The sequence below is a fragment of the Neisseria weixii genome, assembly GCF_002327085.1.
Taxonomy (GTDB): Bacteria; Pseudomonadota; Gammaproteobacteria; order Burkholderiales; family Neisseriaceae; genus Neisseria; species Neisseria weixii.
This window is the reverse complement of the sequence record NZ_CP023429.1, coordinates 922,741-1,384,113: the sequence shown is the minus strand read 5'-3', so window position 1 is coordinate 1,384,113 and position 461,373 is coordinate 922,741. Positions and strand designations below refer to the sequence as shown.

The 461,373-nt window shown below is 49.2% G+C and carries 426 protein-coding genes, 4 tRNA genes and 65 pseudogenes (1 of these 495 only partly in view); 235 read left to right on the top strand and 260 right to left on the bottom strand.

From position 1 onward, the window contains the following. Positions 1-539 precede the first annotated feature (539 nt). Positions 540-1,544 carry an IS5 family transposase gene (locus tag CGZ65_RS07035; protein ID WP_096295346.1) on the bottom strand — a complete coding sequence of 335 codons (1,005 nt, stop codon included), beginning with the start codon at positions 1,542-1,544 and terminating at the stop codon, positions 540-542. Positions 1,545-1,618: 74 nt separating this feature from the next. Further along, positions 1,619-2,506, bottom strand: coding sequence for a LysR family transcriptional regulator (locus CGZ65_RS07030; RefSeq protein WP_096296126.1), 888 nt, complete (start codon positions 2,504-2,506; stop codon positions 1,619-1,621). A 245-nt stretch (positions 2,507-2,751) separates the two neighbouring features. On the opposite strand from CGZ65_RS07030, the gene CGZ65_RS07025 reads away from it, so the two are divergent. Continuing rightward, on the top strand, positions 2,752-4,215 hold the full coding sequence (locus CGZ65_RS07025; RefSeq protein WP_096295345.1) for a DUF3360 family protein: 1,464 nt from the start codon (positions 2,752-2,754) through the stop codon (positions 4,213-4,215). Positions 4,216-4,273: 58 nt separating this feature from the next. On the opposite strand, the gene purM is transcribed toward CGZ65_RS07025, so the two are convergent. Then, positions 4,274-5,308 (bottom strand): phosphoribosylformylglycinamidine cyclo-ligase, encoded by a 1,035-nt coding sequence (gene purM / locus CGZ65_RS07020; protein WP_096295344.1) that lies wholly within the window; start codon positions 5,306-5,308, stop codon positions 4,274-4,276. 207 nt (positions 5,309-5,515) lie between these two features. Here purM and CGZ65_RS07015 point away from each other — a divergent pair, with 207 nt between their 5' ends. The 5 genes and pseudogenes from CGZ65_RS07015 to recR all read left to right on the top strand — a co-directional run bounded on the left by CGZ65_RS07015 (position 5,516) and on the right by recR (position 10,572). Beyond that, positions 5,516-6,586, top strand: coding sequence for an AI-2E family transporter (locus CGZ65_RS07015; RefSeq protein WP_096295343.1), 1,071 nt, complete (start codon positions 5,516-5,518; stop codon positions 6,584-6,586). A gap of 265 nt (positions 6,587-6,851) precedes the next feature. After that, a complete protein-coding gene (locus CGZ65_RS07010) occupies positions 6,852-7,568 on the top strand; it encodes an S-methyl-5'-thioinosine phosphorylase (protein ID WP_096295342.1) in 717 nt (238 codons plus the stop codon). A 97-nt stretch (positions 7,569-7,665) separates the two neighbouring features. Then, a pseudogene (gene mog / locus CGZ65_RS07005) lies at positions 7,666-8,249 on the top strand (molybdopterin adenylyltransferase). Between the two features lie 108 nt (positions 8,250-8,357). Further along, positions 8,358-9,887 carry a SurA N-terminal domain-containing protein gene (locus CGZ65_RS07000; RefSeq protein WP_096295341.1) on the top strand — a complete coding sequence of 510 codons (1,530 nt, stop codon included), beginning with the start codon at positions 8,358-8,360 and terminating at the stop codon, positions 9,885-9,887. A 79-nt stretch (positions 9,888-9,966) separates the two neighbouring features. Continuing rightward, positions 9,967-10,572: a recombination mediator RecR gene (gene recR / locus CGZ65_RS06995; RefSeq protein ID WP_096295340.1), complete on the top strand. Its 606-nt coding sequence runs from the start codon at positions 9,967-9,969 to the stop codon at positions 10,570-10,572. A 71-nt stretch (positions 10,573-10,643) separates the two neighbouring features. Here recR and CGZ65_RS06990 read toward each other — a convergent pair. Then, positions 10,644-10,930 (bottom strand): annotated as a pseudogene (locus CGZ65_RS06990) (hypothetical protein). Positions 10,931-11,149: 219 nt separating this feature from the next. On the opposite strand from CGZ65_RS06990, the gene CGZ65_RS06985 reads away from it, so the two are divergent. From CGZ65_RS06985 to CGZ65_RS06970, 4 genes and pseudogenes are all read left to right on the top strand, one after another. After that, a complete protein-coding gene (locus CGZ65_RS06985; RefSeq protein ID WP_096295339.1) occupies positions 11,150-12,400 on the top strand; it encodes a lipoprotein-releasing ABC transporter permease subunit in 1,251 nt (416 codons plus the stop codon). Next, positions 12,393-13,072 (top strand): annotated as a pseudogene (gene lolD, locus CGZ65_RS06980) (lipoprotein-releasing ABC transporter ATP-binding protein LolD). Before CGZ65_RS06985 ends, lolD begins: the two are co-directional and overlap by 8 nt. Positions 13,073-13,315: 243 nt before the next feature. Then, entirely contained in the window at positions 13,316-15,055 is a 1,740-nt protein-coding gene (gene recD, locus CGZ65_RS06975; protein WP_096295338.1) for an exodeoxyribonuclease V subunit alpha, read from the top strand. Between the two features lie 380 nt (positions 15,056-15,435). After that, the gene (locus CGZ65_RS06970) at positions 15,436-16,572 is read left to right on the top strand and encodes a hypothetical protein (protein ID WP_096296125.1); all 1,137 of its coding nucleotides are present in this window, start codon (positions 15,436-15,438) and stop codon (positions 16,570-16,572) included. A gap of 98 nt (positions 16,573-16,670) precedes the next feature. On the opposite strand, the gene CGZ65_RS06965 is transcribed toward CGZ65_RS06970, so the two are convergent. Next, on the bottom strand, positions 16,671-17,072 hold the full coding sequence (locus CGZ65_RS06965; protein WP_096295337.1) for an RNA-binding S4 domain-containing protein: 402 nt from the start codon (positions 17,070-17,072) through the stop codon (positions 16,671-16,673). A 221-nt stretch (positions 17,073-17,293) separates the two neighbouring features. Between CGZ65_RS06965 and CGZ65_RS06960 the strand changes: the two genes are divergently transcribed. The 6 genes and pseudogenes from CGZ65_RS06960 (at position 17,294) to CGZ65_RS06930 (ending at position 22,878) form a co-directional block, all read left to right on the top strand. Next, positions 17,294-18,253 (top strand): acetyl-CoA carboxylase carboxyltransferase subunit alpha, encoded by a 960-nt coding sequence (locus tag CGZ65_RS06960; protein ID WP_096295336.1) that lies wholly within the window; start codon positions 17,294-17,296, stop codon positions 18,251-18,253. 321 nt (positions 18,254-18,574) lie between these two features. Beyond that, positions 18,575-19,903 carry a tRNA lysidine(34) synthetase TilS gene (tilS, locus tag CGZ65_RS06950; protein WP_096295334.1) on the top strand — a complete coding sequence of 443 codons (1,329 nt, stop codon included), beginning with the start codon at positions 18,575-18,577 and terminating at the stop codon, positions 19,901-19,903. A 56-nt stretch (positions 19,904-19,959) separates the two neighbouring features. Beyond that, positions 19,960-20,559, top strand: a complete 600-nt coding sequence (gene rpoE, locus CGZ65_RS06945; RefSeq protein ID WP_096295333.1) for an RNA polymerase sigma factor RpoE — start codon at positions 19,960-19,962, stop codon at positions 20,557-20,559. A gap of 5 nt (positions 20,560-20,564) precedes the next feature. Continuing rightward, entirely contained in the window at positions 20,565-21,155 is a 591-nt protein-coding gene (locus CGZ65_RS06940) for a sigma-E factor negative regulatory protein (protein WP_096295332.1), read from the top strand. 85 nt (positions 21,156-21,240) lie between these two features. Beyond that, positions 21,241-22,026, top strand: coding sequence for a TrmH family RNA methyltransferase (locus CGZ65_RS06935; protein ID WP_096296124.1), 786 nt, complete (start codon positions 21,241-21,243; stop codon positions 22,024-22,026). A 190-nt stretch (positions 22,027-22,216) separates the two neighbouring features. Beyond that, positions 22,217-22,878, top strand: a pseudogene (locus tag CGZ65_RS06930) (UPF0149 family protein). Between the two features lie 65 nt (positions 22,879-22,943). Here the strand turns inward: CGZ65_RS06930 and CGZ65_RS06925 are convergent. The 5 genes and pseudogenes from CGZ65_RS06925 to CGZ65_RS06900 all read right to left on the bottom strand — a co-directional run bounded on the left by CGZ65_RS06925 (position 22,944) and on the right by CGZ65_RS06900 (position 27,588). Further along, positions 22,944-23,430 (bottom strand): annotated as a pseudogene (locus CGZ65_RS06925) (DUF456 domain-containing protein). 145 nt (positions 23,431-23,575) lie between these two features. Next, positions 23,576-24,540 (bottom strand): annotated as a pseudogene (ttcA, locus tag CGZ65_RS06920) (tRNA 2-thiocytidine(32) synthetase TtcA). Between the two features lie 111 nt (positions 24,541-24,651). Continuing rightward, a complete protein-coding gene (locus CGZ65_RS06915; RefSeq protein WP_096295331.1) occupies positions 24,652-25,320 on the bottom strand; it encodes an alpha/beta hydrolase in 669 nt (222 codons plus the stop codon). Between the two features lie 48 nt (positions 25,321-25,368). Next, positions 25,369-26,232, bottom strand: a complete 864-nt coding sequence (lgt, locus tag CGZ65_RS06910; RefSeq protein WP_096295330.1) for a prolipoprotein diacylglyceryl transferase — start codon at positions 26,230-26,232, stop codon at positions 25,369-25,371. A 225-nt stretch (positions 26,233-26,457) separates the two neighbouring features. Then, a complete protein-coding gene (locus CGZ65_RS06900; protein ID WP_096295329.1) occupies positions 26,458-27,588 on the bottom strand; it encodes a M14 family metallopeptidase in 1,131 nt (376 codons plus the stop codon). A gap of 151 nt (positions 27,589-27,739) precedes the next feature. Here CGZ65_RS06900 and argB point away from each other — a divergent pair, with 151 nt between their 5' ends. After that, on the top strand, positions 27,740-28,633 hold the full coding sequence (argB, locus tag CGZ65_RS06895) for an acetylglutamate kinase (protein ID WP_096295328.1): 894 nt from the start codon (positions 27,740-27,742) through the stop codon (positions 28,631-28,633). Between the two features lie 323 nt (positions 28,634-28,956). Here the strand turns inward: argB and cydX are convergent, their stop codons facing one another. The 9 genes from cydX to guaB form a co-directional block, all read right to left on the bottom strand. After that, positions 28,957-29,082, bottom strand: a complete 126-nt coding sequence (cydX, locus tag CGZ65_RS06890) for a cytochrome bd-I oxidase subunit CydX (protein WP_096295327.1) — start codon at positions 29,080-29,082, stop codon at positions 28,957-28,959. 56 nt (positions 29,083-29,138) lie between these two features. Further along, positions 29,139-30,296 (bottom strand): cytochrome d ubiquinol oxidase subunit II, encoded by a 1,158-nt coding sequence (gene cydB, locus CGZ65_RS06885; RefSeq protein WP_096295326.1) that lies wholly within the window; start codon positions 30,294-30,296, stop codon positions 29,139-29,141. Between the two features lie 10 nt (positions 30,297-30,306). Further along, a complete protein-coding gene (locus CGZ65_RS06880) occupies positions 30,307-31,848 on the bottom strand; it encodes a cytochrome ubiquinol oxidase subunit I (protein WP_096295325.1) in 1,542 nt (513 codons plus the stop codon). A 108-nt stretch (positions 31,849-31,956) separates the two neighbouring features. Continuing rightward, positions 31,957-33,612: an amino acid ABC transporter ATP-binding/permease protein gene (locus CGZ65_RS06875; protein ID WP_096295324.1), complete on the bottom strand. Its 1,656-nt coding sequence runs from the start codon at positions 33,610-33,612 to the stop codon at positions 31,957-31,959. Next, positions 33,599-33,805 (bottom strand): hypothetical protein, encoded by a 207-nt coding sequence (locus CGZ65_RS15130; protein ID WP_415906979.1) that lies wholly within the window; start codon positions 33,803-33,805, stop codon positions 33,599-33,601. The genes CGZ65_RS06875 and CGZ65_RS15130 overlap by 14 nt, the downstream gene beginning before the upstream one ends. Further along, positions 33,706-35,295, bottom strand: coding sequence for a thiol reductant ABC exporter subunit CydD (gene cydD / locus CGZ65_RS06870; RefSeq protein ID WP_096295323.1), 1,590 nt, complete (start codon positions 35,293-35,295; stop codon positions 33,706-33,708). The genes CGZ65_RS15130 and cydD overlap by 100 nt, the downstream gene beginning before the upstream one ends. A gap of 240 nt (positions 35,296-35,535) precedes the next feature. Continuing rightward, positions 35,536-35,814 (bottom strand): cell division protein FtsB, encoded by a 279-nt coding sequence (gene ftsB, locus CGZ65_RS06865; protein ID WP_096295322.1) that lies wholly within the window; start codon positions 35,812-35,814, stop codon positions 35,536-35,538. An 18-nt stretch (positions 35,815-35,832) separates the two neighbouring features. Continuing rightward, entirely contained in the window at positions 35,833-37,119 is a 1,287-nt protein-coding gene (gene eno / locus CGZ65_RS06860) for a phosphopyruvate hydratase (RefSeq protein ID WP_096296123.1), read from the bottom strand. Positions 37,120-37,402: 283 nt separating this feature from the next. Continuing rightward, positions 37,403-38,866: an IMP dehydrogenase gene (gene guaB, locus CGZ65_RS06855; protein WP_096295321.1), complete on the bottom strand. Its 1,464-nt coding sequence runs from the start codon at positions 38,864-38,866 to the stop codon at positions 37,403-37,405. A 226-nt stretch (positions 38,867-39,092) separates the two neighbouring features. On the opposite strand from guaB, the gene CGZ65_RS06850 reads away from it, so the two are divergent. Then, entirely contained in the window at positions 39,093-39,536 is a 444-nt protein-coding gene (locus tag CGZ65_RS06850; protein ID WP_096295320.1) for a DUF4124 domain-containing protein, read from the top strand. Between the two features lie 169 nt (positions 39,537-39,705). Here the strand turns inward: CGZ65_RS06850 and CGZ65_RS15350 are convergent. The 16 genes and pseudogenes from CGZ65_RS15350 to CGZ65_RS06775 form a co-directional block, all read right to left on the bottom strand. After that, positions 39,706-39,954: pseudogene (locus tag CGZ65_RS15350) on the bottom strand (transposase family protein); the annotation flags it as partial. Between the two features lie 702 nt (positions 39,955-40,656). Next, a complete protein-coding gene (locus tag CGZ65_RS06845) occupies positions 40,657-41,391 on the bottom strand; it encodes a phosphoadenylyl-sulfate reductase (protein ID WP_096295319.1) in 735 nt (244 codons plus the stop codon). A 123-nt stretch (positions 41,392-41,514) separates the two neighbouring features. Beyond that, positions 41,515-42,573 (bottom strand): DNA polymerase IV, encoded by a 1,059-nt coding sequence (gene dinB, locus CGZ65_RS06840; RefSeq protein WP_096295318.1) that lies wholly within the window; start codon positions 42,571-42,573, stop codon positions 41,515-41,517. Between the two features lie 109 nt (positions 42,574-42,682). Further along, positions 42,683-43,738, bottom strand: coding sequence for a sulfate ABC transporter substrate-binding protein (locus tag CGZ65_RS06835; RefSeq protein ID WP_096295317.1), 1,056 nt, complete (start codon positions 43,736-43,738; stop codon positions 42,683-42,685). Positions 43,739-43,946: 208 nt separating this feature from the next. Continuing rightward, a pseudogene (locus tag CGZ65_RS06830) lies at positions 43,947-44,794 on the bottom strand (sulfate ABC transporter substrate-binding protein); the annotation flags it as partial. A gap of 13 nt (positions 44,795-44,807) precedes the next feature. Beyond that, positions 44,808-45,697: pseudogene (locus CGZ65_RS06825) on the bottom strand (IS1 family transposase). 294 nt (positions 45,698-45,991) lie between these two features. After that, a complete protein-coding gene (locus CGZ65_RS06820) occupies positions 45,992-46,936 on the bottom strand; it encodes a ShlB/FhaC/HecB family hemolysin secretion/activation protein (RefSeq protein WP_232507392.1) in 945 nt (314 codons plus the stop codon). 110 nt (positions 46,937-47,046) lie between these two features. Further along, a complete protein-coding gene (locus CGZ65_RS06815; protein WP_232507391.1) occupies positions 47,047-47,769 on the bottom strand; it encodes a POTRA domain-containing protein in 723 nt (240 codons plus the stop codon). Between the two features lie 91 nt (positions 47,770-47,860). Then, positions 47,861-48,316: a protein-lysine palmitoyltransferase gene (locus CGZ65_RS06810; RefSeq protein WP_096295316.1), complete on the bottom strand. Its 456-nt coding sequence runs from the start codon at positions 48,314-48,316 to the stop codon at positions 47,861-47,863. Positions 48,317-48,767: 451 nt separating this feature from the next. Continuing rightward, on the bottom strand, positions 48,768-48,992 hold the full coding sequence (locus tag CGZ65_RS12850; protein WP_157742736.1) for a hypothetical protein: 225 nt from the start codon (positions 48,990-48,992) through the stop codon (positions 48,768-48,770). Beyond that, positions 48,970-49,623: a hypothetical protein gene (locus CGZ65_RS06800; RefSeq protein ID WP_096295315.1), complete on the bottom strand. Its 654-nt coding sequence runs from the start codon at positions 49,621-49,623 to the stop codon at positions 48,970-48,972. The genes CGZ65_RS12850 and CGZ65_RS06800 overlap by 23 nt, the downstream gene beginning before the upstream one ends. Positions 49,624-49,703: 80 nt before the next feature. Beyond that, positions 49,704-56,883: pseudogene (locus CGZ65_RS14900) on the bottom strand (two-partner secretion domain-containing protein); the annotation flags it as partial. Between the two features lie 15 nt (positions 56,884-56,898). After that, positions 56,899-57,009 (bottom strand): ESPR domain-containing protein, encoded by a 111-nt coding sequence (locus CGZ65_RS15125; protein WP_096295314.1) that lies wholly within the window; start codon positions 57,007-57,009, stop codon positions 56,899-56,901. A gap of 81 nt (positions 57,010-57,090) precedes the next feature. After that, a pseudogene (locus tag CGZ65_RS06785) lies at positions 57,091-57,743 on the bottom strand (IS1595 family transposase). A gap of 69 nt (positions 57,744-57,812) precedes the next feature. After that, positions 57,813-57,989, bottom strand: coding sequence for a hypothetical protein (locus tag CGZ65_RS12845; RefSeq protein ID WP_157742735.1), 177 nt, complete (start codon positions 57,987-57,989; stop codon positions 57,813-57,815). Between the two features lie 240 nt (positions 57,990-58,229). After that, positions 58,230-58,430: a hypothetical protein gene (locus tag CGZ65_RS06775; RefSeq protein ID WP_096295313.1), complete on the bottom strand. Its 201-nt coding sequence runs from the start codon at positions 58,428-58,430 to the stop codon at positions 58,230-58,232. A 293-nt stretch (positions 58,431-58,723) separates the two neighbouring features. Here CGZ65_RS06775 and CGZ65_RS06770 point away from each other — a divergent pair, with 293 nt between their 5' ends. Continuing rightward, a complete protein-coding gene (locus tag CGZ65_RS06770; protein WP_198345245.1) occupies positions 58,724-59,071 on the top strand; it encodes a thioredoxin family protein in 348 nt (115 codons plus the stop codon). A gap of 301 nt (positions 59,072-59,372) precedes the next feature. Beyond that, complete coding sequence (gene uvrC, locus CGZ65_RS06765; protein ID WP_096295312.1) at positions 59,373-61,214, top strand: excinuclease ABC subunit UvrC; 1,842 nt, start codon at positions 59,373-59,375, stop codon at positions 61,212-61,214. A 657-nt stretch (positions 61,215-61,871) separates the two neighbouring features. Here the strand turns inward: uvrC and CGZ65_RS06760 are convergent. Next, a pseudogene (locus CGZ65_RS06760) lies at positions 61,872-63,097 on the bottom strand (D-alanyl-D-alanine carboxypeptidase family protein); the annotation flags it as partial. A gap of 322 nt (positions 63,098-63,419) precedes the next feature. Between CGZ65_RS06760 and ilvA the strand changes: the two are divergent. Beyond that, complete coding sequence (gene ilvA, locus CGZ65_RS06755) at positions 63,420-64,946, top strand: threonine ammonia-lyase, biosynthetic (RefSeq protein WP_096295311.1); 1,527 nt, start codon at positions 63,420-63,422, stop codon at positions 64,944-64,946. Between the two features lie 159 nt (positions 64,947-65,105). Here ilvA and ung read toward each other — a convergent pair whose 3' ends face one another. After that, entirely contained in the window at positions 65,106-65,765 is a 660-nt protein-coding gene (ung, locus tag CGZ65_RS06750) for a uracil-DNA glycosylase (protein ID WP_096295310.1), read from the bottom strand. Between the two features lie 143 nt (positions 65,766-65,908). Between ung and CGZ65_RS06745 the strand changes: the two genes are divergently transcribed. Beyond that, positions 65,909-66,178 carry a YihD family protein gene (locus tag CGZ65_RS06745; RefSeq protein WP_095503576.1) on the top strand — a complete coding sequence of 90 codons (270 nt, stop codon included), beginning with the start codon at positions 65,909-65,911 and terminating at the stop codon, positions 66,176-66,178. Positions 66,179-66,219: 41 nt separating this feature from the next. Here the strand turns inward: CGZ65_RS06745 and CGZ65_RS06740 are convergent, their stop codons facing one another. Further along, positions 66,220-66,945: a hypothetical protein gene (locus tag CGZ65_RS06740; RefSeq protein WP_123804962.1), complete on the bottom strand. Its 726-nt coding sequence runs from the start codon at positions 66,943-66,945 to the stop codon at positions 66,220-66,222. A 234-nt stretch (positions 66,946-67,179) separates the two neighbouring features. After that, positions 67,180-68,188 (bottom strand): annotated as a pseudogene (gene trpS, locus CGZ65_RS06735) (tryptophan--tRNA ligase). Positions 68,189-68,504: 316 nt separating this feature from the next. Here trpS and CGZ65_RS06730 point away from each other — a divergent pair. After that, positions 68,505-68,774 (top strand): bacteriocin, encoded by a 270-nt coding sequence (locus CGZ65_RS06730; RefSeq protein ID WP_096295308.1) that lies wholly within the window; start codon positions 68,505-68,507, stop codon positions 68,772-68,774. A gap of 465 nt (positions 68,775-69,239) precedes the next feature. Here CGZ65_RS06730 and CGZ65_RS06725 read toward each other — a convergent pair. Further along, positions 69,240-69,888: pseudogene (locus tag CGZ65_RS06725) on the bottom strand (IS1595 family transposase). A 449-nt stretch (positions 69,889-70,337) separates the two neighbouring features. Here CGZ65_RS06725 and clpB point away from each other — a divergent pair. The 5 genes and pseudogenes from clpB to CGZ65_RS13305 all read left to right on the top strand — a co-directional run bounded on the left by clpB (position 70,338) and on the right by CGZ65_RS13305 (position 74,534). After that, positions 70,338-72,910 (top strand): annotated as a pseudogene (gene clpB, locus CGZ65_RS06720) (ATP-dependent chaperone ClpB). Between the two features lie 152 nt (positions 72,911-73,062). Then, the gene (locus CGZ65_RS06715; protein ID WP_096295307.1) at positions 73,063-73,557 is read left to right on the top strand and encodes a hypothetical protein; all 495 of its coding nucleotides are present in this window, start codon (positions 73,063-73,065) and stop codon (positions 73,555-73,557) included. 209 nt (positions 73,558-73,766) lie between these two features. Further along, entirely contained in the window at positions 73,767-73,994 is a 228-nt protein-coding gene (locus tag CGZ65_RS13315; RefSeq protein ID WP_198345244.1) for a hypothetical protein, read from the top strand. Next, positions 73,946-74,359, top strand: a complete 414-nt coding sequence (locus tag CGZ65_RS13310) for a transporter substrate-binding domain-containing protein (protein ID WP_232507389.1) — start codon at positions 73,946-73,948, stop codon at positions 74,357-74,359. The genes CGZ65_RS13315 and CGZ65_RS13310 overlap by 49 nt, the downstream gene beginning before the upstream one ends. Further along, a complete protein-coding gene (locus tag CGZ65_RS13305) occupies positions 74,343-74,534 on the top strand; it encodes a type 2 periplasmic-binding domain-containing protein (protein WP_198345243.1) in 192 nt (63 codons plus the stop codon). The genes CGZ65_RS13310 and CGZ65_RS13305 overlap by 17 nt, the downstream gene beginning before the upstream one ends. A 157-nt stretch (positions 74,535-74,691) precedes the next feature. Here the strand turns inward: CGZ65_RS13305 and CGZ65_RS06705 are convergent, their stop codons facing one another. The 4 genes and pseudogenes from CGZ65_RS06705 to CGZ65_RS06690 all read right to left on the bottom strand — a co-directional run bounded on the left by CGZ65_RS06705 (position 74,692) and on the right by CGZ65_RS06690 (position 77,883). Then, entirely contained in the window at positions 74,692-75,633 is a 942-nt protein-coding gene (locus tag CGZ65_RS06705) for a transposase (RefSeq protein WP_096295306.1), read from the bottom strand. A gap of 111 nt (positions 75,634-75,744) precedes the next feature. Then, positions 75,745-76,716 (bottom strand): SPFH domain-containing protein, encoded by a 972-nt coding sequence (locus CGZ65_RS06700; protein WP_096295305.1) that lies wholly within the window; start codon positions 76,714-76,716, stop codon positions 75,745-75,747. Positions 76,717-76,740: 24 nt separating this feature from the next. Then, complete coding sequence (locus tag CGZ65_RS06695; protein ID WP_096295304.1) at positions 76,741-77,154, bottom strand: NfeD family protein; 414 nt, start codon at positions 77,152-77,154, stop codon at positions 76,741-76,743. Between the two features lie 145 nt (positions 77,155-77,299). Next, a pseudogene (locus tag CGZ65_RS06690) lies at positions 77,300-77,883 on the bottom strand (LysE family transporter). Positions 77,884-78,015: 132 nt separating this feature from the next. On the opposite strand from CGZ65_RS06690, the gene CGZ65_RS13295 reads away from it, so the two are divergent. The 4 genes from CGZ65_RS13295 (at position 78,016) to CGZ65_RS13285 (ending at position 80,389) form a co-directional block, all read left to right on the top strand. Continuing rightward, positions 78,016-78,549 carry a hypothetical protein gene (locus CGZ65_RS13295; RefSeq protein ID WP_198345240.1) on the top strand — a complete coding sequence of 178 codons (534 nt, stop codon included), beginning with the start codon at positions 78,016-78,018 and terminating at the stop codon, positions 78,547-78,549. Positions 78,550-78,614: 65 nt separating this feature from the next. Next, positions 78,615-79,667 carry an NADP(H)-dependent aldo-keto reductase gene (locus CGZ65_RS06680; RefSeq protein WP_096295303.1) on the top strand — a complete coding sequence of 351 codons (1,053 nt, stop codon included), beginning with the start codon at positions 78,615-78,617 and terminating at the stop codon, positions 79,665-79,667. Between the two features lie 276 nt (positions 79,668-79,943). Next, complete coding sequence (locus CGZ65_RS13290; RefSeq protein WP_198345239.1) at positions 79,944-80,180, top strand: MarR family transcriptional regulator; 237 nt, start codon at positions 79,944-79,946, stop codon at positions 80,178-80,180. Between the two features lie 32 nt (positions 80,181-80,212). Continuing rightward, entirely contained in the window at positions 80,213-80,389 is a 177-nt protein-coding gene (locus CGZ65_RS13285; protein WP_198345238.1) for a hypothetical protein, read from the top strand. Positions 80,390-80,487: 98 nt separating this feature from the next. Here CGZ65_RS13285 and ppx read toward each other — a convergent pair whose 3' ends face one another. Continuing rightward, a complete protein-coding gene (gene ppx, locus CGZ65_RS06670; protein ID WP_096295302.1) occupies positions 80,488-81,996 on the bottom strand; it encodes an exopolyphosphatase in 1,509 nt (502 codons plus the stop codon). Between the two features lie 208 nt (positions 81,997-82,204). On the opposite strand from ppx, the gene CGZ65_RS06665 reads away from it, so the two are divergent. From CGZ65_RS06665 to CGZ65_RS06645, 5 genes and pseudogenes are all read left to right on the top strand, one after another. Continuing rightward, positions 82,205-82,837: a lytic transglycosylase domain-containing protein gene (locus CGZ65_RS06665; protein ID WP_096295301.1), complete on the top strand. Its 633-nt coding sequence runs from the start codon at positions 82,205-82,207 to the stop codon at positions 82,835-82,837. Positions 82,838-82,978: 141 nt separating this feature from the next. Beyond that, positions 82,979-84,360, top strand: a pseudogene (locus CGZ65_RS06660) (MFS transporter). A 1-nt stretch (position 84,361) separates the two neighbouring features. Then, entirely contained in the window at positions 84,362-84,913 is a 552-nt protein-coding gene (locus tag CGZ65_RS06655) for a single-stranded DNA-binding protein (protein WP_096295300.1), read from the top strand. A 270-nt stretch (positions 84,914-85,183) separates the two neighbouring features. Next, positions 85,184-85,660, top strand: coding sequence for a transcription elongation factor GreA (gene greA / locus CGZ65_RS06650; RefSeq protein ID WP_096295299.1), 477 nt, complete (start codon positions 85,184-85,186; stop codon positions 85,658-85,660). A gap of 228 nt (positions 85,661-85,888) precedes the next feature. Beyond that, complete coding sequence (locus tag CGZ65_RS06645; RefSeq protein WP_096295298.1) at positions 85,889-86,332, top strand: DUF4149 domain-containing protein; 444 nt, start codon at positions 85,889-85,891, stop codon at positions 86,330-86,332. 79 nt (positions 86,333-86,411) lie between these two features. On the opposite strand, the gene yhbY is transcribed toward CGZ65_RS06645, so the two are convergent. Then, entirely contained in the window at positions 86,412-86,696 is a 285-nt protein-coding gene (gene yhbY / locus CGZ65_RS06640) for a ribosome assembly RNA-binding protein YhbY (RefSeq protein WP_096295297.1), read from the bottom strand. 111 nt (positions 86,697-86,807) lie between these two features. Here yhbY and CGZ65_RS06635 point away from each other — a divergent pair. From CGZ65_RS06635 to CGZ65_RS14040, 9 genes and pseudogenes are all read left to right on the top strand, one after another. Then, positions 86,808-87,427 (top strand): annotated as a pseudogene (locus CGZ65_RS06635) (RlmE family RNA methyltransferase). A 64-nt stretch (positions 87,428-87,491) separates the two neighbouring features. Next, the gene (gene ftsH, locus CGZ65_RS06630; RefSeq protein WP_232507388.1) at positions 87,492-89,471 is read left to right on the top strand and encodes an ATP-dependent zinc metalloprotease FtsH; all 1,980 of its coding nucleotides are present in this window, start codon (positions 87,492-87,494) and stop codon (positions 89,469-89,471) included. Positions 89,472-89,633: 162 nt separating this feature from the next. Beyond that, positions 89,634-90,065 (top strand): type II toxin-antitoxin system RatA family toxin, encoded by a 432-nt coding sequence (locus CGZ65_RS06625; protein ID WP_096295295.1) that lies wholly within the window; start codon positions 89,634-89,636, stop codon positions 90,063-90,065. Continuing rightward, positions 90,058-90,336, top strand: coding sequence for an RnfH family protein (locus tag CGZ65_RS06620; protein ID WP_096295294.1), 279 nt, complete (start codon positions 90,058-90,060; stop codon positions 90,334-90,336). The genes CGZ65_RS06625 and CGZ65_RS06620 overlap by 8 nt, the downstream gene beginning before the upstream one ends. A gap of 69 nt (positions 90,337-90,405) precedes the next feature. After that, positions 90,406-90,984, top strand: a complete 579-nt coding sequence (gene pth / locus CGZ65_RS06615) for an aminoacyl-tRNA hydrolase (RefSeq protein WP_096295293.1) — start codon at positions 90,406-90,408, stop codon at positions 90,982-90,984. Positions 90,985-91,009: 25 nt separating this feature from the next. Next, on the top strand, positions 91,010-91,234 hold the full coding sequence (locus tag CGZ65_RS06610; RefSeq protein WP_096295292.1) for a dioxygenase: 225 nt from the start codon (positions 91,010-91,012) through the stop codon (positions 91,232-91,234). Then, on the top strand, positions 91,215-91,595 hold the full coding sequence (locus CGZ65_RS06605; RefSeq protein WP_096295291.1) for a VanZ family protein: 381 nt from the start codon (positions 91,215-91,217) through the stop codon (positions 91,593-91,595). The genes CGZ65_RS06610 and CGZ65_RS06605 overlap by 20 nt, the downstream gene beginning before the upstream one ends. Before the next feature lie 77 nt (positions 91,596-91,672). Beyond that, positions 91,673-92,587: pseudogene (locus tag CGZ65_RS06600) on the top strand (aminopeptidase P N-terminal domain-containing protein); the annotation flags it as partial. A gap of 128 nt (positions 92,588-92,715) precedes the next feature. Then, positions 92,716-92,985, top strand: a complete 270-nt coding sequence (locus CGZ65_RS14040) for a M24 family metallopeptidase (RefSeq protein WP_232507387.1) — start codon at positions 92,716-92,718, stop codon at positions 92,983-92,985. 278 nt (positions 92,986-93,263) lie between these two features. On the opposite strand, the gene CGZ65_RS14035 is transcribed toward CGZ65_RS14040, so the two are convergent. The 4 genes and pseudogenes from CGZ65_RS14035 to CGZ65_RS06580 form a co-directional block, all read right to left on the bottom strand. Next, complete coding sequence (locus tag CGZ65_RS14035; protein WP_232507386.1) at positions 93,264-93,506, bottom strand: SGNH/GDSL hydrolase family protein; 243 nt, start codon at positions 93,504-93,506, stop codon at positions 93,264-93,266. A 376-nt stretch (positions 93,507-93,882) separates the two neighbouring features. Next, a complete protein-coding gene (locus CGZ65_RS06590) occupies positions 93,883-94,194 on the bottom strand; it encodes a hypothetical protein (protein WP_096295290.1) in 312 nt (103 codons plus the stop codon). A 97-nt stretch (positions 94,195-94,291) separates the two neighbouring features. Continuing rightward, positions 94,292-96,459, bottom strand: a pseudogene (locus tag CGZ65_RS06585) (heavy metal translocating P-type ATPase). A gap of 123 nt (positions 96,460-96,582) precedes the next feature. Then, positions 96,583-96,792, bottom strand: a complete 210-nt coding sequence (locus CGZ65_RS06580; protein WP_096295289.1) for a heavy-metal-associated domain-containing protein — start codon at positions 96,790-96,792, stop codon at positions 96,583-96,585. A gap of 209 nt (positions 96,793-97,001) precedes the next feature. Between CGZ65_RS06580 and CGZ65_RS06575 the strand changes: the two are divergent. Beyond that, positions 97,002-98,179 (top strand): annotated as a pseudogene (locus CGZ65_RS06575) (sugar transporter). A gap of 112 nt (positions 98,180-98,291) precedes the next feature. Here the strand turns inward: CGZ65_RS06575 and CGZ65_RS06570 are convergent. The 3 genes from CGZ65_RS06570 to CGZ65_RS06560 all read right to left on the bottom strand — a co-directional run bounded on the left by CGZ65_RS06570 (position 98,292) and on the right by CGZ65_RS06560 (position 100,986). Continuing rightward, positions 98,292-98,774, bottom strand: coding sequence for a GNAT family N-acetyltransferase (locus CGZ65_RS06570; RefSeq protein WP_096296119.1), 483 nt, complete (start codon positions 98,772-98,774; stop codon positions 98,292-98,294). Between the two features lie 128 nt (positions 98,775-98,902). Beyond that, a complete protein-coding gene (locus tag CGZ65_RS06565; protein WP_096295288.1) occupies positions 98,903-99,514 on the bottom strand; it encodes an inner membrane-spanning protein YciB in 612 nt (203 codons plus the stop codon). Between the two features lie 326 nt (positions 99,515-99,840). Then, the gene (locus CGZ65_RS06560) at positions 99,841-100,986 is read right to left on the bottom strand and encodes a 5-(carboxyamino)imidazole ribonucleotide synthase (protein WP_096295287.1); all 1,146 of its coding nucleotides are present in this window, start codon (positions 100,984-100,986) and stop codon (positions 99,841-99,843) included. A 69-nt stretch (positions 100,987-101,055) separates the two neighbouring features. Here CGZ65_RS06560 and CGZ65_RS12840 point away from each other — a divergent pair, with 69 nt between their 5' ends. Beyond that, entirely contained in the window at positions 101,056-101,250 is a 195-nt protein-coding gene (locus CGZ65_RS12840) for a hypothetical protein (protein ID WP_157742734.1), read from the top strand. Positions 101,251-101,358: 108 nt separating this feature from the next. On the opposite strand, the gene CGZ65_RS15120 is transcribed toward CGZ65_RS12840, so the two are convergent. The 3 genes from CGZ65_RS15120 to CGZ65_RS06545 all read right to left on the bottom strand — a co-directional run bounded on the left by CGZ65_RS15120 (position 101,359) and on the right by CGZ65_RS06545 (position 103,714). Next, entirely contained in the window at positions 101,359-101,454 is a 96-nt protein-coding gene (locus tag CGZ65_RS15120; protein ID WP_415906978.1) for a hypothetical protein, read from the bottom strand. A 189-nt stretch (positions 101,455-101,643) separates the two neighbouring features. Further along, positions 101,644-103,119, bottom strand: a complete 1,476-nt coding sequence (gene trpE / locus CGZ65_RS06550; RefSeq protein WP_096295286.1) for an anthranilate synthase component I — start codon at positions 103,117-103,119, stop codon at positions 101,644-101,646. Between the two features lie 178 nt (positions 103,120-103,297). Beyond that, on the bottom strand, positions 103,298-103,714 hold the full coding sequence (locus tag CGZ65_RS06545; protein ID WP_096295285.1) for an MFS transporter: 417 nt from the start codon (positions 103,712-103,714) through the stop codon (positions 103,298-103,300). A gap of 173 nt (positions 103,715-103,887) precedes the next feature. On the opposite strand from CGZ65_RS06545, the gene CGZ65_RS06540 reads away from it, so the two are divergent. The 6 genes and pseudogenes from CGZ65_RS06540 (at position 103,888) to lpdA (ending at position 112,680) form a co-directional block, all read left to right on the top strand. Beyond that, positions 103,888-104,673 (top strand): SDR family NAD(P)-dependent oxidoreductase, encoded by a 786-nt coding sequence (locus tag CGZ65_RS06540; RefSeq protein WP_096295284.1) that lies wholly within the window; start codon positions 103,888-103,890, stop codon positions 104,671-104,673. Between the two features lie 15 nt (positions 104,674-104,688). Next, the gene (locus CGZ65_RS06535; RefSeq protein WP_096295283.1) at positions 104,689-105,303 is read left to right on the top strand and encodes a Smr/MutS family protein; all 615 of its coding nucleotides are present in this window, start codon (positions 104,689-104,691) and stop codon (positions 105,301-105,303) included. Positions 105,304-105,855: 552 nt separating this feature from the next. Continuing rightward, entirely contained in the window at positions 105,856-108,525 is a 2,670-nt protein-coding gene (gene aceE / locus CGZ65_RS06530; protein ID WP_096295282.1) for a pyruvate dehydrogenase (acetyl-transferring), homodimeric type, read from the top strand. Between the two features lie 200 nt (positions 108,526-108,725). Further along, complete coding sequence (aceF, locus tag CGZ65_RS06525) at positions 108,726-110,384, top strand: dihydrolipoyllysine-residue acetyltransferase (protein ID WP_096295281.1); 1,659 nt, start codon at positions 108,726-108,728, stop codon at positions 110,382-110,384. Positions 110,385-110,524: 140 nt separating this feature from the next. Beyond that, on the top strand, positions 110,525-110,818 hold the full coding sequence (locus CGZ65_RS13280) for a nucleoside triphosphate pyrophosphohydrolase family protein (RefSeq protein WP_232507385.1): 294 nt from the start codon (positions 110,525-110,527) through the stop codon (positions 110,816-110,818). A gap of 69 nt (positions 110,819-110,887) precedes the next feature. Continuing rightward, positions 110,888-112,680 (top strand): annotated as a pseudogene (gene lpdA / locus CGZ65_RS06515) (dihydrolipoyl dehydrogenase). Between the two features lie 94 nt (positions 112,681-112,774). Here lpdA and cysG read toward each other — a convergent pair. From cysG to CGZ65_RS06500, 4 genes and pseudogenes are all read right to left on the bottom strand, one after another. Continuing rightward, positions 112,775-114,154, bottom strand: coding sequence for a siroheme synthase CysG (gene cysG / locus CGZ65_RS06510; RefSeq protein ID WP_096296117.1), 1,380 nt, complete (start codon positions 114,152-114,154; stop codon positions 112,775-112,777). Positions 114,155-114,281: 127 nt separating this feature from the next. Further along, positions 114,282-114,599 (bottom strand): DUF4112 domain-containing protein, encoded by a 318-nt coding sequence (locus CGZ65_RS06505; RefSeq protein ID WP_157742733.1) that lies wholly within the window; start codon positions 114,597-114,599, stop codon positions 114,282-114,284. Continuing rightward, positions 114,580-114,756 carry a DUF4112 domain-containing protein gene (locus CGZ65_RS12835; RefSeq protein WP_148083939.1) on the bottom strand — a complete coding sequence of 59 codons (177 nt, stop codon included), beginning with the start codon at positions 114,754-114,756 and terminating at the stop codon, positions 114,580-114,582. The genes CGZ65_RS06505 and CGZ65_RS12835 overlap by 20 nt, the downstream gene beginning before the upstream one ends. Positions 114,757-115,021: 265 nt before the next feature. Continuing rightward, positions 115,022-116,135: pseudogene (locus CGZ65_RS06500) on the bottom strand (methyltransferase). Between the two features lie 212 nt (positions 116,136-116,347). On the opposite strand from CGZ65_RS06500, the gene CGZ65_RS06495 reads away from it, so the two are divergent. Next, a complete protein-coding gene (locus tag CGZ65_RS06495; protein WP_096295279.1) occupies positions 116,348-118,138 on the top strand; it encodes a 2-isopropylmalate synthase in 1,791 nt (596 codons plus the stop codon). 115 nt (positions 118,139-118,253) lie between these two features. Here the strand turns inward: CGZ65_RS06495 and CGZ65_RS06490 are convergent. The 7 genes and pseudogenes from CGZ65_RS06490 to CGZ65_RS06465 all read right to left on the bottom strand — a co-directional run. Continuing rightward, a pseudogene (locus CGZ65_RS06490) lies at positions 118,254-118,595 on the bottom strand (IS1595 family transposase); the annotation flags it as partial. A 205-nt stretch (positions 118,596-118,800) separates the two neighbouring features. Beyond that, positions 118,801-119,202: a pirin family protein gene (locus CGZ65_RS14030; RefSeq protein WP_232507384.1), complete on the bottom strand. Its 402-nt coding sequence runs from the start codon at positions 119,200-119,202 to the stop codon at positions 118,801-118,803. 11 nt (positions 119,203-119,213) lie between these two features. Beyond that, positions 119,214-119,513 (bottom strand): pirin family protein, encoded by a 300-nt coding sequence (locus tag CGZ65_RS14025; protein ID WP_232507383.1) that lies wholly within the window; start codon positions 119,511-119,513, stop codon positions 119,214-119,216. A gap of 155 nt (positions 119,514-119,668) precedes the next feature. Further along, positions 119,669-120,102: pseudogene (gene purE / locus CGZ65_RS06480) on the bottom strand (5-(carboxyamino)imidazole ribonucleotide mutase). Between the two features lie 118 nt (positions 120,103-120,220). Beyond that, the gene (locus tag CGZ65_RS06475) at positions 120,221-120,994 is read right to left on the bottom strand and encodes a tetratricopeptide repeat protein (RefSeq protein WP_096295278.1); all 774 of its coding nucleotides are present in this window, start codon (positions 120,992-120,994) and stop codon (positions 120,221-120,223) included. 1 nt (position 120,995) lies between these two features. Then, complete coding sequence (locus tag CGZ65_RS06470) at positions 120,996-121,664, bottom strand: class I SAM-dependent methyltransferase (RefSeq protein ID WP_096295277.1); 669 nt, start codon at positions 121,662-121,664, stop codon at positions 120,996-120,998. Positions 121,665-121,677: 13 nt separating this feature from the next. Next, on the bottom strand, positions 121,678-121,863 hold the full coding sequence (locus CGZ65_RS06465) for a DUF3460 family protein (RefSeq protein ID WP_096295276.1): 186 nt from the start codon (positions 121,861-121,863) through the stop codon (positions 121,678-121,680). Between the two features lie 251 nt (positions 121,864-122,114). Between CGZ65_RS06465 and CGZ65_RS06460 the strand changes: the two genes are divergently transcribed. Continuing rightward, the gene (locus tag CGZ65_RS06460; protein ID WP_096295275.1) at positions 122,115-123,467 is read left to right on the top strand and encodes a polynucleotide adenylyltransferase PcnB; all 1,353 of its coding nucleotides are present in this window, start codon (positions 122,115-122,117) and stop codon (positions 123,465-123,467) included. 234 nt (positions 123,468-123,701) lie between these two features. Here CGZ65_RS06460 and mutL read toward each other — a convergent pair whose 3' ends face one another. From mutL to CGZ65_RS06440, 5 genes are all read right to left on the bottom strand, one after another. Further along, positions 123,702-125,699 (bottom strand): DNA mismatch repair endonuclease MutL, encoded by a 1,998-nt coding sequence (gene mutL, locus CGZ65_RS06455; RefSeq protein ID WP_096295274.1) that lies wholly within the window; start codon positions 125,697-125,699, stop codon positions 123,702-123,704. Positions 125,700-125,809: 110 nt separating this feature from the next. Then, a complete protein-coding gene (locus tag CGZ65_RS06450) occupies positions 125,810-126,172 on the bottom strand; it encodes a DUF1440 domain-containing protein (protein ID WP_232507588.1) in 363 nt (120 codons plus the stop codon). After that, on the bottom strand, positions 126,148-126,366 hold the full coding sequence (locus tag CGZ65_RS13275) for a hypothetical protein (protein WP_198345236.1): 219 nt from the start codon (positions 126,364-126,366) through the stop codon (positions 126,148-126,150). The genes CGZ65_RS06450 and CGZ65_RS13275 overlap by 25 nt, the downstream gene beginning before the upstream one ends. A 295-nt stretch (positions 126,367-126,661) precedes the next feature. Next, a complete protein-coding gene (fghA, locus tag CGZ65_RS06445) occupies positions 126,662-127,504 on the bottom strand; it encodes an S-formylglutathione hydrolase (protein ID WP_096295273.1) in 843 nt (280 codons plus the stop codon). Between the two features lie 63 nt (positions 127,505-127,567). Beyond that, positions 127,568-128,512: a class I SAM-dependent methyltransferase gene (locus tag CGZ65_RS06440; protein ID WP_096295272.1), complete on the bottom strand. Its 945-nt coding sequence runs from the start codon at positions 128,510-128,512 to the stop codon at positions 127,568-127,570. 318 nt (positions 128,513-128,830) lie between these two features. On the opposite strand from CGZ65_RS06440, the pseudogene CGZ65_RS06435 reads away from it, so the two are divergent. Then, positions 128,831-130,281 (top strand): annotated as a pseudogene (locus CGZ65_RS06435) (DEAD/DEAH box helicase). 135 nt (positions 130,282-130,416) lie between these two features. Here CGZ65_RS06435 and CGZ65_RS06430 read toward each other — a convergent pair. After that, a complete protein-coding gene (locus tag CGZ65_RS06430; RefSeq protein WP_096295271.1) occupies positions 130,417-132,597 on the bottom strand; it encodes a LysM peptidoglycan-binding domain-containing protein in 2,181 nt (726 codons plus the stop codon). Between the two features lie 215 nt (positions 132,598-132,812). Here CGZ65_RS06430 and CGZ65_RS06425 point away from each other — a divergent pair. From CGZ65_RS06425 to CGZ65_RS06395, 7 genes and pseudogenes are all read left to right on the top strand, one after another. Beyond that, positions 132,813-133,477 (top strand): annotated as a pseudogene (locus tag CGZ65_RS06425) (class I SAM-dependent methyltransferase). Between the two features lie 107 nt (positions 133,478-133,584). Then, the gene (gene mutM / locus CGZ65_RS06420; protein ID WP_096295270.1) at positions 133,585-134,412 is read left to right on the top strand and encodes a bifunctional DNA-formamidopyrimidine glycosylase/DNA-(apurinic or apyrimidinic site) lyase; all 828 of its coding nucleotides are present in this window, start codon (positions 133,585-133,587) and stop codon (positions 134,410-134,412) included. Between the two features lie 50 nt (positions 134,413-134,462). After that, positions 134,463-135,239: a 1-acylglycerol-3-phosphate O-acyltransferase gene (locus CGZ65_RS06415; protein ID WP_096296116.1), complete on the top strand. Its 777-nt coding sequence runs from the start codon at positions 134,463-134,465 to the stop codon at positions 135,237-135,239. Between the two features lie 177 nt (positions 135,240-135,416). Further along, positions 135,417-136,154: a glutathione peroxidase gene (locus CGZ65_RS06410; RefSeq protein WP_096295269.1), complete on the top strand. Its 738-nt coding sequence runs from the start codon at positions 135,417-135,419 to the stop codon at positions 136,152-136,154. A 223-nt stretch (positions 136,155-136,377) separates the two neighbouring features. Further along, positions 136,378-137,784: a dihydrolipoyl dehydrogenase gene (locus CGZ65_RS06405; RefSeq protein ID WP_096295268.1), complete on the top strand. Its 1,407-nt coding sequence runs from the start codon at positions 136,378-136,380 to the stop codon at positions 137,782-137,784. Positions 137,785-137,883: 99 nt separating this feature from the next. Next, positions 137,884-138,252: a rhodanese-like domain-containing protein gene (locus CGZ65_RS06400; RefSeq protein ID WP_096295267.1), complete on the top strand. Its 369-nt coding sequence runs from the start codon at positions 137,884-137,886 to the stop codon at positions 138,250-138,252. Positions 138,253-138,320: 68 nt separating this feature from the next. Further along, positions 138,321-138,812, top strand: a complete 492-nt coding sequence (locus tag CGZ65_RS06395; RefSeq protein WP_096295266.1) for a DUF302 domain-containing protein — start codon at positions 138,321-138,323, stop codon at positions 138,810-138,812. A 74-nt stretch (positions 138,813-138,886) separates the two neighbouring features. On the opposite strand, the gene CGZ65_RS06390 is transcribed toward CGZ65_RS06395, so the two are convergent. From CGZ65_RS06390 to radA, 3 genes and pseudogenes are all read right to left on the bottom strand, one after another. After that, on the bottom strand, positions 138,887-139,144 hold the full coding sequence (locus tag CGZ65_RS06390; RefSeq protein WP_123803700.1) for an IS3 family transposase: 258 nt from the start codon (positions 139,142-139,144) through the stop codon (positions 138,887-138,889). Between the two features lie 212 nt (positions 139,145-139,356). Next, positions 139,357-139,979, bottom strand: a pseudogene (locus tag CGZ65_RS15115) (alpha/beta fold hydrolase). Positions 139,980-140,184: 205 nt separating this feature from the next. Next, positions 140,185-141,563: pseudogene (gene radA, locus CGZ65_RS06380) on the bottom strand (DNA repair protein RadA). 274 nt (positions 141,564-141,837) lie between these two features. On the opposite strand from radA, the gene CGZ65_RS06375 reads away from it, so the two are divergent. The 5 genes and pseudogenes from CGZ65_RS06375 to CGZ65_RS06355 all read left to right on the top strand — a co-directional run bounded on the left by CGZ65_RS06375 (position 141,838) and on the right by CGZ65_RS06355 (position 145,540). Continuing rightward, entirely contained in the window at positions 141,838-143,265 is a 1,428-nt protein-coding gene (locus tag CGZ65_RS06375; RefSeq protein ID WP_198345360.1) for an acyl-CoA dehydrogenase family protein, read from the top strand. A 263-nt stretch (positions 143,266-143,528) separates the two neighbouring features. Continuing rightward, positions 143,529-143,675: a hypothetical protein gene (locus CGZ65_RS13270; protein WP_096295264.1), complete on the top strand. Its 147-nt coding sequence runs from the start codon at positions 143,529-143,531 to the stop codon at positions 143,673-143,675. Between the two features lie 179 nt (positions 143,676-143,854). Then, positions 143,855-144,055, top strand: a complete 201-nt coding sequence (locus CGZ65_RS06365) for a hypothetical protein (RefSeq protein WP_096295263.1) — start codon at positions 143,855-143,857, stop codon at positions 144,053-144,055. A 111-nt stretch (positions 144,056-144,166) separates the two neighbouring features. After that, on the top strand, positions 144,167-144,781 hold the full coding sequence (locus CGZ65_RS06360) for a glutathione S-transferase family protein (RefSeq protein ID WP_096295262.1): 615 nt from the start codon (positions 144,167-144,169) through the stop codon (positions 144,779-144,781). A gap of 74 nt (positions 144,782-144,855) precedes the next feature. After that, positions 144,856-145,540, top strand: a pseudogene (locus tag CGZ65_RS06355) (Sir2 family NAD-dependent protein deacetylase). Between the two features lie 61 nt (positions 145,541-145,601). Here the strand turns inward: CGZ65_RS06355 and CGZ65_RS06350 are convergent. Then, positions 145,602-146,252 (bottom strand): HAD family hydrolase, encoded by a 651-nt coding sequence (locus tag CGZ65_RS06350; RefSeq protein WP_096295261.1) that lies wholly within the window; start codon positions 146,250-146,252, stop codon positions 145,602-145,604. A gap of 186 nt (positions 146,253-146,438) precedes the next feature. Between CGZ65_RS06350 and bioB the strand changes: the two genes are divergently transcribed. Next, positions 146,439-147,479, top strand: coding sequence for a biotin synthase BioB (bioB, locus tag CGZ65_RS06345; RefSeq protein ID WP_096295260.1), 1,041 nt, complete (start codon positions 146,439-146,441; stop codon positions 147,477-147,479). 202 nt (positions 147,480-147,681) lie between these two features. Next, complete coding sequence (locus CGZ65_RS06340) at positions 147,682-148,008, top strand: YegP family protein (protein WP_096295259.1); 327 nt, start codon at positions 147,682-147,684, stop codon at positions 148,006-148,008. 64 nt (positions 148,009-148,072) lie between these two features. On the opposite strand, the gene tpx is transcribed toward CGZ65_RS06340, so the two are convergent. Continuing rightward, on the bottom strand, positions 148,073-148,483 hold the full coding sequence (gene tpx / locus CGZ65_RS06335) for a thiol peroxidase (RefSeq protein WP_232507587.1): 411 nt from the start codon (positions 148,481-148,483) through the stop codon (positions 148,073-148,075). 118 nt (positions 148,484-148,601) lie between these two features. Further along, positions 148,602-149,603: an adenosine deaminase gene (locus CGZ65_RS06330; protein ID WP_096295258.1), complete on the bottom strand. Its 1,002-nt coding sequence runs from the start codon at positions 149,601-149,603 to the stop codon at positions 148,602-148,604. Between the two features lie 281 nt (positions 149,604-149,884). Here CGZ65_RS06330 and CGZ65_RS06325 point away from each other — a divergent pair, with 281 nt between their 5' ends. Beyond that, a complete protein-coding gene (locus tag CGZ65_RS06325) occupies positions 149,885-150,547 on the top strand; it encodes a carbonic anhydrase (protein WP_096295257.1) in 663 nt (220 codons plus the stop codon). Between the two features lie 94 nt (positions 150,548-150,641). Here the strand turns inward: CGZ65_RS06325 and CGZ65_RS06320 are convergent. The 10 genes and pseudogenes from CGZ65_RS06320 to rnr form a co-directional block, all read right to left on the bottom strand. Beyond that, a pseudogene (locus CGZ65_RS06320) lies at positions 150,642-151,786 on the bottom strand (acetylornithine/succinyldiaminopimelate transaminase). Positions 151,787-151,958: 172 nt separating this feature from the next. Further along, positions 151,959-153,032 (bottom strand): sulfate/molybdate ABC transporter ATP-binding protein, encoded by a 1,074-nt coding sequence (locus tag CGZ65_RS06315; RefSeq protein ID WP_096295256.1) that lies wholly within the window; start codon positions 153,030-153,032, stop codon positions 151,959-151,961. Beyond that, complete coding sequence (cysW, locus tag CGZ65_RS06310) at positions 153,029-153,886, bottom strand: sulfate ABC transporter permease subunit CysW (RefSeq protein ID WP_096295255.1); 858 nt, start codon at positions 153,884-153,886, stop codon at positions 153,029-153,031. The genes CGZ65_RS06315 and cysW overlap by 4 nt, the downstream gene beginning before the upstream one ends. Before the next feature lie 252 nt (positions 153,887-154,138). After that, positions 154,139-154,975 (bottom strand): sulfate ABC transporter permease subunit CysT, encoded by an 837-nt coding sequence (gene cysT, locus CGZ65_RS06305; RefSeq protein WP_096295254.1) that lies wholly within the window; start codon positions 154,973-154,975, stop codon positions 154,139-154,141. 180 nt (positions 154,976-155,155) lie between these two features. Next, a pseudogene (trpD, locus tag CGZ65_RS06300) lies at positions 155,156-156,186 on the bottom strand (anthranilate phosphoribosyltransferase). A 27-nt stretch (positions 156,187-156,213) separates the two neighbouring features. After that, the gene (locus CGZ65_RS06295) at positions 156,214-156,711 is read right to left on the bottom strand and encodes a hypothetical protein (RefSeq protein ID WP_096295253.1); all 498 of its coding nucleotides are present in this window, start codon (positions 156,709-156,711) and stop codon (positions 156,214-156,216) included. Positions 156,712-157,040: 329 nt separating this feature from the next. After that, a complete protein-coding gene (locus CGZ65_RS06290; protein WP_096295252.1) occupies positions 157,041-157,631 on the bottom strand; it encodes an aminodeoxychorismate/anthranilate synthase component II in 591 nt (196 codons plus the stop codon). Positions 157,632-157,672: 41 nt separating this feature from the next. Then, positions 157,673-158,008: a hypothetical protein gene (locus CGZ65_RS06285; RefSeq protein ID WP_232507563.1), complete on the bottom strand. Its 336-nt coding sequence runs from the start codon at positions 158,006-158,008 to the stop codon at positions 157,673-157,675. A gap of 126 nt (positions 158,009-158,134) precedes the next feature. Further along, entirely contained in the window at positions 158,135-158,896 is a 762-nt protein-coding gene (locus CGZ65_RS06280) for an endonuclease/exonuclease/phosphatase family protein (protein ID WP_096295250.1), read from the bottom strand. Between the two features lie 198 nt (positions 158,897-159,094). Further along, a pseudogene (gene rnr / locus CGZ65_RS06275) lies at positions 159,095-161,571 on the bottom strand (ribonuclease R). Between the two features lie 105 nt (positions 161,572-161,676). Here rnr and CGZ65_RS06270 point away from each other — a divergent pair. The 4 genes from CGZ65_RS06270 to dnrN all read left to right on the top strand — a co-directional run bounded on the left by CGZ65_RS06270 (position 161,677) and on the right by dnrN (position 162,890). Further along, positions 161,677-161,763 (top strand) — tRNA-Leu (locus tag CGZ65_RS06270). Positions 161,764-161,794: 31 nt separating this feature from the next. Beyond that, positions 161,795-161,881 (top strand) — tRNA-Leu (locus CGZ65_RS06265). Positions 161,882-161,949: 68 nt separating this feature from the next. After that, positions 161,950-162,040, top strand: a tRNA-Ser gene (locus CGZ65_RS06260). Between the two features lie 376 nt (positions 162,041-162,416). Further along, positions 162,417-162,890 (top strand): iron-sulfur cluster repair protein DnrN, encoded by a 474-nt coding sequence (dnrN, locus tag CGZ65_RS06250; protein WP_096295249.1) that lies wholly within the window; start codon positions 162,417-162,419, stop codon positions 162,888-162,890. A gap of 68 nt (positions 162,891-162,958) precedes the next feature. Here dnrN and CGZ65_RS06245 read toward each other — a convergent pair whose 3' ends face one another. Further along, positions 162,959-163,927, bottom strand: a complete 969-nt coding sequence (locus CGZ65_RS06245) for a tRNA dihydrouridine synthase (RefSeq protein ID WP_096295248.1) — start codon at positions 163,925-163,927, stop codon at positions 162,959-162,961. A 95-nt stretch (positions 163,928-164,022) separates the two neighbouring features. Here CGZ65_RS06245 and CGZ65_RS13265 point away from each other — a divergent pair. From CGZ65_RS13265 to trmB, 3 genes and pseudogenes are all read left to right on the top strand, one after another. Then, positions 164,023-165,589, top strand: a pseudogene (locus CGZ65_RS13265) (glycosyltransferase family 2 protein). A 151-nt stretch (positions 165,590-165,740) separates the two neighbouring features. After that, the gene (locus tag CGZ65_RS06230) at positions 165,741-167,147 is read left to right on the top strand and encodes a tetratricopeptide repeat protein (RefSeq protein WP_096295246.1); all 1,407 of its coding nucleotides are present in this window, start codon (positions 165,741-165,743) and stop codon (positions 167,145-167,147) included. Between the two features lie 121 nt (positions 167,148-167,268). Continuing rightward, a complete protein-coding gene (gene trmB / locus CGZ65_RS06225; RefSeq protein ID WP_096296113.1) occupies positions 167,269-167,985 on the top strand; it encodes a tRNA (guanosine(46)-N7)-methyltransferase TrmB in 717 nt (238 codons plus the stop codon). Between the two features lie 71 nt (positions 167,986-168,056). Here the strand turns inward: trmB and CGZ65_RS06220 are convergent, their stop codons facing one another. Both CGZ65_RS06220 and CGZ65_RS06215 read right to left on the bottom strand, forming a co-directional pair. Continuing rightward, on the bottom strand, positions 168,057-168,302 hold the full coding sequence (locus tag CGZ65_RS06220) for a hypothetical protein (protein ID WP_157742731.1): 246 nt from the start codon (positions 168,300-168,302) through the stop codon (positions 168,057-168,059). A 38-nt stretch (positions 168,303-168,340) separates the two neighbouring features. Then, the gene (locus CGZ65_RS06215; protein ID WP_096295244.1) at positions 168,341-168,706 is read right to left on the bottom strand and encodes a hypothetical protein; all 366 of its coding nucleotides are present in this window, start codon (positions 168,704-168,706) and stop codon (positions 168,341-168,343) included. Positions 168,707-168,838: 132 nt separating this feature from the next. On the opposite strand from CGZ65_RS06215, the gene CGZ65_RS06210 reads away from it, so the two are divergent. Continuing rightward, the gene (locus tag CGZ65_RS06210; RefSeq protein ID WP_096295243.1) at positions 168,839-169,186 is read left to right on the top strand and encodes an arsenate reductase; all 348 of its coding nucleotides are present in this window, start codon (positions 168,839-168,841) and stop codon (positions 169,184-169,186) included. 249 nt (positions 169,187-169,435) lie between these two features. On the opposite strand, the gene CGZ65_RS06205 is transcribed toward CGZ65_RS06210, so the two are convergent. The 15 genes and pseudogenes from CGZ65_RS06205 to CGZ65_RS06140 all read right to left on the bottom strand — a co-directional run bounded on the left by CGZ65_RS06205 (position 169,436) and on the right by CGZ65_RS06140 (position 189,396). Beyond that, positions 169,436-169,978 (bottom strand): hypothetical protein, encoded by a 543-nt coding sequence (locus CGZ65_RS06205; RefSeq protein ID WP_096295242.1) that lies wholly within the window; start codon positions 169,976-169,978, stop codon positions 169,436-169,438. 179 nt (positions 169,979-170,157) lie between these two features. Beyond that, positions 170,158-172,074 (bottom strand): ATP-binding cassette domain-containing protein, encoded by a 1,917-nt coding sequence (locus CGZ65_RS06200; RefSeq protein WP_096295241.1) that lies wholly within the window; start codon positions 172,072-172,074, stop codon positions 170,158-170,160. Positions 172,075-172,187: 113 nt separating this feature from the next. Next, entirely contained in the window at positions 172,188-173,498 is a 1,311-nt protein-coding gene (locus tag CGZ65_RS06195; protein ID WP_096296112.1) for an MFS transporter, read from the bottom strand. Between the two features lie 85 nt (positions 173,499-173,583). Continuing rightward, positions 173,584-175,055, bottom strand: a pseudogene (xylB, locus tag CGZ65_RS06190) (xylulokinase). Positions 175,056-175,136: 81 nt separating this feature from the next. Continuing rightward, entirely contained in the window at positions 175,137-176,507 is a 1,371-nt protein-coding gene (gene dalD / locus CGZ65_RS06185) for a D-arabinitol 4-dehydrogenase (protein ID WP_096295240.1), read from the bottom strand. A 577-nt stretch (positions 176,508-177,084) separates the two neighbouring features. Then, positions 177,085-178,995 carry an alpha-amylase family protein gene (locus CGZ65_RS06180; RefSeq protein ID WP_096295239.1) on the bottom strand — a complete coding sequence of 637 codons (1,911 nt, stop codon included), beginning with the start codon at positions 178,993-178,995 and terminating at the stop codon, positions 177,085-177,087. A 481-nt stretch (positions 178,996-179,476) separates the two neighbouring features. Continuing rightward, positions 179,477-181,564 carry a site-specific recombinase gene (locus tag CGZ65_RS06175; protein WP_096295238.1) on the bottom strand — a complete coding sequence of 696 codons (2,088 nt, stop codon included), beginning with the start codon at positions 181,562-181,564 and terminating at the stop codon, positions 179,477-179,479. Between the two features lie 248 nt (positions 181,565-181,812). Beyond that, a complete protein-coding gene (gene trxB, locus CGZ65_RS06170) occupies positions 181,813-182,763 on the bottom strand; it encodes a thioredoxin-disulfide reductase (protein WP_096295237.1) in 951 nt (316 codons plus the stop codon). 197 nt (positions 182,764-182,960) lie between these two features. Further along, positions 182,961-183,542 (bottom strand): hypothetical protein, encoded by a 582-nt coding sequence (locus tag CGZ65_RS06165; protein WP_096296111.1) that lies wholly within the window; start codon positions 183,540-183,542, stop codon positions 182,961-182,963. Between the two features lie 120 nt (positions 183,543-183,662). Next, positions 183,663-184,169, bottom strand: a complete 507-nt coding sequence (locus CGZ65_RS06160) for a hypothetical protein (protein WP_096295236.1) — start codon at positions 184,167-184,169, stop codon at positions 183,663-183,665. 457 nt (positions 184,170-184,626) lie between these two features. Then, the gene (locus tag CGZ65_RS15110; RefSeq protein WP_415906968.1) at positions 184,627-185,703 is read right to left on the bottom strand and encodes a diflavin oxidoreductase; all 1,077 of its coding nucleotides are present in this window, start codon (positions 185,701-185,703) and stop codon (positions 184,627-184,629) included. Beyond that, positions 185,640-186,425: a flavodoxin domain-containing protein gene (locus CGZ65_RS15105; RefSeq protein ID WP_415906967.1), complete on the bottom strand. Its 786-nt coding sequence runs from the start codon at positions 186,423-186,425 to the stop codon at positions 185,640-185,642. Before CGZ65_RS15105 ends, CGZ65_RS15110 begins: the two co-directional genes overlap by 64 nt. 484 nt (positions 186,426-186,909) lie before the next feature. Beyond that, a complete protein-coding gene (gene glyA / locus CGZ65_RS06150) occupies positions 186,910-188,160 on the bottom strand; it encodes a serine hydroxymethyltransferase (RefSeq protein ID WP_096295235.1) in 1,251 nt (416 codons plus the stop codon). 140 nt (positions 188,161-188,300) lie between these two features. Further along, a complete protein-coding gene (locus tag CGZ65_RS06145; RefSeq protein ID WP_096295234.1) occupies positions 188,301-188,660 on the bottom strand; it encodes a hypothetical protein in 360 nt (119 codons plus the stop codon). Further along, entirely contained in the window at positions 188,653-189,396 is a 744-nt protein-coding gene (locus tag CGZ65_RS06140) for a nitroreductase family protein (protein WP_096295233.1), read from the bottom strand. Before CGZ65_RS06140 ends, CGZ65_RS06145 begins: the two co-directional genes overlap by 8 nt. A gap of 241 nt (positions 189,397-189,637) precedes the next feature. Here CGZ65_RS06140 and CGZ65_RS06135 point away from each other — a divergent pair. Next, positions 189,638-189,858, top strand: a pseudogene (locus CGZ65_RS06135) (YdcH family protein). A gap of 51 nt (positions 189,859-189,909) precedes the next feature. Here the strand turns inward: CGZ65_RS06135 and recB are convergent. Both recB and CGZ65_RS06125 read right to left on the bottom strand, forming a co-directional pair. After that, positions 189,910-193,533 carry an exodeoxyribonuclease V subunit beta gene (recB, locus tag CGZ65_RS06130; protein WP_096295232.1) on the bottom strand — a complete coding sequence of 1,208 codons (3,624 nt, stop codon included), beginning with the start codon at positions 193,531-193,533 and terminating at the stop codon, positions 189,910-189,912. Positions 193,534-193,634: 101 nt separating this feature from the next. After that, complete coding sequence (locus tag CGZ65_RS06125; protein ID WP_096295231.1) at positions 193,635-194,537, bottom strand: Dyp-type peroxidase; 903 nt, start codon at positions 194,535-194,537, stop codon at positions 193,635-193,637. A 143-nt stretch (positions 194,538-194,680) separates the two neighbouring features. On the opposite strand from CGZ65_RS06125, the gene CGZ65_RS06120 reads away from it, so the two are divergent. Then, the gene (locus CGZ65_RS06120; protein WP_096295230.1) at positions 194,681-195,766 is read left to right on the top strand and encodes a metallophosphoesterase; all 1,086 of its coding nucleotides are present in this window, start codon (positions 194,681-194,683) and stop codon (positions 195,764-195,766) included. 95 nt (positions 195,767-195,861) lie between these two features. Here CGZ65_RS06120 and mfd read toward each other — a convergent pair. Further along, positions 195,862-199,270, bottom strand: a pseudogene (gene mfd / locus CGZ65_RS06115) (transcription-repair coupling factor). Between the two features lie 196 nt (positions 199,271-199,466). Here mfd and CGZ65_RS06110 point away from each other — a divergent pair. Continuing rightward, positions 199,467-200,951: a DNA adenine methylase gene (locus tag CGZ65_RS06110; RefSeq protein ID WP_332457943.1), complete on the top strand. Its 1,485-nt coding sequence runs from the start codon at positions 199,467-199,469 to the stop codon at positions 200,949-200,951. 100 nt (positions 200,952-201,051) lie between these two features. Here the strand turns inward: CGZ65_RS06110 and dsbD are convergent, their stop codons facing one another. Then, entirely contained in the window at positions 201,052-202,857 is a 1,806-nt protein-coding gene (dsbD, locus tag CGZ65_RS06105; RefSeq protein WP_096295228.1) for a protein-disulfide reductase DsbD, read from the bottom strand. A gap of 368 nt (positions 202,858-203,225) precedes the next feature. Beyond that, positions 203,226-203,999, bottom strand: a complete 774-nt coding sequence (gene folE2 / locus CGZ65_RS06095) for a GTP cyclohydrolase FolE2 (protein ID WP_096295226.1) — start codon at positions 203,997-203,999, stop codon at positions 203,226-203,228. 205 nt (positions 204,000-204,204) lie between these two features. On the opposite strand from folE2, the pseudogene CGZ65_RS06090 reads away from it, so the two are divergent. The 3 genes and pseudogenes from CGZ65_RS06090 to hpnC all read left to right on the top strand — a co-directional run bounded on the left by CGZ65_RS06090 (position 204,205) and on the right by hpnC (position 207,347). Next, positions 204,205-205,364 (top strand): annotated as a pseudogene (locus CGZ65_RS06090) (trans-sulfuration enzyme family protein). A gap of 200 nt (positions 205,365-205,564) precedes the next feature. Then, complete coding sequence (locus tag CGZ65_RS06085) at positions 205,565-206,344, top strand: ferredoxin--NADP reductase (protein WP_096295225.1); 780 nt, start codon at positions 205,565-205,567, stop codon at positions 206,342-206,344. A 187-nt stretch (positions 206,345-206,531) separates the two neighbouring features. Beyond that, a complete protein-coding gene (hpnC, locus tag CGZ65_RS06080) occupies positions 206,532-207,347 on the top strand; it encodes a squalene synthase HpnC (protein ID WP_096295224.1) in 816 nt (271 codons plus the stop codon). A gap of 290 nt (positions 207,348-207,637) precedes the next feature. Here the strand turns inward: hpnC and CGZ65_RS06075 are convergent, their stop codons facing one another. Further along, entirely contained in the window at positions 207,638-208,771 is a 1,134-nt protein-coding gene (locus CGZ65_RS06075; RefSeq protein ID WP_096295223.1) for a polyamine ABC transporter substrate-binding protein, read from the bottom strand. 268 nt (positions 208,772-209,039) lie between these two features. Here CGZ65_RS06075 and alaS point away from each other — a divergent pair, with 268 nt between their 5' ends. Then, positions 209,040-211,934 (top strand): alanine--tRNA ligase, encoded by a 2,895-nt coding sequence (gene alaS, locus CGZ65_RS06070; protein ID WP_096295222.1) that lies wholly within the window; start codon positions 209,040-209,042, stop codon positions 211,932-211,934. Positions 211,935-212,100: 166 nt separating this feature from the next. Then, entirely contained in the window at positions 212,101-213,504 is a 1,404-nt protein-coding gene (gene aspA, locus CGZ65_RS06065) for an aspartate ammonia-lyase (protein ID WP_096295221.1), read from the top strand. A gap of 53 nt (positions 213,505-213,557) precedes the next feature. Here aspA and CGZ65_RS06060 read toward each other — a convergent pair whose 3' ends face one another. Both CGZ65_RS06060 and CGZ65_RS06055 read right to left on the bottom strand, forming a co-directional pair. Continuing rightward, positions 213,558-214,772: a pyridoxal phosphate-dependent aminotransferase gene (locus CGZ65_RS06060; RefSeq protein ID WP_096295220.1), complete on the bottom strand. Its 1,215-nt coding sequence runs from the start codon at positions 214,770-214,772 to the stop codon at positions 213,558-213,560. Positions 214,773-214,972: 200 nt separating this feature from the next. Beyond that, a tRNA-Leu gene (locus tag CGZ65_RS06055) sits at positions 214,973-215,056 on the bottom strand. A 211-nt stretch (positions 215,057-215,267) separates the two neighbouring features. On the opposite strand from CGZ65_RS06055, the gene CGZ65_RS06050 reads away from it, so the two are divergent. Further along, positions 215,268-215,864, top strand: coding sequence for an MlaC/ttg2D family ABC transporter substrate-binding protein (locus tag CGZ65_RS06050; protein WP_096296110.1), 597 nt, complete (start codon positions 215,268-215,270; stop codon positions 215,862-215,864). 261 nt (positions 215,865-216,125) lie between these two features. On the opposite strand, the gene CGZ65_RS06045 is transcribed toward CGZ65_RS06050, so the two are convergent. The 3 genes from CGZ65_RS06045 to CGZ65_RS06035 form a co-directional block, all read right to left on the bottom strand. After that, positions 216,126-217,364 (bottom strand): multifunctional CCA addition/repair protein, encoded by a 1,239-nt coding sequence (locus CGZ65_RS06045; RefSeq protein WP_096295219.1) that lies wholly within the window; start codon positions 217,362-217,364, stop codon positions 216,126-216,128. Between the two features lie 246 nt (positions 217,365-217,610). After that, entirely contained in the window at positions 217,611-218,924 is a 1,314-nt protein-coding gene (locus tag CGZ65_RS06040; RefSeq protein WP_096295218.1) for a DUF2130 domain-containing protein, read from the bottom strand. 94 nt (positions 218,925-219,018) lie between these two features. Then, positions 219,019-219,402: a factor H binding protein domain-containing protein gene (locus CGZ65_RS06035; protein WP_096295217.1), complete on the bottom strand. Its 384-nt coding sequence runs from the start codon at positions 219,400-219,402 to the stop codon at positions 219,019-219,021. On the opposite strand from CGZ65_RS06035, the gene CGZ65_RS13260 reads away from it, so the two are divergent. Then, positions 219,334-219,510, top strand: a complete 177-nt coding sequence (locus CGZ65_RS13260) for a hypothetical protein (protein WP_198345394.1) — start codon at positions 219,334-219,336, stop codon at positions 219,508-219,510. The genes CGZ65_RS06035 and CGZ65_RS13260 overlap by 69 nt on opposite strands. A 54-nt stretch (positions 219,511-219,564) precedes the next feature. On the opposite strand, the gene CGZ65_RS06030 is transcribed toward CGZ65_RS13260, so the two are convergent. Then, positions 219,565-219,957, bottom strand: a complete 393-nt coding sequence (locus tag CGZ65_RS06030; protein ID WP_096295216.1) for a hypothetical protein — start codon at positions 219,955-219,957, stop codon at positions 219,565-219,567. 156 nt (positions 219,958-220,113) lie between these two features. Next, positions 220,114-221,880 (bottom strand): annotated as a pseudogene (locus CGZ65_RS06025) (ABC transporter ATP-binding protein/permease). 243 nt (positions 221,881-222,123) lie between these two features. Here CGZ65_RS06025 and CGZ65_RS06020 point away from each other — a divergent pair. Together CGZ65_RS06020 and CGZ65_RS06015 are read left to right on the top strand one after the other, a co-directional pair. Continuing rightward, positions 222,124-224,346, top strand: coding sequence for a TonB-dependent receptor (locus CGZ65_RS06020; RefSeq protein WP_096295215.1), 2,223 nt, complete (start codon positions 222,124-222,126; stop codon positions 224,344-224,346). A gap of 159 nt (positions 224,347-224,505) precedes the next feature. After that, positions 224,506-224,989 (top strand): annotated as a pseudogene (locus CGZ65_RS06015) (IS1595 family transposase); the annotation flags it as partial. On the opposite strand, the gene CGZ65_RS06010 reads toward CGZ65_RS06015, so the two are convergent. Beyond that, positions 224,986-225,210 carry a nuclear transport factor 2 family protein gene (locus CGZ65_RS06010; RefSeq protein ID WP_198345359.1) on the bottom strand — a complete coding sequence of 75 codons (225 nt, stop codon included), beginning with the start codon at positions 225,208-225,210 and terminating at the stop codon, positions 224,986-224,988. The pseudogene CGZ65_RS06015 and the gene CGZ65_RS06010 overlap by 4 nt on opposite strands. A 25-nt stretch (positions 225,211-225,235) precedes the next feature. On the opposite strand from CGZ65_RS06010, the pseudogene CGZ65_RS14895 reads away from it, so the two are divergent. Next, positions 225,236-225,409: pseudogene (locus CGZ65_RS14895) on the top strand (LysR family transcriptional regulator); the annotation flags it as partial. 44 nt (positions 225,410-225,453) lie between these two features. Here the strand turns inward: CGZ65_RS14895 and CGZ65_RS06000 are convergent. From CGZ65_RS06000 to CGZ65_RS05990, 3 genes are read right to left on the bottom strand one after another with little or no spacing between them, the layout of a single operon-like run. Continuing rightward, entirely contained in the window at positions 225,454-225,885 is a 432-nt protein-coding gene (locus CGZ65_RS06000) for an antibiotic biosynthesis monooxygenase family protein (protein ID WP_096295213.1), read from the bottom strand. 10 nt (positions 225,886-225,895) lie between these two features. Beyond that, the gene (locus tag CGZ65_RS05995; RefSeq protein ID WP_096295212.1) at positions 225,896-226,351 is read right to left on the bottom strand and encodes a cytochrome b; all 456 of its coding nucleotides are present in this window, start codon (positions 226,349-226,351) and stop codon (positions 225,896-225,898) included. Between the two features lie 15 nt (positions 226,352-226,366). Continuing rightward, the gene (locus tag CGZ65_RS05990) at positions 226,367-226,675 is read right to left on the bottom strand and encodes a hypothetical protein (protein WP_232507562.1); all 309 of its coding nucleotides are present in this window, start codon (positions 226,673-226,675) and stop codon (positions 226,367-226,369) included. A 353-nt stretch (positions 226,676-227,028) separates the two neighbouring features. Here CGZ65_RS05990 and CGZ65_RS05985 point away from each other — a divergent pair, with 353 nt between their 5' ends. Continuing rightward, positions 227,029-227,382, top strand: a complete 354-nt coding sequence (locus CGZ65_RS05985; protein ID WP_232507561.1) for a MarR family winged helix-turn-helix transcriptional regulator — start codon at positions 227,029-227,031, stop codon at positions 227,380-227,382. Positions 227,383-227,411: 29 nt separating this feature from the next. Here the strand turns inward: CGZ65_RS05985 and ruvB are convergent. Further along, positions 227,412-228,442: pseudogene (gene ruvB / locus CGZ65_RS05980) on the bottom strand (Holliday junction branch migration DNA helicase RuvB). Positions 228,443-228,509: 67 nt separating this feature from the next. Further along, positions 228,510-228,821, bottom strand: a complete 312-nt coding sequence (locus tag CGZ65_RS05975; RefSeq protein ID WP_096295210.1) for a hypothetical protein — start codon at positions 228,819-228,821, stop codon at positions 228,510-228,512. A 216-nt stretch (positions 228,822-229,037) separates the two neighbouring features. Here CGZ65_RS05975 and CGZ65_RS05970 point away from each other — a divergent pair, with 216 nt between their 5' ends. From CGZ65_RS05970 to CGZ65_RS05910, 12 genes are all read left to right on the top strand, one after another. Continuing rightward, entirely contained in the window at positions 229,038-229,799 is a 762-nt protein-coding gene (locus CGZ65_RS05970; RefSeq protein ID WP_232507560.1) for a ParA family protein, read from the top strand. A 136-nt stretch (positions 229,800-229,935) separates the two neighbouring features. Further along, entirely contained in the window at positions 229,936-231,525 is a 1,590-nt protein-coding gene (locus tag CGZ65_RS05965) for a ParB family protein (RefSeq protein WP_096295209.1), read from the top strand. Continuing rightward, entirely contained in the window at positions 231,518-232,111 is a 594-nt protein-coding gene (locus CGZ65_RS05960) for an STY4526/YPO1902 family pathogenicity island replication protein (protein ID WP_157742730.1), read from the top strand. The genes CGZ65_RS05965 and CGZ65_RS05960 overlap by 8 nt, the downstream gene beginning before the upstream one ends. A gap of 25 nt (positions 232,112-232,136) precedes the next feature. After that, a complete protein-coding gene (locus tag CGZ65_RS05955; protein WP_096295207.1) occupies positions 232,137-232,856 on the top strand; it encodes a hypothetical protein in 720 nt (239 codons plus the stop codon). 2 nt (positions 232,857-232,858) lie between these two features. Continuing rightward, the gene (locus CGZ65_RS05950) at positions 232,859-234,403 is read left to right on the top strand and encodes a hypothetical protein (RefSeq protein ID WP_198345358.1); all 1,545 of its coding nucleotides are present in this window, start codon (positions 232,859-232,861) and stop codon (positions 234,401-234,403) included. A 274-nt stretch (positions 234,404-234,677) separates the two neighbouring features. Next, positions 234,678-235,724 (top strand): AcaB family transcriptional regulator, encoded by a 1,047-nt coding sequence (locus CGZ65_RS05945; protein ID WP_096295206.1) that lies wholly within the window; start codon positions 234,678-234,680, stop codon positions 235,722-235,724. A gap of 118 nt (positions 235,725-235,842) precedes the next feature. Then, positions 235,843-236,424: a hypothetical protein gene (locus CGZ65_RS05940; protein ID WP_096295205.1), complete on the top strand. Its 582-nt coding sequence runs from the start codon at positions 235,843-235,845 to the stop codon at positions 236,422-236,424. 344 nt (positions 236,425-236,768) lie between these two features. Further along, entirely contained in the window at positions 236,769-237,209 is a 441-nt protein-coding gene (locus CGZ65_RS05935) for a single-stranded DNA-binding protein (RefSeq protein ID WP_096295204.1), read from the top strand. A 190-nt stretch (positions 237,210-237,399) separates the two neighbouring features. Next, positions 237,400-239,433: a DNA topoisomerase 3 gene (locus CGZ65_RS05925; RefSeq protein ID WP_096295202.1), complete on the top strand. Its 2,034-nt coding sequence runs from the start codon at positions 237,400-237,402 to the stop codon at positions 239,431-239,433. Between the two features lie 24 nt (positions 239,434-239,457). Beyond that, the gene (locus tag CGZ65_RS05920; protein ID WP_157742729.1) at positions 239,458-239,685 is read left to right on the top strand and encodes a hypothetical protein; all 228 of its coding nucleotides are present in this window, start codon (positions 239,458-239,460) and stop codon (positions 239,683-239,685) included. A 503-nt stretch (positions 239,686-240,188) separates the two neighbouring features. After that, a complete protein-coding gene (locus tag CGZ65_RS12830) occupies positions 240,189-240,335 on the top strand; it encodes a hypothetical protein (RefSeq protein WP_157742728.1) in 147 nt (48 codons plus the stop codon). Positions 240,336-240,369: 34 nt separating this feature from the next. Beyond that, entirely contained in the window at positions 240,370-240,576 is a 207-nt protein-coding gene (locus CGZ65_RS05910) for a hypothetical protein (RefSeq protein ID WP_096295199.1), read from the top strand. Here the strand turns inward: CGZ65_RS05910 and CGZ65_RS12825 are convergent. Beyond that, positions 240,558-240,794 (bottom strand): hypothetical protein, encoded by a 237-nt coding sequence (locus CGZ65_RS12825; RefSeq protein ID WP_157742727.1) that lies wholly within the window; start codon positions 240,792-240,794, stop codon positions 240,558-240,560. The two genes, CGZ65_RS05910 and CGZ65_RS12825, sit on opposite strands and share 19 nt — an antisense overlap. Before the next feature lie 168 nt (positions 240,795-240,962). Here CGZ65_RS12825 and CGZ65_RS14015 point away from each other — a divergent pair, with 168 nt between their 5' ends. The 48 genes from CGZ65_RS14015 to CGZ65_RS05685 all read left to right on the top strand — a co-directional run bounded on the left by CGZ65_RS14015 (position 240,963) and on the right by CGZ65_RS05685 (position 278,232). Continuing rightward, positions 240,963-241,202: a twin-arginine translocation signal domain-containing protein gene (locus CGZ65_RS14015; RefSeq protein ID WP_157742726.1), complete on the top strand. Its 240-nt coding sequence runs from the start codon at positions 240,963-240,965 to the stop codon at positions 241,200-241,202. Continuing rightward, positions 241,199-241,537, top strand: a complete 339-nt coding sequence (locus CGZ65_RS12815; protein WP_157742725.1) for a YcbK family protein — start codon at positions 241,199-241,201, stop codon at positions 241,535-241,537. Before CGZ65_RS14015 ends, CGZ65_RS12815 begins: the two co-directional genes overlap by 4 nt. Position 241,538: 1 nt before the next feature. Further along, entirely contained in the window at positions 241,539-242,225 is a 687-nt protein-coding gene (locus CGZ65_RS05900) for a hypothetical protein (protein WP_096295198.1), read from the top strand. 335 nt (positions 242,226-242,560) lie between these two features. Next, entirely contained in the window at positions 242,561-243,073 is a 513-nt protein-coding gene (locus CGZ65_RS05895) for a DUF3577 domain-containing protein (RefSeq protein ID WP_096295197.1), read from the top strand. A 742-nt stretch (positions 243,074-243,815) separates the two neighbouring features. Next, entirely contained in the window at positions 243,816-244,169 is a 354-nt protein-coding gene (locus tag CGZ65_RS05890) for a hypothetical protein (RefSeq protein WP_096295196.1), read from the top strand. Between the two features lie 85 nt (positions 244,170-244,254). Beyond that, positions 244,255-244,821, top strand: coding sequence for a DUF3275 family protein (locus tag CGZ65_RS05885; RefSeq protein WP_096295195.1), 567 nt, complete (start codon positions 244,255-244,257; stop codon positions 244,819-244,821). Then, positions 244,821-245,078 carry a hypothetical protein gene (locus CGZ65_RS05880; protein ID WP_096295194.1) on the top strand — a complete coding sequence of 86 codons (258 nt, stop codon included), beginning with the start codon at positions 244,821-244,823 and terminating at the stop codon, positions 245,076-245,078. Before CGZ65_RS05885 ends, CGZ65_RS05880 begins: the two co-directional genes overlap by 1 nt. 63 nt (positions 245,079-245,141) lie before the next feature. Next, on the top strand, positions 245,142-245,645 hold the full coding sequence (locus CGZ65_RS05875) for a hypothetical protein (RefSeq protein WP_096295193.1): 504 nt from the start codon (positions 245,142-245,144) through the stop codon (positions 245,643-245,645). 96 nt (positions 245,646-245,741) lie between these two features. Beyond that, positions 245,742-246,104 carry a hypothetical protein gene (locus tag CGZ65_RS05870; protein WP_096295192.1) on the top strand — a complete coding sequence of 121 codons (363 nt, stop codon included), beginning with the start codon at positions 245,742-245,744 and terminating at the stop codon, positions 246,102-246,104. Between the two features lie 21 nt (positions 246,105-246,125). Beyond that, positions 246,126-246,308, top strand: a complete 183-nt coding sequence (locus CGZ65_RS05865) for a hypothetical protein (RefSeq protein WP_096295191.1) — start codon at positions 246,126-246,128, stop codon at positions 246,306-246,308. Positions 246,309-246,492: 184 nt separating this feature from the next. Further along, on the top strand, positions 246,493-246,927 hold the full coding sequence (locus CGZ65_RS05860) for a hypothetical protein (protein ID WP_096295190.1): 435 nt from the start codon (positions 246,493-246,495) through the stop codon (positions 246,925-246,927). Between the two features lie 154 nt (positions 246,928-247,081). Then, positions 247,082-247,240 (top strand): hypothetical protein, encoded by a 159-nt coding sequence (locus CGZ65_RS12810; protein ID WP_157742724.1) that lies wholly within the window; start codon positions 247,082-247,084, stop codon positions 247,238-247,240. A 275-nt stretch (positions 247,241-247,515) separates the two neighbouring features. Beyond that, positions 247,516-247,776, top strand: coding sequence for a hypothetical protein (locus CGZ65_RS05855; protein WP_096295189.1), 261 nt, complete (start codon positions 247,516-247,518; stop codon positions 247,774-247,776). A 420-nt stretch (positions 247,777-248,196) separates the two neighbouring features. Next, positions 248,197-248,325 carry a hypothetical protein gene (locus CGZ65_RS14615; RefSeq protein WP_269768634.1) on the top strand — a complete coding sequence of 43 codons (129 nt, stop codon included), beginning with the start codon at positions 248,197-248,199 and terminating at the stop codon, positions 248,323-248,325. Between the two features lie 134 nt (positions 248,326-248,459). Further along, the gene (locus CGZ65_RS05845; protein ID WP_157742723.1) at positions 248,460-248,918 is read left to right on the top strand and encodes a hypothetical protein; all 459 of its coding nucleotides are present in this window, start codon (positions 248,460-248,462) and stop codon (positions 248,916-248,918) included. Next, complete coding sequence (locus CGZ65_RS05840) at positions 248,915-249,208, top strand: hypothetical protein (RefSeq protein WP_096295186.1); 294 nt, start codon at positions 248,915-248,917, stop codon at positions 249,206-249,208. Before CGZ65_RS05845 ends, CGZ65_RS05840 begins: the two co-directional genes overlap by 4 nt. A 39-nt stretch (positions 249,209-249,247) precedes the next feature. Continuing rightward, on the top strand, positions 249,248-249,637 hold the full coding sequence (locus CGZ65_RS05835) for a hypothetical protein (RefSeq protein WP_096295185.1): 390 nt from the start codon (positions 249,248-249,250) through the stop codon (positions 249,635-249,637). Positions 249,638-250,173: 536 nt separating this feature from the next. After that, complete coding sequence (locus tag CGZ65_RS05820) at positions 250,174-250,470, top strand: hypothetical protein (protein ID WP_096295182.1); 297 nt, start codon at positions 250,174-250,176, stop codon at positions 250,468-250,470. A gap of 329 nt (positions 250,471-250,799) precedes the next feature. Next, the gene (locus CGZ65_RS05815; RefSeq protein WP_096295181.1) at positions 250,800-251,141 is read left to right on the top strand and encodes a hypothetical protein; all 342 of its coding nucleotides are present in this window, start codon (positions 250,800-250,802) and stop codon (positions 251,139-251,141) included. A gap of 74 nt (positions 251,142-251,215) precedes the next feature. Further along, on the top strand, positions 251,216-251,668 hold the full coding sequence (locus CGZ65_RS05810; protein WP_096295180.1) for a hypothetical protein: 453 nt from the start codon (positions 251,216-251,218) through the stop codon (positions 251,666-251,668). A 67-nt stretch (positions 251,669-251,735) separates the two neighbouring features. Next, positions 251,736-252,179 carry a hypothetical protein gene (locus CGZ65_RS05805; RefSeq protein ID WP_096295179.1) on the top strand — a complete coding sequence of 148 codons (444 nt, stop codon included), beginning with the start codon at positions 251,736-251,738 and terminating at the stop codon, positions 252,177-252,179. A 220-nt stretch (positions 252,180-252,399) separates the two neighbouring features. Beyond that, positions 252,400-252,780 (top strand): hypothetical protein, encoded by a 381-nt coding sequence (locus CGZ65_RS05800; protein ID WP_096295178.1) that lies wholly within the window; start codon positions 252,400-252,402, stop codon positions 252,778-252,780. A 73-nt stretch (positions 252,781-252,853) separates the two neighbouring features. Further along, positions 252,854-255,262, top strand: a complete 2,409-nt coding sequence (locus tag CGZ65_RS05795) for an SNF2-related protein (protein ID WP_096295177.1) — start codon at positions 252,854-252,856, stop codon at positions 255,260-255,262. A gap of 82 nt (positions 255,263-255,344) precedes the next feature. Next, entirely contained in the window at positions 255,345-255,560 is a 216-nt protein-coding gene (locus CGZ65_RS05790) for a hypothetical protein (protein WP_096295176.1), read from the top strand. Between the two features lie 174 nt (positions 255,561-255,734). Continuing rightward, a complete protein-coding gene (locus CGZ65_RS05785; RefSeq protein WP_096295175.1) occupies positions 255,735-256,010 on the top strand; it encodes an AbrB/MazE/SpoVT family DNA-binding domain-containing protein in 276 nt (91 codons plus the stop codon). Then, a complete protein-coding gene (locus tag CGZ65_RS05780) occupies positions 256,007-256,402 on the top strand; it encodes a type II toxin-antitoxin system VapC family toxin (protein ID WP_096295174.1) in 396 nt (131 codons plus the stop codon). Before CGZ65_RS05785 ends, CGZ65_RS05780 begins: the two co-directional genes overlap by 4 nt. A 193-nt stretch (positions 256,403-256,595) precedes the next feature. Beyond that, the gene (locus tag CGZ65_RS13250) at positions 256,596-256,757 is read left to right on the top strand and encodes a hypothetical protein (RefSeq protein ID WP_198345357.1); all 162 of its coding nucleotides are present in this window, start codon (positions 256,596-256,598) and stop codon (positions 256,755-256,757) included. A gap of 100 nt (positions 256,758-256,857) precedes the next feature. Continuing rightward, positions 256,858-257,115: a hypothetical protein gene (locus CGZ65_RS05770; protein WP_096295172.1), complete on the top strand. Its 258-nt coding sequence runs from the start codon at positions 256,858-256,860 to the stop codon at positions 257,113-257,115. A gap of 252 nt (positions 257,116-257,367) precedes the next feature. Beyond that, positions 257,368-258,309: a DUF6094 domain-containing protein gene (locus CGZ65_RS05765; protein WP_232507559.1), complete on the top strand. Its 942-nt coding sequence runs from the start codon at positions 257,368-257,370 to the stop codon at positions 258,307-258,309. Further along, positions 258,246-258,479 (top strand): hypothetical protein, encoded by a 234-nt coding sequence (locus CGZ65_RS14010; RefSeq protein WP_232507558.1) that lies wholly within the window; start codon positions 258,246-258,248, stop codon positions 258,477-258,479. Before CGZ65_RS05765 ends, CGZ65_RS14010 begins: the two co-directional genes overlap by 64 nt. Before the next feature lie 67 nt (positions 258,480-258,546). Further along, positions 258,547-258,918 (top strand): hypothetical protein, encoded by a 372-nt coding sequence (locus CGZ65_RS05760; protein WP_198345356.1) that lies wholly within the window; start codon positions 258,547-258,549, stop codon positions 258,916-258,918. 194 nt (positions 258,919-259,112) lie between these two features. After that, the gene (locus tag CGZ65_RS05755; protein WP_096295171.1) at positions 259,113-259,481 is read left to right on the top strand and encodes a hypothetical protein; all 369 of its coding nucleotides are present in this window, start codon (positions 259,113-259,115) and stop codon (positions 259,479-259,481) included. Between the two features lie 99 nt (positions 259,482-259,580). Then, positions 259,581-259,994: a hypothetical protein gene (locus CGZ65_RS05750; RefSeq protein ID WP_157742722.1), complete on the top strand. Its 414-nt coding sequence runs from the start codon at positions 259,581-259,583 to the stop codon at positions 259,992-259,994. After that, positions 259,967-260,128 (top strand): hypothetical protein, encoded by a 162-nt coding sequence (locus tag CGZ65_RS12805; protein WP_157742721.1) that lies wholly within the window; start codon positions 259,967-259,969, stop codon positions 260,126-260,128. Before CGZ65_RS05750 ends, CGZ65_RS12805 begins: the two co-directional genes overlap by 28 nt. 146 nt (positions 260,129-260,274) lie before the next feature. Then, positions 260,275-260,685 (top strand): hypothetical protein, encoded by a 411-nt coding sequence (locus CGZ65_RS05745; protein ID WP_096295169.1) that lies wholly within the window; start codon positions 260,275-260,277, stop codon positions 260,683-260,685. Further along, positions 260,652-261,038, top strand: coding sequence for a hypothetical protein (locus CGZ65_RS05740; RefSeq protein WP_096295168.1), 387 nt, complete (start codon positions 260,652-260,654; stop codon positions 261,036-261,038). The genes CGZ65_RS05745 and CGZ65_RS05740 overlap by 34 nt, the downstream gene beginning before the upstream one ends. A gap of 133 nt (positions 261,039-261,171) precedes the next feature. Beyond that, positions 261,172-261,423 (top strand): hypothetical protein, encoded by a 252-nt coding sequence (locus CGZ65_RS05735; RefSeq protein WP_096295167.1) that lies wholly within the window; start codon positions 261,172-261,174, stop codon positions 261,421-261,423. Further along, positions 261,398-261,937 (top strand): DUF1281 family ferredoxin-like fold protein, encoded by a 540-nt coding sequence (locus tag CGZ65_RS05730; RefSeq protein ID WP_096295166.1) that lies wholly within the window; start codon positions 261,398-261,400, stop codon positions 261,935-261,937. The genes CGZ65_RS05735 and CGZ65_RS05730 overlap by 26 nt, the downstream gene beginning before the upstream one ends. Positions 261,938-262,020: 83 nt before the next feature. Further along, a complete protein-coding gene (locus CGZ65_RS14005) occupies positions 262,021-262,626 on the top strand; it encodes a hypothetical protein (protein WP_096295165.1) in 606 nt (201 codons plus the stop codon). Next, positions 262,613-262,789: a hypothetical protein gene (locus CGZ65_RS14000; protein WP_157742719.1), complete on the top strand. Its 177-nt coding sequence runs from the start codon at positions 262,613-262,615 to the stop codon at positions 262,787-262,789. The genes CGZ65_RS14005 and CGZ65_RS14000 overlap by 14 nt, the downstream gene beginning before the upstream one ends. Positions 262,790-262,870: 81 nt before the next feature. Next, complete coding sequence (locus CGZ65_RS05720; RefSeq protein WP_096295164.1) at positions 262,871-263,323, top strand: hypothetical protein; 453 nt, start codon at positions 262,871-262,873, stop codon at positions 263,321-263,323. Positions 263,324-263,603: 280 nt separating this feature from the next. After that, entirely contained in the window at positions 263,604-265,379 is a 1,776-nt protein-coding gene (locus CGZ65_RS05715) for a ShlB/FhaC/HecB family hemolysin secretion/activation protein (protein WP_096295163.1), read from the top strand. A 69-nt stretch (positions 265,380-265,448) separates the two neighbouring features. Next, entirely contained in the window at positions 265,449-274,091 is an 8,643-nt protein-coding gene (locus CGZ65_RS05710; protein WP_096295162.1) for a two-partner secretion domain-containing protein, read from the top strand. Next, positions 274,091-274,588, top strand: a complete 498-nt coding sequence (locus CGZ65_RS05705) for a hypothetical protein (protein WP_096295161.1) — start codon at positions 274,091-274,093, stop codon at positions 274,586-274,588. The genes CGZ65_RS05710 and CGZ65_RS05705 overlap by 1 nt, the downstream gene beginning before the upstream one ends. Further along, the gene (locus tag CGZ65_RS14610) at positions 274,581-274,715 is read left to right on the top strand and encodes a hypothetical protein (RefSeq protein WP_255419128.1); all 135 of its coding nucleotides are present in this window, start codon (positions 274,581-274,583) and stop codon (positions 274,713-274,715) included. Before CGZ65_RS05705 ends, CGZ65_RS14610 begins: the two co-directional genes overlap by 8 nt. Beyond that, positions 274,712-276,223 carry a VENN motif pre-toxin domain-containing protein gene (locus CGZ65_RS13235; protein ID WP_269768633.1) on the top strand — a complete coding sequence of 504 codons (1,512 nt, stop codon included), beginning with the start codon at positions 274,712-274,714 and terminating at the stop codon, positions 276,221-276,223. Before CGZ65_RS14610 ends, CGZ65_RS13235 begins: the two co-directional genes overlap by 4 nt. Before the next feature lie 723 nt (positions 276,224-276,946). Further along, complete coding sequence (locus CGZ65_RS05690) at positions 276,947-277,756, top strand: hypothetical protein (protein WP_157742718.1); 810 nt, start codon at positions 276,947-276,949, stop codon at positions 277,754-277,756. Between the two features lie 2 nt (positions 277,757-277,758). Further along, a complete protein-coding gene (locus CGZ65_RS05685; protein WP_096295158.1) occupies positions 277,759-278,232 on the top strand; it encodes a hypothetical protein in 474 nt (157 codons plus the stop codon). A 165-nt stretch (positions 278,233-278,397) separates the two neighbouring features. Here the strand turns inward: CGZ65_RS05685 and CGZ65_RS14605 are convergent, their stop codons facing one another. Then, positions 278,398-278,529: a hypothetical protein gene (locus CGZ65_RS14605; RefSeq protein ID WP_269768632.1), complete on the bottom strand. Its 132-nt coding sequence runs from the start codon at positions 278,527-278,529 to the stop codon at positions 278,398-278,400. 12 nt (positions 278,530-278,541) lie between these two features. Between CGZ65_RS14605 and CGZ65_RS15345 the strand changes: the two are divergent. The 5 genes and pseudogenes from CGZ65_RS15345 to CGZ65_RS05660 all read left to right on the top strand — a co-directional run. Beyond that, positions 278,542-278,871, top strand: a pseudogene (locus tag CGZ65_RS15345) (hypothetical protein); the annotation flags it as partial. A 309-nt stretch (positions 278,872-279,180) separates the two neighbouring features. Beyond that, positions 279,181-281,697 (top strand): DNA/RNA non-specific endonuclease, encoded by a 2,517-nt coding sequence (locus CGZ65_RS13990; protein ID WP_463139857.1) that lies wholly within the window; start codon positions 279,181-279,183, stop codon positions 281,695-281,697. A 3-nt stretch (positions 281,698-281,700) separates the two neighbouring features. Then, positions 281,701-282,159 carry an immunity protein YezG family protein gene (locus tag CGZ65_RS05675; RefSeq protein ID WP_096295156.1) on the top strand — a complete coding sequence of 153 codons (459 nt, stop codon included), beginning with the start codon at positions 281,701-281,703 and terminating at the stop codon, positions 282,157-282,159. A 271-nt stretch (positions 282,160-282,430) separates the two neighbouring features. Further along, the gene (locus tag CGZ65_RS14600) at positions 282,431-284,266 is read left to right on the top strand and encodes a VENN motif pre-toxin domain-containing protein (RefSeq protein ID WP_269768631.1); all 1,836 of its coding nucleotides are present in this window, start codon (positions 282,431-282,433) and stop codon (positions 284,264-284,266) included. A gap of 92 nt (positions 284,267-284,358) precedes the next feature. Further along, positions 284,359-284,736 carry an SMI1/KNR4 family protein gene (locus CGZ65_RS05660; protein WP_096295155.1) on the top strand — a complete coding sequence of 126 codons (378 nt, stop codon included), beginning with the start codon at positions 284,359-284,361 and terminating at the stop codon, positions 284,734-284,736. A gap of 146 nt (positions 284,737-284,882) precedes the next feature. Here CGZ65_RS05660 and CGZ65_RS15340 read toward each other — a convergent pair. From CGZ65_RS15340 to CGZ65_RS05640, 4 genes and pseudogenes are all read right to left on the bottom strand, one after another. Continuing rightward, positions 284,883-285,687: pseudogene (locus tag CGZ65_RS15340) on the bottom strand (integrase core domain-containing protein). Between the two features lie 349 nt (positions 285,688-286,036). Then, a pseudogene (locus CGZ65_RS05650) lies at positions 286,037-287,042 on the bottom strand (IS5 family transposase). Between the two features lie 99 nt (positions 287,043-287,141). Then, entirely contained in the window at positions 287,142-287,837 is a 696-nt protein-coding gene (locus CGZ65_RS05645) for a recombinase family protein (protein ID WP_096295154.1), read from the bottom strand. 167 nt (positions 287,838-288,004) lie between these two features. After that, complete coding sequence (locus tag CGZ65_RS05640) at positions 288,005-288,889, bottom strand: SprT-like domain-containing protein (RefSeq protein WP_096295153.1); 885 nt, start codon at positions 288,887-288,889, stop codon at positions 288,005-288,007. 201 nt (positions 288,890-289,090) lie between these two features. Here CGZ65_RS05640 and CGZ65_RS05635 point away from each other — a divergent pair, with 201 nt between their 5' ends. The 5 genes from CGZ65_RS05635 (at position 289,091) to CGZ65_RS05620 (ending at position 290,832) form a co-directional block, all read left to right on the top strand. After that, positions 289,091-289,369: a type II toxin-antitoxin system Phd/YefM family antitoxin gene (locus tag CGZ65_RS05635; RefSeq protein ID WP_096295152.1), complete on the top strand. Its 279-nt coding sequence runs from the start codon at positions 289,091-289,093 to the stop codon at positions 289,367-289,369. Next, positions 289,344-289,643, top strand: coding sequence for a Txe/YoeB family addiction module toxin (locus CGZ65_RS05630; RefSeq protein ID WP_096295151.1), 300 nt, complete (start codon positions 289,344-289,346; stop codon positions 289,641-289,643). The genes CGZ65_RS05635 and CGZ65_RS05630 overlap by 26 nt, the downstream gene beginning before the upstream one ends. 168 nt (positions 289,644-289,811) lie before the next feature. Then, on the top strand, positions 289,812-290,117 hold the full coding sequence (locus tag CGZ65_RS13965) for a hypothetical protein (RefSeq protein ID WP_232507556.1): 306 nt from the start codon (positions 289,812-289,814) through the stop codon (positions 290,115-290,117). Continuing rightward, entirely contained in the window at positions 290,118-290,351 is a 234-nt protein-coding gene (locus CGZ65_RS13960; RefSeq protein WP_232507555.1) for a hypothetical protein, read from the top strand. Between the two features lie 73 nt (positions 290,352-290,424). Beyond that, on the top strand, positions 290,425-290,832 hold the full coding sequence (locus tag CGZ65_RS05620; protein ID WP_096295150.1) for a hypothetical protein: 408 nt from the start codon (positions 290,425-290,427) through the stop codon (positions 290,830-290,832). A gap of 36 nt (positions 290,833-290,868) precedes the next feature. Here CGZ65_RS05620 and CGZ65_RS13220 read toward each other — a convergent pair whose 3' ends face one another. From CGZ65_RS13220 to CGZ65_RS05590, 8 genes are all read right to left on the bottom strand, one after another. Next, positions 290,869-291,036, bottom strand: coding sequence for a hypothetical protein (locus CGZ65_RS13220; RefSeq protein ID WP_198345353.1), 168 nt, complete (start codon positions 291,034-291,036; stop codon positions 290,869-290,871). Between the two features lie 19 nt (positions 291,037-291,055). After that, on the bottom strand, positions 291,056-291,643 hold the full coding sequence (locus CGZ65_RS05615; protein WP_157742717.1) for a transglycosylase SLT domain-containing protein: 588 nt from the start codon (positions 291,641-291,643) through the stop codon (positions 291,056-291,058). Positions 291,644-291,696: 53 nt separating this feature from the next. Beyond that, complete coding sequence (locus CGZ65_RS13955; protein ID WP_232507554.1) at positions 291,697-293,481, bottom strand: hypothetical protein; 1,785 nt, start codon at positions 293,479-293,481, stop codon at positions 291,697-291,699. Then, on the bottom strand, positions 293,481-294,797 hold the full coding sequence (locus CGZ65_RS13950; protein ID WP_232507553.1) for a conjugal transfer protein TraG N-terminal domain-containing protein: 1,317 nt from the start codon (positions 294,795-294,797) through the stop codon (positions 293,481-293,483). The genes CGZ65_RS13955 and CGZ65_RS13950 overlap by 1 nt, the downstream gene beginning before the upstream one ends. An 11-nt stretch (positions 294,798-294,808) precedes the next feature. Continuing rightward, complete coding sequence (locus tag CGZ65_RS05605) at positions 294,809-296,281, bottom strand: conjugal transfer protein TraH (protein WP_096295148.1); 1,473 nt, start codon at positions 296,279-296,281, stop codon at positions 294,809-294,811. A gap of 505 nt (positions 296,282-296,786) precedes the next feature. Beyond that, positions 296,787-297,752, bottom strand: coding sequence for a hypothetical protein (locus CGZ65_RS05600; RefSeq protein WP_096295147.1), 966 nt, complete (start codon positions 297,750-297,752; stop codon positions 296,787-296,789). A gap of 4 nt (positions 297,753-297,756) precedes the next feature. Beyond that, positions 297,757-298,503, bottom strand: coding sequence for a hypothetical protein (locus CGZ65_RS05595; protein WP_096295146.1), 747 nt, complete (start codon positions 298,501-298,503; stop codon positions 297,757-297,759). Between the two features lie 55 nt (positions 298,504-298,558). Further along, complete coding sequence (locus CGZ65_RS05590; RefSeq protein ID WP_096295145.1) at positions 298,559-299,710, bottom strand: AAA family ATPase; 1,152 nt, start codon at positions 299,708-299,710, stop codon at positions 298,559-298,561. Between the two features lie 132 nt (positions 299,711-299,842). On the opposite strand from CGZ65_RS05590, the gene CGZ65_RS05585 reads away from it, so the two are divergent. Genes CGZ65_RS05585 through CGZ65_RS05575 form a run of 3 tightly spaced genes read left to right on the top strand, consistent with a single transcriptional unit; the run spans position 299,843 to position 301,305 of the window. After that, on the top strand, positions 299,843-300,073 hold the full coding sequence (locus CGZ65_RS05585; protein ID WP_096295144.1) for an antitoxin: 231 nt from the start codon (positions 299,843-299,845) through the stop codon (positions 300,071-300,073). Next, the gene (vapC, locus tag CGZ65_RS05580) at positions 300,070-300,474 is read left to right on the top strand and encodes a type II toxin-antitoxin system tRNA(fMet)-specific endonuclease VapC (RefSeq protein WP_096295143.1); all 405 of its coding nucleotides are present in this window, start codon (positions 300,070-300,072) and stop codon (positions 300,472-300,474) included. Before CGZ65_RS05585 ends, vapC begins: the two co-directional genes overlap by 4 nt. A 9-nt stretch (positions 300,475-300,483) precedes the next feature. After that, positions 300,484-301,305 (top strand): hypothetical protein, encoded by an 822-nt coding sequence (locus tag CGZ65_RS05575; protein WP_096295142.1) that lies wholly within the window; start codon positions 300,484-300,486, stop codon positions 301,303-301,305. A gap of 148 nt (positions 301,306-301,453) precedes the next feature. Here CGZ65_RS05575 and CGZ65_RS05570 read toward each other — a convergent pair whose 3' ends face one another. The 21 genes and pseudogenes from CGZ65_RS05570 to CGZ65_RS05475 all read right to left on the bottom strand — a co-directional run bounded on the left by CGZ65_RS05570 (position 301,454) and on the right by CGZ65_RS05475 (position 317,658). Then, a complete protein-coding gene (locus CGZ65_RS05570) occupies positions 301,454-301,714 on the bottom strand; it encodes a hypothetical protein (RefSeq protein WP_096295141.1) in 261 nt (86 codons plus the stop codon). A 36-nt stretch (positions 301,715-301,750) separates the two neighbouring features. After that, a complete protein-coding gene (gene traF, locus CGZ65_RS05565; RefSeq protein ID WP_096295140.1) occupies positions 301,751-302,545 on the bottom strand; it encodes a conjugal transfer protein TraF in 795 nt (264 codons plus the stop codon). Further along, positions 302,460-302,948 carry a hypothetical protein gene (locus tag CGZ65_RS12790; protein ID WP_157742716.1) on the bottom strand — a complete coding sequence of 163 codons (489 nt, stop codon included), beginning with the start codon at positions 302,946-302,948 and terminating at the stop codon, positions 302,460-302,462. The genes traF and CGZ65_RS12790 overlap by 86 nt, the downstream gene beginning before the upstream one ends. Continuing rightward, positions 302,938-304,512, bottom strand: coding sequence for a conjugal transfer protein TraN (traN, locus tag CGZ65_RS05555; RefSeq protein WP_096295138.1), 1,575 nt, complete (start codon positions 304,510-304,512; stop codon positions 302,938-302,940). The genes CGZ65_RS12790 and traN overlap by 11 nt, the downstream gene beginning before the upstream one ends. Next, positions 304,509-305,747, bottom strand: coding sequence for a hypothetical protein (locus tag CGZ65_RS05550; protein WP_096295137.1), 1,239 nt, complete (start codon positions 305,745-305,747; stop codon positions 304,509-304,511). Before CGZ65_RS05550 ends, traN begins: the two co-directional genes overlap by 4 nt. Next, positions 305,744-306,505, bottom strand: coding sequence for a type-F conjugative transfer system pilin assembly protein TrbC (gene trbC, locus CGZ65_RS05545; RefSeq protein WP_232507552.1), 762 nt, complete (start codon positions 306,503-306,505; stop codon positions 305,744-305,746). Before trbC ends, CGZ65_RS05550 begins: the two co-directional genes overlap by 4 nt. Positions 306,506-306,520: 15 nt before the next feature. After that, positions 306,521-307,636: a TraU family protein gene (locus CGZ65_RS05540; RefSeq protein ID WP_096295136.1), complete on the bottom strand. Its 1,116-nt coding sequence runs from the start codon at positions 307,634-307,636 to the stop codon at positions 306,521-306,523. Beyond that, positions 307,633-308,283 (bottom strand): conjugal transfer protein TraW, encoded by a 651-nt coding sequence (locus CGZ65_RS05535; RefSeq protein ID WP_096295135.1) that lies wholly within the window; start codon positions 308,281-308,283, stop codon positions 307,633-307,635. The genes CGZ65_RS05540 and CGZ65_RS05535 overlap by 4 nt, the downstream gene beginning before the upstream one ends. 10 nt (positions 308,284-308,293) lie before the next feature. Further along, positions 308,294-308,815, bottom strand: a complete 522-nt coding sequence (gene lepB, locus CGZ65_RS05530) for a signal peptidase I (protein WP_096295134.1) — start codon at positions 308,813-308,815, stop codon at positions 308,294-308,296. 17 nt (positions 308,816-308,832) lie between these two features. After that, complete coding sequence (locus CGZ65_RS05525) at positions 308,833-309,414, bottom strand: hypothetical protein (protein ID WP_096295133.1); 582 nt, start codon at positions 309,412-309,414, stop codon at positions 308,833-308,835. A gap of 11 nt (positions 309,415-309,425) precedes the next feature. Further along, positions 309,426-310,589: a TraG/VirB4 family ATPase gene (locus CGZ65_RS13945; RefSeq protein ID WP_463139856.1), complete on the bottom strand. Its 1,164-nt coding sequence runs from the start codon at positions 310,587-310,589 to the stop codon at positions 309,426-309,428. 210 nt (positions 310,590-310,799) lie between these two features. Further along, positions 310,800-311,932: pseudogene (locus CGZ65_RS13940) on the bottom strand (conjugal transfer protein TraC); the annotation flags it as partial. A gap of 81 nt (positions 311,933-312,013) precedes the next feature. Then, positions 312,014-312,592 carry a type IV conjugative transfer system lipoprotein TraV gene (traV, locus tag CGZ65_RS05515; RefSeq protein WP_157742715.1) on the bottom strand — a complete coding sequence of 193 codons (579 nt, stop codon included), beginning with the start codon at positions 312,590-312,592 and terminating at the stop codon, positions 312,014-312,016. 2 nt (positions 312,593-312,594) lie between these two features. Then, positions 312,595-313,314 (bottom strand): DsbC family protein, encoded by a 720-nt coding sequence (locus CGZ65_RS05510; protein WP_232507549.1) that lies wholly within the window; start codon positions 313,312-313,314, stop codon positions 312,595-312,597. 13 nt (positions 313,315-313,327) lie between these two features. Next, positions 313,328-314,665, bottom strand: coding sequence for a TraB/TrbI/VirB10 family type IV secretion system protein (locus tag CGZ65_RS05505; RefSeq protein WP_096295131.1), 1,338 nt, complete (start codon positions 314,663-314,665; stop codon positions 313,328-313,330). After that, positions 314,665-315,390: a TraK domain-containing protein gene (locus CGZ65_RS05500; RefSeq protein WP_096295130.1), complete on the bottom strand. Its 726-nt coding sequence runs from the start codon at positions 315,388-315,390 to the stop codon at positions 314,665-314,667. The genes CGZ65_RS05505 and CGZ65_RS05500 overlap by 1 nt, the downstream gene beginning before the upstream one ends. Then, positions 315,383-316,048 carry a TraE/TraK family type IV conjugative transfer system protein gene (locus CGZ65_RS05495; RefSeq protein WP_096295129.1) on the bottom strand — a complete coding sequence of 222 codons (666 nt, stop codon included), beginning with the start codon at positions 316,046-316,048 and terminating at the stop codon, positions 315,383-315,385. Before CGZ65_RS05495 ends, CGZ65_RS05500 begins: the two co-directional genes overlap by 8 nt. After that, on the bottom strand, positions 316,045-316,317 hold the full coding sequence (traL, locus tag CGZ65_RS05490; RefSeq protein WP_096295128.1) for a type IV conjugative transfer system protein TraL: 273 nt from the start codon (positions 316,315-316,317) through the stop codon (positions 316,045-316,047). Before traL ends, CGZ65_RS05495 begins: the two co-directional genes overlap by 4 nt. A 42-nt stretch (positions 316,318-316,359) precedes the next feature. Continuing rightward, positions 316,360-316,584, bottom strand: coding sequence for a TraA family conjugative transfer protein (traA, locus tag CGZ65_RS05485; protein WP_096296106.1), 225 nt, complete (start codon positions 316,582-316,584; stop codon positions 316,360-316,362). A 139-nt stretch (positions 316,585-316,723) separates the two neighbouring features. Then, the gene (locus tag CGZ65_RS05480) at positions 316,724-317,173 is read right to left on the bottom strand and encodes an OmpA family protein (protein ID WP_232507548.1); all 450 of its coding nucleotides are present in this window, start codon (positions 317,171-317,173) and stop codon (positions 316,724-316,726) included. Positions 317,174-317,229: 56 nt separating this feature from the next. Further along, on the bottom strand, positions 317,230-317,658 hold the full coding sequence (locus tag CGZ65_RS05475) for a lytic transglycosylase domain-containing protein (RefSeq protein ID WP_229437045.1): 429 nt from the start codon (positions 317,656-317,658) through the stop codon (positions 317,230-317,232). A gap of 544 nt (positions 317,659-318,202) precedes the next feature. Here CGZ65_RS05475 and CGZ65_RS05470 point away from each other — a divergent pair. The 5 genes from CGZ65_RS05470 to CGZ65_RS05450 are packed head-to-tail and all read left to right on the top strand — an operon-like array spanning position 318,203 to position 323,755. Beyond that, positions 318,203-318,625: a hypothetical protein gene (locus CGZ65_RS05470; RefSeq protein WP_047761372.1), complete on the top strand. Its 423-nt coding sequence runs from the start codon at positions 318,203-318,205 to the stop codon at positions 318,623-318,625. Positions 318,626-318,636: 11 nt separating this feature from the next. Beyond that, positions 318,637-320,598, top strand: a complete 1,962-nt coding sequence (gene mobH / locus CGZ65_RS05465; RefSeq protein WP_096295126.1) for a MobH family relaxase — start codon at positions 318,637-318,639, stop codon at positions 320,596-320,598. Between the two features lie 47 nt (positions 320,599-320,645). After that, positions 320,646-321,014 (top strand): conjugal transfer nickase/helicase domain-containing protein, encoded by a 369-nt coding sequence (locus CGZ65_RS05460; RefSeq protein ID WP_157742714.1) that lies wholly within the window; start codon positions 320,646-320,648, stop codon positions 321,012-321,014. Beyond that, positions 321,011-323,059 (top strand): type IV conjugative transfer system coupling protein TraD, encoded by a 2,049-nt coding sequence (gene traD, locus CGZ65_RS05455; protein ID WP_096295124.1) that lies wholly within the window; start codon positions 321,011-321,013, stop codon positions 323,057-323,059. Before CGZ65_RS05460 ends, traD begins: the two co-directional genes overlap by 4 nt. Positions 323,060-323,068: 9 nt before the next feature. Next, positions 323,069-323,755: an IncC plasmid conjugative DNA transfer DtrJ family protein gene (locus CGZ65_RS05450; RefSeq protein ID WP_232507547.1), complete on the top strand. Its 687-nt coding sequence runs from the start codon at positions 323,069-323,071 to the stop codon at positions 323,753-323,755. A gap of 37 nt (positions 323,756-323,792) precedes the next feature. On the opposite strand, the gene CGZ65_RS05445 is transcribed toward CGZ65_RS05450, so the two are convergent. Continuing rightward, complete coding sequence (locus tag CGZ65_RS05445; protein ID WP_096295123.1) at positions 323,793-324,254, bottom strand: tyrosine-type recombinase/integrase; 462 nt, start codon at positions 324,252-324,254, stop codon at positions 323,793-323,795. A gap of 113 nt (positions 324,255-324,367) precedes the next feature. Continuing rightward, positions 324,368-324,814, bottom strand: a complete 447-nt coding sequence (locus tag CGZ65_RS05440) for a hypothetical protein (RefSeq protein ID WP_096295122.1) — start codon at positions 324,812-324,814, stop codon at positions 324,368-324,370. A 333-nt stretch (positions 324,815-325,147) separates the two neighbouring features. Between CGZ65_RS05440 and CGZ65_RS05435 the strand changes: the two genes are divergently transcribed. Further along, a complete protein-coding gene (locus CGZ65_RS05435) occupies positions 325,148-326,920 on the top strand; it encodes a ShlB/FhaC/HecB family hemolysin secretion/activation protein (RefSeq protein ID WP_198345351.1) in 1,773 nt (590 codons plus the stop codon). 70 nt (positions 326,921-326,990) lie between these two features. After that, positions 326,991-330,170, top strand: a complete 3,180-nt coding sequence (locus tag CGZ65_RS05430; protein WP_096295120.1) for a two-partner secretion domain-containing protein — start codon at positions 326,991-326,993, stop codon at positions 330,168-330,170. Between the two features lie 118 nt (positions 330,171-330,288). On the opposite strand, the gene CGZ65_RS05425 is transcribed toward CGZ65_RS05430, so the two are convergent. From CGZ65_RS05425 to CGZ65_RS05345, 17 genes and pseudogenes are all read right to left on the bottom strand, one after another. Beyond that, complete coding sequence (locus CGZ65_RS05425; RefSeq protein WP_198345350.1) at positions 330,289-331,059, bottom strand: DNA adenine methylase; 771 nt, start codon at positions 331,057-331,059, stop codon at positions 330,289-330,291. 94 nt (positions 331,060-331,153) lie between these two features. Continuing rightward, on the bottom strand, positions 331,154-331,351 hold the full coding sequence (locus CGZ65_RS05420; RefSeq protein ID WP_089036638.1) for a Com family DNA-binding transcriptional regulator: 198 nt from the start codon (positions 331,349-331,351) through the stop codon (positions 331,154-331,156). A 181-nt stretch (positions 331,352-331,532) separates the two neighbouring features. Continuing rightward, entirely contained in the window at positions 331,533-334,676 is a 3,144-nt protein-coding gene (locus CGZ65_RS05415; RefSeq protein WP_096295119.1) for a hypothetical protein, read from the bottom strand. Beyond that, on the bottom strand, positions 334,676-335,005 hold the full coding sequence (locus CGZ65_RS05410) for a hypothetical protein (protein ID WP_157742713.1): 330 nt from the start codon (positions 335,003-335,005) through the stop codon (positions 334,676-334,678). The genes CGZ65_RS05415 and CGZ65_RS05410 overlap by 1 nt, the downstream gene beginning before the upstream one ends. Further along, positions 334,999-335,427: a hypothetical protein gene (locus tag CGZ65_RS05405; protein WP_096295117.1), complete on the bottom strand. Its 429-nt coding sequence runs from the start codon at positions 335,425-335,427 to the stop codon at positions 334,999-335,001. The genes CGZ65_RS05410 and CGZ65_RS05405 overlap by 7 nt, the downstream gene beginning before the upstream one ends. A gap of 73 nt (positions 335,428-335,500) precedes the next feature. Continuing rightward, on the bottom strand, positions 335,501-336,247 hold the full coding sequence (locus CGZ65_RS05400) for a hypothetical protein (protein WP_096295116.1): 747 nt from the start codon (positions 336,245-336,247) through the stop codon (positions 335,501-335,503). Positions 336,248-336,279: 32 nt separating this feature from the next. Next, positions 336,280-337,089: a phage tail protein gene (locus tag CGZ65_RS05395; RefSeq protein WP_096295115.1), complete on the bottom strand. Its 810-nt coding sequence runs from the start codon at positions 337,087-337,089 to the stop codon at positions 336,280-336,282. A gap of 80 nt (positions 337,090-337,169) precedes the next feature. Then, positions 337,170-337,685, bottom strand: a complete 516-nt coding sequence (locus tag CGZ65_RS05390) for a hypothetical protein (RefSeq protein WP_096295114.1) — start codon at positions 337,683-337,685, stop codon at positions 337,170-337,172. Next, positions 337,634-338,365, bottom strand: coding sequence for a hypothetical protein (locus CGZ65_RS13215; RefSeq protein WP_198345268.1), 732 nt, complete (start codon positions 338,363-338,365; stop codon positions 337,634-337,636). The genes CGZ65_RS05390 and CGZ65_RS13215 overlap by 52 nt, the downstream gene beginning before the upstream one ends. Position 338,366: 1 nt before the next feature. Beyond that, a pseudogene (locus CGZ65_RS14890) lies at positions 338,367-338,944 on the bottom strand (phage tail protein). 3 nt (positions 338,945-338,947) lie between these two features. Continuing rightward, the gene (locus CGZ65_RS05375) at positions 338,948-340,090 is read right to left on the bottom strand and encodes a baseplate assembly protein (protein WP_096295113.1); all 1,143 of its coding nucleotides are present in this window, start codon (positions 340,088-340,090) and stop codon (positions 338,948-338,950) included. Continuing rightward, complete coding sequence (locus CGZ65_RS05370) at positions 340,081-340,458, bottom strand: GPW/gp25 family protein (RefSeq protein ID WP_096295112.1); 378 nt, start codon at positions 340,456-340,458, stop codon at positions 340,081-340,083. Before CGZ65_RS05370 ends, CGZ65_RS05375 begins: the two co-directional genes overlap by 10 nt. 78 nt (positions 340,459-340,536) lie before the next feature. After that, the gene (locus tag CGZ65_RS05365) at positions 340,537-341,115 is read right to left on the bottom strand and encodes a phage baseplate assembly protein V (RefSeq protein ID WP_198345269.1); all 579 of its coding nucleotides are present in this window, start codon (positions 341,113-341,115) and stop codon (positions 340,537-340,539) included. Beyond that, complete coding sequence (locus CGZ65_RS05360; RefSeq protein WP_096295111.1) at positions 341,099-342,202, bottom strand: phage late control D family protein; 1,104 nt, start codon at positions 342,200-342,202, stop codon at positions 341,099-341,101. The genes CGZ65_RS05365 and CGZ65_RS05360 overlap by 17 nt, the downstream gene beginning before the upstream one ends. Then, positions 342,202-342,429 (bottom strand): tail protein X, encoded by a 228-nt coding sequence (locus CGZ65_RS05355; RefSeq protein ID WP_096295110.1) that lies wholly within the window; start codon positions 342,427-342,429, stop codon positions 342,202-342,204. Before CGZ65_RS05355 ends, CGZ65_RS05360 begins: the two co-directional genes overlap by 1 nt. After that, the gene (locus CGZ65_RS05350) at positions 342,426-343,322 is read right to left on the bottom strand and encodes a phage tail protein (RefSeq protein ID WP_096295109.1); all 897 of its coding nucleotides are present in this window, start codon (positions 343,320-343,322) and stop codon (positions 342,426-342,428) included. Before CGZ65_RS05350 ends, CGZ65_RS05355 begins: the two co-directional genes overlap by 4 nt. Further along, a complete protein-coding gene (locus CGZ65_RS05345) occupies positions 343,322-346,015 on the bottom strand; it encodes a phage tail tape measure protein (protein ID WP_096295108.1) in 2,694 nt (897 codons plus the stop codon). Before CGZ65_RS05345 ends, CGZ65_RS05350 begins: the two co-directional genes overlap by 1 nt. A 50-nt stretch (positions 346,016-346,065) precedes the next feature. Between CGZ65_RS05345 and CGZ65_RS05340 the strand changes: the two genes are divergently transcribed. Beyond that, a complete protein-coding gene (locus CGZ65_RS05340) occupies positions 346,066-346,344 on the top strand; it encodes a hypothetical protein (RefSeq protein WP_096295107.1) in 279 nt (92 codons plus the stop codon). On the opposite strand, the gene CGZ65_RS13925 is transcribed toward CGZ65_RS05340, so the two are convergent. From CGZ65_RS13925 to CGZ65_RS05225, 24 genes are all read right to left on the bottom strand, one after another. Then, positions 346,341-346,535 (bottom strand): GpE family phage tail protein, encoded by a 195-nt coding sequence (locus CGZ65_RS13925; RefSeq protein ID WP_232507545.1) that lies wholly within the window; start codon positions 346,533-346,535, stop codon positions 346,341-346,343. The genes CGZ65_RS05340 and CGZ65_RS13925 overlap by 4 nt on opposite strands. Further along, positions 346,528-346,812: a phage tail assembly protein gene (locus CGZ65_RS05335; protein WP_096295106.1), complete on the bottom strand. Its 285-nt coding sequence runs from the start codon at positions 346,810-346,812 to the stop codon at positions 346,528-346,530. Before CGZ65_RS05335 ends, CGZ65_RS13925 begins: the two co-directional genes overlap by 8 nt. Before the next feature lie 109 nt (positions 346,813-346,921). Beyond that, on the bottom strand, positions 346,922-347,440 hold the full coding sequence (locus tag CGZ65_RS05330; protein ID WP_096295105.1) for a phage major tail tube protein: 519 nt from the start codon (positions 347,438-347,440) through the stop codon (positions 346,922-346,924). 11 nt (positions 347,441-347,451) lie between these two features. Then, positions 347,452-348,852, bottom strand: a complete 1,401-nt coding sequence (locus CGZ65_RS05325) for a phage tail sheath family protein (protein WP_096295104.1) — start codon at positions 348,850-348,852, stop codon at positions 347,452-347,454. Positions 348,853-348,855: 3 nt separating this feature from the next. Further along, a complete protein-coding gene (locus CGZ65_RS05320; RefSeq protein ID WP_096295103.1) occupies positions 348,856-349,353 on the bottom strand; it encodes a Gp37 family protein in 498 nt (165 codons plus the stop codon). Further along, positions 349,353-349,799: a gp436 family protein gene (locus tag CGZ65_RS05315; RefSeq protein ID WP_096295102.1), complete on the bottom strand. Its 447-nt coding sequence runs from the start codon at positions 349,797-349,799 to the stop codon at positions 349,353-349,355. The genes CGZ65_RS05320 and CGZ65_RS05315 overlap by 1 nt, the downstream gene beginning before the upstream one ends. Then, positions 349,799-350,062 (bottom strand): hypothetical protein, encoded by a 264-nt coding sequence (locus CGZ65_RS05310; RefSeq protein ID WP_096295101.1) that lies wholly within the window; start codon positions 350,060-350,062, stop codon positions 349,799-349,801. Before CGZ65_RS05310 ends, CGZ65_RS05315 begins: the two co-directional genes overlap by 1 nt. Before the next feature lie 2 nt (positions 350,063-350,064). Continuing rightward, positions 350,065-350,400, bottom strand: coding sequence for a capsid cement protein (locus CGZ65_RS05305; RefSeq protein ID WP_096295100.1), 336 nt, complete (start codon positions 350,398-350,400; stop codon positions 350,065-350,067). A gap of 65 nt (positions 350,401-350,465) precedes the next feature. Continuing rightward, a complete protein-coding gene (locus CGZ65_RS05300) occupies positions 350,466-351,404 on the bottom strand; it encodes a hypothetical protein (RefSeq protein WP_096295099.1) in 939 nt (312 codons plus the stop codon). Between the two features lie 23 nt (positions 351,405-351,427). After that, positions 351,428-352,540, bottom strand: coding sequence for a 2-oxoacid:acceptor oxidoreductase (locus CGZ65_RS05295; protein WP_096295098.1), 1,113 nt, complete (start codon positions 352,538-352,540; stop codon positions 351,428-351,430). A 213-nt stretch (positions 352,541-352,753) separates the two neighbouring features. Continuing rightward, complete coding sequence (locus CGZ65_RS05290) at positions 352,754-353,095, bottom strand: Mor transcription activator family protein (RefSeq protein WP_096295097.1); 342 nt, start codon at positions 353,093-353,095, stop codon at positions 352,754-352,756. After that, positions 353,088-353,564 (bottom strand): gp16 family protein, encoded by a 477-nt coding sequence (locus tag CGZ65_RS05285; RefSeq protein WP_096295096.1) that lies wholly within the window; start codon positions 353,562-353,564, stop codon positions 353,088-353,090. The genes CGZ65_RS05290 and CGZ65_RS05285 overlap by 8 nt, the downstream gene beginning before the upstream one ends. Positions 353,565-353,710: 146 nt before the next feature. Beyond that, complete coding sequence (locus tag CGZ65_RS05280; RefSeq protein ID WP_096295095.1) at positions 353,711-353,986, bottom strand: HU family DNA-binding protein; 276 nt, start codon at positions 353,984-353,986, stop codon at positions 353,711-353,713. Positions 353,987-354,188: 202 nt separating this feature from the next. After that, a complete protein-coding gene (locus CGZ65_RS05275; protein ID WP_198345349.1) occupies positions 354,189-354,794 on the bottom strand; it encodes a DUF3164 family protein in 606 nt (201 codons plus the stop codon). After that, entirely contained in the window at positions 354,787-355,254 is a 468-nt protein-coding gene (locus tag CGZ65_RS05270) for a hypothetical protein (protein ID WP_096295093.1), read from the bottom strand. The genes CGZ65_RS05275 and CGZ65_RS05270 overlap by 8 nt, the downstream gene beginning before the upstream one ends. Continuing rightward, positions 355,238-355,756, bottom strand: coding sequence for a hypothetical protein (locus CGZ65_RS05265; protein WP_096295092.1), 519 nt, complete (start codon positions 355,754-355,756; stop codon positions 355,238-355,240). Before CGZ65_RS05265 ends, CGZ65_RS05270 begins: the two co-directional genes overlap by 17 nt. Continuing rightward, on the bottom strand, positions 355,753-356,001 hold the full coding sequence (locus CGZ65_RS05260; RefSeq protein ID WP_096295091.1) for a hypothetical protein: 249 nt from the start codon (positions 355,999-356,001) through the stop codon (positions 355,753-355,755). The genes CGZ65_RS05265 and CGZ65_RS05260 overlap by 4 nt, the downstream gene beginning before the upstream one ends. Position 356,002: 1 nt before the next feature. Then, the gene (locus CGZ65_RS05255; RefSeq protein ID WP_096295090.1) at positions 356,003-356,215 is read right to left on the bottom strand and encodes a hypothetical protein; all 213 of its coding nucleotides are present in this window, start codon (positions 356,213-356,215) and stop codon (positions 356,003-356,005) included. Beyond that, complete coding sequence (locus CGZ65_RS05250; RefSeq protein ID WP_096295089.1) at positions 356,212-356,415, bottom strand: hypothetical protein; 204 nt, start codon at positions 356,413-356,415, stop codon at positions 356,212-356,214. Before CGZ65_RS05250 ends, CGZ65_RS05255 begins: the two co-directional genes overlap by 4 nt. Next, a complete protein-coding gene (locus CGZ65_RS05245; RefSeq protein ID WP_096295088.1) occupies positions 356,415-357,557 on the bottom strand; it encodes an ExeA family protein in 1,143 nt (380 codons plus the stop codon). The genes CGZ65_RS05250 and CGZ65_RS05245 overlap by 1 nt, the downstream gene beginning before the upstream one ends. Before the next feature lie 40 nt (positions 357,558-357,597). Beyond that, positions 357,598-359,379 (bottom strand): DDE-type integrase/transposase/recombinase, encoded by a 1,782-nt coding sequence (locus CGZ65_RS05240; protein WP_096295087.1) that lies wholly within the window; start codon positions 359,377-359,379, stop codon positions 357,598-357,600. 1 nt (position 359,380) lies between these two features. Then, a complete protein-coding gene (locus CGZ65_RS05235) occupies positions 359,381-360,238 on the bottom strand; it encodes a DUF3102 domain-containing protein (RefSeq protein WP_096295086.1) in 858 nt (285 codons plus the stop codon). 34 nt (positions 360,239-360,272) lie between these two features. Beyond that, entirely contained in the window at positions 360,273-360,557 is a 285-nt protein-coding gene (locus CGZ65_RS05230) for a helix-turn-helix domain-containing protein (RefSeq protein WP_096295085.1), read from the bottom strand. Further along, positions 360,554-360,757, bottom strand: coding sequence for a DNA-binding protein (locus CGZ65_RS05225; RefSeq protein ID WP_096295084.1), 204 nt, complete (start codon positions 360,755-360,757; stop codon positions 360,554-360,556). The genes CGZ65_RS05230 and CGZ65_RS05225 overlap by 4 nt, the downstream gene beginning before the upstream one ends. 141 nt (positions 360,758-360,898) lie before the next feature. On the opposite strand from CGZ65_RS05225, the gene CGZ65_RS05220 reads away from it, so the two are divergent. From CGZ65_RS05220 to CGZ65_RS05155, 14 genes are all read left to right on the top strand, one after another. Next, positions 360,899-361,546 carry a LexA family transcriptional regulator gene (locus CGZ65_RS05220; protein ID WP_096295083.1) on the top strand — a complete coding sequence of 216 codons (648 nt, stop codon included), beginning with the start codon at positions 360,899-360,901 and terminating at the stop codon, positions 361,544-361,546. After that, complete coding sequence (locus CGZ65_RS05215) at positions 361,543-362,166, top strand: hypothetical protein (RefSeq protein ID WP_096295082.1); 624 nt, start codon at positions 361,543-361,545, stop codon at positions 362,164-362,166. The genes CGZ65_RS05220 and CGZ65_RS05215 overlap by 4 nt, the downstream gene beginning before the upstream one ends. A gap of 29 nt (positions 362,167-362,195) precedes the next feature. Beyond that, on the top strand, positions 362,196-363,164 hold the full coding sequence (locus CGZ65_RS05210; RefSeq protein ID WP_096295081.1) for a hypothetical protein: 969 nt from the start codon (positions 362,196-362,198) through the stop codon (positions 363,162-363,164). Then, the gene (locus CGZ65_RS05205; protein WP_096295080.1) at positions 363,161-363,643 is read left to right on the top strand and encodes a hypothetical protein; all 483 of its coding nucleotides are present in this window, start codon (positions 363,161-363,163) and stop codon (positions 363,641-363,643) included. Before CGZ65_RS05210 ends, CGZ65_RS05205 begins: the two co-directional genes overlap by 4 nt. Before the next feature lie 86 nt (positions 363,644-363,729). After that, positions 363,730-364,233, top strand: coding sequence for a glycoside hydrolase family 108 protein (locus CGZ65_RS05200; protein WP_096295079.1), 504 nt, complete (start codon positions 363,730-363,732; stop codon positions 364,231-364,233). 3 nt (positions 364,234-364,236) lie between these two features. Further along, positions 364,237-364,419 carry a hypothetical protein gene (locus tag CGZ65_RS05195; protein WP_096295078.1) on the top strand — a complete coding sequence of 61 codons (183 nt, stop codon included), beginning with the start codon at positions 364,237-364,239 and terminating at the stop codon, positions 364,417-364,419. Next, positions 364,416-364,673: a hypothetical protein gene (locus tag CGZ65_RS05190; RefSeq protein ID WP_378595815.1), complete on the top strand. Its 258-nt coding sequence runs from the start codon at positions 364,416-364,418 to the stop codon at positions 364,671-364,673. Before CGZ65_RS05195 ends, CGZ65_RS05190 begins: the two co-directional genes overlap by 4 nt. Continuing rightward, entirely contained in the window at positions 364,657-365,055 is a 399-nt protein-coding gene (locus CGZ65_RS05185; RefSeq protein WP_096295077.1) for a hypothetical protein, read from the top strand. Before CGZ65_RS05190 ends, CGZ65_RS05185 begins: the two co-directional genes overlap by 17 nt. 19 nt (positions 365,056-365,074) lie before the next feature. Beyond that, positions 365,075-365,254, top strand: a complete 180-nt coding sequence (locus tag CGZ65_RS05180; RefSeq protein ID WP_198345376.1) for a hypothetical protein — start codon at positions 365,075-365,077, stop codon at positions 365,252-365,254. Further along, positions 365,247-365,459, top strand: a complete 213-nt coding sequence (locus CGZ65_RS05175; RefSeq protein ID WP_096295076.1) for a TraR/DksA C4-type zinc finger protein — start codon at positions 365,247-365,249, stop codon at positions 365,457-365,459. Before CGZ65_RS05180 ends, CGZ65_RS05175 begins: the two co-directional genes overlap by 8 nt. Before the next feature lie 2 nt (positions 365,460-365,461). Continuing rightward, positions 365,462-365,782: a hypothetical protein gene (locus tag CGZ65_RS05170; protein WP_096295075.1), complete on the top strand. Its 321-nt coding sequence runs from the start codon at positions 365,462-365,464 to the stop codon at positions 365,780-365,782. Beyond that, the gene (locus CGZ65_RS05165; protein WP_096295074.1) at positions 365,779-366,096 is read left to right on the top strand and encodes a hypothetical protein; all 318 of its coding nucleotides are present in this window, start codon (positions 365,779-365,781) and stop codon (positions 366,094-366,096) included. Before CGZ65_RS05170 ends, CGZ65_RS05165 begins: the two co-directional genes overlap by 4 nt. A 42-nt stretch (positions 366,097-366,138) precedes the next feature. Further along, positions 366,139-366,642 (top strand): DUF3486 family protein, encoded by a 504-nt coding sequence (locus tag CGZ65_RS05160; protein ID WP_332457936.1) that lies wholly within the window; start codon positions 366,139-366,141, stop codon positions 366,640-366,642. 86 nt (positions 366,643-366,728) lie between these two features. Next, the gene (locus tag CGZ65_RS05155) at positions 366,729-368,216 is read left to right on the top strand and encodes a terminase large subunit domain-containing protein (protein ID WP_096295073.1); all 1,488 of its coding nucleotides are present in this window, start codon (positions 366,729-366,731) and stop codon (positions 368,214-368,216) included. Here CGZ65_RS05155 and CGZ65_RS05150 read toward each other — a convergent pair. Beyond that, a complete protein-coding gene (locus CGZ65_RS05150; protein WP_096295072.1) occupies positions 368,199-368,408 on the bottom strand; it encodes a hypothetical protein in 210 nt (69 codons plus the stop codon). The genes CGZ65_RS05155 and CGZ65_RS05150 overlap by 18 nt on opposite strands. An 87-nt stretch (positions 368,409-368,495) precedes the next feature. Between CGZ65_RS05150 and CGZ65_RS05145 the strand changes: the two genes are divergently transcribed. The 21 genes and pseudogenes from CGZ65_RS05145 (at position 368,496) to CGZ65_RS13205 (ending at position 388,448) form a co-directional block, all read left to right on the top strand. Continuing rightward, on the top strand, positions 368,496-370,001 hold the full coding sequence (locus tag CGZ65_RS05145; protein ID WP_096295071.1) for a DUF935 domain-containing protein: 1,506 nt from the start codon (positions 368,496-368,498) through the stop codon (positions 369,999-370,001). Next, on the top strand, positions 369,998-370,903 hold the full coding sequence (locus tag CGZ65_RS05140) for a phage head morphogenesis protein (RefSeq protein WP_096295070.1): 906 nt from the start codon (positions 369,998-370,000) through the stop codon (positions 370,901-370,903). Before CGZ65_RS05145 ends, CGZ65_RS05140 begins: the two co-directional genes overlap by 4 nt. Before the next feature lie 186 nt (positions 370,904-371,089). Then, complete coding sequence (locus CGZ65_RS05130; RefSeq protein WP_096295069.1) at positions 371,090-371,530, top strand: phage virion morphogenesis protein; 441 nt, start codon at positions 371,090-371,092, stop codon at positions 371,528-371,530. Positions 371,531-371,587: 57 nt separating this feature from the next. Beyond that, a complete protein-coding gene (locus CGZ65_RS05125; protein WP_096295068.1) occupies positions 371,588-375,982 on the top strand; it encodes a hemagglutinin repeat-containing protein in 4,395 nt (1,464 codons plus the stop codon). Further along, a complete protein-coding gene (locus CGZ65_RS05120) occupies positions 375,979-376,239 on the top strand; it encodes a hypothetical protein (RefSeq protein ID WP_096295067.1) in 261 nt (86 codons plus the stop codon). Before CGZ65_RS05125 ends, CGZ65_RS05120 begins: the two co-directional genes overlap by 4 nt. Positions 376,240-376,448: 209 nt before the next feature. Beyond that, positions 376,449-377,774 carry a VENN motif pre-toxin domain-containing protein gene (locus CGZ65_RS05115; protein ID WP_232507544.1) on the top strand — a complete coding sequence of 442 codons (1,326 nt, stop codon included), beginning with the start codon at positions 376,449-376,451 and terminating at the stop codon, positions 377,772-377,774. Further along, a complete protein-coding gene (locus CGZ65_RS05110) occupies positions 377,771-378,013 on the top strand; it encodes a hypothetical protein (protein WP_096295065.1) in 243 nt (80 codons plus the stop codon). Before CGZ65_RS05115 ends, CGZ65_RS05110 begins: the two co-directional genes overlap by 4 nt. 325 nt (positions 378,014-378,338) lie before the next feature. Beyond that, positions 378,339-379,718 (top strand): annotated as a pseudogene (locus CGZ65_RS13920) (hemagglutinin repeat-containing protein); the annotation flags it as partial. A gap of 53 nt (positions 379,719-379,771) precedes the next feature. Next, on the top strand, positions 379,772-380,575 hold the full coding sequence (locus CGZ65_RS05100; RefSeq protein WP_157742712.1) for a VENN motif pre-toxin domain-containing protein: 804 nt from the start codon (positions 379,772-379,774) through the stop codon (positions 380,573-380,575). A 575-nt stretch (positions 380,576-381,150) separates the two neighbouring features. Beyond that, entirely contained in the window at positions 381,151-381,597 is a 447-nt protein-coding gene (locus CGZ65_RS05090; protein ID WP_096295061.1) for a hypothetical protein, read from the top strand. Next, complete coding sequence (locus CGZ65_RS05085; protein WP_096295060.1) at positions 381,594-382,856, top strand: hypothetical protein; 1,263 nt, start codon at positions 381,594-381,596, stop codon at positions 382,854-382,856. Before CGZ65_RS05090 ends, CGZ65_RS05085 begins: the two co-directional genes overlap by 4 nt. Beyond that, positions 382,849-383,223 carry a hypothetical protein gene (locus tag CGZ65_RS13915; protein WP_232507543.1) on the top strand — a complete coding sequence of 125 codons (375 nt, stop codon included), beginning with the start codon at positions 382,849-382,851 and terminating at the stop codon, positions 383,221-383,223. Before CGZ65_RS05085 ends, CGZ65_RS13915 begins: the two co-directional genes overlap by 8 nt. Beyond that, positions 383,214-383,507 (top strand): hypothetical protein, encoded by a 294-nt coding sequence (locus CGZ65_RS13910; protein ID WP_232507542.1) that lies wholly within the window; start codon positions 383,214-383,216, stop codon positions 383,505-383,507. The genes CGZ65_RS13915 and CGZ65_RS13910 overlap by 10 nt, the downstream gene beginning before the upstream one ends. Before the next feature lie 119 nt (positions 383,508-383,626). Beyond that, complete coding sequence (locus CGZ65_RS13905; RefSeq protein ID WP_232507541.1) at positions 383,627-383,869, top strand: hypothetical protein; 243 nt, start codon at positions 383,627-383,629, stop codon at positions 383,867-383,869. Further along, complete coding sequence (locus CGZ65_RS13900) at positions 383,854-384,165, top strand: ankyrin repeat domain-containing protein (RefSeq protein WP_232507540.1); 312 nt, start codon at positions 383,854-383,856, stop codon at positions 384,163-384,165. Before CGZ65_RS13905 ends, CGZ65_RS13900 begins: the two co-directional genes overlap by 16 nt. 141 nt (positions 384,166-384,306) lie before the next feature. Next, positions 384,307-384,570 (top strand): annotated as a pseudogene (locus CGZ65_RS15335) (hemagglutinin repeat-containing protein); the annotation flags it as partial. Positions 384,571-385,244: 674 nt separating this feature from the next. Beyond that, positions 385,245-386,015 (top strand): VENN motif pre-toxin domain-containing protein, encoded by a 771-nt coding sequence (locus CGZ65_RS05065; protein WP_096295058.1) that lies wholly within the window; start codon positions 385,245-385,247, stop codon positions 386,013-386,015. 734 nt (positions 386,016-386,749) lie between these two features. Then, positions 386,750-387,022, top strand: coding sequence for a hypothetical protein (locus tag CGZ65_RS05060; protein ID WP_096295057.1), 273 nt, complete (start codon positions 386,750-386,752; stop codon positions 387,020-387,022). Between the two features lie 38 nt (positions 387,023-387,060). After that, entirely contained in the window at positions 387,061-387,873 is an 813-nt protein-coding gene (locus CGZ65_RS13210; RefSeq protein ID WP_198345347.1) for a VENN motif pre-toxin domain-containing protein, read from the top strand. Further along, a complete protein-coding gene (locus tag CGZ65_RS05050; protein WP_096295055.1) occupies positions 387,870-388,154 on the top strand; it encodes a hypothetical protein in 285 nt (94 codons plus the stop codon). Before CGZ65_RS13210 ends, CGZ65_RS05050 begins: the two co-directional genes overlap by 4 nt. A gap of 159 nt (positions 388,155-388,313) precedes the next feature. After that, a complete protein-coding gene (locus CGZ65_RS13205) occupies positions 388,314-388,448 on the top strand; it encodes an S-layer family protein (protein ID WP_123804260.1) in 135 nt (44 codons plus the stop codon). A 56-nt stretch (positions 388,449-388,504) separates the two neighbouring features. Here the strand turns inward: CGZ65_RS13205 and istB are convergent. From istB to CGZ65_RS05030, 7 genes and pseudogenes are all read right to left on the bottom strand, one after another. Continuing rightward, positions 388,505-389,229: pseudogene (gene istB / locus CGZ65_RS05045) on the bottom strand (IS21-like element helper ATPase IstB). A gap of 140 nt (positions 389,230-389,369) precedes the next feature. Continuing rightward, positions 389,370-389,552 carry a hypothetical protein gene (locus tag CGZ65_RS13200; RefSeq protein ID WP_198345346.1) on the bottom strand — a complete coding sequence of 61 codons (183 nt, stop codon included), beginning with the start codon at positions 389,550-389,552 and terminating at the stop codon, positions 389,370-389,372. Further along, a complete protein-coding gene (locus CGZ65_RS15095) occupies positions 389,477-389,869 on the bottom strand; it encodes a Mu transposase domain-containing protein (protein WP_415906966.1) in 393 nt (130 codons plus the stop codon). Before CGZ65_RS15095 ends, CGZ65_RS13200 begins: the two co-directional genes overlap by 76 nt. A 21-nt stretch (positions 389,870-389,890) precedes the next feature. Beyond that, positions 389,891-390,235 (bottom strand): DDE-type integrase/transposase/recombinase, encoded by a 345-nt coding sequence (locus tag CGZ65_RS13195; protein ID WP_198345345.1) that lies wholly within the window; start codon positions 390,233-390,235, stop codon positions 389,891-389,893. Positions 390,236-390,383: 148 nt separating this feature from the next. Then, positions 390,384-390,746 (bottom strand): helix-turn-helix domain-containing protein, encoded by a 363-nt coding sequence (locus tag CGZ65_RS13190; RefSeq protein WP_198345344.1) that lies wholly within the window; start codon positions 390,744-390,746, stop codon positions 390,384-390,386. 294 nt (positions 390,747-391,040) lie between these two features. Beyond that, complete coding sequence (locus tag CGZ65_RS05035) at positions 391,041-391,916, bottom strand: DMT family transporter (RefSeq protein WP_096296101.1); 876 nt, start codon at positions 391,914-391,916, stop codon at positions 391,041-391,043. Between the two features lie 91 nt (positions 391,917-392,007). Continuing rightward, on the bottom strand, positions 392,008-392,367 hold the full coding sequence (locus CGZ65_RS05030) for a DUF4870 family protein (protein WP_096295054.1): 360 nt from the start codon (positions 392,365-392,367) through the stop codon (positions 392,008-392,010). 139 nt (positions 392,368-392,506) lie between these two features. Between CGZ65_RS05030 and CGZ65_RS05025 the strand changes: the two genes are divergently transcribed. Together CGZ65_RS05025 and ygfZ are read left to right on the top strand one after the other, a co-directional pair. Further along, positions 392,507-392,863: a RidA family protein gene (locus tag CGZ65_RS05025; protein WP_096295053.1), complete on the top strand. Its 357-nt coding sequence runs from the start codon at positions 392,507-392,509 to the stop codon at positions 392,861-392,863. 158 nt (positions 392,864-393,021) lie between these two features. Beyond that, positions 393,022-393,881 (top strand): annotated as a pseudogene (ygfZ, locus tag CGZ65_RS05020) (CAF17-like 4Fe-4S cluster assembly/insertion protein YgfZ). 76 nt (positions 393,882-393,957) lie between these two features. On the opposite strand, the gene ubiE reads toward ygfZ, so the two are convergent. Genes ubiE through CGZ65_RS05005 form a run of 3 tightly spaced genes read right to left on the bottom strand, consistent with a single transcriptional unit; the run spans position 393,958 to position 395,396 of the window. After that, complete coding sequence (gene ubiE, locus CGZ65_RS05015; protein WP_096295052.1) at positions 393,958-394,695, bottom strand: bifunctional demethylmenaquinone methyltransferase/2-methoxy-6-polyprenyl-1,4-benzoquinol methylase UbiE; 738 nt, start codon at positions 394,693-394,695, stop codon at positions 393,958-393,960. Between the two features lie 36 nt (positions 394,696-394,731). Then, entirely contained in the window at positions 394,732-395,160 is a 429-nt protein-coding gene (locus CGZ65_RS05010; protein ID WP_096295051.1) for a gamma-butyrobetaine hydroxylase family protein, read from the bottom strand. After that, positions 395,157-395,396 (bottom strand): cytochrome b6, encoded by a 240-nt coding sequence (locus CGZ65_RS05005; protein ID WP_096295050.1) that lies wholly within the window; start codon positions 395,394-395,396, stop codon positions 395,157-395,159. The genes CGZ65_RS05010 and CGZ65_RS05005 overlap by 4 nt, the downstream gene beginning before the upstream one ends. A 633-nt stretch (positions 395,397-396,029) precedes the next feature. Here CGZ65_RS05005 and CGZ65_RS05000 point away from each other — a divergent pair. Beyond that, positions 396,030-397,702, top strand: a pseudogene (locus CGZ65_RS05000) (AMP-binding protein). Positions 397,703-398,335: 633 nt separating this feature from the next. On the opposite strand, the gene CGZ65_RS04995 reads toward CGZ65_RS05000, so the two are convergent. From CGZ65_RS04995 to hisS, 15 genes and pseudogenes are all read right to left on the bottom strand, one after another. Then, positions 398,336-398,575: a glutaredoxin family protein gene (locus CGZ65_RS04995; protein WP_096295049.1), complete on the bottom strand. Its 240-nt coding sequence runs from the start codon at positions 398,573-398,575 to the stop codon at positions 398,336-398,338. Between the two features lie 92 nt (positions 398,576-398,667). Beyond that, positions 398,668-399,513, bottom strand: a complete 846-nt coding sequence (locus tag CGZ65_RS04990) for an AEC family transporter (protein ID WP_096295048.1) — start codon at positions 399,511-399,513, stop codon at positions 398,668-398,670. Between the two features lie 131 nt (positions 399,514-399,644). Further along, positions 399,645-400,970, bottom strand: coding sequence for a branched-chain amino acid transport system II carrier protein (gene brnQ, locus CGZ65_RS04985; RefSeq protein WP_096296100.1), 1,326 nt, complete (start codon positions 400,968-400,970; stop codon positions 399,645-399,647). A gap of 330 nt (positions 400,971-401,300) precedes the next feature. Continuing rightward, positions 401,301-401,504, bottom strand: coding sequence for a (2Fe-2S)-binding protein (locus CGZ65_RS04980; protein WP_096295047.1), 204 nt, complete (start codon positions 401,502-401,504; stop codon positions 401,301-401,303). Between the two features lie 235 nt (positions 401,505-401,739). Next, a complete protein-coding gene (locus tag CGZ65_RS04970; RefSeq protein WP_096296099.1) occupies positions 401,740-402,168 on the bottom strand; it encodes a TOBE domain-containing protein in 429 nt (142 codons plus the stop codon). Between the two features lie 54 nt (positions 402,169-402,222). Then, positions 402,223-403,098 carry a site-specific tyrosine recombinase XerD gene (gene xerD, locus CGZ65_RS04965; RefSeq protein ID WP_096295045.1) on the bottom strand — a complete coding sequence of 292 codons (876 nt, stop codon included), beginning with the start codon at positions 403,096-403,098 and terminating at the stop codon, positions 402,223-402,225. 56 nt (positions 403,099-403,154) lie between these two features. Beyond that, positions 403,155-403,595, bottom strand: coding sequence for a peroxiredoxin (locus tag CGZ65_RS04960; protein ID WP_096296098.1), 441 nt, complete (start codon positions 403,593-403,595; stop codon positions 403,155-403,157). Between the two features lie 42 nt (positions 403,596-403,637). Then, entirely contained in the window at positions 403,638-404,273 is a 636-nt protein-coding gene (locus CGZ65_RS04955; RefSeq protein ID WP_096295044.1) for a deoxynucleoside kinase, read from the bottom strand. A 114-nt stretch (positions 404,274-404,387) separates the two neighbouring features. Further along, positions 404,388-404,888: a 2-amino-4-hydroxy-6-hydroxymethyldihydropteridine diphosphokinase gene (folK, locus tag CGZ65_RS04950; protein WP_096295043.1), complete on the bottom strand. Its 501-nt coding sequence runs from the start codon at positions 404,886-404,888 to the stop codon at positions 404,388-404,390. A gap of 13 nt (positions 404,889-404,901) precedes the next feature. Further along, entirely contained in the window at positions 404,902-405,273 is a 372-nt protein-coding gene (locus tag CGZ65_RS04945) for a SirB2 family protein (protein WP_096295042.1), read from the bottom strand. Between the two features lie 49 nt (positions 405,274-405,322). After that, on the bottom strand, positions 405,323-405,949 hold the full coding sequence (mnmM, locus tag CGZ65_RS04940) for a tRNA 5-(aminomethyl)-2-thiouridylate-methyltransferase MnmM (RefSeq protein WP_157742711.1): 627 nt from the start codon (positions 405,947-405,949) through the stop codon (positions 405,323-405,325). Between the two features lie 28 nt (positions 405,950-405,977). Continuing rightward, on the bottom strand, positions 405,978-406,268 hold the full coding sequence (hfq, locus tag CGZ65_RS04935; protein WP_096295040.1) for an RNA chaperone Hfq: 291 nt from the start codon (positions 406,266-406,268) through the stop codon (positions 405,978-405,980). Positions 406,269-406,569: 301 nt separating this feature from the next. Beyond that, positions 406,570-408,038, bottom strand: a pseudogene (gene der, locus CGZ65_RS04930) (ribosome biogenesis GTPase Der). Between the two features lie 178 nt (positions 408,039-408,216). Beyond that, the gene (locus CGZ65_RS04925) at positions 408,217-408,861 is read right to left on the bottom strand and encodes a YfgM family protein (protein WP_096295039.1); all 645 of its coding nucleotides are present in this window, start codon (positions 408,859-408,861) and stop codon (positions 408,217-408,219) included. Continuing rightward, positions 408,846-410,141 (bottom strand): histidine--tRNA ligase, encoded by a 1,296-nt coding sequence (hisS, locus tag CGZ65_RS04920; RefSeq protein WP_096295038.1) that lies wholly within the window; start codon positions 410,139-410,141, stop codon positions 408,846-408,848. The genes CGZ65_RS04925 and hisS overlap by 16 nt, the downstream gene beginning before the upstream one ends. Positions 410,142-410,282: 141 nt before the next feature. Between hisS and CGZ65_RS04915 the strand changes: the two genes are divergently transcribed. Next, positions 410,283-411,206, top strand: a complete 924-nt coding sequence (locus tag CGZ65_RS04915) for an RluA family pseudouridine synthase (RefSeq protein ID WP_096295037.1) — start codon at positions 410,283-410,285, stop codon at positions 411,204-411,206. Positions 411,207-411,251: 45 nt separating this feature from the next. On the opposite strand, the gene ispG is transcribed toward CGZ65_RS04915, so the two are convergent. From ispG to cmk, 9 genes and pseudogenes are all read right to left on the bottom strand, one after another. Beyond that, positions 411,252-412,517, bottom strand: a complete 1,266-nt coding sequence (gene ispG / locus CGZ65_RS04910; RefSeq protein ID WP_096295036.1) for a flavodoxin-dependent (E)-4-hydroxy-3-methylbut-2-enyl-diphosphate synthase — start codon at positions 412,515-412,517, stop codon at positions 411,252-411,254. Between the two features lie 2 nt (positions 412,518-412,519). Beyond that, positions 412,520-413,383, bottom strand: coding sequence for a helix-turn-helix domain-containing protein (locus tag CGZ65_RS04905; RefSeq protein WP_096295035.1), 864 nt, complete (start codon positions 413,381-413,383; stop codon positions 412,520-412,522). 3 nt (positions 413,384-413,386) lie between these two features. Continuing rightward, a pseudogene (pilW, locus tag CGZ65_RS04900) lies at positions 413,387-414,144 on the bottom strand (type IV pilus biogenesis/stability protein PilW). Between the two features lie 3 nt (positions 414,145-414,147). After that, positions 414,148-415,242, bottom strand: coding sequence for a dual-specificity RNA methyltransferase RlmN (rlmN, locus tag CGZ65_RS04895; RefSeq protein WP_096295034.1), 1,095 nt, complete (start codon positions 415,240-415,242; stop codon positions 414,148-414,150). A 219-nt stretch (positions 415,243-415,461) separates the two neighbouring features. Continuing rightward, positions 415,462-415,887: a nucleoside-diphosphate kinase gene (gene ndk, locus CGZ65_RS04890; protein ID WP_096295033.1), complete on the bottom strand. Its 426-nt coding sequence runs from the start codon at positions 415,885-415,887 to the stop codon at positions 415,462-415,464. A gap of 120 nt (positions 415,888-416,007) precedes the next feature. Further along, positions 416,008-417,150: a cell division protein ZapE gene (zapE, locus tag CGZ65_RS04885; RefSeq protein WP_096295032.1), complete on the bottom strand. Its 1,143-nt coding sequence runs from the start codon at positions 417,148-417,150 to the stop codon at positions 416,008-416,010. 153 nt (positions 417,151-417,303) lie between these two features. Next, positions 417,304-417,618: an integration host factor subunit beta gene (locus CGZ65_RS04880; protein ID WP_096295031.1), complete on the bottom strand. Its 315-nt coding sequence runs from the start codon at positions 417,616-417,618 to the stop codon at positions 417,304-417,306. An 11-nt stretch (positions 417,619-417,629) separates the two neighbouring features. Further along, positions 417,630-419,312, bottom strand: a complete 1,683-nt coding sequence (gene rpsA / locus CGZ65_RS04875; RefSeq protein ID WP_096295030.1) for a 30S ribosomal protein S1 — start codon at positions 419,310-419,312, stop codon at positions 417,630-417,632. Between the two features lie 219 nt (positions 419,313-419,531). After that, positions 419,532-420,191, bottom strand: a complete 660-nt coding sequence (gene cmk, locus CGZ65_RS04870) for a (d)CMP kinase (RefSeq protein ID WP_096295029.1) — start codon at positions 420,189-420,191, stop codon at positions 419,532-419,534. 201 nt (positions 420,192-420,392) lie between these two features. Here cmk and CGZ65_RS04865 point away from each other — a divergent pair, with 201 nt between their 5' ends. Beyond that, positions 420,393-421,619, top strand: coding sequence for a uracil-xanthine permease family protein (locus tag CGZ65_RS04865; protein WP_096295028.1), 1,227 nt, complete (start codon positions 420,393-420,395; stop codon positions 421,617-421,619). Positions 421,620-421,700: 81 nt separating this feature from the next. Here the strand turns inward: CGZ65_RS04865 and CGZ65_RS13890 are convergent. From CGZ65_RS13890 to CGZ65_RS04830, 6 genes and pseudogenes are all read right to left on the bottom strand, one after another. Beyond that, positions 421,701-422,453, bottom strand: a pseudogene (locus CGZ65_RS13890) (alpha/beta hydrolase). Next, positions 422,444-423,244, bottom strand: a complete 801-nt coding sequence (locus CGZ65_RS04850) for an enterochelin esterase domain-containing protein (RefSeq protein WP_096295025.1) — start codon at positions 423,242-423,244, stop codon at positions 422,444-422,446. Before CGZ65_RS04850 ends, CGZ65_RS13890 begins: the two are co-directional and overlap by 10 nt. Positions 423,245-423,312: 68 nt before the next feature. Continuing rightward, positions 423,313-423,585, bottom strand: coding sequence for a TonB-dependent receptor domain-containing protein (locus CGZ65_RS14595; RefSeq protein ID WP_096295024.1), 273 nt, complete (start codon positions 423,583-423,585; stop codon positions 423,313-423,315). Positions 423,586-423,828: 243 nt separating this feature from the next. Next, entirely contained in the window at positions 423,829-424,239 is a 411-nt protein-coding gene (locus tag CGZ65_RS04840; protein WP_123804244.1) for a hypothetical protein, read from the bottom strand. Positions 424,240-424,293: 54 nt separating this feature from the next. After that, positions 424,294-424,536 (bottom strand): hypothetical protein, encoded by a 243-nt coding sequence (locus tag CGZ65_RS04835; RefSeq protein WP_096295022.1) that lies wholly within the window; start codon positions 424,534-424,536, stop codon positions 424,294-424,296. Further along, complete coding sequence (locus CGZ65_RS04830) at positions 424,530-424,781, bottom strand: TonB-dependent receptor plug domain-containing protein (protein WP_269768630.1); 252 nt, start codon at positions 424,779-424,781, stop codon at positions 424,530-424,532. Before CGZ65_RS04830 ends, CGZ65_RS04835 begins: the two co-directional genes overlap by 7 nt. Before the next feature lie 372 nt (positions 424,782-425,153). Between CGZ65_RS04830 and CGZ65_RS04825 the strand changes: the two genes are divergently transcribed. Both CGZ65_RS04825 and CGZ65_RS04820 read left to right on the top strand, forming a co-directional pair. Beyond that, complete coding sequence (locus tag CGZ65_RS04825; protein ID WP_096295020.1) at positions 425,154-425,687, top strand: hypothetical protein; 534 nt, start codon at positions 425,154-425,156, stop codon at positions 425,685-425,687. 23 nt (positions 425,688-425,710) lie between these two features. Further along, positions 425,711-425,944 (top strand): helix-turn-helix domain-containing protein, encoded by a 234-nt coding sequence (locus CGZ65_RS04820; RefSeq protein WP_096295019.1) that lies wholly within the window; start codon positions 425,711-425,713, stop codon positions 425,942-425,944. Between the two features lie 76 nt (positions 425,945-426,020). On the opposite strand, the pseudogene CGZ65_RS04815 reads toward CGZ65_RS04820, so the two are convergent. Continuing rightward, positions 426,021-426,625 (bottom strand): annotated as a pseudogene (locus CGZ65_RS04815) (DUF4230 domain-containing protein). A gap of 224 nt (positions 426,626-426,849) precedes the next feature. Here CGZ65_RS04815 and ribBA point away from each other — a divergent pair. Then, positions 426,850-428,183, top strand: a pseudogene (gene ribBA / locus CGZ65_RS04805) (bifunctional 3,4-dihydroxy-2-butanone-4-phosphate synthase/GTP cyclohydrolase II). A gap of 52 nt (positions 428,184-428,235) precedes the next feature. Next, positions 428,236-428,580, top strand: coding sequence for a GNAT family N-acetyltransferase (locus CGZ65_RS04800; protein WP_096295016.1), 345 nt, complete (start codon positions 428,236-428,238; stop codon positions 428,578-428,580). Between the two features lie 65 nt (positions 428,581-428,645). On the opposite strand, the pseudogene CGZ65_RS04795 reads toward CGZ65_RS04800, so the two are convergent. The 7 genes and pseudogenes from CGZ65_RS04795 to CGZ65_RS04765 all read right to left on the bottom strand — a co-directional run bounded on the left by CGZ65_RS04795 (position 428,646) and on the right by CGZ65_RS04765 (position 436,433). Further along, a pseudogene (locus CGZ65_RS04795) lies at positions 428,646-429,955 on the bottom strand (aldehyde dehydrogenase family protein). Between the two features lie 209 nt (positions 429,956-430,164). Next, complete coding sequence (locus CGZ65_RS04790) at positions 430,165-430,827, bottom strand: MarC family protein (RefSeq protein WP_096295015.1); 663 nt, start codon at positions 430,825-430,827, stop codon at positions 430,165-430,167. A 3-nt stretch (positions 430,828-430,830) separates the two neighbouring features. Next, the gene (gene rodA, locus CGZ65_RS04785; RefSeq protein ID WP_096295014.1) at positions 430,831-431,970 is read right to left on the bottom strand and encodes a rod shape-determining protein RodA; all 1,140 of its coding nucleotides are present in this window, start codon (positions 431,968-431,970) and stop codon (positions 430,831-430,833) included. A 27-nt stretch (positions 431,971-431,997) separates the two neighbouring features. Continuing rightward, complete coding sequence (gene mrdA / locus CGZ65_RS04780) at positions 431,998-434,013, bottom strand: penicillin-binding protein 2 (RefSeq protein ID WP_232507537.1); 2,016 nt, start codon at positions 434,011-434,013, stop codon at positions 431,998-432,000. Between the two features lie 4 nt (positions 434,014-434,017). Next, on the bottom strand, positions 434,018-434,521 hold the full coding sequence (gene mreD / locus CGZ65_RS04775) for a rod shape-determining protein MreD (protein WP_096295013.1): 504 nt from the start codon (positions 434,519-434,521) through the stop codon (positions 434,018-434,020). Between the two features lie 4 nt (positions 434,522-434,525). Further along, the gene (gene mreC, locus CGZ65_RS04770) at positions 434,526-435,377 is read right to left on the bottom strand and encodes a rod shape-determining protein MreC (RefSeq protein WP_096295012.1); all 852 of its coding nucleotides are present in this window, start codon (positions 435,375-435,377) and stop codon (positions 434,526-434,528) included. Positions 435,378-435,392: 15 nt separating this feature from the next. Next, the gene (locus CGZ65_RS04765; protein ID WP_096295011.1) at positions 435,393-436,433 is read right to left on the bottom strand and encodes a rod shape-determining protein; all 1,041 of its coding nucleotides are present in this window, start codon (positions 436,431-436,433) and stop codon (positions 435,393-435,395) included. A gap of 233 nt (positions 436,434-436,666) precedes the next feature. Between CGZ65_RS04765 and gatC the strand changes: the two are divergent. The 10 genes and pseudogenes from gatC (at position 436,667) to glnD (ending at position 447,034) form a co-directional block, all read left to right on the top strand. Continuing rightward, positions 436,667-436,956, top strand: a pseudogene (gatC, locus tag CGZ65_RS04760) (Asp-tRNA(Asn)/Glu-tRNA(Gln) amidotransferase subunit GatC). A 70-nt stretch (positions 436,957-437,026) separates the two neighbouring features. Beyond that, positions 437,027-438,470: pseudogene (gene gatA, locus CGZ65_RS04755) on the top strand (Asp-tRNA(Asn)/Glu-tRNA(Gln) amidotransferase subunit GatA). A gap of 69 nt (positions 438,471-438,539) precedes the next feature. Further along, positions 438,540-438,980 (top strand): very short patch repair endonuclease, encoded by a 441-nt coding sequence (locus tag CGZ65_RS04750; protein ID WP_096295010.1) that lies wholly within the window; start codon positions 438,540-438,542, stop codon positions 438,978-438,980. After that, complete coding sequence (gene dcm / locus CGZ65_RS04745) at positions 438,943-440,016, top strand: DNA (cytosine-5-)-methyltransferase (protein ID WP_096295009.1); 1,074 nt, start codon at positions 438,943-438,945, stop codon at positions 440,014-440,016. Before CGZ65_RS04750 ends, dcm begins: the two co-directional genes overlap by 38 nt. Then, positions 440,013-440,465, top strand: a complete 453-nt coding sequence (locus CGZ65_RS13875; RefSeq protein ID WP_232507536.1) for an EcoRII N-terminal effector-binding domain-containing protein — start codon at positions 440,013-440,015, stop codon at positions 440,463-440,465. The genes dcm and CGZ65_RS13875 overlap by 4 nt, the downstream gene beginning before the upstream one ends. Beyond that, positions 440,441-441,163, top strand: a complete 723-nt coding sequence (locus tag CGZ65_RS13870; RefSeq protein WP_232507535.1) for a type II restriction endonuclease — start codon at positions 440,441-440,443, stop codon at positions 441,161-441,163. The genes CGZ65_RS13875 and CGZ65_RS13870 overlap by 25 nt, the downstream gene beginning before the upstream one ends. A 59-nt stretch (positions 441,164-441,222) precedes the next feature. Beyond that, the gene (gene gatB, locus CGZ65_RS04735; protein ID WP_096295008.1) at positions 441,223-442,653 is read left to right on the top strand and encodes an Asp-tRNA(Asn)/Glu-tRNA(Gln) amidotransferase subunit GatB; all 1,431 of its coding nucleotides are present in this window, start codon (positions 441,223-441,225) and stop codon (positions 442,651-442,653) included. 83 nt (positions 442,654-442,736) lie between these two features. Further along, positions 442,737-443,743 (top strand): annotated as a pseudogene (locus CGZ65_RS04730) (FAD-binding oxidoreductase). A 407-nt stretch (positions 443,744-444,150) separates the two neighbouring features. Continuing rightward, on the top strand, positions 444,151-444,438 hold the full coding sequence (locus CGZ65_RS04725; RefSeq protein ID WP_096295007.1) for a helix-turn-helix domain-containing protein: 288 nt from the start codon (positions 444,151-444,153) through the stop codon (positions 444,436-444,438). Positions 444,439-444,472: 34 nt separating this feature from the next. Continuing rightward, on the top strand, positions 444,473-447,034 hold the full coding sequence (gene glnD, locus CGZ65_RS04720; RefSeq protein WP_096295006.1) for a [protein-PII] uridylyltransferase: 2,562 nt from the start codon (positions 444,473-444,475) through the stop codon (positions 447,032-447,034). 66 nt (positions 447,035-447,100) lie between these two features. Here the strand turns inward: glnD and CGZ65_RS04715 are convergent, their stop codons facing one another. Continuing rightward, positions 447,101-447,472, bottom strand: coding sequence for an MTH938/NDUFAF3 family protein (locus CGZ65_RS04715; RefSeq protein ID WP_096295005.1), 372 nt, complete (start codon positions 447,470-447,472; stop codon positions 447,101-447,103). A gap of 273 nt (positions 447,473-447,745) precedes the next feature. Between CGZ65_RS04715 and CGZ65_RS04710 the strand changes: the two genes are divergently transcribed. From CGZ65_RS04710 to CGZ65_RS04700, 3 genes are all read left to right on the top strand, one after another. Next, positions 447,746-449,053 (top strand): homoserine dehydrogenase, encoded by a 1,308-nt coding sequence (locus CGZ65_RS04710; RefSeq protein ID WP_096295004.1) that lies wholly within the window; start codon positions 447,746-447,748, stop codon positions 449,051-449,053. Continuing rightward, positions 449,046-449,474: a hypothetical protein gene (locus CGZ65_RS04705; protein WP_096295003.1), complete on the top strand. Its 429-nt coding sequence runs from the start codon at positions 449,046-449,048 to the stop codon at positions 449,472-449,474. Before CGZ65_RS04710 ends, CGZ65_RS04705 begins: the two co-directional genes overlap by 8 nt. Before the next feature lie 1,116 nt (positions 449,475-450,590). After that, positions 450,591-451,220, top strand: a complete 630-nt coding sequence (locus CGZ65_RS04700) for an NAD(P)H-hydrate epimerase (protein ID WP_096295002.1) — start codon at positions 450,591-450,593, stop codon at positions 451,218-451,220. Between the two features lie 29 nt (positions 451,221-451,249). Here the strand turns inward: CGZ65_RS04700 and crcB are convergent, their stop codons facing one another. Further along, the gene (gene crcB / locus CGZ65_RS04695) at positions 451,250-451,621 is read right to left on the bottom strand and encodes a fluoride efflux transporter CrcB (protein ID WP_096295001.1); all 372 of its coding nucleotides are present in this window, start codon (positions 451,619-451,621) and stop codon (positions 451,250-451,252) included. Between the two features lie 24 nt (positions 451,622-451,645). Further along, complete coding sequence (locus CGZ65_RS04690) at positions 451,646-452,323, bottom strand: energy-coupling factor ABC transporter permease (protein ID WP_096295000.1); 678 nt, start codon at positions 452,321-452,323, stop codon at positions 451,646-451,648. Positions 452,324-452,472: 149 nt separating this feature from the next. Here CGZ65_RS04690 and CGZ65_RS04685 point away from each other — a divergent pair. The 3 genes and pseudogenes from CGZ65_RS04685 to CGZ65_RS04675 all read left to right on the top strand — a co-directional run bounded on the left by CGZ65_RS04685 (position 452,473) and on the right by CGZ65_RS04675 (position 456,998). Further along, positions 452,473-455,654: pseudogene (locus tag CGZ65_RS04685) on the top strand (DNA translocase FtsK). Positions 455,655-455,740: 86 nt separating this feature from the next. Further along, positions 455,741-456,390: pseudogene (locus tag CGZ65_RS04680) on the top strand (IS1595 family transposase). A gap of 236 nt (positions 456,391-456,626) precedes the next feature. Continuing rightward, positions 456,627-456,998, top strand: a complete 372-nt coding sequence (locus tag CGZ65_RS04675; RefSeq protein ID WP_096294999.1) for a Spy/CpxP family protein refolding chaperone — start codon at positions 456,627-456,629, stop codon at positions 456,996-456,998. A 46-nt stretch (positions 456,999-457,044) separates the two neighbouring features. Here CGZ65_RS04675 and CGZ65_RS04670 read toward each other — a convergent pair whose 3' ends face one another. From CGZ65_RS04670 to lon, 4 genes and pseudogenes are all read right to left on the bottom strand, one after another. Further along, the gene (locus CGZ65_RS04670; RefSeq protein WP_096294998.1) at positions 457,045-457,911 is read right to left on the bottom strand and encodes an ATP-binding protein; all 867 of its coding nucleotides are present in this window, start codon (positions 457,909-457,911) and stop codon (positions 457,045-457,047) included. A 25-nt stretch (positions 457,912-457,936) separates the two neighbouring features. After that, a pseudogene (locus CGZ65_RS04665) lies at positions 457,937-458,547 on the bottom strand (riboflavin synthase subunit alpha). A gap of 295 nt (positions 458,548-458,842) precedes the next feature. Continuing rightward, positions 458,843-459,112: an HU family DNA-binding protein gene (locus tag CGZ65_RS04660; protein WP_066078839.1), complete on the bottom strand. Its 270-nt coding sequence runs from the start codon at positions 459,110-459,112 to the stop codon at positions 458,843-458,845. Positions 459,113-459,298: 186 nt separating this feature from the next. After that, positions 459,299-461,373 (bottom strand): annotated as a pseudogene (lon, locus tag CGZ65_RS04655) (endopeptidase La) (it continues 378 nt past the right edge of the window).

Sequence of the window (461,373 nt, the reverse complement as noted above, 5' to 3'; positions counted from 1 at the left end):
AATCATATCATTTAAAAAAGGCAAATAAAAGGCTGACTTTACAGTATGAATGAAATGAAGCCGCCCGAACTTGATTTTCAGACCCTTTAAAAAATTCCAAACGAGAAATAGAATAGGTTTGAATGGTTTTGAATATTTTAAGTAATTGAAATAAATATATATTTAAACAAATTATCAGTAGAATTAATGCAAATTATCAAAAAAGATAATTAGCCAAACCGCCTTGCTTGCGTTTTTAATGGTGTCAACGACAGGCACTTGCCGATGGTGCCAGAAGAGGTTTCGGGTTAACAACTTGCGTGTCGCAAACTTAAGCGGTATGGCTTTGAAGACGGTCATACCGCTCTTTTTTTGTTATTAACTATGCTTTCATTACTAGGCCGTCTGAAATTTCAGACGGCCTGAGACCTTTGCAAAATACCGGCCGTCCCATCCAAACGGTTACCTGAACAATCAGGTAACCGTTTTTTCATTTTCAGACGTGTTTCCCGTCCGTATTTCCCCCAATCAGCCCCTTTATCGGGTGCACATTGCCCTTTTCAGGCAGCAGCAGGCACACGAAGCCTGCCGGCTGCCTTTGGCAGGTTCAGGCACACCGCTTTCAAATGGCTTTGCGCCGGTACTTTCCGTAAACCGAAATAACGCGCTCTTTTACAGCCGGATTTCCGGTGCGGCGTACCGAAGGTTTGCCCGGCCGCACAGCGCACTTCCGACAGCTGCGTATTGCGCTGTTTCTCCTGCTCCGTTAAAGGTTTGCCCCGCTGTGCCTTACGCATCATGCCGCCGGACAGCCGTTTGCTTTGCAGATGCTCCCGGTTGGCTTTACTGTCATACCCCTTATCGGCATAGACGGTTGTTCCGGGTGCGGTGCCTTCCGGCAGCGGTCCGAAATGGTTGCACTCACGGGCGTCGGCCGGGGTGGTGTGCTGTTTCCCGATACAGCCTTCCGAACCGGTGCGGGTGTGTTGTTTGCAGCCCAAGGTGAATCTGCCCTCTTTCTTCACCCGGCGCGCATCCTTGTCTTTGCCGGGCAGGGTTTCGGCAGTGATGCCGTTTTCATCGGTTTCGACAGCCTGACGCTGTTTGCCGCCGGCAGTTTGGATGATGGCGGCGTCAATCACTGCTGCCGGGGCTTTCTCTGTTTTTAAGCCTTTTTCGGTCAGCCGGCGGTTAACCGGTTCGGGAAGCCGGGCTAAGGCGTCATCCTGTGCCGGCCGGTTGCGGAAACGGCAGGGGGTGCTGCGGCCGGGTAAGGCGGCTTCATCAAAGCCGCAGAAGAAGCAGAAATCCGGACGGGCGGCTGAACAGCGTTCCGATTCCGGATCGGAAAGGCTGTGCCATTGGCCGGGCAATACGGCTTTGAGCACGGGCGGCAGCGGATAGGCGGGGCGGCCGCGGTGGCCGCGGATGTAACGGGTCTTTTGCCGGTTGGGCAGTTGTCCGGCGGGCTGCCAATCGGGCAGCCGGTTAATTTTGAGCAACGGGCAGCTGCCGGTATGTTTGCCCGTCATGATTCGGGCTTGTTGCTGGAAGAAGCTGCTCATAAAAAAACGCCTCTGAATCCTTTAGGGGAATTTAGGGGAGTTTTGGGTTTTTTTGCAAAGGTCTCAGCCTAGTTTTAATTTGGTTTGATTTGCCAAATCTCTTCCACGCTTTGTTTCAAAAGCTGCAAATCGGGATTGTCTTCGTATTCGCTGGTATAAATAAAATGCATAGGCATGGTTTGGCGGTATTCTTCCAATACCGATACCGGACGGCCGTCGCGAATGGCAGCATCGGCTTTATTGCTCGGCACCATCGCTACTCCTATACCATTAATCACCAAATCCAAAATGGCTTGCGGGTAATCACACAAGATTTGGCGTTTGGGCGACAGACGGTTGGCACGCCAGAATTGTTGCAGATGCTTGCTGCTGCCGGACACGCCCGACATTTCGATCCATGTGTAATTTTCCAAACTTTTCGGATTGGCGCGGATGGTGGCTTCTTCGCCTTTCGGACAAATCAACGAATAAGACAGGTTTTGCAAAAACAGGCTGCAAATGCCGCGCTGGTTGATGTTGCCCAAGAAAAAACCACCGTGCAGTGTTTTATTTTGAATGCGTGAGAGAATTTCTCCACTCATGCCGTATTGAATGTGCAGGCGGGTATTAGGCGTGTTTTGGTTGATGAGGGCGGTCAGGTTGGCAAGCTTGGTGGAATCAATCGGGTGGATAATGCCCAGCTGGGTTTCTTCGGTGAAGTCTTGCGCCAGTGTTTTGGCAAATTGTTCGAGCTTGTGTTTATGCTGCAGCAGGGCTTCTGCTTCGGGAAGGAATACTTCACCGGCGCGGGTGAGTGTCATGCCGTTGCTGGTGCGGTTGAAAAGCGGGGTACCCAAATCGCTTTCAATGGCTTTGATTTGGGCGGAAACGGCAGGTTGCGAGAGAAAAAGACGCTCGGCCGCTTGGGTCAGGTTGCCTTGATGCGCGACAGTTACAAAGGATTTTAATTGGTTGATGTCCATTTTTCGAGTTGATTTTGTTTTCTTATAATCGATTTTTAACATAATTTTTCTTTTTCTGAAAGTCAAAACAGGCTATCAAATCAATGATTTCGGTAAACATCATCAATAAATCGGATAGCAGCTATCAGAAAATAAGATTTGTTTCCTTGCTCAGACGGCCTTTTAATAGGCAGAGGTTTGTTGTGGAGAAGGATAAAATACGGCAAACCGTGACACACGAAATTATATAAAACAGGAAGTGAATAATGGATACGCAAGAAAAAAGCTATGCCGAGCTGCATCAACCCAGCTCGGCCTTCGAATCGCGCGAAGCGTATTTGAACCATGAATTGCAAATCATGCAGCCTAAGCGCTGGCGGCCGAATCTGCCGTTTCGCGATTACCGTTTTGAATGGGAAGACATGATTCCCACTATTGCGGGAACCATCGGTAAAGTGGTGATGGTGGGCGCAGTGGCCGCGGCTTTCGCAGGCCCTTTGGGCTTGCCGGAAGATTTTATTTTGGAAAATGTGCGCTATGAATTGCTGATTGCGGCGGCGTTTATTTTGATTTTGTCGGGTTTTTTGCTGCCCGGTGCCAACTTACCCGGAACCCACGGCCCCCTGATTCCGCTGATTCCGATTGTGGTGGCGGCAGGCGGCCATCCGTTGGCTTTCGGTATTTCGATTGCAATATTGGGCTTGCTCATGGCATTGTTCAAAGGCGGCTCGCTGATGGCCAAGCTCACGAGTAACGGTGTGTGCGGCGGCTTGCTCTTGTATCTCGGCTTTATCGGCACCACGGGGCAGGTGAAAAAGCTCTTTGATTGGGCGGGTACCTTCGGCAAACCGCATATTGCCTTTATCGTGATTATGGGCACGATTCTGATGTATGCCTTGCTGGAGCATTGGCGCAAACGCTGGCTGGCGGTGCCTGTGGGCTGCGTATTGGCCGGTGTGGCCGCGTTTATTTTAGGCGCGCCGTTTGCCTTTGAAACCGAACCGGGTTTGCCGCCGATGAGTCCTGCTTACTGGTGGGGTGAAAACAGCGGCTGGATGCTGGGGCTGCCGGACATGAACAGCTTCTTGGTGGTGTTCCCGTTTGCTGTGTTGGCGGTGGCGATGTGGTCGCCGGATTTTCTGGGCCACCAAGTGTTCCAAAAATTGAGCTATCCTGAAAAAACCGAAAAAATGCATATGAACATCGATGATACGATGGTGGGCTGCTCGATGCGTCAAGCAGTCGGCTCGGTGTTGGGCGGCGCGAACTTTACCTCATCGTGGGGTACGTATATCGTTCCCGCTTCGATTGCCAAGCGTCCGATTCCGGCCGGTGCGGTTTTGACCGCGTTTCTGTGTATCATCACCGCTCTATGGGGCTACCCGATGGACTTGGCGATTTGGCAGCCGGTGTTGAGCGTGGCTTTGGTGGTGGGCGTGTATGTACCGCTGCTGGAAGCGGGCATGGAAATGACGCGTAAGGGTAAGACCACGCAATCGGCTGCGATTGTGGTGTTTTCTTCGGCGCTGGTGAATCCGGTGTTCGGTTGGTCGCTGACCATGCTGCTGGGCAATTTGGGTTTAATCGGCGACAAGAAACGCAGTGTCGAATTGGGCTTTGCCGGCCGTGTGCTGGTGCCGGTGATTGGCTTTACCGCGTTGTGTTTGGCGATGGCGGCTGTAGGCATGTTGCCGGGCATTCCGGCCTTGCTGCCGCAATTTAGAATGTAAATCCGCTTCATCAAAAATGCCGTCTGAAAATTCTTCAGACGGCATTTGATTATTATAATTAAGCGACTTGGGTTTGGTGTTCGTCGCCGTTTCGCTCGCGGATTTCGCCCAGGCGGTAAACGGTTTCACCTTGTTCGCGCAAGAATGCGGCTACTGCTTCGGCATCTTCCTTGGCGATAATCACCACCATGCCGATGCCGCAGTTGAAGGTACGGTACATTTCCTGCTGCTCGACATTGCCGGCTTGTTGCAACCATTGGAACAATTTCGGTAATTCCCATGATTTGGCATCGATTTGGGCAACGGTGTTTTCAGGTAAAACGCGCGGTACGTTTTCAGTGATGCCGCCGCCGGTGATGTGTGCCATGCCTTTGATGGTGAATTGTTGCAAGGCAGCCAAAATCGGTTTTACATACAGACGGGTTGGGGCGATGATGGCTTCGCGCAGGGTTTTGCCGTTGTCGAATTCGGCATCCAAATCAGGATTATCACGCTCGATGATTTTGCGCACCAATGAATAGCCGTTGGAATGCGCGCCATTAGATGCCAAGCCCACCACCACATCGCCGGCCACAATCGATCGGCCGTTGATCACGCGGTCTTTTTCTACCACGCCAACGGCAAAACCGGCCAAGTCGTATTCGCCTTCCGGATACATGCCCGGCATTTCGGCGGTTTCGCCGCCAATCAGAGCGCAGCCGGATTCTTCACAGCCTTGGGCAATGCCTTTGATTACATCGGTGGCACGCGCCACATTGAGTTTGCCGCACGCAAAGTAATCCAGGAAAAACAGCGGCTCGGCGCCTTGCACCAAAATATCGTTGACGCTCATGGCCACTAAATCGATGCCCACCGTGTCGTGTTTGTCCCAATCAAAAGCCAGTTTCAGCTTGGTGCCGACGCCGTCGGTGCCGCTTACTAAAACCGGATTTTGGTATTTTTTGCTGATTTCGACCAAGGCGCCGAAACCGCCCAAATCACCCAGCACTTCAGGGCGCATGGTTCGTTTGGCAAAGGGTTTGATGTTTTCAACCAGTTGGTCGCCTGCGTCGATATCGACACCGGCATCACGGTAGCTTAATGAAGTGCTCATGCGGGTAATTCCTCGTATAAGGGATGGGACAAATAAGTGCGCGCTATTTTACCTTATTTTGCGCAATTTGGCGTGATTATGTCGGCAAATTTTTGCGGATTTTGTAAACAATCTGTAGGCCGTCTGAAAAGCATACATCTTTATTCTGCATTCAGACGGCCTCTGTTATACTTCAAGACGTCTGAATGTTTATGAACGGTTTAATCCATGTATCAAAAGAAACCACGCGGCCATAAGCCGTGGATTATCATGACCGTGGTTTTGGTCTTGTTGGTGTGGCTGCTTTATGCGCTGGGCAATATTTTGACGCCGTTTATTGTGGCGGCGGTGTTGGCCTATGTACTCAATCCGATGGTGGAATGGTTGCAGCGCAAGCGTTTCAAGCGCGGTATCGCGTCCATGATTGTGATGGTTTTTGCTTTGGCGGTGTTACTGGCTTTACTGCTGATTATTGTGCCGATGTTAATCGGTCAGTTTAACAATTTAATCGGGCGTTTGCCGCAAATTGTCGATTTTCTGCAAAACACACTGTTGCCGTGGGCAGACCGCGTCGGTGGCGAGTTTATAGATATTGATGCCGAATCGCTGATTGCTTGGGTGCAGTCGAACACAGGTGAATTGAGCAACACGCTCAAATCGGTGATGCCGACCTTGATGAGGCAGAGCAGTAATGTGGTGATCGGTTTGACCAATTTAATGCTGCTGCCGTTTTTGCTGTATTACTTCCTGCTCGACTGGAAACGCTGGTCTTACGGCATTAGCGCCTTGGTGCCGCGCCGGTTTATCGGAAGCTACACGCGCATCACCAATAATATGGACCGCGTGCTCGGCGAGTTTTTGCGCGGCCAGTTGATGGTGATGCTTATTATGGGTTTGGTGTATGGCATAGGATTGATGCTGGTCGGTTTGGACTCAGGCTTTGCCATCGGTATGATTGCGGGTATTTTGGTGTTTGTGCCTTATTTGGGCGCGTTTACCGGCTTGCTGTTGGCGACAATTGCTGCGGTGTTGCAGTTTGATTCGTGGCATGGCTTACTGATGGTGTGGGGTGTGTTTGCCGTGGGCCAATTTTTAGAAAGTTTCTTCATTACCCCGAAAATCGTTGGCGACCGCATAGGTTTGTCGCCATTCTGGGTGATTTTCTCATTGATGGCGTTTGGTCAGTTGATGGGGTTTGTCGGCATGTTAATCGGCTTGCCGTTGGCTGCGGTTACGCTGGTGTTGGTGCGTGAAGGCATGATTAATTATTTTGACAGCCATTTTTACAAACATAAATAATTTTTACAAACATAAATAAACGTGTTAATCAGGCCGTCTGAAAGTCGTTTTTCAGACGGCCTGAAACCTTGCTCCCCGGCTTTGAGTGCAGTTTGAAATGGCAGCAACACGGAAAGCACAGGCACATCGCAAAGATAGGCAAACTTTCGGGTAGCGCATAAAAATGTGTCAAAGATAGGGAGCTTGCAAAGGTCACGGCCTTTTGTTGCATTTTTTAGTGATAACCGCTAAGCTAAATCCGCTTGATATTCAAAGGAGAACAATTATGTTGGCAGTAATCGGCGGAAGTGGCTTTACCAAGCTGCCCCAATTGAGTATTACCGATCGCCGGATTGTGCGCACGCCTTATGGTTTGGCCAGCAGCCCTTTACTGTTTGGCAAACTCGGCAGCCAAGATATTGTGTTTTTAGCGCGTCACGGTTTCGGCCACACCATCGCCCCGCATGAAATCAACTACCGTGCCAATATTTGGGCATTGCATTCTATTGGCGCGCAAGACATCATTTCCGTGGCTTCTGTGATCAGTATTAATCAAGTCTTGGAAAGTGGCGGCTTGGTGATGCCGCATGATTTGATTGACTATACCTGCGGACGTGACACCACCTTTTTCGAAGGGCAGGAAAAACCGGTTGTTCACACCGATTTCACCTCGCCTTACACCCAAGGCCTGCAAGCAAAATTGATTGCCCACGCGCAAGCTCATCACACGCCTGTTTACCGCAAAGCCGTGTATGGCTGTTTGCAAGGACCACGCTGGCCGACCCGTGCCGAAATCAACCGCTATCGCCAAGACGGTGTCGATGTGTTGGGGATGACCGGCATGCCCGAAGCCATTTTAGCGCGTGAATTAGACATGAATTACGTACATTTCTGCGGCATCATCGGCATGAGCTGTATTGGCGAAGGCGCAAGCCAAAACGGCTGCGTGATTGATTCTCACCAGTCTATTGAAAAAATCCGCCGTTTGTTGGTTGATTTGTAAATCCATTGCAGGCCGTCTGAAACATTTATCATTGGTTTTATCCGCAGGCCGTCCGAATGTTTCAGACGGCCTGTTTCAAATAAAAGAAAGCAACACAATGACCGAATCTACTTTAGCCACCGTCACCATCGGCTTGGTGTCCGCCAGTGACCGCGCCAGCAGCGGCGTGTATGCCGACGAAGGCATTCCCGCATTGAAAGATTGGCTGCAAAGTGCGGTAAAAAATCCGATACATTTTGTCGAAGCCCTGATTCCTGATGAACAAAGCGAAATAGAAAACGCCTTGAAAACCATGGCTGACAAGCAGCAATGCGATGTCGTGTTTACCACCGGGGCACCGGCCCTGCACCGCGTGACGTCACACCTGAAGCCACGTTAAATGTGGTCGAAAAAGAAATGCCGGGTTTCGGTGAACAAATGCGTCAAATCAGCTTGTTTTATGTGCCGACTGCCATTTTATCGCGCCAAACCGCCGGCATTCGCGGTAAAACCTTAATCGTCAATCTGCCCGGACGTCCCAAAGCCATCGCTGAAACACTCGGCGGCGTGCGTGATGAACATGGCGGGATTAAAGTGCACGGTTTATTCAGCGCGATTCCGTATTGCGTTGATTTAATCGGCGGCGTATTTATCGAAACTGATGAAGCCGTGAGCAAAGCGTTCCGCCCGAAAAAGAAATAAATCGGATAAGTCTCTCAAAAGGCCGTCTGAAAAGCATGAATTAGTGCGGATTCACGAAAAAAACGTTACAATGTGTGTTTGCCATCCACCTATCTTTATCGAGTAGTTATGTTCCATTCCGTTGAAAAATATAAATTGCCCGCCCAGATTTTATTGGGCTTGATTGCGTTGACCTTTGTCGGTTTCGGTGTCAGTACCGTCGCCGCGCCGGGTTCGGATTATATTGTTAAAGTCGGCGACCAGAAGGTCAGTGATCAAGATTTGAATGTGGCCGTGCAAAATGCACAGGCGGCCGGCGGTAACGAATCGCGCGATGCGGTGTTCCAATCTTTGCTGCAACGCGCTTACCTGACACAAGGTGCGAAAATGATGGGCATTGCGGTATCGCAGGAACAAATCAAACAAATCATTGTGGATGACCCGAGCTTTCACGATTCCAGCGGTAAATTCAGCCAAGCTATGCTGACGCAGTATCTTGAGCAGCGCCGCATGAGCGAAGACCAGTTTGTGGATGAAATCCGCGAGCAGTTTGAGTTGCAGAATCTGTTGAACTTGGTGCAAAACGGCACCATCGTCAGCGATGCGCAAGCGGCGCAATTGGTGAATCTGACCCAAGCTACGCGCACAGTGCGTTCGGCAACGTTCAGTCCGGAAGCGTTTGCCGGTCAAATCAAGGCTGACGATAAAGCGGTGCAAGGTTTTTACGAGGCCAATAAAAAAGATTATGTGATTCCACAGGCGGCCAAAATCGAATATGTGGCTTTGGATGTCAATGAATTGGCGGCCAAGCAAAGCGTCAGCGAAGAGGAAGTGCGGAAAGCCTTTGATGAGCAAGCCGCGGCGGCACCAGTCGACAACAAGCCGGTTTTCGAGCAGGAAAAAGCCCGCATTGAAAACGAATTGAAGCTGAAAAAGGTTTCAGGCGAATTCAACAAACTTAAAGAACAACTGGCTGAAGAAGCATTCAATAATCCGAACGGCTTGACCGAAGTCGCCAAAAAGCTGAATTTGAAAGTTGAAGCGCCTGACGAATGGCTGACTCAAGCCAACGGTAAAGCTGCAGGTATGCCGGATGGGCTGATTGCGGCAATTTTCAGCGAGGATGTTTTGCAGAAAAAACACAATTCCGAGCCGATTACCGTTGCGCCGGATGTGGTGTGGGTGGTGCGCGCCAAAGAAGTGCGTGAAGAGAAAACCGCACCGTTTGAAGAGGTGAAAGAAGAAGTGCGTTCGGCTTATTTATTGGCTGAAGCGCGTAAACTGGCGGAGAAAAAAGCCGATGAAGCCTTGGCTGACTTGAAATCAGGTCAGAAAACGACGGTAGAATGGTCACCGGTTTCTGATTTGAATGCGCAACAAGCACGACAATCCATGCCGCCTGAAGCTTATGCGGAATTGTTGAAAGCGCGTCCTGCTGAGGGTAAACCGGCTTATGTGAAGCTGGAAGGTTTGCCGGCGCCGGTGATTTTGGAAGTTCAGGCCATTAAGCCGCCTGAAAATGTCAACGAACAACTGCCGGCAGCCAAGCAAGCTGTGGTGCAGCAGCAAACAGCCAATGTGTTTGACCAATTGTTGCAATATCTGAACAAAAAAATCAAACAAGAGCAAGGCGCTCAAAAAGTGAATCCGACAGAATAACGGATGGACTCAGACGGCCGGTATTCCGGCCGTTTGGTTTATTAAGATTCATGGAAAGCGGCGAGGCCGTCTGAACAATATGAGTAAACAACCCGATGCATTCGGCCGACTGATTAATGCCTTGAAAGTGCTGCCCAATGTCGGCCCCAAATCCGCGCAGCGCATGGCGCATCAATTGCTACAGCACAAGCGTGAGGAAGCGCAGGAATTGGTCGATGCCCTGCAACATGCCCTCAAGCAGGTACACCATTGCCGCTTGTGCAACACATTTACCGAAAACGAGATTTGTGACATTTGTGCCGATGGAAACCGCGATAAAAGCCGCCTGATGATTGTGCATATGCCGGCGGATGTGTCGAATATGGAAGCCGCGCATTGCCATGATGGTTTGTATTTCGTGCTGATGGGGCAGATTAGCCCCGCGCAAAACATGGATATTTCGGCAATTGCGTTGGATAAGCTGGTCGAGCGCTTGCAGCAGAGCGAAATCGATGAAATCATCATTGCCACCAACTTCACCGCGGAAGGCGATGCCACGGCCTATGTATTGTCGGAATTATTCAAAAACCTGCCTTATAAAATCAGCCGTTTGTCGCGCGGCATCCCGTTGGGCGGGGAATTGGAATACGTCGATGCGGGTACTTTGGCGCAGGCAGTGTATGAGCGGCGTGTGGTAAAAGAATAAAAGAAGAATGTTCCCAATATGCAAAAGGCCGTCTGGATATTTCAGACGGCCTTTTGCATATTGGGAGCAGATTATTTGCAGTTCACACCCTGAATTTTAGGGGAATCGCCTTCGCCTACTTTAAAGGTACATTTGGTGCTGCCGCTGCCGGATACGACAACATTGCCCCCGAGCGGGTGAGGCTGACCGGTTCTTTCACGCCCATGCCTAAGGCAGTGGCGGCTAATTGCTGCACGTGTGTATCAGAGTAAGGTGTGTTGTTGGAAGCAATTTTAACTTCTTTAGCCGCATACGCATTCACGCTGAACGCTAAAGCAGCAGCGACTACGGATGAAGCCAAGAGTTTTGTGGTTTTCATCGGATATTTGTCCTTATTCATGGCGCCAGACAGGCCCCGTTGAACCTAGAATAAAACTGATTCACCACAAATGCAAATTTTCCGGCGGATTTTACCGAAATTGTGGTTTACAAGGTCAGTCTTTACAGTTGTTTTTTTATGCCGTAGGCGTTTCAGACGGCCTACACGTTTTACGGTACAATACCGCTTTTACTTTGAAACGAAGGCAGCTTGAAATAAATGACTTCTTTAGAATCTTGGATCGGCCTGCGCTATCTGCGGGCGAAAAAGCGCAACGGATTCATGTCGTTCATCACCATGATTTCGATTGCCGGCATTGCATTGGGCGTGACTGCGCTGATTGTGGTGCTGTCGGTAATGAACGGCTTTCAGAAAGAAATCCGTGGGCAGCTATTAAACGTTGCGCCGCATGCTGAAATCGGTTATTTCGATAATGGCAATGGTGCCGAGTGGCAGGATTTGCGCCGTTATATTAAAGACAAAAAAGAAGTGTTGGCCAGCGCGCCTTATGTGTCCGACCAAGCCTTGTTGGCCAACTCGGGCGAAGTGCGCGGTGTGCAGATTCGCGGTATTTTGCCGTCTGAAGAAAAAAATGTGGTCGATTACGGCAAAGACATGCCGGTGGGCAGCTTTGACGATTTGAAACCGGGCAGCTTCGACATTATTTTGGGCGAAGGTCTGGCTCAGGCTTTGGGTGCGGAGCCGGGCGGAAAAGTGACGGTCATTACACCTGAGGGCAATGTTACGCCGGCAGGCGTGGTGCCGCGTTTGAAGCAGTTTAACGTGGTCGGCATCGTCAAAACCGGTGTATATGAATTGGATAACTCACTGGCGATGACGCATATTCAAGACGCGCAAGTTTTGTATCGCTTGGGCGACGGTGTCGGCGGCTTACGCCTGAAACTGGCGGATCCGCAAAACGCGCCTGATTTTATCGCTAACCTGATTCCTGCAGCCGAGCAGCAAGACGTTTGGGTGCGCGATTGGACTTTCAGCAACCGCAGCTATTTTGAAGCGGTTGAATTAGAAAAACGCATGATGTTCATCATCTTAATGTTGATTATTGCCGTAGCAGCATTTAATTTGGTGTCGTCATTGGTGATGGCGGTGACCGAGAAGCAGGCCGATATTGCGATTTTACGCACCTTGGGTTTGTCGCCTGCCGGTGTGATGAAGATTTTTATGGTGCAGGGTGCGTTTGCCGGATTTTTCGGCACCTTAATCGGCGTAGTGTGCGGCGTGTTGCTGGGCTGGAATGTCGGTAAAATCGTGGCATTCTTTGAAAAACTGTTTGGCGTGCATTTGATTAATTCGCAGATTTATTTCATCGATTACCTGCCAAGCGATGTCAACATGAAAGACGTGGCCGTGATTGCGTGTATTTCTTTGGCTTTGGCCTTTATCGCCACGCTGTACCCAAGCTGGCGCGCGGCAAAAACCCAACCTGCGGAGGCTTTGCGCTATGAATAATATTGTGTTGAAATGTGAAAATGTCGGCAAAAGCTACAACGACGGCGCGCTGAACGTGCAAGTATTGAACGGCTTGAATTTGGAAGTGATGCAAGGTCAGAGCGTCAGCATTATCGGTTCGTCGGGCAGCGGTAAATCAACGCTGCTGCATATTTTGGGCGGCTTGGATATGCCGTCTGAAGGCCGTGTGATGCTGATGGGCAGGATTTAGGGCAAATGAGCCAAAAGCAGTTGGGCTTATTGCGCAATCAATATTTGGGATTCGTGTATCAATTCCATCATCTTCTGCCTGAATTTTCTGCTTTGGAAAACGTGATGATGCCTTTGCTGATCGGCAAGAAATCGAAAGCTGAGGCTGAAGCACAAGCAGCGGGGATGCTGGAAAAAGTCGGTTTGAAACAACGTATGCTGCACCGCCCGAGCGAATTGTCGGGAGGAGAACGCCAACGTGCCGCCATTGCCCGCGCGCTGGTTACTCAGCCGAAATGTTTGCTGGCTGATGAACCGACCGGCAATCTCGACCGAAAAAATGCGCAAAATGTACTCGACATGATGTTAGATTTGAAAAACGAATTGGGTACCAGCCTGATTGTGGTAACACATGATGATGAATTGGCTGTGCGTTTCGAGTGCGTGATGACCATGCAGGACGGGCGTTTGCAAAACAAATAACCCTTATGGCAAATAAATGTAAAACGGTATAATAGGCCGTCTGAAAAGTATTACGTAAAACTTTCAGACGGCCTCTGAGACCTTTGTAAAATCCCTATCTTTGAGCACATTTCTTCGTTGTGCGCTGCTCGAAAGCTTGCCTATCTTTATGATATGTCTTCGCTTTCTGCGCTGCTACAACGTTGAACTATACTCAAATCTAGGGTTTTGCAAAGGTCTCAGTCTATTTCGTGAGAAAACAAAATGAATGCTTCCATCGATTTAAACCAAGCGGCGGCCTTGGCTGCGACACAGTTTTTGCAACACTACGCGCCCGAAGAAGCGGCCGTGGTGACACCTTATGTTGAAGCCTTGTTTAGCGCACTGCAAAGCGGGCATTCGTTTATTTGGGTTAGCGATAAAGAAGCGGCAACCTTGAAACGTGCTGCTTTGGTGGTCGGGTCAGATGGCGAAACGCCGCTGGTGCTGAACGGGCGGCGTTTGTTTTTAGGCAGGCTTTGGCAGTTGGAGCACGACTTGGCTGTCGAGATCAAGCGGCTGGCGACAGCAGCCACCGATGATGTCGATTGGTTGCAGGCTTCGCAAAATCTGCGGAACTGGTTTGCCGAAAAAGGCAGCGAAGGACAGCGTGATGCTGCGGGTTTGGCTTTGTTGCAAGCTTTTATGCTGATTACCGGCGGCCCCGGTACCGGTAAAACGACCACGGTCGCCAAATTATTGGGCTTGATTTGCGACAATGCCACCACTTTGCCGCGCATCGCCTTGGCCGCACCTACAGGCAAAGCAGCCGCGCATATGACACGTTCGCTGCATCGTGCCTTAGACGGCTTCGATTTGCCCGAGCACATCAAGCATCATTTATTGCTTTTAGAAGGCCAAACCGTACACCGCCTGTTGAAACTTCGTCCGCCGCAAATGCGGCCGGCTTTTCATGCGCAGCAGCCTTTGCCTTTAGACGTATTGGTAGTGGATGAAGCATCGATGTTGGATTTATCACTGTTGCTGCAATTGCTCAAAGCTATCCCGAACGGTTGCCGCGTTATCTTCTTGGGTGATGAATTTCAGTTACCATCGGTTGGCGTTGGTGCGGTATTGGCTGCCTTGTCACGAAAAACCGTTCTGGATGAAGATACTCATCGCCGTTTGAGCGAATATCTGCCTCAGCATGCATTTAAAGTTGCCGAAAATCCGTCGGCGTTGTCGCAAAACATCGCCCATTTGCATGTCAGCCACCGCTTTGGTGCAGATAGCGGCATTGGTTGTTTGGCTCGGGCGGTGGTTTCCGGAGATAGCGAAACAGCGTGGGCGCAGTTTGCACGCTTTCCTGATGAATTGCAGGTATTGCATGCCGATATGAAACATCAAGCCGAATTGCTGTATCACAAGCATGAAAAATACTGGCAGGCTGTAGATAGTGGCAACGTGGCGCTGGCATTCGGTCATGTGGCGGATGTGGTGGTGTTAACGGCATGGCGCCAAGATGCGGAAAATTTTAATCAGGCTTATTTCCGCCATTTGCAGCGGCAGCAGCGCATATTGGGTAATATACCGTGGTTTGCCGGACAAATGATTATGGTCATGCGCAATGATTATGCACTGGATGTATTTAATGGCGACATCGGCCTGATTATGCAGGATAGCGAATCGGCTAATGGTTTGGCCGCTTATTTTCCATTTGCGGAAGGTTTCAGAAAAATCCCCATCAGTCGCTTGCCCGCTTTTGAAACGGCGTTTGCCATGACCGTGCACAAAAGCCAAGGTTCGGAATATCGGGAGGTGTGGCTGTTGCCACCAAGTATTGGTATGGCAAATGAAAGCGATGATGTGTTAAGCAGCCTGAATAATGCGCTGTTGTACACAGGTATCACTCGTGCGCGAGAGCGTTTTGTGTTTTGGGGCGACAAAAAAATATTTGAATGGGCAGTAAAAAACCAAAAAAAACGTCAAACAGCGTTAGATGAAATGATTAATGCACTGTTTTAAAATAAATTAAATAAAACTACATTGTATTTCTTTTTTTGAAATTTATAGTAGTTTTGCATAAATTTTTAGGTTAAACAGCTTTCAGACGGCCTAAAATAAAGTTGATATTTATCAAATTAGTTGTTTTTTTGTTTGTTTCATGTAAAATTTTCTTGACGTAATACAGCAAACTACATAGGATTGTTATCACATTAGTTACATAATTTAATATGTTGCATGATATAACGCCACAAAATTTTAAGCTTGTAACTGAATAACACCGATGTGGTTTGTAGTCGGTTCAACCACCTTATCCATAAATTTGTTGTCAACCGGCTTCAAACTCGGTTTCGGCAATGAAAATTACAAACGGTTGTTTACTCGATAAACTGGAGATTTGCATGAAAATTCAAAAAAACTTTGCTGTTGTTTGTGCTGCTTTAGCTGCTGCGTCTTTTGCTGTGGCCAATCCTGCTGATAGTGAACGCGATGCCGCTGCGCTGTCGACCACCGGCGATTACGTCAATTCCGGCAGTATTATCCGTAAAGACGATGATAAAATCAGCATTTTCAATGATTTGCTGACAGTAAACGGCGCTTTCCGTGTTCGTGTCGACAGCGAAGACACTAGAGCCAATAACAGCGGCGTAAATCCGACACCTGAAAACACCCACAGCGAATTTAACGCCGAATTTTGGGTGCGTGCAAATCTGTATAAAGATTGGAAAGCCGTAGCGCAAATCGAGCCGAACATCGATTTGGAAACCGGTAAATTCCGTGGTGACCATGATGTGCCGGTAAACAAACTGTATGCCGAAGGTACGGTTTACAATTTTGGTGACAACAGCATCAAAGCCCGTGTGGGTAAGTTTGGCGCATTCTCTTCATACGGTCGGGTTTGGGATACTGAAGTGACCGGTGCTGAATTATTCTTTGACAACAAAGTATTGCCGACTAAAGTGACGGCAGGTCGTCGCACCGGCTACTTTAACGACAATATCTGGGGCGTAGGTGGCCGTCGCAAACATTTTGCTTCGATTCAAAGCACTTACCCTATAAATGAAAATATCAATGTAGGCGCAACCGTCAGCTACATGAAGGATGTTGATATCGGCGACCGTCACGATGCCAAAAATGCCGTATTCGGCGAATTGGGTACCGACATCAAATTCAACGACGATTGGCGCTGGATGGCTGCGGTCAGCAAATCCAACATCAAAGCCTATAACGATGTCGGCCAAAAAATCAAAAACGACGGCGTATTTACCGAAGTTCGCTATAAATTGGCGGATTGGGACGTGCGCAATTCTTATGACGTGTTTTTGAACTACCGCCGTGTGGGTTCATTGTCGGGTGTATCTTCAGTTGAAGACTACAGCAAAAACGTTCAAGGTGTTCAATTGGGTGCAACTTACATTCCTTGGAAAAACTGGAAAGTAAAAGGCTTCTACTTGCACGGTAAACAAGTTACCGCTACAGTTGGCGGCGATAAACAAGACGTGAACGTGGTTCGCGGCCAAGTAGAATACAAATTTTAATTGGCTTTGAAAGCTGACAAACAGAGTGTATTTGTATGTCGGCTTTCAGAATATTAGCAAGGCCGTCTGAAATTTCAGACGGCCTTGCTAATATGGCTTTACCAAGTATCGCGTTTGACTTTATCCAATTGTCGGCGGTCGCGTTTAGTCGGTCGGCCGTCGGGATAAGCAGCGGTAATGCGGCTGGCTTCATTAAGCAGCTTTTGGTTTTCGCGTTCGGTGGCGGTTTGGGCATCTTCTTGGTAAAGCAATCTTGCTTCCGGTGCAGGACGGCGTTGGTGGTTGAGCGCCAATACTTTGAATTTGTAGGGCAGCGAATTCAAGCTCATATCAATGGCGTCTCCGACAACGATGTATTTGCTGTTTTTCACCTTTGCCCCGTTGACGTGAATGCGGCCAAGCTCGATATGCTTTTGTGCCAGCGCACGGGTTTTGAAAAAGCGCGCGGCCCACAGCCATTTATCTAAGCGCATGGTGTGATTGTCTTGTTCGTTTTTCATAAGCGTGTCAGAAAAGATTTGAATTGCTTGCGAGTTTATCATAAGATACGCCACTTGATGTATTAGTGTATCTATACTAAAAATCAATCAGACCGTCTGAAAATCATGGAAAAGCCCTGATTTTTATCAAAATGCTGCATATTTTTTGTGCAAACTGCTGCTAAAATTGCCTGATTAGCGTATGATTGCAGCAGAATCTTATCCATTGAGAGCGTCATCGTATGAAACCTGTTTTTTTAGATTTCGAACAGCCTATTGCTGAGCTGACCAACAAAATCGACGAGCTGCGCTTCGTTCAAGGTGAGTCGGCTGTCGATATTTCAGACGAAATTTTCCGCCTGCAAAAGAAAAGCAATGATTTAACCAAATCTATTTTCAGCAAACTGACACCTGCCCAAATTTCACAGGTTTCACGTCACCCGCAGCGTCCTTATACCTTAGACTACATCAACGCGATTTTCACTGACTTTGAAGAATTGCACGGCGACCGTCATTTTGCCGACGATTATGCCATCGTAGGTGGTTTGGCGCGTTTCAACGGTCAGAGCGTGGTGGTCATCGGTCATCAAAAAGGTCGTGACACCAAAGAAAAAATCCGCCGCAATTTTGGTATGCCGCGTCCGGAAGGTTACCGCAAAGCCTTGCGCTTGATGCAGACTGCTGAAAAATTCGGTTTGCCGGTGATGACTTTCGTCGATACCCCGGGTGCTTATCCGGGTATTGGTGCGGAAGAGCGTGGACAATCGGAAGCCATCGGTCGCAATTTATACGAATTGACCCGCTTGCGGGTGCCGGTAATCTGCACCATTATCGGCGAAGGGGGATCGGGCGGCGCTTTGGCAATTGCCGTGGGTGACTATGTGAATATGTTGCAATACTCAACTTATTCGGTAATTTCTCCGGAAGGTTGTGCATCGATTCTTTGGAAAACCGCCGAAAAAGCCGCCGATGCCGCACAAGCCTTGGGCATTACCGCCAAGCGTCTGGAAGAATTAAACTTGATCGATCGCATCATTGACGAGCCTTTGGGTGGCGCACACCGCAATATGGAAGCGGTGATGTTGAGTGTAAAACATGTTTTGGAAGAACAATTGCGTGATGCACAAAGCATTCCGATGGCAGATTTATTGTCCCGTCGTTTTGACCGTATCATGGCATACGGTAAATTTACCGAGAAATAATTTAATACTGCAATTGTCTTAAAACAAGCAGGCTGGTGCCTGCTTGTTTTTGCATTTTAGGCTGAGACCTTCAAAAACTCCGTATCTTTGGTGCATTTCTTCATTGTGCGCTGCCCGAAAGCTTGATGATTCAGATAATCCCTGCGCTTTCTGTGCTGCTCCAACTTCGAACTTATTCAAATCTACGGCTTGGGCAAAGGTCTCATTTGTAGAAAATCCTAAAACAATCATTCAGGCAAAAAATAAAAGTTGTTTTGCGTGAAAAATGTAAACAACCCGACGATTTCCTATATCGGCTGTCTAAAAAGAACGGAGTTGAAAATGGATTTATTCGCTTTATTGGCAGCAGAATTACCACAGCCAAGCAATGAATTGAGCATTGAGGTCGGCTTGAGCGGCGGATTGGATTCGGTGGTCTTGCTACATTTATTGGCTCGTTTACGTGAACAGAAAAATTTTAAGCTCCGTGCCGTACACGTCCATCACGGTTTAAGCCCGTTTGCTGATGAGTGGGCCGATTTTTGCGAAACATTATGTGTGCAATTGAATGTTGATTTAAGAGTCGCTAAAGCCGCCATTAATGCAAAAGGAAAAGGCATTGAAGCGGCAGCAAGAGCAGGGCGCTACCGTATATTTTCAGACGGTCTATGTAATATTTTGGCGTTGGCGCATCATCAAGACGATCAAGTCGAAACCTTTATGCTCGGTGTTGCTCGTGGCGGTGGGACACGTTCGCTCGCAGCGATGCCAAAATGGCGTGATTTGAATCAAAGCATCAAAATTTGGCGGCCGCTTTTAGATACGCCAAGAGCCGCTTTAGAACACTATGCGTTTGAGCATGATTTGGCTTATGTTGCAGACGAAAGCAATCAAGACACAAGCTATTTGCGCAATTGGATCCGCCATAAAGCATTGCCGCAATGGAAACAGCGAGTGCCGAATATTCATCAGCAAATTTTGGCCAACGTGCGCAGTCTGCAAGACGATTTGGCTTTGTTGGACGAAGTCACCCAAGATGATTATCACCGTATGCTTTCAGACGGCCTGTTTCAGGTCGATTGGTGGCGTGGTTTGAGTGAATTGCGACGTCGTCGTGTGTTGCATTATTTTTTTCAGATTTACAAAATTCGCTTACCGTCGCATAAAACTTTATCTGATATGGCCAGAATTTTGCTGGAAGCCGAATCTGCACAATGGCAGTTTGACGATATAAGCATAGAATTGTATCGAGATATTTTGTATGTCAGAACCATTCATACGGAAAATTATCCGTGGCTGGGTCATAAAGGAATTCAAGGCCGTCTGAAAGATGTTTTGTTGGAAAACGGATTTACCTTAAAACCGCATCGGTTTGGTTTGAGCGAACAAGTATTAATGGATGTGGGAATAGTCCGAAAAGTAACTAGTAGTGATGTCATAAAATTAGAGTTCGGACAAAAATCAACCAAGAAAATGTTGCAAGAATGCCATATTTTGCCGTCAGTGAGACAAATCTGGCCGATTATCGCAAATGCCGACGGTATATGCTTGGCAGTTGCTAATCTTAAGGCAAATCAGGATTTTCGGGATTTTGATGGTTTTTTACCTATTTATGATCCATTAACGAAATATATTACGGAACTAAATTCCACTAAAAATGTCATAAGGTAACACAGCACGCTTTGCTATTTTATGACTTATAATGTAGTTACATAAAAGGTTAAATAATGAATGATCGCCAGATCGATCAAATGCTGGTAGAGCGCGCACAAAAAGGCGAACAAAAGGCGTTTGAGATGTTGATGAGCAAATATCAACGCCGATTAATCAGATTGATTTCACGTTTCGTTAAAGATGAGCATGAAGTAAACGATGTAGCGCAGGAAGCCATGATTCGGGCCTATCGCGCCTTACCGAATTTTCGTGGCGAAAGCGCGTTTTATACATGGTTGTACCGCATCAGCATCAACGCAGCAAAGAATTTTTTAGCCACTTCAGGAAAGCGGCCGTTCATTAGTGCAGAAGCCGCAAACGAAGAAGGTGACATTTTTGATTTAGCAGATCAGATTGCGGATTACCACACGCCGGAAGCTGAGATGATGAATCGCGAAATTTTACAAACCGTCGAGGAAGCCATTTCGAAGCTGCCCGATGATTTACGGAAAGCCATTTCATTACGCGAAATGGAAGGGCTGTCTTACGAGGAAATTGCTCAGATAATGAGGTGTCCGATAGGGACTGTGCGTTCACGGATTTTCAGGGCGCGCGAAGTCATTGCAAAAGACTTAAGGCCGTTATTGGATACCACTGAAAACCAAAGGTGGTAAGGAAAATGACAACAATAAACAATAAAGATAAATATGAATATGTTTCCATTGCAATGGACAACGAAGATTTATCTGACGAAATGTTGGATAAATTGTTAGCCGATGATGAAGCCGGCCAGAAATGGTATGAATATCATCTCATCAGCGATTGTATGAAACAGCAAGCAGTGGGGCGCAATGCTGATTTCATGCAAAGCGAAGTGTTTACAGCCGCTTTGGCTGAAATCAGCCGCGAGCACCAGGCCAATTATGCGGCCAATGCTTCAAATCTGACAAGCAAACAGTCAAAAGCAAGCAATCACGCATTTAAAGGCTTTGCCGCAGCCGCCAGCTTGGCAGCTGTGGCAGTATCGGTGTGGCAATTCTGGCCGCAAGCGGATACGCAGCAAATGACGCCTGTAGCGGTTGAGAAGCAGCAACAGCAGGTTGATCAAAATATTGTGCCTGTACGCGCCGTTGCTGAAAATAAAGCTGCTTCGGATGTGGTCGTGCCGAATGCTGCGGAGCAGTTATCAATACAGAAGCAGCAAAATACGGCAGTTCGTGTTGAAAGCCAAGCAGTCATCAACACCCCGCCAAAAGAAATTGTGCAATAACTCAAAAAGCCTTTACGTCATGTAAAGGCTTTTTTATTTTCAGACGGCCACACCATGCCGTCTGAAAGCAGCTATAATGCACGGCATGAAATTGATTACTTCTACTCAAAACGAGCAACTCAAGCATTTGGCCAAGCTGCTTTTCCAATCCAAAACGCGCCGGCAATGCGGACAAACTGTATTGGAAGGCGTGCATCTGCTGCAAAGCTATCTTGAAGCAGACGGTAAACCCGTGCAGGTTTATCTGCCTGAGTCCAAAGCCAATCATCACGAAACCCGCCGCTTAGTCGAAGCGGTTCCGGTCAATTTGATAACATGGGTCAGCAATGAAGCCTTATCCAAAATCACCGGCCTGACCGATTCCGATGATGTGATGACCTTGATTGATATTCCGCACCAACAAACATGGCCGAAACAAGGCGATTGCGTGGTGTTGGAATGTGTACAAGATCCCGGCAATGTCGGCACCATCATCCGCAGCGCCGCTGCTTGTACTATACCGCATTTGATACTCAGCCAGGGCAGCGCAGACGTATGGTCGCCGAAAGTATTGCGTGCCGCAATGGGCGCACATTTTTTACTGAACATCCACAGCCGTGTGCCGATGATGCAATGGCTGGCCGAATATCAAGATACGGTGTGGGCAACCGCCTTGAGTGAGCACAACAATTTTAATCTTTACGACATGAATCTGCGCCAACCGGCTGCTTGGGTGTTCGGCAACGAAGGCAGCGGCGTGAGTGCGGAAGTGTTGGAAAAAGTGAGCGCCAGCGTCAAAATTCCCATGCTGGGGCAAACTGAATCACTGAATGTTGCTATGGCGGCCACCGTTTGCCTGTTTGAGCAGATGCGCCAAAGAATGATTACTTAACGGTTTTAAGGCCGATACCTTTGCAAAACGCCGGATTTGAGTGCAGTTTAAAGTTAGAGTAGCGCAGAAAGCTCAGACATATCATAAAGATAGACAAGCTTTCGAATAGCACATAACGAAGAAATTCACCACAGATGGCGATTGTGCAAAGTTTTCAGGCCGTCTGAAAATATTGGGAAGGAACCAATCCATGCAAGCAAGCACTTTTGACGAAGCCTCACGCAACCGCCTGATTGGGTTGCTCGATGCCAAATCCTTAGAACACAACACGATGCGCTGCGACGAAGTACAGGGCTTTATGATGGCCTTGTTAAGCGGCCCTGATGCATTAAATCCGAATGACTGGCTGCCGGAAGTGTTGGGCGACGAATCATTGTTTGAGGCCAAAGAGCGCACCGAAGTCGAGCGTTTGGTATTGGCTTTGGCGATGGACATGCGCAGCCAATTGGCAGATAAAAAACTGCCCGATTTGTGGTTGTATGAAGATGAGGCGGGCAATCCGATTTTTACACTTGGTGTAATGCCTATCTTTATGCATTAGACGTGGTGCCGACCGATTGGTTTGAAGCGGTCAACCAAGAAGAATTCGAAGATTTGTTCTACCCGGTTATGGCCTTGGGCGGCATTTATGATGAAGAAGAAAACGGCGAAGTGATTCTGCATTTGACTGATAAAGAATTGACCGAGCTGGAGTCTGATCTGCCGCATGTGCTGCTGGATATCTACAGCTACTGGCAAGCCGTTATCAACAAACCGCAAACCGTGCGCCGCGAAAGCGGCAAAATCGGCCGCAACGATCCTTGCTCTTGCGGCAGCGGTCAAAAATACAAAGCCTGTTGCGGTAAAAACTGATTGATTTTTGAATAGCAAAGGCCGTCTGAAATATTTCAGACGGCCTTTGGCTCATGAAAAATACCTCAAAAAAGGCTGACAATCCATACGGTAAGCAAGGTCAGGATAACCGCCAATGCGCAGCCGACTTTGGCGGCTGTGCCGATGATGAAACCGATAAAGCTGCCGATACTGACTTTACCCGCCTGCCACATGTCTTTTCGGGTTAGAAATTCGCCAATGCCTGCACCCAATAATGGGCCGAACAATAAGCCCGGCAACCCTAAGAATGCACCGGCCACACCGCCGATAAATGCCCCCCAAATGGCTAATTTACTGGCACCGGTATATTTCGCCCCAGCATCCCCGCCACATAATCCATCGCCGTACCGATGACGGTGATAATGCCTAAAAATACCAAAGTGATGGTACCGAAAATTTGATAATCGTTGACATGCGCCAGCAGCCACGCGCCGCCGAACATTAAACCCAAGCCCGGAATGGCGGGTAAATCGTGCCGAGCAGGCCGACGAGAATCAGGATTAAAGATAGGGTGATTAAAGCAGCAGTCATGCGTGTTCCTTAAGGATAAGTGTGTATTGTGTTCAGACGGCCTATTGTAGGGCAAAGCCTTGCATTGCGGGTTAATGCTTTGCAAAAATATCAAAATCCGGGCAAATACCGCCCGGATTTTGAATTTGGCTTTTCAGACGGCCTCTCAAGCGCCGCAGTTTTTCGGTTTGCCGGCCAAGATATTAATCACTTTGCGGCTGGGTTTTTCCACAGCGATTTTGACTTCGCTGCCGTCTTCATCATCGGGGCCGTCTGAAACAAAACGTTCGGGTACGGTTTCGCTGTCAAATGCCAAATCGCCGCCGTGTTTCAGGCTTTGACCACGTTCCAAACCGGCAAAGTCGAATAATTCAGGGTCGGCCAAATGCGACGGCACCACGTTTTGCAGCGCGGCAAACATCGATTCAATGCGGCCGGGAAAGCGTTTGTCCAATCGCGCAGCATATCGCCGATGACTTGGCGTTGCAGATTCGGCTGCGAGCCGCATAAATTACACGGAATAATCGGGAACTGCTTCAATTCGGCGTATTTAATCAGGTCTTTTTCCTTTACATACGCCAAAGGACGAATGACGATATGCTCGCCGTTGTCGCTGACCAATTTAGGCGGCATGGCTTTGAGTTTGCCGCCGTAAAACATATTCAGGAACATGGTGGCCAAAATATCGTCGCGATGGTGGCCGAGCGCAATTTTGGTACAACCCAATTCTTTTGCCGTGCGATACAGAATGCCGCGGCGCAAGCGGCTGCACAGCGAGCAAGTGGTCTTGCCTTCTTCCAATACGCGCTTTACGGTGGAATAAGTGTCTTCTTCGACAATTTTATAATCGACACCAATGCTTTGCAGATACTCGGGCAGCACATGTTCGGGAAAGCCGGGTTGCTTTTGGTCGAGATTGACCGCCACCAAATCAAATTCAATCGGCGCACTGGCTTGCAGTTGGCGCAAAATATCCAACAGCGCATAGCTGTCTTTGCCGCCCGACAAGCAGACCATAATTTTGTCGCCCGGCTCAATCATATTGAAGTCGTTAATTGCTGCGCCGACTGCGTGGCGTAAGCGTTTGTTGAGTTTGTTGTTTTCTAATTCTTGTTTGGTTTTTTTGGACATGATTTTGTGGGGAAATAATGGAGACATTCAAGCGCGTATTTTACCTGAAACTGCGCTGCCATGTTTTATTGATTCATATGCAAGGTCTGATGCCGTCTGAATAATCCGTGCCTATTCATTCAACAAATACGCAACCGCTTTGGCCATACGCTGTGGCACTTGCTCGAAATGGCCGCCGTTGTTGAGTTCAAAAGTGGTTTCGATACCTTGCTGCTGCCAGCTGGCCTGCGTAGCACGTATGGCATCTTCCACAATGCTCATGCGCGGATTTTTGGTATTTTTTTCTTTGTCGCCGACTGAGAAATAGGCTTTTTTCGGCAGTGTGTACAAGTTGCGCTGGGTCACAAATTCCGTCCAGCCATCAAGCCACAACGAGCCGGAAACCGAAGCAATGCGGCTGAATGGTGTAGCGTAATAAGCGGAATAGGCAGCAAACAAGCCGCCTAAGGAGTAGCCGGTTAAGGCTGTCCATTGCGGTTGCAAGGAGAATGATTTCGTGACTTCAGGCAAAACCGTATCAATCAGCCAGCGCAAATATTCGTCTGCGCCACCGCTGAAGTCAGGTACTTTTTTAAACGCAGCAGGTGCCTGCCACGGCGTGAAGGCATGTTCCCAATTGGGTTCGTCGATTGAAACCAAAGTGGCTTTGTTTTCAATCAAGGCGGCTAAACCGTCGGATTCTTCCGGGCTTAAAAAGGTTAGGAATAGCGGTGTATCTGCCCGGTTGCTTAAATAAACAGAAACTGTTTTATTGTTGGGATTAAGAAGTTGTTTGTTCATGAAATGCCTTGAATAAAATGCCGTCTGAATGTTTCAGACGGCCTCTCATTAATTTATAGAATTCACAGCGTTTTTCTTGCCGAAATACACAAAGCCAACCGCACCCAACACAATCATCGGCACGCTCAGCCATTGTCCCATCGACAAGCCCAACGTCAGCAAGCCCAAATAATCGTCTGGCTGGCGGGCAAATTCGGCAATGAAACGGAAGAAGCCGTAACCGCCTAAAAACAAAGACGCCACTTGTCCGGTAGGGCGCGGCTTTTTGGAAAACACCCACACCAAGATAAACAGGCAAATGCCTTCCAGCGCGAATTGGTAAAGCTGCGAAGGATGGCGCGGCAACATGCCGAATTGGTTGAGCCATTCTGCCCATTGCGGATTGTGCGCCGCGGCTTCCAAGTCTTCGTAACGGGCTTGCGGGAAGCCCATCGCCCAGAAAGCGATCGGGTCGGTGATGCGTCCCCACAGCTCGCCGTTGATGAAGTTGCCGATGCGGCCGGAAGCCAAGCCCAGCGGAACCAGTGGCGCCACAAAATCCATGGTTTTCCACACGCTGATGTTGTGTTTGCGGCTGAAGAGCCACATCGCCACGACCACGCCCAAGAAGCCGCCGTGGAACGACATCCCGCCTTCCCACACTTTGAACATGCTGATCGGGTCGGCCAGATAGTCGGACAATTTGTAAAACAAAATATAGCCCAAGCGGCCGCCGAGAATCACACCCAAAATACCCCAAGTGAGAAAATCATCCAGCATTTCTTTGGTAAACAAGGTGTTGCCTTGCGCGATGCGGCGGCGGCCCAGCCAGATGAACAGCACAAAGCCGACAATATAGCTTAAGGCATACCAGCGGATGGCCAACGGGCCTATGCTGATGAGTACAGGGTCAAACTGGGGGTGAATAATCATGGGGAATCCTTAAATGGCAGATAAAGGCTGAGACCTTTGCAAAATCTCCATCTTTGACACATTTCTTCATTATGCGCTGCTCGAAAGCTTGCCTATCTTTTTGATATGTCTGCGCTTTTTGCGCTGCTCTCACTCCGAACTGTACTCAAATCCGGGGTTTTGCAAAGGTCTCAGGCCGTCTGAAAAATGTCTCGCTTTCAGACGGCCTTTTAATCATTAAAATACTTAGCGCAAATCGCCCGATACATTCCAAATCGCCGACACCATCGCTTCGCCCAAACGCAGCGAGCGTTGGCCGTTCCAGCCGAAATCGTCGTCGGGCAGGTTGTTGTTGTCTTTAAACGGCATTTCCAGTGTGTAGGCCAAGCATTTGAATTGCTCGCCGACCCATGACGTGGCCATGCTCAAATTGGCTTGGCCGGCTTCGTCTTTCGGATAGCCGATTTCGTCTTGGAAATCAGGGCTGGCCGCCAGCAGGGCTTGTTTGAACCGGGCTTCCAAAGCGGCAATGCGCTCGTTATAGCTCGGCACGCCTTCGGTACCCGCCACAAAGACAAACGGCAAACCCTCGTCGCCGTGAATATCAAGGAACAAATCCACACCGGTTTCGCGCATTTTTTCGCGCACCACGTATACTTCCGGGCTGCGTTCCATGCTTGGGTTTTGCCATTCGCGGTTCAGATTGGCACCGGCGGCATTGGTGCGCAGGTTGCCCAACACCGAGCCGTCGGGGTTCATGTTCGGCACAATGTAAAACGTGGCGCGGTCGAGCAGGGCGCGGGCGGTCGGGTCTTGCGGGTCGAGGAGGCGGCCTAAGAAGCCTTCGACAAACCATTCCGCCATGGTTTCACCCGGGTGCTGGCGCGCAATAATCCAGACTTTCAAATCGCTTTCCACTTGGTTGCCGATGGTGAGCAAATTGATGTCGCGGTCTTGCACGGTGCTGCCCAAATCATCGATTTGACACAAGCCGCTGCCTTGCGCATCGCCCAGCAGGTTCAAATGCTGCTCGTGCGAATAAGGCTCGAAATAGGCGTAATAAACGCTGTTCGACAAAGGCGTGTGGTTGATGGTCAGCACACCGTTTTGGTAATCAGTCGGCACGCGGAACCAATTTTGGCGGTCATAAGACGCACAGGCTTGGTATTCTTCCCAGCCGTCGGGATAAGCCGCTTGAGCCGCATTGTCGAAATGCATCACACAATTTTGATAGGCCGCACCTTGCAGACGGAAATAAAACCATTGCGCAAAATCGGCGGCATTGTCGGGGCGCAGCGACAGGCGGATATTGCCCGGGTGGCTCAAATCGTTCACAATCACCGAGCCGGCATCAAATTGGGTGCTGATTTTCATCATGGGGATTCCTGTGTGGAATAGAAGTTTAATAGCTCGTTATTCTAAAACATTTCAGACAAATCATAAATCCTTTTACGTTTCGGCTTGTTTCAGACGGCCTTTGGTATTAATATTCCAAAACTAAAATTGTTAACAATTAAAGAGTAGATTCATGAGTGATGTGAAACATATTTCGGCAGCCGACAAAGCCGCGATTTTATCCGAAGCCCTGCCGTATATCCGCCGCTTTTCCGGCTCGACCATTGTGATTAAATACGGCGGCAACGCCATGACCGAGCCGGCTTTGAAAGAAGGCTTTGCCCGCGACATCGTGTTGCTGAAATTGGTCGGTATCAATCCTGTGATTGTTCACGGTGGCGGGCCGCAGATTAACGACATGCTTGAGCGCGTCGGCAAAGAAGGTGTGTTCGTGCAAGGCATGCGCGTGACCGACGGCGAAACCATGGACATCGTCGAAATGGTGTTGGGCGGCCATGTCAACAAAGAAATCGTGTCGATGATCAATACCCACGGCGGAAAAGCCGTCGGTGTGACCGGTCGCGACGGCCATTTTATCAAAGCCAAAAAACTGCTCATCAACACCCCTGAAAACCCGGGCGTGGACATCGGCCAAGTCGGTGAAGTGGAAAGCATCGACACCACACTGATTCAAGGCTTGATCGACAACGGCCAAGTCCCTGTGGTTGCCCCGATTGGCGTGGGCAAACGCGGTGAAGCGTTCAACATCAATGCCGATTTGGTGGCGGGTAAATTAGCGGAAGAACTCAACGCTGAAAAATTGTTGATGATGACCAACATCACCGGCGTGCTTGATAAAGAAGGCAACCTTTTAACTAACCTGACCCCGAGCCGCATTGACGAATTGATTGCCGACGGTACGCTTTACGGCGGTATGCTGCCGAAAATCAGCTCGGCGGTAGAAGCTGCGGTCAACGGCGTGAAAGCCACCCACATCATCGATGGCCGTGTGCCAAACGCGTTATTGCTGGAAATCTTTACCGATTCCGGTATCGGCTCAATGATTTTGGGTGCAGACAAAGTGTAAGGAAATTAATAAAATCAAGGCCGTCTGAAATATTTCAGACAGCTTGGGAGCTTTGCAAAACCTTCCTTAAAACTCATATAAAGTAACTACAGTTACTAAGTAGCCTAATACTTCCCAACCTCCCTAAAATCCTCTAAATTCGGCTTATGGGATTTAGAGGATTTTAGGGTGTTTGGGAAATTCAAACTGTGGTTATTTTGTATCGGGTTTAAGGGGGTAAGGGGTTCGGCCTTATTATTAAGAGACAAAGAAAATGCCGTCTGAAGCAATATTCTGTTTCAGGCGGCATTTTGTTATTTTAATTTATGTCGACGAATCCGTTTTCAGACGGCCTCATCTTCTTTGGCAAAGAGCTTGTCGCGGTCTTGCTCAAATTCGCCCCACATCGCATTCATGATGGCGAGCAACACGGCAAAACCCAAACCTAAAATCCATGCAAAATACCACATTGTCGGTTCCTTTCTTTTTTCAGACGGCCTCAAACCAATAGGCCGTCTGAATCGTGTTAATACGCGCCGTGATCGTTTTCCCGGATGTCTTCCACCGTAACTTTACCGCTCATTACCTTATACGCCCACGAGGTGTAGGCCAAGATAATCGGCATCATAATCGCAGTAGAAAACAGCATCACCACCAAGGTCAGATGACTGGAAGTGGCATCCCACACGGTCAAACTCGAACGAAAATCGCTGCTGCTCGGCATGATAAATGGAAACAGGGACACACCGAATGTGCCAATCACACCAATTACGCCCAAGGCCGAGAAGAAAAACGCCGCGCCCATTTTATCCATGCGCGCCAATAATGTGCCGATGATGAATCCGGCGTAGGTAATCAGCGGCACCAGCATAGTCAGCGGATATTGCTGATAGTTGTTGAGCCAAGCGCCGGTTTGCCGGGTTACTTCTTTGCCCAAAGGGTTGGGCAGCGTATCCGGGCTGAGCGTGCCGGCAGTGACGACATAGCCGTCTAAGCCCGTAGCCACCCACCAGCCCCCGATACTGAACAACACCAGCGTGGCGATTAAAGCAGGCAGCAATACTTTGCGCGTGCGCTGATAGACTACGCCTTCGGTTTTGTTCATCAGGAAAATCGCGCCGTGTAACACCAGCATCGCTACCGACACCAAGCCGCACAATAAGGCAAACGGGTTCAGCAATGCCCAAAACGAGCCGGTGTAAAACGAGCGCATGGTGTCGTCAAAGTGAAACGGCACGCCCTGAATCACGTTGCCCAAAGCCACGCCGAACAACAAAGCCGGAACAAACGAGCCGACAAACAAGCCCCAGTCCCACGTTTTGCGCCATGTCGGTTTTTTTACCAAGCTGCGGTATTTGAAGCCGACCGGCCGGAAAAACATCGCCCACAATACCGCCAGCATCGCCCAGTAGAAACCGGAAAACGCAGTGGCGTAAATAATCGGCCATGCGGCAAAAATCGCGCCGGCACCGGTAATCAGCCAAGTTTGGTTGCCTTCCCATGTGGCGCCGATGGTGTTGATCACCACGCGGCGTTCTTCGTCGGTTTTGGCCACAAACGGCAGCAACGTGCAGATGCCCATGTCGTGTCCGTCCATCACGGCAAAACCGGCAATCAGAAAACCAATTAGCAGCCACCAAACAAATTTCAGGCTGGCGTAATCAAAGAAATTGACAATATCCATTCTCTGTCTCCTAATGCGCTTCGTTGTCGTAGCGGCCTGTGCCGAGCGAACCCGGCCCTTGGCTGATGTATTTGCGCATCAAATACACTTCTACCACCAGCAATACGGTGTAAAACGCGATAAAGCCCGCCAGCGAACCATACAATGATGTCACCGATAATGAAGAAGCGGACAAATGCGTCGGTAATACGCCGTAAATCGTCCACGGTTGGCGGCCGTATTCGGCCAGCAGCCAGCCTGCTTCAATCGCAATCCACGGCAGCGGCAACGAAACCACCGCCAGGCGCAACAGCCATTTTTTGTGGGCGAAGGTGTTTTTCACCGAATGCCAGAAACTTAAGCCGAACACCAGCAGCATTACCACACCGCTGAACACCATCACGCGGAAGCTCCAAAACAGCGGCGCCACTTTCGGAATGGTCTCACGCGCCGCACGGTCTTTCATTTCCGGCGTGGCGGCGGCCACATCGTCGGTGTATTGTTTCAACAGCAAACCGAAGCCGAGATTGTCTTGGTGCCGCTCAAACACATCACGAGCGGCGGCATCATCGCGGTTTTGGCGCAGCATGTCCAAAGCGGTCACGGCTTGCTGCCCCGATTCGATGCGTTGGCGGTTTTCTGCCACGATGTCTTTAATACCCGGAATTTCCTTATCCGGCGAACGCGTGCCAATGATGCCCATCACATAAGGAATGTGCACGGCAAAATCGTTTTTCATCTCTTTTTCGTTAGGAATGGCAATCAGGTTAAACGAAGCCGGTGCAGGCTCGGTTTCCCACATAGCTTCCAACGCCGCCATTTTGGTTTTCTGGGCATGGCCGATGCTGTAGCCCGATTCGTCGCCCAATACGATAACCGACAAAATTGACGCCATACCGAAGGCCGCCGCGATGCGGAAGCTTTTCTTGGCAAACTCAATGTCTTTCTTACGCAGCAGATACCAGCCCGATACCGACAGCACAAACATCGATCCGGTGACATAACCTGCCGATACGGTGTGCACGAATTTGTTTTGTGCTTCCGGATTGAAAAACACATCGGCAAAGCTGGTCATCTCCATACGCATGGTTTCCAGATTGAACACCGCGCCGACGGGATTTTGCATCCAACCATTGGCCACCAGAATCCACAAAGCAGAAAGATTGGTGCCCAGCGCCATAAACATGGTCACCAGCAAATGCTGGCGGCGGGTCATGCGATTCCAGCCGAAGAAAAACAGCCCGACCAAAGTTGCTTCCATAAAGAAAGCCGTTAAGCCTTCCAAAGCCAGCGGCGCGCCGAAAATATCGCCGACATAATGCGAATAATACGACCAGTTGGTGCCGAACTGAAATTCCATGGTAATGCCGGTGGTCACGCCTAGGGCAAAGTTAATACCGAACAACTTGCCCCAAAACTGGGTCATGTCACGGTAAATCACCTTGCCCGTCATCACATAAACGGCTTCCATAATCACCAAAATCCACGATAAGCCCAGCGTGAGCGGCACGAAGAGAAAGTGATACAGCACCGTAACGGCAAACTGGAGTCGCGAGAGCTCAATCACATCCATACGAAATACTCCTTTAAGTATGCGGTGTTAATCATAAGAAAATGTGTAGGTAACGTATTCATTATTTATCTGTTTTTCTCGTTTTGGTTTCAGACGGCCTTATCATATTTAAAGCCGTCTGAACAATGATTCGCTGTTTATATCTAAAATGTAATAACCCGAATCCTTGGGCAAATGATGGCTGGCGGCAATCAAAAAGCCATCAGCTTGGGCTTCACGCAACATCTGCCAAATCTGCCCGCGCGCGGTTTCATCTAATCCGGCAAACGGCTCGTCCAACAGCAAAACAGGCTTCGGCCGCAACAGTAAGCGCGCCAAGGCAACTCGTCTGGCCTGCCCACCTGATACTGCCGCGCCGTATTCGTTCAAAGACGTTTGCAAACCCTGCGGCTGCGCCCTTGCCCAATCGGCTAGCGCCACTTGATCCAACACGCGCCACAAGTCGTCATCATGAATGGTGTCGTCGCCCAAGCGCAGGTTATCGGCTAAGCTCATGTCGAAAATATCGATTTGCTGTGCCAAATAATTCACCGTCGCAAAATCGTATGACTGCCCACTCATGTTCAGACGGCCTGATTGCGCCGGCAGCTCTCCGGCCAACACGTCCAATAATGTCGATTTACCGCAACCGGATTTACCGCGGATAATCAGCGCTTCGCCTTTTACCAGCGTAAAGGAAACATTCTCCGCACCATTCAGTGCGCCTGTGTATCGGGCGTAAATATTCTCGACATTAATATGGTCAATATCATTCAAGGCCGTCTGAAGATCATGGCCGGGCGTGTTCAAAACCGTTTCAGACGGCCCGGTTAATTCATTCAAACGGTCGCGGGCGGCAGCGGCAAAACCATAAGCCATAAATTGCGCCGTTAAAGGCGACAACACTTCATTCAACCCGAACACCGCCAACACCATCGCCAACAATACGGGCACGCCCAAATCCTGCGTTTGTAATAAAGGCAAGGCCTGCCAAATCATCAGGCCGATTACCGCCGCCAATAAACACTGCTGTAACCAACCATACAATGAAGCCCAAGCTTGCTGGCGGCGCTTCAATTGGCCGTATGCTTCATCGGCGGCGACAAACTCACGGCGGCAATCTGACCAACGCCGCCACAGCAGCAGGGATGTCAGCATTTGTAAAGGGCCGAGCAGCAAAGTGCGGCGGATTTCGGCCTGGTCGGCATCATCCCGCGCCAATTGTTTGCCGTGAACGGCAGCCCAGGCAGGTAACACGATTCCGGCCAGCAATAAAGGTAAAGCAACTGAAACCGACAAACCCGGTGACACCAAAACCAGCCACAATAAAAAGGCTGTCTGAAGCAACAAAGCCCACAGCCACGGCATAAAAAAACGCAGCGGCAGATTATCGAGCAAATCAACGTCGCCCGTCAGCCGGTGCATGATTTGTGACGAAACGTTCGTTTTATTCCAAGCTTGCGTCAGGTTTGCAAACAGGCGGATACGCAAATCCCGCAAGAGCGACAACACCGCATTGTGCGAAGCCAAACGCTCGCCGTAGCGGCCGGCCGTGCGGATAATCGCCAAAGCGCGGATAATGGCGCCGGGGCGGAAATAGTCAAACGTATAAGCCGTGGCCATCGCGGCCAAACCCGCCGCCGCTGCCGCACTGATGAACCAGCCGGATACCGCTAGCAAAGCCACCGCAGCCAATAGGGTTACTGCGCCCAAAGCCCATGCTGCCAGCCATTTTTCAGCTTGCGGCCGCCACAGTTCACGCAGACGGAGTTTATGCTTTTCCATGCCGCACCCCCAAAATCACCGTTTTATCCAACCAGTCGATTTCCTGCCAATCATGGCTCACCAATAGCACTGTTTTACCGCGGCTAAGTGTGTCTAACAATGTGTGAATCTCCGCAGCGGTTTGTGCATCCAAATGGGCGCAAGGCTCGTCCAATAGCCACAAACCGCAATCGTGCAGCAATAATTGGGCCAGAGAAAGCCGCTGCCGCTGCCCGCCGACAAACCGCGTCCGCGCTCGCCCAAAAGCGTATCCAAGCCTTGCGGCAATCGGTCAACCACTTCCCACAAGCCGACCTGCCTTAAAACATACTGCATCTCGTGTTCATCGGCATCAGCTTTGGCCAAGCGCAAGTTATGGCGGATACTGCCGCGCATCAGCGTGGCCGATTGTGCCAGATAAGCGGTTTGCTGCCTTAGTGGGGAAATATGTTCCCTATGGTTTTCACCATTTATCAGAATTTCACCCTGATAGTCAGCAAAACCAAGTAAAGCTTGCAGCAGACTCGATTTACCGATACCGCTTTCGCCACCTATACCGATACGTGCTGAAGACGGAATGTGCAGTGAAAACTCGGCCAAGCGTTGCCGTTCTCCATCGGTAATACTGACGTTGTTTAACAAAATTTCCGGCGCATGATGGGCAGTGATCTCATTCAATAGGCCGTCTGAAAAATCGTTTGGCTTCGCCTGTGCCAATAAAGGTTGCAAGGCTTCCGCGGCAGCTTGCGCCTGCGCTTTGGCATGGTAATCGCTGCCCAGTTGGCGCAATGGCAGATAAAATTCCGGTGCCAACAATAAAATAAACAGCGCGCTTTCATACGGCACCGGCACCACACCCTGCGCCCACGGTAACACACCGATCAGCCCCAAGCCGAGATATACCGCCACCAGCGCAATCGCCAGCGAAGCAAACAATTCCAATACTGCGCCCGATAGAAATGCCAAGGCCAGCACACCCATGGTTTTGCGCTGGTAACGCGAAGTCGATTGCGCCACCTGCTTTTGCGCCCAATCCGTCGCACTCAACCGCCTGAGCGTCGGCATGCCGCGTACCAAATCTAAAAAACGCCCGCCTAATTTCGCCAATACGTCTAGCTGTTCGCGGTTTTTATCGGCAGCCATGCTGCCGACCAAAATCATAAACAGCGGTACCAGCGGCGCGGTCAGCAGCAAAAGTACGGCTGCCAGTTTACTGTGAAAAAACACCGCCGCCACAATGGCCAGCGGCGTAATGACCGCCACCAGACTTTGCACATAAAAGCGGCTGATGTAGCCATCAAGCGCATCGACCTGTTCTAAAAGCAGCGTGCTCAATGCGCCGTCGTTGCCATAGCGATGCCGTGCAGGGCCTAGATTTGCCAAGGTATCTAATAGCTTTGCCCGCACGCTGTTGCGTGCTTCCAAGCTGATGTTTTGCAGCAGCCGCTCTTTAGCTAAATTCAATAGCGGCCGCAGCAGCAAACAGACCGACAGCCACGGCAAAATATGCATCAATACGTCGCGATTAACCGCCGCACTGGCTGTCACGGCATTCAGCCAATCGGCAAACAAGTGCGCCAACAATGCGCTTTGCACAATCAACAATGCGACCGATACACACGCCAAAACCAACGGCAGCCACAAGCGGCGGCGGTAAGGTAAAAGCAGACTACGCAGCAGATTGTCGGAACGCATTCGCGGCATAGAAATTCCTGAGATGAAAACAAACGGCCATCTATCACTAAAGTTTAGCTAAGGATAAGCCAAAAGGCTTACGGCATTATATGCCTTATTTGATTTATATCAAACCAAGTAAACTGTAAAAGCATTGAGAAAACGATATGATATTAATAGAAAATATTTATTTGTTTTATAAATGAATTATGCAAAAAGATAAAGGCCGTCTGAATATACAGACGGCCTTTAATTTAAGAAATGAATTTCTTAACGGCTGCGTTCGATAAAACGGTAATAAGTTTCACCGTCTTGCACATAGCCTAATTCCACGCGGGCAATCTCGGAAATGGCTTCTTGGCCGTTGGCCAAATCATCCACTTCCGCCGCTAAAAAATTATTGCGCAAAATGAGCGTTTGGTTTTTTTCTTCCTGCACCGCAAGCTGTTCCTTCAACTCATCCGAGTGCCCCCAGCTGCCCTTGCCGAACCACAGGCTATACTGAAACCACACCAGTGCGATGGATAAAACGATGGTCACCCACTTCATGCAACATATTTCCTATTCTTATTTACCCAATTGGTAGAAGGCGGCTTTGCCCGGGTAGTAAGCGGCTTCGGCCAATTCTTCCTCGATACGCAGCAATTGGTTGTATTTCGCCATGCGGTCAGAGCGGCTCAATGAACCGGTTTTGATTTGCATGCAGTTGGTCGCCACGGCCAAGTCGGCGATGGTGCTGTCCTCGGTTTCACCCGAGCGGTGGCTCATCACGCTGGCATAACGGTTGCGTTTCGCCAAATCAACGGCTTGCAAGGTTTCGCTCAAGGTGCCGATTTGGTTCACTTTCACCAACAATGCATTAGCGACACCTTTTTCAATGCCTTCGGCCAAGATTTTCGGGTTGGTCACGAACAAATCGTCGCCGACCAATTGTACTTTGCCGCCTAATTTCTCGGTCAGCAGTTTCCAGCCGTCCCAGTCGTTTTCATCCATACCGTCTTCGATAGAGATGATTGGGTATTTGGCTACCAAGTCAGCCAAGTAGTTGGCAAATTCTTCGCTGCTGTAGGCTTTGCCTTCAGCTTCCAAGTGGTACTGGCCGTCTTTGTAGAATTCGCTTGATGCGCAATCCAAGGCAAACAATACATCGTCACCGGCCTTGTAACCTGCGGCTTCGGTGGCTTCCACCATCAATTGCAATGCTTCTTCATGGCTGTTCAGGTTAGGCGCGAAACCGCCTTCGTCACCTACGGTAGTCGGGAAGCCTTTGCTGTCGCACAATTTTTTCAGTGCGTGGAAAATTTCCGCACCGCAACGCAGGGCTTCACGGAATGATTTCGCACCCACCGGCATAATCATGAATTCTTGGATATTCAAGCTGTTGTTAGCGTGTTCGCCACCGTTGATGACGTTCATCATCGGCACAGGCAAAGCCATCGGACCGGCGCCGCCCAAGTAGCGGTACAGCGGCAAGCCTGAATCTTCGGCCGCCGCACGGGCAGCCGCCATAGACACAGCCAAAGTCGCATTCGCACCCAAACGGCCTTTGTTGTCGGTGCCGTCTAATTCCAACATGATTTGGTCGATGTAAGATTGCTCGTTGGCATCCACACCAATCAGGGCTTGGGCGATTTCATTATTGACATGTTCAACTGCAGTCAACACACCTTTGCCCAAGTAGCGGCTTTTATCGCCGTCGCGCAATTCCAGCGCTTCTTTTTGGCCGGTTGACGCACCGCTTGGTACAGCGGCACGCCCCATTACGCCTGATTCCAACAACACATCACACTCAACGGTAGGATTACCGCGTGAGTCCAAAATTTCGCGGGCAAAAATATCAACAATTGCGCTCATGAACATTCTCCAAATCAAATAAAGGGAAGGGAAAAATCGGCTTTTGAAAAGCTGCCGGTGTTTTCATACGGCACCATAAAAGGCCGTATGAATCGAGCAGCAGCTTTTCATCAATCTTTTCACATCGGTTTAATCATTTTATGAAACCGACTCAATCAAACCGCTGTAGTTTAACAGTTTTTCAGACGGCCTGATAGCCGGAAAAGGCAGATATTGTGCAAAAGGCCGTCTGAAAAGCATTATAAAGCAAACTTTTCAAACGGCCTTGATTCAGATTAATAAATTAACGATGATAATTCGGCGCTTCTTTGGTAATTTGCACATCGTGAACGTGTGATTCGCTCATGCCGGCGGAAGTGATTTCCACAAATTCGGCTTTTTCGTGCATTTCATTAATGCTGGCGCAACCCAAATAGCCCATACTCGAGCGCAAACCACCCATCAATTGATGAATGATGTTCACAATCGGGCCTTTGTAAGGTACACGGCCTTCAATGCCTTCCGGTACGTATTTGTCGGTGCTGTCGGTTTTGTCTTGGAAATAGCGGTCGGCTGAACCTTGGCTCATCGCACCCAGCGAACCCATGCCACGGTAAGATTTATACGAACGACCTTGGTAAAGTTCGATTTCGCCCGGTGCTTCTTCGGTACCGGCAAACATCCCGCCCAGCATCACGCTGTACGCCCCTGCGGCTAAAGCTTTGGAAATATCGCCTGAGAAGCGGATGCCACCGTCGGCAATCAACGGCACGCCGGTGCTTTTCAGGGCTTCGGCAACATTGTGAACGGCAGTTAATTGCGGCACACCGACACCGGCCACAATACGCGTAGTACAAATTGAGCCGGGGCCGATACCTACTTTCACCGCGTCCGCACCGGCGGCCACCAAATCTAAAGCAGCTTGGGCAGTGGCAATATTGCCGCCGATTACCTGCACTTGCGGATAGTTTTCTTTCACCCAGCGCACACGCTCAATCACGCCCTGACTGTGACCGTGGGCAGTATCGACCACAATCACGTCTGCACCGGCTTCTACCAAGGCTTTCACACGCGCTTCAGTATCACCGCCGGTACCCACCGCCGCACCGACGCGCAGACGGCCTTCGGAATCTTTGTTGGCATTCGGAAATTCAGTGTTTTTCAGAATATCTTTAACCGTAATCAAGCCTTTGAGCTCGTCTTGCTTGTTCAGCACCAACACACGCTCGACTTTATGCTGATGCATCAATTCACGCGCGTCTTCAATGCTTGTGCCTTCAGATACGGTCACCAAACGTTCGCGCGGAGTCATAATGGCCGATACCGGCAAATCCAAACGCTCTTCAAAACGCAAATCACGGTTGGTCACGATACCGACCACTTTGCCGTTTTCCACCACCGGCAAGCCTGACATTTTGCGTTTGCGTTCGGCACGTTGCTTCAGCAAATCGCCAATCAATACATCCGACGCTACAGTAACCGGATCTTTTACAATGCCGCTTTCATGGCGCTTCACTTTCGACACCGCACGCGCTTGCAGCTCAGACGTCATGTTTTTATGAATAATACCGATACCGCCTTCCTGCGCCATCGAAATAGCCAGCTTGGCTTCGGTTACGGTATCCATCGCAGCGGAAAGTAAAGGAATATTGAGCGTGATTTCGCGGGTGAGTTTGGTTTGAAGTTTGACGTCGCGCGGCAGCACGGTTGAGTGTGCAGGAACCAATAAAACGTCGTCAAAAGTATAGGCTTTTTCTACGATACGCATGATGCTCAGGCTTTCAGTTTGTGCAAGATGCACGGCATTATAACATGTAAAGAATCGACTTAACAGAATCGCTTGCTCATTTGCGCTAATTTTTTACAATTTCAACAACCCGCCGCACAAGAAGCATATACATACTAAATTTTTCTCTGATTTTTATGACATTCTCTTTAAAAACCAAGTAAAATATCGAAAACAACACAAATACTCTTTTTACTCGGAAAACCCTATGAAAACGACTCTAACATACACCCTGCTGACCGTTTGTTTCTCTCTTACCGCCGCTGCCGTTTCAGCCAACAGCGTCTACACATGGCGCAATACCAACGGCACCACCACTTATTCCGATGTGCCACACCGCCTGCAACCGGCGCGCAGCAATACCATGAATGTGCGCACGCACACGATTTATCAGCCGGTAAAAGCCCCTGCCGCTGCACCAAGCGAAGGCTCGATTGCTGAGCAGCAAAATCAGCTCAATCAACGAATTACCGAAGCCAATAAACAGATTGAGGCGCAGAATCAAAAAATTGCCGAAGACAACCAGGCCATGAAAGACGACAACTGCAAAGCCGCCCGCCTTAACCGCGATTATGCCGAATCTGCGCGCGCCAACAACCGAGAGGCATTGAAGCAGCGTTACGATGCCGACATCAGCAAATATTGCAACTAATTGCGTAATCCATAATAAAAAGGCCGTTTGAAATTTCAGACGGCCTGAGAGCTTTGCAAAACCTTAACCAAAATCAAGAAAGCTTACTTAGCTAAAGTAAGCTTTTTTATTATCCCAAACGACACATGGTTGCCTGTAATTCCCTCCTTAGGGGCCTGTTTCCACTCTTTCAGGCGGCAGACACACAAAGCCTGTTGGCAGCTTTCAGCAGGTTTGATACCCATCACCTTCAAATAACTTTGTAACGGTCAATAAGCCAAAATAAACAGCATGGTGACAGCGGAATTGACAGTGTAACGTACCAAAACTCTGTTCCACCACATAGCGCGTTTTTGACATGTGCTTATTTTTTTGCGCTCTCTTCTTCTGTTAACGGACGACCACGGTGTGCCTTACGCATAATGCCGTCTGAAAGCCTTTTTCGTTGTAGTAATATTCGATTGGCTTTGCCGCCATAACCTTTGCCGGCGTAAATCTTGGTTCCTTCGGCCATGTCTTGCGGCAACGGTTCAAAGTAATTGCACTCATGTTCAAGTGTGGTCGGGAATATGGAGCTCGTCAAACCACAGAAGATGAAAGTCAATGCGGGTAATGAGACTGTGTTCGGGATCGGATAGGCCGAGACCTTTGCAAAACCTCATAAACTATCAATAAACAACCAAACAGCTGTCATTCCCCGCAGGCGGGAATCCATCTTAAAATTTCAGCAACTTATTTTATTCAACAGTTTGCCATGTTCAAAAATGGATTCCCGCGCAGGCGGGAATGACGTCGATTCTTTGTGCAGTGGCTTTTCAAGGAGTTTTGCAAAGGTCTCAGGCTGTGTCATTAGCCGGGTAAAACGGCTTTAAACATGGGCAGTAATGAATAGGCGGGACGGCCGCCGTTATGACGGGTATAAAGGCCTTTTTGCTGTTTGAGATAATCAGCAATGCAAACCGGTCAATATGTTTGGTAATGATGGTTTCGGCAGCTTGTTTGAAGAAAGCTGCTCATGAAGAAAATCCTCTAAATCCGGCTTATGGGGGATTTGGAGGATTTTGATTTTAGGGAGTTTAATTGATAACTATGGTTATGTTGTATGGTTTAAGAGGGTTTCGCTCTTTTGTCATTCAAAGCATTACTTGTGCAAACCACATTCTTTACTGTCTTTGCTTTCCCACCACCAGCGCCCGGCGCGGATATTTTCACCTTCTTTTACCGGACGGGTGCATGGTTCGCAGCCAATGCTCGGATAACCTTGGTGATACAAATCATTCAGCGGCACATCATATTCTTGCGCATAAGCCCACACGTCCAATTCTTCCCAATCGAAAATCGGATTAAATTTAGCGATATTGCGGCCTGAATCATGCTCTTCAAAATTCAATTCACTGCGCGTGTCCGACTGGCTGCGGCGCTGGCCGGTCAGCCATGCGGGCGCGTTGCCCAAGGCGCGGTTGAGCGGTTCGATTTTTCGGATATGGCAGCATTGGCGGCGTAATGCCACGCTGTCGTACATGGCGGTGGTGCCGAATTTCTCTTCAAAGGCTTGTGCTTCGGCTTCAATCGGGTGGAATACTTCCAATTCGGTTTGATAACGCGCATTGGTGGCGGCAATCAATGCTTCGGTTTCGGGATTGAGTTTGCCGGTGTTGAGCGTAATGATGCGGATGGGCAGTTTCAGACGGCATATCGCATCGGTAATCACCATGTCTTCAACCGCTAAGCTGGAAGCGGATACAGACTGTGGAAAGCGTTCGGCAATTTCTTGCAAACGTTGTTCTAAGGTGGCGGTTAGTTGGGGCAGGCGTTGGCGCTCTTCGGCGGTTACTTCCGGAATCTTCCAGAAGCTCGGGCGGAAAAATGAAGTCATGGCAGGTGTTCCTTATTGTGTTTCAGACGGCCTTCACATGATTTCAGGCCGTCTGAACATTATTGTCATGCTGTCATTGTCCGCCTGTAGTAAACCGAAAGGAAAGAATGCTTTTCTATTTCTTTATAACCAAAGCGATTGCTGCTGATTTTTCGGTAATAAATGGCTGACCCCGATGCCGATTAAACGAAAAGCATCTTCCGTTTGTGGCGGCACGCGTTCAACCAAGGTGTGTGCGGCTTTCAATAAGGCTTGGCGGTCGGGCAGCACCGAAGAGTAAGTCAGCGAACGGGTGATGATACGGAAATCATGGGTTTTGAGTTTGAGCGTCACGCCTTTGACATCGACATTTTTACGCTGGATTTGTTGCCATAAATCTTCGGCCAAATGCGGTAAGTGTTCGATCGTTTGCGCCAGCGATAAATCTTCCGGCAGCGTAATTTCGGTCGAAATCTGCAAACGCTCGCGGCTCGCTTTCACCGGCCGTTCATCCACCCCGCGTGCCAAATCGTAAAGCCGGTAGCCGTAGCGGCCAAAATAGTTTAACAGTTCACCCCGCTCGAAGCGGCGCAAATCACCGGCCGTCTGCATGCCCAATGCCTGCATTTTTTTCAGCGTCACTTTACCCACGCCGGGAATTTTGCCCAGCGGCAGCGTTTCTAAAAAAGCGTCGATTTTTTTCGGATGCAGCACAAATTGACCGTTGGGCTTGCGCCAGTCGGAGGCGATTTTGGCGAGGAATTTGTTGGGCGCAATACCTGCGGAAGCGGTCAGCCCCGTTTCGGCAAAGATTTCGGCGCGGATTTTTTCGGCAATTTCGCTGGCATAGCGGATATTTTGTTTGTTGGCCGTCACGTCCAAATATGCTTCATCCAACGAGAGCGGTTCGATTAAATCAGTATGCCGTCTGAAAATGGTGTGAATCTGCCCAGAAACTTGGCGATACAGTTCAAAATGCGGCGGAATATAAACAGCCTGCGGGCAAAGCCGTTTCGCCGTCGCCACCGACATGGCAGAATGCAAGCCGAATTGCCGCGCTTCATAAGAAGCCGCGCAAATCACCGAACGCGCGCCATCCCAAGCCACGACCACCGGCTTGCCTTTCAGCTGCGGCTGTTCGCGCAATTCTACCGAAGCGTAGAACGCGTCCATATCGATATGGATGATTTTGCGGTCGGACATTTATCTTCTAAAAAAACAGAAAACATTATTTTAACGGAAAACAAGCGGCAAAAGGCCGTCTGAAAACGCAAATCCATTTTCAGACGGCCTGTTTTTAACACATCAAACTTTATTTTTTAGGCGACAGTTGATCCACCAAACCGCCGTCGGCAAAATATTTTTTCATGATGTCTTCCCACGCGCCGAATTTTTCGTTTGGCGTGAAGGTCTCGATGGCCGGGAAATCGGCTTGGTGTTTGGCCAAGACATCGGCATTACGCGGGCGCAGGTAGAGTTTGGCCGCCAATTCTTGCGCCGGTTCGCTCCACAGGTATTCCAAATATTCTTTGGCGGCTTCCTGTGTGCCTTTTTTCTCAACCACAGAATCCACCACCGCAACCGGGCTTTCCGACAAAATGGTGTAACTCGGGTAAACGATTTCAAATTGGTTTTGGGTCAGTTTTTTGCTGACGTGGTTGGCTTCGTTTTCAAAAGTTACCAAGACGTCGCCGATATTGCGTTGGCTGAAGGTGGTAGTGGCGGCGCGGCCGCCGTTTTCAAATACGGGCGCATTTTTCAGGAAAGCAGCGACAAATTCGTTGGTTTTAGCTTCATCGCCGTTGTTCACTTTCAAGCCATAGCCGTATGCGCCCAAGAAGGCGTAACGGCCGTTGCCGGTGGTTTTCGGATTGGCCAATACAATTTGCACGCCGTCTTTGGTTAAGTCGTTCCAGTCTTTAATCTGCTTCGGATTGCCTTTGCGCACCAAGAAAACGGTGGTGCTGGTAAACGGCACGGCATTATCCGGCAGGCGTTTCGCCCAACCGTTTTTCACCAAGCCTTTTTGTTCCAGCAATTCGATATCGGATGTTTGGTTCATGGTCACCACATCCGCCGCCAAACCGTTGGCCACAGATAAAGCCTGTTTGCTCGAGCCGCCGTGCGACTGCTGCACATTGATTTCTGCGCCATTGTGTTTGGCTTGGTATTCTTTGATAAACAGCGGGTTGTATTCTTTATAGAAATCGCGTGCCACATCGTAAGACACGTTCAGCAAAGTAATGCCTTTGCCATCGGCGGAAGGGGCGGCCGCATTGCCGTCGGCAGCTTTTTCTTCTTTCGGGGTGCAGGCGGTTAAAGCCACGGAAGCTGCTAAGGCGGCAAGGGTCAGGTTACGGATGATCATGTATCGGCTCCTTAAATTGATGGGCGTACTTTATACCGTCTGATTAAACATGAGAAATAATGTTTGATTTGGTGGTTATCAGTTTTGGTTATAAGTAACAAGGCCGTCTGAAAGGCTTTCAGGCGGCCTTGAAGGTTTACTTTGCTGTAGTCGTTAATTCGTCAAACATGCCACCGTCAGCAGAAAATTTCTGCATAATGTGCGGCTATGTACCCAGGGTTTCGTTGGGACGGAAGGTTTCCAAATCGGGAAAATCGGCATGATTGGCGGACAAAATAGATTTGTCGCTCGGGCGGAAGTAGAGTTTGGCGGCCAATTCCTGCGCGGGTTTGCTCCATAGAAATGCCAGATATTCTTTGGAAACGGTTTCGGAATCTTTTTTCTCGGCTACACTGCCTACCACGGCTACGGGTGTTTGCGCTTCAACGGTATAGCTTGGGTAAACGATGTCGAATTGGCCGGGCGCAAGGTGGCGGCTGACGATATTGGCTTCGTTTTCCAAGGTAATCAATACATCGCCGATTTGGCGTTGGGTGAAACTGGTGGTCGCGGTACGGCTGCCGTTTTCAAACATCGGCACGTTATTCAGCAGTTTGCGCATGAAGTTTTCCGCGTTGGTTTCGCTGCCTTTATTCGCTTTCAAGCCGTAGCTGTATGCGCCTAGGAAGGCATAGCGGCCGTTACCGCTGGTTTTCGGATTGGCAAACACAACTTGGACGTTATCACGCACCAAATCAGCCCAGTCGTAAATGTGTTGTGGATTGCCTTTGCGCACAAGAAATACGGTCACGCTGGTAAACGGCACGGCATTATCCGGCAAGCGTTGCGCCCAATCAGACTTAACCAAACCGCGTTGTTACAACAAATCGATGTCGGACGTTTGGTTCATGGTCACCACATCGGCAAACCATTGGCTACCGACACAGCCTGTTTGCTCGAGCTACCATGAGATTGCTGGATATGTAAGTCGATGTGCGGATGGCTTCTGCGGAAGTGTTCGATGAACAAAGGATTATACGCTTTGAAGAAATCGCGTGATACATCATAGGAAACGTGGTAGTGTCTCACTTTAAAATTTTATTTTTTGTGATTCGCTTTTCTTCTTGTAAGGACCACGCTTTTTTGCAACAGGCTCAGGAACTAATCGCACAATCTCTTCAATGCTCCATACATGGTCACTAATGCCAGCAGCCATTGCTGGGGTAATACGCAAAGATTTATGTATTCGTCCAAAGTTGTAATACATAAAGTGCAAGCTGACTGCATTCATGTGATTTTCAACTTTTTTACTAAATCCATTGGTCAAACGAGTAAATCGTCTCATGTGCATACGCATGGTTAAATTTTGGCGTTCTACAAAGCTGGTACTAATGTGTTCATCTACTGGACTACCTGAAATAATTTGTTTGTATGCACCTTTAAATCCTGATGGAGAATAGCGGCGTTTATCATCAGTTGGTTGGCTGCCATATAATTTTACTAACATCGCATAATCAATTTCACCACCAAAGGCATCTTCAACTGCTTGTAGATATGGGTGGTGACCGTCAGTTGTAAGTTGAACACGATTGGCTAAACGACTGGCTACATCTTGCATGAATAGTTTAGCACAACCTGCATTACGCGCACCTACCAGCCAACTCAATATCAATTTACTTTCTGTTCTAATGCAGTCCAAGTATAGACATCACCATAACCAAAAATACCTTTCAACTCTTCAGGTACATTGCGCTGTTTAGCATAAACAAAACTCCAAATTTCATCACATTGAACTAATTTACTGGTAAGATTGCGTAAATTAAGGTCTTGATATTCAAAACAAGCCCTACCTGTATCAACCAATAATTTGGTAACAGTATTGATTGAGCAACCAACAATTCTCTCTATTGAACGCATAGAACAGCCTTCAAGAAGAAGCTGGATTACTTGTACTTTTTTATCAATAGGTAGAATATTCATAGCTAAAATTCTCTTAAAATTCAGTTTGAATTTTAGCATGGAATAAATCACTTTTTTAATTTTAATCGTATATTTTTGCAAAGGAATTATTATGAATCATAAAGACATAAAAACAGCCAGCCAATTATACAGGGATTAACTCAAAAGACATTTTCGCAAGCAAAATTTGAATTTGATAATAAATATTTAGGGGCTGTATTAGATTATCAGTTTTGACACACCAAAGAGTAGCTAAAAATTCTATGAATTTAGCGTGATATTTAGGGCTAATCTAATACAGCCCTTTCAATATTCCTAAAACCCATACCCCACCCGAAACCCCGTTACCCATCTTTTCGTTTCAAAGCCCTCGGGCTTTTTCAAAGCGCGGCTGGCGAACAAATCATAATACAGTTGCCCACCCGCTTTCATTTGTCCGCGCACACCAAGCGTTGCGCCAGCCAGAGTTTGTCCCAATAACCATTGCGCGGATTGTCCTGAAACGCGTCCCACATCTGCACCTAAATATAACTGATGTCCTTGTTTGAAGTTCCAACTCAAATCATTGCGCCAATACCAACCGCGTTCGGCTGCTAGGCTCAATTCGCCATCAAAGCCGCGTACGGTGTAGCGACCGCCAATGGCAAATTTGTCTTGGGCTGTGAGCGGTGTTTTATTCCATTGTGCTTGGATGGTTGTGTCGTAAGCAAATGGTTGTTTACCAATTTGGAAAGGAATATTCACATCGGCACTTGTTGTCCAAATTTTCATGCGCGATGTGCCTTCGCCAAAGGCTTCTTCGGGCGCTGGCAGAGCATCGCTCATGCCTGTGCCGCATTTGTAGGCGATTTTAAAATTGGCGGTGCTGCTGCCGATGTATTCTTTATGGCTTAACTCAGCCAACCAGCCTGCGGTTTTGCGGCGTTGTACCGTGATTTCTGCGTCATCAATATAGCTTTGTGTTTCACGAGTCCACAATTTTGCACCCAAATGTGTTTTGCGTTTGGCATCGCGGTAGATTAAGCGGTTGAAACCAAAATCTGTATTGTAACTTTTGCCGTTGTAGTCGTAGGCTTCGGCCAAACCTGCCACAGCCTGATGATAACGGTAGCCGCTGTGATTAAATGCCCATGTCCATTTGCCAAAGGGAACGGAATAGTGGACGGCATAATTGCGGCTGTTGCCTTTTTTCAGGCTGCCTGAACGGCCTGTTTCATCGGGTACATTGCCGATTGAATGTCCATAGTTCACATAAAACAAATCACTCAATCCCAGTGGATTATCCGCTGAAAAAGTAACATTGCCTTGATATTGCCTTGATATTTGCCTGTTGCTTTCGTGCCTGAATCATCAATGCCCACATTTAAACGTTAAGGCAACAATCGTTGCTGCCACTTTACCAACACCGTGCTTTGATTGGGTACGCCGTCCACTGGCACAATTTGAATATCCGCGCCCGCTGTTGGAATACGCTTTAAATTCTCCAAACCCTGTTCCAAATCGCGTAAATTCAAGATGCCGTCTGAACGGGTGGGGAATTCGTTTTGAAATGCCGCAATTCTATCCGCATGAGTTTCATCCTTTTGCGACACATCAATCTCAATGTTTTTCAAATACCCAGCCAACACCGTTAATACCAACTTACCGCTGTTTAAATCCTGCGGTGCAGCCAAAATGCGTGTGGTGGTGAAACCGCGTCCGATAACTGCATTCTGCGCTACGGTCATGATGCGGTTAATATCGCCCGCATTCAAACATTTGCCTGCCTGAAAACCTGTTTCATGCAATGCGCGTTTTAAAGCAAACTGGAATTTTTGATGGTGTTCGCCTTCTAAAACCACTTCATTAATCGCAAAACACGGTTGGCTGTCGTCATTGCCAACAGGCTGATTGACTGTTTCATTAACCTGCCCACTATCCAAACGCACATCTGTTTCAGGCTGCATCGTTTGACGCAACTGTTCTTCGCGTTGGCGTTGCAAAATATCTTGTTGCAAACGGATTTCAGCAGGGTTAGGCGCGGCGAACAAAGTAGCAGGAGCGATGATACCTGCCGATAAGCAGCACAAAGACAAGAGGCGAATATTAGGCAAATAAATGAAGTTTCATGGTGTGGTCGCAAAGTTAATAAAATCATCAATAAGTATTGATTGAATACATGGTTACATTTAAGACACGGTTGCATTAAGCTCCAAAGGTTAAAACCCTCAAACCCTTATCCGCTCCCTTATGATACAGAGCGCGTACTGTTGTATTGGGAAATAACTGGCGTACAGCCGAGCGCATTTGATGGCTGTGTCCCAATGGTGCAAACCATTGGATAATCCAAATATTATCGCCGCAGTTCCAATCACTGTTGTCGCGTAAATAGCGGTCGGATTGCAAATAATGCGCCTGCGCCACTTCATCAAAATATGCCCAAGAGATATAGCCAATTGGTTGCGTACCCTTGCAAAACAGAGCAAATTGACCGTTTTTTAACACAGGTAATACATACGCCATCATCTCAGCAATAGTCACTTGGCGATGGCTGGCAGATTGATGCCATAGCCAAGTCATTGCACCAAGTGCTTCGCTTTCGTTCCATGTCTCATTGGGGAAGAGCTTTGGGGAGATGATGTTTAGGGGTGGGGTAGGCATAGTTCAAGGGGGGAGTTTGGAGGGTTAAAACAAAATAAAATAGTGTAAAGGGTATTTTTCAGGCAGCCTTGCATGTTTTATCCAAATCTCTGATTTGGCTATAAGTGAGTGTCTAAATCTATGATTTAGCCACACGAACTTATGCAAAGCTAGAACAGCATGCCGTAGGCAGTAAATAAAGTTAAGCATCGCTAAAACCGCGTGTGCATGAATGCACACCCTGCCATTTCACGGTTGGTATGTTGCACAGGCTACGCTGGCTAATTATCAGTACATTGATTGAAAACATGTTCAACTGCCTTTGGGGACAAAGGATTGCCGCATTTACTGCAATAATCGATATTAAATGGAGATACCCCTTTTGAATAAGTAACATTATCGTCATCTAAACTAATAGCTGTGCCATTCAGTTTTTGAAATTCATGACAATACGGACATATTCCAGCAATTATTATAAAAAAACAGTACCTATCCCACCAAAAAAGAAATACATAAAAAACATTACTCCTAATATGGTGTTATCTAAAAAACTATGACCAGTTATTATTTTTTGAATAAGTGCCAAACCTGAAATTATGCCAAAAATCACAAAAAACAATTTAGGATAACGCATTTTTCTTTGGAATTTACTAGCAACCAACATAGCGTTTTCTTTATCTTTTAATTTTATAGTCATATTTCTGAGTCCTGCCATTCCAAATATCCCATTTAAGCATCAATCCACTACCTATTTGTGTTTTTGTCGAAACCTTTCCTTCCGCTCCTCTGTATATAGAAGAACTATTATTGGATTTATATTCCCTTCCTCCATATATACTTGCATTCCCATGAAATATTAATGCTTTACCTTCCAGTTCTAATTTTGTACCTAGTGTTGCATTATTATCAGAAGGATTGGAACCGAATTTAGGATTCCATATGGTATATTCTGTTGTTGCATCAAAACTCTTATTATCATCAATTTCTAATTTTCTTGTTTGTTTTGATATACCACCAGAAGCTATCACGCCGATGCCTAAACCAATTCCACCCTCTGCTTGTGCAGAAGAACCTCTATTACCTAATGTTATAGTGACCTTACCATTGACTTGAGGACCGACTCCTATTGCTCCAGCCAATTCGCTTTTTAATTCCAATCCAGTAGGATAGTTGTAATCTCGCTTTCCTTGATATGTAGATGTATCAATTTGATTTCTGAAATTATTACATTCTGCTGTCTTAATACCTTTATCACAAGCTGCATACAGTTCTCGTAGGTTTTGTAAGCCTATCTGCTCCCATTTTTCTTCAACTTTTAATTCACACAAGAAATCCCCTTTGCAGGAACGTAATTCAGCTTTTTTAATTTCCCGTTGCCCTTTTCGTAAGTGATTATTCTCCACCGCCCCTGCGCATTCAGGCTGCCCTGTACCGCATTGGCTGTGCTATTCCCAACAGCCCCACCCGCAGCAGTCCCCAGCAAGTTCGTAATCGCCGTTACAGCCTCTTTCTCTTCTGCCGTTAAATCGCTTCCTTTGTCTTTTCCATATAGCCATTTACCAATCACAGGCGCAGCCGCTTCCGCACCACCTGCGCTTATCGCTCCTGCCAGTGCATTATGCTCTCCTGCCGCAGCAGTTGCCGCGCCTAATACTGCATGGGCGAGTATATGGGCGGTTTGTTGTCCTGTGGTGGGTTCGGCATTTTCTGTTTTGCCACTGCGTTGGTTTTCTTGGGCTAATCCTTTGAAGTGTTGTCCGATTTGATATGACAATGCTGGCGATGCAGTCGCTGCGGCAATCCCTGCTGTACTCTGAGTGGGCGCACTTAATCCTGCGCTTATCATATTGAGCAATACGCCACCACGTTGCCAATTTGCCGCTGATTTTTCTGCATTAGCCGCTTCTTGCAGTTTAATGACATAGGTTGCCATATCATTATTGGCTAACGCTTCTTCAGCAGCTTTTATGGCAGCTTTTTCTTTTACTTTTTGCTCATCATATTTTTTGTTGATGTGCGTCCCTGCTTGCTGGCTGGTTTGACTGAATTGCTGGCTAACCGTTCTCTGCAAATCCAACTCACTTTGCACCGCATCTTTGTCAAAGGTATTTTTCAGGCTGCCTGAAAGATTTGGGTTCTCTTGTAGGGCTTCAGTATTTAGCTTGGTGTGAATTTCGGCTTTGCTTTGCTCGGCTGTTTTGCCAGTCAGCTGGATTTGCTTTTGTTTATCGGTAATGATGATGTTGCGCGTATTGATGCCGCTTTTTGTTACGCTGCTTTGACTGTTGCTGTCGCTGCCGTAACCGATAGACGAACCTGTGCCGTTTTTATCGGCTACGGTTTTTAAGCGGCTTTCTTGCGGATTATTTTGCGCTCCCTGTCCTAATGTATCGCCACTCACAGCAATACTCGCACCAACACCGAAGCTCTCGCCATCGTAGCTGCTGCGGTTTTGAATGTCGCTGAAGCTGAGTGTACCTGTGGCAAATCGGTTTTTACCGTTGTCTTCTGCGCTTTGGCTGGAAGTTATCAATGCGCCTTTAAGGTCGGTGTTGTCTTTTATTTGGATTTGATAGCCGTCATCACCAGCAAAGATACCGCTTTGTTGGGTAACGCTTTGGTGTTCGGCATTGATGTGGCTTTGGCTGTAATCGCCACCAGCACTGAAGCCATAGCCTATGGTTACTTGTGCGCTGCCGTTTTGTTGTTTGCTTTGGTAGCCCTCGCTGTCTTGTACGCTTTGGATATGCAGGTTTTTGGCATCAACTTGTACGCCTTTACCTATGACTTGTGCGCCTTTGAGCATGGTGTCGCCGTTGCTTTGGATAATGGTTTGGCTATTTGAATCGCCAACATGGGTATGTCGGTGGGGAATGCTGTCGCCATTGCCGTAGCCTTTGCCAACATTGCCGCCTGCGGTAAAGCCTAATGACCAGCCACCTTGCCCGAATGAAACAGCAGCACCTGCATTCCAACCTGCTGATTTGTTTTGGCTACGTTCGGTATTGGTTTGTTCGGCTGATTGCAGATTGATTTGGTTATCAGCAATTAGGGTAGTTCCTGCTTTGCCTACAACGCCTGCGCCTATGATGTTGATATTAGATTGTTCGCCTGCACCTGTGGCGATTAATGTGGTTTGTCCGCCTGATTGGATTTGGCTCGCGCGGGCTTCGTTTGCTTGAATTTGGGTGGTTTGTTGGTTTTTCTGTTCGCCGTAGGTAATGGAAATGCTGATTTGCTTGGCATTGGTTGTTCCATTGACTAAATCTTGCGCGCTCTTGCCTGTTTGATAGGCTTGCCAACCTGCATTGGCGGCTGCCATGGCATTGACGCGATCGTTTTTGCTTTGTCCGACTTGTTTACCACTTTGTGCGATGGCAATAGCTTGTTGCGCCAAATCGGTAACAGGCGAGCTGAATGCCACCGTTAAACCTTTTTGTTCGTAGGTTTGGGTAGTTTTGTTGTCAAACTGGTTTTGCGCAGCTTTAATATTGATGTTTTTTGCGGCAATTAGGAGATTGCCCTCAGGGCTGGAAACGGTACTGCCGATTTGGGTGTATTGTTTGCCTGCAATAATGGTGGTATCGCCTTTGATACTGCCTACGGTGCTGCCTGTATGTTCTGTGCTTTGGGATTGGTTTTCCAGCGTATCTTTTTTGCTGCCAATCGTGAAGCCAATACCTGCGCTCATCAATCCTGATTTTTTGGTTTGATGATAGGTTTTACTTTGGTTTTGAGTTTGGATTGTGCCAATGTGAACATTATTGCCTGCTTGAATCAGGGTGCCGCTGTCGGAAATGACATTGCTGCCACTGATGGTGGCATCGTGTCCAGCCTGCAATAAAACTTGTTTGCCGTCAAAAGTGCTGCTTTGAGCGGTTTCGTTATGACTTTGGGCTTTATCGGTAATGACTAATTTATTACCGCCGCCGCTTCTGCCTGTGTGTTTGGACGCATCATCAGCTTGAGTAGTATTGATGCCCGCGCTGATATTAATGTCATTTTTAGCGGATACGGCAAGCGTGCCGTTTGCGCTGCTGACTTCGGCAGCTTTGGCATTAAGGTTGTTGTCTGCCAACAGAGTAACATCGCCTTGTGTTTGAATACTGCTGCCGACTTCATTAGTTGAAGCGCGAATAATGTGGTTGTCGGCATCAAAATGGGTTTCTTGATGTTTGCCGGTTTGTACGGCATCTAAATTGATGTCGCGTCCTGCTTGCAGCTGGGTTTGCCCTTGCGTTGATTGATTGCTGATTTGACTGGCAATGAAGTTGATGTCCTTGCCTGCTTGTGCTGCTAAAACACCTTTTTCCTTACCTGTGATGTAAATACCTGCTACTCGGTCTAGGTAAGTGCTACTGCCTTGCGCATTTTGGCTGCCGGCGGTTGTGCTTTGGCTGTTGATGTTGTTGCCTGCTTTTAGCAATAATGCCTGTTCAGCGGAGAGACCGCCACCAATATTGTTGATGTCTTGCGTAGCAGAAACAGCTGCTTTTTGAGCATGAACACGTCCACCGATATTGTCTAAAGTATCGGTGTTAATAATAAGCGCATTGCGCCCTGCAATGGTACCTAAGTTTTTCAGGCTGCCTGAAACGTCTATTTGTACATTATTACCTGACAATAATGCGCCTTTGCCGTCTATGTCGCCATTTTGAACGCGTACATAAACTTGCGGCACCAATACGGTTTGCGTACCGCCATCAGGGAGTTTGACTTCTTTTTGCACTAACCAAACGATGTCGCTGGTCAGCTGCGCTACCTGTTCGGCACTCAATGCAATGCCGACACTGAGATTCATGGCTTTGGCTGCCGTAATACCATTATCCATCAACGCTTTGAATTGCTCTTCATCGTTTTGGTAACCATCTAAACGGCGGTGTCCTGTGAGTGCAGTAATTTGTTCGTTGATGAGACGTTGCTCGTAGTAACCATCACCCAGACGTTTGTGTAATCGAGCAGAGTCTGTTTTGAGCGCAGACAGCATATACTCACTGCTTATCCATTGGCGGTAGTTGGTAAAGCGTGGGTCGGTTTCTACCAAATAACCATTGTGATTTGGATGGATGGTAAATAGGCTACTGGTGGGTAGTAAGGCAGAGCTGCCTGTACCATTCAGTATGTTTACTTGATTGGTTAGCGTGCGAATGTTGTCCCAACCACCCAACTGCAAACCTGCGTTTTGTTCGGGCCCAGTATGGCTGGTTGCTTTACGGTTGGACTCGTAAGCAAATGAACCCAGTGAGAGATTGTTGGATTTCGGTAGGTAGTGTGTATGAGGATACGTCATAACCTGTTTCATCACGCCCTTTATGTCTCTCACGCCAATAGCGGTGTAATTTACCATTTTCACTGGAAACGATTTTTTGCCCAAAGGTTTGCTTATTGTGCAAACCGTTTTGTTCGGTAGGCGCAATTAGGCTGCCGCCAGCGATGATTTGGCTGTCGGTATTGAAGACTTTTTCGGCATCAATGGTTAAATTGCCACCTGCAATGATTTTGGCTGGCGCAGTTTGAGTAACTTGGGTTTCTTGAGTAATTTGGTCGTAATCGTATTTGTGCCATTGCTCATGGGTTGCGCCGTCTGGTGTACGCAGATGGATGGATTCATCATCGTAGGTAAACCAACCCTGTGTTTGTTGCATGCCTTCGCGTAAACGTTCGTTGCGTCCTTGTGCTTCGTAATCCACAATACGCTCGCGCCCTGTCTCTACTACTTGCGTTTGCAAATGCTCATTGGTATTACGCAACGTTTCAACACCTAAACGCATTTTGCCTGCGGCTTCGATAGTGGCACTGGCGTTGTGCAGACTTTGAGCTCTACCTACGGCTTGACCTTTGGCATCTAATGCACCACCAATCGCCATATCATTGCCACTGTAAATCAGACTGTTTTCACGGTTGTTTAATTGATTAATTCCTAAGTTCAAGTTTTCTCGTGCAGCAATGGTGGCACCAGTGCCATTTTCATCTTGATTGTCTAAACGAGTGGCAGCAATGGCTACGTTATCGCCATAAATCCGACCTGTACCGATGTTACGCACCTGTTCGGCTTGAATTTTGGTTTGCTGTCCATCGATTAAGCCGCGATTATCCAAACTTTGCTGCGCGGCAATATCTGTTGTACCACTTGATTGAATACTGCCTTGCGCTTCATTATTGATGCTGTTCGCTTGAATTTGAATGTATTTACCTGCTTGCAAAGTATGTGCATTTTGCAGGCTGCCTTGTGTACTGAATAAAAGCTCATTACCTGCTACGATGTTGCGCTCTACATGGAAATCATCTTGCAGTGCAATATCGAGCTTATCGTCAGCGGCAAGCGTGCCTTTATTGGATAAAGATTTGGCTTGAATAGAAACATCATGACCTGATTGAATCGTGCCATCTGTATTATCAATCTCAAGGGTATGCCGCTTATCATCATGAATGGCGAGTTGTTGGTTGGTTGCTATTTCGCCATTTTGATTGTTTAGGCTGCCTGAAACGGTAAATTGTGCATTTCCAGCAGACAAGAGTTTGCCCTGTTGGTTATCTACCTTTTGGCTATGAACAGTCAGTTGTTGTGTGGTCGTGATATTGCCGTTTCGATTCAGCAGTTGCTGACTTTGAACATTGGCTGTATCTACAACAATTTGCCCTTGCGCATTATTTAAGATTTGACCTTTTGCTGTCAGTTGTCCAATAGCAATGCTGCCTGAATTGCGTAAGCTGTTTTGACTGGCAATACGGCTACTGCCTTCGCCCAAAATATTACCCGCGTTATTTAAATGACCTGTATTGAGCGTTAAATGCTTGGCTTGAATTTCTGCTTGTCGGGCATTATTCAGGCTGCCTGAAACGGTTAAATCAGCTTTGCCTGCCGACAACAATTTGCCATTAGTATTATTCAGCCGAGTGGTTTCAATCGTTAGCTGTTTACGTGTTGTGATGTTGCCGTTTTGATTATTGAAACTATCTGTTTGAATATGGGCCTTATCACTGATTAACGCCCCGTTTTGATTGTTAAACGCTGCGCCTGTTACGTCCAGTTGATGAACATCTATTTGCCCAGCATTATTTAACCCTTGCTGTGCCACCACGGTGGTTTGCCCATTGGCAATGATGCTGCCTGAATTGGTTAAAGTATTACTTGTTTGAATCAAACCATCAGCAAAGGTCGGGGCTGCGGTTGATGTAACTGTACTAACGGCTGCACTACCTGCACCTGCTGCAGTGGTCGGTGCGGTAGGGGAGGAATTTGAAGATGTGTTCGGAGTGTGATTTCCTGTATTGCTGTTTGAACCATTTGATGACGCAGGTATCGTATCCGGCAAACCAATGCGGCCACGATTATCCATTTTGCCCTGTGCTGCAATATAGAGTTTTTGCAAACCTGTTTGGGCGAGTTTACCTTGATTGTTGAGCGTATCGGTATGGATAGCCAAACGGGCGGCTTCAATCGTACCTGATGCCTCATTTTTCAGGCTGCCTGAATTGCGAATAGACAATTCGCCAGAAGACAATAATGTGCCGCTATTTTGAATAGATTGGGTTTGAAGTTGCGTGCTTTGTTGTGATGCAATTGTACCGCTATTTTCAACAGTTTGACTGCGGATATTGACTTTGTGTTCCGCCAAATTGTTGGCATCTTGCGCATTCGTAGCAGCAATTGTGCCGCTATTGCTCAACTGCCCTTTGGCATCAATGGCAACATTGCCAGCAGAAGCAAACAGTTGCCCTTGATTACCAATACCAGCTTGTTGTGCTGTGCTGATTAAGGTGATTTTGCCAGCATACATACCGCCTAATGCACCTGTGTCTATGGCATACAGTGGTGTGCTTGAAATGGTAGCAGTAGATGGGTTGTTGGTTGATGATTGGCTGCCTGAAATATTGTTTACTGCATACACCGTCCCATCTGCGGACACATTATTTTGTCCCACCAATATGCGTACATCTTTGCCCCAAATCGGCGCATCTATTTTGACTGCTTGGCTCAATAATTGGGTGTAATCGGTTTGACTGGCATCCAAACCTTGCCCAGTTATCCCAATACTGCCTTGTTGCACAGCAAAACCTGTTAAAGCCCCTGCTTGGTATTGTGGCATACCTGTGGTCAAAGTGGCGCGAGAGGCATTAATAAATCCTGCGCCATTCACTTGAATGCCCGCAGGATTGGCAATTACCACTTCTGCTCGCCGCCCACCCACTTCAATATAACCATTTAATAAAGATGGATTGGCAGAATTGACTTGATTGACAATTATGCGTGCTTGACCACCTGCCAACCAAGGATTGCCTTGAATCCAGCCACCTAATTGCGTTTGGGTATGACCACGACTGTTATTTAAAATTGCCCCTTTGTTATTGACATCAAACTGCTGGTACTGATTGATAGAAACCCCCGCCGAAGTAGGGGGTTGAATGTTGATTTGCGGTGTACCGTTGCCTGTTTGCAAAATGGTGGGTTGTTGGGTTTTAGGGGCGGTTTTATCGGCAACGATACCCTCTGCAAAAGTTAAAGGCGCGACCAAAATACTGGCTGCGCCTAAAATTAATGATACAGAAAAGGATAATACGGAGAATGCTGAATGAACCGAACCCATAGCCACTTCAACGGATTAAGCTGTTGTATCGGCGGCTGACTTACCCTCATGAGTGGTGTTTTCAGCGACAACCATCATGCAACCGCGTTTTTTATTGAAAATCACTTTGTAGAGGGTTTTGTTCATGATTGTTTCCTAATACTAAAATTTAATGTTTTAAATTTAAATTATCAATGTTAAATTATTTGGGGCTGACGTAGATTAGTCCTAAATACCACACCAAATTCGCAGAGTTTTTAGCTGCTCTTTTGGCGTACCAAAGTTAAAACGAACACGCATTCTTTCAAGAACAATGGAAAAGATTTACGGTCAATTCCGTTGTATTTTCTCAGAACACGTTTTGCTTGGTTCCAGAAATTTTCAATGCCATTGATGTGGTTTTGACGGTCTGCAAAAATCTGTGAATGATTGATGCGATGATGAATAAATTCGCTTACATCAAGAACATCATAGCTTTTGTAACAGTCTGTATAAACAATACTATCAGGCATGATTTTTCGTTTAATAACAGGCAATAAAGTAGTTTGTTTGGTGTCTTCAACAACAACGGTATAAACTTTACCATATCGTTTTAAAATACCAAATACAGCTACTTTACCTACTACTCCGCGACCGCGTTTGCCTTTACGTTGTCCGCCAAAATAGCTTTCATCTAATTCAACAGAACCATCAAAAACTTCATCTGCTTGAAGTTCTAAATGGTAGGCAATGACTTGACGGATTTTGCGGTAAAACAGGGCTGCTGAATTGGGGTTAATCTCCAACAAATTGGCAGCTGCGCGGGCAGTAACTTCAAGTACAAAAAATTCAAGCAATCTCTTTTGTGCTTTTTTGTTTAATTTACAGTTTGTTATCTTCATTTTTGCAGGGTAGCATAACTGCTAATCTAATACAGCCCCATCTACAATTTCACTCGATTTACTATTGGGTCATATTGAACCAATCAGGTATTGAGAAATGGTTGCAACAGGAAGTTCTTCTTTTACTAAATTACCCAGAACAATTTCTGTTTGGGTTCTTTTAATGATTTTTCTGAAAAGAACTTGGAGTAAAGGATTTTCAGAATTAGCTGGATTTTTAACAACAGCACCAAACCACCACAACATATACAAAAGTTTTATCTAAATTCCGATTCATCTGCGAAACCATTTGCCGAAATTTATCGAGGCAATCCCGAAAATCTTTCAGCAAATGGTTATACTGAACCGCCTTATCTTGCCATACTTGAATGAGATTATTCGGATAATTTTGTAGCAACCACAAACAGGCATGAAGTATGGTGTATCAAGTCAGTCTGCGGCTTTTCCAAATTCAGCATTTGCAGCGGAATAGACGTATAAATTAATCTATTTCTTACTTTGCTCTTCAATAGATTGAGCATTGATAAATGCCATCAATAAAGTTTCAGAATCTTCATCATTGTGAGCAATTGATGAGACCTGAATTTTTGATGCTGTTTGAGGCTTAATCATAATATGCTCTTGCTCTGCCTTTTCAGCAACAGCTTTTGCAAGTTGATTAAAATCTAGTCTTTGGCGTTTTTTCATAGTAAGTGTAAACTACCACAAAATATACCTATTGACTAGCCTATCAAATTTCAAAGTGAGACACTACCCGGTTCTTTGTACAGTGGCTTTTCAGGAAGTTTTGCAAAGGTCTCTGCCTATTTATTTCAAACAGGGTATCCGTACTGATCATGAAGATTATATTGAGAACTGCAAATCAGTTCTGCCAACGACCTATAAATGCCCAGAACCGTTGCGCGCTGTCTGAAAACATTGTTTCAGACGGCATTTTCTTTATCTTTTATATATAATAAGGCCGTCTGAAAAGGAAATCCATGTTTGAGATGACTACTTATCCGTTAGCCCAAGCGCTCGAAATCATCGCTACTGCTCCGCAAGCTTTGCTGTATCTTTCCGGTACGGATTGCGGCGTGTGCCATGTGATGAAACCGCGCGTGCAGGCATTGGCTGAAAAGCATAAGCTGACGGCTTTGGAAATCGATTTGACCGAGCAAACCAAAGCAGCGTCAGCGTTTGAAATATTAACTATTCCGGCGGTGCTGCTGTATGCAAACGGTAAAGAATACCACCGCCAAGCGAGGTTTATCGATTTGCAAGCGCTTGGGAAGCAAATTGAGCAACCGCTGCCGGGTTATACCGATTATGCGGAAATCTTTAAATAGGCCGCGACGTTTACAAAACTCATTGAAAAGCCACCGTACAAAGAACCGGCGTCATTCCTGCGCAGACGGAAATTCATTTTTGAATATAGCAAACTATTGAACAGAATAAGTTTCTGAAATTTTAAGATGGATTCCCGCCTGCACGGGAATGACGGTTGTTTTGGTTTTGATTAATGGCTGATGGGGTTTGCAAAGGTCACAGGCCGTCTGAAAACAGTTTCAGACGGCATTCCCAGATTGAAAACCGCCGTTCCATCCCTATCTTTACCACCTGTCAAACCCTTACCAGACGAGCCGTTCCGTGAGCGAAATCGAAGACTTCAATCTAGATCTATTCTTAAAAAACCTGCCCAATTTACCGGGCGTATACCGCATGTTTGATGCGGAAAACAATGTGTTGTATGTCGGTAAAGCGGTGAATTTAAAGCGCAGGGTGCCGAGCTATTTTCAAAAAAACGATTTATCGCCGCGCATACGTTTGATGGTGAAACAGATTCATCATATCGAAACCACGGTGACGCGCAATGAAACCGAAGCTTTGATTTTGGAAAACAATTTCATCAAGGCCTTGTCGCCGAAATACAATATTTTGTTCCGTGACGATAAAAGCTATCCGTATTTGATGTTCAGCGGGCATGAGTTTCCGCAGATGGCGTATTACCGCGGCACGTTGAAAAAGCCGAATCAGTATTTCGGCCCGTATCCCAACGGCTATGCCGTGCGCGACAGTATTCAGATTTTGCAGAAAGTATTCAAACTGCGCACTTGCGAAGACAGCGTATTCGGGCATCGCGAACGCGCCTGCCTGCTTTATCAGATTAAACGCTGCTCGGGGCCTTGTGCCGGTCATATTTCGAAGGAAGATTATCGTGCCGATGTCAATCAGGCGGCCACGTTTCTCAATGGCAAAACCGACGAACTCACGCAGGTATTGCACCATAAAATGAATCGTGCGGCAGATATGCTGAATTTTGAAGAGGCAGCGAAATACCGCGACCAGATTCAGGCTTTGGGCGTGATTCAGAGCCGCCAGTATATCGACAGCAAAAATCCGAACAACCCCAACGACATTGATTTACTCGCCGCCGTAGTTTCAGACGGCTTCGTGTGTATCCATTGGGTGAGTGTGCGCGGCGGACGGCATGTCGGCGATAAGAGCTTTTTTCCCGATACGCGTCACGATCCGGAGCCCAACCTGCAGGATTACGCTGAAGCCTTCGTTGCCCAGCATTATTTGGGCAAAGACAAGCCCGACATCATCATCAGCAATTTCAGTTTGCCCGAAAGCCTGCAACAGGCTTTGATTGACGAGCAGGGCAGACAGATCCAGTTTGTCACCAAAACCATCGGCGAACGCAAAGTCTGGATGAAAATGGCCGAACAAAATGCGCGCATTGCCATCGGCCAGCGCCAGTTGCAGCAAAGCAGCCAGCAAAACCGCATCGAAGCATTGGCCAAAGTGCTGAACATGGATTCAGACGGCCTCAAACGCTTGGAATGCTTCGACATCAGCCACATGCAGGGCGAAGCGACCATCGCTTCCTGCGTGGTGTATGACGAACAGGCGATGCAATCTGGCCAATACCGCCGCTACAACATCACCACCGCCAAAGCCGGTGACGATTATGCCGCCATGCGCGAAGTGTTGATACGCCGCTACGGAAAAATGCAGCAGGCCGAAGCCAACGGCGAAGCAGTGAAATGGCCGGATGCCGTATTGATTGACGGCGGCAAAGGCCAAATCGGCGTGGCCGTGAACGTGTGGGAAGAATTGGGCTTGACCATTCCGCTCATCGGCATCGCAAAAGGCCCGGAGCGCAAAGCCGGTTTGGAAGAGTTGATTTTACCGTTTACCGGCGAAGTGTTCCGCCTGCCGCCGGATAGCCCGGCGCTGCACCTGCTGCAAACCGTGCGCGACGAATCGCACCGCTTTGCCATCACCGGACACCGCAAAAAACGCGACAAAGCACGCGTTACCTCATCGCTGACCGACATCCCCGGCGTAGGCAGCAAACGCCGCAAAGCCTTGCTGACCCGCTTTGGCGGCTTGCGTGGCGTGGCAGCAGCGAGCAAGGAAGATTTGGCGCAAGTGGAAGGCATCAGCAGCGCCTTGGCAGAAAAGATTTATGAGCATTTGCATTAGTATAGTGAAGAATGTCGGATACAAGTATCCAACCCTGCGTCGGCAGGGAAATGTCGGTGTCGAAGGCGGTGCCGTGTCATTACAGCAGCGCAGAAAGCGCAGACATATTATGAAGATAGGCAAGCTTTCGAGCAGTACATAACGAAGAAATGTGCCAAAGATGGGGAGTTTGCACGGCTGTAGAACATGCTAGCGTTGTTTACACTTTTTCTTTTTACCTGAAGAGCCATTTGGGGATTGTTGAGTGTTGTCAAGGATTACGAAAGGTACGGCAAAGCCGCATGGTGCTTGATCATACTCAAAAATCCTAAAACAATCATTCAGACAAAAAATAAAAGCCGTTTGCATAAAAATAAAAAATGTAAATAAACCGACGATTTCCTATCTCAGGCCGTCTGAAATATATCTGTTCGGACGGCCCGGTTTCATGGCGAAATCTAATAAAATTTATTTCGCTGCAGAAGCGGCGTTAGGAGCCGTTGCGCTGGCTGTTGTGTTGCTTGGCATGGAAGCAGCAGAAGCAGCTTCAGGCATGGCGGCGGAAGCGGTAACAGATTCTGCGGCTTGTGATGCCGGTGCTGTGGCGGGTTCGCTGGCCGGAGCGGGTGCGGCTTTTGGTTTGTCAGAAGAAGCAGGTTTATCGGTTACGCTGCTGCCGAATGCGGTCTTGAACCACAAGACAATACTGTCCCATGTGCGGCTGAACCAGCTGCCTTCGTCAACGCTGTTGAGCGCGACCACATCTTTTTCCGCCACGACTTCATTGTCTTTCATCAGCTTGAGTTTGCCCAAGATTTGGCCTTTTTCAATCGGCGCCAATACGGGCTGCACGGTTTCTAAAATCGGTTTCAGGCTTCTACCGGTGTTGTGCGGGATGGTGATGTAGGTTTCATCGACAAAACCGATGTTCACGGCGTTGACCGCGCCTTTATACACTTTCACTTGCGAAATGGCTTCGTTGGCATTGTAAAGCTTCGGCGTGTCAAAGGCTTGCAATGCCCAGTTTAACAATTTTCCGCTCTCGGCCGCTCGTGCTTCGGTAGATTCGGTACCGACCACAACCGATACAATGCGGCGGCCGTTGCGTTTACTGGAAGCGGCCAAATTATAGCCGGCGCTTTCGGTATGTCCGGTTTTCAAACCATCGATGTTCGGGTCGCGGTAGAGCAGCAGGTTGCGGTTGGGTTGCTCGATATTGTTGTATTTGAAAGATTTAATCGAGAATACGGGTAGTATTTGGGAAAATCTTTAATCAGTGCGGCCGACAGCAAAGCCAAATCGCTGACGGTGGAAACGTGGCCGTCTGAAGACAGACCGGTCGGGTTGTTGAAATGGGTGTTCTTCATGCCCAAAAGTTTGGCTTCTCCGTTCATTTGTTTGACGAATTCTTCCACCGAGCCGTTGCCCATGGCTTCGGCCAAGGTGATGGCGGCATCGTTGCCGGATTGAATCACCATACCTTTAATCAAATCGCTGACGCTGGCCGGCACATTCGGATTAAGGAACATGCGCGAGCCTTCGATTTTCCAGCCCTGATCGGATACGGTCAGCATTTGGTCGGCTTTTAAGGTACCGTTTTCCAAGGCTTTGAAAGTCAGGTAGGCAGTCATCATTTTGGTTAACGAAGCCGGCTCGATTTGGGTATCGGGATTATTGGAAGCCAAAATTTGATTGCTGTATAAATCTTTGACGATAAAGGCAGTGGCGGCGATTTCCGGTGGAGTGGTCGGGCTGTTGATGCTCGGCATCAAGATTTCCGGCTGCGCGGCGGAAGCGGCTTGGCCGGCCGGCGAGGGTGTGGTGTTGGCCGCAGGTTGCGGCGCGGCCAAGGCGTGGCTGCTTAATAATGCGGCTAAGGTCAGGCTCAATAGCGTTTTTTTCATAACTTAGGTTGTATCAATATTCGTTGGCGTAATGCGTAAAAAGGCCGTCTGAAAAGCTGAATCGTGCAGTTGCGCAAGATTACATCGCAACAACTGGCTAAAAATCAGTAGGACAGAAAGCTGAATATTCAGACGGCCGCTAAAGGACAGCCGCACATTATACCGATTCGGGCTTGATTTGCTAAGATTTTTCTTGCGTTCAGACGGCCTGAGGGGTAAGGTTTTACCTTTTCGCTGTTTTGTTGACAAAGTTTGACGAAGATTTCGACGGCGATGGCTTAGTTATTTTGTAAATGATTGATTCTATATAGAATAGATACCCATGAACGCTCGCCCTTCCTATTCCGATTATCTGATTCGTATTTTGACCGCTTCCGTATACGATGTTGCGGTGGAAACCCCGTTGGAGCCTGCCCGTGGTTTGTCGGGCCGTCTGAACAACAATATCCTGCTCAAGCGTGAAGACTTGCAGCCGGTATTTTCATTCAAGATTCGCGGTGCCTACAACAAAATGGCCAAATTATCCAAAGAGGCCTTGGCCTGCGGTGTGATTGCGGCATCGGCGGGCAACCATGCGCAAGGTGTGGCATTGTCGGCACACCGTTTGGGTTGCCGTGCGGTTATTGTGATGCCGGAAACCACGCCGCAAATCAAAATCGATGCGGTGAAAAACCGTGGCGGCGAAGTGGTGTTGAAAGGCGTGTCGTATAACGATGCTTATGATTACGCAATGGAATTGGCGAAAAAAGACGGTTTGACCTACATCGCGCCGTTTGACGATCCCGATGTGATTGCCGGACAAGGCACGGCAGGCATGGAAATCGTGCGCCAGCGTGCGGATAAGATCGATGCTGTGTTTGTGCCGATCGGCGGCGGCGGTTTGGCGGCAGGGGTAGCGGCGTTTATCAAACAAGTGCGCCCTGATATTAAGGTTATCGGTGTGCAAACCGATGATTCCTGCTGCATGAAGCAGTCGATTGAAGAAGGCAAAATTGTGCCGCTGAAAGATGTCGGCCTGTTTTCCGACGGTACGGCGGTGAAAGTGGTGGGCGAAGAAACTTTCCGTTTGTGCAAAGAATTGCTCGACGGTGTGATTACCGTTGATACCGATGCCATTTGCGGCGCGATTAAAGATATTTTTGACGACACGCGCAGCATTATGGAGCCTGCCGGTGCGCTGGCCTTGGCCGGATTGAAAGCCTACATCGCCCGCAACGGTGTGCAAAACCAAACCTTAATCGCCGTTACCAGCGGCGCTAACATGAATTTCCACCGTCTTCGCCACGTTTCCGAGCGCAGTGAGCTGGGTGAGGGCAACGAAGGCATTTTTGGGGTAACGATTCCGGAGGAGCCGGGCAGCTTCCGTAAGTTTATTGATTTGCTGGGCAACCGCAACATCACCGAATTCAACTACCGCTACGGCAATGAACGCAACGCCCATGTATTTGTCGGCCTGCAAACCGCCGGTTCACGCGATTTGGCAACCATTCACGCTCAGCTCAACCATGCCGGCTTGCCGAATGTGGATTTGACCAACGATGAAATTTCTAAAATCCACATCCGCTACATGGTCGGCGGGCGCACCGACAAAGTAAAAAACGAACGCTTGGTCAGTTTTGAATTTCCGGAGCGCCCGGGTGCATTGGCACGCTTTCTGAACCATATGCAAAGCGACTGGAACATTACTTTGTTCCACTACCGCAACCATGGCGCCGATTACGGCCGCATTTTGGTCGGTATTGACGTGCCGCCTGCTGATGAAGCCGCGTTTAACGAATTTTTAGACAGCTTGGGTTATGTCTATCAAGACGAAACGGGTAACCAAGCCTATCAATTATTCTTGGCGTAAATGTAAAGGCCGTCTGAATGTTCAGACGGCCTTTATAATAGTCGTTTCAAATAAAAATAATACGGCGTTGCCAGCTCCCTTATGTACTACTTGTATACGGCGGTCGCTCTCGCCTTGTCTTATTTCTATTTTAAACGACTAAATTAATCTGTGAATTGATTAAACCTGCCAATCAATTTCCGCCAAGCCTTGCGCCTTTAAATACGCATTGGCTTGAGAGAAATGGCGGCAACCGAAAAAGCCGCGATACGCAGAAAGCGGCGACGGATGGGGCGCGGTCAACACCAAGTGACGGCTGCGGTCGATAAACGCGCCTTTTTTCTGTGCGTGGCTGCCCCACAGCATAAACACAATATGCTCGCGGTGTTCGTTAAGCTGGGCGATTACGCGGTCGGTGAAGCGTTCCCAGCCTAAAGGCGCGTGCGAATGCGCTTGTCCGGCGCGCACGGTCAACACCGTATTGAGCAGCAACACGCCTTGTTCCGCCCAGTGCTGCAAATAGCCGTGTTGCGGAATGTGAAAGCTTTCGATGTCGGTGGCCAATTCCTTATAAATGTTTGCCAAAGAAGGTGGAATCTGAATATCCGGCCGCACCGAAAACGACAAACCATGCGCCTGACCGGCACCGTGATACGGGTCTTGCCCTAAAATCACCACTTTCACCTGATGAAACTCGGTCGCCTTAAACGCATTAAACACATCAGCAGCAGGCGGATAAATTACCCGCCCGGCTTGCCGCTCTTGCTTGACCGTGTCGATAATGTGTCGGAAATAGGGCTGCTCTTTTTCCGCGCCGATGGCTTCGTGCCAAGTTTGCATAATCGTCTGCCTGTAAACACCAATGCCGCGGATTATAGCATTTTCAGACGGCCTGAAGGCTGTTTGAATGTGTTTTTGAACGGCGCCGATAAATCCATTAAAATAAACATAAACCCGCTTTCATTTACCCGAAAGGAAACATCATGCGTTCACACCGATTGCGCGAACTTTTAGAATTGCTCGAGCCTTATTGGAAACAAGAGCCGGAAATGCACTTAACCCAAATTTTGCAGAAAATTGCCGACGAAGCAGGTTTTGACAAGCCGGTTGCCGAGTTGACCGACGAAGTGATTATCTATCATTTGAAAATGCACGGTAAAGACAAAACCGCGCCTGTGCCGGGAATTGCCAAAGATTACCAAGAAGATTTCAAAACCGCATTGCTGCGTGCGCGTGGGATTTTGAAGGATTGAAAAAAGGCCGTCTGAAAATTATTCAGACGGTTTTCTCTAGACTAATCATTTTCACTTGCCGTAATAACTGCAAGCGTTTGGTTATCAGGGTTATATACGCTCAAACACCACACGCCCCACCAATCCAAGCCTTCATCGAAGTAATTGCTGAATAATGAATTTTCTTGGAAATTATCGGCATATGCTTGATGGCTAACCCAGTCCAAAATCTTGGCTTGAGATTGGTTTAATCCACATAAATCGCAGAAATCCAACCATAAAGCCAAACGTGCAGCTTCATCAATGTTTTGCAACTCATAGGGTGGGTGAATGAACTGATGGCAAAGCTGTGTGCCCCGGTTTTGTGTATATTCAACATGGTTTAAAGACATTTCGTCATAAGCTTGTTGAGCCGATAAAGGCGGTAATGGTGCACAAGACATGCGCTCGGGCATTAAGCGTAAAGTAAAGTATGCATCATCGTCTGCCATTTTCTTAAGCAAGCGTTGTTGGTCTTGTTGACGGCTTTTGGGATTGGGATGGGCTCGAATATTGTGTAGCTTATGAAGATTTTCTGTGTGTACATTTTGTCGTAAATCGTCGTATTGCGGACGAATCACGTTTTCAAAAAATGCGGTGACAGCAGCTTGTTGATCAGCTTCTGTGGGCGCAGTTGCTTGAGGCCATTTTTTAACGCTGAATTGAAAAGCGCAACCGGATTGTTGCATTCGATATATTAAATCTTGCTGTTGTGTTGTCATGAATAAGGGATTGTTGTGAAGAAGCATTTTTATTCCTTAAAAAAGCTTTCATGGATAAAAGGCCGTCTGAACATCAAATCGATTGTTCAGACGGCCTGAGACCTTTGCAAAACCCTAGATTTGAGTACAGTTCAAAGTTGTAGCAGCGCAGAAAGCGAAGACATATCACTTAGATAGGCAAGTTTTCGAGCAGCGCACAACGAAGAAATGTACCAAAGATAGGGATTTTGCAAAGGTCTCTGTCTTTGTTATGTTCAAACCTTATTTCAATGCACGGATACCCACAGCATCGCGCACTTCGTCCAGCAACACGCGCGCTTCTTTGCGGGCTTTGGCGGCACCGGCCTGCAAAATCTCTTCGATTTGGGCGGGATTGGCCGTCAGAGCCGCGTAGCGTTCGCGCGGTTCGGCCAATTCGGCGTTGATTTTGGCGGCCAACAGTTTTTTCGCTTCGCCCCAAGCCAAGCCTTCGGCGAGCATTTGGGTAAATTCGGTGGTTTCAGACGGCGTGGCAAAAGCTTTGTAGATTTCAAACAACGGGCTTTCGTCGGGCTGTTTCGGTTCGCCCGGCTCTTTCAGGTTGGTGATGATTTTGTTGACTGATTTTTGGGTTTTCTTGTTGTTTTCCCACAGCGGAATGGTGTTGCCGTAGGATTTTGACATTTTGCGGCCGTCCAAGCCGACCAGCAATTCAACCTGCTCGTCAATTTTCACTTCGGCAGGGTGAACACTTCTTTAAAGCGGTGGTTGAAGCGGCCGGCAATGTCGCGCGCCATTTCGACGTGTTGGATTTGATCGCGGCCGACGGGAACTTCGTTGGCTTTAAACATCAAAATATCGGCGGTCATTAAAATCGGGTAACTGTATAAGCCCATTTCAATTTGGTGGTCTTGGTCTTCTTGGCCGTTGTTGAGATTATCCTGCACGGCGGCTTTGTAAGCATGGGCCCGGTTCATCAGGCCTTTGGCGGTGATACAGGTTAGAATCCAATTGAGCTCCATGATTTCAGGAATGTCGCTTTGGCGGTAAAACGTGGTGCGCTCGGGTCAAGGCCGCAAGAAAGCCAAGTGGCGGCCACGGCTTGGGTGGATTCGTGAATCATTTCCGGATCGTGGCACTTGATGATGCCGTGGTAATCGGCGAGAAACAGGAAAGATTCGGTATCATCGGCTTGCGCGGCGCGGACAGCGGGGCGGATAGCGCCGACATAGTTGCCCAAGTGGGGAATACCGGTGGTGGTGACACCGGTGAGAACGCGTTTCTTGTTCATGGTGTTTCAAACTTTCTTTAAAAGAAAAGGCTTTCAGACGGCCTGAATAACCGAGGCTGTCTGAAAAATGATGGTTTTATCAGATTATACATCCTTCAAAAGCCACAATGTTCAACTTGTTGCACAAGCCAGATTCTTTAAATCATATTTACTCAAATGAAATAAATCAACTAATCGATACCAAACTTTAAAAAAAAAACAGATTAACGCAAAACTATTACCCGATAACAGACTCCTATGGTTTAAGAATTTTAGCAAAATAATTATTTGCTGATTCTTAAATTGTTTTAAACTTTACTCAATAGGAGATTTTACGATGAAAGTATTGAATTCAAATGAGCTGAATCAAGTGTCTGGCGGCTGGGTCGCCAATGCGTTAGGTGCCGCAGCAGGAGCATACGGAGCCGGATACGGCTATCTTGCCGGAGGCGGCAAAGATCCCAACAAATTTTTAGGAGCTGTAGCACTGGGAGGGCTTACTGGCGCAGTAAGTCCTGTGAACGGTATTCGTTCTGCCGCAAAGACAGCAGCTGTCTCATTTGGAGGTAGTGCCGCCACCACTGCAATTGGAAGCCCTTATTTTTAAATAAATGAAAAAAGATTTTCTATTCTTTTTTGTTATTTTGTTGTTAGTTGTTACCATAATAATGGGGTTAAAATACTTATTTCCTGATAGAGATATGTTTTACTGGCAGCTTGGGATAAGCTTAACTGCCGCAGTTATTGTCCGAAAACTGTTCAAATATTAACCCTCAATCTACAGGGAAGAATAATTTAATTCTTCCCTTTCTACAAAATAACTGAGCGTTATATGTCTAAGCATATATTCTTTATTCTCCTTAGAATATTTAGCGTAGTTATCATATTCCATTATCTGTTTGGAAAAATATTAGAAATGCCGCATTAATTTACCTTGAGTATATTCAGTCTCCTGAATTAGTTTCAGACGACTGTTCTAACTGTTAGAAATTATATTTACTTATAAAAAAAACAACAGGATATAAAGCATGTCGGATATACTGTATAAAACCTTAGGGGCTGTCCTAGAGAACTAGGCCAAACTTTCTCTTACCAATTGTTTTAAAATGGACAATTGAGACTTTATTTCACTGTTGTTAAAACGCCATTCGCACTCCTTCAAATACAGTTCAAAATGAACCTTGGAATGCCGTTAAACTTACGCAAATGACGTTTTGCCTGATTCCAAAAGTCCTTAATACCGTTTATATGGTTTCGCCTGTCTGCAAAATGCGTGCTGTGATTGATGCGGAAATGGTTGAATTCGCTGGCATCCGGCACATCATAACTTTTGTAGCAATCCGTATAAACAATGCTGTCGGGCTTAACCCGTTCCCGGATAATCGGCAGCAAAGTAACGGTTTGGTGTTCGGAACGGCTACGGTATAAACCCTGCCGTCTCGCTTTAACAGTCCGGATACCGCTACTTTTCCGGCCGGACCGCGACCGCGCCTGCCTTTTCTGTACCCGCCGAAATAGCTTTCGCCGGCTTCGGCTTCACTGTCGAACATTTCCGAATGCGGGCTGTTTTGGTAAATCAGCAGACGCAAACGGTGAAAGTAGTAAGCGGCAGTATTTCGATGGGTACCTACTAATTCCGCTGCGGTTCCGGCGGTTACTCCAGCAACAAACAGCCCGATTAGCTTTTGTTGTTTTGATTGGCTTAAGCGGCTTTTCTTCATACAGGTTATTTTAAATGTTTTTGAATAACCCTAGTTATCTAGGGAAGCCCCAAACCTTATTTGTCTGCCTGAGCGTTTTACAGATAATGCTTGTCGGCGGAGTCTTGCTTGGAGCATATGTTTTTTACAAACTTGTTATGAAGTTCAGAAAAAACCGATACTGGCCTTTGCATTACAAATAAGTGCGACAGTTGTCATCAGCTATCTTTTTTTCAAAATTATGCAGATACATAAGTAATTGGCTGCATAAATAACGTAAAAAGCCGTCTGAAATATTTTCAGACGGCTTTTTTGTTGTATCTAATAAAAGTTATACACAATTAATAATAATATAAAACAGCAAGTTGTAAATATTTTTTTAAAATAGGTAATTTGGTATTGAGTTATCCACAGATGGCTTTATATATATATAGGGAATAATAGAAATTTCTACGAGAAGGAAACAAAAGATGAGATTCGACAAACTTACCGCAAAATTCCAACAAGCCCTGCAGGAAAGCCAAAGCCTTGCCTTGGCGGCAGACAACGGCTATTTGGAAGCGGGACATGTTTTAAAAGCATTATTAGACGATCAAAACAGCGGCGCGGCGGCTTTGCTGGCACATGCGGGTGTGAATGTGGCGCAGGTGAAAAGTGGCCTGCAAACTTTGCTGGGCAGCCTGCCGAAAATATCGGGCAACGGCGGCGAGATTTTGCCGAGCCGTGAATTGCAGGCGGTATTGAACCTGATGGACAAAGCCGCGATGAAACGCGGTGATGCCTATATTGCCAGCGAATTGTTTTTGTTGGCTTTGGTGCAGCAAAACGATGCTACCGGCAAAGTGTTGAAAAACGCCGGTGCGACCGAACAAAACATCAATGCGGCGATTGATGCCGTGCGTGGGGGACAAACCGTGAATGATGCCAATGCAGAAGACCAACGCGAAGCCTTGAAAAAATATACTACCGATTTGACCCAGCGCGCCCGTGAAGGCAAGCTGGATCCGGTGATTGGCCGCGACGATGAAATCCGCCGAGTGATTCAGGTGTTGCAACGCCGTACCAAAAACAATCCGGTATTGATTGGTGAACCGGGCGTGGGTAAAACCGCGATTGTAGAAGGCTTGGCGCAGCGCATTGTCAATGGCGAAGTGCCGGAATCTTTGCGCGGCAAGCGCTTGCTGGTGCTGGACTTGGCGGCATTGATTGCCGGTGCGAAATACCGCGGCGAATTTGAGGAACGCTTGAAAGCCGTGTTGAACGATTTGGCCAAAGATGATGGTAACACACTGATTTTCATCGATGAAATTCACACTTTGGTCGGCGCGGGCAAAACAGATGGCGCAATGGACGCAGGCAATATGTTGAAACCGGCTTTGGCGCGTGGCGAATTACACTGTATCGGCGCGACCACCTTAGACGAATACCGCCAATATATTGAGAAAGATGCCGCGTTGGAACGTCGTTTCCAAAAAGTATTGGTTGGCGAGCCGAGCGTGGAAGACACGGTAGCGATTTTGCGCGGTTTGCAAGAGCGTTACGAAATCCACCACGGCATCGACATTACCGACCCGGCGATTGTGGCCGCTGCCGAATTGAGCGACCGATACATCACCGACCGTTTCCTGCCCGATAAAGCCATTGATCTGATTGATGAAGCCGCCAGCCGCATCAAAATGGAATTGGATTCTAAACCGGAGCAGATGGACAAACTCGACCGCCGCATAATCCAGTTGAAAATGGAAAAAATGCACGTTGAGAAGAAAGCGACGAAGCCAGCAAAAAACGCTTGGAATTGATCGACGAAGAAATCGACGGTTTGCAAAAAGAATATGCCGATTTGGACGAAATCTGGAAAGCAGAAAAAGCCGCATCGTCAAGCTCGGCCGACCTCAAAAAACAAATCGATGATTTGAAAGTGAAAATCGAGCAGGCCAAACGCAGCGGCGATTATGCCAAAGCGTCTGAGTTGGAATATGGCGAGTTGCCGAAATTGAGCGAGCAATTGGCCGCAGCCGAGAGCAATCCGGAAACCAAAAAAGCCAACAAGCTTTTCCGCACCGAAGTGGGCGCGGACGAAGTGGCCGAAATCGTTTCGCGCATGACCGGCATTCCGGTGGCGAAAATGATGGAAGGCGAGCGCGAGAAATTGCTGAAGATGGAAGATGTATTGCATCAGCGCGTGGTCGGTCAAGACGAAGCCGTGCGTGCCGTGGCCGACGCCATCCGCCGCAGCCGCAGCGGCTTGGCCGACCCGAACAAACCATACGGCAGCTTCTTGTTCTTAGGCCCGACCGGTGTGGGTAAAACCGAGTTGTGCAAAACGCTGGCAGGTTTCTTGTTCGACAGCGAAGACCATTTAATCCGTATTGATATGTCGGAATACATGGAAAAACACAGCATCGCCCGCTTAATCGGTGCGCCTCCGGGTTATGTCGGCTACGAAGAAGGCGGCTACCTTACCGAGCAAGTCCGCCGCAAACCGTATAGCGTGATTTTGCTGGACGAAGTCGAAAAAGCGCATCCGGATGTGTTCAACATCTTGCTGCAAGTGTTGGACGACGGCCGCCTGACCGACGGACAAGGCCGCACGGTTGACTTCAAAAACACCGTGGTGGTGATGACCTCGAATATCGGCAGCCAGCACATTCAGCAAATGGGCACCGCTGATTACGATGCGCTCAAAGAAGTGGTGATGGAAGACGTGAAAGAGCATTTCCGCCCAGAACTGATTAACCGCATTGACGAAGTGGTCGTGTTCCACGGTTTGGCGCAGGAACACATCCGCAGCATTGCCAAAATCCAGCTGCGCGGTTTGGAAAAACGCTTGGCGGCGCAAGACTTGCACTTGCGTGTGTCTGATGCGGCGTTGGACATCATCGCCGAAGCCGGTTTCGATCCGGTATATGGCGCCCGTCCGCTGAAACGCGCGATTCAAGCCGAGATCGAGAACCCGCTGGCCAAAGCCTTGTTGTCAGGCCGCTACGCACCCGAGAGCGTGATCAACGTGACTGCTGACGGCGACCATTTGGCATTTGAATAAACTGAGTTAATTAAGCATTAATTGCTTTAGCAGGCCGTCTGAAAGAGCATCATCTTTCAGACGGCCTTTTTATTTTTTTTAATAAGAATAGATTTCATTATTATTTTAATTTAAGATAAGCACCATAGCGTTTTATCGATGGAGTAGTGCGCATGAAATTCAATTTTCCCATTGCCGTCAATATACACGAATTTCTGAAAACCGGCCGTTTTGATTACATTGAAATCGGCCAGAGCGATGAGCAGATTTTGCAGATGTTCCCCGATCCCGATTGCACGTCGCGGGGCTTAATCGTCAAACAAGGTTTGAGTATTTGGCTTTACGGCAACGTCGAATTTCATTTTTCAGACGGCATATTGAACCAAATCCGCTTGGAACAGCTGCCTTTTGGCAGCTTAGACGGCGGGCGTTCGATTTTGCTGCATCCGTGGCTATTTGGTCAGCCTGAAAAACTGAATTTGAATTTTGTGCTCAAGCAATTAATCCGCCATCACATCGATTTTTTCAAAATTGAAGATGCAGCCAACGTGATTTTGCGCCTGCAAAGCGGTGTGGATCTGGTATTTGAAAAAGACGGGCAGCAGCGTTTGAATACGGTGTGTAAACGCAAGGCGGCATTACCGCAATGGTTGCTGGAGGCCGTCTGAACAAATTTAAATGATATTGAATAGTGAATAAAAGGCGTAAGGCGTTATGGGTTTGACTATTTTTTAAAATTAATTGAAATAATCTACTAAAATAAGAAAGACGATATTTTAATCATTTTTTAAAAACGAAATGAAATTGCTTAAAATGAATTTCTCATCTTTGTGTGCCAAGGTTAAAATAACGCACGAGTAAACCCTAAGGAAAAATGATGAGAAAATTATTGATGGCTGCCGTGTTGTCGGCGTTGGCTGTTCAAGCACATGCCGCTACCGCACCGGATACATTGGCCAAAGTGATGAAAAACAAAGAATTGCTGGTGTGTTCGCCGGGTGATTACAAGCCTTCAGTTTTGACAATAACGGCAGATTTGAAGGCATCGACAACGATTTGGCCGAACGTTTGGCGCAAAGCATGGGCGCGAGAGTCAAGATTGTGAAAAGCAGTTGGCCGACCTTGATTGCCGATTTCAAATCAAAATGTGATTTGGGCGTGGGCAGCATTTCGATTACTTTGCCACGCCAGAAGCAAGCGTTGATGAGCGAACCGTATTTTACTAATGGCAAAACGCCGCTGATGCGCTGCGAAGATGTGTCCAAATACCAAACGGCTGAACAAATCAACCAGCCGCATGTGCGCATTGTGGCCAATCCGGGCGGCAGCAATGAAAATTATGCCCGCACGGTATTGACCAACGCCAAGCTGACCATGCATCCGGAAAACTTGACCATTTTTGATGAGGTGATACAAGGACGGGCGGATGTGTTTGTGACAGGCAGCCGAAGCGATGGTGAAAGCCTATGAACACAAAGGCGTGCTGTGCGGAGTAAATCCTGATAAACCGCTGCGTCCGGCGCAAAATGCTTGGCTGATTCGTGACAACGATTTCCGCTTTAAAGCCTATGCCGACCAATTCTTGCGTTTGGAAAAATTATCCGGCGGATTGGATCAAACCATCCAACGTTGGTTGCCGCGCTAAGTTTCAAATATATAAAAAGGCCGAGACCTTTGCGAAATACCGGCCATCCCATCCAAACGGTTACCTGAACAATCAGGTAACCGTTTTTTCATTTTCAGACGTGTTTCCCGTCCGTATTTCCCCCAATCAGCCCCTTTATCGGGTGCCATTGCCCTTTTCAGGCAGCAGCAGGCACACGAAGCCTGCCGGCTGCCTTTGGCAGGTTCAGGCACACCGCTTTCAAATGGCTTTGCGCCGGCACTTTCCGCAAACCGAAATAACGCGCTCTTTTACAGCCGGATTTCCGGTGTGGCGTACCGAAGGTTTGCCCGGCCGCACAGCGCACTTCCGACAGCTGCGTATTGCGCTGTTTCTCCTGCTCCGTTAAAGGTTTGCCCCGCTGTGCCTTACGCATCATGCCGCCGGACAGCCGTTTGCTTTGCAGATGCTCCCGGTTGGCTTTACTGTCATACCCCTTATCGGCATAGACGGTTGTTCCGGGTGCGGTGCCTTCCGGCAGCGGTTCGAAATGGTTGCACTCACGGGCGTCGGCCGGGGTGAATCTGCCCTCTTTCTTCACCCGGCGCGCATCCTTGTCTTTGCCGGGCAGGGTTTCGGCAGTGATGCCGTTTTCATCGGTTTCGACAGCCTGACGCTGTTTGCCGCCGGCAGTTTGGATGATGGCGGCGTCAATCACTGCTGCCGGGGCTTTCTCTGTTTTTAAGCCTTTTTCGGTCAGCCGGCGGTTAATCAGTTCGGGAAGCCGGGCTAAGGCGTCATCCTGTGCCGGCCGGTTGCGGAAACGGCAGGGGGTGCTGTGGTCGGGTAAGGCGGGTTTATCAAAGCCGCAGAAGAAGCAGAAATCCGGACGGGTAGCCAGACAGCGTTCCGATTCCGGATCGGAAAGGCTGTGCCATTGGCCGGGCAATACGGCTTTGAGCACGGGCGGCAGCGGATAGGCGGGGCGGCCGCGGTGGCCGCGGATGTAACGGGTCTTTTGCCGGTTGGGCAGTTGTCCGGCGGGCTGCCAATCGGGCAGCCGGTTAATTTTGAGCAACGGGCAGCTGTCGGTATGTTTGCTCATCATGATTCGGGCTTGTTGGTGGAAGAAGCTGCTCATAAAAAAACGCCTCTGAATTCTTTAGGGGGAATTTAGGGGAGTTTTGGTTTTTTTGCAAAGGTTTCAGGCCGTCTGAAAATAATTTTTTCAGACGGCCTTTTTATTAAACGATTATTTCAAAATCGATGAAGAATTTTTATTTCCTTCCACAATCTTCAAGCCTGCAGAAACCAAGCTACCGATATCTGCCACGTTGGCCGGCATAATCAAGGTATTGTTTTCTTTAGCCAGTTTGCTGAAGGCTTCGACATATTGTTCGGCCACTTTCAAATTCACCGCTTCATTGCCGCCCGGGTGTTGCAACGCAGCGGCGACAGCGCGGATGGCATCGGCGTTGGCTTCGGCCACCAAGCGCAGGGCTTCGGCTTCACCTTGGGCGCGGTTGATTTGCGCTTCTTTTTGGCCGCGTGATTCGTTAATTGCCGCCTGCATTTCGCCTTCGGATTGTTGGATTTCGGCTTCGCGCTGACCGCTGGCCAAGTTGATTTGCTCGATTTTGCGGCCTTCTGATTCGGCGATGCGGGCGCGTTTTTCACGCTCGGCGGTGATTTGCGCCTGCATAGAGCGCAGAATTTCTTGCGGCGGAACCAAGTCTTTGATTTCGTAACGTAACACTTTTACGCCCCAAGAAGTGGCTGCTTCGTCCAGCGCCGCCACAACGATGCTATTGATTTCGTCGCGCTCTTCAAAGGTTTTATCCAATTCCATGCGGCCGATGACCGAGCGCAGGGTGGTTTGCGCCAATTGGGTGATGGCTATAACGTAGTTGCTGGTGCCGTATGAAGCCAATGTCGGGTCGGTGACTTGGAAATAGATGATGCCGTCGACAGTCAGCTGGGTATTGTCGCGCGTGATACAGACTTGGCTCGGCACATCCAGCGGAATTTCTTTTAACGTATGTTTGTAGGCCACGCGGTCGATAAAAGGAACCAGAATGCTCAAACCGGGATTGAGCACTTTGTGAAAACGCCCCAAACGCTCGACCACATAGGCTTCCTGCTGCGGCACGACCACAAAGGCTTTGAAGCCGAATACAATTACCGCTGCCAAAATCAGAATCGGGAAGCTGTATAAAATTTCCATATTTTATTCCTTAATGTGAATGGATTAATGTAAGTGAATCAATAAAATATTGCCGTTTTTGCCGGTAATCACGCCGGTTTGCGCAGTGGTGGCGGCCAGTGCATTTAAGGCCTGCGCCTGCCAATGTGTGCCGCGGTATATCACTTCGTAATAATCGGTGTGTAAATGGCGCGAAATCTGCACGGTTTGGCCGACATCGAGATCATTGGCAAGGTTTTCAATTTCATCCGGTTTGCGGTGTTTTTGAATCCAACCACGCGCCCACCAAATGCCTAAAGCAGATAAAACGGCGGCGGTTAGAATCGCGGCTACGGTGTTGGCGGTCAACCATGCCACCAAACCTGCGCCGAATAAAGCAGCGCTCACCACCATCAGATAAATCGTGCCGATGAAAAGCTCGAGTATCAGCAGGGTGGCGGCTAAGATAAACCAAATCATTGCGCGTCTCCTTATTATTGTTGTGGTCAAATCAATTAAATGTATCAAATAGCTTTGGAAATTCAAAGTTTTATAGCATATCTTTACATATTCATTCGAAATAAAAAGGCCCTCTGAATGTTTCAGACGGCCCCGTTTGAATCAGTTAGGGAAATAAAGCCTTATAAATCAAGTAGCCACCGAAGCATAGGAAAAAAAAACCGGAAAAATTATCCAAATAGCGGCTGTAGCGGCTGTAAAACCGTTTCACGGCTTGGCCGGAAAACAAAACCGCCAAACCGCTGAAGAAAACGATGGTTTCCACCCAAAGCAGCAGCAAGACACCGGCGATTTGCCACGTTTCGGTGATGTCTGCCAACACCGCCGACATCACGCTGCTGAAATAGACCACGATTTTGGGGTTGGAAAGGTTTATTAGCAATCCTTTTTTCGCTTCGTTTAACGGAGTGGCAGGCTTAGCAACCGCAGCGGCTTCGGCATTGCTGAAATCGGCGTTTTGCCGCACATTCACCATTTTCCATCCCAAATACATCAAATAGCTGCCGCCCAAACACATCAATACGCTGTTGAACATGGGAAGGTTTTCAGCAGCAGCGACAAGCCGAGCATGGTAGCGCTGGCCCAAAACATCACACCGGTGACGATGCCCAATACGGCAAACACGGCATTTTTGCGGCCGTGTAAAGCGGCGGTGCGGGCGATGTAGAAAAAATCGGGGCCGGGGCTCATCATGCCGAGCAGGTGGATGATAATAATGTTCCAAATCATGGGGTTTTTCGTGGGCTTGGTGGGTATCAAAACCATTACAGGGTGGCTATAATAACATTTTCCGAATCATTCCGAATCGTTAGGATAAAAATCATGCAGAAATACGCCTTATTGTTATTGCCACTGCTGCTGGCGGCCTGTGGCGGCCAGCCTGATAAACCGGCCGATGAAGCCCAAGCCGGTGTGCCGCCGAAGCCTGTGTTTAAAGTGAAATATATTGATGAAGCTGCGATTAACGGTTTAGCATTGGGGGCAGCTCAATCGGGTAAAACGGTTGACGGCAAGCCCAACGCGGTTTACCCGATTGACGGTATGAGTGATGGCAATCAAGTCGGACTCGTCGGCGAGCGCAGCAACGATTTGGAGATGATTCGCGGCAAATGTATGGAAACCGATGGCGGTAAAAACATCGGCTGGCCCAAAGGCGGAATTTGCCATACTTTATTCGCCAAGCTGGTGGACAATGTGGCGGAAGACAGCGCAAAGCTGACCGATTATCTGATTGGTCATGCCGGTTTGAAATCATATTCCGAAAACAAATCAGGCTATGCTGCCGTACAAACCGGCCGCTATATTTTGGAAGCCGACAGCGATGGTGCATTTTTCTTCCGCCGCCGCAATTATTAATTTATTTTTCAGACGGCCTTAAAGTCAATGATCAGGCCGTCTGAAAACATTTTGAAAGGAGTCTTATGGAACAGCGCAAACTCGGACGCACCGGCATTGAAGTGAGCAAAATCTGTTTGGGTACCATGACATGGGGCGAGCAAAACACCGAGCAAGAAGCCCATGAGCAGCTGGATTACGCTTTGGCCAACGGCGTGAATTTCATCGATACGGCGGAAATGTATCCCGTACCGCCGGGTAAGGAAACGTATGCCACCACCGAGCGTTATATCGGTTCATGGATCAAAGCACGCGGCAAGCGCGATGATTTTGTGTTGGCCAGTAAAATTGCCGGTCCGACCGGCGCCAACCGTTTGGGAAGCTATATCCGCAACGGCAATGATTTTTCGCGCGCACAAATTTTGGAAGCCTGCGATGCCGGTTTGCAGCGCTTGAACACCGATTACCTGGATTTGTACCAATTGCATTGGCCGGAGCGCAAGGTGAATTTCTTTGGCAAATTGGGCGTGGCCGACTTGCCGGATAACGAAGCGTTTACCCCGATTGAAGAAATCGTCGACGCTTTGGGCGAATTGGTGAAGCAAGGCAAAATCCGCGCCTTCGGTTTGTCGAACGAAACGCCGTGGGGCACCATGCGCTATCTCAACCGACACGAGCAAAACGCTGATTTGCCGCGGGTGGCTTCGGTACAAAATCCGTATAACCTGCTCAACCGCAGCTACGAAGTGGGCTTGAGCGAAATTTCATTGCGCGAAGACATTCCGCTGCTGGCTTACTCACCACTAGCGTTTGGCGTGTTGACCGGAAAATACCGCCACGGCGCGAAACCCGAAGGCAGCCGCTTGGCCTTGTTTGAACGTTTCCAACGCTACACCAAGCCGAAAGCGGAAGAAGCGGTCGAACGTTACGCCAAAATCGCCGGAGATGCAGGTTTGACGCTGACGCAGTTGTCTTTGGCGTTTGTGACGCAGCAAGCATTTGTCGGCAGTAACATCATCGGCGCGACCACAATGGAACAATTATGCGAAAACATCGCCACAGCTGAGGTGGTGTTGGGCGAAGATGTATTGAATGCGATTAATGGCGTACATGCGGAAATAAGCAATCCTTGCCCTTAAGTATTAAGCAATGTCGCAAGGCCGCCTGAAAACAAATTAGGTTTTCAGACGGCCGAGACCGTTGCAAAACTTCGGATTTGAGTACGGTTCGAAGTTAGGGCAGCACAGAAAGCGCAGGCATCATGAAGACAGGCAAGCTTTCGAGCAGCGAATAACGGAGAAATGTGCCAAAGATGAAGATTTTGCAAGATCCCGGTCTTGATTACGTTAATATGAGAATGGCAGGCCGTCTGAAAATAATCGGAAAATAAATAGAATCATCACAAAGGAGAAATCATGGCATACCTGACTTACCGGTTAGTGCAAATCAGTTCGGCGGCGATTAAAGCGGCCGATGTTTATTATCATGATGCCGTCGGCTTGAAAATCCGTGAATTGCGTGTTTTGCGTTTGCTCCACGACATGCCCGGCAGTACGCCGACGGAGCTGCTGGAAAATTTGGAGTTGGATAAAACGCTGTTGTCTAAAAATTTGGCTGCGTTGGAGCAGCGCGGTCTGATACCCGCACGGTAGATGAGCGCGATAACCGCCGCCAATGTCTGCATTTGAGTAAACGCGGCGAAGAAGTATGGTTGGTGGCGGAAACCATCGGCCACAATTTGGAAAAAGAAATGTTTGCCGATTTATCCGATGAAGAGTGGATGCAATTGCAAAACCTGCTTGAGCGGGTATTGGAATCGTTTAATAAATGGCAGAAAAGTCATTCTAGAATGAAAATATAAAAAAGCCGTCTGAAATTCAGACGGCTTTGATTCTTTCAAACTTGAAAATGTACTGCTTTAAGCCAAATTTTACAAAGGTCTCGACTTGCTTATTTGATTTACAAAGTTTGCACATCAAAAGGTTGGTTGATTTTGTTCCATTGCTGGCTTTCGTATTCCAATGCCGAAGCAATCAAAGGATGCTTATCGAGCCAATCGGCACTGATGCGCAGCAAGACGCTTTGCTTGTCTTTATTGGTGCGGAACTGAAGTTGGTTCGGTAATTCGAGCGGCAGGCGTGCGCGGCAGAAGAGTGCGGCCAAGCGCAGCGATAAAATGGCGTACCACAGCATTTGATCGTCGCCGACAATGTCGGCCATTTTTTTCAAATCACCACGATGGCCGAGCACCAATTTCGACAAGATGATTTGTTCTTTGCGCGAAAAACCGGGCATATCGGCGTATTCCAAAATATAGGCCGAATGCTTGTGGTAGCCGGTGTGCGCGATGTCCAAACCGATTTCGTGCAGCAAACCGGCCCAGCACAGGAATTGCTTCCAATTGGCCAAATCCTGCACCGGCACATTCAGCGCCAAACACATATTTTCCATAAACGCTTGCGCCGTTTCCGATACGCGCTTGGCTTGGTTTTGGCTGACATGGTAGCGTTTTTGGAATTCGGCCGTGGTTTGGTCGCGCATATCGGCGTTTAATTTACGGCCGATGAAATCGTAGAACACGCCATCGCGCAATGCCGCTTCGGTAACCATCATTTTTATGATTTCCAGCTCCTCAAAAGCAGCCATCATCACGGCCAAACCGCCGGCGAATACTTCGGCGCGTTCAGGTTTCAAATCGTTCAACTTGGCTTTTTTCACCGAGCCGGCATCGATGATGCGGTCGGCAAGCTTTTTCATGCCTTCGTAAGTGATGTCGGATTCTTGCGGATATTCGGCAGCCAACACGTCACGGATGGATTTGGCCGAACCGGAAGTGCCGACGGCGAAATCCCAGCCGGTACGCTTCATTATTTTGCTGATGCGCTGGATTTCGTTGCGTGCGGCGGAAATGGCGGCTTGGAAATCTTTGGCAGTGATTTTGTTTTGGAAAAAACGCATGCTGTAGGTGACACAGCCTAATGCCAAACTTTCGGTGTTGGTCGGTTTCAGGTCTGATCCAATGATAAATTCAGTCGAACCGCCACCGATGTCGATAACCAACATGCGGTCGCCATTGGGCGGCAGGGTGTGCACCACACCGGTGTAAATCAAACGCGCTTCTTCGCGGCCGGCAATCACTTCAATCGGAAAGCCCAAGGCGGCTTCGGCTTTCGGGATAAATTGGGCGATGTTTTTGGCTACGCGGAAGGTGTTGGTGGCCACCACACGTACTTGCTCGGGCGGGAAACCTTGCAGACGCTCACCGAATTTGGCTAAGCATTCTAAGGCGCGCTCTTGCGATTCTTCGCTGAGGATTTTCTGCTCGTCCAAACCGGCGGCAAAGCGCACCATTTGTTTAAAAGAATCAATTACTTTCAGTTGGCCATTGTTGTTCTCACAGATTTGCAGGCGGAAGCTGTTGGAACCTAAGTCCACAGAAGCAAGAAGATTTGAGCTGGGAGCTGTCATAGGAGAGTGAATAGGGTGGGTGTGGAATGAAGACATTATGTTACATGGTGCAAAAAATACTGTCATCCCCTAATGTGGATATCCTTTGATTCAATGCAAAGATACTCATATAATAGGCCGTCTGAAAAAATAAACCGGAGATTCAGACGGCCTGTTAAAAGGTGCAAATCCTATATTCATAACATCTTTAAACACAATACGTTAGCTTATGGAAAAAACTGCTCATCTGATTGTCGAACCCTCTTTGTCACGCCGCCGCTTGCTGGTTGCGGGCGGCGCGTTGCTTTTTAGCCCTGCTTTGGCCGTTGCCGGTGCGCAACGGGAAGAAACTTTGTCGGATGACGTGGCTTCGGTGATGCGCGGCTCGATTAATAATGTCAACCCGGCACGTTTGATATTTGCTAATGCAGCTGAGGGCGAGCGCTGGCTGCAAACCATGTCGTCACGCATGGCCAGATTTGTGCCCGATGGCGTAGAACGCCGCCGTTTACTCATTAATATCCACTACGAAGCCAGCCGGGCCGGATTGGATCCGCAAGTGGTATTGGGCTTGATTGAAGTGGAAAGCGCATTTCGCCAATATGCCATCAGCGGCGTGGGCGCGCGCGGTTTGATGCAGGTCATGCCGTTTTGGAAAAACTATATCGGCAAACCTTCACACAATCTTTTCGACATCCGCACCAATCTTCGCTACGGTTGCACCATTTTGCGCCACTACAATAATGTGGAAAAAGGCAATTTGACGCGTGCTTTGGCGCGGTTTAACGGCAGCTTGGGCAGCAACAAATATCCCAATGCCGTTTTGGGTGCGTGGCGCAACCGCTGGCAATGGCATGGCTGATGGATTTCACATACGAAATCAGGCGGCTGCGATAAAGCAAATGCAAAGAAATTTGAATCCTGTATAATCTTTCCGTTAACGACAACGACTTTTTAGGTTTCAGACGGCCTGATGCTTCATGAGGCCGTCTGAAAAATAATGATGGCTAGAGATAACCGCATACAAATGTTTCCACACGAATGGCGTGCCAGTACGACGCTTTCGGGTGTTTATGCGCTGCGCATGCTGGGCATGTTTTTGGTGCTGCCAGTGTTGGCTTTGTATGCGGCAACCTTGCCCGGTGCAGAAAACAACAAAGCCTTAATCGGCTTGGCGATGGGCATCTACGGCTTGACGCAGGCATTATTGCAATTGCCGATGGGTATGGCCTCGGATAAGTTTGGCCGCAAAAAAGTGATTTACATCGGCCTGATTATCTTTGCTGCCGGCAGTTTCATGGCTGCAGTGGCCGATTCTTTACCCATGCTGGTGGTGGCACGCGCTTTGCAGGGGGCGGGTGCGGTGAGTGCAGCGGTGACGGCTTTATTGGCCGACTTGACGCGAGATGAAGTGCGCACCCGTGCTATGGCGATGATCGGTTTGAGCATCGGTTTGACTTTCTCTGTGAGCCTGGTGCTGGCACCGATGATGGCAGCCTGGGTTGGCGTGCAGGGTTTGTTTGCCCTGACCGGTGTGCTGACAGTAAGCAGCATAGGCGTGGTGGCATGGATGACGCCTAATCCCAAGCAGTCCCGCGTACACGATGATGCGCAGGCACAGCCGGCTCGGGTGGCCGAAGTATTGAAAACCGCCAATTATTAAGTTTGGATTTCGGCATTTTCGCGCTGCACGTGGCGCAAATGGCGCTGTTTACTACCTTGCCGTTTGCCATGGAGGCATTGGGCTTGCATAAAACCCAACATTGGAAAGTGTATCTGCCGGCGACCATCATCGGTTTGGTATTGATGGTGCCTCTTATTATCGTGGGTGAAACACGCAATAAACTGAAACAAGTGTTTATTTTTGGTATTGCGTGTATCGCTTCGGCACAAATCGCTTTGATGTTCGGCTTGAGCTCCATTTGGCTCATTACGGCGTTTATGATTATTTATTTTATCGGTTTTAATGTGTTGGAAGCCAGTCTGCCGTCGATGGTGTCGAAAATCGCGCCGTCGGATTTGAAGGGTACGGCAATGGGAGTATACAATACCATGCAATCCATCGGCCTGTTTGCCGGCGGTATGGTTGGCGGGGTCTTGTTTCAGCATTACGGCTTCAACGGCGTGTTTGCCTTTTGCAGCGCGTTGATGTTGCTATGGTTGCTGGTTGCTTGGGTGTCACCTGCGCCCAAGCCTGTGAAGAATATTGCTTATGCGGTACAGCCGCAATGGCAGGGGCGAACCGACGCGCTTTACCATGCGCTGACCGGATTATCCGGTGTGGAAGCAGTGACGTTCAGCCAAGACAAACAAACCGTTTATATTAAAGCGCTGCAAAAAGGTTTCGACCTGCCGGCAGTGGAAAAAATCATTTCAGGAGATTGATATGTCATTGAATAAAGTCATCCTTATCGGCCGCTTGGGACGCGATCCGGAAGTCCGTTACATGCCCAACGGTGAGGCGGTGTGCAACTTCAGCGTGGCCACCAGTGAAACCTGGAACGACCGTAACGGCCAGCGCCAAGAACGTACCGAATGGCACAACATCACCATGTACCGCCGCTTGGCTGAAATTGCCGGCCAGTATCTGCGCAAAGGCAGCCAAGTGTATTTGGAGGGCCGCATTCAAAGCCGCAAATACCAAGGCAAAGACGGCATTGAGCGCACTGCTTACGACATCATCGCCAGCGAAATGAAAATGCTGGGTAGCCGAAATGACAATTCAGGCGGCGTACCTTATGATGACGGAGGCTATGATCAAGGCGGCTATCAAGGTTCTCAAGGCGGTTACCAACAATCTGCACCGCAGCACTCTTACCAATCTGCTCCGGCTCATCAGCAAGAAGCACCAAGCGCGCCACCGGCTGCACAGGCACGCCGCGCGCCAACTGCACCGGCTGCTCCGGTTGACGATATTGACGACGATATTCCGTTTTAATGATTGGCACAAGCAGACAGCCCGACAAGATCGATTCAATTTGTTTCAGACGGCCTGTGCTTGTGTGACCAATAAGCCACGAATCACCTTGAAATCCCTTTTTAGCATTGCGGTTTTCAGGTTTGGTGGTACAATAACACTATTCAATTTTTACGAACAAGCCGCCGAACACAGGCGGCTTGTATTTTTATTTTGCGCCCGCGGTCTGACCGACCGTGGGCGTGACACCATCAATGAAGAAACGTATAAACGCTTTGCGGAGAACATACCATGCAAAAAATTCCATTGACCGTGCGCGGTGCAGAATTATTGAAACAAGAATTACAATACTTGAAAAGCGTTGCCCGTCCGGAAGTGATTGAAGCGATTGCCGAAGCGCGTTCGCACGGTGATTTGTCGGAAAACGCGGAATACGAAGCCGCCAAAGAACGTCAAGGTTTCATCGAAGGCCGTATTTCCGAATTGGAAAACAAACTTTCTTTGGCACACATCATCAACCCGGCTGAAATCCATGCCGAAGGCAAAATCGTGTTCGGCAGCACCGTGACTTTGGAAGATTTGGAAACCGAAGAGCAGGTTACCTACCAAATCGTCGGTGAAGATGAAGCCGATATTAAAGAGCGCAAAATTTACGTCGGTTCGCCGATTGCCCGTGCTTTAATCGGCAAAGAAGAGGGTGATATAGCAGAAGTACAGGCGCCGGGCGGTGTGCGCGAATACGATATTATTTCGGTGCAATATATTTAATTAATCAAAGATTCGATTACGGATTATCAGGCCGTCTGAAAGGATTTGTTTTCAGACGGCCTGAGACCTTTGGAAATCCTCAGGTTTGAGTGCTGTTCGAAGTTATAATAGTGCAGAAAGTGAAGATATATCAATCGGATAGGCAAGCTTTCGAGTAGTGCATAACGAAGAAATGCGCTAAAAATAGAGATTTTGCAAAGGTCTTGGTCTGAATCAAAGGAGGGCAGTATGAATAAATCGGTTGTTGCGTTAGCCGGCATATGGCTGGGCATGCAAATGATGGCGGGCTATATCGCTGCGCCGGTGTTGTTTGAAATTTTGCCTAAATTACAGGCCGGTGCGATTGCGGGAGAGTTGTTTAATGTGGTGTCTTGCACGGGTTTGGTGGTTTGGGCGCTGGTGTATTTTGCCGGTAAACGTGTAGCAGCGGCGCACAATATACGCTCGATAAACGGCAAGTTGATTGCAGCATTGTGGCTCGGTTTGGCTGTCAATCAATTTTTGGTCACGCCGGTGATTGAAGCGCATAAAACCCAAACTACCAATTGGCTGCTTAGCTTAACTGGCGGTTCATTCGGTATGTGGCACGGTATTTCCAGTTTGATTTATATGATTTGCGCGATTTTGGCATTGGTGCTGATTTGGCGGATTTCTGCTCTTGAATGGAAATGAATTAATGAATTGGAAAATCAAAAGGCCGTCTGAAAATCATTTTTTCAGACGGCCTTTATAATGCAATTGTTTAATCGGCTTACATTTCTAAGTTTTTACGCCATAAAACCAATAATTTGCCAATGTGTTGCACCAATTGTGCGTCCACTGCTTCGCACAATGCATTGCAGATTTCTACGCGCTCTTGACGGTCGTCACCCAATACGCGCACTTTAATCAATTCGTGGGCGGTGAGCGCGGCATCGGTTTCTTTGATTACAGATTCTGTCAAACCGTGTTGGCCGATCATCACCACCGGATTCAGGTGATGCGCGCGGGCTTTGAGTTCCAAAATTTCTTTGGTGCTTAATTTATCGTCAGACATGTTTGTATTGCTTAAATTAAAAAATAATAATCTGATATTGTACGCGATTTAACGGCGGGCTGCGAGAAAATAACGTACAATAGCGCCATTCAATTTTCACATTCACACACTATGGCAGTACGTTCCAAATCCTCCAAAGCATGGCTCAACGAACATGTGAACGACCATTATGTCCACATGGCACAAAAAGACGGCTATCGTGCGCGTGCAGCTTATAAGCTTTTGGAAATCAATGAAAAAGACAAGCTCATTAAGCCGGGCACGATTTTGGCTGATTTAGGCAGCGCACCGGGCAGTTGGTCGCAGGTGGCGGCCAAATTAGTTGGTAAAAACGGCCAGGTATTTGCTTTGGATATTTTGCCGATGGATGAAATCGACGGTGTTTCATTTATTCAGGGGGATTTTCGCGAGGACGATGTGTTGGCGCAATTTGAGTCGCTGTTGGATAATCGCCCCTTAGACCTTGTAATTTGCGATATGGCACCCAATATGTCGGGTAATGCCGTGACCGATCAGGCCAAGAGCTTTTATTTATGCGAATTGGCTTTGGATTTTGCTGTCAACCATTTGAAAACAGGCGGTGATTTTTGGTTAAAGTATTTCAGGGCACAGGCTATCAGGAATATCTGGCGGCCATGCGGGAAATTTTTGCCGTGGTGCAAACGCGCAAGCCTGAGGCTTCCCGCAATCGTTCCAGTGAGATTTATTTATTGGGCAAAAATAAACGCTGACAATATGGGCAGCGTGCATTAAAATCGTTTCTTTCGTTTACCTTTATATATGGAGCCTGATTCAGTGGGGAATACCATTAAACATGTATTGGTCTGGTTGGTGCTGGGTGTCTGCCTTATGGCGGCATTCAATGCCATTAATGACAAGCAGGAAAATAAACAACAAATCGAATATTCGCAGTTTATCCAACAGGTAAACAACGGTGAAGTGACCAGCGTGAATATCGAAGGTTCGGTCGTGAGCGGTTATCTGATCAAAGGTGAGCGCGCCGATAAAACTTCGTTTTTCACTAATGCGCCGCTTGACGATAAGCTGATTCAGACTTTATTGGATAAAGATGTCCGCGTCAAAGTGACACCTGAAGAAAAACCGAGCATGCTCGGCAGCTTGTTCTTCAGCCTGTTGCCGGTATTGCTGTTGATCGGTGCATGGTTCTACTTCATGCGTATGCAAAGCGGTGGCGGTGGTAAAGGCGGTGCGTTTTCATTCGGTAAGAGCCGCGCCAAATTGTTGGATAAAGATGCCAACAAAGTGACTTTTGCTGATGTGGCCGGTTGCGATGAAGCCAAAGAAGAAGTTCAGGAAATTGTTGATTACCTCAAAGCGCCAACCCGCTATCAAAGCTTGGGTGGCCGTGTGCCGCGCGGTATTTTGCTGGCCGGTAGTCCGGGTACAGGTAAAACCTTGCTGGCCAAAGCAATTGCCGGTGAGGCAGGTGTGCCGTTCTTCAGCATTTCCGGTTCGGATTTCGTGGAAATGTTCGTCGGTGTCGGTGCCAGCCGTGTGCGCGATATGTTTGAACAAGCCAAGAAAAATTCGCCTTGCATCATCTTTATTGATGAGATTGATGCCGTAGGTCGCCAGCGTGGTGCCGGTTTGGGTGGTGGTAACGATGAACGCGAACAAACTTTGAACCAGTTGCTGGTTGAGATGGATGGCTTTGAAAGCAATCAAACCGTGATTGTGATTGCCGCAACCAACCGTCCGGACGTATTGGACCCTGCTTTGCAGCGCCCGGGTCGTTTCGACCGTCAAGTCGTGGTGCCGTTGCCGGATATCCGTGGCCGCGAGCAGATTTTGAAAGTGCATGCTAAAAAAGTGCCTTTGGATGAGTCGGTTGATTTGACTTCATTGGCGCGCGGTACCCCGGGTTTCTCCGGTGCCGATTTGGCCAACTTAGTGAACGAAGCAGCTTTGTTTGCCGGTCGCCGCAATAAAATCAAAGTCGATCAAAGCGATTTTGAAGATGCCAAAGACAAAATCTACATGGGTCCTGAGCGCCGCTCAATGGTGATGCATGAAGATGAAAAACGTGCGACGGCTTACCATGAATCGGGTCATGCCATTGTTGCCGAGAGCTTGGATTTCACCGATCCGGTGCATAAAGTCACCATTATGCCGCGCGGCCGAGCCTTGGGCTTGACTTGGCAGTTGCCGGAACGCGACCGCATCAGCATGTATAAAGACCAAATGCTGAGCCAAATCGCGATTCTGTTTGGTGGTCGTATTGCCGAAGATATTTTTGTCGGCCGTATTTCTACCGGCGCTTCCAATGACTTCGAGCGCGCTACGCAAATTGCCCGCGAAATGGTTACCCGCTACGGCATGAGCGATAAAATGGGTGTAATGGTTTATGCAGAAAATGAAGGTGAAGTGTTCTTGGGCCGCAGCGTGACCCGTTCGCAAAACATTTCCGAGAAAACCCAGCAAGATGTGGATGCCGAAATCCGCCGTATTTTGGATGAGCAATACGCCGTGGCCTATAAAATCTTGGATGAGAACCGAGATAAAATGGAAACCATGTGTAAAGCACTGATGGATTGGGAAACCATCGATCGCGATCAGGTATTGGAAATCATGGCAGGCGAGCAGCCTAGTCCGCCAAAAGATTACAGCCACAATTTGCGTAAAGATGAGTCTGAAGAAGAAAAAGGCGAGCCGGAGCAGGTGATGGTGATTACGCCTGAAGGTCCGCAAACCGAAGTGCAAAATGTGAAACCTGAGCATTCTTCCAGTAATGATTCGGGTGTGAGCAAGCCATAACCGGTATATGAAACGGCAGCGTCAACGCTGCCGTTTTTTTCATATCCGAAACAATCGAGGCGAAGTAAAAATAACATAAATATTGAAGATTATTCCTTCAGGCCGTCTGAAAAGACCGGCAAATTCGTTTATAATGGTACTTTTGCTAAGCTTAATTCCACCATGAAAACAGTAGAAAAAAGCGTGTTGGTGTTACACAGCGCCAAGCAGATGTTTGAGTTGGTTGACCGGGTGGAGGATTATCCGAAATTCCTGCCGTGGTACAGCAAAACCGAAATCATCGGGCGCACCGATACCGAATTGAAAGCGCGCCTGTTTATGGACTATATGGGCGTTCGTCAATCGTTTGCCACGCATAATCACAATGTTCCCGGTCAAGAAATCAAAATGGATTTGTTGGAAGGGCCGTTTAAAACCCTGCGCGGGACATGGCGGTTTGTTGATTTGGGTGATGATATGTGCCAAATTGAATTCAAATTAGAATACGAATTCAACAGTTCGATTTTATCGGCGATGATTTCGCCGGTATTTAATCATCTGTCCGGCACCTTGGTGGACGCATTTGTTAAAGAGGCTGACCGCCGCTATGCTTAACATTGAAATCGTGTACGGCTTGCCCGACAAGCAAGTGCTGAAAACCATGCGGGTAGCCAAGGGCTCCACCATTCGTCAAGCTGTCTTGCAAAGCGGTTTGGAAAAGGAGTTTCCCGATTTGGATTTGCATTCGGCCAAGCTCGGCATTTTCGGGAAACTGACCAAAGACGATACCCTATTGCGCGATAAAGACCGCATTGAAGTGTATCGACCTTTGTCGATTGATCCGAAAGAAGCGCGAAGACAGCGTGTACAAAATCAGGAAGATTGAAGTTTGAGGCCGTCTGAACCATTCAATTTCAGACGGCCTTCGTAAGAAACACACACCAACGAGAAAATTATGTCTACCCCAATCAAAATGATCGTCGGTCTGGGTAACCCCGGTAAAGAATATGAAGCAACCCGTCACAATGTCGGCTTTTGGCTGCTGGATGAATTGGCGTGGCAATGGAAGGCGACGTTTAAAGAGGAGAAAAAATTCTTCGGGGAAGTGGCGCGGGTGAGCCGTTCGGAAGGTGATGTTTGGCTGATTAAGCCGATGATGTTTATGAACCGTTCCGGTCAGGCGGTGGCGGCCTTGGCACAGTTTTACAAGATTGAACCCGAAGAAATTCTGGTGGTGCACGATGAACTCGACATCGAATGCGGCCGCATTAAATTCAAGCTCGGCGGTGGTAATGGCGGCCACAACGGCTTGAAAGACATTCAAGCCCGATTGGGTACGCCGAATTTCTACCGCCTGCGTCTGGGCATTGATCATCCGGGCGATAAGGCGTTGGTGCCGGCTTACGTGTTGAACAAACCGAGCGCCGAACACCGCCAGCTGATTGAAGATTCAGTCAATAAATCCATCAAAGGCATACCGCTGCTGACTGCGGGTGAATTTGAAGAAGCTCAGCGTTTTTTACACAGTCGATAACCCTATATTTCAGACGGCCTAAACCATGAGAGAATTGATTGATTTGATTGAAACCGAAAGCGTTGGCACAGTCGAAGAAACGCTTGATTTTTTATTATATGAGTGCAGCTTGGATGATGCCCCAAGCCGAGAAGAAGTGGTGCAATGGTGTGATTTGCTAAACGGGCGCGGTGGTAAATTCGTGCGCTTGGCCAAAATCTGCCAAATATGGCTGGACGAAGAGGGTGAAAATGACCTTGCCGCGCAATAAATTTACCACATTGGCCGCGCTTTGGTTTGCCGCGATCATTTATTCACTGCTGTTTCGTGAATCAACAGGCGGTGTGCCACCGTTTCCGAATTTCGATAAAGTGGCGCATTTTGCTTTGTTTTTCGCACAATTTTGGCTGCTGGCCAAAGCATATATGACCGATAAACGGCCGATTCCGTATCGAGGCCTGATGATTTTTGCTGTGGTGTTTGCCGCAGCCAGTGAGTGTGGACAGGCAATGTTTACGCAAACACGCGAAGGCTCGTTTTGGGATGCGGTCGCTGATGTGTGCGGCGCAGCGGCAGCTTTGTGGTTTGCCCGAAAAATCAAGCAGGCCCAAACTTTGAAATCACCTGATTAGTCTTTGATTGTAAATCATATTAATAATAATGAGGCCGTCTGAAGGGCTTTAAAAATTTCAGACGGCCTTAAGGAAACATGATGAACAATACTCCGTTTATCCAACGCCGCCAGCTCGTGCTGCAACAAATCGGCAGCGAAGGCGTGGCGGTTTTGTTTGCTTCGCCGGAACAACGCCGCAGCAACGATACTGAATTCCCGTTCCGTCAAGACAGCTATTTTCATTACCTGACCGGATTTGACGAGCCGCAAGCGGTGTTGTTGTTGGATGGTGCGACGCAAAAAAGCATTTTGTTTTGTCGCGAAAAAGATGCTTTAAGCGAAATTTGGCATGGTTTCAGATATGGGCCTGAAGCGGCGCTGGAAGTTTTCGGTTTTGATGAAGCCTATGCCAACAGCGAATGGCCGGCGAAACTAACCCAAGCACTGCTGAATAAAAAGAGCCTGTATGCCTTGTGGGGCTTATATCCCGAACACGATAAGGAAGTGATGGCCAACTGGCACAGCGTGCAGCAAAGTGCCGGCCGCCGTATTCAAACCAATACTTATGCACCGGAAAATTTGGCCGATTTGGCGACGCTATTGGACGGTATGCGGCTGATCAAAGACGAACATGAAATTGCACTCTTGAAAAAAGCAGGTGAAATCAGCGCATTGGCGCATATCCGAGCCATGCAGAAAACACGCCCGGGTATGAATGAGCTGCAAATCGAAGCGGAAATCCTGTACGAATTCATGTGTCATGGTGCGCGCTTTCCGTCTTACAACAGCATTGTGGCAGGAGGTAAAAACGCGTGCTGCCTGCACTATGTTGACAACAAAGATGCGTTGCAAGACGGTGATTTGCTGCTGATTGATGCCGGTGCCGAATACGCTTTTTACGCCGGCGACATCACGCGTACTTTTCCGGTAAACGGTAAATTTACCGCGGCGCAAAAAGACATTTACGAAGTCGTGTTGACCGCCAATGAAGCGGCTATTGCCGCCGTGAAACCGAATGTCGATTGGCGTGAGATTCACCTGATTGCGTTGAAAATTTTGGTACAAGGCTTGATTGATCAAAATTATTGCGCGGCACGGTTGACGGCAACATTGAATCGCAAGCCTATCAGCGCTTCTACATGCACGGCTTGGGTCATTGGGTCGGCTTGGATGTGCATGATGTCGGCAAGCGCTGGCATGATGGCAAGCCTTTATTGCTGCGGCCGGGCATGTGCAGCACCATCGAGCCGGGCTTATATATTGCCGCGGCCGATGATATTCCTGAAGCCTTCCACAATACTGGTATCCGCATTGAAGACAATGTGTTGGTAACCGAAAGCGGTTGTGAAAATTACACTGTGTTGGCACCGAAAAGGGTGGCGGATATTGAAGAAGTGATGCGCGAGTAGGTCGAAACCTTTACAAAACTCCTTCAAAAGCTAGCACACAAAAAACCGACGTCATTCCCGCGCAGGCGGGAATCCATTTTAAATCATGGTAAACAGTTGAATAAAATAGGTTTCTTGGATGGTGCGATGGATTCCCGCCTGCGCGGGAATGACGGCTTTAGGGTTTTATTGGTGGTTCTTGAGGTTTTGCACGTATCTCAGACCATCCGAAATTGAATACCGCGGAAAAGGCCGTCTGAAGCATTAAGTTTCAGACGGCCTCATTTTGATTAATTCATTTACAAAATCATTTTCCGAATCGATTCAGCTACCGCATTGCCTAATATTTCATTGCCAAATTCATTGAAATGCAGCCCGTCGCAGACAGTCAGCGCGGTTAAGTCCTGTACAAACATCAACCCATATAAATCATTAATGGCAAAACCGAATTCATGTGCCAAGTCTTGGGCTATTTGGTTATAGGTTTGAACATCTTTCAGATAGCGGCGCGATGATTTGGTGACATTGTGTACGCTTTGCAAAAAAGGTGTGCTTGCCCAATAATTTGTGCCCCGGCTTGCCGCAAGCGGCTAAAAATGTGTCGCAGATTGGCTTGGTAGGTTTGGAGATTGGTTAAGGGCTTGTGGCTTCCGACATTGTAGCGGATGTCGTGCAGACCGCAGTTTAGGTGAATAATATCCCCGGCCTGTGCGCCTTGCGTCCATTGTTCGATATGCCGCAACACATCATGTGATGAGCGGCAATTGTTGACCGGTGAGAGAACAGCGACATCGGGTAGGGCAGCTTGCACCGTAGCTTCATAGCCCAGTCGGATTGAGTCGCCAATAAGATAAACCGTCATGTTTCCCCCTGCTGTTAAGGCCGTCTGAAATAATTAACATTATAATATTAATTATTTCAGACGGCCTTAACATGGGTTAAATCACCAGGCCGGGTTTTGTAAAGCTTATTTGGCTTGATGATTTGACGATAAAAATCAATTAATTGTTTGGCTTGCAACATGGGCAGACCAAAGCGGTCGGCCACGGCTTTTAAATCTTTGATTTCTACGCCGGTAAGGTTTTTGCTGATCCATTCAAATGTATCCGGTTTGCTTTTGATGTGTTCCAAATAAGCCTGTTTGCGTTTCCAATTGCGCGACCATACCAATAATACGGTAAAAATCAACAACGCAATTAAAAAGATATTCATTGCGGCCATCATTTCCATGGTCGGGTTTCCATCAAAAATAAAAGCGATTATAAACGAAAAAAGGCCGTCTGATACACACAGTGTTCAGACGGCTTCCGACCTTTTGGATACGGCATCAGTCAATTTTCACGTGTTTCAAACGTAAAGCACTGGTTAATACCGATACCGAGCTCATTGCCATGGCCGCACCGGCAATCACCGGGCTGAGAAAACCCAAAGCGGCCAGCGGATGCCGAGAATATTGTAGAAAAAGGCGAAAAACAGGTTTTGCTTGATGTTCTTCAAAGTGGCGCGGGAAATGAGCAGGGCATCGACCAATTGGTTAACCGAATACTGCATCAGCGTGGCCGAAGCGGTGTGTTCGGCCACATCGGCGCCGCCTTTCATGGCAAAGCTGACATTAGCGGCAGTCAAAGCAGGGGCATCGTTGATACCGTCGCCGACCATGGCGACAACTTTGCCTTCGTCTTTGAGTTTTTGCACCGCCGCCGCTTTATCGCGCGGACTCATGTTGCCGAACGCGTGTTCAATGTCCAGTTGCGTGGCGATGTATTCGACGGTATTTTGATTGTCGCCACTCATCACATACACCTCGATATCATGTGCTTTCAGACGGCGTATTGCTTCGGCGGTGTCGCTTTTCAGTGCATCAGCTAAGGCGAATGCGCCGACAGGGCGGTCGTCAACCGATACCGCTACCAGGCTGGCAATTGGCCATACGCCGTCTAAATCAGCCGGTAAGGTCAAATTGGCGTAATTGGTTTTGCCGACTTTCACCAAGCCCAAACCGCTGATTTTTGCGGAAATGCCGGCGCCGACTACCGTTTGTGCCTGACTGGTTGGCGGTAAATCCAAATTGCGCGCTAAGGCAGCCGAAACAATCGCGTTGGCAAGCGGATGAGTCGCATTTTGCTCGACGGCAGCGGCGATGCGGAACAAATCATCTTCGTCAAAACCGCTATCCAGCATCAGATAAACCGCCGCCACTTGCGGTCGGCCTTCGGTGAGCGTGCCGGTTTTGTCGAACACCACGGCGTTGACATGTGCCGATTCCTCCATCGAGGCGGCATCTTTAAACCAAATGCCGTGTTTCACCGCTTTGCCCATGCCGACCATAATCGCTGCCGGTGTGGCCAAACCCAGTGCGCAGGGGCAGGCAATCACCAACACGGCCACCGCATGCATCAAGCCGGCCTGCCAATCGCCTTTTAGGCTCCATGTGAGCGCGAACGTAAGCAGCGAAATGCCGACCACCACCGGCACAAACACCGCCGCTACTTTATCGGCCATGCGCGAAATCGGCGCTTTGCTGCCTTGCGCCTCGGAAAGCGCGTTCATCATGTCGCCCAGTAAAGTGTGGCTGCCTAATTGCGTAGCGCGGTAAATCAAGCTGCCGTCGGTGACCAGCGCACCGGCCAAAACCTTGCTGCCTTGTTGTTTCATTTCGGGATTGGATTCACCGGTCAGGTGGCTTTCGTCTGTCCAGCCGCTGCCGCTTTCGACCACGCCGTCAGCGGCAATGCGCTCCCCATGGTTGGCGCGCAGCATATCGCCGGTCTGCACTTGGTCTAAAGACAATGAGTGCCATGTCCCGTTGCGCTGAACATTCACTTTGCTTGGCGTGAGTTTCAGCATCAGCGATAAGCTGTTGAGGCTGGATTTTTTGGTACGATGTTCCAAAAATTTACCCAGCGACACAAAGCCGATTACCATCACGCCCGCTTCAAAATACACATGCGCCATGCCGTCGTGCCCCATGCCGCGGTGTTGGAACATCATATACACCGAATAAAGATAAATCGACACCGTGCCGGTGGTGACCAGCACATCCATGTTGGCCAAGCCGCCCTTAATCGAAGCCCATGCGCTTTTGTAGAACGGAATCGCGAGCCAAAGCTGCACAATGCTGGCTAAGGCAAATTGCCACATGACAGGCATCATCCAATCGTGGCGGCCAATCATCATGCCTGACATGCCGATGAGGAACGGGGCATTAATGGCCAGCAACAGCCACAAACGCCATCCGATATGCACTGGTTCGCCGCTGTCGGCTTTAGGCAGCGTATCAGTTTTTTGTTGCGCGCCGAAACCGGTTTTTTCGATGATTCGCGTGATGTCGGCTATTGAACTGCGGCTGTCGTCAAAGACGACCTGCGCTTCTTCGCTGGCAAAATTCACACCCGCGCTTTCGATAAAGTCTTTTTTGTTCAATACTTTCTCAATGCGTGAGGCGCAAGCTTGGCAGGTCATGCCTTCGATTTGGAAACGGACTTTTTGTTTCATTTTCGTTGTCCAGTTAATGACGAGATATAGAAAGCTTAAACCTTAATGATGGGTTAAAGTCAAGCATTCCCAAAGATAAAGGCCGTCTGAAAATCCTGTTTTCAGACGGCCTTGAGCATATGATCAAAGCGAAGCATCAAAGCCGCCGTCTTCAATCGCTTCGATTAAAGCATCGACATTGGTTTTGGTGGCATCGAATTCAATCACGGCGCTTTTGTTTTCCAAGCTCACTTCGGCTTTGGCAACGCCGTCGGTGTTTTCCAAAATGCGGGTTACGCTTTTCACGCAGCCGCCGCAGGTCATACCTTCTACGTTTAAGGTGATGCTTTCCATGATTTTTCCTTTCGTTTGCTTGTTAGGTTATCAAAATATAAACCTTAACATGGGGTAAGGGTCAAGTGTTGTTTCAGACGGCCTATCTATCTTATAAAGATCATATGAAATATTTGAAATCAAAATAAATATAGGCAATTGTTATTGTTTTAATTATTGTGTGAAGGGAGTAGAATAACGCCCCTGTTTTGATAGGGAAGATTAAGATTATGTCGGCAGCAAAAGAGAAAAAACAATGGCTGAGCGTGTTGGCCTTGGCGGTGGGGCGTTTATTTTCAACACCACCGAATTTATTCCGATTGCACTGTTGAGCGACATTGGCCAAACCTTCGGTATGGCCTCCACCGAAGCCGGTATTATGCTGACCGTGTATGCGTGGATCGTGGCGTTGTTGTCACTGCCGCTAATGCTGGCCACCAAAAATTTTGAACGCCGCAAGCTTTTGCTGGTTTTGTTTGCTGTGTTTGTAGTCGGGCATTTGTTGTCTTTTTTCGCATGGAATTTCAGCGTGTTATTTGTCAGCCGGATTTGTATTGCTCTGACGCACGCGGTGTTTTGGTCGATTACGGCGTCTTTGGCCGTGCGGGTTGCGCCGCAAGGCAAAAGCACACAGGCGCTGGGTTTGTTGAGTACCGGTACGGTGATGGCGATGGTGATGGGTATTCCGCTGGGGCGGGTGATTGGACAGTTTTATTCGTGGCAAATCAGCTTTTTGCTGATCGGCGTTTGTGCTGCGGTGGTGATGATTGTGCTGGCGAAAAATTTGCCCTTGCTGCCGAGTGTGAATTCCGGCTCATTGAGCAGCCTACCTTTACTGGTAAAACGCAAAAATCTAATGCTGCTGTACGGCTTTACCATTTTGATTATTACTGCGCATTTTACCGCGTATAGCTATATCGAGCCGTTTGTGCTGCAAATCGGCGGCTTTAAGCCGGAGCAGGTAACGATTGTGTTGGGCCTGTATGGTGCAGCCGGTTTTGTGGCTTCGTTTGTGTTCGGTAAATGGTTTGCCAAGTTCCCGCGCCAATTCTTTATCGGCGCAGCGGCCTTTGTGGTATTGATGACGGCTTTGCTGTGGCCGTTGGCCGGCTCGGCATGGGCGGTGTATGTGTTGTGTTTTGTCTGGGGATTGGCCATCAGTATAGTCAGCTTGTCGATGATTGCCAAAGTGTTGAACTTTGCTTCTGATGCCACCGATGTTGCCACGATTTATTTATTCGGGCTGTATAATGTTGGTATCGGCGACGGTGCGCTGTTGGGGCATTATGTCACCGTTTGGCTGGGTTTGGGCAGCATTGGATTTATTGGGTCGGGCACGGCATTGTTAGCGGTGGTATTGGCTTATATTTTGATCAAACGCGATGATTTTATGAATAAATCGGTTTGAAACCCACACAATAAAGGTCTCAGGCCGTCTGGAAAGGATGAACTACACCCCAAAAGTTGGAACCCAACTTTTGGGGTGTAGTTCACTAATCTTTAAAACGGCCTGATTACTGCTATACATATTTGCGCATTAATTCGCATTTGACTTTGACATGTTCGTTTAAAGGCAGCACCGCTTCGCCTAAGGATTCGTAGCCGTTTAAGCGGTAAAACGGCACGGAATTGAGCGAAGCGTAAAGTTTTAAAAAGCTCAAGCCTGCGTCGTGCGCCAATTCCTCGGCACGCTGCAGCAGCGCCGTGCCTAAGCCTTTGTTGTGCATTAAAGGATGGACATAGAGCGCGTCAAGTTGGGCTTCTTTGAAATCGACTTGGAAAAAGCCTTGAATTGCGTCACGGTATTCCACCACCCACAAGGCCTTGGTTTTATCGGCCATCGTGGCGTGATAGCTTTCCATACCGAGCAATTTTTCCCATGCCTGCAATACGCGTTCGTTGTAACTGCGGATACAGGTATATTGAACGGCATGCAGATGCGCGCTGTGAATGAAAGGGCAGTCTTTTTCGGTAGCGGGGCGGAGCACGGTGAAGAGATTCATGGCAGGGTTCACATTACAACGTTCAGACCGCCTGTAATACCGAAAGGCCGTCTGAAAAATCAACAATCGGTAGGATGATTATAGCAGGAACACGGCATATTCAGACGGCCTTGCGGCAGAAATTTTTGTCAGCGCCATTCGCTTTTGAAATGCTTGCGCAACACGAAAAACATAATGCCCATGCAGCTGAGCATCACAATCAAATCACCGAATGCGGTGAATTCGCCCCAATACCGGCCGCCGGCAAACACAAAGGCAAAAAAAGCATGCAGCGCGGCCAGCAGGAAAAACATGCCCGCCCAAGCCCAATTGAGTTTCTTCCAGCCATCGGCCGAGAGCACCAATACCGAATCAAACATTTTTTGCACGGCAGAGCGGCGGTCGTTGAAGAAAAAGTGCGACACCAGCATGCCCAGGCCGAATGCGGCATTGAGCAATACGGCTTTCAGGCGGATATAGTAATCATCGCTTAACGCCAGCGTCACACCGCCGAACACCACCGTCATGGCCAATACAAGCCATTGCTGGCGCTCCAGACGGAATTTCTGTTTCACCAGTTGATAGCCGTACACCAACACTGTGGCGATAATCAAACCGGCGGTAGCGGCTAAAACGTGGTTATTGTCGCTGCCCGCCGCGCCGGTAAGTTGCAGCAGCGGATGGTTGGTATCGGTCGGCTCGACGGTTTTATAAAGGTAGAAAAAAACAATCAGGGGCAGGAAATCAAGTAAAGCTTTCATAAGATGGGGGAACTTAGGGTTCAGACGGCCTGAGACCTTTGCAAACTCCCCATCTTTGGTACATTTCTTCGTTATGCGCTGCTCGAAAGCTTGCCTATCTTCATGATATGTCTTCGCTTCCTGCTCTGCTCTAACTTCGAACTGTACTCAAATCCGGGGTTTTGCAAAGGCCTCAGTCTTTGGTTTAAATCATGGACAAAAGATTTAAGGCCGTCTGAACAGTCAATAAAAAATGTCGGATATAGAATCAGACCCGATGCAGACGTTTTCAGACGGCATATTGTAGCGCAAATGCCGTCTGAAAACAGAAAACGATTGTAAAGCCCTTAAGCGCGTTTCAATGTGGCGTGTAAGGCTTGGGCTTTTGCAAAAGCCGCATCGGCATCCTTGGCTAAAGCGACAAAATGCCCCATTTTGCGGCCTGCACGCGCGGCTTTCTTGCCGTAAAGGTGCAGGAAAGAAGCCGTATCACTTTGCAGCGGCAGCCAATCCGGTTCGCTGCCGTCGTCGCCCCACACATCACCCAAAATATTCGCCATGCAGCAGGCCGAGAGCAGGCGGGTGTCAGCCGGCGGCAGATTGCACATTATGCGCACTTGCTGTTGAAATTGGCTGACCGCACAAGCGTCGATGGTGTGGTGACCGGAGTTGTGCGGACGCGGTGCGATTTCGTTGACCACCAATTCATGCGTGTCGCCGACGACAAACATTTCCACCGCCAACACACCGATATAATCCAATTCATCGGCCAAACGCTGCGCCATCCGCCGCGCCTGTTGCTGAATGTCGGCACTCAAACGCGCCGGAACAATAGAATAGGCCAGAATGCTGTTCTCGTGAATATTTTCTGCGGGGTCGAAGGTTTGCACATTGTCGCTGCTCAGACGGCAGACCACCACTGAAATTTCGCCGCGCAAATCAACCATTTTTTCCAACACACAATCTACGCCGCCATGCTCGGCAAAAGCGGCTTTCAGCTCATCCAAGGTTTTCACGCGGATTTGGCCTTTGCCGTCGTAACCGAGTGTGGCGGTTTTTAAAATACCCGGCAAAAATGCTGCGCTCTCTTCAGTAATGTCTTCTGTTTTACAGACGGCCTGATACGGCGCAGTTTTCAAACCGGCCTTTTGAATCCACGCCTTTTCCTGAATACGGTTTTGCGCCACCGCCACACAATCGCCGCTCGGGGAAACATTGGTGTGGTTGGCTAAAAAGCGCATGGCATCGGCATTGACGTTTTCAAATTCAGTCGTCACCGCCGCGCATTGGGCCAATTCGGCTAAGGCAGCCTGATCATCAAATGGTGCGCAAAGATGGAGGTCGGCAAATTCTGCTGCCGGTGCATTGGGATCAGGATCAAGCACGGTGACTTGATAGCCCATGGTTTTGGCAGCGATGGTGAACATACGGCCGAGCTGGCCGCCGCCGAGAATACCGAGCATAGCAGGAGGAAGGATAGGGTTGTTTTTCATAGCAGGGTTGTTTGATAAAAATAAGATTAAAATCGGCTGAAACAGTTTAGATGCTATCAGCTGACAATATTGTCCAAGCCCAACAGTTTATCCGTACTGCCGGCCACAGGTTGGAACGCAACGCCCAAGCGGTTCCATGCGTTGATGGTGCCTGAAACCGCTTATTGTTCAAATGTCGCAGCAATTCATTCTGCCGGGCGATTATCGTTTTACCATCGGGCTACTTACCACCGCACCGACAATTTGACCATCATGCAACAATGATACCTGCCTTACAAAGGCAAAATATTCGGCGTTGCCAGCATGGGCGGAGTACCTTGATTCACAAAACCTTCAAATCATTTTGACGGTGCTTTGAGATAAGCGGCGGTTTCAGGCTTTGTCCCCGGCGACATCGTATGTGATGAAAGTGGTGCCGTTTATCCGCGCAAATGCAAGCAAGTGACCACTGCTTTTGACAACGGCAATAGCCAGATTAAAGCTTCCCAGCCTGACTTACAATAATTGTTGTGCGACCTTAAGGGGGCAATGTCGGGGTGAGGTTGAATTTTTGTTTCGTGAGTGAATCCCGCAGATAAAATTTTAATGATAGGCTCGGTTGAGACGGACTGAAAATGCACGACATTTTGTGTAACTCTCCCAATCAGTTTGCAACATTTAATTATCCAAGCCTTCCTGTACCATTTGCGCGGCACGTATCACGGCGCGCGCTTTGTTTTGTGTTTCCTGCCATTCGGATTCGGGCACGGAATCCGCCACTACGCCTGCGCCGCTTTGTACATAAAGCGTATCGTTTTTAATCACGGCGGTGCGGATGGCGATGGCTAAGTCCATGTCGTTGTTGAAGCTCCACACGCCCACGGCGCCGCCGTAGATGCCGCGTTTGCTCGGTTCGACTTCTTCGATGATTTCCATGGCGCGGATTTTCGGTGCGCCGGATAAGGTGCCGGCAGGGAAGGTGGCGGCGAGAATTTCCATATTGGTGATGTCCTCTTTCAGACGGCCTTCGACATTGGAAACGATGTGCATCACATGGGAATATTTTTCCACCACCATTTTGTCGGTAACACTGACTTGGCCGGTTTGGCTGATGCGGCCGACATCGTTGCGGCCGAGATCAATCAGCATGACGTGTTCGGCGATTTCTTTGGCATCATTCAATAAATCTTGCTCGTTGGCCAAGTCTTCGGCAGGGGTTTTGCCGCGCAGGCGGGTGCCGGCAATCGGACGCACGACCACGGTGTCTTGTTCGCGGCGCACGAGAATTTCCGGCGAAGAGCCGACAATATGGAAATCGTCAAAATCGTAATAAAACATATACGGTGACGGATTGAGCGTGCGCAGGGCACGGTAGAGTGAGAGCGGGCTGTCGGTATAGGGCATGGTCATGCGCTGGCTGGGCACGACCTGCATGCAGTCGCCGGCAAAGATGTATTCTTTGATTTTATCGACACAGGCTTTGAAAGGCGCCTCGCCGAATTCGCTGGTCGGTTGGGTGGTGGCGCTGCCTAGAGATAAGGGAATGGCGCAGCTTTGGCGCAATTGGGTGCGCAAGTCTTCCAAGCGTCCGCGTGCGGCTTCGTAGCCGTTGGTTTGGCTTGGGTCGGCATAGACAATCAGGTAGATTTTGCCGGAAAGGTTGTCGATTACCGCCAATTCTTGCGACAGCATCAGCAAAATATCCGGTGTGCCCAGTGGGTCTGCTTTGGGCGGATGTTTCAGGCGGTGGGCAAAATGTTCGAAATTATAGATGGTTTCATAGCCGAAATAGCCGACCAAACCGCCGGTAAAGCGTGGCAGGCTTGGAATTTCAGGCGTTTTGAAACGTGCATGGAAGGCTTCGATAAAGGGGAGCGGGTTACCATCGTATTGTTCGACAATTTCGCCGTTGAGATACACACCGACATGTCTGCCGCCGGCTTTTAAATAATGATGGCAAGGCAGACCGATGAAGGAATAGCGGCCGAAACGTTCGCCGCCGACCACGGATTCCAGCAAATAGGTAAAGGGTTTGTTGGCCAGCTTGAGATAGAGCGACAAGGGCGTGTCAAGATCGGCGAGGACTTCCTGCACTAATGGAATGCGGTTGTATCCTTGTGCGACTTGGGCTTGATATTCTTGTTTGCTGATCATGTTCAGACGGCCTTACCTGAAAAATGCGATGCGTGTATGCAGCGAAATGGTTGATGTTAAAGAGTGCAAAGAGTATAGCAGCTTATGGGGGTATTGTTAACCGATTTGCCGATGCGGCAAAGGCCGTCTGAAGCAAAAAAATAAACACCGTTTTGATGGAAAACGGTGTTGGTTAAAATCAGAAACTGGAAGCCGTATCGATTTTGGTTTGGCGTGCGCGCTTGAATTTAATGAAATAGCCGAGGGCAACCGGAATCAGTGCCAGAATGATTTTAAATGTCCAGCTTGCATACCAAGGCTTGGCCACCACAATTGCATGGCTTTCCGTGCCCGGTACGATGAAATCCTTAATCGCAAACCAATCGAGAAACGGCCACCAGCAAGCCACCAATAAGCCTAAGAACCAAGGCCATATCATGCGGCTCAAATCACGCTGCCACAAGACGAAACACACCACTGCCCAAAGCAGGGTAAAGCCGGTAATCACTAAAGAGGTGTAGGTGTCGGCACCGAAATAGGTGGTGAGAAAATAGGTAAAAGCGACCCACAATAATCCTAAAACGAATACGATGAATTCTTCAGGACGTTTGAACATTCGGTTTCTCCAAAATAGCGCATATTGTATCAACTTGATGAGTAGAGAATACTATACCTGAAAAGCGTTTTTGTGAAGATGATTCTGGCGCGCGTTTCAGACGGCCTGATTTTTCAGATAAAAAGAACTATGGCAAAATATTGCTACTTTGAATACCTCAAACGGAACCTGTCATGCGCCAAAAAATCATCACCACCGGACACTCAAGCGGTTTAGGCAAAGCCTTGGCCGCACATTATTTGAATACCGGTGCGGCCGTATTGGGGATTACCCGACGCGGATTGCCTGCACAAAACGGTTTGCAGCAAGCGGCGTTGGATTTGGCCGACACGGAAAAATTAAACACATGGCTGCAAACCGGTGAGATTGAAGGTTTTATGCAGGATGCCGATGAGTTGGTGCTGATTAATAATGCCGGTACGGTTCCGCCAAGCGCGATATGTGGCAGGCAGAGGCCGTCTGAAATTGCGGCAGCGGTGAGTTTGAACATTACTGCGCCTTTATTGTTAAGCAACCATGTTTTGGCGGTAAAAGCAGAAAGCCAGACGGTTAAAATGGTGCACATCAGCAGCGGCGCAGGGCGCAATGCTTATCAGGGTTGGAGTATTTATGGTGCGGCCAAAGCGGCTTTAGATCATCATGTACGCTGTGTGGAAGCGGAAAATCACTACAATGTGAAGGTGTGCAGTATTGCGCCCGGTGTGGTCGATACCGACATGCAGGCGCAGATTCGGGCTCAAGACGGTGATGACTTTCCGATTTTGCCGCGTTTCCAGCAACTTCATGCTAAGCAGGAATTGAGTTCGCCCGAATCCGCAGCGAAAATCATTGCCGAAATGATTGCCGATGTAGATTTCGGGGATGAAATTATTCAAGATGTCCGCACATGGCAATCATTGAAACAGACTTTTCAGACGGCCTTATTGCAAACACCTTACAAAACAGGCCGTCTGAAATAAAATAAGGAACATCAAATGAGTATGGATTTTCAAGCCACATTAAAAGCTTTGGGCAAACAAGCGAAAAAAGAAGCCGAGCAGCGTAAAATCGAAGCGGTGGAAGCAAAAAAGCGTGAAGAGGAGCAGGTTGATTTTGCCAAGGCGGCCGGTGCCGTGACGCCTTTGAAAAATTCGCAACGCTATGAAGCACCTCGTCCGAAAACCACCATCAAACCGCGTCCGAAAGCGGAAAACGATTTGGCGGAAGAAGATTATTTCTATGTCGGCCAAGGTGGTTGGGATGAGCCGCCGGCCACCTTCAGTAAAAACGGCCAAGGCAAAAATGACATCCAACGCCTGCGCAACGGCCATTATCCGGTGGTGGCTGATGTGGATTTGCACGGTTACACGCAGGAAGAAGCGCAGCAAGTGTTGAACGAATTTATCGAATTTACCAAAAAGCGCGGCGTATGCGGTGAAATCGTGCATGGCAGTGGGTTGGGTTCGGCGGGTTATAAACCTGTTTTGAAAAACCTGACCCGCCGCTGGTTAATGCAACATCCGGATGTGTTGGCTTATGTCGAGCCACGTCAAGGGAATGATGGTGCGGTACGGATTTTACTGAAACGTCCGCGTCGCGAAGAAGAATAAGCTCGCGATATGACTGGTTTCATCTCAAGCAGATGTACAAGGCCGTCTGAAAGCCAACAGGTTTTCAGACGGCCTTGATTTGTTTGGCATACAAATGAAAATTTTATCTATTTAAATCTTTACGCTTTTTTGCTTGCAAAATGAGAGCCAAAGTGAAGGCACTCTTTTTCTTAAATGATGGTTTCAATGCTTGAATTGAAAATAAAATATTCGATTTATTTCGATTATGAATTTTTTAGAAAATTGCACAAATGTTCAGACTCAAAAATTTTGATTTTTATTGAATAATTCATCGGATTGGTTTGCCAGTCGGCATAAATACTGATACGATTTAAGGCGTCTTTTTAAGTAGGGTAAGTTTTGACAAATGCTGTCATAAAGTAGCATTGGTAAATTCTGCCTGTAAATCAGATATTTGGACGGTAAATCCGTCATATTATTTCACTTGAATATTCGATTTTGAAAATCAGGTTTTCTAAATTGAAAATATACGAATTGACTCGAACCGATACTTCGATGTCGGTGTTTGTAACCCAATATAAGGATACTGATATGTCCACTCAATTGCACGATGTAGATCCGATTGAAACACAGGAATGGTTGGATGCATTAAGCTCGGTTTTAGAAACTGAAGGCACCGAACGCGCCCACTTCCTGCTGGAAAATCTGGTGAAATACACCCGTCGTCGCGGCGTTCATATGCCGTTTGACGCCACCACTGCTTACTTGAATACCATTCCGGTGGGTAAAGAGCAGAAATCTCCGGGTAACCATGAATTGGAACACCGCATCCGCTCGGCAATCCGTTGGAATGCAGCTGCCATGGTGTTGCGTGCAGGTAAAAAAGATTTGGAATTGGGTGGCCATATCGCATCTTTCCAATCAGCTGCCACGCTGTATGACGTAGGTTTCAACCACTTCTGGCGCGCTAAAGGCGAAGGCGAAGAAGGCGATTTGATTTTCTTCCAAGGCCACGCTGCGCCGGGTATTTATGCACGTGCATTCGTTGAAGGCCGTTTGACTCAAGAACAACTGGACCATTTCCGTCAAGAAGTGGACGGTAAAGGTATTCCTTCTTACCCACACCCGCACTTGATGCCTGATTTCTGGCAATTCCCTACCGTATCGATGGGCTTGGGTCCATTGATGGCGATTTACCAAGCGCGTTTTTTAAAATACTTGGATTCACGCGGCTTGAGCAAAACCAAAGGCCGTAAAGTTTGGGTATTCTGCGGCGACGGTGAGATGGATGAACCGGAATCTCAAGGCGCCATCGCATTGGCAGCCCGCGAAGGTTTGGACAATCTGATTTTCGTCATCAACTGTAACTTGCAACGCTTGGACGGTCCGGTACGCGGTAACGGTAAAATTATCCAGGAATTGGAAGGGAACTTCCGCGGTGCCGGTTGGAACGTACTGAAAGTGATTTGGGGCAGCAAATGGGATGCCTTGTTGGCGCGAGACACCACCAATGCATTGAAACAACGCATGGAAGAAGTGTTGGACGGCGACTACCAAACCTACAAATCTAAAGACGGTGCGTATGTGCGCGAGCATTTCTTCAATACGCCTGAATTAAAAGCCTTGATTGCCAACATGTCTGACGAAGAAGTTTGGGCTTTGAACCGCGGCGGTCACGATCCGCACAAAGTTTATGCGGCTTACTATGAAGCGGTAAACAACGCCGGTGGCCGTCCGACTGTGATTTTGGCGAAAACCATCAAAGGCTACGGTATGGGTGCTTCCGGTGAAGGTCAAAACGTTGCCCACCAAGCCAAAAAAATGGACGTGAAATCGTTGAAACAATTCCGTGACCGTTTCGGCATCGATGTGACCGACGAGCAAATCGACAGCGGCGACTTGCCATACTACCGCTTTGCTGAAGACAGCGAAGAAATGAAATACTTGCGCGAACGCCGTAACGCCTTGGGTGGTTACCTGCCGCAACGCAATCCGAACAACGAAGCCTTGCCGATTCCTGAGTTGAGCGCGTTTGACGGTCAATTGCAATCAAGCGGCGATCGCGAATTCTCGACTACCATGGCGTTTGTGCGTATCTTGTCAACCTTGTTGAAAGACAAACAAATCGGCAAACGCGTAGTACCGATTGTGCCGGATGAAAGCCGTACCTTCGGTATGGAAGGCATGTTCCGCCAATACGGCATTTGGAACCCTAAAGGCCAACAATACACGCCGCAAGATAAAGACCAGTTGATGTTCTATAAAGAGTCGGTTGACGGTCAGATTCTGCAGGAAGGCATTAACGAACCGGGTGCGATGGCAGACTGGATTGCTGCGGCAACTTCATACGCCAACAGCCGCTATGCCATGATTCCGTTCTACATCTACTACTCAATGTTCGGTTTCCAACGCGTTGGCGACTTGGCATGGGCTGCCGGTGATATGCACGCACGCGGCTTCTTGTTGGGCGGTACTGCCGGTCGTACGACCTTGAACGGTGAAGGCTTGCAACACGAAGACGGCCACAGCCAAATCCAAGCCGATTTGATTCCAAACTGCGTATCTTACGATCCTACTTTCCAATACGAATTGGCCGTAATTATTCATGATGCATTGCGCCGCATGTATGTAGAAAACGAAGACGTGTTCTACTACCTGACGTTGATGAACGAAAACTACACCCACCCAGCCTTGCCGCAACGCAAAGGCATTGAACAAGAAATCTTGAAAGGTATGTATTTGCTGGAAGAAGGCGGCAAATCCGACAAGAAAGTTCAATTGATGGGTTCGGGTACCATTTTGCAAGAAGTGATTGCCGGTGCGAAATTGCTGAAAGAAGATTTCAGTGTCGAAGCCAACGTTTGGTCTTGCCCTTCGTTCAACGAGTTGCACCGCGATGCCATGGAAGTAGAACGCTACAACCGTCTGCATCCGCTGGAAGAAGCCAAAGTGCCGTTTGTGGCGCAACAATTGAAAGGCCATGAAGGTCCGGTCGTTGCCGCTACCGACTACATCCGCAGCTTTGCAGAACGCATCCGCGCCTACATTCCGAATGGCTTCCACGTGTTGGGTACCGACGGTTTCGGCCGTTCCGACAGCCGTGCAAATCTGCGCCGCTTCTTTGAAGTTGACCGCTACAACGTAGCCGTTACCGCTTTGGCTGCCTTGGCCGATGAAGGTAAAGTAAGCAAAGAAACCGTACAGAAAGCCATTGAAAAATACGGTATCGCTACCGATACCGCACCAAGCTGGAAACGCTAAAAAGTTTCAGACGGCCAAATCATAAGGCCGTCTGAAAAAAGATTTTGAGTGTCTGTTCTTATTCAAAATCAAGCGTCAAACATGTAAGGCTGTTGTTTCAGACGGCCTTATGATTTGAGGCCGTCTGAAAACAAACGTATCTGTTTCAAAAAAACCTTACTGCGACGATAAGCGTTGCAGCACAACTAAGGAATAAAACGATGAGTCAAATCGTAGAAATTAAAGTACCCGATATCGGTGGCCACGAAAACGTGGACATTATTGCCGTAGAAGTTAAAGCCGGCGACACCATCGCCGTTGACGATACCCTGATTACTTTGGAAACTGACAAAGCCACCATGGATGTACCTGCTGATGCCGCAGGTGTGGTGAGAGAAGTAAAAGTAAGCGTTGGCGACAAAATTTCCGAAGGCGGCGTGATTTTGCTGGTAGATACCGGTGCTGAGGCTACTGAAGAAAAACCGGCGGCTGCCGAAGCGCCTAAAGCTGAAGAAGCCAAAACAGAAGCGCCTGCCGCTGCCCCGGCTCAAGCCGCTGCACCTGCCGCTGCCGGTGGTACGGTAACCGTAGCTGTGCCGGATATCGGCGGTCATGAAAATGTTGATGTCATTGCCGTTGAAATCAAAGCCGGCGACACCGTGGCCGAAGACGACACGCTTATTACGTTGGAAACCGACAAAGCGACTATGGATGTGCCATCTACTGTTGCGGGTGTGGTGAAATCTGTGTTGATTAAAGTTGGCGACAAAGTATCTGAAGGTTCGGCAATTATTGAAGTTGAAGTTGCCGGTGGCGCACCTGCTGCCGCAGCACCTAAAGCCGCTGAAGCTGCCCCTGCCCAAGAAGCCCCTAAAGCAGCAGCTGCTCCTGCACCTACTGCTGCTCCTGCACCGGTTGCCGCTTTCGGCAGCACACCGGTTGATGAAGCCGCTTTTGCCAAAGCACACGCAGGTCCTTCAACGCGTAAATTGGCGCGTGAACTGGGTGTGGACTTGGGCCAAGTAAAAGGTACCGGCTTGAAAGGCCGTATTGTTGGCGACGACATTAAAGCATTCGTCAAAGCCGCTATGCAAGGCGGTGCGGGCAAAGCGGCTCCTGCTGCAGCCGGTGCTTCTTTGGGCGGCGGTTTGGACTTGTTGCCATGGCCGAAAGTGGACTTCAGCAAATTTGGTTCGGTTGAAGTAAAAGAGTTGTCGCGCATCAAGAAAATTTCCGGCCAAAACCTGTCGCGCAACTGGGTGATGATTCCGCACGTGACCCAACACGACGATGCCGACATGACCGAGCTGGAAGAATTCCGCAAACAGCTCAACAAAGAGTGGGAGCGCGAAGGCGTGAAACTGTCGCCTTTGGCCTTTATCATCAAAGCCTGTGTTAAAGCGCTGCAACAGTTCCCCGAATTCAACTCTTCGCTCGACGGCGATAATCTGGTGCTGAAAAAGTACTACCACATCGGCTTTGCGGCGGATACGCCCAACGGCTTGGTGGTGCCGGTGATTAAAGATGCCGACAAAAAAGGCCTGAAAGAAATTTCGTTGGAATTGGGCGAACTGAGCAAAAAAGCCCGCGATGGTAAGCTGAAACCGCAGGAAATGCAGGGCGCAAGCTTCACCATTTCCAGCTTGGGCGGCATCGGCGGCACCTACTTTACGCCGATCGTAAATGCGCCCGAAGTGGCGATTTTGGGCGTATGCAAATCGCAGATCAAACCGGTGTGGAACGGCAAAGAGTTTGCGCCGCGCCTGATGTGCCCGCTGTCGCTCTCTTACGACCACCGCGTGATCGACGGCGCTGCCGCCTGCCGCTTCACCACTTTCCTGGCGCAAGTGCTGGCCGACTTCCGCCGCGTATTGGTGTAAGGCAGATTCAGACGGCCTGCCGGACACCGCAGGCCGTCTGAATTTATCCGCATCATGCATGATTAACGAACAGAAAGCCATTCATGACACTGGAAGAAGCATATCGCCGCTGCTGTGCGGTTCGCTAGGCCTATCACGGCTTGGAACAGAAACATCACGGTTCGGTTTGGTCGGTCGAAGAAGATTTGCTGGCATTGGGTAACGATATCGGTAATCTCAATCGGCTGGTAATGACGCGGCAAGGGCGTTATTACGATGAAACGCCTTACTGTTTGGAAAACAAATTGGCCGAGAATATCTGGTGGCTGCTGGAGTTGGCCGGCCGTTTGGATATTGATATCGTACAGCAAATGCAGAATTTCTTAAGCAAAAAAGAGGCATTGCTGGGTATTCGGGTCGACTCCGGCGTTTTGAGCCAAACGCAGGAACAATAAGCCGCTATTTGGAAAAATGCCGGACATCAGTTTTTCAGACGGCCTATTATATATTATGAAAGTTTGAACATGAGCTTAATCGAATTGAAAGTCCCCGACATCGGCGGACACGAAAACGTAGACATCATCGCAGTGGAAATCAAAGTCGGCGACACCGTGGCGGTGGAAGACACCCTGATTACTTTGGAAACCGACAAAGCCACCATGGACGTGCCTGCCGAGGCTGCGGGTGTGGTGAAAGAAGTGAAAGTCAAAGTCGGCGATAAAATTTCCGAAGGCGGCTTGATTGCGGTAATCGAAGCCGAAGGCGCAGCTGCTGAAGCACCAAAATCAGAGGCTCCTAAAGCCGAAGCGCCTGCACAAGAAGCGCCTAAACAATCTGCACAGGCACCACAAGCCGCGCAATTTGCCGGTACTGCTGATGCCGAATACGACGTAGTAGTATTGGGCGGCGGCCCCGGCGGCTATTCAGCTGCCTTTGCCGCAGCAGACGAAGGCCTGAAAGTGGCGATCGTTGAGCGCTACAGCACCTTGGGCGGTGTCTGCCTGAACGTGGGCTGTATTCCTTCAAAAGCCTTGTTGCATAATGCGGCAGTGATTGACGAAGTACGCCACTTAGCGGCCAACGGCATTAAATATCCTGACCCTGAACTGAACATCGACATGCTGCGCGCCTACAAAGAAGGCGTGGTTAACCGCTTGACCACCGGGCTGAAAGGCATGGCCAAAGGCCGTAAAGTTGATGTGATTCAAGGCGAAGGTCAATTTGTCGGCCCCAACCACATGGAAGTGGCGTTGACCACCAGCGATGAATACGAGCAAGCCACGCAAACCGGTGAGAAGAAAACGGTTGCGTTCAAAAACTGTATCATCGCAGCGGGCAGCCGTGTAACTAAATTGCCGTTTATCCCTGAAGATCCGCGCATTTTCGATTCAACCGGCGCGCTGGCATTGAAAGAAGTGCCAGGCAAAATGTTGATTATCGGTGGCGGCATCATTGGCTTGGAAATGGGTACGGTATACAGCACTTTGGGCACACGTTTAGATGTGGTTGAAATGATGGACGGCCTGATGCAAGGTGCCGACCGCGACTTGGTAAAAGTATGGCAAAAAGCCAATGAATACCGCTTCGACAATATCATGATCAACACCAAAACCGTGGCGGTTGAAGCCAAAGAAGACGGTGTATATGTGACTTTTGAAGGTGCGAATGCGCCGAAAGAGCCGCAACGCTATGATGCCGTGTTGGTGGCCGCAGGCCGTGCGCCTAACGGTAAACTGATTGGTGCGGAAAAAGCCGGTGTGGCTGTGACCGACCGCGGCTTTATCGAAGTCGACAAACAAATGCGCACCAATGTGCCGCACATCTATGCCATCGGTGATATCGTCGGCCAGCCTATGTTGGCGCACAAAGCCGTTCACGAAGGTCATGTTGCCGCGGAAAACTGTGCCGGTCACAAAGCATTCTTTGATGCACGCGTGATTCCGGGGGTTGCCTACACTGCGCCTGAAGTGGCTTGGGTAGGTGTAACCGAGTTGTCTGCCAAAGCCGAAGGCCGCACAATCACCAAAGCCAACTTCCCTTGGGCAGCTTCAGGCCGCGCGATTGCCAACGGCTGCGACAACGGCTTTACCAAGCTGATTTTTGATGCCGAAACCGGCCAAATTATCGGTGGCGGTATCGTTGGTCCAAATGGCGGCGATATGATCGGTGAAATCTGTTTGGCTATTGAAATGGGTTGTGATGCCGAAGACATCGGCAAAACCATCCATCCGCATCCGACCTTGGTGAATCCATCGGTATGGCTGCTGAAGTGGCGTTGGGTATTTGTACCGACTTGCCGGCGCAGAAGAAAAAATAATAGGTACAGGGCAGCATGGATTGCTGTCTAATCCTATGAAACACAAGGCCGTCTGAATTTTCAGACGGCCTTTTTGATTTGTTGCCCATACTTGTCAAGCAGCATTACCTTCTTGAAACCATTTCAATTCATCACGCAGTGTCACCACTTCACCGATAATCATCAAAGCAGGAGGCGCGTTTTCTGCCATTTGCGGCAGATCTTTCAGATGGCCTGTTTGCACCGATTGGTTCGGCAGGGTGCCGTTGGAAATGACGGCAACGGGCGTGTTTTCGCTGCGGCCGTATTCAATTAGTTTTTCCGCAATGACTGAAGCGCGCAATGTGCCCATATAGATCGCTAAGGTTTGGCGGCTCAATGCCAAAGTGCGCCAATCGGGTTGGTCGCCGTCGTGTTTGCTGTGGCTGGTAACAAACAGTGCACTCTGCGCGCAATCGCGATGTGTCAGCGGAATACCGGCATAGGCAGTCGCGCCCAAAGCGGCGGTGACGCCCGGTACAATGCGGTAGGGCACACCGGCTTCATGCAATACCTGCGCTTCTTCGCCGCCTCGACCGAAGACAAACGGATCGCCGCCTTTTAAGCGTACTACACGGAGACCTTGCAAAGCGTATGTCACCAATAATTGATTGGTTTCTTCCTGCTGCACATGGTGGCAGCCCGCGCGCTTGCCGGCGCTGATTTTTTCGGCATCTTTGCGCACCATACCCAGAATTTCATCAGAGACCAAAGCATCGTACAACACAATATCTGCCGCCTGAATCGCCTGCAAAGCATGAATGGTCAACAAACCGGCATCGCCCGGACCCGCACCTACCAAGACCACTTCGCCTTTCGCAGGTCGGTAGCCGTCAAGCTGGGCGGATAATTCGGCTTCGGCCGCGTCAAGGTTGCCTTGTGCGGTCAAAGTATTAAAGCAGCTGTCGAACAGGTGTTCCCAAAAACGGCGGCGGTGTTCCATGCCGTCGATTTTTTCCTTGACACGGCTGCGCCATTTGCCTGCGATGGCCGCCATTTTACCGGTATGCAACGGCAGCAGCGTTTCGATGATTTGCCGCCATTTTCGTGCCAACACAGGCGAGGTGCCGCCGCTGGAAATGGCGATTTGAATCGGGCTGCGGTCAATAATAGCCGGTACGATATACGAACATAAACCGGCAGTATCGACCGTATTGCAAAATTTGCCGCGTGTTTCAGCCGCATGAAAAATACGTTGGTTGAAGCCGTGGTCATCGGTAGCGGCAACGGCTAAAAACACATCGTCCAAATAAAAATCGTGAAATACGCCGCCCAGCCAAATAATCCTGCCTTCGCTTTGCCATGCCTGAAAAGCCGGATTCAGCTTTTGCGCCACCACGCGCACAACGGCACCGGCTTTCAACAGGCTTTCCGCCTTGCGTTCGGCAACTTTGCCCGCACCCACCAGCAAAACGGTGCGGCCGTGCAAATCGGCAAAAATCGGATAATGGCTCATGGTGGGTTCTTTCTTATTTTGATAAGGCCGCATGTTAAAGGCCGTCTGAAAAAATAGGAAAGAATCGATTTTGCTTATCTTATGGTGTTTGGTTATAAGTTGGAGCGATGTATGGACAAGGCTGGTTTTACAGCCAATTGAGCAGCATCTGCCAGCCTTGTTCCAGCAGCACAAACAGGTTTTGAATCAGCCAAGCACAAGCCGCGCCCACAGCCGCAATCCCAACCACCGCAAAAATGGCTTGGCCGCGAACTTTGCGGATAATCTGCGGATTATTTTGGCTGAAGCCTTCTACCAGTAGAAAATTGCGTTTGTAAGAGCGGTGGAAAAAGTCCAAAGCCGTACCGATTACCGGAATCAAACCGATCAACAAATCCAGCAGGCTGTTGAAAATCACCACCAGGGTGAGCGGAATCGAGCGGGTTTTAAACAGCGAAATACACAAACACCAAATTGAATGTTTGGCTGAACACATCGCCCGCTACAGGAAACAGTCCGATAAAGCCGTCTAGATAATAATCATCAAGATAACGCTTGAGTAGGTGGCTTAAACGGTAGCTTCGGCTGTTTTCAATATCGGGGCGGGTAAGAGTAGTGTTCATGAGTGCTTTCGTGAAAAACAAAATAGGCCGAGACCTTTGCAAAACTCCCTGAAAAGCCACGGCACCAAGAATCGACGTCATTCCCGCGCAGGCGGGAATCCATTTTTGAGCATGGCAAGCCATTGAATAAAATAAGTTTCTGAAATTTTAAAATGGATTCCCGCCTGCGCGGGAATGACGGCTGTTTGGGTTTTTATTGGTTCATGAGGTTTTGCAAAGGTTTCAGGCCGTCTGAAAACTTCAGACGGCCTGTATATGGCGTATTTTAAACGGCTTTCAAGCGGTAGAGGCAGGTGGTTTCGTGCGCGCGGGCAAAAGCAAGCGGGGCGTCGGCGTTGGAGGCTTTGCCGTGTTGCGGTTTGGTATGCAACACATCGATGATTTCTAAAGAAGCCGCCTGAAACCATGAGCGTAAATCATCGGGCTGGCGCAGGTGTAAATGTTCGGCCAAGTCGGAAATAATCAACCATGCTTCACCGCATTCGTTTAAATGTGTAGCCACCCGTTGAGAAAAGCTTTGAGCATGCCGTGATCGGTATCATATAGGGCAGTTTCGATGGGGGACGTCGGTTTGGCGGGCAGCCACGGCGGATTACAAACAATTAAATCGGCGCGTCCTTCGGGAAACAGGCTCACCGTCTGAATTTCAACTTGTCTTTCATAGCCGAGATGACGGATGTTTTTTACAGCACAAGCGATGGCTTGCGGGTTGGTATCGGTGGCGGTGATGCGGGCGATGCCGCGTTTGGCCAATAAGGCAGCAATCACGCCAGAGCCTGTGCCGATGTCAAAGGCCGTCTGAAAGTTTGGGTTCAGCGGTACCTTGGCGATTAAGTCCAAATATTCGCCGCGTAACGGTGAAAACACGCCGAAGGGTACGTGGATTTTGCCGCCTAAGGCTTCGAGATGAATACCTTTCTTATGCCATTCATGTGCACCGATAAAACCGAGCAACTGATTCAACGGCAATAAAAAAGCGCGGTCATTTTCTTTGCCGAACACGTCCAACAGCGCAGGGCGGATGTCGGGCGAGCGGGAATGTTCAGCGTAAACCCTGCGCCGATTTCTACTGCCAACATATTGATTACGCGGCTTTGCTGCGCCTGCTGCATGCGGTGGGTATGAAAGGCCGTCTGAATATCTGTTGGAACTTTCCTAGGTTTTTTCGGTTTGCGTACACGTTTTTTTACCGCAGCCAACACCTGCTTGGCTTGGTGAAAATCGCCCGCCCAAACTGTAGCGGTGTGTTCGTAGGCAGCTTTTAATACGGTATCGGTGTTGGCATCGTGCAGATAAACTGCTTTTTTCGGCGGCTTTTGCGTGCTTTGGTTGAGCCATTCGATTTCGGTATCTTGAGAAGTAGGAATCAGCGAATTCATGGGAAAACATATATTTGCAGAGATTGAGAGTGTACTATACTTTTCATACGGCCTCATTAATAATGAACAAATTAGACAATATGTATAATAATTTTCGTATTTTTAAAAGAACTATCTGCTTTTAAGTAAAAAATATTGTCGTTTTGTCCAATTTGCGTATAATGCTTTTCAACCGAACTAAAAAATTTCCAAAGTTTTAGACAAGGAACATCATGCAACTGGACATCGACCGCTTGGTCGCTTATTTCGGCGGTGTGAATGCGTTGGCCGAGGCGCTGAAACAACACGACCCTGAAAATGCCGCAACCACAGCTGCCATCTACAAATGGCGCACCCGAGGCTCGTTGCCTTTGGCGCAATTGCAAAAATTAACCGCCCTAGCCGAAGCACAAGGCCGCCGCTTGGATTTGAATGCTTTTTTACAAAAACAAGATTCTCTGGAGAGAAATGATATGACACAAACAAACCGCGTAATTATTTTTGACACCACTCTGCGTGACGGCGAGCAGTCCCCCGGTGCAGCCATGACTAAAGAAGAGAAAATCCGCATTGCCCGCCAATTGGAAAAATTGGGTGTCGATGTGATTGAAGCCGGTTTTGCCGCAGCCAGCCCGGGCGATTGGGATGCGGTGAATTCGATTGCTAAAATTATCACCCAATCAACGGTTTGTTCATTGTCTCGTGCGGTTGAAAACGACATCCGCAAAGCGGGTGAAGCGATTGCTCCTGCACCGAACAAACGCATCCACACGTTTATCGCAACCAGCCCGATCCACATGGAATACAAGCTGAAAATGAAGCCGAAGCAAGTGGTGGAAGCTGCGGTGAAAGCGGTGAAAATCGCCAAAGAATACACCGATGATGTTGAATTCTCTTGTGAAGATGCATTGCGCAGTGAAATTGACTTTTTGGCCGAAATCTGTGGTGCGGTGATTGAAGCCGGTGCGACTACCATTAATATTCCGGATACCGTAGGTTACTCGATTCCTTACAAAACCGAAGAATTTTTCCGCGAACTGATTGCCAAAACCCCGGGTAGCGACCGCGTGGTTTGGTCGGCACATTGTCACAACGATTTGGGCTTGGCCGTAGCCAACTCATTGGCCGCCCTGAAAGGCGGTGCGCGCCAAGTGGAATGTACCGTCAACGGTCTAGGCGAGCGGGCGGGCAATGCCTCCATCGAAGAAATCGTGATGGCCTTGAAAGTGCGCAGTGATTTGTTCGGCTTGGAAACCGGTATCGACACCACTCAAATCGTGCCTTCTTCCAAACTGGTTTCGACGGTAACCGGCTATCCGGTTCAACCAAACAAAGCCATCGTCGGTGCCAATGCGTTTGCCCACGAATCGGGTATTCATCAAGACGGCGTGTTGAAACACCGCGAAACCTACGAAATCATGTCGGCCGAATCAGTAGGTTGGGCAACCAACCGACTGAGCCTGGGTAAATTGTCCGGCCGCAATGCCTTCAAAACCAAGCTGCACGAATTGGGCATTGAATTGGACAGCGAAGAAGCACTCAACGCTGCATTTGCACGCTTTAAAGAGCTGGCCGACAAAAAACGTGAAATTTTCGACGAAGATTTGCACGCTTTGGTGTCCGATGAAATGACGTTGGCGACCGAACAATACAAATTCATTTCGCAAAAAATCCATACCGAAACCGGCGAATTGCCGACTGCGGAAATCGTGTTCAGCGTAAATGGCAGCGAACACCGCGCGACGGCCAATGGTTCAGGCCCAGTCGATGCAATTTTCAAAGCCATTGAAAGCGTGGCACAAAGCCAAGCGACTTTGCAGATTTATTCAGTGAATGCCGTGACCCAAGGTACTGAAAGCCAAGGCGAAACGTCGGTTCGCCTGCAACGTGGCGATCGCGTGGTGAATGGTCAGGGCGCGGATACCGATGTATTGGTAGCCACCGCTAAAGCTTATCTGTCGGCATTGAGCAAATTGGAATTTGGCCAAGCCAAACAAAAAGCGCAGGGTAGTGGTTTGATTTAAGCTTTTAAATAAAGCCCAATGCGAACAGGCCGTCTGAAATGAAATTTCAGACGGCCTGTTATTATTTTAAGGATTAAAAATTTATATAAAAATCAGATATTTATTTTATGGTTATCATAATATTTGAGGCTGTATTAGATTCAATAACAATGGTGTAAACCTTAGCTTGTCGTTTTAGAATACCAAAAACAGCTACTTGACCACCAGCGCCACGACCGCATTTGCCCATGCGTTGTCCGCCAAAATAACTTTCATCTAACTTACCAGAACCACCAAAAACTTTATCAGCCTGAAGCTCTAAATGGTAAGCGATAACTTGACGGATTTTGCGATAGAACAGAGCTGCTGCATTGGGATTAATTTCCAATAAATTAGCAGCTGCACGAGCGGTAACTTCAAGTATAAAAAATTCAAGTAGCTTCTTTTGTACTTTTTTATTTAATTTATAGTTTGTTATAGCGGATTTATTTAATTTTCGGTATAAGGCAGCAAGTCGAAGACAGTCAAGTAGTACGGCAAGGCGCAGCAACGCCGTAGCGAAAGTTAAGTTAATCCGCTATATCTTCATTTTTAAAGGGCAAGATAACTGTTAATCTAATACAGTTCTAAAAAAACCGTCTGAAAAGCAGAGATATTTTCAGACGGCCTTTCTTTTGCCCGGATTAAAAGTTCATCGGTACTTCCATCAGCAAGATTTCGCTGTTGCCGATGGATTCGACGGTAAAGTTGTCGGTTTCCCAAATGCCCAAGCCGTCACGCGTTGCCAATTCTTGGCCGGCAATTTTGGCACGACCTTCAATCACAAAAGCGTAAACACCGTTATCGGCTTGCTTGAGTTGATAGGTTTTTTTGAGGCCGTCTGAAAATTTAGCCAGCGAAAACCAAGCATCTTGGTGTATCCATACGCCTTCATCGTCGGGATTGGGTGAAAGAATTTGTTGAAAATCTTGCTGTGCAATGTCATTTGCCAGTGTGATTTGCTGGTAGCGCGGGGTAACATTTTTCTCACGTGGAAACACCCAAATTTGCAGGAATTTGACGTCTTGATCAGGATTGGGGTTCATCTCGCTGTGGGTTATGCCGGTTCCGGCGACATCACTTGAATGTCGCCGCTGCGGATAACGCAGCCGTTGCCCATGCTGTCGCGGTGAGCCAAATCGCCGGATAAGGGGATAGAGATGATTTCCATATTGTGATGCGGATGCGTGCCGAATCCCATGCCGGCGGCAACGTGGTCATCGTTGATGACACGCAAGGCACCGAAGTTCATCCGTTGGGGATTATGGTAGCCGGCAAAACTGAAGGTATGACGGCTGTGCAGCCAGCCGTGGTGGGCTTCGGCGCGCGTATAGGCGGCATGGTAAACAGTTTTCATATTATGCTTTCTGTGATGGATTGATCGGCATGATATGTTTTGTCATGAATTAAATCTAGCAGTCAAATATTGAAATAACTTTTCCTGAGAAGAAATAATAAAGGCCGTCTGAACATTCAGACGGCTCTGTTTGATCTATCTTAGAGCAAGATGATTTAATCTTCCAGCGTCATTGCCAAAACAGTTTGCTCTTGTTTGGCTCGGAAATCTGCCAATTTTTGTGCCAATTCAGCGTTTTCGTTCGCCAGCAAAGAAATGGCGAACAATGCAGCATTGGCCGCACCGGCTTCGCCAATCGCAAATGTGGCTACCGGCACGCCTTTGGGCATTTGCACGATAGACAGCAAAGAATCTTCACCGCGTAAATATTTGCTCGGCACCGGCACACCCAATACCGGTACGGTTGTTTTTGCAGCAACCATCCCGGTAAGTGTGCCGCACCGCCCGCGCCGGCAATAATCGCTTTGATGCCGCGCTCGCGCGCGGTTTCGGCGTATTCAAACATCAAATCCGGTGTTCGGTGTGCGGAAACGACACATGCTTCAAATTCCACGCCGAAATCTTTTAGAAATTGCGCAGCCTGCTGCATCACCGGCCAATCGCTGTTGCTCCCCATAATAATGCCGACTTGAACCATGATTTTTCTCCAAAAATAAAATAAAAATTTCAGACGGCCTGCATAATGCAAAAGGCTGTCTGAAAACCGTTTAGCGTTGTTTAATTCGGACTGCGGCGCGTTTGGCGGCCTCGCTCTCAGGATAAGTCTGAATCAGTTTACGCCATGTGCTGCGGGCGATGTCTTTTTGCTGCATGTTGTATTGGCAATGACCGATGCTGAAGAGTGCTTCCGGCGCCTGCGCGCTGTCGCGGAAACGGTTGGCATAGCGGCCACCGATTTCAATCACCGATTCACAATTGCCGATGCGTTGTTGGCTTTGCAACAGCAAATACATATTACGGCGCGCCGCTTCGCTGCCGTTGCCGCCGTCTGCGCCGCGCAATACCGCTGCAGCCGCCACATAATTGCCGCGTTGGTAGTATTTCAGGGCCTGGTTATACAGACGGGTTTCATTCAGCGCCACTGCATCGGCATCGCTGACGGCGACACTGTTGTTTTTCAGATAAGCCGCTTTGAGTTTGTTATCATTCAAACGCCGGGTGGTGGCCGGTTTTTTAACCGTAATAATCGGTTTGGCTGTCGGTTTGGCCGGGTGGATTTTATTCACACGCTCGAGATGCTCTATGCGCGTTTGCAGCGTACCCATTTCGCGCTCTAAACGCGCCACCTGAATGCCCAATTGGTCAATTTGTGTTTGTTGGTTTAGTTGCGGATAGGGAATGCCCTTTGGCGGCTGCAGTGGCGCGCCCGGAATATCCGGCAGAATGAAGGATTCTCCCTCATAATCAGCAGGCCGGTTAGCAGCGCACGCGCTTAAGATGAGTGCGGATAAAATGGTAAGGATAAGCTTGGGAGTAGTCATTTTATTTTTTTAATAACAAGGTTAAGCCGTCACCCACGGGCAGGGTAATCGGCACAATGCGGTTATCGTGCGGTAGATTGCGGTTGAATTGCTGCAAAATATGCAGGCTTGGTGGGGCATTATCAGGCGCTTCGTGAATCACGCGGCCATTGAGCAACACGTTGTCAATCGCCACCACGCCGCCGCTGCGTACCAACTGCAGGCAACGTTCGAAATATTGCGGTGTTGGCGGTTTGTCGGCATCAATTAAGGCTAAATCGTAACTGCCGCTTTTGCCTTGGGCGATTAAATCGTCCAATGTGAGCAAAGCAGGTTGCAGATGCAGGCTGATTTTATGTGCCACACCGGCAGCCTGCCAAGCTTCGCGGGCAATGTCGGTAAAGGTTACATTGATGTCACAGGCAGTAATGCGGCCGGTTTCGGGCAGGGTTAAGGCCATAGCCGTGCTGCTGTATCCGGTAAATACGCCCACTTCCAGATAGTTTTCCACTTTGAGCAAACGCGCCAGCCAAGCCAGCAAGGCCGCTTGCTCGCGCGCAATTGCCATTTTACCTAAGCGGTGATGCGTCGTGCGCCCGCGTAAAGCCGCAAGCACGGGATGCTCTGCTTCGCCGATGGCGTTGAGATAATCCTGCAATTCGGGTGCGATGTTGTGCGTGTGGGTGGCCATGCCGTCTGAATCATCAATTTTGGTAGTAAGTATACGGTTTTTTTGCCACTTTTGCCGCTTCAAAACCGGCTTGCTCTTCAGGCTTGAGTTCGACATCCCACAATAAATCGCGGTTGGCCAAACGCTCTTGCTCCAGCTCAGGATTGTCGGCAACCAATTGGTCTAAAAATTGGGTGGCATCGGATTTGTAGTGATACATTTTTGTTGCTCCAAAGGCGCGTAAAATGTGTTAAGGCCGATATTATAGCTGATTTTGTTGGGGGAAACAGGGTTTCGGGTATAATGGCGGATTATTGTTGCAAAACGGCGGTTTAAGGTGTTTTGCAGTTTGAATTTTAAATGTAAGGCCGTCTGAAACCTTTGCACAATACTTTGCCCACAGAATATTGTGCAAAGGTTGCTTTCAACCGTCAGCGTTTCAGACGGCCTCAATTGAAAAGAATTTTGAGTATGTTGAAAAAATGGTTGCACAAAGTTTTGCCGTCGAAAGCGGGCAAAGCGGTGCAAAAAACGGTTTTACCGTATAGCGAACACCGCATCAGTGCGGATATGTTGAGCTTTGCTGCCGAAAAAGTGGTGAAGCAATTGAGTAAAGAAGGCTTTCAAGCCTATGTGGTGGGCGGTGCGGTACGTGATTTGTTGTTGGGCGTGGAACCGAAAGACTTTGACGTTGCCACTGACGCCACGCCCGAGCAAGTGCATAAAATTTTCCGCCGCAGCCGCATCATCGGCCGCCGTTTTCAAATCGTGCATGTGATGGTCGGCCCCGAAACCATTGAAGTGACAACGTTTCGCGGCGGTGACAAAGCCGTGCAAAACGCGCATGGCCGCATCATAAAAGACAACACCTACGGCAGCATCGAAGAAGATGCCATGCGCCGCGATTTCACCTGCAATGCGCTTTATTATGATCCCATCCGCGAAGAAATTCTCGATTTTCACCAAGGTGTCAGCGATATTGCCGATCGACAATTGGTGATGATCGGCGACGCGGCGGAGCGTTATCAAGAAGATCCGGTGCGCATTTTGCGTGCGGTTCGCCTATCGGGCAAACTCGGTTTTGATGTGGAAGGACACACCGCCGCCCCGATTCCGCAATACGCAGGCCGTCTGAAAAACGAGCCGGTGGCGCGCTTGTTTGACGAAATCATGAAGCTGCTGTTTTCCGGTCACGCCCGCCAATGCCTGCAAAAGCTCAATACTTTAGGCGTGAGCAACGATATTCATCCGCTGCTCACCGCTTTGAAATCCGCCGATAAAGCCGAAAACCGCATCATTGCCATCGCCCTGAAAAATACCGACGAGCGTTTGCGCGCCGACAAATCCGTGTCGGTCGGTTTCGTATTGGCGGCGATTTTATGGCCGCAGCTTAACGCTTATTGGCAGGAATATCAGCAGCAAGGCCAAAAATCAGCACCGGCCTTAAACGATGCCATCACTACTTTGCGTGACACGGTCGAAAAAGGCTGGGGCGTGCCGCAACGCTTTTCCGCCACCATGCGTGAAATCTGGCAGTTGCAACCGCAATTTGACAATATGCGCGGTGCCCGTCCGCATAAATTATTAAGCCAGCCGCGTTTTCGCGCCGCTTACGATTTTCTCGTGCTGCGCGGTCAAGCCGGCGAAGTGGACAACGATACCGTGCAATGGTGGACAACCTTCCAACATGCCGACGACGAAACCCGCAGTCAAATGAGCATGGCCGCGCAACAACGCCAGCAGCAGGAACATCGCGGCAACGGCGAGGCGCAAAAACGCAAACGCCGTCGCAAGCCGCGGAAGAAAACGGTTGCGGTTGAATGATATCAGCTGGAAGCAACTAAACATGCCGTCTGAAAGGTTGAAGTTCAGACGGCTTTTCTTTCGCCGCATTTTGTAGTTTGATTTGATACGCTCGACAGGCTGTTCAGATTTAGAAGATGTTGAATCATGCACCCATCTGCCTACTTCATCTGTTTGCCATGCTTGTTTTTAGGGCTGTCTGAAGCTTTCAGACGGCCTTGTTATTCAATCAGCAATCATATCAAATTCAATTCTTTACTGGCCACGCAAAAATAACGCATCCAACTCCTTCAAAGTCAGTTTTACCCAAGTCGGGCGGCCGTGGTTGCATTGGTTGCTGCGCGGTGTGTTTTCCATGTCGCGCAACAGGGCATTCATTTCGGGAATGGTGAGCTGTCGGCCGGCACGCACGGAGCCGTGGCATGACATGGTGGCTAAGATTTGGTTTTCGCGCGCGGCAATGGTTTGGCTCTCGCCGGTCTGTGCCAATTCTTGCAACACGTCTTTGGCCAGCGCTGCGACATCGGCTTTGCCGAGCATATTCGGCACGGCACGCACGGCGATGGTGTTGCCGCCCATGTCGGACATATCCAAGCCGAAGGCCTGTAATATTTCGGCATGGTCGGCAAGGGTGGCGCATTCTTCGTGGCTGGCGGAGAAGGTGACGGGAATCAGCAGCCGCTGGCTTTGCAGGCTGCCGAGATTATCGCGCTGGCTTTTCATTTTTTCGTAATTCACGCGCTCGGCCGCGGCGTGCATATCGATCAGCAGCAGGCTCTCTTCGGCTTGGGCAAGAATGTAAATGCCTAATAGTTGGGCGATGGCAAAACCCAGCGGCGGCGTTTCGGGGCGGCTTAGGCCGTCTGAAAGCGGATTGGATGCTGCAGAACTATGTTGCTCCATACCGCCAAATCGGGCTTGCTCGAATTGCGCCAATTCGATGTCGTCAGGCCCGGTTCGCTTAAATAATTCGGCATAGGTGTTCATTGCCGCTTGGCTTTCGCGCAAAGACAACGAACGCTGCTGCGGCACGCGTGCGGTCTGATAAGGCATAGGCGCAGTTTTGCCGGAAGAGGATGGCAGGCCGTCTGAAACATTCGGACGGGCAATATCGGCATAGCTGGTGTGAAACGCTTGGTTTTCCCGCCGGACGGAATGTTCAGACGGCATATCGCTTGCTGTGTTCTCCGATTCAGACGGTTTGTTCACGCCCCGCATATCGTGCAAAATACCGCCGGCGTTGGTCACGCTTTCGGTTTGGTCGGCGCGGGTATCGGCCAAGGCTTTGTTGAGCGTGTGGAAAACCAATTGGTGCACCTGCTGGCTGTCGCGGAAACGGATTTCGGTTTTGGTCGGATGCACGTTGACATCGACCGCTTCCGGCGGCAAATCGAGAAACAGCACAAAGGCCGGGGTGAGCGCATTGTGCAATACATCGCGGTAAGCCTGTTTTACCGCGTGCATGATGACTTTGTCTTTCACAAAACGGTGATTGACGAAGCAATATTGTTTGTCGGTTTTGCCCTTGGCAAAAGTCGGTTTGGCAATCGCGCCGTATAAACGCAAAGCGCCGTTACCGCTGCCGATTTCCAGCGAGGCCGTCTGAAAATCATCGCCGACAATCGCCTCAATACGCTGATTCAGGCTTTGAGTTGGATAATGGAACACGCTTTTACCGTCGCGCTTGAGTGAAAAGGCGATGTGCGGATGCGCCAAGGCCAAGCGCTCGAGCATGGTGGCGCAATGGGCGTATTCGGTGTTTTCCGATTTGAGAAACTTGCGCCGTGCGGGCGTGTTGAAGAAAAGTTCGGCCACTTCGATGCTGGTACCGACAGGATGCGCCGCTGCGCTTGGTTCGCTGATTTTGCCGTCTTCCGCTTTCACTTGGTTGGCATGTGCGCTGCCGGCTTGGCGGCTGGTTAAGGTCAGGCGCGATACTGAAGCGATGCTGGCCAAACCTTCGCCGCGAAACCCCATGCTGGCGACATGTTCCAAATCATTTAAGCTCTTAATTTTACTGGTGGCATGGCGGTGTAGCGCCAATTCAATGTCATCGGCGTGGATACCCGAGCCGTTGTCGGTGACACGAATCAAGCGGATGCCGCCGCCGGAAAGCTCGACATCAATCGCCGTCGCACCCGCATCAATACTGTTTTCAACAATTTCTTTCAACGCATTGGCAGGCCGTTCAACCACTTCGCCGGCGGCAATTTGGTTGACAAGATGATCGGGCAGGGCGGCAATTCGGGACATGGCAATTTTCCGTGTAAAAAACTTAAAATCAGAATGGCGATTATAGCAAAAGGCCGTCTGAAAAGCTGTGTGGCTTTTCAGACGGCCTTTAAACCATCAAAACTAAATTATTAATCTTTCCACCATACGCCGTAAATCGGGCGGGCAAAGTGTGCCAAAACAGCAATCATACAAATCTCAATCGAAACCGACCAGTAAACATGACCTAAGAATTCGCTCCACAATTCGGCGGCGTTCAGATTCCACAGCCAACCGTTCACGCCTTCAGGCGCGTAAGCCGGATAGCGGAAGCCGAACATCGGAATCAAAGCGCCATGCATAACCACGGTGATGATGATGCCGTATAACGCGCCGTACCATGCACGCATTTTCGACCAATACATCGAACCGACTACATAAACAAATGCGAACACAAAGCTAAACAGCCAGTGATACAGCGTCACCGCGCCTAAAATGCTGTTGCCTTGAAACATGTAATCCAAGGAATGCTGGTTAAGCCCAACCAGCCAAGCCACGCATCGATATTGGCACCCGGCGGCGAAATTTCGCCCGGCATACGCGGCGGCATGTTTACTTCTGAGCCCCATTTCACCAAAGAGCTAATGAAACCACCGATTAAGGTTGTCCATAAAATTACTTTACCATTGACATTACGCTGAGTACTCATTTTATTTTCCTTCAATTTAGCGTGGATAATGATGTAACTTTATTTCGGAATAGGGGCTTTGTCGATTAATATAAGAATTATTATTGATTTAAGTCAACTAAATACAAAAGAATGTTATCCTAATAAATCAATAATTACAATATTTTACTTAAAATGCTGAACAATACGGATAGATATTATTGATGTCATGTAAATAATAGTAATTATTTGATATAAATGAGATGTAGTCGCAGAAAAGCCGTCTGAAAAATAAAGTGTATTTTCAGACGGCCTCAGTGAATAGCTACGCGGATAATTACAGTCCCAATGCTTCGGCATGAAATTCGATGTGGCTGTCGATAAAGCTGGCAATGAAGAAATAGCTGTGGTCATATCCTTCGCGTTGTTTGAATTGAACGTTAAATCCATTACCGCGGGCAGCGTTGACAAAGGTTTCCGGTTGTAATTCTTTCGGATAGAACTGGTCGGCATCGCCTTGATCGATCAGAATAGGCAGTTTTTTTGAGGCCGTCTTAACGAGGGCGGTGCTGTCGTAGGCTTGCCATGCGGTTGGATTATCGCCCAAATAGGCGGCGAAGGCTTTTTGCCCCCACGGTGTTGCGCTCGGGTTCACAATCGGTGCAAAGGCAGAAACGGCAGCGTAGCGCTCGGGATTTTTCAAGGCAATTTGCAATGCGCCGTGGCCGCCCATGCTGTGGCCGAAAATACTGCGCTGTGCGGTGACCGGAAAATTGGCTTCAATCAAAGCGGGCAGCTCTTCGACTATATAGTCGTACATGCGGTAATGTTCTGCCCAAGGCGCTTGCGTGGCGTTGACATAGAAACCTGCGCCTTTGCCCAAGTCGTAGCCTTCGTCATCGGCCATGTTGTCGCCGCGGGGCGAAGTGTCAGGCATGACCAAGGCAATGCCCCATTGTGCAGCACAGCGTTGCGCGCCGGACTTTTGGGTAAAGTTTTCATCGTTGCAGGCCAAACCTGAGAGCCAATACAACACCGGCACGCGGTAGCCTTGCAGCACTTGGGGCGGCAGATAAATGCTGAAAGTCATGTCGCAGTGATTGACACTTGATGCGTGGCGGTAGCGCTCTTGCTGACCGTTGAACATTTTATTGCGTGAAATCAATTCGAGTGCAGACATCATGTCTCCTTATGTTTAATCAGTTGTTTTTCAGACAGCCTTGTTTGATTTCAAGCCGTCTAACTATTTATGGCGTATTTCCCAACATTGATGGATTTTTTTGTTGCGGAAATCATCGGGAACAGATTGTTTGCTTACATCTTTCACGGTGTATTTTTCGCTGACTTCGGGATTCAGTTCAAAGCTGCGTAAATTGTTTGAAAAATACATCAGGCCGTCTGAAGCAAGCAGCTTCATGGCGCCGTTGATTAAGGTCATCTGGTCGCGCTGGATGTCGAGAATATCGAGCATTTTTTTGCTGTTGGAAAAGCTCGGCGGATCCATCACAATCAGGTCAAACTTTTTGCCTTCGGCTTCGGCGCTTTTCAAATATTGGAACACATCGGCGCGTACGATTTTGTGTGTGGCCAAGTTGATGCCGTTTAATTCAAAATTGCGTTTGGCCCAATCGAGATAAGTATTGGATAAATCGACGGTTTCACTGCTGACGGCGCCGCCGGTTGCGGCGTATACGGTAAAGCTGCCGGTATAGGAAAACAGGTTTGAAAAGCGTTTGCCTTGCGCGCTGTCACCGACTTTTTTGCGGGTGTTGCGGTGGTCAAGAAAGAGGCCTGTATCTAGATATTTATCGAGATTGACCCAGAAGCGGCGTCCGTTTTCGCTGATGATGAAATCTTCGCCGGATTTACCGGTTTTCTCATATTGCTGCGTGCCTTTTTGGCGCTCACGGCGTTTGAGGTGGATTTGCCCGGGCGCAAAGCCGGTGACAAAACCAACGGCTTCCAAAACATCGTCCAGCCATGCCTCATATTCTTCCGGCTGCATCAACCAGCCGGTGTCGTATTCCTGCAAATGGATGTGGTCGCCATACACATCGATGGCAAAGGGAAATTGCGGAATATCGCGGTCGTAGATGCGCCAGGCTTCGATTTGGTTGCGTTTGGCCCATTTCATCAGGTGTTTGATGTTTTTGCCCAAGCGGTTGGCGAATGGTGTGATGTCGGTCATTTTCAGACGGCCTGCTGAATAAAATGGCTATTTTACGCCAATTAACGTATTTGTGCTTGACCGAATATGGCGAAGTCTATATTATCCGCCATTCGTCTTTATTTTTTATGAAGCCATCGTCTTCAAACCTATTAACCGGTATTCTGCCGTGTTTCTTATATCTTTTTGCTTTCACGCATATTTGCAGGTTGTTGTCGATGTTAACTTACAAGCCAAAGGGCTTGCGACAACCTTGTAACTTATTCCCGTTACTTATCCTTTGCTTCAGGCCGTCTGAAATGTTCAGTCGGAAGTTGTTGTTGTGTCTTTAGGATAGTCATGTCTATTAAATTTGTTGATTTAAATCTCGATAAAAATATTTTGTCTGCGTTGCAAAGCGTGGGTTACGAATCCCCAACCCGATTCAGGCGCAGTCGGTGCCGGTGGCTTTGGAAGGCAGCGACATCATGGCCTCGGCGCAAACCGGCTCGGGTAAAACTGCCGCATTTTTACTGCCAACCTTGCAACGCTTGACCAAACGCAGCGAAAAAAACGGTAAAGGACCGCGCGCTTTGGTGCTGACTCCGACTCGTGAATTGGCCGCGCAAGTAGAGAAAAATGTGCTGACTTACGCGCAAAACATGCGCTGGTTCCGCACGGTCAGTATTGTTGGCGGTGCCTCTTTCGGCTATCAAACCCGTGCTTTGAGCAAGCCGGTTGACTTGGTGGTAGCTACGCCGGGACGTTTGATGGACTTGATGAGCAGTGGCAAAATCGATTTCGACCGCTTGGAAGTGTTGATTCTGGACGAAGCCGACCGTATGCTGGATATGGGTTTCATCGACGACATCGAAACCATCGTTGAAGCCACGCCGGAAGACCGCCAAACTTTGTTGTTCTCTGCAACTTGGGACGGTGCTGTCGGCAAATTGGCGCGTAAACTGACCAAGAACCCGGAAGTGATTGAAGTTGAACGTGTTGACGATCAAGGCAAAATCGAAGAACAATTATTGTATTGCGACGATATGCGCCATAAAAACCGCTTGCTCGACCATATTTTGCGCGATGCCAATATCGATCAGTGCGTGATTTTTACCTCAACCAAAGCCATGACCGAAGTTTTGGCTGATGAGCTGTATGAAAAAGGTTTTGCCGCCAACTGTTTGCATGGTGATATGCCACAAGGCTGGCGTAACCGTACCTTAATGGATTTACGCAAAGGCCGTTGTAAAATCTTGGTGGCGACCGATGTGGCTGCGCGTGGCATCGATGTACCGACCATCACACACGTGATTAATTACGATTTGCCGAAGCAGGCAGAAGATTATGTACACCGTATCGGACGTACCGGCCGCGCGGGCCGTACTGGTATTGCAGTGACGTTTGCCGAAGTGAACGAATACATTAAAGTACACAAAATTGAAAAATACATCGACCGCAAATTGAATGAAGTGACCGTGGAAGGCATGGAACCGACCCGCAAACGCAAATCTACCGGCGGTAAACCGAAAGGCAACGGCGGCCGATTTACCAAAGGCGGCTACGGTGATCGTGACCGTAAATTTGGTGATCGCAAAGGCGGTAAACCTCGCGGCGAAGGTGGCTTTGCTGGAAAGACCCGCAGCGAACGCAGTGACGACGGTTTTAAACCACGCAGCGAAGGCTTTAAAAAATCAGAAGGCTTTAAAAAGAGCAGCTCGGATTTTAAAGGAAAACGTAAAGCAGGCGGTGATTTTGGCGGTAAAGGCGGTTACGGTAAATCAAGCCGTCCGGCAGCTAAATGCGGGTAATTGGCTCAAGGCCGTCTGAAAATAAAAGGAATGCGGTTTTCTGCATTCCTTTTTTTTATATAACCGATTAGATAATCTACCGTAGCGATCAAAACAATAGAAAAAAGAACCGCATTGCGGTTCTTTTTTCTTGTATTAACTGCCTTGTAATTTCAAACGTTGGCCGGGCGTAACAGTACGGGTATTTTTGTTCCAGCGGCGAATATCATTGACATTTACATCGAACCGGTTGGCGATGGTGTTCAAAGTATCACCTTTGCGCACAGTGTAAGCTACGCTTTTTACTTTAGCTGCATTGGCTTTTGGCTTCGCAGCAGCAACACGTAATAATTGGCCTTTACGAATGTTGTTGCCTTTGATGTTGTTGGCGGTAATCAAGTCGGCTACGCTCAAATTATAGCGTTGCGAAATATTGTACAAAGTATCACCTTCAGCTACGCGGTGCATGCCGCCGGCAACGGTTTGTGTTGATTCGGCTGTTTTAGCGCGCGCCAAACGGGTAGCAACGCGTTGTTGCTGTTTTGCTTTATTTTCAGCCAATCGTGTTGCGCGAGCTTTCGCTGCATTTTCTTGCTCATTCAGCTTGTCAACGGTTTCTTGAACAATTTCTGCGGCCTGAATGCGCGAAGTAGAATCTTGTACCAAAGCCATCAAAGAATCAGTATCTTGGTTAGGCTCTTCAGCTTGCTGACCTTGAGTCGGCAGCGGCAACGGCTCAGTCAAAGCCACTTCTGCTGTAACCGGTTCCGGTGTAGCGTTGAGGGCGATTTCAACTGCTTTTTCAGTTGTCGTGTCTGCTGCGTTGGCAACTAAGCCTGAAGCCAAGCTCATTGGTGCAGGAGCTGATGGTTTCGCTTCTGCAACAACCGTTTCGGTTTGTGCAATAGCGGCAATCACTTCAACCGGATCAGGGGTAGGCTCAACAGATGGCGGTTGTGGTGTAGCCGCGGCAATAACAGCTTCAGTAGTAGGCGTGGCACCATATCCAGCCTGTGTTCGGCTGACAAAATCAATCGATTTGCTTGATTTGGCAGTCGGGGTCACGATATTGGCAGCAAAAGTATCGGCTACTTTGGCGTTGCTGGCCAATTGAATCGGTGCCATTTCAGGCATATTTGAACGGTAAGTATCCGGCGTATTGTCGATGTCAATGAAATTAATCGACGTGTTATTGTCACTGCTTAAACTGTTTTTCGCCACCAAAATGCTGCGTCCGCCAGACAGTGAATGACCGCTGATGCCGTTTAAACGTTTGATTTCGGCCACGCTCATGCCGGTTTCCGCAGCGATATCGCTCAATCGTGTATTGTTGAAGGAAGTGTATACATCCCAAGACAGTAAAGTTTCCGGTTTGGCGTTACGGTAGTTTTTTTCAAAGGTTTCAGCGGCGCTGGCCGGTAATAATAATTTGCGGTCGGGTTTAGGAATGAACACCGGTGCATTAAACGCGGGATTCAATACTAAAAATTCGCTTTCGCCAATGTTAGCCAAACGGGTAATGGCGCTGTGGTCAATCGGTCGGTCAATGTCAACTGCTTTGAAATATGGCTGATTGCTGATTTCGCTGACATTCATGCCGTAAGCTTGCGGATTGGCAACAATGTTACGCACAGCCAATAATTTCGGCACGTAATTGCGTGTTTCGTTCGGCATACGTAGGTTTTCGTAAGTTGGTTCCAAGCCTTGCGCACGTGCGCGGTTAATCGCACGGCCAACATTACCTTCACCCCAGTTATAGGCAGCCAAAGCCAAAGACCAGTCTCCGAACAGACCATGCAGATATTCCAAATAATTTAATGCGGCATTTGTAGCGGCGTAAACGTCATGGCGTCCATCGTATAATGCAGTTTTTTCCAAACCGTAATGGCGGCCGGTAGCCGGCATAAATTGCCACAAACCTGAAGCACCGACATGTGATTTTGCTTTGGTCACATACGCACTTTCAATGAAAGGCAGCAGAGCGATTTCGGCAGGCATATTGCGCTTTTTAACTTCAGTGGCAATATGATACATATAAGGTTTGCTGCGATTGATGGTTCGGTCGAAATAAGCACGGCCAGCCGCAAATTTACCTTCATGGTGACGAACCAATTCGGTGTTGACTTCACTCATGCGGAAGTCTTTACGCAGGGAAGCCCATAAGCTGCCGGAGCCGAAGGTTTGTGATTTGGCTTGGTCGAGCAATGCGGAATTCAAACGCATCATTGCCATACCGACTTGATTAGGAGTAGCGTTGCTGGCTGCTTGTGCGTAAGTAGCGCCGGAAACGGCGGAAATACCGGAAATGGTGAGAGCAATCGTTTTCAGTTTTGCCATAGTCAAAAATAATAGTAAGATAGAATAAATTTTGTCAGTTCGATACTACTGTTTGATGTTGTGAACGTCAAGCTAATAAGCTTGGTATTTGTCGATACTGTGGCCTTAATGCCAACTTTTTGATTAAGGTTATGATGTTAGTGTAAAAACTTGACATTATGGTATAAATTGATACCCGAATTTATAATGAGGCCGTCTGAAGACAAGGAGCGCAAATGAATAATTGGTTTGAACAAACCGTAATAGGACAATATGTTGCGCAAAAAGAGCGGAAGTTTTTCCAAAAACATGTGCATCTTGCTGCAAATGAACAGGCAGTACAAATCGGGCAAACTTGGTTGAGGCCGTCTGAACGGCTTATTTATGTTCCCGATGATATACGCATGAGCGCGAGTGAAATGGCTTGGGAAAGCCAATCTTTGAATATGCTGCTGCTGCCACACAGCCATGAATACAGTGATTCGCCGCTTTTGGCGCTGGCTGAATCGGCCAGAGTATTGAAGCATGGCGGCAAGCTGGTTGTGACAGGCTTTAATTTGAATTCGCTTTGGTGTGGCCGCGAGTGGTTTGATGGTAAACGCTTGCCACAGAAAGAGAACTGTTTTACCTTGTCGCAATTTAAGCAGCAGATTCAGGATTTGGGTTTTGAAATCGAATACGGGCAATTTATGGTGTACGTGCCGCCGGTAGAGCAGGCATCTTCGTTGAAATTTTGGCAATTTTTGGAAAAGGCGGCGATCGTTGGTGGCCGCAGTGTGCAGCGGTGTATGGTTTGGTATTGGTCAAGCGCATGGCAGGGGTAACGCCGTTACCTGAGCTTGAGGAAGAGTTGGCAGAGCAGCCTGTGGCTTTAACGATTGCCCGCGCGGAGGGTTATTAGGGTATTTTGCAGAGTTTTACCTTTTTCAGACGGGCTGACCCTTTAAAATAAATGTTGTTGGTTTTATTGTTTCGCTTTCTTTGTAAAATTATTCTTATTTAACGATTATGCCGGAATTGCCTGAAGTAGAAACCACCTTGCGCGGGATTAGCCCGCACATTGCTACGAAAACCGTATCAGCGGTTGAGGTGTGCCAGCCTAAGTTACGTTGGCCGATTCATCCTGAATTGGCGCAGATTTTGACTGGGCAAACTGTACTTGATTGCCAGCGTCGCGCGAAATATTTAATCATTCAATTTGATACCGGTATTTTGCTGATTCATTTAGGTATGTCGGGTAGCTTGCGGATTTTTACGGCAGGTGACGAACACATAAAGACGCATGATAAACATGATCACGTTGAAATATGTTTTTCAGACGGCACATTGCTTCGTTATCATGATCCGCGCAGGTTTGGCGCATTTTTATGGTATGAAGGCATTGCCGAACATCATCCTTTATTGGAAAAATTAGGCCCCGAACCTTTGTCTGATGATTTTAATGCCGAATATCTGTATCAAAAATTAAAACCGCTGAAGCGTGCGGTGAAACTGGCTTTAATGGATAATACCGTTGTGGTGGGCGTGGGCAATATTTATGCTAACGAAAGCTTGTTTAAAGCAGGCATTTTGCCACAGCGCCCGGCTAATAAAGTGACTAAAAAAGAATGCGCCTTATTGGTTGAAACCGTTAAAGCAGTGTTGCAACGTGCCATTGATACCGGTGGCAGCACTTTGCGCGATTTCGTCAATAGTGATGGTAAAAGCGGTTATTTTCAGCAGGAATATGCTGTTTACGGTAGACACAACGAGCCTTGTCTGCAATGCGGCCAATTGATTCAAAAGCAGACTTTGAGCCAACGCGGTACTTTTTATTGTCTGCATTGCCAAAAATAAGGCCGGGTAAAGTTCCGGCTGTCTGAAAACAAATGGAATATAAGAAAAATATGTCTTCTCCAAAAGCCTCATTTACCACACGCCTGCGCCGCTTATCCCGTTTGACGGCGTGGCTTTATCAAACTGCTAAAAACTTGAGCAATATTGATGGTAATAATCCCGCACAACGCAATCAGGCAGTGCTCGCTTTAGGCCAAGGCGCGCTGAATGCATTGGATATCGAACTGGAAATAGGCACTCCGCCGCAGCAACAATCGGTAAACGGTACTTTAGTTGTGGCCAATCATGTGTCTTGGTTGGACATTTTTGCCATGAGTGCGGTGTACCCGAGCAGTTTTATTGCCAAACAGGAAATCGGCAAATGGCCGGTATTGGGCAAAATGGGCAAAAATGCCGGCACAGTGTTTATCAACCGTAATTCCCGCCGCGACATTGAGCCGATTAATCAAGCGATAGGCGCGGCATTGCGTTCCGGACAAAGCGTAAGTTTTTTTCCCGAAGCGCGCACTTCTTCAGGCAGAGAGGTCTTGCCTTTTAAAGCAGCCTTGTTCCAATCTGCCATTAACGCCGGTGCGCCGATTCAGGTGGTGGCTTTGCGCTATTACGACAGTTTGGGGCGGCGCACTATTGAACCTTCCTATGCCGATGTAAACTTGGTGTCATCGTTGTGGCGTATCATTTCTATGAAAAAAATCCGCATTCGATTAGACTTTGCGCCTTTATACAGGCCGTCTGAATATCCGGACAGTGACCGTTATGAATTGAAAGACATTGCGGAAAATTATGTGCGGCAGACTATTGAATCAGATAAAGATAGCTTTGAATAAACCTTGAAATTTTTCAGACGGCCTATATTTGCAGCTTTAGAAGCAATGACATAATTTATAGTTTTAAATTATTAAGATTATTTGAACTATAAATTATACAAATGGAAATCGGTGGCTTAGAATGTGCTTATGGATTTTCAACACCCTTACTAAACCCTAATCTAAAAGGAGCTTAAAATGGCTTTGCAAGATCGTACCGGTCAAAAAGTACCTAGCGTCGTATTCCACACTCGCGTTGGCGACACTTGGAAAGACGTATCTACCGATGAATTGTTTGCCGGGAAAAAAGTAGTGGTATTCTCATTGCCTGGTGCGTTTACCCCAACTTGTTCTTCTTCTCATTTGCCGCGTTACAACGAATTAGCTAAAGCATTTAAAGAAAACGGCGTAGATGAAATTTGCTGTGTTTCTGTAAACGATACTTTCGTGATGAACGCTTGGGCTGCTGAAGAAGAATCTGACAACATCGTGATGATTCCTGACGGTAACTGCGAATTTACCGAAGGCATGGGCATGTTGGTTGATAAAAACGACTTAGGCTTTGGCAAACGTTCATGGCGCTACTCTATGCTGGTCAACGACGGCGTAGTAGAAAAAATGTTCATCGAGCCGGAAGAACCAGGTGATCCGTTCAAAGTATCTGATGCTGATACCATGTTGAACTACATTGCACCAGACTGGAAATCTCAAGAATCCATCGCCATCTTCACCAAACCAGGTTGCCAATTCTGTGCTAAAGCTAAAAAAGCTCTGGAAGACAAAGGTTTGTCTTACGAAGAAATCGTATTGGGTAAAGACGCAACTGTGACTTCTGTACGCGCCATCACCGGCAAGATGACCGCTCCTCAAGTATTTGTCGGCGGCAAATACATCGGCGGCAGCGAAGAGCTGGATGCTTACTTGGCAGCTCTTTAATCATTCATGATTAATCATTAATCGCTAAAAGATGAAAAGCAGCCTTAGGGCTGCTTTCCTGAATAATGTTAGAGTTATTCAGGTAATGCCGAACATAGCGGTATTACCTGAATAACTCTATATTTACAAGGGAAGCCGGTTATTACTAAATTTAATCGGAATTTCTTAAAAACCAATCAAGCCGTTTGAACAGTTTTAGGCAGCAATCATAAAGGAATCAACAATGAAAAAAATTCAAGCAGATGTAGTGGTAATCGGTGGCGGTACTGCCGGTATGGGCGCGTTCCGCAATGCCCGTTTGCACACAGACAGCGTTTACTTGGTTGAAAGCCACGTCTATGGAACAACCTGCGCACGCGTCGGCTGTATGCCTTCGAAATTATTGATTGCCGCTGCCGAAGCCCGTCATCATGCTTTGCATACCGATCCATTCGGTATTCATTTGGATAAAGACAGCGTGACGGTTAACGGCGAAGAAGTGATGAACCGCGTCAAATCCGAGCGTGACCGTTTCGTCAGCTTCGTGTTGAGCGACGTAGAAGAATGGCCTGCCGACAAACGCATTATGGGCACCGCTAAATTCATCGATGCCAATACCGTACAAATTGACGACCACACCGAAATCACAGCCAAAGCCATCGTGATTGCCACCGGGTCACGTCCGGTTATGTTGCCGCAATGGCAAACATTGGGCGATAAAGTCATCATTAATGACGATGTATTTTCATGGGATACACTGCCGGAAAGTGTCGCAGTATTCGGTCCGGGCGTGATTGGTTTGGAATTGGGCCAAGCTTTGCACCGCTTGGGTGTGAAAGTCGAAGTATTCGGCGTGGGCGGCAACTTGGGCGGTATTTCTGATCCGGTAGTGTTGGAAGAAGCCAAAGCCGTATTTGGCGAAGAAATGACCTTGCATTTGGATGCCCAAACCGAAGCTGCATTGGATAAAGACGGCAATGTCGTGGTGAAATGGGAGCAAGACGGTGAAAGTGGCGAATTCACTGCAGAATACCTGTTGGCTGCTGTTGGCCGTCGCCCGAATGTGGATAACATTGGTTTGGAAAACTTGGACATCAAATTGGACGACCGCGGTGTACCGGTTGCTGATCCGTTGACCATGCAAACCAGCATTCCGAATATTTTCATCGCCGGTGATGCGTCTAACCAATTACCATTGCTGCACGAAGCTTCTGATCAAGGTAAAATCGCCGGTGATAATGCCGGCCATTATCCGAATTTGGAAGAAGGCTTGCGCCGCAGCACCATCGGTGTTGTGTTTACCACGCCGCAAATTGCTTCGATTGGTTTGAAATACACACAAGTTTCTGCCAAATACTCAGAAGAACAATTTGTCATCGGTGAAGTATCATTTAAAAACCAAGGCCGCAGCCGTGTGATGTTGGTTAACAAAGGCCATATGCGCGTTTATGCCGAGCAAGGTACCGGATTATTCTTAGGTACAGAAATCTTTGGCCCTGCCGCCGAACACTTGGCGCATCTGTTGGCGTGGGCGCATCAAATGAAGATGACCATTCCGCAAATGTTGGATATGCCTTTCTATCATCCGGTTATCGAAGAAGGCTTGCGCACCGCATTGCGCGATGTGAATGCGAAATTGAAATCAGCTTAAATAAAGTTGCCATTCGAATGAGCAGTCAAAGGCCGTCTGAAAATAATATCGTGCAAAATCATTTCAAACCGTTTCATAAACTATTTTAAGGATGAAACCATGCAAAAAATCCTGTTGTTAATTGTTGCCGTTGCATGGGTTGCCCCTTTGTCTGCGCATGCTGTGGGTGCCAAGCCGACTGAAAAAGCAGTTGCTGCACAACCTGCCAAAGCAAAAGGCGTATGGATTGATGTGCGGACACCGGAAGAATTTTCTCAAGGTCATTTGCGTAATGCGGTTAATATTCCGGTAAATGAAATCACCGCCAAAACCAAACAAGTCAGTCCGGATAAAAATGCGCCGGTTAATTTATATTGCCGCAGTGGCCGCCGCGCCCAAGCCGCTTTGAAAGCGCTGAAAAAAGAAGGCTACACCAATGTGACCAATCATGGCGGCTATGAAGATTTATTGAAAAAAGGTTTGAAATAATCATTGAGGCCGTCTGAAAGAAAGTATTTTCAGACGGCCTTGATTTAAAAATATAAGAAGGAGATTTCATGAAATCATTAAAAACTTTAGCTATTGCAGTATTTGCTACCACGGTAATTGCCGCTTGTACTACCTCTGCCATTAAACCAGCCCAAGCCATACAACAAGACGCGCAGACGAATAAAACGCATTCAGCCGCCAGCCGGTATACTTTTGACGAAACCGTTAACCGCCTGCAAAGCGCAGTCAAAGAAAAAGGCATGAATGTGTTTGCCGTTATCGATCATCAAGCGGCGGCAAAAGAAAGCGGCTTGGATATGCAGCCGGCGAAAGTGATTGTGTTTGGTACGCCGAAAGCCGGTACGCCTTTGATGGTAAAGGATCCTGAATTTGCATTGCAATTGCCGCTGCGCGTATTGGTAACGGAAGCCGACGGTCATGTGAAAGTGGTGTTTAATGATACTCGCGCATTGATTGCGGACAGTAAAATCGACTATGCTGAAGTAGAAAACACGTTGGCCAACGCGGAGAAGTTGATTCGTAAGGTGGTTACGGAATAAGCGATTATCAATGAATGAGGCCGTCTGAAACGTTTGAACTGTCCCTCAATACTTGGACAAGTTAAGAATCTTTCTTAAACATCCTTTTCAAGCTGGGTTCTGTAGCCGACAGAACTCAGCTTTTTCAAGTTTAAACTAATCCGTTCATGGTTGTAATAACGTATGCAATCATCTATCACTCTAGTCAATTCTGCCACCGACAGCGCACCTTCCTGATAGAAGCTCTCTTTTAATGTACCGAAGAAACTCTCCATCGGTGCATTGTCCCAACGTGCCTTTGCGCGACATGCTTTGCACCATCCCTTTCTCAGCCAGTTTCGTTCGATAAGCATCGGTGCGGCAAAGTACACCTTGGTCGGAATGCAGCTGCGGTGTTTGGCCTTTCAGACGGCCTTTGCGTATGGTATGGATAAAAACATTTGCAAAAAACGAAAATTCTCGGAAAACGACAATCCGCTGTTATTTTCGCAAGTCCTCTGTATTTTCCTACATGGACGGGAATCGGGCTGGGAATTTTATACCAATTGCATGTTATCACTCATGTTCAAACGTCTGCCAGCGCCGAAACAAATTGCCTAATCAGTCGCGCCACTTCCTCGGGATGGCTGAAGGCCATGTCGTGCCCGCCTTGCGGTATCACGGCCAGCTGCGCATCGGGTAGGGTGCGTTGCAGGAATTTGCCTGCGGCCAGCGGACTGATGGCATCGCTGCCTCCCCAAATCAGCAAGGTTTTTTGGCGGATTCGGGCGAAGTCGGGCATAAAATCCTGTGGGGCGTCGGCAAACCATTGCGGTAGTTGTGCCATTTCGACCTGATAATCGGTGCGCCAGTCGGCCGCTGCAAAACGCCGCATATCCATCCCGCCCGAAGTGGCAGCCAATACCAACCCCTGCACCAAATGCGGTTTCTGCAAAGCGGCCTGCACGGCGATAATGCCCCCATTGATTGCGCCACTGGAATGACCGGTTCCTGAATTTGTCCGACTATCCAACGGCTTAAATCATCTAAACTGTTCACATCCGGCTGCGGCGGTTCACCCCAAAATCCCGGATAAGCCTGTATGACGCAGTCAGGTGGCGGCGGCAGACGGTCGATGACAGGTTGCCAGAATTCGGTGCTGCCAGATGCCCCGGGCAGGAAAAGCAGTTTGTTGGCGGTTGCGGTCATCATTGCGGAATGCCTGTCTGAAAATTGGAAGGAGAGGCGGGCATAGGGATTGGAATGTTTTAGCTGTGTTTGTGCGTAGATGCCACCTTAATTTGAACTTGATTTGAACTGATTTCGCTGATACCGTCAATTTTTACCGGTACTGAAAGCATGACAAGCAGAAATCTATTTAGCCAAGGGCGGTTTGTAAAAAAAATCTTCAATCTTAATTGTCTGCATTTCTGCAAACCTCCACCGCTTCCTGCAAACTCGCTACACCGAAAATCTCCAAATTCGGAAATTCTTTTGCATTGCGCGGCATATTGGCTTTCGGCACGATGGCACGTTTGAAGCCGAGTTTCTCTGCTTCTTTGAGCCGTTCCTGCCCGCGGGCAACGGGGCGCACTTCGCCGCTCAAACCGATTTCGCCGAAGGCGACCATTTTTTCCGGTAAAGGGCGATTACGGAAGCTGGAGAGCATGGCGAGAATCACGGCCAAGTCAGCTGCGGGTTCGCCGATTTTCACACCGCCGACAGCGTTGAGGAACACATCTTGGTCGAAACAGGCGATGCCGCCGTGGCGGTTTAACACAGCCAACAGCATGGACAGGCGGTTTTGTTCGAGGCCGACGGTAAGGCGTTTGGGCGTGAAACCGTGGGCATCGTCGACCAAGGCTTGGATTTCCACCAACAAAGGCCTTGAGCCTTCCTGCGTCACCAATACACACGAACCCGGCACATCATCTCGATAGCTCGCCAAAAAAATTGCCGAAGGATTTGAAACTCCTTTCAAACCGGTTTCCGTCATCGCAAAAACCCCCAACTCATTGGCCGCACCGAAGCGGTTTTTAATCGTGCGAATCATGCGGTAATTGGAATGCTGGTCACCTTCGAAATACAGTACCGTATCGACCATGTGTTCCAACACGCGCGGACCGGCAATCGCACCGTCTTTGGTAACGTGGCCGACCAAAATCATGGCGATGCCCATCTGCTTGGCCATGCGCGTCAGTTGCGCCGCACATTCCCGTACTTGCGACACCGATCCGGGTGCGGAAGTGATTTGATCGGAATACATGGTTTGAATCGAGTCAATCACCACCACTTCCGGCTCATGCTGTTTTAAGGCCGTCTGAATCGCTTCCATGCGGATTTCGGCCAACAGATTCACACCATCGGTCGGTAAATCCAAACGCTGCGCACGCAAGGCGACCTGTTGCGCCGATTCCTCGCCTGATACATACAACACCTTGCGTGTTTGCACCATTTTGGCAATGGTTTGCAACAGTAAGGTTGATTTGCCGATGCCCGGGTCGCCCCCAACAAAATCACCGCGCCGTCAACCAAGCCGCCGCCCAGTACACGGTCAAGCTCGCCCATGCCGGTCGGATTGCGCGGCACTTCCGTTGCAGTGACGGCAGATAAAGACTGCATGCTCGAAGTATCCGCCGCCCACGATTGGAAGCGTGCGTTTTTCGGATCGGGCGCGGCCAAGCTTTCCTGCAAAGTGTTCCATTCGCCGCAATGCGGGCATTTGCCTTGCCATTTGGGCGATGTGCCGCCGCATTCGGTGCATTGGTAAACGGTTTTCGGTGCTTTTGCCATGACGGATTCCGTGAGTAAGTGTGAGACCGTTATTATACGCATGCCGCCCAATGCCGTCTGAAACTTTTCAGACGGCATTGCACAGGACTGTTGAAATAACTATTGCATTTGTGTTTGCCCGTCTGACATTCAGACGGCCTGTAATGGCGCTTTAATCCGATGAATCATTGCTTTTCACAATGATAGCTGCCAAAATTTTTCATGACGATTGTCGCCGATTGTGATATAAATTAGTAAATAAACTCTAAAACACATCATCTAAAAAAGAGGTTGTATGACATCTGCAGAATCTACATTGCAGCCGGTGAACATGGATACGGCTGCTTTTTTGCGACATATCGAAGAAACGTTTGCGCGCGTATTCGGCGGCGGATTGTGCTTGATGCAATATCTGCCGGAAGACAAATGGCTGGAATTGAAAAATGCCGGATTGCTGCTGCCGTTTTTGGATGAAAAACACGGAGGCCGCAAAAATAATCAGTTTGAAATTCAAGAAGTATTGCGCTTGGCCGGTCATTACGGCGTACCGGTAACCTTGCGTACCGGCATAGAAGGCGCACTGGTATTGCAGCCTTTGCAAGAATTCGGCAGCGAATCGCAAATCAAGCTTGGTTTAGACTTGATTTTCAAAGGTGAGGGCGGCGGCTTGGGCGTGACCGAACCGGAAACCTCCGGCGCGGCGATTGCACGTGAAATGCAGTCATTTTACGAATACGCCGATGATGAAACCGTTTACGTTAAAGCGGCCAAATATTGGCAGGGCAACTCGCAAAGCGATTTCCTGCTGGTGGCGGCCAAAGAACGTAAAAACGGCAAATTGTCTAAAGTCATCGATTTGTTGTTGGTGCCGAAAGAATACATCCGCTGCGAAGTGTTGAAGTCGGAAGGTTTGCGCGCGGTGCGTTATGCGATCAACCGCATCGACGGCACTATCCCGGCCGATTTGGTGGTGAAACTTTCAGATAGTGATGCCGCCAGTTTGCGTGCGTTTCAGAATATTTTCATCCGCAGCCGTCTGCAATTGGTCGGCATGACGCACGGCATCATGGAATATATCGTTGCGAACACGCAAAAATATGTGCGCAACGACATCAAGTTTGTCGAATTCGAGCGCCGTGAAATTCAGCGCCGCTATGAAGTGTCGCAAGTATTGTACGGCTTTACCTGCAATTGCGTGTCACCTGACCAGCCGGTGAGCCATCAAGTGATGGAAGCCAATATCATCAAGACCTTGGCGACTGAATACACTTACGAAGCCGCGCAAAAGCTGCAAAAATTACTTGGCGCCAAAGGCTTTGAGAGCGGGCATGTGGCCAGCAATATCGCCATCGATTTCCGTCCGTTTACCATTTTTGAAGGGCCGAACGACATGCTGTATGCCGAAATCTATGATGCATTTAACCGTGCCACGGCTGAAGAAAAAGAAGCAGGCATCAAGCTCGATAAAGAGCAAACCCTGCTGCAACGCTTCAACAGCGACAAACGCCTGACGTCGGTGAAACTGGATAAAAGAAGCCTGCCGCAAGACATCGCCGATTTCTTGGCATCTTACAAAATCGCCGAAGCCTGTGCGTTGAAGAAAGTATTTATCGGTAAAGTGGTGGCGAAATTATTTGTGTTCATTCAAACCGAATCCGACAGCGCTGCTGAATTCTTGCTGAAGAATATCCGCAAAGACATTTTGGATTGCGAATATTGTTGATAAATATACGAGGCCGTCTGAAACAGACGGTCTGAAACCTTTGCAAAATCCCCATCTTTGGTACAGTTCAAAGTTAGAGCAGCACAGAAAGCGCAGACATATCATAAAGATAGGCAATTTTTTGAGCAGCGTACAACGAAGAAATCTACCAAAGATGGGGATTTTGCAAAGGGCTCAGTCTTTATTTTTGCGTTGCGTCAAAAGATGAATATAAAAGTTATGTTATGATGACCGAAGTTTAACCCCAAAGCGAGATTGAAGCCATGAGCGAAGAAAACAAAATCAAAGTCAACGATTTGCCGAATCAACAACCCGAAACCAAAGAAGAAGTGGAATTGCCGGTTTTGGATAATCAAGAAAAACGCGGCGGCCACAGCGAAGGCGGTTGCTGCGGTGCATGTGGCGGTTGATTTATTGCGATTAAGGCCGTCTGAAAACATAGTTTTCAGACGGCCTTTTCGTTTCTTAACGCTTTAATCCGCTGAATATTGTATTAAGTAAGAACAATTTATCCTTTTCTCGGAATATGATACAGTTATCCCACATAACAAAAAGCCGCGCTGGTTGAGCATGGCGAAAGGAAAGAGATATGTTTTGGTATATTATCGGTTTTTTAGCGGCGGCGGCCGGGCTGCTGTCGCTTTGGGTCAACGCCAGCGCATTCGGAATGGAAGACGATGATACACCGCCATCCGATTATGAAAAAAAGCTGGGCTTAGGTACAACTTTAAAAGATAAAGACACGGTTGCGCGTGAGCGCGCGGCAGCCAGATTTCACCCTGACGATTAACTTAAAGCCGTCTGAAAGTTTCTGATAAAATGCTGATTTCAGACAGTTTTAATGAAATCACGGACAATAACTTCATAACACACAAACTTCACAATACACAAAAGGATAAACATGTTAAAACTTTACTATATGCCGGGAGCTTGCTCATTGGTACCGCACGTGGCTTTGGAATGGGTGAAAGCCGATTTTGAAGCGGTGAAAATGGCGCATGATGAATTGAAAACGCCGGAGTTTTTGGCCTTGAATCCCTTAGGCTCTGTCCCGGTTTTGCAAGACGGTGATTGGACGCTGACGCAGAATATGGCGATTTTGGATTTCATTGACACGCAATATCCCGAAGTCAAGCTGTTTGGCAAAGGTGGTGTGCGCCAACAGGCTAAAGCGCGTCAATGGTTGGCGTTTGCCAATGCCGATTTTCATTCGGCATTTGCTTATGTGTTCTACCCCAACCGTTTTATCGAAGGCGAGGGCGAAGGTGCGCAAATCCGTGCACGTGCAATGTTGCAAGTGAGCGATTATTTCGGCTTGGTTAACGAAGCCCTGCAAAACCAGGATTACTTGATCGGTGAATTAAGCATGGCCGATGTGTACGTGTATGTGTTGCTGCGTTGGGCGAAGGCATTTAATATCGATTTGAACCACTTGAATAAGCTTGAAGGCTTTTATCAGCGCGTAGAAGCCGATGAAGGTGTGCAAAAGGCATTGGAAACGCAAGGTTTGTTGTAATTTAGGTTGTAATTTATAGAGGCCGCCTGAATGGATTGATCACATTCAGACGGCCTCAATCAGAACGGGGCAACATGAAAAAATGTGTGGTCTTAACAGGCGCGGGTATCAGCGCCGACAGCGGCTTATTGACTTTCCGCGATGCGGGCGGTTTGTGGGAAGGACATAAGGTGACCGATGTCTGTACCCCGAAGCCTTGGCGAAAAATCCGAAGTTGGTGATTGATTTCTACAACCAACGCCGCCGCCAAGCCAATGAGGCCGAGCCGAATGCAGCACACAAAGCGCTACTGGATTTGGCCGAACATTACCGCGTGCACATCATCACGCAAAACGTCGACAATCTGCACGAAAGAGCCGGCAGCAAGAATGTGCTGCACCTGCATGGCGAACTGAATAAATTACGCAGCGTTGATTACCCCGATGAAATCATTGAGTTTACCGGTGAGCAAACTGCGGAAACTTTGAGTAGCACCGGTGGCGCGATGTGGCCGCATATTGTGTTTTTCGGCGAAAAAGTCCCATGTTTGATGTCGCGGTGGAAGAAATGCGCGATGCCGATGTGGTGGTGATTGTCGGTACCTCGATGCAAGTGTATCCGGCGGCTTCTTTGGTGCATTACGCGCCGCCGCATGCCGATTTGTATTTGGTTGATCCGAATCCGCAGAACGTGGCCGCGAATATCGAAGTGATTCCGAAACGCGCGACAGAAGGCGTGCCGGGTTTGGTGGCCTATTTGATTGAGCAAGCAAAAAGCTGATTATTGATTCCGGGCTGTCTGAAAATAGTTTTTTCAGACGGCCTGAGACCTTTTATTTTGACTAAGAATAATCCCGAATCAATTGCGGTAATTGCGCCATATCGTCAAACAAAACCTGCGCGCCGGCTTTCTGCAAGGTTTCGCGCGGTGCCCAGCAGGCATAGCCAAACGGTGTCATGCCGGCAGCAAGTGCGGCGGTGACGCCGGTGGGGCTGTCTTCAATCACCACACAATCTGGCGGCACGTAGCCCATGGTTTCGGCAGCGAGCAGAAACAAATCAGGCGCGGGCTTGCCTGTTTTGACCTGCGTGGCGCTGAACATTTTGCCTTGAAAACGCGGCAGCAGGCCGGTAGCGCCAAGCGTGGTATTCATCTTGTCAAAATCGCCGTTAGAAGCCACGCAATAAGGAATTTCAAGCGCATCAAGTGTGGCTTCGATGTTTTTTACCGCTTTGACTTTTTCTTTCAACTCAGCATTGGCACGCTTGGCAAAGTCCTGCCACATGCTTTCAGACGGCCTTTCGCCCAGCATTTCGCCGATCATCTCCATGCTTTTGGGAATGGATTTGCCGACGAACAAACGCCAGACTTCTTGGCTGTCCATCACCAAGCCGAGTTCGGCCAGACATTGTGTCAATACTTCGCAGGTAATGCGTTCGCTGTCGACCAAGACACCGTCGCAATCGAAAATCGCTAATTTGAATGCACTCATAAAAAAATCCTTTGCAGTGGTTTTTTAAACAGGTTACACTTTCCGCGCCGTCTGAAATCATAGCCTAAATAAGGGCATAAAGATATGCTTGCGTTTCAGACGGCCTTTATCCGCCGCTGTCGTCATTGTGCCGACAGTCAAGCCATCAGCGTCATTGCGCCGCTGTGAAACCAGAAAGAACACAACATGACCCTCTCTCCTGTAGCCTTGCGCCGCCAAACCGAGCGCAAGCCGCATCCGACTGCGCGTTATTGGAAAAAATGTGATGTAGAAGCTTTGTTTGCCTTGCCGTTTTTAGACTTGGTTTATCAGGCTGCCGAAATCCACCGCCAACAATTCAATCCGCGTGAAATCCAGCTTTCCACCTTACTTTCCATTAAAACCGGCGGCTGCCCCGAAGATTGTGCATATTGTCCGCAATCGGCGCATCACCATACCGATTTGGGCAAAGCGCAGATGATGGATGTCGATGAAATCGTCGCCAAAGCCAAAATAGCGCAAGCACGCGGTGCCAGCCGTTTCTGCATGGGCGCGGCGTGGCGTGGGCCGAAGCCGAAAGATGTGGAAACCGTGTCCGAAATCATCAAAGCCGTGAAAGCCTTGGGTCTGGAAACCTGCGGCACATTCGGTATGCTTGAAGACGGCATGGCCGAAGATTTGAAAGAAGCCGGATTGGATTACTACAACCATAATCTTGATACCGATCCCGAGCGCTACAACGACATCATCCACACGCGCCAACACGAAGACCGCATGGATACTTTGGGCAAAGTGCGCCATGCCGGTTTGAAAGTGTGCTGCGGCGGCATTGTCGGCATGAACGAAACCCGCGCCGAACGCGCCGGATTGATTGCCAGCTTGGCCAATCTCGACCCGCAGCCGGAAAGTGTACCGATTAATCAGTTGGTCAAAGTCGAAGGTACACCTTTAGCCGGTGTCCAAGATTTGGATTGGACGGAATTTGTGCGCACCATCGCCGTAGCGCGCATTACCATGCCGAAAAGCTTTGTGCGCTTGAGTGCAGGGCGCACAGGCATGAGCGAATCGACCCAAGCCATGTGTTTTTTGGCCGGAGCCAATTCGATTTTCTACGGCGGCAAGCTACTAACCACTGATAATCCTGATGAAGACGGCGACCGGCTGCTGATGGATAAATTAGACCTGATGCCGCTGAACCACCAAACCGAAGCAGCTCAAGCACCACCCGCAATTAAAGTGGATTATTGAGAACCAAAGGCCGTCTGAACCATATAATTTCAGACGGCCTGATTTTTATCATCACAAAATCAGCGTGTTTGCATAATATCCATCAAGTTTGTATATATTTGATTGACACAATTGCAAGCTATTTTTATATTATTAGGAATATCTTTCATTTTCCGCCCCCTATGTCAGGAAGCGGCATAACCAAGCGAAAAGGAGTGTAACCATGGCAGCATTTGAATTACGCAAGAGCGACGACGGTCATTTCAGCTTCAGCCTGCTCGACGGTGATGATAAGACCTTATTGAAAAGCGAGCAGTACAACAGCAAATCGTCTGCGCAAAACGGCATTGAGTCGATTCGTAAAAATTCTGCCGAAAATGCACGCTATGAGTTAAAGGAAAGTAACAACGGTAAATTTTACTTTAATCTCAAAGCGACCAACGGTCAAATCATCGGTACCAGCCCATTGCTTCCCGATGAAGCCGCGCGTGAAGCCGCTATCGCCAAAGTGAAGGCAGAAGCCGCTTCAGCCAGCGTATTGGAAGGCTAAAATAGTTTGCATGAAAAAGCCGTCTGAAATTCAACTTTCAGACGGCCTTGATTGTTACCGGTGTTTACAAGACAGCCAAAGCCGCATCGTAATTCGGTTCTTCACCGATTTCAGGCACCAATTCGCTGTATAATACCTGGTCATTTTCGTCCAACACCACAACCGCTCGGGCGTTTAAGCCTTTGAGCGGTGAAGACTGAATTTCAGTACCGTAGTCTTGCTTGAAGTTTTTGCAGCGGAAAGTCGAAAGCGAGGTCACATTTTCAATGCCTTCGGCACCGCAGAAACGCGCCAAGGCAAACGGCAAATCGGCAGAAATACACAAAACAACGGTGTTGTCCAAGCCGGTGGCGCGCTCGTTGAATTCGCGTACCGATTTTGAGCACACGCCTGTGTCGATACTCGGGAAAATATTCAGCACTTTGCGCTTACCGGCAAAATCCGACAGACTTTTTTCGGATAAATCGGTGGCCACCAAGGTAAATGCAGGGGCGGTTTGGCCGACTTGGGCAGGGTGCCGCCCACTTCTACGGATCGCCTTTAAAGGTTACTTGAGCCATATTGATTCCTTTCTGTTAAGTTAAGTCCTACGGTTAATGGATTTCGTCGATGCGGCGATACCATGCTTCTTTTTCCGCATCACTGATAAACGAGGCCTTGAACGAATTTTTGCACAGCATGCGGATGTCTTCATTGCTCAAATCCAAAGCCTCGGCTAATTCTATAAAATTTTGATTCACATAGCCGCCGAAGTAGGCAGGGTCGTCTGAATTTACCGTCACCAACACACCGCGTTGCAGCATACGGTGCAGATTGTGTGCGCTCAGATGATTGACGACGCTCAATTTCAGGTTACTCAACGGGCAGACCGTCAGCGGCATTTGCAAATCAATCAAACGCTGCATCAGGGCATAGTCTTCTTCGGAGCGCACGCCGTGGTCGATGCGCGCCACCTTGAGCAAATCTAAGGCTTCATACACATATTGCGGCGGGCCTTCTTCACCGGCATGCGCCACGGCGAGAAAACCGTGTTCGCGAGCTTTGGCAAACACACGTTCGAATTTAGACGGCGGGTGGCCGACTTCACTCGAATCCAAGCCCACACCGATGATTTTGTCGTGAAACGGCAAAGCCCGGTCTAAGGTTTCAAACGCCGATTCTTCCGACAAATGACGCAGAAAACACATAATCAGGCGGCTGGAAATGCCCCATTCCTGCGCGGCATCACGGCAGGCGCGGTCTATGCCGTTAATTACGGTTTCAAATGCCACGTCGCGCTCGGTATGTGTTTGCGGATCGAAAAATATTTCAGTGTGGGTAACATTGTCTTTGCGGCAGCGCAACAGATAGGCGCGGGTCAAATCGTAAAAATCACGCTCATGCAGCAAAACTGCCGCGCCGGCGTAATAAATATCCAGAAAAGACTGCAAATTATGAAAATTATAAGCGGCTCGAATGTCATCGACATTGGTATAAGGTATATCAACCTGATTGCGACGGGCGATTTCAAACATCAATTCAGGCTCAAAGGTACCTTCGATATGGACATGGAGCTCGGCTTTGGGCAGGGTGGCGATCAATTCATTGTGCGTCATAATGGTTTTCTTGTTCAGACGGCCTTTACCTAAAACCGTTATTCGTTGATTGATTGTCGTCTTTTCAACTGACGCGGTCAATGTTTGCGAGTGTAAGATTCTGTATGGGCGCAATGGTAAAATAGCTCAATTGTCATGAACAACGGTTGATACTTAAAGCCGACCGTGATAGCTACTTTCGGCGGTAGAGCGACTTTCAGACGGCCTTTTCCTGCCTTCGGGCTTGTCTAATCGGGCAAATCAGCCTAGACTCCGTATGAATCTGTTTCCGGGAAAATAGCATGTCTAAAACCAAACAAGATATTTTTGAACACAACCGTCAATGGGCCGAAGAGCAATTGCGCAACGACCCGCATTTTTTCGATAAGCTCTCCATCAACCAAACACCGGATTATCTCTACATCGGCTGCTCTGACAGCCGCGTGACCGCTGAAGATATGATGGGCATGCAGCCGGGCGAAGTTTTCGTGCACCGCAATATTGCCAATATGGTCAATGCCATTGATATTAATGTAGCTTCGGTCATCAATTATGCGGTTTACCATCTGAACGTGAAACACATTGTCGTGTGCGGCCACTACGAATGCGGCGGCGTAAAATCCGCTATGCAGGCCAAAGATTACGGCATGCTCAATCCTTGGTTGCGCTGTATCCGCGACGTGTACCGCCTGCACCGGGAAGAACTGGACGCGATTGAAGACGAGCAAGCGCGTTACGACCGTTTAGTCGAATTAAACGTGCAAGAGCAATGCATCAATGTCATCAAAAGCGCAGGTGTGCAGAAACGTTATTTGAAAGAAAAATTTCCGGTGGTGCACGGCTGGGTATTTGATATCCGTACAGGCCGTCTGAAAGATTTGAATATCGATTTTGACAATATTCTGAAAGAAATTCAGAAAATCTATGATTTGACCAACAGCGATTGGAGTGTACCGCAATCGTGAGGTAACGGTAGTTTGATAAACACGGAATTAAAAGGTCTCGGCCGTCTGAAATATTGGTTTCAGACGGCCTTTTAATTGCGGATAAGCCTAAAGGTTAAGCAGCCAACCACTCATTAATCGCGACTTCCAAGCGTTGCATGCCTTCTTGTAAATCTTCATTATTCAGTAGCAAGCTTGGTGCGAAGCGCACGACATTGGGTCCGGCCACTAATACCATCAGGCCGTGTTTCAGGGCGGCGTTGAAGATTTCGCCGGCGCGGTTTTCGTATTGGTCGGCCATCACCGCGCCGAGCAGTAAGCCCATGCCGCGGACTTGTTTGAATACGCCGGTGCGCTCGCCGATTTGTTGTAAGGCCGTCTGAAGTTTTTCGCCTTGGGTTTGTACATGGCTTAAGGTTTCAGGGGTGTTGATGATGTCGAATGCGCGGTTGGCGACGGCGCAGGCTAACGGATTACCGCCAAATGTAGAGCCATGCGTGCCGGGGCCGAAGGTTGGGGCAATGGCATCAGTGGTGACAATCGCGCCAATCGGGAAGCCGCAACCTAGTGCTTTGGCCAAACTCATGATGTCGGGTTTGACGCCGTAATGCTCGTAGGCAAACAGTTTGCCGGTGTGGCCGACGCCGGTTTGCACTTCATCAAAAATCAGCAAGGCATTATATTGGTCGCACAGGCGGCGGGCAGCTTCAAGATATTCTTGTGTGGCAGGCAAAATGCCGCTTTCGCCTTGAACCGGCTCGATAATCACGGCGCAGGTTTTATCACTGATGGCGGCTTCGAGCGCGGCGATGTCGTTAAAGGCAACGTGGCTGATGCCTGGCGGCAACGGCGCGTAATCTTGGCTGTATTTCGCTTGGCCGCCGACGGATACGGTAAACAATGTGCGGCCGTGGAAGCTGTTGATGCAGGCAATGATTTCGGTTTTGTGTTCGCCGAAATGGTCGCGGCCATATTTACGGGCAAGTTTAAGCGCAGCTTCGTTGGCTTCGGCGCCTGAATTACAGAAAAATACTTTGTCGCCAAAGCTGTGTTCCACCAAGCGGCGGCTAAATCTTGCGCAGGCTGAGTGGTGTAGATATTGGAAATGTGCCACACCTTTTGCGCTTGCCGGTTCAGGGCATCAATTAGCTCGGGATGGCTGTGGCCCAAGGCATTTACGGCGATGCCGCCCGATAAATCAATCAGCTCACACCCTTCGGTATCCCACACGCGACTGCCCGAAGCACGCTCGGGAATCATGGGGCGAATGAGAAATTGGGGGTGAGATAGTTGCTCATGGCGGCTTCCTTTATCGAAATGGGTTGGCTATTTTTACAAAAACGAGCATTTGATTATGCGCCGATTGTTAACGATTTTCAAGACAAAAGGCCGTCTGAAAACGATATTTTCAGACGGCCTTTAATCATCGCAATCAAATCGAATATTCGATTAATTCGTTTTGCGAAAAGATGTAGATTTGTTTCGGCACTAAAGCCAACTCTTTGCCCACGGATAAGGCCAGACGGGTGGCATCGCTGCCGGCTAGGGTGATGTGTACATCGCGTTTGTCGTGTTTGACGGTGACATGGGTCAATGCGCCGACAGCGTGGATTTTTTCAACCGCGGCGGTCAGCATCGGCGTTTGTCCGGCTTGGGCGATTTGCCATTCGTGCGGACGGATGTAGCCGATGGCCAATTGTTCCTGCCATTTGTATTGGCGGTCGAGCGGCCATTGGTAGCTGCCGTAATGCCACACGCCTTTTTCGATGCGGCCTTCAAAGGCATCGGTTTCGCCCAAAAACTCGGTGACAAACGCATTTTCCGGTTGGCGGTAAATGTGGTCTGCGCTACCGGTTTGTTCGATATGACCGTGGTTCATTACCACGATTTCGTCGGACACTTCCAAAGCTTCTTCTTGGTCGTGGGTGACGAGAATGCTGGTCACGCCGAGATTATGGTGAATGTCGCGCAGCCATGTGCGCAATTCTTTGCGAACCTTGGCATCGAGCGCGCCGAATGGTTCGTCCAGCAGCAGTAATTTGGGTTCTACCGCCAAGGCGCGGGCAAGGGCGATGCGTTGGCGCTGGCCGCCTGAAAGCTGGTGCGGATAAGATTTGGCCAAATGCGAAAGCTGCACCAAACCCAATAATTCTTCTACTTTGGCGCGGATTTTTTCTTTGCTCGGGCGCTTGCTTTTCGGCAATACGGTCAAGCCGAAAGCCACGTTGTCGAACACGTTCATGTGGCGGAACAAAGCGTAATGTTGGAATACAAAGCCGACTTTGCGGTCACGAACATGCTTGTCTGTCACGTCTTGTCCGTCGAACAGAATTCTGCCGTTGTCGGAAGTTTCTAAGCCGGCAATAATGCGCAACAGCGTCGTCTTGCCGCAGCCGGATGGGCCGAGTAGCGAAACCAGTTTACCGGTCGGTACGTTTAGATTGATGTTTTTCAGTGCGTGAAAATTGCCGAAATGTTTGTTTAAATTTTCAATGGTGATGCTCATGCGTTTCTCTCCGCTGCGGCGAGTTTTTTCTCTTGCATTTTGGTAATAAAGTTTTGTAAGGCTAGGGTGGCTAGGGCTAATAAGGCCAATACGCCGGATAGGGCAAAGGCGCCGGTAAAGCTGTATTCGTTGTAAAAGATTTCCACCAACAGCGGAATGGTGTTGGTCTCGCCGCGAATATGGCCGGACACCACGCTGACGGCACCAAATTCGCCCATAGCGCGCGCGTTAGTGAGAATGATGCCGTAGAGCAGCGCCCATTTGATATTGGGCAGGGTAACGCGCCAAAACATCTGCCAGCCGCTTGCGCCCAAAATCAGCGCGGCCTGCTCTTCGCTGTCGCCCTGCGCCTGCATCAGCGGAATCAGTTCGCGGGCCACAAAAGGAAAGGTAACAAACAGCGTGGCCAAGATAATGCCCGGAATGGCGAAGATAATCTGTATGCCCTGCGCTTCGAGCCAGCCGCCGAAAGCGGTATGCGCGCCGAACAGTAACACGAACATCAAGCCGGCCACCACGGGTGATACGGAAAACGGCAAATCAAGTAGGGTGGTCAGCAATTGTTTGCCACGAAAATCAAAGCGCGTGAGTAACCAAGCCATAGCAATACCCAATACGGCATTCGCCGGCACCACAATAGCAGCGGTAATCAAGGTTAATCGAATGGCCGACCATGCTTCGGGATCGGTAACGGATTGCACATACAAACCCCAGCCGCCTTTTAAGGCTTCGTAGAACACGGCCACCAGCGGCACAACCAGCATCACCAGTAGAAACAGTAATGCAATCGCGGTTAGGATCAAACGCAGCCAGCGCGGTTCGGTCAGGTTTGGATTGGAAGAATGGGTTTGCATAATGAATGTCTTTTTTCGGTTCTAAAATTTTCAGACGGCCTATCATGTAGGAAATTGTCGGGTTGTTTACACTTTTTATGCAAAACAGCTTTTATTTTTTACCTAAATGATTGTTTTAGGATTTTTGAGCATTATTAAGAACCATGCGGCGTTGCCGTGCCTTTCGGCATTCTTGACAACACTCAAAAATCCCAAAATGGGTCTTCAAGCAAAAAAGAAAAAGTGTAAACAACGCTAGGATTTTCTACACCATCAGGCTTTGGCACCCGCCCGTTTGCTCAATGCCCATTGAGTCACGTTTAAAGCAAACAAGATCGCAAACGAAATCATCAGCATAAACAGCGCCACCGCTGATGCCCCCTGCACATCAAACTGCTCCAATTTTCCGGTAATAATCAGCGGCAAAATCTCGGAAACCATCGGAATATTACCTGCAATAAAAATCACCGAACCGTATTCGCCGGTCGCGCGGGCAAACATCATGCCTGCGCCGGTAATCAAAGCCGGCATGATTTCCGGCAGCAATACGCGGCGGAAAGTGGTGAACCGGTTTGCGCCTAAAGTAGCCGCGGCTTCTTCGTATTCGCCCGATAATTCTTCCAGTACCGGCTGCACCGCACGCACAATAAACGGCAGGCTTACCACCACTAACGCAATCCAAATGCCGATGGGCGTAAAAGCAATTTTGATGCCCAAAGGCGCGAACCATTGTCCGATCCAGCCATTCGGCGCGTATAAAGTGGCCAAGGCAATACCGGTGACGGCAGTAGGCAGGGCGAAAGGTAAGTCCACCAGTGCATTAGCCAGATTTTTTCCCGGAAACTCATAGCGCACCAACACCCACGCGACTAAAGTGCCGAACACAATATTAGTCAGCATGGCATAAAACGACATTTTCAGGCTCAACCATACCGCTGCCAGAACGTTGGGTTCGGCAATTGTTTGCCAAAAAGCCGTCCAACCAATTTCGCCGGCTTTGGCGGCCATCATGACAAACGGCAACACGACCAAAAGCGACAAACACAACACGGTCAACCCTAAGCTGATTTTAAAGCCCGGTAAGACGCTGGGGGTTTTCAGTAATAACATGGCTTGATAACAGAGTAGTGATTATGGGCGAACTTTATAGAAGCTGTCGGAAAAAGGGAAAGAATGGTTTGTTTATTGCAAAGATGATTTTGTTATATATGTTTATAAAGGGGTGATTTCTTTAAACACAAAAAGGCCGTCTGAAGCCGATGTTTCAGACGGCCTCTGAATGAAAAATGTTTATGCATCAAACTGTCGGCTAAATTCGATAAATTCTGCTTTCTTGGCCTTGGCTTTACCCGAATCAATCGCTTCTTGTGCGGCGGTGACACCGGCAGCCAAAGAGTCCACCACATTGCCCGCATACAGGGCGGCGGCGGCATTGAGCACTACGATATCACGTGCGGCACCGTGTTCGCCGTTTAAAACGGCATCCATTTTCTGCAGTGATTCTTCGCTGTTTTCCACGCGGATATCGTCAAGGTTGCGGCGCAGTTCTATACCGAAATCTTGTGGGTTGATGTCGTATTCGCGGATGGTACCGTCTTTTAATTCCGCGATGCGGGTGTTGCCGGTGAGGGTGATTTCGTCCAAACCGCCTTCACCGCACACCACCAACACATGTTTCGACCCCAATTGCTGCAACACGCGCGAGAGAATGCCGCATAAATCAATGTGGAATACGCCTAACAGCTGGTTGGGCGCCCCGCCGGGTTGGTTAACGGCCCCAGAATGTTAAAAATGCTGCGGAAACCCAGTGAGCGGCGCACCGGCGCAACATGGCGCATGGCGCTGTGATGGTTTTGCGCAAACATAAAACCTAAGCCGGTTTGCTCTATGCTTTGGGCGACTTGCTCGGGCGTAACATTCAATACCGCGCCCATTTGCTCCATCACATCGGCCGCGCCGCAGGAAGACGATACCGATCGGCCGCCGTGCTTCGCGACTTTGGCACCGGCTGCGGCAGCAACAAACATGGCCGTAGTGGAAATATTGAAGGTTTTCGCACCGTCGCCGCCAGTGCCGACAATATCAACCAGATTATCGGCATGGCTAACCGCTACTTTGGTGGAAAATTCACGCATCACTGCTGCGGCAGCTGTAATTTCAGAAACGGTTTCTACTTTGATGCGTAAGCCCGTCATAATGGCGGCGATTTGCTCCGGCTGCACTTGGCCGCTCATGATCTGTCTCATCAAATCGGTCATTTCATCGTAAAAAAGCTCGTTGTTGCTGATTAGGCGTTCAATTGCCTGTTGCGGCGTAATCATGTGTTTTCCTTCGGTAATAAACAAATGCTATGCACTTTCTTTGAGGCCGGGTTCGGGTTTGGGCGGTGCGCCTGCCAGCCAAGCGCACAGCATGACGGCACTTATACAAAACCATAACCAAATATAAGCCAATGCAGACGCAAAATCGGAGGGCGGCAGCCAGATAGTATGCGCTTCCATGTAGTGGGTAATCATTTTAAACAGCCATGCGCCAATCACAATGGCCAAGAAAACGGCCGTAGCGAAAAAGCCGATAATATACCCGCCGCGTTTGTTGCGGTAAACCCGTTTGGCCACGCAAATCGCGACGGTAAGCAAAACCAAGGGCAGGCAGGTCAGTGTGGCATACAGCAGAATTTCAAAAAGATGGGCGGATATACCGGTTGGCGGATGATGATAGCCGTCTTGCCGCTCGGCCCACCTGAGAATCTGCCAATTGGCTTCGATAACGAGCAATGATACGCCGAAACCGCAGATGAGTGAATAGAAAAGCACTTGGCGGCTGGGATAAGATGGGGTAGGCATGACGCAGCAATATCCTTATTGTATTGTTTTGCCATAAATTATGGATTTGCCGGTAGCGCAAAGAGGAATCTTTGCAGGACTTGTTTGGCCGGAAAATAAACAGCGCGGCCGCCAAGGCAAATTTGAAATCTACGGTGGTTTGTGGAATAGATATTGAGCAGGCGTATTGTCGAATGTGTTGTGCCGAAAGGGTTTTCGACATGTAAAGAGAGTATATTATGAAACCGCCTGAACATATTTGGGGGATAAACAGATTCAGACGGCATTTATTGTATGAACATACAGACCGCTGTCATGGCGGTTAGTTCATTGGAATTCAATTTTTTGTTTCAATCAGCTTGATCGCAGAAATCTTTGAATTCTTCCAAAAAATTGTGCAGCATTTCATGGCCATACTCGGTCAACAAAGCTTCGGGATGGAATTGTACGCCTTCGATAGCATATTGTTTGTGGCGTACGCCCATGATTTCTTGGTCATCCGTCCATGCAGTAACTTCAAGGCAGTCGGGCAGGGTATGGCGGTCGATGACTAGGCTGTGATAGCGTGTGCAGGTTACAGGATTTGGCAAATCTTTAAACATACCTTTATTGGTATGGTGAACCGGCGAGACCTTACCATGCATTAAGGTTTGCGCACGCACCACATTGCCGCCGAATGCTTCGCCTATGGTTTGATGACCGAGACATACACCCATAATCGGCAGCTTACCGGCAAAATGCCGCATGGCCGCCACGGAAATGCCCGCTTTTTTCGGAGAACAAGGACCGGGGCCGATAATCAAGTATTGCGGATTGAGTGCGGCGATTTCTTCTAAAGTAATGTCGTCATTACGGCGCACGACGACTGCTTGGCCTAGTTCGGCAAAATATTGCACGATGTTATAGGTGAAGCTATCGTAGTTGTCAATAAAGAGTAGCATTATTAACCTTTTGTATTTACTCGTTTTATATTTCAGACAGCCTAATTTTTTACCATTGCCAAATTATCGGGGTCATTAATAAACAACCACATTTTTTCATCGGTGGTAAACACGCCGTTGCGGATGAGATAGTGCAAATCATGCTTCACTTGGGCATCGGCTTTACGTATCACTACGCGCATATTGTTGCGGAAAGCGGCCATTTCAAGAATTTTAGCGGCAAACTTCGGCTGGTGTAAACGGGCATGGGCGAGCGGGTTGCGGTGGATGTATTCATTTAACTTCCGGGCGCTACTTTTGAAATCAGTGTGCAGCGGATCGATGAATACGATATGAAACGGCATCCGGCTGAGGTAATCGTGTTCGATATCCATCATCTTCGCCTTTTCTATTAAATCTTGAATGATGCTTATCTTATCAGCAATTCAGGCCGTCTGAAAGAATTTTTGCCTAGGGTAAATAGCTGCCCATCTTTCAGACGGCCTGTTGAAAACTGCTTTAGTTTAAGGTAATTTCGGTTTTACTTTGACGCTCAAAGGCAGATGGTCGGAAAGCATTTGCCAGTTGCGGCTGTTGTGAATTTTAGTATCCATGATGTCCAAATTACGCGTGTAAACCCGATCAAGGCTCAACAGCGGCATACGCGAAGGGAAAGTTTTCGGGCGTTTGCCGTTACTGTCGAGAAACACTTCATCTAAGTTGAGCGCCTTACCAAAAGAAATGGCTGATTTGTAGCGCCAATCGTTGAAGTCGCCGGCAATAATCAATGGGCTTTGGGTATCGATGTGTTGGCTGACGTATTCAAAAATCGTCTGATATTGCTTGGCGCGGTCAGGTTCACGCAAATTCAGGTGGGCGCACAAACACACTAAAGGAACATCCCAGCCTTCCGGCAATACTTCGCAATGCAACATGCCGCGCTGCTCGTGTTTATTGACTGTAATATTCAGATTATTGCGGGTTTCAAGCGGTAGATGGCTGAGGATGGCATTACCGTGGTGGCGTTGCGGATAGATGGCATTTTTGCCATAGCTGCGGTTGAAGGAGAGATGGTTACCCAGCACATCATAATGCGGTTCGCTCGGGTATTCGAGAATTTTGCTGCTGCGGTTGGCGTGCATACCTTGCACTTCTTGAAGAAACAATACATCTGAATTGAGCGATTGTAAGGCATCTCCCATGATGTCGAGCTGGTATTTTCGGTTGAGTGCCGACATACCTTTGTGCATATTGTAGGACGTAATGGTAACGGGACGTGGTGACATGATATGACCTCACAGTGTGTTTTGTTATGTGTCGGCGTGGTTGGATTTTTATTGAAGCCGACTATTTATTCCTATTACAGTATAACACCATTGAAGCAATGGTTTTTTGCGCTATGTAAAAAACTTCAGTTTTAGCAAGCAGTAATAAGACAAAGGCCGTCTGAAAATAAACTTTCAGACGGCCTTTGGCTCTCTAATTTAAGATTTAGCTTTGCTGCGGCCTTTGCGTTTGCCGGAAGGCTCGCCGCTGTTTTTTACTTTGATTTTAACGCCTTTATTTTTAGATGATTTTTTGCTTTTTGCTGCCTTTGATTTGGCCGCTTGCTTGTGTTCATCCGTTTTATGGCGTGAAGTTTTTTGCTTGGCGGCAGCCATTTGCTCGTCAATTTCCTTTGCCGACAGTTTTTTACTGCGCGTTTTGACTTTTTCGGCTGCGGCTGATTGATTACTTTCGGTTTTGCCGGGCGCGCGGCGTGAATTTAGGTGGCGGCTTTTTGTGCCGTTTTCATTACCGTCTGCCAATACCAAATCAATCTTGCTGGTGTCCAAATCCGCACGGGCAACTTTAACCATCAATTCATCACCCATATTGAAGCGTACGCCGCTGCGTTCGCCTTCAATCGCCATGATTTCAGGTCGGAAGTTGAAATAATCTTCGCCCAAGTCGCTGATGTGTACCAAACCGTCGATGTGGATGTCGTCCAAGGTAACAAAAATGCCAAAGCTGGTCATGCCGGAAATTTTGCCCTTGAACACTTCCCCCACTTTATCGCGCATATAATAAGTTTTCAGCCAGTTTTCAACATCTTTGCTGGCATCATCGGCACGACGCTCGCAGAATGAAGTATGCACCCCCCAAGCCTGCCATGTTTTTAGCGGCGTGTATTTTTCGCCTTGCAACACGGCTTTAATGGCGCGATGCACGGTCAAATCCGGATAGCGGCGGATAGGCGAAGTGAAGTGGGCGTATGATTCGTAAGCCAAACCAAAGTGGCCATCGTTATGCGGTTCATATACTGCCTGCTGCATTGAGCGCAACATCATCACTTGCAGCAACTCTTCATCCGGTCGGCCTTTGAATTGCTGCGCCAAGACAGCATAATCTTTCGGGTCGGTTTATCGCCGCCACCCAAGATCAAACCCAGCAAGCCCAATTGTTCGCGCAAAGTGGCTAATTTTTCAGGTGTGGGGCCTAAGTGGTTGCGGAATAGGGCCGTATGTTTGTTTTTCAACAGAAAATTCGCCGCACATACATTCGCTGCCAGCATACATTCTTCAATCAGTTTATGCGCATCGTTGCGGAGCACCGGCACAATTTTTTCGATTTTGCCGTTGTCGTCGAAAATCATCTGAGTTTCCACGCTGTCAAATTCGACGGCACCACGATCTTGGCGTTTTTTCTGTAATACTTGGAAGAGTTTATATAAGGTATCGATTTGCGGCTTCAGCGGATCGTCGGAACCTTCTTCAATCCATTGCCACACTTGATTATAAGTTAACCGCGCATGCGAGCGCATAACCGCCGGATAAAATTGATATTCCTTGACATTGCCCGCGTAAGTGATGGACATATCGCAAACCATACACAAACGCTCGACATCTGGATTGAGTGAGCAAATGCCGTTGGAAAGGTTTTCCGGCAGCATTGGAATTACACGGCGTGGGAAATAGACGCTGGTGCTGCGTTCGACTGCATCATTGTCGATCGCATCGCCCGGACGCACATAATGGCTGACATCGGCAATTGCTACCACCAAGCGGAAATTGCGACCCATGCGCTCGGCATAAACCGCATCATCAAAATCACGTGCGGTTTCGCCATCGATGGTCACCAAAGGCAAATCGCGCAAATCTTTGCGTCCCTTCAAATCGCTTTTACGCACATGATCGGGGATTCTGGCGGCAGCTTTTTGACAAGCTTCACTGAATTGGTGCGGCAAATGATGCTTGCGCACAGCAATTTCGATCTCCATGCCGCTGTCGGCATATTCGCCCAATACTTCAATGATTTTGGCCACAGCAGGGCGGTGTAATTCAGGGTAGCTCTCGATTTCAGCCACAATTACTTGGCCTGATTCAGGCTTAAATCGCGCCACACTCTCAGGCTCCAGCACAATACTTTGTGTCAAGCGTTTATCTTCCGCTTCCAAAATAGCGATACCACGATCAATATAGAAGCGGCCGACCACTTGAACTTGCGCACGTTCGACAATATCCAGCACCATGCCTTCGCGGCGGCCGCGGCGATCGATGCCGGCAGGGCGCACGGTGACAATGTCGCCATGCATTACGCCACGCATTTGGCGTTCGTATAAAACAAAATCGCCTTCGCCGGTTTTTTCCAAAGGCACGGCAAAACCGAATCCGTCTTTGTGTGCTTCAACACGGCATTTCACCAAAGCCAGTTTGTCCGCCGCACACAGCGCACCGCGACGGTTAATCAACACCTGACCATCACGCGCCATAGCTTTCAGGCGGAGTTCGAAAAATTCGTATTCTTCGTCTTTAATGGAAAGCTCGCGCGCCAAAACCTCTATTTTGGTCGGCACGCCTTTTTGCTCTAATAATTCAATCACCCACTCTCGGCTGGGCAACGGTTCAGCATAACGTTGCTTTTCTCGCTCTAAGTAAGGATCTTTTTCTCGTAGATTTAATGATTTAATTTTTTTATTCATTTTTACAGTTGACATTCTTCGTTGTAAATATATAATAGCCACTTCGTTTTCGTTTTCAGCGGCACCTTCTTCGGTACTGTAACGTAAAACGGTAAATAAAGCAAAGCCCAGGTGGCGGAATTGGTAGACGCGCTAGCTTCAGGTGCTAGTGTCCTCACGGGCGTGGAAGTTCGAGTCTTCTCCTGGGCACCAAGATTGGTCTCTTTGCTCTGAAAAATTGAATGCCCAGGTGGCGGAATTGGTAGACGCGCTAGCTTCAGGTGCTAGTATCCTCACGGGTGTGGAAGTTCGAGTCTTCTCCTGGGCACCAAAACTTCCGGTTTGAAACCGGATTTTTATTATTTGCTTAAAGCCTACAGGCAAATAGTCTTTTATTACAGAGGGGTGGATGAGTGGTTTAAGTCGCACGCCTGGAAAGTGTGTATACGTTAATAGCGTATCGAGGGTTCGAATCCCTTCCCCTCTGCCATATATATGAATCCCAAGTCAATATTGACTTGGGATTTTTTATTGTCTAACTGTAGTATTCTCAAATAATGGGATCTTTGCAAAACCCTAGGTGTGAGTGCAGTTCAAATTGCCGCAGCACAGAAAGCGAAGATATATCATGAAGATAGGCAAGCTTTCGAGCAGCACACAACGAAGAAATGTGCCAAAGATAGGAATTTTGCAAAGATCTCATAATATTTGAAAATCACTCCTATTCTTAATGACTTATTTCATTTATTCATGCTATACAAAGCAGCCAAACCGGTGTATCCTTGCATTCATTAAATACATTCATAAAATATGTATCTTTAAAAAAGGCCGTCTGAAAGCCTTTAACCAACACAAGGAACCTGACCATGACTGATTTTACCGTTTGGGAAACTGCGCCTTTTCATGCAACCATCGACCATATTTTGCAGCGTTATCATAATGTGCATCGCGCGCAGTTTGATGAATTGGTACCATTGGCGCAAAAAGTGGCAACGGTGCATGCCGATATTTTTCCGGCTGAAATTGCTGAATTATTGGCCTATATGCAAAACGAGCTGCTCAGCCACATGATGAAGGAAGAGCGCATGCTGTTTCCGATGGTGAATCAGGGGGTCGGGCGCGGAGCGGCGATGCCGATTAGCGTAATGATGCACGAACATGAAGAACACGACAAAGCCATCCAACGCCTGCGCGAATTAACCAACAATTTTGAAATTCCGGAACATGCCTGCGGCAGCTGGACGCGCTTGTACCGTTTGGCGGAAGAAATGGTCAGTGATTTGACCGACCATATCCATTTGGAAAACGAAGTGTTTTTCCCGCGCGTATTGGCTTCTTAATCTAATTTTTCTTAATCTAATTTTATTGCGCTAGAAATGCCGTCTGAAAATCTTCAGACGGCATTTTTTCAGACGGCCTGTTGTTCTGTTTCAAATGCCAACAATACTTGTTTCACTTCATCCGCTTCTTTCAAGGTTCGCACGCGCTCAAACAAATCCTGCGCTTGCGGAAATTCTTTTTTCATCATGCCGAGCCATTGTTTCAAACGCGCCACGGGATATTTATTGTTGGCTTCTTTGGCCACGCACAAATCAAAAAAGAGATTAATCCAACCGGCAATTTCAGCAAAATTGGTGGGATACACTGTTTCGCCACCCTCGTACTGTTTGATTTGCCGCGCCAAATCGGGCCGAATCACCGCACCGCGCCCCAGCATCACGCTGTTGCAGCCGCTGACATCTTTAATTGCCAAATAATCTGCCAGCGTGAACACATCACCGTTGGCGGTCACCGGAACGGACACTGCATCGCGGATTTTACGTACCCAATCCCAATGCGCGGGAGGTTCATACCCCTCGACTTTGGTCCGGGCGTGAACGGTCAAACCGCATGCGCCGCCTTCGGCAATGGCAGCCGCGCATTCCAAGGCCAAATCGGTGTTTTCAAAGCCCAAACGCATTTTTCCGGTCAGCGGAATATGTTCGGGTAGGCGGCTGCGCAAGGTTTTGACAATATGGTGAATCAATTCCGGCTCTTTCAGCAAAGCCGCGCCGCCTTTGTGTTTGTTGACTGTCGGTGCAGGACAGCCGAAATTTAAATCTATTTTATCGGCACCGAAGCGTACTGCCTCCAAAGCATTGACGGCCATATTGTCGGCATCGCTGCCCAAAAGCTGCACTGTACAGGGCGTACCGGCAAAGGTTTTGTTGCCGCTGGCGATTTCGGGCACATATTTCAACCATGTAGCGCGGGAATGCACGGTGTGGGTAATGCGCACAAATTCACTGATGCACTCGTCATAACCGCCGATACGCGTTAATAAATCACGCATCACGTCGTCGCATAATCCTTGCATGGGGGCGAGCAGCAATCGCATAGTCAATAGGCCGTCTGAAAAATGAAATGCGTATTGTAGCGGTATATCGGGTAAAATACAGCCGTTTAAGATATTTTTCAGACGGCCTGACTATGATAAACACAAGAATTCCGGCAACTGCCGCGATGTTGGTCAAAAATTCCGAACGCTATTTGGTGGAAGTGTTGACCGCGCTGGGCGATTTCGATGAAGTTTTGCTGCTCGACAACGGTTCGACCGACCGCACATTCGAGATTGCCGCGCAATTTAAAAACGTCAGCTATTTCAAGCATGATTTTATCGGTTTCGGCCCGATGAAAACATGGCCGCACGTTTGGCGCAAAACGATTGGATTTTCAGCATCGACAGCGACGAAGTGCCTGATACGGAGTTAATCGGCAGCATACGCGCTGCCGTGGCGGAAAATAATCCGCAAAATATTTATACCTTGTCCCGCCTGAATCATTACAACGGCCGTTTGATTAAAGGCTGCGGCTGGTATCCGGATATTCTGCCACGCCTTTATCACCGCCGTTTTACCCGCTTTTCTGACCGCCAAGTCCACGAATCGCTGGTGCTGCCCAAAGATGCGCAAAACCATTCTTTGTCAGGCCGTCTGAAACATTATTCTTTTGAAAACGCGGAAGGCTTGATTCAGAAAATGCAGCAATATTCTTCGTTGTATGCCGATGAAAACCGCTTTAAAAAGCAGACTTCTCCTGCTCAAGCTTTATTGCACGGCGGCGTGTCGTTTATCAAAAATTATTTCCTGAAACGCGGTTTTGCCTACGGTTCAGACGGCCTCACGATTTCGGTGGCCAATGCGCAAGGTTCTTACTATAAATATGTGAAGCTGCATGAGCGCAACCAGAACCTGAAAGTATCGCTGATTATTACTACGTATAACCGGCCGGATGCGCTCGCTTTTGTGTTGCAATCGGCTTTATCGCAAACGCGCTTGCCCGATGAAATTATTGTGGCCGATGACGGTTCGACCCGCGAAACGGCAGATGTGATTCAATACGTTAATCGGCAGAGCCCGGTGCCGGTGAAGCATTCTTGGCGGCCTGACGATGGTTTTCGTGCTGCCGAATCACGCAATCGTGCGTTGGCGGTGGCCAAAGGTGATTATATTGTATTGATTGACGGGATATGCTTCTGGATGCTTCGTTTATTGCCGATCATTTAAAACTGGCACTTAAAGGCCGTTTGGTGCAAGGTTCGCGCGTGATTTTGACTGAAAAACGAACTCGGGAAATTCTGGCCTCTGATCAATTGCCGAATCTTTCTGTGTTTGATTCAGGTATTGAAAAGCGTCTTTCCGCTTTAAGATGCCGTTGTTTGTCTGCTTTGGTCGGCAAAAACGGCAGCCAAAACCACCGCGGCATCAAAACCTGCAACATGAGCTTTTTCCGCGAAGATGCCTTGGCCGTAAACGGCTTTAACAATTGGTTTGTCGGTTGGGGACGAGAAGACAGTGAGTTTGTGGCCCGCTGCTACCACAACGGTATGAAACGACATAATCTCAAATTTGCCGGCATTGCTTATCATTTGTGGCATCATGAGGCAGAGCGCGATGCGTTGCCGCAAAACGATGTGCTCTTAAAGCATACTTTAGAAACGCAGCAAATTCGTTGTGAAAGCGGGGTAAATATGTTCTTGAAGAAAAATACCATAAGCTAAATGCCGGGCCGTCTAAAATCGTTTTCAGACGGCCTCTTTATATAGAGCAGATGACGTTTAAGTTAAAAATCCAACAGCTTGTCATCATCATTCGGTTCATCTTTTTAGTACGGTTAGAATGTCAAAACAATATAAATAAATAAAACGCCATATGACACAGACAGCCGAAAATCTTTATCACCAAGCCAATCAATTTTTGCTGCAATCCCCGCCTGATTATGCGCAAGCTGTACCTTTGTTGCAGCAGGCTGCGAAGATCGGACACAGCGAAGCCGCTTTTCAGCTGGCTGCGTGTTTGATTAACGGCAATGGCATTGCAGCGGATTTTGCCGCCGGTATTGAATTCTTGAAGCAAGCAGCCAGAGCAGGGCATGTTTATGCCCGTTATAATCTGTTGCAATTGCAAGAATCGGAAAACGGCGATGTTCAACCCCTTTTGCCGCACTACACAGAATTGGCCGAAGAGGGTTTGGTGCATGCGCAATTGCGTTTGATGCGTGCATTTAACGATAGGCGACAAACCCAACAGGCATTGCTTTGGGCGAATAAGGCAGCCGAGCAAAACCACCCGCAAGCGCAGTATTTTTTGGCGCAATATCATCAATATGCTGCCGAACCCGATTTATACAAAGCACATCATCTTTACCGTTTGGCTGCCGAACAGGGTTTTGTCGCAGCGCATTGGCAGCTTGGATTGCAATATAAACTGGCGCAAGGTGTAGCAAAAGACCTGAAGCAAGCAATGGCGCATTTGCAGGTTGCCGCTCAACACGGTATCGCGCCTGCACAAACCGCACTGGCTGAGATTTTATTGTCACAAAACAGTGATGAAGCGCTGACTTGGTTTCAGACGGCCGCACAAAACGGCGAAAATGATGCTCATGCTGCTTTAGCGGAAATTTATCTATTAGGCCGGTATGTTGAGCGAAATCCGCAAAATGCATATCATCATGCGAAACAGGCTGCTGAAAACAACCATCCGCAAGCCTTGCGTTTATTGGGCGATATTTACCGTTATGGCTTGGGCGTGGCGGCGTATCCGCAAAAGGCTCGTGAATATTACCGTCGGGCGGCAGATTTGGGCGATATGAAAGCGCATCAAAAATTATTGTCCGACAGCGCATTGAACGACCATCAGCATTATGAAGAGGCCAAACAGGCCGCTTTACAACGCCAACAAGCAGAAAGCCTTTATCAAAAAGCCTTTGCCGCCCATTATGGTTTGCAGCGGCGTCAAAGCTGTGCCGAAGCCTTACCGCTTTATCTCCAAGCAGCAGAGTTGGGGCACATTAAAGCCAAGACCAATTTGGGAATGATGTATTACAGCGGCCAGGGGGTGGAGACCGATTTCAGCCAAGCCGCGCAATGGTTTGAATCTGCCGCCGAGCAGCAAGATACTATGGCGCAATACAATCTGGCCTGCCTGTATTTTCACGGCATTGGCGTTCAGAAAAATGCGGCCAAAGCCTGTGAGTGGCTTTGCAAAGCGATTGAACATGGCCATGAGCAAACCGATATGTTGAAAGCTTTGCTGGCGCAATGGCAACAGGCGGTCTGAAAGTATAAACATCAAGAAAAGGCCGTCTGAAAGAAGCATAATCAGGTATAATTGTGCGCTATATATTCCAAGCTGTTTGTTTCAGGCTGCCTTTCATTTCGATTATAAAAATTTAACCAGTATGACAGATTCCACTCAAAACCACGAAGAAAACCAATTACCTGCAGAGCATTTGCGTTCTATCCGCAGCTTTGTATTGCGCCAAGGACATATGACTGCCGCGCAACAGCGGGCCATCGACACCATGTGGCCGCAATTCGGTATCGACTATCAAGATGCCGTCATCGATTTAAACCAACAGTTTGGCCGCGGCAATTCGAAAGTTTTGGAAATCGGATTCGGCATGGGTACGGCTACGGTAGAGATCGCCAAGCGTTTGCCGGAAACTGATTTTCTGGCGATTGACGTACACGGCCCCGGTGTCGGCAATATTTTGAAACTGATTGAAGAAGAGCAAGTCGGCAACATCCGCGTGATGCGTCACGATGCCGTAGAAGTAGTGGAAAACATGCTCGCTGACGACGCATTATCGGGTATTCACATCTTTTTTCCGGATCCGTGGCACAAAAAGCGCCATCACAAACGCCGTTTGGTGCAAACGCATTTTGTCGGAAAACTATTACCGAAATTAGCCATAGGCGGTTACATCCACATGGCAACCGACTGGGAAGAATACGCGGTGCAGATGCTGGAAGTATTAAGCGCTTTCGACAGCCTGCAAAACACAGCTGAAGATTATGCCCCAACACCGGATTACCGTCCGGAAACCAAATTCGAAGCCCGCGGTAAGCGCTTAGGGCATGGCGTTTGGGATTTGGTGTTCAAGCGGATTAAATAGAACCCATGAAAAGGCCGTCTGAAAGAAATCTTTTCAGACGGCCTTTTCATAGCGGTAAAACACACAAAAAATCAACGCAATTCGCGTGAATCTTTCCAGCCGTCACTGGTTTTAACCAGTGTAGCCGTTTGTACGCGCACTTCGTCCAATGGCAATTTGGCATTGCCGCCGGCTTTCAATAAATTGCCAATCCATTTTTCCGGTACAAATTTCGCTTCGTAAGACACGCGCGAAACAGTCATACCGTTAGACGGGCCAGGCTCGGTGTACCAATTGATTTTACTGACCTCTTGGTGCCCAATGCAGAAATGCGGCATTCTTTCTTTGGCGCGGGTTTGTTTTCCGCCTTTTTCAGTCAGCTTATAAACCAATATTTTGATAGTCTCATCGCTGTTAGGGCAACCGGCATGGTTTCTTTAGATTTTTCGTAGAAATCTTCTTTTTCGAGAATATTCAATTGCTTCAACGCGGTTTTGTTGATGTTGTTGCCTTTGCGGTCTTTTTCTGCCAACTTGATTTCAGGCGCGCCGATCGGCACTTGCGTGAAGCTGTCGCCGGCGCTTGGATTTTGTACATTCAAAACCAAAGGCAAACAAATGCCTTGTTTTTTTGCATATTGATTGATGGTTTTTTCAAATAAAGAATTGCTCGGCTTATTGTCTGAACAGCCCGCCATAAGCACAGCGGCGGCAATTAAAGAAAGCGTGACGTTTTTTTTCATCGGGTCGCTCCGTAATGATGTCGTGTGTCGGAATATCGGCCAAAGCCATTGCTGGTTATTCTACCGTATTTTGTGGCAAACTGTACAAGCTCTCGGTAGAATGGAAGGGCAAAAATAAAAGAAAGGCTGAACATGATTAAATTATATGGTATTCCCAATTGCGACACAGTCAAAAAAGCCCGCATATGGCTGGCAGATAACGGCGTAGAAGCCGAGTTTGCCGATTTTAAAAAATCACCGCCTACACCTGAATTGATTACGGCATGGTTGTCGCAAATTCCTTTAGAAAATTTATTGAACAAACGCGGCACGACTTGGCGCAAATTAGATGCCCAAACACAGGCGCGAGCGACCGAACAGCAAGGAGCCGTTCGCATTATGGTTGAACATCCGAGCGTAATTAAGCGCCCGGTGTTGGAGAAAGACGGTCAGTTTTATGTTGGTTATTCTGCTGACCGTTATCAGCAGATTTTTGGCTGATACGGCCTTTGTTTATAAAACAGAATTTTGCAGATTTTTCTTCGTGGGGTGGTACGCGCAACACTTCACGATCATTTCATTGAATATCAAGAAATTTCCCATATAAGCAAACAACCAAATACCCAAAATATTAAACAGTATGCCAGGGATCAATGTGGCCATATAAGCTAATGGGTCAGCGACGCTGCTTGAAAAATAGCTTCTACATTCATTGTTCTATATTAAATCATTAGCCGGCTCAGCCCAACCTTACATACGCCCCAATTCGCGTTGCAGAGCTTGAATGTTTTGCTGGCGGTCGAGCACCGCACCTTCCAGATTTTTGATTTGCTGGCGGTCAATAGTGCCACCTTTCACTGCACGCGCTTGTGCCAACGATTTTTGCGCTTCTGACAATGCCCTGCGCTCGTTGCTCAATTCGATTTCCAAAATAGTGCGACGGCTGTTGCTGGCGGCAGGTTTCGGTGCAGGAGCGGCAACGGATGCCGTGGTCGGGCGAATCGGTGCCGCCGGTGCTTTTGCTTTGGCGTTCACTGTTTTACTTGGGCTACGCTTGGTGTTGTTAGCAGCTTTACGCTGCGACTCAGGCGCGGCCATCATTTCAGGCGCATCGTAACGTGCGCTGCTGTATCGGCCAATCGGCGGTAAATCAGGTGCATGACAGTCGCCGGACGGGCGTGATGTATAGACCACCGTGCCATTGATTTCGCAGGTATAGATTTTGCTGGCTTCTGCCGTAAAGCTTGAAAACGCGATGACGGCGGCAAATGTATTTAAAGCAAAGTATTTCATGTTCATTCTGAAACACCACACCTACCTTTCAGACGGCATGGTGATGATTTTAAAGTGAGTGGGACAATGTGCATTCGGCCGCTTATAAAATCACCCAAACGATTTCTTAAAAATTAGAATCAGAATCTTATGATTTTTTCAGACAGCTTTTTATTATTTTATTATTAAGATGAAACGATTCAAGCAAACTCGGCATCAATTTGAGTCAAGATCTCTTCCAACTCCTGCTGCCAAAGCAGCCAATTTTCTTCCAATTCGTTTAATTTTACTTTAGTTTCAGCCAATTGCGTGAGTGTTTCCTGTAACTTGGCTTTGTTTTCATCAAAATACGCGGCTTCTTGTCCCAAAAATGCTTCACAGGCCGTCTGAATTTCAATCAGCTTGGCTATTTCTTTTTCCGTTTTGTCGATTTCCTGCTGAACCGGCTTGCCACGCTTGGCTTTTTCCTGACGGATTTTCGCTTCAATGCGTTTGGTGTCTTTGCGGTTTTGCGATTGAACGGAGTCAGCAGGTGCGGTAGCGGCATTTTCTTGCGCCAAGCGCCATTGGCGGTAATCATTCAAATCGCCGTCAAACGGATTCAGACGGCCTTTATCGATTAATAAGAAACCGTCGGTCGTGGCTTCGAGCAAACTGCGGTCATGTGACACCACAATCAATGCACCTTGGAAACTTTGCAAGGCCAAGGTTAAAGCGTGGCGCATATCCAAATCCAAATGGTTGGTCGGTTCGTCAAGCAAAAGCAGATTCGGTTTTTGCCACACAATCATTGCCAAGGCCAAACGTGCTTTCTCTCCGCCGGAAAACGGCTCGATTTTCTGCAAAGCCATGTCGCCGACAAAGTTGAAACCGCCCAAAAAATTGCGGATTTCCTGCTCGCGCACTTCCGGTGAAAGCTGCTGGATATGCCAAATCGGGCTTTGGTCATCGCGTAACGTATCGAGCTGATGTTGCGCAAAATAGCCGATATTGAGTTTTTCCGAGCGCACAATCTGGCCGGAAAGCAAATCCAGTTCACCTGCTAACGCTTTAACAAAGGTCGACTTACCGCTACCGTTAACACCCAGCAACCCGTAACGCGCGCCGCTTTCCAGCGACAATCTCAAATCGTGCAAAACCACATGATCGCCGTAGCCCAAATCGGCTTTATCCAGTTTCAGCAAAGGATTGGGCAAATGCGCCGGACTCTCAAATTCAAACGAAAATTCGCTGTCCAAGTGAGCGGGTGCGATGCGCTCCAATTTTGCCAAGGCTTTCATACGGCTTTGCGCTTGGGTGGCTTTGGTGGCCTTAGCTTTAAAGCGGTCGATAAATGACTGCAAATGCTTGATTTGCGTTTGCTGCTTCACATAGGCGGCTTGCTGCTGCGACAAACGCTGCGCGCGCTCGTTTTGGTAGAAATCGTAATTGCCGCCGTATTGGGTTAATTTTTGGTTCGATAATTCAATTGTTTGCGTGGTGGTAGCATTGAGAAAATCACGGTCGTGCGAAATGATGATTTGCGTGCACGCCAAATTGGCCAAATGATTTTCCAGCCATAACACGGTTTCCAAATCCAAGTGGTTGGTCGGTTCATCAAGCAGCAGCAAATCAGCGCGCCGCATCAAGGCTTGCGCCAAATTCAGGCGCATACGCCAACCGCCGGAAAACGCTTTCACCGGCCTGGCGTGCTCTTCTTGCGAAAAGCCCAAGCCGCTCAATAATTTGGCCGCGCGTGCCGGCGCAGTGTAGGCATCGATTTCTTCTAATTTGGCATGATATTCTGCCTGCTTCATGCCGTCGTTTTGCGCTTCAGCTTGGCTTAAGGCCGTCTGAAACATTTGCAATTCGGTATCACCCTGCAACAGATAATTCAGTGCCGATGTCTCCAGAGCCGGCGTTTCCTGCGCTACAGCCGCCAGCTTCCATGTGCGCGGAATCAGAATATCGCCGCCATCCTGACTGATTTCGCCTTTAATCAACGCAAAAAGGCTGGATTTGCCTGTACCGTTTTTACCGATTAAGCCTACGCGCTGGTTGGGGTTGATGGTAACGCTGGCTTTATCCAGCAACACTTTCAAACCGCGTTGTAAGGTTAGGTTTTTTAATTCGATCATGGGGAGCTCTATATCAAGATGGCTAAGCGCAAAGGCGGTATTTTACCTGAAATCAATACAAAAAGGCCGTCTGAAAAACAAGTTTTCAGACGGCCTGATGGGGTTCACTCAAATCAGACGCTTTTCTCTTTACGCCCGTAAATATCGAAACCGGGCTGCTTCACACGTAACAGGAAGGTTACGCAGAAAGCAAAAATATACAAGGCAGTATAAGCATACACCACGCCGATAAAACTAAACATCGGCAACACTAAAGTCGCAATTGCGGGCGCAACGAAATTCGACAAACCGGCTGACAGGTTATACACCGAGATGGCCGCGCCTTGGTGTTTCGGTTCCAACGTAGTAAACACAGCCGTCATCGGCACAAATGCCGCCACAAACCATCCCAGCAAAATTGCCGGAATCCATGCCATCATGAATTCGGACGTTGAGGCACCTTCTATGCCCTCCGGTGCGATTTTGTTGTACCATTGCGGCAGATAATAAAACACCAGTGAGGAAACCGCCATACCGATACAGCCGAACCAGCGCACTACTTTTACCCAGCCGAGCTTCTCGCCGACAATACCCCAAAACACATTCGAAATCAGTGTGGTGGCAAAGAATACCGTCCAGATTTGCAGCCATTGCGAAGTGGTAAACCCCAACTCTTTGGTAAACATCATCGGCATGATGACGGCAAAACCGAACAGTGACAAGGTGTTGATAATACGAATCCAGCTTGAAAACAGAATTTGGCGGTTGGTAATCAGCAGTGTCACCGCACGGCTCAATTCGCCGAATTTTTCCTTCATCGGCAAATCGTGCATCGGCGATTCGGAATTGACATTGCGCAACATCACCATTGCCATCAGACCGCCGGCAATACAGAACACCAAGGCCAGCCAAAGTGTACCCATTTCCCCCATAGCAGGAATAGTCAGGCTTGGGATGAAGCTGCCGAACACGCCGATACCCACGGAATAAGTTGTCCAGAACCAACCCATAGACGGACTGATTTGGGTGCTTTTCACGTTTTGTACAATCATCACGATGAATGAATAGAGAAACAGCGGATAAGCAAAACCACGGATGCCGTAAAACAGCATAATCAGCGGATAGCTTTTGTCTCCCAAGCCAAAAATTAAAAACAACACGTGAAAAACACACCACATGATAAAACCGATAATCATGGTTTTACGCGGAGTGATGATTTCCGCCAATACGCCGGAAATCCAAGCCGACAATGCTGCGGCAAAGCCGTAAACTGCAAAAGCCGAAGAAGATTGCGCTTCCGTAAAGCCTAAGTCGGTAATGTATTTTGACAAAAATGCCAATTCAAAACCGTCGCCGGTCATAAACAGGGCAATGGCAAGATAGCCCCATACCAAATTCAAGGGCATACCCAGCCATTGTTTGGTTTCTGTTTCTAATTTATTCATCATCATCCTTTGATTTGAGATTCAATAAATGCCGTCTGAAAGCAAACAGACGGCATTCATCACTGTGCTTATGATTCATAAAACTTCAGATCGCCTGAGCCTGTCTAAAAGCTTTATCTTGTTGGTACAAAGCACGGAACAGCGCATAACGTTTGACCAAGTAGTCCGCATTGGCGGCTTCAGGTTCAAAAACTTGCGCAATTTCAGGCTTGGTACAAACCTCTTTTTCATCGGCACCGGCAGCCAAGGCCGCCAAACGTGCCGCTCCCAATGCGCCACCGGTTTCGCCGCCTTTATGGGTTACAATCGGTAATTGCAGTGTATCGGCCAGCAGTTTTGCCCAGAAAGGGCTGCGTGCGCCGCCACCAATAACGAACATTGTTCGATATGCGTCCCGCTTTCCTGTAAAACGCGTACACCGTCGGCAATGCCGAAGCCCACGCCTTCAATCACAGCATAACCCATTACCGCGCGGTCGCTGCTATGGCGGATACCGTGGAAAACACCGCTGGCAAACGGATCGTTATGCGGTGTGCGTTCACCTGAAAGATAAGGCAGAAAAATCGGCGCATTGGTTTTTTGTTCCGCACTCAAGCCGGCGATTTCGGCCAACAAATCAGCTTCACGCGCACCAATCAGTTTGCAATACCAGCTCAAACAGGCCGCCGCACTCAGCATTACGCTCATTTGATGCCAGCGCTTAGGCAATGTGTGGCAGAAACAATGCACCGCGTCTTTGGGCGCAGGACGGTAGGCTTCGTTCACCACAAACACCACACCCGAAGTACCCAGTGAAATAAATGCATCACCCGGGTTTACCGCACCGACACCTACCGCGCTGGCAGCATTGTCACCGCCGCCGCCGGCCACGATAACATCCGAGGCCAAGCCCCATTTTTCGGCAATTTCCGGCAAGAGCGTGCCGCTGCTTTCACTACCTTCAATCAAGACAGGCATGTTTTCCCGGGTCAAACCTGTGGCCTCCAACACTTTATCCGACCAATCGCGCTTGGCCACATCCAGCCACAACATACCGGCCGCATCCGACATTTCCGATACTTTTTTGCCGGTCATTAAAAAGCGGATGTAGTCTTTCGGCAGCAATACTGAGGCCGTCTGAACAAAAATTTCCGGCTCATGTTTTTTCACCCACAATAATTTCGGCGCAGTAAAACCCGGCATGGCCAAATTACCGGTGATGCCGTGTAAATCAGGTACGGCAGCTTCCAATTGAGCACATTCTTCCGCACTGCGGGTGTCGTTCCACAAAATCACCGGGCGCAGCACTTGATTGTCCTGTCCCAGCAACACCGCGCCGTGCATTTGGCCGGATAAACCGATGGCCTTTACCGCATACCAAGCCTTACCGGCTTTTTCACGCATTTTGGTCATGAGATCGTTGGTTACCTGCCACCATTCCGCCGCTGATTGCTCCGACCATTGCGGATGCGGACGCTGGATAGAAAGCGGCAAACCGTGCGTACAAACGATATTGGCGTGTTCGTCCAGTAATAGCGCTTTGATTTCGGATGTGCCGTAATCTAAACCGAGATACATAATGATTTCCTTAAAGGCAATGAAAAGGCCGTCTGAAAGATATTTTTCGAAGTTTTGTCTTTTCAGACGGCCTGGTTCGGTTTATTTCACAAATTGACGCGCTTTGGCGACTTGTTCGCGCAACAAGGCTTCAAAATCGGCATTCTCAGCCAATTCGCCGAACAACGCTTTATCGGTGGCAAACACATGAATCGGGTCATCAGATTCAAACATCGCATGCACCGCAGCTTCATCCAAAATACCGTCCTGATATGCATAGGGCAGCTTGCCTTGGTGCCATTGTTCCATAAATACGAAGAAAATTGCCGGAATCAATGCGGTGGCCGCCGGGCGTGCGCCTTGTTTATAGCGTTCGATTAAGGTTGGCTGGATTTGCGCCGGAATTTTTGAAAAACCGTCGGCCGCAACGCGTTGATTGGTGTCTTTGATGTGCGGATTGGTAAAACGCTCCAGCACCACATCGCGGTATTTACCCAAATCAATCAAATCGTTGCCCAAGCTGGCAATCACGTCTTCGGTGACATAATCATAGGCCACTTGGCGTACTTTATCGTTTAAGGTGCTGTCGTGGATAAATAGTTCGTCCTGCAAAGTGCCCGCCCATGCAATTGCAGCATGCGGCACATTCAACACTCGGATTTTGGCTTCTTCGTAAGGAATCACCGATTCCACCAATTCCACACCGACTTTTTCCAAAGCCGGACGGATACCGTCTTTAAAATTATCTTCAATTACCCATTGGATAAAGGTTTCACCCATGACCGGCGCTTTATCGTCGATGCCGGTTTTTTCTTTGATACGCGCAGGCAAATCTTCAGCAGGACGCGGCACAATGCGGTCAACCATGGTGTTCGGCGTAGTGGCGTTTTGCGCCAGCCAATCAATCAAATCGTTTTGATCGGTTAATTGCAGAAATTCAACCAAACCATCATGGAAACGCTCACCGTTGTGGCGTACATTGTCGCAACACAATAAGGTCACGCGGCCGTCTGAAAGCTTCATGCGCTCGCGCAGGATTTTAACAATCACGCCGTAGATGGTTTCATGGCCGCCCTTCAAATCCGCCTGCAAAGCCGTATCGTTTTGTACCAGCTTGAATTTACTGTCAAGGTAATAGCCTGCTTCGGTAACGGTAAAGGCGATTACTCTGGTGTTTTCCGCCGCTCCCACGGCAATCAGTGGCGCCAAATCGGCTGCCCAGCGAATCGGTTGCTTGATGGATTTAATCACTTCATATTCACGCTCATCATGCGGACTGACGGTTTCTAAAACATATTCGCCGTTTTGAGCCAACATTGCTTCCACAGTGTGCTCGCTGTCGTTACGGATATTACCTGCCGCAATCGCCCAACTGTCGTCGCCGGATTCAATCAATTCATTAAAATACCATGCTTGGTGTGCACGATGGAATGAACCGAGGCCGATATGCAGCCATATGTATTGTTGACTCATTGCAAACTCCTTTAAAATCGCATTATCCGTGAAGTTAAGTTATATAATGTAACGAATTTCGTTTGATTTATATGTAACTTTCTGAAACTCATTTTTTGATTTTACTTGAACTTAATTTCAGGTCAAGAATTAATTTTACTACACGACAACCAATATTTTATTAACATAATTTAAATATAAATTATTTAAATTCAAAATATTATGTAAAACTACATCTAATAAAAGGTTAAGACTGATGATAAACCAGCTAAAATCAATCTTCTGCTTATCATGTTGTAAGTATTAAATATTGAATTTTACTACTATATGACACTAGATTAGTGATTTATGTTGATTGCATTTTTTGAAAGATAATTTCAAGAAACCAATTCACATTTAAGCTCTACTCAGCAGCATTTTGAGTAGTCAATAGTAAAAAATGTAAAAGTAGATATTGTTCTTTTGAATGTCTAGGCTCATAAAAAGGGCTTTATTGTGCTGTATAACTAAAAAATTATGATGAAGAAACCAAAAAAAGGCCGTCTGAAAAACAAGTTTTCAGACGGCCTTTAAATCACTTCAATCAAAATTCAATGCATTACGCGATTTCCAACCACATCACTTGATACGGACGCAATTCCACATCTTGATTCAATTTTACGGTTTCGCCGCTGATTAAATCTGTCGCTTGGAACGGCATCGCCTGCAACGCGTGTGCAGTGATGGTTTGTGGGAATTCACTGAAGTTGGCAAAGGCCAACAGCGCATTGTTGCGGATGTAGCCGATAACGTGTTTGTTGTGCGTATAGAACGTTACCAAACGGCCACCGTCGAAACGCGGATTGTTTTGGCGAATCTCAATCATGTGGCGCAAACCTTGATAGATTTGGCCTGCAGTAGTCGATTCATCGTGACGCTGATTGTACAATTCTTCATTGTAACGCGGACGGTGTGCCCAGCGGCTATCATCACGTTTGTTTTCGTCATGTGACCAATCGGTATCGTTTAAAGTGCCGACTTCATCGCCCAGATAAATCAATGGCAAACCGCCCGTACTCATCACAATGCTATAAAGTAGTTTCAAGCGATCAACGGCAAACGGGTCGTTTTGCGCCAAACCGACCAATGCTGCTGCCGTACCGCTCACGCGGCAATCGCCGGTAGTTGGGTTGTATTGGAACGGTTCGCCGCGGGCAAAGCTGCCATCGTAATGATTGACAAAGAAGCGGTTAAGGAATTGGCGGTGGTCATAACCGTGAATACCGAATTGACCGGCATCTTCGTCGGCAAATGTCCAGCCGATGTCGTCATGGCTGCGCACATAGTTCACCCATGCGGTGTGTTCCGGCAGATTGTGGCGGTAGGTCAATGCATGATGCAGTAAGTTGACTTCGCGCGTAGCTAAGGTGTTCCATAGTAAGGCCATCTGCAGTGGGTTGTAGCCGATTTGGCATTCATTTTGGCTGATGTATTGCACTACTTCATCAGGGTGAACAATGGCTTCGGATTTGAAGAACACGCCCGGTGCGGCAATGCGCATCACGGAATTAAACGCGCGAATCAAGGCATGGGCTTGCGGCAGGCTTTCGCAGGTCGTACCCATCTGTTTCCAAATAAAAGCCACCGCATCCATGCGCAGAATATCCACGCCCAAATTAGCCAAGAACATCATCTCACCGGCCATAGCGTTGAACACCCAAGGGTTGCTGTAGTTTAAATCCCATTGGAAAGAATTGAACGTCGTCCATACCCAACGGCCGTCTTCCAATTGAGAGAAGCCGCCCGGATGTTGATCAGGGAAGATTTCACGCAAGGTACGGTCATATTGGTCAGGCATCCAGCGGTCGGGGAAAATATAGTAGAAATTGTCATATAAAGGATTACCGGCCGCGCATTCTAATGCCCAATGATGCTCGTTTGACGTGTGGTTGAAAATAAAATCGACTACCACAGAAATACCGGCCTCGTGTAAGGCTGCAATCACATCGCGTAAATCGTCAATCGTGCCTAAAGCGGGATTTACATCGCGGTAGCTGCTTACGGCATAGCCGCCGTCACTTTTACCTTCCGGACATTTAAACAGCGGCATCAAGTGCAGATAAGTCAGCCCCAATTCCTTGAAATAAGGGATTTTTGTTTTCAAACCCTGCAAATCGCCGGCAAACAAATCGACATAACACACCCCGCCGACTTGTTTGTTCGACAAAATCCAATCGGGATCGGCTTCACGAGCCGCATCGGTTTGCTTCAGTGATTTGGCACGTTGTGAATAGCTTTGCCATGCTTGGGAAAACAATTGCTCCAGCATCGGCAAAACAGCTTCATTGCTGCCGTAAACATTATCCAACTCATACATCAAGCTCGGAAAATGCATTTGCAAACGCTCGTTGAATTTTTGCCAATCTTCCGAACGCTCAATACTTGCCCGCTGCTCGGGCGTGTAAATCGTCAATACACGCTCTTTTAAGTGCTGAAGGGTCAAATCGACCTGCTGGGTTTGAGTCAACATAATGCCTGCTCCGATTAAGGTAAAATATCAAACAGTCTGAATTAACAGGGAAATTTTTTAAAATTCTTTTACACTGCCAAACATCATACTGCAAGTCATAGCCCATGCCTAGAGGCTGCCAACCGGTTTTCATTACAATATTGCCAATCGCTTCATACGGCTATTTGTTTATCATGAGGATGTGATTATAAAATCATATTTATCTAATTGATTTTATAATAATTAAATTTAAATCATGGTTAAAATTTATCATCTACATGCTTTAAATGAATACCTTTATTTCATATAGAAACTGTGCATATCGTTTGACTCAAATCAAAGGTCGTCTGAAAGAAAATTTTTTCAGACGGCCTTTGGCATTATAAAGTGGCAATCTCATGCGCATAATCATCTGATAGCACAAAAAAAGTGGTTAATTGCATCGGAGTTGATGTACTGTAGGCAGATGAGCCGTAAGCAGTAATTTATAATTTTGGCAGAATCAGGCCGTCTGAAGATGAAAACAGGATTCTTTTGTTGAAGAATCCTGCTGACGATTGCTTTTAAAGAGGTTAGTGTGATTTTTGATCGCCGTTATCTTTGCCGTTACCATTGGCACTGCTTGGAATCTGTACGGATAAACCAATTGCAGCGGGTTGGTTTTGACTTGGGCCCACACGTTTTTGATGAGGTTCGACATACTGCTGATTTCTGTGCCGCGTGAACGTAAGGCGACGTATAAAGCCAAAACAAAACTGACAATCAGATTTACTGTGCCGATAGCTAACACGCCGATCATGCCGTAGATGAACGCAGCCGCGCCAATATCACCGCTTACTGCTGCATAGCCCAAGTTGGCCGAAGAAAAAGCCACATGACGGATATCGAGCGGCAGATTAAAGAGATGGCCGAAAAAGCCGGTCATTCCCAGCAGCATACCGAAAATAAAATTGCCCATCAGCGAGCCGTAATGATTGTGCATGTATTCAGCAAAGTGCTTGCGCAAGGCCGCAGGCATGATTTTGCGTAAAAAGGGATTCACAGTCAGGCGGTTGCGTAAATCCAGATAATCGGAACGGTTGTCAAAAAAGCCCGCGATAATCCCCGAGCAAAACAGCCAAACTCCGGCAATAGCAGCATACCACAGTGTCGGCTGAGTAAAGATATCAATCGATTTTAATTGATAGGCCACGCTTTGTTCACTCAATAAAGGCTGCTGGTTGCTGCTGATAAAAGCTGCCGAAATCACACCCGCCAACAAAATCGCCACCACCACATTGCCAAATACAGCCACACTTTGCGAGCGGCACACATCAATCAGCAGCTTAGCCAATTTATTGTCGACCGCGCGACCGCGTTCGTTTAAATCAACTTTTTCGGCAAATCGCGCGGCGGTCATGGCCGGTTGCTTGGTGGCGACGGTGAAATGCAGCATATGGATAATCATGAAGCCTATGCCGTAATTCAGGCCGGATAATACAGATTTGATGAATTCGCTGTAGCCCAGGGTGCTGATATGGATTTTGTTCAGCGCCATTAAAGCGATAATCACACCACCACCGGCTGCCGAGTAGAGCATGCTCATATATTCTCTACGGTCACGCGTGATGTAGTGTTCGCCGTGGTTGCTGGTATTTTCGGTGATGCTGCGCGCCAACATGCGGATGCTGCTTCGGCGTAATTCACGTGTGCTGTATTGGCCGACGGCAGCATTAATCAGGTGATTCATCAGCACAATAGTCAAACGTGTGCGCTGCTGCGGCTGGGTTTGAATATTGGTTAAAAGTTTCAGGCGGCCTAAGGTCTGCTGCAAGCGTTCCAACAAATGTGCTACTTTGACTGATGAGCCGGAGCCTGCACCAGTGCCGCGACGAGCCAAGTATTCCACTTGTTTAACGCATTGATCGAACATCACTTCCAGATGAGCGGTGTCGTAAGGCGTGGTTTCGAGGCGATAATGTTCAATCAGCTTGGCCATTTCGCGTTGCAAGGCGACAAAAGGCGAATCGGAATGCAGCAAGCGCGGCGCAATGCGCACCAATTCCGGCTCAATGGCTTCGGAGGCAATCCAGAGTGAGAGCATTTCCATTGAGCGGAGCAGAGAATCGGTCAATTTGCGTTGCACAATTTGCAGCAAAGTCGGATCCGCATGCTCTTCAATCAGCTCATATAAAGCCAACCATTGTCGCAAATTCAGGGTTTGCAACCATTTTTCATCGCTTTGGGTATGGAAAAGGTAAAGAAAAACTTCCAATAAATTATTGAAATCTTTGAAAGATGGGCTAAAGCGCTCATAAATGCGGATGGTAATTTCGCGGATAAAGCTGTCACGTGAAAATAAGCCGAGTTTGATGAGCGCCGGATAAACGTGTACTTTTTCCAGCCAAATATAAAAACGTTGGCTGAATTTGCGGGCTAAATCCGGATTGTTTTTCAGTGTGGCAATGATTAAATCAAAACGCTCTGAGGCCAGTCTTCTACCGCCGTTGCGCAAAAACCTGATGATGGCGTTGAGAATCAACACAAATTCTTTGCTCTCGAGTGCTTCGTTGAGCTGTACGTGCAGGTTTTGGGCAGTGAGTTTTTTCATTGAGTGTTTTCCATAAAAAATATGAGCTTAATGGATATTACTGATAGATAGCACAAAGCGTTGTTTTTATGTATGGCTAGATTTTTGCTGCGGAGAGCCATAAGAGTGATGCCGATTATAACCATATTTTGCTTTGTGTATGTGTCAGATGCAGCAGGGTATGGTTAAACGGCAATTCTTTAAGCTTATCATTGAATATATTACAAAAGGCTGTCTGAAACGTTCAGACAGCCTAAGTGAATGAATATTTAAAGAGTTTGGCTGTCTAACCAACGTTCTGCATCCAAAGCCGCTTGGCAGCCGGAAGCGGCGCTGGTAATGGCTTGGCGGTAGGTATGGTCTTTCACGTCGCCGGCTGCCCATACACCCTCGATATTGGTAGCGCCGACATTGTCTGCCGTACCACCTTTGGTTTTCAGGTAACCCGTGGCATCCATATCCAGTTGGCCTTTGAAAATATCGGTGTTCGGTTTGTGACCGATGGCGATAAACACGCCTTTGACGTCGATATTTTCGATGTTGCCGTCGTTGTGTTTCAAGCGTGCGCCAGTCACGCCCATGTCATCGCCCAATACCTCGTCTAAGTTGGTATTCAGTTTCAGAATGATTTTGCCTTCTTCAACGCGTTTCATCAGTTTGTCGACCATGATTTTTTCCGCGCGGAAGGTTTCGCGCCGGTGAATCAGGGTAACGGTTTTGGCAATGTTGGCTAAGTACAGCGCTTCTTCGACAGCAGTGTTACCGCCGCCGACCACGGCCACATCCTGCTCACGGTAGAAGAAACCGTCGCAAGTGGCGCAAGCGGATACGCCTTTGCCGGCAAAGGTTTCTTCGCTCGGCAACCCCAAGTATTTGGCCGAAGCACCAGTGGCGATAATCAGCGCATCGCAGGTGTATTCGCCCATATCGCCTTTGAGTGTGAACGGGCGGTTTTGTAGGTTAACCGTATGAATTTGATCGAAAATCATTTTTGTACCGAAGCGTTCTGCATGGGCTTGGAAACGTGCCATCAATTCAGGGCCTTGCACACCTTCTGCATCGGCCGGCCAGTTGTCGACTTCGGTGGTGGTCATCAATTGGCCGCCTTGTTCGACACCGGTAATAATGACCGGATTCAGATTAGCGCGTGCGGCGTAAACGGCGGCGGTGTAACCGGCAGGACCCGAACCCAAAATAATCAGTTTGTGATGGTTGCTCATGCTGTTTCCTTTATGGTTGGCATTTTCAGACGGCTTATTGTACTGAAAAGGCGTGTGCTTTGGAATAAATGGTTTTTACTATCTTTAATAATAGCAATAAAATATATTAAATTAATGAATTTTGATATTTTAATATATTTTAAAAATGAATAAGGCCGTCTGAAAGAAAAGTTTCAGACGGCCTGTGTAGATTATAATTAACGTCGGCGGCCAAAACCACGACGGGCAGGGGCTTTGCGGCGAATATTAGACGGTGCGGCCTGCGTTTGACGATAGTTCGGTGTGGTGGCCGCACGGTTTTGCGCCGGTACGGAACGGGTGTTCAGTTGCTGGCTGGTGCGTGCGTTCGGGCGGGCGCTTTGGTAATAGCTGTTGCGCGCACGTTGGGCAACCGGGCTGTTTTGGTTATTGGCTTTGGTAAATTTATTGGCCAAAGCATTACCGATAAATGCACCGGCAGCGGCACCAATCAGGCTTTGCAGCAGCCAGCTGCCGGTGGATTGGTCATAGATATATTGTTGGCCGTCGGTACCGGTTACCGGTCCGCCGTTGCCGTTGTTGGCCAAGGCTTCGGCAGGAATGGTCTCTTTAACGGCATCTTCTGTCAATTGGTAAACGGTATTGTCTTCTTGTGCGGTGGCTTGGTTATTTTGTTGGCTTAATTGTTGTTGCAACGCTTCGATTTGTTTTTGCTGTTGTTCCAATTTTGCTTGAGTATCGTCTTTGCAGGCAGCTAACGCGAAAGTCGATAATACAGCTAAGGCAATGATTTTTTTCATTTTGGCTTCCATAATAAAGATGGTGTTGTCTGAGCCGATTGACTCGGCAAAATCCGTCAAACAGATTATGAGTCGTAATATAGGGGAAATTCAGTATTTATCAAGTCAGGTTGCGGTTTTTTACAAAGGCATACGCGGCAATTTGGCGGCAAAGGCCAGAGTGTTCGCGATCAAATTGCCTTGGCTTTCCATTTCGTGTTCAGTTTCGATAATGAGCAGGTTCGCCGGACGGTTGGCGTGCAGCGCCATTTGGATATCAGCCGGAATAAACGGCAAATTATGTTTGAATGCGAAAGCTTGGGCGCGTTGGTTGGCGGTTTTGAGCATAGGGATTAAGGTGATGTCGAGATGGAAACGGCGCACGCCCAAAACCAAAATACGGGCGGCAAAGAAATCGGCCTCTTCGGTAAACACAGCCGGGCTGGCTTGGTTGAACTGATGACGCTCGGCAGCGATTAAAGTGGCGATGGTGCGGATATTCGGCAGCATGGCTTCGCTAATCAGATTTTCTGGCGCATCAGGCAATGTGCCGTCGCACAAATCGCTGCGGTGGATATTGCCATCGACAATCATGCGGCAGCGGTGTAATAGTTTGGTTTGAGTAAAAATGTTGGCGGCGGGTTTCATGGGTTGCTCCTTAAAGTAAGTTCGAATGTTCTTAATCTTTGGGGGCGGCAACCGTTGAAACTGAAAAACAAAAATGCCGCCCGATTTCACGTGGCGGCATGTTTCGCGTTTGCTTATTTTTCTATGCTTCAGACAAGCGCAAAAAAGTACCGCACGTTGGTGTGGTACCAATAGTAATAAGCAACTGAGCGAATTTGCGTTTGCATGTTGGAAAATCTGCTTTATTAAATGAATGATTGGGCTTAGTTTAAAACAAAAAGTCGAGTAATTTCAATATCCAATTCACAAATGCGATTAACATTTGTATAAGCTGTTGTAATCCTTCCAATTTATTTTACCTTATTGCTGTGTTTAAGTGGCATTATACTGGATTTTCACTGCCAAACATGTAAAGGCCGTCTGAAACATTTCAGACGGCATAAGCTACTTCAAGATGGAGGAAAATCGGGATATTTAATCAATACACATCGCGTTGGTAACGTTTGTCTTCACGCAAATCATTGAGATAGTCTTCCGCATCATCGTGGCTCAATCCGCCTTGCTCGGTAATCACGGCCAGCAAGGCTTCTTCAACATCGCATGCCATGCGGGTGGCATCGCCACATACATATACATGCGCGCCTTCTTGCAGCCATGCCCACACCTCGGCGGCATTTTCAGTGATTTTGTGCTGTACATACACTTTGTCTTTGCCTTGACGGCTCCAGGCCAAATCGGCCCGGGTTAGTAAGCCGTCTTTGCGGAATTGCTGCCATTCGATTTGATACAGGAAATCATCGTAAAAACGTTGGTTGCCGAAGAAGAGCCAGTTTTTGCCGCTATCACCGTTGGCTCCACGTTGTTGCATAAACGAACGGAACGGAGCCACGCCGGTGCCTGCGCCAATCATGATAATCGGTGTGTCGCCATTTGCAGGTAAACGGAAATGCGGGTTGGGCTCGACGAATACTTTTACCTCACCACCTTCTTCCAAACGCTCGCCGATAAAGCCCGAAGCAGCGCCGGTGTAGGTTTGGTCGTGATGGTTGAAACGCACTACGCCGACGGTGAGATGCACTTCTTCGCCAACTTCATCCTGCGCCGAAGCAATGGAATACAGGCGCGGCGTTTGCGGACGGAACAGGCCGAACAGGGTTTGCGCATCCAAGGCTTTCGGATAAGTCGCCAACACACCCACCGGCGGCGTGATGGCCAGATAGGCATCGAGTTTGTCGCTATCGGACACAATCTCACGCAATTCGGCATGGTCGGTCAGTTCGGTATATTGCTGCAAGAATGCAGGGGTGTTTTGGGTAATGTCGGCAAACTCGATTAAGGCCGTCTGAAGGTCGGTTTCTCTGCCATCGGCGAGTTTAACCGTTTCCGAGCCGCTCAATTGGGCAAGATTCAAGATTTCTTGCACGGTATCGGGCGCGTTCAACGGCCAAATGCCCAAAGCATCCCCGGCTTGATACTGAATGCCCGATCCGCTTAAATCGATTTCGATGTGTTCAACGTCTTTTTCCGCATTACGCGCGGTAATTTTTTGGCGCACGGATAAAGTGGCGGTGTAAGGCTGCTCTTTGGTATAAATCGCGCCGCTTGCTGCGGTTGCGCATGCAGTAGCAGCATTGGGGCAGGAGCAGCAGAGGCTTGAGTAAAGAGTTCGGCCACTTTCGGTACCAGTGCATCAATCCACGCATCGGCAGCAGCTTGGAAATCCAAATCGCAAACGCCTAAATCAGTCAAACGGCTGCCGCCCAATCCGGCGAATTTGCTGTCGAAATCTTTACCGGCTTGGCAGAAATTCGGATAAGAAGAATCGCCTAAACCCAATACGGCAAAGGTGAGTTTGCTTAAATCAGGCGATTTTTTACCGAACACGAATTTATACAGCGGCACAGCTTCTTCCGGTGGTTCGCCTTCGCCTTGGGTGGACGTGATCAGCAGTAAAACGTCTTCTTCAGGCAGGGTTTTGCTTTTGAAATCGGCTACCCCGACCAAGCGTGCACTCACACCGGCGGCTTCAAGTTTCTGATGCAGGGATTCGGCCACCCGGCGGGCATTACCGGTTTGCGAAGCAGATAACACGGTAACGCGGCGGGCAACAGCAGACGCAGCGGTTTCGGAGGCAAAGGCGGCTGGTATCACACCGGCACTGCTTGCCGCGCCTTGGCTTTGCGCCCAGCAATAGCCCGACAGCCAAGCCAATTGGGTTGGTGACAGGGTAGATAATTGCGCCGAAATTTCGGCAGGTAGCGGATGGGCTTGACTCATGACGGTTCCTTTGTCGAGGCAGTGCGTTGCTGAATATTTCCGCTAACGGCCGCCACATTTTGATTTTGTGCTGCGTATGCCTGCAACGGCAGGCATTTGAAGGTAGCGCTACTTTATACAGGCCGTCTGAAAAAGGGAAAGAATGGTTGATTTTAATTTAATGCGTTTTCGTTATAAGTTTTCAGACGGCCTGTACGATAAGGCCGTCTGAATCAGTAAGATATTCATTATTTGGAATAAAATAAGAAAAAGCCGTCTGAAACGCATTTCAGACGGCTTTCAAAGGAAACAAACTGGTTTCAGACGGCCTGACAAATAATAATCTGAGACCTTTGCAAAACTTCAGATTCAAGTACAGCTTGAAGTTAGAGCAGTGCAGAAAGTTCCGACATATCATGGAGACAGGCAAACTTTCAAGCAGCGCATAACGAAGAAATGTGTTAAAAATGAAGATTTTGCAAAGGTTTCAGGCCGTCTGAAAAAATTACGCGCCGTAAACCGGATATTTATTACACAAATCGGTAATTTGTTCGTGCACTTTAGCCAAGTTGGCTTCGTCTTCCGGATTTTCCAATACATCGGCCAGCAAGTTGGCTAACACGCGGGCATCAGCTTCTTGGAAGCCGCGTGTGGTCATGGCAGCCGAACCGATGCGGATGCCTGAAGTGACGAACGGTTTTTCAGGATCGTTCGGGATGGCGTTTTTGTTCACGGTGATGTGTGCGTTACCTAATGCGGCTTCGGCAGCTTTACCGGTAATTTTCATCGGTTGCAGGTCAACCAAGAAAACATGGCTTTCTGTGCGGCCGGAAACGATGCGCAAACCGCGTTTGACCAATTCTTCCGCCATCGCAGCCGCGTTGATTTTCACCTGTTTGGCGTATTCTTTGAATTCAGGTTGCAGGGCTTCTTTGAAGGCCACGGCTTTGGCCGCGATAACGTGCATCAGAGGACCGCCTTGCAGGCTTGGGAAAATGGCGGAATTCAAAGCTTTAGCATGATCTTCGTTACGGCACAAAATCACACCGCCGCGTGGGCCGCGCAAGGTTTTGTGGGTGGTGGTGGTCACGAAATCGGCAAAAGGCACCGGATTCGGGTATTCGCCACCGGCCACCAAGCCCGCATAGTGCGCCATATCGACAAACAGATACGCGCCTACTTTATCGGCGATTTCGCGGAATTTCACCCAGTCGATTTCCAAAGCGTAGGCAGAAGCACCGGCCACGATCATTTTTGGTTTGTGTTCCAAAGCCAAGCGTTCGACTTCGGCATAATCCAATATTTCGTTTTCATCCAAACCGTAGGTCACAGCGTTGTAAAGCTTGCCGGAAATGTTCACGCTGGCACCGTGGGTCAAGTGGCCGCCGTGTGCCAAGCTCATGCCCAAAATGGTATCGCCCGGTTGCAATACGGAAGCGTAAACCGCTTGGTTGGCTTGCGAACCGGAGTGTGGCTGTACGTTGGCATAAGCTGCGCCGAACAATTCTTTTACGCGGTCGATGGCCAATTGCTCGACCACGTCAACGTGTTCGCAACCGCCGTAGTAACGTTTGCTTGGGTAACCTTCGGCATATTTGTTGGTTAATTGTGAACCTTGGGCTTCCATAACGGCGCAGCTGACATAGTTTTCAGAGGCAATCAGCTCAACGTGGTCTTGTTGGCGCTGCACTTCCAAATCCATGGCAGCGGCTAATTCTGGGTCGTATTTTGCGAGGGTTACGCTTTTTGAAAACATGGGTTTATCCTTTGAGGTGGAATGGTCGTGAAGGGGGAAATGATGTTGCAGACAAATAAACTGAGTAATGTACCAAATTGGCTGTAATTGTCAACAATTTTAGGCGTTTATTGGAAAATATTGTTAAGGCCGTCTGAACACTAACGGTCAAACATATCTTCCTGCTTCAAATAAAAATCGATTTTGCCGATAAGCTGTTCCAAATCATATTCAGCCTGCGCCGCTTGCAGGTTTTTGGCCAAATCCTCCAGTGCCAGCATCTGTAAGCGTTTTTCTTCCAAGCGGCGGGCTTCTTCGCTGAAGATTTTCACGTTATCAGGTAATTCAAACGCCACGTCATTGCCGTCAATCGGATAAAAAGCTTCATCGTGAATGCTAAATTCGCCGCTTAATTGGGGAGCATGGTCGTAATCGGCATCGTTGACCGGCATCCAGTAAGGGCGGCCGGCAAACAATACAAACTGCCCGCCCGCACCGAAAACGGCACGGATTTTAGTCATGTTGGCCGCTGCCCAGCCAGCCTTGTTGAAAAATCAACGGCTCGTTTTTCGGCTCGGTGCTGCTGTAATAGCGGGCGAATTTTTCACGGTAAGGCAGCTTTTCACGCGCTTCGCCGAATTCGGTCATGGTTTGCTCGTAGGCCTCCAGACCGTCTGAAAGGGTTTGGTCATCAGGATAGCGGTTTTCGGCGTAGACGGTGTGCTCGGGCAAACGCGGTTTGACGCGCATTTCAATGTCGGGCGTGCCGATACACAGGCCGAATAGGGGAAACGTGTTTTTCGGCAGATTCAATAATTCGATGATGTGCACCGCAATCATGCGGATGCCGCCGATGTAGCATGTGCCGTAGCCCAGGCTTTCGGCAGCGACAACGGCATTTTGTGCAGCCAGCGAGGCATCGGTGACGGCAGTAATTAAGTTGTCGGAATGAGATGCGGCGGTAAACGTGCCGTTATAGGCTTGCGAACACAATTCGCTGCGGTGTAAATCGGCGATGAAAATCAGAAAAATGCTGCAGGTGGCGACTTGCGGGTTGGCCGGCTGCAGGGCAGCAATTTGCTTGCGCAATTCTTCATCCGTGATGTTGATGATGGTGTAATGCTGGCCGTTCATCCACGAAGCCGCTTGGCGTGCGCAATCGATGATGGCTTGTACGTCTTCTTTGGGCATGGTGATGCCGGTTTTGAAATGGCGGAATACGCGGTGGTTTTTCATGGTTTCGATGGTGTGATTCATGTTTTGTCCTTGCGTTTGCGTGTTTTGATGATTGTAAGGCGGTGTTTTTACGCCGTCTAGGGGAAAGGCCAATCCTTGGTGGGAGATGTTCGGCGGATATTTGATTTAAAGCAGATTACAACCGCAAAAAAAACTGGCTAAAAATATTGCCTTTGCTATAATGTAATCAAGAAATCGACAACACAACACAGGTTTTACCGTGTTATTTTTACTTTGATTTGAAAAAGAGAGGAAAACAGATATGTTCCCAGAATATCGCGAATTGATTTCTAAATTAAAACAAGAAGACGCACACTTCGCCCGCTTGTTTGACGAACATAACGAGTTGGACGACAAAATCACCGGCTTGGTCAATAATCCGGTGACTGCGGGTTCGGACGGTATTGAAGAGCTGAAAAAGAAAAATTGGCATTGAAAGACCGCTTGTACGAAATCTTGTTGAAAGCCGACGGTAAGGCTTAAGCATAGTATAAAAGGCCGTCTGAAACGAATGAGTTTCAGACGGCCTTTCTTTTATACCCAATCCGCCAAATCTTCTGCATGAATATCCCACGACCAAATGCCGTTTTCCGTGCCGTTCATGCCGCGCAAAAACAGATAGCGCACGGCGATTTGCGGCAAAGCAAGGCCGCGCAGCTTGAAATAGCGGCCTACGGCGATGGCGTAAATCAGGGCTTGCAGGTAGTAATGATGTTCGGCCATGGCTTCGTTCATGGCTTGCGGAGTGTAAGCCGCTGCATTGGTGCCCAAGTAATTGGATTTGTAGTCAATCACGCAGACTTGGCCGTCTGAAGTGAGGCAGGTCATGTCGATAAAACCGTTGAGATAGCCCTGCACATCTTGAAAATCCAGCCTTTGCGCCGCTTCGAGGCATTCCGGCGGTAAGCCCAAATGTGGCTGGGCAAACCATGCGCGTAATGCGGCAAGGTTGAAATCATGCATATACAGGGTGAAGCCCATTTCGGGTAAACGCTCGTTCGGTTGAATGTCCGACAAGGTATCTTTGCCTGAAATCGGCGTTTCGCGGCAACAATCCAACAAGGTCATCACAGCGGGCAGCCATTTTTCTTCAAAGCCGTGGCGGGTCAAGGTTTCTAAAATCTGTTTGCTTTGTTCGGCGGCAGGTGTTTGGAACTCGAGATTTTCCAGCATATCGTGCAGACACAAGCCCGCATTCGTGCCGCGCGGGAAACGATGGATGCTCAATTCGTCATGATCGCTTTCTTCAACCACGTTTTCAGACGGCCTGATGTTGCTTTCTGCGGCATCCAAGCTCGGTTGCAATTCTTCGCGTTCGCTGTCATGCGCTTTGACGTGGCGGCTCAAGCCGGTAAAGCTGGTATGGCGGATGTATTCAAATCCACGTGGCGGAATACTGGCGGCTTGATACTGTACATCGGTTTGTCTGGCGGAATGATAAGCGGCGGAGAGAGGTGCATCTTCCGTGAATACAAAATCGGTATTTTCATTTTCGGCCTGCCCGCTGATGAATTTTATCCAATTGTTTTTCAGCATGGCCATTTCTGCCGCTCCTTTTCCGGCTTTGCGCTCACTTTCATAAGCGGCTTTAACGGCTTCACGCGTGCTATCGGCACGGCCTTCGAGCAGATAGGCGAAGGTGTTGTCGTCGGTATCTTGGCAATAGGCGGCGTAAATATTCAATTGTTCTTCGGCGCGGGTGAGGGCGACATAGAGCAGGCGCAGGCGCTCGGCCATTTCTTCGTCAGACAATTGGATATGATCGCCATCATCCAGTTGGTGTTCGGCCAGTAATTCACTTTCCCCTCCGTCGCGGTGTAGAATCTGCCAATCATGCGCTTTATTGTCTTGCGCGTCCCATACAAAAGGACAATACACCAGCGGATACTGCAAACCTTTGGCCGCGTGCATGGTGACGATTTTGACTAAGGCTTCATCGCTTTCCAAACGCAAAACATGACTTTCGCTTTTATTGCCGTTTTCTGCCAGATTGATTTGTGCCAACAGCCATTGATGCAGCGATGCCGGGCTGCGGCTTTGCTCGTTTTCTGCGGATAATCGTTCCAGCAATTGATGATAATTGGTCAGACTTCGGTTGTTGCCGTCTGAAAGCAGACGGGTTTCGATACCGTGCTCGGCAGAAAAATGCTGCATGGCAGTGTAAATGCCTTTTTGCTGCCACTCTTGGGCGGCGCGCTCGGCGGAATCGATCCACGCCAACAGTTCGGCTTCGTTTTGATTGAGTGCGTAAAGTGCATCGGCATCATAGCCGAACAATACGCTGCTTAAGGCAAAACGCAGTGATTCGGTTCGGCGCGGATTGAGATAAAAATCCAATAAAGCAGACAAACCTTGTGCTTCAGGCGAGGCGAATACAGATTCGCGGTGCAGCAATACGCTTTGAATGCGGCGCGATTTCAAGGCTTGCGCAATCATGCTGCCTTCGTTGTGGGTGCGCACCAATACCGCAATGTCGCCTGATTCCAGCGGCTGCCCTTTGAAATTCAGACGGCCTTCTGCCGCTTCATTTAAAGCAAAAGCGATTTCATCGGCACAATATTCAGCGGCACGTTTGCGCAAGGCATCTTTATTCATCGGCTCGGTTTCACTGCCATGTAACCAACGCACCTGAATAGCGGGACGGCCGGGCGACAAACGGCTTTCTTCACGCGCCGCGCCGACGGGGTTGTAATCAATATTTTCCAATACAAACGGACGGTTTTTGCATTGAAACAGCGAGCCTATGCCATTAATCAGCTTGGCATGGCTGCGGAAATTGGTCGCTAACGTGTAATGCTGTTGTGCATCTTCTGCGGCTTGCAGATAGGCATAAATATCGGCGCCGCGAAAACTGTAAATCGCTTGCTTCGGATCACCAACTAAAAATAAGGGATTGTTTTGACGTATAAAAATTTGGCTGAAAATCTGATATTGCAGCGGATCGGTGTCTTGGAATTCGTCAATCAGGGCGACCTGCCAAGTGGCCGCGACTGCTTCGGCCAAAGCTTGGGCGTGCGGATTGCCGGGTTGTAATGCGTTGGACACATCCAGCAATAAATCGTCAAACGTGCGTTCGCGGCGGGATTTTTTCTGTTCGGCCAAAGCCAGGTTAATGTGGTCGAGCAAGTCGAACTTGAGCAGGGTGAGGGCATTTTTTTCTTCTTCCTCGGCTTGGGTCAAATCGCGCCCGAGATTGGCCAGCATCTGCAAATCAGCCAAAGCGGCGGCATCAAGGCTTTGGCCTTTTTTGGCTTTGCCGGCCAACAAATCTGCGCCAAGCATCGCTAATTTATCGTAATTTTTCGGCAGATAATCTTGTTCGGCCGCGTGTTTGAGCTGATTGAACAATGCTTGGAAAGTGTTGCTACGGTAGCTGTTGCCGTTCAGATCGGGGTGAATACGCCAAAAGATTCCTTCCAGTTCGGGCAGATTGGCTTTGACTTTGGCCCACGTGTCGGCAACTTTTTGCTGCGATTCGGCCAATAGGTTTTCAGGCCTTCTGAAACGCAAATACGGGCGGCCGGTAAAGCTTTGAATCTCGGCCAACATATTTTGCGGCGTATATTGATGCTTGAAAACCAGCTTGGCCAACTGCGGATTATTGCTCACGCGTCCACGCCAAAAATCCTGTGCGGGCACCAGCAACCGCTCGCGGCTGTCGTCGGTGAGTTCGACATCAAATTGCGTTTGGCACAAAAAGGCAAAATCGCGCAACACGCGCTGGCAGAAACCGTGGATGGTATAAATCGAAGCGTTGTCGAAACCGCCGATAGCGGCTTTCAGGCGCACGATCAAGCGCGCTTGGCTTTCTTGTTCTAACGCTTTTTGCAGCAAGCCGTAGAGGAATACATCACCGGAGTGTTCGCGTTCGCAATATTGACTGAGGCCGTCTGAATCTTCAGCCGCGTTTGCCACGCTTTCTAAAGCTTGCAACACTTCGTCCAAACGCGCGCGCAAACGGGTTTTGAGTTCGGCAGTGGCGGCTTTGGTGAATGTCACCACCAACACTTTGTCTACCGGCATTTTTTCCAACACAATCAGGCGGGTAAACAGGGCGGCGATGCCGTAAGTTTTGCCGGTGCCGGCAGAAGCTTCTATCAGGTTGGTGCCTTGGATGGGAACCGACAGCGGTTTAAAAGCGTGAACGGAATGGGACATATCGCAAAAGGCTTGAATGAAAAAGGAATGTGCTTATCATAACAGAGGCCGTCTGAAAACTCATGGACTTTCAGACGGCCTTTCAAAGATCAAATTGCCGACTAAAGGTTTTGCAAACGCTCAACCGGCGGCGCAAAATAATAGGCACCGGAAACAGCAGTCAAAATATGCTTCAGCAGCAAATCGACTTTGCCGTCGGTTTCACCGAACATGCTCAATAATTGCGCTTCAATGTTGTGCAGCGTATGGCAATAGGCAAGGAACATCAAGCCGTGTTCGCCGGTGATTTTGCCGTAGGGCAGGCTGCGGCGCACGATTTTCAGGCCCACGCCGTTTTCTTTCAAGTCTACGCGGCCTAAGTGCGAATCGGCCAAGCGCACGCTTTTGTCCAGCTCTTCGTCGGTTTCCTTGCTGCGGCCGATGCAGCTTTCTTGGTACGGCACATCAACCTTGCTCCAGCGTTTCAAATCGTGGCGGTATTTTTGCAGCAACACATAGCTTCCGCCCGCATCAGGCTGATCTTTAGGAATAATGCCTGCTTCGTAAATGGCTTGGTCTTGCGGGTTTTCCGTGCCGTCGACAAAGCCGTCTAAGCCGCGCTCTTGGTAAAGGCGGTAGCCGTGTTCTTCGGTGACGATGGTCAGGCTGTCGCCGAAGGTTTCCAATACGTCTTGCGCCAAAGCCAAAGCCGCATCTTGTTGCAGCGATTGAATGTGAATCAACACGTCTTGCTGCGCGGCCGGCGCCAAGCCGTTGCCCAGAGGCGTAAACGGTTTGATTTCGCGGCCTTCATCGGCATGGCCGAAAATACGCCAAGCTTCGCTGCCAAATGCGATGGTCAAGCCCAAATCGGCTTGCGGAAACTTGGCCTGCAAAACCTGAAGATGGGCAACGCTGTCGCGGCAAGCGGTTTTGACGGCATCGATTTGGCCGATGCGGATGTCGGCTTCGATAAACACGCCCGATTTGGCATGGTCGGAAATAATGGCGGTTTGCGGATTCATGGTTTGCTTCCGGATATCGGTTTTTAACGGGCAATATTATAACGCAATTTGTATAGGCGGTTTACAGTTGCTTGCGTTCAGACGGCCTTTGTTGATATGGCTTTATGCTAGAATGTGCGCCTTATTTTCAGGCAGGTTGATTCATGCGCATCGGATTTTTTATTATCGTATTGGTGTTGATGCAGCTCTTTACCTTTGGTTTGGGGCGTTCGCTGCAATGGCTGCTGGCACCGTTTATCGCCAAACGCGGCCGCCGCTGGCTGATGGGATTGGCCTATTTTATTACCAATAGTTTGATTGTCGGCCTGTTGCTGCAAGTCGATCACGCTATTTTCCGTGTGACGGCGTTTTGGATGGTGTTGCTGCTGTTTGTGATGTATTCGGCGTTGGCAACATTTATTCTGTATTTATTATTGCGTAAGTTTATGGCGCAACCGCCTTTGTCGCGTAGCTTGCGCGTGTTTGCGCCGCTGTTTCTCTTGTTCTTGACTGTTTTATCGGTGTACAACGCCTATACACCGGTGGTGCGCCATCAAAGCATTGCCATCAATAAGAAATTAGACCGGCCATTGCGCATCGGTTTGGCCAGCGACACCCATTTGGGCCTGCTGATGGGCAGCAAGCAATTGGACAAACTCGCCGCCATCATGCAGCAGCAAAAAGTCGATTTGATTTTGCTGCCGGGTGATTTGATGGATGATGATACCGAAGTGTATAGTGCCAAAAACATGCAGCCACATTTGGCCAAGCTGACTGCACCTTTAGGCGTATATGCCACGCTCGGCAATCATGATTTGTTCGGCCATCAGAATGAAATCCGTGCGGAATTGGAAAAAGCCGGTATCCGTGTGCTGGTGAACGAAGCCATCGAAGCGCATGGCTTATTGCTGGTCGGCCGTAATGACGACATGGACAAATCACGCCCATCCACCGAACAACTTTTGCAAGGCCAAAATACCGATCTGCCGGTTTTGCTGCTGGATCACAGGCCGTCTGAAATTGATTTACATGCCGAATTGCCGGTGGACATCCAAGTTTCCGGCCACGTGCACAACGGCCAAGTGGCGCCGGCCAATTTAATCGTAAAAACCATTAACCGTATAGCCTACGGCTACGAAGCAATCGGCAAAGGCCATTATTTCGTCACATCAGGCTATGGATTTTGGGGTATACCCATGCGTTTGGGATCGCAAGCGGAAGTGTGGATTATTGATGTGAAGGGCCGATAAGGTCGAGAACCAAAAAAGCCGTCTGAAAATTCAGACGGCTGTTTGGGTTTTTATTGGTGGTTTATGAGGTTTTGCAAAGGTCTCAGGTTTTGACCTTATTCCGCAACCAATACCTTTTCTTTCAAAGTCTTTAACATTTCCTTCACCATATTAATCCGCACATCGATATTTTCCATTTCCGCGCTATACCGCAATTTGTCGGCACCGGCCAAGCGGTATTTTTTGTTGGTTTGAATCAGCATGATGATTTCGGTCGGGTCGATGCGGTTGTTGTTACCGAAAGTGACGGTAACCGCTTCGTTAGCGGCATCAATGCCGGCAATGCCCATTTCTTTGGCTTGCAAACGCAAATGGTGGCTTTCGATCAGGGTTTTTACCGGCTGCTCGGGCAGGCCGAAGCGGTCGACCAGCTCTTCGTGAATGGCGTTGATTTGCTCGCGCGTTTCGGCGGTGGCCAAGCGTTTGTAGAGTACCAAGCGTTCGTGAATGTCGGGGCAGTAGCTTTCGGGCAGCAGCGCGGGGCTGTGCAGTTTGATTTCGGTGGTCACGCCCAAGGGTGCGTCCAAATCGGGCTGGCGGCCTTTTTTGAGGTCGCGCACGGCCTGTTTGAGCATTTCGGTGTAGAGCGTGAAGCCGACCTGCATCATTTCGCCGCTTTGGCCTTCGCCGAGAATTTCGCCGGCGCCGCGGATTTCCAAATCCTGCATCGCCAGCGTGAAGCCGGCGCCGAGTTCGTCTGCCGCCGCAATCGCGTCGAGCCGTTTTTCGGCATCTTTGGTGATGTATTCGGGGTGAGCAGGTAGGCGTAGGCTTGGTGGTGGCTGCGGCCGACGCGCCCGCGCAATTGGTGCAGCTGCGCGAGGCCGAATTTGTCGGCGCGGTTGATGATGATGGTGTTGGCGTTGGGGATGTCGATGCCGGTTTCGATGATGGTGGAACACAGCAACACGTTAAAACGCTGTTGCAGAAAGTCGCGCATCACCTGCTCCAGCTCGCGTTCGCGTAACTGGCCGTGGGCAACGCCGATGCGCGCTTCGGGCAGCAGCGTTTCCAGCCGTTCGTGCATATTTTCAATCGTATCTACTTCATTGTGCAGGAAAAACACTTGTCCGCCGCGCTTGAGTTCGCGCAGCACGGCTTCGCGCACGCTGCCTTCGCTGAAGGGTTTGACGAAGGTTTTCACCGCCAAACGGCGGCTGGGGGCGGTGGTAATCAGCGAGAAATCGCGCAGCCCTTCCAATGCCATGCTCAAGGTGCGCGGAATCGGCGTGGCGGTGAGGGTGAGAATATCGACGTTGGCGCGCAGGCGTTTGAGCTGCTCTTTCTGGCGCACGCCGAAGCGGTGTTCTTCGTCGATAATCACCAAGCCCAAGTTTTTGAATTGATTGTTGTCCTGCACCAGTTTGTGGGTGCCGATCACAATATCCACCGTGCCCTCGGCCATGCCTTTGAGGGTAGCGGTGGTGGTTTTGCCGCTGTTAAAGCGCGACAGGCTGGCCACTTTCACGGGGAAGTCGGCGAAGCGGTCGGCAAAATTCTGCGCGTGTTGCTCCACCAGCAGGGTGGTGGGGCGAGCACGGCCACCTGTTTGCCGCCCATCACCGCCACAAACGCGGCGCGCAGGGCGACTTCGGTTTTGCCGAAACCGACGTCGCCGCAAACCAATCTGTCCATCGGCTTGCCTTGGGTGAGGTCTTTAAGCACCGCGCCGATGGCGGCGGCCTGATCTTCGGTTTCTTCGTAGCCGAAGCCGTCGGCAAAGGCTTGGTAATCCTGTTCGTTGAAGGCGAATTTGAAGCCTTCCTGCGCCGCACGTTGAGCATAAAGGTTGAGCAACTCGGCAGCGGTGTCGCGTGCTTTCTCGGCTGCCTTACGCTTGGCTTTGCCCCATGCGCCGCTGCCGAGTTTGTGCAGTTGCACGCTCTCATGTGCCTGACCGGAGTAGCGGCTGATGAGGTGCAGCTGCGACACCGGCACATAAAGCTGTGCTTCGCCCGCATATTCGAGCAGCATCATTTCGCTGACGCCTTCGCCCAAATCCATGCCCACCAAGCCCATATAGCGGCCGATGCCGTGTTCTTCGTGTACCACCGGGTCGCCGATGTTGATTTCGGCCAAATCACGCAACAGGCCGTCTGAAACTTCGGCATGCTTTTTGCGGCGGTTGGTTTTTCGGGATTTAGCAACGTATTGATACAAATCCGATTCGGTAATGACCGCGATGTTTTGCTCGGGCAACTGGAAACCGTAAGCCAGCGGCGCCACGGTAATCATCAGCGGCTCGTGTGCCGATAAAAAGCCCTGCCAATCGCCCACGGCTTTGGCTTTGATGCCGTTTTGCTGCATAAAGCCGGTCATGGTTTCGCGGCGGCCGAGACTTTCGGCGCACAATAAAATGCGGCCGTCAAAGGCCTTCTGAAAGTCGATTAAGGCTTGCAAAGGCTGTTCGGCTTGGCGGTTGACCGCGACATCGGGCAGGTTTTGGTCGTGGCTGTACACGTCCGGCCATACTTGCGCATAAGCTTTCAGACGGCCTGCAAATTGGTCGGAAGCGAGATACAAATGCTGTGGAAGCAAAGGCGGGTAGGTTTCATTGCCTTGTGCCATTTGATAGCGTGATTTGACATCGCTTTGAAAACGCACCGCTTCGGCATATACATCACCCAAACAGACAAACAATGCTTTATCGCCGACATAATCAAACAGCGTATCCAGTTCGTTTTCAAAAAACAGCGGCAGATAATATTCCACGCCCGCGCCGAAATGGCCGTTGCTCACTGCTTGATACACCGCTGCTGCGCGATAGTCGGCATCGATTTCATCGCGGAAACGGCTGCGGAAAATTTTTTGCGCGTCGTCGTCGGTGGGGAACTCGTGCGCGGGCAGCAGGCGGATTTCACTTACCGGCGCGACGGTACGCTGGGTATCAGGGTCGAAGATTTTGATGCTGTCGATTTCGTCGTCAAACAAATCCAAGCGGTAGGGCATGTCACTGCCCATCGGGAACAAATCGACAATGCCGCCGCGCACGGCAAATTCGCCCGTAGCGACCACATTCGATACATGGCTGTAACCGGCTTCGATTAAATCGCCTTTGAGCGCGTCCAAATCCAAAGACTGGCCGGTTTTCAGCCAAAAGGTACGCCCGGCGAAGAATGACACCGGCGACAATTTCTGCATAGCCGTCGCCACCGGGACGAACAACACATCTGCCGCGCCGCTTTTAATCTGCCACAAAGCGGCCAAGCGTTCCGACACCAAATCGTGATGCGGCGAAAAACGCTCATACGGCAGTGTTTCCCAATCGGGCAGGAAAACCGCCGTATCGTGCGGCCGGAAAAACTGCCAGGCCGTCTGAAGGCGCAGCGCTTGCTCGGCATCTTGGGTCAACACCACTTTAAGCTGCTTGTGGGGCAAATGGCGCGCCAAAGCCAGCGGCAACGAGCCTTGCGAAAGATTGAGCCAGTGGGTTTTTTCTTGGGGTTTGGGAATCGGATAAGTCATGATGGCAGATGAAAACAGGTTGATGCCGTCTGAAAGGCTTCAGACGGCCTGAATGTTAGGAATGCTTATTTTATCAGAGAAACAAAATAATGTTGGCGGCAGAAAGGCCATACAAGAGAAAAATCATCAAGGTCATAGCATGATTTTTTTCGGTTTGGCATTATAATGCGCTGCACAAGATGCCTTATTTGGAAATATATGTTTCAGAATTCACAACCGCTATTCGGGCAGCAAATTCAAGCTGCTGGCTTTTATTGAGAACGTGATTCGCACGCATTGCCGCGATTGCCATACCTTTACCGATTTATTCGGCGGCACGGGTGTGGTGGCGCATCATTTCAACGACCGTTTCCGTATTCAAATCAACGATACCTTATCCGGTAATTTTTTGGCTTATCAAACGTTCTTTGCTGCTGAACCGGTCAATTGGCCGCACATCAAAGAATGGATTGACGGCTACAATCAATTAACCGATATGCCGTCTGAAAACTACTATTTGCGCCATTTTGCCGGTATCTTTTTGAGCCGCCAGAATATGCTGAAGGTCGGTATCATTCGTGACGACATCGATGCCTTGTTCGCCCAAGGCAAAATCAATGCGCGTGAACGGGCGGTGTTGATTACATCATTATTGTATGCCATCGACCGCATCGCCAATACCGTCGGCCATTACGATGCTTTCCGCCGCAGTGGCGATTTGGCCAAGCCGCTGGTGTTGCGTTTGCCGCAGACGCAGGAAGCGCACAATCAGGGCAATCAAATTTTTCAGCAGGATGCCAACGAGCTGGTGAAAAGCATTCGCAGCGACATCGTATATATTGATCCGCCGTATAATTCGCGCCAATACGGCGATGCGTATCATTTTTTGGAGAATGTTGCCGTCAATGCCAAGCCCGAAGTGCACGGCGTGGCACGTAAAATGGACAGAAGCCATCTGAAAAGCGGTTACTGCACGCAAAAAGCAGCGGCTGAAATCATTTGCCTTGATAAAAACGAGCAACTGATTGATTTGTTGAAATTTATTCAAAGCCAAAGCTATGCCGGTTTGGTTGCGCAATTGGAACAGAAAATTGCCTGTTACGGTTTGAGCGATACCTTCCGCCACGATTATGATTTTTACGAATGCAACAGCAACAATGGTTTGGGCAAATTCAATAAACAGCCGTTTGCCCGATTGCGGCAGGATTATAACCAATCGAAAGACAATTTATTGTTTCTGCTGCTGATTTTTTACGGCTTCAACAACCAGATCCGTTTCAATCAAAAAGGCGAATTCAATCTGCCGGTAGGCAAGCGCGATTTTAATGTCAGCCTGCGCAACAAGCTGCGCCTGTTTATGCAAAGGCTGCGCACGCGCCATATCCGTTTTGCCTGCCAGAATTTCCGTGATTTAGACATTGAGCATTTACAACGGCAAAACGCCTTTCTTTATCTCGATCCGCCTTATTTGCTGGGTATGGCGGCCTATAATGAAAAGGGTGGCTGGACGGCGCAAGACGAGCGGGATTTGTTGCAATTTCTCCAAACCTGCAACGAGCATCAGATTCGTTTTGCCTTATCGAATGTGATGAAACACAAAGGCGAAACGCATCAGCAATTATTGGATTGGTATCGCGCATTCGTTTCACATCAACTATCTGAATTTCCATTACCAAAACGCCAATTATCAGGCGAAGCATAAAAGTGGAGAAACGCAGGAAGTGTTGATTACCAATTATTGACCAAACAAAAAAAGGCCGTCTGAAAAATGCTTTTCAGACGGCCTTTGTATATGAATCACATTATTTTTCGTTTTGCCGATACCATTCGATAAACGCATCCGGTTTCACAAAGCCCAATAAGGCTTCGCTGCGCGTACCGTCGGCACGAATGACGAACACACCCGGCGGGCCGAATAAGCCGTATTCTTTCAGCAAAGCTTGGTGCTCGGCGGTATTGGCGGTGACATCGATTTGGAAGAAGCGCTGCATATCCACCGCTTCATGCACTTGCGGCTGGTTGAGCGTGTAGGCCGCCATTCCTTTACAGGAAACACACCAGTCGGCATAAAAATCAAGCAACACCGGTTTAGACGGGTCGGCTTTCAAAGCGGCATCCATCGCGGCTTTGAGCTCGGCCACATCAGTGAACATGATGCCGTGATCGCTGCCTTGGCCGGCTTCAGACGGCGGCGTTAAGGTTAAGAAATGGTGCAGGGCGGTGGTTTGGCGCTGATAGCTTTGCCAGCCGAACCATGAGCCGCTAATCAGCAGTAAAAATCCCAATACCATCGCCACACTTTTCAGACGGCCTGTTTGCTTGCCGGCGCGCACCAGCAACCACACCGCCGGTACCAACAGCAATAAAGTATAAAGCGACGCCACCAATGCGTAAGGCAGGTAAGGCGTAGCCAAATACACCGCCACTGCCAGCAGGATAAAACCGAACGCGGATTTGATGCCGTTCATCCAATCACCGGCACGCGGCATGATGTGGCCGCCGAAAGTGCCGATGATAATCAGCGGCACACCTGTACCCAAAGCCAACGCATATAAGGCCAAACCGCCCAATACCGCATCGCCGGTCTGGCCGATATAACCCAAAGCAAAGGCCAGCGGCGGCGCCACACAGGGGCCGACAATCAGTGCAGAAAGCATGCCCATTACAAATACCGAAGCCATGCGGCCGCCGGAGAGTTTGTTGCTTTGATTTTGGAAATAGGATTGCACCGAGCTTGGCAATTGGATATTGAAGAAACCGAACATCGACAAAGCCAGAATCACCATAATGGCAGAGGCGGTCAGCACTACCCAAGGCTGTTGCAGCCAGACGGTCAACAGCGCACCGGTCAGGCCGGCAAACACGCCGACCAGCGTGTAAGTGAGCGCCAAACCCTGCACATACACCATCGATAAGGCAAACGCGCGGCCTTTGCCGGCATTTTTATCGCCGACGACAATGCTCGACACAATCGGCAGCAACGGATACATACAGGCGGTAAAGCTCAAGCCCAAACCTGCGAGAAAAAACGCCAACAGATTGGCGTTCAAGGTATCCCAAGACAGTTTGAAGCGGCTGTCGCTCTTGGCAGGCGCAGATTTCAGGCCGTCTGAAGACGTGGCAGGTCGGGTGAATCGTTCTTTTGCCGACACCGGCGCACCGCCGCCTTGCGGTTCATACAGGCCGTTGCCGTTGATGTCAAAAGCCGTATCCACCGGCGGATAGCACACGCCGACTTCAGCACAACCCTGATAGCTCAAGGTTAATCTATATTGGCCGAACGCTTGTTTGTAAGGCCAATTCACTTGTGCCGCGTAGCGATACACGATTTGCCTGCCGAAAAATTCGTCTTCTTTTTCTTCGCCGGGGCTAAGTTGCGGCGTATCGCCCAACACACCGACAGGAACGGTGTCAGCGATGATTTTGGATTGGTAAAGGTAATAACCTTCGGCAATCTGAAATTGCACATTAATCCCTTGCCCGGTCACGTTCACTTGCGGGCGGAATGCTTGTTCGGGCGGCAACAGCTTCGACGCATCAACCGGCCCGGCAAAGGCCGTGTTGAACAAGGCGTGGAAGGCCAAGACAAAATAAAAGAGTTTGTTCATATCGACAACCTGTCGGTGTGGAGTAGATTCGCGCTGGTTAAACAAGAATTTAATATATTGTTTTCAGCATTATAAGTGATTTGAGGCCGTCTGAAAAACAGGAAACAGGTTTACTTGCATTAAAGCAGTTTCAGACGGCCTGTCTGATTGAATATCCATACAAATACGGCCGTCTGAACATATTGATTTCAGACGGCCTGAAACGTTTGCAAAATCTTCATCTTTGGCGCATTTCTTCGTTATGCACTGCGCGAAAGCTTGCCTGTCTTCATGATATGTCTGCGCTTTTTGTTCGACTATAACTTCGAACCGTACTCAAATCCGGGGTTTTGTAAAAGCCTCTGCCTTTGATAAAAGGAGCATTACATTTAAGGATAAGCAATCACCGCATAAGCCGAATGGTTGTGAATCGATTCGAAGTTTTCACTTTCCACTACAAAGCTTTCCACGCGTGCATCGGCAATTAGGGAAGTAGCCACATCGCGCACCATGTCTTCCACGAATTTCGGATTTTCATACGCTTGCTCGGTCACGAATTTTTCGTCAGGGCGTTTGAGCAGCCCGTAGAGTTGGCAGCTGGCCTGCGATTCCACGCAGTCGATGACTTCTTCAATCGCCACATCGGCATTGGCTACCAGCGATACGGTAACATGCGAGCGTTGGTTGTGTGCGCCGTATTGCGAAATCTCTTTGGAACACGGACAAAGCGAAGTCACCGGCACTATGACTTTCAGGCTGTGGCTGTAAACACCGTTTTTGATTTCGCCGGTGAGGGTAACATCATAATCAAGCAGCGACTGAATGCCCGATACCGGCGCAGTTTTCTTGCGGAAAAAAGGAAAGCCCATGCTGATTTTGCCCGAATGCGAATCCAGTAATCCAACCATTTCGCGCGTGAGCTGCTGCAAACGCTCAAAGCCCAAGGCTTCGGTTTGCTGCTCCATCAAAGCGACAAAGCGCGACATGTGCGTGCCTTTTTGGTCGGCAGGCAGATAAACCGTCATCGTCAGGCGGGCAACGGTGGCCTGTTCGCCCTCGGCGGTACGCAAGGTAATCGGGAAACGTAAGTCTTTAATACCGACTTGGTTAATCGGCAGGTTGCGTAAATCGCGGGTGGATTGCACGTCTGCAATGGCGTTCATGCGTGTTTTTTCCTTAGAAATAAGCCTAGGCCTGATAAGTGTGGGCGGCAAACGGTAATTCAAGGCCGTCTAAAAAAGGCCGGCTTGATGACCGGTTTTATAAATGCGAGATTATATCACTTAGCGGGCAGGGCGGTATTAATTGTTTCTATTTTTCAGATAGTGATAGAATGAATGCCATTCATATCGAAACAAGGTTTGTGTCATGAAATTCGCCACCAAAGCAATTCATTCCAGCTACGATTGCGACGAACACCAGCGCGCGCTGATGCCGCCGATTTACCAAAACAGTATGTTTGCCACCCACGAAATCGGCGAGCAAACCCTTACCGCTACTCACGCCTGAGCAATCCAACGCGCAAGATTTTGGAAGACACGGTCGCCGATTTGGAACACGCCGCCGCCGGTTTTGCGTTTTCCAGCGGCATGGCCGGTATTGATGCCGTGTGGCGCACTTTTTTGAAGCCGGGCGATACCATCATCGCCGTAGCCGATATTTACGGCGGTGCGTATGATTTGTTGAATGAGGTATATGCGCCTTGGGGCGTAAATGTGGTGTTTGCCGATTTGAGCCATCCTGATAATCTCGATGCGCTGCTGGCCAAACACGCCAACGTCAGAATGGTGTGGCTCGAAACACCGTCGAATCCTCTATTGCGTCTGGTGGATATTCCGGCCTTAGCCGCCAAAGCCAAAGCAGCCGGGGCGCTGGTCGGCATCGACAATACCTTTGCCACACCATACCTGCAACGTCCTTTGGATATGGGCTGCGATATTGTGTTTCATTCCGCCACCAAATATTTATGCGGCCATTCCGATGTGCTGATGGGTGTGGTGGTGGTGAAAACCAAAGAATTGGCCAAGCCTTTGCATGCCATGATGGTCAACAGCGGCGCAGTGGCAGGCCCGTTTGACTGCTGGCTGGTGTTGCGCGGCATCAAAACCTTGGCCTTACGCATGAAAGCCCATTGCGAAAACGCTTTGGAAATCGCCAAGCGTATGGAAAATCATCCGGCGGTGGAAAAAGTGTTTTATCCAGGGCTGCCGTCACATGAGCATTATGAATTGGCCAATGCGCAAATGCCTAAAGGCAGCGGCGGCGTGGTAACGGTTTATTTGAAAAACGACGCCAAGCAAGCAGCCAACAGCGTGATCCAAAACATGGATTTGGTCAAAATGGCATCCAGCTTGGGCGGTGTAGAAAGCTTGGTCAACCATTGCTATTCACAATCACACAGCGGTGTGCCGCACGATGTAAAAATGGCAATGGGCATTAAAGTCGGTTTACTGCGCTTTTCCATCGGTATTGAAGACGTTGACGACATTTGGCAGGATATTTCCAAAGCCTTGGACACGACTTTGTAAATATTCATGCCGTCTGAAAAGCTATAACCTTTGCAAACGAGCAGCACATAACGAAGAAATGTGCCCAAGATGGGATTTTGCAAGCGTCTTCATCTTTCATACGGCATAATCTATTTCCATAAAAACTTTACCGTTATTTTTCAGACGGCCTTAGCGTATAATCAAGGCCGTCTGAAATATTTTTGACCAAAGGAAACCTTATGGCCGCCGCACCTGAAGCCAAGTTCACCGAAGAAAAAGTGTTATGGGTGAAACACCGCACGCCCAAACTGATGACATTCGCCATCACTCGCCCCGAAGCCTACCGCTTTTCCGCCGGCCAATTCTCACGCTTGGGTTTCCGCGACGGAGAAGGTTATATCTGGCGCGCCTATTCTGTGGTATCGGCCGAATATGCCGACACCTTGGAATATTTTGCCGTATTGATCGAAGACGGTCCGATGTCGGCTAAATTGGCAAAAATGCAGGCAGGCGATGAAATCCTGCTGGACAAAACCGCCACCGGTTTCCTGTTGCCCGAACGTTTCCCAGACGGCAAAGATTTGGTCATGCTCTCCACCGGCTCGGGCATTGCACCGTTTTTATCCATCATCGAGCAGCCGGAAATCCGGCAGCGATTCGAGCGCTTGGTATTGGTGCATTCCGTATCGTATGCCGATGAATTGATTTTCAACCAACGCTTAGCCGATTTGAAAAACCATCCGCTGATTGAAGAGCATTTCCACAAATTGGTATTCGTGCCCGTAACCACACGCGAAACCACCGAAAACGCCTTATCCAACCAACGCATTCCGGCTTTGCTGCGGGAAGGCATTTTGGAAAAACACATCGGTTTCACGTTTAATAAAGCCGACACGCGCTTTATGGTCTGCGGCAATCCGGCGATGGTGAAAGACACCTTCCAGGCCTTGATGGACTTGGGCTACACCATGCACCGCAACCGCGAACCCGGCCAAATCATGATGGAAAACGGGTTTTGATTAAGCTTGAATCACCGTTCAGATGGCCTGTGACCATAGCAAAATCTTCAACTTTGGCACATTTTTTTGTTATGTGCTGCCCGAAGCTGCTCTCACTTCGAACCGTACTCAAATCCGGAGTTTTGTCAAGGTCTCGACCTGTTATTTAAACAGGCCGTCTGAAAAAATGCTATCCAAAGAACACATTATGCCTGTCAACCACTACGAAAACTTCCCTGTCGGCTCCATCGTTTTGCCGCGCCGCCTGCGCCAGCCCATTCATGCGGTGTATGCCTTTGCCCGAACCGCCGATGATATTGCCGATGAAGGCGAAGCAAGCAATGAAAGCCGTTTGCAGGATTTGACCGGATTGGAACACGAGTTAGACCGCATCCGAAAGGGCGAAACGCCGCAAACTAAGCTCATGCAGCGGCTCAACAATGAAGCAATTGCACCTTTCAGCATGCCGCTTGAGCCGTTTTACGATTTGCTTTCTGCCTTTAAACAAGATGTAGTGAAAAAACGCTATCAAACTTTCGGCGAATTGGTTGATTACTGCCGCCGCTCCGCCAATCCTGTAGGGCGCATTCTGCTGCATCTCTACGGCGAACACGACCCTGTCAGCATCGCCCGCAGCGACGGCATCTGCACCGCTTTACAACTGATTAACTTTTGGCAGGATGTCGCCGTCGATTGGGAAAAAGGGCGCGTGTATATTCCGCAAGACGATTTGGCACGCTTCAACGTTACCGAGCAGCAAATAGCCGAAGGTAAAGCCGATTTCGCCTTCCAACGGTTGATGGCACACGAATGCGAACGTGCGTTCAGCATGCTCAAAGGCGGCTCGCCTTTGGGTAAAACGCTCAAAGGCCGCATCGGTTTTGAGTTGCGCATGATCATTATCGGCGGCCAGTTGATTTTACAAAAACTCGACGGCATTAAATACGATGTGTTTAACGAACGGCCGGTGTTGGACAAAAAAGACTGGATGATTATCGTCAAGCGCGCGTTTCAGAAGAAATAACTTCTGAATAAAACAGGCCGTCTGAAAGCAGAAATCACATTGGGTGATTGCTTTCAGACGGCCTGAGACTTTTGTAAAACTTCATGACCTACCAATAAAAACCAAAAATGCCGTCATTCCCGCGCAGGCGGGAATCCACCGCAACATCTAAGAAACCTATTTATTCAACAGTTTCCCATGCTCAAAAATGGATTCCCGCCTACGCGGGAATGACGGCGGTTTGGGGTATGCTAACTTTTGAAGGAGTTTTGCAAAGGTTTCAGACGGCCTGTTTCTTGACTATCTAAGCCTTATTTCCCTGCCTTCAAACCCTGCCATTGCTGCACCATAAACTTCAACGCATTCGGCTCAATCGGCACCATAATGAAACTATTCTTCAAATCTTCATCGCTCGGGAAAATCGTATTGTCGTCACGATATTCTGCGTTCATCAACGCTCTTGCCGGCATGCTTGATGGCGCGTAAGTGACAAAATTACCATTTTGCGCTGCGGTTTCCGGCTCTAAGAAATGATTGATGTATTGATGCGCATTGGCCACATTTTGGGCATCTTTCGGAATAGCAAACGAATCCACCCAAATCCCTACACCTTCTTTCGGCATCATCACACGGATTTTTTCTTTGCCGCCGGCTTCTTCGGCGCGGCGCTTGGCAATGTTCAAATCACCGCCGAAACCGATGGTCACGCAGGTGTCGCCGCGCGCCAAATCATCGATGAAACCGGATGACGTGAAGCGCTTGATGTTGCGACGGTTTTGCTTGAGTAAATCAGTAGCCGCCTGAATGTCTTCAGTTTGGCTGCTGTTCGGATTTTTACCGAGATAATTCAATACCATCGGATACATTTCCGCCGCACTGTCGAGATAGCTGATACCGCATTGCTTCAACTTGGCAGTGTATTTCGGATTGAATACCAAATCCCATTCGTTTTGCGGCATGGGCATATCGCCCAAGGCTTTTTTCACGCGCTCAGTATTGATGGCAAAGGTGTTGGTGCCCCAGAAAAACGGCACGGCGTATTCATTGCCGGGGTCAACATTTTCCATTAAGGCCATTAATTGCGGATTGAGATTTTTATAATTAGGAATCAGCGCTTTGTCGATTTTTTGATACGCACCGGCCTGAATTTGACGGCCGATAAACGCATTAGACGGGCCGACCAAATCATAGCCGGATTTGCCGGTTAACACTTTGCTTTCCAAGGTTTCGTCGCTGTCGTAAACATCATAGCTGACTTTGATGTTATTTTTGCGTTCAAATTCAGCCACGGTTTTCGGATCGACATAGTCCGACCAATTATAGATTTTCAATGCGCCGCCGTTATTGCCAGTAGGTTGGCCGGCGCTTTGTTTCGTTTCGGGATTACCGCTACAGGCGGCGAGAGTCAACACGGCCAAGCCGATTAAAGACAAATGTTTGCGCATCGTGTGTTCCTTAATGTCGTTCTCGGGTGTAAAAGCCAGCGATTATAAGCGATAAAATCTTGATTCGGCGAAAAATTATCGATGTTAACATTTATTTTTGAAACACTCCGCTGCAAATGCGTGCGTTTGCGCCCGATAATCAGGCCGATAGATAGCTTGAAACAAGGATTTGCGGTAAGATAGGCGGAATCTGAAAATTACATTCAGACGGCCTTTGAAAAGTTCAACAGGCCGTCTGAAACCGTTTAAACCTGTTACAGAAAATATTATGAAAACTTCTGAATTACGCCAAAAATTCCTGCAATATTTCGAACAACACCAACACCAAATCGTGCGTTCGTCTTCACTCGTACCGCATGACGACCCGACCCTGCTGTTTACCAACGCAGGTATGAACCAATTTAAAGATGTCTTCTTGGGCTTCGACAAGCGCCCATACAACCGCGCCGCCACCGCGCAAAAATGCGTACGCGCCGGCGGCAAACACAACGACTTGGAAAATGTCGGCTACACTGCGCGTCACCACACTTTCTTTGAAATGATGGGCAATTTCTCATTCGGCGATTATTTCAAACGCGAAGCGATTCATTTTGCTTGGGGCTTTTTGACCGGCAAAGAATGGCTGAACCTGCCGAAAGAAAAATTATTGGCTACTGTCTACGCGGAAGACGATGAAGCCTACAACATCTGGCTCAACGAAATCGGCCTGCCTGCCGACCGCATTGTGCGCATCGGCGACAACAAAGGCGCGCGTTACGCGTCTGACAACTTCTGGCAAATGGGTGACACCGGCCCTTGCGGCCCTTGTTCGGAGATTTTCTACGACCACGGCGAAGAAATCTGGGGCGGCATTCCGGGCAGTCCTGAAGAAGACGGCGACCGCTGGATTGAAATCTGGAACAACGTTTTCATGCAGTTCAACCGCGACGAACAAGGCAATATGAATCCGCTGCCAAAACCAAGCGTCGACACCGGCATGGGCTTGGAGCGTATGGCTGCCGTGATGCAGGGTGTACACAGCAACTACGAAATCGATTTGTTCCAAGACTTGATCAAAGCCGTTTCCCGCGAAACCGGCGCACCGTTCAGCATGGACGAACCAAGCCTGAAAGTGATTGCCGACCATATCCGCTCTTGCTCGTTACTGATTGCCGATGGCGTGATGCCGGGCAACGAAGGCCGCGGTTATGTCTTGCGCCGCATTATCCGCCGCGCGGTACGCCACGGTTACAAATTGGGTCAGAAACAACCGTTTTTCCACAAACTGGTGCCGGATTTGGTGAAAACGATGGGCGCTGCCTATCCTGAATTGAAAGAAAAGCAAACCCAAATCATGGAAGCCTTGCGCGGTGAAGAAGCGCGTTTCGGCGAAACCTTGGAAAAAGGCATGGGCTTGTTTAATAACGTATTAAACGGCATGCGCTTTTTGAAATTAGAAAGCCTGTTGCCGCTTGAAGGCCAAGGCAAACCATTGACCTTGCGTACTTCAGACGGCATCGAATTTACCGCCGCTGCCCGCAACAAAGGTGGCGACAAACAAATCGTTATTCAAACCCAAACTGAAGGCCGTCTGAACGAAAGCCGAACCATCGGCCTGAAAGAAGTGATCGGACAAGGTAATGTTTCCGAAGAAGGCAAACCGTTTGCCGCAGCGTTGGAAACTTACGTTAAAGACAACATTGCCAACAGCAAAATGGTGATTGGCGGCGAGCACATCTTCAAACTCTACGATACCTACGGCTTCCCATACGACTTAACCGCCGACATGGCGCGCGAATTGGGCATCGAATTGGACGAAGAAGGCTTCGAGCGCGAAATGGAAGCCCAACGCGCCCGCGCCCGCGCCGCACAAAGCTTCAAAGCCAATACCCAATTGGCTTACGAAGGTCAAGATACCGAGTTCCAAGGCTACACCGAACGCCGCACCCAAGCCACCGTATTGGCTTTGTACAAAGACAGCGAAGCCGTGAACGAACTTGCTGAAGGCGAGAGCGGTGCGGTCGTGATTGATTTCACTCCGTTCTACGCTGAATCAGGCGGCCAAGTGGGTGATGTCGGCTTTATCTTTGCCGGAGACAACCGCTTTGAAGTGCGCGATACGCAAAAAATCAAAGCCGCGGTATCCGGACAATTCGGCGTGGTAACGTCAGGCCGTCTGAAAGTAGGCGATGCGGTGACAGCAAAAGTGGATAACGATGTGCGCGATGCCAATATGCGCAACCACAGTGCCACCCATTTGATGCACAAAGCCTTGCGTGATGTATTGGGCGAACATGTCGAGCAAAAAGGCTCGTTGGTGACTGCCGATTCAACCCGTTTCGACATTTCCCATCCGCAAGCCATCAGCGCGGAAGAAATCGCCGAAGTCGAACGCCGCGTCAACCAAGCTATTTTGGCCAACGTGGCGGTTGATGCCAATATTATGAGCATGGAAGACGCGCAAAAAACCGGCGCGATGATGCTGTTTGGCGAAAAATACGGCGACGAAGTACGCGTGTTGCAAATGGGCGATTTCTCTACCGAGTTGTGCGGCGGTACCCACGTTGCCCGCACCGGCGACATCGGCCTGCTTAAAATCATCAGCGAAGGCGGCATCGCTGCAGGCGTGCGCCGCGTCGAAGCGATCACCGGCCTGAACGCTTTGAAATGGGCTCAAAACCAAGAGCGTTTGGTGCGCGACATCATCGGCGAAGTGAAAGCCCAAACCGAGCGCGACGTATTGTCCAAAATCCAAGCCAACGCTGCTCAAACCAAAGCCTTGGAAAAAGACTTGGCCAAAGCCAAAGCCGAATTGGCCGTACACGCAGGTGCCAAGCTGCTGGATAACGCCAAAGACTTAGGCGCAGCCAAACTGGTTGTCGCCCAAATCGAAGCCGATGCCGCCGCTTTGCGCGAAATTGTGACCGACCTGAGCGGCAAATCCGATAAAGCCGTGATTCTGCTGGCTGCGGTAAACGACGGCAAAGTTTCCTTGTGCGCCGGTGTATCCAAACCGTTAACCGCCAAAGTCAAAGCCGGCGATTTGGTCAAATTCGTGGCCGAACAAATCGGTGGTAAAGGCGGCGGCCGCCCTGATTTGGCACAAGCCGGCGGCACCGAAGCCGATAAGCTGCCGCAAGCCTTGGCAAGTGTTGAGGCTTGGGCGAACAAAAAATTGGTTTAATGAGCACAAAGGCCGTCTGTAAAGGGTTTCAGACGGCCTTCTATCCCAAAATCACTGCATAATTATGCCTTAAATATATGGACAAATCAGGCTAACAAGATTATCTTATTCCCTGTGTAGCCGTGTGCCGGCGATATTAATATTTTCTCAAAGAGGGTTTTAGAGTATGGCTTATCGTGTTGAATATGATTTATTGGGCGAACGTGAGATTCCGAACGATGTGTACTGGGGCATCCACACCTTGCGCGCTTTGGAAAACTTCCAGATTTCTTTGCAAAAAGTCGCAGATATGCCTCATTTTGTGCGCAGCTTGGTGCAGGTGAAAAAAGCGGCGGCGCAGGCCAATGGCGAATTGGGGACGTTGTCAGTAGACGTAGCGGCTGCAATTGATAAAGCTTGCGATGAGATTTTGGTAAACGGCCGCTGTATGGATCAGTTTCCGACCGATGTGTTTCAGGGTGGCGCGGGTACTTCGGTGAACATGAATATCTGCGAAGTGATTGCTAACTTGGCTTTGGAGCAATTGGGGCAAGAGAAGGGCAACTATGAAGTCGTGAACCCGATTGATGATGTGAATGCCAGCCAATCGACCAACGACGTTTATCCGACTGCTTTCCGCTTGGCGGTGTATCACAGCATCGGTGATTTCTTGAAAAACCTGGCTGTGTTGAAAGATTCGTTTGCACAAAAAGCAGATGAATTTAAAGACGTATTGAAATTGGCGCGCACACAATTGCAAGATGCGGTGCCGATGACGCTGGGGCAGGAATTTAAATCGTTCCAAGTATTGTTGGACGAAGAAATCATCAATTTAGAGCGCACGCGCCAATTGTTGTTGGAAGTGAACTTAGGCGCAACCGCCATCGGTACGGGCGTGAACACGCCGGAAGGCTATGCCGATTTGGCAGTGAAAAAATTGGCAGCCATCAGCGGCTTGGATGTCAAGCTGACCGAAAACCTGATTGAAGCCACTTCCGACTGCGGCGCGTATGTGATGGTACACAGCGCGGTGAAACGCACGGCGGTGAAAGTATCGAAAATCTGTAATGACTTGCGCTTGCTGTCGTCCGGCCCGCGCGCCGGTTTGGGTGAAATTAATTTGCCGGAAATGCAGGCAGGCTCTTCGATTACACCGGCCAAAGTGAATCCGGTAATTCCCGAAATGGTGAGTCAAGTCTGCTTTAAAGTATTGGGTAACGATACTACCGTTACCTTTGCTTCCGAAGCAGGCCAACTGCAATTGAACGTGATGGAACCAGTGATTGCCCAATGTATGCTGGAATCGATTTCATTGCTCAACAACGCTTGCGCGGGCTTGGCGGAAAAATGCGTGAAAGGCATTACAGCCAACCGTGAAGTATGCGAAAGCTATGTGTTCAATTCGATCGGTCTGATTACCTTCCTGAACCCGTACATCGGCCATGAAAACGGTGATTACATCGGCAAAATGTGTGCGGCCACCGGCCAGAGTGTGCGCGATGTGATTTTGGATTTGGGCTTGATGGAAGCTGCGGATTTGGATCGTATTCTGTCGCGTGAAAATATGCTGAATGCGCAATTGAATAAATAATAGGCACCAAGAGAAAAGGCCGTCTGAAAACAGACGGCCTTTTTTGTATTTGACTATTGGCGGTAATTTTTCAAGAAACGCTCCAATTTCGCCATCGCTTCTTCGATTTGATGCACATAAGGCAGGGTGACGATGCGGAAGTGGTCGGGCTTAATCCAGTTGAAGCCCGAACCTTGCACGAACAAGACTTTTTCCTGTACCAACAAATCGTAAACGAATTTCATGTCGTCATGGATGTTGTACATTTCCGTGTCGATTTTCGGGAACATATACATCGCGCCCATCGGCTTCACGCAGGTAATGCCGGGAATTTGGTTCACCAGCTCGTAAGCTTTATTGCGTTGCTCGAGCAAACGGCCGCCCGGCAAAATAAATTCATTGATACTCTGATAGCCGCCTAAGGCCGTCTGAATCGCGTGTTGCATGGGTGTGGTAGCACACAAGCGCATAGAGGCGAGCATTTCCAAGCCTTCGATATAGCCTTGGGCATGTTGTTTCGGGCCATTGAGCACCATCCAGCCCTGGCGGAAACCGGCTACGCGATAGGCTTTTGACAAGCCGTTAAAGGTGACGGTCAGCAAGTCAGGAGCGAGGGCGGCGATATGGTGATGTACGGCACCATCGTACAAAATCTTATCGTAAATCTCATCGGCAAAAATAATCAGGCCGTGTTTGCGTGCCAATTCGGCGATTTCCAGCAGGATTTCTTTGCTGTATACCGCGCCGGTCGGGTTATTCGGGTTAATCACCACAATCGCTTTGGTCTTCGGTGAGATTTTGGCTTCCATATCGGCTAAATCCGGAAACCAATCTTTCTCTTCGTCGCACAGATAATGGCGCACATTGCCACCGGCCAGTGTGGCGGCAGCCGTCCATAAAGGATAATCCGGTGCCGGAATCAGGATTTCATCGCCGTCATTGAGCAATGCCTGCATAGACATGGTAATCAGCTCGGATACGCCGTTGCCGATAAACACATCATTCACGGTAATGTCACGCAAGCCCTTGGTCTGATAGTAATGCACGATGGCCTTACGCGCGGAATACAAACCCTTAGAATCGCAATAGCCTTGTGAAGTGGGCAGGTTGCGGATAACGTCGACCAGAATCTCATCCGGCGCTTCAAAGCCGAAAGGCGCAGGATTACCGATATTCAGCTTCAGAATTTTGTGGCCTTCTTCTTCCAAGCGCAGGGCTTCTTTGTGTACCGGCCCGCGGATATCGTAGCAGACATGATCCAGTTTTGATGATTTAGGGAAGCGATCCATGATGTGTGTTCCGTCAAATTGAAGATTGTTTACAATGTAGTAAATGTACCCTTTTTGTAATCAGAATAAAAGGGGATAACCGACAATATTTGCAATTTTAGCAAATTTCTCGGCCCAAACAGGGCAAAATGATTTGTCAGGCCGTCTGAAACTGCGATACAAAAACAAAAAAGACCGCATTAAGCGGTCTTTTTAAAATTTGGTGCCCAGGGTCGGACTCGAACCGACACACCTTGCGGCGGGGGATTTTGAGTCCCTGCGTCTACCAATTTCGCCACCTGGGCGGTGGAAAGCGTCATTATAGTAAATACACAAAATTTGTAAAGTAGCTTGCTCAAATTAATTTAAAAATGATTGATATAATGATAATTTATTTATCGGCCGCTAACTTGTTTGCAGACGGCCTGAATGGTTTTTTACATTTTATTAAAATTTCCTAATATCAAAGTGATTACAATAGCCAAACTTTCCCACACCTTTGATAAAGGAAAAAACATGACCCGTTATTTATCTGCTTTGATGTTGGCCGCGCCGATGGCGATTGTGGCTCCTTATGCTGCCGCTGCGACGCATCCTGCGCAAACGCAAATGCAGCAAAATATGGATACTGTGTTGAAGATCGCCAAAAGCTCGGCAAGCGAAGCGCAAAAAGTGAAGCAAATCGAAAGCTACGCCAACCGCTATTTGGATTACGAGCGCATTTCCGCTTTGGCTGTGGGCGCTCCGTGGCGCAATTTTACCGCCAAACAAAAAAGCGAATTCATCAGTGCGTTTAAAGACATGATTATCAACATGTATTCACATTCGGCCTTGATAGGGGCAGCGGATGCCAAGGTGAAATTGTTGCCGAAAATGACTTCCAACGGTAATCGACATGATGTTTTCTCTGAAGTCCAAACCAAAAACGGCACCAAATACGAAGTGGCTTATCAGCTTTACCAAGTCGGTTCGGTATACAAAATCTACAATATCCGTGTAGACGGTGCCAGCTTGGTAACGATTTACCGTAATCAATTCAACGAACTAATCCAACAGAAAGGCATTGACGGCGCGATTGCTACCGTGAAAGCCAAGGGCTTGAAAAAGCAGTAATGGATGGATATAAAGAGGCCGTCTGAAAGAATATGCTTTCAGACGGCCTGAAACCTTTGCAAAACCTCATGAACCACCAATAAAAATCCAAACAGCCGTCATTCCCGCGCAGGCGGGAATCCATCTCAAAATTTCAGAAACTTATTTTATTCAATAGTTTGCCATGTTTAAAAATAGATCCCGCCTGCGCGGAAATGACGTCGGTTCTTTGGCAATAGCTTTTCAGGGGGCAAAGGTCTCGGCCTTATATTGTTTGTCGCTTCAATTGTATTTTGCTTTAAAGGCTTCCTGTATCGGCTTAATCTTTGCCAAACGCGCTTCGTCTATGCGCTGGGCAATCAAATGTTGCTGCTGGTTTTGAGCGCATTGGGCGGCAATTTCACCGGCGTCGATCTCATTGGCTGCCTGTAATAAGTTCAACCAATGTTCACGTTGCGGATATTCGGCATCTTCAAAATTCAGACGGCCACGTTGATCGGCTACGCATACGTTCAAGGCCGTCTGAAAGCGTTCAGGTCGTCTGAATGCATCGGTTTTTTTTAGCGTATTCAACACGGTAGCCGGTTTGAGTTGCGCTACTTGATGAAAAATAATGTGCCAGCGGCAAACCAGTTCGGCCAATCCCCCACACGCACGCGGCGCACGCAAACGCCCGTTCACTTCACGCACCAAGCTCACGCCGGCCAAATCATGGCCGTGATGCTTGGGCAGGATTTCAGACGGCGTTTTGGCTTTGCCCAAATCGTGCAGCAGCGCCGCATAGCGCTCGGGCAAGCTCAAACCCATATCGGCTGCTTTTTGCAAAACCATCAGCGTATGGATGCCGCTATCGATTTCGGGGTGATAATCCGCCCGCTGCGGCATGCCGAACAAGGCTTCTACTTCAGGCAGCAACACCGCCAAACCGCCGCATTCGCGTAAGACTTCAATCATTTCCGCCGGATTTCGTTCCATCAGGCCTTTGGCCAATTCCTGCCAAACCCGTTCCGCCACCAGCGCATCCGCTTCGCCATCGGCCACCATTTGCCGCATCAGCAGCAGGGTTTCATCGGCTACTGAAAAGCCATAGCGCGCGGCAAAACGGGCAATGCGCAAAATCCTGACCGGATCTTCGGCAAAAGCAGGAGAAACATGGCGCAAAATGCCGTCTGAAAGGTCCTGCTGCCCGCCGAACGGATCGATAATCAGGCCGTCTGAATCTTGCGCCATGGCATTGATGGTTAAATCGCGGCGCATTAAATCTTGTTCCAATGTCACGTCTCTATCGGCATGAAATGCAAAACCGGCATAGCCTTTGGCCGTTTTTCGCTCGGTGCGGGCGAGGGCGTATTCTTCGTGACTGTCGGGATGTAAAAACACCGGAAAATCTTTGCCCACCGGCTGAAAACCTTGTGCCAACATGGTAGGCGCATCGGCACCGACCACCACCCAGTCGCGGTCTTTGACTTCTAAACCCAATAAATAATCGCGGACGGCACCGCCGACTAAATAAATCTGCATAGCAAACTTTCAGTGAATTAAATGGTTTTCAGACGGCCTGAGACTTTCAAAATTCCTTGAAAAACGACAAGCACAAAGAACCGACGTCATTCCCGCGCAGGCGGGAATCCATTTTTAAACATGACAAACTATTAAATAAAATAACTTTCTGAAATTTTAAGATAGATTCCCGCCTGCGCGGGAATGACGGCTGTTTTGGTTTTTATTGATGGTTCATAAAGTTTTGCAAAGGTCTCAGCCTTTATTTTATTTTGTAGCGTCGTTAGCCAACGCCTCAAACGCCGCTTTCATGGTCGGATTTTTACGTGTGAGTTTCTTCACACTCAATTCTTCTGCCTTATTATTGGCCAAGCGCAAGTTGTTTTCGGAAGAAAGCAGCGCTTCTTTGGTTTTTTGCAAGTGGATGATGGTTTTGTCGATTTCTTCAATGGCCGTCTGAAATTTTCGGCTGGCCAATTCGTAATTGCGGGCAAATGCGGTTTTGAAGGTATTTAAATCTTCCTCAAAATTCGTGATATCGATATTTTGCGCACGCATTTGGGCGACTTCCTGTTTGTATTGCAAGGTATTCAGCGCGGCATTTCGCAACAGCGAAATCAGCGGAATGAAAAATTGCGGCCGCACGACATACATTTTCGGATAAGCGTAAGACACATCGACAATGCCGCCGTTGTAAAGCTCGTTATCCGCTTCCAACAGCGACACCAACACGGCATATTCGCATTTTTTCTCGCGGCGGTCTTTATCCAACTCTTTGAAAAAATATTCGTTTTTCTTTTTGGTGGCGGTGGTTTCGTTTTCGTTTTTCATCTCAAACATAATCGAGATGATTTCATTGCCGTCTGAATCGCATTCACGGTAGATATAGTCGCCTTTGCTGCCGCCGGCCACATCGTTATCCTTGCCGAACACGGCTTGCGGGAAGGCGGTGGTTCGGATACGGTTGAATTCGGTTTCGCAATGCTGCTCAAGGCTTTCGCCGACCATCTTGGTGGACTGGCGCGCTTTGAAATCTTTATAAAACGCAATCGCTTCGTCTTTTTGTTTCAATTCGGCTTGATATTGCTCACGCAAGGCTTGTTTTTCCAATTCGCGCTCTTTGGCCTGCAATAAAAAACGCGCATTGAGTTCGCCCAATTCACGTTCTTTCACCGCAACGGCACGGTGAATTTCGAGTTCTTTTTCAATGTTTTTCGATTCTTCCAATGATTTCGCCTGCAAACGCAGCGCGGCAATTTGCTGATCACGCTCGGCCAATTGCGCTTTCAGACGGCCTTCCGCTTCGGCCACGGCCAGCAGGCTGTCTTTTTCATGGCTTTTCAAATGCGCCGCCAATTCGGCTAATTCGCGATCTTTGGCAGCAAGCTTCTGCTGATAAGCCGTTTCCAGCGTGTTTTCCGCCAGCTTGATTTCGGTGTCGAACTGGCGGCGGCTTTGCGCCAAGCGTTCGTTTAATTCCTGCTGAAATTCCAGCGTGCGCACTTGGTTGGCAATATCGGCATAACCGGCTTCATCTACGGTAAAAGCGGTGTGGCAATGAGGGCATTTGATTTCGGGCATGGCGTTCTCGCGTGATGTGTTTGTGCGTTATTTTAGCAGAAAGGCCGTCTGAAAACTGGGTTTCAGACGGCCTTTGGGTTTTAGGTTTTCATTTTTATTGGCGTAAGCCTGAAAAGCCTATCGGATGGGTGGTATAAGTATGTTTATGTATCGGATCTTGATTACGCACTTCGATATGTCCGGCAATTTCTTCGGCTTTGGGGCCGAAAAAGCCCAAACGATAAACGGGGTTACTGTCCAAATTACTGCCAGTGGCCTTACCTTCAATACCAGCCATCGGCTTGGAAGTAATGCCTTGAAACAGCGTGGAATCCAACTTATCTGTAATGACCGCTTTGTGCAGAGTAATATGACCGTGTTCTTTCAGGCCTGTGATTTCTCCACTACCGGTTTTTTGAGCAAAATCCACATGGTAATTGAACACGCCTTGACCGTTGCTGCTGAGGGCAACGCCTTTGTATTGAAAGCTGCCGCTCATTTTATTGACGATTTCGGGTTTGGTGAATTCACCGATGGCGGCAGGATTAAAATTAGTATAAGTGGGATGCAGCGTTTTGATTTCTACTTCTTTATCGTCGCGGAATAGTTTGATCAGCGTGCTGCCAAGGATAATGGAATGAGGTAGGTAGTAAGCTTTGACCTAGCCTTCCTCTCTGCTGCTGCGGTATGGATTATTGGAAGAAGGTTTGGGACGTGTCTCTTCTTCGGAGTATTTTGATTCGCTGTAACCTAAAGGAAAGATTTTGCTGAAATCATTCGCTTCTGTATTACTAAAGACATGGCTGTTGATTGTCGTTGTGCTCCAATTATAATTGGGACCGGCAGGCTCTGTTATTTTCGGTGCGATATAGATATTTTTTGAAGAGGCGTTTGTTTGACCGTCGCTGGCATCTGCCGCGTCGGAATTAGCCGTGTTTTGTTTGGTGGGCGTACTGTCGGCACTGGGCTGATGATTCGTACCTCCACCACCACCGCCGCAGGCGGTTAATAAGGAAATCAGGGCAAGGGTAGGGAGGGTTTTGGTAATATTCATGAATGTCTTCCTTTGCATGGGATTAATGACATTATTTTATTATTTTTCATTCTGCTTTCATATGTAAAAGGTCATTTATCGGGTTGGGCGGATAAAAGGCCGTCTGAAAGGCTTTGCGGAAATCTACGTTATCTTTCAGACGGCCTTTGCCGTGCTTCAGCCGCATTTCACCGCGCCGACATCATAGTGGATATTGTGAAATTCATTCAAGCTGCTGCGGTGGCCGATGCTGATGATGATGCTTTCGGGCATTTTTTCGCGAATGCCGCGGTAGAGCTGCGATTCGGTCGGCTCGTCAAGTGCGGACGTGGCTTCGTCGAGCAAAACTACTTTGGCGCGTGAGAGCAGGGTGCGGCAGAAGGCAACACGCTGGAGTTCGCCGGGGGAAAGTTTGTGTTGCCAGTCATCGGTTTTGTCGAGTTGGTCGATTAAATGGTCGAGGCGGCAAAGGCTCATGGAAGCGGCTAAATCAGGATGCTGCGGGTCGATGTCAGGGTAGCAGATGGCTTCGCGCAAAGTGCCTTGCGGGGTGTAGGGGCGTTGCGGCACGAATAAAATTTGACTGCGTTCGGGTTGCACAATGTGGCCGCTGCTGCCGAACGGCCACAGTCCGGCCAGCGAACGGAGCAGGGAGGTTTTGCCGCAGCCGCTGGGGCCTTTAATCAATAGGGCATCACCGGGTTTGACATCGATATTGATGTTATCCAACAAGATTTCGCCGTTATTGCGGTAGAGCGCAACGTTGGAGAGCTTGAGGCCGTCTGAAATGTGTTTGATTTCAGGTTTGGGGCGCTGTGTTGCTCATGGGTGCTGAGTAAGAAGCCGTATAAACGTTCCAAGCGGGCGCGGTAGGCGGTGAATTCTTCGTAAAACATGCGAAAAAACGATAGGGCGCGTTGCAGGCGGGCGAAGGCTTGTACGGTTTGCTGTACGTCACCGATTTTGATTTGTCCGGCAAACAGGCGGGGCTTGCAGGATAATTGGGAACAGCTGAATGCCGTTGCTGAACATATCGTTGAAGCCGCTCAAAGCCACGCTTTGACGCGCGATGCGCCAACGGTTGCGGATAATGGCGGCAAAGCGGCTGCTTAATTGGGCTTGCTCGCGCCATTCGCCATCGTAAAACGCCACGCTCTCGGCGTGATCGCGCACACGGATCAGCGAATAGCGGTAGTCGCCGTTGAGCTTTTCGTTTTCATAGTTGTAACGGATCAAAGGATTACCAATCCACATGGCAATAAAGGTGGCTAAAATCACGAAGATAAAGACAAACCATACGATGCCGCGCGGAATATCGTAGCCGAATACGGTGAGAATGCCCGCCAAGCCCCACAATACAAAAGCAAATTCGAGCGACGACACCACGGAATTAAGCATACCGCGCACGAATTCGATGGTGGAGGTGATAAAATCCTGCGCATCTTGCTGGATACGTTGATCGATGTTGTCGGGCGAATGGCGGCGCATCTGCAGACGGTAGTAGTTTTTGTTTTCCAGCCAGCGCGTGGTCAGTACATGATTGAGTTTTTCCGACCATTTAATGGCTAAACTTTGATCGAGAAAATCGTTAACCACACCGTTAAACGTGCGCAGCAATACCACGCCCGCATTCATGGCGGCAAATTGCCAGAATGCCTGTATTTTCATGTCCTGCATGGAACTGTATAAGCCGTTGGACATAAAGGTGCTGAGTACATTCAACCGGACTTCGGTAAGCAACAGCACCACCATCATCACAATAGCGACGATGATTTTGACGCTGCTTTTGCGTGTTAAACAAAGCTTGAGAATATATTTGGATTCTTGGCCGAAACGGGTTTTGGAAGCGAAAAATAAGATAATGATGAGCGCCGCTGCGACACCTGCCAGCGTTTGCAGCAGCCACAGCGGGGTGCCGTAGAGTTCGGTTTGCCATTTTTGCATGGAGGTTCTTTTTAATAATGTTATTAGGCCTTCTGAAAACATTTTCAGACGGCATTATTCAATCATTTGGTAAATTATTGCACTAAGTGTTGTATTTATTGTTTTAAACTAATGATAAGAACAATTTTTATTTCAACCTATAGCGAGGCAGAATATTATCAAATATAATATGTTTTTAAAATCATTTTTAGATTTTTTACGCTTAAAACACATTAAACACATTTATTTCAGAGAAGAACCTACATGAACAATAAATCAGCCTTAATGCCGCTCTTGATTGCGGGCGCATTTGCGTATGCTGCCGATGAAAGCAGCGATACGGTAACCGCCAATCAAACTGAATTGCAACAAGTGGAAGTGAAGGGCGACAATAAACGCGTGCGCGCCGCCAGATCCTATTCCATCGCCAGCGACGGTGATTTGAAAGACCGCGTCAATCTCGGCGTGTTGGGCAAAGCCAATGCCTTTACCGCACCGGTGACGGTGGTGAGTTATGATGAGAAAGTAATCCGAAACACCGAAGCGCGCACCTTAGTGGATGTGGTGGCGAAAAAAGATGCATCGACTTGGCAGTTCGGCGGAGAAACCAATACGCTCACCGGCCTTTATTTCCGCGGTTATCAGCTTGATTCGCGCCAATTCAGCGTCAACGGTTTGGCCGGTATGTACGGCACACAGGGTACGTCCAGCGTGCAGGTGGCTTCTGTGCAGCTGATCAAAGGCGCATCGACAGCCGTCAACGGCATGGATCCGGAGGGCGCGGTTTCCGGCTCGCTAAACATCGAAACTAAAAAAGCCGCCGATGAAGGCAACCGTACCATCGGTTTGGGCTGGTTTAGCGGCAGCCGTGCGCAAGGTGCTTTTGATTTGGGCCAGCGTTTCGGCAGCGACAAACAGTTCGGCGTGCGTGTCAACGGTAAACTGCGCCACGGCGATACCCCGCGTGACGGTTACAGCGAAGACAACAAAGAATTTGCCTTAAATACCGATTACCGGGGCGAGAAATTGCGCGTAGCATTTGATTCCGTGTATTCCAAACGCAAAGCACAAGGCGGTCGCGCACGTATTCAAGACATTCAAAATGCCAACGGCCGACTGTTTGATGCACCCGACGGCAGAACCAATCTGTTGCCGGCCTGGAACCGGCAGAATACCGTCGGCCAAACCAATATGCTGACGTTTGAATATGACCTTGATGCTCCGGTGCAAATCACCGGCGGTATCGGTTACAACAAAGCGCGTTATTACGGTACACTGGTTTCTCCAACGGCCAGCACCACCGACAGCAGCCAATACAACACCAGCACCGCACGCTTGACCGATCAGCGTTTTCAAACCACCAGTATGAATCTCACCGCCCGTGGCCAATTTGAAACCGGCTCGGTGGATCACACTTGGAGCGCAGCCTTAGACCGCATCGACCGCCGCCGCCAAACCTATCGCGGCACCAAAGCAGGCAACAGCAAAGCTACGATTGACGGTACCGGCGACATTGCCGCGCAACTGGCTTCATTTGCCGCCGACTATCCGACCGCCATTGAAAGGACGCCGAATTTAGATACCCGAATCCAAGTCAACAGCTTAGCGTTGTCGGATACTATGGGCTTTGCTGACAACCGCTACCGCTTTACTTTGGGAGGACGCTTCCAGCAAGTCGAGCAAAAAAACAATCTTAATCAAACCAAAGCCAATGCCGGCCGCTTCAGCCCTATGCTGATGGCCGCGTGGGTGCCGAAACCGGATTTGGCTGTTTACGGTAACTATATGGAAGATTTGGAACCGGCCAGCTTGAGCGTGGACGATACCACCGGCGACACCACCATGGCCAAACCGCGCGTCAGCCGCCAATTTGAAATCGGTGTGCGTAAAAACTGGGGTGATTTTGTCACCACCTTGAACGCCTTCCAAATCCGCCGTCCGGGCTATTGGCGCGGCACCACTGTCCGCAGAACCGATTTTGCCGCCAGTGGTGCGGCTGCCGGTGATGAGCAGGGTATCGAGCGTAATCGCGGTATCGAATTTAATGTTTACGCCAATCTGATGAATCAAACTCTACGACCGAGCTTCGGTTTGATGTATTTGAAATCGCAAGTGAAGGATTATCCGAATTACAAAGACAATCTAGTAAGCGGCGTACAAGTTGCCAATCCGAGCGTGATTGCCAAAGCGGGCGTGGAATGGGATACACCTTATGTGAAGGGCTTGACGCTGTCGGGAAATGTGCAGTATTTCGGCAAATCTTATCAAGACACGAAGAAACAATACGCTTTCCCGTCTTACACCTTGGCTGACATCGGTGCAGGCTATAAAACCAAGCTGGGCAAAAACGATTTGACCGTAAGCACGGCAGTCGAAAATCTGTTCAACAAAGCCTATTGGCAGGTGCAGCGCGGCCAGTATGACCGCAGTTTTGCCGTATTGGGCATGCCGCGGACTTATTGGCTGAAAGCGGAATATTCGTTCTGATTTTGACAATCGAAGAATGGCCGTCTGAAAATTATTAGGTTTCAGACGGCCTTTTGATTCGGTTTGTGGATTTGGTTAGAAACCCAATAAAAGGATGGGGACTGTGTATTGGATTAGGAGTTGTGTTACCCGGCAAAAATGAAGATAAAAACTGTAAACTATGTAAAAAAGCGCACCGCCTGCCATTTAGCACTTCAAGCAGACGAAGTTTTTGGTGCCCCTGTTGAGTTGGACGAGGGTCGTTTTGGCGGACAACGCAAGGTAAGCATGGTCGCGGTGCAGTAGGTAAAGTGGCTGTATTTGGCATACTGAAACGACATGGTTAGGTTATACCATTGTAGTTGAAAGCACCAAGCAGGATACTTTACTTCCTGTTACTAAACAAAAAGTTATGCCTGATAGCATTGCATATACCGACTGTTGCAAAAGCTGTGATGTGCCGGATGTGAGTGAGTTTACTCATCATTGCATCAACCACAGTACACATTTTACAGACTGTCAAAATCTCATTAACGATATTGAGAACTTTTGGAATCAGGCAAAGCGCGTTCTGCGAAAATACAATGGCATTGAGTGTAAATCTTTTCCATTGTTCTTGAAAAAACAAAAACACCGCTTTTACACGGTGTTTATCACGATTTAGCCAACCACTCGGTTTTCACTAATCATAAAATCGGCAATCCGTTTGGCAATCAGCCATTTACCGTTTTGTTTAATATAAGTGTCGGCATAGCGGACGCTGTGTTCCTGCAACAGCTCTTTACCGTCTTTGCTTTCAACCAGTTTAACCAAGCAATAGTTAATGGCGGTGGCATTATTTTCATCAATCAGGTTCACCGTATGCTGACCGTTGATGTGGTACACGCTGTGAAACGGGGTTAAAAATCATTTAGGGGTTGGTTTTGTCGGCTTACCACAAGTACAAAAAGAGCTACAATCAGGCGAATTGGTGGAGCTGCTTTGTGATTATCGTATGACTTACACGCCGTTTTATGCCTATTATCCAAGCAAAAAACATCATTCACGGGCATTTGAAATGGTGTTAGGTGCGTTAAGGGAATGACGTAAAACTGATAAATACCGCCCATTTTGGACGGTTTCTATCATTTATTTCCCCATTTTTCGCTCAAAAGGCATATCCGATTCAATCACTTTAAATAAACTCGGATAAAACACCACGCCTTCCACTTGGTTATCAGGCAGGGCTTTACGCATTTTGGCGGTGGCATTTTTAAAATCATCGGCACTACGCCAGCGTGCGACATTAACCAGATAAAATTTGCCATTGGGGTCAAGGTTTTGGTGCAACTGCGTGCTGATGCAGCCGTCTTGGGTTTGCAAAAAATCACGCGATTTTTGCCACGATTGCAAGGCTTCGGCTTCTTTGCCTTTTGGCACTTCAAAGGCGTTAATCAGCACCACGCTGTTTTGCCATTCGGCTCGTTTGGCTTGCCAACGCTCTGCTTTATTTGCCATACCGCAAGCACTTAAAACGCTTGTCATCAGCAAGGCGGTTGCCAATAATTTGATTGATTTCATGGGTATACTCCTATCTCATACGGTTTAAAATTTTATCGCCCTTGGCATGATGAACTGCCACCATGCCGATATGGCCGGCCACCAACAATAACAATGCCCAAGCCAGCACCCCATGCCAAGCATTGCCCAAATCAATCAGCGGTTGATTGCCTTGTGCAAAACCTGCCTGACGAACCACGCCTACAATCGGCACCGCCAGCATCAACACATACAATGCCGCATGCCCCAATTTTGCCGTCAGGCTCTTGGCAGGCGGCTGTTTGGCGTGTGTGATTGCCCAAATCACCCGAAACAGCGTCAAAATCAGCAATAAAATGCCTATGGCACGGTGCGGATTCATCAAAAATTTCAGGCTGTCATTCATATTCCAAGCAATTGCGGTCGCAAACATCACTGTGTAACATAATGCCATACCCCAATGCAGGTAGCGTGCGGTGCGGTTGTAAGTAGTTTGATTTTTCATCATTTTTCCTTCAAAAAATTATTTTCTTTTTCTGATGCCAAAACCGTCTTTCATTGACAAAAACATCAGCCGTAAATTGACCGCCCCTGCCAACAGCTCCAAGCACTGCAAGGCATAAAAAGCAGTATCAAATTCACCGGCGTTTGCCTTACGGCACAGATACAGCGCACAAGGCAATAAAATCAACAGCCCATTGATGGCAATCACCGGCATACGTTTTTTCTTGGCAAGGATTTTGGGGTGTTTGGACTTTGCCCCCATTTTCATACCGCTCGCCCCCGTCATCGCTATAGCCGCCATGAGAAAAAATACACCGTAAAAAATCACATTTTTGACCCAAACCACCGCTTCTTGCGACAAAAAAATCTCGCTAATCAAGGTGCTTGTCCAAAAAATGCCAATCAGCAAAGCGGCAGTCATTGCTGTGAATTTGTGTATGGTGCAAAGGGTATCCCGTGTCATCTTGGCCTCTAAAAATATAGCGTGCTATTAAATTATAAATATAATAGCACGCTATATTTTTATATAGCAAGCTATTTTTATGATACAATGACAAAATTTTTATGATTGATTGATTTACAAGGAAATTTTATGCAAAGAACCGTGTCCGCAGGCTACCTGATGAACCACATCGCCCGCCAATTCGCCATTTTGTTAAACGAAGGGTTAAGCCCCTTGGGGTGTCGCCCGCCCAATTCCCCATTTTACTGACCCTGTGGGAAAAAGACGGTTTGAGCCAAAACGAACTGGTGGAAATCGCCGATTTAAAGCAAGCGACCATTGCCAACACGCTTGCCCGCATGGAACGGGACGGCCTGATTATGCGGGAACCGCACCCAACGGACGCACGCATCCGCCTGATTATGCTGACCGACCACGCCAAAGCCCTGCAAGAGCAAGCGACCGCCATTGCCCAAAAAATCAACCAAACCGCCCTGTCGGTGCTGACGGACGATGAGCAAATGGCGTTTATTGAGATGATGAATAAAGTCGTTGCACAGCAGAAAATGATGATAGAGAATAAGGCAGGCTGAAAGTTTCAGACTGCCTGTCAATATCGGATTTATTCAGCACCTTTCAAGCCAAAATGCAGGTAAGTGCGCTCTGTTGCTACCCGGCCGCGCGGCGTGCGCTGCAAAAAGCCTTGCTGAATCAAATAAGGCTCAATCACATCTTCAATGGTATCAGTCGATTCACCAATTGCCGCCGCCACGTTTTCCAAACCCACAGGACCGCCGCTGAATTTGTGCAAAATGGCTTCAAGAAATTTTCTGTCCATTACGTCCAAACCTTTAGCATCGACATCGAGCATACTTAAAGCCGCATCAGCAATATCGGCATCAATCACACCGTTGTTTTTCACTTCGGCATAATCGCGAACACGGCGCAGCAAACGATTGGCAATACGCGGCGTACCACGGCTGCGCTTGGCCACTTCCATCGCCCCCTCATCCCCATGTCCAACGACAATAATTGCGCAGAACGGCTGACAATCGTGGCTAAATCCTTGTTTTCATAGAATTCCAAACGTGAAACAATACCGAAACGGTCACGCAGCGGATTAGTCAACATACCGGCGCGTGTCGTGGCGCCAATCAGCGTAAACGGCGGTAAATCGATTTTTACCGAACGCGCTGCAGGCCCCTCTCCAATCATGATATCGAGCTGATAATCCTCAAGGGCAGGGTAGAGAATTTCTTCCACTACCGGACTCAACCTGTGAATTTCATCAATAAAAAGAACATCATGTGGCTCAAGATTGGTTAACAGGGCTGCCAAATCACCGGCGCGCTCCAACACAGGGCCACTGGTTTGACGCAAGTTGACACCCAATTCTTTAGCAATAATATGTGCCAATGTGGTTTTACCCAAGCCCGGCGGGCCGAATAATAAGGTATGGTCGAGTGCTTCACCGCGTTTTTTCGCCGCTTCAATAAAAATCGCCAACTGTTCCTTAGCCTTGGCTTGGCCGATATAATCTGCCAGCGTTTTCGGACGTAAAGCGCGTTCTAAAAGCTCTTCTTGGGCGGAAATCGATTGTGCCGCAATAATTCGCTGCGGCTGTTGGGCGGTAAGATTATCGGTTTGCAACATAATTTATCATTTCAATCATCGGCATATGCCGTAAATATTTTCAGACGGCCTAAAAGTTACACAGTATTTAACCGCGTAATTCACGCCAAGCCAAGTAATCACGCAACGGCGGCATGGGCGGGTTAATACAATGCGGACACACGCCGGTGATGTCTTCATCATCACTGTCGATATGGTATTCATTCGGATCAAAACGCTGCTGCTGCAAAACCGCCTGAGCCAAAGCCTGCGCCTGAACCACGTCAAAATCAAAGCGCTGCAGAATGTCTTGCAGCAAACCGGTTTCATTGGCGCTAAAGCCGCTGCTGCTGCTGGCAATAATCATGCGCTGATAATCTTCGTTGGCAATTTTGTCGCGCAGTAAATCGGTATTGAACATAAAACCATTGGAAACATGAAATAATAGGCTGGATTATACAGCATAAGTGTATGCTTCGAGATGATTATTTAAATTCGCATAATTTATATTATGTTAAATTTTATGACTGCCTGAAATGACACGGCTGTGAAATGCGACATCGGAACCTCCCACTCCCGAATATTATTGCAGAGATATTTATTCTTACCTAACCAACTGTTTTAGAAAGTTTAAATTATGTCTGCACCCGTAATTTTAGCCGCCACCTCAACCAAAGGCGGGGTCGGTAAAACCACTTTGCTGGCCAACATCTCAGCCGTACTTGCCGATATCGGCCTCCGTGTCCTGATGGTTGATGCCGATGTCCAGCCGTCACTCTCCAAATATTATCCGCTCAGCTACCGTGCGCCGCACGGGATTGTCGAGCTGCTTTTGGGCGACAATTCCGATGCCAATGTGCGTTCGACCGTGTCCCATACCGTCTTTCCGAATCTGGACATCATCGTTTCCAATAATATTTCGGCCGACATCCAAACCAAAATCGCCAACCGCGCCGACCGTGCCTTTTTGTTGAAAGCGAAACTGCAAAATCCTTTTTTCCAAAATAACTACGACGTGATTCTGATTGATACCCAAGGTGCCGTCGGTCCTTTGCAGGATGCAGCCGCATTCGCTTCAGGCTGTCTGATTACCCCCATCATGCCCGAAATCCTGAGTGCCCGTGAGTTTGTCACGGGCACTCAGGAAGCCTTGGCACGCCTTGCTCAAGGCGAAGTCATGGGGTTGGCTATGCCCCAGCTTCGCGCCGTCATCTATGCCCAAGACCGCAGCAAAGATGCCAAGCTGATTGCACAGGAAATCCGTGAATTTTTCAGCGCATCACTCGATGACCGTAAAAAACTGCTCCAAACCCATGTGCCGGAAGCCAAATCCTACAAAGAGGCGGCGACTCTGCGCGTACCGGTGCATTGCCACGAGCAAACACACCCGGTAAGCTGATGCCCGCCTACGAAGTAATACACAACATCGTTTATGAGATTTTTCCCGGAATCAAAGAACGTGAACTGCGCGGCAGCTGCTTTAATGACATGAGTACCCTCCTTCCTGAAGAAAACCGTGCAGCGGAGGTGCAATCATGAGTTTGGAAAACAGAAACAAACTCACGCAGGGTTTGGCAGGCTTGAGTCTGCACGTGGGCACGCCTGCACAAACCGCCATGAATCTGACTGATAAGCCCCACATGGGCAGCGGTATGTTTATGAATCTGCCGGTTGAGGAAATCGAGCTTTTCGACAAGAACCCGCGCCGCCGCCATGATGCCGCCGCTTATGCGGCTATCAAGGAGTCTATCCGTGCGACAGGTATCCAACAGCCTGTTCATGTGACCCAGCGTCCGGATGAAGGCCATTATGTCCTGGCTCAGGGTGGTAATACGCGTCTGCAAATCATGCGTGAGCTGTATCAGGAAACCGGCGAAGACCGTTACCGTACCATTCCCTGCTTCTACATCGCCTACCCCGGCGAAACCGAATTGCAGATTGCTCATCTGATCGAGAACGAACAGCGTGCAGAAATGTGTTTTTGGGATAAGGCCTGCGCCTATGCGGAGGTGCGCGATATTTTTCAGGATGACAGTGACAAAAAACTGTCCCTGCGCGAATTGGAAGTGATGTTCGGTACAGCAGGCCTGGTCATTTCCTATCAGGCTTTGAATCTGTTCTTCTTTGCCTCAGACTCTTTGCAGGAACTGGGACGTTACGCTTACGAACTGTCGAATGCCAAGGTGGCGGAAATCAAAAAGATGCATACATCTATGGCTGAAGCTGCCAAGAAAGCCGGAGAAGCCGACGGCTTTCTGGCAGTATGGTCGGATATTCTGGAACAGTGGCACGAGCAATACGCGGAGGAAACTTTAGATGTTGCCGCCCTGCTCGATTTCATCAGTGGCCGCTTTCAAGAAGTGTATGGCACAGCCGCCTTTAATGATGAGGATAAAACTGGCTCAAACGATATCGAATATTCAGAATCTGAATCAAACTCCTTAGAAAATGATCCATCTTCTGCAAAATTTAATGCAAAAGAAACCGATGCGGTGCAGTTTCAAACTGCACCTGCCGCCACCGGCGGCACACCTATGGCCAAAACATCTGTGCTAGCGGCCTTGCTGCCGGCAGGCTCGCCTCGGGCGGAGGTCAATCCTCCGTCCGAGGCGGAACATCCGCAAACTGTAAGTTCGCCTGAACAGGTACTGAAAAATCTGCATACCGCCATCAAAAAATGGCTGGCAAAAGTCAATTTAAGCAATTGTTTCAAAGCCCATCCGCGCTTTCCGTTGGGTTTCTACATCGAGTATCCCGACTTTTCATCTATTGCCCACAATCCCGATGTGCTGGCACCGTTTATCGTCGACAACCTGCATCCCGATGCCGGTTACGTCTTCTCATACCTGTGGAAACTCTGCGGGCTGGATGAGCTGATGAACAATATCGATGACAACAACAATCCGGTACTGTCATTGCCGGAAGATTCCAAAGTAAGCATTGCCTACCGCGATCCGGATAAATATGACGAATATTTGAATTACGGTATCGGGAACGCCCTGCCCTCATCAATCACGTACTGCAATGGCAAACACACGGTACACACCCGTTTTGCCCGATTTTGGAAGAAATCCATCTGCTTGTGCGTGCGTGGAACAAACAACAAGGGGAAGGATCATGAATAAGCAAAAACTTGTCTATCGTATCTTGGATGTAGACAACGTCCATACCCATCTGGCTTTAAGCAAACTGGCTTCAGCGCCGTATTCTAAAAGTGAGGCAGCCTACAATGCGATTGCATTGCGTGAATATAAGCAAACTCTGGACAAACTGCGACAAATGGATGCCGAGCAACTTGAAAAACTGGCCAAGCAAACTCCCGGGGTCGTGACTTATTTAATCGATCTTGATGCCTTGAAACGCCAATTGCACACATTGGAAAAAAACGTGCGGCAACGCTCGGAAGAATTGCAGCGGGTCCGTTGGCTGATTGCCCGCAAAGCCAGCAATCAGATGGTAGTGGATCTGTGTCCGTTGGTTACGTCGGAAGAAATCAGAAAAATCCGTTTCGAGCTGGGCGTGCCCGTTCTGAAAGGCCGTCTGAGAATGCCCCCTATTGCCATGCGCCTTCGGATTCTGAAAAGCTGGCAGACAACGGAACCGGAAAAGAACCTGTACCTGCGCTATCAGCTGTTGGCAGACGAATACCCTGACCTCAATCTGGGGCAGCTGTATACCGTGATTACCGATACCAAATATTTCGGAGAATAAACATGGACATCAAAGCTTCTTATTTGTGCCTGGTTTTTCTGTCACACCCGGTTACAATGAGCCTAATTATGCTGCTTTGAAAGGTTTGGCCGCCTTATGGGAAGAGCCGGCAACCTATGTCAAGCAGTTTGCCGAAGCCATGCAGTCGGTTACCCAAGGCTATTTTCTGAGTTATTTCACCGAAAAATGCATGCCCGGCGAATGGGTTTCGTTGAATAACGACATTGTATTCAACGAAGCCGGTTTGACAGCCAAACAGTGGCGGAATATTCGCGAACAGTTGATGGGCAAAGGCTTACTGCTGAACAAGCGTACCGTATTCCCGACGGACTCTTTGTTTACTTTGGACGACTTGTTGTTGGAGCGGATGATACACGAACACAGCACCCGTGATATTGCTGCAATGACTTGCCCGCCGGTATCCATCAACAAGTTGCATCTTAAAACCTTATCCGCTTTGGGTTTGTCGTTTAAATCGATACTGTATTTGTCCTTGATGCAGAACGAGACCGAGTATGTGGCATTCGATAAGCGCGGAGAGTGGTCTCCATGGACTTATATGTCCGAAGGACATGTTACCGAAATGACCCTGTTGTCACGCCGCGAACAGGAGACTGCGATTGCCGAATTATCGAAATTCGGTTTGGTCGAAATCAAGCTTGAAGGGATGCCGGCCACCCGTAGCGGCCGCTACAGTCTTAAAGCACTCGGTAACTTAACCGCCCAATTTATGAACAGGACTTAATCATGGCTGCTACTATCGATTTGCTGCCGCCGTCCGTGTTCAATGCGGAGCTTTCCCGATGTTGGGAGGCTCTGCAGGGTGGCCGGACGATTGCGGTTTACCGTTGTCTGATTGACATTACAGGCTCACTGAAATCAGCGGCAATGTTGTCGCAATTACTGTATTGGTCGCGTGTCAGCAAAGAAGTTGCCGCGCGTGACGGCTGGATATACAAGTCGGTCGGGCAAATGCAGGAGGAAACCGGTTTGACACCGCGCGAACAGGATACCTGCAAAGGCCGTCTGAAAAAACTGAACCTGATTCAGACCAGCCGGAAAGGGGTGGGTGCACCTCTTGCGTTGAAAGTGAATTTGGATGAATTGTCGGAGGCCGTCTGCCGTCATAGTGGGCATGAAGGAGATTTGTCACACCCCTTGACATTGCCCAAGCTGCAAAGCCGCAGTTCCCTGTTTTTCCGCCGTTACTTCAGCAACCGTGTGGCCTATCACCGCGATTTGGTCACACTGACCGGCTGTATCCATTCGGCGGTAATGCTGACCAGTGCACTGCAAGATGCTGTCAATCAGATTAACACCCATAAGCATCATGCCTTTTCGAGCTTGACAGCGTCGGAATGGCAGGAGCCTATTGCCTTGTCGGATAAATCGCAGCGTACTGCGCGTAACCGTCTCAAAAATCTGAAATTCATTTTTGAGAAGCATTTTATTGCCAGCCGCCGCATTTTTACCTTAGTCAACGGCCGCGCTATTTTGGAAGTCATCCGCAAGTTAATGACCTCGAAAAAGCCGTCTGAAAACTACAGTGCAACCAATGCCAAAAAAACCGAATTTCTCAGATTGGCGGAAAGGGCCAAAAAAGATTGGCGGAAAGGGCCAAATATGGAGGAGCAAGGTTTTCAGGGCGGTTTTTCGGCAGATTTACCCTCTTCTAAAAATATGACATTCGGAATCGACAAAAGGGAGGATTCGGAATCGACAAATGAGGAAATTCAGAAACCACAAAACAGGAAATCCATTTCCGACAAATGGTCGGCTTCAGAACCGACAAATGAGCAGATTGTTATATATTTAAATTACAAAGGTGTTTTTAACTACAACTACAAAACCGTGTTGCCGAACAAAAAACAGGCAGTTCAAGGAAATGTTGTGGTAGTTGATGAGGAGTTGATTTACCCGAAAACATTCAACAAGACCATGCAGGAGCAGGCTCAAACCATCTTTGGTCGTTACTGTCCGAATGCCAACCTGAAACAAAAACAGGAAATTCTGGACGAAATTTCGGGGCAACTGAAACCGGTAAATAGCCCTTTGGGTTTGCTGATGACGTTCTGTAAACTGGCAGGACAGAATCAGTTTACCGCCATGGTTGCACACAAGGTCAGTGAGACCCGTAAAACGCAGGCATTGAATCGGAAACGCCAAGAGGAAATGTCACAGCTCCAGTCTGAAAAACCGGATTCTCCCTATGCAGGTCTCTCGGTTGAAGAGTTGCGTGAAATGACCAGAAATGTAGTGAACAAAGCCAAAATAAACGGGCAATGCCGATAAACCGAATTTGCTGTCAAGAGTCTTGACAGCGGCCGCATCGTTGGCTGGATTTCCTGTCAAGGGCCTTGACAGCGCCGGAGGTGCGCAGGCCGCCTGCATCCGTTTTTCGTGGTCGGTTGCAGGTAGGTGTAGATATCATAACCATACCAAGGGAGCTTTCGGCAGCATTAAAGCCGATGACTGCCGGAAAAGACCGGTTTCGATGACAGCAGCTTGTCAAAGAATGTGACAAGCTGCCCATTTAAAAAAACATTAAAACGGATTGGAAGAAAATATGGAATTGAAACAGCGCTACGTTGTAAAACCCGGGGCAGTACATGTTGCACAAGAATTTGCCCTGAAGGTCGGCAACAAGAACTCCCCGTTCAGCAACGGTTACGATATGCCCCGTGCAGCCGAAAAACTGGGCGAAAAAGTGTCCATGGTTTTGACAGAAGATGATCCCCAATTTGCAGAGTGGGAAACATTCAAAGCACACGAGCTGCTCCTTAAGCATTATCTGCATAAAAATAATAAACGCAGAGGAGATTTGGTTTGGGGTGAATATGAAATTCTCCCGACTGAAAACGACCGTTTCCGTAAAATGGGCAATCTGACTTCTTCGGAAAATGACAAATTTTTGCTGCATACCAAGCAAGGCGTGCGTATGTGGGAAGGCAATAACAACCGCCGTAACGGGGCTCGTTGGCCGGGTGTGAAATACGGCCTCAGTCTCAGCAATGAACTACTCGGTTTGGCAATGGCAGACCATCCGTATGCGCAATATCATTTGATTGAGCTGGAAAAGCAGTTTGACGAAATCAATGAGTACTTGAGCACGGAGCAGAAAAAAATCGAATGTCAGATTGAAGAATTGGCATCTGCGGGGTTGAGTATTTCGATTATCCGGAATGATGATCCAATCAAAGTCAACCTGATTAATGCACGAGGTTACGGTTTCAAGTTGGTAAAGATGTTGATGGATTACGATCAGTTTGTATGCGCCGTAAAAACCATGACCACGAAAGGGATGATGTCGAACAAACAAGGTAATGATATTCTCTATAACGGTGGCCGTCTGGTGCGTCGGATTTTGAACGACCTGTATGTGGTGGTGATGGAGTTACGTACCATCCGTCATATCCGGCGAGAAAGCTTGTTTGATGAGGTAACCCGTGCGAAATTGCTGGAGGCCACCCAACAGGAAGTTTTACCGCGCATCCCAATGGATGTATGGATGTATAACAAGCAACCCGCCTTGGTTTATGTTCAGAAGAAAATGAAGCAGGAAGAATTGCAGCAACTAGCGGCAATTCTTGTTCAAGAGGGTTTTACCGAATGAAATAAAAGTGGCTGCAACCTAGTCAGGTGCAGCCACTTTTCTGTAAATTGAGAGATAGCCGCCACAGGGATTTTCTGTCACACCCTGTGACAATAAGATTAAGATGGGATGAAATACGATGACCGTTGGAAAACAGATTACTGAAAACACCCGCAATAAAGTTCAACTCAAATTCAGTTACCACAAAAGCCTTTTAAGGGTAAGGGGGATTAAGGAGTTGGAGGCAGAGATAGAGGAGAAAAAAAGGGCGTTGTCACAGCTTGTGACAGAGGCTAGGGATTTTTACGGTAAATGTATGAAATACCGGTTTGTGATGAGGATTATGTATCAACAGTCACCTATCGTGTATAAAGGCAGGATAAAGCTTAATACGGAGACTTTGCATATCCCGATCATGAATTTTATTGAAATCTATTACGACAATGCTTCTATGACCACAGGGAAAAAACGTAAAAAACAGGTGGTATTTGCATGGGAAGCTGTCAGTAAGGCGTTGGATGAAGCAAATGCTTCTTTAGATGAGAGGCTAATCCATATGCGTGTTTACCATGCTTTTAAAGACTTCTATTCGAGAAGTCGAGGAATTGCTCAAGAGCTAAGCTGTCTGTACCACTCAAAAAATCACTTTGAACAGATGATCGAATACGAAAAAATGGGTAGAAAGGATTTACCTGCTTTCATGTTGGAAAAGGCAAAATAACTGATTTGATAAAAGTCGTAACCTTGCGGTTGCGGCTTTTTTATTTTGGAGAACAGGCGCGACACCGCGCGTCTCCGACGCTGTCAAGGCCCTTGACAGGAAATCCAGCCACCGGTGCGGCCGCTGTCAAGACTCTTGACAACATCTGCAGCCGTTCCGCTTTCAGACGGCCTGCGCGACACCGCGCGTCTCCGACGCTGTCAAGTTGGCGTTGGCGAATAAACCTATTGACAAACAGAAACAAATAGAATCATAATTATCTATCCTTAATCTCATGATGGGTATTTTATCCCGTTTTCTTTCTGCCATATTTATCCTCTACCTTCTCTTCTTAGGAGTGAAATATGACAGTTCAGCTTTCTGTGCGCGGCAATCTCGGTAAAGATTTCGACCTGCGCGCCGTCACTAATCCAAATAATAACGAACCTAATATGGTTCTTAATTTCTCAGTCGCATCGCCAACCTTCAAACGTAATTCAGAAGGCAAGTTGGAAGTGGTTTCTACTGAATGGATTAACTGCGAATATTGGAATCGTGATGCTTCTCACCTCCATAAAATTTTGAAGACAGGTATGCCGGTCTGTCTTGAAGGCGAAGAACGCTTTGAGATTTATACCAATCGCGATAATGTTGAGGTGCGTGCGCGCTCGTTGCGCGTTAAAAATCTGTTTATTGTTCCAAACGAACGCATCGAAGGTATTGCTTTGCGCCCTGCCCGCGATCCTGCTCCAGTTTCAGCTAATGCAAGTTCTCCGGATCAGCCTGATGACGACATCCCAATGTAAATTATGACAACCAAAAAAACATCCGCTTGGCACGATGTTTCCTGCTGGGCAAAGGCTCTATTAAGTGAATTGAAGGATTTTTTCTGGACATTTATTTTATACGGAGCCTTGCTTGCGGCTGTTGTCTGGTTGGTTTATACACTTTTCATGTGGATATTCTTCGAGCTGAAGCAAAGTATTGGAGTTTGAGATGCGTTTATTTCTCTGCGAAAAACCCAGCCAAGCTAAAGACATCGGTAAGGTGCTCGGTGTTTTGGACGGCCGTTTCGACGGTTATTTCCAGAAAGGAGATACCGCCGTGACTTGGGCATTCGGACACATTTTGAGTCAAGCCATGCCTGCTGCTTACGGTGAGGAATTTACTGATTTTGGCAACATCACAGCCCTTCCTGTTCTGCCTCAGCAATGGAAAATGGAAATCCAGCCGAAGGCGGCCAAGCAGTTCAAAATCATCAAAGGGCTGCTGGCCAAAGCCGGAGAAGTGGTTATTGCAACAGATGCTGACCGTGAGGGTGAAGTTATCGGCCGCGAAATCCTGGAATATTGCGGTTACCGGGGCAAGGTATCGCGCTTCTGGACCAGTGGACTGGATCCTGCCTCAGTTAAAAAAGCCTTGGCAAGCATCAAACCCGGCCGGCAGACAGAAACCCTGTATCAGGCCGGGCTGGCACGGGGGCGTGCAGACTGGCTGGTCGGTATGAACCTGAGCCGGGCATACACCGTGACATATTCGGCAGGTTTCGGAAAAGAACACACCCTATCCATCGGCCGCATTCAGACACCGACGCTGAATCTGGTGGTACGCCGCGACCACATTATCGAAAATTTCCAACCCTATCCGTATTACGTTTTGAGTGCCGACTTTCAGACGGCCTTAAAAGAGGTTTTTACAGCGGTTTGGCAGATACCCGAACCCCTTAAGAATTCAGACGGCCTATGCACCGACAAAGCTTTTGTCGAAAACTTGGCCAAACAGTTGGCCAATGCGACAGGTCGTGTCGTTTCTGCTAAAACTGAACGTAAAAAGACCCCGGCTCCGTTGCCGTACAGCCTTTCCGCCTTGCAGAAAGAAGCAGGTAAAAAACTGGGTATTTCCGCATCCAAGGTATTGAAAATCGCCCAAGAGCTGTACGAGAAACACAAAATTACCTCCTATCCGCGTACACCTTGCCGTTATCTGCCCCAGTCACAACAAAGTGAAGTGGCCGATGTGTTTGCAGCCATGACAGCCATTGACAGTAGCTTGGCACCGGTGTTGTCCAAAGTCGATTACAACCGCCCGTCGCGGGTATGGAACGACACTCAGGTCAACAAACATTCGCACCATGCGATTATTCCGACCAAGGTCAGCAATTTCAATTTAGCCCAGCTGGATAAAAACGAGCGGGAAATCTACCTAATGATACGCAACCGCTACATTGCACAGTTCTATCCCGACTACGAATACGATGCCACCGTGATTGTCGCCGAGAGCTGCGGCCAGCAGTTCAAAGCCACCGGCCAAACACCCAAAATACAGGGTTGGAAGGCATGGCTGAGTAAAACGGAAGATGAAGGCGGTGATGAAAACGAAAATACGGTATTGCCGGCCGTTTCAGACGGCCAACAACTGACCGTTACCGGCAGTAAACCCGAAAGCAAGAAAACCGCGCCGCCGCCGCGCTTTACCGAAGCCACCCTGTTGGACGAAATGCAGACCCTGTCCGACTTTCTCAAAACCGTAGATGACGAACAGATTAAGAAAATCCTCCGCAACACCGAGGGACTGGGAACGGAGGCCACCCGAGCCAACATTATCAATCGTTTGTTTGAGATGAGCTACATCGAGAAGCAGAAAGGCAAAATCGTTTCTACCGAAAAAGGCCGCAGACTGATTGCCCAAATACCGGCCATGGTAGCCGATCCCGTTACCACCGCCAAATGGGAGCTGGCTTTGGCCGGCATTGAATCGGGCAAGTTGACGATGGCGGATTTTATGGCTTATCAGGAAGACTTGATTCGGCAACTGATTGATCAGGCCAAGGCCGATGCAGTGAAAAGGCCGAAAGCGGCAAAACCGGCAGCGTCAGCTCAGCCGAAAAACATTGCCAAGAACAAAGCCGGAGATACCTGCCCGGATTGTGGTGGTACGTTGCAGGAAAAAGCGTTGAAGAATGCACCAGAGAAGAAGTATTTGGGGTGTTCCAAGTATCCTGAGTGCAAGCATTTTGAATGGGTGCAGTGAGAATATTATTTGGAGGTTGGAAAAATGTTTGATTTAATTGCTACGATGATGATTGTCATGCCAATTGGGTTTGGAATATTTGTACTGATTCAATCCATTAAAGAAGAAAATGCTGTTTCGATATTGCTTTCCATGATTTTGATAGCTATAGGCTCAGGTACATTTTTGATAGTTAAACATCTTTCTGACATTCATCTCGAAATGAAGTCACAAAACATCAGACTCAAGTCTATCGAACAAAAATTAAGATAAATAGGGAGAAATCATGACAAAAAGACTTTTACAATGGAAAAAGGGACTGTTGCTCTATATTTTTAATGGACAGGAACAAGATGGTTTTGTTTCAGGGAGTACTTCTATTCCATTTATGCCTGATGAGGTTTACACGGTTCCGGCAGATACGTTTTATCTAACCACGTCAGCCTACTTTTTCAGTAAGTGGGTATTTTTGAATTTCTGCTATTTGTCCTGAAATTTCAGATACGTTTGCTGAGTTTAGTCTTGTTTCATGCGTTGCTTCCAATGGCTGGGTATCTTATATTCGCAGCATTTTTTCTGTCTCAAAATCAATTTGATGAGTTTTTGGCAGTAATCATGACCCAAGAAGGTTTTCGAGAGTTTTATGAGGTTGGATTTATTTTAGCTCTTGGTTCTCATTTAATTTCATGGGTTCTTGGATATCCTTCAAATAAATCATCTTTTATTTACTTTCTTCAGCGAAATTGGATGAATTTTATACGACCGAGAGGAGCATTATGATTGAAGCGTATGAACACCGTCTGCTGGCCGACTTCATTGGTGAGAATTGGCGTAATTTTTTATCTCACGCTGCAGAAAACGGCTTTAGCGAAGCTGATGCAGAGGCATTGTGTGAAAAGCTGGAACAGGCTGCGAGTCAGTAGGCTGTGATTATTTGTTTTTCGAAGGAAAGTTAAAATGAAACAGAAGTATCAAGTAGAAATCCGTTTTCAACTTAACGGAAAAGATGTGGTTGTTGAAAAATATTCCGGCGAAATCAGTAGTCAGATGTTACGACGCGACCCACTAGTGCAACAGTTATTGGATGCAATTGAATCTGTCAATACTGCCTGCCGCCGATTGGAGACGGCAGGAAAAATAGGTGATTATCTCTCCTGCGAGTGAGAAGAATGATCGATTTCCTTAAATTTTTGCAGGTAATCAGCTTCGTGTTCTTTGATTTGCAAAGCAATTTTAAATAATGACTGAACATCACTATCTTTAAAGCTAGATTGATAGTAGTTCTCTCTACCGCTTATCATAACTGCTGCCAAATGAAGACATTCATACTCATTCATGGACATGGAAACCCTTTCATGGTTGGTTATAGGGATAGGAGCCATAACTATACCATGATGCCTGCGGAGGCATAAAATCCGCTGACCGCCGGGAAAGTCCGGCAAATTATTCAAAGTGTTAGAGGGAGTTCCTCTGATGACTAAGCGGCAAATATGGGCTAGGACGGTGGAGAGACTGAGGCCATTTTGGAAGACTAAAAATGAGGTTCAAATATGGATTTAAGTCGTCGGGACTTTTTAGGACGGGCAACTGCAGTGGCCGGCTTGGTCGCTGTAGGCGGTGCGGGCTTGCTCATCCCGGATTATGCAGCTGCAACTAACATGGCGGATTTCTGGACTCGGGACCGCATCATCAGCTGCCGTCGTGCGGATACCAAAGAAAAACACGATATTCAATTTTTTACGGCCAATCAGGGGATATCGAGGACAGTTACCGTCGTGCCTGTTGGATGATGCGGGATGCAAAAGATGGCAATTCGGTTATCGCGGTTGATGTCGGGTTGCTCAACCTGCTCTATGCGATGCAGGAATGGGCTCGTGTATCCGGTAAGCCTGATCCGATCATTACCATCAACAGTGCTTATCGGACTCCACGCCGTAACGCAACTATTGAAGGCGCAGCGCGTAATTCGCTGCATATGCGGGGTAAAGCTGTAGATATTACCATGCGTGGTGTAACCTTGAATCAATTGGATCAGATGGCGCAATACTATAAAGTCGGTGGCATTGGGGTTTACGACACTTTCATTCATCTGGATACCGGTCGTTACAGAAGCTGGAGGGGCTGAGATGGCTTTATTGGATAGAGCACTGGCTCATCCGCCTGCTTGGGCGGAAGATATTCTTCAACCGTGGGATGAGACTGCTTATCAGGAAAAAGCTCCTTTTATTTCGCGACATTATTGGACTTCGCAAGGGAGCATCAATGTTTTTAGCGTGGTTGGAACGATTCATTCCGATTACCAAAATCATTCATGGCTGCATCTCTTACAAAACGGTAAAAGGATGCATCTTAATTTGCCCTTGCTTGAAAGCAATCCGCATTACTACCATGATACTTGCCCCAAAGAGCCTCCAATGTATTTTAAAACTTTGGACGGCCGCCGCTTTTACATCGATGATGACGGCAATCACCGGACCTGTATCGCACGATTCTATTTTTATGAGCAAGGCTTAACTCAGTTACATGGTGTGGTGATCAACCACTACCAGATTGATGAAGAATTTTTCAGCATCTACCAGCAGTTGGAACAGGAAATCCGACGACAGAGTTTAAAAATATGGCTCAAACCAACCCGTAAATCGATTGGGCGTGACGATACAGCCGGCTGGAAAGAAGATTTGTTTGAGACGGAGTTGAAATGGCAGGAAGGTTCTCAGACTTTACTCCTGGATAAGGCGGCAGCCTTAGAGAAACTGGAGGCATTGCGCCGTAGAAAGCACTCATGGCTTTCCAAGTTGTTTTCAAAATTTTAAAGTTAACTCCAAGCAAGCAGTTTGGACGGCATTTCTTTATGCCGTCTTTTTTTTGTTGGGTATCCGTACAAAAATACAATTACCCTGTTGACAGTATGAAATTTTGGGCATATATTAAAACCGTATTTCACGTTTGTGGCTTTTCTTAAAAGTCTCGTCATTTAGCCGCTCGAGAATGAGGTTCAATTCGTTGGACTAGCGGTACACTCTTTCAACTCGCCTTCAGGTAAGGCTTCTAAGTCAGTTACGGCATTCGCAAAAGCCGTATTAACCCTTTGGGATATATTTATCCTCATCGGGATTGATATATCCCCTGTTTTTTATGGAGATATATCATGACTCAATCTGATCAAACTCAAAACCAATACTTCAATCTGACTGCCGACGGCATCGGTTTTTTGAACCGTCCCCGTACAGTAACAGCTAAAAAAGGTACCCCTTACTTTGCTGCTACGATTCAGGCATCCCGTGGTGATTCCGGCGATAAGACACGTTTCGACGTGCGTATCGTTGGTGGACATGCAAAGGAACTCTTCGAGCAGCTGCTGCAGGAATTTCCTAATTTGCAGGCCACGCAGTTGAAGGATCGCCCGACAGTTATTGTCGGATTTCGTGTAGGTGATTTGCAGCCCATCAAGTTTGAAACCGAAGATCGCAAAACCGGTGAAAAAATTGAGACGCTGTCTATCGATGCGCGACTGCTGAAATTCAAGTTCATCAAGGTGAACGGCGAATTTTGGTATCGATCGTCTCAAGACGAGCAGAACCAAGCTGATACGGGTAATCTGCCCCCTGCCCCTCAACCTATTGAGGAAGCGGCTGAAACTCCGGCTCAATTCGGTTCATAATCAAACCTTTTAAGAATGCAGGAAGCCTTTAGGCTTCCTCTTCTTAAAACTCCTCCCAATCCCTCACACGCTCTATCGTTCAGACAATTAAGCAACTGTTTTGACGGATGTTTAATTGTCTGAATGAACCCGTTTGATTTTCCGTGGCAGTACAAGGATAAGCTTCCTTGCAACAAAAAAGCTTGGCTTTGAACCAGATTTTATTTTCTTATCGATGCCCATATCCGTGTGGGTATCCGTAAGCAAATAAGCGATCCTTAACAATTTGGACTTTTTTAATTTTCTTAGAATTTGCAAGTCAAATTCCAAGCCACCCCCTAAGGGTGGCTTACCGAATCACCCTGCCCTAGCAGGAGGATTCGGTAAGCTTCCCCGGTTGACAGACCGTTTCTGTCTCGCGTACAGCCGTGTAAACAGTACGTCCGGTCATTCGTGACCGACACGGTTCTATTCAAACAAACCGACAGGTTCTTATTGGTTCTTCGGATTGCGGTGCAGCTTTCCACCGAACCCAACAGGGTTTTCATGCCCCGAACTCACATTCGTGTGGGTTCCTCCGGGCTGCTTTCGTCAAGGCAGCCTCGAAGAACTCATACTTTCTCGGCTGACAGACCGTTTCTGTCTCGCTGTAGCCGTTAACCAGCAGCCGGTGCATTCGTGCACCTCACGGTCCTTTCTTCCAACCCATCGGGCACCTACCCCGGCGGGGCTTGGTGTCCCTGTTTTTTTACCGGAGTACACCATGTTTCCATTCAACTTTACCCGCCGGGTACCCGGCAAATTATGTCTCAATCCTGCGGATATCCGCAAAGGTACGGTACTGACCCACATGCCTACCGGTACGCGCCATACGGCGGTGTATGCGGTACAGGGCGATGTGCTGTTGATAGACGATAAAGGACAGCTCTCTGCCCCGTCTTTTAAACAGCTGGCACAGCAATATTGCTGTCGCGGCTATCAAGTCCGCTACGCACCCGAACTCGAGGTACTGTGGCAGAAAGCGGTATCGCGTTATCAGGCTGACAAACGCCTGTTAACCCGTCTGGGACTGCGGGGCAACAACCCTGCATCCATCCGTAGAGCTCTGGCCGTCTGATCGGACGGCTTTCCTCTCTCTTTTCACCAACCCTGTGGGGATATACTCCCTCGGGGCGGTATATCCCCTTTTTCGGAGATATACCATGTCTGTTTCTATTCCCGCTACTTTGAATGTTGTTGAAAAAACCGGCCGTAACGGTGTTTTTATGGCCGCCGAACTGATTACCGACATCGGTACGTTCGACCTGAAACACCGTGTGCTGGAGCAGTTCTCGCAAGGCACTTATCGCGGCATGTTCACCATCATCCGCATCTTTAACCAAAGCGTTTCCTGGAAAAACGGCACCTGGACCAAACTGTGTGCCGAATTGGACTGGGAAGCCCTGCGCATCCTGGCTCAATCCGACGAAACCGTTCCGAGCACGGCCATGGCCGTGGCCGAAATGGTGGCCGAGGAAGAAGCTGAAACCGTTACTGCTCAGATAACACCGCCTCAGGCAGACGCACCGGCACTCTTCGACGAAGACGACTTGGTGGCCGATATGGCGCAGCTGCAGCTTAAAGTTTCCCGTGCCGAACCGGTCAAGCTCGATGCCACCATGGAGGACCGCAATGCGTTCCGCCAACTGCGCGACGAGTTGAAAGCCCACGGCTACCGCTTCGACGGCCGTACCCAGTCTTGGTCTTTGGCTGAGCAAGGAGGTGTGTGATGCGTATGAAACTATCCAAAGCACACTTCGGCGGCATAACGCAGGAAGCCGGTAACGAAATCAGGATTTCGGATGGCGGTTTTCTGATGCCGATACACCTTCGTGCCGGCAGACACACCCGATCAGATTTTGTTGCGGACAATGTCTCAACGGCCGATGTGGAATGTCTGGTAATGCGTTTTGGCGAATCAGGCGTGTTGGTTGCTGGCCGCGACAAACGCTTCCGCCGCTTCGATGGCCCGATGTGGAGGGAGTGAAATGTACCGTACTTCTTCCCATGACCTGTTTGCCGATGCGTTTTCATCCTGAACGACCGGTTGATGTTTGCTTCACTCTACGGCCGCGACGCGAATGTGCTGTCGCTGCTGGCGGTACTGAACAACAACGGTGTTTCGGGGACCGAGCGTTTGGGCTTTCGGGAAGCCGATTCGGCAGCCGGTGCATACCCGCCGTTTTCGACTGCACGTTACTTTACCGGGCTCTACAAGCACATGACGAAAATCCATACGCAGAACTACGGCGTATTGATTCATGCGTTTGTGTACGCAGACGAGGTAATACGGCACGATTTGGACGGCAAAACAGCCTGGTTGATATCGGATGACACTGATACCGAACTGACGGACGGTATTTGGCAGACGGTCAACCGTCTGACCGATGTACCGCTGCTGGACGGCTGGGCCGACCGCATCCTGCCGCGTTTGCGCGAACAGGGCTGCATCCGCTGCTATCCGCCGGGCATCAGTGCCGAAGCCACCCTGGTTGGTATACAGGCCTGCCACATCCGAATACCCGACGATTTTGACCAACAGGTCGGCCGTTAGCTTAAAACCGGTGTATTGGCAGCCTGATTGCCTTTTTATCCACCCCCGGGGTATCTTACCCTCAGGGCGGATACCCCGTTTTCTTCGGGAGACTGTATGTTGAAACCCAGTATCTGTTTGAAAGTGTATGTCGATTCGACCGAATACGGCATTGCCTGGAAGCAGGCTGATTTGGAAGTCGAAATCGCCGGCGGCAGCGTACGTTTTTACTGCGGTGTCGAGTTGGACGGCTGCGGTAACATTCTGCCGGCCACCCTGCGTATTTCGGATTTGGGTTTGTCCGAGTTTCTGCATGACGGAACTGAACCCAAAGAATCCGTCCTGCTGAACCATGGCCAACCCAGCGAAAGCGACAATATCTACCCGGTATCGTCGATGCGGCCGGAGGTATTCGGTCACGCACTGGCCACGGCGGCTTCGGCCGTGGTGGAGCAGTTGTACGAAACGGAATATGTTTAATGTTTGAAAGGAAATAAGCAGATGTCCAGAATCGCCACTGCTGTTGAGAAACTGCAGGCACAACGCTTAAGCCGGTCTGGTTTGTTGGATGAGGGTGAATTGGGCGTGGTCGACATGATTTTGATGTCGCATGACGCTCAAGAGGAAATCGAAGAAGGATGGTTCGACGATTTCGCCCTGATTGAATTGAAATATCCTGACTGATTGTTTATCAACCTGCTTTCGAGCAGGTTTTTCAACGCCGACAGTCGTTTTACTGTCCCGGTGCTGCCGTTAAACATCACCAACCGCATCCGTGCGGCCACGGCATTTTTTTCAACTTTTCAACCCAATCGGGAATACATTTTCCCGACTGGGGGTGTATTCCCTGTTTTTTAGGAGAATCACCATGAACCCGTCAACAAATAACATTTTTACCGATAATGAAGCATTGGTTTTGAATACCTACGGTGCGTCCGAGGTATTCCGCCAGCTGATACTCGGCTTATTTAACGGTTATATCTACCCGATGCCGGTTTTAGCCGTATCGCGTTTGGACTACGAACACTTCAGGCTGTTTATAGCCATGATCGAGGCCTACCACCGCGACGGTGAAACGGCCGAATTGCGTGAGCTGGCCTGCAAGGTTCTTGACCGATTTCCGGAGTTACGTGTCCGTTGCGTCCATCCGGAAAGCACGGCGCTGGAAGAACTGAAACGCGCACTGATTTTTTACGATCTGTGCGATGAGGATCAGGAATCCCGCGCCACCGGTGCATTTTCCGATGCGAAGGAAATTCTAATCACCGCAGTTCGCCATTTGCTCGAGCAGAGCAAGGTTTAAACCTGTTTTTTAACCCCTGTATTTTGTACAGTATCGGTCGTTTTGACCGGCAGAGTCGCTTTAAGGAGACAAACATGTCAGATCCTGTTTTTTCACGGGCATCATCGATGAGTTCGAAAACCTCTATGAACAGGCTGTTCCAAACATAGACGGCTTGGATGTTCAGGCGTTCAAACAGAAGCTGTTTACCAAAATGCTGGCAGACGACACTTCGCGTTTCCCCATGGGTTTTGTCTATATGGACAGCCAAACCCATTGGGATTTTTTGCGCTGGATGGAGGAACACCATCCGGAACAGAAATACCTTGCGTAGTTTTCCGGCCGGTAACCGCTTATTGACCAACCCTCCGGCAAAGCCGCTGCCTTTAAAGGTGCGGCCTGCCTTTCTGAACGGACTTCGCCCTCTCTTTGCCCAACGTTTCCGTCCGTGTCAGTGCTTCGTCTGAAAAGATGCAGGCATATTCACCCGATAGTGCAATACTTTGCCAGCTGACCTTTTGATTGACCCAACCTGCTTTCGAGCAGGTTTTCTCAGACGGCTTGGGCTTCAGGCCGCCTGAAAAAACCTGTTACTTTTAGGAGAATGAGATGTCGGATCAAAACAATATCCAACATGATGCCGAAGGGCCTGTTGAAATTTGGCTGGGAATGAAATATTTCTTAATTTATTGGCTGAAACATGGTTCAAACCATGAAATTTTTACCAGAGAAGCCGATGCGTGGGAAAAAATTGAAGAACTGAAAAAGAATCCTGATTTGGAAGCTTTCGAACTGTATGAAACCAATTTAAGCAAACGCTGGGATCTATACGATTACAGGGAGATAAAAAAGCAGCTATCGAAAACCTGAATTCTATTACACGCTGACCGTCGTTTTACGGTCTCGGTGCTGCCGTTAAACATCACCAACCGCATTCGTGCGGCCACGGCTTTTTTTCAACCCCGACCCGGCGGCGACATCTTTTCCGCTGGGGAATGTGTCCCCGCTTTCAAAAAAGGAGGACACTATTGATACACCCTAATCTGTGGAGAAGGATTAAATCCCGATTCCCTGTTGCCAAACGTCTTTTTGACTTTTGGTTCAAGCTGTTTGAAAATATTACGATATGGAGCCTGGCTTCCATGTTGCCGTATTTCAAACTGACCCCGGATTCGCTTGCCGAACGGTGTGCGAATATTGCGTATTTATTTTTGATTGCTGTCTCTTCGTTTTACGTCATGTACTTTTTGGCAGATAACGAAGCATGGATGAGCAGAAAGGAAACGAATCATGAATGACCTGAGCGTCATGCTTTTGATTGTTCTGTCAATCTTGATTGCGATTGCGGCGGTACTCCGTAAACTCGGCAAACTCCATCAGCAGGAGCTTGAAGAGAAGCGAAAAGAGCAGCAGCCGTAATACAATTTGATTTTTCAACCTTTAATCCCACCCCAGTCCGTGCTGCCGGTGGGATCGTCATATTTTTTATCCAACCCTGTGGGGATACCGTTCCCCAAGGGGCGGTATGCCTTTTTATTTTGAAAGGAAATACCGTGGGTACTTCAAACTTCATGTTCAACCAACGTCTGGATGTTGTCAGCGGCCTCTCTTGCTCCGACTTCGATGTAGATGCCTATAACGAAGGAATGGATGAAGAAGACCGCTTACAGCCTGATGATTTCGAACGCATCGGCGACATCATCAGTTTCTATACCGATGATTTCATCGCTGACTTCAAACACCGTGCAGACGAACCGCACCGCAATCGGGATACCGTATCCCGCTGGCGGAAACACCGTATCGGTCGCATCCGCGTCGAATCCACTACGGATTCTGCCGGCGACGGCAGCTACTATCACCGTAACTATGGCGGAACCAAGCTGGCGGAAATCACGGCGGATACACTGTTTTATGGCCGTAACATACGGATGACCATAGATGTCATCATGAGGCACGGCTATTACGACGGAATCAACATCGATCAGCAGATTAATGTAGAGACTGATTTTTGAACTATTCCTGGGACGATTATGAATCTGCGGAAATCGACAATATGGCCGATGCCATTATCGATGAGTATGCCGGCTGCCGTATCGCCACCAAAGCCCAACTGACATGTCACCGCAATGCCGTCATCAAACGCCTGCAGGCGTTGGAGGAAGTGTTGTGGCAGCGTTATGAGGAACTGGTATCCCGTATTGCGAGGAGTACCGTGTGGCCGCACGTTTCTGCAATGGCGAAACCTGGTATGAAAAGGTTGCTTAAGTTAGTGCCTTCTTTTTATGAACCCATCTTCAAGTAAGTCCTGCCCGACGGCGACAAACTTTTTTTGGAGAATATTATGCTTGATATACCCGGCAAACAAACTGTTGGAAACAGTACGCAATTGGAACAATTAATACCGGACTGTTGGTATGAAGTTGATTCCAAAATATCCGGAACTTCGGAAAGCGTACGGTTTATCAAATTGTTATGTGTTCTAAGCTCAAATAAAGCAGGTATGACCCATGCCTTGCTGTTACGAAACGGTTTGGGTAACGAGACTGTTGGCGAATGGAACAATTCAACCTTTAACGCATCATTTTCGGATGTTAGGGAGGTCGAAATACTATTCGCGACAGATGACTGTGAAAACGGCGGAACAAACGGCGGAACTGTTGAATCTATTCGTGATCTTGTGATGTTTTCACAAGGTGCAGGCAAAACAGTATTCCAATGTGTCATATCTTAACCCGAGGGGGTAAACCTCCAAACCTGCTTTTCAGCAGGTTTTTTCAGACGGCCTTAAGTTAAGGCCGTCTGAAAAAACCTGTTTCATAGCCCAAAGGAGGACATTCAAATGCCTAAAAACCATCGCAAAATTTCAATTTCCGACCTGAAAGTGATGCGGTCTCCGGCCGGATATTATGTAGGCAGAGATTATTGTGAGTCAGATTGGACTGAATTAAAAATGCCGTATTCCCGTGAATCAGATTATTTTGCTACACGGGAGCAGGCGCATAATTGCTCGCAAATTATGAAATTGGAGGAGTCTTTAGGTTTGATTTAGTCTGACAGACTTAATCTGTCCCGACGCTGCCGTTAACCATCGTCAGCCGCATCCGTGCGGCCACGGCTTTTTTCAACCCCGACCGGCGGTGATATGCTCTCCGCCGGAGGATGTATCTCCGCCTTTTTTTGTAACGAAAGGAGGTACATCATGATGTGCAAACTATCCGGTAATCTGCCGGAAAATGTTTTGGGTCGGCTATACCAAGGTGGTAACATATGTTTAAGAAGTTTTTAAAACTTGTGTTTCCGTTCCGCAACCCCGTTTCAAAACGAATATTCGATTTGTGGCTGAAAATTTTGGAAGACACGGCTGTTGCCTCGATTATTGCAATCGGGCCTTACCTGTGGATAGACGGCGGCTCTGTTTGGAACCGTTGCCTGAATGTGCTGATACTGCTACTGATTAGTTATACGGCTCAGTTATTGGTGCATTACTTGGTGTTGTATGAATCCAAACTGACAATGCCCCAAACCGACAACCCGGATCAATCCGATGAAAGGAAAAAACCATGACTGCCCTGACTTGGTTCCTACTCAGTGTTCTGGTGCTTATGTGGGTAGCTATTTTCAAGCTATCTAAAATGAGCGAAGAAGACAAAGAGTAGGAAGAGCCATGATTATGACCTACAGCCTGCTGGTTGTGATTGCCGCGATGTTGTTCGGCATTCACAAGCTGGTTAAGTTTGGCGAATCACAACGCAAACAGGATAAGGATCAATAAACCTATCCGTATTTTCCAACCCATCCATCCCACCACAGCCCAGGCTGCCGGGGATTTTCATATCAACCCTCGGGGACTCTACCCGAAGGGGACAGGTCTCCCGCTTTAAAGGAGAACTGTCATGTTCAACGAAATCATCTACCGCGATACCGCCTCTGCTTTTGAAGACTGGCTTAAAATCCTGCGCCGTTTGGGATGCGGCAGCTACTGGAACAGCTGTGCTTTGGCCGATGCAGTTTGGGAAGTTGCCCGAACCCATGAGGAAATCCCACATTTCGGCAATATTGCCCAAGAGCTGGTTCTGACGGCCATCGAACGCTGGCTGTTTGATGAGCGTTCCGATTGGGTGATGGCCTACGAAGTCAACGCCCGTGCTTCCTGGCTGAGTATCAACGGCATAAACATTAACGACTACCGGCAGTTTGTTGCCATGTTCGAACAAGCCGCTGCCGAGGCGGTGTAATCCGCCATTTGTTTTTAACCCTTCCGGGGCATCCGTCCCCGGACACGATGCCCTTTTATTTATAGGAGTGCATCATGCGTTATATTAACGAAAAAACCTTGGAAATCCGTATATCCCAAGACGCTCTCGGCAAATACGGCTGCGATATTGTCTGCCCTAGTACGGATGAGCTGATTTTCGGTTGGGACCCTGAGTTCGATACGGCTGAAGAAGCGGTGGCCGCAGCGGTTATCCGTAAAGAAGTCGGTTTGACCGGTGTTCCGCTGTTTGCGGACGAATCGTCGGCAATGCGCCGCCGTATCGAAGCCTGTATTTTCGATGACCGCCTTGCCTGCAAATTCTTAAGGGAGGCGGTATTGAATGCGGTATTCGGACAGGACTTTGACGTACGAGGGGCGGTTCATCTCGATAATGAGGATTGGTCGATGTTCCAGGCAATTGTCAACGACTACCGTGTGTTTGGCTTGACCGCCTCATTAAACGATTTGGCCTGCCGTATCCGTGAACATTTTCCGTGTTACCGTTAAAAACCACCCTCCGGCTGAGCAGTTCTTTCCGGAGGGAAGAACTGCCGCCGGTTTGAAGGAGACTGTTATGTTGAACAAACTGTGTGAACGTGCGTATGAGGTTTTGAAGCGGGAAGTACCGGATTATCCGGTTATGCTGGGTGAAGACCAGGCTTTCATCTGTGCCGAATTCCGGCCGGATTGGAGTTTGCTGGGTTTGGATTTCGACAACGAAGGCCATCGGAATGTGTTGGCTGCTTTGGACGATTTCTTTATCGAAACCTGTCTGAAGCTGGCCGAGTGTGAGAAGGCTTATTACGTCGTCGCTCTGAAAGATACCGAAAACAGCTGTAAAAAGCGGTTGACCACGGCTTTATCCCGGGAAGAATGCGTCGATGTGGCAGCAAGGCTGGAAGAGTCGGTACTGTACAGTTCGAAATCCCTGCTGGTGGAGAACGCCGAAAACTGGCGGATTGCATCTTTTCCGTTTCCGGAAATGCTTGCCGATTTCATTAAATTTAAAAATGAGTAACAAAGGTGCTTTACAAACCTGCTGTTCAGCAGGTTTTTTTCAGACGGCCTCAAGTTAAGGCCGTCTGAAAAAAACCTGTTTCACACGCCGACAGTCGTTTTACTGTCTTTGATGCTGCCGTTAACCATCATCAGACCGCATTCGTGCGGCCACGGCTTTTTTCAACCCACCTGCGGGCTGCCCCGTCAGGGCGGCAGTTCCGTCCTGTAAGGAAACCGCCATGTACAACAACCCTTTCCTGAAACCTGATCTGGCCTGGGATTTTGTCGAGACTCATTACCCCGATTACCGCCGTTGCAACATCATCTGCCAATCCGGCGATATGGCTGCCTGCTTTGAGTTTGCCGGTATCGACCCTGATGAACTCATCACTGCTGATGCCGTAGGCCGTCTGAAAGCACTGGCTCCGGACAGGCTGGAAAGCCGTGAGCCTTCGTATCAACAGGTTCGGGCATTTGACGATTTTGTCGGCAGCGGTCTGACCTTTGGTCAGGCGGCGCGGCAAATCGACGATTACTGTTTGGCCAAAGCGGTATTAAACTGTCCTGACGCGCTGCCTGCTGAAACACTGGAGTGGGCGCAGGCTGTCTTGGCCGACTAATCTGTTTTTTTTTCAACCCTTTGGGGACTGCTACCCGAAGGGCGCAGTCCCCGTTTTTTATGGAGACTGCATCATGCAATTTCAAACCTCTGTTTTCAATTTGACGACAGACCAGATTTTTGAAGAACTCAAATATCTGGATCCAAATATACGCCATGCCGATGCCATACACCAATTCAACCGTCTGCTGGAGCAGCTTCGCAGCAATGATTTGCCGCTGTCTCAGTTTCTGGCCGACTTCGGCGACAGCCTTTTCGAGGCCGTTACCGATCAGAACCGGCCGCTGTATCAGGGGCAAACCCATGCCGCCCACGAGGCGGTATTGGACGGTTTGAGCCGCAAGCTGTTTCCTGCCCAGCGGGAAGTGGTTCGTGCGGTCAACCAACTGCTGCTGGTGGAAGATAAGCCTGCGGCGGTCATCAATGCCGAAATGGGCACGGGTAAAACCATGATGGCCATTGCCTGTGCTGCCGTTGCACATCAGGCCGGTATTGCCCGGACGCTGGTTTTGAGTCCGCCCCATTTGGTCTACAAATGGCGGCGCGAAATCCTTAAAACCGTGCCGGATGCGCGGGTGTGGGTGCTCAACGGCACCGACACGCTGGCCAAGCTGCTTAAAATCCGTGCCATGCGCGGGAAACCGGCCGTGCCGGAGTTCTTCGTACTCGGCCGTGTGCGGATGCGGATGGGCTACCACTGGCGGCCGGCGTATGCGGTGCGCAAGCAGTACCGGCAGGACTACGCCGAAGGTCAGCACTTTATCCGGACAGAGAAGCTGTTTTGCTGTCCGAAATGCGGCCGCGAGCTGAAAGATGAAGAAGGCAGTTCTTTCTATTCGGAAGAAGGCGTGAAGACATTTTTGGGCAAGTCCAGACGCTTCTGCACCGCCAAGGACGGCAAGCACCGTTGCGGCGAACCTTTGTGGACCTTGTGCCGCAAAGACGGCAATGCGCCGCAGCAAAGCGTGTACGAGCGGGTCATCAATGCGGTGGCTTCGCTGCCGGGTGTAGGGCCTAAAACGGCTCAGAAACTGGTGGCGCAGTTCGGTGAGGCCATGCTGGCGGATATCCTGGAAAACAACATCCAGGCATTTGCCAACCTGATGGACGAACACGGCGAGTTTGTGTTTAACGACCGTCAGGCGGCACGGCTGGACCGGGCTTTGGGTAAAACCGAGTTCTCTTTGGGTATGGGCGGCTACCAGCCGACCGAGTTCATCAAACGCTATCTGCCGAAAGGATACTTCGGACTGATGGTGGTGGATGAAGGCCATGAGTACAAGAACTACGGTACGGCACAAGGTCAGGCCATGGGTGTATTGGCACGCTGTGTCCGCAAGGTGTTGTGTCTGACCGGCACCCTGATGGGCGGTTATGCCGACGATCTGTTCTACCTGCTGTGGCGGCTGAATCCTCAGGCTATGCTGGCCGACGGCTTCGGTTACAACAAAACCAATACCTTGGGGACAGCGGCGATGGCGTTTATGCGTCAGCACGGAGTGCTCAAGGAGGTCATCCGCAGCAACGGCAGCGAGTTCGACGGCGGTTCGTTTACCAGTTCCAAAGCCAAGCGTACTTCGGTACGCACGGCCAAGACACCGGGCTTCGGCCCCTTGGGCATCATGCGCTATATTCTGCCGATGACGGTGTTTCTGAAGCTCAGAGACTTGGGCGAAGGCGTATTGCCGCCGTACGAGGAAATCTTCCGGCCGGTGGCGATGACACCGCGACAGGAAAGCATCTACCGTGACATGAGCCTGAGGCTGCAGCAACGCCTGAAACAGGCTTTAGCCAAAGGAGACAATACCCTCACCGGTGTAGTCACCAACACACTTTTGGCCTGGCCGGACTGCGGCCACCAGCCGGAACGGGTGGTTTGGAAACGATGGAACGAGCGGCTGTTCGAAGCAGAAGCCGTTTTTGAAGAGTCCGAACCTTCTCCCAAAGAAGCTGACCTGCTGGCAGTGGTGAAGGAGGAACTGGCCCAAGGGCGTAAATGCCTGGTCTATACCGTCTACACCGACACCCGCGATACCGCCGGCCGTCTGCAGAAGCTGTTGCAGGCGGAAGGCATCAAAGCGGCGGTGATGCGTGCATCGGTAAAAGCCGATGAGCGTGAGGACTGGGTGGCCACGCGTTTGGATGAAGGTTGCGAGGTAGTCATCTGCAATCCCGAACTGGTGAAAACCGGCCTGGATCTGCTGGCCTTCCCGACCATCTACTTCATGCAGACCGGCTACAACGTCTATACCCTGATGCAGGCGGCACGACGCTCTTGGCGGATTGGTCAAAAGGAACATGTGAAGGTGTATTTTGCCGGTTACATGGAGACTGCCCAGCAAATCTGTCTGGAACTGATGGCAAAAAAAATCGCCGTAGCCCAATCCACCTCCGGCGACATGCCGGATACCGGTTTGGACATCCTCAATCAGGCGGAAGACTCCGTGGAAGTCCAGTTGGCCAAACGGCTGCTGGAGCAGTAAACCGTTTCACCCGAAATGCCGCGTACGGTTTTTCAGACGGCCTTGCGGCCGTCTGAAACCGCCGCCGCACCAAGGAGCTAAGATGCGATACAGCAACAACAAAGACTTTGCCGCCTATGTTGCAGAGCTGGTACGCAGCGGCAAATGGGTCTGCATACCCAAAGGCCGCCGCCGGCACGGCTGCCTGCAACACGAGAGCGGCCGCAAATGCCCGGTGCCTTGCAGCCCCGGCAACGATCCGCGCGGTTTTTTGAACTTCAAGGCCATGACCCGGCAGATTGAAGCGGAAAGCGCCTGAATTTTCCGCCGCAAGCCGGCGGTTTCTACAACCTGCTCCGAGCAGGTTTTTTCAGACGGTCTGCAAACCGGAGACCGTCTGAAAAAACCTACTGTTATTATCTGTAGGTCTAAAACCATTCCGGTTTAAAAGTAAGGTATAATAACCTTACTTTTAAACAGAGGGGCATGTATTATGGGAACCACTTTAAAGCTGACGGCCAAGAACCAGATTACTTTGAGAAAAGAGTTTTTGGCGCACTTAGGCATAGGAACCGGCGACAAACTCGAAATCAGCAAGCTGCCCAACGGCGAACTCAAGATCAGCGCAGCCAAAAAGACACGCAGCTTTTCCGATGTGGCCGGTTTACTGGCGCGCAAAGGCGGCCGCTCTTTCAGTATCGAAGAAATTAATGAGTCTGTTGCCGATGCCTATGCGGCAGCAGGGGTGTCTGGCAAGGATGCAAAATGAAGGTTACTGCAGACACCAATGTCTTGGTACGTTTATTGACCCGGGACGATGAAAAGCAGGCGCTGATCGCGGAAAACATCCTCTCAAAAGCAGAGAAAGTCTGCGTACCCACCTCCGTATTCTGTGAGCTGGTTTGGGTTTTAATGCGGTTGTACCGTTACAGCAAAGAAGAGGTTGCAGCCGCAATCAGGACAATGACCGAAATCGAAAACCTGATGTATGAGAAAAATACCGTCGATGCCGGCTTGGAACAGTTGGAATGCGGCGGCGATTTTGCCGACGGCGTAAATGAATATACCGGTAGAAGGATATTTGACGGACAATTCGTGACTTTTGATAAAAAAGCGGTGGCCGTTTTGAAAAAACGGAACATTCCCGCCAAACTGCTTTAAGTTTTACACAGCCGGCAGACTGTTTCTTCTGTCCCGGGTGCTGCCGTTAGCCATCACCCAACCGCATGAGTGCGGGCACGGCGCTTTTTACAACTTTTTGACCAACCCTGTGGGGACATACCCCCCACAGGGCGGTACGTCCCCGTTTTTATGGAGACGTAAATATGAAACCGAACCTTTATTGGAGCAGGAAATGAAACAGAAAGAACTGCACAAAATCGATGCGGAAATTGCGAAGCTGATTGCAGAATCAGCCAAGCTCAATGCCGAAACTCGCTGGTATCCCATACTGGTTGTGACCGGCATGTTTGCAGCCATCGGTACTGTTATGGCTGTGGTTATCAAATTCCTGTAAAACCGGCGTAAAGCCTTTTTCAATCAGTTTTGCAACCCTGTGGGGATATACCGTCCCGCCAGGGCATCGGTGTATCCCGCTTTTTTATGGAGACACCGATGTGAAATTTTTCAAATACTTGAAATTCAGTTTCCCGTTACACAAGGAAACACTTGAATCGTGGATTAAACTGCTGGATGATATTACAAAGGCTGCAATGATTGCGGTTTTGCCGCTACTCTGGATTAATTCGCATTCATTGGCCGAGCGCGCTGTCGGCGTAGTTGTTTTGGCAGCTATTGGATATTTTGTCCAAGTCTGTGCTGACAAATTACGCAAACACCGTGATTCATTAACCCGAAAGGATACGTCATGCTGATCGGCGGACTTTTATTTATCCTCTCATTAGTGCTTGCTTTCAATTACTGGATCAGTAAACAGCTTGAACGCGACCGTATGACAGAGGAGCACGAGAACCGTTAAACGGTTCATTTTTTACCAACTCGGCTCTTTCGAGCCATCAGAATCCCACACTCCGCAATCATGCGGCGGTGGGATTTTTTGCATTCTTCTTTAAACCCTCAGGGGGCTTCCCCTTGGGGCGGCCTCCGCTTTCTTTACGGAGGCTTTCATGAATTCCACCAACCATCTGATGCACCCACGCACCGCGCACAATCATGCCGACAACGGCTATTTCCCAACCGACGCAGCCACGTTGGAAGGTATCGCTGCGCGGCTGGACATTGCCGGCGGCAATATCCGCATATTCGACCCCTGCTGCGGCACCGGTGAAGCATTGGCGGTGCTGGCAGGCCATCTGGCCGGCTGCGGTGCGCAATGCGGCAGCTTCGGTGTCGAACTGGACAAAGAGCGCGCCCGGGCGGCGGCTGCCGTGCTGGATTGTGTCGTCCAAGGCGATATCGAAAACTGCATCCTGCAGGCCAGAACCGTCGGTCTGCTGTTTCTGAACCCGCCCTATGGTTTTTCCGCTGCCGACAACCTGTCGGCCGGCCGTACCAAACGTTTGGAGGAAATCTTCTTTGAACGCACGGTGCCGGTGCTGCAGGACGGCGGTATTTTGGTGCTGATCATACCCGAAGCAGCGTTAACCGACCGTTTTACTGCCGAAATCGCTTCACGCTTTACCGAAATACGGATGTACCGCGCCGCCGTCTATACCTATCGGCAGGTGGTGGTTTTCGGTAGGAAGGCGGGAAACCGCAGCAGCATCGGTAAGATCTTGGCCAAAACCCAGCAGCAAGTGCTGTTGCAGCCGGAAGCTGCCGTTCCCGTACATCAGGCAGAGGCCGACTACTGGTATGAAGTACCGGCGGCGGCAGCCAAACCATTCCGGCCACTCAACCATTCCGTCGAAGCCGACGGTTTGGCCGACGAGTTGGCACATATCGGCAATCAGACGCTGTGGCCGCATTTCGGACGTTTTTTTCGGGAGGATTGTGTGCTTGAAAAAGACGGCCGCTGTGCGCGTTGGGTAAATGGCATGCCGCATTGGCACTGGCCGCCGGCCAGGTCAGCGGCATCGTTACCGCTTCGGACGGCCGGCGTTTGCTGATTAAGGGCAGTACCCATAAAACCCAAGTCAGCAGCACCGAGGAACAGGTCAGAGAGGATGGCAGCGTGCAATACGTGACCACCAATCTCGACCGTTTCGTACCGAGCATCCGCGCCGTCGATTTGACGGCCGATAGCCCCGGATTCGGCGACGTGCTGACCATCAAATAATTTTTAAACCAACCCTGCGGGTGGCTGCCCGTCAGGGCGGCATACCCGCTTTTTTAGGAGAACGCGTATGTACGCCCCAAACGAAACCATCCGCACAGAACTGCCTGAACTGCTGACCGGCCGTCTCGAATGCAGCAAACCCGAACTGTTCCCGCTCGGCCGGTGCGTCTGCACCCGCAACGCTTTAAGCTGGGCGGAAGAGAACCTGCCGGAGGAGCTGACCGAGGCACATCTCTGGCAGCGCATACTGCTGCGTGCCCATGTGACCGGTTGTTGGGAAGATATGGATGCCGAAGACCGCGAGCTGAACCTGCGTGCTTTGGAGGCCGGTAAGGAAGGGCGGATTTTTTCCGCCTACACGATACTGGAGCAGAAAATCTACGTCATCACCGAATGGGACAGAAGCTATACCACCATTCTGTTGGCCGAAGATTATTGAGCATGATTCAGACGGCCTCCGTCTGTTTCGTGCCTAAAAATTAGGCAGTCGCGCAAACCAAAGCCCGACCGAAGTTTGCCCGAGCTGCCCGTCGGTTTATCCACTGTTTTTGCGGATAAACCTTTTTCCAACCTGCGTGGAAGCCCGTCTTCCACGAACGGGTTTTACGCTTTGTTTGCCGTTAAGGAGCTGTTATGAACCCGTCTGCAATCGAGCTGATGCGCCAATGGCTGCAACAGCATGGTAATCCGTACATCGTTGGCGTATCGAAAGAACTGGCCGCACCATTTAATGCCGAGTTCCGCCGACGCTGTCCGAAGCTGTATGAAGTGGCCAAAGAGCATGTCCGCCTGTGCCGCCGCCATACGCGGCGCTACGGCCCGGGTCATCCGGTGTATACCTACATCGACTATCAGGACATCAATGCTTATCCGCTGCCTGCCATCGACCCGTATCCGAAAGCACCGACCGCTGCCGTGCTTCTGGCCGATACGGCCATGATGCTGGCCGCCCGTTATCCGTCGCTGACGGTTGGCGGCCGGCTTTTGTCACCTGCTGTTTGAGGTTTGACCTGCCTTTCGAGGCAGGTTTTTCAGAAGGCCTGTAATTTCAGGCCGTCTGAAAAACCTGTTTCCAACGCCGACAGTCGTTTCACTGTCCCGGTGCTGCTGTTAACCATCACCACCCGCATTCGTGCGGCCACGGCTTTTTTTCAACTTTTATTAACCCTGTGGGGACAGACTCCCCGTCAGGCAGGTATGTCTTCACACAACATGGAGGACATACCTTATGTGTTTAAAATCCAAATGCGTACAGGAGCAGAGAGAATGACACTTTCTGATCTGATACGTCTTCCGATGGCAAAGCACTTGTTTGACTTTTGGTACAAATTGTTTGAAGATGTTACCAAAGCCAGCTTGATTGCAATTCTGCCGTATTTCAAACTGAGTGAAGCCCCGATTGAATATCGGTGGCTGAATGTTTTTGTATTTTTAACCCTTGCTTTCTCCTGCTACTGCATTCTGTATTGGCTTGCTGATAATGAGGCATGGATGAGCTGGAAGGGGGAGGACTGATGGACTCATTGACTGTATTTCTGCTGATTGTGCTTGCACTGGTCTGGACGTTTTTCTTTATTGCCCGACATTCGGTTAACAAACTGAAAAAAGAGCATGAAGAAAAAATGAAAGCCGGCAAAAACAGAATCTGAAGTAACATTCAACCCGTACCGCGCAGCGGTACACCCGATTCCCACCCACACCTTAGGTGTCGGTGGGAATCTTTTTTCAACCCAACACGGGATACTTCGTCCCGTCAGGGTTCGCGGTATTCCGATTTTCAAAAAGGAGTTTCACCGTGAACACCGTTTCCAATACCTATATCGTTTGGTTCCACCGCGAATTCGAGGCGGCCGCAAGTGCGTCCGAAGCCTTAAACGGCCAAGTGCTGCGGATGACGGATGCGGAATATCCGGAACCGGCAGACGTGGTCGGCGAAAAACTGCGTGAGCTGGGCTATTCCGGCGATCTGGTTGATGCCGTCCTACCGGTGGCTGAGTATATCCGCAACGAAAACGTGCATGAATCCATGCCGAGCCGCAGTGACAACTGTTACAGCGCAGCGGTAGTGATTCCGACGCTTCCCAATCAGGAAAACTGGCTGGCCGCCTACCGCCAACCGGCGTTCCTCAGCACCTTGCCCGATGATGCTGCCGGGAAGTATTCGGCAGTATTATGGCCGGCCGGGGCGTGGATTACGCCCTGCTGATGCAGGCGGTGTCTGATTGCACCAACGGCCAGCCGCAGGATTTCCTGCTGGTTCCCGTCGCTGCGAATTTCGGCGGTTATGACGACATTGCCTATCTGCTGAAGGATGTCGAATACGGCCCGCAAAACATCGAAAGCGTTCTGGCAGACAAGCTGGACGAAGTCGATGCCGAATGGCTGTACCGGCGCAACAGCAGAACCATCTCTTGGTGGATGTCTGATCATGGTTTTTCCTTGGAAGACTTCGGTCACGAACACAGCCGGATTTTGGAAGTGCCGGGAAAAGTACGCTGGGAAGTGGTTTACCGCTGGGCCTGCTATACAGTCAAAGCCTATCTCGACAGCCTGAAGTAAGGGCTGTTTAAAAGCACCTGTTACCTGAAATGTGCGCCGGTTTTGCCGGCGGTAACTTTATCCAACCGGGCGCAAGCCTGTTTTTAACCGACGGGGTCGCGATGCCCCGTCAGGGGTATCCGGCTCCTTTTTTATGGGCAATATCATGCCTAACCATGTTACCAACATCATGACCGTGAACGGTCCGGCCGAAGCAGTAGCCGAATTGAAAGCCGCGTGGTTCCACGCCGGCTCTCCCGACCAAAAAAGCAGCCCCGAGCTGCCGGATATGGTGGTTGACTTCAACGCCCTCCTGCCCCAGCCGGAAGGTATGGACATCGAGCACGGTTCGGTCATCCAGTGCCGAGGACTGGCTGACGATGAAAGACGACTGGCTTTTGTCTGATGAAGCATTCGGCAAGATCTGGCTCGCATCGAGACTGAAACAGCACTTTGAAACGCTTGTGGATTGGCAGACCGATACGGTCGGCCGTCTGAAAGAACGGGTATTGTCCACGCCAGGACTGCTTGAGAAAATCGGCCTCAACCGGCCTTATCTGGAGCAGATTCAGCGCAACATTGCCGTGCATGGCTGCCCGACCTGGTATGAATGGTGCAACCGCCACTGGGGAACCAAGTGGAATGCCTACCACCAGTACCTCAACGAATGGTCGGATACTTCGTTTTCCGTTACCTTCGACACGGCATGGTCATCGCCGGAGCCGCTGTTTGAAACTCTGGCCGATGCTTTTCCGAGTGTCGAAATGATGGTGCACTACATCGACGAAGGCGGCGGCTTTGCCGGCACCTTCACCGCTTCAGACGGCCTGCTGGAGGACTTCCCTTGTGAAGATGGCGATTTTAAAGCTTTCGCAGCGGAGCACTTCGGCTGGACGTTTGATGACGATGATGACGAGTAACTCACCGCATTTGTTTAACCTGTAACCCTGAGGGGCGGTCTGCCCCTCAGGGGCATGCTGCCCTGTTTTTTAAGGAGTCTGTTATGCCTAATTGGTGTTCCAATAGCTTTACCGTTACCGGCACACAGCTGGAAATCGACCGCCTCACCGCACTGATTGTGCGTGAGAATCACGAAAACCATCCGGACAAAGGCGACGGCCTGATTCTGGATTTCAACGGCCTTGTGCCGGTTCCTGAAGTTTTGGCCAAACTCGATTACCATGCACTCAATCTGCTGATGACCGTACTGGCTCAGGCAGGGCCGGATACCTTGTTACCCAAAGCCCTGAAGCCTGACCGCACCGGCCCGGCCGGTCTTTTGGCTGAAAAGTTGGCCGAAGACTTTCCCTGTTGGCAGGAAATGACGGCAGATGATTTGGTAGGCCGTCTGAATGCCGATTCCGACTTGGCTGAACGCTACGATTATCAGCGCGACGTATTCGAATCCGCACAAGCCTGCCAACAGGCGGTCGGAGAGATGAGTGCCTATGCGTGGCGTATCAAACATTGGGGGTGTCGGCCGCGAAGCCTTCTATTGCCGGGTATCACCGGCTCCGGGAAAGCTGACGGCTTCCTTCGAATCCGGATGGTGCCCGCCGGAAGTTTTTTATCGTGCGCTTGTCAAAGGTTTCCCCATGCTGAACTTTGAAGCCATCTATCTCGAGAAGAGTAACAGCGTAGCCGGCCGGTATCGTAATGAAGGCGCTGTCCTGATTGACGAACAGGTATCGGACAGCGGCCGTAATATCCGTCAGTTTGCCATCGAAGTGTTCGGCTACGAATACGGAGATGAGGAAGATGATGACGAATAAGGCCGTCTGAAAAGCAACCCACCCGGCGGGTGTATCCCGTCAGGGCATACATCCGTCTCTTTGTATCTGAAGGGGCAACGTATGTATGAATCCGAACTGAAGTTTTACCCTTGTAGCAACATCCAAGACCGCCTCATTATGCTTTACTTGGAAATCTCTGAAAAATCCAATGACCGGGAAAGTATGTTCTGGTGCAGTTCCGACGATGACTTGAGCGTACCCGATACAGCTATTGAAATCGATGTCGAACGGCTGATGCAGGCCAAGGCCTGCATCAGCCGCTACGCCGATGTTTTAGGCAGCGTCACCATCCCGATTCTGATTCATTCAAAAGGCTACGGCGGTAAAATCCGGCAGGACAAGCTGGAAATCAACAGTGCCCGCCACAGCAATGGTTTTTGGACGACGGCGTGGTTCATCAACGATTGGGCAGGTTCGTGGTATTCCTTTGACACCGACCGCCATTGGCCGGTGGAAAAGCAGTACCTTTTGAAATACCTGGAAGACATGTTGATTCTGTGCGGTAAACGCTAAACCCCAACGGCTGCTTCGGCAGCCGTTTTTTATGCAAAAACAATATCTATTTGGACTGAAATAGTGTGGATTTCCCCTGCTATCGCGCAATTCATTCACTCGGCCCTAAATTTAAGGTAAATTTCAAATATAATATTGATTATATTATATAAAATAACAAGTCAATTACTAATTGAAGTGGCCGACTATCCAAATAATTGACCTTTGGTTTTATGAACTTTGCTTTTCTTTACCCTATTCCAATAACATGGCTCAGTCAAACACCTTACAGGTTCCAAGCATGTCCGCCTTTCACTTTTCTTCAAGCTGCCGTTCATTGATGTTGCCGTTCGCTTTGCTGGCAACTACGGCTATGCCGGCTCTGGCTGATGAACGACAAGCAGGTCTGATTCAGCAAGAACAAGCCCAGCAGGAGCAGCAACGTCTCCGCCAACTTGAGCAGCAAATGCAGTCTGCCCCGGATGTGCGCTTAGACCGAACCGCAGAAGCCGTTTCCTCATTGCTGCTTCCTCAAAACGAATCGCCCTGTTTCACCGTTCACGATATTTCTTTGGTTGGCGATTCTGCAAACAAATTCCAATTTGCACTGAATAAAGCCATCAAACAATCCGGCTTCCAACCGGGCATGTGTCTGGGTGCGCAAGGCATCAACCACATCATGACGTTAGCGCAAAACGCCGTTATTGACCGCGGCTATACCACCACGCGGATTTTGGCTGCGCCTCAGGATTTGAATTCCGGCAAATTGGAATTGACTGTCTTCCCCGGCCGCATCGGTCAAATCCGTTTTGATGAAAGCCATGCCGCAGAAACCCATGTCGGCCGGATTACCGCATTTCAAAACGAATTTCCTTCTGCTTCAGACGGCCTGTTGAACCTGCGCGATTTGGAACAGGGTTTGGAAAACCTCAAACGCATTCCCACCGCAGAGGCCGATATCCAAATCATGCCGTCTGAAAAAGCGGATGTGAGTGATGTGGTGGTGCAATGGCGGCAGCGCCCCCTTCCCTACCGCCTGACTTTGGGTTTTGACAACTCCGGCAGCAAAGCCACCGGCCGCTATCAGGGCAATGTGACTTTCTCCGCCGATAACCCTTTGGGTTTGAGCGATTTGTTTTACGCTTCGTATAACCGTGATTTAGGTACGCGTTCCGCCGAAACCGATTCAGATGCCCATACGGCCAAAGGCGGTACCAACGGCTATGCTTTCCATTATTCCGTGCCGTTCGGCAAATGGTTGTGGTCTTGGAACCACAGCTACTACCGCTATCATCAGGCCGTGGCGGGTGATTCGGAAGTGTATGACTACAACGGTAAAAGCTGGAACAGCGATGTCGGCGTGAGCCGCCTGCTTTACCGTGATGCCCGCCGTAAAACCCATGCCGCGTTCAAATTGTGGCAGCGCGAGACGCACAGCTTTATCAATGATGCGGAAATCGAAGTGCAACGCCGCCGCACGGCCGGTTGGTCTGCCCATTTAAGCCATAAGGAATACATCGGCCAAGCCACGTTGAATCTGGGCTTGGGCTATAAACGCGGTACCGGCCGCAATAACAGTTTGTCAGCGCCGGAAGAAGCTTTCGGTGAAGGGACTTCGCGCATGAAGATTATTACGGCCGATGCCGGTGTCAATCTTCCGTTTCAGTTAGGCAAACAGAATCTTACGTTCGACAGTAATCTTCATGCGCAACGGAATAAAACGCCATTGACACCTTTGGACAAAATTTCTATCGGCAACCGTTATACCGTGCGCGGTTTTGACGGCGAAACCACGCTCTCCGCCGAGCGCGGCTGGTATTGGCGCAACGATTTGTCTTGGCACTATCAACCTAATCATCAGTTTTATCTGGGGATGGATACCGGCCATGTTTCCGGCCGTTCTGCCGAATATTTACTGGGGCAAAGTTTGACCGGTGCAGCCGTAGGTGCACGCGGTCAGGTTAAGGCGGGCGGACAGTTCTTCTATGACCTCTTCGTGGGTAAACCCATTAAAAAGCCCGAACATTTCCGCACTGCCAACACGACTGTCGGCATCAATCTGAATTACAGTTTCTAATCCCATCCCTACCCTCATGCCGTCTGAAAACCGCAGGCATGGGGTATTCTTGCTTCATAGGAACCCGCCATGAACAAAACCCGTTACAAAGTCATCTTCAATAAAAAACGCGGCATGATGATGGCTGTTGCCGAAAATACCGCACGCGGCGGTAAAAACGTTCGGGATGGGTCGGCCGTTACCGTTTCAGACGGCCAAGGCGCCAAATTTCAAATGCAAGTTGCAGCATTCTCGGTTTTATTGGCTGCCGGTTCGGCCGCAATGACACCGGCTTATGCGGCAGGGATTCAGGCGGACAAATCCGCGCCTTTGAGCCAACAACCCACCGTTTTACAGACGGCCAACGGACTGCCGCAGGTCAACATCCAAACCCCGGGTGCGGGCGGCGTGTCGGTCAACCAATACCGCCAATTCGATGTCGACAAACGCGGTGCCATCTTGAACAACAGCCGCAGCAATGTGCAGACGCAGCAGGCGGGTTGGATTCAAGGCAACCCGTGGCTGGCACGCGGTGAAGCCCGGGTGATTGTGAATCAGGTCAACAGCACCAATCCTTCGCTGCTCAACGGCTATGTTGAAGTGGCCGGCCGCCGCGCAGATGTGGTATTGGCCAATCCTGCCGGTATTCAGGTAAACGGTGCGGGCTTTATCAATGCGGCCGGCGTGACATTGACAACCGGCAAACCGCTGTTTGACAACGGCAACCTTAGCGGCTTCCAAGTACGCGACGGTAACATTGCCGTCAACGGTGGCGGCTTGGATACCTCCAATGCCGACTATACCCGCATTCTTGCCCGCGCTGCGCAAATCAATGCCGGTGTATGGGCAAAAGATTTAAGCGTGGTATCGGGCAGCAACGATGTAGCGGCCGACGGCAGCCACACCCAAGTTTCAGACGGCCGCCCAGCTCCTGCCGTGGCCATCGACACCGCGCAACTGGGCGGTATGTATGCCAACAAAATTAAGCTGGTTTCCACCGACAAAGGCTCTGCCATCCATCATGCCGGCCAAGCCTTTGCCAAGGCTGGCGGCGTAACACTGAGTGCAGACGGTAAAGTCGGCAACAGCGGCAGCATCATCGCCGCCGACAACACGCAAAGCCCGAATGAGGCGGCGAATGCGGCCATTCAAGCTGCGGCGTTTGACAACAGCGGCACCGTGTCATCCCAAGGCAAAACCGCAATTCAAAGCCCGAAAGTCAGCAACAGCGGCCTGATCACCTCATCCGACGAACTGAATATCCGCACACAAAACCTCGACAACCGCCAAACCCTGCAGGCTGCCCGTTTCGACATCGAAACCGGCCGTCTGAACAACAGCGGCGACATGGCGCAAACCGGTTTGCAAAGCCTCACTATTGAAGCCGGCAAATTGAACAACAGCGGTCTAATCGCTTATGCCGACCAAGACCATGTTTCCGGCAACGGCGGCAATGCTGCCCCAAGCACGCCTGCCACACCGACCACCGCCGCCGCGTCAGGCCGAATCCAAACTCAAAATGATGCGACTGCCGTACCGCTGACCTTGGCCGAAGGCCGTCTGAAGGTTTCAGACGGCCTGGAAAACAGCGGCAAGCTGCATTTGGGCAACCTGAATGCCCGAGGCGCATTATTGGACAACCGCGAAGGCGAAATCATCACCCGCCAAGCCGGGATTACTGCGCAAACCCTGGACAACCGCCAAGGCTCGTTAACTGCCACTGAAACGCTTACCATACGCAACCAAACCACTGATAACCGCCGAGGCACCCTGCAATCCGGCGGCAGCTTGGCTGCAGCCGTCCAAACCTTGGACAACAGCAACGGCCGACTCACCGTCAACCGACAGGCCGGTATCAAAGCCGCAGCCCTGCTCAATCCAAACGGCCAAATCGACACAGGCCGTCTGAAAGCCGAAGCCGCCCGTCTGGACAACAGCTCAGGCAAAATCCGCAGTGACGAAATGACCGGGCTTAAGGTTTCAGACGGCCTCGAAAACCCAAGCGGCCTCATCAGTTCAGCCAAAGACATCCGCATCCACGACGGTAATCAGCAAACCTTAAACATTAACAATGCTTCGGGTGAAATCCTGGCCGGGCAAAATCTCGACATCCAAGCCAAAACGCTGGCGGCACAAGGAGGGCTGGCGGCCAATCAAAACCTGTCGCTCAATCTTAAAGACAGCTTTACCGCCGAACAAGACATCCGCGCCGGACAAGGTTTGAGCGTCAGCAGCGAGGGCGGCATCAACAACAGCTACACGCTGGAAGGCGGCCGTTTCGCGCTGCTCGAAGCCCAAAACATCAACAATACCTCTACCGGTGTCATCCAATCCGGCAGCGACACCCGACTCACAGCGCAAAACCTGACCAACCGCGGTTTAATCAACAGCAACGGTCTGACACTTTTGGATGCCGGCAATACCGTACTGAACATCGGCACCGGCCGCGTGTATGGCGGCTGGGTCGGTATTGAAGCGGATAAGCTGGTGAATCAAGAAGAAACGGCCAACGGCGAAACCAAAGCTGCCACCATCGCCGCGCGCGGGCATTTGGCCGTGGGGGCGAAGGAGATTACCAATCAGGAAGAGGCGAAGCTTTCCAGCGAAGGCAGTTTGAATATCGGCGGCAGTTTGGATGAGCAGCATCAGGCGCAAGGTATGGCTGACCGTTTGATTAATGCCAGTGCCACGATTGAAGCCGGTGGAAATGCACGAATCGCAGCGAAATCTCTGGGAAACCTGAACAAGCACTTCGAATTGGAGGAATATCTGGCCGAAACCAGCGGACAAATCAAAGAATACGCACCAGCGGGAGAGGCTGTCCGTTATCGTGAAGGCAGGGATGGGACATTTGATAATTCTCGCAGTGAGAAAGACCAAAAGACCGCGGGCTTTCATTTCCCGGATGGCAGCCAAGTTGAAGCCGAGCATTGGAATGTATGGGACTACCATATCAAAACATACCGCCAGCGGATTAAAACAAGCAAGCCGGCGGAAATTCTGATTGGCGGCAATCTGATTGCTGCTGGCAGCAACTGGCTGAACTCAGACAGCCACATATTGATTGGCGGTAATTTGGATTCAGACGGCCTGGAGGAAAACATCAACAATCAGGGCACACAAGGACAAGGTCGATTAGAAAACATTGGTCAGCAGTATCTCTCAACTTGGGATAAACGCTGGTATTCCGGAAAGCGTCGCCCCCGTCGTGTAGAAAGAGAATATGCTGCATACACACCTGTCGAGCCTTTCACCCATGACCTTGACAGCCCGGCGCTTAAATATCAGGAAAATGCCTCACTCGGCAAGCTTCAAAATCTGGCAATAGCCGCCGCCCTCAACCCAACCGCCGTTACCCACGGCGGCAGCACCCCTGCGCCCGTTAAAACCCTCAACACCGCCACCAAGCTGCCGACTTCCGGCCTGTATGCCGTCAACCCGGCCAACCCGTCGTATCTGGTCGAAACCGATCCGGCCTTTGCCAATGACAAACAATGGCTGGGCAGCGGCTATATGCTCAACGCCCTCAACCTCGACCCGAGCCATATGCACAAACGCCTGGGCGACGGCTATTACGAACAAAAACTGGTGAACGAGCAAATCGCCCGCCTAACCGGCTACCGCCGCCTCGACGGTTATACCAACGACGAAGAACAGTTCAAAGCCCTGATGGAAGCCGGCATCACCTTCGCCCGCCAGCAGCAGCTCACACCGGGCATCGCCCTTTCGCCCGAACAAGTGGCGCGGCTTACTGCCGACATCGTTTGGCTGGAAACGCAAACCCTGACCTTAATCGACGGCAGCACGGTTGACGTATTGGCACCCAAAGTCTACCTCACCGTCAAACCCGGCGACATCAATGCCCACGGCGGCTTAATCAGTGCCGACAAGCTGGCAGTGGACGGCGCGGGCAGCATCGTCAACAGCGGCACTCTGGCCGGACGCAAGATTGTGGACTTATCCGCCACCGATATCCAAAACAGCGGTGTGGTTCAAGGCGGTAAAGTACAATTGCGCGGCCAAGACGTAAACATCGACGGCGGCACCGTTGAAGCCGACACCCTCCTCGCCGTCGAAGCCGGCCGCATCCGCGTTGCCTCCACGACATCCACCCACGGCGACGGACGCAACGGCCAAACCCAAATAGACCGTGTGGCCGGTTTGTATGTCAACAATGCTTCAGACGGCCTCTTAAGCCTCAAAGCCAACGAAAGCATCGACTTTGTCGCCGCCGACCTGCGCAACGAAGCAGCCAAGGGTCAAACCCAAATCGTTTCAGACGGCCGCATCGGTTTGGGTACCGCCAAACTCGAGTCACACGGCAAACGGGGCGGATTGAGCGATAAAAACCACCGCCACATCAGCCAAACCTCCGAAGCAGGTACAAGCATCAGTACCTCGGGCGATATCCTGCTTTCCGCCAAAGACGGTTTGACCGTCCGCCAAGGCAGCATTGCCAGCGATAAAGGCAGGGTTACCCTCTCCGGCCGCAACGTCCATATCACCGAAGGCCGCCAAACTCTGGACTTGGACGAATCGGTTTACAGCAAATCGCGCAGCATCGCTTCTAAAAAAACTTCACTCGACCAATACCGCCGCCGGCACGATGAAGCGGCGGGCAGCACTATTGAAGGCAATGAGGTCGTTATTCGCGCCGGGCAGGATTTGAATATGCGCGGCAGCAACGCGGTTTCAGACGGCCTCACGGTGTTGGCGGCGGGAAATGATGTGAACATTACCGCAGCTGAAAACACTTATGCCGACCATGAGTTCCACGAGCGCAAACGATCGGGTTTGAGCGGCGGCTTTAAAGACGGTGTGCTCAGCGTCGGTGTGGGTAAATCATCGCAGAAACTCAATCAAGATGATGCTTCCACCAGCCTCACCGTTTCCCAAGTCGGTAGTATCACGGGAGACACCGCCATTATTGCGGGCAACAATCTGACCACCGAAGCTGCTGTCTTGGCTACCGGCGGCGATATGACCCCACAAGGCCGCAATGTGTCGCTCAATGCCGCGCACACCGCATCGCAAAGCGACAGCCGTATGGAAGCCAAGCAGTCAGGCGTATCGGCCAGTATTACCGTGAATCCGTTTGAAGCAGCCAAAGCCAGCTACGACCGCAATATGCAGGGCAGCGGTTACAGCGGTTCTGTTGTCGGTAAAACCATACAGGGCGGTGATGCCATCGGTAAAGCCATTTATGCCGCAACGACGCCCGTAGTCTTCACAGCTGGCCGCCAAAAATCCAGCGAAAGCCGCCATAGCGAAGGCACTCAGGCAGTCGTGACCTCGGTATCCGCACAAGGCGATTTGAACATCATTGCCACCGACGGCAATATCAAGAGCGAAGGCGCGAAACTCGCCGCCGAAGGCAATGCCCTGCTTTCTGCTACGGAAAGCATCGAATTGGGCTTTGCCCGAGATACGGCCGCCCAAAGCGGCGAGCGTAAACGCAGCGGCTTCAGCATTGATAACCGCGAAGTGATTCCGTTTGGCACCTTCAACGACCGCAGCGAAGCGCAAGGCAGCCTCGACAAAGCCACCGGCACGCAATTGTCTGCCGGCGGCGCAGCCGTATTGCAGGCGAAAAAAGCCGATATCGGCATCTTGGGCAGCAGTATTGCCGCCCAAGACGACGTTACCCTGATTGCAGGCCGCGACATCAACATCCGCTCCACCCAAAACAGCCAAAACCAATCCGAACGCCAAACCACCAGCGGCATCGGCACGGCGGTGATTTCCGATACCGAACACTTCGCCGGTTGGATGAAAAACCGCCAAGACAGCAACAGCAGGCAAGTCGAGCAGGTCAAATCGCAAATCGGCAGTTTGGGCGGTCATGTCCATATTCAGGCCGAGGGCAACTACACCCAGCAGGTTGCCGATGTATTGGCAGCAAAAGACCTCAATATCACCGCCAAAAGCGTTGACGTATTGGCCGCCCGCAACCTCAGCAGCAGCCACCAAGCCGAGCGCGATGTCAAAATCGGCACCTTTGCCAAAATATCCTCGCCGCTGATTGATTTGGTGAATGCCGCCGAAGGCGCGGTGAAGAGCAAAGCCGACGACCGCACTCAGGCACTGCAAACGCTGGCGGCCGGCGCACAGGCCTATTCCGCCTACAACACCGCCAGCAGCGGCGGCGCATTGGCCAAAGCAGAAGTCGGCTTCGGCTTCAAAACCGCCAACAGCAGCCAAGACCAAAGCCAAAGCCTCAGTCAGGGCAATGTGTTGAACGCCGGCGGCGACCTCAATATCCGTTCCACCGAGGGCGGTATCCGACTGCAGCACACCCGTGCCACAGCCGCCGACACCCTGCGCTTAGATTCGGCCAAAGACCTCATCCTCGAATCCGGCCAATCCGCCCAAAGCGCCGACGGCAAAAACAGCAGCCTCGGGGCATCGGTGGGCGTAGGCGTTTCCGTGGGCGCGCAAACCGGTGTGTACGCCTATGGTGAAGTGGGCGGCAGCAAAGGCAAAAACCACTATCTCGCCCAAACCCACGACCACACCGCCCTCAAAGCCGACAACATCCAATTGGCCAGCCAAGGCGACACCACACTCAAAGGGGCAACCTCCACCGCCAAGCGCATCGATGCCGATGTCAAAGGCCGTCTGAACATCGAAAGCGTTCAAGACCATATCGAGCAGGAAAACAAACAGACCGGCGCGGGCGTACGCGTTCAAGTATCCTTCGGCACCGCATGGGAAGCCTCGGGCAACTTCAGCCAAAGCAAAGCCTCGGGCAGCAGCGACACCGTATCCGTCCAATCCGGCCTCTTCGCCGGCGACGGCGGCTATCACATCAACGCCGACAGCGTCCACCTCAAAGGCGGCGCGATTGCCTCCACCGCGCCGAAAGAGCAAAACGAACTGACCGCCAACCGCTTTACCTTTGAAAACATTCAAAACCAAAGCAGCTACAGCGCGTCTAATGTCGGCTTAAGCGGCGGTACCGCCGACGGCTTCAGCCCGTCTTTGCCGCAATACGAAAAAGGCAGCGACGGCAGTACCACCTACGCCACCCTGAGCGAAGGCCGTCTGAACATAGGCGGTAAAGACACCACCGTACAGGAACTGGGTATCCACAGCGACAGCGGCAGTGCGCACCGAGCCGTTGCCGCCCTGCCCGATTTGGCCAAGATGACGGAGAAACAGCAGATTGTGGCGAAGGCAACGGCAGATGTGGCTTCAGCCGTATCGGTTTACCGCCAAAACCAACTGGCCAAAGCCCAAGCAGCCCTCAGCAATGCTGAAACCGAGTTGATGGGCGCAACCTTCAGCGGCAATCAAAGCGATATTGATGCCGCACAAGGCCGTCTGAACGAAGCACGGGAGAATGTGAAAGCATGGGAAACCGGCGGCAGCAAAGCCCGCGCCTTAAACGCAGGTACGACACTGATTACCGGCATACTGGGCGGCCAAAGCGAAGTTCAGGCAGCGGTGAACAGCGCGAGCCCCTACACTGCCGAAATCATCGGCCAAACCTTCGGCCAAAACGGCAGCCATCCGAATGAAGGGCTGCAACTGCTTGCCCATGCTGTCAACAGCGGCGTATTGGCCGTTGTAAACGGCGGCAGCTTTGAAGCGGGCGCCATCAGCGGCGCAGGCAGCGAACTGGCGGCTAAAGCCATCACACAAACCCTGTTTGGCGAAGCAGCAGCCAATCCGAACGCACTGGGCGAGCAGGAAAAGGTATTGATTAAAGACTTGTCGTCTGCCTTCGGTGCGGTATCGGGCGGTTTGGCCGGTGGTTCGGCTGCAAATGCGCAGATTGGTGCTGTGGCGGGGCAGAATGCGGTGGAGAATAACTGGCTGCATTCCCAAACTGCCAAACAAAAAGGCTGGCTCTCACAAACGGAAATTGCACTGCTGGATAAACTTGCCAAGCAATCAGGTGCACGAAGTATTGAGTATTTTATTCAAGAAGAGCAGAAAATCCGCCAAAGTAATATGAGCGGTGCCGATAAAGAAAAAGCTTTAGCCAGCTTGAAGCGCGAATACGAAGCCGACAGCCGTAAAATGGAAGCTGCCGCCGCCAAACTGCCGAAAGGAAGTAAAGAACGCGGCCAATTATTTACCATTGCCAGTAAAATGCAGGGCATTGTATCCGCGCTTCCGCCGTATGAAAAATCCGAGTTTGTTCGTGCGGAACAGCGGGATTGGCTGCCAAAATCCAACCCGATTATTCATGGCGGCGATAGCGGATTTACTGCTGTTCAGCGGCAATGGGCAATTAATGATGGAAAAACACCTGAGGAAGCCCGCTTTCAAACAGAAATGACGGCAGGTGGCCGCGGGGGGAGTTTAAAAGAGTCTGCTGCGGTAGGTAAGACAGGGATGTCGTTTCCCAATAAATCCCCAATACCAAATAGAAGAACTGTCATTAATCAGCAGGCCGAAATTGGAACAAAATTAGATTACTTTTTAGGTAGAGCAACAGGCAATCAACATAATATTGATCGCTCAACCGGTATGTTGAGGCAATTAGAAAGCATTGGGTTACCGGATAATTCTGTAACGCGTAAGTATTTATCACAGCATCTTAGAGATGCATATACCAATCCTTCTACTATAGTTAAAGTTCAAGAAAATGGAAGAGTAGTGCGGGAAACCCTTTTAATGGGACCACGCGGATCAGTGAAGTTTGAAACTATTTGGGATGGAAACAAACTGATAACAGGTCAAATATTTGGTCCGACAGGCCGCTTTACACATGGAGACAGATAATGATTTTAGCTAAATGTTCTTACAATTTAATAAACATGTTGAAAGATGAGTTACAAAAGAAATATGATAAATATATTATTTTACAAGAAAGAAATGAAGAGGTTTATGAATGTTATTTAATTAATCTCTACAAAGAATTGAACTTAGGTATTGGCCTAGCAATTTCTAGTATAGGCGTTAACCCCAAGGTGTTAGTTTCTTCTGACAAACAAAAGGCATTTATTGGATTTGATTCTTCCGTTTTTTGTATTTCTATACCAAGCCTTGAATCAAAATTATTGAAATTAGACGGCGTTTTCTTTGATCTATTCTTTTTAGCAAATGGAAAAATTTGTATCATTCATGAGCTGGGAGCAATCATCGCGAATCAAAATCTCATAAGAGAGAAATATATATCGACTGATATAATATCAGAATGGAAAATTGATACTATAAATAAAGTAATTTTATTAAATGAATTAGATTCAGAAGAAACGTTGGCTTTAGCCTATGATTAAGCAAGCAAGCGTAGGGTGGGCACTCACTACCCACCACCTTGTTTCATTGTGCTTTTATAAAAACAAGCCGTCTGAAAACCAAAATCTTCAGACGGCCTTTTCCAATTTACTGTCCGAGTGGGCATGAATGCCCACCCTACGCGCACCTTCAGCAGCAACCGCCAAAAAGCCGCCGCCGAAGACAAAGCCAAAGCCGAAGCAGAGTTTGAAGGCCGTCTGAAAGCACGAAACGACGGCAGCTACGAAGCCTTCAGCCGACTGAGCGACAGCGAACGCCAGGCTGTCTTGATCAGCGAATCCGAAGCCTACCGCCATGCCGGCACCGAAGCCCGAAACTGGGGCATAGGCGGCAGCAAATCCCGCGCAGTGAACGCCGGCACCATTCTGCTCACCGGCATACTCGGCGGCAAAACCAACCTGCAAACCGCCGCCAACACCCTGTCGCCCTACGCCGCAGCCGCCATCGGCAACACCTTCGGCCACGGAGCCAATCAAAACGAAACCGCCCAACTGGTCGGCCACTTCGTCTTGGGCGCGACACTGGCCTACATCAACGGCGGCGACCCGTTAAGCGGCGGCAGTGCAGCCGTTGCCGCCGAAAAAGCGGCGCAATATTTGTCGCAGCAGTACAATGACGGCCAAACCGCCATCGACCCGCAGACGGGCGAATTCAACCCCAACCTCTTGCCCGAGCAGATTAAAGAAGAAATCAAATCCACCACGGGTGTGATTGCGGCCATCGTGGGCGCGACCGGCGACGGCGGAGCGGCGTTGAACGCGCAGATTGGCGGGGTGTTGGGGCAGAATGCGGTGGAGAATAATAGTCTCCTGGTAAATCCCAAAGCCGAACTGCTTAAAACCTCAGGCTGCAAAACCAAAGCAGAATGCGAACGACTCCGTCAACGCTATGAACGCGGAGAAATGGTTGCTGCAAAATATATCGGTGCACCGGTAGTCGATACCCTCTTGGCAAGCTTGTTCCCGATATATGATTTCGGCAGCACTTATGCCCAAGCGGAAACGGCGGAAGGTAAGATGCTGGCATTTATTGCCATTGTGCCATTTGAAAGATTGGGAAAAACGGCAGCAAACGCTTTGGATAAAACGGTTGATTTGCTGAAGCATGGTAAGACATCAGAAGCCTTCCGTTATTTCCAAGTGATGGCTAATGAGCTGAAGCATGATAATGTTATGCTGTCGGTAGCTGGAAATGGTGGCAGCATTAAAGTGCCGAAGGGTGAGATTCCTAGTCAGGCGGTGGCTAGTAAGCCTAATCAATATAAAGGTGGTGCGCATTCTGAAACTAAAAAGCCTGCTAATGACGGACTTGATTCTCATCATTGCCCCGCACAAGCTTGTTATAAAGGCGCGCCTATTAGCAGCGAAAATGGTCCTGCTATTCAGATGGAGCCAGGAGATCATAGATTAACTCAAAGTTATGGACGCTCTCCTGAAGCAGAAGCATACAGAGCAAAGCAAAAAAGCTTATTAAACCAAGGAAAACTTCAAGAAGCGATTGATATGGACGTAAAAGATATTAGATCTAAATTTGGTAGTAAATATGATGAAGCTATAAATGAAATGCTCAAATATTCAAAAACACTAGACCCAGAATCTTTTAAAAGTGCCAAATAGGAAAATAAAATGAAAATATATCTTTGTTCTCAAAAAAACTACTTTGCTGTTTCCAACGATACCTCCCGTGCAGAAATTCGTCATTTTTTTTCCTCACAGGTAAAGGAAGTAAAAAAGTCCCCGAACTCAATTAACACCATGGATGTATTCCAGATTTAGGAGTACATTGCTTTTATGATAAGGAAAATAAATTATTAGCTATGGAAATATTCAGCCCTAATAAATTTAGTATTGAAGAACAAAATTATCTAAATTGGATAGGAAAAACAAATGATGAAATAATTAACTATTTAAAAAAAATCAATTTTATAAGTCTCAATAACATTGAAGTAGATGATTTAGGCATAAAACTGTTGAATTATCCAATTTCTACTGTAGTAAATGAAAAACAAGAAACAGAATGCTGTTACCTAGACTTCTCAGATTCCAAAACAAATTTTTATATCAGTAAGCAAGCGTAGCGACTGTATTTTTAACCTCGGCAGCAAGCCGTAACCTGCATGAACTCTAAAATTCACAGGTAGCAAGCCGTAGCCTGCATGAAACCTAAAATCCATGTGTAGGGTGTGTACCCCAGCACGCACGCGTTCTATGGCCTATAACCCTATGCCGTCTGAAAAGTTGTCAAATTTTTCAGACGGCATTCATTCTCCTCATAAAAGCTAAATCCAGATACCCTGTATACTGTTAAAACGCGTGCGTGCTGAGGCACACACCCTACTCTTGCTTCCGCCGTATGAAAAATCAGAGTTTATCCGCGCGGAACAACGGGACTGGCTGCCAACGGCAAACCCGATTATCCATAGCGGAGACAGTGGTTTTGTTGCTGTTCAGCGGCAATGGGCGGTGAATGACGGCCAAACACCCGAGGAAGCCCGTTTCCAAATGGAAATGGCGGCAGGCGGTAGAGGTGGAAACATTGCTAAAAAAACCGTGGCAAAATCTCATGCAGCCGAACGTCTGAGTACAGCAGGTAAGCCCCGACAAACCGAGAGCAACAGTAACCAAAAGCTGGATGAAGCCTACTTCAAACAGCAATATGGTTTGGAAAATGTTCAAAGCGGCGGTGGAAACAGGCTGGAAAACCGTGAGCGGGTGGATAGGAATGTTCAAGAAACAAGAACTCATCGTATTCAAACTGAGCTGGCAAGGGCTGGGCAGTTGGCAAATGAATTGAAAAAGGGGAAGTTGCCAGGTACACCGATAGGTAAATTAGGGACACCGAGAACTATGCCTGCTTCTCAAAATCCTAACTCTACGGCTGAAAAATTTGCCGAAACATTTTTAGGGAGGAAACCGACTCAGGAAGAATTACGCAAGGGTATGCAAATGAATCATGGTAATTGTGTGGGTTGCTGGAATGCAAGATTGCCAGACGGTTCAACCATTGCATATCGGCCTGCTGGCAAGGCAAGCGCAGCAACTGATATGAATACTGCCACAGTAGAAATTCATAAGTCACCTAGGTTGACATCTTTAAATGGTAATAAGCCATTATTAAAATTTAAATTTCCAAGCTTAGGTAATAAGTAATTATGAAAATGAACAAAAAGTTTGCAGAACAAGCACAATTTTTCTTAGAAGTTTTAGCATTGGAGCCTATTACTATTGCATGGATTTTACGCGATTGTAGTAGATTCGAACGACAATGCGCTGTTGATTTCATATATAGAATTGTTATCTGTGATTTGGCAATAATCTATCCAGAAACCATCCTAACCAAATCAGATGAATATTCTTATGATGGAATCAAAGATTTTTGTCACACGTTGGCAGTAAATCATCCATATGATGGTGAATCTGTCATTTGGATTGATTCACATTTTGGTCTAAGTGTAAAAGGCATGGCATTTTTACGCCAATATCATCCAGAAGCATTTGAGCAAAGTCCTGGCTCGCAGCCACCTGAACTTAATGCTTCCTTGATTGAAGCACTAGAAAAGATTTTTGAGGACTACGGATTAGGATGGGATGAGGAACATCCACTGTTTCCAGTAAGCAAGCCGTAACCTACATGAAATCTAAAATCTACAGGTAGAATATGTACGCCAGCAAGCCGTAGCACGCATGAACCCTAAAATCCACAGGTAGGGTATGTGCGCCAACACGCACGCGTTCTATGGATTTGAATTCAATGCCGTCTGAAAAATTCCAACTTTTCAGACGGCATTTCTTTAGTCCAAGACGACGTTACCCTGATTGCAGGCCGCGACATCAACATCCGCTCCACCCAAAACAGCCAAAACCAATCCGAACGCCAAACCACCAGCGGCATCGGCACGGCGGTGATTTCCGATACCGAACACTTCGCCGGTTGGATGAAAAACCGCCAAGACAGCAACAGCAGGCAAGTCGAGCAGGTCAAATCGCAAATCGGCAGTTTGGGCGGTCATGTCCATATTCAGGCCGAGGGCAACTACACCCAGCAGGTTGCCGATGTATTGGCAGCAAAAGACCTCAATATCACCGCCAAAAGCGTTGACGTATTGGCCGCCCGCAACCTCAGCAGCAGCCACCAAGCCGAGCGCGATGTCAAAATCGGCACCTTTGCCAAAATATCCTCGCCGCTGATTGATTTGGTGAATGCCGCCGAAGGCGCGGTGAAGAGCAAAGCCGACGACCGCACTCAGGCACTGCAAACGCTGGCGGCCGGCGCACAGGCCTATTCCGCCTACAACACCGCCAGCAGCGGCGGCGCATTGGCCAAAGCAGAAGTCGGCTTCGGCTTCAAAACCGCCAACAGCAGCCAAGACCAAAGCCAAAGCCTCAGTCAGGGCAATGTGTTGAACGCCGGCGGCGACCTCAATATCCGTTCCACCGAGGGCGGTATCCGACTGCAGCACACCCGTGCCACAGCCGCCGACACCCTGCGCTTAGATTCGGCCAAAGACCTCATCCTCGAATCCGGCCAATCCGCCCAAAGCGCCGACGGCAAAAACAGCAGCCTCGGGGCATCGGTGGGCGTAGGCGTTTCCGTGGGCGCGCAAACCGGTGTGTACGCCTATGGTGAAGTGGGCGGCAGCAAAGGCAAAAACCACTATCTCGCCCAAACCCACGACCACACCGCCCTCAAAGCCGACAACATCCAATTGGCCAGCCAAGGCGACACCACACTCAAAGGGGCAACCTCCACCGCCAAGCGCATCGATGCCGATGTCAAAGGCCGTCTGAACATCGAAAGCGTTCAAGACCATATCGAGCAGGAAAACAAACAGACCGGCGCGGGCGTACGCGTTCAAGTATCCTTCGGCACCGCATGGGAAGCCTCGGGCAACTTCAGCCAAAGCAAAGCCTCGGGCAGCAGCGACACCGTATCCGTCCAATCCGGCCTCTTCGCCGGCGACGGCGGCTATCACATCAACGCCGACAGCGTCCACCTCAAAGGCGGCGCGATTGCCTCCACCGCGCCGAAAGAGCAAAACGAACTGACCGCCAACCGCTTTACCTTTGAAAACATTCAAAACCAAAGCAGCTACAGCGCGTCTAATGTCGGCTTAAGCGGCGGCTATGGTGAAAACCCCGACAAGGAACCGGGCTACACCGACGGCACCGGCTTCAGCCCGTCTTTACCGCAATACGAAAAAGGCAGCGACGGCAGCACCACCTACGCCACCCTGAGCGAAGGCCGTCTGAACATAGGCGGTAAAGACACCACCGTACAGGAACTAGGTATCCACAGCGACAGAGGCAGTGCGCACAGAGCCGTTGCCACCCTGCCCGATTTGGCCAAGATTACGGAGAAACAGCAGATTGTGGCGAAGGCCACCACCGACATCGTATCGGCTGCGCGTACCTTCAGCGGCAACCGCCAAAAAGCCGCCGCCGAAGACAAAGCCAAAGCCGAAGCAGAGTTTGAAGGCCGTCTGAAAGCACGAAACGACGGCAGCTACGAAGCCTTCAGCCGACTGAGCGACAGCGAACGCCAGGCTGTCTTGATCAGCGAATCCGAAGCCTACCGCCATGCCGACACCGAAGCCCAAAACTGGGGCATAGGCGGCAGCAAATCCCGCGCAGTGAACGCCGGCACGATTTTGCTCACCGGCATACTCGGCGGCAAAACCAACCTGCAAACCGCCGCCGACACCCTGTCGCCCTACGCCGCAGCCGCCATCGGCAACACCTTCGGCCACGGAGAAAGCCGAAACGAAACCGCCCAAATGGTCGGCCACTTCCTCTTAGGCGCCACCTTAAGCTATATTAACGGCGGCGACCCTTTAAGCGGCGGCTCGGCGGCCGTTGCAGCCGAGAAAGCCGCACAATACCTGTCGCAGCAGTATAACGACGGCCAAACCGCCATCGATCCGCAAACGGGCGAATTCAATCCCAACCTGCTGCCCGAGCACATCAAAGACGAAATCAAATCCACTACCGGTGTGATTGCGTCCATCGTGGGCGCGACCGGAGACGGCGGTGCGGCGTTGAACGCGCAGATTGGCGGGGTGTTGGGGCAGAATGCAGTGGAGAATAACGACAGTGGTTGTACTTCCCCTACGCCACTAGCCAATTGCGGAGCCATCCAAAAGTCCATTTTGGATAATTTTGAGAAAAGCCATTATTGCAAAGGCTTATCTGTAGAAGCTTGCAGTAGGAAGCTCAGCACTGTAAGAGCCAACTATGGCAGAGAAAATGGAAAGCTGATTTATGAGTATCTAGGAGATTGGATACCGGTTGTTAGCACCATCAAAGGGGCAAAAGAAGCTCAAAATGCAGCCGATTACATCTTTGCTGCAGCTGATATATTCCCTCCTGCAGGCAAAGGCTTAAGAATTAGCCGTGCTGTGTTTAATAAAATGGTTGAGCGTGCCTCTAGAAACAATAACTGGGGAGAGGTACGAGCTGCTCTCTCGGATGTGCTTCAACAAGTTCAGGGATCATTAGGTCATAGCAATCAGCTCGCAATGGCTAGTAATGGTCAACTTGTTAAAAATACCACATCGACCAATAGACCAAACGTATCAAACTCAACTACACCGAGCTCATCAAGGACACAACTGGTTAGAGGAAAGAAAGGGGACTGGAATAAACTTGCGAATAAACCGGAAGCCAATACCGTATATGAATTTGAAAACGGTTATACTTATGCAACCGATTCACAAAAGCGTGTCAAAGAGGTAACAGCAGATTTAAAACTTGACGCTTGGGATAGAAATTCATACCAACAAAGTGTTTCAGGGAGGGAATGTAGACAAGGTAGTGACTGCGGCGGCCATCTGATTGCTTCAATGTTCGGCGGTCCGGGTGAAGGTGTAAATTTAGTACCGATGGATGCCAAATTGAATGGAGCAAGTGGAGAATGGTATAAGCTTGAACAACAATGGAAAAATGTATTAAGTTCCGGAGGAAAAGTTCAGGTCAAAATTGAACCTGTTTATTCGGGTAGCAGCAAGAGACCCAATAGCTTTATCATTCATCAAACTATAGATGGTTTAACCTTAGATAGTATTAATTTAAAAAATACTTCGACAGGAAAATAGAATATGTTAGAACAAGATCAGATAATCTATCAAAAAATTGGAAAATTGCTATGGTCAATTATGCCAACAGAAACTCAAAAAATAGTTTTTCTCGCGAGAATTTACGATAATGTTACGCAAGCTGGTACACGCTGGTTTGATCAAGACGGTACTGAACATAATTTTTATCAAGGGTGGGACAATCCCATTCAAGAAATTGATGATGAAATAGTCGGCTTGTTAGAAAATTTGCAAAAACTTCCATTATTTCAAACTACCCCTTGGACTCAATGCCAAGTTACTTTACAGGAAAATGGTAAATTTAATATCGAATTTGCTTATATTCCTGAGGAAGATAGCTGGCCTGGTTTATATATGCGTGGAATCAGTAGCTTAACGAAAGAAGAATTAGGGTCACCCTATTATATTCCTGAAGAAATCTGGGAAGAGCGTGTAGCAAGCCGTAGCCTGCATGAAACCTAAAATCCACAGGTAGGGTGTGTGCCCAAAGCACACACGCGTTCTATGGATTTGAATTTAATGCCGTCTGAAAAACACTCCCAAGCTTTCAGACGGCCTTTTTTCTTTACCTCAAATAAGCAACTATGGTGAAAACCCCGACAATGAACCGGGCTACACCGACGGCAGCAGCTTCAGCCCGTCTTTACCGCAATACGAAAAAGGCGGCGACAACAGCATCACCTACGCTACCCTGAGCGAAGGCCGTCTGAACATAGCCGGTAAAGACACCACCGTGCAGGAATTAGGCATCCACAGCGACAGCAGCAGCGCCCACCGCACCGTTGCCGCCCTGCCCGATTTGGCCAAAATTACGGAGAAACAGCAGATTGTGGCGAAGGCCACGGCAGATGTGGCTTCAGCCGTATCGGTTTACCGCCAAAACCAACTGGCCAAAGCCCAAGAAGCCCTCAGCAATGCCGAAACAGAACTGATGGGGGCAACCTTCAGCGGCAATCAAAGCGATATTGATGCCGCACAAGGCCGTCTGAACGAAGCACGGGAGAATGTGAAAGCATGGGAAACCGGCGGCAGGAAAGTCCGCGCCTTAAACGCAGGCACCACGCTGATTACCGGCATACTGGGCGGCCAAAGCGAAATTCAGGCAGCGGTGAACAGCGCGAGCCCCTACACCGCCCAACTGATCGGCCAAACTTTCGGTCAAAACGGCAGCCATCCGAACGAAGCACTACAACTGCTTGCCCATGCTGTCAACAGCGGCGTATTGGCCGTTGTAAACGGCGGCAGCTTTGAAGCCGGTGCCGTCAGCGGCGCGGGCAGCGAACTCGCGGCCAAAGCCATCACACAAACCCTGTTTGGCGAGGAGGCAGCAGCCAATCCGAGCATATTGGGTGAGCAGGAAAAGACACTGGTCAGCGACTTATCGGCGGTATTCGGCACGGTATCGGGCGGTTTGGCCGGTGGTTCGGCTTTGAACGCACAAATCGGTGCTGCGGCGGGGCAGAATGCGGTAGAGAATAATTATCTCCTTCCGAAAGACTGGTCTAAATATCATCAAGAGATTGCCCAATGCCAAGGAAAAGGCGCACGCTGTTATACTAAAGCAGCCAAAGCACTTGAAGAAATCAGCAAACGCCGCAATCGTGAATTGGCACAAGCTTGTTCGGTATATGGTTCAATTGAAGCATGTACGGCCAAACAGAACGAAGCAAAACAATCTGTTGCTTATACCAAACAGCAATTGGCTGCCATTCCTTCAGGGCTTGGCAAACCATCTTCACCAATCTTGCAATATTTGGATAAAGTAGGAGCCGATCACCCTATTTCAGACGGCCTGATTGCAGTAAACCGTCTGAAACAGATGGATGCTCTGGCTGCGAGCCCTGAATTCATCAAAGCCTATCAATCCGATGCCAAGGTACGTAAGGACTTTAAAAACCAAGTGGAAAGCTTGGCCTCAATCGTTCAGCAATCCGGCAGAGCCAAAGAAGGCTTTATGTTTGACAAAGAAGTTCCGTTGACGAACATCAGCAAATTAGGAGGCATACGCACCGGAGAAGTCGGCCTTATTCCGGTGTATCCTGAGTTTGAACTGATGGGCTTGGGGATTGGTAAAGCGACCAAGACCGTTGCCGTCAAGCTTTTGGGAAACAAGAGTTTGAAGGTGGGCGGCAGGGAATTTAGCCAGACTTTGGGGCAGCGGGTTATGTCGACTGTTGATGGGGAGATGGCTGGGGGAAATAAATTGATCAAATCCCCTAATGGTGATTATGTTTTGCCTATAGGCAAACAGACCATTGACCCTACGCGAACATCTTTTTCTCAGGCAACCGTAAGTTATCAGAAGCGAGGAACGGATTACAATTATGATTCGATAGTTACAGAAATGAAAAAACAAAATAAATGGATTGGTGAACCTGTAGATGTAGTAAATATGCCTGATAGGGCTCCAACCAGTTTGGATAATACCCGTATACTTGCTGCTCGCGAAGCAGGGTTAAGGTTGAAGCGAATGTTCATAATTTTAATGACCCTATTCCAATTGAACGTGCCAGAACCATTCAGTACAAGGGAAAATTGCCCAAAACTTGGGAGAAGCTGTTCAATTTAGAATTAAAAACCAAGAAAGTCAAAAAGGAGTTCCAACAGGTTGGAGTCAAAAATTCCCTAATGGCAGTATTTACGATGTAAAGGTAATTAAAAATGGTAAGACAAGATAAATTTACTCCCTATCCGAAAGAAATGTTACCGTCTGGATTTAAATATCCAAAGAGTTATTTAGATCTCTCCCAGTCAACTAATACCATTAATTATGATGAAAAATACTTTTTTCCTTGGTGGTTTGAAGATTATGGTACAGAAGGTGCTGAAATTGCCTACAGATATAGAAAATTTAATTCTTCAATATCAAATAATGCTATTCCATTTGCGAACTACGGTGAATGGGAAGCTTATTTTGACGGGGAGGATATTTCAGGTAATCCCAAAGTTATTGTAGTCAATTTAGAAAATACGGAAAATTATGAAGTTTTTACTGATTTTGATACTTGGTTAAAAGAAGCTGAAAATGATGGTTGGTAGCAAGCAAACCGTAGCCTGCATGAAACCTAAAATCCACAGGTAGGGTATGTGCCCCAGCACGCACGCGTTCTATGGATTTGAAATTAATGCTGTCTGAAAAATTGATAAGATTTTTCAGACGGCATTGTAAGAAATATCCGCGTTGTTTACACAACAGGTTGAGAAAAATAAGCCTGTAAAACCTCAAAAGGCGTATCACCTTTCAAACCCTTATGCGGCTTAACCGTATTATAAAAATTCACAAAACGGCACAACTCCTTTTGCCGGTCTTCCGAATCTTTAAACGCAAACTTATCATGCCACATTTCCATTAAGGTACGGATCACCCGTTCCGCTTTACCGTTCGTCTGCGGTCGGGCAATACGGGCAAACTTTTAACCGATATTGTTTTGCACACAGGCAACCGCAAACGGATGTGACGCATTACCCGGTATTCCATCCCATTATCCGAGTAGGTACACTCAATGGTATACGGACAGCAATCAATCACATCATGCAAAAGGAACTTGGCTGCACCGGCGGCAGTACAGTCAGGCAAAATGCCGCATACAGTTCGCGGGAATAGTCATCAATGGCGACAAACAGGTAATCCCTCGGTTCGGTTGCTTTTTGATTCTGCAATAAGGGCAGCCGTTTGGTGTCGAAATGCACCATTTCGCCGGAGTACGGCTTATTGTAGCGCTTAGCCTGTTTCTTGAGCTTTTCTTCGATGGCTTTTTCAACTTTAGCCAAACGTTTCATGCCATATTTGGCTTGTTTGAAACGGTTGTTGGTGCTGTTTTGCGGTGCGGGAAGTTACAGCCGTGCGGCCTTAAGGATACGGTAAATGGTGACCCTGCTGACTTGGTATTGCCGAGCCAGTGAAGTAACGGTAATTTTATCCTGTGTATAGGCGCGCCAAACGGCTTGGCGTTGGTGCGGAGTAAGGCGGGTGTTTTTGTGGATGTTCATGGCAGAATTGTCTTTCAAATACTGTAAACAACGCTAGCTTTTCTTACAGCCACCCAAGAGCAAACCATCACTCGCAGCGTAGCAAGCCGTAGCCTGTATGAAACCTAAAATCCGCAGATAGGGTGTGTGCCCTAGCACGCACGCGTTCTATGGCCTACAACTCTATGCCGCCTGAAAAATCTTACAAATTTCAGACGGCCTTTTTTTATCTACCTGAGACCTTTGCGAAATACCGGCCACCCCATCCAAACGGTTACCTGAACAATCAGGTAACCGTTTTTTCATTTTCAGACGTGTTTCCCGTCCGTATTTCCCCAATCAGCCCCTTTATCGGGTGCCATTGCCCTTTTCAGGCAGCAGCAGGCACACGAAGCCTGCCGGCTGCCTTTGGCAGGTTCAGGCACACCGCTTTCAAATGGCTTTGCGCCGGCACTTTCCGCAAACCGAAATAACGCGCTCTTTTACAGCCGGATTTCCGGTGCGGCGTACCGAAGGTTTGCCCGGCCGCACAGCGCACTTCCGACAGCTGCGTATTGCGCTGTTTCTCCTGCTCCGTTAAAGGTTTGCCCCGCTGTGCCTTACGCATCATGCCGCCGGACAGCCGTTTGCTTTGCAGATGCTCCCGGTTGGCTTTACTGTCATACCCCTTATCGGCATAGACGGTTGTTCCGGGTGCGGTGCCTTCCGGCAGCGGTCCGAAATGGTTGCACTCACGGGCGTCGGCCGGGGTGGTGTGCTGTTTCCCGATACAGCCTTCCGAACCGGTTCGGGTGTGTTGTTTGCAGCCCGAGGTGAATCTGCCCTCTTTCTTCACCCGGCGCGCATCCTTGTCTTTGCCGGGCAGGGTTTCGGCAGTGATGCCGTTTTCATCGGTTTCGACAGCCTGACGCTGTTTGCCGCCGGCAGTTTGGATGATGGCGGCATCAATCACTGCTGCCGGGGCTTTCTCTGTTTTTAAGCCTTTTATCGGTCAGCCGGCGGTTAACCGGTTCGGGAAGCCGGGCTAAGGTGTCATCCTGTGCCGGCCGGTTGCGGAAACGGCAGGGGGTGCTGCGGCTGGGTAAGGCGGCTTCATCAAAGCCGCAGAAGAAGCAGAAATCCGGACGGGCGGCTGAACAGCGTTCCGATTCCGGATCGGAGAGGTTGTGCCATTGGCCGGGCAATACGGCTTTGAGCACGGGCGGCAGCGGATAGGCGGGGCGGCCGCGGTGGCCGCGGATGTAACGGGTCTTTTGCCGGTTGGGCAGTTGTCCGGCGGGCTGCCAATCGGGCAGCCGGTTAATTTTGAGCAACGGGCAGCTGCCGGTATGTTTACCCGTCATGATTCGGGCTTGTTGCTGGAAGAAGCTGCTCATAAAAAACTCCTCTGAATTCTTTAGGGGGAATTTGGAGGGGTTTTGGTTTTTTTGCAAAGGTCTCTACCTACGTTCTTGCTCAAATAAGCAACTCTATCGCTATGGTGTGCTTTTCTTAAAAATATCAAATTGCCCTTTGCTAGCTGAATGATGGGTGGCACGGTGCGCCCGCCTTACTTTGCTGACGGTTGAGGTGCTGCAATTCAAAGCAGAGGCAATACCGGTAATGCTCACGCCTTGTAAGGTAAGCTGGATAATGTTTTTGTGAAGCTGCTTATCAGCCGGCCACCCTTTCATTCGGCCGTCCTTTCTGGCTCTCTCAATACCCTGCTGTGCCCGCCCTCGCCGCGTTTTCCAATCTTCATGGGCTATGCTGAGCGCCATGCGCAGAAACATTTTCTGCAAAGCATCCATCAACGGCTCAGTGAGGTATTTAGGCAAGGAATCGCTTTGCCCCATCAGGTCATCGATATTGCCGAAAGAAAAAACATCCGGCACATGCAGCTTGGCACCCTTTTCGGTAATCCGATGAATCAGAAGCTCTGCTTCTCTGGGTGGTAAGCGGGTGATGCGGTCGATTTTTTCCGCAATCACCCAATCACCATCTTGAAGGTCGTCAATCAGCCTGTTCAACTCCGGCCGACTGGCATTCACCCCACTTGCCTTCTCTTCATAGACACCGGCTATGTAAAAACCATTTTTCTTAGCTTCCTCGATGATTTCGCGTTGCCGCTCTAAATTTTGCTGCCGGGTACTGACCCGAAGATAAATTCGGGCAATTTTTTGCCTATCCATGTATTTTAAATCCTACAATTAAGCCAGTGGATTTTGAGTCTCTGTTTTTATGTTTTATATGGGTGAAATCATCCCTGTAAATAACCTAGTCAAAATACAGTAGCAAAACAAATTTATATCGTACGATATAAATAAATTATGGACTATTGTTTACTATTTCATGTATTTTAAATAACCTCGGTTTCTACCTCCCTGTCGTAGCCATCCGATAATTTCACAAAAGGTACTTTGCATTTTCCGCACCATAAATCAAGTGATGGTTTCCCCCATGCTTTATCGCCGCATGACTGACAACGGTAAACTGTTTTCCGTTTGGAAGCTGCTTCTTTTTCCTGAGCCTCGCTTAAGACGGCTACATCAATATCGAACTGTTCCGAGAATGGCTGCATGAGAGAAATCTCTGCGCGTTGATCTTCCTCGGTATATGGCTCAATCAATCGCGTATCAACTTGGCTGTCAACAACGGCCGTGATTTCGGCCGCAATTTCTTCAAGAATCTGCTCCAATGCCGCAGTCAAATTTTCCGGCTCATTATGTCGAACCTGTGTGGATTCTGTTTTGGCATGTCGGTCGTAAAACGGCAGTTGATAGCCCATTTTGGAAAAAGCCACACATTGAAGATAGAATGCGCCGTTTTTAATCGGGTAATCACTCATTTTCTGTCCGGTCCGTTTACCGCCGGGCTTTCCTGTACTGCTCGGCATCAGGCCTATGGATTCCATCTTGTCTGCCCATTCCTTATTATGGTAGGTACGATGACTGGGTTTGCCGAACTCATGCTGCCAAAGGTGTACCATCTCATGTACCAGCGTCTGCATCAGCTCCAGCGGCCGATGGGTGATGAAGTATTGAGGGTTCAGTGCAATCTCATGGACGGTGCCCTCACCTTTCCCCTTCTGCCACCTGTCACCGGAGAAGTAGCCCATAACATTGCTGTCCCGTTGCAATGTCAGCAGACATGGTGGCAGTTTGCCGGAGAATAAACGGCTATTGAAGAAATCATAGGCATCCTGAATAAAGTTGTACATCTGAAGGGTGGGTTTGGCACTCATTCTGACTCATCCATTTTATATCGTACGATATAATTTTAATACAGAGAAAAGAAATTGTCCAATATAAACATATATTTATTTCTTTTCAAAGGTGGTGAAATTGTTTAAATTTGCAATTCTGGAAAGAAAATTCCTGTTTTGCTTTTTTAATAGTACAAATTCCTGTACAATAAAAGTCAAATCAGAAAGGAGAGAAGTGCGATGTCGGCCATTGTATTGAGTTATTCAGAAGCCCGAGGCTCATTAAAGCAGGTTATGGATGATGTGTGCCATACCCACAGCCCTGCAATTATTACTCGCAGACAAGGGGAGCATGTTGTTATGATGTCGTTGGATGACTATAACAGCATGGAAGAAACTTTATATCTGCTTAAATCTCCCGCGAATGCGGCTCATCTGCATGAATCGATTGAGGCTATTAAAGCAGGAAAAGCATTTGTACGAGAACTTTCCCATGTCCAAGCAAAAGCAGCAGAATAAAGCAGAAGCCAAGCAAAGGCTACTCTGCTGGACAGAGAAATCTTGGATTGACTTGCAGTACTGGTATAAGCAAAATCGGGACAAGTATGAAACCATTGTTGATCTTTTGGATGAATGCAGGGAAAACCCGTTTAAAGGCAAAGGGAAACCCGAACCTTTAAAGGGAAATTTGACCGGTTATTGGTCACGCCGCATAGATCGGGAACATAGGTTGGTTTATTTGCCGGAGGACGGCCATATTTATGTGGTATCCTGTCGTTACCATTACGAATGAAATTAATTAAGGTGAAAATTATCAACAGTAGAGCTGAATCGTGGAAACAAAGCCCATTTTTGTCAAAGGAGAAAACAAATTGAAAACCTTTAAAAAAATTGCTGTTTGTGCTGTATTGTCTGTATGTGCCTTTTCGAATATCGCACAGGCTAAAGAGAATTTTTAAATTTGGGGGCTGTACCGGCAAAGGCTGATGCCGAGTTGAAGGCTCATATGGACAAACCTTTTGAAGAGTTTCTTAAGGTATGGATGAAGGACAACCGATTGGCTGCATTAAACCGGGTTATGCGTGGCGAGGTGACCAGTTTTTATGCCAAAAACCGTAAATTTTACGCTGGAAGTGAAACGGATTTCAATAATATTGTTTCAGATGCAGTCGGAACTTTTAAAGCCTACTGCGAACATCACCAAGGTACCGTGGAGCTTCTGAAATCCGATATTTTCTGCCTACTTTCCCAACAACCCACGGCGTAGATGTCTTGGAAGTATGAGAACGATTATGCGCATTTTATTTTAGATGGTAGAAATGCAGGGCATGATGCATATTTATCCAAAGTTACAGATGTCGTACCGAGAAATACGATTAAAACCAGTTACGGCAATGCTTTGGTTTTGGAAAAAGGGCAAAATAACTTGATTAAAGTCCAGCTTACGCGAGGTGGGGAGCGCTGGATTTCAACCGACAATATTACCGTGCGTCCACACTAAATTTTGCTGTGCGGATATGGTGGCCTAAAAAACGGACAACTTCCGTTTTTTAGGCTCCAAAGGAGGAACAACCATGAAAAAAATCATCAGATGGACAGTCATATTCGTAGCGATGTTCTGCATAGCCACCCTGCTCTCCATGGTGGCGGGTAATGATGTTTCTTGGGCTGCGTTTACCGACGACACCAACTGGGGTGTTGGTGTGCTGTTCGCACCATTGCTGACGTTGGCATGCTGGGTTTTGTGGCCGTCTCCTACTACTCGCCACAAATTCCTTATGCCTACTTTTACCGGTACACCTGTCTCAAACCAAGAGGCATACACATGGGAGGAACATTCTTTTGTTCACGATCCGGCATTTGCCCACCGCCCCGGAAATATTTGGTTTGATACTGATGATGATTTTTCAATGTTTAGTAAAGATGATTTAGTGAATACGGATGATCCAAGCAATCATTTTTATAAAATGTTTGATGATTGACGAATAAATTAAAGGCAGCTAAAAGCTGCCTTTAATTTATTCGGAGCTTTCCAAAGCCTGTTCAACCGCTGCCAAGCTTTTGTAAAACGCCGTTTTACCCTCCTCGCTTTGCAACTCCGTGCCACCGCTAAAACTCAGGCGGACGGCGCAGTCGCTCAAGTCCGGTGACTCTTCTACTTCGATGATGATATGGGCAATGGCCATAATTCACTCCTTTTTCATGTTAATAAAATCCGTATTTTCTCAATTTGCTGCGTGCCTGATTCAACCAAAATCCAGCAAACTCTCCCGCACTAATACTACCTGCGCGGCTTCGTTGTGCAGTCGGCAGATTCTGTCTGACTGCTTCCAGGGCACTTCTTCTGCCGCTACCGTAAACCGTCAATGTTTTCAAAGCATCAACGGCTCTACTTCCGGAATGTTTCAGCAAAGCAGTTGCTCCACCAGCTCCCTGTTGATGAAGCAAATACAATTCTTCTGCTGATGGCAGACGGCCTACCTGTTTACGGAAATAGGCAATATTGCTCTTGGTCATCTTAATGGTGGCCTGAATGTTTTTAACCGGGTCAAAGACCGTTTGTGCATTCAACCCCATCGCTTTCCAGTTTTCGGGCATGATTTGCCCCAATCCGGCTGCGCCACTGGGATTACGGCTATAAGGATTAAATGTACCACCTGTTTCGATTGCAATTAAAGCCAGCATCACTCGAGGATCAACCCCAGCCGATTGGGCCTGGCGTACAATCATTTCCTGAATATGTCGGTTATTGCTGCCGTATTTAATCGGCCCGTTTCCTCCCATGCGCCCCATGCCGCCCCCGTAAAACATACTGCCGTTACCGGCTCGATTTCCGGCGACAGGGGCTACTGCTTTGGGCGGAAGGTGCGGGATCCGCTGCCCGGGCGCTGCTTCAGCTCGTTGGCCAGATTCGGGTTCCTACCCAAATGAGCTTCGGTTTGATTTGCACCTGAGCCGAGAGGGCCTTTTCCGTCGCGGACATCTTGCATTACCTGTTCGCGCCGCTCTCCACCGGCATTCCACGGCAAGACATGAGAATTCAGCTCCATCATCATGCCGTTGCTGTTTTCGTCAGCTTTTCGTGCCCGATTGGCCAAATCATCGACACGGCCGTCATAGCGCCGGCCGCCTTGAGCTACATCGCCGTCGACACCGCTTCTGGCTTGATTGAAATCCCGCTCATAGTCGTTGCCGCGTTTGCTGATGGCTGCATCAATCGAATCGGCGCTGATACCGCTGCGTGAAGCACGCTCGCGTACCCCCTCAAAGGCGGCATTGGAGCCTGAAGCAACGGTAGAGACGTTTTGCTGATACGCTGCATCAACCGTATTTGATGGGCGGCTGTCCGAAGAGAGGTTGCCCTCCGGTTTCCAGCCGGCCTGTTGTGCGGCCGTGTCCATCTGACTGCTGCGACGGTCTGCGGTGGCCATGGCCGTCTGAAAAGTATTGCCTTCGCCGCTGTTCAGTTGGGACAGGGTCAGATTCGGATTGTTTGCAATCAGGTCGTTGGTATTGTCGTAGGTAACGGTTTTACCGTTGCCGTAAGTGCGCTGAGCCTGCTCACGGTAGCTTTGAGCCTCGTTGAAGCTGTCGGTAGCCGAACGGCTGGCCTGCTGCGCACGCTGCATACTTGCACTCGCGCCTTGCGCCAGTTCGTCTCCGGAGGACAGCGAGTTTTTATAGGCCGCAGAGCTGCTGACTTTGTCGGTGAAGCTGCTGTCGAAGGTAATGCCTTCCTTGTGACCAGCAGAGATTGATTTGCCGATGTCTGCAACGAGAGCGTCAGAATTGCTAGCAGAGCCTTTCCAGTCAATACCCGCATTTCCTTTGATGGCTTGTTGAATTTGTTTTGCAATGTTTCCGGTAATTCCTTGTTGCTGACTCAAGGATGTCAATCCAGCCATTCCTTTTGAAATCATGCTCTGGCTGATTGATTGGGAAGCTGTTGTAGATTCTGACAAACCGTCTGATTTTGACATGCCTACTCCTAAACCAGCCATCAATGCAGATCGAATAGCAGATTCATTTTTAATGCCATGTCTTTGTGTAATATTATGAGCTTGCTCATTAATCCAAGACATTTTCTGAGATTGCGCCGCATCCAAGCCCATACCGTAACCCGAATCTGCACTTTGGCCAAAGCTGTGTTTTCCGGCCCAAGCCAAGGTTTGCGCCTGCCCCAAAGCTAAGCTTTCCTGATAAGCCGCCTGATGTTGTCTGGCAGCTGTTTCCGCGCGGTCAGCCATGCGGCCGTAGTTTTCCGATTCACTGATTTGTGATTGTGATGAGACGGCCAAGCTGCTGTTGCGTGCCTGATAGCGGCTGGTTCCGCTGGCTGCACTCATCCAAGAGGTGCCGGCCGCCGAATGCGCGGTCGTCATCTGCGGATCGGTATATACCGGGTTGAGTGAGTATTTATTGGCGTTGGCATTGTTGTAATTCATATTGCCGGCGGCAAAATTACCCGTACCTGCTTGTGAACCGGCCGATTCCGCACCGGATTTCGCCGCAGTGGCCATACCTGTCAGGCCGCTGACCAACATACGGCCGCCCATCACCAATGCGCCGGAGATAACCGGAACCAACCACATTGCACCCGCCGCCGCTGCTTGGGCATCGGCGGCCGCCATCAGCAGGCCGTCGCCGGAGCCCGGGTAATCATACCGACGGCTGTTTCAGCATTAAACAGGCGGCGGGTGTGAATGGTCAGCACAAAATTGATGATACTGGCCACCGGTGCCCACAGTTGAATCCAAAACAGTGCCATCACATAGAACATAATCAGCTTGAATGCCGCAATCCCGGCCAAAAGTGCCAAAATCACCACAAACGGAAAAATCCCAATCAGTACCGCCTCAGCTACGGAGCGCACCACCGGTAGGTTTTGACTGGCCATAAGTCCGCCGGTTTTTTGGGCGGTAATATACTGGTTGCGTGCCTGGGTAAAGGCAAACACCTCTTGAACCCGGGCTGCATGGTTGTTGCGCTGACCGTTGATTACCGTGCTTTGGCGGATGATTTCCACCATGGCCGACTGCTCAATGTTTTTCAAGGTATCGACACGGGCATTGTTGAGCAGGTATTGGAATGAATTGTTACCGAGCGTGGCCAATGCAGCGGCTTTATTGGGTGCGGTCGATGTACCTAATCCGGCAAATACTTTATCTGCAACGTAATTAGGCAAATAACCTTGTGAGTAGAATTCAGTCCGTGCTTTGAGCAGTTGGTAAGCTTTGTCGCAAGTCATCGAAGTGCTGCCGCCCTCATACTGCAAGCGGCTGTTGGCAAAGTTCCCGCCGGCATTGGCACCACTTTTTAATTTTGACACATTGGTAAACATGGCACGGTTGGTATTACCCAAAGTTGCCAGGATGTCCGTACTGTCACGCAAGTCTTCAACCGTATAAAAATGGTACAGGTTCAAATCGAAAAACGAACACTGGTTCATAAACAATGCCCAGTCCTGCGTTAATGTTGCATCAGGAATGGACACGTCCCGAATCTGTTCAATCAGCCGCGCACCGAACAGGACGCCGGTTTGGCTGTAGTTGAGTTCGTTGGGTATATTGTAGATTTGCTCTGCCCTGCGGGTCAGATGATGACCGAAGGTGCTGACCATATTGGCCGAATAGGCCAAACCGATGGGGACGTTGCCGACGGTATATTGGCGGCCGGTAAAACCGTGACCGGCGGTTTCGGTAATCAGTACAGTGGTTTTGGGTACCATCATACCCATCCACACACCGGCAATCACAAAGAGGTAGACAAAGTTGTCTTTGAGGTCGATTTTATAGACGGCCACAAACAAGGTAACCAAAAAACCGAAAAGTGCAGCGGCTTGGAGTGCACCAGTCATGGTATTGGAAGAGGAAAGTGTGGCTACTGCATTAAATACACCTTGAACCGCCTCACCGTTCCCCGCAAAAGTAAAATATTCGACTGCCATGGCTCCTCCCATTACAAGCGATTCATTTGGTCAAATGCCATACTGCGGCCAGAATCGACAAATTGGCTGCGCCATTGGCTGTCGGACTGTGCCATAGCGGACATCATGCTTTGCTCGATTTCGATTTTGGCAAGCGCATGATTGCGTTCAGCATAAATCTTGCCGCGCAGCTCGGCTAAATTATCCATAATCTTCTTCGCCTCCATACCGCTGACTTCGTCCGTCTTGCTATACAGGCTGACAGCTGTGCGGAGGTGGCGTTCGGCTGAAGAAAGAATACCTGCGGCCACATCGATGGCAATGGTGTCGGTTACGGCGGTCTTTTCCAAATTCTTGGTGCCGAGAAAGGCATCGGCCACGGCCATGCGTAAAATAGGCAGGCTGCTGTTGGCCACCAGTACAGATACTTCTCTCACTTCCTGTTCTGTCCAATTCGCATTGCTGCGAATTTTCGCAGGCATTGCTTTCAATCGCTCCCGTACGATATAGCGCAAGGATTTGATTTGGACATTGTTGTTTTCAGTACAAACTTCCTTCTTACTTTCACTGCCGTCGCGGCAGGTCCACATATCAACGGTCACATATTGCTTGTCGACGGAATTTTCTTTGCCGGAGAGCAGCTCTCCGATGCCTGTAATCCGTGGTGCAAACGATTGAACACCTGCACTAACCGTACCCTCACCGTCTTCTTTAGGCGTTGGGAAAACAGCTGTACCGGCGATACTGTAATAAAAGTCCATAGCATCAAAATTGCCTAAATTCAGGTCTTTGATATCGGACGTATGTTTTTTCATGGCCTCATAGGTGAGATTGCCGCCTGTGAAGCTGATGGTATCTTGAGGCGAATTAGTGCCTGCTGCCTGTTTTGAGACCTTGGCTAAATTCTTACCGTAACGACAGAACCATGAAGCATCTGAAGCATCATCTGCACTGCCTGAGCTGACGGCGGCTGCCTGACAGTTTGAACTGGCGCTCTCTGCAACAGCACCCATCACACCCCCGACAAGGCTCTGTGCCATTTGGCAGGAATTCATGTTATGGGAATTGACAGATTGGGCTAAATCGCGAATGCCGTTGATGGCATCCTGAATCATCGGATCCAACGCCTTTAAAGCCAAGTCAAATGCAACACCGGCAGCATTGTTACCCAAGTTGCGGGTAAACTGAATAAACTCCTCTTTACTGACAAAAGAGAACGAGCCGCCGAAGATGTCGATGCCGCCACAGCCGGCATTAACTGATGGCAGTTGAATATTGCCGAGACTGAGATTCGATACCGGTGTTCTGGCGCTGAAACTACCACCGGTATAGAGACTGCCACTTTGTCCATGGAAAGCACCGGCCTCAGTATAATTTGTGGCTGCCCCCATGGAGTTGAACATATTGGCCATGTCGCTTTCGATGCCGGCATGGGTATGCACCGGAACAGTCAGCGATACACTTAAAACCAGATATTTTGTAGCAGAAAGACAAATAGCCAGCATTTTAGCCGGCAGTTTTGGGATTTGATAAATTGAATCTTCATAACCGTCCCTGAGAAAAGAAACGGTTATAGCAAGATGCTTTGCTATAACCGGGAAAATCAGTTATGCAAAGACTTGAGATTAAGGATATTGATATTTTACGCCAAACAGCCATTGTGTCAACAGCTTAACAGCCAGTCGGTAATATGCCCGGCAGAGTCTTGAGGTATACTCGAAAAACAAACAGAAAGCTTGAACGATTGCTGGGGGGGTAAACTCCAATAAACAAAGACCCTGCATGTGCAGGGTCTTTGTTTATTTAGATATTATGGAATAGTTTTGATGAAATCTGTTTACCCTGCTTTAGAAAGCGTAAATTCAGGTGCAACGATCCCTGGGCCGAAAATCATCACTTCTGTTGAGAAAAAGCGGTGTTTTATCTGCAATAAAACACCGCTTTTTGTCCATTTCCAACTCAATAGTCAACCGGCTGTCCCGGTAACGGATTAACCAGATAATCTGATTTTTATTTGAATATGCGCCTCAGCGTTGCCCATAAACCCATGGGTTTAGGCACTTCCTGAGCAGGCTGAACCGATGCCTGCTCCGAAGCTGTTTTTTGAGCCATTTCGCCGATACGGTACAGGTAATGTTCCTGTTCCAGCGTCAGCTGTTTGACTTTGTCCGAAAGAAGTTCTGTTCCAGCCACCAGAGCTTGGTTTTCCTGTTCCAAGTCCTTAATCCTCTGCAATGCTGTCTCTAAGCTGCCGTACAGTTCTTGCGCAGCTTCATAAGCCTCTGAGACAGGAGAATTGAACAATACGCCGATAATCTGCTTTTTAAAGGCATTGCGGATTTTTTGGCGGTGCAATTCAATCTGCTCCATGGCTTCTTGATCGGTTTTACCGATCAGTGTGTCTTCGTCCAGATACAGGAAATCCCCTTCTCGGGCAGCCACCTGAATAACGGGAATACCCATACGCTCCAAATCTCTGCATTTCGGACTGTTGGCCGCGAGACCGCTGGTATGGAAAAATTCAAAGGCAATCTGACCACCCCATTTACAGGCATAGGACTTCAGGAACGATATGTTTTCTTGACGGAAGGTACAGAAGGTGTCGATAAAATACTGATGGCCATTGGCTTGAATCGGGTACTCGAACGCGCCTGATGTCAGGATAACCGGTACAGGATAATCCCAACGTCTGCCTTTATGGGTCAGTTTCAGTTCGGTAGGCAAACCTTCATCAGCAAGCTCTTTCAAAACGGTTTTGCATAAGGTATGAGTCAGCGATTCGGGTTCTGTGATGCCGTCTGAACAGCGTTCGCCTTTATAGGCGAAGAAGTGATTGCTGCCGCGCCGATTGACATACATCTCTAAGCGGCAACCCGGTGCGTGGCGGCTGTAAATGACGGCCAAGTTCCGTGATTTGGCCGATAAGGGAGTGACGGTTTCAAAACCGTCCTGAGTGGTATAGGCAAGCAGTTTCATTTAATTAATCTTGCTCAGCGTTTATTGCTTTCTGGAATCGGTGTACAAACTGGGCAAAACTTGAGAGCTGTTCGCACATCCTGTCAAAATCAATTTGTTCGATACCTTTCACATAAGAGCACAGCTGTTCGGCGGAAAGCAGTGGGTTTTCTCCATCCGGATTAATTTTCTTGGCGAGCTGTGATTTTAAAGAATTAGGAGAAGCATCATTTGCAGGGCCATTTTCATAAAGATGCCCGTTTTGATAATGATCTGCCAAACAAAGCAGCCATGCTTCAGATTTTGGTTTGGCCAATATTGCCACTCCCCTGTTTGGAAAGCCGGCTGCGGCAAAACCGGTATCTATCGAAATCAATTTTTCTTGGTAGTCTTTTTCATCATTTGAATCAGTATCCCGAAAAAAGACAGGAATAACGCATTCCTCACCTGTATCTTCTTTGATTTTTTCAGCCTTCCAACCCAGGGCTCTAGCCATAAAACCATGAGGCTTCAAATGATGGTTCTTAATGCCTGGAATCAGTATATTCCTGCGATTTTGCCCTTTCTCAGATTTGGCAAACCGACTTAAATCACTTTCGGAAATCAGACAAAACTGCTCGGGATTACTCTCCAGTAAAGAATATTGGTATTTTTCCCGATAGAGTCCGTCCACAAAATAAGTGACAGGCCCTGGTACAAATTCGATGCCGTCTTTGCCCAATATATTTTTCCCTAAGTCAGTTGGCCCCTCTCCTGATAAAACAAAAATCATTTTTTTGGCTCCGAATTTTCCATATCAAGGAGACGACACTTATCAGCCAGATGTTTCAAATCCGTATTTGCATAGACTTCCCCGGGCCGGCAAAGTCCAATATCTCCGGATGGTCGATTACTTCAAAGAATTTTTTCAAGTTCAAACTGCCAGTATCGGTGCGGTAGGTAAAATACACACTTTCAACAGCCTGTTCGTCTGAAAGGTAGTTGAGCAATAAGGGACTGTGCGTGGTAATTAAAGCCTGAATTCCGGAGGAAGACAGAAACTCAACCAACTTACCCATAATTTCCTGATTAATGCCGTTTTCGATCTCATCCAGTAACAATAAAGTTGGTGAGCCGTGTTTTTGTTGCGCCAGAACCGCTAAAATTCTTAATAAACCGTCATTAATATGTACCGAGTCGGAAATGGTTTTTTGATTCTTAAATTGCTCCTCAAATCCCAATATTATCCACCCCCCGACTTTTTTCTTGGTATTGATACGGCTTAGATTCGGATAGAAAATCCGCAGGTTATGAACTAAATCTTCCTGTTGGCTCTTGGTTAATCCGTGTATAAAGCTGGCAAGATTCTCTCCGCTGATGCCGATACGACCTACCGGCGAACGTGAGCTTTTTTTCAGAATGGCAGGTGATAACAGCTCCAATGAGGAAATACCAAGAAGTGCCTCCTGTATCTTCTTCAGGAAACGGTGCTGATCAAACCAAGATTCCGTCATAGATGAAAGCATTGATCCGGTATAGTCCCACAGTATTTCGGTTGGATTGGGTGTGCCTGATACCGAAAAATCTAAGCCGGTTGATGCAAAGATTACCTCCCCATTAACAGTCAGACTCTCATCTCTGCATTTGAGCCGGCGTACATCGAACTCGGCATCCCAAACCAGTTCTCTGACATCTTTCGGGTTTTCCTGAAAACTCCATTCAAGTACCATTTGAATACGAATAAAACTATTCTTGGCTTTGGATTTTAAGTTTTGATTGGTCAGTTGACTGATATTCCAGCCACGTTGCTCCAGCCACTCATCAATGCGGCCCACCATGAGTTGTGAGGTAAAGTCTAAGGCCTGAAGAATTGTGCTTTTCCCGGCACCATTCATGCCCACGATGCAGGTCAGATTATTGAAATCCAAACTGATTTGGTCAATAGATTTGAAGTTACGGATACTGAATTGTTTGAATTTAAGCATAATGGGTGCAGTCATTATTCTTGATGATGTATAGCAGTATAGCGGAAATTGATTAGGGATTGTATAAACAGGGGAATTGTTTGCAAGGAGTTGAACTCTAATTTCGTCCGATGATATACTTCATTGAAATATATCAAAGGAAAAACGATGCAAACAGCTAAAATATTTATCAACGGCCGTTCACAGGCAGTTCGACTGCCTAAAGAGTTTAGATTTGAAGAAAAAGAGGTCTTTATCAAACACTTTGCCGGCGGCGTATTACTGATTCCAAAGGAAAACAGTTGGCAGAACATGGCTCAAGCAGTTGAAGAATTTGAACCCGGTTTCGTATTGGAGCGCGAACCGCAGGTTGAGCAAATCCGGGACGAAATTTTATGAGCTACAAATATCTGTTGGATACCAATATCTGCATTTACATTATTAATCAGAAACCGAAATATGTATTTGAAAAGTTTGAACAATATACTCCGGGTGAGATCGCCATATCCAGCATTACGGCCTGCGAATTGGCATTTGGCGTAGAAAAATCAAATTCTTCCAAAAACAAAGATGCTTTAATGAAGTTCTTAACCCCTTTGGATATTCTGCCTTTTGACGATTCTGTTATCTGGCATTATGCCCGTGTTCGCCAACATTTACAAAGCAAGGGTATGCCTATCGGCAGTCTTGACCTTTTAATTGCAGCTCACGCCTTGTCTTTAGGCATCCCACTGGTCAGCAATAACACCAAGGAATTTGAACGCGTAGACGGTCTGTATTTGGAAAACTGGATTAAATAAGGGGGATTAATGGATATAGCATACTGTGTAGAATTAGGCAAAAAAGTCTACATTGATGATGCTCGGAGAGAATTTGCCAATCAGTCGTTGCATGAAAAATTCCATTTCTTGTGCAGTGATCCTTGTTGCTGCCAAGAAAACGGTAAAAGAACACAAATTCAAGCAACCCACTACACGACCCCATTAAATGAGTCTACCAAACAAACTCCTACTTTCAAGCTTTATCCTCGACAACATCATTCCAACAACTGTGATTGGATAAAGGATGCTTTATACTCCCAACAAGCACGCAAGCCCGGAGAAAGTGTTGAACAATATCAGCAACGTGTTTTCAAACAAAAACTGATACATCGGATTGATATTTTTGAAAGGCCGACGGAAACAGATAACGCTGCCATTATTATTGCTGATGACGCCCCTTCTGATTTTGAAAGCTCATCTCCAAACTCATCTGGATCTTCATCGGCAAAACGAAGTGCTTCTTCTCTTGGATTAATCTCGCGACGCAGTAATCAGCTGGAAAATCTAGTCCGTATGTACATTGAAAACAAGAAAAAGTTGAGTGACGAAGAATTTGAACAAGTTACGTTTGAAATCCCCGGAGAAGGCATACAACGCCTATGTTGGTTCTTTCGAAGATTTTATAAAGTTTGGGATAATACTCGTTTTAATGGAGTATATATTGCCGAAGTTTCTAAATTAGAACGATTTGGTAAGGGATTCAAACTGACTTTTAATAAACGAATTGAAAATAAATATGTTACTTTGTACATGGACTCTCATCAGATGAAAACTTATTGTTACCGTCGAACATTTGAAGATATTCTATGAGCAAGAAGATTATCGATTAAAGGCATACTTTATAAGTCCTACATTTAATGAGCGAGCATATAATTACGAAGTCGTCATCCCTTCTTTAAAATTCTTAAGCTTGGTATTACTGTAATATTTCTGTGATGGGGAAATTTGGTGTTCCCCATCACTCATACTTGGGCAATCCATTCTCAAATTTGACAATCCAAATAAAATCCATCCCTTTGGCATGATTTCCGACTGCCCAAAAATCAATATTTTCATCTTTCTGAAATTGATAATCTGCGTCCATTTCAACTAATTGTGCACTTCGTTTCTGCATCCATACTTGAGTAAAATTATAGGCTTCTGAATATGACTTGCTAATAAAGCAAGGATTCTTAGACTCGGCAATGATGCCCTCTATAACACAGTAATAAGTTTCCATACAGATTCTCCCATTTTCAGCATATTCTCAAAAGTATCAATAAACCGTTCCCACCGGTTTAGAGAACGCCAAGAAGCGGTCTTCCAATGTGGTCTGAGCCATCACGCCGAAACCGATAGGTGTAAATTTCTGAGTTTTGGTATCCATCACATACATAGCCGGCACCGTGGTAATGTTCAGGCGTTGGGCAATACCGTTGTTCGGCAATGCATTCGGATAGTGACCGATGCCTTGGCCGTCTAAGCTGACCGGCATCACCTTAACCCCATAGGTTGCTGCAAACTGCTTCAGGATGGGTGCCATGGTGTGACAATAAGGACAATCCGATCGAAAAACGAACAAAATACCGTTTTCACCGGCCAGCTTGCGGATAGCCTCCTGCTTCTGCAGCTGGCGATTATGGTCATACTGCTGCTGAGCCAGCTGGTTGTTCGGCCGGCCATGCTGGCTGTAATCCAACTCGGGATTCTGCCAAATTACGCGCTGCCACTGGTCGGTAAAGGCCGCCGATTTCGACATTACGACCTCCTGCATGGTGACATAGTGCTTCAGATTCTCGGGGGTCGGGTTCATGATGGCGATTTTACGGGCTTCATCAACCTGTTTTTGCAGCATATCGAATGCGGCCAGCTCATTTTGAGGCAGCATGACCGGCGGTGGTGACGGCTGCTGTGCAGTTTTTTTTTGCTGTGCCTTCGGGTCCGGATACCACAAGAAAGCACGATCCTCCTTGCTCCAGATATCCTCATCGTACCAGCCCATACCGGAAGCATGGACACCGGAGATGCTGACAGAGACTGCTGTAAAAAGTGAAATCAGGACTTTTTTCATGGTTGTGTACCCTATTTGTTTCTGTTGGACAGACTTCGATATCCACCGACTGTGTCGGAGCCATACGTTCGAATTCGGGCGTAGTTTTAAAGGTCAAAGTTACCTTGTTGCAGTCGGCTTTGCCTTTGACGGCCTCTTTTTTGACGGCCTCGACATGGATTGGAATCTCCTTGCCGTATTGCTGTTTGATGGCTGCTGCTGCACGACCGCTGAAATGGCCTTTTGCACGGCCGTGGCGCATAGCTAAAGCCAAAACGGCATCCGGCCGTCCGTTCGGCAACGGAATCGATGTCTGGGCCAGTTTTTCCGTTTTATCCAAGGCGATACCGCCCGTATAGGGTTGTGCCGCAAAAGCTGTTGCAGCCGTTGTTAGTAACATAGCTGCCAAAGCTTTACTGGTCATAGTAGTTTTTAACCGCATTGCTGCCGCTCTCCACATTTTTCTTCGCCACTGCAGCCGCATTGCCGGCCTGTTTGGCTACATTACTCATATTCGCATAAATCTCGTCATAGAACTCCGCCAGATCCAGTTTGGAAAAATCCAGGCTTTCCAGTTCCTGTGCCGTAAAACCTTCGCAGCTCGGGTTCTCCGGTGTCCCCCAGTCGCGTCCCAACTGCTCCCGGCCGCCGACGTTAACGATTTTGGCCAGCTTCGAAATATAGCAGCACTGACTTTCTACTTTTTTCACGCAAGCACCCAAAACCTCTGAGCCGCAATAGGAACCAACATAATGGCAGAGGTTTGCCTTGCGTTTCATGGCGGTCAGAATCTCGTCCTGTTCACAAGACAACCATTGCTGCAAAGCCATCACGGCAATGGCTGCGCCAAATGAAACCGGATTAAACTCTACGATGACCCCCATACCCTCCACCCCTGTGGCAGTAAATCCTAATGCTTCAACGGAGCTGGTACCCACCAGACCACCGGCAGCGGATAATGATGTTCCCAATGATTGTGCTGCTACATTGGTGAACATGGTGGTATACGTGTAATGGCTTGCTACACTGCTCATAAGATAAGAAGCGGCCGTACTTGTTCCTGTTTGTACTGCGAAGTCAACCATCCCGCCCGGTTCTGCTTGGGTTTTGCAACAGTCACCACCCAATACACCATCTAACGCACCGCCCAGCTTGATACTGCACTTATTGGACTCCCCCTTGAAGAACTGCTGCGCCGTCGGGTCGTAATAGCGCTGGGATTCACGTGCCATTTCCATTGCGGTCATCGTAGACGCGAAATCCCGGTCTTCGCAGCTGCTGACTTCTTTGGTGCCGGCAGGAGAATCGATACAGGTGTAGGTTTTGTCTCGAACCTGGCAGGCGCCGTCAGGCAGGGTATGGCTGCACTTGTTGTCGGTCAGAGAACAGGCTGCGTTCTCTTCGTAGGCACTGCAGGTGTCGATGTCATTACCTGTGGCGCATTGCATGGTTCGCTGCTGCTTCCAGCAGTCGCGTGTCACCGGAATACCGTTAATAACCTTTGTTGCGGGGCCTTCGATGCACTCGGTAGTGACCGCTTTGCAGTTTTTTCCTTTTGCATCACATGCCGCAGTATCCCATTCCGACGAAATGTGATGGGTATGCGGCCGTTCGGTAACCTGGGGCGGCAGCTGGCCGCCATGCAGAGTCTTTAAGTCGACATCGCACGAGTATTGATGGGTATAGCGCAGACACTCGCCGTTTTGGGTTTCCAGGCATGTCTGGCCTTCGATTTCACACTTCGCGGCCGTATTTTTCAACGGTTCGCAAAAATTGGCCGGGTCGTCCTCCAAGCACTCGTATTCGTCTTTGTATTCCCAACATTCACGGGTAATGTCCACGCCGTTGATGTTTTTGGTCGACGGCCCGTCTACACAGGTATGCGATTTTAAAACGCAGGTACTTTTCTCCCGCGCCGCCGCGACAGATGGTGCCGTCAGCAGCATCAAGTGGCAGACCAGCACGCAAAACGAGAGCAGTTTCCTCATGGGCGCACCTTGTTCTCAAATTCACCACAACCGTTTTCCCACGATTCTGTGCAAATCGGTTCACAATATTGGTGTACGTTGAAAATCGCTGCACTTTCACCACCGCCACCAGCTATGGTGCGTGTCCAAATCATGTTATCGCCTTCTTTCAAATAGGGTCTGATGTCAATATTAAGATCTTTTTTCCAAGATGTTTTACGCTCAGCAGCACCTATCCGGTTACCGCTTTCATCCAATACTGCCGTTCGTGGCTTAGTAAAGTTACTATTTTTACTGAAATCAGCAGACAACATTTGATTACCGTAACTACTGTATACAATGGCATCATTGACCTTCACAACCAGCCAGTCATCGTATTCAACACGTTTTAGAGTAAAAACTGATAATTGCTTCAGATTCTTAATTTTGACCATCATTTCCCGGTCGTACTGGTTATTTCTGAAATAATCGTCACCAATGGAGCCGAACGTCAAGGTATGTGCCGTATCACCTCCGTTTTTCACAAAAGAGAGCTGCATATCCCCCTGCATGGTGCCGGCCTCCACACCTGCCGTAGTGCAGTCGGGAGCCTGCTCGCAGGTCACCTTAAGTTTCTTGGAGCAGCTGTAACGTTCGTGCTGGTATTTGGTTTCCAGACAGGAGTAGTTCCAGTTCGGATCAACGGTAACTTTTAAGGCTGCTTCGCACAAGAACAGCTCGGCTCCATAGTATTCGCTGCAGTTTTTAACGGACTTCACCGCCGGAACCGTAATAGTCTCGGTCGGGCAGGCAGTAGACGGAATCGAGCCGACACTACCGTCGGCATTGAGCGGATAACGCCACTTGTATTTATCCAACGTCTCGGCCGGGTCGCCGGCAATGCTTTGCGTCCCGGTAATCAGTTTTTCCCGGGCTCTCAGGGTTACGTCCGGCCGCTGGGTTTTGTTGTTGGCGATGAAATTCACGCCTTCGCATTCCTGACGCAGATACAGGTCGGAATCGGCGACATTGTCGCGGCAGCCGGCAATTTTGGCCTCACCGTAGCTAGTCGGCAGCGACAGGCCGCCACCGTAATACTGTTCGGCATTCGGCGGATTGTCGGTATAGCGCGGCGTATATTTTTCCGGTGCGGTAATGTTTTTGCTGGTACCGCTGCCCAAACCGCCCAATTCTTTCAGGTATCCGCTGTAATCTGCTGCCGAGGCCGTCTGAAATACCCAGAATAAAACACAGGCACTCAAGGTTTTGACGTTCATTTTGCACCGCCTAATTTCGCCAGCTTGGCCTCGGCAATTTTTATCAGTTTTTCGTCGGCCTTGTTGTTGATGAAATATTCCAATGCGGCATGCAGGGAGACATCACCGCGCACCTGCAGGTGCTCGGTGCACATACCTTCATCGGCATTGCCGCTGCAACTATCAAGCCCCTCGTCACCGCTGCGGGCCAATACTGTGGTCGGGACTTCGGTGATGTTGTAGTGATCGAACAGATCCGGATGAATCAATAAATCCCCCTGAAGGGCCGCAATTTCCTGCGCCGCCTGAATAGTGGCCTTCATCGAACTGTCCTTGAAGCCCCGAATCACCATTGCACCGCCTGCTCGGGCGGTTTCGTGGGCAATCCGCTTCAGACTGGCTTCCGGCATCGAAAAAGAAACGAATACCAGCAAATCGCCTTTGTCAGCGGCGGCTAAATCAGGTTGTCGGGCCGAGCTGTAACGCTTGGCAATGCTCATCGGATCAACATCGACTTTTTTCTGATGGCCGTAATCGCGAATATCAGGCACTTGATGGCGGATGCCCTGTAAATCGGGCACTTCCGGTTGTTTGCGCTCGTTACCGACGTTCGGATTACTGCCCTGCTCCACCTTTTGCAGCGTAGAGCGCAAGCGGTTGGAGGCTGCATCGACATCAACGGATGAGGCACGGACTTCGACGACAGCCAGCAGGCCACCTAAAACGGCAAGCATACAGGCTGCAGCCACCATGGTTACCCGAAATTTTTCGCTTTGCATCTCAAAGTCCTTTCCTTATTCGCTGTAAGAATACGCACCGCAACAGTCACGCTTGCGGAACAACTGGAAGGCAAACTGAGTACCTTTATAAGGGAACGCCTTACCGCTGTCGCGCACCAGAGTCGAGCGGCCGATAGGATCGCAGCAGCGGCCGTTGAATTTTCGGGCAGCTACCGGATACGTCATCGCCATCTTGTAGTTTTGTTTGTCCATCACCGGATTGAGTTTGTAACCGCAAATCGAATCCTTACCTGATGAGCGCCAGGCAACCAGGTCACGGTGCATTTTTGCCTGCATACGTGTAACCATCAGCTTAGCTGCCTGTACTTCGGAGAAGTGTCCTGACATCCAACCGGAAAGCGGATAGATGCTGCCGTGACAGCCTGCACACCAATACAGTTTGCTGTAAGGGAAGCCCGTGGAGGCTTTGACACAGTCTGCTGCACAGGCAGCTTGCGAAATCACATTGGCAAACAGTGCCGAATCGGGCGCTTGGTAAACGGCTAAAGACGGATATTTCCAAGTCGGATCCAATTCCGTCATCCAGCCGATATCTAAAACGCCCTGTTCGATGCAGTCGTTATCAAGCAAGGATTCCAACCAAAAAATCACCGGATTGCGATACCAGTGCACCTGATAAAAGGCATTGTGGCTGGCACTGTTTTCCTGACGGCCGCGCTTGTGTGCGCCGCCGAACAGTTTTTGCAGCCAGTTGGCATCCTGTGCCTGACTGGTTGTTTGGCTTGCGTCTATCGTGGTTTTCCCTTTAAGCGAAATACCGCCGAGGCTGACCATACAGAACGGCGTACGGACAACTTCAACCAAATGGGTGGGTTCCCAAAACGAAACCGTTACCCCTGCCCTACTCGGTTTGTCGCAGGCGCAAAACCAATCACCGGGAGTTGAGCTGTTGTCTTCCTGATTGTTGTTATTCAACTTGATGTTTCCGCCAATCGTAATCGGGAACATACAGCTCCAGCAGATATCGGTTATCGGATTAAGGAATTTCCCCTGACAGACCAATTTATTGCCGGGATTACCGATGTCGGTACCGGCATCGGCCGCAGAAGCCGTTGCCAAGGAAACGATGGCGGCCAAGGCTGTCAGAGTGCGGATTATGTATCGAATCATGGTTTCATTGCCTCAATACGCAGGCGCTGGCCTTCTTGTGATACCAGACTGGGGACTTCACTCAATTGAAAACTGCGGCTCATCTTGCCTTGTTGGTCGTAATAGACGGCCTGATTCATTCGGGCAGACAGCTCATACCAGTCGCCTGCCGTCAGAATCGGCATAAAGGCCTCACCGTGTTCTTTGGCCAGCTTGGCTGCCAAATCGACTTGCGCCGGTTCGCGGCCGTCGAAAAAGAACATTTTGAACGGAATCGGTGCCACTTCCAACGGCTTGATTACCGTACCGGCCGTGGCAATGATGCGGTTTTCGTGGTCGTAAATGTTTTCCGGCAATGTGTAGGACGGTTCGAAATAACGCACAGATGATTTTTCAGCTGTTTCCAAGCCTTCTACCGGAGCCAGATTCAGCGCGGACCGGTTGATACGTTCCTGCACTTCACGCTGCATACGTTCCAATTCTCCGCTGTCCTGGCGCTCTTTCAGGCGGGTCTGAATCTCATGGATTGCGTGTTTCTCGGCAATCGGATAAGTCGGGCCGATTTTTTCGGAAAAATGGCTGTTGTTGGCTGCAATCAAGGAACCGGCTCCCGTTGCCGATAATGCAAGCAAACCCACTGATACAATGAGTGCTTTTTTGAGTTTCATAGCGGTATCCTTAAAAAATCGGGATGGCTTTGCCGATAATCTGCCCAGAATGGATCAGTCCGGCTATTTCGTAACGGCTGTCCAAACTATCCTGATGGTCGGCCGCAACCCACATAAAGCGTTTGGGGATACTGCCCTCAAAGGAAGAAGCCTCCAGGGGTGCGCCTTTCAAAGAAAATTCTTTGGCGCGCCCGACTGCGGTGCCATTGACGAAAAATTCCCGTCCGGATCGGCTGACCGTATCGCCGGGCAATCCGGCCACCCGTTTCACCATTTGCGTGCCGACCGGGTAGAACTCGCCTTGCCAAGCGTAGGCTACATAATCGCCCTGCTTCAGATCGGCCAGATGGTTGCGGCTTTTCTGAATCAGGTAGAGTTTGTGCGGCAAAGAATGCGAAGCATTGACGGCAAAACCGAAGTATTTGCTCCATGCTAGGAAAATTACTACCAATAGTAGAAAAATAGACGCATAGCGCAATGAAAACACAATATATAGATTTTTGAAGTACTCTTTAGAGTCGACTTTCATCATCTGCCATCCTATCCGTTTTACTGTGGATTGACCGCAGTACCCTTCCCTTCATCCGACAGCGTTTGAGGCGGTGTAACCGTTGGGGCTGAGCCTGTCTGGGGTTGGTTGGGAGAGGTCACAACAGCAGAGGCCGGGATGCGCTTGTCCAATTCGGCCACCACATCGCCGGTCAGATCGATTACGTTTTCGTAACGGCCGACTAGGGCAGATTTGACAAAAATATTACATCCGCATTCACGGACTTTTTCTTCGATGACCTGTTGCAGCGTATTCATTTTGGCTTGGTAGTTGGCCAGAATCGCACTGCGCTGCTGCTCGGTAATACCGTCTTGCAACCCCTGGTTGCGTGCCTGTTGCTGGTAATTCATCGAAATACCAGCCAGATCGATGATATGGATGCTTTTTTCAGACGGCTTGAAAGTATTCCAAAGACTCAATCCGAATGCTGTAGCAGCCATCAGCCCGATCAAGATTTGCACCAGGGAAATGCTCTCGGTTTCATCTGCACCGGCTCCGGAGTTCATTGGAACATGCTGTTGCTGTTTTTCTGCTACTGAGGCAGTTTCAGACGGCCTGTTCTGCTTATCTTGCTGTGTCATGATTTTTTCCTTCAGTGGTATTTGCTTCGGTCGGCCAACACGCTTTCAATTGCCTGTGCCATATTCAAGCCTTCGCGACGGTAATGGTCCACCGCTTCTACGTCATCCGCTTTGGAACTGGAAGCCAGTGCGTTAAACGGATCCGAGTACAGACGGCCGACACCGTAACCTATCGGTGTGGAAATGAAAATTTCGCTGTAGTAGTCGGTTTTAGACAGGCTGCGCAAAATTTTCATCACCCCGCTGTTCACTTCGAACGGCTCTTTTTCTTCTATCGTCTTCAGGGACTTGGCACCGGTACGCATGTGGAAGACAAAGTCTGCGTTCTCCAAAGCCGCTTCGGCTGCTTTGGTTTTGTAATAGTCATTGGCACCTTGGGTCAGCGTCCCGCAGGCTCCCTTGTATTTACGGACACGGCGGTAGCCTTCCTCGATGAAACGGGCAGCTGAGCCGGTGTCGCCAAGTAATGCCCATGCCTCGTCAATCATCATGATTTTGTACTGGCTGCGGGACAGGTACATGCCCTGCATGATGCGGTACATAATCATCTGCATGATGATTTGCTGCAGGTCGGGTTTGGTCTTCAGCTCCTCCAACTCAAGCACCACCAAGTCATTGGTGAATTCAACATTCAATGTTCCGTTGAAGTATTGGCCGTAGATGCCTTGGCTGGAGTAGGCATAAAGTTGGTCGGCTACTGCAACCATAGCCAAATCGCGCTCCCCGGGAACCCCGTTTTCATCGGTGCCTGTAATCAAACAGTTGAGACAGCGTTCCATCACATGGTCAACAGTGCCGTTCTTACCGTGCTCGTACCATACATCTTCGATAATCCGCTGCAGCTTGGCTTCCTGCTGCTCTGTCAATGAATCAGATGGGGACGCCATCAGGCAGAAAATCAGCTTCAGCAACTCGATGTCTTCGTGAATCTCCGTAACCATTTGGAACGGCGGGAAACAGAGCTTGGCTTCATATGTGAATTCGATGTATTGCCCGCCAATCATTTGGCAGAACTTTTCGTAAGAGCGGCCGACATCGATAATCCAAATTTGCGTGCCCAAGCCCATATAGTTGCGGACAATTTCGTTGGCGAAGAACGATTTGCCCGACCCGGAAGCGCCGATGATGGCAAAGTTATAGTTGCCGGCCGGATTGGCGAACAGGTCGATGCCCATTGCCTGGCCGCGTCGGCCGAACAGTCCGATAACCGGCTCGCCCAAGCCGTGCCATTCACCGATAATCGGTGACATACAGATGGCATTGGTCATGGTTTTGGTATGCCAGCGTTTTTTGCTGTTCAGATATTTCACCACTTCTTTGTCAGTGGCCATGGGCAGCGCGGTCAGGTAGGATCCCAGCTGCAGATATTGGTCACGGTACAGGCCGAAGCCTTCTGATTTCCAGATACTTTCCGCCTGGCTTTCGGCCAGATTGATGTTTTGCGGCCGCTCCCACAGCACGACTTGGTGCATCAGCTTGACGGTGCCGCCTCCCCCTTTGCCGAAGGCACTCAGGCAGACACCGTAATCCCGCTTTTGCTTGATGGCCTGCGGCATCACGGCTGCCATTTTGGAATCGGCCGTCTGTGTGGCACGTGCGGCTTTCAACGTGATGGTATTCTGAGCCACGTCGTATTCTTCTTTGAACATGGTCATCGAAATCAAAAACGGCGAGGTGTAACTCATATTGCTGTCTACCGCATCGCCAATCAGTGCCCCATTCCTGCCAAATGGAATTCTTCAGGATAGAGGTTGACGGAATAACAGCGGGCAATGACACAGTCTTCGTTATCTCTGTGTCCGAAGCGCAAACCGGAGCCACTGTCCATAACCTTGAGGGAAGTTCGTGTTTCGACCATCTGCTCGTTCAGAAAACGGGTTTCATCCCAAACCGGATCAAGCTCCTTGGTCAGGTCGATAAACATCCGGTTCGGATTGAGCATCAGGCTGCACCATTCCTTTAAATCAACCGGTGTCCAGGTGCGATCGTAAATCTGCAGCGAACGCAGCGAATCACGCATACGGCCCAGCAATGAAACTGCACGTGAAACCTCGGTGGGATTGTCCGGCGAGATATCTAGGTTGATGCTCAAAATGCAGCGTAAGGTACGCAGCCGGACAGTAGAGTTTTTAACCAGCAACTCCTGAGTACCTTTGCGCCAATACTCGGTGCGTTTCTGAGCCAAAGTCTGAAAAACCGGCTGCATCGGATCGTCCTCTGCCCGGCTGCTCTGTATGGTTTCATAGGCTTTCAAAAAGCCGCGCAAATCCGGGGATCCGAAAATCTGTACCTGTATCGGTGTTTTTTCGGGCAGCAAGGCATAAAGATTGCCCAGCTTACCGACCAGGTCGTCGTCTGCGCCCAGAAACGGATTCAGCTCAATGGTAAATCCCATACCCAAAGGCTTGTTATCCGAGCCTGTTTTAAGCAGGAACAACTCGGTTTTCGGGTCGTAAGCACCGTAGTTCAGATAATCGCTCAAGTGCTCGAAAGCCGGGTCGGCCGGGTTGTTGTGCATAGCCTCCATCGGGGCATCGACATCATCCGAGCCGGCCAGCCAGTGTTTGAACTTGCCAAACATCCCCATTTTGTAACCTTTCTACTGATTGGCTGCGGGTGTCGCTCCGCCTAAGTCTTTCAGATTCAGGCTGACACCGACATCCGGCACCCTGTCGTTTCCTGTTGTACCGTTGCCGGCAGTATTGCCGGTATTTTTCTGAGCTTCGGGACGGCCGCCCAGCAACCGAACCGGACGGTATTCGTCCATAATGTTTTGCTGGTTGTGTTCAATCAGCCATTTACCCTGATTGAGTACCACATAAGTGAAGTTTTGATCGACCAAGTCGCCGTCTGAATCCAAATACGGGGCAATCCAAATCCGGGCAATCTCGTTTTGAGAACGAACCGGCGTGCCTGAAGCGTATCCGGGCGTGTTCATCAGGGTTCGTACACCCTGTTCGCTGTAGGGTTGCCCTGCCCGTTTGGCCATATCGGTATTGTTAAGCAGGCCGGCTATTGAGGCATCGTAGTTTTCTGAAATGGAATTGCAGTACGGTTCGCCGCTCTGCCCGAAATCGTTACTACAGCGGAATTGTTCCGTTCCACCGTACCCGGACATGGAGAGGGTTGAACAGCCGCCCAAGGCAAATAAAAGGCCGGCCAATACGATGTGCTTCATATTCAACCTCCGTTCAACCATTTTTCAAATTGGGCACGCGGCATGGCCCCCGATGTTCGGCGGCCGTCCTTGTGAATCATGGTCGGGGTACCGCGTATCTTCAGACGGTCGGCCAACGCAATATTGTCTGCAACCGGGTTTTTACAGGTTTTGACTGCAGGTTCCTGATTCAGCAGAACATAATCGTGCCAGGCTTTTTTCTTGTCCTTGGCGCACCAAATATGCTCTGCCTTGGCAACTGCTTCAGGATGCAAAGACTTAATCGGGAACAGGAAAACGTAGACCGTGTAATCAGTCATGCCTGCCAAGGTCTCTTCAAGACGGCGGCAGAACGGGCAATCCGGATCGGAAAAAATAACAAACTCGCGCTTCCCTTTACCGCCGTTGCCCTTGGTAATCTTGATGGCGTTTTTAAACGGCAGATCGGCATAAGCCTGCTGTGTTACCGCTGCACGCGAAAGCTCGGTCAAATCTTTCTGAGCCTGCATGTCGTACAGTGCGCCAAAAATAAAATAGCGGCCGTTTTCCTGAACATAGGCAATGTTGTCGCCCATCGTTACTTCGTAAATGGAGGCCATCGGTGTCGGTTTGACCGACTTGAACGAAGTATTCGGATACAGCTCCCGCAATCTGTTCCCGACAGCTCCGGCATCTGCGTGAACCAACTGGGCAAACAAAGACGCCAACCCTATAAACATCACTTTTTTCAGAAGAAAATCCATCATATTCACACCTTTATTTGGTTTCACTCGTGTCGATTTCGATGCCTTGGGTCAAAACGACATCCACTTCACGTCCTGCATTGACTTCCACTACGGGAAATACCTTATCCGCCAACTTGATGTAGTATTGGGCCAGACGGTCGGCGGCATTGCCCAAACCGCTGGCCACACCTGCTTTGTATTGGTCGCTACCGCGTACCGAGGTCGTGGAGCCGAAGGCCGTATCACTGGTGACCTTGAAGGCATCGGAAACACCCTGTCCCAGGCCGCTGAGTACGCCTGCGAACAGTGCATTGGCCAACACTTGCCCCTGTTTGGTTACCAAGTTACCGCGAACACCTGTTTTGCCGTCTTCACCCGCTACATAACCTTTCACCGGCATATCGATTGCGCGTCCATCTGTGCCGACGCAGCTCAATTTATCCAGGCGGATATAGGCGCGTTCGGCTGAGATATCGCCGTAAGCTTGCCCGGTAATAAAGCATTCGCGGAAGTTGTATTTGAAGCGGTTCGGTAATTGCGCGAAATCGGTCACGCGCATTAAAACGGGGTGGGGGCTGGCATTTTGTGCTTCACCCCCGGTGGGCGCATCCACTCCGCCCAGCAGCACAGATCGGAAAAAGGTACCGCTGGGTATATAGGAGTCTCGCGCCCGAAACTTGCCTCGACTGACGGTGTTGTTGCCGCCGTCCTCTACTGTTTCGATGTTCTTGCGGGGTGTCTTGAACTGCACCCACTCTGCTTCACGCATGTTTTCAGATACGCGGTTGCCTGAAGAGTTGACCTGTCCGGCAACAACCGCCGCGCCGGTTGAACCTGCAGCATCCGGCTCTGGGTCATTCATATTGCCGGAAACGATTTTCCGTTCGGTAGGTGTATTGCCCGGGATTCCTGCTGTTTGCGTGCCCGATGGCAGTGTTCCGGCTGGCGGGGGAGGCGGTAACTGGCCGTTATTGCCCAAGCCGCTGATGCTGCCGGGCTTGCCCAAGCCGTCGGGCCCGTTGGCTGCACCACCGGCATTGCTTTGTTGGTTCTGTTTTGCCTCTTCTTGACGGGCCAGTTTTAATTCCAGCTCGCTGATTTTGCGTTCCATATCGGTAACTTTGGCTCCCTCTTCCGCCATCCAGAGCGAGTTTTCGCCGATGCCGGTTTGAGGACTGGCAAATCCTGTAGCCGTGATTTGCTGCTTGGTCTGCTGTTGCAACCTGGCTTGGTTTGCGGCTTTGCCGGATTGAATTACGTAAACGGCACTGCCGACGATGCCCGCCAGAACGGATGCTGACAGTCCGGCAATGGCCAACTGTCGTTTTCTGGCCTGGGTTAATTTGGGTTTTTTGATATTGACGCGCATCAATCCCCTCCCAGTTTCGCGATGACGTAAACCTCAGTCATCTCACCCGGCTGCAAAACATGCTTTTTGGCCGCAACTGCATAAACACCGGGACGGTAAAATTCCTGTTCTTTAATTTCCATCGCGGATGCGCCGGTATTGGTCAATGCATAACTGTAGGCCTGCATATCTGCAGCCGTATATTGACCGGTTTGGACAAATACCGTGTTTTTCCATAACGGAATGGTGCGGTAGGTCTGACTGCGGCGCATCCCCATGTCTGCACCATGGCCATTCATGATGGAGGTCATTAACTGCTTGATGGCACGTACATATTCGCTGGAATTGGTGGTGACCGGCATAGGACCGCTTTGAGAAGCGAGCAAGACAGCCTCACTGCGTTTTGAATTTGCTTCATCGATGATGATGCTGTCCCCGTGTTTGGCAGACGGTTTCAAAACCAACAGATAGGTTTTGCCCTCTTCGCTGATGATATAAAGATTGGTCGGTCGGCCGATCAGACTGCGGACAAACAGTTGGCCGGTACGCTGGTCTTTTTGGATGTCCAGATCGCCATCCATGAATTTCCACGAGGCAATCCGGCCGCCTTCGATTGCAATGCGGCTTAAATCACGCTTGGATACCGCTACGACATGCGGAATCTGCTCGGTTGCCGGGATACGCTGTTCTGCTAGTGCAAAAGACGGGATCGCCAAGGCTGTTAAAATCAGGGTGAATTTATTCATTACTGCCACCTTTAAAATCAGAAACCGTATTGGTAATGGTGACGGTTTCTTCAATCAGTTCTTTGGTTTCAGGCGCATTGAGCGGATTTTCTTTTTGCTTTTGGCTGAAAATCTCGTCAATGCCGATCAACACGATGGTGCCGTTGTTATTTTTGAATTTAATGATAAATTCCCGGTCACGTGTCTCGACAATACGGTTGCTTTTCTTAACTTCAAATTTTCCTTTTAAATTCACAGTATTGTCATTGGTGTCCGCTGCTGCGGAAACCGGAGTGAAGTGAGTGCTGGCATTATGGCGCTTAAGCCAGATGGCATTGACTTTCAGTTCTTTTTCCAGCGCATCTTTATATTGATAGTCGGTATAGAACAAGAGCTTGCTGTTTTGATAGTCAACGGTTTGAGGCGTACTGTTCAAGAGCAGATAAGCCATGTAGGGAGCCATCTCCTCCAAATATTCCTTGGAAAAAGCAACATTGGAGACAGACATGGTCTTCCGGATTTCCGGAGGCGTTAAGGTGTTTTGTACGATGGTGCCTTTCGTCGCGAGAACGAAGGCCAGTAGACAATTGGTCAGTACCGATAAGGCAAGGAACATCCAGATGATGTTTTTAATGCCTGTACGTGCACTTAATTCATTGAGCAGATTTTCTGATTTCATTTTAAAAACTCACGCTGGTGGGTGTCAGGGATACGTCTGTTTTTCTCCTGTATTGGTAAATACCAATACAAAATATGGAGGAAATACCACTGATGTTTGCCTGATTTCAGCTTACCCCAACGCCAGGCTAAAAAAGAAAACAGGGCAATAGAAAGGATGAAATGTCGGGAAATGATGCCGATACCGATACCGGACATGAAAATCAGAAAAACGTCCAAATCCCAAATCAGTGCCTTTTTAGGGTCATCAATGGAAACCGGTACCGACAATCCAACATATCTTTTCTTTCTATTGCCCTGAAATGATTCAGATTAGATTACTGCGGTGAACATGGCTTGGATAATGCCCGGGCCGAGTGTTGCCGCCAAAGCCACGCCGATGCCGACAACTGCCGGCATAATGGTTTGTTTCATCATGCCGACTGCCAGGCCGATGATGAATGCAGCCAACGCCAAGGTCAGACCGAGGCCGCCGGTTGACCAGCCGGACAACATGGTAGAAATACCGTTGAACTCTTGGCCGGTTTGTGCAGCCATTGCGTTTGAAGCCAGTACACCCATTGCAAAAAAACTGCTACCACTTTTTGCTGCTGATTCAAAAAGAATTTTTTAACTTTCATTTTAAATACTCACAAAATCAGTCGATAACGCCCGACTATTGCGTCCGATCATTCTTTTACCAGGTAATGACTACCGTACGGGTGTCATCCCGGTTGCAGCAGGCAGGATTCGATGCCGTGCTGATATGTACTGTGACACCGTTTTGACGAAGCCATGTCCGGATGGCCTCCGCACGTTGTTTGGCCAGGCGGCGGTTGATTTTGGTATTTTTACCGCCAATACTGTCCGCCCAGCCACGTAAGTAAATAATGTTGGTGTTTTGCAATTTAGGCAGGACGTTTTGCAACGTTCCCCGCGCTTCTGCACCGAGCTTGGCACTGCCTAAATTGAAAAACACCCTCACCGACTGCTCGTCACGCAATTCGGGCAGGCCGTCTGAAAATGGAACATCAGCCAACTCTTTGCGTTCCCAAGCGGGACAGTCGTTATTTTTACAAAATACATACTCACCGATATCGTTCTGCTTTACTGTATATTCCGTCAGCTGATTGTCTTCGATAGACATATTCTCCTCCGCCTGAGGAAAAACCGCACAGGCAGAGAGACCAAACAGAGAGGCTGCTAAAACGGCTGATTTTTTAATCGTTCCCAATTTCGATATACCTTATTGCTATAGGCAGTACGGGCTTTTTGGCATTCATAACCTTTCAGTTTTTTGCATGCCGCGTTATAGGCACCGACCGCATTCCAGTTTTTACCGAACTGCCGGTAGTTATTGGCCAATATCCATGCCCCGATGTGGATGTTGGTACACGGATTCCATACATCTGCTTCGTTTAAGCCGAATTTTGTTTTGAGTATCGGCAACCATGAGCGGTTGATGCCCATCAAGCCGATATCCGATGTATGGCTTTCAACATCCGGATTCAGCGAGCTTTCCGTATAAGCAATGGCTCTCAGGAGTGTCGGGTCTATCCGGTAACGCTGCCCGGCTTCCCGATAGCAATGGGCATGAACTTGTCCTGAAATCAACAAAACGGTTACTGGCAAAACGATTCGTAAAAATAAGATCCTTAATCTCATGTCTTTGCTGCCTCGTTTGCGAGCGTTAATTTTCGTATACAAAAAAATAAAAATGTTAAATCTAAATAAAAAAGTTGAATTTATTTAGATTTAACATTTTTTGCGTAATTTATGGTATTATTAAAAATTACATCTTTGATTTTGAGATTATTTAATATTCATAATATTGAATATTAAGCAACTTTTAAAGGTAAGGGCGCTTACCCAAAAGCCAAAAATACTGTGTGCTTCAAAACCCGCACACAGTATTTTTTATAAAAGCCTTAAGGGTAATTGAAAGCTTTAATGGGTAAATTTTAAGCCATATGGGTAAAGGAAAAGATTAAAGGAAAACAGCCGCTTACAAAAAATTTGTAAGCGGCTGTTTTTAAAAGGGCAGTAATTATACCGAAAAAATTCCATTTTGTGACAAATCTAAATAAATTCGACTTTTTTATTTAGATTTTTGACAAGGCTTGATTTTTTGGATATATGAATAAGTTCACTATTAATAACCTTGCTACTGATCAAAATGACTGAGACCGATATCCGAACGTTATTCGCTGCGCTCTCGAATTTTAAGAACCTCCATGCCAACTGGAGCGGCCTGCTGACTTATTGGATTGGGCGTGCCGATGGCTTTATGGAACTGATGACGTTTGAAGACGGCAGCGAAACCCCGCCCTTTTTAATCGAAAAGCTGACACAGATTCTTGCTGATTTGCCTTCAACAGCATGTGACGACGACTTGATTCATGCCCTGTCGCAGGATTTTGAAATCCTTTTTTTCCGCGCCCAGTACGGTCCGGATATTTGGAATTCCACCCAAGAAAGTCTCTCCCGCTTCATCCGCCGTCACGAGATGAAGCTCCCTAATCTGATTGTACTGGACCAGCCGCATGAAGAAGCAGGTAAAACTGCAGCATGGCTGCGTGCCCTGCTGTATTGTGAGTGACACGGAATCCTATGCTGCTGGAAACCCTACTGCTCGGCTCACTGTCTGCCGGCGCGTTATCGGCCATCTACCTACTGAAACACAAATCCGATACATCAGCCGATGACGATTTACCAAAAACCGATATGCCCTGTATCAGTGGCGATCGGTTTTTGGTGCTGAATGCAGATCAGCTTGTCCGTACACTGGATCTGTCTCCTCTGCTTGCGAATATTAAAAACAATCTGGGGCTGTCTAATGAAAACTGGCAGAAAGATGCCCTGCCTTTTTTGTACCAATATATCGAATTCGTACAGCGCCTTCCGGCTTCGGAATCACACCACCATGCAGGAGACGGCGGCCTGGTCAAGCATACGCTTGACGTTGCCTGCCTGGCACTGATTGCCTCAACTTCACAATCCTGGCCGCCCAATGCAAAAACCGAAGATATTGCAAAAAAAACAGCCGTATGGCGTTACGGCATTATGTGCGCGGCCATATTGCATGATGTGGGCAAGACCATTACCGGTTTCAGCATCGAACTGTATGCTGACACAGTCACACACGAGCACACACTATGGTTGCCTGATGCGGGATCAATGACAGACAGCGACCAAGCATATTATCGTGTGACTTTTCCTGATGCACGATCGGCCTATCGCGCCCATACCGAAATCGCCTGGACGTTTTTTCAGAGTTTGGTGCCCGCGCATGTCCGGCGTTGGATTGCCAAAACCGACCCAAGCCTGATGATTGAATTGCGTAATTATTTGAGCGGACAAAAAGATGGCAGCCCGCTGCAGGAAGTAATTACGCGTGCAGATATGGTATCCGTTTCCCGCGACTTGAAATCAGGCAGCCGTCAACGTTTTACTTCCGCAAAACGCACGCCGTTGATTGAAACCGTGATGGAAACCTTACGGGAGATGTTGTCTGACCGTGGCGCACATTTCAGTATCGCCACTACGGCGGGAGGTGACCTTTTCCGCCAAGGTGATTTTATCTACATGATGGCCAAAAATGTCCCTGACTTTGTCCGTCAATACCTACGCAATCATCGCCATCCTGCTGCGCCGTCTTTTCCTTCCGATAATCAACGGATTTTCGATACTCTGTACGAATACGGTGCCATTGTACCTGCCTCAGATCCATTTAGAGCCGTTTCCAATATCGAAGTCAACTTTACCCGCAATGATGGCGAACGAATTTCTGCCAATTTCAGTGTGTTATGCTTTAAAGCAACTACACTCTACCCTGACGGTACGTTTCCTGAGGAATTTAAGGGCAGTCTGCAAGTTATTACCGGAAAACCGGCAACCCTCCCCGTCATAGAACAGCCGGTTCCAGACGTGCATAAAACCTCCGATTTGCAAGATGATGCCAAGCAGAAAGCGAAAGTAGACTTCTTGGCTCATGAAGATACTGTCGTAGGTATAGACGGCCTGCTTTCCAAATTCAATTTGATTACTGAAGAAGAGGCTGATTCCGTCATCGAGCAGGGAGGTACGGCTACAGAATCTTTGCCGTCGAATTCTGAATCACGGCGACCTGAAATTCTCAAAACCGATATTCCATTACAGTCTGAGGTGGTGGGCGGCAAAATCCAAAATCAAAATAAGTCTGCAAATACAGAGCCCAAGAATAGAAAACCAGTAGGAAAATCCAACAAAACCTTGTTGACACAAATATTTGCCGAAGTATTTGACGAAGAAAAACCGCCAAGCAGTCCGAAAAATCAGAAAAAACAACCAATAGAAAAACTGACACAGGCAGATACTGCTCAAACAGGATTGCAAGAAATCATCCGTGAACGTCAATCCGCTCCGGAATCAAGTCCTAGACCGGTAAAAATTGCCCCTGATCCGACACTTGAAGACGTTCAGTCAGGCCTGAAAGAAATCACGATTTTGGAAAGCAGCATGGCTGAGCAACAGCTTAAAGCGGAAGCAGAGAACGAAGAGCAGATTATCCCGCAATCGAAGAAAAAAAGGTAGAAGCCCGCCAGCGCGGTATCCAATTCATCCATTGGCTCGGCAACGAATTGGCAGATGGATCAATTTCGACCAATCAATCAGGTTCGCCGGTTCATTTCATTGAACACGGTATGCTGTTGGTTTCCCCTGTTATTTTTAGGGATTATGCAGGTGGCGTGTTCAATAAATCGGATACGGAAAGTTTTGGGCCTATGGCACAGAAAGGCTTTGAATCTTTGCGTCTGCACAAAAGAAGTAAGCGTACAGCGCTATTTCGCGCTATTGCCAACAATGGCAGCAATAAACGTCTGTTTTATTGTTATCTGATTCCCGAACACAATATCAAACATATTATCCAGCCCAGCTCTCGCCCGGCGAACAATACCAATATCGCCTTGGAAAATGATGCTGACCTTTTGAATCTGGAGCAGGAATGAGTACCCAATTTCCCGAAAATGTTTATCGAGCCCCTTATGAGTGGATCAGTGTCGCAGCTTATACTTCAGCTGCCGCAGCATTGACCGTGTTGCCTATGCCGACACCGGTTGCTTACGGCGGTCTGCTGTTTTGCGGCGGTGCCGCACTAAAACGTACGCTTTCTGCCAGACGCATCATGAAATTTCGCAAGAATATCCGCAGACTACCCTACTATGCACTGACAGCAGATGAAATTCCCGTATCAGATAAGGCTCTTTACCTGGGTAAGGGCTTCCGTTGGACGCAGACCCATACCCAGCGTCTGTTCATGGTTCGCCAACCGGAAAACGAGCATCTTTTGAGGCCTTCCGCCTTGTACCGTGCGGCAAGAAAATATGAAATTGAAACCCCGGGCAGCAATTGGGTGACACACCTGACGCGCAAAAATGCCTGGTGGAATCCGGTTGCACCATTACCTCCTGTCGGCGGGTCACCTGAACTCCACGGGATTGAAATAGATGAACAAGATATTTGGGAAGACTTGGGGGAACGTGTCGGCCACAAAGTTGTACTTGGCACCACCCGTGTCGGCAAAACCCGCCTGTGTGAAACCATGATTGTGCAGGATATCGCCCGTGGCGATGTAACTATTGCATTTGACCCTAAAGGTGATGCGGATTTGATGATCCGTATGTATGTGGAAGCACAAAAAGCAGGAAGACCCTTCTACATGTTTCATTTGGGTTTTCCGGAGCACAGTTGCCGTTATAACCCGATTAGTGACTATGGCCGTATCACGGAAGTAGCCACCCGTATCGCCAATCAGTTGCCCAGTGAGGGGCAGTCGGCCGCCTTCCGGGATTTCGTATGGCGCTTTGTCAATGTGCTGACTAAAACCATGGAAGGCTTGTCCATCAAGCCTAATTACGAAAATATCTATAAAGCTGCTGCCAACGTTGACCAATTGGCCGGCGACTACTTCCGTCTGATTTTGGATAAAAATTATCCCGGTTGGCTAAAAGAATTTGAGGAATTCGCTTTACCGGAATCAGAGGCCAAAACGGCCGTTAAAACCGGACGCAATTTGGATACTATCAAATTGGGGTCTTTTCTTAAGGCCAAACAGCACAATGAACCGCTGATAGATGCCTTGGGCGGCATCCTTTCAAATGACCGATCCTATTTTGAAAAGCTGGTCAGCTCGCTCTATCCTCTGCTTGAAAAATTGACCACCGGTGATGTGGCCAAACTCATCAGCCCGGATACTTCTGATTTGCTTGATTCCCGACCAATTATGGACTGGCGAAAAGTGATTGAAAGCAATGCGGTTGTCTATGTTGGTCTGGATTCACTTTCTGACGCAGAGGTTGCCGGAGCTGTCGGTAACGCCATGTTTGCAGATTTAACGTCACTTGCCGGCCAAATTTACAAACACGGACACGGTTTTGGCCAAAGCGGTGTTACCGGCAAGCGAAAGATATCCATTCATGCCAATGAGTTTAACGAGCTCATCGGAGATGAATTTATTCCGTTGCTCAATAAGGCTGGCGGCGCAGGCTATCAAGTAACCGTCTACACGCAAACCTGGAAAGATGTGGAGGCTAAAATCGGTTCACCGGCTAAGGCCGGCCAAATTGGTGGTAACTTGAATACCATGATTATGCTTCGCGTTAAGACGGCAGAAACTGCAGAAATGCTGACCAACCAGTTACCTGAAGTAAAAATTATGACCAGTACCTTGGTCTCACGCGCTAATGATGTCGCATTTCCTGACAGTCATGAGGATTTTGGCAGTGGTAACGAAGACCGTATTGGTGCAGAAACCGTTCCTATGCTGACCGTAGCTGATTTGACACAGCTTCCGAAAGGCCAGGCGTTTGCATTGATTGAAGGTGGTCAGTTGTACAAAATAAGGCTGCCACTCCCAAAAGTTGATTCTGAGGAAGCTGCAATTATTCCTCGCCATATTACCGATATTGCTGCGGCTATGCGTGAAACTTACCGCCTAAGCCTACCTGTCGAAGACGAAAGTGCATTTGTGGAAGGAGTGGCCTATGGCAGCTAAAGCTAGCGGATGGTATATGAACTCTCTGCCTTTGAAGTTCCTACTCTCCCCTTCAAAGCACTCTATACCGTGTTTTTAATTGTATTGATTATTTTCGGATTATCCTTGATTAGCCAAAACTATTTACAGACTCCTGATTTGCTGAATCAGGAATTAAAGCATATGGAACTGGTCCAGCATGACAAGCGCAGCCTGTGGCAGGATGAAAACAGGCCGTCTGAAAACATCAATACCTCTGTTGCCCGTTTATCCTACCATGCCCTCAGCACGATGTTTTTCGAGTGGACACAGGTTAATACTGCGTTAGCAGCACAAACTGAAACAGATTTTGGATACCGCTTCAAGAATTACCTAATGCCGAGATTGGACTTGCTGAAACATTTCGACAAAACTTTACAGCTTATCTCCCTCCGTATCGGTAACATTTTTTTATTTGTCGGTTTAGCCTTTACCGCCTATGTTTTGGCCTTAATTGATGGTTTGGTCATGCGGCGTATCCGTCAAAAGAATGCCTCAAGAGAGAGTGCCGGTATTTATCATCGGGCAAAATACTGGCGGAGCGGCATTATTTGGTTAAGCATCCTGTTTTACCTGTGCAGCCCATTTACATTATCCCCTTACTGGCTGTTGCTGCCTATTTTTAGCAGTGCATACATGGTTTTTTTGCAGGCAAAATATCTGAAGAAATATCTTTAAAAATAAAATCTTTGAGGAAATAAAGATTTTTATTTTCTCAAAGATTTTGGTGCTTTCTCACAAAACGAGGGTGGTATTTACTCAAAACATCCTTAAAGGTTGCAATATCAACCGAGTGATACTTCAAAATGGGGGCGAGTGTGTCATATCCCATAAATTCTTGGATTAAACGTTCATCTCTGCATTTAAAGAACAGGGTTCTGCCACATGCTATTCTGATTTGATGAGGAGTGAGCGCAAAGTCCAAAGTATGATAAGTAACTAATCGGGTTGTCTGGTACAGTTCGCCTTTAGATAGTGGTTTGTTTTTCTTTACAAACAAAAACATATCCTTAGGTAGGCGAGGCAAATTAAGTTGTTTCTTCAATAATCGCAAATACTGAGAGAGATAAGTTGTTGACTTATTATCCAGATAAATATTGCGCGGATGAGCAAACCCGTTTTGCAGCATTACAGCTTGGTGTTTTAATGAAATATTTTGGATTCTCAGGTGCCTGATTTCGTTGACTCACAGTGCAGCTGTACTAAGTAAATCAACAATACACCATTGTCTCAACGAATGATAATCTTGGAAGTTATCCGGTTCCTTCCATACCAACTTATCCAATTCCACTATACAAGGAAGCTTTGGGTAAACCTTAAAAGAACGGCATGATCCGACTGAGAAATGTCTGAGGTACTGAGTCCGCCACCTGCTGTTGCTATGCCGGGGGACTTGGTATGCTTCTGTACCCCACTATTAACATACCAACGGCAGAATCGATTCCAAGCAGAAATATATTGATTTAAGCAAGCATTGCTTATCCCTTTTCTGCCGGCTGCTTTTAGTAGCCGCTTGTGATGTTCAAAAAGCGTCTTGTAAAAAATTGGCAGGCTGGTTAAAGATTCATCATGATATTTATAACCCAGTTCGATTAAAATGGCTCCAAATCTTTTAAGCTGAGATTGGTAACTCTTTCTTGTTGTTTCTGCGTAGCCCAATTGTTCAAGGCTATCAATAAAATGTTGGAAAATGTAATATGGCCAATATGTATCATTGATAAATTTTGTTGCTTTCATTCGATGATGTCTCCTTGAGGAAATATCATATTTCGAATAAAATTAAATCTCAACTAAAGTTAATGCTTAAAGCCCCCATTTGCATAACGGGAAAGTGTAAATGGATATAGAAAGGAAAAATTCGACATACAAATCTTAATCTAAGATAATATAACTTTGCAATAATGTATATTATGTAAAATTAAATAAAGTTATAAAATCAGAATTTGAGATTTTTACATATACCTATCGCACACCAATTGTCATCAATATCAGCCTTTAGTAAAACACTGTTTGCACATCTATTAACATAACCTAACATGTTGTAATCATATTATTCTATTTGATTACAACATGTCTGCTATTTCTTATTCCAATCATCGTGTATCCGGCCTAATGATGCTGATTTCAATGGCTGCTTCAGGGATTGTCTTTGCTGATGAAAACCAAGCCCTGCAAATCCAGCAAAACCGGCTTCAGCAAGAACAGCAACGTCGTGAGCAATTCGAACAAATCATGCAACCTTCGGATGATGTCCGCTTAGATTCGTCTTCGGCTTCAATTCAAACTTTCCCTCTGCCTCAAAACGAATCGCCCTGTTTCACCGTTCACGATATTTCTTTGGTTGGCGATTCTGCAAACAAATTCCAATTTGCACTGAATAAAGCCATCAAACAATCCGGCTTCCAACCGGGCATGTGTCTGGGTGCGCAAGGCATCAACCACATCATGACGTTAGCGCAAAACGCCGTTATTGACCGCGGCTATACCACCACGCGGATTTTGGCTGCGCCTCAGGATTTGAATTCCGGCAAATTGGAATTGACTGTCTTCCCCGGCCGCATCGGTCAAATCCGTTTTGATGAAAGCCATGCCGCAGAAACCCATGTCGGCCGGATTACCGCATTTCAAAACGAATTTCCTTCTGCTTCAGACGGCCTGTTGAACCTGCGCGATTTGGAACAGGGTTTGGAAAACCTCAAACGCATTCCCACCGCAGAGGCCGATATCCAAATCATGCCGTCTGAAAAAGCGGATGTGAGTGATGTGGTGGTGCAATGGCGGCAGCGCCCCCTTCCCTACCGCCTGACTTTGGGTTTTGACAACTCCGGCAGCAAAGCCACCGGCCGCTATCAGGGCAATGTGACTTTCTCCGCCGATAACCCTTTGGGTTTGAGCGATTTGTTTTACGCTTCGTATAACCGTGATTTAGGTACGCGTTCCGCCGAAACCGATTCAGATGCCCATACGGCCAAAGGCGGTACCAACGGCTATGCTTTCCATTATTCCGTGCCGTTCGGCAAATGGTTGTGGTCTTGGAACCACAGCTACTACCGCTATCATCAGGCCGTGGCGGGTGATTCGGAAGTGTATGACTACAACGGTAAAAGCTGGAACAGCGATGTCGGCGTGAGCCGCCTGCTTTACCGTGATGCCCGCCGTAAAACCCATGCCGCGTTCAAATTGTGGCAGCGCGAGACGCACAGCTTTATCAATGATGCGGAAATCGAAGTGCAACGCCGCCGCACGGCCGGTTGGTCTGCCCATTTAAGCCATAAGGAATACATCGGCCAAGCCACGTTGAATCTGGGCTTGGGCTATAAACGCGGTACCGGCCGCAATAACAGTTTGTCAGCGCCGGAAGAAGCTTTCGGTGAAGGGACTTCGCGCATGAAGATTATTACGGCCGATGCCGGTGTCAATCTTCCGTTTCAGTTAGGCAAACAGAATCTTACGTTCGACAGTAATCTTCATGCGCAACGGAATAAAACGCCATTGACACCTTTGGACAAAATTTCTATCGGCAACCGTTATACCGTGCGCGGTTTTGACGGCGAAACCACGCTCTCCGCCGAGCGCGGCTGGTATTGGCGCAACGATTTGTCTTGGCACTATCAACCTAATCATCAGTTTTATCTGGGGATGGATACCGGCCATGTTTCCGGCCGTTCTGCCGAATATTTACTGGGGCAAAGTTTGACCGGTGCAGCCGTAGGTGCACGCGGTCAGGTTAAGGCGGGCGGACAGTTCTTCTATGACCTCTTCGTGGGTAAACCCATTAAAAAGCCCGAACATTTCCGCACTGCCAACACGACTGTCGGCATCAATCTGAATTACAGTTTCTAATCCCATCCCTACCCTCATGCCGTCTGAAAACCGCAGGCATGGGGGTATTCTTGCTTCATAGGAACCCGCCATGAACAAAACCCGTTACAAAGTCATCTTCAATAAAAAACGCGGCATGATGATGGCTGTTGCCGAAAATACCGCACGCGGCGGTAAAAACGTTCGGGATGGGTCGGCCGTTACCGTTTCAGACGGCCAAGGCGCCAAATTTCAAATGCAAGTTGCAGCATTCTCGGTTTTATTGGCTGCCGGTTCGGCCGCAATGACACCGGCTTATGCGGCAGGGATTCAGGCGGACAAATCCGCGCCTTTGAGCCAACAACCCACCGTTTTACAGACGGCCAACGGACTGCCGCAGGTCAACATCCAAACCCCGGGTGCGGGCGGCGTGTCGGTCAACCAATACCGCCAATTCGATGTCGACAAACGCGGTGCCATCTTGAACAACAGCCGCAGCAATGTGCAGACGCAGCAGGCGGGTTGGATTCAAGGCAACCCGTGGCTGGCACGCGGTGAAGCCCGGGTGATTGTGAATCAGGTCAACAGCACCAATCCTTCGCTGCTCAACGGCTATGTTGAAGTGGCCGGCCGCCGCGCAGATGTGGTATTGGCCAATCCTGCCGGTATTCAGGTAAACGGTGCGGGCTTTATCAATGCGGCCGGCGTGACATTGACAACCGGCAAACCGCTGTTTGACAACGGCAACCTTAGCGGCTTCCAAGTACGCGACGGTAACATTGCCGTCAACGGTGGCGGCTTGGATACCTCCAATGCCGACTATACCCGCATTCTTGCCCGCGCTGCGCAAATCAATGCCGGTGTATGGGCAAAAGATTTAAGCGTGGTATCGGGCAGCAACGATGTAGCGGCCGACGGCAGCCACACCCAAGTTTCAGACGGCCGCCCAGCTCCTGCCGTGGCCATCGACACCGCGCAACTGGGCGGTATGTATGCCAACAAAATTAAGCTGGTTTCCACCGACAAAGGCTCTGCCATCCATCATGCCGGCCAAGCCTTTGCCAAGGCTGGCGGCGTAACACTGAGTGCAGACGGTAAAGTCGGCAACAGCGGCAGCATCATCGCCGCCGACAACACGCAAAGCCCGAATGAGGCGGCGAATGCGGCCATTCAAGCTGCGGCGTTTGACAACAGCGGCACCGTGTCATCCCAAGGCAAAACCGCAATTCAAAGCCCGAAAGTCAGCAACAGCGGCCTGATCACCTCATCCGACGAACTGAATATCCGCACACAAAACCTCGACAACCGCCAAACCCTGCAGGCTGCCCGTTTCGACATCGAAACCGGCCGTCTGAACAACAGCGGCGACATGGCGCAAACCGGTTTGCAAAGCCTCACTATTGAAGCCGGCAAATTGAACAACAGCGGTCTAATCGCTTATGCCGACCAAGACCATGTTTCCGGCAACGGCGGCAATGCTGCCCCAAGCACGCCTGCCACACCGACCACCGCCGCCGCGTCAGGCCGAATCCAAACTCAAAATGATGCGACTGCCGTACCGCTGACCTTGGCCGAAGGCCGTCTGAAGGTTTCAGACGGCCTGGAAAACAGCGGCAAGCTGCATTTGGGCAACCTGAATGCCCGAGGCGCATTATTGGACAACCGCGAAGGCGAAATCATCACCCGCCAAGCCGGGATTACTGCGCAAACCCTGGACAACCGCCAAGGCTCGTTAACTGCCACTGAAACGCTTACCATACGCAACCAAACCACTGATAACCGCCGAGGCACCCTGCAATCCGGCGGCAGCTTGGCTGCAGCCGTCCAAACCTTGGACAACAGCAACGGCCGACTCACCGTCAACCGACAGGCCGGTATCAAAGCCGCAGCCCTGCTCAATCCAAACGGCCAAATCGACACAGGCCGTCTGAAAGCCGAAGCCGCCCGTCTGGACAACAGCTCAGGCAAAATCCGCAGTGACGAAATGACCGGGCTTAAGGTTTCAGACGGCCTCGAAAACCCAAGCGGCCTCATCAGTTCAGCCAAAGACATCCGCATCCACGACGGTAATCAGCAAACCTTAAACATTAACAATGCTTCGGGTGAAATCCTGGCCGGGCAAAATCTCGACATCCAAGCCAAAACGCTGGCGGCACAAGGAGGGCTGGCGGCCAATCAAAACCTGTCGCTCAATCTTAAAGACAGCTTTACCGCCGAACAAGACATCCGCGCCGGACAAGGTTTGAGCGTCAGCAGCGAGGGCGGCATCAACAACAGCTACACGCTGGAAGGCGGCCGTTTCGCGCTGCTCGAAGCCCAAAACATCAACAATACCTCTACCGGTGTCATCCAATCCGGCAGCGACACCCGACTCACAGCGCAAAACCTGACCAACCGCGGTTTAATCAACAGCAACGGTCTGACACTTTTGGATGCCGGCAATACCGTACTGAACATCGGCACCGGCCGCGTGTATGGCGGCTGGGTCGGTATTGAAGCGGATAAGCTGGTGAATCAAGAAGAAACGGCCAACGGCGAAACCAAAGCTGCCACCATCGCCGCGCGCGGGCATTTGGCCGTGGGGGCGAAGGAGATTACCAATCAGGAAGAGGCGAAGCTTTCCAGCGAAGGCAGTTTGAATATCGGCGGCAGTTTGGATGAGCAGCATCAGGCGCAAGGTATGGCTGACCGTTTGATTAATGCCAGTGCCACGATTGAAGCCGGTGGAAATGCACGAATCGCAGCGAAATCTCTGGGAAACCTGAACAAGCACTTCGAATTGGAGGAATATCTGGCCGAAACCAGCGGACAAATCAAAGAATACGCACCAGCGGGAGAGGCTGTCCGTTATCGTGAAGGCAGGGATGGGACATTTGATAATTCTCGCAGTGAGAAAGACCAAAAGACCGCGGGCTTTCATTTCCCGGATGGCAGCCAAGTTGAAGCCGAGCATTGGAATGTATGGGACTACCATATCAAAACATACCGCCAGCGGATTAAAACAAGCAAGCCGGCGGAAATTCTGATTGGCGGCAATCTGATTGCTGCTGGCAGCAACTGGCTGAACTCAGACAGCCACATATTGATTGGCGGTAATTTGGATTCAGACGGCCTGGAGGAAAACATCAACAATCAGGGCACACAAGGACAAGGTCGATTAGAAAACATTGGTCAGCAGTATCTCTCAACTTGGGATAAACGCTGGTATTCCGGAAAGCGTCGCCCCCGTCGTGTAGAAAGAGAATATGCTGCATACACACCTGTCGAGCCTTTCACCCATGACCTTGACTGAAGCCACGCGAGAAAAAGCGCGCTGGATTTTGAGAAAATAGAAAATATATTTTATTACACTCAATGAAAATCTGTTACAAAAAAGCAAGAGCAGTTTGGAATTGCCCTTGCTTTTTTATCTACCAATTGCAGATGACCAGCTCGCCGCTGGTCTTTTGCGTTTTGTCGCGGGCAACCGAGTAAGCCAACTCCAGCCGATGAATACGGAAGTCTTTGAACAGCTCCCGAATGTCCGGATGGTCGTTTATGGAAAGCATGACCTTGCCTTTGCACTCTGCCATCATCTTGGCCAGCAGTTCGTACTGCGCCCAATCGAAGGCTCTGTCGTAGCCTGCAAGCTGCCAGTACGGCGGGTCGGCGTAGAAAAAGGTATGCTCGCGGTCGTAGCGTTTGAAGCATTTTTCCCACGGCTCGTTTTCGACGAATACGCCGTTCAGCCTTTGCTGCGCGGCTTTCAAACGGCCTGCGATGTCGGCGGCGGTAAAACCGCGTCCGGTGGTGGCCGTGCCGAAGTGTTGGTCAACCGTTTTGCCGCCGAAAGCGGTGTGTTGCAGGTAAAAGAAGCGTGCGGCGCGTTGGATGTCGGTCATCACATCAGGCGGCGTGGATTGCAGGCGGGCGAACACTTCGCGGCTGGTCAGCGTCCACTCAAACTGCTTCACAAACTCGTCGAAGTGGTGCTGCACCACTCGGTAAAGGTTGATGAGTTGGCCGTTGAGGTCGTTGAGCACTTCGCATTTTGCCGGTTGTGGCCGCAGGAAAAACAGGGCCGCGCCGCCGGAGAAAAGCTCCACATAGCATTGGTGCTCGGGAAACATGGGCAGCAGGTGTTTGGCCAAGCGGCGTTTGCCGCCCATCCACGGTACGAGCGGTTGCGGTTTGGGTGTCATTTTGACTCCTTATATAGAGAGTAAAAGGCACTCGCGGTACTCGAAGCCGAGGTTGAATCCGCCGATGCCTGCGAACAGGCTGCCGACGGTGGGTTCAGGCCGTCTGAAAAAGGTTTGAGCATCCATTGTTTCCTTTCGGATTCGGATGCTCGGCGGCATTCTGAGTTGTTAAAGAACCAAACCGGTTGACTGTCTTGCAGCGTGGGCATTTGATTTCAAAGTCGCCTGTGCCGACGGCCAACAGTTTGCAACAGTTGCTGCATTCGCAGCGGTTTTTGTAACGGTGTTTCATTTTTCGGGTATTTCCTATGCATTAGTGATAAAATACCGCTGCCTCGCGAGGTGGCGGCTTTGGCTAATGCAGACTATCCCTGCTAGGCCGGCGTATCGGTGTTCCCGCACCGGTGCGCCGCCGTCTTAATCTTTCTAAAGGCTGTCTGAAAACCGTTTTCAGACAGCCTTTTTTATGTTTGTCAGATACCGTATTGTCCTTTCAATTCATTAATTAATGCGGCCAAATCGTCCGGGTTCGGCGTGTGGTTACGGAAAACCGTCAAGCCTGCGCCGTAATCGGCATCAAGCTGGCCGTTGCCGTCGTGGCGTGTACCGAGGTTGAGGTATTCTCCGCCGATTTTGCCCTTGTAGACCAAAATTGCCCATTGACCGTAATCCAAGCGGGTCTCGGCGTTATTAACCTCTCCGTTTACCTCTACTTTGTAGCGTGACATATTGCGGATAGCCAATTGATTGGTATCGGCTTTTTTATCAACAATAAATCCTAGGCTGGTCGCATCATCTTTGTAAGGCGTGGCGGCTAAAGAAATAACGGCTGCACTGCGTCCGACGCTGTGGATACGCACAGGCATAACAATCGTGCTGTCTTTCACGCGGTCAAGGTCAACTCTTATACGCGGATACACACCGGCAGTAGAGGAGACGCGGTCTTTAAGACGGCCTTTGATGAATTTAATATCACCTGACACATCGGCCATATCCGACCAGTTCGCAGGCGGATGGCTGCCCGCCATCTCAATGGTTACAGCGCCGCTGTCATCCTGCACCATCGTTGATGTTGCAGCAGCCATGCCGAAACGCAGCACCTGCGGCAATGCTTTGGGCTCTGCCGGGCCGGGTGAAACCGGTTCAGTTTGTGTTGTAGCAGCGGTGGCCGTGATGGCTGGATCAGGCGGGGCAACGACTGCCGCAGCAGGCTCATCGCGATACTCGAAACGTGCCACCACCGGCTCGCCGCTGGTTTTGTCTACAGCAACACAGTTGTCGAACTGGGCGTTTTGCACTTTCACACCTGCCACCGAAGGCACGGCAAACGGCACGGTTTTGATGCCGCTGCGCACCACATCGCGTCCGCGCAGGTATTTGTTGGGCATCACACTGTCGCTGATAAACGGCGTGATGTCGGCGATGCAGTCGCGCAGGGGCAAAAGGTTGGCTGGCTGGAGCATGAACGCATCGGCATAGTTGCCGCTCGGCGAGTTTTGCGCTGTGCAGCCCTCCAGCCGGATATTGAACGGAATGCCGCGACCTGCAGGGTCTTGCGCGCCCAGCCAGAAGCCGCGCGAGGATGCCGGATTGAAATGCGGAAGCTTGCCATAGGGGTAAGCGCAGGTGCAGCTTACGTTACGCAAGGTGTAGCCGCCGCGCGAGTAATTGTCGAACACGCCGATGGGCGCGAAGATTTGCAGGTTTTCGGCCATAACATTGAAGCGCATTTCATACAGGCGCTGTTTGGCAGGATTGGTGTGAATGCGGCTGGAGAAGCTGCCGTTGGTAAAGTCCAAACCCTTGATGCCGGCGAAAATCTCACTGTCGCGAATCGTAACCTGACTGGCCAGATAAGCCTCTTGGCGGTCTCCGTATGCCTTGGTGTAAATCTCGTCGCAACAGATTTGAATGCCCCAAATCTTAGATTTAATCCGTACTTTGGCGACAAACAGGCCTGCCAGTTTGTGGGCATCGATGCCTTTGCGGGCGCAGTCGATATACCAGCAGCCGATGATGTAGCGGTTGATTTGCGGAGTTTCGCGACGGCTGGACGAGCCGTAACCGGGGTCGTTGATGGTGGCCGACTGCGGGTGGTTGGGCTTATGGTAGGTAAAACCGCTGTCGGGGTGGCCCATTCGATAGCAGCGAGAATACAGCTCCCACAGGTTGACAAAGCGGTTGGCCTGCAGGCCGCCCTCATAACAATCCTCTACCTGCGTATGAATCAGCCATACGTTTTGCGGCACATATTCCCAAATTTCTTCAAGGCTCCTGAACGAATCGCCGTTGGGCTTGGCATGGATGCCCACCTCGATGCCGTAGGTGATAAAGCCGCGCGCATAATGGCCTTCCACCACGACGGAGGCGGTTTCGCGTTCGGCTTTGCCGACTTCAGGGGTTTGGAAAATAATGCCGCCCGAACCCATGTTGCCGATCAGGCCGCCGTCTTTCCATGTGCCCCAAGTGGCGGCTGTGCTGCCGTCTGCCTGAGGGAATCGGCCGCCGTAGCCGCCGGTGGTCAGGCCGCTTGTGTCGAGCGAATTGCTGCGGTAGTTGCCGCAGTCGGCATGGCAGTTGGTGCTGTTGAAGCCTGCGTCGGCATAGCCTTTGGCGGCAAAACCGGTGGTGCCGTCAATCGGCGGGAATACGCCGTTTTTACCGCCCAATGCCGTCCAATCCTGCGCGGCACGGCGGTCGGGGTCGTGTTCGTCCACCGTTTTGGTAATCCACTGGCCGGGCTTGAAGCGGTTGTGGCCTTTGTAGCCTGCCACCGCATAGCCGTCGGTCATCATGTTTTGTACGATGAAGCGGCATTGGGAAAAATCAATGTCGTTGTTGTCGAAACGCAAAATCATGGTCGGCTGGCAGCCGTTAATGCCGGCGGCCAAGGCAGGTGCGGCGGTGCGGCCGTCTTCGCCCCACAGTTCGGGTTCGATGCCTGAGAGTTTGGCCATATTGAAGTTGCCGAACATCCGCACCTTCATGCCCGGTTTCAGGCGTTCTTTGAGAATGTCGTAAATCGCGCGGCTGTGCTGCATCTGCGGTTTGCGCAGCAGCACATCGGCCTGCATTTCGGGCGCGAACCAGTCATTAAGCACCAAAACTTGGCCGGCGGCCTGCACCACGGTTTGGCCGGCCGTTACCGTGGCTTTCCAGTCGTTAAATTCCTGCACGCTCAATGCACGGCCGGGCTTGATTTTCAGGCCGTCTGAAAACTCAAAATCGGCCGCATCCATCAGGCCTTTGATTTGATCGGCGATACTGGCGGCGGCTTGGGCTGCAGGCATCAGCCCGCGCACGATTTCTTCAATTTCTTTGCGGTTTAATGCCGCTGCGGGCGGCACAGTCGGCGCAGGGTCGGCGGCCGGTGGTGCGACAGGCACGGTGTCGGGGTCGGGCAACACCGCCGATGCACGTGCTGAGAGGACGTTTTCCACAATGCGCCGTACCCATGCCTCGTCTGCAGGCGGGCGCAGGGCAGCCATAAAGTTATCAAAGCTGCCGCTGTTGCCCTGTTTCAGCCATTCCTGATAAAGGCTCGTATGCGCTTTGCTTTTACGCAGGTCTTTGATTTTCACGCTGGCCACTTGGCCGGGTCTGACAATCGGGTTCATCAGTAAATCCTCATCACTTTTCCACCGATGACGGTGGTCGGCCCTTCGTCGCCGCAGACAATTTCAATGCCGTATTGCGCCTGCGTCCACATCTGTTTTTGCAGGATATTGCGGGTAAAGGTAATTTTCAGGTGGCTGCCCAAGCCGTTTTCGGGGTCTTCGGGAAGAATGACCGTTTCGGGAAAAATCTTGTCCTGAAACGGCGGCTTGACCCATACCGTTACGCTGTCGATGTCGGCCGGATTGATGGTGTGGCCGTCCGAATCCAGCAGCTCCACCACAATACTCTGCTTGTCGTCGCGCACGATTTCCATATCCAGCCTTACCATTTAACCGTCTCCAACAGCGCGGCCAACTGGTTCGGACTGATGCGCCACGGCTCGGCAAACCCCAGTGAGGCGGCCACCGCTTCGCTGCAAAACCAGCCGCGCCGGCCTTGCCCGAACGGACGGAACACCACGCCCAAGCTGCCGCGCAGGTCGTAGGGCCGTCCTTCGTTACGGGTAAACCATGCACGCACTTTCGCCTCGGCCTCGGGTGTGAAATTCAGTTCAACAATGTCCCAATTCAGGGAGTTAAAAGCAATCTTTTTAAAGCGCACACCGCCGTCGTACCAGCTGGCCGAGGCGCACATGCCGTCTGAAAACACCACTTCGCAATGGCTGTAGCGGCCTTGGTCTGCCCAGCGCGCCAAGCGGCTGAACCAGCCTGCGCGGCCGCGCAGCGTGCCTTTGTAAAACGCAATTTTCATAAAAAATCCCTGCAACAACATGCAGGGATGGTAAGGCTTGGCAAGAAAACGCACATTTAATGCGCATTAAAAATCAGGCGAGCATGGCGTAGGACACGGCTATCGCTTCCACCGCCCTGGCCGTTTTGGCCTTTTCCAGCTTGTCGGCCAAAGCCTGACGCTGCCCGGCAACGTGCGCGGTCAGCGCCGTGTAGGCGTCGGCCTTGCGCAGGGCGGCGGCGCGAAGCTTGTCCAAATCCAGACCGCGGGCGGCGGCGGTGATGGCCAAAACGGGCGTGGAGGCGGCTTTGTCGCGGCTCCATGCCTGCGCTTCAGCGGCCTGCAGCGGCCATGTGGCCACTTCGAACTCGGGCGTTTTGTCCAACTCGGCGGCGCGGGCGACAAACGCTTGCGCTGCGCGGTTGATTTCGGCCAGTTTGGCGGCTTTTGCCCGCTCCAGCTCCTGCGCCTTTAGCTCGGCGGCGCGTTCGGGGTTTTCCGCCCATGCACCGTTTCGCCATTCGTGCGCTTCGCCGGGGCGCGGCTCAAGGGTCAAGCCGTCTGAAAGTGCGCCGATGCGGTCAATCAGCACGGTTTCGCCGCTGTCGGTGCGGTAGGCGGTTTGGCCGCGCAAATCGGGCAGGTAGTCCCAGCCGCTGCCGTTCCATTTGGCGGCGTGGCCTTCGCGCGCCTCGGGCGGCACGGTGTCGATGCAGCCGCCGGGGATAATGTAGCCGCCGTCTTTGGTGTACACGTCAAGATCGGCCATGGTTTGGTGCAGATAGATGCCGTCTGAATCGAGTTGGCAGACGGGTTTTTGCCATTGGATATTTTGGGTCATTCGGTTTTCCTTTCAGATATTTTCAGACGGCCTTATGCTTTGATAATGGCCAAAAGTGCGATATTGCGGGGGCGGGTTTCCACGCCGCCTGAGGCAGATGTGGTCACGCGGTCGCCGCCGTCATCAAAGCGGCCGTCACCGTCATACGTGGCCGCGCTGCCATCACGGCTTGCCTCGCGGTGCTCCCAAGGCACCGAGTTTGTCAGGTGGCCGCGCCGATAAATATGGTGGTGGCTGCGGAACTCGTCTTGCTGCCAGCTTCCGAGTGCACGGCCTGCATCGACATTGCGCCCCGCATCCCAGCCGCGCACGAACTCGCCGCGCAAATCGGGCAGGTTGAAGGTGGTGCGTCCGTCGCCCGCGCCGTAACGGGTGCCGATTATCGCAAACAGATGCGGAAATGTCGTGCGGTTCACTGCTGCGCCGTTGGCAGCCAGCCAGCCGTGCGGAGCTTGACCGCCGGCAAAATACATTATCGTACCTGTTTTGACGTTAGCCCATTGGAAATCGGCAGCGGTCACGGAATCGGTAATTCCGTAGTGTGCCAGCGTAGTACCGCGCGTGGCTACATCAGGCTTATTCTGGATATCGTTCCATGCCGGTTTGTTGCCCTCGTGGTAGATTTTTTGGTTTTGGTAGGCCAAATCGCCGTTGTCTTTGAGTTGCAAAGCCTTGCGCGAAATGGGGTTGCCCCAATACCAGTCGGCCGCGCCGCGCCGGAACTCGGCGGACTGGCCGGTATTGGCGGCACTGATGGTAAGGCCGTCTGAAAAGTGGGTGCGTGCGGCAAAGGTTTTTTGGCCGCCGACGGTTTGGTTGCCGGTCAGGTCGACACGGGACAAGGCCTCAAGGTCGCCCGTCGTTGCCAGCGTATGCGTGCCGGTTTTGTCAGGCAGATTGAATCTGACGATATTGCCATTTCTTACCTCACCATCTTCATGATTCCTGATGATAAAGCAGTGCGTACCTGCGGTGCCGCCGCTCTCAACCAGCAGGGCTTGCCCCCTTTATTTGAGGCCAGCTGTATTTTCGGCCAAGGCTGTTTGGCAAAAGTCAAGAAACCCGTCATCGTGTCGCCGTTTTTCATGACGCCGTTTTCTTCGGTGAGGATTTTTTTCATGCCCTGATACACGCCCTGTGCGTCCCATGCGGTGGTAACGAGGTCGAAACTCGGGCCGTAGGAAAAACCGATGCCGCGCCCGTATTGGTTTTCACTCTGCTCCGGGTGGGAAATGTGCATTTCCATCCATGGCAATCTTTTTCCATCCAATTCATTACCATTTGCCCGATAAAAGCCGCTTTTACTGTAGTCGGTTGAGTTTCTTATCGAGTAGTTGTAAGCGACTGACGGCACTTTGCCGTTGTCCAGATGGGCGATTTTTTCATTCACCCAGCTTTGATAAGCCACCGTTTCATAACCGGTCGACAGCGCGGGCATGATGATGCCTTTGGCAGACTGGCCGCTTTCGACGAACTTAAACCCCATTCTGATACTGCCTTCGGTGGCGGCGGCAGATTGGGATTGGTTTCGATTTCCCACACACCCGCGCCGGAAGGGATTCTGACGGCTGCCCATTCGTTTGATTTGCCGACGGTCAATGTGCCGTTCGTGATGGTTTGGTTGCCGCTGTTGCCGAGCTTTTCGTCTTGCAGTTTTTTGCCCATTGCCGCCGTCAGCGCGGCATCGGTAGCGGATACATCTAGCGTATTCACCAGTTTGGCTACGCCCGCCACGGTAGGCGTGGCTTTGGCCAGCTCGTGGGTGTGGCCGGTTGCGCCGTTACCTGCCCAGTTGGTGGTGCTGCCGTTGAGCGTGGACGGTGTGGCCAGCGCAAAACTGCGGTTGGCCGCCAGCGACCCGCCGCCTGTCAGACCTGCGCCGGCAGTAAACAGCGTGGCGGCGTTGGCCTTGAGTGCAATGGCTTGGTCGGCGGCAGTTTTGTTGCTTCCGATGCTTTGCACGGCTTTGGCGATTTCGTTTTTGAGCCATAAGGTACGGTTGGCCAACTCGCGGGGCTGGCGGTTGTCGATGCCGTTGGGGCCGCCCATCACGGGGTCGGAGGTTTCGAGCTGGTAAATGCCTGCTTCCCAGCGGCTGGTTTCTACTAGATTTGCCATGTCATGCGGTTCCTCTGTTGAATTGGCCGCCGCGTTTGGCGCGGCCGTTGTGTCTCAATGCGCTGGCCTGATAGTCGAGCGCGGCCAGTACGCAGCGTGCCGGCGCGAAGGCTCTCAGGGTATGGCGCAGCAGCGCGGCTTGATCGTTGGTAATCACGTTGTTCATGATGATGCGGTAATGCGCCCAGCGGTCGCTGTGACCGTGGGCATAGCGACCGTCGCGCGTGATTTCGCCATCGTGCCGCTTGTTGCCCATGCCTTCGATAATCTGCACTTCGCCGAAGCCCAGCCGCCGCACGATTTCGCGGATTGCCCACGGTGTGCCCTTATGCCGGTGCAGCCCGTATGCGCCCTTAATCAGGCGGCGGCGCATCTGGTCGGATTCGGCCAGCCAGTAGCCGTCTGCCCCAAGATGCTGCGGCTCTCGGCCAACAGCTCCAAATGCTCGGGTACGACCAGATGGATAAGGCGCGGCATCAACTTGACGGCATCGGTGTCGTTCAGCCGCAAGCCCAAATCGGCCAGCATTTTGTAGCGTTGGTCGCGCTCAATCACCGCCGCATAGCTCAGTTTGGCCATGTTTTAACCCTCCACCGTTTGGGCGGCGGCGCGGATGCGCACCGAGGTGCTGCGCGCCCACTGATTGGCGGCCACCACCTTAAGCGGCAGGTTGTGCAGCACCACGTTGTACACACCCGCCACCTTTAAGGCCGTCTGAATGTCCAGCGGCACAATATCCCTGCCCAGTTGTTCGCGCCGAGCGGCTTCATAGGCCGCCCACGCCGCTTCGGCAGCGGCCACGGCTTCGGCAGGATTAATCCCCGTAAACAGCACCAGCTCGGCATCGAGTGCGTAATCCACCGCCGTCGGTGCCGATACGGTCACGGTGTCGCACAGCGGCCGCACGCGTTCGTGGCTCAGGGCTTTGGCCACTTCGCGCAGCAGCTCTTCCGAGGGCAGGCCGTTTTTGGTCAGCACCGTTACCTGCACCTGCCCGCCTATCGGCTCGCCCGAGGCGGTTTTTTTATTGTCCACATGGACATCGCAGATGGCCGGGTTCACGCGGCGCGCGAAATACTCGTATGCGCCCACCGGCCCGGCTACCGAAAAGCTCTCCGGCGCAAGCAGGATACGCTCGCGGTAGGCATCGTCGGTTTCGACATCCGTACCGCCCGAAGGTACGCTGATATTGACGGCCTTGACGTTCAGGCCGTCTGAAAACGCAGTCAGCAGGTTGCTGATTTGGCCTGCCGCCCAGCCGTTGCCCGCCGCGCCGCTTTGCGTACAGACGGCCTGCAAGTCGGCCTGTTTGCGTGCAGCCGAGAGTTCGGCCGCTTCGGTGGTGGCAAACACCACTTCGCCCGCGGCCACCTGCGTACCGACGGGGATATAGGCCGTCTGAACACCGCTCAAATCGGCGGTAAAACGGATGGTGCAGCGGGCGGCCGACGCGAGCAGACGCGGCGTATTCACGTCGTCGCCGCACAAATCCAGCATCAAGCCCGTGGCAAAGCGCGGGTGCTGCTGGCGGTAGGCTTCATTGAGCGACTGGCGCACCAATGTTTCCCGGTAGGCATAGGTATTAATCAGCAGCCGCTCAATGTGTGCGGGCTGTAAGGTCTTGCCGCTGCGCTGTTCGTAGTCGGCGATGGTTTCGGCCAGCACTTTGGCCAAATCGTCGTCCACCACCTTCACGTGGGCACGTTTGAGTTTTGCTAAATCCATGCTGCCTGCTCCAAAATCACTTGCGTGGCGTAAATCTCGCCTGCCACGTCATCGGCCACGCGCCAATGCACGGTCATCGTGATGTGCGGCGCGTTGCCCGAAAAGGTTACGTTGTCCACCAGCACACGTTTTTCCCACGTCTGAACGGCCAGCACCACCTCGCGCACGGCGTTGGGAACAAACACGTCTTCCGGCGCGTCAATCCAGTCGAAATGGTTGCTGCCGAAATCGGGACGGGTCACGTCCGAACCTTTGCGGGTGGACAAAATGGTGTGGATACACAGGTCGATGTCGTCCACACCCTGAGACAGCCCGCTGCCGCCTTGGGCAAGCTGCCAGTGTTTGGAAACAGGCGTGGAAAACTCCATGAAAAAACCCCTGTATCGTTGGTGGATACAGGGATTGTAGGTAAGGCCGTCTGAAACGGCTTTTAATGCGGATTAAAACTACTCGGGCTTTCCGGTTTTGCCGCCGCTGTCGCCGTCGTGATGGTGGTCGGGCAGGCTGATGCCTTTGGACTTGATGTCGCCCGTGGCTTCGATGGCACCGTCAATTTTTGCTGCCGCTCCGCTGCCGCCTTTGCCCGACATACCGGCGGTATAGGTAAACAGGCCGTTAACGGTCAGCGTTTTTTTCACTACAGCATCGGCATCAATCGTTACCACACCTTGCGTTTTAACCAGCACGTCACCCGTTTGGCGGTCATGTTCGATAACCGTGCCGTTTTTAAACCGGCGCACCCATTTGTCTTTGTCGGCCGCGGGCGGTTTGTCAACCGCATTGTAAATAGCACCGACCACACAGCCCGTTTCGCCACGCGCGTCCAAGAGGCATACCACCAGCTCGCCCTCGTCGGGCAGACTGTAAAACTGATTACCGCCTGCCGCAGGGGTAATCATCGGCAGCCAGTCGGTTTCCAGGTTTTCCAGCGCGGGCAGCCGCACGCGCAGGTTGTGCGCCGCTTCATCGACCGCGGCCACAATGCCGAACTGCATGGTGGCGGTGAAATCATGGGTTTGCAGCATTGCCTGCCTCCTGTCCGGTTTCGGGAATGTATTCCAGCATTTTGATTTCCAAATCGGTTGTGTAGCCGCTCATGCGGTCATAGCTGTGGCGTGCCTGCTTGACCATATAGCGGCCGCTGAATTTGCCGTGGCTTTTCAGCATAACGACTTGCCCGGCCACCAGCTTGGCGTTGCCGACCACGGTCACATTGCCGGCGCATTGCTCATCCTGCGCATCGGCCAAAGCAGCATCGGCGCGGGCATTGGTCTGCGCTTGGCTCTCGCCTTTGTTGGGGATGATTTTGAGCGTGTCGCCCGATGTGCCGCGTTTGGCGTTCGGGCGGCGCGGGCGGGCTTTACGCTCGGTTTCATGGCTTTTTTTGGTTTTCGGGTCGTAACCCGTTACCACCGCCTTGCCCGGCACGCCTTTAATCAAATCGCGCAGCCGCACGCGGATCATGTCGGCAGGCAGCAGCTCGGCCGCGGGTTCGCGTTCGGCCAGCTTCGCATTACTCATAAACACCAAAGTGTCGCCGGCGATTTTGAAGGTGTGGCCGTATTGTTTGGCCAAGCGTGCCAAAAACTCGATGTCGCGCTCCTGATACTGGGTCACGCGTTCGATTTCAATATGTTCACACTCACCGTCCACTTTCAGTTTCAGACGGCCTGACACCATGCGCACGATTTTGGCCAACGTGGTTTTTTCATAGGCTTTGGCCTGCAGGGTGCGGTTGGCTTTGGTAATCCCTGTGGACAAGGCTTTCAGCGACACCACGCTTGGCGGATGGCTGTACTCGATTTCGGCAATCTCAAAGCTGCCCAAATCCACCAAGCCCGTGAACTGGTCGCCCAGAGACAGGTTCAGCGCGTCGCCCTGTTCGGGATACCAGCCGGAGAGCCATCGGCCGTCGGTGTCTTCGAAATCCACCTGTAATTCGTCTGACTGGCCGCCCAGATAATCGGTGTAGGTCAGCGACAGCAGATAGGGTTTGATGTCGGCGGTAATGTCCTGTTGCTCGTAAGCCAGCAGGAAATCGGGTTGGGTAACGGGGTGGACGTTGGCCGAAACCAAACCCGCCTGCTGCAAAAATGCGCCCAAAACGTCCATTATTTATCCCTCCGCAACCAAGGCGGCATATCCGCCTGACTGTTTTTCGGCTTGCTTTCCAACACCGGCACAAACACGGTCAGGCCGTCTGAAAATTCTTCGGCTAGGGGCAGGTGCGGATTGGCCGCAATCAGCCCATCAATCATCAGCGCATTGCCGTAATGCTTGTGGGCAATCAAATCCCAGCGGTCGCCCGCGCGCGTGGTGTGGTGTAAAACCGCACTCATACCTCTCTCCTTGCGGCCAGCAGGCCGGTCAGCGTTTCGGCAGCGGCAGAAGCATTCTGCACCACACCGGCCGCCGATTCGACACCCGACACCGCCGCATCCAGCCAGCTACCGACCGTGCCGCCCTCAATGCCGCTCCTTAATCCGGCCACCGTACCGCCCAGCAGCGTTCCGGTTTGGCCGAGTTGTTCGGCCATCTGCGCCGCGCCCGACAAATCGCCCAACACGGCGGTCACTTCGGGCAGGCCGTTCAGTTTGGCCAACACGCCGCTTCCCGAGCCAAAAGCGTCTCCGGCAAGGTTCAACAGCGCGGCAGGGTCGTGTTTCAAGGTTTTGGCCGCCGTCAGCAGCGATTGCATCTCATCTAGGCCGCTTTCCGCCGCACGGTAGATTTTCACGCCCGTTTCCACGGCTTTCATCACTTCGTCTGCTTGCGCCTGTACCGATTCGGGCAAGAGCGACAGCAGCGGATTCTGTTTGCCGCCCATCACGGCAGGGGTGGGCAGCGGATTGTTCGGGTCACCGACAAACTCGGTCAGCTCCACATCCAATTCGCGCGCGGCCGTGCGGCCTTGCGCGTCCTGTATCAGTGTGCGCTCGGTCAGCCGCTCAATTACCCACCAGCCCGCAAAGCGGCCGCTGCCGTAAACCAGCGATACCGCCTGTTTCACCTCCAATGCCGCCAGCAGCCCCTTGTAGGCCGTGTCGGGATTGCCCAGCAGCCAATGCAGCTTCAGCGAGAAACGCAGCTCGGTCAGCTCGTTCTCCAAAGCCTGCAAACGTGGCCGTCCCGCCAGTACTTCGTGCTTGGCAAACTTCGCCGTGTAGGTAGCTTCCAAGCTGCTGAAACTCTGCAGCAGCTCGAAGCGAATATCGCCCAATTGTGCATACATCAGTAAGCCCTCCGTTCGCGGTCGGCCATCATGCGCTGAAACAGCGTTTCAAATTCGCGCAAGCCCATCTGCAAGGCCGTATGAATTTGCGCAGGATCGCCGCCCGGGGCATGGATGGTCGGGTTAAAGTTCACGGTAATGCCGCCTGCTCCCGCAGCCGCCTGCGCCTGTTGTGTGCGCGCCGAGGCAAAATCTGCGACGCTGCTTGAAATGCATGCGGCCAAATCGGCACGCAGACTGCCCACACGGCTGCCGAAACGCTCTTTCAGACGGCCTACCCATGCGCCGACGGCCTGTACGGGACGTGCCGCCGTGCGGCGGATACCGATGGCCAGACCCTCGGTCATAAAGCCGCCGTAGCCTTGGAACACACGGCTGGGCGAGTGGATGCCCATGCCTTTGCGGTCGGAGGTAAATGCGGATTTGGCCATCGACACCACGTTCTGCACCGCACCGACCACGCGGCCGATACCTGCCGTAATGCCGTTGACCAGCCCGTCTATCATCATGCCGCCGTAGCTCATAAAGGTCGCCCCCAAGCCCGACAACCAAGTCCATACCGATTGGAAGGCCGTCATAAAGGCGGTAACCGGCGAGAAGGTCAGGATCAGGTTTAAGAGCGCGGCAATGCCGGTCGAGAAAAAGGCCTTGATACTTTCCCACGCGGTCGATACCGTGGTTTTGATGCTCTCCCACACCGCCGACAGCAACGTTGTGATGTTGAGCCAAACCACCGAAAACCATGTGGTCAGACCGCTCCATGCCGTCTGAAATGCAGTCGTAACCGATGTCCACAGACTGCCGAAGAAGTTGCCCAAATCCTGCCACAGTGCCTTGGCTCCGCCGACCACGCCTTCCCAGTTGGTGTAAAGCAAATAGGCGGCTGCGGCCAGTAAACCGAGTGCGAGGAAAATGGGGTTGGCCATCAGCGCCATGCCGAGTTTGAGAAAACCTGAAGCCAGCATAGGCAGGAAGCGGATGGTTGTCATTACGCCGCTACTGAATACGGAAAATACGGTTTTGAGCAGACCGAATCCTTTACCCAGCAATCCGGCCATTTTTGCGGCCGAAGCCGCCGACATACCGAACATGCGTAATACCATCACGCCTTTACCGATTTGTCCGAGCCGCATCAATTGGAACAGACGGAAAGCCGCTTGCGCTTTGAACGCTGATGTGGTCAATGCCCGAAACGGCATCAGAAACATCGAGGCTCCATAAGCAAGTGCCAGAATGCCCAACTTGGCTGCAAAGAAGCCCGCCGCCAGACCGACCACCCATTTGATGGTTTCTTTGTTGTGCTCCAAGAACGGCTGCAAGCCGTTTTCTACCAAACCCTGCAAAGTTTGGGCGGCCGATTTGATGTCTGCGCCGAATACGCTGCCGAATACGGCTGCTGTATTTTCCGCCGCGCCGCCCAATGATTCCAAAGCTGACGACAACGTGCTGGTTTTGACTTTGATTCTGTCGGACAACGATGCCTGTGCATCCATTTTGGCTATCATTTCATCAAAGCCTTTGATACCGCTTTGAATCAGGATATCGGCAACCCTGCCTCCTTCCGAACCGAACATGGCGTTGGAAATGTCCATTACGCCTTTTTCGCCGTATTTGGCTTTGATTTTGGCAAACTCAGATTCCAAAATACCCGTAATGGTACGCAAGTCCTTAATTGAACCATCAGGGTTGAAAAAGTCGAATTTTGCGCCGACAGATTCCATCATACGGCGTAGGTCGCCTTTACGCCCTTTGTCGGCATACTCCATATTGCCGACACCTTTGGACAAATTGCCTAAGAAAGTACTAAAATTAGTACCAAACTGCGAACCTTCTATGCCTTTGGTGGCCGCCATCCCTTCTACGGCATAAATTCTTTTTTGATGCTCAAGCCCTGTATAGCCCAAAGTATTTGCCTTGCCTGCGTAATACTTCATGGCCTCGAACATATCTTCTTTTTTCAAACCCGCTGCAAAATAGGCACGCTGGGTCAGGTCGGCGGACTTCAGCAGTTCGCTTTCCTTGATTCCGTGGGCTTCCATGTTTTTGGCGAAAAAGCTGCCGTCGGCAATCGGAATGTCCATGACCACGTTCAACTGGGCTGTAGCCAAACCGCCGCCGTTGATAATCGTGTCGTCGGAAATGCCTTGGCTTTTCAAGCCGAGTGCCATTTTTGAGAAGTCGGTTTTATTGCCGGGCAGAGCCGCGCCCCATTCGGTTGTAAGGCGGTCGATTTCCTTGAATTTGCCGAAGCTGCCGTCATTGCGCATCATGGCGATTTTCAGATCGGCCGATGCGTTTTCCTGCGCCATAAATTTTTTTACGGACGCGATAATCGGTGCGGCTGCAACAGCGGCATGGCCGCCTGCTTCGGCCATTTCGGCACGGATGTCGGCTCGTCGCTGTTTTGACGACTCCTGCGCTTTGATGGCTTTATTTAGACGACCTTGTGCAACTCCTGCCTTTTCGATGGCTTTGCCCAGCAGGTCATAACGTTCCCGCAAAACACCCAAACCGGAGCGTCCCGTCGCTACGCCTTTGGCAATGCTTTTGCCTAGCTTTTCCTGCGTGGCACGCGTTTTTTGGATTTCGCCGCCAAGTTCCTTAACCGTATTTTTGGCGCGGCCGAAAACCGTAGCAAATCCGGCACGAACCGATGCCCCGATAAGTACGCTGACCGCTAATTCACTTGACATTTCAAAACCCTATCTTTAACATCAAAGCAAACGCAACAAGGAATCAGGGAATGAACGAGAACCAAGAAAACAAACTGGACTTTTTCACAGACGGAATGAATATGTTCGGATTTTTGTTCGGCAGCATTCTGTGTCTGATTGTTTTCAGTTATGTCTTTATCGGCCTGTTTACCTTTGAAACCCCTGTTACATCTGCGGTTTTCGGTATTTTTCTCGGTATGTTTGCCACCTGTCTGGCATCGCCGTTTTGTGCGGGCATAGGCTTTCTGCTCGGAGGCATGGTTTCCGGGCTGCTCACTTGGTACAAATTCCGCGCCGCACCAAACTAAACGCCTTTTCTGAAACCCGCCTTCATTTGGCGGGTTGCTTCTTTCTGAAAGGCTTCAAAATCGTCCAAAGTCAGATTATCGATAGCTTGTAGCGACCAGCCGTACCACCAAGCCATATCGGCACAGGCAGCGGTCAATTGAGAAACCGCTTCTTCAACCGTCGTTTTTTCAGACGACCTTCTATTACTCACTTTCCTGCATGAGTCGAAAGACGCGCTGGACTTCTTTGTAATCAGCAAAATCAAGCGCATCTAAATCTTCAGGCACCAAGCCTGTCAGGCGGGCGAAAATAAACAGCTCTTGTTCTGCATCCGTATTCAAATGCGCGGCGGCACGAATATCGCCGACTTTCGGGCGACGCAGTGTTAATTCGGTCAAGGTCTGCCCCGTCGCCAAGCGCGCCGGATATTTCAGCTTCACGGTTTGGGTTGCGCCCAAGCCTTCTTGCAGTTTCTGTGCTTCGTTCATGTTTCAATCCTTTTTAAGAGTTCAATACAATAAAAAACCGCTGTATCTGCGGGAGATACAGCGATTTTGTCAAAGGCCGTCGACCACGGCTTTTAATACGTCTTAAAACCTACGCGCCGATGTTTTTACGCATCTGCGAGAGCACGTCTTTGCCGCCGACGCGGTAAACATTCTTGAAGGCGTTGAAATACAGCACTTCGCGGCCGTCGATGACTTGGCGGATTTCGGTGGCCTGATAGGTGGTGTTGTGTTCCGATTTCTCTTTCGGTTTGAACGTGCCCAAGCCGTTTTTGCTCGGCAGCACGGTTAAAAACGTGACCACCGGCACTTCCTTGACCAAACCCGCCGCGTTGTGAATCTGCTGGTTGGCACGCACCATCAGTTGCGCACCGCGGAAAGGGTTGTAGAGTTTTTCGGCCACTTCGGGGTACAGACTGTTCCAAGTGATTTCGCCTTCCAAGGCTTCGGCACCCGATGGCAGCTTGATGGTGGCAAACAAGCCCAAGCCTTTGTGTTCGTCCTGGCTGATTTCAAAATCAGGCAGTTTGACTTCGGATGCCTTGCCCAACAGGCTGTTGCCGTCAACGTAAACGTTGGCGTTGTAAATCGCGCGGATGTAATCGCTCATGTGTCAGCTCCTTAATTGCTGTTGCCGGAGGCAAGGTTGACCAAGTATTTGCGCGTCATTACGCTGGTATTGGTGATGCGCTCGGCCGGCAGCTTGGGCGTGTAGTCATATTTGATGGGGACTTGCCCTTTACTGAACGCATCGGGCAGGTCGTAGTCGTAGTCCAAACCCACTTCAAAGCCGACGATACTCGGCAGCGTGCCCAAATAGGTGCGCACGGTTTCGACCAGACTTTCGATGAGTGCGTCGTCAATCGGGCGGTCAACGTATTGCAGCTCGGCGCGACGGATGGATTCGTCAATCAAATCGCCCGTGCGCTGCGCCACTTCGAAGTTTTTGATGTGGGAAACGGTCGGGAAACAGGCCAAGCGGTTGCCCCACAGGCGGTAGCCCGTGCCGTATGAATTGAATACGGTGGTGATGCCTTTTTCGTTCAGGCGGTTGGTTTCGCTTTGCGGGTCGTCGGCGCGGGCGGTCAAACCCACTTCCAGCCCCGTTACGCCCAGCAGCTCTTTGTTTGAGATGCTCCACCAGTAACCTTGCTTCACGTCGGTTTTCATGCGCAGGCCGGCGGCGTGGGTGGCCAGATGTTCCAAACCGAGCAGGCCGACTACGTGGGGATAAAACAGCTGCGCGCGGTCGGACGAGGTGTTGAAGTTGATGCTGCCGTTCGGCCCGCGTCCTTCCAAAGCCTTACTCAGCGATGTGCCTTTCGGCGCATTGATGTAGGCAACGGCATTGAGTTTGCCGGCCGTGGCCACCATCGCTGCCGCACAGGTGGCGGTTTTGTCAAACTCGGGCACGATGAGGATTTTGGCATCGGCACCGAAGCGGTTGAAGCCTTCGGTCAGCAACTCCAAGCCGGTTCGTTTGCCCGTGGCGGCCACATACGCGCCGAGGATGTCGGCTTCGGTAACCTTTGTCGGGTCGACATGGTCGTAAGTGATTTTCGGGGCGATGGGTTTGGTTTTGTACACAATCTCGCCCGTAAGCGTGTTGATGGTGTAGTGCTGCCCTTCGGTCAGCGCGGCCGCGCCGTCGGTCAGGCGGTAGCCGTCCAACAAGGCGGGTTTTGCGGTGTGGGCGGTCAGGGTATCGCTGTCGACCGTCAATACTTCGTTGGTCACGCGGGTTTTGTGTTTGGCCGGGTCGCACACGTTAATCACATAGGCCACGCCCGAGCCGTAGCGCGTCCAGATATGCGCCGCATCGGGCAGCGTGAAGCCCTTGCCGGTCAGCTCGCCGCCGAACGCGGCAAAGTCTTTTTTGGTTTGGCACACGGTCAGTTCGTTGACCGCGCCCGTGGGGGCGGTGCCGACGATGGCGGTAATCGCGCCGTCGACGGTGTAAACGGGGACGGAGCCGCCGTCGATGCGGATGGTTTCCGTGCCGTGGTGGTAGGCTGCTGCCATATCTTACTCCTTGGGTTTTAAATCGGGTTCTAAATCTTGGTCGGAACGGCGGTAACGGGCTGCCGTAAAAGTCGGTTTGGCCGGTTCGCGGCATTGCTGCACCTGATGGGTTTCCGTCTGCACCAGCAGACTGTATTGCCACGCGCCGCCATCCTCTCCGGCAAACTGCTCGCTGATTAAATGGCAGGGCAGACAGTGCGGCGGCTTGAAACCCACAATGGCCAAACGCAGACGGTCGAGCAAATCCAGCGCCGCGCCGTCGTGGTGCAGACCGCGCCCGAACACGGTTAAATGCAGGGTCATCACACGCTGCTGCGAGATATTGCCCAGCTGCTCGATGCTGCCAAACTTGCTGCCTTGATAACCCACCAACACCGCGCCTTTCGGGTGTAGAAAGCGATAACCGGCAGGATTGTCTGGAAACAGCCGCACTTCGGCATCGGGCAGTTCGTCTTGCAGCCACCCAACCACGGCTTGCAGAATCGGTACGGTGGCCGCCATCAGTAGCCCTCCAAATTCATCTTGCCGCCGCCGCGCACGCGGTAGGCACCGCGCTCGGGCTGGAGCTGCCCCGTCGGCTCTTCCACCTCGCGGATGCCGAGGTGGATTTTGCCGTCTCGGATGTTTGCCAGCATCTTGAGGGCATTGTCGTAGGCCGTCTGAACGGGCTTCGGAAACTCCGCCGCATTGACGCGCCGCTGATGCAGCCAAAACCGCGCAATGTCGGTGGCCAGCTGCGGCAGAATACCCGGCATCGGCACCAACGGCAGCGCGTAGCGGCCGCTGATATGGCCGTCGATGAGTTCCGAGGCATAGACGATGGCGCGGTCAACCACGTTCCAGTCGGGTTCCTCCATGCCGTAGTTGCTCATCTGGTCGTTACTCAGCTGCACCAGCTCCGCCATGCTCACCGCCGCCGCCAAATCATCGCGCGTGATATAGCGCATTACGCTTCCTTCTTGCTGCCGCGCCCGCGGGCAGGCTTGGTTTCGGATTGCGGTTCGGTTTCAGACGGCGTTACTTCCGGCGGTGTTTCGCTGTCAGGCTGAGCGACTTCGTCTGAAATTTCCGCCACTACCACATGCGCGGCCACGTCTTGATACTGGTCGGCCGTCAGTTCGACGGTTTCGCCCGGCTCGACGCGGAAATCCTCCCCGTCTTCGTTCTGCAAAATCAGCGCGGTTTCCGCGATATACACTTTCTTCGCCATGATTAACCTTTCAGCAATACGCGGATAAAGTCGCCTGCGGCTGCCGCAGCTGTGACCGCCGTACCTGCCGCATTTTGCGTACCGGCCACCGCACAACCCTGCGCATCGGCCGACACCGCCGCACCTGCGGCCACTTGGCCGCCCGCTTCCACCAGCGCAATGCCGACCACATCAACCGCCAGCAGTTCGTTCTCGTCGGCATCATAAGCCGCCACGCCCAGCACGGCTTCATCGGTCTTGGCCTGTTTGCCGGTGTAGGTCACAAAGCGGTTTTCCACCACTTTGCCGGTGGTTTTGACGGTGGTGGTTAAGACCACCTGTTTGGTTTGTTTAGCCATGTTTTTCTCCTAAGGCCGTCTGAAAGGCTTTCAGACGGCCTTCAAAAGCGACGATGTCGTCGCATTTAAGCAATCGGGTTCTGGAACAGATAGCCGCACGCGCCGCCGACCACCGCCGCTTTGCGGATGTCGGTGTAGCGCACATATTCCACTTTGCCGCCCACGCCGTCGTAGCGGTCGACAACCGGCATACCGCGGCGGCGGAAGGTGTAGGCAAAGGCGGTCTGGCCTTCGTCGTTGCCGTCTGAAACAATGGTCGGGCGCACAATCAGGCTGGCAAAGTTGCCCCATACATCTTTGGTACTCTTGCCGCTACCCTCGGTGTACACCGCCTCACCCACGATGATGTCTTCGACATCGAGCAGGTTTTTCAGAATTTCGATGTTCAGCAGTACTTTGCGGTCGTTGCCGGAAAGGTTGCTGCGCAAACCTTCGTTCATACGCAGTTTGCTCAGCACCTGCGCACCTACCACCAGAATATTAGGACGGATGCCGCAGGCAGCACGCACCTTCTCTTTGGCGGTTTCAAGGGCTTCCTGCACGTCGGCTTTTTCATGTGTCCACTGTTTTTCGGCAGCAGCAGACAAATCTTCGGTATGGCCGGACTGGTAAACCGTTTTGTCTTGGATCAGGCGCGCAATTTCCAGCTCCTGCTTCAACTGGATGCCGGCGGTGACGCGGCGCGTGGCCTTGGCTTTCTCGTCGTGGCGGCTTTCGTGCTGCTCGCGGTAGTCCACACCTGCCGCCAAATCGTGTTCTTCCAACACCACCGGCATGGTTTTGCCGCGGTCCAGCGTGATGACGTTACTGGCCGCACCGACCGCACGTTCGGTCTCATATTCGACAAACGAGCCTTTGCCGTACACCGGCACCTTGATGCCTTCTTTTTCGGCAAAAACTTCCGGCGCGATTTGTTCGCCGACAAAACCGGCCTGACGGTAGCCGACCGCCAAATGGGTCAGCACTTCGTCTTTTTCGCGCAATGCTGCTAAATGCTTGCTCATTGTGTTTCCTTTTTAATACAGGGTTAATCTTGCGCAGTACGGCGCGCCGCCTCTTCGTAGCTGCAATGGTTTGCCTGCTGATACGCCAGCGCACGCTCGTGATGGCTCATGCCCTCGGCAAAATCCATTGCCGGGCGGCCTTGGGCAAACGTACCGCCCAAATTCTGCTTGGTCAGTACCGCACCCAAAAACGCACGCAGGGCTTCGGCCAACGGCTTTTTCGCGCTGCCTTCGCCGAAATCGGCGGTGGTGTGTTCCGGGTATTCGGCAAAGTCCAGCACTTGCACCACCAAGTCTTTATCGGCCGGTTTCAGACGGCCTTCCTTTACCAAGCCTTCGGCAAATTCGGCATTCTGCTGGTGCGCACCAGCGCGCAGGTCTTTCTCCTGCTCGTCTTGCAGCTTTTTCAGCTCCGCTTCCGCAGCGGCTGCTTTCTTCTCGGCGGCTTCGCGGGCGGCTTTTTCGGCTGCCAACTGTTCTTCGGGCGACATAGGGGTCTCCTTTTCATCATGGTTGGGTTTCATATCGGGATTAATCGGGTCGGCGAATGCCGGTTCTGAAATCGGGTCTTTCCACTTGGCCGCTTCTTCAATCGAATCAATCTGCCAGCCCGGTACGGCTTTATCCGCTTCCTCAATGCCGAATTTCTCAATCAGAAATTCGCGCAATCTGCGGAACAGGCCTGCCGAATAGCCGTGTGCGGCTTCCGAAAATTCAACAAACTGTTCGTCTTCGGCAAAGTTGATGGCCGACAAGCCTTTCACCGCAGGCGGCTGTGCACCCAAAAAACCGACATGGCGCAGATACCAAAAGCCGGGCTTGGGGTTGCTCGGGCTGTCGGGCGGGTAGAAGCTGGCCGACACCTTTTTGTAGCGGCCGCTTTGTACCAAGCCGACAAAGTCGTCGTCCATTTGGGCAAAGTCGGCAGAGAGCACGCCGCCGTCGGCTTTCAGGCTGCCCACCCAGCCGTAGGCCGGTGCGTCGGTTTTCGGGTGGCCGATGACCAGCGGTGCTTCATGCAGCGCAGGGTCATAAGCCGCAGCCGCCTCTGCCACATCAGCCTCGGTAATCGTTACCGTGCGGCCGTTGTTGTCGGTGCGCGTGCCGGCCTTGAAAATTTCAAAAAGTTTGGACATAAAAAAAGCCCCATCGGATTGATGAGGCTATTTTGGCAAAGGCCGTCTGAAACGGCTTTTAATGCGGGTTAAAACTTGGTTTTTAAAAAAGGCGCAAAAACGGCGTTTTTGGCGCGTTTCACTCTTAGGGTAGGCAAACCCCGACCGAGCGGAGAAACGCAATATAAAAGCGGTCAGGACAAAACCTGACCGCTATTCTGATTTCATCCGCCGTTATGCAAACAAATCCGCCTGCTTTTTCGCCCGCTCGCGCAAGCCAACTTCTTTGACGATGCGGTAAACCTGCTGCACCGTCAGATTGTATTTGCGGCTCAATTGGGCATGATTGCGGCCGTCAAACTCTTTATAAAGCTGTTCGTCTCGCTCGGAGATTTGGCCGAGCAGGTTTTTCGGGATATAAATCAACTGACCGCCCCAGTTGCCGGTAATGTGCCGCGCCACTTTTTTCGCCACGCTTGCGGCCTGCCGGCGGTCGATTTTCAGTTCGCTCATTAAGCAGGCGGCGGTTTGGTCTTCCAAATCGGCCACCAGCTCCGGTACTCTTTCATCAGCCACTTGCCACCCCCGTTTTCCTTTCCGCCCGTTTTTGCCATTTCTTCAAATATTCAATCACCTTGCTTGCGTTGTCGCTGTCCAACCAGCCGTGGTAATCCACACCCGTCATGCGTTTCATAAACTTGGCCAAGCTCAATTCCGACGCGCTGCGCACTTCGCCCATTTGGTGCAGTTCCAGCCACAATGCGCGTATTTTCTTAATTTGCGCCTCAACGGCCTTGTGCGCCGGGCGCACCTTGATGTCCGGCTTTGCCGTGCTGTTTTGTTTGGTTGTGACCACAAAGCCTTTCGCCTTCATCGCGCGTAATACCAGCTCAAGTTCGGCAATGCCCAGCTTCGTACTGCTGGTTTTGCCGCACGAGATATTGGCCAACAGCGCACGGTAATCGCTGTCGGCCATCATCAACTGCGTTTTCGCCACATGGATCAGGCGGATTAAACGCTGTTTTTTCTGTTCGGAGGTTTCCATCCCAATCCTTTCTGTTTCATAATGTGAAACGGTGTTTCATTTTTAGCGTAAAATCAATCAATTAGGTTTTATTCTATCTGCTCTCCATGTCGTTGGCAAATAAAAAAGGCCGTCTGAAATTTTTCAGACGGCCTTTGGCGTGAAGCCTACTTGTCCACCGCTTCGCGCAACGGCTTGGCAGCCTTGAACTTAACTGCCTTGCCAGCCGGAATGGTCAGGGCTTCGCCTGTTTTCGGGTTGCGGCCTTGACGTTCGGCGCGTTGGGTAACGGTAAACGTACCGAAGCCGTGAATCGCCACATCCTTGCCTGCGGCGAGTTCGCCCGTGATGAGTTCGGTCACGCCTTCAGCGGCCATTTCTGCGCGTTTTTTGTCCCATACATACTTTTCCTGCAATGCTGCTACCAATTCTGATTTAGTCATGTTACTGCTCCTGTATTAAAATGCGGCAGGCCGTGCCGCGCGGGTTAAATATCTTTTCTATGCAGAATTTCGCTAATCATTGCCCATTGTCTCGGGCTGATTCTCTGTCCTAATATCTGACAGGTATAGCCGCTGTCGGAACGAAGTTCTATGTCTATTACCGCTGTTTTTTCAGTAGGCAATTCCCTTGGGTCAGTCATCATCACACCTTCGCAATATCCAAGTTAATCAACGCATATTCGCCGTTTTCGGCTCGGCGGTACACCCGCACAAACGGTTTGCTGATATGCACCTGCAGACTGTCGCTCAAAGCGTCCATCGCCCGATGCCATTTCTCGTCTTTGATTTCCAAGCGGCGCAGACCGAGTACGCGGGCGGTGGAGATATTGCCTTCTTTGTCTACTTGAAACGCCGCGTTAATCAGCGTTTTCAGCTCGCTGCGGCTGCCTTCCGTCCATTCGTTGATGCACTCGTCGATTAAGGCTTTGGCCGCTGCCAGCCCTTCGTCAAATACCAGTGTGTCCTGCATGGCCAGATTCACGCGGTAGCTGCCGTCAAAGCTGTGCAGCGTGATGTTGCCTTTCTTTCCGCCCAGCTTCACATCGTAGCGGTCGGCGGAAAGCTGCACAAACGCGGCGATGTCATCCATCGCGGTGCGTTTGAAATCGGCAACGGTTGACTGTACGGCAGCGGCTTTACCGGCAATCTCCATGACCAGCTCGTCGCGCAGCAGGTCGATTTCTTTGATATTGGCCAAAGCTACTAAATTGCCCTTGGCATCTTGGCGGTATTGGCTTAAATCAGTCATTCTCTTTTCCTTTCTGCCTTGCGGCATAAATCCGTTTGCATTCATCCACCGTCCGGTGGCGCGGGCCGTGTATCCAGTCGCGGTTCATACACGGTGCTTTTTTGGTTTTCAGTCCGGCAAAATGCCGTTTCAAAATCTCTATCTGCGCCTTGCCGTATTCCGTGGTAACGTGTTTCTTCTCCAGTTTCTGCACCATCTTTACGGGTATCGGCGGCAGCAACTTCACAAAATCGGCCGGGTTCGGCCATTCGGTCTGTGTGGCGGCGATGGTCTCAAAGGCCGTCTGAAAACGCGCTGTATCGCGTTGCGGCTGCCATTCCTGTTTGTTCAACAGGCCGTACCAGACTTCGGCAACCGCTGTCAGGTCTTTCGCCGCCGGACGGCCTTTGAGGTTTAAGGCCGAGAGCAGCATGAATCCTTTGGCTATTTCTGTTTTCAACCAGTCATTTTGAGCCTCCATTTGCCCACTCCATTAAGTTGCCCACACCGTCGCGCAGCTTGCTTTGCGGCTCGGACGGGGGGTGGTGGCCGGCCACCGCTATGCCGTCTGCTGAGGTTGGACGTACCGTTGTTGCCGCTGTTTTCCCGGGTGTCCAAAACGTGATGTTTTCCAACAAAAAGCCGTGCGTGGTCAACGGTGTTTTCAGACGGCCTGCATTGCGTGCCTCAACACATTTTTCTGCCGCCCAAACCCAAGCCTCGCGCGGTGCAGGATAGGTTTTGCGGTTACGCGTAATCTCTCCGGCCTGTATCATCGGGATTAACTCGCCCAAAAGCTTTGAAACCCTGTTAAAACTCAAATCCTTTTCAGACGGCCTGAACAAAGTCAGGTAGCGCAGCAGCGCAATCAGCGGCTCTTCGGAAATTTTGGCCAGCGAAATCAGGGCTTCACGCGCTTCTTGATGGGTAATCAGCACATCCAAGCTCATGCTGGCACCGCAGGCAGGGCAGCGTACTTTCATGACAGTTCCTCAAAACTTTTAAATGCCGCTTCCAACTCAGCGGAAACATCAGGATATTTATCTTTTAGAAACTGTTCGAATACAGGCTGCATCCCCATCCATTCAAAGACAAACCCTTGCGGATGGCTTTCCCAAATTAGCCGTTGAAAGGCCTCCGGCGGGAAATAAGCTCTCATTTTGTCGTCAAAATCCCAAACTGCTTTTTCAATCTTTCTTTGCAGTTGAATTAACTGTTTTACATCCATCTCACGCCGCCTTTCTGCCTGCCAAGGCCAAATCTTTCATGCTCAAACAGTTCAAGGCCGTCTGAACCAAGTCCGCTTCGTCTTCGGTTTTGTCCGCCGAAACCATCAGCAGGATAAATTTATCGTTCAAAGTGCTCAGCTCGCAGCATAAAAAGCCTGAGCGTTCGCGCCATACTTTGGCTTTGATGTTGCTGTAATCACGTTCCACTTTCATTGCACACCTCCCACCGGCTCCAATACCACCGCTTTGGCCAATTCCGTCTCACTCATGCCGCCGTAGGCCGCTTCCCACGCTTGGTCGGCGGCTTGGGCATCGGCAGCATGTGCCGGTTGGTTTTGGCAGCTCTGCAACATGGCTGTCAGTGCTACCGCCAATAAAACTACATAAGCAATCATTAAACGTTTCGCGCTCATCACACACCCCGCACCACATCGCCATCTACCACATCAAACCCCAGTTCTGCCGCCTGATTCATGGCCGCGCTGACTAAGTTATTGACCGCCAGCGGATACAGCAGACTGTTCATTTCCGTGCCTTTGGCCGTGCGGCTTTTAACAGTCAGGCGTTCGGCCACCGCATCAATCGCGCTCTCGTCCATCACTTTGGTCAAGTCCGCTCCGGTGCGGGCAAACTTGTGTTTCAGATAGCCTTCCAGCTTGCCGTCAGTCAGCGGCATCAGTGTCACCACTTCGCAGCGTTGCACCACTTCACGCACACTTGGGTTGTTTTCCGAGAGCTTTTGCGCCAATTCCGTTTGGCCGATTAACACAATTCCCAGCAGGCGTTCAAAGCCCGATTTCAGCTCAAAAAAGCGTTTCAGGTGCTTCAGGGTCGGCAGCGGCAGGCCGTGCGCTTCTTCGATGATTAAAACGTGTTTGTTGCCCGCTTTTGCGCTCTCGGTCAGGGCGCGGTGGATTTGGGCGAAACGCGCCTCGGGGCTGCGTTTGGGCGATACGTTGGGCGCAACCGCTGCCAAAATCGCTTCGGCAATATGCACCGCTTTCAAGGTTTTGCCTTTCTGGTCGTTGTCCTCCATCGCCAGCACATAAGGCTCGATCATGATGATTTGGCGGCCTTCGCGGTTGATGCGGTCCTGCAGGTCTTCGCGCAGGGTGGATTTGCCCGCGCCGCTTTCGCCGACCACCGCCACAAAACCACCGTGGCAGGCCGTCTGAAACATCGCCTCGCGCACATAACGCACATCCGGTGTCATGTACACATCATCGGCAGACTGGATTTCGTCGTTAAAAGGGTCTTTAAAAATGCCGAAGTGCTGCTTGGCGGCTTGTGTCAGGGTTGCTTTTCGTAATAACATCTCTTTGTCCTCGCTTTCGTTAGGGTGGGCAGGTGCGGCTTCCGGCTCGTTTCTCAGGCCAGCGGGAATATCCGCACCATTTGTTTCAAAATACTGTTTCAACTTCCCGCGCAGCTCGTCTGCGCCTTTTTTCGGCCAATTCCCGTGGTTCACCACCGCCACCAGCATGGGCTTGCTGCAGCCGATTTCGGCAGCGGCGGTTGCGTAGGATTTGCCGATTTTCTGAAAATCCTGCTTCATCGTTTCCTCCGCCAAATGTGACGATGTCGTCGCATTTGGTCTAAGCGGTTTTGTGTAATTTCAGACGGCCTGCCGTTTTCAGCTGGTTAAATACCGCTTCCAACTGGCTGGCGGCCACGCCATCCGGATAAAGCCTGCCCAGTTTGGCCATCATAGAAGGTGTCCACTCGCCGCCTGCGGCTTCGATACGCGGCTTCAGCAGCTTGGCCACTTCCACCTTGTTCAACACCTGCTCGGCCACTTCCATGCGGTTGTAATCCATCTGCGAACCCTGCCGCTCGATATAGAGCGTGTTGCGTGCGGCCAGCGTGTCTTCCTGATGCTTGTAGGGGTCGAGTTCGCCGCCGAAGGGCACCGCCTTGCCTTTGCGTTTGGCCGCCGCCTGTTCCAGCGTGTCCGTGCCCATCGCCAGCTTGTCCAGCTCTTTCGCGTGCTGCTGCGCCGCCGTTTCACCCTGCGCCTTGTATTCCGCTCCGATAAGCGCCGCATCTGCGCGGAAACCCATCTCGTCAAACACCACTTCAGGCACGGCCACCCATGTTTCATGGCCGTCTGAATCAAACGTCGCCACCCGTGCGCCGTCGGTTTCCCAAGGGTTTTTGGCCACCAGCAGTTTCTGACCGACCAACACGCCCTTGATGTCCTTCACGTTGTACACGCGGCCGCCGAAGCGGATTTCCAAATCGGGTGACACTTTCGCTTCTTTCGGTGCGCTTACCGCCAGTTCTCGGCAGTAATCGGCAGGAGGCGGCAGTATCAGCTGCTCGGCCTTGATTTTGTTCCACGCCTGATAGCGGGTCATACCGTGACGGCTGTGGATTTGCGTACCGTTGTAGTAGCGCATCCAGCGTTCCGCCAAGCCGTTGAGCTGGTCGATGTCGTTTACTGCGGTGAAGCGCAGGCCGCTTTCAAACGCCGTTTCCACGATGTCGTTGGCTTTTTCCACTTGCCCCTTGGCGCGTGGGTTGCCCGGCTTGTTAATCTGCACATGCACGTCCAGCGATTTGCAGAGATTTTTAAACGCCGCCGAGGTATTCGCGCTGCCGGGGTCGAGCATCACCATCCGTGGCACGCCGCGAAACGGGTCTTTCAAGGTGTCCTGCTTGGCCTGCATCATGTAGATGAAGAAATCGCACAAATTCGCGCTGGTCTCGCCGCCGAAGTAATACCGTGCCACGATTGTCCCGCTGGCATGATCGGTGCCGGTGTAACGCCACACACGGTCTTGCTCGATTTTGATGACGTTTTTCGGCTTGTTCTTGTAGAACTCTTCCTCCTTCATCACCCGCAGCCCCGTATCCTTGCCGTGGCGCGGCAGGTAATACAACACACACAAACTCGGGTCGATTTGCCAGCAATGGTTCGGATGTTCCGATTTCATGCGGCTCACAGGATCAGGCTGCAAAAGCTGGTCGGGGTGCAGCTTGTATTCGCGCAGGGCGCGGGTGATGGTGGATTCCGAAAGCGGCATCACTTCGCCGGTTTCTTCATCAATCCGAACCGCTTCGATTTTGCCGTTGGCCCGCAGCATCTCCACCGCCTGCCGCACCGCCATCAGCCGCTTGCCGTTGCGCCGCATGGCTTCCATCAGCACCGCCGAAATCAGCTTGGCTTCATCAAGGCTCAATTCCGACTTGCCCGCATCGCTGCGGCGTTTGCGCCCGGGCTTAACCGCCACCGCTTCCAGCTTGCGGTAGAGTGTGGCCAAACTCATGCCCAATTCCGCCGCCTGCTGCTTCAAATAGGCACTTTTCTCACCGCGCCCCATGCTTTCCGCCTGCCGGTCTACCGCTTGCAGACGTTCGATTAATGCCGGATTCATCTCAATCCTCCGTATTTCCCACATCCGCCAGCCATTCAGGCACTTCGTCCGTCGGTGCTTTCGTTGGCAGCGCGTAGTTTTCGCGCAGCGTTTCGCAATCCAAAATAATCTGATTGAGCGTGCCGACCATCTTGGCGCGGTGGTCAAACCCGTGCGCTTCGCCGTGTGCCAGCATCTGCTGGAACAGGTCTTTCAGCCGGCTGACATCCGAGCGGATACCCACTTCAAGGCTGGATAAGCGCATGGCCAGCTCGCTGGCGACATCTTCCGCTTTTGGCTCTTTGACCGTTTTCTTGCTGCGCTCCAGCTTTTCCGCCAGTTCGTCGACCTTTTTGTTTTTATCGGCGATGACTTTGTCTTTCGCTTCCGCCGTTTCTCGGCTTTCGCGTAGGGCGGCCCGCAGCTCGCGCACCGTCATGCGGTCAACATCATCCAAAGTCATGCCGTTCACTTCTTCGCCTTCGGCCAAGCCGACCAAGGTCACGTCTTCTTCCACCAACAGTTCCAGCAGCTTCGACTTGCCCAAATCCATCAACTTCGGAGCGGCTTTCTGCATCTGCGGAGTGGCGAAGCGTTGCGTGGCCGACATCAGGCGGGCGGTTTCCGCATGCCCGATACCGAACTGGCTTTTCACAATCTCCATAAAGCGGCCATGCTCGGTGTGTTCTTTCAAGATAATCAGCGCGCGGCCGAGCTCAAACATGCCTTCCATTGTCTGGCGCACGGCCAGGCGTCCGCGCTCAATCCAGCGTTCTTCGCTATAAGCCTCTCCATTACCCCATTGTTCCATCACCATCATGCTGCGCATGGCGGCTTGATTGCCTGTATCGGCTGCATTGACTACTTCAATTTCGTTCATTTTTCATCTCCAAATTTCCCGACGTCGGGAAATTTCAAATCCGGTTAACCCTTTGGTTCAGCTCTTCGAGCTTCGCCGCCATCATTTCGTATTGCCGTCTGTACCTTTCTGCAATCTGCAAGGTCTTTACGCTGTAGGCAAAATTCCCGTTATCCAACTTGACCACAAGCCCTTCAGTAATCAGATCATCTAAATCCCTGCTCACTTGCGTAGGCGAGAGGCCGAGGCCGTCTGAAATCTCTTTGTTGCTGATACCGATAATCGGGTGGGCTTCCAAGGCTTTGAAAACCCGCAGCAGACGGATACCTTTGGTGCTCATCCCACATTCCCTTTTGCATCGCCCGATTGCTGCTTCATTCCAAGCTCCACCGCAATTTCATGCGCTTTTCCGCGGTTGGCCTTAATCGTGCCGTTTAAAATCCGCGACACATAAGTCGGGTCGTAGCCCCGAGCATCGCACCAAGATTTAATGGTTTCACCACGTTTACGGAAACCTTCTTTGACTTTTTCCGAATTCACGGAATATCTCCTTTCCCTATCTCGTGATAGAATGTTGAATATTTAAAGATTTAAACAACCTTGCTTAAATGTTGGATAAATATTAGTGGAAATATCCCACTTTAGCAAGTGTTTTTTCCACTAATTTGAGGATTTTAAAGCATGGTCGTTGATAAAATTAGACAAGTTATTGAATTAAATAAAATTACGATTGATGAATTTGCAGAAAGAATTGGTGAAAAACCAACGCGGCTGAAAGATGTGTTGCGTGAAAAGCAGCGTCCGCCATTGGAAATGATTCAATCCATCGTGGAAAATTTCCAAATCGACGCAAACTGGCTGATTGGATTGAGTGATAATTTCCACCAAAGTGGAACAAAAAATGAAGGGGATTACGACTACGTCCCGATGTTTGATGTCGAAGTTTCGGCAGGCAACGGCGCATCTGCCTATGGCGTGACCGACCCGGCCATGCACTTGGCGTTCCGCAAAGACTGGCTTAAATCACGCGGCCTGTTTGCCAAAGACCTCAACTGCGTGGTGGCACGCGGCGACAGCATGGAGCCGACTATCAACAGCAAAGACACGCTGTTGGTCGATACCAGCAAAAATCACCCGCGCGACGGCCAAATTTACGTTATCCGTTCAGGCGACACGTTGTGGGTCAAACGTATCCAAAAACAGATTGACGGCAGCCTGCTGCTGATTTCCGACAATGACACCTATCCGCCGATGTCGCTGACATTGGCAGACCACCCCGATATTCAGGTTATCGGGCAGGTGGTGCAGATTTCCAAGGATTTATCATGACCAGCCAGCTTGCCATAGATAAGCAAGAAAATAATCCTTTCAACCTTTCAAAAAAATATCTGATGGTGGTCACATTCACTCAGTCGTCCAGTAAAAATTTTCGGACGGCTTTATTGTGGGCAAAAAGTGCGGCGTTTTTTGACAGTATCGATATAGACAAAGAGACGGTTTATTGCTGTGCATTCGATAAAACACCAGAGCAGGCGGGAATGGCTTCCGTTTTTTTGAACTATGTCGAAAATTGGAACGGTAAACAGATTTATATTAACGGACGGATTCACAGCGGTAGCATTTATGACTTACTCGGTGTTTTAGACTGCTACCAAAAATCACAAGCCTGCCCAAATGCAAAAAGCCATTGTTGCTTCGTTTCGGATGATATTTTTCTATGGCATGGCACAAGGCCTGCCTTTGAAATCAGCTTGTCTTTGGAAGGACGTACAAAAGAAAACCCTCAAGCAAAGAAATTTGTGATGCCATGTACGAAACTCCGTCACCACCGGATTGAGAAAGAAACTTATTTGGGTAGTTGGGATGAGCAAGTTGCTGCATTGGCAGTAAGGCAGAATTCGGATTGGTGTCCGAGTTTTGATATAGGACACTTCAGGCAATATGAGTAAAAATCGAAAAAGAAATGAGGAATTTATAAATGGCCAAAAGAACCACTAAAACCATTCACTATTTACGTGCACATCAAGACCACGACTTATTCGATTTGGAGACAGCTTTAAAAACAATTTTGTTAGCTGCGCCTACTGTTCAAGATACACAAATTGAACAATACAATCAGCTTACACAAATCATGCATAGAAATCTGAATCCCCAAGATATAGAAAATAATGCAATTGATGGTTTACTGATACATATCGGCAGCGGAACAAGAGATGAACACATCCGCACCATGAGCAATAGGCCTGAGCAACAAGACGATCATGGTGGTACCCAAGCACCACCGAATGGGTATTCTTTTTTGCGCAAAGAAGCTTTTTTGTATATCTTCAGACACCATGTGATTTTTTGCGGGCATGGTTTTTTACAAGCATCAACAGTTGCTTCTTATTTAAGCTCTCTAAGTAATAGATTGAGAGCAGAGAATGCTAGTATCGTTCACTTTGATATTCAATTCAAAGCGGTAGGTAATTGTGATACTTTGACATTGATACAACAACACGGTGTAAAAAGTATTCTTTTAGACGCTTCGGCATATCAATTGTCCAGAGACAGACTGTATCAAAACAGCCGTTCAACTATTGCCAAAGCATTGAGTAAAGTCGGCAGTGTATTTATAGGTGAATTGAGCGATGAAGAACTAGAGGCTCAATCCGAAATTCATATTAACTTGGAAGTTTTGTTAAATGGTAATTCGAGAGCCAGTATCGAAGCCCAATCACTTATGCAGGAACAGGCAGAGGAAATTATCGATGACGAAACGGTTAATCAAGGCTTTTCTATTACCACTCAACAAGGCGAAGTTATTAAACCGGCTGATGTGAAATTGTCTAAATCTGTTAGAATAGAACGATACGACGAAGCGAACTCATTACTCCCTAACTCGGCATTCTCAGCAATCAGCGAATATTTTCTAGAGCTTCAAAGTAGAAACTTAACCGAACAATGAAAAAATACCTACCCTTTTTACGTTTTGTACTGATTGCCTGTATATCGGCATTCTTAGCGTGGAAAGGGCAGCCTTTTGTTCATGGAAACGAAAAAGCAGTTGATTTAATTATCAATGTATTTGCAATTTTGGCCGGTTTTCTAATTGCGATCATGACGCTGTTTAGCGATATGAGGTTCGATGAAGACGCGAATTGGCGGCAAATTCAAATTCGTGAGAATGTGCAAGAGCAAAGATATATCAAGCATTCCATGCTTTTTTACACTTATTTGGCAGTATTGGTTTGTGTTTTTCTTGTTATATTATTGGCTCATAAAGAAGAATATAAAAATGGACAAGTCATTTTTTGGCTTGAACGAGGATACTTGTTTCTAGCCTGTGTTTCTATTTTTTATTCTGTATTCTTACCCGGAAACTTGATTAAAAGCCGTAAAGAAGAATTTCGGAAGCTTATGGATAAAAAGAAACCTAAAACCTAAAGCAAGTTTTAACCCGCATTAAAAGCCGTTTCAGACAGCCTTACCTAAAATCCCTGTAACCAATTTCGTGTTACAGGGATTTTTTCATGTCCGACAAATTCAGCAGATTCATCGAGCGCGTATTGGCGCATGAAGGCAAATACGTCAACCACAAAGACGATCCGGGCGGCGAAACCAACTGGGGTGTTACCAAGCGCACCGCTCAGGCCAACGGCTACACCGGCTCTATGCGTGCCATGACCCGCGATCAGGCCGTTGAGATTTACCGCAAAGCGTTTTGGCTGCGCTATCACGCCGACAAAATACCCGAAGCAGTGGCGTTTCAGTTTTTCGACGCGTGCATCAACCATGGCTATGGCAATGCGGCGCGTATGCTGCAACGCGCGGCAGGCGTGCCGGACGACGGCGTGATTGGCGCGGTGTCGCTCGCTGCCATCAACAAGCTACCTGAAAACGACTTGCTGCTGCGCTTTAATGCCGAGCGTTTGGTGTTTTATACCAAGCTGGGCACGTTTACCAGCTTCGGCAAAGGCTGGGTGCGCCGAGTGGCGCAAAACCTGATTCATGCGGCCGCCGACAATCAGGATTAAGCCATGAAGAAAACCTTATTTGCCTTATCGATGGCAGCAATGGCAAACACTTGGCCGTCTGACATCAAAATCACACGCGCTTCGGTTGGCCGAGTCCGCCAACATCCAAGCCTGAAACACGGCAAATCGGGTGTGGCCGCTGCCAAACGCGCGGCCAAGAAAAAGAAAGGCCGTCTGAAAAAATGATGAAGTTTTTTAAATGGCTGGGCGGCTTGGTTACCAACCCCGCTACCGGCCACATCTCCCACACCAAGCTGTGGGCAAACGTGGCCGGTGCGGTAATGACCGTCAAATTTGCGCAAACGCCCTATGCGCCCGAATGGCTGTGGTGGGCTTATGGTGCGATGGTCGGCGGCTACGCCTTAATCAAACGCGGCATTGCGGCCATTCCGCAAGTGGCTGCAATCAATAAGGAAAAAACCGATGTGGAAAACGCTTAGCCCTGTGTGGCAGACCTTGATTTCCCCCATCCTGCTGACGGCGGCGGTATTGGCTCTGTATTTCTTTGGCTATCAGGTTGCGGAAAAGCAGGCTGAAGCCGACAAAGCCGAAATCATCGCCACCTATCAGGCTTCGGCCTTGGCCGCCGAGCAGCTTTACACCGAAAAGCTCAAAGCGGCCAATGAAGAGAAGCAGAAATGGATGGATTTTGCCCAAGCGCAGAGCCGCGATTTGGCGGCAGCCTATCAGCAAATCGACCGCCAAGCGGTGCAATTGGAGAAGCAGATTGATGAAACCGTACAGAAAGACGGCAGCCGTTTTAACGGCCTTGGTGCTGACAGCGTGCAACTCTACAACCGCGCCCTCGGTTACGCCGATTAAAGTGGTGGAGCAGCCTGTGCTGCCGCCCGTCTCTTCCGAGCTGCTGCTCACTCACGAACGCCCAGAGCGTCTGAGCGGCGGCTCCCCCGAACAACTGTTGCGCCATGCCGTAGTTTACGGTGCATACTGCCAAAAATTGGAAGCGCAGGTTTCCGGCTGGCAGGCATGGTATGAAAAAGGCCGTCTGAAAAATGACTGATATTTGCGACAAAGCGCAGGAAAACGAAGAAATCTTTCTGGCCGAAGCCCTATACCGTCAGGCAGAAAAAAATACGGCTACCGTCAGCAATTATTACTGCGACGACTGCGGTGAGACGATTCCCGAAGCCCGCCGCCATGCCGTGATCGGCTGTACGCGCTGTGTAGTCTGCCAAGAATATTTTGAGAAAGGCTTTCCGGGTTAGATATGGAAAAAACATTTATCAGTATTGAATTTTGGCAACTGGTCGGCTTCCTACTTTCCTTCCTCGGCGTGTGCTGGGGCTTCGGCAAAATGCTGTTGGCGCAGTTTCAGGCGCAACAAGATGAACGCCAAAAGCAACAGGAAAAGCTACAGAGTAAAGTTGAAAGCATGGAGCGTCAGCTCGGCGAATTTTCAGCCGGCCTGCCAATGACTTATGTTTTGCGCGAAGACTACATCCGCAATCAGGTGGTATTGGAAGCCAAGCTCGACAACGTGGTCGATAAGCTCACAGAGATTTATAAGATGGAGAGCCAGAAAAAATGATCAGCCAAGAATTGATGGCCAAGCAACGTCGTGAAGGTATGCGCTGGAATATCATCAACACGCTCAATAAAGCCCGCCCGCACACCACCAGCGAAGTGTTTTTATTGGACATCATGAACGCGATTTACCCGCAAACCACCGCCTTGGAATTGCGCCAGCAGCTCGACTATCTGGCCGACCGCAAGCTGGTGGAGCTCAACAAAACACCGCACGGCCTGTGGTTTGCCGATTTGACCAGCTTGGGCGTAGATATTGCCGAATACACGGTCGATTGCCGTGCCGGTATCGCACGGCCTGAAAAGGTATGGAACTGATATGGCCAAACGCAGCACCATCGCTACTTTACCCCCAAGGTCTTGGCCGCATTTGAACGCCGCCTTGCGGAAAACGGCTTTTCCAACTACACCGAACTGACCGAATGGCTGAATGCACAAGGTTACGAAGTCAGCCGCTCCGCCGTCCACCGCTATGGCCAAAAAGTCGAACGGCGTTTTGCCAGTATCAAGGCCAGCACCGAAGCGGCGCGGCTGATTGCCGAAGGCGCGGCAGACGAAGGCGACACCCGCAGCGAAGCGTTGATGGCCATGCTGCAAACCGAACTGTTTGATGCATTGGTGCAAATCGGCGAAATGCCGTCTGAAGAATTGGGCGCACTCGACCGTTTCGGCGTGATGGCCGAAGGCGCAAAGAAAATCAGCGGCTTGATTTCCGCCAGTACCCGTCTGAAAGAGTATCAGGCCAAGGTCAAGGCCAAAGTACAGGCCGCCGCCGAAGACGTGGCCAAACAGGCCAAGAAAGGCGGCTTGTCGGAAGAGTCGGTTGAGGCCATCCGCAAGCATATTTTGGGGATTGCATCATGAGGCCGTCTGAAAACGAACGCAGCGAGTTTCTGCGAAGCAAAAACGAACAAACCGTCCCTTTATCAAATAAAGGGACGGCAAGCAGAATGCTTGGCGAAGACCGCACCCCTGCGGTCTTGCTGCCGTATCAGCAGGCATGGTGCGCCGACCAATCGCCCGTGAAGCTGTGCGAGAAATCGCGCCGTATCGGTCTTTCTTGGGGCGAAGCAGCGGATACCGCATTGCTGGCCGCGTCCGCCAAAGGCATGGACGCATGGTATATCGGCTACAACAAAGACATGGCCTTGGAATTTATCCGCGACTGCGCGGGCTGGGCGAAGCACTACCAACTGGCGGCGGGAGAAATCGAAGAAACCGAAGAAGTGTTTGTCGAAGGCGACGACCGCCAATCCGTGTTGGCCTTCGTTATCCGCTTCGCATCGGGCTTCCGCATTACCGCCTTATCCAGCCGCCCGAGTAACCTACGCGGTAAACAGGGCCGCGTGATTATCGACGAAGCCGCCTTCCACGAGCAGCTTGGGGAATTGCTCAAAGCAGCGATGGCCTTGCTGATGTGGGGCGGTCAGGTACACATCATTTCCACGCATGACGGTGTGGACAACCCATTTAACGAGTTGATTAACGACGTTCGCGCAGGGAAAAAGCCTTATTCCGTCCACCGCATCACGTTTGACGAAGCGGTCGAACAAGGTCTGTACCGCCGTATCTGCCTGCGTTTGGGCAAAGAGTGGACATCCGACGGCGAAGCCGCGTGGTGTAAAGAAATCCGCGATTTTTATGGTGAAGATGCCAGCGAAGAGCTGGACTGTATTCCGAAAAACGGCGGCGGCAAATGGCTCAACCGCGCTTTGATTGAAAGCCGCATGACGCCATACGCGCCGGTTATCCGTTACGACCAAACCGACGGTTTCGGCCTGTTACCCGAACCGCGCCGCGCCCGTGAAGTGGCCGACTGGATTGAAGAAACTCTGCAGCCGCTGCTCGACGGTTTGGATAAAACCCTCGTTTCCTTTGTCGGCGAGGACTTCGCCCGAAGCGGCGACCGCACCGTGATCGTGCCGCTGTTGCAAAGCAAAGACCTGATTTTGAAACCGCCGTTTATCTTGGAACTCGGCAATATACCGTTTGCCCAGCAGGAACAGATTATGCAGCACTTGTTGGCCAATCTGCCCAACCTGCGCGGCGCGGCCTTGGACGCACGCGGTAACGGCCAATCGCTGGCCGAAGCCATGCGCGACGCATTCGGCGCGGAAGTGGTGGAAGCCGTGATGCTGTCGGAAAACTGGTACCGCAGCCACACCGCGCCGTTCAAGGCCGCGCTGGAAGACGGCACGCTCGACGGCTTGCCGCGCGACGAAGACATCCTTGCCGATTTGCGTGCCTTCGAGCTGGTTCGCGGCGTACCGCGTATCCCCGATACCCGCACCAAAGGCACGGACGGCAGAAAACGCCACGGCGACGCGGCGATTGCCTTGGTATTGGCGCATTACGCCAGCCGCGAACTGAATGCAGGGCCGGTGCGCGTAGCCAGCCGGAAAATCAAACGCCGCAGTCTTTTAACCCGCAATTTTTAAACCAAAAAAGGAAATCGAAATGAAAAAGGTATTGCCTGCTTTGCTTTTGGCTGCGATCACGACACCTGCTTTGGCAGCGGTTGTTGTTGCACGCCCTGTCATTACTTCTCCGATTGCAGTACGTCCGGCAGTAACGGCTCCGATGACAGCCAAACCCATCGCACCCAAACCGATACAGAGGCAGCGTGCCATTGTTGTTCCCGCACCGATACCTGCTTCTTCTCAGGATAAATGCAGATTAATCAAGCCGTGTAAATAGGCCGTCTGAAAGAAACCATCATGGCAAAACCGCATTTCAAACTCAAACTGAACGGCAAGGGCGTAACCTTCAAACCCGAAGACCTGAGCAGCCATATCGCCGTATCACGCCAGTTTCTAGGTGGCTTCAACGGTTGGCTGCCCAATCCCGACCCGATTTTGCGCAAAGCGGGCAGGCAAATTTCCGTGTACCGTGAGCTACTGCGCGACCCTTTGGTCGGCAGTCTGGTACGCCGCCGAAAAGCCGCCGTCGCGCGGCTGGATTGGCAGCTTACGGGCGATGATGTGCCGGAAAACGTGCGTCAATTCGTCGAGAACTGGCTGGCCGAAACCGATGTTTACCGTCTGATTAAAGACATTCTCAACGCGCCGCTGTTCGGTTATCAACCCATTGAGCTGATTTGGCAGCAGGATACGCAGTGGCTGCCATCTGAAATTGTGGCCAAGCCGCAGGAATGGTTCGGGTTTGATGGACAAAACGAGTTGGTTTATACGCAAAACGGCCTCAAGCAAGAGCCGCTGCCGCCGTATAAATTCCTCTGTCCGACCCACGAAGCCGATTATCTCAACCCCTACGGTTTGGGCGATTTGGGCTTGGTGTTCTGGCTGGTAACTTTCAAACGCGGCGGCCTGAAATTCTGGGTGCAGTTCACAGAAAAATATGGTGCGCCGTGGCTCATCGGCAAAGAGCCGCGCAGCAATACCCCCGACGATACCGAAAAGCTGCTCGACGCGCTGGAAGCCCTGATCGCAAACTCGGTTGGTACGATTCCCAACGATTCCAGCGTGGAAATCCACGAAGCCAGCGGTAAATCCTCATCGGTCGATGCTTACGACAAGCTCATCCGCTACTGCCGCAGCGAAATCAACATCGCGCTGCTCGGCCAAGACCAAACCACCGACAAAGACACCAACCACGCCAGCGCGGCGGCGGGCTTGGAAGTGGCCGCCGACATCCGAGACAGCGACAGCCGTATCGTGGAAACTACGTTTAATCAACTGATTGCATGGGTGGTGGAACTGAATTTCGGCGATGTTCCTGCGCCCAAGTTCGAGTTGTTTGAAAATGAAGAAGCCGGCACCAAAGAACGTGCCGAACGGGATAAAACCTTGGCCGATTCGGGCCTGAAATTTACGCCGCAATACTGGAAACGCACCTACGGTTTGGAGGATGGCGATATTGTCGAACAGGCGGAAAGCCCGGTCATGCCGTCTGAAAACGAACGCAGTGAGTTTCCGCGCAGCAAAAAACCGTCGGCCGACTTTGCCGAGCATAACCACACCGATGCAGGCTTAATCATCGACACGCTCGCGCCCGATACAGGCCGTCTGAACGCACAAAGCCAAGCCTTAACCGCTGTTTTGGCCGCCGAAATTCAAAAGGGCGAAACCGAAGACAATATCCTTGACCGTTTGGCCGAAGCCTTTCCGAATATGGACGATGCCGACCTGCAGAACGAGCTGGCTCGCGTGATTTTTCTGTCGGACTTGGTCGGACGCATTGAAGCACGTGGAGAGTTGGTATGAATCCCGAAGACATTAAAGCCGTGTTCGGCATGACACCCGAAGCGGCAGTTGAATATCTGAAGCAAAAAGGCGTGAACGTCTCGTGGGACTGGCAGGATATACTGGACGACACGCACGCTACCGCGTTTACCGTGGCCAAAACCGCGGGTATGGACGTGGCCGAAGACATCTATAAAGCGGTAGTTCACGCGGCTGAAAACGGCGAGACCTTGGAAGAGTTCACCCGCCAGCTCACGCCCGTTTTGCAAGGAAAAGGCTGGTGGGGCAGACAAGAAGTTACCAATCCTGACACAGGCGGCATTCAGACGGCCACACTCGGCACGCCGCACCGCCTGAAAACCATCTACCTCACCAACATGCAGTCAGCCTACATGGCAGGCCGCTATGCCGAGATGATGGACTCGGTAGGCACACACCCGTATTGGCAATATGTGGCCATCAACGACAGCCGCACCCGCGACAGCCACCGCCTGCTGCACGGCCGTGTGTACCGTGCCGGCGACCCGGTTTGGGACACCCTGTATCCGCCGCTCGATTTCCGCTGCCGCTGCCGCGTGCGTCCATTATCGCGTGCAGCAGGCGAAGCCAAAGTGTTACCCAGCCCGATGCTGGAAACCCAAACCATCGACATCGGCACCAACGAATACACAGGCGAAGAACGCTACGCCCAACGCACGGGCATCCGCATCGGCGGCAAATTCGTCGCCCCCAGCGCAGGCTTCAACGCCAACCAAGGCCAAGCCATGCTCTCGCGCATGGCTTCGGTGGCGGTGCAGAAAGCACAGGCCGTCCATCCCGACATCGCCCGTATCGCACTCAAAACCATGATGGGCAACGCCAAATTCAAAGCAGCATTGTCAGCGGCGGAACTGGCTTGGGTACTTAATTTACTTAAAGGATAAAAATGGTACATCTTGACTTATCGGATAAAGACCAAGCTTGTGAAATTAAAGTTGACCACACCGTCGGTTTAAACAGCGTCTTACTTATACATAGAGACATTACCATCAGAATAGATGGCCATCAGGCATTCATTCTGATGAAAAACCTAGCCGATTTATTTAATTGCGACGTAACGGAAAACGAATATGCTTGAAATCAGTTTAGATGCCGACCAACTGGAACACGGCCTCAACCGGCTGCTCAAAAACGCCACCGACACCCGCCCCATGATGCGTGCCATCGCCACCGAAATGGTCTCCCTTACAGAAGACAACTTCGAAAACGAAAGCTGGGGCAGTGAAAAGTGGAAACAAAGCAAACGTGCCGCCGACAGCGGCAAAACCTTGCAACTGACCGGCCAACTCGCCGCCAGTATCTCCACCAAAACCGGAAACGGCTTCGCCCAAATCGGCAGCAACAAAAAATACGCCGCAATCCACCACCTCGGCGGCCAAGCAGGACGCGGAAGAAAAGTCACCATCCCGGCCAGACCATACCTCCCCATCAACGGCAGCGGTCAACTGCAAAACGGAGCCGAGAAAAAACTCATCGACATCGCCATCGAATCACTCAAAGCAGGCCTCTAAAAACAAAAAACGGGCAAAATCTGCCCGTCTATTTTTATTGCACCATATGCAACATTATTGCAAATTCTCTATCCCACAGCATCCGCCGACATCCACCTGAATCCCATTTATCTCACAGAGTCTATATATTTATCTCAATGGGTTTCACTTGACAGCCCGGCGCTTAAATATCAGGAAAATGCCTCACTCGGCAAGCTTCAAAATCTGGCAATAGCCGCCGCCCTCAACCCAACCGCCGTTACCCACGGCGGCAGCACCCCTGCGCCCGTTAAAACCCTCAACACCGCCACCAAGCTGCCGACTTCCGGCCTGTATGCCGTCAACCCGGCCAACCCGTCGTATCTGGTCGAAACCGATCCGGCCTTTGCCAATGACAAACAATGGCTGGGCAGCGGCTATATGCTCAACGCCCTCAACCTCGACCCGAGCCATATGCACAAACGCCTGGGCGACGGCTATTACGAACAAAAACTGGTGAACGAGCAAATCGCCCGCCTAACCGGCTACCGCCGCCTCGACGGTTATACCAACGACGAAGAACAGTTCAAAGCCCTGATGGAAGCCGGCATCACCTTCGCCCGCCAGCAGCAGCTCACACCGGGCATCGCCCTTTCGCCCGAACAAGTGGCGCGGCTTACTGCCGACATCGTTTGGCTGGAAACGCAAACCCTGACCTTAATCGACGGCAGCACGGTTGACGTATTGGCACCCAAAGTCTACCTCACCGTCAAACCCGGCGACATCAATGCCCACGGCGGCTTAATCAGTGCCGACAAGCTGGCAGTGGACGGCGCGGGCAGCATCGTCAACAGCGGCACTCTGGCCGGACGCAAGATTGTGGACTTATCCGCCACCGATATCCAAAACAGCGGTGTGGTTCAAGGCGGTAAAGTACAATTGCGCGGCCAAGACGTAAACATCGACGGCGGCACCGTTGAAGCCGACACCCTCCTCGCCGTCGAAGCCGGCCGCATCCGCGTTGCCTCCACGACATCCACCCACGGCGACGGACGCAACGGCCAAACCCAAATAGACCGTGTGGCCGGTTTGTATGTCAACAATGCTTCAGACGGCCTCTTAAGCCTCAAAGCCAACGAAAGCATCGACTTTGTCGCCGCCGACCTGCGCAACGAAGCAGCCAAGGGTCAAACCCAAATCGTTTCAGACGGCCGCATCGGTTTGGGTACCGCCAAACTCGAGTCACACGGCAAACGGGGCGGATTGAGCGATAAAAACCACCGCCACATCAGCCAAACCTCCGAAGCAGGTACAAGCATCAGTACCTCGGGCGATATCCTGCTTTCCGCCAAAGACGGTTTGACCGTCCGCCAAGGCAGCATTGCCAGCGATAAAGGCAGGGTTACCCTCTCCGGCCGCAACGTCCATATCACCGAAGGCCGCCAAACTCTGGACTTGGACGAATCGGTTTACAGCAAATCGCGCAGCATCGCTTCTAAAAAAACTTCACTCGACCAATACCGCCGCCGGCATAACGAGGCCGTCGGCAGCGAAATCAGCGGCGGCAAGGTGCTGATTGTGGCCGATAACGATTTGACCGTCCGCGGCAGCGACGTAGTTTCAGACGGCCTCACGCTATTGACGGCAGGCAATGATGTGAACATTACCGCCGCTCAAAGCAGCTATCACGACACCGGATTCCACCAAACCAAAAAATCCGGCCTGACGGGCTCGGGCGGCATCGGTTTCACGATCGGCAGCAAAAAAGACGCCGCCGGCAGCGGCAGCCGAACGTTGGTGAATCACGGTTCGACCGTCGGCAGTTTAACCGGCGACACCGTCATTTCCGCCGCACAAAACTACCGCCAAACCGGCTCGGCCGCCTCCTCGCCCGAAGGTGACGTATGGATCCGTGCGCGCAACATCGGCATTGAAGCGGCGCAGGATACTTACGCTGCCGACTACCGGCACACCCTCGAACAAAAAGGCCTGACCGCAGCGGTTGACATCCCTGTGGTTCAGGCCGCACAAAACGCGGCAGCCGCGGCCAAAACCGTCGGCAAAAGCAAAAACGGCCGCGTCAATGCCATGGCTGCGGCCAATGCCGCATGGCAGACACGCAGGTTATTGGCCGGAGAAAGCAGTCCCGACAACCTCAAAGGCCCGGCAGACACCGCTTCCGCCCTATCCGCCGGCGATTGGCAATCCGCGGCAAACGCATCCAACGCCAGCGTATCCCTTACCTACGGCCGACAAAAAAACACTGCCCAAAGCCATACCGAAGGCAGCACCGCCCAAGGCAGCCAAGTCATCGGCGGCGGCCAAGTCAGCCTGATCGCCGACGAAGGCCGTCTGAACATCACCGGCTCGGATGCGGCCGGTAAAAAAGGCACCTTATTGCGCGCCAAAGACATCGTGCTCCAATCGGCCGAACAACACCACAGCGAACGCAGCGACAACCGCAGCAGCGGCCGGAATGCCGGCGTTGCCGTCAGCTACGGCCAAAACGGCCTCGCCTTCGGCCTTACCGGCGGCGGCAACTACGGCAAAGGTTACGGCAACGGCGACGGCCTGACCCACCGCCATACCCATATCGGCGACACCGGCAGCCACACCACCCTACACAGCAGCGGCGGCACCACCCTCAAAGGCGCACAGGTTTACGGCCGCGGCGTTGCCCTCAGCACCCGAAACCTCACCATCGAAAGCGTACAGGATACCGCCGTTTACCGCAGCCGCCGGCAAAACCTCAGCGGCTCGGTAACCCTCGGCTACGGCGCATCCGCGAGTGCCGGTTACAACCGAAGCAAAACCAACGCCGACCACCTCAGCGTTACCGAACAATCCGGCCTCTTCGCCGGAGACGGCGGCTTCCAAGTGAATGTGAAAAACCATACCGACCTGAAAGGCGGTATCATCACCTCATCCGAAGCCGCTGAACAAAACGGCCAAAACCGCTTTCAGACGGCCACCCTCAGCCACAGCGACATTCAAAACCACAGCCGCTATGAAGGCGACGGCTTCGGCATCGGCGTATCGGGCAGCATCAGCGGCCAAAGCCTCGGTCAAACCGCACCTGCTGCCGGCAGCCACATCCAAACCGTCGCCGGTAAAAACGGTGTCGGCAGCAGCATCGGCTACGGCTCCGACGGCGACAGCCAAAGCGGCGTTACCAAGAGCGGCATCGGCACCCGCAACATCGTGATTGCAAACGACACCGACGGCACACAGGCCAAAGCGGCCTATACCGCCACCCGCAGCGAAACCGCTGAAGCGGATTCAGGCCGTCTGAAAAATGCGTTTGATAAAGACGAAGTGCAGCGCGAGATTGATTTGCAGCGGAACGTGAGTCAGGATTTCAGCAGAAATGTGCAGGAAGCCAGAACGGAAATCAACCGCCATTTGGATGATTTGAAGCATCAATTGGCTACCCGTCAAATCAGTCAATCGGAATATGATGAAAAACTGAACGACTGGCAACGCGGTAAAGTTCTACTGAATGCGTTGGCGGCGGGTTTGAGCGCACCTACCAACAGCGTATTAGGCATAACTGCCGCTACCGCCAGCCCTGCGGTTTCGTATGAAATCGGTCTGTATTTCAAACAGAATCAAAAAGAAGGTTCGGCTGCACATATTGTCGCCCATGCGGTATTGGGGGCAGCTGTATCGGCAGCTGGCGGAAACAATGCTTTGACGGGGGCGATTGCTGCCGGAGGTGCGGAAGCCGCAGCACCGTATGTAAGCCAATGGCTGTATGGCGAGAGAGACGGCAGTAAATTAACCGCTGAACAGAAGCAGACGGTTTCGAGTATCCTGAGTTTGGGTGGGACTGCGGTTGGTGCGGTAAACGGCTTGGCTACGGATGTTGTGGCAGCGGAAACGGCTGCACAGACGGCGGTGGAGAATAATGATTTATTGCAAATAATTTCCCCTAGCTCTGCTGCATATTATTCCAAGAATGAATCTCATAAAAATGCAATGAAAATGATTTCAGAATTAAGAAAATTTGAAAATTCCGTTATCGTCGTTAATGGATTACCTTATGTTTTAGGCCTAGGTGGCTCAGCCCTCATTCCTCTTTCCGGAACGGGGGAGGCTCTTGTGTTGAACGAGGTTGGTAAGAAAGCAATTCTTACAGCTGCTGGGAAAGGAGCTGTAGTTGGAGGAAGTGTGGACTTAGGAATGCAGTTTCTTTCGTGCAAATTTAATCAAGATACAAATTGTGGTTCATCATTAAATTACCAAAGAGCAGCAATAGCAGGTGGCGTTTCTGCTGTAACAGCTGGTACAGGCAATTATATGGCCGGTAGTTTGGCGGGAGTAAAACAAATGGGGATGCTAGATGTAGTTAAAAATAGCAGTAGTATTAAAACGTTTCTAAAAAACAACCCAACATCTTCGGTAATCTTTTTAAATGAATTTACTTTAAATAAACTGTATTCGACAACATTTAAAAGAATTGAAGAGAAAAATCATAAAGGAGTAGAAAAATGAATCTGATATTAGAAGTAATTTTAAGTTTTTTCTTTAGTCAATATGATTTTTCGCAAAAAAAATATGTTAATGCAGTAGCTAAGGGAATTCTACTAGGAATAATTATGTTCTTATTATCTTTTTTAAATACTATTTTTAAATCAAACTTAGATTTAAAATTTATAGAATTAATAGTCATCTTTCTAGAAAGTGTTCTAATTGGTATTGCTATTATGTCATTAGTTTATTTGATTGATCGCATTTTCAGTAAGCTATAGCAAGCCGTAGCCTGCATGAACTCTAAAATCCACAGGTAGGGTGTGTGCCTCAGCACGCACGCGTTCTAAGGATTTGAATCTGATGCCGTCTGAAAACTGATAAGACTTTTTTCAGATGGCATTTTCTCACCCGCAGCGAAACCGCCGAAGCGGATTCAGGCCGTCTGAACAACGCGTTCGACAAAGACAGGGTACAGCGCGAGATAGATTTGCAAAGAAGCGTGAGTCAGGATTTCAGCCGCAATGTGCAGGAAGCCAGAACGGAAATCAACCGCAAAGCCGAAGGCTACAAAGCACTCGCCAAAGCAGCGGAAGACAACGCTGCCCAAGCATTACAAAACGGCGATTTGAATGCCTACCGCGAAGCCGTACAAACCGCCAATGAACACCATCAAAAGGCCGACAACTGGCAAAAAGGCGGCGTAGCCCTAGCTGCCGTGGCCACAGGTTTGAGCGCACCGACCGACAGCGCATTGGGTATCGCCGCAGCGACAGCCAGCCCTGCGGCGGCCTACCAAGTCGGCCAATACTTCAAAGGACTGGCGAAACAGAATTCAGACGGCAAACTTACCGCTAAACAGGAAACCGCCCACATCCTCGCCTATGCGGTATTGGGTGCGGCAACGGCAGCGGCGGGAGGCAACAACGCCCTGGCAGGAGCGATTAGTGCAGGCAGTGCCGAAGCGGCCGCACCATTAATCGGCAACTATCTCTACGGAGAAAAAGACGGCAGCAAACTGACGGCGGAGCAGAAAGAAACCGTAACGGCGATTACAAACCTGTTGGGAACGGCTACGGGGGCGGCAGTCGGAAACAGCGCGACAAACGCAGCACAAGGCAGCCTGAATGCACAGGGGGCAGTGGAGAATAATTATGGAGTAAGTGCCATATCCAAAGGAAGACGGGTTATCCGCATCATTCAAAGAGGCAAGCGGCTTACCCCTAAAGATGCATTACCCGTTGCGGAAGCAGGGCTTGTTGTTGCTGCCGCTTGTGCAATAACGGGTAATTGTGATGCTTCACTGGTATTAAAAGACGTTTGGTCCGGAGAGTTTGAAGACAGTTATATGGCTTCGGGCAATACAGATAATGCAAATGACAAAAAAACAAATGCACAATCTGCCGCTGTTTCGCAATCATCAGCGGGGGCACCTATGCCACCTGATGATGAACCAAACCCAAAAGAACAAAATTCATCTAAAAAAGTTTCTGAAAAAACACTAGATGAACTTTTAATTGATGCTAATAAACCAATTAATGAACAAGGTATCAGCCAAGCAGCTAGAGCTTGGGCAAAACATGCTGGCCGTCCAGGGGGTACTTTTGAACCGTTAAAAGGTAATGTTCAACAGCAGAATCAATATGTTTCCAATTGGATTAAGGAAGTTATCAACAATCCTAAAACTATAAAGACTCAGCTTTCAAGAGGCGGCGTATCCTATAGATTACCAAATGGACGAGGAGTAGCCTTTGGGCCAGATGGTCGTGTAAATTTACTTGACCCAAGTACAAATATTAGGAATTTAATAAAATGATTGAAGATTTCAAATTAATTTTTATAGACCAATATGAATGTGAATCTCTAATGATACAAATAGAATATCAAGGACAGATATTATGCAGAATAGATAAAGAAAATGGTAATGATGACATGAAAATTCATTTTTATCCTGATTTTTATGTAAATAATGAAGATAGCAATATGAAATTTTCGTTAAACGAATTTTTAAAAATTCTAGATATTGCGAAGAATGAGTTATCTTTATGCCCTTAAAACTTTAAACAAGCAGGTTTAGCAAGCGTGTATCATGCAGCCGTACAAACCACCAATTATCACCATCACAAAGCCGACGACTGGCAAAAGGCGGCGTGGCCTTGGCTGCGGTGGCCACAGGTTTGAGAGCACTGGCCGACAGCGCATTGGGTATCGCCGCCACCACCGCCATCCCTGCTGCTGCCTACCAAGTCGGCCAATACTTCAAAAAGCAAGCGTAGGTTGGGCACTCGCTGCCCACCATCTTAATTTAATGTTGTTCTTGTAAATAAACTGATGCAGTCGACGAAGCCCAGTTCAAAGCACTGATGGAAGCCGGCATCACCTTACCGCCCAAAGCAGCCAAGTCATCGGCGGCGGCCAAGTCAGCCTGGTGGCCGACGAAGGCCGTCTGAACATCACCGGCTCGGATGCGGCGGGTAAAGAAGGTACCCTGCTGCGCGCCCAAGACATCGTGCTCCAATCGGCCGAACAACACCACAGCGAACGCAGCGACAACCGCAGCAGCGGCCGGAATGCCGGCGTTGCCGTCAGCTACGGCCAAAACGGCCTCGCCTTCGGCCTTACCGGCGGCGGCAACTACGGCAAAGGTTACGGCAACGGCGACGGCCTGACCCACCGCCATACCCATATCGGCGACACCGGCAGCCACACCACCCTACACAGCAGCGGCGGCACCACCCTCAAAGGCGCACAGGTTTATGGCCGCGGCGTTGCCCTCAGCACCCGAAACCTCACCATCGAAAGCGTACAGGATACCGCCGTTTACCGCAGCCGCCGGCAAAACCTCAGCGGCTCGGTAACCCTCGGCTACGGCGCATCCGCGAATGCCGACTACAACCGAAGCAAAACCAATACCGACCACCGCAGCACCAGCGAACAATCCGGCATCTTCGCCGGCGACGGCGGCTTCCAAGTGAATGTCGGCAACCACACCGACCTGAAAGGCGGTATCATTACCTCATCGGCCAAAGCCGAAACGGATGGCCAAAACCGCTTTCAGACGGCCACCCTCAGCCACAGCGACATTCAAAACCACAGCCGCTATGAAGGCGACGGCTTCGGCATCGGCGTATCGGGCAGCATCAGCGGCCAAAGCCTCGGTCAAACCGCACCTGCTGCCGGCAGCCACATCCAAACCGTCGCCGGTAAAAACGGTGTCGGCAGCAGCATCGGCTACGGCTCCGACGGCGACAGCCAAAGCGGCGTTACCAAGAGCGGCATCGGCACCCGCAACATCGTGATTGCAAACGACACCGACGGCACACAGGCCAAAGCGGCCTATACCGCCACCCGCAGCGAAACCGCCGAAGCGGATTCAGGCCGTCTGAAAAATGTGTTTGATAAAGAACGGGTTCAGAATGAGATTGATTTGCAGCGGAATGTGAGCCAGGACTTCAGCCGCAATGTGCAGGAAGCCAGAACGGAAATCAACCGCAAAGCCGAAGGCTACAAAGCACTCGCCAACGCAGCGGAAGACAACGCTGCCCAAGCATTACAAAACGGCGATTTGAACGCCTACCGCGAAGCCGTACAAACCGCCAATGAACACCATCAAAAGGCCGACAACTGGCAAAAAGGCGGCGTAGCCCTAGCTGCCGTGGCCACAGGTTTGAGCGCACCGACCGACAGCGCATTGGGTATCGCCGCAGCGACAGCCAGCCCTGCGGCCGCTACCAAATCGGCCAATACTTTAAAGGCGTAGCCGCTCAAAATTCAGACGGCCAATTAACCGCCGCACAAGAAACCGCCCGCGCAGTGGCCCACGGCGTCATCGCCGCGGCCACCTCAGCAGCCGGAGACCACAACGCCCTCACCGCCGCAATTAGCGCAGGAGGCGCAGAAGCCGCCGCGCCGTATGTAAGCCAATGGCTGTATGGCGAGAAAGACGGCAGTAAGCTGACCGCGGAGCAGAAAGAAACTGTGTCGGGCATTCTGAGCCTGGGCGGAGTGGCGGTAAGTGCGGCTGCAGGTGGCTCGGGATCGGACTGGGTAGCCGGCGGGCAGGCTGCGCAGACGGCGGTGGAGAATAATTTCTCATTGAGTGATTTTGGAATTTCTCAAAATGCGCAAAACAATCTTCAACAAATGGCACACCAACAAGTTCAACAATTTGTCGTAAACGCCCGTAGTTCTCCCGATGAGAAAAGTAAGTTAATCGAGTTATTAAGGTCTTATGGTGCAAATAAGGCAATTTCAGCAGAAATTACAGCAGCTCTTGGAGTAGGTGCAAATGTTAATGTAACTATCAATGAAAATCGAGATCTGATTATTTCAATTGCAGGTACTGCTGGGGCGGGTGTATCAGGATTTATTGGTGCAACTACATCCGATAAATCGCGGAAAGACGGTTGGTATTCAGAAGTTTGTGTAAATGGTAAGTTAGGAGCCGCTGGTGGTGGCTGTATAGGAGCCAATTTGGAAAAAGGTGCCCCAGTTATGCATACACTAAAGCTAGGCGTTGGCCTTGGAGTAATACCAGTTGAAGCAAATGCAAATATCGGCTACCAATCAACTTGGAAGTTAAAGAATCCTACAAAACAAGGACATGAAAACAAATGAAAATTTAAGCTTTTTCTCGATATTTTTCATAATTTATTTTGTTCAAGTAATTTTTCATTTCATATTATGCTATAAAATATTGAAGTCTGAAAATAAAATATCAGGATTTTGGGATTTTATGTATAAAAGCAATAGTATTTATCCGATAATGTATCAAATTTTCTTTAAAAGAAAGATGCTAAAAAGTAAAACAATAACCAACCTGTTTATTTTTAATACATTTTTTGCGATTATATCTTTTATATTTTTATCAATATCAGTATTTTTTGATATCTAAGCTTAGCAAGCGTAGGTACGGTTAGCCGCCCTATGCGGCGTAACCGTACGCACGTCGGCAAACTTTAATAAAAATAACAAGGCTGTCTGAAATCCGTTTTCTTAAAACCTTTCAAACGGCTTTGTTTATTTCATAGGATTTCGTACGGTTACGCCGCTGGAAGCGGCTAACCGTACCTACACGGTCTGAACAATGCGTTTGATAAAGAGAAGGTTCAGCGCGAGATTGATTTGCAAAGGAAAGTAACGCAAGAATTCGGTAAAACGCCGCGCAGGGCGTTGCCCGACTGTCGGATTACTTGGGCAACAGCCAAGACTTCCAAAGAGCGGAAATACTCCAATCCGCCATCGAAAGCGAACTGACGCAAACCCAAGATGCCCAACAGCGTGAAAACCTGCAACAGGCATTAAATCAGGTAGACGGCTACCTTGAAACCAACCGAGGCCGCTACGAAACCTGGAAAGAAGGCGGCATCGGCCGCAGCATTCTGCACGGAGCAGTAGGCGGATTAACAACGGGCGGCATCGGTGGCGCGCTGGGCGCGGGCGGTGCATCCGCAGCCGCGCCCTACCTCGACCAAGCAGCGGAAAACCTGAATCCGACCGGCAAAGCCGTTGTGGATACCGTAGGCGGCGCAGCTGTCGGCTATATGCTGGGCGGCAATGCCGGTGCGGTAACGGAGCGAATGCGGATTGGAATAACAGGCAGCTGCATCCGAGTGAGACCCTCGTACTCAATCGTTTGAAGCAAGGGAAAAGTACCGAGGAACAACGCCGTCTGAATGCGGCAGCATGTGCTCTTGTTCGTTGCGCAGAAGGCGTTCCGACAACCGATCCTTATTATCGCCAATTGAGCGAATTGCAAGAATCAGGAGACAGATACCAAGCAGAAAAAAACTTATTGCTCAAATCCGGCAAAGGATTATTTGAATATGGTTTTTGGAACAGCGCAAATGATTTGCGCAGCAGCTATGACCGTGCGATTACCAAAGGCAAAGGCATTGTCAATACGGGAGCCGGAGCCGCTGTGGCAGTTGGCTCGGCAGTTGGAGGGGCTGCATTATGTACTACAGGTGTCGGCTGCCTTGGCGGCGCGGGCATTGCTACCTTAGGTACTGCCGGCGGTTATGCCCAAAGCAAACACGGAGCGGAACAATTATTTGGTACTTACCGCTCTAACTGGGGTAGGCAGGTCATTGATTCTTTAGGCACTCCTATCAAGAACCGTCCGCCTTTGGTGCAAGATGCCGCCGATATTACCTTATGGAGTGCAGAAACCTTGGTTGGCCGTAAATTCAGCCAGCTGACGGGACAAAAATCCATAGACCGTTATATCCAATTACAGAAACGCCAATCTTCGGTTCTGCCTGATAATTACATTTATGATGAGGCCAGCAAAACCTTTATCGGGCCGAAGGGAGGCAGAAGTGTTGCCACTACTTACAAAGACGGTTCGGGCAATACGGTTTACCGCCGTATAGATGGCAATGGCCAACCTCAAAACAGTTACTATGTAGTGAATGCTGATGGGAAGCAGGTTGCGGTAAGAAATCCTGACCCAACCCCCAAAGGTCAAATCGTTACACATTCAAGAAATCTGCATGAGGAATCAATAAAAGCCACAATCCAAAGTTTTGAAAACCAAAATGTCAGAGTAACTACCAATGTTAGTATTCAAAGCCCAAATGCAGCACAACGCTCCGTTATCGACCAAGTACTGAATGGGCAACCAAATCAAAATATTCCTGTTCCTCAAGGCTACACGGTAACCGATATTGCAACAGGAAGAAAAGTAAGTACTATCAAGTTAGATGATAAAGGCTTCGCTGGTTTGGAAATGAAAACAGGAGTAAAAGACCGCGCTTTACAGCGTTCGCAAGCAATCAATTATTTGGAAGCTATCAAGGGGAACGCAGTCAGCATGGGAAAAAAAGCTGAACAAGCTGGTTTATCTAAAGGTCTAACTCCAACTAAAATGTATCAAATCGAGCCCTTAAATGAGTAAATCTATTATGAATCAAAAAGATGTGAAAGAATTTTGCGAGAACCTAGCTTCAGAACATGTTGGTTGGACATACCACGGTTCAAAATTCAAATACAAAGAATTGAAACACTCAGAAATTCATATCGATCCGTCTTGGGTATTACATTTGTCTGCTGAACCGAGCGTTATTGTTTACAACAAATCAGTCAATCAAGTTGTTAAAGAGTCATTTCAAGGAGAAGCTTTTTACAGTAAGTATTGGACGGCTCGAATGCTTATTCTTAGCCCAGATGCACACAATAACGTCATGATATATAGAGAACTGGTACATACCCGACCTGAAGCAGAGGCCTATATCCGTGCTTTTTTGAGAGGGGCTTGGATTTAGTCAACCGTTATTTCAGCAGTCCCGATGAAAAAGAATTCCTCAGTAACTATCCGATTGAGGCAGAATTTCCCAATCCCTGTACCGATTTTGGCTACGAAAGTTTAGGGAATTGCATTGCGCGTGCTGTTATTTTGGATTTTGATTATGTTGAACGTTTTATTCGTAATGAATTACCCATTAAACGCGGCGTACCGATTTACGAACCTTATCGTACACGCGTAGCAGAGTGGCTGCCGATTTGGAAAAAACGTGCTGAACTTTATGGCAGTATTTTGAAAAAGTAGCAAGCGTAGGTTGGGTTGAAAACCCAACAAAACCTTATATCTCTAGGTAATTGTTGGGTCATGACCCAACCTACACTTGCTAAAAGATATGGAAAAATTTTTAAAAACAAGGAAATAATATGAAAAATCAAGATATTGAATTTTACGAAGAAATGAAAGAAAAATATAAAAATGATGTAGGAATGTTAGTAACCTTCGCCGGCGATCAAGGAGATATAGCCTTCTTACAAGAACTAGCGGAAACAGGCCGGTTTAATCCATTAGCAACCACCCTCTCGAAGGGTGGAGTTATTTGCACAAAGTTAATCTTGGAGAAGCATGCCCCTTATCAACCATCCGCTTTTACTTGGACAAAGGCGTAGCAGTCAATGCCCAAGACTGCTACGGCATGACACCGCTGCACTATGCGCTTCGGGTGCAAAACGCCGATGCGGCCATTGCCCTTCTGGAAGCAGGAGCAGATCCGAATATACCCAATATTGACAACTTGCGCCCTTTATCTATGGTTGGGTATACCAAAGACAGGTTGGATGTATTGGAATTAATGCTAAAAACGGAGGTAATGTCCATAATATTATTAATGATAATGAAACTATTTTGGAAAGTTGGAAGCCTAGTGCCATTTCATCTCAATGGGAAATTGATATTTATAAATTGATGAAACAATATGCTTAACTTATCCGCCACCGATATCCAAAACAGCGGTGTGGTTCAAGGCGGTAAAGTACGCTTACGCGGCCAAGACGTGAACATCGACGGCGGCACCGTTGAAGCCGACACCCTCCTCGCCGTCGAAGCCGGCCGCACCGTGATCCAAAGCAGCGGCGGCACCACCCTCAAAGGCGCGCAGGTAAAAGGCAAAGGCGTTGCCCTCAGCACCCGAAACCTCAACATCGAAAGCATACAGGATAGCGCCGTCTACCGCAGCAAACAGCAAAACCTCAGCGGCTCGGTAACCGTCGGTTACGGCGCATCCGCGACTGCCGACTACAACCAAAGCAAAACCAACGCCGACCACCGCAGTATCAGCGAACAAAGCGGCATCTTTGCCGGTGACGACGGCGACAGCCAAAGCGGCGTTACCAAGAGCGGCATCGGCACGCGCAACATCGTGATTGCAAACGACACCGACGGCACACAGGCCAAAGCGGCCTATACCGCCACCCGCAGCGAAACCGCCGAAGCGGATTCAGGCCGTCTGAAAAATGTGTTTGATAAAGAACGGGTTCAGAATGAGATTGATTTGCAGCGGAATGTGAGCCAGGACTTCAGCCGCAATGTGCAGGAAGCCAGAACGGAAATCAACCGCAAAGCCGAAGGCTACAAAGCACTCGCCAACGCAGCGGAAGACAACGCTGCCCAAGCATTACAAAACGGCGATTTGAACGCCTACCGCGAAGCCGTACAAACCGCCAATGAACACCATCAAAAGGCCGACAACTGGCAAAAAGGCGGCGTAGCCCTAGCTGCCGTGGCCACAGGTTTGAGCGCACCGACCGACAGCGCATTGGGTATCGCCGCAGCGACAGCCAGCCCTGCCGCCTACCAAATCGGCCAATACTTTAAAGGATTGGCTGCCGAAAATTCAGACGGCCGGTTAACCGCCGCCCAAGAAAGCGCACGCGTGGTTGCCCACGGTGTGATTGCCGCGGCCACCGCCGCAGCGGGCGACAACAACGCCCTGACTGCCGCCCTAAGCGCGGGCGGAGCGGAAGCCGCCGCGCCGTATGTGAGCCAATGGCTATATGGCGAGAAAGACGGCAGCAAACTGACGACGGAGCAGAAACAGGCTGTGTCGAATATTTTAAGTTTGGGCGGATAGCGGTTGGTGTAACCGGCAATTCCGCAGCGGATGTTGTGGCAGCGGGAACGGCTGCGCAGACGGCGGTGGAGAATAATGCTTTAGAGACTGCATGGGATGTTGTTAATCTAGGTATTGGAGCAGCGTCTTTAACTTATAATGTTTCTCAGGGTAATTATGGTTCAGCAGCCTTAGATACAGTAGGCTTAATCTATGATGGTGCAGCGACAGCAGTTCCGTTTCTTCCAGCAGGTGCTTCCGCGGCAATTAAAGCAAAACGTGCTGGAAACTCGATTAAGCAATCTATTGCAATTGGACAAGATGTTGCGAAAGCTACAAAAGCTGCTAATCAAGCAGCTAAAAATAGTAAAAACATAACATCAAAAGCAAGTACAACAGGTACAAAAATTCACCGTGAGACAGGTGAACTTCTAGGTGAGAAGAAAGGAAAAGCAAAAAAATTATCAAATTCTGCCAGTTCTTATTTTAAGGGTGCGAATAAATCTACAGGTCTTCAACCCGATTTAAGCTGGAAAGGAACGGGAGTATGGGCTGATTTGACTACTCCCAAGCAGTGGGAAGCACATATTAGAAAATATAATCAAACCCATGGGCAGGGAGTTCCCATTATTTATAAACCAGGTAGGGGGTATTTGATAGAAGGATGCCATCTATTGGAGGAACTATATCTGGAGTTAATACATTAAATAATCATGAAGGAAATAAGAAAAAATGAGTTATTTAGTTATGATATCTGATAAACATATTATTAAAAAACAACCTGCTCTTTTAGATAATTTTGATGCTGTCTTCAAGCTTCTCACCGATGAGTTTGGATTTAAAGCACAAATAAAGAAGATGGGGATTTTGAATTTTTTTATAATGATCAATTTCCTAAAAATATATTAGGCTATGAAGATTCAGTTTTATGGACAAAAAATCCAACTGATAATTTTCTAAAATTATTAATCAATATTTCTAACAGAATTGAAAACTCAAGAGTAATTGGAGATGAAGGAGAATGGTACGTTTCTCTAAATGAAATCCGCTATTTAGAAGTGAATTCAGAGTTAAGAGCTAATATTTTTTAGAATATTTGAAGGCGTGGTCTCCTGCTATTATTTTAATAATTATAGCTATGGTTTTAAAAATATTTTTTGGTGCTTAAGCAAGCTGTAGCTTGCATAAACTCTAAAATTCACAGATAGGGTGTGTGCCTTTAGCACGCACGCGTTCTAAGGATTTGAATCTGATGTCGTCTGAAAACTAATAAGATTTTTTCAGACGGTATTTTCTCACCCGCAGCGGCATCGGAACGCGCAACATCGTCATCGGCAGCGACACCGACAGCACACAGGCAAAAGCGGTATACACCGACACCCGCAACGAAACCGCCGAAGCAGATTCAGGCCGTCTGAACAATGCGTTTGATAAAGACGAAGTGCAGCGCGAGATTGCTTTGCAAAGAAACGTGAGTCAGGATTTCGGCCGCAACGTGCAGGAGGCCAAAACAGAGGTCAACCAACAGATAGACCGACTGAAAGCACAAAAAGAAGCCGGAAAAATCAGCGAAGCCGATTACCACGATAAAGTGCAAAAGCTGCAATACCTGAACGTGGGTATCAGCAGCGTGGCGGGTGCATTGGCGGCACCGACCGAGAGCGGTTTGGGCATAAGCGCCGCCGCACTCAACCCCGCCGGAGCTTATGCATAGGGCAGTATTTCAAAGGCTTGGTAGACGAAAACGGCAGATTGGGCGGCGACAAAGAAACCGCCCGCGTGTTGGCGCACGGTATTTTGGCCGCCGCCGCTGCGAAAGCATCGGACGGCAACGCCCTGACCGCCGCGATAAGCTCGGGCGGGGTGGAAGCGGTGATACCGTATGTGTCGGAATGGCTGTACGGCACCCGCGACACGGAGAAACTGAGTGCGGAGCAGAAAACCGTTTTAGGCAATATCGCGCAACTGGCAGGCACAGGGGTGGGGCTGGCTTCGGGCGGCGGCGCGGAAGCGTTTTCAGACGGCCTGCGGGCACGGAATGCGGTAGAGAATAATTTCTCTATGCAAGATTTAGGAATTTCGCAAAATGCTCAAAGTGGTTTGCAACAAATAGCGCACCGACAAGCTCAACAATTTGTTGTTAACGCAAATAGTTCTGCTGCCGAGAAAAGTAAACTATTTGAGTTGTTAAAGGCGTATAAAGCAAATGCTGCAATTACTGCTGAAATAACGGCTGCTTTGGGATTTGGTGCTAATGTTAGTATTACCATTAATCAAGATAAAAGTGTAACAATAACTGCTGCAGGTACTGCAGAATATGGAGTAGAAGGATTTGTAGGAGTGTCCGCTTCTAATAAATCTAGACTAGACGGTTTCTTCTCAGAAGTATGTAGCTCCGGCGGTGGCGCAGTTGTAGTTGGAGTATGTGCTGGAGCAAATCTTGAGAGAAATCAGCCATTAATAGTAACCGGTAAAGTTGGTACAGGAGCAGGAGCTTTTGCAGGTGCAAATGTTGGCTATCAATGGACTGTTAACTTGCCAGAATCAAAGGATGACCACAAATGATTTCATCTCCTTATTTTTTTGGTTTTCTATTTGTAATCTATATTGTTTTGGCTATTTTAAATCTGTTTGTTTCATATAGGATATTCAAAGAGGAAAAAGAAATTTCTAATTTAATAGATTTTTTTGTCTATTCCAGTTCTTTGAATTTTAAAATTTTAAAAATTTTATTTGGTAGAAAATCTATTTCAAATAAAAAAAATTTGAAATTATTAAGAGTTAATTTTATTTCAGCTATGATTGTTTTAATTTTTCTGATTGTTAGTATTTTCATAAAAATATGACAAGTATAGTAAGCTGTAGCAAGCCGTAGCCAGCATCAATATCCTATTCGGGCGTAGCGTGTGTGCCATCAGGCACGCACGTGTTGTGCGTCCCACAAGGCCGTCTGAAAAAATCTATCATCTTTTTTCAGACGGCCTATCCCAATAAATAATCCTGTTTTGATGAAACGCCTGGGCGACGGCTATTACGAGCAAAAACTGGTGAACGAGCAAATCGTGCGCTTAACCGGTTACCGCCGCCTCGACAGCTACAGTAACGACGAATCCCAGTTCAAAGCCCTGATGTGTCAATAGTCACGTAAAAGTGCACCACAATGAGCACCTAAAAGTGCACCACTTTTAAATCAATATCAACAACGATTTTTAAATCTAAATGACTCATTACCCGTTTCAATCAGTTCACAACGATGCAGTAACCTATCTATAAGAGCCTGTGTCATTGTTTCATCGCCAAATAAAGTCCCCATTTGGCAAATACCAAATTAGTTGTCAGCATCAAACTGACTTTTTCATGTAAATGACTAATCAGATTGAATAACAATGCACCGCCTTTTTGACTAAATGGCAGATAGCCCAACTCGTCCAATATCAGAAGGTCATATCGGCTCAACTGTCCTATCATTTTGTCTTCCAAACTATCTCGGTCTTTCTCCAAATGGTTAACCAAATCCAATACATTAAAGTACCTTACCCTAAATCCTTCAGAAGCTGCATGAATGCCCGTCGCTGTGGCCAAATGATTTTTACCAGTCCCCGGTCCTCCGATAAAAATAATGTTGCGTTTGTTTCGGATATAATCGTTCTGCATCAGTAAGCGGATATGGCTTTCATCTGCCATTGATTGTTCAAAGACAAAGTCCGCTAAAGTCTTATGTCGAGCAAATTTTGCTGCTTTTATCCTGTACTCAATACTGCGAATATGTCTTTGAGTTAACTCCGTCTGTATCAATCTCTCCAAAATATCTGCCGTACTGCGTTTGCGACGGATACCGTCGGTAACGATTTCATCCCAATGCTCTGCCACAGCATTCAGTTTTAATTGCTCTAATGCAGCAATATATTCATTTCTCTGCATCATCATATCCTTAATTCTTACTATGTTCTAGACCATAGTGTTTCAAGACACTGTTGTAGCGGTTCAGATCAGTCTGAACGGGTATATTCAGTGGAATATCAGGCAGGTTGAATTTTGATATAACCGGTTCATTCAACCGGTTAATTGTTCTGCACTGCTGCTACCGTAGGCATACCGCATTCCATAGCCAACTCTGCAGCCGCTGTACCGACTTCTTCTCCATGTCCGGCAATGAGTGACAATATCTCTACCATAGCTTTATCTCCCGATTTTGTTTCATCAAGTGCTTTTGCAGTTCTTTTATGGCAGGCGGCAATATCCATTGTTTGAATGGTTCTCCATTTCTCAATGCGCCCGGCTTACGTTTAAGCAGTGGCAAATAATGCTGTGGCTGATAAGCAGTCTGACCTTTTCCCGATAGTCTTACATACTCGGCAACGACTTCTTGCCCATCTACTATTTGTACCTTATCCAAATAAATATGAAGGCTGATCTGCCGTCTCACTAAATGACAAGGTGCACTATAACGGTTACCTTCAAAGTTCACTAAACAATAACTGTTCACAGCAGTTTGTACGATACGGCAGTAGGCATAAGGTGGACGGATACGCTCTTTTAGACAGCTCTCTTGCTCTTGCAAGAAGATTTCTGCAACCGTCTGCTATTTGAAATGAGGATGTTTGCGTTTTGCCATATCACTGTTGCATCTTTCGGGCAGATAACGATTAAGTTCTTCCGGATCGGAGAAAGATAACATTGGCCGGAAGAAACGCTTGCGATAAATACTGACTTGACGTTCTACTTGACTTTTCTCCCGGCCGGCTGCGGGTGTACAGGCAGTTGGTTCAATACAAAAATGGCCGCACATACAGTAAAAACTGTCGGTCAATATCCGCTCTTTACCTTTGAGTACTTTGCTGACAGCGGTCTTGAGGTTGTCATAAATACCTCGTTGAGGAATACCTCCGAAGAATGCAAATGCACGGTTGTGCGCATCAATAAACATTTCGGCAGTTTGATTAGGATAACAACATAAAAGAAGGCTCTGTTATGACAGAGCCTGAATTGTGCCGGTTAAACTTTGCAGATTTTACCTGCCGGTCTAACGGTTTCTGTACTCCGGTCGAATTGATAAGCCTCACCCGGTTCAAAGCTTAATGGATGAAAGCATCTGTTGTGACATTAGGTATCTGCTTTTTGTAGAAATTAGCTACAAAACGGCGTACTGCACTGTATGAACCGGTAAATCCTAGTGATTGAAGGTATTCAAAGTGCTGAGCAGACATTCTTTGCCGGGATGGTAAGGTCGGTTGTTGCGTTAAATATTGTTGCAGAATACTGATGAATTCATCTAATGCGGGATAGTGTTGTTTGCTTCGTCGGTATTTGGTCGGTTGAAGCGTTTGGGCATGGATATATTTATTAACGGTTCTACGGTTAATGTTGAGCTGTTTGGCGATTTGTCTGATGGACATACCTTGATTAAATAGGCGGCGTGCTTTGGTAATAGTTTCCATATTAATCATTTCTAGGAAAACTCCGCAAAAACGGAGAGTTTATCAACAATCAGGGTGGTGCACTTTTAGATGCCCATTCCCTGATTTCCTAGTGCAGTTTTACATGCCTGTTAACAGAACAAATGCGACAAACGCAAAAAAACCGGGCGAAAGCACCGGCTATCGTCAACATTAATGTTGACAATCATACATGAATAAACATAAACAAACAAATTCCTAACATAAAGTCAGAGACCGTCTGAATGTTTCAGACGGCCTCTGATGACTAAAAGCAATTCCAATTCATTTCTCAATCTACATACCGACAAAGCGGCGAATCTGTTCCCAATAAAACAAACACCCAATGGCCACCAATGCAACGCTGATGCCGGCCGCGTTGATACTGCTGATTTTCTCTTTGAATATCCACGCGCCGACCAATGTACCCAACACAATCACACCCATGTTCATGCCGGCAAAAACCAGCGTCGGGTTATCGCTTATGGCTTGGTGCGCACTGATGTAGGTGACAATATTTAAGAAGTTCAAGCCGCCGAGCAACACGCCGCCGATGATGCCTTCTTTGGTCCATTTCGTTCCTTTGGAAAACAGATAAGAAAACATCACAATCGCCGCCAAGCAAAATGCCACCAATAAATTGCCGGCAAAGGCCGTGCCGCTTTTGGCAACTTGTTTGAATAAAACATCAATCACGCCATAACCCGCCCAAACGCCCATCAGCAAAGCGATTTGCGTGGTAATGCCGCCTGATTTTTTGCTGCCGTCGGCTTTCCACAGCAGACAAAACAACGCCACGAACGCCAACGCAATACCAATCAGACGGCCCTCGGTTAGTTGTTCGCCGAAAATGGCAAACGAAGCGACAATCGGCAAAAACAGCGACAACCGCTGCGCTGCATCGGATTTCACAATGCCAACGCTTTCCACCGCCTTGCCCATAATCACAAACACACTCGGCAACAGCACGCCTAGCGCGGCAAACAACCACCATGTCGGCAAAAAGCCTACCGGATTGCTCAAATCCGGTTTCAGTACCACCATCGTCAGCGTAATCGCCACAATATAATTCACCGCCACCGCTTGCTCGATTTTAATTTTCTGTTTGCGCGCGACCTTCAGCAACACCGACACCAACACGCTGCACAAAATACTGGCAACAAGATAATGCATATTTTCTTTCTCATTCAAAGGGCTAAAACAAACTTCAGACGGCCTTTAATCGCATAAAGGCCGTCTGAAAAATAAGCGGGTGAAATTAGATTTACAGCCAGCCGTCAGGCGAGACCGGTTTACCGTCGTACAGTTTAACAAAACCGGCAACTACGCGGTAAATAAACCACAAGCTCACGATAAACAAGAGCACCAAACCGATACCGATAAACATCGTGACCGCGCCGATAAAATAACCGATAACGCTGACCCAAAATGTTTTAATCAGGTAGCTGATGTGATGCTCGTAAATCGTGCCGCACATGTCGTCATGTTTCACATAGGCCAGAATCACACCGATAATACATGAAAATGCGGTGAAAACAGTCAACGCATACAGGCCGTAAATCACCATCATATAAGTTCGGCGGTTATCGTTAACCGGTGTTTGGGGAGGAATAATGTCGTTCATCTTTGTCCCTGAAATTTGAATTATGCAGGTGTTGATATTATAGTGGTTCAAATTTTAAAAAAGTGCCAGTCTTGCGCTTGCTTTCGGTGAAACATGGTTTACTATACCATATATCATTTTTAAAATCAGGAGTTCCGACATGAGCGTTGAATATTTCGGCCAACACGCGCGCCTATCCGAAGCCACCGTTGCCAACGGCTTCGTGTTCCTATCCGGCATGGTTCCTGAAAACACGGAACAAGCCGATGCGAAAATACAGACTGCCGACGTGTTGGCACAAATTGATTCATGGCTGCAACAATGTGGTTCAAACAAGAAACATATTGTCGAAGCCACCATTTATCTGAATGACATGGCCGATTACGCCGTGATGAACGAAGCTTGGGATGAATGGGTCGACCCGCAGCATTCTCCTGCCCGCGCCTGTATAGAAGCCAAACTGGCCAAACCGGAATGGAAAGTCGAAATCAAGGTATCAGCTGTTCAAATAAAATGAATGATTCAAGGCCATCTGAAAATGACATTGTATATTTTAGATATTCAGACGGCCTAAGACAGGCGATCTTTATTTTGCCGTCTTTATTTTAGTGATAACGCCCCCATATCATTGCCATTGCGAACCTTATTTGTGACTGTTACCAAGGAATCCCCACCATGCAAACTTGTCTGCCTTTCTTCGGCGTAGTCCGTGTCAGCGGTGACGACCGCGCTGATTTTCTACACAATCAATTATCAAACGACATTCTAAACCTCCCCACCGGCCAAGCCTGTTACGCCACCTACAACACAGCCAAAGGCCGCGTGCTCGCCAATATGGTTGTGCTCAACCGCGGCGACGATTTGCTGCTGGTGATGGCACAGGATTTGGTTGAACCCATCCTCAAAAATTGCGTATGTATGTGCTTCGTGCCAAAGTAGTGTTTGAACCGCTGGCTGATTTTGCTGTGGCCGGCGAATTGGCTGACGATGCCAAAGCCACAACCGCCGTTGAACCGAACTTGGCGTTTGCCGCAGAAAATCAAAATAATGTTTGGTGCATCAACCTGCCGCACACAGGCCGTTTCAAAGTCGGCTTGTCAGAACAATTACCGCCGTACGACGCAGCCGCAGAAAATGCTTGGAACCTGCACGAAATTTGCAGCGGTTACGCTTGGATTTCCCTCGCCACCAAAGAAACCGCCGTGGCGCAAATGCTCAACCAACACATTATCGGTGGCGTTCACTTTCGCAAAGGGTGCTATCCGGGCCAAGAAATCATCGCCCGCGCCCAATATCGCGGCCAAGTAAAACGCGGTTTGGCCGTATTGCGCGGCAGCTCATTGGAAGCAGCAGGTATTGCGGTGAAGGTTGGTGAAGAAGAAGCCGGTCAAATCATCAATACTACCCTCACCGATGATGGCAGCTTGAATTTAGCCGTGATTAAATTTTCTGCTGCCGAGGCCGCATTAACCGATGCTGATGGCAATGCTTTAACGGTAGAACAATTATTCTTTACAGTTGAGCCGAAAAAATAAGCGAAGATAAATAAATCAATAAAGGCCGTCTGAAATTTCAGACGGCCTTTATTGATTGGTTCACAACCATTCAGAATTAAAATTTCACACCTTTATGCAAAGCCACAATGCCCGCACTCATGTTGTGGTAATCCACGCTGTCGAAACCGGCTTCGAGCATCATCTGCTTCAGCGTTTCTTGATCGGGATGCATGCGGATGGATTCGGCCAAGTATTGGTAGCTGTCGGCATCTTTGGCAATCAATTTGCCCATCACCGGCAGTAATTTGAACGAATACAGATCATATGCGCCTGATAACGGCTTGTAAACCTTGGAAAATTCCAATACCAATAGTGTGCCGCCCGGTTTCAATACCCGATACATTTCTTTTAATGCCGCATCTTTGTGCGTCATGTTGCGCAAACCGAAAGCGACCGAAACCAGATTGAAATAGTTATCCGGAAACGGCAATTTTTCCGCATCGGCCAGCGACACCGGCAAAATCAAGCCTTCGTTGAGCAGGCGGTCGCGACCAACGGTGAGCATCGATGAATTGATGTCAGTCAGCCATACTTCACCTTCTTTGCCCACTCGCTTTGCCCAGCCGCGCGACAAATCGCCTGTACCGCCGGCGATGTCCAACACTTTATCGCCTTTTTTCAGGCGCGCAGTGCTGATGGTGAAATGCTTCCACACACGGTGCAAACCGCCCGACATCACGTCATTCATGATGTCGTAGTTTTTCGCTACCGAGTGGAACACTTCGGCAACCTTGCCGGCTTTTTCATCTTCATCGACGGTTGAAAAACCAAAGTGGGTTTTGTGGTCGCTCATAATCTGCTTTCTTTAAATGGAATAGTTGTGTCTATCTTAATGGCTGCAGCCGCAACTGCCGCCGCACGAATGACCGGTTTTAGCCGGCGCCGCCGAATCTTCAGCCGTCCGAATGCGTGAAGCACCGGCCAACTCAATGCGGCGCAAATAATCGGCCCACATTTCGTCATATTGGCAGGCCAATTTGTGTAAATACGGCCAATCGTACAAGCCGCTGTCGTGGCCGTCTGAAAAAGTGATTTTCAGCGCATACTGCCCGACCGGCTCTAAGCCCATAATGGTGACATCGGCTTTGCCGGTCTGCAAAACTTCCTGTCCGAGCGCATGGCCGCGTACTTCGGCGCTGGGCGAATACGCGCGCAAATACTCGGCCGGCAAGCTTTTGTGCTCTCCATTGTAAATCAAAGTCAAGGCTGCGCGGCCGTTTTGCAGACGGATTTCTTCGGGGATTAGGGGTTCGCTCATTTGATCACTTTCGTACTGTTTTTGCGCAGCATGGCCACTCTGATGGAAAAAATACCGCCCAAAACAGCAAACAGCACCAGCGCATACAAAGAAATGCGCATGGCAATAATTTGATGATTCATGCTCAAACCCAAAGGTGCAACCATTAACAAGACAAACACCAAAAAAGTCAGCATCATCAACGCAATACACACAAATGCATAGCGCGTATTGGCTTGAATTTTCGGATTGGTCATATGATAGCCGATGGGATGAAAACGGTATTTTAGCAGCTTTCCGGTTAAATTTCGATAATCCTCAAATGGCTTTCCAACAATTACTTAGGCCGTCTGAAACTGTTTCAGACGGCATGAATGTAAGAGAAGCCGGCGTTGTTTACAGCGCCCGAAAGACAAGACTGCAATAAACACCCGCAACAATACCCGACACCGCACCGACATCAAGCCGTTTGGCACTTACGCGCAGGATAAAATCACCGTTACTTCACCCGCCCGGCTATACCAAGCCAGCAGAATAACCATTTAAGTATCCTTAAAGCAGCACGTAACTGCCCTCACCACACAACAATACCGACAACCGTTTCAAACGAGCCAAAGAGGTATGACACGTTTGGCTTAATTTAAAAAAAGACATCGGACAAAAGCTCAAAAAACAAACCGAACGCTACAGCAAATTCTATATGTGAAAAACAATTGCGTTGTTTACACAACAGGTTGAGAACACAGCACGGATAGTTGTTATCTCAGGCCATCTGAATATTTCAGACGGCCTTTCTGTATTCAATCCGCTTAGGCTGCTATAATCGATTCGTCTAAACCATATCAATGGTTTTCTTCCATTTTATTATTACCACAAGAGACTGATTACCCATGGAAAAACCTTGGTTGCAAAGTTATGAAACCGGTGTGGCGCATGAAATCGACATCACCCGTTACCAATCTATTATTGATGTATTCCAAAAAAGTGTGGCCAAGTTTGGCGAGAAACCGGCATTTCAAAACATGGGCAAATCGCTCAGCTACAACGAAACCGCCAAGCTCGCCACCGAATTTGCCTCCTATCTGCAAAATGTTTTAAAGCTGCAACGCGGCGGACGCGTGGCCATCATGATGCCCAACCTGCTGCAATATCCGGTGGCGCTGTTCGGCATTTTGCAAGCCGGTTTGGTCGTGGTGAACACCAACCCTCTCTACACCCCGCGTGAACTCGAACACCAGCTGAAAGACAGTGGTGCAACCACCATTATTGTGTTGGAAAATTTTGCCAATACCCTGGAATTGGTATTGCCACGCACCGACATCAAAAACGTGATTATCGCCTCTGTCGGTGAGATGTTTGGTGCCATTAAAGGCAGTTTGATAAACTTTGTTTTGCGCAAAGTAAAAAAAATCGTACCCGAATACCTCATTGCCAATACAACCACTTTTCAGACGGCCTTAAAACAAGGTGCAGCACACACCTTCCACCCTGTTGATTTAAACCGCGATGATACCGCCCTGTTGCAATACACCGGCGGCACCACCGGCGTGGCCAAAGGCGCTATGCTCAGCCATGGCAATATTTGCGCTAATATGATGCAGGCTTCGGAATGGATTAAAAATCTGCTGCGCGAAGGCGAAGAAGTGGTCATCGCGGCACTACCGCTTTACCATATTTTTGCGCTCACGGTGAACCTGATGATTTTCTCGAATGCCGGTTCCAAAATTATTTTGATTACCAACCCCCGCGATATGAAGAGCTTTATCAGCGACATGAAAAAAGACCGCATCAGCGTGTTTATTGGTGTGAATACTCTGTTCAACGGTTTGGTAAACCGTCCGGAATTTGCCGAAATCGACTTTTCCAACCTGAAGCTGACTTTAGGCGGCGGAATGGCCACACAACGCGCCGTGGCGGAGAAATGGAAAAAAATCACCGGCACACCGATTGTCGAAGCATACGGCCTGACCGAATGCAGCCCGGGGGTATGTTGCAACCCGTTGAATATCGAAGCATACAGCGGGGCATAGGCTTACCTGTTCCTTCTACTGAAGTCGAGTTGCGCGATGGCGACGGCAAACTTGTGCCGCAAGGCCAACCGGGTGAAATGTGGGTACGCGGCCCGCAAGTGATGAAAGGCTATTGGAACCGTCCCGAAGATACTGCCAAGGCCATCGACAGCAAAGGCTTTATCGAAACCGGCGACATTGCCGTGATGGATGAAAAAGGCTGGTTCAAACTGGTTGACCGTAAAAAAGACCTCATCGTAGTTTCCGGCTTCAATGTTTATCCAAACGAAATCGAAGAAGTAGTCGCCCACCACGATAAGGTTTTAGAAGTCGCCTGTATCGGTGTGCCGAATGAAAAAACCGGCGAAGCCTTAAAAGTATTTGTCGTAAAAAAAGATGATTCGCTCACCAAAGAAGAATTGATCAATTTTTGCCGCACTGAGCTGACTGCTTATAAAATACCGAAAGACATCGAATTCCGTGACGAATTGCCGAAATCCAATGTCGGCAAAATTCTGCGCCGCGAATTGCGTGATGAAGCATTGAAAAAATAAGCGTTAAATTGGATTGGCTCCATATCCGTCAGGCCGCCTGAAAATGAACTGTCCCCCATACTTGCAAGTTCAAAAACTTTTTCAAACAGCCTGAGAACTTTGCAAAACCTCATGAACCACCAATAAAAAACTAAACAGCCGTCATTAGCTTCGCAAGTCCGCTGCGCTTCCCCCGCGCAGCGGACTTGCGAAGCTAATGACGGCTGTTCTTTGTGCTGTGGTTTTTTAGGGAGCTTTGCAAAGGTCTCGGCCTATTTATACCACGTCAAAATTTTGTCATCATCTTACGCTATGATACAGACTAACAGAAAAACACAGCAACTTTACATAATCGCTGTATTCAATTCTGTGAAAAACGCCTATTATGCCAACATAACATCTCACAATAAATATCGCAGATTTGATAAAAAAACATAATCTGCACAAAGCAACAAAGTGAAAGGAAGTATTTTTATGCAACATCGTCGACGTCAGTCCATTTTCCAGGCTGCCAAACGCGCCTCTTTTGGTAACAAACCGACGACTCCTGCACAAGCGCAAAGTCGTTAATTAAAATCAAGGTGCATCCATAGTGTGGGTTGCACCTTTACCATTTCTATCATGCCGTCTGAAATTTCAGACGGCATCGTCTCATTAAGATTGTGCTTGAAGATAGGCAGCCAATTTGTCTTCTTCTAAAAACCAATGGCAAATTTCCTGATCACCATGCAGTAACACCGGCACCAATTCGTTGTATTGTTCTTCTAAAATCGGATCTTCATCGACATCAACCACATCCAATTCAAAACCAAATTGCTGTTGAAACGGCTGCAATTGATCACGCATTTTGTGACACAGGCTGCAATACTCACGAAACATCAAAGTCAATCTCATTATATCGTTTCCTTCGTTTTACGATGATATTCAATGCTGCCACATCAACACCAGCGAAATCGGGATAATCGACAACAAAGTCGCCATCAACATCACCCCAATGTTTCCTTGGCAAAGCCATGAATACCACCAAACAGCGCATACAGGCTGGCCATCGGTGCACCGGCAAACAGCATATCCTTATCCGCCCCCATCAGCCACAAACAGGCAAACACTACCAGTGGGCACAAAACCAATTTACCGAACGTCACCCACGCCATGTCTTTCACATTGCCACGGATACTCATGCCGTAAAGGTTACCGCCAATCATAAATAAGGCCAACGGTGACGTTGCCGTTGCCAGCATAGCGGAAAGCTTGTCCATGAAGGACGGCAATGGCAGCCAACCGAAAGCAAAAATCAAGCCGATGGGCATGGCGATGATAATCGGATTGGTCAGCAAGCCTTTACCAATTCGGGTAAACAATGCCCAATAATTGGTCTGCCCGCCCTTGGCCAAATCCAGAAAAATAAACATCAGCGGCAGAAGCAGCAGATTTTCCGTCAGCACGTTCATGGCAAAATACACACCCGCCGCCGGACCAATCGCCATCAGTAGCAATGGATAACCGACAAAACCGGAATTCGACATTCCTACCGCCAAACCGTTTAACGCGGCCAATTTCGGATCTAGGCCGCGTTTTTTAGTGGCATACCAACTGATAAAAAACAGCAAACCCGAAGCCAGCGTATAGCCATAAAAATATTCAGGCTTGAACACATCGGCAATCGGCCGCGTGGCAATAGCATTAAACACCATCATCGGCATACCGATTTTGATAACGAATTTACCCAGGCCGTCGAGCTGCTCACGACTGAAAATCTGTTGCCGCATCACGCCATAACCGATGGCAATCATCAAAAAAACCGGTGCGATAATGGTAAAAATGGCGGACATAATCAATCCAAGTATGCTAAATCAAATGCTGTTAAACAAGCGAATCGCTATTGTAAAACAGAAGGCCGTCTGAAAAAGATTTCGTTTATCTTTTTTCAGACGGCCATTATTCGGCTTATTTAGCAAACAGATTAAGCTTTCTTTTTAAACACTGCGTTCAAGATACAGCCCAAAATAAAACCGACCACCGCAGGCATTACCCAGCCCAAGCCGATGTCGTACAGCGGTAACGCGTTGTTAATCGCAGCAGCTGTTTCATCGCTGAAACCGAATGCGGCTTTGTAGGCATCTAACACACCGACAATCAAGGTGAAGAAAATGGTGCAGATGTACACAATGCGGCCACCGCCGAACAGATTATGCAAGAACGCCAGCAAAATAATCACTACGGTCAACGGGTAAAGCAGCATCAACACCGGAATCGAGAAGCTGATGATACCGACCAAACCTTTATTGGCAAAGAGCATCGATGCCAAAGTGAAAATGGTTACAAACGTTTTGTAAGAAATACCCGGGCACAAGCGGTTGAAGAATTCTGCATTGGCCACGATCAAGCCGATTGCGGTACTCAAACATGCCAAGAATACAATCACGCTCAGCAAAATGTTACCGCCGTTGCCAAAGTAATATTGCGCTGTTTTCGACAATACTACCGCACCATTTTCCTGTATGCCCAAACCGGCCACGCTGGTGGCGCCCATGTAGCCAATCATCAGGTAAACCACTGCCAAGCAAGTGGCAGCGACCATACCTGCGATGGTGGTGGTGCGCAACAATTCTGCGCGGTTATCTACGCCCACGGCACGTACTGCGTCAATCACGATGATGGCGAATACCAATGATGCCAACGCATCCATGGTGCCGTAGCCTTCCAAAATACCTTTGGCAAACGGACGAATGGCAAAATCACCTTGCGGCGCAGTCAACGCGCCCATCGGGTTCATCGCGGCATAGCCCATCAAAATGGCAATCGTCACCAACAACACAGGGGTCAAAATTTTACCGATACGGCCAACCAGTTTGCCCGGTGACAGCGATAGCCAATAAGCCACACCGAAAAAGAACAAGCTGAACAATGCCAAGCCCAGCGTTTTGTTTTCTTCGCTGATATAAGGCACCACACCGATTTCAAACGATACTGTTGCCGTGCGCGGTGTGGCAAACAAAGGACCAATCGCCAAATACAGCGCCGAAGCAAACAAAATACCGTATAATGGCGTCACACGCGAGGCCAATACCTGCACGTCGCGTGAGTTGGAATAGCCAATCGCAATCACACCCAATAACGGCAAACCGGCACCAGTCAGCAAAAATCCGAGCATGGCCGAAAACCAATTTTCACCGGCCTGTTGTCCCAAAAAAGCAGGGAAAATCAAATTACCGGCACCAAAAAACAAAGCAAACAGCATCAGGCCGACAACCCATAGCGATGCCTTTTGATTTCCTGAAGAATTCATGTATAACACCTGTTTTTCTTATCTGTACAATTAAACATCATGCACTATATAGGTTTGAAACCGCCAAAGACATGATCAACTCAAGCTTTACTTTTCTACGCCCAAACTCAACCCAACCGCGTAACATGCCGACGGTTGTGCTATAAAAATGTAAAGCAGGTGTCAAGAATAGTCAAATTTTCAAAAATCAGCAACTCATTTTTAATGATTTTCAGATATTTCCCGAGCAGCATGTAAACTTAAACTACCCCGTTTGGCATATGTCTGACATAATGCAAAGGCCGTCTGAAGTTTCAGACGGCCTTGAGTATTCTCTCAATTTAGGCAAACTTAAGCTTGAATGTTAATTCCTGCCGTTACCGTGGTTTGGGCAGAGGTACCGGTATTCAGAAACGACGCGGCCAAATCGCTGCAAGACCCGCAACAAGTGGCTACGCCCAATTGGTCTTGCAAATCGCTCATGGTCACGGCACCTGCGGCAACTGATTCTTTAATGTCGCGGTCAGTGATGGCGTTACAAATGCATACAAACATGTGAGTGCTCCTGATTCCATCTCAATAATGAGATTTAGTTTTATTCTTAAACGTAAATATAAATAAAAACCTTTCCCATTGCAATCGCTTATTTGCACAAAATAGTTTGATATTTTTTACTAAACATAAAATCTTGATAAAATTACTAAAATACAAATAACTATATAATTTAGCTATAAAAAAATCCTTCTGAAACATCATATTGCTTTCAGACGGCCTTTTCTTTATCTATTGATTAAGCCAATACACCCAAAATCACGCTGCCTGCTTTAAACACCGCCGTCGCATATTGCCCCGGGTGCAAGTCAAGCTGTTCCGTACTTTGTACAGTAACGCCTGCGTGGATATGCACATTGCTGCCCAAATCCAAGGTCACAATCGAATTGACCGCACCGCGTTCGACATGTTTAATTACGCCTTTAAGCTGGTTGCGGGCGGAAAGTTTGACGTGTTCCAAATTGGTGGCGATGATGATGTTGGCGGATTTAATCAAAGCAATCGCTGTGTCGCCCTCTTTCAAACCCAATTGCGCGCAACTTTCGCTGGTAATGGTGGCAACCAATTCATGATTACTCGGTAAGGTCAGCACCACTTGAGCATGAATGCCGCTGGTTTGAATACTTTTGACGATGCCGGCGAATTGGTTGCGTGCACTGGTTTTCATAATGTTCTCCTTCATGTTCAGACGGCCCATCATAAATAAAAGGCCGTCTGAAAATCAGTTTCTCGGGTGATGTTGCTCGACCACGCTTTTTAATCGCTGGTTGGCAACATGGGTGTAAATCTGTGTGGTACTGATGTCGGCATGCCCCAACAAGGTTTGCACCACCCGCAAATCTGCGCCGTGATTCACCAAATGCGTGGCAAAAGCATGGCGCAAGCCGTGTGGGCTTAAAGCGGTAATGCCCGCCACTTCGGCATATTCTTTGACAATCAACCACGCCAGTTGGCGTGAAATGCCGACCCGCTTTTGACTCACAAATAATTCATCACACATTTTTTCTTTAAGCAGCAGCGGGCGCGCTTCCTGCAAATAGCGTTCAATCCAATACACGGCCTCCTCCCCCAATGGGATGATGCGCTGCTTATTACCCTTACCAATGGTGCGAATCCAACCTTTGCTCAAATCAATATCGCTTAATTGTAATTTCACGGCTTCGGTGACGCGCAAACCCGTGGCGTACATTACTTCCAGCAAAGTTTTATCGCGCAAACCGTGCGGCGTATCGGTATCGGGCGCCTTCAAGAGCTGGTCGATTTGGCTTTCTGTAATCAGCTTCGGTAATTTCTGCGCCTGCTTCGGTGTCTTTAAAAAAGTGGTGGGGTTGTCATGGCGCTGATCGGTTTCTTCCAACCAGGCATACAACCTTTTACACGCCGACAATGCCCGTGCTTGCGAGCTCGGTTTCTCCGCCGCATCGTATACTGCCTCAGCCAACTCTTCACGCTTCACATTCAACCAGTCGAGATTTTTATGGTTCAAGCGTGCCGCCACTTTTTCCAAATCGCGATGGTAGCTTTGCAGGGTATTCGGGCTTAAACGGTGGTTGAGCCAGAGGTGTTCCAAAAGCTTGTCGATTAGGTTATTCATGATGATTCTATGACTGAGGCCGTCTGAATTGGTTTTCAGACGGCCTGATACTTTTGAGGTTATTTCTTGCTAACTGTTTCCAATACTTCCTGCGCATGTCCGGCTACTTTGACCTTGCGCCATTCGTGCGTGATTCCGCCTGCTTCGTCCAATACAAAAGTGCTGCGCTCGATCCCCAAAGATTCTTTGCCGTAGAGTTTTTTCAGCTTGATGACATCAAACATTTTGCACACGGTTTCATCTTTGTCGCTCAAGAGCTCAAATTGAAAGCCTTGTTTGGCACAGAAATTTTGGTGCGCTTTCACACCGTCACGCGAAATCCCGACTACGGTGTAGCCCAACGCTTTGAATTGCTCCAAGCGGGCATTGAAATCCAAGCCTTCGGTGGTGCAGCCGGGGGTGCTGTCTTTCGGGTAAAAATACACAATCAGCGGGAGATGCTCGGCAGAGTGGAAATCTTTGCCGCTGCTGGATGGAAGGGTAAATTCGTATGTTGACATGATAAATTCCATTTCAGACGGCCTTCGGCCTGTAGTGTTAGATTATTTTTCACTCAAATTCAAATAATTGCGGCTACCCTGCAAATCACTCATGGCACGCAGCAATAAGTTGAAATGCTCGTCATTACCGTTAACTTCCAATTCATCGGCATTCACAATCAGTAAGGGGGCGTTTTGATAAAGGTGGAAAAAACGGCTGTATTCTTCATGAATGCGGTTGAGATAGCCGGCCGGAAACAGATTCACCACGCCATCGCCACGTTTTTGCAGGCGCTTGCGGTTGGTATCTGCGGCAGTTTGCAGGTAAATCACCAAGTCCGGTACAGGATATTGCGGCATGGCGCGGCGTTTCAATTCCCAAAACAGAGTTTGCTCTTTATCGTTCAACACCACCGGCACAAAAATCTGGTCTTTTTCCAACAGGAAATCGGCGACAATCACGCTGCCTTTTTCTTCTTCGGCGTTAATCACGTCCACACTTTCAGCACGGCGCATCAGGAAAAACAGCTCGGTCGCCAAACCGTGATTATTGGCATTGGCGTAAAATTGCGCCAAAAAGGGATTTTGGTCGGCATTTTCAGTCAGATGCAGCGCATTGAAATGGCTAGCCAAGCGGCGGCTCAATTCTGATTTTCCGCTACCGATGGCGCCTTCAACCGCAATATAACGATAATTCATGTTGATTCCCTAATCTGTCTTTTTATTGTCAGGCCGTATTTTATCAAACCCTGCAATGGTATCAGTATAAACATGCCGTCTGAAAAAGTATCGAGTCTTTTCAGACGGCCTATTTCATTGTTCCTCTTCATTCAATAACCGAATGCCGTCATCGCCCAATTGCGCGGCGATATCGGCAGCATTACCATATTGGCCCAATTCAAAATGCGGCAGAATTTCGGCCAATGGCTTCATCACAAAACTACGCTCGTGCGCTCGTGGATGCGGTAAAGTTAAATGTGGATTGTCACTGCTTTGATGATTATAGTCGATGATGTCTAAATCCAAGGTGCGCGGCGCATTCCGGAATGTGCGTTCACGGCCGAAATCCGCTTCGATTTGGTTCAACGCCGCCAGTAAATCGACACCGCTCAAATCGGTCGATACCGCACACACAGCATTCACAAAATCCGGTTGGTCATCGTAACCGACAGGTTCGGTGATGTAGAATGAAGAAGTTCGTTCAAGCTCAATTTGCGGATGGGCGGCAATCGCCACCAATGCAGCACAAATTTGACGGGCAGGATTTTGTAGATTACTGCCCAATGCAATAATGGCAGATTTTTGGTTCGACATTGTTCAGACGGCCTTAGAAATAAGGTTTGGATAAAGCCATGTATACAATCGTGGCCACACACGCCATGGCACTCAAATAGGTTACATAGAATTTGCTCGAGCGCGGTGCGGAACGCATCATCGCCACGCCAAAACCGATATACACCAGCAATAAAAAGATTTTTACCGCCAACCAAGGTGCATTAAACGGTGTGAAATGGGTAAGCTTCATCAGCCACAAACCGGTAAACAACAACATGGTGTCGTTTAAATGTGGCAAGGCTTTCAAGATGCCGGGTAAAGGCTTTTGCGGATTTTTCCACAATAAGAAAAAACGCAGATTAAACAATAAAATCGTAATCGCCACAAAGAGCATGTGACTGTGTTTGACAATTAAATATTGCATGATAGTGATGATAGTTGGTTTGAGAATGTCGCTATTCTACCCTAAACATTCATTTCTGACGTAACTTTTGTATCGCCAAAACATACGGGGGATGGTTTTGGCGGTTGATAAAATGGTATTTCAACACGGCAAATTCTTGCTGTGGCAGGGATTGTGCCCATGCCTCGACGGCCTCCGCTTCCACACGACCCGAATCATGGCCGGGATATAACACTGTTACCACAATACCGTTAGGATTTAGCAGCGATAACGTGCTATTGAGCGCCGCAAGGCTGCTGTGTGCTGATGTGGTGATGTTTTTGTCTCCGCCCGGCAACCAACCAAAATTGAACACTGCTGCATCCAAGCGCTGCCGGATATACTTTTCGATATATTGATGACTATCTTCAACCAAAGCTGCGCGACCCAACAAATTTTCCGCCATTAATCTGGCTTTAGTCTGCTCCATGGCTTGCCGTTGCACGTCAACCGCCCAAACTTTGCCGCGATTACCTACGGCTTTGGCCAAAAAAACCGTATCGTGGCCATTTCCGGCGGTGCCGTCTAAGGCCGTGTCGCCATCGTTTAAATGCTGAGTCAATAATTGATGCGTGAAAGGAAGAATATTCTGTATCGACATGATATTCTCTTGGTATGACTTACAGACCGTTTGAAAATAAAAATACCTTACCGGCATCGGTAAGGTATTAAAATAATGACCTGCATTATTCTGCTGACTGTGTTTCCACTTGCACCGGCGCTGCCGCTTCCGCTTGGGCAGCGGGTTTGTTTTCATGCTGCAAACTTACCGCACGAGCCGGAACGATGGTTGAAATGGCATGTTTGTAAACCATCTGGGTCACTGAAGTATTACGCAGCAGAACAACGTATTGGTCAAATGATTCGACTTGGCCTTGCAGCTTAATGCCGTTAACCAAGTAAATCGAAACCGGTACGTGCTCTTTACGCAACGCATTCAAAAAAGGATCTTGTAACATTTGTCCTTTAGCTGTCATATTCTTTAACTCCGTTATTATGATTTTAAGGAAAGCTGTGGATAGCTTTATGGGTGTGATTGTAGCGTTGAATATATATTTTTACCAACAATTTTGGGTAAGAATATGCAAACTTTTTAACAGGGTTTATTCATCTATCCCATTTGATTTATCTGCTATTTGACTCTGATTTGTTTAGATACTTACTCATCTCCTTCTTCTTTTTCAATTTTATTTCTTATTCGGCATGTTTCATGACGCCCCGCCGCACACATATCAAAAACCGGAAAACGAAGTTTTACTATCGTTTTCCGGTTTGGCTTTATTTGCTGTGCTGTTTTTTAACACTGACTTGGCGCTTCTTGGCTTTGCCCCCGCTATTGCATACTTTTTCGTCTTTACGCTCTTCACGTTTAGCAATCCGGTTGCTATAAGCTGCACGGCGTAATGGCTTTTTCTTCGGCTTGTCTTCTTTTTCTTCGTAAGGGTTTTCCGATACATTATATTGAATACGCAAAGGTGTTCCTTGAAGATTAAAGGCCTTACGGAACGTTTGCGTCAGATAACGCGTGTAGCTGTCGGAAATCGCGTGCAACGAATTGCCGTGCACCACAATCACCGGCGGATTCAAACCCCTTGGTGGGCATAACGCATTTTCGGACGGGTTAAACCTGAACGCGGTGGTTGCTGACGCTCGATGGCCGTCTGAAGCACACGAGTGATTTTCGGTGTCGGCATTTTAATCATGGCCGCATTGTAAGCTGCTTGAATGCTGTCGAACAAACCGTCAATGCCGCGTTCTTTCAAAGCGGAAATAAAATGGAATTTGGCAAAATCCAAGAAATATAATTTGCGGTTGATGTCGCGTTTCACTTGCTCACGACGCTCTTCACTGAGGCCATCCCATTTGTTCACCGCGACCACCAACGCACGGCCTGCTTCCAAAGCAAAACCCGCAATCGTAGCATCTTGGTCGGCAATATCCTGCTGCGCATCCAATACCAATACTGCAACGTTGGCTGCTTCAATCGCCTGCATAGCTTTAATTACCGAGAACTTTTCTACTGCTTCATCTACTTTGCCGCGACGGCGCACGCCGGCAGTATCGATGATGGTAAACGGTTTCCCTTCTCGCTCAAAATCGATGTGGATACTGTCACGCGTGGTACCGGCCATATCGAATGCAATCACACGCTCTTCGCCCAAAATAGCATTCACCAAAGTCGATTTGCCGACATTCGGGCGGCCAATCACGGCAAAAACCGGATGCTTGGCGGTTTCTTCCTCTTCTTCCGGCTCTGGGAATTCGGCCAAAATCTCTTCCATCAGGTAATACACGCCATCGCCGTGCGCACCTGAAATTACGTAAGGCTCTCCCAAGGCCAACTCGAAAAACTCGGCGGACAATACCGCCTGATTGCCACCCTCACCTTTGTTCACGGCCAGATAAACCGGACGCGGGCTTTGACGCAAGCGGTCGGCAATAATTTTGTCTTGCGGTGTTAAGCCTGTGCGGGCATCAACCAAAAACACCACCGCATCTGCTTCGTCAACCGCTTGCAGGGTTTGGCGCGCCATCTCGTGCAAAATGCCACTATCTACCACCGGCTCAAAACCGCCGGTGTCAATGACTAAATAAGGTTTGCTACCGACTTTGCCGTGACCGTAATGACGGTCGCGCGTCAAACCCGGCAAATCGTGTACCAACGCGTCTTTGGTACGCGTCAATCGGTTGAATAAGGTAGATTTGCCGACATTTGGCCGTCCCACCAATGCAATTGTTGGCTTCATTTTTTACTTTCCTTTTTCAGACGGCCTATATTTGCAGGCCGTCTGAAAACACATAACGGCTTGCCGGAGACAATCTCCGACAAGCCTGCTGTTTGTATCTTGAGTCTGCATAAACCGCGCCTAATAACTTCGCACCATCATGCAGGATTGTTAAAACCATCTCTATTTTCAGACGGCCTTATTTTTGCGAATCCAATTTCATTTGAACCAATTCGCGTCCTACTGAATCTTTGGGTAACTTAGCCAATGCCTGCTCATAGCTGGCAGCTGCTTCTTTGGCTTTTCTTTGCGCGGCGAAAACATCGCCTTTGGTTTCCAGCAGCAAAGCTTCGTAATCGGCATCAACTTTGGTATCCAACGCCGACAAAGCTTCATCATATTTCTTCTGCTGCAATTTCACCACGGCCAAACGCTGCGCCGCCAAGGCTTGAACCAACGGCTCTTTTTGGTTTTTCAATACCCAGTTCAGATGGCCTGAAGCCACATCGTAACGGCCGGCATCAAATTCGGTCGCCGCTGCCATCAATGTTGCCTGAGCAGCAGGAATGGTGTCAGCAAAATTCTGCTGAAGGTTTTTCAAATCGGCATTAATGGCTGTTGCATCGCCTTTGTTTTGTGCCTTTTCAACCAATTTCGCCAACGCACCGGCTGCTTCTTGGCTTTTTTCAGCAAATGGCTTTGGTACATGGTGTAACCCAAATAGCCTAATGCAGCCAGCATCAGCAAGGCAAACAACCAGCGGCCGGTGCTTTTCCAAAAATATTTGAAATTGTCTAACTCTTGTTGTTCTTCCAAATGAGCTGCCATTTATGCGTTCTTCCATTGTTGTAAAGTGTTGATTAAATCAGCTGCCGCCACCGTAATTTGGCCTTTTTCACCCTGCATGTCTTTCAGCGTGACTTTGCCTTCGGCCAATTCGTCTTGCGCCACAATCAGAGCAAAATGTGCGCCGCTGCCATCGGCTTTTTTCATTTGCGCTTTCAGGCTTTGATAACCCGAATGCTGCAAAACATTGAATCCCTCGGCACGCAATGCCTGCGCATACTGCATCACTTGCAAAGCAGCACCTTCGCCTTGATGCATGGCATACACATCGGGCGCAGCGTTGGCTTTCAGCGAACCGTATTCATGCACCAATAACAACAAGCGCTCCATACCCATGGCAAAACCAATCGAAGCGGCCGGCTTACCGCCCAATTCTTCAATCAGACCATCATAACGGCCGCCGCCGCACACGGTGGCTTGCGCGCCGAGTTTATCAGTTGTCCATTCGAACACGGTTTGATTGTAGTAATCCAAGCCACGTACCAAACGCGGATTTTCGGTGTATTGAATATCCAATCTATCTAACATGGCTTTGAAGCGGCTATAATGAGTACGCGATTCTTCACCCAAATAATCAAACAAGCGCGGCGCTGCATTGCAAATTTCCTGTAATTCCGGATTTTTGGTATCCAATACGCGCAGCGGATTGGTTTTCAGACGGCGTTTGCTGTCTTCATCCAATTGGTTTTCATATTCGGTCAAATAAGCCACCAATGCTGCACGGTGGGCGGCGCGTTCTTCACGATTACCCAAGCTGTTGATTTCCAGCATTAGATAATCGCTGATGCCCAGTTTTTTCCATAAATCGGCCGACATGGCAATGATTTCAGCATCAATATCAGGACCTTCGAAACCCAAAGCCTCAATACCCACTTGGTGAAACTGGCGGTAACGGCCTTTTTGCGGACGTTCGCGGCGGAACATCGGCCCCATATACCATAATTTCTGCGGGCTGTTATATAAAAGATTATGCTCAACCACTGCGCGCAAGCATGAGGCCGTGCCTTCAGGACGCAAGCTCAAGCTCAGTGAATCGTTGGAATCGGAAAAGGTGTACATTTCTTTGCCGACTACATCGGTTTCTTCACCGATGGAGCGGACAAACAAACCGGTTTGCTCCACAATCGGTGTACGGATTTGCTGATAGCCATAAGCGCGCGCCCATTGGCTGACCATGTCTTCAAGAGCCTGCCAAAAAGCGGCGGTGAGTTTGAAATCTTTTTGTTCAACAGGTAAAAGGTCGTTCATGCCTTTTACGGATTGGATTTTTTGTGCCATTTCAAATCAGAATGCTTAAATCAAATAGTCGCTAATTATAGCTTATTTTTAGCAGATTGTGTTTTCAGACGGCATGTTGGAGGCCTTAGGCCGTCTGAAAATCATTTCAGTACCGATAAGGCTTCGGGTAAAATATGCGGCATGAACACACGCATTAATCCCCTACCGCTGCTTGACGGCATCAAACCCAGCTATCTGGTCTTGCAGCACGATAAATCATTTTACGGCTTGCCGCTTTTGCACTTTTTATGCATCCGTTTTCCGTTTGTCGATGAAACCAATTGGCGCAAACGCTTAAACAGCGGATTCGTGGTCAGCTCAGACGGCATGGCTTTGAATTCGGATACGCTATTTCAGCCGGGGCAAACGATTTATTATTACCGCGAAACCAGCCGCGAAGACGAACCGCGCATTCCGTTTGACGAAAAAATCCTGCATATCGACGAGCATTTGATTGTGGTGGACAAGCCGCATTTTCTGCCGGTGATTCCCAGCGGCCGTTTTTTGCGCGAAACCTTGCTAACCCGCTTACGTCTGCGCCCTGATTTGCAACACTTAAGTGTCGAACATATCACACCGATTCACCGTCTGGACAAAGACACGGCGGGCGTGATGCTGTTGTCGCATAATCCGGCCAGCCGCCGCGATTATCAGACCATGTTCCAAGATAAAACAGTACGCAAAACTTATGAAGCGGTTGCTTCCACACGCACGGATTTGGTTTATCCTTATTCGGTACAATCGCGGATGGTGCGCGGAGACAAATTTTATTTAACGCAGGAAATCGATGGCGAGCCGAATGCGTTTACCACCATCGAATTGATTGAAAACCGTGGCGATACCAGCCTTTACCGCTTACAGCCGATTACCGGCAAAAAGCACCAGCTTCGGGTGCATATGATGAGCTTAGGCATGCCGCTGTTAAATGATGCGCTTTACCCTGTTCCGCTGGCAGCAGGCGATGAAGATTATGAAAAACCGTTAAAATTATTAGCCAAAAGCATTGAGTTTATCGACCCAATCAGTGGCGATAGCCGGAAATTCGAAAGCACCCAAAAGCTGTAAAACAAAGGCCGGCTGAACTATCTATTTTCAGACGGCCTTTTTTAATTAAACATTTTTAATCGGAATTACACGAGGCTGAACACGTTTTGCACCGCCTTCACGGTAATTCTCTTTCACGTATTCTTCGACAATCAGCAAGAATTCTCGCGCAATGTTGTCACCTTTTAAGGTCACTTTGCGTTCCCCATCGACATAAACCGGCGCAACCGGTGTTTCACCCGTTCCCGGCAAGCTGATGCCGATGTCGGCCAATTTGCTCTCACCGGGGCCGTTCACCACGCAACCCATGACAGCCACGTTTAAAGATTCCACCCCCGGGTAAACTGTGCGCCATATGTTCATTTTTTGACGCAAATAATTTTGCACATTTTGCGCCAATTCTTGGAATACGGTGCTGGTGGTGCGACCGCAACCCGGACAAGCCGTTACCATCGGTGTAAACGAACGCAAACCCATGGTTTGCAAAATTTCTTGGCCGACAATCACTTCCTGCGTGCGCGAACTACCAGGCTCCGGCGTCAAGGAAATGCGGATGGTGTCGCCAATGCCTTCTTGCAGCAATACTGCCAATGCCGCGGCGGAGGCCACAATACCTTTGCTGCCCATACCGGCTTCAGTCAAACCCAAATGTAGCGGATATTGGCAGCGGCTACCCAGCTCACGGTACACTTGAATCAAATCCTGCACCGCACTGACTTTGCACGACAAAATAATCTTGTCTTCCGGCAAGTCCAAGCTCACCGCTTTTTCAGCCGACTTTAAAGCGGAAACGATCAAGGCTTCTTTCATCACTTCTTCCGGCGGTCGCGGCGTAGCCGAAGCCATGTTGGCGTCCATCATGCGCTTGGCCAAACTTTGATCTAAAGAACCCCAGTTTACACCGATGCGCACGGCTTTGTTATTTTCAGCCGCAGTACGAATCATGTAGGCAAATTTTTCATCGCCTTTTACGCCTTTGCCGACATTGCCCGGATTGATTCGATATTTGGCCAAAGCTTTGCCGCACTCGGGATATTCCGCCAACAGTCGCTCGCCGTTGAAGTGAAAATCGCCGACCAACGGCGTGTTGCAGCCCATGTCGTCTAAGCGTTGGCGGATTTCGGCTACTTTGGAGGCCGCTTCGGGGCTGTTGACGGTAATCCGTACCATTTCCGAGCCGGCATCGCTCAATTCTTTCACTTGAAAAGCGGTTCCTTCGGCATCAGCGGTATCGGTGTTGGTCATGGATTGTACCACCACCGGTGCGCTGGAACCCACGGTTACGTGATCGATTTGTACTTGATGTGTTTGGCGGCGTTTGAGTGTGTTCATGTTTATTTTTTTCCTGCGATAAAGGTAGCAGACTGTTTGCCCTGCGCACGGTATTCAACCGGACGAATGCTGGTGCCGCCATAATTGGCTTCAGCACCGGCCGCAATACCAATCCAAACTTCATAAGGCGCACCGCCTTTGAAGCGGCGCTCGCTGCCGGCCGGAATGATGTTGCTGAATACCATTTTGCCGTCTTTATCATGAATAATCAGATTACTGCGGTATTGCACTTTCACCCATAATTCATCGGCAGCAACTTCAATTTTCGGCTCGGAGGCTGAGGAAGCGGCTGGATCTGAAGCGGAGGAAGCAGCCGCAATCACTTGCGTGCCCTGCTCGGTCATTTTGGACACTTCAACATTGCTGGCCTTTAAGGCCGGTGCCTGTAGGCTGTTTTGGACGGCGCTGCTGTCTTGCGTATGTTGTTGGTTATTTTCTAAATTCGACTTGTTCTGCCATAGATAAATGCTACCGGTGATTAAAGCCAGAGCAGCCACACCCAAAATCCATTTTGGGAAACCGTTTTTTTCCACACTTTGGTAATTGAAACCCACATCTTTTTCGCGATTGACAGCATAAACATGATCAGCGGTCTGCGGCACAACAGTTTTCAGACGGCTTGAAATTTGCTGCTCATCCATTTTCAACAAACGCGCATATGAGCGCAGAAAACCTGTAGCAAAAACCAAGCCCGAAAAGCTGGAATAATCACCTTTTTCCAAATCTTGAATTTGCTCTGCTGATAATTTCAGACGGCCTGCAATATCGCTGATGTCTATGCCCTGCTTTTCGCGCAATTGGCGCAATTCGTCACCCAATGCTTTTGCCGCTTCGATGTTGTGTACTGGTTTTTGCTGATTATCCATGTATTATCGACCTGTCGTCACTGCCTGTAGTTCTTCGGAATAAGGGAAATTGGCTCTTAATTGCGCTTCATATTCGTAAGCGGCTTGTGTGTTGCCCAACGCATTAGCCAAGCGCCAGCCCAACAGCAAATCATCTGCCTGCAATACGTCAACCTTGCTTTGGTATTGGCGGAAGTAATAATCGGCATCGTTCAGATTACCTGCCAACATTTTGGTGCGCGCCAATTCTTTGAATGCCGGCGGGAACTGCGGAGCAGCCGCCAAAGCGCGTTCTAAATAAGCTTCAGCCAATGAAAATTGGCCCATTTTTGCGCTGCAAATGCCTTTGTTCAAATTCGCCACATACGGGGGGGTGGGTATGTCGGATCGGACAGCGCTTTATCGAAATATTGAATCGATTCGGCCGGATTATTCATATGGCTGCAAACAAACCAGCCGTAGTTGTTGTTGATTTCCGCACTATCGGGCTTTAACGATAAGGCTTTCAAAAAACTTTCTTGCGCTTTGTCCTGCACCTTCAAATATTGGTAAATCTGCGCACGCACCAACCAAGCCACTTCGTTTTTGGCATTAGAACCCAACGCATCTTCAATCGCCTGCGTTGCCTGGCGGTAATCCTGAACACGCATATATTCCAGAGCCAATTGCGTTTTGATGTTGGAAACCTGTTGCGCTCTCTCACGCGGACTCGGCCCTGGCGAACCGGCACACGCGGCTAATGTGAAAATTACGATCAAAGACGATAAAATGTTTAATTTCATGACTTAACCCTGTTGCTCAACCAAAATCTGCTGCCATTTCTGCTGACGCTTGGTTTTATCCTGCACTTGTCCCGCCAGCTGACCGCAAGCCGCATCAATATCATCACCACGCGTTTTACGCACCGTCACCACGTGTCCGGCCTGCTGCAAAATATCACGAAACACACGAATATTTTCATTAGAAGAACGATTGTAGCCTGAATTTGGAAACGGATTAAACGGAATCAGATTGAATTTACACGGCACATCTTTTACCAATTCAATCAGTTCACGCGCGTGTTGTGGCTTATCGTTAATGCCGTCGAGCATAACGTATTCGAAGGTGATGAAGTCACGTGGCGCCTTAACCAGATAACGCTGACATGCCGCCATCAGTTCTTTCAGCGGATATTTTTTATTTAACGGCACAATCTCATCACGCACGACATCGTTAGATGCATGCAACGAGACCGACAAAGCCACAGGCATGACATCGCGCAATCGATCCATCTGCGGCACCATACCCGATGTGGATACTGTTACGCGGCGGCGGCTCAAACCGTAACCGTGATCATCAAGCATAATACTCAAAGCAGTGACCACGTTATCAAAGTTGGCCATCGGCTCCCCCATTCCCATCATCACCACGTTGGAAATCACCCGCTCATTTTTCGGCGTCACACCCATGGCTTTGTTTGCCCACCACAATTGACCGATAATTTCAGCTGCGGTTAAGTTGCGGTTAAAACCTTGGCGGCCGGTAGAACAAAATGTACATTCCAATGCGCAGCCTACTTGCGAGGAGATACATAATGTACCGCGCCCTACTTCGGGAATAAACACCGTTTCCACGCCGTTACCCGTACCGACATCCAACAACCATTTACGCGTGCCGTCAGCCGATTCCTGCGAGGTCATCAATTGCGGAATGCCAATGGCGGCCTGTTCGTTTAATTTTTGGCGCAGAGATTTGGCCAAATCGGTCATTTCGTCAAATTCAGAGGCACACGATTGGTGAATCCAACGCATAACCTGTTTGGCGCGGAATGGTTTTTCACCCATTACGGCAAAGTGTTCGGTCAGTCCCGGTAAATCAAAATTCAATAGATTGGTTTTCATGTATTCATAAACTATGAGAAGCTGTTAAATTAAAACTGTATGAAATACAAAATACAGCTTTAATTTACAAGCTTTTTATTTTCAGACGGCCTATTTTAATAAATGGCCGTCTGAAAACATGCCCGACAAAGTCTTATAGCCGTCTGATTATTTTCCCGAGACAGTTGTATTCGGAAAAATTATTCAGACGGCCTCAAACAAATTGACACCGGGTCAATTTTAACGAGAGCAGATTTCGCTGTCTTTAAAGAAGTAAGCGATTTCGATGGCAGCATTTTCCAAGCTGTCAGAACCGTGTACGGCATTGGCATCGATAGATTCGGCAAAGTCGGCGCGGATGGTACCGGCAGCGGCTTCTTTAGGATTGGTCGCCCCCATCAGCTCGCGGTTTTTTGCCACGGCATTTTCGCCTTCCAACACTTGAATCATCACCGGACCGCTGGTCATGAATGTGACCAAATCGGTAAAGAAAGGACGCTCTTTGTGTACGGCGTAGAAACCTTCGGCTTCTTCTTGGCTCAGCTGTTTCATTTTTGCGGCAACGATTTTCAAGCCGTTACTTTCAAAGCGGTCATAAATTTTACCGATAACGTTTTTACCCACGGCATCTGGTTTTACGATAGAGATGGTACGTTCAATAGCCATGTCATGTCCTTATATTCATTGCATTTTGCAATAGGGTTTTTCAAAATTCGGTGAAGCTTTATTTTACCAAACTTCGTTTGCTTTTGGTAAAAAGCAGCATTAACCGGCCAAAAATTACGTTTATTTTTTCTTACCCAGCGTCAAATGTGGCTGCTCCAAATACACTTCAGACTGCATTTCCACCATACGGCTGGCAGTACGGGTAAATTCTGCGGCAAAATCACCTTCAACATAAATATCATTCACATCAACTGCACTGGTGGCGCACAGCTTCACTCGGAAATCATACAATACGTCAATAAGCCAAGTCAGACGACGCGCTTCCGCTTTTTCCAGCGGTGTCAAACGCTCTAAGCCGGAAACAAACATGATTTCGTAATTCTCGGCCAAATACAGATAATCCGCTTGCGAACGAGGGCCAAAGCACAATGCGCGGAAATCAAACCAGATTGCTTTGTCAGATTTGGCTTTGTGTGGAATTTCACGGTCATGAATAATACTGATACCCGGATTCAATCCCGATGTATGCGCCATTTCTTTAAACAATTCAGCCAGTTTGTTTTCGTTTTCTTCATTACTCGGCACAAAGAAAATTTCAGCGGGCTTCAAAGTACGCAAGCGGTAATCTTCGCCACCATCAACGTTCAATACCGTCAAATTCGATTCAATCAAGGCAATGGTCGGCAAAAAGCTGCTGCGGTTTTGTCCTTGCGGATACAGCTCAGACGGTGCGTAGTTGGAAGTTGCCACCAACACCACGCCTTCGTTTAACAAATTTTCCAGCAAGCGGCCGAGAATCATGGCATCGGCAATGTCGCTGACGTGAAATTCGTCAAAACACAAAACGCGCGTTTCTTGAGAAATATCGGAAGCCACGGCTTTCAACGGATTGGCTTCGCTTTTTAAACCTTTCAGGCGCTGATGGATTTCTGCCATAAAAGCATGAAAGTGAACACGACGTTTGCGTTTATAAGGCAGACAGCCGAAAAACGCATCCATCAGAAAACTTTTACCACGCCCTACGCCACCATAAAAATACAAGCCTTTCGGCACTTGCGGCGAACGCAGGCTACGGCCCAAAAAACGGTTGCGTTTGCGTTTGAACATCATCAGCTCAGTCCACAAACGGTCTAAATGCTCAATGGCAACGGCTTGCGCCTCATCACGGATAAAATTAGGCTGCTGGGCAGCGGCCTGATACCAAGTCAACGGACTGTGGTTTTCAAAACTTGGCGGGACAAACAGATTTTCTCTATCACTCATTACCGAACCTTATTATTTATTAATTCTGACTGAATGGCAGCCATTATAAATGATTTCAGACGGCCTCCAAGCATTTATCGTATGAAACTTCTTTATTGCTTGAATTTATAAGAAAAAACGCCGCATTTCTGCGGCGTTTGTTTACTCAGGTTTTTAGTTGGCGTTCTCTTGCAGAGCCAAGTCCACACGTTCGCGCAACTCTTTACCCGGCTTGAAATGCGGAACATGCTTTTCAGGCACTTCCACACGCTCGCCGGTTTTCGGGTTGCGACCCACTCGGGCTGGACGGTGGTTCAAGTCAAAGCTGCCGAAACCACGGATTTCAATGCGTTGGCCGCGAGCCAGCGAACGGGACATGGTATCCACCAAAACTTTCACGCTATACTCAACGTCTTTAGCCATCAATTGATTTCCGTTTTTTTCGGCAAAAACCTCTGCCAAACGAACCATTAATTCAGACTTAGTCATTGTCTGCAACCTTATTCTTCACCAGACAATTTGGCTTTCAGCAAGTCACCCAAGCTGGTGGTACCGGCGTTGGCAGTTGCTGCAGAATTTACCGAGTTCAAAGCGTCGCGGTTTTCTTTAGCGTCTTTGGCTTTTACAGACAAGCGGATGCTGCGGTTTTTGCGGTCAACAGTTGCGATAACGGCTTCAACTTCGTCGCCTTCTTTCACGACATTGCGCAAGTCTTCAACGCGCTCGCTAGACCACTCAGCTGCTGGCAAGTAAGCTTCTACTTCATCAGACAATGCAACTACAGCACCTTTAGCGTCAACAGATCTCACAGTACCTTTAACCAAAGCACCTTTGTCGTTTACGCTGACGAAGTTACCGAATGGGTCGCCTTCCAATTGTTTGATGCCCAAAGAGATGCGCTCTTTGTCCACATCGATGGCCAATACAACGGCTTCAACTTCTTCGCCTTTTTTGTATTTGCGAACGGCTTCTTCGCCAGACTCAGTCCAAGAGAGGTCAGACAAGTGAACCAAACCGTCGATACCGCCTGGCAAGCCTACGAATACACCGAAGTCGGTAATCGATTTAACCGCACCGGATAATTTGTCACCTTTGTTGTGGTTGGCGGCAAATTCTTCCCATGGGTTGGCTTGACATTGTTTCATGCCCAAAGAAATACGACGACGGTCTTCGTCGATTTCCAAGATCATCACTTCTACTTCGTCGCCCAATTGAACCACTTTGCTTGGGTGTACGTTTTTGTTGGTCCAGTCCATTTCAGAAACGTGTACCAAACCTTCGATACCTTGTTCGATTTCAACGAATGCACCGTAGTCGGTCAAGTTAGACACTTTACCGAACAGGCGGGTACCTTGTGGGTAACGACGGGTCAGACCGCTCCATGGATCTTCGCCCAATTGTTTCATACCCAGAGAAACGCGTTGTTTGTCTTGGTCGAATTTCAATACTTTGGCTTCAACTTCTTGGCCGACTTCCAACACCTCGCCTGGGTGTTTCACACGGCGCCATGCCAAGTCGGTGATGTGCAGCAAACCGTCAATGCCGCCCAAGTCAACGAATGCACCGTAATCGGTGATGTTTTTAACGATACCTTTAACAACCGAACCTTCTTGCAGGTTTTCCAGCAAGGCTTTGCGCTCTTCACCCAAAGTGGCTTCCAAAACGGCACGACGCGATACCACCACGTTGTTGCGTTTTTTATCCAATTTGATAACTTTGAATTCGATCTCTTTGCCTTCAAAGTGTGAAGTGTCTTTAACCGGACGAATGTCAACCAAAGAACCCGGCAAGAATGCGCGGATGCTGTTGATCATCACAGTCAAACCACCTTTTACTTTACCGTTGATCACGCCAGACAAGATGTCGCCGTTTTCCATTGCTTCTTCCAAAGCAATCCAGTCGGCAGCGCGTTTGGCTTTTTCGCGAGACAGTTTGGTTTCGCCGAAGCCGTTTTCAACAGATTCGATGGTGACGGTAACAAAGTCACCAACTTTAACTTCAATTTCGCCTTGAGCGTTTTTGAATTCAGCTACGTCGATCAGAGATTCTGATTTCAGACCTGCGTTAACGGTCACAAAGTTTTGGTCGATTGCCACTACTTCAGCGGTAATCACCTCACCTGGGTTCATCTCTTGCAGGGTGAAGCTTTCTTCCAATAACTGAGCAAAATTTTCCATAGACATAAATAACTCTTTTCGGTACACCGCCAAGGGGTGCGGGGTAAGTTAGACATCGCTCGCCGCCCTTGGCACGGCAAGCGTCAAAATCAATCGATTAAAATAAAAATGCTGCGGTAAAAATACATTTTGCAGCTTTCTTATTTTAACCGACTATAATTTTCAGACGGCCTTTCATGATAAAAAGGCCGTCTGAAATCAAGCAAAAGAATTATACAGCAATTTTCAAACTTTGCCATACCAATCAAGCACTTTTTTTACGCTTTCTTCAATACCCAGCTCGGTGGTATCCAAAAGCTGCGCATCCGGCAATTGCTGCAACGGCGCAACGGCTCGGCGGCGGTCGGCTTCGTCACGCGCTTCGATATCCGACAAAATGCGGTCAAATTCCATACCTTCGCACGGCAAGCCGATTTGCTTGGCACGGCGCTCTGCACGCACTTGCGCGCTGGCGGTCAAAAACACCTTCAACGCCGCTTGGGGAAAAATCACCAAGCCGATATCGCGCCCATCAGCCACCAAGCCTTTACCGGTTAAAAAATCACGTTGGCGCTGCAATAAAGCGGTGCGTACTTGCGGCAATTTCGCCACAGCAGAAGCGCCCATACCGATGGCTTCAGTGCGGATTTGTTCGGAAACATCTTCGCCATTCAGCAAGACTTTTTGACCGTCAAACTCAGCCGGTAAACTTTCCGCCAATTTGGCTACACCGGCCTCATTTGTCCACTCGACATTTTCTTTTTGGGCATAGAGGGCAGTCAACCGGTAAAGCGCACCCGAATCCAGATAATCAAAGCCCAAGGCAGCGGCAACGCGTGAAGCAACCGTTCCTTTTCCTGAAGCACTCGGCCCGTCAATAGCAATAACTTTTTGTTTTTCCGACATATCCGTTCTCTTAATCGTGTTGGGTTTGAAGGCAGCGCAAAGGCCGTCTGAACAATCATTGCGACCAGTAGAGGCATTATAAACAATCTCGACCGCAAATTCATGGTTTCAGACGGCCTTCGCATGCAAAGACGATACAAAATTTACCGGAATCATCGTATAATCGCGCCCGATTGCTTCAAAATCATAACGGAATTTAACATGCAACAACTTAAACTAGCTATCTCCGGCGCGCAGATTTTATTTGTCGCGTTCGGGGCGATGGTGCTCGTTCCCCTTCTAACCGGTCTGAATCCTGCCTTGGCTTTGCTTGGCGCAGGTATCGGCACGCTTTTATTTCAATTGCTCACCAAACGCAAAGTACCGATTTTCTTAGGTTCTTCGTTTGCTTTTATCGCGCCGATTATTTATTCCATCAGCGAATGGGGCTTGCCGTCGACCATGTTCGGCCTGTTTGCCGCCGGCTTTATGTATTTTATCTTTGCCGCACTGATTCGCTGGCGCGGCTTGGAAGCGGTGCATAAATTATTGCCGCCTGTGGTGATTGGTCCGGTGATTATGGTAATCGGTTTGTCGGTAGCCGCAGCGGCCAGCCAAATGGCTATGGGCCAATCCGGCGGCCGGCAAGTAATCGAGTACAGCAATTCATTGATTCTGGCCGGATTCACTTTTGCCGTAACTGTAGTCGTGTCGGTATTCGGCAGCAAAATGATGAAGCTGATTCCGATTTTAATCGGCGTGGCTTCAGGTTACATCTTGGCACTCGCCATGGGTTTGGTCGATACATCGCCGATTGCCAGCGCGCCTTGGTTTGCCATTCCCCACTTTGAAACGCCCGAAGTCAACTGGCAAGCGGCTTTATTTATGTTGCCTGTCGCCATTGCTCCCGCCATCGAACACATCGGCGGCATCATGGCCATCGGCAACGTGACCGGAAAAGACTACGCCAAAGATCCGGGCTTGGACAAAACCCTTGCCGGCGACGGCTTGGGCGTGTGTGTGGCCGGTTTAATCGGCGGCCCGCCTGTCACCACTTACGGCGAAGTCACCGGTGCGGTGATGATTACTAAAAACAGCAACCCGAAAATCATGACTTGGGCAGCCATCTTCGCAATTTGCATGGCCTTTTTCGGCAAATTTAACGCGTTTTTAGCCTCGATTCCTTTGCCGGTGATGGGTGGCATCATGATTTTGCTGTTCGGCACCATCGCTTCATTAGGCTTGAAAACGCTGATTGATGCCAAAGTGGATTTAATGCAACCGAAAAACTTAGTCATCGTCAGCTCGGTACTCACCACCGGCGTGGGCGGCATGATCATTAAGTTTGGCACACTCAGCTTCGCCGGTGTCGGTTTGTGCTCAATTCTGGCGATTTTGCTGAACTGGATTTTGCCGACTGCGAAAGATCCTGCTGCGCCGGTCGAATAAATCTTGTTGATATAAAAGGCCGTCTGAAAAAATCATTTTCAGACGGCCTTTTCTTAAATATCAATAATATCAATTCAGGCCTTAACGCTCACCAAACAGATTAATCACCCCATCTGCCAACGCTTTTTGCCATACCGCATAATCATGGCCTCCACCGTATTCGCGGTAAGTCACCATATGGTTGTGGCGTTGCAAAATGTCACCCAGTTGGCGTGATGAAAAGGCGATGCCTTCTGCCGCAGCCTCTCCCTTGCGGGCGGTTTCATACTTTCCAGCCATGATGTACCACTTTAACGGTAGCTCGGATGATGAAGCAACCGTTTCCTGAATACCTTCACCCGTCTTATTTTTCCACCAAAAAGAACCCGACATCGGCAGCACATTGGCAAATTGTTGCGGGTGGCGCAAAGCAATGTAAGCAGCGGCCAAACCACCATAGCTACTACCTGCAATCACAGCCGATTCGCGGTGGTGGACATGGCCGGTTTACTGCTCGACAAAGGGAATCAGTCCTTGCGACACCATATCGGCAAACTGTGGGTTGGCAGGCAATTCTTTGCTGCGCTCATGGTTGTCAATCATCACGGCAATTATGGGCGGCAGGTTTATTTGTGCACGCAAGCGGTCGAACACGGCAGGAAGCTGCGTTTTCTCCAGATAATCTTGCCCGTCAAAAAGATACAGCCATACAGGTTTTGCATTGTCATCTTGGTTGGTTTGATAAATCCATAGCCGGCGCGTATTGTTAAGTATTTTACTGGTAAAAGCATATTGTTTCAGACGGCCTTTTGGTTTATCGAGGCCATCTGAAAAAGCCTCCTGATTCAAATCCACCAAAGAGTCTCTACCAAACGGTGCGGATTAAACGGGTCTGGCTGCAACCCCGCCAACAATGCGCGCCGTTTGCGGTATTGTGCTTCTTTTTCGTTGCTATCCAAATTTTCAGGCGAAGGCACATCGGGAGCAAGCTGGTAGCTTAAGCGTAAATCATTGGGCACGGTGAAACTTTTGTACCAAACGTCGCTGTCAGGCAGCTTTTCCATCCACTCATGGCCGTTGCCCGGGGCACCCAATACGCGCACATTTTTTTGTGCGCCACGATAAAGAAACGTCAGCAAACGGCCGGAACTGCCTGTCCCTTCCACCAGTGGTGTGCCTTTGCCTGCCATTTCTTGCCAAAATTTTTCCAAGGCTTGTTTGTCGTGTTTCAAATCCTGCTGCAAGGCTTGCAAACGCGGGCTTTGCGGTGCGGTGTTTTCACGAATAACGCCATCGATGGTGGCCTTGCTTTGTTTTAATGTTAATGCATAGCAGATTCGTGGATTTTCCTCCGCCTTCAAACTCAGATCCGCCCACTTTTCAGACGGCAACCACAATAAAAATTGTTGCTCGTTGGTTTGGTTATGAAACAACATGCACTCCAGGCCGTCTGAAACCGCATTCAGCGTCATGCCTTTACGCGCAAAATCAACGCCGCTGAAACGAATATTCCCCTCAATATAGCGGCCTTTTGATAAATCCAACGGAATATCGGCAATCCCTCGCCCATTCAAACAGGCTTGGTTATCTGTCTTGGCAACGGAAAAAGCGGGCAGCATAAATAAAGCAAAAAAAGTGCGTTTCACTGTATTTCCTTAAAGATTCAGACGGCATTTGACGAGAACGGCCGCCTGAAGCCACATCACAAGATTTTTTACCAGCGACAACCTGCCGAAAGCGTCACCACACGCCCTTTGCCGTAAAAACAGGCATTGCCGTTGGCACAGGAGGCAACGTATGCTTTGTTGGTCAGGTTTTGCACGTTAAGCTGAACCTGCGTGCCTTTGAGTGCGCTCCAATGCCCGCCCGGTTTGTAAGCCAGCTTCATGTCCCACAAAGTATAGGCCGGTACGCGGAAAGTATTGGCGCTGTCACCCCATGTTTTGCCGATGTGGCGCAAGCCCAAACCCGCACTGACACCGCTCAATACACCGGAAAAGCGGTAATCCGTCTACAATGAGAAACTGTGCCCCATGAGGTTGTACCAACTGCTGAAGCATCGCTGTCTTCGCGTACTTTTTTGTCCAGATAAGTATAATTACCGCTGATGCCCCAAGCTGGTGTGATATCACCCTGAATCTCGGTTTCCGCACCACACGTGCGAACTTTCCCGCGCTGCGTCTTCTCGTAGGTCGACGGCGTGTAAACGGTCAGGTTTTTCTGCTCGATATCAAACGGCGTTCGGCGTAATCCAATCCGAATAGCTCATCGTGTTTGACCGAGCCGGTATTGCCCTGCCAACACAAGCGGTTGTCAACCAACAAATCGCGTGAGCTATCTTCAAAACGGCGGGCTTTGCGGATAAGTCGCTGTCCTCTCCTGCATACCACACCACCAACGTTTTCCAGTCATCTGAATACTGACTGTAACGCAGGTTTTGCTCAACGCTGAAACCGTTGCCGAAATCATGGCTGAAACGGTGGCCGATATGGGCTTTTCGGTTATTGAAATTGTGGAAGTTTTTATCCCCTGCGAAGAAATCGTAAGGAATGTAACAGCTTTCCACCACGTCCACCGTGCCTTGACGCACCAAAAAGTTGCGGTCGCCAGCTTCGGGTTGACGCTCATAAAATGCTTTCAACGTCCATTCTGTTTGCTCATTCGGCTTCCAGCGTAAAGACGATATCAGGGTCAATTAACGCTGCCGCGCCACATCGCCCGCCTGCCAATTCACCTGCTTGGCGTCGCCGACGATGCGGCAAGCCCATTCGTCATCTAGGGCGCGGTCAAGGTCGATACCGACTTCAGCCAGTTTGCCCGTGCCGGTTTTGAATATTACTTCGTTTTCATTGCTGCCGCTGGCTTCTTTAAACGGAATATTAACCAAGCCGCCCGGATTGGCTTGGCCGTACAATACCGATGACAGCCCTTTCAGCACTTCGATGCGGTCAACGAATAAGGGCTGATCTCCAGCGAAGCCGGATAGCGCAAACCGTCTAAAAATGTCGGTTGGCCGCCACCGCGGCTTTTGAAACCAATGCCCCGCACCGACATTTCGATAATGCCGTTTTCACCACGGTAGCCACCTGAGGCACCTGCGGTATAAGCCAGCGTTTCCGCCATATCTTTCGGATCTCGCTCGTCCAAATGGCTACGGGTGACCACACTCACACTTTGCGGCACGTTGTTTGAGGGGGTCGCGGTTTTCGTGGCGGACCAGGATTGCTGGGGTGAGGCCGTATACTGGTAACGCCGCGTTTCATTACCCCGCCACTTCAACAGTTTCTAATTCCACAGTATCTTGGGCATAAGCAGCCTGAATTGCCAATACGGTGGGCAGCAGCGAAAAACCGATAATTAAACGGTAATTCATTATAGCCCTAATCTAACTGATAATAATTATTAAAAGCTTATCATGTCAGTTTTTGCTATACTGATACCCGAATTTTCCGCAATTTTATCCCCACCGAAAATGAATCATTACAACCGTTTCCCCATCAGCAACCATATGCAGACAGGCACATCAGTATTTGTCGTTTTACCGATGGTTTAGAGTTGAAATATGCCGAACTGCAGACACTATCCCAGATAGAATCAGAAGTCCGCTTCGACCCCGACCTGCGCCTGATTTTCACGCTTGAAGGCACTACCCACCTGCAATTAGGTAAGCGTGAGGTTTTCCTTCATGCTTCGGATTCCCAAGCTGCGGTATTGCTACCGGTCAACCAGCCGACAGACGGCCGCAAAATTTTCTACAGCGGGCGACAAAATGAATTGGTTTTGTTTTGCAGCAGTCAGCTGCTGGCACAAATGTGCTGTCCGCCCGAAGTTTTGCGCCTGTTTCGCAGCAGTCATCTCGAGCCCCATTATTTTCACCCGACTACCTCTATACAGATGCATTTAAACAATCTGTTATCCGTATCTGAAAAGCCGGAAATCTGGCAAAACTTCTACCGCCACGGTCAAATGCTGCTGATGGGCAAAGTTTTGCAAACGCTGTTTCCCGTCATTCCAAGCGATGAAACTGTAGCCCGCAAACGTCTGCAAAAACTCATCACCCTTCTGCACGATCCGCAGCATTTTAATTAAAATATCGAAACGTTTGCCCGCCTGTGCAATACCAATCCGACCACCCTGCAACGGGATTTTCAGACAACTTTCCACACCAGCATTGCGCGTTATCATTGCGAATACTGCCTCATCAAGCGCGCAGCGCACTCAAACAGGCGCAAACCGTTTATCAGGCCGCGCAACTGGCAGGCTATGATAATCCCGAATGCTTCAGCAAAGCGTTTAAGAAACAGTTCGGCAGCAATCCGAGTGAATACAGGATGAAAGCAGTCTGAAAAATACAACTCAACAAAACCAACAACAAAGGCCGTCTGAACAATATTTTTCAGACGGCCTTCCCACCTTGGTTCCCTACTTACAAACCGGCACCGCAGCCGGATAAATCGACACTTGCGTTTGCGTCAGCCTGAATAAATCTTCCAACTGCCGTTGCGCTTGTGCAGTAGCATTTTTCAAAATATCAGCTTTACACGCGCTGGTGAGTACCTGCCGGCGCGCCTGCTCTTGCACGGTTTTAAACACCGTTTTATCCATCGGCAGGATATTCAGCGAACCGGTTTGTATATCGTAAACTTCAATGTCTTCCAGATCCACACTGAGGATTTCCACTTCCGGCAGGCTGATAATAACTTTTTCATCAATGATGTTCACATCGTCGGCGGTGATTTTATCTAAATCGACTCCAGCCAGCACTTTGCCACGCACGATAAACAAACCGCTTTGCGCGTCCTGCCATAATTTGCGCCAGTCGCCTTTTTTTTCTGTGCGGATGATGGTATCGATATATAAAATGCCGTGCTTTCCAAGCGGTTGAGCTGCTTGATTTGCGTCAACACACCTTCACGCGATAATACTTCAGCCTGCTCTTGGGCAACGCGTTCATGATAAAACCAACCACTTAACGCCGCAGCTGCAACCAACAACAGCACCAGCAGCCAGCGAAAAAATACCTTCATCGCTTCAACCTTAAAAAACTCTTAATGAATCAAACCCAAATATGGTTGCTCTGGGTGAAATTTCAATAATAAAGGCCGTCTGAAAACCTAATTTTACGTTTCAGACGGCCTCGTTTTATAATTTAAAAATTACCATAAGGTAATAAAATTACCTATATTACCAAATTTGCTTTTCGGTACAGTTGGGACTACAATCGACTACGTTTTCACACACAGGCCACACCATGACCATTACCGAATTGCGCCGCCACAATCTGCGGCTATGGATTAACCGGCACTGCGGCGGCCAGCAAGCCCGATTGGTTGCGGCAACCGGCATTAATCAGGGCGAACTCTCCGCTTTATTGAAAAACAAATCCTTCGGCGAGAAAAAAGCCCGAAAAATAGAGCGCGATGCCGCCATGCCCGAAATGTGGCTCGACACCGTACACACACCCACCCATCCGATTCTAAAGAGAGCAAAACCATGAATATTGCCACCATTCCAGAAATTTTAGCCGATATCAAAGCCGGAAAGATGGTCATCATCACCGATGCCGAAGACCGTGAAAACGAAGGCGACCTACTGATGGCCGCACAATTTGTTACGCCCGAAGCCATCAACTTTATGATTAAACACGCCCGCGGCTTGGTTTGTCTGCCGATGGCCGAAGAAATGGTCGAAAAACTGGGCTTGCCGATGATGACGCAGAAAAACGGCGCACAATACGGCACCAACTTTACCGTATCCATTGAAGCAGCCAACGGCATCGCCACCGGCATCTCTGCCGCCGACCGCGCCTTAACCATTCAAACTGCCGTATCATCTACCGCCAAACCCGAAGACATCGTACAGCCCGGCCATATTTTCCCCTTGCGTGCGCAAAAAGGCGGCGTATTGGCGCGCACCGGCCATACCGAAGCCGGCGTCGATTTGGCGCAGATGTGCGGCCTGATTCCGGCGGCGGTAATCTGTGAAATCATCAACGACGACGGCACCATGGCGCGCATGCCGGAATTGATGAAATTCGCCGAAGAACACGGCCTGAAAATCGGCACCATTACCGACTTAATCGAATACCGCAGCCGCACCGAAAGCCTGTTGGAAGAAATGGGCGACTCACCGGTGAATACCCCTTGGGGTACATTCCAACAACATGTTTACGTCGATAAATTAACCGGCGAAACCCATTTGGCTTTGGTAAAAGGCACCCCTACCGCACAAAATGAAACCTTAGTGCGCGTGCATGAACCATTCAGCGCGATGGATTTCATTTTACCGAATCCGCGCCACTCCTGGTCGCTGCCACAAGCCCTAACCCGTATTCAAAAAGCCGAAAGCGGCGTAGTGATTTTGATGCACCGCACGGAAGACGGTGCATCGCTGCTCGACCGCACCCTGCCGAAGGGCGCGAACCAAGCCTTTAAATGGGACAGCAAAAGTTACGGCATCGGCGCGCAAATCTTGGCCAACCTTAATGTCAACAAACTGCGCGTATTGGGCAAGCCGTCCGCCTTCACCGGCTTAACGGGCTTTGGCTTGGAAGTGGTCGGTTTTGAAGAAGCTGAAAGCCGGTAATTGAATGGTCTTTATTGGGGCCGTATGAAACCCACTATTTCAGACGGCCTCAATTTTTTCTTGCGCCCTACGGCAAATCTTTTATACTGATGAAGCAATCCATCGATTTTCAATAACAGAGGAGACAATCATGCCGAATATCCAACATCAAGCCGAATCGCAAAAATTTTTCTTATTGGCCGATGATGAAATTATCGGAGAATTGGATTACCGTACGCTTAACAATACGCTCGACATCACCCATACCCGCATCGAACCACAACACCGCGGCAAAGGTTTGGCACGCCATTTGGTGAATGCCGCCATTCGGGAAGCCGAGAAAAACAGCTTGAATTTGACTGCAAGCTGTGATTATGCCGAACAGATTTTGGCGCGCGAAGGCCGCTTGTCGCATTGATTTCATTTATTTTATTTTAAAGGCCGCCTGAAAAAATCATCTTTCAGACGGCCTTTGATCATTTATCACTTCTGCCAATAGGTTTTCACGTTCACAAATTCATACAAACCGAATTCCGACAACTCGCGCCCATAGCCTGACGCTTTTACCCCACCAAACGGCAAGCGCAGATCGCTGCTAGTGTGGCGGTTGATGAACACCGAACCGGCCTGAATATGTTCGGCATATTGCCATGCCTGCTCGGTATTACCCGAATAAATCGCCGCCCCCAAGCCAAAAGGCGAATCATTGGCCAATTCAACTGCATGCGCTTCGTTGTTTGCCCGTAAAATCATCGCCACCGGCCCAAACACCTCTTCATGATACACGCGGCAGGCCGGATTCACCCGATCTAAGACCGTAGCCGGATAAAACCAGCCTTTTCCTGCGGGCATCTCGCCGCCCATCAAGCAATCTGCACCATGTTCGATTGCATCGCGCACCTGCCCATGCACGGTATCGCGCAAATCTTCGCGGTGCAAAGGTGCAAGCGTGGTATCGGCATCTTTGGGTGACAACTTTTCAGCTTGGCGCATTCTGCCAAAAATAATGGGATAAATTGATCGGCAACGGCTTCGACAACAATAATGCGCTTGGCCGCATTACACGATTGGCCTGCATCGCGAAAACGGGAATAACAGGCATCTTTTGCTGCTTGCGGCAAATCGGCATCAGGCATCACAATAAAAGCATTGCTGCCGCCCAGTTCCAATACGGTTTTCTTCAAATGCATACCGGCATGTGCAGCAAGGCGGCGGCCGGTGTGGGTCGAGCCGGTAAACGCCATGGCATCGGTGGCTTCAATGGCCTTCAGCGTATCTTCATGACTCAGCCACGCAGGTATCACCGGTAAATCTCCGCCGATAATATCAAACAAAGCGGCGGTCACACGGGCCACGCTGGGAGCAGGTTTCACCACGCAGGCATTGCCCGCGCATAAAGCCGGTATCGCAAAACGCAAAACCTGCCACACCGGATAATTCCACGGCATGACCGCCAACACCACACCCAAAGGCTCAAAGCGAACTTGGCTCAAACTCGCCTGTGTGGCAATGGTTTTGTGCGCCAGCAATTCCGGCGCCAGCCGTACATAATAGCGAATCAGCTCAACCGATTTTTTCAATTCTGCCTGACATTCATGCAAGCAGCGTCCGACTTCTTCGCACACCATTTCCGCCAAACACTCTTGCCTGTCGGCCAAACGCTCGGCAAACTTTTGCAGCAAAGCGGTACGTGTGGTTGCATTGAGTGCGGCAAACTGCTGTTGGTGTTGGCGAAGCTGGAAAAGCGCAGTTGAAAATTCATCCCACTTTTGTACATCGCGGCGATAAAGCATTTCGCCACTGGCAACGTCTATGCTGTGAAACAAGGTATGCTCCTTTGAGTGCATGTGTTTTTTATATGTAAACCGATATTATAACGAAGGCCATCTGAAATTGTTACTGTATAAAATGGCAGCAATATCGTTAAGAACACCGGATAAATAAAAGATAAAAGGCCGTCTGAATATTCAGACGGCCTTTTGAAGCCATTTGCTTATATGCTTTAAGCCGCCAATTGTGGAAATATTGCCTTCAACCCGGCCACAATAATTTCTACTGATACCGCCGCCAGCAGCATGCCCATAATCCGATTGAGAATACTTAAGCCGGTATCACCCAGCCACTTGCTCACTTTGGCCGATGCCATCAACACAATATAGCAAAACAGGCTAATCAAAAATCCGGCGGCAATGATACTGATCACGTCCCAATAATTTTGTGCGGCAGAGGCGTAAATAATCACGGTAGAAATACCGCCCGGACCAACCATCATCGGAATGGCAATCGGCACCACGGCAAATGACATTACATTATCTTTGGGCTTGGCTGTAATTGTAATCTCGCTGTCTTCGCTGGTACCCAAATCAGGCTTGGTCGGATTATCGTCGCCCTTCATCATTGAAATAGCAATCAGCAACACCAAAATACCACCGCCGACTTGGAACGAACCTACACTGATCCCCAGCAATTTCAAAATAAAACCGCCGCTGATCGCAAAAACCGAAATCACGATAAACACCGATAAAGTCGCTACTTTAGCGATTTTCCGTCGCTCGCGTGTGCTGTGGTTGCGGGTTAAATCCAGATAAATCGACAGCGCACCAAACGGATTAATCAATACCATAAAGGCAACGATTAGTTTGGTGATTTCAACACCCAGTTCCATAGATTATCCCTTTTGCGTGCCTGCTTTTGGCCGTGGCAGTTTTTGTTCGTTGGCAATGCTCATCAACAGCGCCAAAATGATCATAATGGAAATCGTCGCCGTGCCGCCGTAGCTCACTAAAGGTAACGGTACGCCCACTACCGGTAAAATACCGCTTACCATCCCCATATTGACAAAAGCATAGCAGAAAAAGGTCATGGTCAGCGCGCCGGCCAATGTACGGCTGTATAAAGTTTGTGCACGGCCGGCAATATATAAACCGCGTCCCAAAATCACCAAATACACCAGCAATAACAAGATATTGCCGATTAATCCAAATTCTTCGCCAAAAACGGCAAAAATAAAGTCGGTCGTGGCTTCCGGAATATAATCGAGATGCGTTTGTGTACCGTTGAGCCAGCCTTTACCCCACACACCGCCCGAGCCGATGGCAATCATCGATTGAATGATGTGGTAACCGGCACCCAGCGGATCTTTGGTCGGATCAAACAAAGTCAACACGCGCATTTTTTGATAATCATGCATGCCGTAATTCCACACCAGCGGCAAAACAGCCACAAATCCCACAATGGCGGCAAAAATCACTTTCCATGATAATCCGGCAAAATACACCACAAAAATGCCCGAAGCCATAATCAGCGTGGCCGTACCCAAATCGGGCTGTTTTAAAATCAAAGTTACCGGCACTGAGATTAAGCCCAATGCAGTCAGGTAATGCCACCAGTGCAATCGGCCTTCAAAGTGTTGGAAAAACCACGCCACCATCATCGGCAGACCTATTTTCATGATTTCAGACGGCTGAATCCGTATGCCGAGATCAAGCCAGCGGGTCGAACCGTTGACCGTCACACCGGCTACTTCGACACCGATTAGCAAGATGACACCCAACGCATAAATCGGCAACGCCCATTTGGCAATGGTTTTCGGCGGAATTTGTGCTACTACCCACAACAAAATAAAACCAATGACCGTGTGCAGCGTTTTATTTTCCAACTGGCCGAATTCTTGCCCGTCTGCGGAATAAAGTAAAAACAGGCTCATGATGTAAACGGCCGACATGGCAAAAAACAGCCAAGGATCAAGCGGCGCCCACACGGTTTGCTTGATTTTTTTCGCCCACCCGACGCTTTGATGTTCAGTCATGGTGCGCTTCCTTTGTCGGTTGTGGGTTTACAGATTGCGCATAGGCCGTCTGAAAAATCGAAGGGGAACCGGCTTGGCTTTTTGAACGCCAACCGTTGCTTGTTTCACCCATGTTTCAGATTCAGGCGGAAACTGATTTTGCTTCATGTTCAGCATATAAAAATCGGTCAAGCTGCGTGCCAATGGTGCCGCGTTGGCGCCCCAACCACCGTTTTCCAGCAACACGGCAATGGCAATTTCCGGCTTATCCACCGGCGCGAACGAAATAAACCAGGCATGGTCACGGTGTTGTTCGCGCAAAGCAGCCGCATTATAGGATTTGCCCTGCTGGATTTGCACCACCTGCGCGGTACCGGTTTTACCGCCCATGGTGTATGACAAGCCCGCCCCGATACGATGCCCTGTACCGCCCGGTTTCAACACTTTTACCATCGCATTTTTGATGTATTCAAAATTATCGTGCTTAAATGGAATGGTTCGCTCGGCATTCGGATTGATTTTGGTGATTTCACGATTGTTGTAGTTCAAAACTTCTTTTACCAAATGCGGTCGGTAAACCACACCATCATTGGCCAGCGAAGCTGTTGCATGCGCCATCTGCAAAGGCGTATAGGCGTTATAACCTTGCCCCACACTCACCGATACCATTTCTCCCGGCAACCATTCGCGCGCCGATGGCGATTTAGCCTTGGCAAAACGTTTGGCTTTCCATTCGCGGCTCGGCAAAATGCCGCGGTATTCATTTGGTAAATCGATACCGGTTTGCGCACCTAAGCCAAACTCAGCCAGATAAGGATGCGTTTTATCAATGCCCAGTTCATAGCCTACGCGGTAAAAGAATGTATCCGATGAAACCTGAATCGCGCGGCTCAAATTCGCCGAACCATGACCGCTGCGCACAGCATCACGGAACAAATGCCTGCTCCCCGGAATACTCCAAGCCCCCGGTGCCGGCAATACCGTCGATTGCATCAACTTACCGCTTTCTAAAAAAGCCATGCCGATAAAAGGCTTAAAGGTAGAACCGGGCGGATACAAACCTTGCGTCACTCGGTTGATTAATGGGCGTTGCCAATCTTCATTTAGCAACTTCCATGTTTCCGTATCAATACCGTCAATAAATAAATTCGGGTCAAACGAAGGTTTCGACACAAACGCTAAAACATCACCATTTTGCGGATTAATCGCCACAATCGCACCACGCTTCCCGCCCAAAATGCGATCGGCTTCTAGCTGCATGCGGATATCCATACCCAAACGCAAAGTTTGCCCCATTTTAGCCGGAACATCTTTCAACACTTTGACGATATTGCCATAAGCATCTTTTTCTACTTCTTGATAGCCCGGCACACCATGAAGTTGGTGCTCATAATAATTTTCCAAGCCCGATTTACCGATATGGGTGCTGCCGCGATACAGCGCGGCCAACTCTTCCTCTTTGAGCTTTTCTTGATCCCGGTCACTGATGCGGCCGATATAGCCTAAGAAGTGTGAAGTTAATGCGCCATAAGGATAGGAACGGAAGGTGCGTGAATTGACTTCAACCCCTTTAAACTCATGCAAATGTACGGCTAGTTTGGCAGCTTCTTCATCGGTCAGCTTCAATTTGAGCGGGATATTTTCGTATTTTCGATAGCTTTCACGGTATTTTTTGAAACGTTGCAAATCTGTTTTGCTGATGTTGACATACTGTCTTAGGGCTTCGATTACATCATCCATCTTGCCTTCGATTTCGCTTGGAATCACTTCCAATGAAAAGACAGGATAATTCTTGGCCAACGGCACGCCGTTGACATCGACAATTTCACCGCGGATGGGCGGCTTAGGAATGATGGTAATGCGGTTGGTTGATGCACGGCCGGTAAAATCATCATGGCGGACTACCTGAAGGTAAACAAAGCGGGCCAGTAATATTGCAAAAAGAATCAAAATCAGCACAAAAGCCACCAACAGCCGCAAGATAGAATCTGATTGCGACGCATTGGCGGCTGTTGGTTTCGGTATAGATTTCACCGGTTCGGCGGACAAATTTCGTTTTAACATGACTTTATCGATGGGAACGGCTGAAATTGATCAGAATCAGCATCAATTGGCTGAACAAAGGCCAAAGCAGCGCACCGATAAACGGCGCAATGAAACTTTGCCAAGTAATGATTTGATGGTTTAAAAACAAACGCACAGCGACCAGCACGGCCTGATTACACAACAAAGCCGCCAACACCACCAAAATCTGCATCACATGGCCGTAAAGCATGATTTGGCGATGGTGGCTCAGCACTAAAAACACCATCAAGGTATAAGACAAAGCATGTAAGCCTAAAGAAGTAGCAGTGCCGATATCGACTAACAGCCCGACCACAAAAGCAACACCCATACCCACAGCTTGCGGCCGCTGCATGGTCCAGTACAGTAAGGTCAAAGCCGTCAATTCGGGCAGCCAGAAAAACACGTCAAAAGGAAACGGCATGAAATCCAGCAGCATGGTCACAATAAAGGTAACCACCACCATACTTAACGGCACGGCGTGGAAAGAATCGTCAAATTCGTTCATGAGATTAAGGTTCCGTCGGCGCATAAATATGTTGCGGTAAAACCAGTACAAAACGGCTGCCTTGCAACGCAGCAAAAGGGGTAAGCGTCGTATCGTAATAAGGCGCTCCCGAAGCGCGTACTACTTGGTTGACCGTAGCCACCGGAATACCGGCCGGATACACACTATCCAAACCTGAAGTTAATAAAATATCGTTAGGCTTTAAATCGGAGCCCGTCGGAAAATAACGCAAGTCCAATTTACTGCCGTTACCGTAAAGCAGGCTGCGCTGACCGGTACGCTCCACCACCACCGGTACAATAGTCTTACTGCCGGACAACAAACTGATTTCCGAGCTTTTCATTTGCACCTGTGTGACCTGACCGATTAAGCCTTCGGTATCGATGACCGCGTCACCGTTTTTCACACCGTCACTACTGCCTTTGTTGATAATCAGTTTTCCAGAAAGCGGATCTTTGCCATTGGAAATGACTTCCGCACCAATCACATCACTGATGCCACGTTGTTGCAGGCCATAAAGCTTTTTCAATTCGCTCAATTCACTCAAATTGACTTTATCACGCTGCAAACGGATTTTCAGACGACCATTTTCTTCCTGCAAAATACGGTTTTGCTCCAGAAGCTCGGCCTGAGATTGCGACAGATTGCCGACATATTGATAGAGACGTACAGGTTGATTGGCCAACCACTGTATCGGATACAAAATGGTCGCACCCACCTGACGGATGGATTGAACGGCAGCAAAATGGCTGTCGAGCATCATCAAAGCAATACCCAACACCACATAAACCGCCAGCTTAAATAATGGCTTACGACTGTTGTTGTCACCGTCGAACCGTAAAGAAGATTGTTTCATACCTATCCTTTACGGTTAAGGATTTTCAGCAAAAATGGCATCCCATTTGCCGATATAGTCCAAAGCCTTACCTGCACCGTAAGCAACACAATTCAAAGGTTCATCGGCAATACCTACCGGCAAACCGGTGGCATCGGCCAATAAAATATCGATGCCTTTGAGCAATGCGCCGCCCCCGGTCAGCATAATACCGCGATCGGCAATATCCCCCGCCAATTCAGGTGGTGCTTGCTCTAACGCCAAGCGGACGGCTCGGACAATTTGATTCAACGGCTCGCTCAATGCTTCGCGAACTTCATCTGTAGTAACAGCAATCGATTTCGGCGTACCTTGCGATAAATCACGGCCTTTCACGCGCACGGCACTCATGTCGTCATGGCCAAAGGCTGAGCCGATTTTCTTTTTCAACTCTTCCGCAGTCGCTTCACCAATCAGCACACCACGTTTACGGCGCACATAATGAACGATGCTTTCATCAAATGCATCACCACCGGCACGCACCGAATCCGAGTAAGCCATGCCACCAAGCGACAAAATACCGATTTCGGTCGTACCGCCGCCGATATCCACAATCATCGAACCAGCGGTTTCTTCAATCGGCAAACCTGCACCCAAAGCCGCTGCCATCGGTTCTTCAATCAAATGCACGCTGGATGCGCCTGCTGCAAATGCAGAATCACGAATCGCTTTGCGTTCTACCTGAGTCGAACCGCCCGGGACACAAATCACCACGCGTGGCGGCACCACCATGCGATTGCCGGTTGCTTTTTTAATCAACAAACCCAGCATCCGTTCAGTAATATTAAAATCGGCAATGACACCGTCTTTCATCGGGCGGATAATCTCAATATTACGCGGCGCACGACCCTGCATTTTTTTGGCTTCGGTGCCGACCGCCAAAATTTTGACTTTACCGTTGGCCTGACCGGTTTGTACCGCTACAATCGACGGCTCGTCCAATACGATACCACGGTCACGCACATAAATCAGTGTATTGGCCGTACCTAAGTCGATGGCAATATCATTTGACAGAAAACGGGATAAAAAACGAAACATGAAAATACCTGAAATCTCGGGCAACCGCCCTAGCGTGTTATTTTAAATAATCTTCTCAGAATACAGACACAGCAATTCAGACGGCCTGCTGTTATTACATAAATAAAACCAAGCCGTCCCAAAATCACCATGCCACCCTGATGGGTTTTCGGTTATAATTCTTCATTTTCATTTGAAGATGGGCGCAATGATACCCTATAAAGGTTAGATTTGCTATCAGACAAGGACATTTTATGGCTTTAACCTTAAACGATGTGGAAAAAATTGCCAAGCTTTCCCGTTTGCGTTTAACCAACGAAGAACAAACGCAAACCTTAAAGGAATTAAACGACATTTTCGCCATGGTTGAAAAATGCAAAACGTGGATACCGATGGTGTTGATCCAATGGCACACCCGCATGAAGTCGCGCTGCGCCTACGTGAGGATCGCGTTACCGAAAGCGACCACGCTGCCGAATACCAAGCTGTTGCGCCTGAAGTGCGCAATCGTTTATACATTGTACCGCAAGTCATCGAAGAATAAATTTATTTTCAGACGGCCTGTATAAATTTCAAACGAAAGGCCGTCTGAAACACAAAATTCGGAAACCACCATGCCTCAATATACCTTAAAACAAGCCAGTAAATTACTGCAAACCAAGCAAATTTCTGCCTTCGAACTCGCGCAGGAATACCTTGCCGCCATCGATGTCAAAACCCGGCCATCAACGGCTACATCACTTTGGATAAAGACTTAACCTTGGCTGAAGCCAAAGCCGCCGATGCCCGCATTGCCACGGGTAACGCCACCTCGCTGACCGGGGTGCCGATTGCATATAAGGATATTTTTGTGCAACAAGGCTGGCGTTCTGCCTGCTCGTCGAAAATGCTCGACAGCTTTGTTTCCCCTTACACCGCCACCGTGGTGCAAAACCTGCTCGATGAAGGTATGGTTACCTTAGGCCGCACCAACATGGACGAATTCGCCATGGGTTCGACCAATGAAACCTCATTCTACGGTGCCACGCACAACCCTTGGAATACCGCACACACACCAGGCGGCTCATCAGGCGGATCGGCAGCTGTTGTGGCCGCACGTTTGGCTCCTGCCGCGCTGGGTTCCGATACCGGTGGTTCCATCCGCCAACCCTCATCGCATTGCGGCATCACCGGCATCAAGCCGACTTACGGCGTGGTTTCCCGTTTCGGCATGGTGGCTTATGCGTCGAGCTTCGACCAAGCCGGCCCGATGGCGCAAACCGCCGAAGACTGTGCCTTTCTGCTCAATGCCATGGCCGGCTTTGACGAACGCGATTCCACCAGTTTGGGACGTGAAAAAGAAGATTACACCCGCGATTTGAACCAACCGCTAAAAGGCCTGAAAGTCGGCTTACCGAAAGAATATTTCGGCGAAGGCAACAGCGCCGATGTTCAGACGGCCTTGCAAACACCATTGATTTATTAAAAGCACAAGGCGCGGAAATGATGGAAGTGAGCTTGCCGCAAACCGAACTTTCCATTCCGGCTTATTATGTGTTGACTTCCGCTGAAGCCAGCACCAACTTGTCACGCTACGACGGCGTACGCTACGGCCACCGTGCTGCCCAATTCGGCGATTTGGAAGAAATGTACAGCAACACCCGCGCCGAAGGTTTCGGCAGCGAAGTGAAGCGCCGCATCATGATCGGCACTTACGTTTTGAGCCACGGTTACTACGATGCCTATTACCTGAAAGCACAAAAACTGCGGCGCTTGGTAGCGAATGATTTTCAGACGGCCTTTGCCCAATGCGACATCATTCTCGCTCCAACCGCCCCGACCGCCGCACCGAAGATCGGTGCCAATGCCACACCTGTGGAAACCTATCTAAGCGACATTTACACCATCGCTGCCAACCTCGCCGGCCTCCCCGCCCTGACCCTGCCTGCAGGCTTCAGTTCAGACGCCCTGCCGATTGGCGTGCAATTGATTGGTAATTACTTTACCGAAACCAAAATTTTGGGGGTAGCTAATCAAATGCAGCAGAATAGTGATTGGCATACCAAATCGCCGGTGTGATTGTGATACAGACTGCCTGAAAACCTGAAAAGGCCGTCTGAAAAATTTCAGGCAGCCTGAAAACCTGATATGGACAAATTAAATCCCGAACAGCGCAGAAAATGTATGCAGGCCAATAAAAGCAAAGGCACGAAACCCGAACTTTTATTGGCAAAAGCCATGTGGCAGCTTGGTTTGCGTTACCGGAAAAACAATAAAACCGTATTCGGAAAACCCGATTTCAGTTTTAAGAAATACAAAGTAGCTGTTTTTGTGGACGGCGAATTCTGGCACGGCAAGGATTGGGAGATCAAAAAGGCAAGGATTAAGGGAAACCGTGAATTCTGGGTTGCCAAAATCGAACGCAACATGCGGCGGGATAAAGAAGTAACAAACCGTCTGAAAGCCGAAGGCTGGGAAGTTTTGCGCTTTTGGGGAAAAGAGGTCGCGAAAAATCCGCAGGTGTTTGCCGGAAAAATACAGGAAGCAGTTTATGGAAAGTTATCAAACAGCAGAAGAAAATCAGAGTAATAACAAGCTGAAAAAACGTGCCGCACAGTATCAGCTGTTTGAAAACAGCACAGCCTTTCAGACGGCCTTGCACAAAAAGAAGTTTACCTTTATCGACCTTTTTGCAGGTATCGGCGGTTTCCGTATTGCCATGCAGAATTTGGGCGGAGAGTGTGTCTTTTCCAGCGAATGGGACGAAAAAGCCAAGCAGACTTATGAAGCCAATTTCGGCGAAGTGCCGTTTGGTGATATTACTTTAGAAGAAACTAAAAATCGGATTCCTAGAAAATTCGATGTATTGTGCGCAGGATTCCCTTGTCAGCCTTTTTCTATAGCTGGAGTATCGAAGAAAAAAAGTTTGGGCAGGGAAACAGGCTTTCTGGATAAGACTCAAGGTACTCTTTTTTTTGATGTAGCAGATATCATTCGTCGGCACAGACCTAAAGCCTTTTTTCTTGAAAATGTTAAAAATCTGGTTTCACATGATAAAGGTAATACATTCAGGATTATTAGGGAAACATTGGAGGCATTGGATTATTCGGTTTTCTATCGTGTTATGAATGCTAAATATTATGTTCCTCAAAATAGAGAACGGATTTTTATCGTCGGTTTTGATAAGCAGAAATTTGATGGAAAAATTGATTTCGAATTTCCAACTCCTATGAATAGTCAACAGCAACTTTATCAGATTTTAGATAATGATGTGGATGATTCCTTTACCTTGTCCGACAAGCTGTGGCTCTATCTGCAAAATTATGCAGAAAAGCACAAGGCAAAAGGAAACGGGTTTGGATTTGGTTTGGCGGATTTAAGGGGTATTTCAAGAACGCTATCTGCCAGATACTATAAAGACGGTTCGGAAATTCTAATTCCCCAATCGGGCAAGAATCCTCGCAGGCTAACACCGAGAGAGTGTGCTAGGCTGATGGGTTATCCTGAAAGTTTTGTTATTGATGCAGTTTCCAAGACTGCAGCATATAAACAGTTCGGTAATTCCGTTGCAGTCCCGTTGGTAGAGGCCATTGCTGAAAATATAGTAAGGAATCTAGTTAAATGAGCGGGTTGAGTGATGTGGTTATTAAGGTTGTTGAAGTTGCGGAGAGATCTACAGCAGTATATTGCAGATATATACGCGCTAATGATGTTGGCGCGACAGGTAGTCATCAATCTGGCTTTTATATTCAAAAGCATTTTTCCGGCTACCTTTTTGATACCGAATGTGTTAAAGGTGAAAACCAGACTGTTCCGATAGTAATTGAATGGCAGGATGGTACGGTAACAAACAGTAATTTCAAATATTACGGTAACGGTAGTCGGAACGAAGCTCGGATTACGGGTTTTGGTCGAGGCTTTGAATTTCTCAACCATGAATATAGCGGATCTTTACTGATTCTATGCCGAGTGTCAAAAGATGATCTGGTATTCAAAGGTTTTGTTTTGTCTGCTGATGAAGATATTGATTGGTTTATTGAAGAAACAGGTTGTTTACCCGGGAGGTATTTATAGCTAATCGAGAGATAGAAAACGAACAGGTATCATTATTTAATCTATTTCCCGATTTTCCTAGAACAGAACAAATGGCGCAGTTGGCACGCAGTGGTATTTTTCTGGATAAAAGCAAACCCAGTGATGTATTGATGCAGTGGATTGCGAAAGAATATAAATTGTTTGCCCTTTTTGAAAAAAGAAATTTTGATGAGATCAAGCCCAGTATTTCCGATATAGATAGCTTCATCCATCATGCAAATTCATTTACGAATCGCAGAAAAGCGCGTGCCGGAAAGTCTTTAGAGCTTCATTTGGCGTATATTTTTAAAGAATTTTTATTAAAATTCTCTCAACAGGTAAAAACCGAGGGGCATAAAAAACCGGATTTTCTTTTTCCGGGAGGTATTGAATATCATGCTAGGGATAAGAATGGTTTTTTTATTTTTGCAAGTGATAAATTGACAATGTTGGGCTCGAAAACAACCTGTAAGGATCGTTGGCGGCAAGTGCTGAATGAGGCCGACAGGATTCCGAACAAGCATTTGTTTACTTTGCAGGAAGGTATTTCCGATGAGCAGATACGGGAAATGACGGCCGAAAATCTAACTTTAGTTGTACCCAAAAATGCAAAAAATTCTTTCGGAACGTTTGGTAAAACCAAAGTTCTCACTTTGGAAGAGTTTATTCATTATGTACAAAGGCAGCAAACCATTTGAGCTTTTTGGTAAACATTATAATTTCTTGATCAGAATTTTCTTAATTTAGAAAGACCCCTATGACTTGGGAAACCGTAATCGGACTGGAAATCCACGTCCAATTAAACACAAAATCGAAAATCTTCAGCGGCGCATCGACTGCTTTCGGTGCTGAGCCGAACGCGCACGCCAGCATAGTGGAGTGCGCCTTGCCGGGCGTGCTGCCGGTAATGAACCGTGAAGCTGTGACGAAGGCAATTAAGCTGGGCTTGGCTTTGGATGCGAAAATCAATCAGAAAAACGTGTTCGACCGCAAAAATTATTTCTATCCTGACCTGCCCAAAGGCTATCAAATCAGCCAATTGGATTTGCCGATTGTGGAACACGGCAAATTAGAAATCGTGGTCGGTGATGAAGCCAAAACCATCAACGTTACCCGTGCGCACATGGAGGAAGACGCCGGCAAATCGGTGCATGAAGGCTTGAACGGCGCCACCGGCATCGATTTAAACCGTGCCGGTACGCCTTTGTTGGAAGTGGTTTCTGAGCCGGAAATGCGTTCGGCTGCCGAAGCAGTCGCCTATGCCAAAGCCTTGCACAGCTTGGTGACTTGGCTGGATATTTGTGACGGCAATATGGCGGAAGGCTCGTTCCGCGTCGATGCCAACGTATCTGTGCGCCCGAAAGGCCAAGCCGAGTTCGGTACGCGCCGTGAAATTAAAAACCTGAATTCATTCCGCTTTTTGGAAGCCGCCATCAATTATGAGGTGGAAAGCCAGATCGAAATCATCGAAGACGGCGGCAAGGTGCAGCAGGCGACCATGCTGTTTGATCCGGAAAAAGGCGAAACCCGCGTGATGCGTTTGAAAGAAGATGCCCACGACTACCGCTACTTCCCTGACCCTGATTTGTTGCCGATCATCATTTCAGACGAGCAACTGCAAAAAGCCAAAGAAGACATGCCGGAATTGCCGTCTGAAATGGCGGCGCGTTTTGTAGCGGAATACGGCGTGAGCGAATACGATGCCCGTTTGCTGACTGCTTCGCGCAGCCAAGCTGCTTATTTTGAATCAGCAGCAAGCGATAAAGCTCAAGGCAAACTCGTGGCCAACTGGATGAACGGCGAATTAGCCGCCACTTTGAACAAAGCAGGCTTGGAATTGGCCGACAGCCCAATCAACGCAACGCGCTTGGCCAGCTTGGTAGCGAAAATTTCAGACGGCACTTTAAGCAGCAAATTGGCGAAAAAAGCTTTTGAAGCGATGTGGGCAGAGCCTGAATCAAGTATCGAGCAAATTATTGAAAAACACGGTTTGGTACAAATTACCGATACCGGTGCCATTGAAGCGATGGTTGATAAAGTGTTGGCCAACAATGCCAAAGCGATTGAACAATTCAAATCCGGTAACGAAAAAGCCTTAAATGCCATTGTCGGCCAAGTAATGAAAGCCAGTAAAGGTAAAGCTAATCCGGCGCAAGTGCAGGATTTGATTAAAGCCAAATTGGCTTGAAACCACGTCTGATCTGACTTTTTAGATAAACTCAGGCCGTCTGAAAAAATCACTTTCAGACGGCCTTGATTATGAAATACACCATGAGCCACACCGTTACCCTTGGCGAAGAAACCCGTTTCCATGTTTCTTCCCATGAAACCGTCTTAAGCGCCGCCACGCGTCAAAATCTCAATTTGCCACATTCTTGTAAAAACGGCATTTGCGGCCAGTGCAAAGCCGATTTAATCAGCGGCGAAATGACCATGAGCGAGTATTCGGCAAAAGCCTTACCGGCCCAAGAAAAATTGTAGGGAAAAATTTTACTTTGCTGCACCACCGCACAAAGCGATCTCACTATTCGTATCGATGGCTACAATCCCACGCGCAAACGGTCAAAATCCTACCTGCCCGCATTGAATACATCCGCATTCAGCATAATGTCGCCATCTTGCGCCTGGGTCTGCCCAAATCTTCTACATTTTCATTTTCAGCCGGACAATACATTGACTTACTGCTTCCCGGCAATCATGTACGCAGCTATTCGATTGCCAATGCGTCCAATCAGAGCGGCTTTATCGAACTGCATATCCGCTATCGCAAACAAGGTTTGTGCAGCAATATGATTTTCGGGCAGCCGCCCGTATTAAAAGAAAAAGGCATCGTACGCATCAAAGGCCCGCTGGATACATTCGGTCTGAAAAAAGACAGCGCCAAACCGATTATTTTCTTGGCCACCGGTACCGGCTTTGCACCGATACACAGCATGTTAGCCGAACTTATCCGCCAGCAAAGCCAACGCACCGTACATTTATACTGGGGAGCTCGCGAAATGAATGATTTATATGCTTTGAGCGAAGCGCAAGACTGTTTAAGCCGTCTGAACCATTCACATTTTACACCGGTATTGAGAGCACCCACACCAGATTGGCAAGGAGATTACGGCTATGTGCAGGATATAGTTGCACGCGATTATCCGGATTTTAGCGGGTACGAAGTCTATGCCTGTGGTGCACCCGCCATGGTTGAACATGCATTTTCCTTATCCACTGCTCAATGTCGTTTGCCTAAAGATGCATTTTATTCAGATGCTTTCACTCAGGCCGTCTGAAATACAGCGCCTTATAAAAAATCTAAAAAATAAGCATTATCATTCTATAAATAGATTATTTAACCAATAAAATTTTAATATTTTAAAATTATTACCCATTAAATTTCCTTAATATTTTATTTTATTTGCATCAAACCTGGAAAATTCTTTTTCAAACCGCTTTTTAGAAAAAAAAGGCGAACTTGATTTGAATCAAAACCGAAAAATGATTTTCATCTATAATTCACTCATCGAATTCAGGCAGAGGCCGACAGCGCCGAAGCCACTTGCTTTCATTACCTTTTATCTCTTTCCTCTTGATGTGTGTGTTTGGGTGTGGCCATGTTTGCCACCCCTTTTTTTTTTTTGGCTTTTATTCTATAAAAATGTGAAGTAAAATCCGTGATGTCAAATACAAAGGATAAACCATGAGCAACAAACTCACACCGCCAACCGAATTGCCCGATGAAAACGACTTACGCGCCGTGCTTGCGTATAATATGCGGCTGTTTCGTGTTAACAAAGGCTGGTCGCAAGAAGAGTTTGCCCGTCAATGCGGCCTTGATCGGACCTACGTTTCCGCAGTAGAGCGCAAGCGTTGGAATATCGCCCTTTCCAATATTGAAAAAATGGCTTCGGCCTTAGGTGTATCAGCCTATCAATTACTGCTGCCACCGCAACAATTATTGAATTTGATGTCGAATACCAATCAATAGGCCGTCCGAAACAATTTTGCCCTAAGGAAAAACCATGCTTGCCGATATCCAAACCATGCGCGAATGTTTTTTGACGCAGAAACAACAGGCCATTGATGCCTTTTTGCGCAAAAACCAGCCCATGACTTTTTTTGCCCAATATGGCGCTGCCGTTGATCGGCTCTTGCGGCAACTTTGGCAATATTTCATGGCCGACAGCGGCATGAGCCTGCTGGCAATCGGCGGCTGTGGCCGCAATGAGCTCTATCCCTACTCCGATATTGATTTAGCGATCATATCAGATGAAAACATTTCAGACGACCATAAGGAAAAGATTACCCAATTTGTGCAAACATTATGGGACATCAAACTGATACCTTCGGTCAAAAGTGGCAGCATTGCCGAATTGTGTGAAAGTATTGAAGACGAGAGCACCGGCGACACCGCCTTTTTGGAAGCCCGTTTCTTATGTGGTGACGAAGATTTGGCGCAGCGCACGATTACCTGCATGAATAAGCAGCGTGATATTTCCACTTTTACTGAAGCCAAGCTGTTAGAAATGAAGCAGCGCCATACCAAGTCGCAAGGTTCGGCAGCGGTGTTGGAACCCAACATCAAAACCTGCGCCGGCGGTTTACGCGACATTCATACCATGCTTTGGCTTGCTAAAGCACAAGGGCTCAATACACGCCCCTCTTGCCTGATTCGCGAAGGCATTCTGACCCGCTTGGAAGCCTGTATGCTGACACAGGGCTATAAGCAGCTTTCCACCATCCGCATTCATCTGCATTTATGTGCCAAACGCGCAGAAGACCGTCTGATTTTCGACTTGCAAGCCCAAGTAGCTGAAAATATGGGTTGGGTAAACGAAAGCCACCGCCAAAAAACCGAACAATTAATGCACAACTTCTACCGTGCGGTCAAAAGCATTAACCAGCTAAACGGCATTTTGCTGCCCATGCTGCAAGGCCGGGTCTATTCCGATCCGATGCGGGTAACTTTGCATATCGATGATGATTACGTGCAAGTCAACAACCAAATTGCCGCCCGCGACAAATCCATTTTTGCCAAACAGCCGGCCAACATCTTCAAAATTATCCAAATCTGGCAAAACCACAACGACATCAACGCCATGGAACCGCAAACCTTGCGTGCATGGTGGGCGGCAACGCGCAAGATGAACCGCAAGTTTTACCAAAATCCAACCAACCGCCATTATTTCATCGGCTTTTTCCGCAATGGCAACGGACTCACCCATGTTTTACGTTTCCTGAATCTATACGGCGTACTCGGCCATTATCTGCCGGCTTGGGAAAAAATTGTCGGCTTAATGCAGCATGATTTGTTCCACGTTTATCCGGTGGACGATCATATCTTGGCCGTAGTGCACAATATGCGCCGTTTGGCTTTAGATAGCCACAGCCACGAACACCCTTTTGCCTCCGCTCTGATGCAGTCTTACAACAAAAAAGACATTCTCTATCTGGCCGCTTTTTTCCATGATATTGCCAAAGGGCGCGGAGGGGATCACTCAACTCAAGGCATTGAAGATGCGAAACAATTTTCAGATGATCATTTTCTGACTGAAGAAGAAGGCGAATTACTCGCCTGGTTGGTCGAACATCATTTATTGATGTCCACCGTCGCACAAAAAGAAGACATTCAAGATCCTGAAATCATCCGCACATTTTGCGAGCAAGTACAAACCCACGAACGCTTGTGCGCACTGTATCTGCTCACCGTCGCCGACATCCGCGGCACCAACCCAAAGCTCTGGAACACATGGCGCAGTAGCTTATTAGAAAGCCTGTTCCACGCCAGCAGCCGTTATTTGGCGGGCGACAGCTACAACACCACCACCCTGCTGAGCCACCGCCAACAAAAAGCCGCCTCACTGCTTACCCGCACCGGCGCACCGGAAAAGCAGCAGCAAAAATTGTGGAAAATATTGGGCTCGACTTATTTCATCCGCCATCAAACACGAGAAATATTGTGGCACACTGCCAATTTGGTGCATGACTTTGAAACGCCGATGATTCGCAGCCGGATTCTGCCGAAAAGCGATTCGTTCCAAGTCATGATTTTCATGCCAAACGGTCCACGGCTTTTTCCGCGTTTATGCCGCATTTTCAGCCGTCACGGGTTTGATATTTTAGCCGCACGCGTGTTCATCACCGAGCACAATTACATTCTCGATACCTTTATCGTGCAAGTTCCGTCGCAACACGATCCTGATTACTACCCGAATATTCAAAGTGCATTAGAGGCGGAATTAAATAGCTTTATTCACGGTTACACGGTATCAGAAAACCAAAACTACGACTACCGCTTAAGCCGCCGCAGCCTGTATATGGCCATTCCGCCACGCGTCACCATCACGCAGGAAGAAGATTACCCGGGCTGGTTTACCGTAGAAGTGGTCGCCGTCAACCGCGCTTATCTGTTGGCGGACATGGCAGATGTGTTCTTTAATCACAACGTCAGCCTGCGCTATGCCAAAATCACTACCTTAGACGAGCGTATTGAAGATAGCTTCACCGTCTACAGCGAAGATTTGGACAATCCGAAAAAACAATTCACACTCAAACAAGCCTTATTGGAACAATTAACGATTTAAAATCAAACAAATGCCGTCTGAAAATATAGTTTTCAGACGGCATTTTAGTTTAATTCATATCGGTATTTACGGCCACAGCCAAGCCCACACGCTGCGGCCTTCGCCTTGCAGCAACACCAGCGTGCGGCAGGCCGAAGCGGTGTTCATACACTCTAACCCGACACCCCGAGATGCAGCTTCGGCGATAATTTTCGGGTGGATAAATTCTTGTTTTGCGCCGGTACCGACGATAATCACTTCCGGCAGAACTTCGTCTGAGGCCGTCTGAAAGAAATCGCCGGTGTGTAATTCAAGCGGCTTTTTGTCTGCCATTAACGTAATGGTGTCTGATTTTAAAACAATCGGTTGAGTCCACATCTCTCCACCCGCTTCAATCACGCCTTGGTGGTATGCGGTGATGGCGGTTGCCGCTGTTGCGGTGTTTTCTTCAATCAGCATGGTATTGTGATCCTTATATTTTTAATAAGCCTTTTACCATGATTTCATGCAACAGGCTTAAACAGGCATTCAGACGGCATGATCTGTTCTTCAAAATCAGCCGTCACGTCATTTTATTCCTCAACGGGGCTTCTTTAAAAAAGGTGCAAAAACAGGCAATTTCGGGTAGGATTAGCAAATTTGACGTCCGCACCTCGCCTGCTCCAATTCAAGGCTGCATTCTGTGTGCGACAGTTTACGCTATTGAAAATTTCGGCTCAACAAGGAGACACAATGAAGCCAGTGAATATCGGTCTTTTAGGTTTAGGTACGGTAGGCGGCGGCACCGCAACCGTTTTGCAGGAAAACGCCGCGGAAATCAGCCGCCGTTTGGGTCGTGACGTAAATATTTCAGCCGTGTGCGGCAAAAGCGCTGAAAAAGCAGCCGAAATTGCGCCGAATGCGGCTTTTGTGCAAGATCCTTTTGAATTGGTACGACGCGACGATGTGGATGTAGTCGTCGAGCTGTTCGGCGGCACCGGCATTGCCAAAGATGCCGTATTAAAAGCCCTTGAAAACAGCAAACACGTTGTGACTGCCAATAAAAAACTGCTGGCCGAATACGGCAACGAAATTTTCCCACTGGCCGAATCAAAAAATGTGATGGTGCAATTTGAAGCAGCGGTGGCCGGCGGCATCCCTATCATCAAAGCCTTGCGCGAAGGCTTGGCTGCCAACAACATCAAATCCATCGCCGGTATTATTAATGGCACCAGCAACTTTATTTTGAGTGAAATGCGTGAAAAAGGGAGCGCGTTTGCCGATGTATTGAAAGAAGCGCAAGCCTTGGGCTATGCCGAAGCAGACCCGACTTTCGACATCGAAGGCCACGATGCCGGCCATAAAATCACTATCATGAGCGCATTGGCGTTCGGCACGCCGGTTGATTTCAGCGGCTGCTATCTGGAAGGCATCAGCAAACTCGACAGCCGCGACATCAAATACGCGGAAGAATTAGGTTACCGCATCAAATTACTGGGCATTACCCGGAAAACCGGTAAGGGCATCGAATTGCGCGTTCACCCCACCCTGATTCCAGAAAGCCGCCTGTTGGCCAACGTCAACGGCGTGATGAATGCCGTGCGTGTGAATGCCGATATGGTCGGTGAAACCTTATATTACGGCGCAGGTGCAGGCGCATTGCCGACTGCCAGCGCAGTGGTTGCCGACATTATCGACATCTGCCGTATGATTGGTGCCGACGCAGCCAACCGCGTACCCCACTTGGCCTTCCAACCTAAAGGTGTCAAAGCGCAAACCATTCTGCCGATGGACGAAATCACCAGCAGCTATTACTTGCGTGTACAAGCCAAAGACGAGCTGGGTACATTAGGCAAAATCGCCAACCTGTTGGCCGAGCAAGGCGTATCCATCGAAGCCCTGATTCAAAAAGGCGTGATTAACAAAACCACTGCTGAAATCGTGATTCTCACCCACAGCACCGTTGAGAAAAACATCAAATCAGCCATTGCTGCCATTGAACAATTGGATTGCGTGGAAACTCCGATTACGATGATCCGCATGGAAAGTCTGCATGGCTAATCAACCGTTAACCCCTGAAGAACAAGCGGCGAAAACCCAAAAAGCCAAAGCCAAAATCCGCACCATCCGCATTTGGGCGTGGATTATCATGGCCTTGCTGGTAAGCTTTTTCTTTTTGTCGCAATGTGCCTTGTCGAAGCCTAAAGCCAAACAAACCATTATCGAATCGTGTATGAAAAACATTCCGTTTGCAGACAAATGGCAGGCTGATTTAAAAGCACGCGGTTTGGAAGGTAAAGGCGAACAAGTCATCGGTGATTACTGCGTTTGCATGTGGAACGAACCTTTGGAAAAGCTGAGCGAAAAGCAAATCCAATCATTCAGCAAAATCAGCGCACAAGAACAGCTTGAATTGCTCGGCGGTGCCGCTGCCTTTGAAGCCCGCGATCAGCAATGCATTGCCGGCTTGAAAGCTGACTAAACAGGCATATACAAAAAAGGGCCGAGTCCTTTACAAAACGCTCTCAAAGAACATCATACAGTAACCATAATTACCGGCCGGTCGTCGCCCTTTCAAAACTCCCTAAAATCCTCTAAATTCCCTACAAGCCGAATTTAGAGGATTTTTTTCATGAGCCGCTTATCAAACAAGCTACTGAAACCATGATTCCAAACATATTAACCGGTTTCCATTGCTTAAAAACCCACTTCATCATTTCATTATGGAATAGATCGGTAACCTATTGGCCATTATCTCGAACAGCATACCTGTACCGACCGTGAAGCTTATATCGAAAAACTGCACATCAGTTCTATCAACAAACACGACTGCAGCCACGTCGAACCGTTGCCGCAAAATATCACCGAAAGAACCAAGATTTATACCGACAAAGGTTATGACAGCAAAGCCAATCGACCGCGGTTCCAAAACAAAGTGCTTTCAGGCGGCATTATGCATAAGACACACCGTGATCATGCGTTAACTGAGGAAGATGAAGCATAAAATAAGCAGGTGTCGAAAACGCGTTATGTGACGGTACAGAGCCTTGACACCCTACACCGTAAATTCGGCTGTCACCGTACTGCTCATTTCGTTTTATTGAAAGTCACTGCGCAAAATCATTTAAGGCGATTGGTATCAACCTGTTAAAGGCTTCGTGTGCCTGCTGTTGCCTGAAGGGGATGGCCCCCTAAATAGGATAAGGCCTTTGCAAAACTCGTAAATTTTTAGAAATCTTTAAACCGTCATTCCCGTGCAGGCGGGAATCCATCTCAACGTTTAGGAACCTTATTTTATTCAATAGCTTGCTATGCTGAAAAATGGATTCCCGCCTGCGCGGGAATGACGTCGGTTTTGTATCCGCCGACTTTTAAAGAGGTTTTGCAAAGGTCTCAGGATGATCATAGGAAACGGTGGGACATTTCGATATTGAAAAAAATCTACTTGACAACCTAACCAATCTTTTTGATTCCGGTTAGGGTTTTGCGAAGGTCTCGACAGCCTTTTTATTTGCTGTCATGAAGAATATAAAAGGTAAGCTATTTTGCCGTGTTAGGGCTATAATTTTATGATGATTATTCTGAATCGGACGCAGAGATGAAAATTTACAATGCTGAAGAAATGCGTGCCGCCGAACAAGCGGCGGTGGATAAAGGCACATCATTTGAGCAACTGATGGAAAACGCAGGACAAGCCGCTGCGGCGGATATTTTGCAGCATTGCGCCGGTCGGCAAACCGTATTGATTGTCTGCGGCAAAGGCAATAATGGCGGTGATGGTTTGGTCATCGCACGCGTTTTGCAGCAGCATGGTTGGCAAGTGGATATTGCCTTGGTCTGCGGCAATATATTATCGGATTTATCAGAACGCAACCGGCAACGTTTAAACGGATTGCCAGGCATTACTTTTTTGAATGAGGAAGGCTTATCAGGCCGTCTGAACACAAAAAATGCTTATGATGTGGTGATTGACGGTATATTCGGCACAGGTTTTAACGGTTTGCCGCAAAATATTGTTGCAGTGTGCGAAGCCTTGAATGCTTCAGACGGCCTTAAAATTGCTTTGGATATGCCAACCGGTTTGAACGGTGATACGGCAGAATGCGACGAACACACTTTTTGCGCCGATATCACTTACGCTTTCGGCGCATACAAACCCGCGCATATGAATGAAACCGCACAAGCATTCTGCGGAGAAGTAGTGTGTTTGGAGATTGGAATAGATTAATTTGATTTGACTATAGGCCGTCTGGACGTTCAGACGGCCTTAAACATTTGTGCCAGCCAAATACCTGAAGCTGTTAGCACAAAAGAGCCGAAAACATGCAATGTCACTGCGCTAAAAGCGGCTCCCCAACGCTCTGCCTGCATAAGCTGAACGATTTCCAGCGAAAAGCTGGAAAATGTCGTCAAGCTGCCGAGAAAACCGGTAATCAACAGCAGCTTCCATTGCGGATGCTGTACCAACTCGGCGCAAATGCCGATAAGAAGTGCGCCAACCCAGTTTGCCGCCAAAGTGCCGAAAGCAAATGAGGTGGTAATATGGGCAAAGTAAAGGCCGAAAAGCCAGCGGATACCGGCGCCAAATGCAGCGCCAATGGCAATCGGCAGAAAAGAAGCGGGAGACATATGGTTCCTTAAAGCCGTCTGAAGTTACCAAATTTGATTGTTTGATTTTAAATAACGGTTGTTGTCGAAAGTGTTGAGCCATTGCGGCCGTAAAGCCACAAAAATCGCGGTGGTAATGCCGCTTAAAAAGGCTTCCGCCCAAGCGATCAAAATAAAAACAGGCAGTGCGGTCGGCCACAATACTTCGCTCGGAAAAGCCGCCGCCCAATCCAATATGGCGACCAATACCAGACCGGTAAACAAGATACTGGCGGCCGAGGCGATAAAGCCGTTGACGAAAATAAAAATAAACAGATTAGCCGGCAATAAATTTACCAAGCGGCGGAATAAAATATTGATGGCCAGCGGCGGCAGCAACAAAGCCAAAGCATTGATCGGATAAACCTGCCAATCACCGCCAAACAGACACACATAAGGAAAAAGCAGCAATGCACCCAGCCAAAAAGCAGCCGGTGCGCCGACCATGAGCGCCACCAAATTCATTGCCAGCAGATGATAGCTCATACCTGCAAGTTGGCCGTCATCAGGTGTTGCGTTCAAAAGCCATGCCGCAGTCAAAATCAAAATAGCCAAAGTCACAGCAGAGCGGTGCGCGGTAAAGGCTTTGAATGCAGGCTTGGCCGTTGCAGCAAGCAAGGCACTCAAGAGAAGCCATGCTGTGATAAAAGCAGCAAACGGAAACCATTCGGCTTGAAAAATCATAAGAAATACGCGCTCAATATTTTCAGACGGCCTTATTATACGCTGAATCGTTAAAATATTGCGCCGATAGTGGTTTTACTTATTCTTTTTAATGCGGAAACACGATAAAATAACCGCCTTTGTAGTTGAATCGGATATTAAGGTTTCCTATGTTGTGGACGGTGTTGATTTTCCTTCTGTTGTGCGCCATCGGCGGATTGTTGTGGTTTCATTACCAGCAAGACCAACAATGGCGGCAGGAGCTTGGCCGCATGGAAAGCGGTGAAAGCGATGACTCGGCCGAATTGGCAGCACAATACACACAAAATTCTGAAGAAGCACAAATGGCGCAAAATTTCGGCCAGCAAGCCAAAGTTGCCTACGGCAGAGCCGTCGCTCGCTTGCGCCTGTTGGCCGCGCAACGTCATACAGCGAAATCAGCAGATAATGAGCAGAATGAATTAGAGTATGTTGATGATTCTTCTGCTTTTTCAGATCAGTCGTATCACGAGGCTGAATTGGAGCAAGCTGCGGAAGAAACCGAATTTACGCGACAGTTTCAACAACACACCTATCAAAAAGTCAATCAACCTGTGCAGCCATTGGAGGAAGCGCAAGAATTTATCCGTCCGGCGCGTGCGTCTAAACGCTTGTCTGCCGTGCCTGACCCCGTGATTGTACCTTTTGAAGAAACCAATATTCCTGACTATGTGCCGCGTAAGGTGCAGGGAGCGGCTTTTGAAGAAATCACTTTGGAAGATGCCACGCGATCGTTAAGCGAAGCCGTGTTACAGGAAATGGCCGAACAAAAAAACATTAAAAAACAAGCATTCGAAGAAACTCAAACGGTTCAGACGGCCTCACCTCAGCCTTCACGCCGTCCGCGACAAGATTTAGAAGTGATTGATTTGAATGATCCGGCGTTACGCCGTACGCGTGAGCGCGTATTGGCTCAAGTGGAAGAAATCCACATTAATCCGGCGCAGCCGCCGCGTATCGAGTCAGCACAAAATGCCTTACGCACGGTGGAGCGCGAAACCATTCCGGTGAAAGATATTCCGAGCCGTTGGGATGAAATCAATGTGGAGAAAATCCATTCGAATCTGGCACGCCAAAGAGCCGCCCGTAGCCGGCTGGCCGCTGCTGTGGCACCGATTCAAGACTATCAGCCGACCATTATTCAAGATGATGAAATTTTAGCGAATCTGTCGCAAAGCACTTCTCCTCTGAACCGCCGTATGCAGCCGATTCGGCGCATCGACACCCGCACGCGCGAAAGCGTGATTCCTGATTCGGTAGTGGTTGAAAAAAGCAGCGCAGTGGTGCAACCTGCCAAACCGGCACCCAAAGCCTCGCGCTTCCAAAACAATGAAGCGTTTATTTCACGTCAGCCAGCGCCGAATGCCACCGTTGTCGAACCGCCCGTTGTGCCTAAAGTCGAGCCGGTCCCGGTGAATATTCCTGAGTCCCCCGCTTTTAAAGAACCGCCTGCTGTGACCCTGCCGGAAGTGTCGGTGAATGTGCACGTGAGCAATCGCCCGTTGCGTTCGCTGCAAGACTTTTTAATCAGCGAAACCGAAGAAATCATTACCGAGCCCAAATCCACCGTTCAGAAGACCTTGGATGAGGCGACGGTATCCGTGTTCGAACAACGTGTGCATACAGTTGAAAATGAACTTATGCCGTCTGAACGCCTGCATGATACGGCTGGCTTTGACGAATACGCGTCAGTAAACGGTGAGAATCATGAAGAGGCCCAATGGCCTGAACAAGGTAATGAAGTGGCAACGCCTGTGTCTACTAAAGCGAACTATCCCATCAGTCAAACGGTGTCCGTGGCTCATCAATCATCTGCGATGCCGTCTGAAATAAATCTACCGAGTGTAGATTTGCTGTTGCCACCGCAATTTGATCCGACTGCCACTCAAACCGAAGAAGCCTTAATTGAAAACGGCATCATCATTGAAGACAAATTGGCCGAGTTTAAAGTCAAAGTCAAAGTGGTGGATTCTTATTCCGGTCCGGTGATTACGCGCTACGAAATCGAGCCGGATGTCGGCGTGCGCGGCAGCGCGGTGATTAATCTGGAAAAAGATCTGGCACGCTCTTTGGGAGTGGCTTCTATCCGTGTGGTCGAAACCATTCCGGGTAAAACCTGTATGGGCTTGGAATTACCGAACCCGCGCCGCCAAATGATACGCTTAAGTGAAATTTTCAATTCACCGGTGTTTACCGAATCAGAATCCAAGCTGACTTTGGCCTTAGGGCAAGACATTACGGGTGAACCGGTCATTACCGATTTGGCCAAAGCGCCGCACTTACTGGTGGCCGGTACCACCGGTTCCGGCAAATCGGTGGGCGTGAACGCTATGATTCTGTCGATGCTCTTTAAAGCCTCGCCGGAAGATGTGCGCATGATTATGATTGACCCGAAAATGCTGGAATTGAGCATTTATGAGGGTATTCCCCATCTGCTTGCCCCGTGGTGACCGACATGAAATTGGCTGCCAATGCGCTCAATTGGTGTGTCAATGAAATGGAAAAACGCTACCGCCTGATGACTGATGCCGGAGTGCGTAATTTGGCCAGCTTCAATCAGAAAATTGCCGAAGCCGCGGTGCGAGGCGAGAAAATCGTCAATCCGTTTACGCTCACGCCGAATAATCCGGAGTATTTGGAAAAGCTGCCGTTTATCGTGGTGGTAGTGGATGAGTTTGCCGATTTGATGATGACGGCCGGTAAGAAAATCGAAGAATTGATTGCCCGCTTGGCGCAGAAAGCCCGTGCTGCGGGTATCCATTTGATTTTGGCCACCCAGCGCCCGAGCGTGGACGTGATTACCGGTTTGATTAAAGCCAATATTCCGACACGCATTGCGTTTCAAGTTTCGAGCAAAATCGACAGCCGTACCATTCTTGATCAAATGGGCGCGGAAAATCTGTTGGGGCAAGGCGATATGCTATATTTACCGCCGGGAACCAGCTATCCGCAGCGCGTACACGGCGCGTTTGCTTCCGATGACGAAGTACACCGCGTGGTGGAATACCTGAAACGATTCGGCGAACCGGATTATGTCGAAGAAATTTTGAGCGGCGGCGTGACCGAAGATTTGCCGGGCACGGGTAGCCGCAGCGACAACGATCAAGACCCGATGTATGACGAAGCCGTTGCCTATGTGGTGAAAACGCGTAAAGCCAGCATTTCCGGTGTGCAGCGTCAATTGCGTATCGGCTACAACCGCGCCGCACGCTTGGTCGAACAAATGGAAGCCGACGGCATTGTGTCATCGGCAGAAGCCAACGGCAACCGCAGCGTATTGGTGCCAAGCAGCAGCCATTTAGATAAGGTCTAAACTCAATCGAGGCCGTCTGAAAGTATTTAGCTTAGGGGCTGTACTAGATAATTAGGGAAATCTAATTTCAGGTTAGAATAATCCCTATGAGAAGAAGCCGTTTAAGTCAGTACAAGCAAAACAAACTGATTGAACTGTTTATTGCGGGTGTTACTGCCCGTACTGCAGCTCAATTAGCCGGTGTTAATAAAAACACGGCAGCCTGTTACTTTCATCGTTTGCGCGTACTGATTTTCCATAACAGCCCGCATCCGGAAATGTCTGATGGCGGAGTAGAAGTTGATGAAAGCTGTTTTGGCGGACAGCGCAAAGGCAAACGTGGTCGCGGTGCAGCCGGCAAAGTCGCTGTATTCGGGCTTCTGAAGCGCAACGGCAAGGTTTACACCGTTGCTGTGCCCAATACACAAACTGCCACTTTATTGCCGGTAATACGTGAGCAAGTAAAGCCTGACAGTATTGTTTACACTGATTGTTACAAAAGCTATGACGTACTTGATGTGAGTGAGTTTAGCCACTTTCGCACCAATCACAGCACTCACTTTGCTGATCGGCAAAATCACATCAACGGAATTGAGAACTTTTGGAATCAGGCAAAACGCCGCTTACGTAAGTTTAACGGCATTCCCAAAGAGCATTTTGAGCTGTATTTGAAGGAATGTGAATGGCGTTTTAACCACAGTGAGATAAAGTCTCTTGTTCTATTTTAAAACAATTAGTAAAGCAGAATTTATTCTAGTTATCTAGTACAGCCCCAAAAATAATTACATGATTTATAACTTACTGAAAATAAAGCATACATTGATGTTTGTTAATTTATAATTAGCCATAATCCAACCAAAATTAACATGTATAAACCGCCTTTGACATGCATCTCCGTTATATTGCATATGTATTCAAAATTAGGAAAATGCTGTGTGTGTTGTGTTGAAATCCTCTCTTGTATTTCAGGTTTTATCGTTTGCAGCCTTATTAATGTGGAGCAATGTCATTTATGCCGCACCCCATTCTTCACAATTGGATGATTTCCATCCCAATTGCAATTTCCGCCAATTAAATCTGACCCAAGAGCAACACTCTGCGCTGCGCCGTATTCGTTCCGATTATAAAGTCGCTGCCGACAAAGCCTATAAAAAAGAACAGCGTACCGACCGCACACGCCGCCGTAATATTATGAAGATTTTGATCAATCCTAATTTTGATCAAAATAATGCACGTGATTATGTTGAAAGCCGCTATCTGTCGCGTATGGATTTTGCTGTTGACGAATTGGCAATCCAACACCGAATTTATCATCTGCTAAGTCCGGTCCAACGTGAAGTTTGGATGAATACCTGTTTACGTTAATATTGTTTCGCACCCAATCAAAAGGTACTTTTTCAAGTGTCTTTTGTTAATCGATTACACGCTGTTCAGGCAAGCGCCCTGCCCAATCGCAGGCAAACTGCCATGCCGATCGGCCTGAGCGGTTGCTGCGCATTTGCGCCCACAATAAAGCGGCTTTTCTAGCTGTTTCATCGTATGGCACGCCAAAGTTGCCCAACCAATTTTCCACCGCCTGCAAATAATCATTTTGGTCAAACGGATAAAAGCTCAACCACAAACCGAAGCGATCCGATAAAGAGACTTTTTCTTCTACAGCTTCTTTTTGATGGATTTCACCGCGAATGCCGGTGGTACCGCCGTTTTCATCCATGTATTCGGGCATTAAATGGCGACGGTTAGACGTGGCGTATACCAACACATTACTACAACGTTGCGACAAGCCACCGTCTAAGGTGGTTTTTAATGCTTTGTAGGTTTCATCACCAGTTTCAAACGACAAATCGTCACAGAAAATAATGAATTTTTCATCATGTCCGGCCAAAAGCGGCAACAATGCCGGCAACGTTATCAAATCACTTTTATCCACCTCAACCAAACGTAAGCCTTGATCGGCGTATTCATGCAGCAACGCCTTTACCAACGATGATTTACCCGTGCCACGCGAACCGGTCAGCAACACATTATTCGCCGGACGGCCTGCTAAAAACTGTTCGGTATTGCGAATCAAACGCTCGGTTTGCGAGCCGACTGCTGCCAAGCGACTAAGCGGGAAAGTGTGCGGATTGGGCAGACTTTCCAAAACACCTTTGCGCCCCACACTTTGCCAACGATAAGCCAATGCGTTCCAATCAATAGCAGCTTGCTCTGACGGTAAAATCAAATCCAATCGGCTTAATACCGCATCGGCTTTTTTTAAAAATTCAGCTAGTTCCATAGTGTTTTTCTTTTCAGACGGCCTGTCATTTATTTTGCGCCATCACACGTAAAACGGTATCGACAATGGCTTGTGTTTGCGGATCGATTTCAATATTGATTTCATCACCGACTTGGCGGGCACCGAATAAAGTGCGCTGTAAGGTTTCGGGAATCAGGTGTACATTGAATTCATCATCGGTCACTTCACCAATGGTGAGGCTGCAACCATCCAAGCCGACAAAGCCTTTAGTTAGGATGTAAGGCTTCAAATCCGCAGGAAGGCGAAACCAAAGCGTGCGGTTGAATTCGTTTTCTTCAATACGCGTAATCGTGGTGGTGGCCATCACATGGCCACTCATCACATGACCGCCTATCTCGTCGCCAAATTTAGCAGCCCGCTCCAAATTGACCCAATCCCTGCTTCCAGACGGTCTAAATTGGTTTTGGCTAAGGTTTCGTTCATCAAATCAAAGCTGACTTGATTGGTATCAATTCCGCTAATGGTCAAGCAGCAGCCATTGTTGGCAACGGATGCGCCGATTTGCAGATTATCAGCCATACCGGGCGGCAGCTCGACAATATGGGTACGGAAATCGGGCGATAGTTGGTTCACGGCAACAATGCGCCCCATGCCTTGTACAATACCTGTAAACATTTTAATGCCTTGTCTTTTTGATTAATAGAATTGTAACGCAAAATTCAATAGGCCGTCTGAAAGCATGTGTATTTTTCAGACGGCCTGAGACCTCTGCAAAACCTCTTTAAAAGCCCACGCATACAAAATCAACGTTATTCCCGCGCAGACGGGAATGACGGCCTGTAGGGTTTATTGGTGTTCATGAGTTTTGCGAAGGTCTCTATTTTTCAGACGGCTCGTGACTGGATCATATTTATCCAAACAAAAAACCGAATCATCTGATTCGGTTTTTATCACTAGGCCGGGTGAAGGATTACAGTGCGTCTTTCAATGCTTTACCGGCACGGAATTTAGGAGTTTTAGCAGCAGCAATGGTCAAAGGCTCACCAGTTTTAGGGTTGCGGCCTTGACGCTCGGCACGTTCGCCAACGTAGAAAGTACCAAAACCTACTAAAGTGACAGTGTCACCTTTTTTCAGCGCTTCGGTTACGGCATTAGTAGTCGCATCCAATGCTTTTTGGGCAGCCGCTTTTGAAATACCAGCTTCTTGAGCAATCGCTTCGATTAATTCAGACTTGTTCACAATCAGTCCCTTCCTATCGTTGAAAATAATGGAGAACCCGATGATTCGGGCTTTTCGTACTTTTGAGTACCTGTGTGCTTTATAGCAATTCTGAAATTACCATGTCAAGCGAAAAGATACGGAATTGCTTTATTTTTCAGGCTTTGCAAGCAAACCCGTATCCTTTTACAACACATTTACACCAAATCAGTGTTTTGTCGCTTTGGCTCTTGACGGCTTGATTTTCGGGCTTTCGGCCAAGGTTTCCACGCTTTCCAACGGTGCTTGCCAAGGCTGCGGCTGATATTCCAAACCTAAAGCCAATACTTCGTCAATCCATTTCACAGGATGGATTTCCAAACCGGTTTTCACATTTTCCGGAATTTCTTCCAAGCCTTTAACGTTGTCTTTCGGAATCAACACATGCTTGATACCGCCGCGCAATGCCGCCAGCAGTTTCTCTTTCAAACCGCCAATCGGCAATACTTCGCCGCGCAAGGTAATCTCGCCCGTCATCGCCACATCAGCGCGCACCGGAATGCCGGTAAACGCAGAAACCATCGCCAAAGTCATGGCAATACCTGCGCTCGGGCCGTCTTTCGGCGTAGCACCTTCCGGTACATGCACGTGCATATCTTGCTTCTCGTAGAAGTTCGGCGCCAAACCGACTGATTCGGCACGTGAACGCAATACCGACCAAGCCGCAGTCACCGACTCCTTCATCACATCGCCCAATTGGCCGGTCGATTGAATGTTGCCTTTACCCGGCAAAGCCACGGCTTCTACGGTCAATAATTCGCCGCCAACTTCCGTCCACGCCAAACCGGTTACCTGACCCACACGGTTTTCATTCTCAGCCACACCGAAATCAAAGCGACGCACACCCAGATAATCATGCAGATTATCGGCATTTACCACAATCGCTTTCAGTTTGGTTTTGCGGGTTTTGGCTTTTTGTGCATCTTCTTTCAGTTGCACCGCCATCACCACTTTGCGGCAGATTTTAGCAATTTCGCGGTCAAGCGAGCGCACACCGGCCTCACGTGTGTAATAACGCACGATATCGCGTACGGCAGATTCTTCAATCACCATTTCACCATCACGCACGCCGTTGCGTTCCATTTGCTTCGGCACCAAATACTGCATTGCGATGCTGACTTTTTCATCTTCGGTGTAACCTGACAGGCGGATGATTTCCATGCGGTCGAGCAAGGCCGGTGGAATATTCATGCTGTTGGAGGTGGCGATAAACAGAACATCGCTCAAATCGTAATCCACTTCGACGAAGTGATCAGAAAACGCGTTGTTTTGCTCCGGATCGAGTACTTCCAACAAAGCCGAAGCCGGATCACCGCGGAAATCATTGCCCAATTTGTCGATTTCATCAAGCAAGAACAACGGATTTTTCACTTCTGCTTTAATCATGCTTTGAATGATTTTTCCCGGCATCGAACCGATATAGGTACGGCGGTGGCCACGGATTTCGCTTTCATCTTTCACGCCACCCAAAGCCATGCGCACATATTTGCGGCCTGTGGCTTTGGCAATCGATTGGCCCAACGAAGTTTTACCTACGCCCGGCGGACCGACCAAACACAGAATCGGCCCTTCAGTTTGTCGCTGCGTTTTTGCACCGCTAAGTATTCCAAAATACGCTCTTTAACTTTTTCCAAACCGAAATGGTCGGCATTCAATACCAAATCTGCTTTGGCAATATCTTTGATTACGCGCGTTTTTTTCTTCCACGGCAAATCCAGCAACGTATCGATGTAATTGCGTACCACAGTCGATTCGGCCGACATTGGCGGCATCATTTTCAGCTTTTTCAATTCGCTCAAAGCTTTTTCTTGCGCTTCTTTGCTCATGCCGGCTGCTTTGATTTTGGCTTCCAGCGCATCCAGTTCGCCGCGCTCGTCTTCTTCACCCAATTCTTTCTGAATGGCTTTGACTTGCTCATTCAGATAATACTCACGCTGCGATTTTTCCATTTGGCGCTTCACACGGCCACGGATACGCTTCTCAACCTGCATGATGTCGAGTTCGGCTTCTAATTGACCCAGCAAAAATTCCATGCGGCCAACAATGCTGGCAGTTTCCAAGATTTCTTGACGTTGCTCCAGCTTCAATTGCAAATGCGCGGCAATGGTGTCTACCAAGCGGCTGTTTTCACTGATGCCGTTAATGGTATTCACCACTTCGGCCGGAATTTTTTTGTTCAATTTGGCGTATTGCTCAAATTGTGACAATAAAGTACGGCGCAGCGCTTCCATATCAGGATTGGC

What these genes read in the sequence shown, in the direction of transcription:
- rlmN (WP_096295034.1), bottom strand. Translation starts at nt 415,242, where the DNA reads ATGAAAACCAATCTATTGAATTTTGATTTACCGGGACTGACCGAACAC.
- CGZ65_RS05470 (WP_047761372.1), top strand. Translation starts at nt 318,203, where the DNA reads ATGACTGAGACCGATATCCGAACGTTATTCGCTGCGCTCTCGAATTTT.
- CGZ65_RS05640 (WP_096295153.1), bottom strand. Translation starts at nt 288,889, where the DNA reads ATGAGTGCCAAACCCACCCTTCAGATGTACAACTTTATTCAGGATGCC.
- CGZ65_RS04880 (WP_096295031.1), bottom strand. Translation starts at nt 417,618, where the DNA reads ATGACTAAGTCTGAATTAATGGTTCGTTTGGCAGAGGTTTTTGCCGAA.
- CGZ65_RS06160 (WP_096295236.1), bottom strand. Translation starts at nt 184,169, where the DNA reads ATGAAACCCGCCGCCAACATTTTTACTCAAACCAAACTATTACACCGC.
- CGZ65_RS06220 (WP_157742731.1), bottom strand. Translation starts at nt 168,302, where the DNA reads ATGCCGCATTTCTGCATTGGGCACCAAGAGGTCAGTAAAATCAATTGG.
- CGZ65_RS06145 (WP_096295234.1), bottom strand. Translation starts at nt 188,660, where the DNA reads ATGACTAAAATCCGTGCCGTTTTCGGTGCGGGCGGGCAGTTTGTATTG.
- CGZ65_RS06495 (WP_096295279.1), top strand. Translation starts at nt 116,348, where the DNA reads ATGCAACTGGACATCGACCGCTTGGTCGCTTATTTCGGCGGTGTGAAT.
- CGZ65_RS05885 (WP_096295195.1), top strand. Translation starts at nt 244,255, where the DNA reads ATGTCTGTTTCTATTCCCGCTACTTTGAATGTTGTTGAAAAAACCGGC.
- mrdA (WP_232507537.1), bottom strand. Translation starts at nt 434,013, where the DNA reads ATGTTAAAACGAAATTTGTCCGCCGAACCGGTGAAATCTATACCGAAA.
- CGZ65_RS06405 (WP_096295268.1), top strand. Translation starts at nt 136,378, where the DNA reads ATGAAAAAAATTCAAGCAGATGTAGTGGTAATCGGTGGCGGTACTGCC.
- CGZ65_RS04750 (WP_096295010.1), top strand. Translation starts at nt 438,540, where the DNA reads ATGGACAAATTAAATCCCGAACAGCGCAGAAAATGTATGCAGGCCAAT.
- CGZ65_RS05245 (WP_096295088.1), bottom strand. Translation starts at nt 357,557, where the DNA reads ATGAAGCAGGATTTTCAGAAAATCGGCAAATCCTACGCAACCGCCGCT.
- CGZ65_RS13250 (WP_198345357.1), top strand. Translation starts at nt 256,596, where the DNA reads ATGAAACAGAAAGAACTGCACAAAATCGATGCGGAAATTGCGAAGCTG.
- CGZ65_RS05605 (WP_096295148.1), bottom strand. Translation starts at nt 296,281, where the DNA reads ATGCTGGCTATTTGTCTTTCTGCTACAAAATATCTGGTTTTAAGTGTA.
- hpnC (WP_096295224.1), top strand. Translation starts at nt 206,532, where the DNA reads ATGCCTGTCAACCACTACGAAAACTTCCCTGTCGGCTCCATCGTTTTG.
- CGZ65_RS05405 (WP_096295117.1), bottom strand. Translation starts at nt 335,427, where the DNA reads ATGAAAATTGCGTTTTACAAAGGCACGCTGCGCGGCCGCGCAGGCTGG.
- CGZ65_RS05450 (WP_232507547.1), top strand. Translation starts at nt 323,069, where the DNA reads ATGGTATATGAACTCTCTGCCTTTGAAGTTCCTACTCTCCCCTTCAAA.
- trmB (WP_096296113.1), top strand. Translation starts at nt 167,269, where the DNA reads ATGACAGATTCCACTCAAAACCACGAAGAAAACCAATTACCTGCAGAG.
- CGZ65_RS05600 (WP_096295147.1), bottom strand. Translation starts at nt 297,752, where the DNA reads ATGAAACTGCTTGCCTATACCACTCAGGACGGTTTTGAAACCGTCACT.
- ftsB (WP_096295322.1), bottom strand. Translation starts at nt 35,814, where the DNA reads ATGAAGTGGGTGACCATCGTTTTATCCATCGCACTGGTGTGGTTTCAG.
- CGZ65_RS05895 (WP_096295197.1), top strand. Translation starts at nt 242,561, where the DNA reads ATGACTCAATCTGATCAAACTCAAAACCAATACTTCAATCTGACTGCC.
- CGZ65_RS05025 (WP_096295053.1), top strand. Translation starts at nt 392,507, where the DNA reads ATGAGCGTTGAATATTTCGGCCAACACGCGCGCCTATCCGAAGCCACC.
- CGZ65_RS04955 (WP_096295044.1), bottom strand. Translation starts at nt 404,273, where the DNA reads ATGAATTATCGTTATATTGCGGTTGAAGGCGCCATCGGTAGCGGAAAA.
- CGZ65_RS04710 (WP_096295004.1), top strand. Translation starts at nt 447,746, where the DNA reads ATGAAGCCAGTGAATATCGGTCTTTTAGGTTTAGGTACGGTAGGCGGC.
- CGZ65_RS05215 (WP_096295082.1), top strand. Translation starts at nt 361,543, where the DNA reads ATGACCAGCCAGCTTGCCATAGATAAGCAAGAAAATAATCCTTTCAAC.
- CGZ65_RS06440 (WP_096295272.1), bottom strand. Translation starts at nt 128,512, where the DNA reads ATGACCGACATCACACCATTCGCCAACCGCTTGGGCAAAAACATCAAA.
- CGZ65_RS05970 (WP_232507560.1), top strand. Translation starts at nt 229,038, where the DNA reads ATGTCTGCACCCGTAATTTTAGCCGCCACCTCAACCAAAGGCGGGGTC.
- cysT (WP_096295254.1), bottom strand. Translation starts at nt 154,975, where the DNA reads ATGTTATTACTGAAAACCCCCAGCGTCTTACCGGGCTTTAAAATCAGC.
- CGZ65_RS06120 (WP_096295230.1), top strand. Translation starts at nt 194,681, where the DNA reads ATGCGCATCGGATTTTTTATTATCGTATTGGTGTTGATGCAGCTCTTT.
- CGZ65_RS06900 (WP_096295329.1), bottom strand. Translation starts at nt 27,588, where the DNA reads ATGATGAAAATCAGCACCCAATTTGATGCCGGCTCGGTGATTGTGAAC.
- CGZ65_RS05660 (WP_096295155.1), top strand. Translation starts at nt 284,359, where the DNA reads ATGGTAAGACAAGATAAATTTACTCCCTATCCGAAAGAAATGTTACCG.
- CGZ65_RS05330 (WP_096295105.1), bottom strand. Translation starts at nt 347,440, where the DNA reads ATGAGCGATTACATCCGCGCGATTTACAACGCCAACGTTTACGTTGAC.
- brnQ (WP_096296100.1), bottom strand. Translation starts at nt 400,970, where the DNA reads ATGAATTCTTCAGGAAATCAAAAGGCATCGCTATGGGTTGTCGGCCTG.
- CGZ65_RS05265 (WP_096295092.1), bottom strand. Translation starts at nt 355,756, where the DNA reads ATGAAAGTACGCTGCCCTGCCTGCGGTGCCAGCATGAGCTTGGATGTG.
- CGZ65_RS13875 (WP_232507536.1), top strand. Translation starts at nt 440,013, where the DNA reads ATGAGCGGGTTGAGTGATGTGGTTATTAAGGTTGTTGAAGTTGCGGAG.
- CGZ65_RS04915 (WP_096295037.1), top strand. Translation starts at nt 410,283, where the DNA reads ATGAACACACGCATTAATCCCCTACCGCTGCTTGACGGCATCAAACCC.
- CGZ65_RS06965 (WP_096295337.1), bottom strand. Translation starts at nt 17,072, where the DNA reads ATGAAAAACGAACAAGACAATCACACCATGCGCTTAGATAAATGGCTG.
- CGZ65_RS13215 (WP_198345268.1), bottom strand. Translation starts at nt 338,365, where the DNA reads ATGGCAAATCTAGTAGAAACCAGCCGCTGGGAAGCAGGCATTTACCAG.
- CGZ65_RS06475 (WP_096295278.1), bottom strand. Translation starts at nt 120,994, where the DNA reads ATGACTACTCCCAAGCTTATCCTTACCATTTTATCCGCACTCATCTTA.
- CGZ65_RS05870 (WP_096295192.1), top strand. Translation starts at nt 245,742, where the DNA reads ATGTTGAAACCCAGTATCTGTTTGAAAGTGTATGTCGATTCGACCGAA.
- CGZ65_RS13275 (WP_198345236.1), bottom strand. Translation starts at nt 126,366, where the DNA reads ATGAGTACTCAGCGTAATGTCAATGGTAAAGTAATTTTATGGACAACC.
- CGZ65_RS04725 (WP_096295007.1), top strand. Translation starts at nt 444,151, where the DNA reads ATGAGCAACAAACTCACACCGCCAACCGAATTGCCCGATGAAAACGAC.
- CGZ65_RS06835 (WP_096295317.1), bottom strand. Translation starts at nt 43,738, where the DNA reads ATGATCATCCGTAACCTGACCCTTGCCGCCTTAGCAGCTTCCGTGGCT.
- vapC (WP_096295143.1), top strand. Translation starts at nt 300,070, where the DNA reads ATGAGCTACAAATATCTGTTGGATACCAATATCTGCATTTACATTATT.
- CGZ65_RS06430 (WP_096295271.1), bottom strand. Translation starts at nt 132,597, where the DNA reads ATGGCAAAACTGAAAACGATTGCTCTCACCATTTCCGGTATTTCCGCC.
- CGZ65_RS13305 (WP_198345243.1), top strand. Translation starts at nt 74,343, where the DNA reads ATGGTGAAAGCCTATGAACACAAAGGCGTGCTGTGCGGAGTAAATCCT.
- CGZ65_RS06295 (WP_096295253.1), bottom strand. Translation starts at nt 156,711, where the DNA reads ATGCCTACCCCATCTTATCCCAGCCGCCAAGTGCTTTTCTATTCACTC.
- CGZ65_RS05575 (WP_096295142.1), top strand. Translation starts at nt 300,484, where the DNA reads ATGGATATAGCATACTGTGTAGAATTAGGCAAAAAAGTCTACATTGAT.
- CGZ65_RS05260 (WP_096295091.1), bottom strand. Translation starts at nt 356,001, where the DNA reads ATGGATGTAAAACAGTTAATTCAACTGCAAAGAAAGATTGAAAAAGCA.
- CGZ65_RS06715 (WP_096295307.1), top strand. Translation starts at nt 73,063, where the DNA reads ATGAAATTCAATTTTCCCATTGCCGTCAATATACACGAATTTCTGAAA.
- glnD (WP_096295006.1), top strand. Translation starts at nt 444,473, where the DNA reads ATGCTTGCCGATATCCAAACCATGCGCGAATGTTTTTTGACGCAGAAA.
- CGZ65_RS05865 (WP_096295191.1), top strand. Translation starts at nt 246,126, where the DNA reads ATGTCCAGAATCGCCACTGCTGTTGAGAAACTGCAGGCACAACGCTTA.
- CGZ65_RS06620 (WP_096295294.1), top strand. Translation starts at nt 90,058, where the DNA reads ATGCTTAACATTGAAATCGTGTACGGCTTGCCCGACAAGCAAGTGCTG.
- CGZ65_RS06340 (WP_096295259.1), top strand. Translation starts at nt 147,682, where the DNA reads ATGGCAGCATTTGAATTACGCAAGAGCGACGACGGTCATTTCAGCTTC.
- CGZ65_RS05120 (WP_096295067.1), top strand. Translation starts at nt 375,979, where the DNA reads ATGAATCTGATATTAGAAGTAATTTTAAGTTTTTTCTTTAGTCAATAT.
- CGZ65_RS05995 (WP_096295212.1), bottom strand. Translation starts at nt 226,351, where the DNA reads ATGATGAAAAATCAAACTACTTACAACCGCACCGCACGCTACCTGCAT.
- CGZ65_RS06545 (WP_096295285.1), bottom strand. Translation starts at nt 103,714, where the DNA reads ATGTTCAAACGTCCTGAAGAATTCATCGTATTCGTTTTAGGATTATTG.
- CGZ65_RS04670 (WP_096294998.1), bottom strand. Translation starts at nt 457,911, where the DNA reads ATGGAACTAGCTGAATTTTTAAAAAAAGCCGATGCGGTATTAAGCCGA.
- CGZ65_RS06180 (WP_096295239.1), bottom strand. Translation starts at nt 178,995, where the DNA reads ATGTTGACTCAAACCCAGCAGGTCGATTTGACCCTTCAGCACTTAAAA.
- CGZ65_RS05325 (WP_096295104.1), bottom strand. Translation starts at nt 348,852, where the DNA reads ATGGCAGCAGCCTACCACCACGGCACGGAAACCATCCGCATCGACGGC.
- CGZ65_RS05050 (WP_096295055.1), top strand. Translation starts at nt 387,870, where the DNA reads ATGATTTCATCTCCTTATTTTTTTGGTTTTCTATTTGTAATCTATATT.
- zapE (WP_096295032.1), bottom strand. Translation starts at nt 417,150, where the DNA reads ATGAGTGATAGAGAAAATCTGTTTGTCCCGCCAAGTTTTGAAAACCAC.
- CGZ65_RS07035 (WP_096295346.1), bottom strand. Translation starts at nt 1,544, where the DNA reads ATGAGCAGCTTCTTCCAGCAACAAGCCCGAATCATGACGGGCAAACAT.
- CGZ65_RS05965 (WP_096295209.1), top strand. Translation starts at nt 229,936, where the DNA reads ATGAGTTTGGAAAACAGAAACAAACTCACGCAGGGTTTGGCAGGCTTG.
- CGZ65_RS05170 (WP_096295075.1), top strand. Translation starts at nt 365,462, where the DNA reads ATGGAAAAAACATTTATCAGTATTGAATTTTGGCAACTGGTCGGCTTC.
- rpsA (WP_096295030.1), bottom strand. Translation starts at nt 419,312, where the DNA reads ATGTCTATGGAAAATTTTGCTCAGTTATTGGAAGAAAGCTTCACCCTG.
- CGZ65_RS06035 (WP_096295217.1), bottom strand. Translation starts at nt 219,402, where the DNA reads ATGAGCGGCAGCTTTCAATACAAAGGCGTTGCCCTCAGCAGCAACGGT.
- CGZ65_RS06775 (WP_096295313.1), bottom strand. Translation starts at nt 58,430, where the DNA reads ATGAAAAAACGCCAAAGACTAGATTTTAATCAACTTGCAAAAGCTGTT.
- CGZ65_RS14015 (WP_157742726.1), top strand. Translation starts at nt 240,963, where the DNA reads ATGGATTTAAGTCGTCGGGACTTTTTAGGACGGGCAACTGCAGTGGCC.
- CGZ65_RS06875 (WP_096295324.1), bottom strand. Translation starts at nt 33,612, where the DNA reads ATGGAAAAGCATAAACTCCGTCTGCGTGAACTGTGGCGGCCGCAAGCT.
- CGZ65_RS05375 (WP_096295113.1), bottom strand. Translation starts at nt 340,090, where the DNA reads ATGGATTTAGCAAAACTCAAACGTGCCCACGTGAAGGTGGTGGACGAC.
- CGZ65_RS13195 (WP_198345345.1), bottom strand. Translation starts at nt 390,235, where the DNA reads ATGTTTATTGATGCGCACAACCGTGCATTTGCATTCTTCGGAGGTATT.
- tilS (WP_096295334.1), top strand. Translation starts at nt 18,575, where the DNA reads ATGGATTTATTCGCTTTATTGGCAGCAGAATTACCACAGCCAAGCAAT.
- CGZ65_RS06415 (WP_096296116.1), top strand. Translation starts at nt 134,463, where the DNA reads ATGTCTTCTCCAAAAGCCTCATTTACCACACGCCTGCGCCGCTTATCC.
- CGZ65_RS06000 (WP_096295213.1), bottom strand. Translation starts at nt 225,885, where the DNA reads ATGAAATCAATCAAATTATTGGCAACCGCCTTGCTGATGACAAGCGTT.
- CGZ65_RS05525 (WP_096295133.1), bottom strand. Translation starts at nt 309,414, where the DNA reads ATGACACAGCAAGATAAGCAGAACAGGCCGTCTGAAACTGCCTCAGTA.
- hisS (WP_096295038.1), bottom strand. Translation starts at nt 410,141, where the DNA reads ATGGCACAAAAAATCCAATCCGTAAAAGGCATGAACGACCTTTTACCT.
- CGZ65_RS06330 (WP_096295258.1), bottom strand. Translation starts at nt 149,603, where the DNA reads ATGACGCACAATGAATTGATCGCCACCCTGCCCAAAGCCGAGCTCCAT.
- ndk (WP_096295033.1), bottom strand. Translation starts at nt 415,887, where the DNA reads ATGGCTATTGAACGTACCATCTCTATCGTAAAACCAGATGCCGTGGGT.
- CGZ65_RS05765 (WP_232507559.1), top strand. Translation starts at nt 257,368, where the DNA reads ATGAATTCCACCAACCATCTGATGCACCCACGCACCGCGCACAATCAT.
- CGZ65_RS05720 (WP_096295164.1), top strand. Translation starts at nt 262,871, where the DNA reads ATGTATGAATCCGAACTGAAGTTTTACCCTTGTAGCAACATCCAAGAC.
- folK (WP_096295043.1), bottom strand. Translation starts at nt 404,888, where the DNA reads ATGTCGAACCAAAAATCTGCCATTATTGCATTGGGCAGTAATCTACAA.
- cydX (WP_096295327.1), bottom strand. Translation starts at nt 29,082, where the DNA reads ATGTGGTATTTTGCATGGATTTTAGGTTTGGGTTTTGCCGTGTTGCTC.
- CGZ65_RS05155 (WP_096295073.1), top strand. Translation starts at nt 366,729, where the DNA reads ATGCTTGGCGAAGACCGCACCCCTGCGGTCTTGCTGCCGTATCAGCAG.
- CGZ65_RS06680 (WP_096295303.1), top strand. Translation starts at nt 78,615, where the DNA reads ATGGAACAGCGCAAACTCGGACGCACCGGCATTGAAGTGAGCAAAATC.
- CGZ65_RS13915 (WP_232507543.1), top strand. Translation starts at nt 382,849, where the DNA reads ATGAGTAAATCTATTATGAATCAAAAAGATGTGAAAGAATTTTGCGAG.
- CGZ65_RS05645 (WP_096295154.1), bottom strand. Translation starts at nt 287,837, where the DNA reads ATGGATAGGCAAAAAATTGCCCGAATTTATCTTCGGGTCAGTACCCGG.
- guaB (WP_096295321.1), bottom strand. Translation starts at nt 38,866, where the DNA reads ATGCGTATCGTAGAAAAAGCCTATACTTTTGACGACGTTTTATTGGTT.
- CGZ65_RS14615 (WP_269768634.1), top strand. Translation starts at nt 248,197, where the DNA reads ATGAATGACCTGAGCGTCATGCTTTTGATTGTTCTGTCAATCTTGATT.
- bioB (WP_096295260.1), top strand. Translation starts at nt 146,439, where the DNA reads ATGACCCTCTCTCCTGTAGCCTTGCGCCGCCAAACCGAGCGCAAGCCG.
- trxB (WP_096295237.1), bottom strand. Translation starts at nt 182,763, where the DNA reads ATGAGCAACCATCACAAACTGATTATTTTGGGTTCGGGTCCTGCCGGT.
- CGZ65_RS04700 (WP_096295002.1), top strand. Translation starts at nt 450,591, where the DNA reads ATGAAAATTTACAATGCTGAAGAAATGCGTGCCGCCGAACAAGCGGCG.
- CGZ65_RS05390 (WP_096295114.1), bottom strand. Translation starts at nt 337,685, where the DNA reads ATGCCCGCGCTGTCGACCGGTTATGAAACGGTGGCTTATCAAAGCTGG.
- CGZ65_RS06205 (WP_096295242.1), bottom strand. Translation starts at nt 169,978, where the DNA reads ATGAAATACTTTGCTTTAAATACATTTGCCGCCGTCATCGCGTTTTCA.
- CGZ65_RS06470 (WP_096295277.1), bottom strand. Translation starts at nt 121,664, where the DNA reads ATGGCCACCCACACGCACAACATCGCACCCGAATTGCAGGATTATCTC.
- CGZ65_RS05345 (WP_096295108.1), bottom strand. Translation starts at nt 346,015, where the DNA reads ATGTCAAGTGAATTAGCGGTCAGCGTACTTATCGGGGCATCGGTTCGT.
- CGZ65_RS04690 (WP_096295000.1), bottom strand. Translation starts at nt 452,323, where the DNA reads ATGATTTTTCAAGCCGAATGGTTTCCGTTTGCTGCTTTTATCACAGCA.
- lepB (WP_096295134.1), bottom strand. Translation starts at nt 308,815, where the DNA reads ATGATGAAAGTCGACTCTAAAGAGTACTTCAAAAATCTATATATTGTG.
- CGZ65_RS06450 (WP_232507588.1), bottom strand. Translation starts at nt 126,172, where the DNA reads ATGTTTCAAGGCAACAGCATTTTAGGCGCGGTGACGCTGTATCACTGG.
- CGZ65_RS14000 (WP_157742719.1), top strand. Translation starts at nt 262,613, where the DNA reads ATGCTGAACTTTGAAGCCATCTATCTCGAGAAGAGTAACAGCGTAGCC.
- CGZ65_RS06810 (WP_096295316.1), bottom strand. Translation starts at nt 48,316, where the DNA reads ATGCCTACCCCACCCCTAAACATCATCTCCCCAAAGCTCTTCCCCAAT.
- CGZ65_RS05510 (WP_232507549.1), bottom strand. Translation starts at nt 313,314, where the DNA reads ATGGATTTTCTTCTGAAAAAAGTGATGTTTATAGGGTTGGCGTCTTTG.
- CGZ65_RS14040 (WP_232507387.1), top strand. Translation starts at nt 92,716, where the DNA reads ATGCACGGCTTGGGTCATTGGGTCGGCTTGGATGTGCATGATGTCGGC.
- greA (WP_096295299.1), top strand. Translation starts at nt 85,184, where the DNA reads ATGCAAAAAATTCCATTGACCGTGCGCGGTGCAGAATTATTGAAACAA.
- CGZ65_RS06375 (WP_198345360.1), top strand. Translation starts at nt 141,838, where the DNA reads ATGACATCTGCAGAATCTACATTGCAGCCGGTGAACATGGATACGGCT.
- CGZ65_RS04995 (WP_096295049.1), bottom strand. Translation starts at nt 398,575, where the DNA reads ATGAGATTGACTTTGATGTTTCGTGAGTATTGCAGCCTGTGTCACAAA.
- CGZ65_RS06200 (WP_096295241.1), bottom strand. Translation starts at nt 172,074, where the DNA reads ATGATCGAATTAAAAAACCTAACCTTACAACGCGGTTTGAAAGTGTTG.
- CGZ65_RS06770 (WP_198345245.1), top strand. Translation starts at nt 58,724, where the DNA reads ATGTTTGAGATGACTACTTATCCGTTAGCCCAAGCGCTCGAAATCATC.
- dsbD (WP_096295228.1), bottom strand. Translation starts at nt 202,857, where the DNA reads ATGAACAAACTCTTTTATTTTGTCTTGGCCTTCCACGCCTTGTTCAAC.
- CGZ65_RS06665 (WP_096295301.1), top strand. Translation starts at nt 82,205, where the DNA reads ATGGAAAAAACTGCTCATCTGATTGTCGAACCCTCTTTGTCACGCCGC.
- mutL (WP_096295274.1), bottom strand. Translation starts at nt 125,699, where the DNA reads ATGTCCCGAATTGCCGCCCTGCCCGATCATCTTGTCAACCAAATTGCC.
- CGZ65_RS05280 (WP_096295095.1), bottom strand. Translation starts at nt 353,986, where the DNA reads ATGACTAAATCAGAATTGGTAGCAGCATTGCAGGAAAAGTATGTATGG.
- CGZ65_RS06560 (WP_096295287.1), bottom strand. Translation starts at nt 100,986, where the DNA reads ATGAAAAACAACCCTATCCTTCCTCCTGCTATGCTCGGTATTCTCGGC.
- CGZ65_RS13260 (WP_198345394.1), top strand. Translation starts at nt 219,334, where the DNA reads ATGGTAATTGAACACGCCTTGACCGTTGCTGCTGAGGGCAACGCCTTT.
- CGZ65_RS05305 (WP_096295100.1), bottom strand. Translation starts at nt 350,400, where the DNA reads ATGGCTAAACAAACCAAACAGGTGGTCTTAACCACCACCGTCAAAACC.
- CGZ65_RS06565 (WP_096295288.1), bottom strand. Translation starts at nt 99,514, where the DNA reads ATGAAAGCTTTACTTGATTTCCTGCCCCTGATTGTTTTTTTCTACCTT.
- purM (WP_096295344.1), bottom strand. Translation starts at nt 5,308, where the DNA reads ATGAGCACTTCATTAAGCTACCGTGATGCCGGTGTCGATATCGACGCA.
- mobH (WP_096295126.1), top strand. Translation starts at nt 318,637, where the DNA reads ATGCTGCTGGAAACCCTACTGCTCGGCTCACTGTCTGCCGGCGCGTTA.
- CGZ65_RS06625 (WP_096295295.1), top strand. Translation starts at nt 89,634, where the DNA reads ATGAAAACAGTAGAAAAAAGCGTGTTGGTGTTACACAGCGCCAAGCAG.
- CGZ65_RS13200 (WP_198345346.1), bottom strand. Translation starts at nt 389,552, where the DNA reads ATGGATATTGCCGCCTGCCATAAAAGAACTGCAAAAGCACTTGATGAA.
- CGZ65_RS06050 (WP_096296110.1), top strand. Translation starts at nt 215,268, where the DNA reads ATGACCCGTTATTTATCTGCTTTGATGTTGGCCGCGCCGATGGCGATT.
- CGZ65_RS05185 (WP_096295077.1), top strand. Translation starts at nt 364,657, where the DNA reads ATGTGGAAAACGCTTAGCCCTGTGTGGCAGACCTTGATTTCCCCCATC.
- CGZ65_RS06020 (WP_096295215.1), top strand. Translation starts at nt 222,124, where the DNA reads ATGAACAATAAATCAGCCTTAATGCCGCTCTTGATTGCGGGCGCATTT.
- CGZ65_RS05755 (WP_096295171.1), top strand. Translation starts at nt 259,113, where the DNA reads ATGAACCCGTCTGCAATCGAGCTGATGCGCCAATGGCTGCAACAGCAT.
- CGZ65_RS13295 (WP_198345240.1), top strand. Translation starts at nt 78,016, where the DNA reads ATGCAGAAATACGCCTTATTGTTATTGCCACTGCTGCTGGCGGCCTGT.
- CGZ65_RS05005 (WP_096295050.1), bottom strand. Translation starts at nt 395,396, where the DNA reads ATGACCAATCCGAAAATTCAAGCCAATACGCGCTATGCATTTGTGTGT.
- cysW (WP_096295255.1), bottom strand. Translation starts at nt 153,886, where the DNA reads ATGCAAACCCATTCTTCCAATCCAAACCTGACCGAACCGCGCTGGCTG.
- CGZ65_RS05175 (WP_096295076.1), top strand. Translation starts at nt 365,247, where the DNA reads ATGACTGATATTTGCGACAAAGCGCAGGAAAACGAAGAAATCTTTCTG.
- CGZ65_RS05240 (WP_096295087.1), bottom strand. Translation starts at nt 359,379, where the DNA reads ATGAATCCGGCATTAATCGAACGTCTGCAAGCGGTAGACCGGCAGGCG.
- CGZ65_RS05255 (WP_096295090.1), bottom strand. Translation starts at nt 356,215, where the DNA reads ATGAAAGTGGAACGTGATTACAGCAACATCAAAGCCAAAGTATGGCGC.
- CGZ65_RS05705 (WP_096295161.1), top strand. Translation starts at nt 274,091, where the DNA reads ATGATTTTAGCTAAATGTTCTTACAATTTAATAAACATGTTGAAAGAT.
- CGZ65_RS05065 (WP_096295058.1), top strand. Translation starts at nt 385,245, where the DNA reads ATGGCTATATGGCGAGAAAGACGGCAGCAAACTGACGACGGAGCAGAA.
- CGZ65_RS06140 (WP_096295233.1), bottom strand. Translation starts at nt 189,396, where the DNA reads ATGAATCACACCATCGAAACCATGAAAAACCACCGCGTATTCCGCCAT.
- CGZ65_RS06195 (WP_096296112.1), bottom strand. Translation starts at nt 173,498, where the DNA reads ATGAATAAATTAGAAACAGAAACCAAACAATGGCTGGGTATGCCCTTG.
- CGZ65_RS05425 (WP_198345350.1), bottom strand. Translation starts at nt 331,059, where the DNA reads ATGACACCCAAACCGCAACCGCTCGTACCGTGGATGGGCGGCAAACGC.
- CGZ65_RS04865 (WP_096295028.1), top strand. Translation starts at nt 420,393, where the DNA reads ATGCAACAACTTAAACTAGCTATCTCCGGCGCGCAGATTTTATTTGTC.
- CGZ65_RS14610 (WP_255419128.1), top strand. Translation starts at nt 274,581, where the DNA reads ATGATTAAGCAAGCAAGCGTAGGGTGGGCACTCACTACCCACCACCTT.
- lgt (WP_096295330.1), bottom strand. Translation starts at nt 26,232, where the DNA reads ATGATTATTCACCCCCAGTTTGACCCTGTACTCATCAGCATAGGCCCG.
- CGZ65_RS06940 (WP_096295332.1), top strand. Translation starts at nt 20,565, where the DNA reads ATGACAACAATAAACAATAAAGATAAATATGAATATGTTTCCATTGCA.
- CGZ65_RS05800 (WP_096295178.1), top strand. Translation starts at nt 252,400, where the DNA reads ATGTACAACAACCCTTTCCTGAAACCTGATCTGGCCTGGGATTTTGTC.
- aceF (WP_096295281.1), top strand. Translation starts at nt 108,726, where the DNA reads ATGAGTCAAATCGTAGAAATTAAAGTACCCGATATCGGTGGCCACGAA.
- CGZ65_RS07015 (WP_096295343.1), top strand. Translation starts at nt 5,516, where the DNA reads ATGTATCAAAAGAAACCACGCGGCCATAAGCCGTGGATTATCATGACC.
- CGZ65_RS05505 (WP_096295131.1), bottom strand. Translation starts at nt 314,665, where the DNA reads ATGCGCGTCAATATCAAAAAACCCAAATTAACCCAGGCCAGAAAACGA.
- ubiE (WP_096295052.1), bottom strand. Translation starts at nt 394,695, where the DNA reads ATGAGCGACCACAAAACCCACTTTGGTTTTTCAACCGTCGATGAAGAT.
- CGZ65_RS05535 (WP_096295135.1), bottom strand. Translation starts at nt 308,283, where the DNA reads ATGAAACTCAAAAAAGCACTCATTGTATCAGTGGGTTTGCTTGCATTA.
- cysG (WP_096296117.1), bottom strand. Translation starts at nt 114,154, where the DNA reads ATGAGCCATTATCCGATTTTTGCCGATTTGCACGGCCGCACCGTTTTG.
- CGZ65_RS05285 (WP_096295096.1), bottom strand. Translation starts at nt 353,564, where the DNA reads ATGGAAACCTCCGAACAGAAAAAACAGCGTTTAATCCGCCTGATCCAT.
- CGZ65_RS05785 (WP_096295175.1), top strand. Translation starts at nt 255,735, where the DNA reads ATGGGAACCACTTTAAAGCTGACGGCCAAGAACCAGATTACTTTGAGA.
- CGZ65_RS06245 (WP_096295248.1), bottom strand. Translation starts at nt 163,927, where the DNA reads ATGCGATTGCTGCTCGCCCCCATGCAAGGATTATGCGACGACGTGATG.
- CGZ65_RS13955 (WP_232507554.1), bottom strand. Translation starts at nt 293,481, where the DNA reads ATGGCGGCCGCCGATGCCCAAGCAGCGGCGGCGGGTGCAATGTGGTTG.
- CGZ65_RS06740 (WP_123804962.1), bottom strand. Translation starts at nt 66,945, where the DNA reads ATGCTTCTTCACAACAATCCCTTATTCATGACAACACAACAGCAAGAT.
- CGZ65_RS06745 (WP_095503576.1), top strand. Translation starts at nt 65,909, where the DNA reads ATGCGTTCACACCGATTGCGCGAACTTTTAGAATTGCTCGAGCCTTAT.
- CGZ65_RS06325 (WP_096295257.1), top strand. Translation starts at nt 149,885, where the DNA reads ATGTCTAAAACCAAACAAGATATTTTTGAACACAACCGTCAATGGGCC.
- CGZ65_RS04715 (WP_096295005.1), bottom strand. Translation starts at nt 447,472, where the DNA reads ATGCTGATTGAAGAAAACACCGCAACAGCGGCAACCGCCATCACCGCA.
- CGZ65_RS12825 (WP_157742727.1), bottom strand. Translation starts at nt 240,794, where the DNA reads ATGGCTCCTATCCCTATAACCAACCATGAAAGGGTTTCCATGTCCATG.
- CGZ65_RS05360 (WP_096295111.1), bottom strand. Translation starts at nt 342,202, where the DNA reads ATGGACGTTTTGGGCGCATTTTTGCAGCAGGCGGGTTTGGTTTCGGCC.
- CGZ65_RS05365 (WP_198345269.1), bottom strand. Translation starts at nt 341,115, where the DNA reads ATGCTGCAAACCCATGATTTCACCGCCACCATGCAGTTCGGCATTGTG.
- CGZ65_RS06315 (WP_096295256.1), bottom strand. Translation starts at nt 153,032, where the DNA reads ATGAGCATCACCATTGAAAATTTAAACAAACATTTCGGCAATTTTCAC.
- CGZ65_RS13220 (WP_198345353.1), bottom strand. Translation starts at nt 291,036, where the DNA reads ATGGCCATTGCCCATATCATCATCGAAGTAGAAGAGTCACCGGACTTG.
- CGZ65_RS06395 (WP_096295266.1), top strand. Translation starts at nt 138,321, where the DNA reads ATGAAATCATTAAAAACTTTAGCTATTGCAGTATTTGCTACCACGGTA.
- CGZ65_RS05230 (WP_096295085.1), bottom strand. Translation starts at nt 360,557, where the DNA reads ATGAGCACCAAAGGTATCCGTCTGCTGCGGGTTTTCAAAGCCTTGGAA.
- CGZ65_RS06390 (WP_123803700.1), bottom strand. Translation starts at nt 139,144, where the DNA reads ATGCTTATCGAACGAAACTGGCTGAGAAAGGGATGGTGCAAAGCATGT.
- CGZ65_RS06290 (WP_096295252.1), bottom strand. Translation starts at nt 157,631, where the DNA reads ATGCTACTCTTTATTGACAACTACGATAGCTTCACCTATAACATCGTG.
- CGZ65_RS05945 (WP_096295206.1), top strand. Translation starts at nt 234,678, where the DNA reads ATGGAATTGAAACAGCGCTACGTTGTAAAACCCGGGGCAGTACATGTT.
- CGZ65_RS12815 (WP_157742725.1), top strand. Translation starts at nt 241,199, where the DNA reads ATGATGCGGGATGCAAAAGATGGCAATTCGGTTATCGCGGTTGATGTC.
- CGZ65_RS12830 (WP_157742728.1), top strand. Translation starts at nt 240,189, where the DNA reads ATGATTGAAGCGTATGAACACCGTCTGCTGGCCGACTTCATTGGTGAG.
- CGZ65_RS05200 (WP_096295079.1), top strand. Translation starts at nt 363,730, where the DNA reads ATGTCCGACAAATTCAGCAGATTCATCGAGCGCGTATTGGCGCATGAA.
- CGZ65_RS07025 (WP_096295345.1), top strand. Translation starts at nt 2,752, where the DNA reads ATGGATACGCAAGAAAAAAGCTATGCCGAGCTGCATCAACCCAGCTCG.
- ung (WP_096295310.1), bottom strand. Translation starts at nt 65,765, where the DNA reads ATGCAAACTTGGCACGAAGCCATCGGCGCGGAAAAAGAGCAGCCCTAT.
- CGZ65_RS04945 (WP_096295042.1), bottom strand. Translation starts at nt 405,273, where the DNA reads ATGCAATATTTAATTGTCAAACACAGTCACATGCTCTTTGTGGCGATT.
- CGZ65_RS04705 (WP_096295003.1), top strand. Translation starts at nt 449,046, where the DNA reads ATGGCTAATCAACCGTTAACCCCTGAAGAACAAGCGGCGAAAACCCAA.
- CGZ65_RS06645 (WP_096295298.1), top strand. Translation starts at nt 85,889, where the DNA reads ATGAATAAATCGGTTGTTGCGTTAGCCGGCATATGGCTGGGCATGCAA.
- CGZ65_RS05935 (WP_096295204.1), top strand. Translation starts at nt 236,769, where the DNA reads ATGACAGTTCAGCTTTCTGTGCGCGGCAATCTCGGTAAAGATTTCGAC.
- traN (WP_096295138.1), bottom strand. Translation starts at nt 304,512, where the DNA reads ATGAGGAAACTGCTCTCGTTTTGCGTGCTGGTCTGCCACTTGATGCTG.
- CGZ65_RS05550 (WP_096295137.1), bottom strand. Translation starts at nt 305,747, where the DNA reads ATGAACGTCAAAACCTTGAGTGCCTGTGTTTTATTCTGGGTATTTCAG.
- mnmM (WP_157742711.1), bottom strand. Translation starts at nt 405,949, where the DNA reads ATGCCGGTAAGGTATTTTTATTTTCAAACGGTCTGTAAGTCATACCAA.
- CGZ65_RS04765 (WP_096295011.1), bottom strand. Translation starts at nt 436,433, where the DNA reads ATGTTTCGTTTTTTATCCCGTTTTCTGTCAAATGATATTGCCATCGAC.
- CGZ65_RS06460 (WP_096295275.1), top strand. Translation starts at nt 122,115, where the DNA reads ATGTTGAAAAAATGGTTGCACAAAGTTTTGCCGTCGAAAGCGGGCAAA.
- CGZ65_RS05315 (WP_096295102.1), bottom strand. Translation starts at nt 349,799, where the DNA reads ATGCGCTATATCACGCGCGATGATTTGGCGGCGGCGGTGAGCATGGCG.
- CGZ65_RS05130 (WP_096295069.1), top strand. Translation starts at nt 371,090, where the DNA reads ATGCTTGAAATCAGTTTAGATGCCGACCAACTGGAACACGGCCTCAAC.
- CGZ65_RS06165 (WP_096296111.1), bottom strand. Translation starts at nt 183,542, where the DNA reads ATGAAAAAAATCATTGCCTTAGCTGTATTATCGACTTTCGCGTTAGCT.
- CGZ65_RS05235 (WP_096295086.1), bottom strand. Translation starts at nt 360,238, where the DNA reads ATGAACGAAATTGAAGTAGTCAATGCAGCCGATACAGGCAATCAAGCC.
- CGZ65_RS06580 (WP_096295289.1), bottom strand. Translation starts at nt 96,792, where the DNA reads ATGGAAAGCATCACCTTAAACGTAGAAGGTATGACCTGCGGCGGCTGC.
- CGZ65_RS06410 (WP_096295269.1), top strand. Translation starts at nt 135,417, where the DNA reads ATGGCTTTGCAAGATCGTACCGGTCAAAAAGTACCTAGCGTCGTATTC.
- CGZ65_RS05790 (WP_096295176.1), top strand. Translation starts at nt 255,345, where the DNA reads ATGCGATACAGCAACAACAAAGACTTTGCCGCCTATGTTGCAGAGCTG.
- CGZ65_RS13945 (WP_463139856.1), bottom strand. Translation starts at nt 310,589, where the DNA reads ATGGGCATCGACCTGTTCGCCAATCCGGCCGGCAACTATAACTTTGCC.
- CGZ65_RS12835 (WP_148083939.1), bottom strand. Translation starts at nt 114,756, where the DNA reads ATGAACACTACTCTTACCCGCCCCGATATTGAAAACAGCCGAAGCTAC.
- CGZ65_RS05685 (WP_096295158.1), top strand. Translation starts at nt 277,759, where the DNA reads ATGAAAATGAACAAAAAGTTTGCAGAACAAGCACAATTTTTCTTAGAA.
- CGZ65_RS07030 (WP_096296126.1), bottom strand. Translation starts at nt 2,506, where the DNA reads ATGGACATCAACCAATTAAAATCCTTTGTAACTGTCGCGCATCAAGGC.
- CGZ65_RS05350 (WP_096295109.1), bottom strand. Translation starts at nt 343,322, where the DNA reads ATGTATGCACAATTGGGCGATATTCGCTTCGAGCTGCTGCAGAGTTTC.
- CGZ65_RS04790 (WP_096295015.1), bottom strand. Translation starts at nt 430,827, where the DNA reads ATGGAACTGGGTGTTGAAATCACCAAACTAATCGTTGCCTTTATGGTA.
- CGZ65_RS05925 (WP_096295202.1), top strand. Translation starts at nt 237,400, where the DNA reads ATGCGTTTATTTCTCTGCGAAAAACCCAGCCAAGCTAAAGACATCGGT.
- CGZ65_RS05420 (WP_089036638.1), bottom strand. Translation starts at nt 331,351, where the DNA reads ATGAAACACCGTTACAAAAACCGCTGCGAATGCAGCAACTGTTGCAAA.
- CGZ65_RS05430 (WP_096295120.1), top strand. Translation starts at nt 326,991, where the DNA reads ATGAACAAAACCCGTTACAAAGTCATCTTCAATAAAAAACGCGGCATG.
- CGZ65_RS06360 (WP_096295262.1), top strand. Translation starts at nt 144,167, where the DNA reads ATGTTAAAACTTTACTATATGCCGGGAGCTTGCTCATTGGTACCGCAC.
- CGZ65_RS05335 (WP_096295106.1), bottom strand. Translation starts at nt 346,812, where the DNA reads ATGAACGAAGCACAGAAACTGCAAGAAGGCTTGGGCGCAACCCAAACC.
- CGZ65_RS06085 (WP_096295225.1), top strand. Translation starts at nt 205,565, where the DNA reads ATGGCCGCCGCACCTGAAGCCAAGTTCACCGAAGAAAAAGTGTTATGG.
- CGZ65_RS06935 (WP_096296124.1), top strand. Translation starts at nt 21,241, where the DNA reads ATGAAATTGATTACTTCTACTCAAAACGAGCAACTCAAGCATTTGGCC.
- CGZ65_RS05615 (WP_157742717.1), bottom strand. Translation starts at nt 291,643, where the DNA reads ATGGGGCGCATGGGAGGAAACGGGCCGATTAAATACGGCAGCAATAAC.
- CGZ65_RS06465 (WP_096295276.1), bottom strand. Translation starts at nt 121,863, where the DNA reads ATGTATCACTACAAATCCGATGCCACCCAATTTTTAGACCAATTGGTT.
- CGZ65_RS05205 (WP_096295080.1), top strand. Translation starts at nt 363,161, where the DNA reads ATGAAAAAATACCTACCCTTTTTACGTTTTGTACTGATTGCCTGTATA.
- CGZ65_RS05500 (WP_096295130.1), bottom strand. Translation starts at nt 315,390, where the DNA reads ATGAATAAATTCACCCTGATTTTAACAGCCTTGGCGATCCCGTCTTTT.
- CGZ65_RS05355 (WP_096295110.1), bottom strand. Translation starts at nt 342,429, where the DNA reads ATGAGTGCGGTTTTACACCACACCACGCGCGCGGGCGACCGCTGGGAT.
- CGZ65_RS04925 (WP_096295039.1), bottom strand. Translation starts at nt 408,861, where the DNA reads ATGGAAGAACGCATAAATGGCAGCTCATTTGGAAGAACAACAAGAGTT.
- CGZ65_RS06540 (WP_096295284.1), top strand. Translation starts at nt 103,888, where the DNA reads ATGCGCCAAAAAATCATCACCACCGGACACTCAAGCGGTTTAGGCAAA.
- CGZ65_RS06060 (WP_096295220.1), bottom strand. Translation starts at nt 214,772, where the DNA reads ATGGATCGCTTCCCTAAATCATCAAAACTGGATCATGTCTGCTACGAT.
- CGZ65_RS06880 (WP_096295325.1), bottom strand. Translation starts at nt 31,848, where the DNA reads ATGGATGTGATTGAGCTCTCGCGACTCCAGTTTGCCGTTACGGTGCTG.
- CGZ65_RS13270 (WP_096295264.1), top strand. Translation starts at nt 143,529, where the DNA reads ATGAGCGAAGAAAACAAAATCAAAGTCAACGATTTGCCGAATCAACAA.
- CGZ65_RS06040 (WP_096295218.1), bottom strand. Translation starts at nt 218,924, where the DNA reads ATGCCCGAAATCAAATGCCCTCATTGCCACACCGCTTTTACCGTAGAT.
- CGZ65_RS06215 (WP_096295244.1), bottom strand. Translation starts at nt 168,706, where the DNA reads ATGAAAAAAAACGTCACGCTTTCTTTAATTGCCGCCGCTGTGCTTATG.
- cydB (WP_096295326.1), bottom strand. Translation starts at nt 30,296, where the DNA reads ATGGATATTGTCAATTTCTTTGATTACGCCAGCCTGAAATTTGTTTGG.
- ppx (WP_096295302.1), bottom strand. Translation starts at nt 81,996, where the DNA reads ATGACAGCTCCCAGCTCAAATCTTCTTGCTTCTGTGGACTTAGGTTCC.
- CGZ65_RS07000 (WP_096295341.1), top strand. Translation starts at nt 8,358, where the DNA reads ATGTTCCATTCCGTTGAAAAATATAAATTGCCCGCCCAGATTTTATTG.
- CGZ65_RS05860 (WP_096295190.1), top strand. Translation starts at nt 246,493, where the DNA reads ATGAACCCGTCAACAAATAACATTTTTACCGATAATGAAGCATTGGTT.
- CGZ65_RS05150 (WP_096295072.1), bottom strand. Translation starts at nt 368,408, where the DNA reads ATGGCACGCTGCCTCTGTATCGGTTTGGGTGCGATGGGTTTGGCTGTC.
- eno (WP_096296123.1), bottom strand. Translation starts at nt 37,119, where the DNA reads ATGAGCGCAATTGTTGATATTTTTGCCCGCGAAATTTTGGACTCACGC.
- CGZ65_RS05570 (WP_096295141.1), bottom strand. Translation starts at nt 301,714, where the DNA reads ATGGAAACTTATTACTGTGTTATAGAGGGCATCATTGCCGAGTCTAAG.
- CGZ65_RS05165 (WP_096295074.1), top strand. Translation starts at nt 365,779, where the DNA reads ATGATCAGCCAAGAATTGATGGCCAAGCAACGTCGTGAAGGTATGCGC.
- CGZ65_RS12845 (WP_157742735.1), bottom strand. Translation starts at nt 57,989, where the DNA reads ATGTTGTGGTGGTTTGGTGCTGTTGTTAAAAATCCAGCTAATTCTGAA.
- CGZ65_RS05900 (WP_096295198.1), top strand. Translation starts at nt 241,539, where the DNA reads ATGGCTTTATTGGATAGAGCACTGGCTCATCCGCCTGCTTGGGCGGAA.
- CGZ65_RS05960 (WP_157742730.1), top strand. Translation starts at nt 231,518, where the DNA reads ATGAATAAGCAAAAACTTGTCTATCGTATCTTGGATGTAGACAACGTC.
- CGZ65_RS15125 (WP_096295314.1), bottom strand. Translation starts at nt 57,009, where the DNA reads ATGAACAAAACCCTCTACAAAGTGATTTTCAATAAAAAACGCGGTTGC.
- rpoE (WP_096295333.1), top strand. Translation starts at nt 19,960, where the DNA reads ATGAATGATCGCCAGATCGATCAAATGCTGGTAGAGCGCGCACAAAAA.
- CGZ65_RS05595 (WP_096295146.1), bottom strand. Translation starts at nt 298,503, where the DNA reads ATGATTTTTGTTTTATCAGGAGAGGGGCCAACTGACTTAGGGAAAAAT.
- CGZ65_RS05715 (WP_096295163.1), top strand. Translation starts at nt 263,604, where the DNA reads ATGTCCGCCTTTCACTTTTCTTCAAGCTGCCGTTCATTGATGTTGCCG.
- CGZ65_RS06705 (WP_096295306.1), bottom strand. Translation starts at nt 75,633, where the DNA reads ATGAGCAGCTTCTTCCACCAACAAGCCCGAATCATGATGAGCAAACAT.
- CGZ65_RS06400 (WP_096295267.1), top strand. Translation starts at nt 137,884, where the DNA reads ATGCAAAAAATCCTGTTGTTAATTGTTGCCGTTGCATGGGTTGCCCCT.
- CGZ65_RS05635 (WP_096295152.1), top strand. Translation starts at nt 289,091, where the DNA reads ATGTCGGCCATTGTATTGAGTTATTCAGAAGCCCGAGGCTCATTAAAG.
- CGZ65_RS06655 (WP_096295300.1), top strand. Translation starts at nt 84,362, where the DNA reads ATGTCATTGAATAAAGTCATCCTTATCGGCCGCTTGGGACGCGATCCG.
- CGZ65_RS06700 (WP_096295305.1), bottom strand. Translation starts at nt 76,716, where the DNA reads ATGGAAATTTTATACAGCTTCCCGATTCTGATTTTGGCAGCGGTAATT.
- CGZ65_RS05880 (WP_096295194.1), top strand. Translation starts at nt 244,821, where the DNA reads ATGCGTATGAAACTATCCAAAGCACACTTCGGCGGCATAACGCAGGAA.
- CGZ65_RS05875 (WP_096295193.1), top strand. Translation starts at nt 245,142, where the DNA reads ATGTTTGCTTCACTCTACGGCCGCGACGCGAATGTGCTGTCGCTGCTG.
- traV (WP_157742715.1), bottom strand. Translation starts at nt 312,592, where the DNA reads ATGAAGCACATCGTATTGGCCGGCCTTTTATTTGCCTTGGGCGGCTGT.
- CGZ65_RS05950 (WP_198345358.1), top strand. Translation starts at nt 232,859, where the DNA reads ATGGCTGCTACTATCGATTTGCTGCCGCCGTCCGTGTTCAATGCGGAG.
- CGZ65_RS13315 (WP_198345244.1), top strand. Translation starts at nt 73,767, where the DNA reads ATGAGAAAATTATTGATGGCTGCCGTGTTGTCGGCGTTGGCTGTTCAA.
- CGZ65_RS05410 (WP_157742713.1), bottom strand. Translation starts at nt 335,005, where the DNA reads ATGGTAAGGCTGGATATGGAAATCGTGCGCGACGACAAGCAGAGTATT.
- CGZ65_RS05270 (WP_096295093.1), bottom strand. Translation starts at nt 355,254, where the DNA reads ATGGAGGCTCAAAATGACTGGTTGAAAACAGAAATAGCCAAAGGATTC.
- CGZ65_RS05340 (WP_096295107.1), top strand. Translation starts at nt 346,066, where the DNA reads ATGAACGAGAACCAAGAAAACAAACTGGACTTTTTCACAGACGGAATG.
- CGZ65_RS05310 (WP_096295101.1), bottom strand. Translation starts at nt 350,062, where the DNA reads ATGGCGAAGAAAGTGTATATCGCGGAAACCGCGCTGATTTTGCAGAAC.
- CGZ65_RS14025 (WP_232507383.1), bottom strand. Translation starts at nt 119,513, where the DNA reads ATGAAAACTGTTTACCATGCCGCCTATACGCGCGCCGAAGCCCACCAC.
- CGZ65_RS05035 (WP_096296101.1), bottom strand. Translation starts at nt 391,916, where the DNA reads ATGCATTATCTTGTTGCCAGTATTTTGTGCAGCGTGTTGGTGTCGGTG.
- CGZ65_RS06365 (WP_096295263.1), top strand. Translation starts at nt 143,855, where the DNA reads ATGTTTTGGTATATTATCGGTTTTTTAGCGGCGGCGGCCGGGCTGCTG.
- CGZ65_RS05110 (WP_096295065.1), top strand. Translation starts at nt 377,771, where the DNA reads ATGATTGAAGATTTCAAATTAATTTTTATAGACCAATATGAATGTGAA.
- CGZ65_RS05890 (WP_096295196.1), top strand. Translation starts at nt 243,816, where the DNA reads ATGTTTCCATTCAACTTTACCCGCCGGGTACCCGGCAAATTATGTCTC.
- glyA (WP_096295235.1), bottom strand. Translation starts at nt 188,160, where the DNA reads ATGTTTTCAAAAAGCGTAACCCTCGCAAAATACGACCCAGAATTAGCC.
- recB (WP_096295232.1), bottom strand. Translation starts at nt 193,533, where the DNA reads ATGTCCCATTCCGTTCACGCTTTTAAACCGCTGTCGGTTCCCATCCAA.
- CGZ65_RS06045 (WP_096295219.1), bottom strand. Translation starts at nt 217,364, where the DNA reads ATGCAGATTTATTTAGTCGGCGGTGCCGTCCGCGATTATTTATTGGGT.
- CGZ65_RS06610 (WP_096295292.1), top strand. Translation starts at nt 91,010, where the DNA reads ATGAGAGAATTGATTGATTTGATTGAAACCGAAAGCGTTGGCACAGTC.
- CGZ65_RS05835 (WP_096295185.1), top strand. Translation starts at nt 249,248, where the DNA reads ATGCTTGATATACCCGGCAAACAAACTGTTGGAAACAGTACGCAATTG.
- CGZ65_RS06850 (WP_096295320.1), top strand. Translation starts at nt 39,093, where the DNA reads ATGAAAACGACTCTAACATACACCCTGCTGACCGTTTGTTTCTCTCTT.
- CGZ65_RS05140 (WP_096295070.1), top strand. Translation starts at nt 369,998, where the DNA reads ATGAATCCCGAAGACATTAAAGCCGTGTTCGGCATGACACCCGAAGCG.
- CGZ65_RS05370 (WP_096295112.1), bottom strand. Translation starts at nt 340,458, where the DNA reads ATGGAGTTTTCCACGCCTGTTTCCAAACACTGGCAGCTTGCCCAAGGC.
- CGZ65_RS05030 (WP_096295054.1), bottom strand. Translation starts at nt 392,367, where the DNA reads ATGAACGACATTATTCCTCCCCAAACACCGGTTAACGATAACCGCCGA.
- CGZ65_RS05820 (WP_096295182.1), top strand. Translation starts at nt 250,174, where the DNA reads ATGTTTAAGAAGTTTTTAAAACTTGTGTTTCCGTTCCGCAACCCCGTT.
- CGZ65_RS06280 (WP_096295250.1), bottom strand. Translation starts at nt 158,896, where the DNA reads ATGTCACCACGTCCCGTTACCATTACGTCCTACAATATGCACAAAGGT.
- CGZ65_RS05190 (WP_378595815.1), top strand. Translation starts at nt 364,416, where the DNA reads ATGATGAAGTTTTTTAAATGGCTGGGCGGCTTGGTTACCAACCCCGCT.
- mreD (WP_096295013.1), bottom strand. Translation starts at nt 434,521, where the DNA reads ATGAACGAATTTGACGATTCTTTCCACGCCGTGCCGTTAAGTATGGTG.
- cmk (WP_096295029.1), bottom strand. Translation starts at nt 420,191, where the DNA reads ATGTCGGAAAAACAAAAAGTTATTGCTATTGACGGGCCGAGTGCTTCA.
- CGZ65_RS05780 (WP_096295174.1), top strand. Translation starts at nt 256,007, where the DNA reads ATGAAGGTTACTGCAGACACCAATGTCTTGGTACGTTTATTGACCCGG.
- recR (WP_096295340.1), top strand. Translation starts at nt 9,967, where the DNA reads ATGAGTAAACAACCCGATGCATTCGGCCGACTGATTAATGCCTTGAAA.
- dinB (WP_096295318.1), bottom strand. Translation starts at nt 42,573, where the DNA reads ATGTCCGACCGCAAAATCATCCATATCGATATGGACGCGTTCTACGCT.
- CGZ65_RS13950 (WP_232507553.1), bottom strand. Translation starts at nt 294,797, where the DNA reads ATGGCAGTCGAATATTTTACTTTTGCGGGGAACGGTGAGGCGGTTCAA.
- CGZ65_RS05730 (WP_096295166.1), top strand. Translation starts at nt 261,398, where the DNA reads ATGAAAGACGACTGGCTTTTGTCTGATGAAGCATTCGGCAAGATCTGG.
- CGZ65_RS05540 (WP_096295136.1), bottom strand. Translation starts at nt 307,636, where the DNA reads ATGATTCGATACATAATCCGCACTCTGACAGCCTTGGCCGCCATCGTT.
- CGZ65_RS06535 (WP_096295283.1), top strand. Translation starts at nt 104,689, where the DNA reads ATGAGTATGGATTTTCAAGCCACATTAAAAGCTTTGGGCAAACAAGCG.
- CGZ65_RS04905 (WP_096295035.1), bottom strand. Translation starts at nt 413,383, where the DNA reads ATGGATAATCAGCAAAAACCAGTACACAACATCGAAGCGGCAAAAGCA.
- CGZ65_RS05740 (WP_096295168.1), top strand. Translation starts at nt 260,652, where the DNA reads ATGGCCGGCCGGGGCGTGGATTACGCCCTGCTGATGCAGGCGGTGTCT.
- CGZ65_RS05275 (WP_198345349.1), bottom strand. Translation starts at nt 354,794, where the DNA reads ATGACTGATTTAAGCCAATACCGCCAAGATGCCAAGGGCAATTTAGTA.
- CGZ65_RS05975 (WP_096295210.1), bottom strand. Translation starts at nt 228,821, where the DNA reads ATGTTCAATACCGATTTACTGCGCGACAAAATTGCCAACGAAGATTAT.
- CGZ65_RS06285 (WP_232507563.1), bottom strand. Translation starts at nt 158,008, where the DNA reads ATGATGGATATCGAACACGATTACCTCAGCCGGATGCCGTTTCATATC.
- mreC (WP_096295012.1), bottom strand. Translation starts at nt 435,377, where the DNA reads ATGAAACAATCTTCTTTACGGTTCGACGGTGACAACAACAGTCGTAAG.
- CGZ65_RS05300 (WP_096295099.1), bottom strand. Translation starts at nt 351,404, where the DNA reads ATGAGCAAGCATTTAGCAGCATTGCGCGAAAAAGACGAAGTGCTGACC.
- CGZ65_RS14030 (WP_232507384.1), bottom strand. Translation starts at nt 119,202, where the DNA reads ATGAACCCCAATCCTGATCAAGACGTCAAATTCCTGCAAATTTGGGTG.
- CGZ65_RS06730 (WP_096295308.1), top strand. Translation starts at nt 68,505, where the DNA reads ATGAAAGTATTGAATTCAAATGAGCTGAATCAAGTGTCTGGCGGCTGG.
- CGZ65_RS05415 (WP_096295119.1), bottom strand. Translation starts at nt 334,676, where the DNA reads ATGAACCCGATTGTCAGACCCGGCCAAGTGGCCAGCGTGAAAATCAAA.
- fghA (WP_096295273.1), bottom strand. Translation starts at nt 127,504, where the DNA reads ATGTCTGCACTCGAATTGATTTCACGCAATAAAATGTTCAACGGTCAG.
- dcm (WP_096295009.1), top strand. Translation starts at nt 438,943, where the DNA reads ATGGAAAGTTATCAAACAGCAGAAGAAAATCAGAGTAATAACAAGCTG.
- CGZ65_RS05145 (WP_096295071.1), top strand. Translation starts at nt 368,496, where the DNA reads ATGGCAAAACCGCATTTCAAACTCAAACTGAACGGCAAGGGCGTAACC.
- dnrN (WP_096295249.1), top strand. Translation starts at nt 162,417, where the DNA reads ATGACTGATTTTACCGTTTGGGAAACTGCGCCTTTTCATGCAACCATC.
- CGZ65_RS04675 (WP_096294999.1), top strand. Translation starts at nt 456,627, where the DNA reads ATGTGGAGCAATGTCATTTATGCCGCACCCCATTCTTCACAATTGGAT.
- CGZ65_RS06210 (WP_096295243.1), top strand. Translation starts at nt 168,839, where the DNA reads ATGATTAAATTATATGGTATTCCCAATTGCGACACAGTCAAAAAAGCC.
- CGZ65_RS05920 (WP_157742729.1), top strand. Translation starts at nt 239,458, where the DNA reads ATGTTTGATTTAATTGCTACGATGATGATTGTCATGCCAATTGGGTTT.
- CGZ65_RS15105 (WP_415906967.1), bottom strand. Translation starts at nt 186,425, where the DNA reads ATGAGTCAAGCCCATCCGCTACCTGCCGAAATTTCGGCGCAATTATCT.
- CGZ65_RS07010 (WP_096295342.1), top strand. Translation starts at nt 6,852, where the DNA reads ATGTTGGCAGTAATCGGCGGAAGTGGCTTTACCAAGCTGCCCCAATTG.
- CGZ65_RS05295 (WP_096295098.1), bottom strand. Translation starts at nt 352,540, where the DNA reads ATGTCCAAACTTTTTGAAATTTTCAAGGCCGGCACGCGCACCGACAAC.
- CGZ65_RS05590 (WP_096295145.1), bottom strand. Translation starts at nt 299,710, where the DNA reads ATGACTGCACCCATTATGCTTAAATTCAAACAATTCAGTATCCGTAAC.
- CGZ65_RS06350 (WP_096295261.1), bottom strand. Translation starts at nt 146,252, where the DNA reads ATGAGTGCATTCAAATTAGCGATTTTCGATTGCGACGGTGTCTTGGTC.
- crcB (WP_096295001.1), bottom strand. Translation starts at nt 451,621, where the DNA reads ATGTCTCCCGCTTCTTTTCTGCCGATTGCCATTGGCGCTGCATTTGGC.
- ilvA (WP_096295311.1), top strand. Translation starts at nt 63,420, where the DNA reads ATGAACGCTCGCCCTTCCTATTCCGATTATCTGATTCGTATTTTGACC.
- CGZ65_RS14005 (WP_096295165.1), top strand. Translation starts at nt 262,021, where the DNA reads ATGCCTAATTGGTGTTCCAATAGCTTTACCGTTACCGGCACACAGCTG.
- CGZ65_RS05805 (WP_096295179.1), top strand. Translation starts at nt 251,736, where the DNA reads ATGTTGAACAAACTGTGTGAACGTGCGTATGAGGTTTTGAAGCGGGAA.
- argB (WP_096295328.1), top strand. Translation starts at nt 27,740, where the DNA reads ATGAGTGATGTGAAACATATTTCGGCAGCCGACAAAGCCGCGATTTTA.
- CGZ65_RS06970 (WP_096296125.1), top strand. Translation starts at nt 15,436, where the DNA reads ATGAAAATTCAAAAAAACTTTGCTGTTGTTTGTGCTGCTTTAGCTGCT.
- CGZ65_RS05400 (WP_096295116.1), bottom strand. Translation starts at nt 336,247, where the DNA reads ATGACCCAAAATATCCAATGGCAAAAACCCGTCTGCCAACTCGATTCA.
- pth (WP_096295293.1), top strand. Translation starts at nt 90,406, where the DNA reads ATGTCTACCCCAATCAAAATGATCGTCGGTCTGGGTAACCCCGGTAAA.
- CGZ65_RS05195 (WP_096295078.1), top strand. Translation starts at nt 364,237, where the DNA reads ATGAAGAAAACCTTATTTGCCTTATCGATGGCAGCAATGGCAAACACT.
- CGZ65_RS13905 (WP_232507541.1), top strand. Translation starts at nt 383,627, where the DNA reads ATGAAAAATCAAGATATTGAATTTTACGAAGAAATGAAAGAAAAATAT.
- rodA (WP_096295014.1), bottom strand. Translation starts at nt 431,970, where the DNA reads ATGACTGAACATCAAAGCGTCGGGTGGGCGAAAAAAATCAAGCAAACC.
- hfq (WP_096295040.1), bottom strand. Translation starts at nt 406,268, where the DNA reads ATGACAGCTAAAGGACAAATGTTACAAGATCCTTTTTTGAATGCGTTG.
- aspA (WP_096295221.1), top strand. Translation starts at nt 212,101, where the DNA reads ATGGCTTATCGTGTTGAATATGATTTATTGGGCGAACGTGAGATTCCG.
- CGZ65_RS13235 (WP_269768633.1), top strand. Translation starts at nt 274,712, where the DNA reads ATGAATGCCCACCCTACGCGCACCTTCAGCAGCAACCGCCAAAAAGCC.
- gatB (WP_096295008.1), top strand. Translation starts at nt 441,223, where the DNA reads ATGACTTGGGAAACCGTAATCGGACTGGAAATCCACGTCCAATTAAAC.
- CGZ65_RS05435 (WP_198345351.1), top strand. Translation starts at nt 325,148, where the DNA reads ATGTCTGCTATTTCTTATTCCAATCATCGTGTATCCGGCCTAATGATG.
- CGZ65_RS05910 (WP_096295199.1), top strand. Translation starts at nt 240,370, where the DNA reads ATGAAACAGAAGTATCAAGTAGAAATCCGTTTTCAACTTAACGGAAAA.
- CGZ65_RS05010 (WP_096295051.1), bottom strand. Translation starts at nt 395,160, where the DNA reads ATGAGCGAACCCCTAATCCCCGAAGAAATCCGTCTGCAAAACGGCCGC.
- CGZ65_RS06230 (WP_096295246.1), top strand. Translation starts at nt 165,741, where the DNA reads ATGACACAGACAGCCGAAAATCTTTATCACCAAGCCAATCAATTTTTG.
- trpE (WP_096295286.1), bottom strand. Translation starts at nt 103,119, where the DNA reads ATGATCAGCAAACAAGAATATCAAGCCCAAGTCGCACAAGGATACAAC.
- traA (WP_096296106.1), bottom strand. Translation starts at nt 316,584, where the DNA reads ATGGCTGCACAAACCGGCCAAGAGTTCAACGGTATTTCTACCATGTTG.
- CGZ65_RS13960 (WP_232507555.1), top strand. Translation starts at nt 290,118, where the DNA reads ATGTCTTGGAAGTATGAGAACGATTATGCGCATTTTATTTTAGATGGT.
- CGZ65_RS05495 (WP_096295129.1), bottom strand. Translation starts at nt 316,048, where the DNA reads ATGAAATCAGAAAATCTGCTCAATGAATTAAGTGCACGTACAGGCATT.
- mutM (WP_096295270.1), top strand. Translation starts at nt 133,585, where the DNA reads ATGCCGGAATTGCCTGAAGTAGAAACCACCTTGCGCGGGATTAGCCCG.
- CGZ65_RS04960 (WP_096296098.1), bottom strand. Translation starts at nt 403,595, where the DNA reads ATGTCAACATACGAATTTACCCTTCCATCCAGCAGCGGCAAAGATTTC.
- CGZ65_RS06175 (WP_096295238.1), bottom strand. Translation starts at nt 181,564, where the DNA reads ATGAAAAAACTCACTGCCCAAAACCTGCACGTACAGCTCAACGAAGCA.
- CGZ65_RS05710 (WP_096295162.1), top strand. Translation starts at nt 265,449, where the DNA reads ATGAACAAAACCCGTTACAAAGTCATCTTCAATAAAAAACGCGGCATG.
- CGZ65_RS05440 (WP_096295122.1), bottom strand. Translation starts at nt 324,814, where the DNA reads ATGAAAGCAACAAAATTTATCAATGATACATATTGGCCATATTACATT.
- CGZ65_RS06030 (WP_096295216.1), bottom strand. Translation starts at nt 219,957, where the DNA reads ATGAATATTACCAAAACCCTCCCTACCCTTGCCCTGATTTCCTTATTA.
- CGZ65_RS13190 (WP_198345344.1), bottom strand. Translation starts at nt 390,746, where the DNA reads ATGGAAACTATTACCAAAGCACGCCGCCTATTTAATCAAGGTATGTCC.
- CGZ65_RS04990 (WP_096295048.1), bottom strand. Translation starts at nt 399,513, where the DNA reads ATGTCCGCCATTTTTACCATTATCGCACCGGTTTTTTTGATGATTGCC.
- CGZ65_RS06075 (WP_096295223.1), bottom strand. Translation starts at nt 208,771, where the DNA reads ATGCGCAAACATTTGTCTTTAATCGGCTTGGCCGTGTTGACTCTCGCC.
- CGZ65_RS05855 (WP_096295189.1), top strand. Translation starts at nt 247,516, where the DNA reads ATGTCGGATCAAAACAATATCCAACATGATGCCGAAGGGCCTGTTGAA.
- trbC (WP_232507552.1), bottom strand. Translation starts at nt 306,505, where the DNA reads ATGCAAAGCGAAAAATTTCGGGTAACCATGGTGGCTGCAGCCTGTATG.
- CGZ65_RS05210 (WP_096295081.1), top strand. Translation starts at nt 362,196, where the DNA reads ATGGCCAAAAGAACCACTAAAACCATTCACTATTTACGTGCACATCAA.
- alaS (WP_096295222.1), top strand. Translation starts at nt 209,040, where the DNA reads ATGAAAACTTCTGAATTACGCCAAAAATTCCTGCAATATTTCGAACAA.
- CGZ65_RS06125 (WP_096295231.1), bottom strand. Translation starts at nt 194,537, where the DNA reads ATGAATCCGCAAACCGCCATTATTTCCGACCATGCCAAATCGGGCGTG.
- aceE (WP_096295282.1), top strand. Translation starts at nt 105,856, where the DNA reads ATGTCCACTCAATTGCACGATGTAGATCCGATTGAAACACAGGAATGG.
- CGZ65_RS04980 (WP_096295047.1), bottom strand. Translation starts at nt 401,504, where the DNA reads ATGTTTGTATGCATTTGTAACGCCATCACTGACCGCGACATTAAAGAA.
- CGZ65_RS06695 (WP_096295304.1), bottom strand. Translation starts at nt 77,154, where the DNA reads ATGATTTGGTTTATCTTAGCCGCCACCCTGCTGATACTCGAGCTTTTC.
- CGZ65_RS05620 (WP_096295150.1), top strand. Translation starts at nt 290,425, where the DNA reads ATGAAAAAAATCATCAGATGGACAGTCATATTCGTAGCGATGTTCTGC.
- CGZ65_RS12790 (WP_157742716.1), bottom strand. Translation starts at nt 302,948, where the DNA reads ATGACCAGTAAAGCTTTGGCAGCTATGTTACTAACAACGGCTGCAACA.
- CGZ65_RS06570 (WP_096296119.1), bottom strand. Translation starts at nt 98,774, where the DNA reads ATGAATCTCTTCACCGTGCTCCGCCCCGCTACCGAAAAAGACTGCCCT.
- folE2 (WP_096295226.1), bottom strand. Translation starts at nt 203,999, where the DNA reads ATGAACGCCATTGCAGACGTGCAATCCACCCGCGATTTACGCAACCTG.
- CGZ65_RS05675 (WP_096295156.1), top strand. Translation starts at nt 281,701, where the DNA reads ATGTTAGAACAAGATCAGATAATCTATCAAAAAATTGGAAAATTGCTA.
- dalD (WP_096295240.1), bottom strand. Translation starts at nt 176,507, where the DNA reads ATGAGTCAACAATACATATGGCTGCATATCGGCCTCGGTTCATTCCAT.
- CGZ65_RS06915 (WP_096295331.1), bottom strand. Translation starts at nt 25,320, where the DNA reads ATGAACAAACAACTTCTTAATCCCAACAATAAAACAGTTTCTGTTTAT.
- recD (WP_096295338.1), top strand. Translation starts at nt 13,316, where the DNA reads ATGAATGCTTCCATCGATTTAAACCAAGCGGCGGCCTTGGCTGCGACA.
- CGZ65_RS05940 (WP_096295205.1), top strand. Translation starts at nt 235,843, where the DNA reads ATGACCGTTGGAAAACAGATTACTGAAAACACCCGCAATAAAGTTCAA.
- CGZ65_RS05480 (WP_232507548.1), bottom strand. Translation starts at nt 317,173, where the DNA reads ATGTCTATCGAAGACAATCAGCTGACGGAATATACAGTAAAGCAGAAC.
- CGZ65_RS13290 (WP_198345239.1), top strand. Translation starts at nt 79,944, where the DNA reads ATGGCATACCTGACTTACCGGTTAGTGCAAATCAGTTCGGCGGCGATT.
- CGZ65_RS05810 (WP_096295180.1), top strand. Translation starts at nt 251,216, where the DNA reads ATGCGTTATATTAACGAAAAAACCTTGGAAATCCGTATATCCCAAGAC.
- cydD (WP_096295323.1), bottom strand. Translation starts at nt 35,295, where the DNA reads ATGCCGCGAATGCGTTCCGACAATCTGCTGCGTAGTCTGCTTTTACCT.
- CGZ65_RS05735 (WP_096295167.1), top strand. Translation starts at nt 261,172, where the DNA reads ATGGGCAATATCATGCCTAACCATGTTACCAACATCATGACCGTGAAC.
- CGZ65_RS05795 (WP_096295177.1), top strand. Translation starts at nt 252,854, where the DNA reads ATGCAATTTCAAACCTCTGTTTTCAATTTGACGACAGACCAGATTTTT.
- CGZ65_RS06590 (WP_096295290.1), bottom strand. Translation starts at nt 94,194, where the DNA reads ATGGAAATGATGGCCGCAATGAATATCTTTTTAATTGCGTTGTTGATT.
- CGZ65_RS12805 (WP_157742721.1), top strand. Translation starts at nt 259,967, where the DNA reads ATGGATGAGCTGGAAGGGGGAGGACTGATGGACTCATTGACTGTATTT.
- CGZ65_RS05760 (WP_198345356.1), top strand. Translation starts at nt 258,547, where the DNA reads ATGTACGCCCCAAACGAAACCATCCGCACAGAACTGCCTGAACTGCTG.
- yhbY (WP_096295297.1), bottom strand. Translation starts at nt 86,696, where the DNA reads ATGTCTGACGATAAATTAAGCACCAAAGAAATTTTGGAACTCAAAGCC.
- CGZ65_RS05630 (WP_096295151.1), top strand. Translation starts at nt 289,344, where the DNA reads ATGTCCAAGCAAAAGCAGCAGAATAAAGCAGAAGCCAAGCAAAGGCTA.
- CGZ65_RS05585 (WP_096295144.1), top strand. Translation starts at nt 299,843, where the DNA reads ATGCAAACAGCTAAAATATTTATCAACGGCCGTTCACAGGCAGTTCGA.
- CGZ65_RS12850 (WP_157742736.1), bottom strand. Translation starts at nt 48,992, where the DNA reads ATGACTATAAAATTAAAAGATAAAGAAAACGCTATGTTGGTTGCTAGT.
- CGZ65_RS06985 (WP_096295339.1), top strand. Translation starts at nt 11,150, where the DNA reads ATGACTTCTTTAGAATCTTGGATCGGCCTGCGCTATCTGCGGGCGAAA.
- CGZ65_RS05815 (WP_096295181.1), top strand. Translation starts at nt 250,800, where the DNA reads ATGTTCAACGAAATCATCTACCGCGATACCGCCTCTGCTTTTGAAGAC.
- CGZ65_RS06960 (WP_096295336.1), top strand. Translation starts at nt 17,294, where the DNA reads ATGAAACCTGTTTTTTTAGATTTCGAACAGCCTATTGCTGAGCTGACC.
- traF (WP_096295140.1), bottom strand. Translation starts at nt 302,545, where the DNA reads ATGAAAAAAGTCCTGATTTCACTTTTTACAGCAGTCTCTGTCAGCATC.
- CGZ65_RS06845 (WP_096295319.1), bottom strand. Translation starts at nt 41,391, where the DNA reads ATGACTTCATTTTTCCGCCCGAGCTTCTGGAAGATTCCGGAAGTAACC.
- traD (WP_096295124.1), top strand. Translation starts at nt 321,011, where the DNA reads ATGAGTACCCAATTTCCCGAAAATGTTTATCGAGCCCCTTATGAGTGG.
- CGZ65_RS05250 (WP_096295089.1), bottom strand. Translation starts at nt 356,415, where the DNA reads ATGAGCGCGAAACGTTTAATGATTGCTTATGTAGTTTTATTGGCGGTA.
- CGZ65_RS05320 (WP_096295103.1), bottom strand. Translation starts at nt 349,353, where the DNA reads ATGGCGGCCACCGTACCGATTCTGCAAGCCGTGGTTGGGTGGCTGCAA.
- ispG (WP_096295036.1), bottom strand. Translation starts at nt 412,517, where the DNA reads ATGAACACACTCAAACGCCGCCAAACACATCAAGTACAAATCGATCAC.
- CGZ65_RS05220 (WP_096295083.1), top strand. Translation starts at nt 360,899, where the DNA reads ATGGTCGTTGATAAAATTAGACAAGTTATTGAATTAAATAAAATTACG.
- CGZ65_RS04970 (WP_096296099.1), bottom strand. Translation starts at nt 402,168, where the DNA reads ATGAAAACCAGTGCACGCAACCAATTCGCCGGCATCGTCAAAAGTATT.
- CGZ65_RS06605 (WP_096295291.1), top strand. Translation starts at nt 91,215, where the DNA reads ATGACCTTGCCGCGCAATAAATTTACCACATTGGCCGCGCTTTGGTTT.